The 461,373-nt window shown below is 62.8% G+C and carries 382 protein-coding genes, 1 tRNA gene, 2 other RNA genes and 51 pseudogenes (2 of these 436 running past the window's edge); 173 read left to right on the top strand and 263 right to left on the bottom strand.

Going from position 1 to position 461,373, the window contains the following annotated elements; all coding sequences use genetic code 11:
* The 3 genes and pseudogenes from ABIF91_RS29145 to ABIF91_RS29135 all read left to right on the top strand — a co-directional run.
* A protein-coding gene (locus ABIF91_RS29145; RefSeq protein WP_424579537.1) for an IS630-like element ISRj1 family transposase crosses the window boundary here: on the top strand, positions 1-598 show its 3' portion. The gene continues 467 nt to the left of window position 1, outside the view; 598 of the gene's 1,065 nt are visible here — the last part of the coding sequence; its start codon lies off the left edge, out of view; the stop codon is at positions 596-598.
* 1,315 nt (positions 599-1,913) lie between these two features.
* Positions 1,914-3,074 carry an MFS transporter gene (locus ABIF91_RS29140; RefSeq protein ID WP_028181797.1) on the top strand — a complete coding sequence of 387 codons (1,161 nt, stop codon included), beginning with the start codon at positions 1,914-1,916 and terminating at the stop codon, positions 3,072-3,074.
* A gap of 264 nt (positions 3,075-3,338) precedes the next feature.
* Positions 3,339-3,680: pseudogene (locus ABIF91_RS29135) on the top strand (winged helix-turn-helix domain-containing protein); the annotation flags it as partial.
* 130 nt (positions 3,681-3,810) lie between these two features.
* Here ABIF91_RS29135 and bamA read toward each other — a convergent pair.
* The 3 genes and pseudogenes from bamA to ABIF91_RS29120 all read right to left on the bottom strand — a co-directional run.
* Positions 3,811-5,990: pseudogene (gene bamA, locus ABIF91_RS29130) on the bottom strand (outer membrane protein assembly factor BamA); the annotation flags it as partial.
* Between the two features lie 74 nt (positions 5,991-6,064).
* Positions 6,065-7,291, bottom strand: coding sequence for an IS256 family transposase (locus ABIF91_RS29125; RefSeq protein ID WP_424578759.1), 1,227 nt, complete (start codon positions 7,289-7,291; stop codon positions 6,065-6,067).
* Positions 7,292-7,351: 60 nt separating this feature from the next.
* Positions 7,352-7,693: pseudogene (locus ABIF91_RS29120) on the bottom strand (POTRA domain-containing protein); the annotation flags it as partial.
* A gap of 293 nt (positions 7,694-7,986) precedes the next feature.
* On the opposite strand from ABIF91_RS29120, the gene ABIF91_RS29115 reads away from it, so the two are divergent.
* The 5 genes and pseudogenes from ABIF91_RS29115 (at position 7,987) to ABIF91_RS29095 (ending at position 15,099) form a co-directional block, all read left to right on the top strand.
* Positions 7,987-8,355 (top strand): hypothetical protein, encoded by a 369-nt coding sequence (locus ABIF91_RS29115; RefSeq protein WP_424579536.1) that lies wholly within the window; start codon positions 7,987-7,989, stop codon positions 8,353-8,355.
* A gap of 1,309 nt (positions 8,356-9,664) precedes the next feature.
* Complete coding sequence (locus ABIF91_RS29110; RefSeq protein ID WP_050995152.1) at positions 9,665-11,107, top strand: efflux transporter outer membrane subunit; 1,443 nt, start codon at positions 9,665-9,667, stop codon at positions 11,105-11,107.
* On the top strand, positions 11,104-12,336 hold the full coding sequence (locus ABIF91_RS29105; RefSeq protein ID WP_035674972.1) for an efflux RND transporter periplasmic adaptor subunit: 1,233 nt from the start codon (positions 11,104-11,106) through the stop codon (positions 12,334-12,336). The genes ABIF91_RS29110 and ABIF91_RS29105 overlap by 4 nt, the downstream gene beginning before the upstream one ends.
* Before the next feature lies 1 nt (position 12,337).
* Positions 12,338-14,300 (top strand): annotated as a pseudogene (locus ABIF91_RS29100) (MacB family efflux pump subunit).
* 91 nt (positions 14,301-14,391) lie between these two features.
* Positions 14,392-15,099: a response regulator gene (locus ABIF91_RS29095; RefSeq protein WP_028181597.1), complete on the top strand. Its 708-nt coding sequence runs from the start codon at positions 14,392-14,394 to the stop codon at positions 15,097-15,099.
* Here ABIF91_RS29095 and ABIF91_RS29090 read toward each other — a convergent pair.
* Positions 15,080-15,286, bottom strand: coding sequence for a hypothetical protein (locus ABIF91_RS29090; protein WP_424579867.1), 207 nt, complete (start codon positions 15,284-15,286; stop codon positions 15,080-15,082). The two genes, ABIF91_RS29095 and ABIF91_RS29090, sit on opposite strands and share 20 nt — an antisense overlap.
* On the opposite strand from ABIF91_RS29090, the pseudogene ABIF91_RS29085 reads away from it, so the two are divergent.
* Positions 15,243-16,304 (top strand): annotated as a pseudogene (locus ABIF91_RS29085) (ATP-binding protein); the annotation flags it as partial. The gene ABIF91_RS29090 and the pseudogene ABIF91_RS29085 overlap by 44 nt on opposite strands.
* A 166-nt stretch (positions 16,305-16,470) precedes the next feature.
* On the top strand, positions 16,471-17,814 hold the full coding sequence (locus tag ABIF91_RS29080) for an IS1380-like element ISBdi2 family transposase (protein WP_424578699.1): 1,344 nt from the start codon (positions 16,471-16,473) through the stop codon (positions 17,812-17,814).
* Between the two features lie 458 nt (positions 17,815-18,272).
* Here ABIF91_RS29080 and ABIF91_RS29075 read toward each other — a convergent pair whose 3' ends face one another.
* Together ABIF91_RS29075 and ABIF91_RS29070 are read right to left on the bottom strand one after the other, a co-directional pair.
* On the bottom strand, positions 18,273-19,499 hold the full coding sequence (locus tag ABIF91_RS29075) for a cytochrome P450 (protein ID WP_245285521.1): 1,227 nt from the start codon (positions 19,497-19,499) through the stop codon (positions 18,273-18,275).
* A 179-nt stretch (positions 19,500-19,678) separates the two neighbouring features.
* A complete protein-coding gene (locus tag ABIF91_RS29070) occupies positions 19,679-20,299 on the bottom strand; it encodes a DUF1127 domain-containing protein (RefSeq protein WP_028181103.1) in 621 nt (206 codons plus the stop codon).
* A 296-nt stretch (positions 20,300-20,595) separates the two neighbouring features.
* On the opposite strand from ABIF91_RS29070, the gene ABIF91_RS29065 reads away from it, so the two are divergent.
* Both ABIF91_RS29065 and ABIF91_RS29060 read left to right on the top strand, forming a co-directional pair.
* On the top strand, positions 20,596-21,948 hold the full coding sequence (locus ABIF91_RS29065; RefSeq protein ID WP_028181104.1) for a glycosyltransferase: 1,353 nt from the start codon (positions 20,596-20,598) through the stop codon (positions 21,946-21,948).
* An 88-nt stretch (positions 21,949-22,036) separates the two neighbouring features.
* The gene (locus tag ABIF91_RS29060) at positions 22,037-23,296 is read left to right on the top strand and encodes an MFS transporter (RefSeq protein ID WP_051393972.1); all 1,260 of its coding nucleotides are present in this window, start codon (positions 22,037-22,039) and stop codon (positions 23,294-23,296) included.
* 640 nt (positions 23,297-23,936) lie between these two features.
* On the opposite strand, the gene ABIF91_RS29055 is transcribed toward ABIF91_RS29060, so the two are convergent.
* The 3 genes from ABIF91_RS29055 to ABIF91_RS29045 are packed head-to-tail and all read right to left on the bottom strand — an operon-like array spanning position 23,937 to position 27,573.
* On the bottom strand, positions 23,937-24,719 hold the full coding sequence (locus tag ABIF91_RS29055) for a hydantoinase B/oxoprolinase family protein (RefSeq protein ID WP_028181106.1): 783 nt from the start codon (positions 24,717-24,719) through the stop codon (positions 23,937-23,939).
* Positions 24,716-26,338 carry a hydantoinase/oxoprolinase family protein gene (locus tag ABIF91_RS29050; RefSeq protein WP_284283014.1) on the bottom strand — a complete coding sequence of 541 codons (1,623 nt, stop codon included), beginning with the start codon at positions 26,336-26,338 and terminating at the stop codon, positions 24,716-24,718. Before ABIF91_RS29050 ends, ABIF91_RS29055 begins: the two co-directional genes overlap by 4 nt.
* The gene (locus tag ABIF91_RS29045; RefSeq protein ID WP_028181108.1) at positions 26,335-27,573 is read right to left on the bottom strand and encodes an NAD(P)/FAD-dependent oxidoreductase; all 1,239 of its coding nucleotides are present in this window, start codon (positions 27,571-27,573) and stop codon (positions 26,335-26,337) included. Before ABIF91_RS29045 ends, ABIF91_RS29050 begins: the two co-directional genes overlap by 4 nt.
* Before the next feature lie 100 nt (positions 27,574-27,673).
* Between ABIF91_RS29045 and ABIF91_RS29040 the strand changes: the two genes are divergently transcribed.
* Positions 27,674-28,588 carry a LysR family transcriptional regulator gene (locus ABIF91_RS29040; RefSeq protein WP_028181109.1) on the top strand — a complete coding sequence of 305 codons (915 nt, stop codon included), beginning with the start codon at positions 27,674-27,676 and terminating at the stop codon, positions 28,586-28,588.
* A 189-nt stretch (positions 28,589-28,777) separates the two neighbouring features.
* Here the strand turns inward: ABIF91_RS29040 and ABIF91_RS29035 are convergent, their stop codons facing one another.
* Together ABIF91_RS29035 and ABIF91_RS29030 are read right to left on the bottom strand one after the other, a co-directional pair.
* Positions 28,778-29,902, bottom strand: a complete 1,125-nt coding sequence (locus ABIF91_RS29035) for a mandelate racemase/muconate lactonizing enzyme family protein (RefSeq protein WP_028181110.1) — start codon at positions 29,900-29,902, stop codon at positions 28,778-28,780.
* A 39-nt stretch (positions 29,903-29,941) separates the two neighbouring features.
* Positions 29,942-30,433 (bottom strand): hypothetical protein, encoded by a 492-nt coding sequence (locus ABIF91_RS29030; protein ID WP_245285522.1) that lies wholly within the window; start codon positions 30,431-30,433, stop codon positions 29,942-29,944.
* A gap of 119 nt (positions 30,434-30,552) precedes the next feature.
* On the opposite strand from ABIF91_RS29030, the gene ABIF91_RS29025 reads away from it, so the two are divergent.
* Positions 30,553-31,682, top strand: a protein-coding gene (locus ABIF91_RS29025; RefSeq protein WP_129557670.1) for an IS3-like element ISRj2 family transposase whose coding sequence is annotated in 2 segments (ribosomal slippage) — positions 30,553-30,805 and positions 30,805-31,682 — 1,131 coding nt in all. Because the reading frame shifts where the segments join, the coding sequence is not laid out codon by codon here.
* Between the two features lie 583 nt (positions 31,683-32,265).
* Here the strand turns inward: ABIF91_RS29025 and ABIF91_RS29020 are convergent.
* The 6 genes from ABIF91_RS29020 to ABIF91_RS28995 form a co-directional block, all read right to left on the bottom strand.
* Complete coding sequence (locus tag ABIF91_RS29020) at positions 32,266-34,275, bottom strand: xanthine dehydrogenase family protein molybdopterin-binding subunit (RefSeq protein WP_245285547.1); 2,010 nt, start codon at positions 34,273-34,275, stop codon at positions 32,266-32,268.
* Positions 34,276-34,450: 175 nt separating this feature from the next.
* Positions 34,451-34,894: a (2Fe-2S)-binding protein gene (locus tag ABIF91_RS29015; RefSeq protein WP_035677134.1), complete on the bottom strand. Its 444-nt coding sequence runs from the start codon at positions 34,892-34,894 to the stop codon at positions 34,451-34,453.
* Between the two features lie 376 nt (positions 34,895-35,270).
* Complete coding sequence (locus ABIF91_RS29010; RefSeq protein WP_155252079.1) at positions 35,271-35,546, bottom strand: hypothetical protein; 276 nt, start codon at positions 35,544-35,546, stop codon at positions 35,271-35,273.
* A 68-nt stretch (positions 35,547-35,614) separates the two neighbouring features.
* Positions 35,615-36,646 carry a DUF3108 domain-containing protein gene (locus tag ABIF91_RS29005; protein ID WP_424579535.1) on the bottom strand — a complete coding sequence of 344 codons (1,032 nt, stop codon included), beginning with the start codon at positions 36,644-36,646 and terminating at the stop codon, positions 35,615-35,617.
* A 16-nt stretch (positions 36,647-36,662) separates the two neighbouring features.
* Complete coding sequence (locus tag ABIF91_RS29000; protein ID WP_028181682.1) at positions 36,663-37,052, bottom strand: SRPBCC family protein; 390 nt, start codon at positions 37,050-37,052, stop codon at positions 36,663-36,665.
* 451 nt (positions 37,053-37,503) lie between these two features.
* Positions 37,504-38,418 carry an oxidoreductase gene (locus ABIF91_RS28995; RefSeq protein ID WP_028181680.1) on the bottom strand — a complete coding sequence of 305 codons (915 nt, stop codon included), beginning with the start codon at positions 38,416-38,418 and terminating at the stop codon, positions 37,504-37,506.
* A 402-nt stretch (positions 38,419-38,820) separates the two neighbouring features.
* On the opposite strand from ABIF91_RS28995, the gene ABIF91_RS28990 reads away from it, so the two are divergent.
* From ABIF91_RS28990 to ABIF91_RS28965, 6 genes are all read left to right on the top strand, one after another.
* Positions 38,821-39,429 carry a TetR/AcrR family transcriptional regulator gene (locus tag ABIF91_RS28990; protein WP_424579534.1) on the top strand — a complete coding sequence of 203 codons (609 nt, stop codon included), beginning with the start codon at positions 38,821-38,823 and terminating at the stop codon, positions 39,427-39,429.
* 128 nt (positions 39,430-39,557) lie between these two features.
* Positions 39,558-39,929 (top strand): hypothetical protein, encoded by a 372-nt coding sequence (locus ABIF91_RS28985; RefSeq protein WP_028181678.1) that lies wholly within the window; start codon positions 39,558-39,560, stop codon positions 39,927-39,929.
* A gap of 104 nt (positions 39,930-40,033) precedes the next feature.
* Positions 40,034-41,377: an IS1380-like element ISBdi2 family transposase gene (locus tag ABIF91_RS28980; protein ID WP_424579533.1), complete on the top strand. Its 1,344-nt coding sequence runs from the start codon at positions 40,034-40,036 to the stop codon at positions 41,375-41,377.
* A gap of 898 nt (positions 41,378-42,275) precedes the next feature.
* Positions 42,276-42,731, top strand: a complete 456-nt coding sequence (locus ABIF91_RS28975; RefSeq protein ID WP_035718806.1) for a DUF2141 domain-containing protein — start codon at positions 42,276-42,278, stop codon at positions 42,729-42,731.
* Between the two features lie 591 nt (positions 42,732-43,322).
* The gene (locus ABIF91_RS28970; protein WP_035718808.1) at positions 43,323-43,832 is read left to right on the top strand and encodes a hypothetical protein; all 510 of its coding nucleotides are present in this window, start codon (positions 43,323-43,325) and stop codon (positions 43,830-43,832) included.
* Between the two features lie 18 nt (positions 43,833-43,850).
* On the top strand, positions 43,851-45,281 hold the full coding sequence (locus tag ABIF91_RS28965) for a pyridoxal phosphate-dependent decarboxylase family protein (RefSeq protein ID WP_424579532.1): 1,431 nt from the start codon (positions 43,851-43,853) through the stop codon (positions 45,279-45,281).
* Positions 45,282-45,669: 388 nt separating this feature from the next.
* On the opposite strand, the gene ABIF91_RS28960 is transcribed toward ABIF91_RS28965, so the two are convergent.
* The 4 genes from ABIF91_RS28960 to ABIF91_RS28945 form a co-directional block, all read right to left on the bottom strand.
* Complete coding sequence (locus ABIF91_RS28960; protein ID WP_424579531.1) at positions 45,670-46,545, bottom strand: DUF3313 domain-containing protein; 876 nt, start codon at positions 46,543-46,545, stop codon at positions 45,670-45,672.
* A 6-nt stretch (positions 46,546-46,551) separates the two neighbouring features.
* Entirely contained in the window at positions 46,552-47,709 is a 1,158-nt protein-coding gene (locus tag ABIF91_RS28955) for an alpha/beta hydrolase family protein (RefSeq protein ID WP_245285553.1), read from the bottom strand.
* Between the two features lie 320 nt (positions 47,710-48,029).
* Positions 48,030-48,581 (bottom strand): Bug family tripartite tricarboxylate transporter substrate binding protein, encoded by a 552-nt coding sequence (locus ABIF91_RS28950; RefSeq protein WP_080660071.1) that lies wholly within the window; start codon positions 48,579-48,581, stop codon positions 48,030-48,032.
* A 52-nt stretch (positions 48,582-48,633) separates the two neighbouring features.
* Positions 48,634-49,134: a lipocalin-like domain-containing protein gene (locus ABIF91_RS28945; RefSeq protein ID WP_028181735.1), complete on the bottom strand. Its 501-nt coding sequence runs from the start codon at positions 49,132-49,134 to the stop codon at positions 48,634-48,636.
* A gap of 35 nt (positions 49,135-49,169) precedes the next feature.
* Here ABIF91_RS28945 and ABIF91_RS28940 point away from each other — a divergent pair, with 35 nt between their 5' ends.
* The 5 genes from ABIF91_RS28940 to ABIF91_RS28920 all read left to right on the top strand — a co-directional run bounded on the left by ABIF91_RS28940 (position 49,170) and on the right by ABIF91_RS28920 (position 52,373).
* The gene (locus ABIF91_RS28940; protein WP_424579828.1) at positions 49,170-49,628 is read left to right on the top strand and encodes a BON domain-containing protein; all 459 of its coding nucleotides are present in this window, start codon (positions 49,170-49,172) and stop codon (positions 49,626-49,628) included.
* A gap of 54 nt (positions 49,629-49,682) precedes the next feature.
* Positions 49,683-50,812 (top strand): IS3-like element ISRj2 family transposase gene (locus ABIF91_RS28935; RefSeq protein ID WP_424579073.1). Its coding sequence is split into 2 segments (ribosomal slippage): positions 49,683-49,935 and positions 49,935-50,812, totalling 1,131 coding nucleotides; the frame shifts between segments, so codons are not numbered across the junction.
* Positions 50,813-50,919: 107 nt separating this feature from the next.
* On the top strand, positions 50,920-51,012 hold the full coding sequence (locus ABIF91_RS28930) for a BA14K family protein (RefSeq protein WP_424579827.1): 93 nt from the start codon (positions 50,920-50,922) through the stop codon (positions 51,010-51,012).
* A 191-nt stretch (positions 51,013-51,203) separates the two neighbouring features.
* Complete coding sequence (locus tag ABIF91_RS28925; RefSeq protein ID WP_028181498.1) at positions 51,204-51,455, top strand: hypothetical protein; 252 nt, start codon at positions 51,204-51,206, stop codon at positions 51,453-51,455.
* Between the two features lie 717 nt (positions 51,456-52,172).
* The gene (locus tag ABIF91_RS28920; RefSeq protein ID WP_028181499.1) at positions 52,173-52,373 is read left to right on the top strand and encodes a CsbD family protein; all 201 of its coding nucleotides are present in this window, start codon (positions 52,173-52,175) and stop codon (positions 52,371-52,373) included.
* A gap of 88 nt (positions 52,374-52,461) precedes the next feature.
* Here ABIF91_RS28920 and ABIF91_RS28915 read toward each other — a convergent pair whose 3' ends face one another.
* Positions 52,462-52,836 carry a response regulator gene (locus tag ABIF91_RS28915; protein ID WP_028181500.1) on the bottom strand — a complete coding sequence of 125 codons (375 nt, stop codon included), beginning with the start codon at positions 52,834-52,836 and terminating at the stop codon, positions 52,462-52,464.
* Positions 52,829-53,881, bottom strand: coding sequence for an HWE histidine kinase domain-containing protein (locus ABIF91_RS28910; protein ID WP_028181501.1), 1,053 nt, complete (start codon positions 53,879-53,881; stop codon positions 52,829-52,831). Before ABIF91_RS28910 ends, ABIF91_RS28915 begins: the two co-directional genes overlap by 8 nt.
* 199 nt (positions 53,882-54,080) lie before the next feature.
* On the opposite strand from ABIF91_RS28910, the gene ABIF91_RS28905 reads away from it, so the two are divergent.
* From ABIF91_RS28905 to ABIF91_RS28885, 5 genes are all read left to right on the top strand, one after another.
* Entirely contained in the window at positions 54,081-56,033 is a 1,953-nt protein-coding gene (locus ABIF91_RS28905; protein WP_050995044.1) for an ABC transporter ATP-binding protein/permease, read from the top strand.
* A 166-nt stretch (positions 56,034-56,199) separates the two neighbouring features.
* Positions 56,200-56,364: a DUF3309 family protein gene (locus ABIF91_RS28900; RefSeq protein WP_080584230.1), complete on the top strand. Its 165-nt coding sequence runs from the start codon at positions 56,200-56,202 to the stop codon at positions 56,362-56,364.
* Positions 56,365-56,483: 119 nt separating this feature from the next.
* Positions 56,484-56,681, top strand: a complete 198-nt coding sequence (locus ABIF91_RS28895) for a hypothetical protein (protein ID WP_424579530.1) — start codon at positions 56,484-56,486, stop codon at positions 56,679-56,681.
* Between the two features lie 119 nt (positions 56,682-56,800).
* Positions 56,801-56,965, top strand: a complete 165-nt coding sequence (locus ABIF91_RS28890; protein ID WP_080660040.1) for a DUF3309 family protein — start codon at positions 56,801-56,803, stop codon at positions 56,963-56,965.
* Between the two features lie 280 nt (positions 56,966-57,245).
* Positions 57,246-57,887, top strand: a complete 642-nt coding sequence (locus tag ABIF91_RS28885) for an exopolysaccharide biosynthesis protein (RefSeq protein WP_424579529.1) — start codon at positions 57,246-57,248, stop codon at positions 57,885-57,887.
* Between the two features lie 257 nt (positions 57,888-58,144).
* On the opposite strand, the gene groL is transcribed toward ABIF91_RS28885, so the two are convergent.
* The 10 genes and pseudogenes from groL to ABIF91_RS28835 form a co-directional block, all read right to left on the bottom strand.
* Positions 58,145-59,785 (bottom strand): chaperonin GroEL, encoded by a 1,641-nt coding sequence (gene groL / locus ABIF91_RS28880; RefSeq protein WP_035694381.1) that lies wholly within the window; start codon positions 59,783-59,785, stop codon positions 58,145-58,147.
* Positions 59,786-59,918: 133 nt separating this feature from the next.
* Complete coding sequence (locus tag ABIF91_RS28875) at positions 59,919-60,236, bottom strand: co-chaperone GroES (RefSeq protein WP_028181505.1); 318 nt, start codon at positions 60,234-60,236, stop codon at positions 59,919-59,921.
* Between the two features lie 169 nt (positions 60,237-60,405).
* The gene (locus ABIF91_RS28870) at positions 60,406-60,654 is read right to left on the bottom strand and encodes a hypothetical protein (RefSeq protein WP_051393996.1); all 249 of its coding nucleotides are present in this window, start codon (positions 60,652-60,654) and stop codon (positions 60,406-60,408) included.
* On the bottom strand, positions 60,654-61,922 hold the full coding sequence (locus tag ABIF91_RS28865; RefSeq protein WP_424579528.1) for an IS256 family transposase: 1,269 nt from the start codon (positions 61,920-61,922) through the stop codon (positions 60,654-60,656). The genes ABIF91_RS28870 and ABIF91_RS28865 overlap by 1 nt, the downstream gene beginning before the upstream one ends.
* A gap of 356 nt (positions 61,923-62,278) precedes the next feature.
* Positions 62,279-62,431 carry a hypothetical protein gene (locus tag ABIF91_RS28860; RefSeq protein WP_157783699.1) on the bottom strand — a complete coding sequence of 51 codons (153 nt, stop codon included), beginning with the start codon at positions 62,429-62,431 and terminating at the stop codon, positions 62,279-62,281.
* 147 nt (positions 62,432-62,578) lie between these two features.
* Positions 62,579-63,708, bottom strand: a protein-coding gene (locus ABIF91_RS28855) for an IS3-like element ISRj2 family transposase (RefSeq protein ID WP_129557670.1) whose coding sequence is annotated in 2 segments (ribosomal slippage) — positions 62,579-63,456 and positions 63,456-63,708 — 1,131 coding nt in all. Because the reading frame shifts where the segments join, the coding sequence is not laid out codon by codon here.
* Positions 63,709-63,797: 89 nt separating this feature from the next.
* Positions 63,798-63,884 (bottom strand): annotated as a pseudogene (locus ABIF91_RS28850) (ATP-binding protein); the annotation flags it as partial.
* Between the two features lie 4 nt (positions 63,885-63,888).
* A complete protein-coding gene (istA, locus tag ABIF91_RS28845) occupies positions 63,889-65,646 on the bottom strand; it encodes an IS21-like element IS1631 family transposase (RefSeq protein ID WP_100214066.1) in 1,758 nt (585 codons plus the stop codon).
* A 93-nt stretch (positions 65,647-65,739) separates the two neighbouring features.
* Positions 65,740-66,372, bottom strand: a pseudogene (locus tag ABIF91_RS28840) (transposase); the annotation flags it as partial.
* Positions 66,373-66,446: 74 nt separating this feature from the next.
* Entirely contained in the window at positions 66,447-67,052 is a 606-nt protein-coding gene (locus tag ABIF91_RS28835; protein ID WP_424579527.1) for a nitroreductase family protein, read from the bottom strand.
* A gap of 632 nt (positions 67,053-67,684) precedes the next feature.
* Between ABIF91_RS28835 and ABIF91_RS28830 the strand changes: the two genes are divergently transcribed.
* Positions 67,685-68,719, top strand: coding sequence for an ABC transporter substrate-binding protein (locus ABIF91_RS28830; RefSeq protein ID WP_028182310.1), 1,035 nt, complete (start codon positions 67,685-67,687; stop codon positions 68,717-68,719).
* A 225-nt stretch (positions 68,720-68,944) separates the two neighbouring features.
* On the opposite strand, the pseudogene ABIF91_RS28825 reads toward ABIF91_RS28830, so the two are convergent.
* Positions 68,945-69,251: pseudogene (locus tag ABIF91_RS28825) on the bottom strand (aldo/keto reductase); the annotation flags it as partial.
* 78 nt (positions 69,252-69,329) lie between these two features.
* Between ABIF91_RS28825 and ABIF91_RS28820 the strand changes: the two are divergent.
* The 3 genes from ABIF91_RS28820 (at position 69,330) to ABIF91_RS28810 (ending at position 73,827) form a co-directional block, all read left to right on the top strand.
* Entirely contained in the window at positions 69,330-70,394 is a 1,065-nt protein-coding gene (locus tag ABIF91_RS28820) for an IS630-like element ISRj1 family transposase (protein ID WP_026192128.1), read from the top strand.
* Between the two features lie 537 nt (positions 70,395-70,931).
* Complete coding sequence (locus tag ABIF91_RS28815; RefSeq protein WP_014497957.1) at positions 70,932-72,200, top strand: IS256 family transposase; 1,269 nt, start codon at positions 70,932-70,934, stop codon at positions 72,198-72,200.
* A gap of 358 nt (positions 72,201-72,558) precedes the next feature.
* Positions 72,559-73,827, top strand: coding sequence for an IS256 family transposase (locus tag ABIF91_RS28810; protein WP_038952271.1), 1,269 nt, complete (start codon positions 72,559-72,561; stop codon positions 73,825-73,827).
* 217 nt (positions 73,828-74,044) lie between these two features.
* Here the strand turns inward: ABIF91_RS28810 and ABIF91_RS28805 are convergent, their stop codons facing one another.
* The 3 genes from ABIF91_RS28805 to ABIF91_RS28795 form a co-directional block, all read right to left on the bottom strand.
* Positions 74,045-74,659: a TetR/AcrR family transcriptional regulator gene (locus tag ABIF91_RS28805; RefSeq protein ID WP_424579526.1), complete on the bottom strand. Its 615-nt coding sequence runs from the start codon at positions 74,657-74,659 to the stop codon at positions 74,045-74,047.
* Between the two features lie 75 nt (positions 74,660-74,734).
* Complete coding sequence (locus tag ABIF91_RS28800) at positions 74,735-75,043, bottom strand: AMP-binding protein (RefSeq protein ID WP_028181572.1); 309 nt, start codon at positions 75,041-75,043, stop codon at positions 74,735-74,737.
* Entirely contained in the window at positions 74,955-75,434 is a 480-nt protein-coding gene (locus ABIF91_RS28795; RefSeq protein WP_051394002.1) for an AMP-binding protein, read from the bottom strand. The genes ABIF91_RS28800 and ABIF91_RS28795 overlap by 89 nt, the downstream gene beginning before the upstream one ends.
* Positions 75,435-75,808: 374 nt before the next feature.
* On the opposite strand from ABIF91_RS28795, the pseudogene ABIF91_RS28790 reads away from it, so the two are divergent.
* From ABIF91_RS28790 to ABIF91_RS28765, 6 genes and pseudogenes are all read left to right on the top strand, one after another.
* Positions 75,809-76,551, top strand: a pseudogene (locus ABIF91_RS28790) (SDR family NAD(P)-dependent oxidoreductase).
* Entirely contained in the window at positions 76,469-76,831 is a 363-nt protein-coding gene (locus ABIF91_RS28785) for a glutathione S-transferase family protein (protein WP_424579525.1), read from the top strand. The pseudogene ABIF91_RS28790 and the gene ABIF91_RS28785 overlap by 83 nt, the downstream one beginning before the upstream one ends.
* 39 nt (positions 76,832-76,870) lie before the next feature.
* Entirely contained in the window at positions 76,871-77,215 is a 345-nt protein-coding gene (locus ABIF91_RS28780; protein WP_424579524.1) for a glutathione S-transferase family protein, read from the top strand.
* Between the two features lie 246 nt (positions 77,216-77,461).
* Positions 77,462-77,962, top strand: a complete 501-nt coding sequence (locus tag ABIF91_RS28775) for a DsbA family protein (protein WP_424579523.1) — start codon at positions 77,462-77,464, stop codon at positions 77,960-77,962.
* Entirely contained in the window at positions 77,959-78,660 is a 702-nt protein-coding gene (locus ABIF91_RS28770) for an SDR family NAD(P)-dependent oxidoreductase (RefSeq protein ID WP_028181574.1), read from the top strand. The genes ABIF91_RS28775 and ABIF91_RS28770 overlap by 4 nt, the downstream gene beginning before the upstream one ends.
* A 95-nt stretch (positions 78,661-78,755) precedes the next feature.
* The gene (locus tag ABIF91_RS28765; RefSeq protein WP_028181575.1) at positions 78,756-79,352 is read left to right on the top strand and encodes a TetR/AcrR family transcriptional regulator; all 597 of its coding nucleotides are present in this window, start codon (positions 78,756-78,758) and stop codon (positions 79,350-79,352) included.
* A gap of 143 nt (positions 79,353-79,495) precedes the next feature.
* Here ABIF91_RS28765 and ABIF91_RS28760 read toward each other — a convergent pair whose 3' ends face one another.
* From ABIF91_RS28760 to istA (ABIF91_RS28735), 6 genes and pseudogenes are all read right to left on the bottom strand, one after another.
* Positions 79,496-80,320, bottom strand: coding sequence for an aldo/keto reductase (locus tag ABIF91_RS28760; RefSeq protein WP_028181576.1), 825 nt, complete (start codon positions 80,318-80,320; stop codon positions 79,496-79,498).
* Between the two features lie 88 nt (positions 80,321-80,408).
* Positions 80,409-81,290 (bottom strand): NmrA family NAD(P)-binding protein, encoded by an 882-nt coding sequence (locus ABIF91_RS28755; RefSeq protein ID WP_028181577.1) that lies wholly within the window; start codon positions 81,288-81,290, stop codon positions 80,409-80,411.
* 38 nt (positions 81,291-81,328) lie between these two features.
* The gene (locus tag ABIF91_RS28750) at positions 81,329-81,520 is read right to left on the bottom strand and encodes a hypothetical protein (RefSeq protein WP_424579522.1); all 192 of its coding nucleotides are present in this window, start codon (positions 81,518-81,520) and stop codon (positions 81,329-81,331) included.
* 21 nt (positions 81,521-81,541) lie between these two features.
* The gene (locus ABIF91_RS28745) at positions 81,542-82,609 is read right to left on the bottom strand and encodes a serine hydrolase domain-containing protein (RefSeq protein WP_424579521.1); all 1,068 of its coding nucleotides are present in this window, start codon (positions 82,607-82,609) and stop codon (positions 81,542-81,544) included.
* 283 nt (positions 82,610-82,892) lie between these two features.
* A pseudogene (istB, locus tag ABIF91_RS28740) lies at positions 82,893-83,644 on the bottom strand (IS21-like element helper ATPase IstB).
* 13 nt (positions 83,645-83,657) lie between these two features.
* A pseudogene (gene istA, locus ABIF91_RS28735) lies at positions 83,658-85,168 on the bottom strand (IS21 family transposase).
* A 96-nt stretch (positions 85,169-85,264) separates the two neighbouring features.
* On the opposite strand from istA (ABIF91_RS28735), the gene ABIF91_RS28730 reads away from it, so the two are divergent.
* Together ABIF91_RS28730 and ABIF91_RS28725 are read left to right on the top strand one after the other, a co-directional pair.
* Positions 85,265-86,394, top strand: a protein-coding gene (locus ABIF91_RS28730) for an IS3-like element ISRj2 family transposase (RefSeq protein ID WP_129557670.1) whose coding sequence is annotated in 2 segments (ribosomal slippage) — positions 85,265-85,517 and positions 85,517-86,394 — 1,131 coding nt in all. Because the reading frame shifts where the segments join, the coding sequence is not laid out codon by codon here.
* A gap of 409 nt (positions 86,395-86,803) precedes the next feature.
* Complete coding sequence (locus ABIF91_RS28725) at positions 86,804-87,706, top strand: LysR family transcriptional regulator (protein ID WP_028182391.1); 903 nt, start codon at positions 86,804-86,806, stop codon at positions 87,704-87,706.
* A gap of 879 nt (positions 87,707-88,585) precedes the next feature.
* Here ABIF91_RS28725 and ABIF91_RS28720 read toward each other — a convergent pair.
* The 9 genes and pseudogenes from ABIF91_RS28720 to ABIF91_RS28680 all read right to left on the bottom strand — a co-directional run bounded on the left by ABIF91_RS28720 (position 88,586) and on the right by ABIF91_RS28680 (position 97,224).
* Positions 88,586-89,785 carry an ABC transporter substrate-binding protein gene (locus ABIF91_RS28720; RefSeq protein WP_424579520.1) on the bottom strand — a complete coding sequence of 400 codons (1,200 nt, stop codon included), beginning with the start codon at positions 89,783-89,785 and terminating at the stop codon, positions 88,586-88,588.
* 60 nt (positions 89,786-89,845) lie between these two features.
* Positions 89,846-90,313: a class I adenylate-forming enzyme family protein gene (locus ABIF91_RS28715; RefSeq protein WP_348522410.1), complete on the bottom strand. Its 468-nt coding sequence runs from the start codon at positions 90,311-90,313 to the stop codon at positions 89,846-89,848.
* Positions 90,311-91,297 (bottom strand): annotated as a pseudogene (locus ABIF91_RS28710) (AMP-binding protein); the annotation flags it as partial. The gene ABIF91_RS28715 and the pseudogene ABIF91_RS28710, both read right to left, overlap by 3 nt.
* Positions 91,298-91,309: 12 nt before the next feature.
* The gene (locus ABIF91_RS28705; RefSeq protein ID WP_283805402.1) at positions 91,310-91,441 is read right to left on the bottom strand and encodes a hypothetical protein; all 132 of its coding nucleotides are present in this window, start codon (positions 91,439-91,441) and stop codon (positions 91,310-91,312) included.
* A gap of 394 nt (positions 91,442-91,835) precedes the next feature.
* Positions 91,836-92,603, bottom strand: coding sequence for an SDR family oxidoreductase (locus tag ABIF91_RS28700; protein WP_028179918.1), 768 nt, complete (start codon positions 92,601-92,603; stop codon positions 91,836-91,838).
* Positions 92,604-92,628: 25 nt separating this feature from the next.
* On the bottom strand, positions 92,629-93,450 hold the full coding sequence (locus ABIF91_RS28695; protein ID WP_028179917.1) for an enoyl-CoA hydratase-related protein: 822 nt from the start codon (positions 93,448-93,450) through the stop codon (positions 92,629-92,631).
* A gap of 26 nt (positions 93,451-93,476) precedes the next feature.
* Entirely contained in the window at positions 93,477-94,181 is a 705-nt protein-coding gene (locus ABIF91_RS28690; RefSeq protein ID WP_028179916.1) for an SDR family NAD(P)-dependent oxidoreductase, read from the bottom strand.
* A gap of 77 nt (positions 94,182-94,258) precedes the next feature.
* On the bottom strand, positions 94,259-95,404 hold the full coding sequence (locus ABIF91_RS28685) for a molybdopterin dinucleotide binding domain-containing protein (RefSeq protein ID WP_245285472.1): 1,146 nt from the start codon (positions 95,402-95,404) through the stop codon (positions 94,259-94,261).
* The gene (locus ABIF91_RS28680; RefSeq protein ID WP_284280034.1) at positions 95,350-97,224 is read right to left on the bottom strand and encodes a molybdopterin-dependent oxidoreductase; all 1,875 of its coding nucleotides are present in this window, start codon (positions 97,222-97,224) and stop codon (positions 95,350-95,352) included. Before ABIF91_RS28680 ends, ABIF91_RS28685 begins: the two co-directional genes overlap by 55 nt.
* Before the next feature lie 170 nt (positions 97,225-97,394).
* Here ABIF91_RS28680 and ABIF91_RS28675 point away from each other — a divergent pair, with 170 nt between their 5' ends.
* The gene (locus tag ABIF91_RS28675) at positions 97,395-98,591 is read left to right on the top strand and encodes an acetyl-CoA C-acyltransferase (RefSeq protein ID WP_028179915.1); all 1,197 of its coding nucleotides are present in this window, start codon (positions 97,395-97,397) and stop codon (positions 98,589-98,591) included.
* Positions 98,592-98,675: 84 nt separating this feature from the next.
* On the opposite strand, the gene ABIF91_RS28670 is transcribed toward ABIF91_RS28675, so the two are convergent.
* The 6 genes and pseudogenes from ABIF91_RS28670 to ABIF91_RS28645 all read right to left on the bottom strand — a co-directional run bounded on the left by ABIF91_RS28670 (position 98,676) and on the right by ABIF91_RS28645 (position 105,646).
* Positions 98,676-99,686: an NAD(P)H-dependent flavin oxidoreductase gene (locus tag ABIF91_RS28670; protein WP_028179914.1), complete on the bottom strand. Its 1,011-nt coding sequence runs from the start codon at positions 99,684-99,686 to the stop codon at positions 98,676-98,678.
* 41 nt (positions 99,687-99,727) lie between these two features.
* Positions 99,728-100,908, bottom strand: a pseudogene (locus tag ABIF91_RS28665) (acetyl-CoA C-acyltransferase).
* Between the two features lie 51 nt (positions 100,909-100,959).
* Complete coding sequence (locus ABIF91_RS28660; protein ID WP_028179913.1) at positions 100,960-102,090, bottom strand: acyl-CoA dehydrogenase family protein; 1,131 nt, start codon at positions 102,088-102,090, stop codon at positions 100,960-100,962.
* 21 nt (positions 102,091-102,111) lie between these two features.
* Positions 102,112-103,293, bottom strand: a complete 1,182-nt coding sequence (locus tag ABIF91_RS28655; protein ID WP_028179912.1) for an acyl-CoA dehydrogenase family protein — start codon at positions 103,291-103,293, stop codon at positions 102,112-102,114.
* A 15-nt stretch (positions 103,294-103,308) separates the two neighbouring features.
* On the bottom strand, positions 103,309-104,046 hold the full coding sequence (locus ABIF91_RS28650; RefSeq protein WP_028179911.1) for an SDR family oxidoreductase: 738 nt from the start codon (positions 104,044-104,046) through the stop codon (positions 103,309-103,311).
* A 13-nt stretch (positions 104,047-104,059) separates the two neighbouring features.
* On the bottom strand, positions 104,060-105,646 hold the full coding sequence (locus ABIF91_RS28645) for a class I adenylate-forming enzyme family protein (protein ID WP_424579519.1): 1,587 nt from the start codon (positions 105,644-105,646) through the stop codon (positions 104,060-104,062).
* 226 nt (positions 105,647-105,872) lie between these two features.
* Between ABIF91_RS28645 and ABIF91_RS28640 the strand changes: the two genes are divergently transcribed.
* Positions 105,873-106,616: an SDR family NAD(P)-dependent oxidoreductase gene (locus ABIF91_RS28640; RefSeq protein ID WP_028179909.1), complete on the top strand. Its 744-nt coding sequence runs from the start codon at positions 105,873-105,875 to the stop codon at positions 106,614-106,616.
* 1 nt (position 106,617) lies between these two features.
* Positions 106,618-107,301: a glutathione S-transferase family protein gene (locus ABIF91_RS28635; protein ID WP_028179908.1), complete on the top strand. Its 684-nt coding sequence runs from the start codon at positions 106,618-106,620 to the stop codon at positions 107,299-107,301.
* Between the two features lie 21 nt (positions 107,302-107,322).
* On the opposite strand, the gene ABIF91_RS28630 is transcribed toward ABIF91_RS28635, so the two are convergent.
* The gene (locus tag ABIF91_RS28630) at positions 107,323-108,522 is read right to left on the bottom strand and encodes a CaiB/BaiF CoA transferase family protein (protein ID WP_028179907.1); all 1,200 of its coding nucleotides are present in this window, start codon (positions 108,520-108,522) and stop codon (positions 107,323-107,325) included.
* 75 nt (positions 108,523-108,597) lie between these two features.
* Complete coding sequence (locus tag ABIF91_RS28625) at positions 108,598-109,230, bottom strand: 2-hydroxychromene-2-carboxylate isomerase (RefSeq protein WP_028179906.1); 633 nt, start codon at positions 109,228-109,230, stop codon at positions 108,598-108,600.
* Between the two features lie 239 nt (positions 109,231-109,469).
* Between ABIF91_RS28625 and ABIF91_RS28620 the strand changes: the two genes are divergently transcribed.
* Positions 109,470-109,979: a winged helix-turn-helix transcriptional regulator gene (locus ABIF91_RS28620; protein WP_028179905.1), complete on the top strand. Its 510-nt coding sequence runs from the start codon at positions 109,470-109,472 to the stop codon at positions 109,977-109,979.
* A gap of 1,146 nt (positions 109,980-111,125) precedes the next feature.
* Here the strand turns inward: ABIF91_RS28620 and ABIF91_RS28615 are convergent.
* Positions 111,126-111,320 (bottom strand): annotated as a pseudogene (locus tag ABIF91_RS28615) (integrase core domain-containing protein); the annotation flags it as partial.
* Between the two features lie 90 nt (positions 111,321-111,410).
* On the opposite strand from ABIF91_RS28615, the gene tnpA (ABIF91_RS28610) reads away from it, so the two are divergent.
* The 4 genes from tnpA (ABIF91_RS28610) to ABIF91_RS28595 are packed head-to-tail and all read left to right on the top strand — an operon-like array spanning position 111,411 to position 114,434.
* Positions 111,411-111,833, top strand: coding sequence for an IS66-like element accessory protein TnpA (tnpA, locus tag ABIF91_RS28610; RefSeq protein ID WP_424578819.1), 423 nt, complete (start codon positions 111,411-111,413; stop codon positions 111,831-111,833).
* Positions 111,830-112,186, top strand: coding sequence for an IS66 family insertion sequence element accessory protein TnpB (gene tnpB, locus ABIF91_RS28605; protein WP_018273742.1), 357 nt, complete (start codon positions 111,830-111,832; stop codon positions 112,184-112,186). The genes tnpA (ABIF91_RS28610) and tnpB (ABIF91_RS28605) overlap by 4 nt, the downstream gene beginning before the upstream one ends.
* Before the next feature lie 50 nt (positions 112,187-112,236).
* Positions 112,237-113,787, top strand: coding sequence for an IS66 family transposase (gene tnpC, locus ABIF91_RS28600; RefSeq protein ID WP_035681142.1), 1,551 nt, complete (start codon positions 112,237-112,239; stop codon positions 113,785-113,787).
* A complete protein-coding gene (locus ABIF91_RS28595; protein ID WP_063712394.1) occupies positions 113,784-114,434 on the top strand; it encodes a UPF0149 family protein in 651 nt (216 codons plus the stop codon). The genes tnpC (ABIF91_RS28600) and ABIF91_RS28595 overlap by 4 nt, the downstream gene beginning before the upstream one ends.
* A 43-nt stretch (positions 114,435-114,477) precedes the next feature.
* On the opposite strand, the pseudogene ABIF91_RS28590 reads toward ABIF91_RS28595, so the two are convergent.
* The 21 genes and pseudogenes from ABIF91_RS28590 to ABIF91_RS28490 form a co-directional block, all read right to left on the bottom strand.
* Positions 114,478-115,287, bottom strand: a pseudogene (locus ABIF91_RS28590) (IS701 family transposase); the annotation flags it as partial.
* A protein-coding gene (locus ABIF91_RS28585; protein WP_424578686.1) for an IS3-like element ISRj2 family transposase occupies positions 115,283-116,412 on the bottom strand; the annotation gives its coding sequence in 2 pieces (ribosomal slippage) (positions 115,283-116,154 and positions 116,154-116,412; 1,131 coding nt in all). The gene ABIF91_RS28585 and the pseudogene ABIF91_RS28590, both read right to left, overlap by 5 nt.
* A 453-nt stretch (positions 116,413-116,865) precedes the next feature.
* Positions 116,866-118,203 (bottom strand): annotated as a pseudogene (locus ABIF91_RS28580) (PHA/PHB synthase family protein); the annotation flags it as partial.
* A gap of 87 nt (positions 118,204-118,290) precedes the next feature.
* The gene (gene istB, locus ABIF91_RS28575) at positions 118,291-119,058 is read right to left on the bottom strand and encodes an IS21-like element IS1631 family helper ATPase IstB (RefSeq protein ID WP_038952109.1); all 768 of its coding nucleotides are present in this window, start codon (positions 119,056-119,058) and stop codon (positions 118,291-118,293) included.
* A 4-nt stretch (positions 119,059-119,062) separates the two neighbouring features.
* A complete protein-coding gene (gene istA, locus ABIF91_RS28570) occupies positions 119,063-120,820 on the bottom strand; it encodes an IS21-like element IS1631 family transposase (RefSeq protein ID WP_100214066.1) in 1,758 nt (585 codons plus the stop codon).
* Positions 120,821-120,886: 66 nt separating this feature from the next.
* Positions 120,887-121,300 (bottom strand): hypothetical protein, encoded by a 414-nt coding sequence (locus ABIF91_RS28565; protein ID WP_424579518.1) that lies wholly within the window; start codon positions 121,298-121,300, stop codon positions 120,887-120,889.
* 133 nt (positions 121,301-121,433) lie between these two features.
* Complete coding sequence (locus ABIF91_RS28560) at positions 121,434-122,810, bottom strand: sigma-54-dependent transcriptional regulator (protein WP_028179468.1); 1,377 nt, start codon at positions 122,808-122,810, stop codon at positions 121,434-121,436.
* The gene (locus ABIF91_RS28555; protein ID WP_424579517.1) at positions 122,800-124,656 is read right to left on the bottom strand and encodes a sensor histidine kinase; all 1,857 of its coding nucleotides are present in this window, start codon (positions 124,654-124,656) and stop codon (positions 122,800-122,802) included. Before ABIF91_RS28555 ends, ABIF91_RS28560 begins: the two co-directional genes overlap by 11 nt.
* A gap of 31 nt (positions 124,657-124,687) precedes the next feature.
* Positions 124,688-125,692 carry a cytochrome d ubiquinol oxidase subunit II gene (locus tag ABIF91_RS28550; protein WP_085966479.1) on the bottom strand — a complete coding sequence of 335 codons (1,005 nt, stop codon included), beginning with the start codon at positions 125,690-125,692 and terminating at the stop codon, positions 124,688-124,690.
* Positions 125,689-127,080: a cytochrome ubiquinol oxidase subunit I gene (locus ABIF91_RS28545; protein ID WP_424579826.1), complete on the bottom strand. Its 1,392-nt coding sequence runs from the start codon at positions 127,078-127,080 to the stop codon at positions 125,689-125,691. Before ABIF91_RS28545 ends, ABIF91_RS28550 begins: the two co-directional genes overlap by 4 nt.
* Before the next feature lie 42 nt (positions 127,081-127,122).
* Positions 127,123-128,445 carry an NAD(P)/FAD-dependent oxidoreductase gene (locus ABIF91_RS28540; protein ID WP_028179472.1) on the bottom strand — a complete coding sequence of 441 codons (1,323 nt, stop codon included), beginning with the start codon at positions 128,443-128,445 and terminating at the stop codon, positions 127,123-127,125.
* A gap of 50 nt (positions 128,446-128,495) precedes the next feature.
* A complete protein-coding gene (locus ABIF91_RS28535) occupies positions 128,496-130,772 on the bottom strand; it encodes an NADP-dependent malic enzyme (RefSeq protein WP_028179473.1) in 2,277 nt (758 codons plus the stop codon).
* A gap of 68 nt (positions 130,773-130,840) precedes the next feature.
* Positions 130,841-131,263, bottom strand: coding sequence for a TIGR01841 family phasin (gene phaP / locus ABIF91_RS28530; protein WP_035694376.1), 423 nt, complete (start codon positions 131,261-131,263; stop codon positions 130,841-130,843).
* A 33-nt stretch (positions 131,264-131,296) separates the two neighbouring features.
* On the bottom strand, positions 131,297-131,632 hold the full coding sequence (locus tag ABIF91_RS28525) for an acyl-CoA thioesterase (protein WP_244430954.1): 336 nt from the start codon (positions 131,630-131,632) through the stop codon (positions 131,297-131,299).
* A gap of 54 nt (positions 131,633-131,686) precedes the next feature.
* Positions 131,687-132,412, bottom strand: coding sequence for an acetoacetyl-CoA reductase (phbB, locus tag ABIF91_RS28520; RefSeq protein ID WP_028179476.1), 726 nt, complete (start codon positions 132,410-132,412; stop codon positions 131,687-131,689).
* Between the two features lie 116 nt (positions 132,413-132,528).
* Positions 132,529-133,687, bottom strand: a pseudogene (locus ABIF91_RS28515) (acetyl-CoA C-acetyltransferase).
* A 45-nt stretch (positions 133,688-133,732) separates the two neighbouring features.
* Entirely contained in the window at positions 133,733-135,076 is a 1,344-nt protein-coding gene (locus tag ABIF91_RS28510; protein ID WP_028179478.1) for a dicarboxylate/amino acid:cation symporter, read from the bottom strand.
* Between the two features lie 42 nt (positions 135,077-135,118).
* Positions 135,119-136,861 (bottom strand): dihydrolipoyl dehydrogenase, encoded by a 1,743-nt coding sequence (lpdA, locus tag ABIF91_RS28505; RefSeq protein ID WP_284278882.1) that lies wholly within the window; start codon positions 136,859-136,861, stop codon positions 135,119-135,121.
* A 16-nt stretch (positions 136,862-136,877) separates the two neighbouring features.
* On the bottom strand, positions 136,878-138,440 hold the full coding sequence (locus tag ABIF91_RS28500; RefSeq protein ID WP_028179480.1) for a dihydrolipoyllysine-residue acetyltransferase: 1,563 nt from the start codon (positions 138,438-138,440) through the stop codon (positions 136,878-136,880).
* A 23-nt stretch (positions 138,441-138,463) separates the two neighbouring features.
* Positions 138,464-141,151: a pyruvate dehydrogenase (acetyl-transferring), homodimeric type gene (gene aceE / locus ABIF91_RS28495; RefSeq protein ID WP_028179481.1), complete on the bottom strand. Its 2,688-nt coding sequence runs from the start codon at positions 141,149-141,151 to the stop codon at positions 138,464-138,466.
* A gap of 592 nt (positions 141,152-141,743) precedes the next feature.
* On the bottom strand, positions 141,744-142,808 hold the full coding sequence (locus ABIF91_RS28490) for an IS630-like element ISRj1 family transposase (RefSeq protein WP_026192128.1): 1,065 nt from the start codon (positions 142,806-142,808) through the stop codon (positions 141,744-141,746).
* A gap of 158 nt (positions 142,809-142,966) precedes the next feature.
* Between ABIF91_RS28490 and lipA the strand changes: the two genes are divergently transcribed.
* Both lipA and ABIF91_RS28480 read left to right on the top strand, forming a co-directional pair.
* Positions 142,967-143,935, top strand: coding sequence for a lipoyl synthase (gene lipA / locus ABIF91_RS28485; RefSeq protein WP_028179482.1), 969 nt, complete (start codon positions 142,967-142,969; stop codon positions 143,933-143,935).
* Positions 143,936-144,367: 432 nt separating this feature from the next.
* On the top strand, positions 144,368-144,841 hold the full coding sequence (locus tag ABIF91_RS28480) for a hypothetical protein (protein WP_035680618.1): 474 nt from the start codon (positions 144,368-144,370) through the stop codon (positions 144,839-144,841).
* Positions 144,842-145,196: 355 nt separating this feature from the next.
* Here ABIF91_RS28480 and ABIF91_RS28475 read toward each other — a convergent pair whose 3' ends face one another.
* The gene (locus ABIF91_RS28475) at positions 145,197-145,460 is read right to left on the bottom strand and encodes a hypothetical protein (protein ID WP_028179484.1); all 264 of its coding nucleotides are present in this window, start codon (positions 145,458-145,460) and stop codon (positions 145,197-145,199) included.
* A gap of 373 nt (positions 145,461-145,833) precedes the next feature.
* Here ABIF91_RS28475 and ABIF91_RS28470 point away from each other — a divergent pair, with 373 nt between their 5' ends.
* A complete protein-coding gene (locus ABIF91_RS28470) occupies positions 145,834-145,959 on the top strand; it encodes a hypothetical protein (RefSeq protein WP_407059948.1) in 126 nt (41 codons plus the stop codon).
* Between the two features lie 365 nt (positions 145,960-146,324).
* On the opposite strand, the gene ABIF91_RS28465 is transcribed toward ABIF91_RS28470, so the two are convergent.
* On the bottom strand, positions 146,325-146,711 hold the full coding sequence (locus ABIF91_RS28465) for a hypothetical protein (protein ID WP_162131095.1): 387 nt from the start codon (positions 146,709-146,711) through the stop codon (positions 146,325-146,327).
* A gap of 280 nt (positions 146,712-146,991) precedes the next feature.
* A complete protein-coding gene (locus ABIF91_RS28460) occupies positions 146,992-147,432 on the bottom strand; it encodes a hypothetical protein (RefSeq protein ID WP_080660151.1) in 441 nt (146 codons plus the stop codon).
* A 318-nt stretch (positions 147,433-147,750) separates the two neighbouring features.
* Between ABIF91_RS28460 and ABIF91_RS28455 the strand changes: the two genes are divergently transcribed.
* Together ABIF91_RS28455 and ABIF91_RS28450 are read left to right on the top strand one after the other, a co-directional pair.
* Positions 147,751-147,927 carry a hypothetical protein gene (locus ABIF91_RS28455; RefSeq protein ID WP_162832012.1) on the top strand — a complete coding sequence of 59 codons (177 nt, stop codon included), beginning with the start codon at positions 147,751-147,753 and terminating at the stop codon, positions 147,925-147,927.
* 69 nt (positions 147,928-147,996) lie between these two features.
* A complete protein-coding gene (locus tag ABIF91_RS28450; protein ID WP_051394069.1) occupies positions 147,997-148,284 on the top strand; it encodes a hypothetical protein in 288 nt (95 codons plus the stop codon).
* A 125-nt stretch (positions 148,285-148,409) separates the two neighbouring features.
* Here the strand turns inward: ABIF91_RS28450 and ABIF91_RS28445 are convergent, their stop codons facing one another.
* Positions 148,410-149,753, bottom strand: coding sequence for an IS1380-like element ISBdi2 family transposase (locus tag ABIF91_RS28445; RefSeq protein WP_208086440.1), 1,344 nt, complete (start codon positions 149,751-149,753; stop codon positions 148,410-148,412).
* 1,001 nt (positions 149,754-150,754) lie between these two features.
* The gene (locus ABIF91_RS28440) at positions 150,755-151,030 is read right to left on the bottom strand and encodes a hypothetical protein (RefSeq protein ID WP_424579516.1); all 276 of its coding nucleotides are present in this window, start codon (positions 151,028-151,030) and stop codon (positions 150,755-150,757) included.
* Between the two features lie 90 nt (positions 151,031-151,120).
* Here ABIF91_RS28440 and ABIF91_RS28435 point away from each other — a divergent pair, with 90 nt between their 5' ends.
* The gene (locus ABIF91_RS28435; protein WP_080660029.1) at positions 151,121-151,312 is read left to right on the top strand and encodes a hypothetical protein; all 192 of its coding nucleotides are present in this window, start codon (positions 151,121-151,123) and stop codon (positions 151,310-151,312) included.
* A 43-nt stretch (positions 151,313-151,355) separates the two neighbouring features.
* On the opposite strand, the gene ABIF91_RS28430 is transcribed toward ABIF91_RS28435, so the two are convergent.
* The gene (locus tag ABIF91_RS28430) at positions 151,356-151,550 is read right to left on the bottom strand and encodes a hypothetical protein (RefSeq protein WP_035694373.1); all 195 of its coding nucleotides are present in this window, start codon (positions 151,548-151,550) and stop codon (positions 151,356-151,358) included.
* A gap of 301 nt (positions 151,551-151,851) precedes the next feature.
* Between ABIF91_RS28430 and ABIF91_RS28425 the strand changes: the two genes are divergently transcribed.
* Complete coding sequence (locus ABIF91_RS28425) at positions 151,852-152,592, top strand: RNA ligase family protein (RefSeq protein ID WP_244429980.1); 741 nt, start codon at positions 151,852-151,854, stop codon at positions 152,590-152,592.
* On the opposite strand, the gene ABIF91_RS28420 is transcribed toward ABIF91_RS28425, so the two are convergent.
* The 3 genes from ABIF91_RS28420 to ABIF91_RS28410 form a co-directional block, all read right to left on the bottom strand.
* Entirely contained in the window at positions 152,548-154,536 is a 1,989-nt protein-coding gene (locus ABIF91_RS28420; RefSeq protein WP_051393991.1) for a hybrid sensor histidine kinase/response regulator, read from the bottom strand. The two genes, ABIF91_RS28425 and ABIF91_RS28420, sit on opposite strands and share 45 nt — an antisense overlap.
* A gap of 372 nt (positions 154,537-154,908) precedes the next feature.
* Positions 154,909-155,136 (bottom strand): hypothetical protein, encoded by a 228-nt coding sequence (locus tag ABIF91_RS28415; RefSeq protein WP_028181443.1) that lies wholly within the window; start codon positions 155,134-155,136, stop codon positions 154,909-154,911.
* Entirely contained in the window at positions 155,133-155,357 is a 225-nt protein-coding gene (locus tag ABIF91_RS28410) for a hypothetical protein (RefSeq protein ID WP_424579515.1), read from the bottom strand. Before ABIF91_RS28410 ends, ABIF91_RS28415 begins: the two co-directional genes overlap by 4 nt.
* A 479-nt stretch (positions 155,358-155,836) precedes the next feature.
* Here ABIF91_RS28410 and ABIF91_RS28405 point away from each other — a divergent pair.
* The 4 genes and pseudogenes from ABIF91_RS28405 to ABIF91_RS28390 form a co-directional block, all read left to right on the top strand.
* A pseudogene (locus ABIF91_RS28405) lies at positions 155,837-157,099 on the top strand (IS1380-like element ISBdi2 family transposase); the annotation flags it as partial.
* Between the two features lie 112 nt (positions 157,100-157,211).
* Positions 157,212-158,802: pseudogene (gene istA, locus ABIF91_RS28400) on the top strand (IS21 family transposase).
* On the top strand, positions 158,711-159,574 hold the full coding sequence (gene istB / locus ABIF91_RS28395; protein ID WP_038952122.1) for an IS21-like element helper ATPase IstB: 864 nt from the start codon (positions 158,711-158,713) through the stop codon (positions 159,572-159,574). Before istA (ABIF91_RS28400) ends, istB (ABIF91_RS28395) begins: the two are co-directional and overlap by 92 nt.
* Before the next feature lie 2 nt (positions 159,575-159,576).
* Positions 159,577-159,711: a hypothetical protein gene (locus ABIF91_RS28390; protein WP_424579514.1), complete on the top strand. Its 135-nt coding sequence runs from the start codon at positions 159,577-159,579 to the stop codon at positions 159,709-159,711.
* Here the strand turns inward: ABIF91_RS28390 and istA (ABIF91_RS28385) are convergent.
* Positions 159,699-161,234 carry an IS21 family transposase gene (istA, locus tag ABIF91_RS28385; RefSeq protein WP_424579513.1) on the bottom strand — a complete coding sequence of 512 codons (1,536 nt, stop codon included), beginning with the start codon at positions 161,232-161,234 and terminating at the stop codon, positions 159,699-159,701. The genes ABIF91_RS28390 and istA (ABIF91_RS28385) overlap by 13 nt on opposite strands.
* A 980-nt stretch (positions 161,235-162,214) precedes the next feature.
* Between istA (ABIF91_RS28385) and ABIF91_RS28380 the strand changes: the two genes are divergently transcribed.
* Entirely contained in the window at positions 162,215-163,270 is a 1,056-nt protein-coding gene (locus tag ABIF91_RS28380; protein ID WP_050995009.1) for a hypothetical protein, read from the top strand.
* Positions 163,271-163,327: 57 nt separating this feature from the next.
* On the opposite strand, the gene ABIF91_RS28375 is transcribed toward ABIF91_RS28380, so the two are convergent.
* The 5 genes and pseudogenes from ABIF91_RS28375 to ABIF91_RS28355 all read right to left on the bottom strand — a co-directional run bounded on the left by ABIF91_RS28375 (position 163,328) and on the right by ABIF91_RS28355 (position 167,828).
* Positions 163,328-163,403: transfer RNA gene (locus ABIF91_RS28375), tRNA-Lys, on the bottom strand.
* 177 nt (positions 163,404-163,580) lie between these two features.
* A pseudogene (locus tag ABIF91_RS28370) lies at positions 163,581-164,177 on the bottom strand (Spy/CpxP family protein refolding chaperone).
* A gap of 200 nt (positions 164,178-164,377) precedes the next feature.
* Entirely contained in the window at positions 164,378-165,382 is a 1,005-nt protein-coding gene (locus ABIF91_RS28365; RefSeq protein WP_028180623.1) for a TRAP transporter substrate-binding protein, read from the bottom strand.
* A gap of 215 nt (positions 165,383-165,597) precedes the next feature.
* Positions 165,598-167,160: a 2-isopropylmalate synthase gene (locus ABIF91_RS28360; RefSeq protein ID WP_028180622.1), complete on the bottom strand. Its 1,563-nt coding sequence runs from the start codon at positions 167,158-167,160 to the stop codon at positions 165,598-165,600.
* A gap of 398 nt (positions 167,161-167,558) precedes the next feature.
* Positions 167,559-167,828: a hypothetical protein gene (locus ABIF91_RS28355; RefSeq protein ID WP_028180621.1), complete on the bottom strand. Its 270-nt coding sequence runs from the start codon at positions 167,826-167,828 to the stop codon at positions 167,559-167,561.
* A gap of 176 nt (positions 167,829-168,004) precedes the next feature.
* Here ABIF91_RS28355 and ABIF91_RS28350 point away from each other — a divergent pair, with 176 nt between their 5' ends.
* The 4 genes and pseudogenes from ABIF91_RS28350 to ABIF91_RS28335 all read left to right on the top strand — a co-directional run bounded on the left by ABIF91_RS28350 (position 168,005) and on the right by ABIF91_RS28335 (position 174,983).
* Positions 168,005-169,243, top strand: coding sequence for an SMP-30/gluconolactonase/LRE family protein (locus ABIF91_RS28350; RefSeq protein ID WP_424579512.1), 1,239 nt, complete (start codon positions 168,005-168,007; stop codon positions 169,241-169,243).
* 217 nt (positions 169,244-169,460) lie between these two features.
* Entirely contained in the window at positions 169,461-170,645 is a 1,185-nt protein-coding gene (locus ABIF91_RS28345) for a calcium-binding protein (RefSeq protein WP_035669132.1), read from the top strand.
* A gap of 370 nt (positions 170,646-171,015) precedes the next feature.
* Positions 171,016-173,526: an excinuclease ABC subunit UvrA gene (uvrA, locus tag ABIF91_RS28340; RefSeq protein WP_028180618.1), complete on the top strand. Its 2,511-nt coding sequence runs from the start codon at positions 171,016-171,018 to the stop codon at positions 173,524-173,526.
* Between the two features lie 148 nt (positions 173,527-173,674).
* Positions 173,675-174,983 (top strand): annotated as a pseudogene (locus tag ABIF91_RS28335) (ABC transporter substrate-binding protein).
* A 195-nt stretch (positions 174,984-175,178) separates the two neighbouring features.
* On the opposite strand, the gene ABIF91_RS28330 reads toward ABIF91_RS28335, so the two are convergent.
* The 3 genes and pseudogenes from ABIF91_RS28330 to ABIF91_RS28320 all read right to left on the bottom strand — a co-directional run.
* The gene (locus ABIF91_RS28330) at positions 175,179-176,348 is read right to left on the bottom strand and encodes a Gfo/Idh/MocA family protein (protein ID WP_035669127.1); all 1,170 of its coding nucleotides are present in this window, start codon (positions 176,346-176,348) and stop codon (positions 175,179-175,181) included.
* A 44-nt stretch (positions 176,349-176,392) separates the two neighbouring features.
* On the bottom strand, positions 176,393-176,707 hold the full coding sequence (locus tag ABIF91_RS28325) for a septal ring lytic transglycosylase RlpA family protein (protein WP_028180616.1): 315 nt from the start codon (positions 176,705-176,707) through the stop codon (positions 176,393-176,395).
* Between the two features lie 102 nt (positions 176,708-176,809).
* Positions 176,810-177,121 (bottom strand): annotated as a pseudogene (locus tag ABIF91_RS28320) (CmcJ/NvfI family oxidoreductase); the annotation flags it as partial.
* Between the two features lie 94 nt (positions 177,122-177,215).
* Between ABIF91_RS28320 and ABIF91_RS28315 the strand changes: the two are divergent.
* The gene (locus ABIF91_RS28315; protein ID WP_014497957.1) at positions 177,216-178,484 is read left to right on the top strand and encodes an IS256 family transposase; all 1,269 of its coding nucleotides are present in this window, start codon (positions 177,216-177,218) and stop codon (positions 178,482-178,484) included.
* A gap of 32 nt (positions 178,485-178,516) precedes the next feature.
* On the opposite strand, the pseudogene ABIF91_RS28310 reads toward ABIF91_RS28315, so the two are convergent.
* The 7 genes and pseudogenes from ABIF91_RS28310 to ABIF91_RS28280 form a co-directional block, all read right to left on the bottom strand.
* A pseudogene (locus ABIF91_RS28310) lies at positions 178,517-179,060 on the bottom strand (CmcJ/NvfI family oxidoreductase); the annotation flags it as partial.
* Positions 179,061-179,408: 348 nt separating this feature from the next.
* Positions 179,409-180,347 carry an ABC transporter substrate-binding protein gene (locus ABIF91_RS28305; protein WP_035669124.1) on the bottom strand — a complete coding sequence of 313 codons (939 nt, stop codon included), beginning with the start codon at positions 180,345-180,347 and terminating at the stop codon, positions 179,409-179,411.
* Positions 180,344-181,444 carry an LLM class flavin-dependent oxidoreductase gene (locus ABIF91_RS28300; RefSeq protein ID WP_424579511.1) on the bottom strand — a complete coding sequence of 367 codons (1,101 nt, stop codon included), beginning with the start codon at positions 181,442-181,444 and terminating at the stop codon, positions 180,344-180,346. The genes ABIF91_RS28305 and ABIF91_RS28300 overlap by 4 nt, the downstream gene beginning before the upstream one ends.
* Positions 181,445-181,465: 21 nt before the next feature.
* On the bottom strand, positions 181,466-182,638 hold the full coding sequence (locus ABIF91_RS28295) for an acyl-CoA dehydrogenase family protein (protein WP_028182166.1): 1,173 nt from the start codon (positions 182,636-182,638) through the stop codon (positions 181,466-181,468).
* Positions 182,632-183,429 (bottom strand): ABC transporter ATP-binding protein, encoded by a 798-nt coding sequence (locus tag ABIF91_RS28290; protein WP_028182167.1) that lies wholly within the window; start codon positions 183,427-183,429, stop codon positions 182,632-182,634. Before ABIF91_RS28290 ends, ABIF91_RS28295 begins: the two co-directional genes overlap by 7 nt.
* A pseudogene (locus ABIF91_RS28285) lies at positions 183,423-183,533 on the bottom strand (ABC transporter permease); the annotation flags it as partial. The pseudogene ABIF91_RS28285 and the gene ABIF91_RS28290, both read right to left, overlap by 7 nt.
* 144 nt (positions 183,534-183,677) lie before the next feature.
* Positions 183,678-184,807 (bottom strand): IS3-like element ISRj2 family transposase gene (locus ABIF91_RS28280; protein WP_129557670.1). Its coding sequence is split into 2 segments (ribosomal slippage): positions 183,678-184,555 and positions 184,555-184,807, totalling 1,131 coding nucleotides; the frame shifts between segments, so codons are not numbered across the junction.
* Positions 184,808-184,895: 88 nt separating this feature from the next.
* Here ABIF91_RS28280 and ABIF91_RS28275 point away from each other — a divergent pair.
* Positions 184,896-185,303: pseudogene (locus ABIF91_RS28275) on the top strand (aliphatic sulfonates ABC transporter substrate-binding protein); the annotation flags it as partial.
* A gap of 122 nt (positions 185,304-185,425) precedes the next feature.
* Here the strand turns inward: ABIF91_RS28275 and ABIF91_RS28270 are convergent.
* Positions 185,426-185,863, bottom strand: a complete 438-nt coding sequence (locus ABIF91_RS28270; protein ID WP_028181527.1) for a hypothetical protein — start codon at positions 185,861-185,863, stop codon at positions 185,426-185,428.
* Positions 185,864-186,196: 333 nt separating this feature from the next.
* On the opposite strand from ABIF91_RS28270, the gene glgC reads away from it, so the two are divergent.
* From glgC to ABIF91_RS28255, 3 genes are read left to right on the top strand one after another with little or no spacing between them, the layout of a single operon-like run.
* On the top strand, positions 186,197-187,459 hold the full coding sequence (gene glgC, locus ABIF91_RS28265) for a glucose-1-phosphate adenylyltransferase (protein WP_028181526.1): 1,263 nt from the start codon (positions 186,197-186,199) through the stop codon (positions 187,457-187,459).
* Positions 187,456-188,910 carry a glycogen synthase GlgA gene (gene glgA / locus ABIF91_RS28260; RefSeq protein ID WP_424579510.1) on the top strand — a complete coding sequence of 485 codons (1,455 nt, stop codon included), beginning with the start codon at positions 187,456-187,458 and terminating at the stop codon, positions 188,908-188,910. The genes glgC and glgA overlap by 4 nt, the downstream gene beginning before the upstream one ends.
* Positions 188,911-188,942: 32 nt before the next feature.
* A complete protein-coding gene (locus ABIF91_RS28255; protein ID WP_024339661.1) occupies positions 188,943-189,203 on the top strand; it encodes a SemiSWEET transporter in 261 nt (86 codons plus the stop codon).
* Between the two features lie 68 nt (positions 189,204-189,271).
* Here the strand turns inward: ABIF91_RS28255 and ABIF91_RS28250 are convergent, their stop codons facing one another.
* Both ABIF91_RS28250 and ABIF91_RS28245 read right to left on the bottom strand, forming a co-directional pair.
* Positions 189,272-190,060: a carboxylesterase family protein gene (locus ABIF91_RS28250; RefSeq protein WP_424579509.1), complete on the bottom strand. Its 789-nt coding sequence runs from the start codon at positions 190,058-190,060 to the stop codon at positions 189,272-189,274.
* 168 nt (positions 190,061-190,228) lie between these two features.
* A complete protein-coding gene (locus tag ABIF91_RS28245; protein ID WP_424579508.1) occupies positions 190,229-190,405 on the bottom strand; it encodes a hypothetical protein in 177 nt (58 codons plus the stop codon).
* 261 nt (positions 190,406-190,666) lie between these two features.
* Between ABIF91_RS28245 and ABIF91_RS28240 the strand changes: the two genes are divergently transcribed.
* The 3 genes from ABIF91_RS28240 to ABIF91_RS28230 all read left to right on the top strand — a co-directional run bounded on the left by ABIF91_RS28240 (position 190,667) and on the right by ABIF91_RS28230 (position 194,140).
* The gene (locus tag ABIF91_RS28240; protein ID WP_028181523.1) at positions 190,667-193,348 is read left to right on the top strand and encodes a flavin-containing monooxygenase; all 2,682 of its coding nucleotides are present in this window, start codon (positions 190,667-190,669) and stop codon (positions 193,346-193,348) included.
* A 130-nt stretch (positions 193,349-193,478) separates the two neighbouring features.
* Positions 193,479-193,751 carry a hypothetical protein gene (locus ABIF91_RS28235; RefSeq protein WP_028181522.1) on the top strand — a complete coding sequence of 91 codons (273 nt, stop codon included), beginning with the start codon at positions 193,479-193,481 and terminating at the stop codon, positions 193,749-193,751.
* Positions 193,752-193,834: 83 nt separating this feature from the next.
* A complete protein-coding gene (locus ABIF91_RS28230) occupies positions 193,835-194,140 on the top strand; it encodes a hypothetical protein (RefSeq protein WP_028181521.1) in 306 nt (101 codons plus the stop codon).
* A gap of 146 nt (positions 194,141-194,286) precedes the next feature.
* Here ABIF91_RS28230 and ABIF91_RS28225 read toward each other — a convergent pair whose 3' ends face one another.
* The 8 genes and pseudogenes from ABIF91_RS28225 to ABIF91_RS28190 all read right to left on the bottom strand — a co-directional run bounded on the left by ABIF91_RS28225 (position 194,287) and on the right by ABIF91_RS28190 (position 203,953).
* On the bottom strand, positions 194,287-194,463 hold the full coding sequence (locus ABIF91_RS28225; RefSeq protein WP_424579507.1) for a hypothetical protein: 177 nt from the start codon (positions 194,461-194,463) through the stop codon (positions 194,287-194,289).
* A 227-nt stretch (positions 194,464-194,690) separates the two neighbouring features.
* Positions 194,691-195,371: pseudogene (locus ABIF91_RS28220) on the bottom strand (IS1380-like element ISBdi2 family transposase); the annotation flags it as partial.
* 77 nt (positions 195,372-195,448) lie between these two features.
* Positions 195,449-196,216, bottom strand: coding sequence for an IS21-like element IS1631 family helper ATPase IstB (gene istB, locus ABIF91_RS28215; protein ID WP_038952109.1), 768 nt, complete (start codon positions 196,214-196,216; stop codon positions 195,449-195,451).
* 4 nt (positions 196,217-196,220) lie between these two features.
* Positions 196,221-197,978, bottom strand: coding sequence for an IS21-like element IS1631 family transposase (istA, locus tag ABIF91_RS28210; RefSeq protein ID WP_100214066.1), 1,758 nt, complete (start codon positions 197,976-197,978; stop codon positions 196,221-196,223).
* Positions 197,979-198,027: 49 nt separating this feature from the next.
* Positions 198,028-198,750 (bottom strand): annotated as a pseudogene (locus ABIF91_RS28205) (IS1380 family transposase); the annotation flags it as partial.
* A gap of 166 nt (positions 198,751-198,916) precedes the next feature.
* A complete protein-coding gene (locus tag ABIF91_RS28200) occupies positions 198,917-199,435 on the bottom strand; it encodes a septal ring lytic transglycosylase RlpA family protein (protein ID WP_028177151.1) in 519 nt (172 codons plus the stop codon).
* Between the two features lie 251 nt (positions 199,436-199,686).
* Positions 199,687-201,363 (bottom strand): NAD-dependent malic enzyme, encoded by a 1,677-nt coding sequence (locus tag ABIF91_RS28195; protein WP_080659872.1) that lies wholly within the window; start codon positions 201,361-201,363, stop codon positions 199,687-199,689.
* Between the two features lie 259 nt (positions 201,364-201,622).
* The gene (locus ABIF91_RS28190; protein ID WP_028177149.1) at positions 201,623-203,953 is read right to left on the bottom strand and encodes a mechanosensitive ion channel domain-containing protein; all 2,331 of its coding nucleotides are present in this window, start codon (positions 203,951-203,953) and stop codon (positions 201,623-201,625) included.
* 714 nt (positions 203,954-204,667) lie between these two features.
* On the opposite strand from ABIF91_RS28190, the gene ABIF91_RS28185 reads away from it, so the two are divergent.
* Positions 204,668-205,552 carry an MBL fold metallo-hydrolase gene (locus ABIF91_RS28185; RefSeq protein ID WP_028177148.1) on the top strand — a complete coding sequence of 295 codons (885 nt, stop codon included), beginning with the start codon at positions 204,668-204,670 and terminating at the stop codon, positions 205,550-205,552.
* 276 nt (positions 205,553-205,828) lie between these two features.
* Here ABIF91_RS28185 and ABIF91_RS28180 read toward each other — a convergent pair whose 3' ends face one another.
* The 15 genes from ABIF91_RS28180 to ABIF91_RS28110 all read right to left on the bottom strand — a co-directional run bounded on the left by ABIF91_RS28180 (position 205,829) and on the right by ABIF91_RS28110 (position 219,598).
* Positions 205,829-206,866 (bottom strand): patatin-like phospholipase family protein, encoded by a 1,038-nt coding sequence (locus tag ABIF91_RS28180; protein ID WP_028177147.1) that lies wholly within the window; start codon positions 206,864-206,866, stop codon positions 205,829-205,831.
* The gene (locus tag ABIF91_RS28175) at positions 206,863-207,792 is read right to left on the bottom strand and encodes a polyphosphate kinase 2 family protein (RefSeq protein ID WP_028177146.1); all 930 of its coding nucleotides are present in this window, start codon (positions 207,790-207,792) and stop codon (positions 206,863-206,865) included. The genes ABIF91_RS28180 and ABIF91_RS28175 overlap by 4 nt, the downstream gene beginning before the upstream one ends.
* Positions 207,752-208,771, bottom strand: a complete 1,020-nt coding sequence (locus tag ABIF91_RS28170) for a branched-chain amino acid ABC transporter permease (protein WP_028177145.1) — start codon at positions 208,769-208,771, stop codon at positions 207,752-207,754. Before ABIF91_RS28170 ends, ABIF91_RS28175 begins: the two co-directional genes overlap by 41 nt.
* A complete protein-coding gene (locus ABIF91_RS28165) occupies positions 208,768-209,649 on the bottom strand; it encodes a branched-chain amino acid ABC transporter permease (RefSeq protein ID WP_028177144.1) in 882 nt (293 codons plus the stop codon). The genes ABIF91_RS28170 and ABIF91_RS28165 overlap by 4 nt, the downstream gene beginning before the upstream one ends.
* A gap of 5 nt (positions 209,650-209,654) precedes the next feature.
* Positions 209,655-210,359, bottom strand: coding sequence for an ABC transporter ATP-binding protein (locus tag ABIF91_RS28160; RefSeq protein ID WP_028177143.1), 705 nt, complete (start codon positions 210,357-210,359; stop codon positions 209,655-209,657).
* 3 nt (positions 210,360-210,362) lie between these two features.
* Positions 210,363-211,130: an ABC transporter ATP-binding protein gene (locus tag ABIF91_RS28155; protein ID WP_028177142.1), complete on the bottom strand. Its 768-nt coding sequence runs from the start codon at positions 211,128-211,130 to the stop codon at positions 210,363-210,365.
* A 15-nt stretch (positions 211,131-211,145) separates the two neighbouring features.
* Positions 211,146-212,456, bottom strand: coding sequence for an ABC transporter substrate-binding protein (locus ABIF91_RS28150; protein ID WP_424579506.1), 1,311 nt, complete (start codon positions 212,454-212,456; stop codon positions 211,146-211,148).
* Positions 212,457-212,550: 94 nt separating this feature from the next.
* Positions 212,551-213,255: a hypothetical protein gene (locus ABIF91_RS28145; protein ID WP_028177140.1), complete on the bottom strand. Its 705-nt coding sequence runs from the start codon at positions 213,253-213,255 to the stop codon at positions 212,551-212,553.
* A gap of 30 nt (positions 213,256-213,285) precedes the next feature.
* Positions 213,286-214,311: an ABC transporter substrate-binding protein gene (locus ABIF91_RS28140; RefSeq protein ID WP_028177139.1), complete on the bottom strand. Its 1,026-nt coding sequence runs from the start codon at positions 214,309-214,311 to the stop codon at positions 213,286-213,288.
* 233 nt (positions 214,312-214,544) lie between these two features.
* The gene (locus tag ABIF91_RS28135; protein ID WP_035694363.1) at positions 214,545-215,318 is read right to left on the bottom strand and encodes an anti-sigma factor family protein; all 774 of its coding nucleotides are present in this window, start codon (positions 215,316-215,318) and stop codon (positions 214,545-214,547) included.
* A complete protein-coding gene (locus ABIF91_RS28130) occupies positions 215,315-215,833 on the bottom strand; it encodes a sigma-70 family RNA polymerase sigma factor (protein ID WP_028177137.1) in 519 nt (172 codons plus the stop codon). The genes ABIF91_RS28135 and ABIF91_RS28130 overlap by 4 nt, the downstream gene beginning before the upstream one ends.
* Before the next feature lie 39 nt (positions 215,834-215,872).
* Positions 215,873-217,342: a YncE family protein gene (locus ABIF91_RS28125; protein ID WP_028177136.1), complete on the bottom strand. Its 1,470-nt coding sequence runs from the start codon at positions 217,340-217,342 to the stop codon at positions 215,873-215,875.
* Positions 217,343-217,353: 11 nt separating this feature from the next.
* A complete protein-coding gene (locus ABIF91_RS28120) occupies positions 217,354-217,890 on the bottom strand; it encodes a DUF305 domain-containing protein (protein WP_035669077.1) in 537 nt (178 codons plus the stop codon).
* Positions 217,891-217,991: 101 nt separating this feature from the next.
* Positions 217,992-218,780, bottom strand: coding sequence for an ABC transporter permease (locus ABIF91_RS28115; protein WP_028177134.1), 789 nt, complete (start codon positions 218,778-218,780; stop codon positions 217,992-217,994).
* The gene (locus ABIF91_RS28110; RefSeq protein ID WP_028177133.1) at positions 218,780-219,598 is read right to left on the bottom strand and encodes an ABC transporter ATP-binding protein; all 819 of its coding nucleotides are present in this window, start codon (positions 219,596-219,598) and stop codon (positions 218,780-218,782) included. The genes ABIF91_RS28115 and ABIF91_RS28110 overlap by 1 nt, the downstream gene beginning before the upstream one ends.
* Before the next feature lie 280 nt (positions 219,599-219,878).
* On the opposite strand from ABIF91_RS28110, the gene ABIF91_RS28105 reads away from it, so the two are divergent.
* Together ABIF91_RS28105 and ABIF91_RS28100 are read left to right on the top strand one after the other, a co-directional pair.
* Positions 219,879-220,661, top strand: coding sequence for an ABC transporter ATP-binding protein (locus ABIF91_RS28105; RefSeq protein ID WP_028177132.1), 783 nt, complete (start codon positions 219,879-219,881; stop codon positions 220,659-220,661).
* Entirely contained in the window at positions 220,658-222,217 is a 1,560-nt protein-coding gene (locus tag ABIF91_RS28100; RefSeq protein ID WP_028177131.1) for a glycine betaine ABC transporter substrate-binding protein, read from the top strand. Before ABIF91_RS28105 ends, ABIF91_RS28100 begins: the two co-directional genes overlap by 4 nt.
* 6 nt (positions 222,218-222,223) lie before the next feature.
* On the opposite strand, the gene ABIF91_RS28095 is transcribed toward ABIF91_RS28100, so the two are convergent.
* The 9 genes and pseudogenes from ABIF91_RS28095 to miaA all read right to left on the bottom strand — a co-directional run bounded on the left by ABIF91_RS28095 (position 222,224) and on the right by miaA (position 232,295).
* Positions 222,224-223,936, bottom strand: coding sequence for a sulfatase-like hydrolase/transferase (locus ABIF91_RS28095; protein WP_028177130.1), 1,713 nt, complete (start codon positions 223,934-223,936; stop codon positions 222,224-222,226).
* A 1,076-nt stretch (positions 223,937-225,012) separates the two neighbouring features.
* Positions 225,013-226,032 carry a ketol-acid reductoisomerase gene (ilvC, locus tag ABIF91_RS28090; protein ID WP_028137983.1) on the bottom strand — a complete coding sequence of 340 codons (1,020 nt, stop codon included), beginning with the start codon at positions 226,030-226,032 and terminating at the stop codon, positions 225,013-225,015.
* Between the two features lie 133 nt (positions 226,033-226,165).
* A complete protein-coding gene (locus ABIF91_RS28085; protein WP_424579505.1) occupies positions 226,166-226,768 on the bottom strand; it encodes a LysE family translocator in 603 nt (200 codons plus the stop codon).
* 7 nt (positions 226,769-226,775) lie between these two features.
* A pseudogene (locus ABIF91_RS28080) lies at positions 226,776-226,952 on the bottom strand (EamA family transporter); the annotation flags it as partial.
* 55 nt (positions 226,953-227,007) lie between these two features.
* On the bottom strand, positions 227,008-227,703 hold the full coding sequence (locus tag ABIF91_RS28075) for a class I SAM-dependent methyltransferase (protein ID WP_028177128.1): 696 nt from the start codon (positions 227,701-227,703) through the stop codon (positions 227,008-227,010).
* 3 nt (positions 227,704-227,706) lie between these two features.
* Positions 227,707-228,249: an acetolactate synthase small subunit gene (ilvN, locus tag ABIF91_RS28070; protein WP_028177127.1), complete on the bottom strand. Its 543-nt coding sequence runs from the start codon at positions 228,247-228,249 to the stop codon at positions 227,707-227,709.
* Between the two features lie 23 nt (positions 228,250-228,272).
* Positions 228,273-229,244 carry a threonine dehydratase gene (locus tag ABIF91_RS28065; protein ID WP_028177126.1) on the bottom strand — a complete coding sequence of 324 codons (972 nt, stop codon included), beginning with the start codon at positions 229,242-229,244 and terminating at the stop codon, positions 228,273-228,275.
* Positions 229,245-229,249: 5 nt separating this feature from the next.
* On the bottom strand, positions 229,250-231,025 hold the full coding sequence (locus ABIF91_RS28060; RefSeq protein ID WP_028177125.1) for an acetolactate synthase 3 large subunit: 1,776 nt from the start codon (positions 231,023-231,025) through the stop codon (positions 229,250-229,252).
* Between the two features lie 328 nt (positions 231,026-231,353).
* A complete protein-coding gene (gene miaA, locus ABIF91_RS28055; protein ID WP_028177124.1) occupies positions 231,354-232,295 on the bottom strand; it encodes a tRNA (adenosine(37)-N6)-dimethylallyltransferase MiaA in 942 nt (313 codons plus the stop codon).
* A 10-nt stretch (positions 232,296-232,305) separates the two neighbouring features.
* Here miaA and serB point away from each other — a divergent pair, with 10 nt between their 5' ends.
* Complete coding sequence (gene serB / locus ABIF91_RS28050; RefSeq protein ID WP_028177123.1) at positions 232,306-233,211, top strand: phosphoserine phosphatase SerB; 906 nt, start codon at positions 232,306-232,308, stop codon at positions 233,209-233,211.
* Between the two features lie 136 nt (positions 233,212-233,347).
* Here the strand turns inward: serB and ABIF91_RS28045 are convergent, their stop codons facing one another.
* From ABIF91_RS28045 to ABIF91_RS27990, 12 genes and pseudogenes are all read right to left on the bottom strand, one after another.
* The gene (locus ABIF91_RS28045) at positions 233,348-234,865 is read right to left on the bottom strand and encodes a Do family serine endopeptidase (protein WP_028177122.1); all 1,518 of its coding nucleotides are present in this window, start codon (positions 234,863-234,865) and stop codon (positions 233,348-233,350) included.
* A 143-nt stretch (positions 234,866-235,008) separates the two neighbouring features.
* Positions 235,009-235,215, bottom strand: a complete 207-nt coding sequence (locus ABIF91_RS28040) for a DUF2065 domain-containing protein (protein ID WP_028177121.1) — start codon at positions 235,213-235,215, stop codon at positions 235,009-235,011.
* A gap of 72 nt (positions 235,216-235,287) precedes the next feature.
* The gene (hflC, locus tag ABIF91_RS28035) at positions 235,288-236,184 is read right to left on the bottom strand and encodes a protease modulator HflC (RefSeq protein ID WP_028177120.1); all 897 of its coding nucleotides are present in this window, start codon (positions 236,182-236,184) and stop codon (positions 235,288-235,290) included.
* On the bottom strand, positions 236,181-237,320 hold the full coding sequence (gene hflK / locus ABIF91_RS28030) for an FtsH protease activity modulator HflK (RefSeq protein WP_028177119.1): 1,140 nt from the start codon (positions 237,318-237,320) through the stop codon (positions 236,181-236,183). The genes hflC and hflK overlap by 4 nt, the downstream gene beginning before the upstream one ends.
* 128 nt (positions 237,321-237,448) lie before the next feature.
* Positions 237,449-237,982, bottom strand: coding sequence for a dihydrofolate reductase (locus ABIF91_RS28025; RefSeq protein ID WP_028177118.1), 534 nt, complete (start codon positions 237,980-237,982; stop codon positions 237,449-237,451).
* Positions 237,982-238,467 (bottom strand): GNAT family N-acetyltransferase, encoded by a 486-nt coding sequence (locus tag ABIF91_RS28020; RefSeq protein WP_028177117.1) that lies wholly within the window; start codon positions 238,465-238,467, stop codon positions 237,982-237,984. Before ABIF91_RS28020 ends, ABIF91_RS28025 begins: the two co-directional genes overlap by 1 nt.
* Positions 238,468-238,472: 5 nt before the next feature.
* Positions 238,473-239,267, bottom strand: a complete 795-nt coding sequence (locus tag ABIF91_RS28015; RefSeq protein ID WP_028177116.1) for a thymidylate synthase — start codon at positions 239,265-239,267, stop codon at positions 238,473-238,475.
* 185 nt (positions 239,268-239,452) lie between these two features.
* On the bottom strand, positions 239,453-240,433 hold the full coding sequence (locus ABIF91_RS28010) for a tripartite tricarboxylate transporter substrate binding protein BugD (RefSeq protein ID WP_028177115.1): 981 nt from the start codon (positions 240,431-240,433) through the stop codon (positions 239,453-239,455).
* Positions 240,434-240,569: 136 nt separating this feature from the next.
* Positions 240,570-242,084 (bottom strand): tripartite tricarboxylate transporter permease, encoded by a 1,515-nt coding sequence (locus tag ABIF91_RS28005; protein WP_028177114.1) that lies wholly within the window; start codon positions 242,082-242,084, stop codon positions 240,570-240,572.
* A gap of 7 nt (positions 242,085-242,091) precedes the next feature.
* Positions 242,092-242,853 (bottom strand): tripartite tricarboxylate transporter TctB family protein, encoded by a 762-nt coding sequence (locus ABIF91_RS28000; protein WP_028177113.1) that lies wholly within the window; start codon positions 242,851-242,853, stop codon positions 242,092-242,094.
* Positions 242,854-242,948: 95 nt separating this feature from the next.
* Positions 242,949-243,479: a chromate transporter gene (locus ABIF91_RS27995; protein ID WP_028177112.1), complete on the bottom strand. Its 531-nt coding sequence runs from the start codon at positions 243,477-243,479 to the stop codon at positions 242,949-242,951.
* Positions 243,476-244,071: pseudogene (locus tag ABIF91_RS27990) on the bottom strand (chromate transporter). The gene ABIF91_RS27995 and the pseudogene ABIF91_RS27990 overlap by 4 nt, the downstream one beginning before the upstream one ends.
* A gap of 84 nt (positions 244,072-244,155) precedes the next feature.
* Here ABIF91_RS27990 and ssrA point away from each other — a divergent pair.
* The 11 genes and pseudogenes from ssrA to ABIF91_RS27935 form a co-directional block, all read left to right on the top strand.
* Positions 244,156-244,522: a transfer-messenger RNA gene (gene ssrA / locus ABIF91_RS27985) on the top strand.
* Positions 244,523-244,639: 117 nt separating this feature from the next.
* Positions 244,640-245,158: an SspB family protein gene (locus tag ABIF91_RS27980; RefSeq protein WP_028177111.1), complete on the top strand. Its 519-nt coding sequence runs from the start codon at positions 244,640-244,642 to the stop codon at positions 245,156-245,158.
* Between the two features lie 88 nt (positions 245,159-245,246).
* Positions 245,247-246,674 (top strand): class II fumarate hydratase, encoded by a 1,428-nt coding sequence (fumC, locus tag ABIF91_RS27975; RefSeq protein WP_028177110.1) that lies wholly within the window; start codon positions 245,247-245,249, stop codon positions 246,672-246,674.
* 270 nt (positions 246,675-246,944) lie between these two features.
* The gene (locus ABIF91_RS27970; protein ID WP_028177109.1) at positions 246,945-247,133 is read left to right on the top strand and encodes a DUF4169 family protein; all 189 of its coding nucleotides are present in this window, start codon (positions 246,945-246,947) and stop codon (positions 247,131-247,133) included.
* Positions 247,130-247,381, top strand: a complete 252-nt coding sequence (locus ABIF91_RS27965) for a ribbon-helix-helix domain-containing protein (RefSeq protein ID WP_025038043.1) — start codon at positions 247,130-247,132, stop codon at positions 247,379-247,381. The genes ABIF91_RS27970 and ABIF91_RS27965 overlap by 4 nt, the downstream gene beginning before the upstream one ends.
* 114 nt (positions 247,382-247,495) lie before the next feature.
* Entirely contained in the window at positions 247,496-247,771 is a 276-nt protein-coding gene (locus ABIF91_RS27960; protein ID WP_028177108.1) for a FeoA family protein, read from the top strand.
* A 35-nt stretch (positions 247,772-247,806) separates the two neighbouring features.
* Entirely contained in the window at positions 247,807-249,675 is a 1,869-nt protein-coding gene (feoB, locus tag ABIF91_RS27955) for a ferrous iron transporter B (protein ID WP_424579504.1), read from the top strand.
* A gap of 176 nt (positions 249,676-249,851) precedes the next feature.
* A complete protein-coding gene (locus ABIF91_RS27950; protein ID WP_051393876.1) occupies positions 249,852-250,379 on the top strand; it encodes a GNAT family N-acetyltransferase in 528 nt (175 codons plus the stop codon).
* A gap of 377 nt (positions 250,380-250,756) precedes the next feature.
* Positions 250,757-251,086 (top strand): hypothetical protein, encoded by a 330-nt coding sequence (locus ABIF91_RS27945; protein WP_155251776.1) that lies wholly within the window; start codon positions 250,757-250,759, stop codon positions 251,084-251,086.
* Between the two features lie 532 nt (positions 251,087-251,618).
* A complete protein-coding gene (locus ABIF91_RS27940) occupies positions 251,619-252,059 on the top strand; it encodes a hypothetical protein (protein WP_424579503.1) in 441 nt (146 codons plus the stop codon).
* A 494-nt stretch (positions 252,060-252,553) separates the two neighbouring features.
* Positions 252,554-252,801 (top strand): annotated as a pseudogene (locus ABIF91_RS27935) (helix-turn-helix domain-containing protein); the annotation flags it as partial.
* A gap of 96 nt (positions 252,802-252,897) precedes the next feature.
* Here ABIF91_RS27935 and ABIF91_RS27930 read toward each other — a convergent pair.
* A complete protein-coding gene (locus tag ABIF91_RS27930) occupies positions 252,898-253,644 on the bottom strand; it encodes an outer membrane protein (RefSeq protein WP_028177105.1) in 747 nt (248 codons plus the stop codon).
* A gap of 162 nt (positions 253,645-253,806) precedes the next feature.
* The gene (locus ABIF91_RS27925; RefSeq protein WP_028177104.1) at positions 253,807-254,073 is read right to left on the bottom strand and encodes a hypothetical protein; all 267 of its coding nucleotides are present in this window, start codon (positions 254,071-254,073) and stop codon (positions 253,807-253,809) included.
* An 84-nt stretch (positions 254,074-254,157) separates the two neighbouring features.
* Between ABIF91_RS27925 and ABIF91_RS27920 the strand changes: the two are divergent.
* From ABIF91_RS27920 to ABIF91_RS27910, 3 genes and pseudogenes are all read left to right on the top strand, one after another.
* Positions 254,158-254,551, top strand: a pseudogene (locus ABIF91_RS27920) (GNAT family N-acetyltransferase).
* Between the two features lie 228 nt (positions 254,552-254,779).
* Positions 254,780-256,291, top strand: coding sequence for an ATPase domain-containing protein (locus ABIF91_RS27915; protein WP_028177103.1), 1,512 nt, complete (start codon positions 254,780-254,782; stop codon positions 256,289-256,291).
* Entirely contained in the window at positions 256,291-258,009 is a 1,719-nt protein-coding gene (locus tag ABIF91_RS27910; protein ID WP_424579502.1) for an ATP-binding protein, read from the top strand. Before ABIF91_RS27915 ends, ABIF91_RS27910 begins: the two co-directional genes overlap by 1 nt.
* Positions 258,010-258,041: 32 nt before the next feature.
* Here ABIF91_RS27910 and ABIF91_RS27905 read toward each other — a convergent pair whose 3' ends face one another.
* Positions 258,042-258,284 (bottom strand): hypothetical protein, encoded by a 243-nt coding sequence (locus ABIF91_RS27905; RefSeq protein ID WP_028177101.1) that lies wholly within the window; start codon positions 258,282-258,284, stop codon positions 258,042-258,044.
* Positions 258,285-258,429: 145 nt separating this feature from the next.
* Complete coding sequence (locus ABIF91_RS27900) at positions 258,430-259,554, bottom strand: DUF2336 domain-containing protein (RefSeq protein WP_028177100.1); 1,125 nt, start codon at positions 259,552-259,554, stop codon at positions 258,430-258,432.
* Positions 259,555-259,697: 143 nt separating this feature from the next.
* Between ABIF91_RS27900 and ABIF91_RS27895 the strand changes: the two are divergent.
* Positions 259,698-260,982 (top strand): annotated as a pseudogene (locus tag ABIF91_RS27895) (IS256 family transposase).
* Between the two features lie 361 nt (positions 260,983-261,343).
* Here the strand turns inward: ABIF91_RS27895 and ABIF91_RS27890 are convergent.
* Both ABIF91_RS27890 and ABIF91_RS27885 read right to left on the bottom strand, forming a co-directional pair.
* Complete coding sequence (locus tag ABIF91_RS27890) at positions 261,344-264,970, bottom strand: AsmA family protein (RefSeq protein ID WP_028181676.1); 3,627 nt, start codon at positions 264,968-264,970, stop codon at positions 261,344-261,346.
* Positions 264,971-265,102: 132 nt separating this feature from the next.
* Positions 265,103-266,332, bottom strand: a complete 1,230-nt coding sequence (locus ABIF91_RS27885; protein ID WP_028181675.1) for a cytochrome P450 — start codon at positions 266,330-266,332, stop codon at positions 265,103-265,105.
* Between the two features lie 123 nt (positions 266,333-266,455).
* Between ABIF91_RS27885 and ABIF91_RS27880 the strand changes: the two genes are divergently transcribed.
* Positions 266,456-267,094 (top strand): TetR/AcrR family transcriptional regulator, encoded by a 639-nt coding sequence (locus tag ABIF91_RS27880; protein WP_028181674.1) that lies wholly within the window; start codon positions 266,456-266,458, stop codon positions 267,092-267,094.
* Between the two features lie 319 nt (positions 267,095-267,413).
* Here the strand turns inward: ABIF91_RS27880 and ABIF91_RS27875 are convergent, their stop codons facing one another.
* From ABIF91_RS27875 to ABIF91_RS27860, 4 genes and pseudogenes are all read right to left on the bottom strand, one after another.
* A complete protein-coding gene (locus tag ABIF91_RS27875) occupies positions 267,414-267,941 on the bottom strand; it encodes a hypothetical protein (protein WP_028181673.1) in 528 nt (175 codons plus the stop codon).
* 106 nt (positions 267,942-268,047) lie between these two features.
* Complete coding sequence (locus ABIF91_RS27870) at positions 268,048-268,542, bottom strand: DUF302 domain-containing protein (RefSeq protein ID WP_028181672.1); 495 nt, start codon at positions 268,540-268,542, stop codon at positions 268,048-268,050.
* Positions 268,543-268,606: 64 nt separating this feature from the next.
* Positions 268,607-269,484: pseudogene (locus ABIF91_RS27865) on the bottom strand (alpha/beta fold hydrolase).
* A 181-nt stretch (positions 269,485-269,665) separates the two neighbouring features.
* Positions 269,666-270,436, bottom strand: coding sequence for an alpha/beta fold hydrolase (locus tag ABIF91_RS27860; protein ID WP_028182442.1), 771 nt, complete (start codon positions 270,434-270,436; stop codon positions 269,666-269,668).
* A gap of 212 nt (positions 270,437-270,648) precedes the next feature.
* Here ABIF91_RS27860 and ABIF91_RS27855 point away from each other — a divergent pair, with 212 nt between their 5' ends.
* Both ABIF91_RS27855 and ABIF91_RS27850 read left to right on the top strand, forming a co-directional pair.
* Positions 270,649-271,611 carry an AraC family transcriptional regulator gene (locus ABIF91_RS27855; protein WP_028181645.1) on the top strand — a complete coding sequence of 321 codons (963 nt, stop codon included), beginning with the start codon at positions 270,649-270,651 and terminating at the stop codon, positions 271,609-271,611.
* Between the two features lie 273 nt (positions 271,612-271,884).
* Entirely contained in the window at positions 271,885-272,802 is a 918-nt protein-coding gene (locus ABIF91_RS27850) for a catalase (RefSeq protein WP_028181644.1), read from the top strand.
* Between the two features lie 9 nt (positions 272,803-272,811).
* Here ABIF91_RS27850 and ABIF91_RS27845 read toward each other — a convergent pair whose 3' ends face one another.
* Positions 272,812-273,744: a helix-turn-helix domain-containing protein gene (locus ABIF91_RS27845; protein ID WP_035675642.1), complete on the bottom strand. Its 933-nt coding sequence runs from the start codon at positions 273,742-273,744 to the stop codon at positions 272,812-272,814.
* Positions 273,745-274,160: 416 nt separating this feature from the next.
* A complete protein-coding gene (locus ABIF91_RS27840; RefSeq protein ID WP_063709774.1) occupies positions 274,161-274,487 on the bottom strand; it encodes a hypothetical protein in 327 nt (108 codons plus the stop codon).
* 362 nt (positions 274,488-274,849) lie between these two features.
* Between ABIF91_RS27840 and ABIF91_RS27835 the strand changes: the two genes are divergently transcribed.
* From ABIF91_RS27835 to ABIF91_RS27825, 3 genes are all read left to right on the top strand, one after another.
* Positions 274,850-275,116 carry a hypothetical protein gene (locus ABIF91_RS27835; protein ID WP_028181642.1) on the top strand — a complete coding sequence of 89 codons (267 nt, stop codon included), beginning with the start codon at positions 274,850-274,852 and terminating at the stop codon, positions 275,114-275,116.
* Complete coding sequence (locus ABIF91_RS27830) at positions 275,109-275,405, top strand: hypothetical protein (RefSeq protein ID WP_028181641.1); 297 nt, start codon at positions 275,109-275,111, stop codon at positions 275,403-275,405. The genes ABIF91_RS27835 and ABIF91_RS27830 overlap by 8 nt, the downstream gene beginning before the upstream one ends.
* Before the next feature lie 123 nt (positions 275,406-275,528).
* Positions 275,529-275,807 carry a DUF1488 domain-containing protein gene (locus ABIF91_RS27825; RefSeq protein ID WP_028181640.1) on the top strand — a complete coding sequence of 93 codons (279 nt, stop codon included), beginning with the start codon at positions 275,529-275,531 and terminating at the stop codon, positions 275,805-275,807.
* Between the two features lie 88 nt (positions 275,808-275,895).
* On the opposite strand, the gene rpsU is transcribed toward ABIF91_RS27825, so the two are convergent.
* Entirely contained in the window at positions 275,896-276,171 is a 276-nt protein-coding gene (rpsU, locus tag ABIF91_RS27820; protein WP_028181639.1) for a 30S ribosomal protein S21, read from the bottom strand.
* Between the two features lie 440 nt (positions 276,172-276,611).
* On the opposite strand from rpsU, the gene ABIF91_RS27815 reads away from it, so the two are divergent.
* The 3 genes from ABIF91_RS27815 (at position 276,612) to ABIF91_RS27805 (ending at position 277,434) form a co-directional block, all read left to right on the top strand.
* On the top strand, positions 276,612-276,821 hold the full coding sequence (locus ABIF91_RS27815; protein WP_028181638.1) for a cold-shock protein: 210 nt from the start codon (positions 276,612-276,614) through the stop codon (positions 276,819-276,821).
* A gap of 96 nt (positions 276,822-276,917) precedes the next feature.
* Positions 276,918-277,160 (top strand): hypothetical protein, encoded by a 243-nt coding sequence (locus tag ABIF91_RS27810; RefSeq protein WP_028181637.1) that lies wholly within the window; start codon positions 276,918-276,920, stop codon positions 277,158-277,160.
* A 52-nt stretch (positions 277,161-277,212) separates the two neighbouring features.
* Entirely contained in the window at positions 277,213-277,434 is a 222-nt protein-coding gene (locus ABIF91_RS27805; RefSeq protein ID WP_028181636.1) for a hypothetical protein, read from the top strand.
* Between the two features lie 146 nt (positions 277,435-277,580).
* On the opposite strand, the gene ABIF91_RS27800 is transcribed toward ABIF91_RS27805, so the two are convergent.
* Positions 277,581-277,925, bottom strand: a complete 345-nt coding sequence (locus ABIF91_RS27800) for a hypothetical protein (RefSeq protein ID WP_155252071.1) — start codon at positions 277,923-277,925, stop codon at positions 277,581-277,583.
* 117 nt (positions 277,926-278,042) lie between these two features.
* Positions 278,043-279,239: pseudogene (locus tag ABIF91_RS27795) on the bottom strand (putative bifunctional diguanylate cyclase/phosphodiesterase); the annotation flags it as partial.
* Between the two features lie 74 nt (positions 279,240-279,313).
* Here ABIF91_RS27795 and ABIF91_RS27790 point away from each other — a divergent pair.
* Positions 279,314-280,443 (top strand): IS3-like element ISRj2 family transposase gene (locus ABIF91_RS27790; protein WP_129557670.1). Its coding sequence is split into 2 segments (ribosomal slippage): positions 279,314-279,566 and positions 279,566-280,443, totalling 1,131 coding nucleotides; the frame shifts between segments, so codons are not numbered across the junction.
* 35 nt (positions 280,444-280,478) lie between these two features.
* On the opposite strand, the gene ABIF91_RS27785 is transcribed toward ABIF91_RS27790, so the two are convergent.
* The 4 genes from ABIF91_RS27785 to ABIF91_RS27770 form a co-directional block, all read right to left on the bottom strand.
* On the bottom strand, positions 280,479-281,756 hold the full coding sequence (locus ABIF91_RS27785) for a PAS domain S-box protein (protein ID WP_424579501.1): 1,278 nt from the start codon (positions 281,754-281,756) through the stop codon (positions 280,479-280,481).
* Positions 281,653-281,997: a PAS domain S-box protein gene (locus ABIF91_RS27780; protein WP_424579500.1), complete on the bottom strand. Its 345-nt coding sequence runs from the start codon at positions 281,995-281,997 to the stop codon at positions 281,653-281,655. The genes ABIF91_RS27785 and ABIF91_RS27780 overlap by 104 nt, the downstream gene beginning before the upstream one ends.
* A 158-nt stretch (positions 281,998-282,155) precedes the next feature.
* Positions 282,156-283,454, bottom strand: a complete 1,299-nt coding sequence (locus ABIF91_RS27775) for an MFS transporter (RefSeq protein WP_028178323.1) — start codon at positions 283,452-283,454, stop codon at positions 282,156-282,158.
* A 151-nt stretch (positions 283,455-283,605) separates the two neighbouring features.
* Positions 283,606-286,038 carry a bifunctional diguanylate cyclase/phosphodiesterase gene (locus ABIF91_RS27770; RefSeq protein ID WP_424579499.1) on the bottom strand — a complete coding sequence of 811 codons (2,433 nt, stop codon included), beginning with the start codon at positions 286,036-286,038 and terminating at the stop codon, positions 283,606-283,608.
* A gap of 287 nt (positions 286,039-286,325) precedes the next feature.
* Here ABIF91_RS27770 and ABIF91_RS27765 point away from each other — a divergent pair, with 287 nt between their 5' ends.
* Together ABIF91_RS27765 and ABIF91_RS27760 are read left to right on the top strand one after the other, a co-directional pair.
* A complete protein-coding gene (locus tag ABIF91_RS27765) occupies positions 286,326-287,492 on the top strand; it encodes an ABC transporter substrate-binding protein (protein ID WP_028178321.1) in 1,167 nt (388 codons plus the stop codon).
* Positions 287,493-287,592: 100 nt separating this feature from the next.
* Complete coding sequence (locus tag ABIF91_RS27760) at positions 287,593-289,074, top strand: caspase family protein (protein WP_028178320.1); 1,482 nt, start codon at positions 287,593-287,595, stop codon at positions 289,072-289,074.
* A 66-nt stretch (positions 289,075-289,140) separates the two neighbouring features.
* Here ABIF91_RS27760 and ABIF91_RS27755 read toward each other — a convergent pair.
* Positions 289,141-290,566 (bottom strand): annotated as a pseudogene (locus ABIF91_RS27755) (FAD-binding oxidoreductase).
* Between the two features lie 83 nt (positions 290,567-290,649).
* On the opposite strand from ABIF91_RS27755, the gene ABIF91_RS27750 reads away from it, so the two are divergent.
* Positions 290,650-291,156, top strand: a complete 507-nt coding sequence (locus ABIF91_RS27750; protein ID WP_028178318.1) for a thioesterase family protein — start codon at positions 290,650-290,652, stop codon at positions 291,154-291,156.
* A gap of 274 nt (positions 291,157-291,430) precedes the next feature.
* On the opposite strand, the gene ABIF91_RS27745 is transcribed toward ABIF91_RS27750, so the two are convergent.
* Positions 291,431-291,604: a DUF1328 domain-containing protein gene (locus ABIF91_RS27745; RefSeq protein ID WP_028178317.1), complete on the bottom strand. Its 174-nt coding sequence runs from the start codon at positions 291,602-291,604 to the stop codon at positions 291,431-291,433.
* Between the two features lie 245 nt (positions 291,605-291,849).
* On the opposite strand from ABIF91_RS27745, the gene ABIF91_RS27740 reads away from it, so the two are divergent.
* From ABIF91_RS27740 to ABIF91_RS27695, 10 genes are all read left to right on the top strand, one after another.
* Positions 291,850-293,655 carry an ATP-dependent helicase gene (locus tag ABIF91_RS27740; protein WP_424579498.1) on the top strand — a complete coding sequence of 602 codons (1,806 nt, stop codon included), beginning with the start codon at positions 291,850-291,852 and terminating at the stop codon, positions 293,653-293,655.
* Positions 293,564-294,391 (top strand): 3'-5' exonuclease, encoded by an 828-nt coding sequence (locus ABIF91_RS27735; protein ID WP_424579825.1) that lies wholly within the window; start codon positions 293,564-293,566, stop codon positions 294,389-294,391. The genes ABIF91_RS27740 and ABIF91_RS27735 overlap by 92 nt, the downstream gene beginning before the upstream one ends.
* A 6-nt stretch (positions 294,392-294,397) precedes the next feature.
* On the top strand, positions 294,398-294,682 hold the full coding sequence (locus ABIF91_RS27730) for a type II toxin-antitoxin system HicB family antitoxin (protein ID WP_028178315.1): 285 nt from the start codon (positions 294,398-294,400) through the stop codon (positions 294,680-294,682).
* Positions 294,683-294,770: 88 nt separating this feature from the next.
* The gene (locus ABIF91_RS27725) at positions 294,771-295,187 is read left to right on the top strand and encodes a hypothetical protein (RefSeq protein WP_028178314.1); all 417 of its coding nucleotides are present in this window, start codon (positions 294,771-294,773) and stop codon (positions 295,185-295,187) included.
* Positions 295,187-295,852 carry an OmpA family protein gene (locus ABIF91_RS27720; protein ID WP_028178313.1) on the top strand — a complete coding sequence of 222 codons (666 nt, stop codon included), beginning with the start codon at positions 295,187-295,189 and terminating at the stop codon, positions 295,850-295,852. The genes ABIF91_RS27725 and ABIF91_RS27720 overlap by 1 nt, the downstream gene beginning before the upstream one ends.
* A gap of 153 nt (positions 295,853-296,005) precedes the next feature.
* Entirely contained in the window at positions 296,006-296,542 is a 537-nt protein-coding gene (locus tag ABIF91_RS27715) for an Mpo1-like protein (protein ID WP_063709770.1), read from the top strand.
* A gap of 28 nt (positions 296,543-296,570) precedes the next feature.
* Positions 296,571-297,602: an NAD-dependent epimerase/dehydratase family protein gene (locus ABIF91_RS27710; protein ID WP_028178311.1), complete on the top strand. Its 1,032-nt coding sequence runs from the start codon at positions 296,571-296,573 to the stop codon at positions 297,600-297,602.
* 27 nt (positions 297,603-297,629) lie between these two features.
* Positions 297,630-298,256, top strand: coding sequence for a methyltransferase family protein (locus tag ABIF91_RS27705; RefSeq protein WP_028178310.1), 627 nt, complete (start codon positions 297,630-297,632; stop codon positions 298,254-298,256).
* 152 nt (positions 298,257-298,408) lie between these two features.
* On the top strand, positions 298,409-298,618 hold the full coding sequence (locus tag ABIF91_RS27700) for a hypothetical protein (protein ID WP_028178309.1): 210 nt from the start codon (positions 298,409-298,411) through the stop codon (positions 298,616-298,618).
* Positions 298,619-298,757: 139 nt separating this feature from the next.
* Entirely contained in the window at positions 298,758-300,059 is a 1,302-nt protein-coding gene (locus ABIF91_RS27695) for a PQQ-dependent sugar dehydrogenase (protein WP_424579497.1), read from the top strand.
* Between the two features lie 3 nt (positions 300,060-300,062).
* On the opposite strand, the gene ABIF91_RS27690 is transcribed toward ABIF91_RS27695, so the two are convergent.
* A complete protein-coding gene (locus tag ABIF91_RS27690; RefSeq protein ID WP_028178307.1) occupies positions 300,063-300,887 on the bottom strand; it encodes an aspartate dehydrogenase in 825 nt (274 codons plus the stop codon).
* 148 nt (positions 300,888-301,035) lie between these two features.
* Between ABIF91_RS27690 and ABIF91_RS27685 the strand changes: the two genes are divergently transcribed.
* The gene (locus tag ABIF91_RS27685; RefSeq protein WP_035675383.1) at positions 301,036-302,109 is read left to right on the top strand and encodes a tartrate dehydrogenase; all 1,074 of its coding nucleotides are present in this window, start codon (positions 301,036-301,038) and stop codon (positions 302,107-302,109) included.
* Between the two features lie 127 nt (positions 302,110-302,236).
* Here ABIF91_RS27685 and ABIF91_RS27680 read toward each other — a convergent pair whose 3' ends face one another.
* The 4 genes from ABIF91_RS27680 to ABIF91_RS27665 form a co-directional block, all read right to left on the bottom strand.
* Positions 302,237-303,178 (bottom strand): LysM peptidoglycan-binding domain-containing protein, encoded by a 942-nt coding sequence (locus ABIF91_RS27680; protein WP_028178305.1) that lies wholly within the window; start codon positions 303,176-303,178, stop codon positions 302,237-302,239.
* 136 nt (positions 303,179-303,314) lie between these two features.
* Complete coding sequence (locus tag ABIF91_RS27675; RefSeq protein ID WP_244429994.1) at positions 303,315-303,653, bottom strand: hypothetical protein; 339 nt, start codon at positions 303,651-303,653, stop codon at positions 303,315-303,317.
* 36 nt (positions 303,654-303,689) lie between these two features.
* Positions 303,690-303,935 (bottom strand): hypothetical protein, encoded by a 246-nt coding sequence (locus ABIF91_RS27670; RefSeq protein WP_028178303.1) that lies wholly within the window; start codon positions 303,933-303,935, stop codon positions 303,690-303,692.
* Between the two features lie 63 nt (positions 303,936-303,998).
* Positions 303,999-304,880: a DUF3313 domain-containing protein gene (locus ABIF91_RS27665; RefSeq protein ID WP_050995056.1), complete on the bottom strand. Its 882-nt coding sequence runs from the start codon at positions 304,878-304,880 to the stop codon at positions 303,999-304,001.
* A gap of 165 nt (positions 304,881-305,045) precedes the next feature.
* Between ABIF91_RS27665 and ABIF91_RS27660 the strand changes: the two genes are divergently transcribed.
* Entirely contained in the window at positions 305,046-305,708 is a 663-nt protein-coding gene (locus tag ABIF91_RS27660) for a TetR/AcrR family transcriptional regulator (RefSeq protein ID WP_028178301.1), read from the top strand.
* Between the two features lie 166 nt (positions 305,709-305,874).
* Here ABIF91_RS27660 and ABIF91_RS27655 read toward each other — a convergent pair whose 3' ends face one another.
* Positions 305,875-306,594, bottom strand: coding sequence for a hypothetical protein (locus ABIF91_RS27655; protein ID WP_028178300.1), 720 nt, complete (start codon positions 306,592-306,594; stop codon positions 305,875-305,877).
* A 282-nt stretch (positions 306,595-306,876) separates the two neighbouring features.
* On the opposite strand from ABIF91_RS27655, the gene ABIF91_RS27650 reads away from it, so the two are divergent.
* Both ABIF91_RS27650 and ABIF91_RS27645 read left to right on the top strand, forming a co-directional pair.
* Positions 306,877-307,800, top strand: a complete 924-nt coding sequence (locus ABIF91_RS27650) for an ABC transporter ATP-binding protein (RefSeq protein ID WP_028178299.1) — start codon at positions 306,877-306,879, stop codon at positions 307,798-307,800.
* The gene (locus ABIF91_RS27645) at positions 307,797-308,558 is read left to right on the top strand and encodes an ABC transporter permease (protein WP_028178298.1); all 762 of its coding nucleotides are present in this window, start codon (positions 307,797-307,799) and stop codon (positions 308,556-308,558) included. The genes ABIF91_RS27650 and ABIF91_RS27645 overlap by 4 nt, the downstream gene beginning before the upstream one ends.
* Positions 308,559-308,677: 119 nt before the next feature.
* Here the strand turns inward: ABIF91_RS27645 and ABIF91_RS27640 are convergent, their stop codons facing one another.
* On the bottom strand, positions 308,678-309,001 hold the full coding sequence (locus tag ABIF91_RS27640; protein WP_028178297.1) for a hypothetical protein: 324 nt from the start codon (positions 308,999-309,001) through the stop codon (positions 308,678-308,680).
* Between the two features lie 318 nt (positions 309,002-309,319).
* Here ABIF91_RS27640 and ABIF91_RS27635 point away from each other — a divergent pair, with 318 nt between their 5' ends.
* Both ABIF91_RS27635 and ABIF91_RS27630 read left to right on the top strand, forming a co-directional pair.
* On the top strand, positions 309,320-310,114 hold the full coding sequence (locus tag ABIF91_RS27635; protein WP_028178296.1) for a L,D-transpeptidase: 795 nt from the start codon (positions 309,320-309,322) through the stop codon (positions 310,112-310,114).
* A gap of 38 nt (positions 310,115-310,152) precedes the next feature.
* Positions 310,153-311,148, top strand: a complete 996-nt coding sequence (locus tag ABIF91_RS27630) for a glycerophosphodiester phosphodiesterase (protein WP_028178295.1) — start codon at positions 310,153-310,155, stop codon at positions 311,146-311,148.
* Positions 311,149-311,235: 87 nt separating this feature from the next.
* Here the strand turns inward: ABIF91_RS27630 and ABIF91_RS27625 are convergent, their stop codons facing one another.
* Positions 311,236-313,515: a fused MFS/spermidine synthase gene (locus ABIF91_RS27625; RefSeq protein WP_028178294.1), complete on the bottom strand. Its 2,280-nt coding sequence runs from the start codon at positions 313,513-313,515 to the stop codon at positions 311,236-311,238.
* Between the two features lie 217 nt (positions 313,516-313,732).
* On the opposite strand from ABIF91_RS27625, the gene ABIF91_RS27620 reads away from it, so the two are divergent.
* Positions 313,733-315,343, top strand: coding sequence for a phytoene desaturase family protein (locus ABIF91_RS27620; RefSeq protein ID WP_028178292.1), 1,611 nt, complete (start codon positions 313,733-313,735; stop codon positions 315,341-315,343).
* Between the two features lie 287 nt (positions 315,344-315,630).
* Here ABIF91_RS27620 and ABIF91_RS27615 read toward each other — a convergent pair whose 3' ends face one another.
* Complete coding sequence (locus ABIF91_RS27615; protein ID WP_085966423.1) at positions 315,631-315,786, bottom strand: Flp family type IVb pilin; 156 nt, start codon at positions 315,784-315,786, stop codon at positions 315,631-315,633.
* A 161-nt stretch (positions 315,787-315,947) separates the two neighbouring features.
* Here ABIF91_RS27615 and ABIF91_RS27610 point away from each other — a divergent pair, with 161 nt between their 5' ends.
* Positions 315,948-316,835, top strand: a complete 888-nt coding sequence (locus ABIF91_RS27610) for a 50S ribosomal protein L11 methyltransferase (RefSeq protein WP_028178290.1) — start codon at positions 315,948-315,950, stop codon at positions 316,833-316,835.
* A 35-nt stretch (positions 316,836-316,870) separates the two neighbouring features.
* Here ABIF91_RS27610 and ABIF91_RS27605 read toward each other — a convergent pair whose 3' ends face one another.
* Entirely contained in the window at positions 316,871-317,050 is a 180-nt protein-coding gene (locus ABIF91_RS27605) for a hypothetical protein (protein WP_028178289.1), read from the bottom strand.
* Between the two features lie 186 nt (positions 317,051-317,236).
* Here ABIF91_RS27605 and ABIF91_RS27600 point away from each other — a divergent pair, with 186 nt between their 5' ends.
* On the top strand, positions 317,237-319,066 hold the full coding sequence (locus ABIF91_RS27600) for an aminopeptidase P family protein (RefSeq protein WP_028178288.1): 1,830 nt from the start codon (positions 317,237-317,239) through the stop codon (positions 319,064-319,066).
* 245 nt (positions 319,067-319,311) lie between these two features.
* On the top strand, positions 319,312-320,763 hold the full coding sequence (locus tag ABIF91_RS27595; protein WP_245285446.1) for a multidrug effflux MFS transporter: 1,452 nt from the start codon (positions 319,312-319,314) through the stop codon (positions 320,761-320,763).
* On the opposite strand, the gene istB (ABIF91_RS27590) is transcribed toward ABIF91_RS27595, so the two are convergent.
* The 23 genes and pseudogenes from istB (ABIF91_RS27590) to rsmH all read right to left on the bottom strand — a co-directional run bounded on the left by istB (ABIF91_RS27590) (position 320,755) and on the right by rsmH (position 351,192).
* Positions 320,755-321,522, bottom strand: coding sequence for an IS21-like element IS1631 family helper ATPase IstB (gene istB / locus ABIF91_RS27590; protein ID WP_424578711.1), 768 nt, complete (start codon positions 321,520-321,522; stop codon positions 320,755-320,757). The genes ABIF91_RS27595 and istB (ABIF91_RS27590) overlap by 9 nt on opposite strands.
* A 4-nt stretch (positions 321,523-321,526) precedes the next feature.
* Positions 321,527-323,284, bottom strand: a complete 1,758-nt coding sequence (istA, locus tag ABIF91_RS27585; RefSeq protein ID WP_424578737.1) for an IS21-like element IS1631 family transposase — start codon at positions 323,282-323,284, stop codon at positions 321,527-321,529.
* Between the two features lie 189 nt (positions 323,285-323,473).
* Entirely contained in the window at positions 323,474-325,627 is a 2,154-nt protein-coding gene (ligA, locus tag ABIF91_RS27580; RefSeq protein WP_028177053.1) for an NAD-dependent DNA ligase LigA, read from the bottom strand.
* Between the two features lie 178 nt (positions 325,628-325,805).
* Entirely contained in the window at positions 325,806-327,494 is a 1,689-nt protein-coding gene (gene recN / locus ABIF91_RS27575) for a DNA repair protein RecN (RefSeq protein ID WP_424579496.1), read from the bottom strand.
* 13 nt (positions 327,495-327,507) lie between these two features.
* Complete coding sequence (locus tag ABIF91_RS27570) at positions 327,508-328,398, bottom strand: outer membrane protein assembly factor BamD (RefSeq protein ID WP_028177055.1); 891 nt, start codon at positions 328,396-328,398, stop codon at positions 327,508-327,510.
* 247 nt (positions 328,399-328,645) lie between these two features.
* Positions 328,646-329,608 (bottom strand): UDP-3-O-acyl-N-acetylglucosamine deacetylase, encoded by a 963-nt coding sequence (gene lpxC, locus ABIF91_RS27565; RefSeq protein ID WP_028177056.1) that lies wholly within the window; start codon positions 329,606-329,608, stop codon positions 328,646-328,648.
* 359 nt (positions 329,609-329,967) lie between these two features.
* The gene (ftsZ, locus tag ABIF91_RS27560) at positions 329,968-331,761 is read right to left on the bottom strand and encodes a cell division protein FtsZ (RefSeq protein WP_028177057.1); all 1,794 of its coding nucleotides are present in this window, start codon (positions 331,759-331,761) and stop codon (positions 329,968-329,970) included.
* An 87-nt stretch (positions 331,762-331,848) separates the two neighbouring features.
* Positions 331,849-333,171, bottom strand: coding sequence for a cell division protein FtsA (gene ftsA / locus ABIF91_RS27555; protein ID WP_028177058.1), 1,323 nt, complete (start codon positions 333,169-333,171; stop codon positions 331,849-331,851).
* A complete protein-coding gene (locus ABIF91_RS27550; protein WP_028177059.1) occupies positions 333,168-334,202 on the bottom strand; it encodes a cell division protein FtsQ/DivIB in 1,035 nt (344 codons plus the stop codon). Before ABIF91_RS27550 ends, ftsA begins: the two co-directional genes overlap by 4 nt.
* Positions 334,203-334,552: 350 nt before the next feature.
* Entirely contained in the window at positions 334,553-335,539 is a 987-nt protein-coding gene (locus tag ABIF91_RS27545; RefSeq protein WP_028177060.1) for a D-alanine--D-alanine ligase family protein, read from the bottom strand.
* Positions 335,540-335,673: 134 nt separating this feature from the next.
* Positions 335,674-336,593: pseudogene (murB, locus tag ABIF91_RS27540) on the bottom strand (UDP-N-acetylmuramate dehydrogenase).
* 186 nt (positions 336,594-336,779) lie between these two features.
* Positions 336,780-338,183 (bottom strand): UDP-N-acetylmuramate--L-alanine ligase, encoded by a 1,404-nt coding sequence (murC, locus tag ABIF91_RS27535; protein ID WP_028177062.1) that lies wholly within the window; start codon positions 338,181-338,183, stop codon positions 336,780-336,782.
* Positions 338,184-338,404: 221 nt separating this feature from the next.
* Positions 338,405-339,235 (bottom strand): class I SAM-dependent methyltransferase, encoded by an 831-nt coding sequence (locus tag ABIF91_RS27530; protein WP_028177063.1) that lies wholly within the window; start codon positions 339,233-339,235, stop codon positions 338,405-338,407.
* Between the two features lie 105 nt (positions 339,236-339,340).
* Positions 339,341-340,444 carry an undecaprenyldiphospho-muramoylpentapeptide beta-N-acetylglucosaminyltransferase gene (gene murG, locus ABIF91_RS27525; protein ID WP_424579495.1) on the bottom strand — a complete coding sequence of 368 codons (1,104 nt, stop codon included), beginning with the start codon at positions 340,442-340,444 and terminating at the stop codon, positions 339,341-339,343.
* A 181-nt stretch (positions 340,445-340,625) separates the two neighbouring features.
* Positions 340,626-341,777 carry a putative lipid II flippase FtsW gene (ftsW, locus tag ABIF91_RS27520; RefSeq protein ID WP_028177065.1) on the bottom strand — a complete coding sequence of 384 codons (1,152 nt, stop codon included), beginning with the start codon at positions 341,775-341,777 and terminating at the stop codon, positions 340,626-340,628.
* Positions 341,778-342,019: 242 nt separating this feature from the next.
* Positions 342,020-342,424, bottom strand: coding sequence for a hypothetical protein (locus ABIF91_RS27515; protein WP_028177066.1), 405 nt, complete (start codon positions 342,422-342,424; stop codon positions 342,020-342,022).
* Between the two features lie 3 nt (positions 342,425-342,427).
* Complete coding sequence (murD, locus tag ABIF91_RS27510) at positions 342,428-343,825, bottom strand: UDP-N-acetylmuramoyl-L-alanine--D-glutamate ligase (RefSeq protein ID WP_028177067.1); 1,398 nt, start codon at positions 343,823-343,825, stop codon at positions 342,428-342,430.
* A gap of 10 nt (positions 343,826-343,835) precedes the next feature.
* Positions 343,836-344,939 carry a phospho-N-acetylmuramoyl-pentapeptide-transferase gene (gene mraY, locus ABIF91_RS27505; protein ID WP_028177068.1) on the bottom strand — a complete coding sequence of 368 codons (1,104 nt, stop codon included), beginning with the start codon at positions 344,937-344,939 and terminating at the stop codon, positions 343,836-343,838.
* A 180-nt stretch (positions 344,940-345,119) separates the two neighbouring features.
* The gene (locus tag ABIF91_RS27500; RefSeq protein WP_028177069.1) at positions 345,120-346,502 is read right to left on the bottom strand and encodes a UDP-N-acetylmuramoyl-tripeptide--D-alanyl-D-alanine ligase; all 1,383 of its coding nucleotides are present in this window, start codon (positions 346,500-346,502) and stop codon (positions 345,120-345,122) included.
* Positions 346,499-347,971 (bottom strand): UDP-N-acetylmuramoyl-L-alanyl-D-glutamate--2,6-diaminopimelate ligase, encoded by a 1,473-nt coding sequence (locus ABIF91_RS27495; protein ID WP_028177070.1) that lies wholly within the window; start codon positions 347,969-347,971, stop codon positions 346,499-346,501. Before ABIF91_RS27495 ends, ABIF91_RS27500 begins: the two co-directional genes overlap by 4 nt.
* Before the next feature lie 84 nt (positions 347,972-348,055).
* Positions 348,056-349,810: a peptidoglycan D,D-transpeptidase FtsI family protein gene (locus tag ABIF91_RS27490; protein WP_028177071.1), complete on the bottom strand. Its 1,755-nt coding sequence runs from the start codon at positions 349,808-349,810 to the stop codon at positions 348,056-348,058.
* On the bottom strand, positions 349,807-350,199 hold the full coding sequence (ftsL, locus tag ABIF91_RS27485) for a cell division protein FtsL (RefSeq protein WP_028177072.1): 393 nt from the start codon (positions 350,197-350,199) through the stop codon (positions 349,807-349,809). Before ftsL ends, ABIF91_RS27490 begins: the two co-directional genes overlap by 4 nt.
* Positions 350,200-350,202: 3 nt before the next feature.
* Positions 350,203-351,192: a 16S rRNA (cytosine(1402)-N(4))-methyltransferase RsmH gene (gene rsmH / locus ABIF91_RS27480; protein WP_028177073.1), complete on the bottom strand. Its 990-nt coding sequence runs from the start codon at positions 351,190-351,192 to the stop codon at positions 350,203-350,205.
* A gap of 441 nt (positions 351,193-351,633) precedes the next feature.
* Between rsmH and ABIF91_RS27475 the strand changes: the two genes are divergently transcribed.
* Positions 351,634-352,497 carry an N-acetylmuramoyl-L-alanine amidase gene (locus ABIF91_RS27475; protein WP_028177074.1) on the top strand — a complete coding sequence of 288 codons (864 nt, stop codon included), beginning with the start codon at positions 351,634-351,636 and terminating at the stop codon, positions 352,495-352,497.
* A 152-nt stretch (positions 352,498-352,649) separates the two neighbouring features.
* Here the strand turns inward: ABIF91_RS27475 and ABIF91_RS27470 are convergent.
* Positions 352,650-353,880 (bottom strand): annotated as a pseudogene (locus tag ABIF91_RS27470) (RNA polymerase sigma factor).
* 135 nt (positions 353,881-354,015) lie between these two features.
* Positions 354,016-354,369, bottom strand: coding sequence for a YciI family protein (locus ABIF91_RS27465; RefSeq protein WP_028182069.1), 354 nt, complete (start codon positions 354,367-354,369; stop codon positions 354,016-354,018).
* Between the two features lie 151 nt (positions 354,370-354,520).
* On the opposite strand from ABIF91_RS27465, the gene rnpB reads away from it, so the two are divergent.
* Positions 354,521-354,938: RNase P RNA component class A (gene rnpB, locus ABIF91_RS27460), an RNA gene on the top strand.
* Between the two features lie 166 nt (positions 354,939-355,104).
* On the opposite strand, the gene ABIF91_RS27455 is transcribed toward rnpB, so the two are convergent.
* Complete coding sequence (locus ABIF91_RS27455) at positions 355,105-355,818, bottom strand: alpha/beta fold hydrolase (RefSeq protein ID WP_035674058.1); 714 nt, start codon at positions 355,816-355,818, stop codon at positions 355,105-355,107.
* Positions 355,819-355,884: 66 nt separating this feature from the next.
* Positions 355,885-356,313, bottom strand: a complete 429-nt coding sequence (locus tag ABIF91_RS27450; protein ID WP_028182071.1) for a DUF983 domain-containing protein — start codon at positions 356,311-356,313, stop codon at positions 355,885-355,887.
* A gap of 78 nt (positions 356,314-356,391) precedes the next feature.
* Between ABIF91_RS27450 and ABIF91_RS27445 the strand changes: the two genes are divergently transcribed.
* Positions 356,392-357,762, top strand: a complete 1,371-nt coding sequence (locus ABIF91_RS27445; RefSeq protein WP_028182072.1) for a PLP-dependent aminotransferase family protein — start codon at positions 356,392-356,394, stop codon at positions 357,760-357,762.
* 1 nt (position 357,763) lies between these two features.
* Here ABIF91_RS27445 and ABIF91_RS27440 read toward each other — a convergent pair whose 3' ends face one another.
* Positions 357,764-358,027: a hypothetical protein gene (locus ABIF91_RS27440; RefSeq protein WP_035674048.1), complete on the bottom strand. Its 264-nt coding sequence runs from the start codon at positions 358,025-358,027 to the stop codon at positions 357,764-357,766.
* A gap of 227 nt (positions 358,028-358,254) precedes the next feature.
* Between ABIF91_RS27440 and ABIF91_RS27435 the strand changes: the two genes are divergently transcribed.
* From ABIF91_RS27435 to ABIF91_RS27420, 4 genes and pseudogenes are all read left to right on the top strand, one after another.
* A complete protein-coding gene (locus tag ABIF91_RS27435) occupies positions 358,255-358,998 on the top strand; it encodes a sulfite exporter TauE/SafE family protein (protein WP_028182074.1) in 744 nt (247 codons plus the stop codon).
* A gap of 147 nt (positions 358,999-359,145) precedes the next feature.
* Complete coding sequence (locus ABIF91_RS27430; protein ID WP_035695117.1) at positions 359,146-360,006, top strand: tyrosine-type recombinase/integrase; 861 nt, start codon at positions 359,146-359,148, stop codon at positions 360,004-360,006.
* A complete protein-coding gene (locus ABIF91_RS27425) occupies positions 360,006-361,214 on the top strand; it encodes an IS91 family transposase (protein ID WP_424579494.1) in 1,209 nt (402 codons plus the stop codon). Before ABIF91_RS27430 ends, ABIF91_RS27425 begins: the two co-directional genes overlap by 1 nt.
* A 380-nt stretch (positions 361,215-361,594) precedes the next feature.
* A pseudogene (locus tag ABIF91_RS27420) lies at positions 361,595-362,114 on the top strand (IS701 family transposase); the annotation flags it as partial.
* Between the two features lie 257 nt (positions 362,115-362,371).
* Here the strand turns inward: ABIF91_RS27420 and ABIF91_RS27415 are convergent.
* A pseudogene (locus tag ABIF91_RS27415) lies at positions 362,372-363,500 on the bottom strand (IS3-like element ISRj2 family transposase).
* On the opposite strand from ABIF91_RS27415, the gene tnpA (ABIF91_RS27410) reads away from it, so the two are divergent.
* The 7 genes and pseudogenes from tnpA (ABIF91_RS27410) to ABIF91_RS27380 all read left to right on the top strand — a co-directional run.
* Positions 363,464-363,982, top strand: a complete 519-nt coding sequence (gene tnpA, locus ABIF91_RS27410) for an IS66-like element accessory protein TnpA (RefSeq protein WP_424579493.1) — start codon at positions 363,464-363,466, stop codon at positions 363,980-363,982. The pseudogene ABIF91_RS27415 and the gene tnpA (ABIF91_RS27410) sit on opposite strands and share 37 nt — an antisense overlap.
* Positions 363,979-364,200 (top strand): IS66 family insertion sequence element accessory protein TnpB, encoded by a 222-nt coding sequence (tnpB, locus tag ABIF91_RS27405; RefSeq protein ID WP_424579492.1) that lies wholly within the window; start codon positions 363,979-363,981, stop codon positions 364,198-364,200. The genes tnpA (ABIF91_RS27410) and tnpB (ABIF91_RS27405) overlap by 4 nt, the downstream gene beginning before the upstream one ends.
* A 19-nt stretch (positions 364,201-364,219) precedes the next feature.
* The gene (locus ABIF91_RS27400) at positions 364,220-365,284 is read left to right on the top strand and encodes an IS630-like element ISRj1 family transposase (protein WP_026192128.1); all 1,065 of its coding nucleotides are present in this window, start codon (positions 364,220-364,222) and stop codon (positions 365,282-365,284) included.
* Positions 365,285-365,302: 18 nt separating this feature from the next.
* Positions 365,303-365,455, top strand: a pseudogene (locus ABIF91_RS27395) (IS66 family insertion sequence element accessory protein TnpB); the annotation flags it as partial.
* Between the two features lie 50 nt (positions 365,456-365,505).
* Positions 365,506-367,056: an IS66 family transposase gene (tnpC, locus tag ABIF91_RS27390; protein WP_035681142.1), complete on the top strand. Its 1,551-nt coding sequence runs from the start codon at positions 365,506-365,508 to the stop codon at positions 367,054-367,056.
* A complete protein-coding gene (locus tag ABIF91_RS27385; RefSeq protein ID WP_063712394.1) occupies positions 367,053-367,703 on the top strand; it encodes a UPF0149 family protein in 651 nt (216 codons plus the stop codon). The genes tnpC (ABIF91_RS27390) and ABIF91_RS27385 overlap by 4 nt, the downstream gene beginning before the upstream one ends.
* A 47-nt stretch (positions 367,704-367,750) precedes the next feature.
* A pseudogene (locus ABIF91_RS27380) lies at positions 367,751-368,600 on the top strand (IS701-like element ISBj6 family transposase); the annotation flags it as partial.
* Between the two features lie 241 nt (positions 368,601-368,841).
* Here ABIF91_RS27380 and ABIF91_RS27375 read toward each other — a convergent pair.
* The 7 genes and pseudogenes from ABIF91_RS27375 to ABIF91_RS27345 all read right to left on the bottom strand — a co-directional run.
* The gene (locus tag ABIF91_RS27375; protein ID WP_035669544.1) at positions 368,842-370,212 is read right to left on the bottom strand and encodes an IS1182 family transposase; all 1,371 of its coding nucleotides are present in this window, start codon (positions 370,210-370,212) and stop codon (positions 368,842-368,844) included.
* A gap of 129 nt (positions 370,213-370,341) precedes the next feature.
* On the bottom strand, positions 370,342-370,686 hold the full coding sequence (locus ABIF91_RS27370) for a hypothetical protein (RefSeq protein ID WP_284282679.1): 345 nt from the start codon (positions 370,684-370,686) through the stop codon (positions 370,342-370,344).
* Positions 370,687-370,965: 279 nt separating this feature from the next.
* Positions 370,966-371,256, bottom strand: a complete 291-nt coding sequence (locus tag ABIF91_RS27365; protein WP_424579491.1) for a glycosyltransferase family 9 protein — start codon at positions 371,254-371,256, stop codon at positions 370,966-370,968.
* A 292-nt stretch (positions 371,257-371,548) separates the two neighbouring features.
* A protein-coding gene (locus ABIF91_RS27360) for an IS3-like element ISRj2 family transposase (protein ID WP_424579816.1) occupies positions 371,549-372,678 on the bottom strand; the annotation gives its coding sequence in 2 pieces (ribosomal slippage) (positions 371,549-372,426 and positions 372,426-372,678; 1,131 coding nt in all).
* Positions 372,679-372,737: 59 nt separating this feature from the next.
* Entirely contained in the window at positions 372,738-373,160 is a 423-nt protein-coding gene (locus tag ABIF91_RS27355) for a hypothetical protein (RefSeq protein ID WP_424579490.1), read from the bottom strand.
* A 9-nt stretch (positions 373,161-373,169) separates the two neighbouring features.
* The gene (locus ABIF91_RS27350) at positions 373,170-374,372 is read right to left on the bottom strand and encodes a polysaccharide biosynthesis/export family protein (protein WP_028182339.1); all 1,203 of its coding nucleotides are present in this window, start codon (positions 374,370-374,372) and stop codon (positions 373,170-373,172) included.
* 351 nt (positions 374,373-374,723) lie between these two features.
* Positions 374,724-375,832: pseudogene (locus ABIF91_RS27345) on the bottom strand (IS3-like element ISRj2 family transposase); the annotation flags it as partial.
* 386 nt (positions 375,833-376,218) lie between these two features.
* On the opposite strand from ABIF91_RS27345, the gene ABIF91_RS27340 reads away from it, so the two are divergent.
* From ABIF91_RS27340 to ABIF91_RS27330, 3 genes are all read left to right on the top strand, one after another.
* Positions 376,219-376,581 (top strand): hypothetical protein, encoded by a 363-nt coding sequence (locus tag ABIF91_RS27340; RefSeq protein WP_245285584.1) that lies wholly within the window; start codon positions 376,219-376,221, stop codon positions 376,579-376,581.
* A gap of 75 nt (positions 376,582-376,656) precedes the next feature.
* Positions 376,657-376,932: a hypothetical protein gene (locus ABIF91_RS27335; protein WP_028182212.1), complete on the top strand. Its 276-nt coding sequence runs from the start codon at positions 376,657-376,659 to the stop codon at positions 376,930-376,932.
* Between the two features lie 85 nt (positions 376,933-377,017).
* Entirely contained in the window at positions 377,018-378,301 is a 1,284-nt protein-coding gene (locus ABIF91_RS27330; RefSeq protein ID WP_028182213.1) for a hypothetical protein, read from the top strand.
* Positions 378,302-378,345: 44 nt separating this feature from the next.
* Here the strand turns inward: ABIF91_RS27330 and rfbD (ABIF91_RS27325) are convergent, their stop codons facing one another.
* Entirely contained in the window at positions 378,346-379,266 is a 921-nt protein-coding gene (gene rfbD / locus ABIF91_RS27325; RefSeq protein WP_028182214.1) for a dTDP-4-dehydrorhamnose reductase, read from the bottom strand.
* Entirely contained in the window at positions 379,266-379,820 is a 555-nt protein-coding gene (gene rfbC, locus ABIF91_RS27320; protein WP_028182215.1) for a dTDP-4-dehydrorhamnose 3,5-epimerase, read from the bottom strand. Before rfbC (ABIF91_RS27320) ends, rfbD (ABIF91_RS27325) begins: the two co-directional genes overlap by 1 nt.
* Positions 379,821-380,313: 493 nt before the next feature.
* Between rfbC (ABIF91_RS27320) and ABIF91_RS27315 the strand changes: the two genes are divergently transcribed.
* Positions 380,314-381,657: an IS1380-like element ISBdi2 family transposase gene (locus ABIF91_RS27315; RefSeq protein ID WP_208086440.1), complete on the top strand. Its 1,344-nt coding sequence runs from the start codon at positions 380,314-380,316 to the stop codon at positions 381,655-381,657.
* Positions 381,658-383,028: 1,371 nt separating this feature from the next.
* On the opposite strand, the gene ABIF91_RS27310 is transcribed toward ABIF91_RS27315, so the two are convergent.
* Positions 383,029-384,158, bottom strand: a protein-coding gene (locus tag ABIF91_RS27310) for an IS3-like element ISRj2 family transposase (protein ID WP_086023025.1) whose coding sequence is annotated in 2 segments (ribosomal slippage) — positions 383,029-383,906 and positions 383,906-384,158 — 1,131 coding nt in all. Because the reading frame shifts where the segments join, the coding sequence is not laid out codon by codon here.
* Positions 384,159-384,285: 127 nt separating this feature from the next.
* On the opposite strand from ABIF91_RS27310, the gene tnpA (ABIF91_RS27305) reads away from it, so the two are divergent.
* From tnpA (ABIF91_RS27305) to ABIF91_RS27285, 5 genes and pseudogenes are all read left to right on the top strand, one after another.
* Positions 384,286-384,708, top strand: coding sequence for an IS66-like element accessory protein TnpA (tnpA, locus tag ABIF91_RS27305; RefSeq protein WP_424578819.1), 423 nt, complete (start codon positions 384,286-384,288; stop codon positions 384,706-384,708).
* Positions 384,705-385,061: an IS66 family insertion sequence element accessory protein TnpB gene (tnpB, locus tag ABIF91_RS27300; RefSeq protein WP_018273742.1), complete on the top strand. Its 357-nt coding sequence runs from the start codon at positions 384,705-384,707 to the stop codon at positions 385,059-385,061. Before tnpA (ABIF91_RS27305) ends, tnpB (ABIF91_RS27300) begins: the two co-directional genes overlap by 4 nt.
* Positions 385,062-385,111: 50 nt before the next feature.
* Complete coding sequence (locus ABIF91_RS27295) at positions 385,112-385,978, top strand: IS66 family transposase (RefSeq protein ID WP_424579489.1); 867 nt, start codon at positions 385,112-385,114, stop codon at positions 385,976-385,978.
* Between the two features lie 37 nt (positions 385,979-386,015).
* Positions 386,016-387,284, top strand: a complete 1,269-nt coding sequence (locus ABIF91_RS27290) for an IS256 family transposase (protein ID WP_038952271.1) — start codon at positions 386,016-386,018, stop codon at positions 387,282-387,284.
* Between the two features lie 30 nt (positions 387,285-387,314).
* Positions 387,315-387,855: pseudogene (locus ABIF91_RS27285) on the top strand (sugar transferase); the annotation flags it as partial.
* A 63-nt stretch (positions 387,856-387,918) separates the two neighbouring features.
* On the opposite strand, the gene ABIF91_RS27280 reads toward ABIF91_RS27285, so the two are convergent.
* Positions 387,919-388,287: an H-NS family nucleoid-associated regulatory protein gene (locus tag ABIF91_RS27280; protein ID WP_080660150.1), complete on the bottom strand. Its 369-nt coding sequence runs from the start codon at positions 388,285-388,287 to the stop codon at positions 387,919-387,921.
* Between the two features lie 749 nt (positions 388,288-389,036).
* Here ABIF91_RS27280 and istA (ABIF91_RS27275) point away from each other — a divergent pair.
* From istA (ABIF91_RS27275) to ABIF91_RS27265, 3 genes are all read left to right on the top strand, one after another.
* On the top strand, positions 389,037-390,572 hold the full coding sequence (gene istA / locus ABIF91_RS27275; protein WP_424578659.1) for an IS21 family transposase: 1,536 nt from the start codon (positions 389,037-389,039) through the stop codon (positions 390,570-390,572).
* 14 nt (positions 390,573-390,586) lie between these two features.
* Complete coding sequence (istB, locus tag ABIF91_RS27270) at positions 390,587-391,339, top strand: IS21-like element helper ATPase IstB (protein WP_038943657.1); 753 nt, start codon at positions 390,587-390,589, stop codon at positions 391,337-391,339.
* 168 nt (positions 391,340-391,507) lie between these two features.
* Positions 391,508-391,894: an H-NS family nucleoid-associated regulatory protein gene (locus tag ABIF91_RS27265; protein WP_028182238.1), complete on the top strand. Its 387-nt coding sequence runs from the start codon at positions 391,508-391,510 to the stop codon at positions 391,892-391,894.
* Positions 391,895-392,018: 124 nt separating this feature from the next.
* Here ABIF91_RS27265 and ABIF91_RS27260 read toward each other — a convergent pair whose 3' ends face one another.
* The 3 genes from ABIF91_RS27260 to ABIF91_RS27250 all read right to left on the bottom strand — a co-directional run bounded on the left by ABIF91_RS27260 (position 392,019) and on the right by ABIF91_RS27250 (position 394,632).
* Complete coding sequence (locus ABIF91_RS27260) at positions 392,019-393,047, bottom strand: nucleotidyltransferase family protein (RefSeq protein WP_051394054.1); 1,029 nt, start codon at positions 393,045-393,047, stop codon at positions 392,019-392,021.
* Positions 393,048-393,083: 36 nt separating this feature from the next.
* On the bottom strand, positions 393,084-394,148 hold the full coding sequence (locus ABIF91_RS27255; RefSeq protein WP_245285590.1) for a serine/threonine protein kinase: 1,065 nt from the start codon (positions 394,146-394,148) through the stop codon (positions 393,084-393,086).
* Positions 394,149-394,437: 289 nt separating this feature from the next.
* On the bottom strand, positions 394,438-394,632 hold the full coding sequence (locus ABIF91_RS27250; protein ID WP_424579488.1) for a hypothetical protein: 195 nt from the start codon (positions 394,630-394,632) through the stop codon (positions 394,438-394,440).
* A 1,118-nt stretch (positions 394,633-395,750) separates the two neighbouring features.
* Here ABIF91_RS27250 and ABIF91_RS27245 point away from each other — a divergent pair.
* Entirely contained in the window at positions 395,751-397,094 is a 1,344-nt protein-coding gene (locus ABIF91_RS27245; protein ID WP_060907906.1) for an IS1380-like element ISBdi2 family transposase, read from the top strand.
* Between the two features lie 179 nt (positions 397,095-397,273).
* Here the strand turns inward: ABIF91_RS27245 and ABIF91_RS27240 are convergent, their stop codons facing one another.
* On the bottom strand, positions 397,274-397,432 hold the full coding sequence (locus tag ABIF91_RS27240; RefSeq protein WP_424579866.1) for a hypothetical protein: 159 nt from the start codon (positions 397,430-397,432) through the stop codon (positions 397,274-397,276).
* A gap of 19 nt (positions 397,433-397,451) precedes the next feature.
* Here ABIF91_RS27240 and tnpA (ABIF91_RS27235) point away from each other — a divergent pair, with 19 nt between their 5' ends.
* The 4 genes from tnpA (ABIF91_RS27235) to ABIF91_RS27220 are packed head-to-tail and all read left to right on the top strand — an operon-like array spanning position 397,452 to position 400,475.
* On the top strand, positions 397,452-397,874 hold the full coding sequence (gene tnpA, locus ABIF91_RS27235; RefSeq protein ID WP_424578819.1) for an IS66-like element accessory protein TnpA: 423 nt from the start codon (positions 397,452-397,454) through the stop codon (positions 397,872-397,874).
* Positions 397,871-398,227 (top strand): IS66 family insertion sequence element accessory protein TnpB, encoded by a 357-nt coding sequence (gene tnpB / locus ABIF91_RS27230; RefSeq protein WP_018273742.1) that lies wholly within the window; start codon positions 397,871-397,873, stop codon positions 398,225-398,227. The genes tnpA (ABIF91_RS27235) and tnpB (ABIF91_RS27230) overlap by 4 nt, the downstream gene beginning before the upstream one ends.
* A gap of 50 nt (positions 398,228-398,277) precedes the next feature.
* Positions 398,278-399,828, top strand: coding sequence for an IS66 family transposase (tnpC, locus tag ABIF91_RS27225; RefSeq protein ID WP_035681142.1), 1,551 nt, complete (start codon positions 398,278-398,280; stop codon positions 399,826-399,828).
* A complete protein-coding gene (locus tag ABIF91_RS27220; RefSeq protein ID WP_063712394.1) occupies positions 399,825-400,475 on the top strand; it encodes a UPF0149 family protein in 651 nt (216 codons plus the stop codon). The genes tnpC (ABIF91_RS27225) and ABIF91_RS27220 overlap by 4 nt, the downstream gene beginning before the upstream one ends.
* A gap of 48 nt (positions 400,476-400,523) precedes the next feature.
* Here ABIF91_RS27220 and ABIF91_RS27215 read toward each other — a convergent pair.
* Positions 400,524-400,688, bottom strand: a pseudogene (locus ABIF91_RS27215) (transposase); the annotation flags it as partial.
* An 88-nt stretch (positions 400,689-400,776) separates the two neighbouring features.
* Here ABIF91_RS27215 and ABIF91_RS27210 point away from each other — a divergent pair.
* Positions 400,777-401,906 (top strand): IS3-like element ISRj2 family transposase gene (locus ABIF91_RS27210; RefSeq protein WP_129557670.1). Its coding sequence is split into 2 segments (ribosomal slippage): positions 400,777-401,029 and positions 401,029-401,906, totalling 1,131 coding nucleotides; the frame shifts between segments, so codons are not numbered across the junction.
* Between the two features lie 147 nt (positions 401,907-402,053).
* Here the strand turns inward: ABIF91_RS27210 and ABIF91_RS27205 are convergent.
* The 12 genes and pseudogenes from ABIF91_RS27205 to ABIF91_RS27150 all read right to left on the bottom strand — a co-directional run.
* A pseudogene (locus ABIF91_RS27205) lies at positions 402,054-402,875 on the bottom strand (IS630-like element ISRj1 family transposase); the annotation flags it as partial.
* A gap of 297 nt (positions 402,876-403,172) precedes the next feature.
* A protein-coding gene (locus ABIF91_RS27200) for an IS3 family transposase (protein WP_424578816.1) occupies positions 403,173-404,368 on the bottom strand; the annotation gives its coding sequence in 2 pieces (ribosomal slippage) (positions 403,173-404,117 and positions 404,120-404,368; 1,194 coding nt in all).
* 213 nt (positions 404,369-404,581) lie between these two features.
* Positions 404,582-405,610, bottom strand: a complete 1,029-nt coding sequence (locus ABIF91_RS27195; protein ID WP_050995280.1) for a glycosyltransferase — start codon at positions 405,608-405,610, stop codon at positions 404,582-404,584.
* Positions 405,611-405,633: 23 nt separating this feature from the next.
* Positions 405,634-406,797, bottom strand: a complete 1,164-nt coding sequence (locus tag ABIF91_RS27190) for a DegT/DnrJ/EryC1/StrS family aminotransferase (protein ID WP_035717881.1) — start codon at positions 406,795-406,797, stop codon at positions 405,634-405,636.
* Positions 406,794-407,795, bottom strand: a complete 1,002-nt coding sequence (locus ABIF91_RS27185; protein WP_424579487.1) for an NAD-dependent epimerase/dehydratase family protein — start codon at positions 407,793-407,795, stop codon at positions 406,794-406,796. The genes ABIF91_RS27190 and ABIF91_RS27185 overlap by 4 nt, the downstream gene beginning before the upstream one ends.
* Positions 407,792-408,961 carry a DegT/DnrJ/EryC1/StrS family aminotransferase gene (locus ABIF91_RS27180; RefSeq protein WP_028178858.1) on the bottom strand — a complete coding sequence of 390 codons (1,170 nt, stop codon included), beginning with the start codon at positions 408,959-408,961 and terminating at the stop codon, positions 407,792-407,794. Before ABIF91_RS27180 ends, ABIF91_RS27185 begins: the two co-directional genes overlap by 4 nt.
* A gap of 102 nt (positions 408,962-409,063) precedes the next feature.
* Positions 409,064-409,576 (bottom strand): acyltransferase, encoded by a 513-nt coding sequence (locus ABIF91_RS27175; protein ID WP_035675561.1) that lies wholly within the window; start codon positions 409,574-409,576, stop codon positions 409,064-409,066.
* A gap of 27 nt (positions 409,577-409,603) precedes the next feature.
* The gene (locus ABIF91_RS27170) at positions 409,604-411,079 is read right to left on the bottom strand and encodes an oligosaccharide flippase family protein (protein WP_424579486.1); all 1,476 of its coding nucleotides are present in this window, start codon (positions 411,077-411,079) and stop codon (positions 409,604-409,606) included.
* A gap of 50 nt (positions 411,080-411,129) precedes the next feature.
* Positions 411,130-412,191: a Gfo/Idh/MocA family protein gene (locus tag ABIF91_RS27165; protein ID WP_035675541.1), complete on the bottom strand. Its 1,062-nt coding sequence runs from the start codon at positions 412,189-412,191 to the stop codon at positions 411,130-411,132.
* A 35-nt stretch (positions 412,192-412,226) separates the two neighbouring features.
* Positions 412,227-413,489 carry a UDP-N-acetyl-D-mannosamine dehydrogenase gene (gene wecC, locus ABIF91_RS27160; protein ID WP_028178861.1) on the bottom strand — a complete coding sequence of 421 codons (1,263 nt, stop codon included), beginning with the start codon at positions 413,487-413,489 and terminating at the stop codon, positions 412,227-412,229.
* Positions 413,482-414,606, bottom strand: coding sequence for a non-hydrolyzing UDP-N-acetylglucosamine 2-epimerase (gene wecB, locus ABIF91_RS27155; protein ID WP_028178862.1), 1,125 nt, complete (start codon positions 414,604-414,606; stop codon positions 413,482-413,484). The genes wecC and wecB overlap by 8 nt, the downstream gene beginning before the upstream one ends.
* A gap of 3 nt (positions 414,607-414,609) precedes the next feature.
* Positions 414,610-415,272: a WecB/TagA/CpsF family glycosyltransferase gene (locus tag ABIF91_RS27150; RefSeq protein ID WP_424579485.1), complete on the bottom strand. Its 663-nt coding sequence runs from the start codon at positions 415,270-415,272 to the stop codon at positions 414,610-414,612.
* Between the two features lie 315 nt (positions 415,273-415,587).
* On the opposite strand from ABIF91_RS27150, the gene ABIF91_RS27145 reads away from it, so the two are divergent.
* Positions 415,588-416,475 carry a glycosyltransferase gene (locus tag ABIF91_RS27145; protein WP_035675537.1) on the top strand — a complete coding sequence of 296 codons (888 nt, stop codon included), beginning with the start codon at positions 415,588-415,590 and terminating at the stop codon, positions 416,473-416,475.
* Between the two features lie 16 nt (positions 416,476-416,491).
* Here the strand turns inward: ABIF91_RS27145 and ABIF91_RS27140 are convergent, their stop codons facing one another.
* The 8 genes from ABIF91_RS27140 to rfbC (ABIF91_RS27105) form a co-directional block, all read right to left on the bottom strand.
* Complete coding sequence (locus ABIF91_RS27140; protein ID WP_028178864.1) at positions 416,492-417,664, bottom strand: hypothetical protein; 1,173 nt, start codon at positions 417,662-417,664, stop codon at positions 416,492-416,494.
* Between the two features lie 24 nt (positions 417,665-417,688).
* On the bottom strand, positions 417,689-419,005 hold the full coding sequence (locus ABIF91_RS27135; protein WP_028178865.1) for an HlyD family type I secretion periplasmic adaptor subunit: 1,317 nt from the start codon (positions 419,003-419,005) through the stop codon (positions 417,689-417,691).
* A 107-nt stretch (positions 419,006-419,112) separates the two neighbouring features.
* Complete coding sequence (locus ABIF91_RS27130) at positions 419,113-421,326, bottom strand: peptidase domain-containing ABC transporter (protein ID WP_244430183.1); 2,214 nt, start codon at positions 421,324-421,326, stop codon at positions 419,113-419,115.
* A complete protein-coding gene (locus tag ABIF91_RS27125; RefSeq protein WP_080659910.1) occupies positions 421,304-421,624 on the bottom strand; it encodes a hypothetical protein in 321 nt (106 codons plus the stop codon). Before ABIF91_RS27125 ends, ABIF91_RS27130 begins: the two co-directional genes overlap by 23 nt.
* Before the next feature lie 289 nt (positions 421,625-421,913).
* Positions 421,914-422,801, bottom strand: coding sequence for a glucose-1-phosphate thymidylyltransferase RfbA (gene rfbA / locus ABIF91_RS27120; protein ID WP_050995281.1), 888 nt, complete (start codon positions 422,799-422,801; stop codon positions 421,914-421,916).
* Positions 422,710-423,687: a dTDP-4-dehydrorhamnose reductase gene (rfbD, locus tag ABIF91_RS27115; RefSeq protein WP_035675552.1), complete on the bottom strand. Its 978-nt coding sequence runs from the start codon at positions 423,685-423,687 to the stop codon at positions 422,710-422,712. The genes rfbA and rfbD (ABIF91_RS27115) overlap by 92 nt, the downstream gene beginning before the upstream one ends.
* A gap of 10 nt (positions 423,688-423,697) precedes the next feature.
* Positions 423,698-424,756, bottom strand: a complete 1,059-nt coding sequence (rfbB, locus tag ABIF91_RS27110; RefSeq protein ID WP_028178869.1) for a dTDP-glucose 4,6-dehydratase — start codon at positions 424,754-424,756, stop codon at positions 423,698-423,700.
* Positions 424,757-425,326: a dTDP-4-dehydrorhamnose 3,5-epimerase gene (rfbC, locus tag ABIF91_RS27105; RefSeq protein WP_424579484.1), complete on the bottom strand. Its 570-nt coding sequence runs from the start codon at positions 425,324-425,326 to the stop codon at positions 424,757-424,759.
* A 319-nt stretch (positions 425,327-425,645) separates the two neighbouring features.
* Here rfbC (ABIF91_RS27105) and ABIF91_RS27100 point away from each other — a divergent pair, with 319 nt between their 5' ends.
* From ABIF91_RS27100 to ABIF91_RS27090, 3 genes are all read left to right on the top strand, one after another.
* A complete protein-coding gene (locus tag ABIF91_RS27100) occupies positions 425,646-427,979 on the top strand; it encodes an AAA family ATPase (protein WP_424579824.1) in 2,334 nt (777 codons plus the stop codon).
* A gap of 81 nt (positions 427,980-428,060) precedes the next feature.
* On the top strand, positions 428,061-430,049 hold the full coding sequence (locus tag ABIF91_RS27095) for a hypothetical protein (protein WP_424579483.1): 1,989 nt from the start codon (positions 428,061-428,063) through the stop codon (positions 430,047-430,049).
* A 146-nt stretch (positions 430,050-430,195) separates the two neighbouring features.
* Positions 430,196-431,665 (top strand): exopolysaccharide biosynthesis polyprenyl glycosylphosphotransferase, encoded by a 1,470-nt coding sequence (locus tag ABIF91_RS27090; protein ID WP_284282686.1) that lies wholly within the window; start codon positions 430,196-430,198, stop codon positions 431,663-431,665.
* Positions 431,666-431,732: 67 nt separating this feature from the next.
* Here ABIF91_RS27090 and ABIF91_RS27085 read toward each other — a convergent pair.
* Positions 431,733-432,100: pseudogene (locus ABIF91_RS27085) on the bottom strand (H-NS family nucleoid-associated regulatory protein).
* A gap of 671 nt (positions 432,101-432,771) precedes the next feature.
* Between ABIF91_RS27085 and ABIF91_RS27080 the strand changes: the two are divergent.
* On the top strand, positions 432,772-433,161 hold the full coding sequence (locus ABIF91_RS27080; protein ID WP_424579823.1) for an H-NS family nucleoid-associated regulatory protein: 390 nt from the start codon (positions 432,772-432,774) through the stop codon (positions 433,159-433,161).
* A 62-nt stretch (positions 433,162-433,223) separates the two neighbouring features.
* On the opposite strand, the gene ABIF91_RS27075 is transcribed toward ABIF91_RS27080, so the two are convergent.
* From ABIF91_RS27075 to ABIF91_RS27060, 4 genes are all read right to left on the bottom strand, one after another.
* Complete coding sequence (locus tag ABIF91_RS27075) at positions 433,224-434,216, bottom strand: nucleotidyltransferase family protein (RefSeq protein ID WP_244430185.1); 993 nt, start codon at positions 434,214-434,216, stop codon at positions 433,224-433,226.
* A gap of 61 nt (positions 434,217-434,277) precedes the next feature.
* Positions 434,278-435,405, bottom strand: coding sequence for a PqqD family peptide modification chaperone (locus ABIF91_RS27070; protein WP_244430186.1), 1,128 nt, complete (start codon positions 435,403-435,405; stop codon positions 434,278-434,280).
* Between the two features lie 186 nt (positions 435,406-435,591).
* Complete coding sequence (locus ABIF91_RS27065) at positions 435,592-435,834, bottom strand: hypothetical protein (RefSeq protein WP_080659911.1); 243 nt, start codon at positions 435,832-435,834, stop codon at positions 435,592-435,594.
* A gap of 248 nt (positions 435,835-436,082) precedes the next feature.
* Positions 436,083-437,212, bottom strand: a protein-coding gene (locus ABIF91_RS27060) for an IS3-like element ISRj2 family transposase (protein WP_424579822.1) whose coding sequence is annotated in 2 segments (ribosomal slippage) — positions 436,083-436,960 and positions 436,960-437,212 — 1,131 coding nt in all. Because the reading frame shifts where the segments join, the coding sequence is not laid out codon by codon here.
* A 321-nt stretch (positions 437,213-437,533) separates the two neighbouring features.
* Between ABIF91_RS27060 and ABIF91_RS27055 the strand changes: the two are divergent.
* From ABIF91_RS27055 to ABIF91_RS27020, 8 genes and pseudogenes are all read left to right on the top strand, one after another.
* Positions 437,534-437,752, top strand: a pseudogene (locus ABIF91_RS27055) (DsbA family protein); the annotation flags it as partial.
* Positions 437,753-438,127: 375 nt separating this feature from the next.
* Positions 438,128-438,550: an IS66-like element accessory protein TnpA gene (gene tnpA, locus ABIF91_RS27050; protein WP_424578819.1), complete on the top strand. Its 423-nt coding sequence runs from the start codon at positions 438,128-438,130 to the stop codon at positions 438,548-438,550.
* Entirely contained in the window at positions 438,547-438,903 is a 357-nt protein-coding gene (tnpB, locus tag ABIF91_RS27045) for an IS66 family insertion sequence element accessory protein TnpB (protein WP_018273742.1), read from the top strand. The genes tnpA (ABIF91_RS27050) and tnpB (ABIF91_RS27045) overlap by 4 nt, the downstream gene beginning before the upstream one ends.
* Positions 438,904-438,953: 50 nt before the next feature.
* Positions 438,954-440,504, top strand: a complete 1,551-nt coding sequence (tnpC, locus tag ABIF91_RS27040; protein ID WP_035681142.1) for an IS66 family transposase — start codon at positions 438,954-438,956, stop codon at positions 440,502-440,504.
* On the top strand, positions 440,501-441,151 hold the full coding sequence (locus ABIF91_RS27035; RefSeq protein ID WP_063712394.1) for a UPF0149 family protein: 651 nt from the start codon (positions 440,501-440,503) through the stop codon (positions 441,149-441,151). Before tnpC (ABIF91_RS27040) ends, ABIF91_RS27035 begins: the two co-directional genes overlap by 4 nt.
* A gap of 49 nt (positions 441,152-441,200) precedes the next feature.
* Positions 441,201-442,321, top strand: a pseudogene (locus ABIF91_RS27030) (IS3 family transposase); the annotation flags it as partial.
* Positions 442,322-444,240: 1,919 nt separating this feature from the next.
* On the top strand, positions 444,241-445,470 hold the full coding sequence (locus ABIF91_RS27025) for a GTP-binding protein (protein WP_424579482.1): 1,230 nt from the start codon (positions 444,241-444,243) through the stop codon (positions 445,468-445,470).
* Between the two features lie 600 nt (positions 445,471-446,070).
* Complete coding sequence (locus tag ABIF91_RS27020; protein ID WP_424579821.1) at positions 446,071-451,506, top strand: DUF4082 domain-containing protein; 5,436 nt, start codon at positions 446,071-446,073, stop codon at positions 451,504-451,506.
* 660 nt (positions 451,507-452,166) lie between these two features.
* Here the strand turns inward: ABIF91_RS27020 and ABIF91_RS27015 are convergent.
* Together ABIF91_RS27015 and ABIF91_RS27010 are read right to left on the bottom strand one after the other, a co-directional pair.
* A pseudogene (locus ABIF91_RS27015) lies at positions 452,167-452,550 on the bottom strand (transposase); the annotation flags it as partial.
* Between the two features lie 47 nt (positions 452,551-452,597).
* Complete coding sequence (locus tag ABIF91_RS27010; protein WP_018273740.1) at positions 452,598-453,197, bottom strand: UPF0149 family protein; 600 nt, start codon at positions 453,195-453,197, stop codon at positions 452,598-452,600.
* A 197-nt stretch (positions 453,198-453,394) separates the two neighbouring features.
* On the opposite strand from ABIF91_RS27010, the gene istA (ABIF91_RS27005) reads away from it, so the two are divergent.
* Together istA (ABIF91_RS27005) and istB (ABIF91_RS27000) are read left to right on the top strand one after the other, a co-directional pair.
* Positions 453,395-454,930 (top strand): IS21 family transposase, encoded by a 1,536-nt coding sequence (gene istA, locus ABIF91_RS27005; protein ID WP_424578659.1) that lies wholly within the window; start codon positions 453,395-453,397, stop codon positions 454,928-454,930.
* A 14-nt stretch (positions 454,931-454,944) separates the two neighbouring features.
* Positions 454,945-455,697 carry an IS21-like element helper ATPase IstB gene (gene istB, locus ABIF91_RS27000; RefSeq protein WP_038943657.1) on the top strand — a complete coding sequence of 251 codons (753 nt, stop codon included), beginning with the start codon at positions 454,945-454,947 and terminating at the stop codon, positions 455,695-455,697.
* Positions 455,698-455,877: 180 nt separating this feature from the next.
* Here the strand turns inward: istB (ABIF91_RS27000) and tnpC (ABIF91_RS26995) are convergent, their stop codons facing one another.
* The 6 genes and pseudogenes from tnpC (ABIF91_RS26995) to ABIF91_RS26970 form a co-directional block, all read right to left on the bottom strand.
* Positions 455,878-457,428, bottom strand: coding sequence for an IS66 family transposase (gene tnpC / locus ABIF91_RS26995; RefSeq protein WP_035681142.1), 1,551 nt, complete (start codon positions 457,426-457,428; stop codon positions 455,878-455,880).
* Between the two features lie 378 nt (positions 457,429-457,806).
* Entirely contained in the window at positions 457,807-459,150 is a 1,344-nt protein-coding gene (locus tag ABIF91_RS26990) for an IS1380-like element ISBdi2 family transposase (protein WP_208086440.1), read from the bottom strand.
* A 457-nt stretch (positions 459,151-459,607) separates the two neighbouring features.
* A pseudogene (tnpB, locus tag ABIF91_RS26985) lies at positions 459,608-459,805 on the bottom strand (IS66 family insertion sequence element accessory protein TnpB); the annotation flags it as partial.
* Positions 459,802-460,224, bottom strand: coding sequence for an IS66-like element accessory protein TnpA (gene tnpA / locus ABIF91_RS26980; RefSeq protein WP_424578819.1), 423 nt, complete (start codon positions 460,222-460,224; stop codon positions 459,802-459,804). The pseudogene tnpB (ABIF91_RS26985) and the gene tnpA (ABIF91_RS26980), both read right to left, overlap by 4 nt.
* Positions 460,225-460,313: 89 nt before the next feature.
* Positions 460,314-461,068, bottom strand: a pseudogene (locus ABIF91_RS26975) (IS3-like element ISRj2 family transposase); the annotation flags it as partial.
* A gap of 59 nt (positions 461,069-461,127) precedes the next feature.
* Positions 461,128-461,373, bottom strand: partial view of an ABC transporter substrate-binding protein gene (locus ABIF91_RS26970; protein WP_284282233.1) — the end only. It continues 885 nt past the right edge of the window; only the last 246 of its 1,131 coding nucleotides appear in the window; its start codon lies beyond the right edge, outside the window — the gene reads right to left on this strand; the stop codon is at positions 461,128-461,130.

Here is a 461,373-nt window from a genome sequence, read left to right as displayed (position 1 = left end):
AGCCGCCGATGTTGTCGGCCTCTATGTCGCGCCGCCGGCGAAGGCCATTGTGCTGTGCGTGGACGAGAAGCCCTCGATCCAGGCTTTGGAGCGAGCGCAGGGTTATCTGAAGTTGCCCAATGGCCGCGCCTTGACCGGCCAAAGCCACGATTACAAGCGGCATGGCACCACAACATTGTTTGCGGCGCTCGAAGTCGCCACCGGAAAGATCATCGCGACCCATTCAAAACGCCGGCGCCGCGTCGAGTTTCTCGATTTCATGAACAGCGTCACCGCGGCTTTTCCGAACCGCAAGCTTCACGTCATCCTCGACAACCTCAACACCCATAAAAAGAACGAGGACTGGCTCAAGGCCCACCCCAACGTGCAATTTCATTTCACGCCGACAAGTGCGTCATGGCTCAATCAGGTCGAAGTATGGTTTTCCATCTTGCAGGGGCAGTCGCTCAGCGGCACCTCCTTCACGAGCCTCAAGCAGCTTCAGGAATACATCGATGCCTACGTCAACGCATACAACGACAGAGCCGAGCCCTTCGTCTGGACCAAGAAAAAGGTCCGTCAACGCCGTTTCAAAGGCCGCCGTATCACTCAGCTCTGATTCCGGGTACTAGAGCGAGATGCGGCTGCCGACCTGCGGCAGTCGATCGCGCGGCACAAACGCTCGTGTCCCGGACAAGCTGCAATGCGTGGAGCATTGCGGCGCAGAGCCGGGACCCAGGCAACACGGCAATTGCGGATAGATGGGCCCCGGCTCTGCAGCGCATCGCACCGGACGATGCTTCGCATCGCCGGGGACGCTGCGCCGCGTCCGGGGCACGAAAGCGAAGTGTAGCGCTCGCAATGACGAAGTATGACGCGATGGCGCGTTCTCCAAGTGACGTTGTCATTCCCGCGACCCGGCTACGCCACGGCTTCGCCGCGGTTGAGGCCTAGGGGCGCCGAAGCTTCAGCGTAGGCGGCAGGCGGGGAATCCAGTACGCCGCGGCCTCTCGATTCAGTCACGACCGTCTCGGAGTACTGGATCGCCCGCCTACGCGGGCGATGACACCGAGTGTGGGGCTGCGGACACGCCCTCGCGTTCTCGCGGCCGAATTCGCCCGAGCTTTGCTTCGTCGCTCACCCTCTCGAGCCAAGAGGGCGCAGGGAAGACCGGGTGCTGACCTCGCACCCGCGGTCCGCTGCGCGAAGATGTAGCGCAAAGAGACCGCACAGCAGCATACAGGTGGTGCCAATCACTCGGCCTTCCCTGCGCGATGGTCGGACGGCTTATGCCGTGCTCTCCCGGGAGCCGAGTTCGTTCTGGCCTCCCTCACCCTCGCGAAATCCACCGGCACCGCGCCGGTTGACGCGACTGCCGCCTCCGCAAGAGCTTGACCGTAGCAACGACGGCCAGGACCACACGGTTTTGCCGTACGCGCGGTTCGTTGGCGCCACAGGGTTCGACGGCGTTGTGCACTTTGCCGCCGAAATGCTGGCACGACGAACCTGACAGCGCCGCTCGTCCGCACGCAGCTTCGGGCTCACGGAGAGCAATCCGCCCTGCCCTTCACCTCTCGTGCACGACGCTGCCGCGTCCACCGCAAGCCCGGCTCGCGACAATGACGACCACACGATCGCCCCTCAAGTATGAACCGGGATGGGCGACACATACGCTAAATCCGAATTTCGGTAAAGCGAAATATTTCCGTGCGAGCGGATTGACAGAGGGGCGACACAGCAAGGTGCGTAGCCCGGATCAGCGAAGCGACATCCGGGCTCCTTGCACGTGAATTCCCGGGTGTCGCTTCGCTCACCCGGGCTACAAGAGGATGCCCACCACGTCGGTCACGACGAACCGAGCACGCCTCGGCCATAAAGCCGCGGCATTTCTCGGGTTTGTCCTCCGTCCCGCCCCTGCTTCCCCCGGAGTTCTCATGTCTTCAGCCGACCGGCCGGCGACCCGCCTTGCGACCAGACTTGCCTTCTTCGTCGCAGGCTTCGGCATCGCGTGCTGGGCGCCGCTGGTGCCGTTCGCGAAGGCGCGGCTCGGCGTCGACGACGGGGTCCTCGGGCTGCTCCTGCTCAGCCTCGGCATCGGCTCGGTCGTCGCGATGCTGCTGACCGGCGTTCTCAGTGCGCGCTACGGCAGCAGACCGATCATCGTCGCAAGCGGGTTCATGCTCGCGCTGGTCCTGCCGCTGCTCGCGATCGCAAGTACGCCCGTGTCTCTGGCGCTGGCCCTCTTTGCGTTCGGCGCCGCGCTCGGCTCGATCGACGTCGCCATGAACATCCACGCCGTGGAGGTGGAGCGCGCCGCGGGACGCCCGCTGATGTCCGGCTTCCACGCTTTGTTCAGCATCGGCGGCTTCGCCGGATCCGCGCTGATGACGGTGCTGCTCTCGCTGCAAATCGGCGCGCTGGCCTGCACGCTGATCTGCTCCGTCCTGATGCTGATCGCGATGTTCTTCATCTGGCCGCGCCTGCTTCGCTCGGTGCAGGTGCAGGAGGGCCCGTTGTTCGTACTGCCGCACGGATCGGTGCTGCTGCTTGCGCTGCTCGGCGCCATCACCTTCCTCGTCGAAGGCGCAATGCTCGATTGGGGCGCGCTCCTCGTCATCGGTGCGGGGCTCGTCACCGCGGCGCAAGGCGGAGCCGGCTACATCGTGTTCTCGATCGCCATGACAATAGGCCGGCTCGGCGGCGACGCGGTCGTTGCGCGCATCGGGGACCGCACGACCTTGCTCTGGGGCAGCCTCATCGCGATCGCGGGCTTTGTGGTCCTGCTGACGGCGCCTGTCGCAGCGGTCGCCCTCGGCGGATTCCTGCTGATCGGGCTCGGTGCGTCAAACCTCGTGCCGGTGCTGTTTCGGCGGGCCGCCCGGCAAACGGTGATGCCTACCGGGCTTGCGGTCGCGGCGATCACGACCGCGGGTTACGCGGGGGTTCTGATCGGCCCTGCCGGCGTGGGCTTCGTCGCACATCTTGGCGGATTGCCCATGGCGTTCTGGCTGCTGGCCGCATTGATGGGCCTCGTCACGCTGTCGTCGCGGATCGTCACGGCGGAGCAGCGCCAGATGTCGCGTGTCGATGCGTGAGCGGCGCTGCGCCGAATTTTCGGGATGGAAGAGCCGCGATTGCCACCGGCCACAATGGTCCCATGCAAGCGCGGGTCCAGGCCCTCGTCTTGGCATGCCAACCTAAACCCTTCTTTCAAAGGCACTATTTTGGCGGGCCGAAGCAAACCCGAGCCATCTGCGCCGGGCTGCCTGCCATGCTGCTTTCGGCCAGTTTACTGGACGCGTCGTTCTGCTAGACTACAACAAAATACCTTTTGACTCCCGTGGAGGGGGCAATGGCACGTGCAGGCTCATAGCAATCACGACTCGCATATTTCATTCGGGCCATTTCGGCTGTTTCCAAAGTCCCGGCTCCTGGAGAAGGAGGGGGAGCCGCTCCACATCGGCGGCCGCGCGCTCGATATTCTGATCTTGCTTGCCGAGCGCCCCGGTGAAGTCATCGACAAGAGGGAGCTGGTCAAGCGCATCTGGGCCGACGTGAATGTCGACGAGGGCAGTCTGCGCTTCCATGTCGCAGCGCTGCGCAAGGCGCTCGGCGATACCGGCAAGTCGACTCGTTATGTCCTGAACGTGCCCGGCCGCGGTTATTGCTTTGTCGCGCCGTTCGTACAAGCAGCTCCGCCGGTCTAAAGGCCACTGGCGCGGTGCGAAGCGCCGCGGAGAGCGCCTGGCGGTGCTCCGGCGCCGCGATCGCGCTCGTCCGGCGCGCCCCCGCACGGCAAGGCCGCAGCCGCACACGGCGGCGGGCGCCCAACTAGAACGAAGTGCCGCCCCCAAACCTGAACTCCTGAACCGTGTCGTATTTGCCTTTCGTCAGCGGCACGGCGTAGTCGAAGCGCAGTGGCCCGAACGGCGAGGCCCAGATCAGGCCGACGCCGACAGACGATCGCACCAGATTGCCGTCATCGTATTGCAACCCGCAGGTCGGGCAGGCCTTGGTGTTGACTTCGCCCGTGGCCGACCATGAGGTCGGCCCCTGGTAGCCCCAGAGCGATCCGGCATCGGCGTAGACCGCGCCCTTCAGGCCGACTTCCTTGGGCAGGAACCAGAACGGCATCTGCAACTCCATCGATGCGCCCCAGTATTTCGTGCCGCCGAGCGCATCGCCGCTCCCGCCCAGGCTCCAATAGGTGATGTCGCGCGGACCGATGCCGTTGGAAGCAAAGCCGCGCACGAGATTGGGCCCCATCTGGAAGTGATCCAGCATGCGCAGGTCCTGGTTGCCGAGCTTGCTGAGGAGACCGCCCTGGAGATGGATCACGCTGACGATATCGGACACGAGCGAAGTGTAGTACTTGGTGTCGACCGCCGTTTTCAGATAGGTGACGTCACCGCCGACACCGGCGAAATCCTGCTTGAAGTCGACCAGCAAGCCGTCGGTGGGGTTCTTGGTGTTGTCGAGCGTGTTGTAGTTCAGCGTGTAGCCGAGCGCCGACGTCCAGGTCGCGCCGTTCGCCAGCTCCCGCCGGACCGGCAGGCTCGACTCACCGTCGCCATAGCAGCCGTATCCGTAGACGCCCGAATCCGTGGAATTGGTCGGGTCCACGCCGCCAGTACGCTCCTGATGTAGGCCGGCGTCGGATTGAAGGCCAGAGACGTGTTCGACGCGTTGTTGTTGCAATTGTTGTAGGCGCTGGCGAGCGTGATGCTCTGCTGATAGAGCGAGTAGCGGAGCTGGAGTGAGAGGTCCTCGCGCAACGCAAAGCCCAGGCGCGGAGAAAAGCCCAGCGTCGTCACGCCGTAGCTCGTGTAGCTGTTCGACAATTGCTGGCGCCAATAGGTGTCGAATCCGAGCGCCAGCCGGTAGTCGAGCAGATAGGGCTCGACGAACGACAGCGATATGCCGCGCGAATACTGGCCGTAGCTGACGGTCGCCTTGCCGTAGAGCCCCTTGCCGAGCAGGTTGCGCTCGGAGACCGACACCTCGGCCAGCGCGCCGTCGGTGGTGGAGTAGCCGCCCGAGATCGAGAAGTCGCCGGTCGATTTCTCTTCCATGTCCACGATCAGGATGACGCGGTCGCTCGACGAGCCCGGCTCGGCCGTGATCTTCACGCTCTTGAAATAGTCGAGGTTCTTCAGCCGCCGCTCGGCACGGTCGACCAGCGCGCGGTTGTAGGCATCGCCTTCCGAGAGATCGAATTCGCGGCGGATCACGTAGTCGCGCGTACGGGTGTTGCCGCGCAGGTTGATGCGCTCGATATAGGTGCGCGGTCCCTCGTCGACGTTGAAGACGACGGAGACGGTGCGCGCCTCGAAATTGCGGTCGCCGCCGGGACGGACCAGGGCAAAGGCATAGCCGCGGCGCGAGGCCTCGATCTGCATGTCTTCGGTCGACTTCTCGACCGATTCGACGTTGTAGAGCGAACCGACATGGACGCGCGAATAGACGCGTAGCGAGGATGGATCGAAGTTCGGAATGCTCGAGCGGAAGTCGACCGCGCCGACACGGTACTGCGCGCCCTCCTCGATCTTGAAGGTGACGAGAAAGCCCTTTTTCTCGGGATCGTATTCAGTGAGCGCGGCGACGACCTGGACGTCGGCAAAGCCGTTCTTGAGGTAGAAGCGGCGGATCAGGTCGCGGTCGGCCTCGACGCGGTCTGGATCATAGATGTCGTTGCTGCCGAGAAAGCTGAGCAGATTGCTTTCATGCGTCTTGATGATGTCGCGCAGTCGCGAGGCCGAGAAGGCGCTGTTGCCGATGAACTCGACGGACTTGACCGGGGTCTTGGCGCCCTCCTCGATCGTGAAGACGAGATCGACGCGATTGCTCGGCTGCTCGATGAGCTCAGGCGTGACGCGCACGTCATAGCGGCCCGAGCGCCGATAGATCTCGGCGATGCGCAGCGTGTCCGATTGTACCAGCGCCCGCGAGAAGGTCCCACGCGGCTTGGACTGGATCTCGGCCGAGAGTTGCTCGTCCTTGATCTTCTTGTTGGGGAGTGTCAGAAGTTTTGTGTAAGAGCGTCTCTGTGAGGGGTTTGCGGGGTCAGCGGACTGACCCCATGGGGTCAGTCCGCTGAGCCTGCAAAGCGCTCGCCGAACTGGATGGCAAACTGGCCCATTGCGGCCGTCCATGCAACCGGTCGTCGCCAATGGATGCCGGCATTTCTGATGGCGAGGTAAAGCAGCTTCATCGCCGCCTCGTCGTTGGGGAAGCTGCCGCGTGTTTTGATGATCTTGCGCAGCGAACGGTTCAGCGCCTCGACCGTGTTGGTGGTATAGATCATTTTGCGTATCTCCGGCGCGAAGGCGAAGAACGGAATGACGTGCTCCCACGCCCGGCGCCAGGCCGCCCCGATCGCGGGATAGCGCTTGCCCCACTCGGCTTCGAAGTCCTCGAGCCTGAGCAGAGCGGCGTCGGCATTCTCGGCATGATAGATCGCCTTGATCGAGGGAAGGATCGCCTTGCGATCCTTCCAGGACACGAAGGATAGGCTGTTGCGGATCAAATGCACGATGCAGGTCTGGACCATCGCCTTGGGAAAGACGCTGTTGATCGCCTCGGGAAAGCCCTTCAGACCGTCGACGACGGCGATCAGGATGTCGGCGACGCCGCGGTTCCTCAGATCGTTCATGACCTTGAGCCAGAATTTGGCGCCTTCGGTTTGCTCGATCCAAAGCCCGAGCACGTCTTTCTCGCCCGATGCAGTGATGCCCAGCACGACGTAGACTGCCTTGTTCTTGACCATCCCCTCATCGCGAATCTTGACCCTGAGCGCGTCGAAGAAGACCACCGGATAGATCGCTTCCAGCGGCCGGCTCTGCCATTCGCGGACCTCGTCGAGAATCGCGTCGGTGACCTTGCTGATCAGATCGGGGGACACCTCGGTGCCGTAGAGCTCGGCCAGATGGCCCTGGATCTCCCGTACCGTCATGCCCCGCCCGTAGAGACTGATGATCTTCTCGTCGAAGCCGTCGAAGCGGGTCTGGCCCTTCGCGACGATCACCGGTTCGAACGTGCCGGCGCGGTCGCGCGGCACCTCGATCTCGATCTCGCCGTCGTCCGTCAACAGCGCTTTGCTGCTTGTGCCGTTGCGGCTGTTGCCCGACCCGCGGCCCGCCGGGTCGCCCTTCTCATAGCCAAGGTGGTGGGTCAGCTCCGCACCCAGTGCGCGCTCCAGAAGCGCCTTCTTCAGTCGTCTGAAAAGCCCGTCTTCGCCGGCTAAGTCTTCTGGCTTGAGGCTGCCCCCGGCAAGAAGCTGGTCCAAAATCTCAGGTGAAAAATCCGTAGCCATGTGAGTCTCCTGTCAAAGGTAAACTCACAGAAACCATCTTACACCGAGTTACTGACACCCTCTCTTGTTGCCCTCGAAGGCAACGCGGCCGATCACGGCATTTTCCACCACCGACACCACGAGGCGGCCGCCGGCCTGACTGATCTTCACGTCCTGGAACAGGCCCGTCCCGATCAACGCCTTGAGTCCGTCATCGAGGGCGGATTGATCGAGGCGACCGCCGGGGCCGGGTTTGAAATACGAGCGGACTGTCTCGGCCGCCACGCGGCGATTGCCTTCGACCACGATCGTCTCCACGCTCTGCGCAGCCGCCGGCTGCGGCAACAGCACGACGGGAATTGAACTCGCAATCGATACACCACTCATCACCACCGCGATCAGCAAGCCCCGCAACACCGACATTCCACACCTCAAGAGCACCTCCTGCTCTGAAACGAAACGGCTGTGGCCGCGATGTGGCTTTGAGATTGCTGTATTGTTTCCGGACGTTGAAATTGATTGGCGGGTCGGCCGCGCGAATACGGCTCCCTGACGACCGCGCGAGCCCTCCGCGGCCAGCGGCCGACGTGCGGACGGTCTCGTACGGGCCGACCAGGCAAGCGCGCAGCAACATCCCGCAACGCCTGAATTCTTTACAGCCTCCGAAGTCGATGCGAGAGGCGACGGCATCAGGAATTCGCACAGGGCATTTGCCGATGAACGCGCTTGTCATGACCAGAACGGTGCTGGTCGTCCTCCTCACCTCGACCCTCACCGCTCATGCCGCAGCCACGCGCAAGCGCGATCGACAGCAAGCGACGCATGATGTCGTCTATGAGTATGGTCCGCACGGGCCCAATCGGTCCTACCAGTCCGGCCCGCATACGCGCATCTATGTAAGCAAGCGGTCGTGGCTGGATGGCGGGACCGAAGTGCTTTCCGGGGAACGTAAGTTCACCGACTACGCCTTGCCGCCCGGCACGTCGTTCGCACGCCAGAACAACAACCGGCCGCTCGACCGTCAACCCCCGAGCCCGGATTCGGACCTGGGCGGATTTGCGCAGAGGATTCCGATTTCGTGGTGATCCGACGCTCTGATGTCCCGGACGAACTGCAACGCGTTGAGCGTTGCGGGGGAGAGCCGGGACCCGGAAAAGCGACGTGGTACGGTGCTGATAGATGGGCCCCAGCTCTGCAGCGCACCGTCGAAGGGACGCTGCGCTGCGTCCGGGGCACGAGAATGGAGTTTGGCGCACGCTCTCTCCTCCTCGTCATTGCGCGGAGCTCTTGCGACGAAGCAATCCAACTGTCGCTGTGGAAAGATTCTGGTTTGCTTCCGTCTTCGCCGAAGGCTTCGGCGGACAAGTCGCTGCGCTCCCAATGATGGAGCAAGGGGCGGCATCGCAGCTCAACACGCATCTTGAAGCGCAGACACGCCCTCGCGTTCTCGCGGCTGAATTCGCCCGAGCTTTGCTTCGTCGCTCACCCTCTTGAGCCAAGAGGGCGCAGGGAAGACCGGGTGCTGACCTCGCACCCGCGGTCCGCTGCGCGAAAATGTAGCGCAAAGAGACCGCACAGCAGCATACAGGTGGTGCCAATCACTCGGCCTTCCCTGCGCGATGGTCGGACGGCTTATGCCGTGCTCTCCCGGGAGCCGAACTTTCCTTTTGGCCTCCCTCACCCCGCGAATTGACGATGCCGTCTGCCCGGTTGGGCTCGCGCGCATCTTCGCGGACAGCTTGACCGTAGCAACGACGGCCAGGACCACACGGTTTTGCCGTACGCACGGCCCGCCATGTCGCCGCAGTTTTCCCGGCCCTGTCGACGGAGCCGGAAACTTGCAGACGAGACGAAGCCTAGCAGCGCCGTTCGTCCGCACGCGGTTTCGAGCTCACAGGGACTACCCGCCCTGCCCGCACCTTTCGTGCCCGACGCTGCCGCGTCCACCGCAAGCCCGGCTCGCGACAATGACGACCACATGATCGCCCCTCAAGGATGAGCCGGGATGGGCGACACATACGCCATTTCCGAATTTCGGTAAAGTGGAATATCTTCGCAAGGAGGGGTTGACGCAGCAGCAAAACAGGGTCGATGTCCTGCCTGGCAGGCACCGTGCGGCGGGCGCGGAATGCCCCGCAACATCTGTTTACATCCAGCAACATTCCGGCTGCCGAAAGGCCACGATCGCGCGGCTAGTGGGCCCTGTTCGTCGTACCCTTCCGAAGGCCATGGGCACCGCACGTCCCGCGGCAAGGCCCATGGATCTCAGCCGATTTGATGCCGTCACACTTGTTCGTCGCAGTTCCCACGCCATCCGCAGAGGAGAACCATCGCCCGACGCCGTCCCCACTGCGCGCCGCCCTGTCGCGCGCCGGATCGGCCTGCGTCGCGCTGATGTTGGGTGCCACACTGGTTGGCTGCGCGGTCGGGCCGGATTATGCCGGGCCGCCCCGGCTGGACATGCCGTCGCACTGGAGCGCGCAACCCAAGTCCCGGCGGCAAGCCGGCACGCTGGATCGCTGGTGGCTGCGCCTGCGCGACCCCCTGCTCAACCGGCTGATCGAACAGGCCGTCGAAGCCAACCCCGATGTCGCCAAGGCCAAGGCAGTCGTGCGCGAGGCGCGCGCAACGGTGCAACAGACCGGCGCCGGCCTGTTTCCCTCCATCAGCGGCTCGGCCTCGGTGACCAACAACAAGACCAGCGCAGGCTCCGCCACGGCCGTCGTCGACACAGCGCCCTACACGCTGAACCAAGCGAGCTTCGATTCGAGCTGGGAGCTCGACCTGTTCGGCGGCACGCAACGAAGCATCGAAGCAGCGGTGCGTGGGCAGCAATCGGCCGAGGAGGATCTGCGCGACAGCCTCGTCACGCTGATCGGCGACGTTGCCGCCTATTACGTGGAGGCGCGCGGCTACCAGGCGCGGATCGCGCTGGCGCAGCGAACATCGGTCTCGCAACGCGACACCGAAAAGCTCACCCGCAGCAAATACGAGGCCGGCAGCGGCAACGCCGTCGATCTCGCCAAGGCGACCGCACAGGCGGCGAGCACGGAGGCGAACGTTCCGACCTATCAGGCGGCGCTCGCGGCCGACATTCACCGGCTCGGCATCCTGCTCGGACGACCGCCTGACGGCGTGGCTTCGCTGATGGCACGGTCCGCGCCCGTGCCTGCACCGCGCATGCCGTTGCCGACGGGCCTGCCCGCCGATCTCCTCATGACCCGCCCCGACGTCGCCAGCGCCGAGCGCAAGCTCGCCCAGACCACTGCCAAGATCGGCGCGGCCGAGGCCGACCGCTATCCTGCGGTGTCGCTGACCGGCTCGGTCGGCACCTCTGCGCTGCGCGCCGGCGACCTCGCAAAATACTCCAACGTAAGCTGGTCGGTGGGCCCCTCGGTCACGGTGCCGGTGTTCGACGCGGGCAAGCGCCTGGCGACCGTCAGGATCGCGGAGGCGCAACGCGACCAGGCGTTCGCGACGTTCCATTCGAGCCTGCTCACCGCCTTTGAAGACGTCGAGAATGCGCTGGTGTCGATTTCGCAAGAGCGCGTTCGCACGGTCAAGCTGGCCGAGGCCGCGAAGAACTATCGCGAGGCCGCCCGGTTGTCGCGATCGCTGTTCGAGACCGGCAGCGCCAGCTTCATCGACGTGCTGGACGCCGAACGCTCGCTCTATTCGGCTGAGGATTCTCTGATCCAGAGCAAGGTGTCCGTGGCCAAGGATTACATTTCCCTCGCGAAGGCGCTGGGTGGCGGCTGGTCCGATCCGGTCGACACATCGACGCCGATCATCGTGGACACCAATACAGGACCACACTTCCGGGAGACGGTGAAGTGACTGATATCATCACCGCCAAGCGCGTGAAGATTGCCGCCGCGGTGGTTGCCGTCGTGGCAACCGGGGTGGTGGCCGCCATGCGCTTTCCGGCGACGTCGAGCAAGGCACAGTCCTATATCACCGCGCCGGTCACCGTCAGCGATCTGCGCGAGGAGGTGCTCGCCAGCGGCACGCTCAAGCCGGCACGCCTGACTGCCGTCGGCGCGCAGGTGTCGGGCCGGATCACCGCCCTCAATGTCCGCGTCGGCGACACGGTCAAGGCCGGCGACGTCATCGCCCAGATCGACCCCGTCACCAAGCAGAACGATCTGCGCAGTTCGGAAGCTTCGCTCAAGAACTACCGCGCGCAGAAACTGGAGAAGGAAGCCGCGTTGGTGCTGGCGGAAGCCAACCTCGCGCGACAGCAGGCGACACTGGCACAGCGCGCCACCTCGCGCAGCGATTTCGACAGCGCGGATTCGACGGTGCGGCAGACCCGCGCCCAGATTGCCGCGCTCGAAGCTCTGATCGTGGGAGCCGAAGCCAGCGTCGAGACGGCACGGGTGAACCTCGACTACACAAGGATCACCGCGCCCATCGACGGCACGGTGCTCGCCACCGTGGTGCAGGAGGGACAGACGGTCAACGCGGTGCAATCTGCTCCGACCATCGTCGTGCTCGGCCAGCTCGAGACCATGACGGTGCGGGCGGAGATCTCCGAGGCCGACATCGTCAAGGTCAAGCCGGGCCAGGCGCTGTATTTCACCATCCTCGGCGACCAGGACCATCGCTACGAGGCGAAGCTGGAGCAGATCGAGCCGGCCCCCGAATCGATCAAGAGCGACGCCAGCTTCTCCTCGACCACCACGTCGAGCTCGAGCACGAGTTCGAGCTCATCGAGCTCCACCAGCACCGCCATCTACTACATCGGCGTCTTCAACGTCCCCAACAAGGATCTTTCGCTGCGGACCTACATGACCGCCGAGGTGCACATCATCACCGGTGAGGCCAAGCGCGTGAAGGTCATCCCCGCGCTCGCGCTGATGCGGAAATCCGACGGCCGCAGCACCGTCCGCACCCTCGATGCATCGGGTGACGTGCGCGAGCGCGAGGTCAAGACTGGACTCAATGACCGCACTACGGTCGAGATCAGGTCCGGCCTCGATGAGGGCGACCGCGTCGTCACCGGAGAAGCCAGCGAGCAGACCGCATCGAGCGGCATGTCCGGCGGCCCGCCGGGAGGTCTCTGAGATGGCCGATCCGATCATCGCCCTCGAGAACGTCAGGCGGGAATTCTCGGCCGGTGACACGCGCGTGGTGGCGCTCGACGATTTGTCGCTGAGCATCCAGCCCGGCGAGATGGTGGCGATCATAGGCTCGTCCGGATCCGGAAAATCGACGCTGCTCAACATCCTCGGCTGCCTCGACCGCCCGACCACCGGCACATATCGTGTCGCCGGCAAGAACGCCTCCGAACTCGACGCAGACGAACTGGCGGCGCTGCGGCGCGAGCATTTCGGCTTCATCTTCCAGCGCTATCATTTGCTCGGCGATCTCTCCGCGGCCGAGAACGTCGAGATCCCGGCGATCTATGCCGGGATGACGGCCCGGGAGCGCCGCACGCGCGCAGAGCAGCTGCTCGCAAGGCTTGGCGTGGACGACCGGCGCGGCCACCGCCCGAACCAGCTGTCGGGCGGCCAGCAGCAGCGCGTCTCGATCGCACGGGCGCTGATCAACGGCGCCGAAGTCATCCTGGCGGACGAGCCGACCGGCGCGCTCGACCGGCGCAGCGGCGAGGAGGTCCTAAAGATCCTGAAGGAGCTGCACGGCGAGGGACGGACGATCATCATCGTTACCCACGATGCCGATGTCGCCGCGCGGGCCGAGCGCATCATCGAGCTGCGTGACGGCAAGATCGTTTCCGATCGCCGCACCGAGACCGCAGGCGCATCGGCGCCGGCTGTTGCGGCGCCTCGGGCCTCATGGGACAGCGGCGCCGGCTGGCCCGGCGCGTTGCGGCGCCTGCGGGAAGCCTCGCGAATGGCGCTGGTGGCGATGGCCGCGCACCGGCTGCGCGCCTTCCTGACCATGCTCGGAATCATCATCGGCATCGCCGCAGTGTCCTCCGTGGTTGCGCTCGGCAACGCCTCACAGCGCAAGGTGCTGTCGGACATTTCGAGTCTCGGCACCAACACGATCGAGGTGTTTCCGGGGCAAGGATTTTGGCGACGCGCGCGCCGGCAAGATCAAGACGCTCGTCCTCGGCGATGCCCGCGCGCTCGGCCAGCAGGGTTTCATTGCCGGAGTCACACCGACGGTCTCGACCAGCACGACAGTGCGCTATCGCGGCAGCGAGTCCAACGTGCTCGTGAACGGCGTCGGCGAGAGCTATTTCCAGGTCAAGGGCGCCAAGCTGGCGAAAGGCCGCCTGTTCGACTCCGACGCGGTGCGCAACATCGAGCGGCAGGTCGTCATCGACGACAACACCCGCAAGACCTTCTTCGCCGACGACCAGAACTCGGGGATCGGCCGCGTCATCTGGCTCGGCAAGGTGCCCTGCCGCATCGTCGGCCTCATCGCCCAGCAGCAGGGCGGCTTCGGCTCCAACCAGAACCTCTCGGTCTATCTTCCCTACACCACCGTGCAGGCACAGTTCACGGGCGACCGCTCGCTCCGCAGCATCCTGCTCCGGATCAGCGACGAGATCTCGACCACGCTGGCTCAGGATGCGGTCACCACGCTCTTGACCAAGCGGCACAATACCAGGGATTTCGTCATCCTCAATACCGACGACATCCGCCGCACCATCACCAGCACGACGCAGACCCTGGCGTTCCTCGTGGCGGCGATCGCGGTGATCTCGCTGGTCGTCGGCGGCATCGGCGTGATGAACATCATGCTGGTGTCCGTCTCCGAGCGAATCAGCGAGATCGGCGTGCGCATGGCGGTCGGGGCCAGACGCAGCGACATCCTCCAGCAGTTCCTGGTGGAGGCGACCCTGATCTCGTCCATCGGCGGCATCGCCGGTATCCTCGTCGCGATCCTGCTCGGGACGGTGGTCAATATGGCAATGCCCGGATTCCAGGTCAGCTATTCGCTGTTCTCGATCGGCGCGGCATTCCTGACCTCGACCGGAATCGGGGTGGCCTTCGGCTTCTTCCCCGCCCGCCGCGCCGCCTTCCTGGATCCCGTGGTGGCGTTGAGCCGTGACTGACCGTAGGATTGCAGACATGACCGTAGTTCTTCGGGCGAGACAATCGTCCGCAAATCGACCAACGATCGTCAACCCCGATGCGATCTCAAACATGACCAACGGCACGCAGAACATCCTGATCGTCGAGGATGACCGGCAGACCCGCGACCTCATCGCGCGCTATCTGCGCGAGCATTCGTTCGAGGTCCACCTGGTCACGAACGGCAGGGAGATGGACCGGCATCTCTCGCATAACCGCGTGGACCTGATCGTGCTCGACCTGATGCTGCCGGGCGAGGACGGTCTGAGCCTCTGCCGCCGCGTGCGCATGGAATCCATGACGCCGATCATCATCCTCACCGCGAAGGGCGATGATCTCGACCGGATCCTCGGTCTCGAGATGGGGGCCGACGACTATCTGCCGAAGCCGTTCAACCCGCGCGAGCTTCTCGCCAGGATCAACGCTGTGCTGCGCCGCCAGGCGAGCGGCCGTGCCGCCGCCGGCGCGGCGACACGGCTGAAATTCCTGGGCTGGATCATAGATCTTCGTTTGCGGGAGTTGCGCGACCCCGAGGGCGCGCAGGTGCCGCTGACCAGCGCCGAGTTCGATCTGCTGCAGGTTTTCTGCGAACGGGCCGGCCGCATCCTCACCCGCGACAATCTCCTGAGCATGACGCGCGGCCGGCCCGGCGGCAGCTTCGGCCGCAGCATCGACGTGCTGGTCAGCCGGTTGCGCCGAAAGCTCGACCGCACCCAGGACACGTCCGTGATCAAGACCGTCCGCACCGGCGGCTACATCTTCACGCCGGTGGTGGAGTAAGCATGAGACGCGCCGCCGACGTCGTCGCGCTGTTCAGCTTCAGGCGGATCAGCGGCCAGATCGCAGCCCTGGTTTTGGGGTCACTGATCCTGATCCATGTGCTGATTGCCGGGTATTTTCTGCTCAACCGGCCGAGCGTTCTGATGGACAGCCCCGTGGAGCAGTTCGAGCTGATTGCGAGGATCATCGCCAGCACGCCGCAGGGAGAGCGGGATCTCGTTCTTGAAAACGTCAGCCGAACCTTTCCGGCGCTGAAGCTGCAGTTGAAAAAGGATGTTTCCGCCTCCACGGCTCCATTGCCGGAGCGGACGCGCCTGACCCCCGCCGCTATCGAAGGCCCGGTCGATCTCATTCGTGGTTCCACACCGGAAGACAATCGCCTCTGGTTCTATTTGGCAAATGGCGACGTGCTCGAGGCGACGATCGGGACACTCAAGATGCCTGCCTTCGTGAGCGGCGCCTGGACGAGCACGCTCCTGTTCCTGGTGGCAAGCGTGACGCTGCTCGGCGTCTGGGCCGGCCGCGCGCTCAGCTCGCCCCTTTCGGCCTTCGCGCGCGCGGCGGAGGACTTCAGCTTGAATCGCTCGTCCGAGCCGTTGCCTGAAAATGGCCCGGAGGAAATCCGATCCGCGGCGAGAGCGCTCAACCGGATGCGCGAACGCGTTACCGCACTGATGAACGATAGAACTCGAATGCTGGCCGCCATCAGCCACGACCTGCGCACCCCGATTACGCGCCTGCGGCTACGCTCGGAATACATCGAGGATCCAGCACAACGCACCCAGACCGTACGCGACCTCGATCAGATGCAGTCGATGCTCGAGTCGGTGCTCTCGCTGCTGCGCAGTGAAAGTGCTGCCAGACCGACACTGGTCGACGTTGCCGCGCTGCTCCAGATGGTTTGCGACCAGTTTTCCGATAGCGGCCACGCGGTGCACTATCTTGGTCCGGACAGAGCCGCATTCATCGTCCGGCCGGACGAAATCATCCGCGCGGTCACCAACCTGGTCGAAAACGCCACACGCTTCGGAACCGAAGTTAGCGTCGAGCTCCTGATCTCCGGGAACCAGATCATCATCGACGTCGTCGACGACGGTCCTGGAATACCCGATGAGAAGAAGGCGGCGATGCTGGAGCCCTTCGTGCGAGGAGAAGAAGCCCGCACCATGGACGAAACGGCGGGATTTGGCCTCGGCCTCGCGATCACGCAGGCGATCGTGACCGCGCATGGCGGAACGTTGCTGCTGCTAGCCCGTCTTATTCGTAAGAGTGCGCCTGAGGGCTGGCGAGCGTGGTGTAAAGCGCTGATGCGGCGTAGGATTCGGTTGCGAAGCCACCCCATCACCTTCAACCGCGAACGCCACGCCCGCCATGACCGACGATACGATTCCGCCCTTCTCGTTTCCAGCCGTTCACGCCAAGAAAGTCACAGCTGCCTTCGATGGCGGTCGCCTGACCTCGAACGGGGGCGTGATGCTTCTGGCGATGGCCGAGCGGCGTCTCGGCTTGGCCGACAATCTGGCCCGGGTGTTCCCGGATCGGCGCGATCCGACGCGGGTCGTGCACAGCCTTGTCGATATGTTCCGCGCGCGCATGTTCGCGATCTGCTGCGGCTACGAGGACGCCGACGACCTCGATCATCTGCGGTCCGATCCCGCATTCAAGCTGGCCTGCGGACGGCTGCCGGACACGGGCCGCGATCTGTGTTCCCAACCGACGCTGTCGCGGCTGGAGAATGCTCCGCGCCTGCGCGACGTGATCCGACTGACCTACATTTTGGTCGACGCATGGATGGATAGCTACCCGCGCGAGCCGGCATCCGTCACGCTCGACATCGATGATACCTGCGATGTCGTCCACGGCCATCAGCAGCTCTCGCTGTTCAACGCTCATTATGACGAACGCTGCTTCCTGCCGATCCACGTCTACGACACGGAGAAGAGCCGTCCCGTGGCGGTCGTGCTGAGGCCCGGCAAGACGCCGGGCGGCGTCGAGGTGCGTGCCCTTCTGCGCCGCCTGGTACGGCATATCCGCACGCGGTGGCACAACACGCGAATTACGTTCCGTGGCGACGGGCACTATGCCCGGCCGGAGGCCATGGCGTGGTGCGAGACCAACGGCATCGACTACATCTTCGGTCTGTCCGGCACCAAGCCTCTCGCCAGAAAAGTCGACGAGGTCGCCGACGACATCCGCACCCGACGCGCCATCGAGAACCTGCCGGTTCTGCGTGGCTATACCGAGACGCGCCACAAGGCAAAGTCCTGGGATCGCGAACGGCGCACCGTCGCCCGTATTGAGGCGACGATGCTCGGCCTCGACATCCGTTTCGTCGTCACCAGCCTCGATGTCGGCTCGGCCGAGTGGATCTACGACAGCCTGTATTGCGCGCGCGGCCAAGCCGAGAATCTGATCAAGCTGCATAAGACGCAGCTCGCCTCCGACCGCACCAGCTGCCGTTCGGCGCTCGCCAACCAGGTCCGTCTCGTGCTCCATACGGCCGCTTATTGGCTGATGCTGACCGTGCGCGACGCCATTCCCAAAGTCCGGGAATTGGCCGCTGCCGAGTTCGCGACGCTGCGTCTTCGGCTCTTGAAAATCGCCGCCCGTGTCGTCGAGACCACGAGCCGCATTCGCCTTGCGTTTGCCGCGGCATGTCCCGAAGCCGACCTGATCTGCGGCTTGCCCGGCGCGCTGCTGCCGCTCGGTCCTTGACCGGCGGGGCGTCCGCCCCCGTTCGCCCAACCCATCCCTCAAGCGCGTTGCAAAGTACCGGTCGTCAGGCGGCGAAAAGCCGAAGGCAATCCTGTGCGCCTCGTCAGACAAGATGTGCGGCCGCATCAATCGGGCCCAAAAGCCGCACTCTCACGAATAGGACGGGCTAGACAATGAACCGAGGGGTCTTCGCGTCCGCCTGCTGCTTTCCAATGCAGACCGTAGCCACGACTGACGCTGCCGACCCGCATTGTTCCGGAAGCAAGGGCGGGGGGTGCCAAACCCTTGCCCTTGTGAACACTCATCAACTTGACCTGCCCCCTGCCCTCACGGCGTGGACGAGCGCGGGCCGACCGCCCTCATCTGTCGCGCCGCATCAGAGGAGCTCTCAGCGCTGGTCTTGGATTCCCGCGCCTATGGGAGGCAGGCGGTTCGCCGTGCGAGGCCTCGTCCGGATGTCACGGCTGCCAGGATATTCGCATGGTGTCGAGGCGACGGATGCCGCTGTGCCCCTTGATCGCTGGCGCTTCATCCAATCGGAGTTGAGGAATGCGGGCCGCGAGCGCCGCCAGGCTCTCCTCGAGCTCGATGCGCGCCAGCGCTTCACCGATACAGCGATGGGCACCGGCCCCGAAGGCGGGCAGCAACCGTTGTTGGTCGGTTCGACGGATGTCGAACACGTCGGGCCGTTCATAGGCCTCTTCGTCACGCGCGGCGGACATGGTCGACAAGATGACGAGTTGCCGGGCCGGAAGCACAGCGCCGCCAACCTCGATGTCTTCAGCCGTCACCCTGATGAACGATGCCACGCTCGGCTCGAATCGCATCGCCTCCGCAACCGCGCCCGGAATCAACGAGGGATCGCGGCATACCGCCTCCCATTGCTCCCTGTGCTGGAGCAGAAGCGCCAGTTGCATGACGATGGCGACGCGAGTCGTGTCGGTACCGCCGACGATCAACTGCACGATCTGGAATATGATCTCGAGTGGTGACAACTCGCCAGCTGCGTCGGCCTTCCCAAGGAAATCCGAGAGGAAATCGTCGCGAGGGGCGCGCCGCCGGTCTTCGAGCGTCTTCTCCACGTAGGCGCGCAGCTGTTGGCAAGCCTCTTCCGATTCGGGGATTTCGTCCGGCAATATGCTGGCGCTGAGGAATCGGGTCACCGCGTAGACGAGTTCTGTAAAGGATGGGATATCGGCTCGCGGCAGGCCGAGAAGATCGCCAATGACGCGGGCGGGAAGTTGAGCTGCGAACCGACCGACAAATTCGACCTGACCATCGGCATACCAGCTCTCAATCAACTCCTCCGAGGAGCGCCGTATGTGCGGCCGCAGATCGGCCATCATACGGGCCGCAAAGCTTCTGGAGAACGGTGAGCGTCGGCGGCGGTGAACGGCACCGTTCGCGGTGAGCATTCCGTGCGCGAAGAGATCAAACAGCGCTCCCTCCGTGACACCGAACAATTCCGGGTGGGCAGTTTCGGATGCGGCTATACGGACATCATTGCCAAGCCGCTCAACGTCGGCATGGCGGAGCACGAGATAACCTCCCGTCTCATGCCTGACAAAGGGATAGGCGGCACGATACCTGCGGAACATTCCGTGGATCCGCGTCGAGGTCTGCCGCACCGAGAACGGGCAGGTCTTCAACAGCGGCGAGAGCCGTCCGATCGTCGGCGCCGACAACTTCTGCCATTGGGGTTCTCTTGTCCTTGACTGCGATGTCTCCTCCCTAGGCCTGGCGCGTTACGGCTCGATTGCCGGATCGTCGAAATTCGTTGCAATCGTAACGGACGGCCGCGCGATCGCCTGCCTGTCAGCGCGGCGCGACCCAAGCTCCGTCTGGCGATGGCAAGATACCCGCCTCAGCAATCATGGCCGTACCTCACCGCCCACTCGATCTCCGAACGGCCGTGGATTCCAAGATCGCGCAACGTACGGTCGTCGAGCTCCATCAAAGCGGCAACAGTTCTTCTGATCTCCCGCTCACGACGCAAATACATCGGCAAGACCGCCAGCATCTCACCGATCGAACGCAGCCAATTCCAACGTCGCGCAGGTTGCGCGTCGCACGGCAGGACACGGCCGCACTTGACGGCCTTGTCGTTGCGCTCGGCCCCATCGCGACCGCTGCTGTGCACCGGTTCCGCCGGTTCGCTGGTCTCCCGGTCCGTAGCCCAGTCTGTTCGTGCCGCGAGTATCGCGTGAGCCGGCATGGCCGCGGCCGGATGCAACGCTGCACCGTAGAGCGCAAATCCTTCCATGAAGGAAAAGATCACCGACCAAAATATGCCGACGTCGCGGTCCGGCGCGGCTTCAGCCGGCGCCGGATACGAACCAGTGTCCGCGAGGTCTTGCCTCCCGATACGGCCAGCACCCGGACGGGCCGTACCGCGGTCATCGGGCCATGCGGCCAAATCCTGACCATCGAGCTCGCCGTCAACCGGGCGGACAAGCCGGACTATATTGCGAGAATGCGACTTCATCGTAGATCTCCCAAGGGTTGTTCGTGGGAGCCTATGTGCAGGCCGGCCGTTACACCGAGATCACCGTCATCGGCAAAAAGGCTACAGTTGCAATCCGCCGGCCGCGTTTAGCACGGATCTGCAGTGCCGGAAGACGCGGCGATGCCAGCCTCAATCACGCCACGTTGTGTTGCCGCTGTAACCATTCGATGGCCGGCGGAAGCATTCGTGTAACGGCGATCCCGTCAATTCGCTCTGCGCAATCGCTCGGCCGCCCCGTTGCGGCCGTGCACCGATCCATCAAGAGGTCAGCTCCCATGAAGATTCTTATCGCTTCGACGCCTGCGACGGGCCATCTCAATCCACTGCTGGCGATCACGCAGATCCTGGCTGCCGAAGGCCACGAGATTGCCCTTGTGACAGGCACCGCCTTTCGTGCCCGCGTCGAAGCCAACGGCATCAGGTTCTTTCCTCTTCCCGAGGGCGCGGACTTCGATCCGAACGACGTCTTCTCGTTGGTCCCCGAGCTCAAGATCATTCCCCCGGGGCTGGAGTGGCTTCGTGTTGTTTGCGAGCGCATCTTCGTCGACGCCATTCCGGCCCAGCACCAGGGGCTGCTGGAAGCGTTGCGGCAGTTTCCGGCGGACATCATTGTCGCTGACGACATGTTTTTCGGCATACTGCCGATCCTGCTCGGACCGCGATCGCATCGGCCTCCCGTCGCGCTCTGCGGCACCTCGATCCTGCATTGGGCGCGCGAGGACGGCGCACCCAATTTTCTCGGCTTGCCGCCGGCAAGGACCGACGAGGACCGCGATCGCTATGCGGCCCTGGCGCGGGACTATGACGCGACGGTCGATCAGCCGGTCTTGCTGCGCCTGAACCGCGCCTTGAAGGGCCTCGGGGTCGGGCCGGTAGCGATGCCGCTATTCCATTCCGTGGTCCCTCTCGCAGATTCCTATCTGCAATTGTCGGTGCCGAGCTTCGAATTTCCACGCGACATGCCGTCTTCGGTGAATTTCGTCGGCACGCCTCCGATCATTGCCAACCAGGTCTCGCCGCCGCCATGGGCCGAGGACCTCGACGGCTCGCGCAAGGTCGTGCTCGTGACGCAGGGCACGGTGGCCAATCACAACCTCAATCTGCTGGTCGCCCCGACGCTGGCGGCGCTCGCCAACGAGCCCGACATCCTGGTGATCGCGACGGCAGGCGGCCGTCCAATCGACGCCATTCCCGGCAAGGTGCCGTCGAACGCCCGCGTCGCCAGCTATTTGCCGTTCGAATGGCTGCTGCCGAAAATCGACGTGCTGGTTACCAACGGCGGCTATGGCAGCGTCAACCAGGCCATGAGCTTCGGCATTCCCCTGGTTACCGCGGGACTGACCGAGGACAAGGCCGACGTCAACGCGCGGGTCGCGTGGTCCGGCGTCGGCATCGACCTGGCGACCAACGAGCCGACGCCGGAAGCCTTGCGCGAGGCAGTGCGGACGGTGCTCGACCAGCCGCCCTATCGATTGCGCGCATCGCAGATCGCGGACGAGTTCGCAGGGATCGATACGCGGAAGGAAATTCTCCGGATCATCGGCGAACTCGTTACCGACCAAACCAAGCTGTCACGCCTCCGCGCGGCCGTGCCGAGCCGGGGCCGGCGCGCCGGGCGGCGCGGATGATCCGATTGCCGAACTGAGCCATGGAGGGCGGTGCGACCGTCCTCCATCGTTCCATCAGTGTCCGTCAAAAGCCATCGGATGTCCGTTCATGCGCATCGAACCTGAATCGTTCGCCTTCATGGTGCTGCTCGGGCTGCTGGCGGCCGTGCCATATTCCGGCATCGACATCAATCTGCCGGCACTGGCGGCCACCGGCTCCACGTTTGGCGTGAGCGCGTCGGACGTCGGGTTGACGACGAGTGCCTTCATGCTCAGCCTCGCAACAGCGCCGCTGATCTATGGACCCGCCTCCGACCGCCTTGGTCGCAAGCCGATCCTGGCATTCGGCCTCGCGCTGTTCGTCGCCGCCAGTTTCGGCTGCGCGCTTGCTTCCTCGCTGCCGGTTCTGCTGGTGTGCCGTTTCATTCAAGGTATCGGCGCCGCCGCAACCGCCACCACCTTTGCCATCATACGCGACCTCTTCGACGGCACCGCGGCACGAGGCAGGATCGCCAACGTCATGGTCGCAGTCAACGTTGCCACCGTGATCGCGCCCACCGCGGGGGCTGCCCTGCTGGCGGCTGCCGGCTGGCAATCGATCTATGCGACCCAGGCTGCGATTGGTTTGGCGCTGCTGGTGGTGGTGATGTTTCGCTTCGCCGAAAGTGCGACCATCGCTCCATCCGCCCGCCTGGTGCCCGCGGCCGTGATTGACAGCTATCGCCGCGTCCTGACGCATCCGGTTTCGCTTCCTTACATCCTGGTCGGTGCGGCGGGAGGCGCGACGGTGTTTGCCTACGTCACCGGCGCCTCGCTCTTCTTCGTCGGGGCCGTCGGGCTCTCGCCCGAGCAGTTCGGCCTGATCTTCAGCGCCTGTTCGGCCTCCGTGATGGCCGGCGCCTTCCTCGACGGACAGCTCGGCCGGCGCGGGATATCTTCGGCATGCATGCTCGCCACAGGGCTGACGCTGTCGTCGGCGGCCAGCGTCGTCCTGCTCGCGATGACGTTGACCGGCTGGATGCCCACGGTGCCTGTCACCGCGCTGCTGATGGCGGTGGCGCTCGGCTTCGGACTCAGCGTGCCGAACGTGGTGAGCGCGACGATGCAGCACTTTCCTGACATCGCAGGCGCCGTCAGCGCTGCTGCCGGGAGCATCCAGCTGATCGCCGGTGCCATGTCGAGCGGACTGGTGGCGGCCTGCTTCGACGGCCGGACCGCGCTCTCGACGACGGCCGTCATGGCTGCCTCCGCGCTCCTCGCGCTCGTCCTGTATTTCATGGTCGCGCGTCCCGCCGACCGTCGTCTGCAATTGCAGACGATCGAGCGGCTGATGCGCGCCGGCTCGATGCCGAAATCGACCGCAAGCTGATCATCTGGCGGCTGCTGACCATTCCTATAGGCGGCGGCTCGTGACTAGCCGCTTGCGCTCGCCTGAAAAACATCTGTCTTCGCCGCGTTCAATGCCCTGGTTTCCCCTGCAGGAGCAGCCATGCGGATCAATTAATTCGCACGAAACTGTGACAGCGATCGCCGAGGCGGCAACCGCCGTGAACGCTGCACATGATCGCGCGTGCCATTCTTACAGAGGTAACCATTTCGTCTCGACCAGACATCATTCGGTAGCAGCATTGCCCCACCGTTGGCGCGGCCAGCGCGGCTACACCCGCGGTCACGCAATTATCCCATCGCCTGCTCCGGTCGCGAAAGGAACGATTGCGTCAGTGAGTTTCGCGACCTGATGAGGCTTCTGGAATGTTATACCATTTTCTGCTGGCATCGTGGGGCACATTGGGAAACCTCAGCCCCCTCCTGACTGCGGGACGGAAACTGCGCCGGAATGGTCATCATGTCCGGGTGATGGCGGATCCGGCAATGCGTGCCGAAGTCGAGAGCGCCGACTTCGAATTCGTGACATGGCGCCGCGCCCCGACGGGAGAGGCCGCCGATCCGACAGATCTCTCGGACATGCCGCAGTGGATACGCCGCGTGGTATTCGATCCCTGCTCGGCCTACGCGGCCGATATCCAGGACGAAATTCGCCGCGTACCGACCGATGCCGTTCTCAGCCTCGACGTGCTGTTCGGCGCTGCGCTCGGAGCGGAGGCATCGGATGTGCCCTTCGCTGTTCTATCCCCCCATGTCAGCCTTCGGACCCTGCCGGGAATGCCGCCGGCCATGAGCGGGTTGGGCCAGCCGAAAACTCCGCAAGAGCGTGCCGAAGTCGACGTGGCCAATGCCGCCGTGTCCCAGATGCTGACTACCCGAACAAGCCGATCCACATCGTGGTGCCGTTCGCGCCTGGCGGCAGCACCGACGTGCTGGCGCGGCGTGTGGGAGAAAAACTCGCCGCGGCCTATGGAGCCGGCGGCCATGCCTCCGACATCCTGATGGTGCAAATTGGCGGCGGCGAAGGCGACCACCTCACCATCGTGGAAGACCGGATGGACCAGAGCCAGGTCCGGCAGATGCGTGCCGCCGGACCAGGGGTCGTTGAGCAGATAAGCGTCGCCCTCGGACATCGTTGCGAGCGGAAAGCGTGCGAGCACACCGGCAACGGCCGGAATCAGCGATCCCAGCAACAACGGCAGCGAGCGCGCCTGGGCGAGCAAGCGTCCGTCCGGCAGGAACAGCGCCGCGGCACAGTCGCCGCTCTCGCGCGCGATGGACGACACGGCGGCGCGCGTCATGCCATGCTGCATGCGGTCGGCCGTGCCTTGCAGCGCCAGACGCAGCGGCTCCATGCGCAGGGCGATGACCGGATCAGGTGCGGCGTCGCGCGCGCACGGCATCATGCCTTCGCCTCCAGCGCCAGCGTCTGATCCGGCATCACCCGCCAGGACCAGCCCGCCGGCACAAAGACGGTTGTCATCGGCGCGAACAACGAATACGGCCCTGCGCCTTCCGGCGGCAGCGAAGCCCACGGACTATTGCTCGCCGTCAGGCGGACGTCGCCCTCTTCCGGACCGCAGAGCATGCCTAGCGCCGACATCACGCTGGCGTTCGGCATCACCAGCACGCGGCGCATGCCCACAAGTTCGGTAATCTCGGCCGCATGCTGCGCGCCGCCGCCGCCGATGGCGACGAGCACCGCATCCGCCGGATCCAGGTTGCGTTGAAAGGCGTGGGTCTTGACCGCCTCCGCCATCCCGGCGGCAGCTGCGCCCACGACGGCTTCAGCGGTTCGAAGCACCGACAAGCCGAGCGCGCCGGCCACGCCGCCAAGCGCGGCCTCCGCGGCGCCACGGTCCAGCATGATCCCGCCGGCAAGCCGGGGCGGCAAGCGGTCCAGGACGCACAGCGCATCGCTCAGCGTCGGCAAGTCACCGCCGAGACCAAAGGCGGCCGGTCCTGGCCAGGCGCCTTGCGAGCGCGGCCCCAGGCGAAGCGCGCCACCCGGCAGCACCGACACCACGCTGCCACCCCCGATGCCGATGGAGGCGATATCTGCGCAGCGCTGACGGATCGGCAAGCCACCGCATTCCAGCGCATCGGTAAAGGTCGGCCTGCCGTCGCGCAGAATGCTGATGTCGGCGCTGGTGCCTCCGATATCCAGAACGATCGCGGGACCGGAGGCTGCGAGGCCGGCGGCCACGCCCTGCAGCGCTGCGCAGGGACCGGACATGGCAAGGCCGATCGGCTGCTCGGCGAGATCATGCCAGGGCGCAGTTCCGCCGGCCGATCGCATCAGGCGCAGCGGCGGCAAGCCACGCATCTTCAATGCGTCGGCCAGCGCGTGCAGATAATTCGCTGCCAGCGGTTTGGCATAGGCGTCCAGCGCCGTAGTCAGCCAGCGCTCGAATTCCCGCGGTTGCGGATCGACTTCGCTGGACAGTGAAATGTGCAAGCTCGGAAGGCGCGCATGCAGCGCAGCCCGCAGCGCGCGCTCATGGGTCGGATTGCGGTGCGAGAACAACAGACCGACCGCCAGCGCGCGCACGCCGGCGTCGCTCACTGCATCCGCAATGGCGTCAACGGCCGACAGGTCGAGCGGCTCCACCTCACGCCCCTCGGCATCGATGCGCCCGCCGATCTCGAACCGCAGCGGCTCCGGAAACAGCTTTGCTTCGGGCACGGCCGGCATGATCACCGGCTCATACAGTTCCTTGCGGTCCTGACGCGCCAGGACCGGTACGTCGCGCATGCCGCGCGTCAGGACAAGGGCCACCGGCGGCTCGTTCAGCTCCAACAGCAGATTGGTGATGACGGTGGAGCCGTGCACGACGCGACCGACGTCATCTGCCCCGATGCCCGCCTGCGCGAACAACTGATCGAGTGCCTCGACGACCGGCTCCGCCAGCCGGCGTCCGGCGCGCGGATGTTTGAGCGATGCAACGTGCCCGTCGCTCCGCAAGGCCACCGCATCGATGAAGGTGCCACCCATGTCCACGGCGAGTGACCAGGACGCGCTCAACGGAAGCGCTCCGGCGAAAACGGCGTCAGGTCCACCTGCGTCGGTCGTCCGGCCACCAGATGCGCAATCTCGCGGCCGGTCGCCGCGCCCATGCACATGCCCATATGGCCATGGCCGAAGGCGAGCCAGGCGTTGTCGGCCGCGCGGACCGGACCGACCACGGGAAGACTGTCGGGAAGACAGGGACGATGACCCATCCAGCGCGTGAAGGACGATGTGTCCAGGTGCGGGAACAGTTGCTGTCCCTGACGAAGCAGGGCATCGGCACGCGCCATGTTGGGTGGCGCTTTCAAGCCGGCAAATTCCACCGTACCGGCCAGCCGCAGACCCATGGCCATCGGGTTGACCATCAGATTGTGCTCCACCGCCATCACGGTGTGGCGCAGAGCCAGGTTCGAGCTCTGCACGGTGACGTGGTAACCGCGCTGCGTCTCCAGCATCACCGGGCTGTCGAGCTGTGTCGCCAATGCGCCCGACCAGGCCCCGGCTGCCACCACCACGCCGTCCGCTGCCAGCGGCTCGCCCTGCTCCAACAGCACTGCCGTGACGCGCCGGCCCTGCCGCTCGAAACCACGGACGCGGTCGCGGACGTGACGCGCGCCGTCGCCGATGCAGCGATTGTAGATCGCCTTGACGAGGGCAGATGGATCGGACGTGGAGCCGTTATCGGGCGCCAGAATGCCGAACCGAAAACGTCCCTTCAGGTCCGGCTCGAGACTTTCCAGCTCGTCCTGCTCCACGTCCTGCATCCGCACGCCCAGCGATCGCCGCAGATTCATGCCCCAGGCCCACTGCGCCGCTGTCTCGCGAGAGGAAAAGACGTACAGACAGCCGCTCCGTCGCACCAACTCCCGGGCATCGGCATGCACGAGCAGCGGATCATAGCAGTCGAAGATAGGCGCCAGCAGCGCCCGCAGCGCGGTGGCGATGCGTGTCACCTCTTCGCGTGATGAATGATGCAGCATGCGCAGCAGCCATGGCGCCACGAGCGGGGCATAGGCCCAACGCACCGTCAGCGGTCCCAATGGGTCCAGCAGCCAGCGCGGGACCTTTTTCCACATGCCTGGCATGCCCACCGGCAGACAGGCGCTGGGCGAAAGCGAGCCGGCATTGCCGAAGGAGCAGGCCTCGCCCGCGTCCAGCGGGTCGACGAAGGTCACCGCGTGACCGTCGCGCTGCAGCCACGCCGCAGTGCAAGCGCCGACGATTCCCGTTCCTATGACGACAATGTGCATGCGGGAATTCTGAAAAATAATTCCCCCATCACACAAGCCAATTCTTTTAATATTATCATCAGGTTTCCTGATAATCGATCCGTTCGAGCGAGGATATGTGATGCGGCCCGCCATTCTCTCCACTCTTAGCCTGCGCCAGATGCGCGCCTTTGCCGCGGTCGCTCGAGCCGGCAGCTTCACGGCGGCGGCGCGACAGATCAACCTGACGCAGTCGGCAGTCAGCATGCTGGTTCAGCAACTCGAGGAGACCCTCGGGCTGAAACTGTTCGACCGCGGCGCGGTCGTGTTGTTGACGGCGGCCGGCCAGCAATTGCTCCCCCTGGCGCGCCGCATCCTGGATGACGTGCAACAGATCGCAGAGGGCGCTTCGGACCTTCGCTCCCTTCGCACCGGCCTGTTGCGCGTGGTGGCGCCGCAGATGCTGGCATGCACATGGGTGGCGGCTGTGCTGGGCGAGTTCGAGCAAGCCCATCCGGATGTCGGCCTGCGCGTGATCGACGCGATGGCGGACGAGGTGGTGAGCACGGTGCGCCGGGGCGAGGCGGAACTGGGCGTTGGCCCAGAGCGAGCCACCGGCGAGGATGTCACCAGCACATTCCTGATGGATGTGCCGATCCGAGTGGTCTGCTCAGCGCAGCACTCGCTGGCGCAGCAACGCGCCGTCTCATGGAAAAAACTGCGCGACGAGCGCTGGGTCATTTATTCCAGTGAGTTCAACCGGCACCTGGAGAGCCTGCTGCATGCGCACGATAGCTCGCTCTCCATGCAGACCGCCGTCGAGGTCAAATATCTGACCACCGCTTTGGCGTTGGTGGGCGTCGGTACCGGCCTGGCGGCCGTTCCCGACTACGGACGGCTGTTCGCGCCGAATTTCGACGTGCGTTTCATCAAGCTGCGCGCTCCGGAAATCCGCCGCCGCTACTATATATATCAACGACGCGGGCTCGTGCTCTCACCGCCTGCGGAGGCGTTCGCCAAGCTGCTGCGCCAACGCGCGGCACGCAGCGGTGGGTGAATCCGTGCACACGAACTTGCGAGCGCACGGCTCCCGGCGTGGCCATGGAAGTCTGACGTCTGACGAGCGCATGATCGGCCCGCCGTGTCGCCGAGCCACTTTTCTCCTGACGATCCGACAGGCCATGCGCGCCTGGCACCTGCCGGAAGTGCCGGCAGCAGACGCCAATGATGACGAACGGTCGCCGGCTTAGATGCTGCGATAGCGCTCGATGCGTGAGAGCTCGGGCGCTATTCCGAGCCCCGGTTCTTGATCCAATTCAACCGTGCCCTCCCTCACGTTAAGAACCGGGCCGCAATAGAGATCGCGCAACGGGTTGTCGTTGACATCAACCTCCAGCCAGCCATGCCCGCCGATGCCGGCGAGGAGATGCGCGGACGCAAGCAAGCCCAGGCCTCCGCCGAGATAGTGCGGACAGAACGTTTTGCCCGCCTTCAGAATGTCGCGGGCCAGTGGACTGCACACGCTCAGCCCGCCCCATTTCGCAATATCGGGCTGAACCACACCGAGCACGTCGTCGGCGAGGACCTCCTTGAAGTCCTCGACACTCGAAATGTTTTCGCCGGCGGCAATCGGCATCTTCGCTGCGGCGTGCAGCCTGCGCCATTCCGCGCGCGGGCGATCGGCCCGAATCGGCTCTTCCAGCCAGCGTAGATCGAACTGGGCAAGCCGCGGCAGCATCTCCATCGCCTGCCTGACTGACCAGCCCTGATTTGCATCGGTGGCAAGCATGCCGGCGCCGAGGATCCCACGCAGCGCGGCCAAATTGGCAATATCGGTTTCGGCGCCGAACCCGACCTTCAGCTTCAGCGCGCAATGGCCGCGCTTGAGCGCGGCTTCCGCCGTCTGCGCCGCACCGGCGGGATTGATGCCGCTGGCGTAGACCTTGATCTTGCCGGACTGTCCGCCGAGCAACCGCCATAGCGGCACCCGCCGACGCCGTGCGCAGATATCCCACAGCGCAAGATCGATGCCCGAAATCGCCTGCGCAAACGGACCGGGCTCGCCGCATTGAATCACCAGCACCTCGATGGCCTTGGTCAGGGTCTCGAAAGCCTGAGTGGGACCATCGAATTTGCGCCCGATGAGCGCGGGCGCAAGCACCTCGTTGATGAGCCGGGCGCGATGCTCCGCGCCTGGCGCTGGAAAGTTGCACCAGGCTTCACCCCATCCCTCGACGCCGTCTTCGTCGACTGCGCGAACGAAGACGGCGGGACGGTTGAGCATCTTGCCGAAAGAGGTCACCACCGGCACTGCCAGCGGATAGCGATAGCAGAACGCCTCGATCGAACGGATGGTGAAGCTGTCAGTCATGTTGCAATTCCTGCAAGACCACGCCGGACCGCTACCATCCTAGTAGGCGCGTGCGAAGTCACCTTCCAGCTTGATATCGGTAAAGAGCGGGAAGCGCGGCTTCCAGCGCGTGCCCTTGGCCGTGGTCAGCTCGCTGAGCCGTTCGAGCACGTGGAGACCATCCTTGCTCAGGCTCGCCGAGACTGCCGCGCGGTCCGGGAAGTTCTTGAGGACGGCATCGAGCCAGATGGTCCGGCCCGCCAGGAAGCCGCTTGCGCCTGCGGCATAGGAATAGTCGAGCACGCGCTCGAACTTCTCCGGCGCGGCGCCGCCCGAGAGCAGCACCCAGGGAATGTCGCGCGCGCGGCAGATATCGCCGATCGCATCGAACTCCTTCTGCGCGGCTTTCGCCTCGGCGCTGCCGTCACGTGCCGGCAGGCTGTTGGCCGCAAGCGGGCTCTCCAGCTTGAGGAGATCGACGCCGTATTCGGGCTTCGCAAACTCGCGCACGCTGTCGATGACGAGGCCCGGCAGCTTGCCCGGCGATTCCACGTAATCGGCAGTGTGATTGGCGCTGCCGAGGAGAGCTGGCCCCGCAAATTCGGACAGTAGCTTGAGTGGATTTTCTGCCTGACAGCGGCGAGGATTCTTGCTGCGAATCAGGAGCGAAGATGACGAAGAAGAGCCGCCGGACGCATTCTCCGGCATTCAAGGCGAAGGTTGCTTTGGCTGCGGTCAAAGGCGACAAGACACTGGCGGAGCTGGCGCAACTGTTTGATGTTCATCCGAACCAGATCACGATCTGGAAAAACCAGCTCCTGGAAGGCGCCGCCGGCGTGTTTGGGCATGACAAGACATCGGCCGAGACGCCGGTCGATTTGAAGGCGTTACATGCCAAGATCGGCGAGCTGGCGTTGGAAAACGATTTTTTGTCCGGCGCGCTCACCAAGGCGGGCCTGCTGAGCGCAAAGCGATGATCGACCGCGATCATGATCTTTCTATCGTGCGCCAGGCGAAGGTCCTGAAGCTGGCTCGCAGCACGGTCTACTATGAACCTCGGCCAGTTTCGGCCGAGGACCTTGCCTTGATGCGTCGGCTCGATGAGCTGCATCTCGATTATCCCTTCGCGGGAGCGCGTATGCTGCGATCGTTGCTGCGGCGGGAGGGCGTATACGCCGGTCGCCGCCACATCGCGACGCTGATGAAGCGCATGGGGATCGAGGCGGTCTATCGTCGCCCGAACACGAGCAAGCCGGCTCCGGGTCACAAGATCTACCCGTACCTGTTGCGCGGATTGAAGATCGAGCGGCCCGACCATGCGTGGGCAATGGACATCACCTACATTCCGATGCGGCGTGGCTTCGTCTATCTCGCGGCGGTCGTCGATGTGTTCAGCCGACGGGTCCTGGCCCATCGCGTCTCGATCACAATGGAGGCGGCCTTCTGCGTCGAAGCGGTCCAGGAGGCGTTGGCGAAGCACGGCAGGCCCGAGATTTTCAACACGGATCAGGGCAGCCAGTTCACCAGCCTCGAGTTCACCGATGTGCTGCTGGACGCGAAGATCGCCATCAGCATGGACGGCAAGGGCGCCTGGCGCGACAACGTGTTTGTCGAGCGGCTCTGGCGCACGGTCAAATACGAAGAAGTATATCTCCGCGCCTACGACAGCGTGTCCGAGGCGCGAGCGTCAATTGCCAAGTATCTGGCCTTCTACAATCAGGGACGCCCTCACTCGAGCCTTGACGGGCGCACGCCCGACGAGGCTTACTTCGGCACGCAAGCTATGGTGATGGCCGCATGACCGTCGCCGACGGTTTTGTCGTCGCTCTGGTCGGGCTACGCCCTCCCGACGCAACGACAAAACCGTAAAGCCCCGCGTTCAGCATAACCCGGCAGGAATCCACTTAAATCCAGCGGGGCGCTGTCCAAACAACCGGGGCCAGCTCTCTACTCGGACTTTACCGGGTCAACTGCGGCACAAGGCTATCATTGATAGGTTCAAAATCGGGAAGGCCTCACCGATTCTGAGCCGAGTCACGCCTGGCTACGTCGACTCATCTTGAAAGCGGCTCGATCGGACGCGTCGCACTGCCCCACTGGCTGAGGCTGATCGGTCCGTCGAGAGGAGATCTGCTCGCCGTCAAATCGGGTTGCCTCTTGCGGCCTTCAGCGTCGCCCAACGACCCATGGCGCGCGCATCCGCGATCACTCCGAACAGAAGCCAAGCTGTTTCGTCCAACGATCCCCCGTTCAGATAACGAAGAACGGTTCAGTAAACGAAGACTGCGCCGACCGCGAGCAAAGCGGCCACGAGGGTCAGACGAATGCCGAAGTCGAAGGCGGCGATCCATCGCATCAGGGGCCTCCAAAGCTGCCGCGCCAAATCATATGACGAACGGGAGACTGCTGGTCGGTCGCCCGGTCAGACTCAAAAGAGCATTTGCTACGGCGGGAGCGATCGGCGGGACACCCGGCTCGCCTATGCCTGTGGGAGTTTTCTTCGATGGCACGATATGGGTTTCTACAGCGGGCGCTTCGTCCATACGGAGGACCCTGTAGACGTCGAAGTTCGTTTCTTGCGGAATGCCATGATCAAGCGTAATTCGTCCATAAAGAGCCGCACCAAGTCCGAAGCAAACTCCACCCTCGATCTGTGCGGCGATCTGATTCGGCGCGATTGCGATGCCGCAATCGACCGCACACACCACCCGGCGTACCCTGAGATTTCCTCCCAGCACCGAGACTTCGGCAACCTGGGCCACGACCGTGCCAAAGCATTCGTGGATGGCGAGCCCCCGCGCCCATCCAGCGTCCAATGGACTGCCCCACCCTGCCTTCTTGCAGACAAGATCCAGGACGGCCAGCTTGCGGACATCATCTACTTTCGTAAAGATAGCGCGGCGATACTCGGCCGGATCCCGCTTCGCGCGTCGCGCCAGTAGATCGACCGTGTGTTCCATGACCATCGCCGACTGCGAATTTCCGACGGATCGCCATAGGCCAGGGGGCACAGCGAGCTTCGGGGTGAAAATCTTGGCGTCCACCACGCTGGCCACAGACAGATAGGGTGAATTCTTCACACCGTGTGTGGGGAGCTCGTTAGCGCCGAAAGGAACGATTGCTTGCGACACGATGTTGTGGCGCCAGGCGGTCGGCAGCCCACCTTCGTCGCATTTGATGGAAACCTTGTGATGAGCCATCGGCCGGTAGTATCCGCTGCTCATATCGTCTTCGCGTGTCCAGACGAGCTTGACAGGCCGACCGCCGCCGACGTGACGGGCGATGTTGACGCATTCGACAATGTAGTCGGACGTCAACGTGCCGCGACGTCCAAATGATCCACCCGCCGGCAACGTCTCGATCTCTACCATGTCCGGAAGCGTGATCGCAGCCAAGGCGCAGTTTATCTGGTCCACCGTCTGGATCTGCGCGGCGAAAGTAAGCTTCACTCGGCGTCCGTCAACCGAAGCAACGCAGTTCATCGGCTCCATGGGGGCATTTGCGAGGTAGGGAAAATCGAATGACGCTTCGAACAGCTCCCCGTCGAAGGCATCGTCGACCTTGCCTTTTGTCTGGAACGTCGACCCGGTTACATCGGTCTTTCCTTTCGCGATTTCACGATAGAGCGCTCGCAGCTCATCGGAAGATCGTGTCTCGGCCTTTGCATCGTCCCAATTGATCTTGAGTGCGTCGCGCCCGAGACGGGCGGACCATGTATCCTTGGCAACTACGGCAACGCCGCTCGCGATCTCGAAGACGTCCACAACGCCAGGCACCTTTCGCGCCGCACCCATGTCGAGGCTGCCGAGCTTGCCGCCGAAATGAGAAGGATGGGCGACCATCGCCACAAGCATGCCCGGAAGCCGGACATCCTGCGTATACAGCTCGGTGCCATTGCTCTTGGATTGACTATCCTTGCGGCGCACGATCTCCGTGCCGATCAGCTTGTAGTCCTTCGGATCCTTGAGCTTGGGATGCTCGGGTGGCGCGATCTTCGCAGCGTCAGCAAGCAGATCGACGAACGTCGCGCTGCGCTGGGAAGCCAAGTGATAGACGACGCCGTTCCGTACGCCGATCGAGTCGACTGGCAGACTCCATTTCCGAGCAGCTGCCTGGACGAACATCGTCCGCGCTGCAGCGCCGGCCTGGCGAACCTGGTCCCAAGAGCCCGCGATCGCATGCGAGGCGCCGGTGCCCTGAATCCCCATCGTCACGTCCCGATATACGGCAGCATTGGCGGGAGCGCTCTCAAATCTCACCATCTCCCAATCGGCGTCCAACTCCTCAGCGACGATTGCGGCCAAGCCAGCATGGGTACCTTGGCCCATCTCCTGGTATCGGTTGACGACTGTAACCCAGCCAGCTTCGTCGATCTTTATGAACGGCCCGAACACGCCTGGACTCGCATCTGCAGCACCAACACTCAGCGCGCCGGCGGCGATGGCCCCAAAGTTCGTCGCCGCATGCCAACTACCAAAGCTCCGCCCAGCAAGCTGCCACTCAGGACCAGGCGACGGCGGGTGAGGACCGGCGACGGTTGCGCTCCCTCTCCGAACTTCCGCTCCGACATCACGCCACTCCCGCCGCATCTTTGATTGCCGCTTTGATGCGCCGGTAGGTCCCACAACGGCATATGTTGCCGCTCATGGCAGCATCGATATCGGCATCCGTAGGCTTCGGCTTTTCATCGAGAAGCGCCGCCGCTTGCATGATCTGCCCGGACTGACAATAGCCGCATTGCGGAACGTCGTGCTTGACCCAGGCGACGAGCAATCGATGCCCAGCGCTCACGCCTTCGATCGTCGTGATCTTCATGCCTTGCGCCTCAGCCGCAAGCACGGAGCACGAACGCGCAGCTTTGCCGTTCAAGTGTACGGTGCACGCCCCGCATTGAGCGATTCCGCAGCCGAACTTCGTGCCGCTCAAATTCAGATGGTCTCTAAGAACCCAGAGGAGCGGCATATTCGGATCGCCATCGAAATCCCGATCCTCGCCATTGACGTTAAGCTTCATCGACGAGCCCTTAATTGCACTTGATGCGAACTTCTATCGCACTCAGTGTAATTTCAAGTCCGTCTGCAGAATGATTTGTTGCGGCCATTTGTCCCGTCCAACGAACAACCAGCAGCTCCATAGACGACTGACGGTCGAGCGCAGACCGACCAAGAGTTACGCCATGTTGCGCGAAATCCGTCGTTGTCGCGGCATCGCTGACGTTTGCACCGCCCATTTCACGTACACGCAATCAATCCGCGGGAAGCAGCCTCGATGGGCTCCAGCCGGTACTGGCAGATGATAGGGGTTTTCGGACCGCCCCTTTCACACGCGCGATTGAGACCGTTGCCTTGTCTTCGCCCAGCGCCGGGTTCCGAGGAGCGGTCCTTCGAGTTCAGAATTTGGTTTCTATCGAACTGAATATCGCACGCGTTACTTCCGTGATCGACCTTTCCCCTCCTTCCTGAGACCAGATGTCCGTCGACAAACGGACGACGCCGATCGCGATCATGGCAAGCATGCGCAGGCCCAACTCATCGTTCGGATCGGGCCACCGCTCCCTCAGACCTGAATGGACGGCGAAGTGGATACATCGACCCATCGGCAAGCGTCCCCAGGTCCCCCTCAGGCAAGTGTCTTCACGTGCCACGATGTCGGAATGGGTTTCCATCGTCTTCTCCAAATGTGAGGTCGTGTGCGAGAAACTCCCCTGCCCCGGCAGCTCTAGACGCCGCCGCTTCACCGAGACGCGGCAGACCTTGCAGAGTCAGCGCTGAATGCCGTCAAGAGAACGCTTACGGCTCCAAGCCGCGTCTGCGCCTGGATGGAGACCGGAATGTAGAGATCCATCATGCTGGTTCGGCCGAATGTTATCGTGATCTGATCGACGTTGGAGTTCGGAGACGAACTTCGCGCCCTGTCTCCTTCGCCAATCCGCCCAGCCACAGGTTTGAAGACTGCTCGGCAGATGGTCGTGCTTCCGCCAAGACCTTTTTGTGCGGTCGTCCCTGTCCCTTGGTGCTCGAACTTGACGTCATATCGTCTCAGACCGTCAAAGATCGATAACGCCCGATCGCATACTCCTCCCTGTGCTCTTCCTTCGATCTTGGCGGCTCCCATTAGGAGGGCGCTCAAGGGATCGGCAATTGCCACGAGATGCTTCGGTTCAATCGGAGTTTGATTCGAATCCAGGGCCAGTGGCGGATCGACCACCATAGTCTTGACGACGCCGTCGGTCATGCCGAGCTTCACTTTCTGCCGGCTTGAACCGCTTCGATGATCGAGATCGAACTCGGTCGGGACGAAGTGCCCTGCCTTGTGAGTGCCGTTGGAGGACGCCATACCTGCAGAATTGCTCAAGAGCCGCATCGCTCCGGAGACCTGATAATCGACTTGCGCAGCGTAGGTACTGCCGCGGAGCGCCACATGCAAAGTCACATTAGCCAACGGCACCCCGGCGAACGATACGGCATAGGAAGCACGCACGTCTCCTTCGGCGGCGCTCGCGCTTGGGGCACCGAACGCGGCCAACCACATCCCGAAGACGAATACCGAGCGCCCGCTCCTGGAGATCAGATGACAGCTCTTACGTTTCACCGGAAGCGCGGTGTTCGGCACCTCGCCCAGAACGGCATGAGCTCGAGTGACCACCCCCGAGCGAGAGCCAGGCCCGCTGCCGTCGTTCGAAGATGTGAGGGCAATCGAAAGGCGTGCACGCACGATAGTGATGGGACGGACTTCCGAATGTCTACTTCCCTGGTCGATGCTCAAGCTCACCTACTCCCACTCAGGACGACCGCGCGCTGCGTTTTGGAGCGAGGTCCGTCACCGCCTTGTCTCGCATTGCTTGCAGGCCGACCTCCATAAACTTCCGAAAGTCGTTCTGGACGTAGGGCCGGATGAGATACCCGTCCGGCCAGATCTTGGGCCGGAACGAATAAGTCCAGCGCACGCGGGTAGCCTGGCCATTACCCATGAACTCCAGCTCGCTCACCGCATATCTGATGTAGCGTCCGGTACGGTTGGTAAGATTCCATATCTGGTATTGCAGAAGCTGTGGTTTGCGATCCGTAATCTCTTCCAGCGCAGTGTTGTTGTCCGAGAATACGACTCGCCGACGGTCGCCTGGCTTGCTCCAGGCTCCGCTCAGCGACTCGGTGCTTACGACGCCCGGCACACTGTCCGTTCCGTTAGAAACGAGCCGAATGCGGCGCCGCGGTCAGCGAACCAGGTCGTTACGGAAGCCAAAGGTGCCTGGATCTCGGTCTCGACGCTGATCTTCTCGAAGTCCGCACTGAGCTCCAGCTCCGGCCGAGCGACATCACCTGCGTGGTCGGCGCTCGACGTAGAGGGTACCGGATCGGCGCCGACCAAGGGTGTGCCGCACCCGCTCAGAACGAGCGAGACGACGGCGCAAATCGAGAAAGCGTTCGGTCTGACCATCGCACAGAGCCTTTTCACCATGTGCGGGCGAGCCCGCCGAGAGACTGCCAAGAGCATTCTGCCCGTCAGGGGCCCAATAGGGCCGTGGCCGGCTTGCGCTCCGCTGCGGAAGACGCTGTCATCGTCAACGGTGAGAGCGCCGGCGTTACAGACCGCTCTTCCGTTACGCTTGATCGTCGAACAGCTCATGAAAAACGAACGCCGGTGAGCTTTTCGGAAACCTCCCAGAGTCGAGCGGACGCGGCCGCATCTTTGGCTTGCTTGGGTACGCGCGCGGCAGCCGGCGCACCGCGGGTCTCGCCCAACCTGTCCGGGCCATAATAGCCTCCAGCTTCGGCAAGCGGAGACGTCGCTGCGAACAGCATCGGCAGCGCCCCTTGAGCCGGCGGTTGAAAGAGAAACCAAAGCAGCGAGCGGGCGAAGCCCTGCAAACTGCGAGGTCCGGCGCCGTTGGGTATCAACTCCGTGCGGGCAATGCCGGGGTGCGCGGCGAGGCTCTTGATCCTCCATCCAGAGGCTTCGCTTCTCCTCTGAAGCTCGAACGCGAACATGAGGCAGGCGAGTTTGGATTGACTGTAAACCGGCATGGGTCTGTATTCGCGCTCCGCCTGAAGATCGTCGAAGTCGATTACGCCGCTCCGGGCGGCTAGGCTCGAAACGTTGATGACTCGCGACTCTTTGCCGTTGCGCAAAAGCGGAAGGAGTTCCGCTGTCAGCGCAAAGTGGCTCAGATAGTTGGTCCCCAACTGCAGCTCGAAGCCGTCGCTCGTCACCTTCCGCATCGGCGGGGCCATTACGGCAGCATTGTTGATGAGCATATCGAGACTAGACCGTTGAGCTCGCATCCGGGCGCCGAAGTCCTTCACTGACCTCAGACTTGCGAGGTCGAGCTCTTCAAAGCGCACTTTGGCGTCGGGAAACGCCGTGCGGATCCGTGCAATGGCGCTCGCCCCCTTCTCCAAGCTACGGCCCGCGATGATGATTTCACAGCGGGCCCGGGCCAACGCCAATGCGTCTTCAAAGCCGATCCCCCCTGTTCCCGTGACGACGGCTGATCGCCCCAATTGAGAAGGAATATCCTTGATGGTCCATTCCGGCATGGTCTTCTCCGCAGTCCACTACGCTAGGGCGCAGGACCAATATTGCACTCAGTGTAATTTTACAAGAGCCTGACCAATCAAATTGAGGAAGGCCAGGAAGAAATCCGCGAACACGTATGACAACGCGGCATTCCTAACGAAGACCAACCGGCGAACAGCGCAACGCCTCCCGCAACAAAACTTACATCAAGTGTATTTTTTATCGCACTAAGTGCGATATTACAAGACTGTAGCGGGCACTGGCTGTGCGACCCCTGACCGCGGACGCCACCACCAGTCGAGCACCGTGATCGCATCGCAAGACAACCTAAGTCACGGCAGGCAAATCGCTTTTTCCTTGCACATTGTTTGCGCAGCGTGTAGTATATTGCACTGGGTGCGATTTTTTGGATGGGGCTTTCGTTGCCGGCAAAAGTAGTAGCGGACGACAAAGTTGCGGAGGAGGGTCTTCGCGAGCGCAAACGGCGTGAGACGCTGGCTCGGATCGCGGAAGCAGGCCTCAAGCTGTTCATGACGAATGGCTACGAAGAGACGACCCTCGAGGCGATCGCCGAGGCGGCAGGCATTTCGCGGAGGACGTTCTTTTATTACTTCAAGTCAAAAAAGGAAATCCTGCTTGCGTGGCAAAGCCACTTCACGCAGCTCATTAGAGCTGCGGTGATCGCCGAGCCTTCGGATCAATCTCCAATCGACACGGTCAAGAACGCCTTGCTGAAACTGACCGGCAACTACAATTCGGAGCAGAGCCTTGCCCTCGATCGGGTCATCCGCTCGAGCCCGGCGCTGATTTCCGCGAGCCACGCGAAGTATATCGCTCAGGAACAGGCGATATTCGAGGCCCTTTGCGTGAAATGGCCGCAGGCCAAGCGGCGGAAATCTCTTCGATACGTCGCCATGGTCGCCGTCGGAGCCCTTCGACTGGCGATCGAATCCTGGAGCAACGACAACGGCAGGCGACCGCCGGCAGCCTATCTCCGCGAATCCTTCGCTAACCTGCAGGGCATCCTTTGAACCGAAGAGCGACCCGTAAGAGGCTGGGCCCGCGGCGCCCTCTGATGGAGTACCAGTCGACGTATTGAGTACCAGTCGATGCGCGACGAAGCTGCCCGCCTTCAACATTCGGACTTCTCCAAGGTCTGATGGGCGTTCTCGGTACGCTCATAGGCGGGCGCTGGTTCGATCGCGCCGTGCGCTCCGGGAGCGGAAAGGTACTTGGGCCTCCCGCGATCCTCTTTCTTATCGCCAGCACGACGACGGCTGCAGCCCTGTTTGCGTCAATCGGTTGGCTCTCGATATTGCTGCTGGTGCCGAGCATGTTGTCCTTCGCATTTCTGCTGCCTTGGGGGTTCGGAGCTGCACATCTGGTGGCAGGAAAAGGGAAAGAGGCGATGGCTAGTAGCCTCGTTATGATCGGCTCGGGCCTTTTTGGCCCGGCAATCGGGCCGCTGATCGTCAGCTTGATCAGCGACGCCGCGACAAAGGCCCAGATGCCTAACCCGTCTTATTCGTAAGAGTGCGCCTGAGGGCTGGCGAGCGTGGTGTAAAGCGCTGATGCGGCGTAGGATTCGGTTGCGAAGCCACCCCATCACCTTCAACCGCGAACGCCACGCCCGCCATGACCGACGATACGATTCCGCCCTTCTCGTTTCCAGCCGTTCACGCCAAGAAAGTCACAGCTGCCTTCGATGGCGGTCGCCTGACCTCGAACGGGGGCGTGATGCTTCTGGCGATGGCCGAGCGGCGTCTCGGCTTGGCCGACAATCTGGCCCGGGTGTTCCCGGATCGGCGCGATCCGACGCGGGTCGTGCACAGCCTTGTCGATATGTTCCGCGCGCGCATGTTCGCGATCTGCTGCGGCTACGAGGACGCCGACGACCTCGATCATCTGCGGTCCGATCCCGCATTCAAGCTGGCCTGCGGACGGCTGCCGGACACGGGCCGCGATCTGTGTTCCCAGCCGACGCTGTCGCGGCTGGAGAATGCTCCGCGCCTGCGCGACGTGATCCGACTGACCTACATTTTGGTCGACGCATGGATGGATAGCTACCCGCGCGAGCCGGCATCCGTCACGCTCGACATCGATGATACCTGCGATGTCGTCCACGGCCATCAGCAGCTCTCGCTGTTCAACGCTCATTATGACGAACGCTGCTTCCTGCCGATCCACGTCTACGACACGGAGAAGAGCCGTCCCGTGGCGGTCGTGCTGAGGCCCGGCAAGACGCCGGGCGGCGTCGAGGTGCGTGCCCATCTGCGCCGCCTGGTACGGCATATCCGCACGCGGTGGCACAACACGCGAATTACGTTCCGTGGCGACGGGCACTATGCCCGGCCGGAGGCCATGGCGTGGTGCGAGACCAACGGCATCGACTACATCTTCGGTCTGTCCGGCACCAAGCCTCTCGCCAGAAAAGTCGACGAGGTCGCCGACGACATCCGCACCCGACGCGCCATCGAGAACCTGCCGGTTCTGCGTGGCTATACCGAGACGCGCCACAAGGCAAAGTCCTGGGATCGCGAACGGCGCACCGTCGCCCGTATTGAGGCGACGATGCTCGGCCTCGACATCCGTTTCGTCGTCACCAGCCTCGATGTCGGCTCGGCCGAGTGGATCTACGACAGCCTGTATTGCGCGCGCGGCCAAGCCGAGAATCTGATCAAGCTGCATAAGACGCAGCTCGCCTCCGACCGCACCAGCTGCCGTTCGGCGCTCGCCAACCAGGTCCGTCTCGTGCTCCATACGGCCGCTTATTGGCTGATGCTGACCGTGCGCGACGCCATTCCCAAAGTCCGGGAATTGGCCGCTGCCGAGTTCGCGACGCTGCGTCTTCGGCTCTTGAAAATCGCCGCCCGTGTCGTCGAGACCACGAGCCGCATTCGCCTTGCGTTTGCCGCGGCATGTCCCGAAGCCGACCTGATCTGCGGCTTGCCCGGCGCGCTGCTGCCGCTCGGTCCTTGACCGGCGGGGCGTCCGCCCCCGTTCGCCCAACCCATCCCTCAAGCGCGTTGCAAAGTACCGGTCGTCAGGCGGCGAAAAGCCGAAGGCAATCCTGTGCGCCTCGTCAGACAAGATGTGCGGCCGCATCAATCGGGCCCAAAAGCCGCACTCTCACGAATAGGACGGGCTAACGGGCTCGCGATTGGAATGCTGACTGTCCCAGTCGCCAGCGCCGTCACTGGCATCGTCCTGTTGATTGCAAATCGGCAGATCGCTGCTTCACTTCGGAGATCGTGACCAGACAATATGCGATGGCACTCTATTGTTGCCAGCACCACTCGGCAGGTTGGCCGTCGGCTATAGATCGAAACGCAAGAACGCGCTCCGTTGCTCCCAACGACGTATGCGACTTGGCGATATCGGATTGAGGTCGGGATTGCGCTCCTGGTGAGCGCGTATCTGCCCCGGCGACGACTCTGATCGAACCCGACAGATGCGCGCCGACTTGTAATCTCTCTTGCTCTGGCTCGTACCTCGGCCGCCTCAAGACATCCGTGATCGATAAGGTGCGATCGTACACTACGACCGGAATTCTTTGGCGCTGCTCGAAGGTGCTTTCTGGCGCGACAATTTCTCACGCTCTTCGCACGCCAACGCGGGCGGAAATCCACCTTTGCCCTTTGCAGGAATAGGCAAGAAAAATGCAAGTTCAGGCATTTTCCGCGTTCGCATTACCGCTCAATACTCAATCGTCGTGATCGCTCGGAAGTCGGCTTCTGGCAGCATGCAGCCATCACGTAAGGGGAATTGCGGCACTCTCGAGTGACGAATGCTCGCAAACAGTCGACGCAATCACCATGAAACGACCTGCCATCAGCAAAATACCGTGAAAGAAAGAGTCATGAGGAGAACAAATCGGATGCAGCTTCCTTCATCGGGCTGGCGTCGCTCTACCATTCGTCTCGCTTTGACTGCTGCTGCGCTCTTCGGGCTTGTGCCCGTCGCGGCCGCGCTCGATGTAACCGTGACAAGGCTGAAGACTACCGAGGGGGACATCGTCGTCTGCCTTTGGCGTTCGACGGACGAAGGCTTCCCCAGATGCGCCGAGGGGCGGCCCTTCAAGAAGGCTACTGCGCCAGCGTCCAGTGCACGAGTGTCCTTCCCCAATCTGCCCGCAGGACAGTACGCAGTCTCGATGTTTCACGATCCGAAACGAATGGGCAAACCTGAAACGAACCTGTTGGGAATCCCGACATCGGGAATAGGTATAGCGAATAATCCAAAGATGAGTCTGACAAACAGACCCACCTTCGAAAAGGGGAAAGTCGAGATCCCCGAAGTGAAGTCGATCGAAATCGAAGCACAGTATCCGTGAAGCCCAAATCGGCAGCCTAAAGCGCTTCGAGTTGCAAGCACTATGCCGGGCCGGCTTCATTCGCCGGCCCCCAATACGGACGAACACGACTCCGCCCAACTGCCTCCTCCGTCTCGTAACCATCGTTGCGCAAATTTTGCGCACGGGACGTCTTGCCTTGCGGGCGAAGCGAGGTCTCCACAGGACGAAGATGCCGCTGGCAGGCGCGCGTCCTCATGGCCGGGGCCACGAAATCGCCCAAATAATATTACACCAAGTGCGAAATAAGTTACGCTTGGTGCGAGACTTCTGAAATGACTGCCCTTGAGGCATCCCGACCGTCGTCCGCGGGGACGAACAAGGAATCATCAAATGACATGTGACACGCCGGATGGGACGGATATCACTGTTCCGCAACGAGAGCGGGAGCGAGATGCGAATCGACCATTTGCCGGCGGCGCGTCCGCAAGCCATAGCAATGGCCCCGATCATCTTGGACCCCGTCCGCGCGTGTGGCCGATCGAGGCGCCCATAAGTCGTGGAAGGATCGTTCGACATCGAACGCGCGAACTGCTCGATCGATCCCGTGGCTCCTACCGGCCGGCCAAGGAGTTGAAGCCCATCCAGCCCTCCGATCCCGCGAAACACGAAGAAATCCACGCTGCTCCGATTTCCTCTGGTTTCGCCGCACACGTTGTGAAGGCACTCCGATCACCAATTCTCACGAATGTCGGGATCGCTGCTCTCCTGTATGTGATCTCATTCCATCCCTATTTCGATCTGGCCGGCATCGTTTCGGGCAGCCTCGTTTGCCCCGGCGCGAAGGCGATACTGGTGGCGACGGTGGATTTCCTGCAGGAAGAGGTGACGCCCACGATACAAGCGTTCCTCTCGGGTCGACTGATGAGGTGGATCGGTCTTACTTTGCTGTTCGCCTTTTTTCCCGCATTCAGCGTGCTTCGGACCGGGACGATGGCGAGGATTCGCGCGCTGGCCACGTCTGCGGCATCCCAGGTTCGGCGCCTCAGGCTATCGCGCCGGCACATCCCGTCACTGCAATATGCGGAGCCATCCGAGATACGCTCTCCCTTAGTTTGGAATGCCCGTCCGACCACGAAGTGAACAACCAAAGAGGCCTAAATGACGCCCGAGGAATTCCGACGACGAGGTCACGAGATCATCGACTGGCTGGCGGACTATCACGCAAAGATGTCCAACTATCCGGTCCAGCCTGCGACACAGCCGGGTGACGTCAAAGCGATCCTTCCTGCCTCCCCGCCGGTAGAAGCTGAGGGATTCGATGAGATCATCGCTGATCTTGATTCAGTCGTTCTCCCCAACATCTCGCATTGGCAACACCCGCGGTTCTTCGGCTACTTTCCCTCCAATTCACTTGGGTCCGGTATCCTTGGCGACCTGGTGAGCAGCGGACTTGGGGTGCTGGGCCTGTCCTGGCAGTCGTCGCCCGCGGTGACGGAGATCGAGGAGGTCACGGTCGACTGGTTCAGGCAGATGGTTGGCTTGTCTTCCGCCTGGTTCGGCGTGATCAACGACACTGCGTCGACAAGCACCTTGGTCGCTCTGCTATGCGCCCGGGAAAAGACGACAGGCTTTTCGCTCGTTCGCCAGGGCCTGCAAGCGGAACTCAAGCCGTTGACGATCTACACATCGGCAAGCGCTCATTCTTCCGTCGAAAAAGCGGCGCTGCTGGCGGGGTTCGGCCGTGAGAATGTCCGCATGGTCGATATCGACGCCAGTTTCGCGATGCGTCCAGGGGCGCTCGAAGATGCAATCCTTGCGGACATCCACGCTGGGTTCAAGCCATGCGCGATCGTCGCCGCAGTGGGCGGGACCGCTACCGTGTCCATTGATCCAGTCTCCGAGATCGCTGCCATAGCGCGGAGGCATGGTTTGTGGCTCCACATCGACGCTGCCATGGCCGGGAATGCGATGCTCTTGCCCGAGCTACGGTGGATGTGGGAAGGGGTCGAGGATGCGGACAGTGTCGTGATCAATGCGCACAAGTGGCTCGGCGTCCCTTTTGATTGCTCGCTCTATTTCGTTCGGGACGAGCCTCACCTTCTCAGGGTGATGTCTGCCGATCCGAGCTTCCTCCAATCTCAGGCCGACGAGAAGGTGCGCAATCTGCGTAACACCGGCATTCCGCTCGGACGGAGATTCAGGGCGTTGAAACTGTGGTTCGCCATACGGGAACAGGGCGTTTCCGGGTTGCAGGCGAGGTTGCGGCGAGACATTAGCCTAGCCCAGGATCTTCGGTCGAAGGTCGAAGCAACACCAGATTGGGAAGTCGTCGCCCCCGTCGTTCTGCAAACCGTATGCATTGTGAATCGCCCGAAGTCTGTGCCTTTCCATCGTCTCGATGACTTCACGCGCGCATGGGCGCACGCGGTGAACGCCTCAGGCCAAGCCTATGTCACGCCCGCTACCGCGGCCGGGCATTGGATGGTCCGCGTCTCGATCGGCACGATATCCACCGAGACGAGCGACATAGAGGCGGTGTGGTGCACGATCCAGGAAGCGGCTGCCGCGATCGTCCCAGAATTTTCGTGAATCGCCAACGTAAGACTGGCGATGGTATCGTCTTCCGAGCAAATGAGCGTTTGATGCATCATCGGATCAACGCTCTGATAGAAAGCTTCAGAGGTGGCCGTCGCCTCCGCACTTTTCCCGATATCATCACGGGTGAACCTGTGCATCTACCTCACGCGCTTCATGCGCGGCACCGTAACGATGCTTGCGCGGACCGCGGCGGCGGCAGGTTCTGGCCGGCGAGAGCGTTGAGGCGCGGGGTATGAGGCGCTCGGCCTCCGGGAGATCGATCCGCACTGGATAACATTCTGCCCGGTTGCGCGCCCGGATCGACTTCATACCCGACGCTCGCCGGCGCCCGGCATGCGCGTCAACATCGCCCATGTCGGGGATCCGCGCTTCGCCGACTTCATGTCGCAGGCGAACGTTCGCTGACCGGTGGCGCGGCAGTCGGAGACGATGGAGACACCGCGCCCTGGTCTGTCCAACTTGGAGGAGCTCCAAGTCCCTGGCCGATGAATCCAGCAAGTCCCGGAGCTCTTCCGAACACTTCGCACGCCGATTGCTTCGGCGCACCGCCCAGGGACGTGTGCAGGCTCTCGAGCGACGGCAGCGCTGGAAGGGTTCCGAAAGGCGTACTCCCCGTGACCAATAATCGACTGAAGTCGGCGGCAAATGCCGTGGAGAGGTCGTATGCATCGCCATCAGGCGATACGCGGGGAGAACTTTTGAAAGAATTCGCCCCCCGGCCCCACACCATTGCCGCCTTCTGCTTCCGTCTTCTGTCCCTCGTCTCACCTTCGACCGACAGGCTGCCAAGTCCCAACGGAATCCGCGGAACTGGTACTGGCACGCCAGGCAGGAGTACGGCTTTCGCAACCCGCGCGACACCCGAGGCGCCTGCCGCTGCAGAATCGGTCGCCGCCGCATGCGTGATGACGGCCTGAACGGTCAGGTCTGCCTGATCCGCCGGACCGACAATCTGGAATCTATCGCTCAATCCGAAGCACAGAGCACGGTCAATGGCGTTGCCGATGATCCTGCGCTGATCCGGCGAGAAGGAGACCTCCGCGGCCGCTTTGGACGAAAATCGAGTTTCTACCAGCCGCACGGTCTTGGCGCCGAGAACGTCCTCCTTGTCGACGCGAACGATCGACTTCGTCAAAACGCCGTCGGATGGCTTCAGATCATCATAACTGGCAAGTGAACCCGCCCTGTTCAGGGGCGCAGTCGCGCACCCGGCGGTCAGCAGACATAAAGTCGCTATAAGCAGGAACCGCTGCATCGGAGTTCATCGACGCGATGCAGATGCCGACCAGTCGATTTCTGCCGCCGCCCGACGTCCCCCGTCCCGAAGAGGAGCATAACTCTTCCGTTGCTCATCGGTCATAGCACGGCCTTTCTCGGCCGGTGGCGCGGGCACGTTATCTTGCAAATCAGCCCGTGCGGACGCGCCTGAGATCAGCATTGCGTTCCGAATGGTAGGCTGCGCGAGAATATCCTGCCAGTCGGAGCTCCATTGCGCCAAACTCCTGGAATCCCCGGCGAACGCATAGTCAAGGAATGCGAGAGTTAATTCTCCGGTGGCTTCCTTGACCTTCGGATTCAATCCTGGCCCCCCAGTCAGAGCGCGGTCCGTAAATATACTATGGGATCCGCCCCGGAACATGACCAGCAGCTTACGCCGATTGGCGATCGCGTCGAATATTGCGACTCGATCGCGTGCACTCGAATAGAAGCCAGGAATTCTGATGACGTCTTGTGTAGCCGTCACGTGAAGCGTCGGCACCGCGATGTTGGCGAGCACGCTCGACAAGTCGCTCTCCCCATAGAAAGGTGGGGCTGAAATCACGATCGCCGCCTTGAAGCGTCGGTCGCGGAAATCGAGCCAACGACCATCCCGAATGACCCGGGCACCGACCGTCAACAACGCGGTGTTCGCACCATAAGAATGTCCGGCTACGACGATGCGTCGCATGTCGATGAATCGCGCGTAGGGACCGGTTGCAAATAACAGCATCTGGTCGAGCGCAAAACGGAGATCTCCGACACGCGCCGCGGCTTCATCATCCCGGGTCGCTGCTTGCAGCCGCCCCACGAGCTCGAAGGGATTTCCACGCCAGAGAGAAGCATCGCTCCCGATATGCTGGACATGCAAACTCGCAATGCCGTGCGCGGCCCACCGGGCAGCGAGGTAGGTGTAACCGTTTCGTGAACCGCCCATCCCGTGCGAGAAGACGATCAGTGGCACCCTTCCCGGCGATACCTCGGTCGGCCAATACAAGCGAGCAGGAATTTCGCGACTACGAGACGTATCCCTCCAATCGAAGTCGATCGCACGAAACGCCGTATGCTCCTGTTGCACCTGAGCATTCTGCGCATGCGCGCCTTCAGGCAGTGCCATCGCGACGGCACATGCCAATGCCATAGCAGCGAGCCAGCTTCTCATGACCATTACTTCCGCCACTTCCCCGCACCCGGCATTTACAGCACTGTGCCGAAGCCAATTGGGTAACAGCCGGGGTTCTCCGTGTCAACAAAACTACACCGGGTGCATTATTTTGACGCAGGCCACGCGGCATTTCAGTAACGTGCGCGTGACTATCCGACAGGTCACGCCATCTCTCGTCTTGCTCGAGGCTGTCTGTGACGCATTACGTCGCTCACATCGTGCCCGGCGCTCCAGATGCCGCGTCAGACCGGAGAGCTTCCATCTCCGCCTCGAGCCTCCATTCAGACGAGAGCGCCGAGATCGAAAGCGATGCAATTTCAGTCCAGACTGATGTTGCTTTCCTTGGCGATCTTTCTGAAGCTCGCCATATCCGATGACGTCTGCTGAGTCACTTGTTCGGCAGGACGATACTGCGCCACCAGCCCGATCTCTTCCAGCTGCGCTCGCCCCTCGCTGTCTTGCATCACGGCTTGCAAGGCACCTGTAAGTTTCTCGACGATGGCGGAAGAAGTACCCGCCGGCACATAAACAGCGTGCCACCAAGACGTCTCGTATCCTGCTACGCCGGCTTCAGCCACTGTTGGAAGATCAGGGAAGCGGGGATCTCGACGCTTTCCCGTCGTGGCGAAGGCTCGAAGTTGTCCTTCGTCCACAAACGATTTGACTTCCGTTTGAGAGGTACAGCTCACGACGTTGGCGACAACCGCCTGGATACCTGGGGCATTGCCGCGAAACGGGATGTGCCGGATCTTGATGCGCTCCCCAAAACGGAGACAGTGGTGCCGAGGACCGGACCCATGAGGCGGTTGGACATAGGAGACACCGTTGATCCCGTACCTGGATATTGGAGGCCGAAAAGCCCGACCCATCGCCTATTCCCCGCATTGGCTTGCGGGAAACTAGAGTGGGGGGACGCGCTCTCTAGCGCACCCGCTCCCAAGTGATGACGACCTTGGTGCCCTCCGGCCGCTGAAAGTTCTCGATGATACGGTCTCCGCTTACATCGAGCTTCAGATCCTTTCGCGTGCGCTCGCTACCCACCCAGTTTGGAAATGTCGAGCCTTCAACGCGATTGCCGCTGAAGACTCCGTTTTCATCGACGGTATACGTGCCGAAGAACCCGATGCTACCCGCCATCGCGGCCCGGTTCTCTTCGTCAGTGCCGCCACCTCGCGCGTTCGAAGCAAACTTCGGAATCGACGCGTCGGTCAGCACTTCGATGAAGTGCATGTCTTCGGTGAAGACCAAAAGGCTGTTTGGCTTCTGCCCGTAGGCCGGGACATTCCGGCCATCCGGATCGAGTTGAGCTGAAACCATACGCCAGGTGCCGAGAACCTGATTGAGCGGTCGTGCTTCGGCAGTACCGACAGCGAGTGCAAATGAGGCCGCGAAGACGCGGGCTGCAAGTCCGAGGCTTTTCATGTACGCTCCATCTTTCATAGGTCGTTGGTCATTTCATCGTCGCTCTACAGCCATGGGCTCATACGTTCAATGTGAACGCGACCGTGCAGAACGGCGTGCTCGACATCAGGGGTTTTGCGCCATCGCTCGCCGAACGCACGGCCATTCGCGTTGCCGCCGAGGCGATACCCGGCGTTGTGGCCGTGAATGATCACCTGCTGGAAACTCGAGCCTTCGTCTATCAACCCGCATCCCGGCATGTCACCATAACGAACGAGGTATCCATGGCCCACTTCACGGTCCGCTTCCTCAAGAACGTTATCGGCGACCAGGGAAAATCCTGCGAAATCTGTCAGTGCATCGTCGATGTCGATGCACGTCATGCAGCCGAGCCGACCTTACTGGCTCAACAGCAATTCTGCGAGTTTCGGGAGATGGGAGACTGGTCGCTGCACGCCGATCGCATCGACGTGCAGCCGGCAGAGCTGGCCCCGCAAATTCGGACAGTAGCTTGAGTGGATTTTCTGCCTGACAGCGGCGAGGATTCTTGCTGCGAATCAGGAGCGAAGATGACGAAGAAGAGCCGCCGGACGCATTCTCCGGCATTCAAGGCGAAGGTTGCTTTGGCTGCGGTCAAAGGCGACAAGACACTGGCGGAGCTGGCGCAACTGTTTGATGTTCATCCGAACCAGATCACGATCTGGAAAAACCAGCTCCTGGAAGGCGCCGCCGGCGTGTTTGGGCATGACAAGACATCGGCCGAGACGCCGGTCGATTTGAAGGCGTTACATGCCAAGATCGGCGAGCTGGCGTTGGAAAACGATTTTTTGTCCGGCGCGCTCACCAAGACGGGCCTGCTGAGCGCAAAGCGATGATCGACCGCGATCATGATCTTTCTATCGTGCGCCAGGCGAAGGTCCTGAAGCTGGCTCGCAGCACGGTCTACTATGAACCTCGGCCAGTTTCGGCCGAGGACCTTGCCTTGATGCGTCGGCTCGATGAGCTGCATCTCGATTATCCCTTCGCGGGAGCGCGTATGCTGCGATCGTTGCTGCGGCGGGAGGGCGTATACGCCGGTCGCCGCCACATCGCGACGCTGATGAAGCGCATGGGGATCGAGGCGGTCTATCGTCGCCCGAACACGAGCAAGCCGGCTCCGGGTCACAAGATCTACCCGTACCTGTTGCGCGGATTGAAGATCGAGCGGCCCGACCATGCGTGGGCAATGGACATCACCTACATTCCGATGCGGCGTGGCTTCGTCTATCTCGCGGCGGTCGTCGATGTGTTCAGCCGACGGGTCCTGGCCCATCGCGTCTCGATCACAATGGAGGCGGCCTTCTGCGTCGAAGCGGTCCAGGAGGCGTTGGCGAAGCACGGCAGGCCCGAGATTTTCAACACGGATCAGGGCAGCCAGTTCACCAGCCTCGAGTTCACCGATGTGCTGCTGGACGCGAAGATCGCCATCAGCATGGACGGCAAGGGCGCCTGGCGCGACAACGTGTTTGTCGAGCGGCTCTGGCGCACGGTCAAATACGAAGAAGTATATCTCCGCGCCTACGACAGCGTGTCCGAGGCGCGAGCGTCAATTGCCAAGTATCTGGCCTTCTACAATCAGGGACGCCCTCACTCGAGCCTTGACGGGCGCACGCCCGACGAGGCTTACTTCGGCACGCAAGCTATGGTGATGGCCGCATGACCGTCGCCGACGGTTTTGTCGTCGCTCTGGTCGGGCTACGCCCTCCCGACGCAACGACAAAACCGTAAAGCCCCGCGTTCAGCATAACCCGGCAGGAATCCACTTAAATCCAGCGGGGCGCTGTCCAAACAACCGGGGCCAGCTCTCCGTATTCCGGCACCTATCTCGGCTACGACGGCCTAAGGCATCCTTGCCCGTGAGGGGGCAACCTAAAGTCTCGGCAGTTTGATATAAGTGACCATCTAATCAGGCTGCCTGACAGGCGTTCGCAATTGTCAATGATCCACATCAACTGACACGCAAAAAACAAATCCGCCATAACTGGAACGCCTGCCCGCCGTTTCTATTCGTTCATTGTCCAGTTCCGGACGAACAAGAATTGGTGGATTCCATGAAAAGCACCCTATTGGCGACGGCCGCAGTCCTCGCGCTTGCTTCGCCGTTATTCGCGGCTGAGACGGGCAAGACCGTTGGACAATCGCCCTCATCTTTTTACCTGGCTCAGGATAGCGCGACCATGAAATGCCAGATCGTCGAGAGCCAGCCTGCGACCGGCAGCAACATGAAGGTTGTCGGCGCCGCCCACACGACAAAGGCTTCCGCAGAAGCGGCTTTGAAAGCCGACAAGACTTGCGCCAAGTGATCGATCAAGTCGCGGCGCGAGTACGGCGGCGGGTCTATTGCCTCGCTGGAAGCATGAGACTTTAGACCTACCACGTGACCTTCAGAGCACTCTGCGTTGGGGCTCTGGGTCAGCAGTTGCAACAAGGGCCAACCATCAGGCAGGCCAGCGACACGCAAAGCCACTTGCCGCTTGAGATACTCCAAGTTCGAGAGGATATAGCGATGAACAGGCAGACCAGAACATGCGCGATTGGCGCCGCGCTCTTCGGCGCCGCGATGCTCGGCTCGGTACTCCCTTCGGGGGCAGCTCCGATCTCGCCGAGCGCGCCTCTTCTGACAGAAGGGACGTCCTCGACCGGAGTGACGGAGGTCCGCTATCGACGCTATTACCGCGGTCGCGTCTATCGGCCTGCTCCCGGGGCGGCAATTGGTCTTGGAATTCTTGGTGCCGCGGCCGGAGCCGCCGCCTATGGGGCCTACGGCCCCCGCTACTACGGTCCGGGTTACGCGCCGGGCTACGCACCAGGTTACTATGGCGGTCCCTACCCGTATCGCCGCCAATACTACGCCCCGTACTAAGGCCAACTTTGACGCCGTCTGGCGCGGCAGGTTCCGGCGCAGGCCCGCGCCACTGAACGCGCTCTCAAGCGGCGGTCGGTCGAAAAAAGATTAGCGCTGCGGTTCAGCGAACGCGATGACGCGGCAGCGTATTCAATCTGAAATTGGGAGATACACCATGGACTGGAATCAAATTGAAGGAAACTGGAAGGAGCTCCGAGGCAAGGTGAAGGAGCAATGGGGCAAACTTACCGACGACGATCTCACCGCGATCAACGGCAAACGCGACCAGCTCGAGGGCCGGCTTCAGCAGCGATATGGCTTTGCAAAGGATCAGGTTCGCAAGGACATCGATAGTTGGTTTTCTTCCCTCAAATAGGGTGCCAACCGAGGCCCGGGGGCTCCTGGGTCCCCGGGCCGCAGGCGTCGTGATGAAGACCTAATGCTCATCTATTTCGGCGGCACCATCACTTGATCGGCGTGAGCTTAAGGCGGGTGAGCGTCGCCACCAGATCCTCGAACTTGAAGGGCTTCTTCAGCACAACCCTGTCGGGGTTGCTGTCACTGACGCCTTGACCGGTGTTGCCGGTGGAATAGGCGAACGGAATTCCGCGCGCAAAGAGCGCTTCCGCCACCGGATAGCTATCCTCGCCGTTAAGGTTCATGTCGAGCAGCGCAAAGTCGACGATTTGCGCATCGATCAGCGCGAGCGCCTTATCGACCGTCGCGGCCGAAGTCACCGACTTGCAGCCGAGGGCGGCAAGCATGTCTTCAATCATCATGACAATCAGCATCTCATCCTCGACCACGAGGGCTCGCCGGCCGCAAAGCAACTTATCCACCAGGGGCACCTCTTGGTAACGGGATATCGATCGTGCAGATAAGGCCGTTCGGCCGATAGTCCAGTTGCACCGCACCTTCCAGCTCATGAGCGAGGCCGCGCTCAAGCACCCGCGAGCCAAATCCCTCATGTGCCGGCGGCGTGACAGGAGGACCATCTCTCTCGTTCCAGCTCAGCAAGAGCCGCTTTCCGTCCGGTGTCGTCTCCACCGTCCACGAGATCTGAATTGATCCGACCGCGTTGGACAACGCACCGTATTTCACGGCATTGGTCGCAAGTTCGTTGAACGCGATACCAAGGGCCAAAGCTGATTTAGGTGGAAAGCGGATGTTCTCCCCCGTGATCACGATGCGATCCGCCCGTCCGCCGGAGACCCCGAATGGTTCCAGCGCATCGTGAGCGATATCGAGCAGGCCGGCACTTTCCCATTTCTCGCGGGTCAGCAGGTCGTGCGACCGGGAGAGCGCGGACAACCGGGATTCGATGGACTGTCGAATCTGCTCGGGATCGGTCGTCGTTCGCAACGTTTGCCAGACGATCGATTGCACCGTGGAAAGGGTATTCTTGACGCGATGGTTCAGCTCGTCGATCAGCATCCTGGATCGAGCTTCATCCTCCTTGAGCTTGGTGAGATCAATCAGGGATGCAAAATGCTGAACGATGTCGCCGTCTTCATCGCGTACCGGACTGACGAAGAGCGCGGCCCAGAATTCGCTGCCATCCTTGCGGCGGCAGAACATTTCAGCGCCGTTGGACGAACCCTCGAACTCGGCCTTGGCTCGCGCCAAGGCCTCGGCATCCGAACCGCTGGCCATCAGGAAGTTGAAGTCTTTTCCGAGCACTTCCTCCCGGTCATACCCGGTCAGAGCGAGAAAACTGTCGTTGGCGAAGATGATCGGGTTGTCGGGTTTTGCCGCATCCGTGAACAGCATGGGCATTCGCGTCGTTTCAGCGGCGACGACAAACGGGCCGAGGTCTTTCCGAAAGCCCTCGACTGCGGCTTCGGCACCTTTCTGCCGGTCAGACTTTTCCGTTATCTCTGACATATCCCCGGTCGATCAATGCGCTTTGCAGGCCATGCCGTGATCGATGCTCTGCAGCTTCTTCCTGAAACACGCGCTTTTATGATAGCATAGTGATTATGCCGCCGGGGAAAGTCATTGCGGCGGGTCAAGATCCTGACCACCCGGGCCTGCTTGGCCAATGCAGTGATTCCGGCTGATAAAACAGGGGTGACGCGGACCTATGAAGGCTGACGTTGCATCGCCCGCGGCTCCCCAAGCCGTCCCCCCTCCGGCGGAGGAAATTCCGAAGCTGCCGCAGCCCGCGGATCCTCTGCTGCCGATCATGCCGGGCGCGGCCGCCAGACCTCCTCTCGCGGACGCGTTCATAAAAGCTGCGCCAGTCCACGATTTCAATCTTGCCCGGGATCTGGCCTTGTTCGCGCGCGTGCTTCGGCAGGCTGCAGGCGGGCGACGGGTGATGGCGATCTTCATCACCTCGACTGTCGTCACCATCGCTAATATGTACGGACAGGTCCAACTCAATGATTGGAACGGCCGGTTCTTCGACGCCGTCGGCCGCAAGGACCTGTCGGGCTTCGTTCATGATCTCCAGACGTTCGCCGTCATCATCGTCATTTTGTTGGCGCTCACGGTCGCAAACACCTATCTCCAGGAGCGCCTGAAGTTTCGACTGCGGGAGTGGATCACTCTTCACCTCCTGGCCGAGTGGCTCAAGCCGTTGCGCGTCTATCAGCTCGGCTTTGCTGGCGAGTATGGTCGCAACCCGGATCAGCGTATCCAGGAGGATACGCGCCTTTTGGGCGACTACACCGCCGACCTCGGCTGCGGCATCGTATATTCCTTGCTTCAGCTCATAGCTTTCGTCGGCATGCTCTGGACGCTCTCGGCGCAAGTCACGTTCCAGGTCGCTGGCTACGACATCGCCATTCCCGGCTACATGGTCTGGTGTGCGCTCGCTTATGCCTTGACCGGGTCCGCTCTGACCTGGATCGTGGGGCGACCGCTGATTGCCTTGAACGGTGAGCGATATGCGCGTGAGGCGGAATTCCGCTTTGCGCTTGTTCGCGTCAACGAATCCGGCGAGAGCATCGCACTTCATGGCGGTGAGAGCGACGAACGACGGCATCTCGAGGCCGCGCTCGCGGCCGTCGTGGACACGATGCGACGGATATCCTCCTCGCTTGCTCACCTGACCTGGATCACATCGGGCATTGGCTGGCTATCGCTGGTCGTTCCGATACTGGTAGCCGCACCGGCCTATTTCGGAGGCAATCTGACGCTGGGCGGCCTGATCATGGTGGCGGGTGCGTTCACCCAGGTGCAATTGGCGTTGCGATGGTTTGTCGATAATTTTTCCCGCCTCGCCGACTGGCGCGCCGCGGTTCATCGGGTCGCGGCGTTTCGCGAAGCGCTCGACAATCTTCCTGCGATCGAACAAGGCGCAGACGAAATCAAGCGCGCGGTGCACCCGAAGGGACATCTCGCTTTCGAAGCCGTGCGGATACTTTTGCCGGACGGGCATATCGTTATCGATGACGCGACGGCCAGCATCGCCCCTGGCGAGCGCGTCCTGATTGTCGGCGACACAGGACGAGGAAAATCGACACTCTTCCGTGCCGTAGCGGGCTTATGGCCATGGGGTTCCGGAACAATCCTCACGCCTCCACCCGACTCCATGGCATTCCTACCGCAGCGCCCCTATCTGCCGTTGGGCACGCTGCGCAACGCCCTGAGTTACCCGAGCCCGCCCGAAGCCTTCCTCGATGCTAATGTGCGACAGGCCCTGGAGCGGTGCGATCTCGGCGAGCTCATTTCCAAGCTCGATACGATCCAGCGCTGGGACAAGGAGCTTTCGCTTGGCGAACAGGAGCGCCTCGCCTTTGCGCGCCTGCTCCTTCACAAGCCGGGATGGGCCTTTCTTGACGAAGCGACAGCCGCGCTTGACGAAGACAGCCAGCGTCGCGTCATGGCTCTGTTCGATGATGAGCTGAAGCAGACCACCGTGCTGAGCATCGGTCACCGACCAGATCTTGCCGTCTATCACACACGCACGCTTCAGCTTGTTCACGGACGTGACGGCGATCGCCTCAAGCTCAAACCACCCCCTGCGCCACCTCCACCTCGGCGCTGGCTGCAACGGCTCGACGACTGGCTGCTGACTATCCGACCATAATGGGGGGGCCGTTTCAGCCTGCTCCACATCTTTGATTTGCATCAACAAGTCTCCGCCACCTCCGCTACAAGATGAGTTCCTGATTGGAAACCTGCTTTGAAATCGGCCGCTGAGCCATGCACGAGGCAGCGACGTCGCGATCCGAACCGCAAAAGGAGACTGTGCAATGTCAATTTGGACCATCATTCTGATCATCTTGGTGATCGCGCTGCTGGGCGGCTTCAGTGGGATCGGTGGCGGTCCGTTTTACGGTACTGGTTACTACGGCGGTGGCGGTCTCGGCCTCGTGATCGTTATCCTGCTGATCTTACTTCTGCTTGGCAAACTCTGACCAACCGGCGGCCCGCAAATAGGTGATGAGCCGGGCTGTAACGCCACTATTCCACTGGTTTGGCCTTGAGATTGCTTCTGGCGAGCCTGTTCGTGGCGCGGTGGAGTTCGTTGAACTGGATGGGCCAGACCAGCCATCAAGGCGAAGCACACAAATCGAGAGTTCGGACAATGTCGCGCAATATGCTCTACCTCGTCATCGGCGGGCTCGCTGTCGTCACGATGATACTAGGCTATCAATTCTACCTGGAGCGACAGAAGACCAGTGGCGTCGAGATCAGCATCGGCGACCGTGGAATCTCAATCGAAAAGAAGTAGCGGGACTCTTTCTCGGTGATGCCGCCGGCTATCGTCGCCGGAAGCTTGAAAATCGCGCACTCAATTTGGACTGCCAGTAGATCAACAACTTCCCAAGGTCTCGTCAAAGGAGTCGGACAATGTCGATCGGACTGATCCTGGTCATCATCCTCATCATTTTCCTGCTCGGGGGCTTCAGCGGCCGCTTTGGCGGCTACGGCTACGGCTTCGGTCACGGCGGCATGGGCGTGATCGGGATCATCCTGGTCATCCTCGTCGTATTGCTGCTGCTGGGTCGGCTCTGATCTGGTCAGGGGCCAGCTGCGTCGACCGCGCGGCGCTGTCCAGGAAGATCCTGTCACGAGCGTACAGAGTCCCAACAAGTGCCAACCTGGGCACGTGGCGACGGCTTTCCCGTCCGCCGTTACCTCGGGTGGAACTCGGCGGAAGAGCGCCGTTTATCTGATTCGATCTTTCTGAGCGGTCGCTAGGCCATGATCAGGCGAGCAAGGCATCCGCCATTGGTATTGCGGCCCGTTCAAAATAAGGGCTGCTCGAAAGAGGTAGCCGCCACTGGAGATCCGGATGCGCCAGTCGAAGCCGACGCAAGCCGCCGATGAAGAGGTGTTTGCGCCCGCGTCTGTCCTGCTGCAGCGCCTGCACGACGAGGCACCAGCCGATCATTTCACTCTGGGTTGGCTGATGGGCCGCCTCCATAAGCGCTCCTTCGGCCTCATCATGCTGCTGCTTGCTGTGGTCGCTATTGCACCGGGTGTCTCGATCGTGGCCGGGCTGCTGCTTATGATTCCCGCGTTCCAGATGATCGCCGGTCAGACCATGCCCGTGTTCCCACGCCGCATCGCTGTCCGTCCGTTGCCGACCCGGCACCTCGCCGCTCTGGTGCAGCGAGCTATTCCCGTGCTCCGGTATCTGGAGAAACTCATCCATCCGCGCTGGCCAATTCCGCTCGACGCGACGAACCGTGTCGTCGGCGCCGTCGTCGTGCTGCTGAACATCAGCCTGCTCTTCACGCCGGTCCCACTGAGCAACGTCGTGCCCGCGCTCGTCATCGCGCTGATCGCGCTGACCTATCTCGAAGAAGACGGGCTCCTGCTCTCGATAGCCCTGCTCATTGGCGGCGTCGTGCTGGCGGTCGAGCTGGCGGTCGAGCTGGCGGTTGTCTGGGAGACCGTCCTCGGCGCGAAATGGATCGTCGGGCTCTGGTGAACCACAATCGTGGCCAGCCCGGAGGATGCCTTTCCGCGTGCGTCCTGATTGGTTGGCATCAACTCTCACGCTCCCGCCGACAGCAATAAAGTGCTTGAATCCAAGATATCGCACAAGGCGCAGTCCTCGCGGGGATACATCGAACGATGAGTATCCTCACAATTTCCCGGCGGTCGCCTTCTTGCTGATCCTGCAAAAGAAGGGCCCGGCATCTCTACCGGGCCTTCTGTGATTACTGAGCTCCAACGGAGCGGGACCTAAAACTCCATGCCACCCATACCGCCACCTTGAGGCATGCCGCCACCGCCGGCGTTCTTCTTTGGTAATTCGGCCACCATGGCTTCGGTCGTGATCAGCAGCGCCGCAACAGAAGCCGCATTCTGAATCGCCACACGAACGACTTTGGTCGGGTCGATGATGCCCTTGGTGACCAGGTTGCCGTACTCGCCGGACTGGGAGTCAAAGCCGTAGCCATACTGATCCTTCTCCAGGATCTTGCCGACGATGACAGAGCCGTCCTCGCCGGCGTTGATCGCGATCTGGCGCGCCGGATAGGATAGCGCCTTGCGCACGATCTCGACGCCGGTCTTCTGGTCATCGTTCTTGGTGCGCAGCCCCTTGAGACGCTCGGAGGCACGCAGCAGGGCGACGCCACCGCCCGGGACGATGCCTTCCTCGACAGCCGCGCGGGTCGCATGCATCGCGTCATCAACGCGATCCTTGCGCTCCTTCACCTCGACCTCGGTCGCGCCGCCGACGCGGATCACCGCGACGCCGCCTGCGAGCTTGGCGAGACGCTCCTGGAGCTTCTCACGGTCGTAGTCCGAGGTGGTTTCCTCGATCTGCGCCTTGATCTGGGCCACGCGCGCCTCGATGTCGGCCTTCTTGCCGGCGCCGCTGACGATCGTGGTGTTCTCTTTGTCGATCATCACCTTCTTGGCGCGACCGAGCATGTTGAGCGTGACGTTCTCGAGCTTGATGCCGAGATCTTCCGAGATCGCCTGGCCACCGGTCAGGATCGCGATGTCCTGCAGCATGGCCTTGCGGCGATCGCCGAAGCCGGGCGCCTTGACGGCGGCGACCTTCAGGCCGCCGCGCAGACGGTTCACGACCAATGTCGCGAGCGCTTCGCCTTCGACGTCTTCCGCGATAATTAGAAGCGGCTTGCCACTCTGGACCACCGATTCCAGCAGCGGGAGCAATTCATTCAGCTGCGACAGCTTCTTTTCGTGGATGAGGACGTAGGCGTCTTCCATTTCGGCGCGCATTTTGTCGGCGTTGGTGACGAAGTACGGCGAGATGTAGCCGCGGTCGAACTGCATCCCTTCGACGACTTCGAGTTCGGTCTCGAGCGACTTGGCTTCTTCAACCGTGATGACGCCCTCATTGCCGACCTTCTTCATGGCGTCGGAGAGGAACTTGCCGATCTCCGCGTCGCCGTTGGCCGAAATGGTGCCGACCTGGGCGATCTCTTCGTTCGAGGTGACCTTCTTGGAGTTCTTCACGAGATCGGCGACCACGGCTTCCACCGCGAGGTCGATGCCGCGCTTGAGGTCCATCGGGTTCATGCCGGCGGCAACCGCCTTCGCACCTTCACGGACGATCGCAGCCGCGAGCACGGTCGCGGTGGTGGTGCCGTCGCCGGCCGCATCTGCCGACTTGGAGGCGACTTCTCGCACCATCTGCGCGCCCATATTCTCGAACTTGTCCTCAAGCTCAATTTCCTTGGCAACAGTGACGCCGTCCTTGGTGATCCGGGGGGCGCCGAACGACTTGTCGAGCACGACGTTGCGGCCCTTGGGACCGAGCGTGACCTTGACCGCATTGTTGAGAATTTCGACACCGCGCAGCATGCGGTCGCGGGCATCGACGCCGAACTTAACTTCTTTGGCCGACATAATGATCTCCGTTTTCAACTGTCAAATCCGAAAGACCGCACGACTCGGCGAGCTCTCTAGGGACGTGATTTCAACTTGCGGACCTTATCCTTCGAGATGCTGGCTGCTTAGGATAAGGAAAACAGACTGGCGCTTAGGCGATCTTCTGCTTGGCGGCGGGCAGCTCAGTGAGAACGCCCATAATGTCGCTTTCCTTCATGATCAGAAGGTCCTGACCATCAAGCTTGACCTCGGTGCCTGACCACTTGCCGAACAGAACGCGGTCGCCAACCTTGAGATCGATGGGAATCAGCTTGCCAGCATCGTCGCGGCCACCAGGACCGACCGCCGTGATTTCGCCCTGCGAGGGTTTTTCTTTGGCGCTGTCCGGAATGATGATTCCACCGGTGGTCTTCTCTTCGGCTTCGATACGCTTGACCACGACGCGGTCGTGAAGCGGACGGAGTTTCATGCTATCCTCCCATTTTCTGGTTGTTGTTGCTTTGGACGAAATGGCAATCGCGACCAACGAGCGCTAAACAGCACATATGCTACCGCAGGGGGAGGAACAAGACCGCCCTGAAACGATATTCGCTCAGAGCATCACGATTCAGCGGTGCCTGCCGAGATCGCGCGGCTCGTCACTCGTGAGGCGCGTCGGCATCAATGCGCTGCGCGTCAGCCAAATCGACCGGATTGATGGAAATCATCTCCATCGTTGAATTGCGCGGCGGCGCCGCCGGTACCATGATCATAGTGGCAACCCGGCGAAACGACGCGAACGACAATCCTTCGATCATCTCCTCATCGGTGATGACTTCGTAGGCACCCGGCACTCGGTAAGTTGCGCACAGAACAGAGCTATGCGGGATTTTGGGTGACGAGGCGATCAGGCGGCGTGGTTTTCCGGCACTTGGATGACCTCGATGCCGTTTTCGAATCTGACACCTGCGCTGACCTTCGGCAACTGATTTGTGCCTTTCAGCCGCCGCCAGGTCTTTGATGCGGCGCAGAGCAGCTTGAACACCATCAACTTGGCAGTCGTTGACGATAACGAACCTTTCGTGCGCACCGTTCTGTGCCGGACCGTCGCGAACACGCTTTCGATGGGATTCGTCGTCCGCAAGTGGTCCCAATGCTCGGCGGGGAATTCGTAGAACGCAAGCATTGCGTCGCGATCTTTCGTCAGGCACTCGACCGCCTTGTCGTACTTCGCTCCGTATTTCTCGGCAAAGACATCGATCGCCACTTCGGCCGAAGCTCGGTTGGACGCCAAATAGACCTCGCGCAGATCCTTCTTCATGCTGGCCTGTACCGACACTGCGACTTTGTTCAAGATATTCGCGGTTTTGTGCACCCAGCACCGCTGATGTCGCATGGCGGGAAAGACCTCGTCGAGCGCCTTCCAGAAGCCGAGCGCGCCGTCACCGACGGCGATTTCCGGGGCGATCTTCAGCCCTCGGGTTTTCGCCTCGACGAGCAGTTCGTGCCAGCTCTGCGTGCTCTCGCGCACGCCGACCTGGAAGCCGATGAGTTCCTTCTTGCCTTCCGGCGTCGCGCCGATCAGCACCAGCATGCATTCGCTGTGGTCTTCCATGCGAGCCTGCAGGAAGACGCCGTCCGCCCACACGTATACGTACCGGCGCGCCGACAGATCGCGCTTCTGCCAACGCTCGTACTCGAGCTGCCACTCCGTCGTCAGTCTGGAAACCACCGCCGGAGAAAGATTCGGCGCATCCTTGCCCAAGAGCGCCGCCAGCGCCTCCTGGAAGTCGCCCGTCGAGATGCCTCGCAGGTACAGAACCGGCAAAAGTGCATCCAAGCTCTTCGTGCGCCGTGCCCACAACGGCAGGATCGCCGAGGTGAAGCGGATCCGCTCGCCATCGCTGGTCACCGCGCGATCGCGAATCTTTACCCGGGCGACTTCGACGGCGCCGATCCCCGTCTGGATCGTCCGCACTGGACCATGGCCGTGTCGCACGAGGCGGTCGCGGCCATCGGGAAGCTTCAAGCCCTTCATCGCGGCGAGAAACGCCTCGGCTTCCATCTCGACAGCCTGCGCAAGCAGCTGCCGAGCTCCAGATCGCAAAATATTCGTCAGTGGATCGTCGATCTCATCGGGCTGACGCAGTGGGACAATGTTGCTATGCTCGTTCATGGCGTATCGCTCTCCTTGAGGTTCTGGCAGGCTCGACACCCGCCTCGATACGCCGCCTATCTCATTCCGTCATCACCCAGTTTCCCGCATAGCTCCACAGAACATGGAGCTCTGACCAATTGGCTTGGTCACCGGCCAAGCCGAATAGCTGTGAGCCAGTTGAAATCGAAGCCAAGTACTCTCGGCGAGGGGCAAGAAGGAGGCCGCCAGGCAGCATGACTTCAAAGTGTCGCGCGTCTTCGGCTTCTTTGGTCGCATTGGCCTCTCCGATCCGACCATCGAATCTTGCCCGGCGAACCAAGTTAATCCCACTCTGCAAAATTGCAGGCTTGGCCTAAACCCACGAGAAACTGCAACTACAATACCGCCGCTTCAGCCAAACCCGATTCCAGATCAGCCGAGGCCAGCGGATGGTTGGTCACGGCCATGCCGCGCCGGGCGGTCACCGGTGTCTTCTCGCAATCGAACAGCGTGCCGGCCCGTTGTCGCCAGGAGATCAGATTGGTCATTAGAGCTGGCCCCGGTTGTTTGGACAGCGCCCCGCTGGATTTAAGTGGATTCCTGCCGGGTTATGCTGAACGCGGGGCTTTACGGTTTTGTCGTTGCGTCGGGAGGGCGTAGCCCGACCAGAGCGACGACAAAACCGTCGGCGACGGTCATGCGGCCATCACCATAGCTTGCGTGCCGAAGTAAGCCTCGTCGGGCGTGCGCCCGTCAAGGCTCGAGTGAGGGCGTCCCTGATTGTAGAAGGCCAGATACTTGGCAATTGACGCTCGCGCCTCGGACACGCTGTCGTAGGCGCGGAGATATACTTCTTCGTATTTGACCGTGCGCCAGAGCCGCTCGACAAACACGTTGTCGCGCCAGGCGCCCTTGCCGTCCATGCTGATGGCGATCTTCGCGTCCAGCAGCACATCGGTGAACTCGAGGCTGGTGAACTGGCTGCCCTGATCCGTGTTGAAAATCTCGGGCCTGCCGTGCTTCGCCAACGCCTCCTGGACCGCTTCGACGCAGAAGGCCGCCTCCATTGTGATCGAGACGCGATGGGCCAGGACCCGTCGGCTGAACACATCGACGACCGCCGCGAGATAGACGAAGCCACGCCGCATCGGAATGTAGGTGATGTCCATTGCCCACGCATGGTCGGGCCGCTCGATCTTCAATCCGCGCAACAGGTACGGGTAGATCTTGTGACCCGGAGCCGGCTTGCTCGTGTTCGGGCGACGATAGACCGCCTCGATCCCCATGCGCTTCATCAGCGTCGCGATGTGGCGGCGACCGGCGTATACGCCCTCCCGCCGCAGCAACGATCGCAGCATACGCGCTCCCGCGAAGGGATAATCGAGATGCAGCTCATCGAGCCGACGCATCAAGGCAAGGTCCTCGGCCGAAACTGGCCGAGGTTCATAGTAGACCGTGCTGCGAGCCAGCTTCAGGACCTTCGCCTGGCGCACGATAGAAAGATCATGATCGCGGTCGATCATCGCTTTGCGCTCAGCAGGCCCGCCTTGGTGAGCGCGCCGGACAAAAAATCGTTTTCCAACGCCAGCTCGCCGATCTTGGCATGTAACGCCTTCAAATCGACCGGCGTCTCGGCCGATGTCTTGTCATGCCCAAACACGCCGGCGGCGCCTTCCAGGAGCTGGTTTTTCCAGATCGTGATCTGGTTCGGATGAACATCAAACAGTTGCGCCAGCTCCGCCAGTGTCTTGTCGCCTTTGACCGCAGCCAAAGCAACCTTCGCCTTGAATGCCGGAGAATGCGTCCGGCGGCTCTTCTTCGTCATCTTCGCTCCTGATTCGCAGCAAGAATCCTCGCCGCTGTCAGGCAGAAAATCCACTCAAGCTACTGTCCGAATTTGCGGGGCCAGCTCTCCTGGAGCACGCGCGTCTGCAGCGTGTCGCGGACACCCGACAGGCGCAGCTGTCGTAGGCAACGCTCAATTTCCGGCATGGTCATCATGTGGCTAGGTCTCCAGTTTAAGGTGAGAAGGTGCAGCGGGAGCGCTCGTGGCGCCGGAGTTGGCCGGGGTTGCGCAGGCGACACGAGCGCGGATTGCCGTGGCGTGATCGTCGTGAGCCTCGGCCTGCCGACCATTGTCGTCGGCGTCGCGCCGCACAGCGCGGCTGAAGAGGTCGCCGTATTCCGCGGGGGTACGGATCAGCGGATGATCCTGGGTGAGCGGCGATGCCGGCTGTGGCGTCACTCCAACCTGCTCGATCGCCTGTTCGAACAACCGCTCGACGGTCGCACGCACGTGCTTGTAGCGGTAGATGCGGTTGTCGATGGCGTGCGCGCAGGCCTGCTCGACCAGCCGCGCCGGATACTTCCGGCCCAGCCCGACAATGCCCCACATCGCGCGCTGTCCGGGGCGCCCTTCGGTGTCGAACACCTGCTGGCACAAGGCCCTGGTCTGCGGTCCGATGCGCTCGGCGCTCGCCAGCAGCACGGCGGTTTGCCGCGACGGGTTGAACGGCCGTTCGCTGGTCGGCAGGACGACAGAACCGGGGTGCGCCATCCGGGAATGAACACGCAGCAGCGCACGGGTGTGGCGATCACGGATCTCGATCGTGGTGGTGTAGATGCGCACGACGACCTGGCTGCCGATCGGCGCGGGCCGCGCGGCGTAATAGCTGTTGTCGACGCGTACGGTGGTGTCGTCGCAGACAGTCCGGACGACTTCGGTGAAGATGCGGAAGGGAGCGACAGGCAGCGGCCGCAGGTGCGGCTTCTCTTCCTGGAACATCGCCTCGACCTGACGGCGCGTGCTGCCGTGGATGCGTTTGGAAGCCCAGTTCTCCTCCCAGTGCCTCAAGAACTCGTTTTGCGCCTCCAGCGTCTCGAAGCGCCGTCCGGCCAGCGCAGTGCCCTGGGTATGTTGAATCGCATTCTCGACGCATCCTTTCCGATTTGGATCGGCCACGCGCGCGGGATCGGCGACCACGGCGTAATGAGCCAGCATCGCGCTGTAAATCGGGTTGAGCTGGGGCTCGTACAAATCCGGCTTGAGGACGCCTTCCTTCAGGTTGTCGAGCACGACATAGCTGGGGACCCCGCCAAAATACCGGAACGCCTCTTCGTGGAGCTGCGCCCAGACTTGTTGGCTGGACTTCCAGACTACCCGCCGGAAGCTGCGCCGCGAGTAGCGTAGCGTCATCACGAACAGGCGGGGACGACGGTACCGCCCGCTCTTCGGATCAACCGTCGGCGCGCCCTCGCCATAGTCGACCTGAGCTTCCTCGCCGGGGAGGAACTCAAGACGATCAAACTGCTCAGGATCAGCGTGCCGCAACCGGCGCACAAACCGCTTGACACTCTGGTAGCTGGACGGAAAGCCAAATTGATCAACCAGGTCCTGGTAAATCGCCTGCGCGTTCCGCTTCAGCCGGACCTGTTCTTCGATCCACGTCCGATGCGCTTCGCAAGCCGAACGGGCCAGGCTGCTGGTGACCGTCGCTTCCGATGTCCCAAAAGCCGGTGGTCGGGGTGGAGGAATTTGGCCGTCCGCGCTCACCGAGCCGGTGGTCACTTCCCCGGGGGAATTTGCCTCCGCACCGGCCCGCAGCGCCTGATAACGCCGGATCGTCTTGCGATCGACACCCGTCAGCCGGTGAATCTCGCGCTGGCTGGTGTTGCGATCAAGTAATGTAAGTACGGTGCTTTGCAGATGTCGCTTCAAGACGTTCAACTCCCCGGCCCCTTGCTGGCTAAAGGGGTCGAACATAAACGTCCTGCCTGACCGGCTACTGCTGTTCAGCGGCGCTGACGGCGATCATCAGGTGGGGGAGTTTCAAGTGACCATACCCGGGGGATTTTGACCGACCCACGGGGTCTTGCCTTCCGGCGTGGTGCCAATCAGCACCAGCATGCATTCGCTGTGATCTTCCATGCGGGCCTGCAGGTACACGCCATCGGCCCAGATGTAGACATAGCGACGCGCCGACAGATCGCGTCTCTGCCAGCGTTCGTACTCGACCTGCCAATCGGCCTTCAGGCCGGCGATCACCGAAGGCGACAGGTTCGGCGCATCCTTGCCGAGCAGCGCCGAGAGCGCCTCCTGGAAGTCGCCGGTCGAGATGCCGCGCAAATAGAGGACCGGGATCAAGGCATCCAGGCTCTTCGTCCGCCGCGCCCATAGCGGCAGGATTGCCGAACTGAAGCGGAGGCGGTCGCCTGGCCCGCTCGCTCCGCGGTCGCGGACCTTGGGACGAGCGACCTCCACCGGACCGATGCCGGTCGCAATCTCGCGCACCGGACCGTGCCCATGTCGGACCAGGCGCGCTCGACCGTCGGGCAGCGTCAGATTGGCCGTGCTGGCCAGAAACGCGCCAACCTCGATCTCGATCGCCCTGGCAAGCAGGTCCCGCGCGCCGGCACGAACGATATCGGTCAGTGGATCATCAACCGCGGACGGCTGACGGAAAGCAAGAACATTGGTAGTCTCGGTCATGGCGTATCGCTCTCCTCGAGAGGTTCTGGCAGGCTCGTCACCCGCCTCGATACGCCGCCTTCCTCACACCGTCATCACCCAGATTCCGCCATAGCTCCTTCGAAGGCGATGGCGGCAATTGGATTTCGCGAGCTCGGCATCTCACGCATCTGCAAGGCTGGCGGTAGCAGTGACTTGTCACCCGCCTTGCCGATCGCGATCGCCGCTTCGACCCGATAGCCGGTCGGCACACCGAGCTCCGTCGCCGCACGCGGAATGTCGAAGCCTACCATGCCATGCGCCTGCCAGCCGAGCATGGCGGCCTGTAACGCAAGCATCGCCCAGGCAGCGCCGGTGTCAAACGAGTGAGTGTGCGACGGCATTTCCTGATCCTGTCCCGGCACCACCATCGTTTGTTTAGAGACCACAATCAGGAGCGCGGCGGCATTCTTGGCCCAGGTGCGATTGAACTCATTCAGCAAGCCAAGCAGTTTTTCCCAATGCGTGGTACCGCGTCGGGCGTAGATGAAGCGCCACGGTTGTGAATTGTAGGATGAGGGTGCCCAACGCGCTGCCTCGACCAACTTCAATAGATCTCCTTCGGAGATGATCTCGGGTGTGAAGGCGCGCGGTGACCAGCGTTCAAGGAAGATCGATTCAATCGCATGATCGGCTGTACGCGCATTGACTTTTGCTGTCATGACGAAATCCTTGGCTCGAGGAGGAGATTTTTGACAGAAGCCAGACCCCTGTTTCGTATACCGATACTTACGAGAACTTGGCTCACTCTTCTTCGCGAATGAAAACTTTATCTATCGATCGGAGGCACGCAAGAGCTCACAGCCTGACGATTTCGTCAAGCAGCCGTTACCTCTGCGCCAGGACACCATAACCGGATGCTGCGCAGCATCCGGCGCTTGAGAGCGGATCGATTCAACCTCACTGTCATTTTCTAAATCGGGGCGACGCATTTTCTCGGTTAGCAATCGGGCTCAGGAACGTGATGCGACCAGGATTACCGCCATCGATAAATAGCGATCTGGAGGACACGGGCGAGTTGTTGACGCCTGCCTCTCGTTCGCTGGCGCAGACATGTGAACAATGTTGCAGTTGTAATCTCTTTTCCCATTGAAGACATCAAACGGTAGCTTCGCGCCCCTCTCATGGCCGTCTAAGATGCCCGCTTTTGCTGCCTCATCCAGCTGGACGAGTTGAACACAACGTCGCGACATTTGACGCGTTGGCTGGAGTGTAGGCGGGTTCACGCGCTTCTTCGTTTGCACCAGAGACGAAGGGGCACATCGATTTGTGACGCTGCTGGGCGTCTCAGAGAATGGAGTACTACAAAGTGAAGATGCTAACCGTACTGTCCGCGTCAATTCTGATGCTGACGTCAAGCATTGCAATGGCGCAAGACAACATCGTCATAGCAATCGGGGGCTCGAATTGCCTATGCTATCTCCCGGTCGTACTCGCAAAGCAGCTCGGCGAGTATGAGAGGGCCGGAATTACGGTTGAGCTGGCCGACGTCAAAGGCGGATCGGATTCGCTCCGTGCTCTTCTCGGCGGCAGCGCCGACGTAGTCTCGGGCTATTTTGATCACTGTGTTAGTCTCGCAGCCAAGAAGCAGGAACTTCAGGCGTTCGTCACATACGACAGGTTTCCGGGCGTGGTTCTCGCGGTGTCCCCCGTACACAACGCCGAAATTAGAACGATTAAAGATCTCGCTGGCAAGAAAGTCGGCGTAAGCGCCCCGGGATCGACGACCGATTTCTTCCTGAAGTATATGTTGAACAAGAACGGTCTCGATCCGACAAGCGCTGCCGTGGTCGGCATCGGGGTTGGTTTAAGCGCGGTCGCAGCTATGGAGCAAGGACAGATCGACGCTGCAGTTCTAGTCGATCCATCAGTGACTGTTCTCCAGAACAGACATGCCGATCTGAAAATTCTTGCAGACACCCGCACGGAGAAAGATACGGTTGCGGCGTTTGGCGGCGATTATCCAGGTGGTGCTCTTTATAGCACATCGGCTTGGATTGCCGGACACCGGAATCAGGCGCAATCGCTTACGAACGCGATCGTGCGCACACTTAGATGGATTCATGAGCACTCAGCTGAAGAGATCATGGCCAAGATGCCCGATGAGATGGTCGGAAGGAACAAGGCCCTCTACCTCCTCGCGCTGAAGAACACAATCCCGATGTATTCGGAAACCGGCCGGATGGATCCTAAAGGCGCAGACGCCGTGCTGGCCATGTTTAGCGTAGGATCGCCTGAAATCGCCGGCGCCCACGTCGATGTCGGCAAGACTTACACCAACAGCTTTGTCGATCAGGCCGGGAGTGCGACGGGCGAGGCGCCGAAATGAGACCGCTTAGTGGATTTATCTGTGCCGGGGTCACGCCTGCCAAGCTTAGAATAGGACCTGTCGATTAAACCGAGCAACTCGCGGCAGGTGTTATCCTTATCGCCCTGACCACTGCCGCGAGTTCGGCCGTCAATTCTCGACAGCCGGCAGACCGAGACCGTGCGGCACGGCATGAATTCGCGTGGCTGAATGGCCTGGTGACCCATCCCCCAGTCAGCTTGGACGCTATGCAGCCCAGTCAGGCGCGAATGGCGGCTTCACGTATCGTAGATTCTTGGCCAGCGCCGCGATCGCAGCTCGATCTTCGTCGTCGAGCTTGATCCTCAAAGCGTCCAGGTTGGAGCGTTGGCTCGACTCCTTCTGTGCTTTCGGGATCGCGCTCACGTCCCTCTGATCGAGCAGCCAGGCGATGGCGATCTGGGCGGCGGTGGCTCCGTGCTTCCTGCCGATGACCTGTAGCATCTCATCGTGCGCCGCGGCCCTGGGCGATCGGAGCGTAGGCGGTCAGAGGAATGCCTCTGCTGCGGACGTACTCCAGCATTCTCGACGGCTGAAACGATGACTCTAGTACCCACTTTTCTTGGAACGTGAGTCGTGATTCAAGGTCGGGATGATACCCGAAGCAAGAGAAGTCCACCTTTCGAGGAAAGATCGCAAGGTGCTTGAGGCGTGCTGTCGCTCACCGGTGACGTTGCAGCGCGATTTGAAGCGGGCGCGGATAGTTCTGTTGGCGGCGGATGGGCGCAGCACCCGGTCGATCGCCAAGGAAGTTGGGGTCCAGCCGCGGATTGTCAGCCTTTGGCGGCATCGCTATGCCGACCATGGCCTTGAAGGGCTGCAAGACAAGCCGCGGCCTGGCAAGCAGCCGATCTATACGAAGACGACCGACAAGCGGATTCTGAAGCTGCTGGATAAGCCGCCACCGCAAGGGTTTGCGCGCTGGACCGGCCCCCTGCTGGCCGAGGCGCTGGGCGATGTCGATGTCCAATATGTCTGGCGGTTCCTGCGCAGCCACAAGATTGACCTGGTGGCTCGCAAGTCCTGGTGCGAGAGCAACGACCCGAACTTTACGGCCAAAGCCGCCGATGTTGTCGGCCTCTATGTCGCGCCGCCGGCGAAGGCCATTGTGCTGTGCGTGGACGAGAAGCCCTCGATCCAGGCTTTGGAGCGAGCGCAGGGTTATCTGAAGTTGCCCAATGGCCGCGCCTTGACCGGCCAAAGCCACGATTACAAGCGGCATGGCACCACAACATTGTTTGCGGCGCTCGAAGTCGCCACCGGAAAGATCATCGCGACCCATTCAAAACGCCGGCGCCGCGTCGAGTTTCTCGATTTCATGAACAGCGTCACCGCGGCTTTTCCGAACCGCAAGCTTCACGTCATCCTCGACAACCTCAACACCCATAAAAAGAACGAGGACTGGCTCAAGGCCCACCCCAACGTGCAATTTCATTTCACGCCGACAAGTGCGTCATGGCTCAATCAGGTCGAAGTATGGTTTTCCATCTTGCAGGGGCAGTCGCTCAGCGGCACCTCCTTCACGAGCCTCAAGCAGCTTCAGGAACACATCGATGCCTACGTCAACGCATACAACGACAGAGCCGAGCCCTTCGTCTGGACCAAGAAAAAGGTCCGTCAACGCCGTTTCAAAGGCCGCCGTATCACTCAGCTCTGATTCCGGGTACTAGTGCGTAACTGTCAGTGATGCGTTGAGCGTTAGTCAACTATTGCAACCTTCGAAATTCTTGGCTTCCGTAGTCTTAACCACAAACTCGTTCCTCGCGGGAAGATGGTGCGAAGGATGAAGTGAGCCAGGATTGTATGGATCGATAGGGCCACAGCTCGGGACAGCACTCCAACCTCGACAGATGAGGCTTTAACGCTGGTATATTTCATGCGACATGGCAACGAAGACGTCCGCCAGAACCGAACGACTGTGGTCCCGCGAGCTCCTGTCCCATTTGTCCCAAATGCATTCGCCGCGTGAGCCCCAGTGATCTATCCGGAATGCCTTTCCAGTGCTCGCATCAAGTTGAGGCTGCTTCGAAAAACCCGCAGGCTGGCTTTGCTGGAAATTGAATCTAGGAAACTAGCAAGAACAGTTTGGGGATGCCACAGAGCTATGCGGGAAACTGGGTGATGACGGAATGAGATAGGCGGCGTATCGAGGCGGGTGTCGAGCCTGCCAGAACCTCAAGGAGAGCGATACGCCATGAACGAGCATAGCAACATTGTCCCACTGCGTCAGCCCGATGAGATCGACGATCCACTGACGAATATTTTGCGATCTGGAGCTCGGCAGCTGCTTGCGCAGGCTGTCGAGATGGAAGCCGAGGCGTTTCTCGCCGCGATGAAGGGCTTGAAGCTTCCCGATGGCCGCGACCGCCTCGTGCGACACGGCCATGGTCCAGTGCGGACGATCCAGACGGGGATCGGCGCCGTCGAAGTCGCCCGGGTAAAGATTCGCGATCGCGCGGTGACCAGCGATGGCGAGCGGATCCGCTTCACCTCGGCGATCCTGCCGTTGTGGGCACGGCGCACGAAGAGCTTGGATGCACTTTTGCCGGTTCTGTACCTGCGAGGCATCTCGACGGGCGACTTCCAGGAGGCGCTGGCGGCGCTCTTGGGCAAGGATGCGCCGAATCTTTCTCCGGCGGTGGTTTCCAGACTGACGACGGAGTGGCAGCTCGAGTACGAGCGTTGGCAGAAGCGCGATCTGTCGGCGCGCCGGTACGTATACGTGTGGGCGGACGGCGTCTTCCTGCAGGCTCGCATGGAAGACCACAGCGAATGCATGCTGGTGCTGATCGGCGCGACGCCGGAAGGCAAGAAGGAACTCATCGGCTTCCAGGTCGGCGTGCGCGAGAGCACGCAGAGCTGGCACGAACTGCTCGTCGAGGCGAAAACCCGAGGGCTGAAGATCGCCCCGGAAATCGCCGTCGGTGACGGCGCGCTCGGCTTCTGGAAGGCGCTCGACGAGGTCTTTCCCGCCACGCGACATCAGCGGTGCTGGGTGCACAAAACCGCGAATATCTTGAACAAAGTCGCAGTGTCGGTACAGGCCAGCATGAAGAAGGATCTGCGCGAGGTCTATTTGGCGTCCAACCGAGCTTCGGCCGAAGTGGCGATCGATGTCTTTGCCGAGAAATACGGAGCGAAGTACGACAAGGCGGTCGAGTGCCTGACGAAAGATCGCGACGCAATGCTTGCGTTCTACGAATTCCCCGCCGAGCATTGGGACCACTTGCGGACGACGAATCCCATCGAAAGCGTGTTCGCGACGGTCCGGCACAGAACGGTGCGCACGAAAGGTTCGTTATCGTCAACGACTGCCAAGTTGATGGTGTTCAAGCTGCTCTGCGCCGCATCAAAGACCTGGCGGCGGCTGAAAGGCACAAATCAGTTGCCGAAGGTCAGCGCAGGTGTCAGATTCGAAAACGGCATCGAGGTCATCCAAGTGCCGGAAAACCACGCCGCCTGATCGCCTCGTCACCCAAAATCCCGCATAGCTCGATGCCACAAGCCCTACATCTCAGTAGGAAGGACCAAACGGTTTCTCCAGCCGCCCGGCCGTAACGCCGACGGGTCGCCTAAATTGTTATCCCCGGCCGGTCGCTCGGCTGACTCAATGCGGCGGCCAGCCGATACACCAGGCGGCACGTCGCCCTAGAGTCCAAGAAGGCGGACGTCTTCTTCGAGTGCGCCGGCTATGCCGCATCTCCAACCTCCAAGCCTCAATTGGGAGCTATGGCGGAATCTGGGTGATGACGGTGTGAGGAAGGCGGCGTATCGAGGCGGGTGACGAGCCTGCCAGAACCTCTCGAGGAGAGCGATACGCCATGACCGAGACTACCAATGTTCTTGCTTTCCGTCAGCCGTCCGCGGTTGATGATCCACTGACCGATATCGTTCGTGCCGGCGCGCGGGACCTGCTTGCCAGGGCGATCGAGATCGAGGTTGGCGCGTTTCTGGCCAGCACGGCCAATCTGACGCTGCCCGACGGTCGAGCGCGCCTGGTCCGACATGGGCACGGTCCGGTGCGCGAGATTGCGACCGGCATCGGTCCGGTGGAGGTCGCTCGTCCCAAGGTCCGCGACCGCGGAGCGAGCGGGCCAGGCGACCGCCTCCGCTTCAGTTCGGCAATCCTGCCGCTATGGGCGCGGCGGACGAAGAGCCTGGATGCCTTGATCCCGGTCCTCTATTTGCGCGGCATCTCGACCGGCGACTTCCAGGAGGCGCTCTCGGCGCTGCTCGGCAAGGATGCGCCGAACCTGTCGCCTTCGGTGATCGCCGGCCTGAAGGCCGATTGGCAGGTCGAGTACGAACGCTGGCAGAGACGCGATCTGTCGGCGCGTCGCTATGTCTACATCTGGGCCGATGGCGTGTACCTGCAGGCCCGCATGGAAGATCACAGCGAATGCATGCTGGTGCTGATTGGCACCACGCCGGAAGGCAAGAAGGAGCTGATCGGCTTCCAGGTCGGCGTGCGCGAGAGCGCGCAGAGCTGGCGCGAACTCCTGATCGACCTGCGGCAACGCGGGTTACGGATTGCCCCGCAACTCGCCATCGGCGACGGCGCCCTCGGCTTCTGGAAGGCACTGGACGAGGCCTTTCCCGGCACGCGGCACCAACGATGCTGGTGCCATAAAGTGAGCAACGTACTCGACAAGGTCGCCAAATCCGTGCAGGGCCCCATGAAGAACGACCTGCGGAACATCTATCTGGCCCCACACCGGGCCGAAGCTGAAACCGCGATCGACGTCTTCGTCGAGAAATACCACGTCAAATACGGACGTGCGGTGGAGTGCCTGATCAAGGATCGCCATGCGCTGCTCGCCTTCTTCGACTTCCCTGCTGAGCACTGGATCCACCTACGCAGCTCGAACCCGATCGAGAGCGTCTTCGCCACGGTGCGCCACCGAACGGTGCGGACCAAGGGATCGCTGTCGCAACAAACTGCGAAGCTGATGGTGTTCAAGCTCATCGACGCCGCATCGAAGACCTGGCGGCGATTGAAGAGCACGAACCAGTTGCCGAAAGTCATCGCCGGTGTAAAGTTCATCGACGGAATCGAAGTCATTCCGAACACTGAAAGCCACGCCGCCTGATCAGGCCGCGTCACCCAAAATCAGCCATAGCTCCTTCTTCTGACCGCCGGATTCTAATGCGAACCGTCGGCTTTTTCGCAGCGCCCTTCCTCCTCCGCAGCCTCGTGAGTCGTCAGCAAATTGAAGTCAACTGCCCTTGATCTGGGCCATTCACGCGCAAAACAACTTGTGTCTGCGCTATGATCGGCGGCAATTGCCAATACCGCTCGAGCGGTTCTTAAGCGTCGGATCCGGAAGCCCCGCCGTGTTTGTCACGGCGGCTGTCGCCACTATCAAGGCAGAGGCTGGTTGCACCGCGTCGACTGGCCTCTAGAATTTCCTCCGAAATGTCTGATCGCCCGCAGGCCCGGGCGAGCGTTACCGCTCCGACCATGAGCGCCAACATCGCCATCGGCTCCTGGCATGGGCGGCCAGCCGGCGTCGGAGGCTCACGCAACAGCTCAACCATCTCCTTGAGCTTTGCGCTGAAGAGCCGCTTGTGGGCGGAAGAGCCGCGGCCGACCTCTTCTAAAAAGCCTGGAATTGCGCATCCAGCATCCGGGTGGTCGCGGTGGCGGGTGCTAAGGTAATGATTGGCAATGCCCGATGCGCCATCTGTACCGTGGATATTGCGCCAATTTTGCATTGTCTCGTCCATGGCGCTCACAAAGGATTGCTGGACCAGCTGTTCCCGGGACGTGAAGTAACTGTAAAAGGCACCATGCGTCATGCCAATGCTATGCATCAACTTGTGTATTCCGACTTGCCACGAACCGTTGCGACGCATCAGCTTGGCTGCTCGCGTGACGATTATGCTGTGCACCTCGCCTTTGTGGTCTCTTGAATAGCGCATGATCCCGTCTCCGCCTCCTGACTCCGCAAACGTCGCGGATCCGCGCCTGTGCCGCCGATCCGTCTTAGATTACAGTCATAATATTACGAGAGCGGCGAAGTGAAGGCAACGATCCGAGCCGGTACGCTCACCGCCCTTCGGGGAGAGCGGCGCTCCCGCAACGGCCATCAAGCGCAACAAGCCTCGACCAAGCCTGGCGCACGACTTGTACTCAAGCAAGCGTTGATAGGTCGCCGGCACGTCGTTGAGAATTGTGACGCCCTCTTCCGCAACGGCCCTGGCGAGCGCTGCCGGCTCATATCTCCATGCGAGCCGTGCAGTTCCTCCTACCATCAGCGTCATGACGAGGAGCGAGATACCGACAATGCGCGAGATCGACAGCACGATATACGTCTTGTCGCGTTCCGATCAGAACGACAATCTGCCTTGCCGGATCATCTTCCCCCGGGTCCGCAACGGCTCCCAAATTCAACCCGCTGATGCCAACCTGCTCAAAGCGGACCGTTTTGCGGATTTCCGCACCAAGGCAGGATGCGTGCGCCGAAGCTTCTCTCGAAAAGGCGGCCGAAAAGAACATTCGCCGCGCAACGCTATGCTCACGAATCTGATCGATCTCCCGAGCGGACAGCTGCGGATTGACGACGATCGCAGCTGCATCGAGGCGAATTGCAGCAATCAACAATCCGGCAAGTGCGATGCAATTTTCACTGGTGACCATCATGCGGTCCCCAGCCCTCACGCCCAGCGCCGCGAGATCGCTGGCGATGTCCCGCACATGCCTGTCGAGGTCGCGGTAAGTCCAGGCTGTCGTCGTCGATCAAAGCAACCTGATCGGGTCGCTCGCTGACGGGTCTGTCGGCGATCGCACGCAGACGGCGCGGCAGAGAGGCTTCGATCTCATCGATCTCGATCACTTCCGAGATCGCCGCAGCATCTGGCCTCCCGCGCATGATGATACTCGCGCACAAAATCGCTGCATTGCCTTCATCTTCAGTTCTATTTTCGATCCTGACAACATCAATCAGGGCGTACCAGGCGGTCGGCTGGACCCACAGTCATGACACCAATATGTGAGCCGGTTACGCATTTACGACGCTCGACAACGCTCTTATCAATCAAGTATCAAAGTCGAACTCACAGAGGCGATGAATGACCAAGAGTCGTGGCGCGGCGATACTCGTCGGCGCGGGTGACGCAATCGGGGCGGCCGTTGCGCGCCGTTTCGCCAAAGGTGGCTATGCGGTCTGTACCTGTCGCCGCGATGCTGCCAAGTCACAAGGGCTCGTCGACGATCTCAAGGCGGAAGGACATGAGACCAGGCGTTCAGCGTCGATGCGCGCCGGGAGCAGGAGGTTCAGGACCTCTTTTTGCGCGTTGAAGACGAGGTCGGTCCGATCGAGGTCTGCCTCTTCAACGCGGGCTCCAACGTCAACACACCGCTGCTTGAAACAGACGAGAACTTGTTCTTCGAAGCCTGGGAACTTGCCTGCTACGGCGGTTTCCTGGTCGGCCGTGAGGCCGCACGCGTGATGGTCCCGCGCGGCCGCGACACCATCCTGTTTACAGGCGCCACTGTTAGCCTTCGCGGCGGCAAAGGCTCCGTTGCCTTCGCATCTGCTAAATTCCGCCTTCGCGCGGTCGCACATTCAATGGCCCGTGAATTGGGGCTCCAAAACATCCGCGTGGCGCATCTCATTATCGATGCTGCCGTGGACAGCGACGCTGTCCGTACGCGCTTCAAGGCCATGCACGGCATCGAGGCCCAGGACATCCCGCCTGACAGTCTCGTGAGAACTGGAACGATCGCCAATGTCTATTGGTTCGTGCACCAGCAGCCGAAAGATGGCTGTGCCCACGAACTGGACCTACGGCCTGCAGTGGAGAAATGGTAGGATGGTTAGCGCTCCCGATCTGACGTTGTGGGGCGTGGGGACGAGCCGCACGGTTCGGGCTCATTGGGCCATGCATGAGCTGGATCTTCCCTACCGCATAAAACCGATCGGTCCCAGGACCGGAGAAACAAAGACACCGGAATACACGAGACTGAATCCGCGGCAGAAGGTTCCATTGCTGCAGGATGGTGATTTTTGCATCGGCGAGAGCGCAGCGATAGTTGCCTATTTATCGCGTACTTACTCGAGTGCCGAACGTTCGCTGATTCCCGAAGCATAGCGCGACTATGCTGCTTGGCTCGAGTGGTGCTTCTTCGTCATGACCGAGCTTGACTCGACAAGCTTGTGCGTCATGCGCCGGCATAGCGCTAACGCGCTCGGTCCTATCTATGGGATAGCGCCAGAAGTCGTTTCAAAGGCCGGTGAGTACTTTCGCGAGCAGCTTCGCCACGTGGATGCCGCCCTATCCGATGGCCGCATCTATTTGATGGGTGATCGCTTCACCAGCGCAGATATCTTGCTGACCACCTGTCTCGATTGGGCAATGGCTTATGGAGTCGAAATCAGCGACCATGCGCATCCTTATCGGGAGCGCATCCATCATCGTCCTGCCTATCAGCTCGGCAACAAGGCCAATGAACCGGCGGCGGTCACCGGCGCCTGAACCCGCAGTATCAGGAGAATTATTGGCGGGGACGATCTCGTCGAAGCGCGCTTCACGCACAAGACTATTCCTTTTCGAGAACACAATTTAGGTCAACACACTGAGGATGATGATTGACATCCTTAACGATGTCAATCATCATCCTCAATGCTGAGCTAATTATTCTCGCAACAGTCCAGAAACCCAGCATCTCGGAGCAGCCTACATGACCATCGAATTCGTCTACGACTACCGCAGCCCTCGGTCATGAAAGCCGTGAACAACCATCCGTCGCCTATGTGTCCGCCAAAGGCGCGTTACGCAGTTGCAGACGCCGGAAGATGGGCCAAGCATTACGGCGTTCCGTTTACGCCGAACGGAGGACTTATGCGCGCAATGGGTGCCGGGAGGTTTGACGGCATGCTGCTGTCGTGTGCCGGCCTGGCGGCACAGGAACTCAATATCTTTAACAATGCTCACAAGGCGCTGTTCGAAGCAATTTGGGCAAGCACCTGCGATCTGACCGCCGAAGCTGACCGCAAGAACTTCTTCGGCGAACGTGGCATCGACGCAGAAGAACTTTGGTCAAGGGCATCGAGTAGCCGGATCCGCGATCTGTTGGCCAAAAACGATAGTGAAGCCGCCGAGCGCGGAGTGTTTGGCGTGCCGACGGTGTTCGTGGGTGACGAGATGTTTTTTGGTAACGATCGTCTTCAATTCGTGCGCGCTCGCCTGCATGGTATGCCAATCGAGGGAGCAGCGGCATGAGCAACAAACTTGCACTGGTCACCGGAGTCGGCCCAGGCACAGGGCTCGCCGTGGCTCAACGGCTCGCCAAGGGTGGATACGAAGTCGCGATGATCGCCCGGAATGAGGAGCGGCTGAAACAGTTCGAGGCGAAGATTCCGAAATCCCGCGCGTTCGCGGCAGACGTCACCGACACAGCCAAATTCAACGCTGTGTTGGATCGAGTATGCGAAGAGTTTGGAAGACCAGAGCTCGTGGTGCATAATGCCGTCGGCGGGGTATTCGGAAACTTCATGCAAATTGACCCCGCGGTCATGGAAGTCAATTTTCAGACCAACGTCATGGGTTTCCTGCATCTTGCGCGGCGGATGGCACCAGCCATGATCGAGGCGGGAAGGGGCACTATCATCGCCTCCGGCAATACATCCGCGCTGCGCGGAAAGAGCAACTTCGCCGGGTTTGCACCGACCAAGGCCGCGCAGAGGATCCTGGCTGAATCGATGGCCCGGGAGCTCGGGCCGAAAGGTATCCACGTGGCTTACATGGTCATCGACGCGGCGATCGATCTCGATTGGACGAGAAAGATCCGTCCCGATGCTCCGGATGACTTCTTCATTAAGCCCGCCGAGATCGCCGATGAAATCTGGCATTTGGCTCACCAGCCAAAGGGCGCATGGTCGTTCAACGTGGAGCTGCGTCCATTCAAGGAAGTGTGGTAGCTTTATGTGTCGGCCCGACGCGCGCTTGTAACGTCAAGGACAAGCGCGCGTCGCTGGTGCGAATTGAAGTAGTTTACGACAAAAGGGACGGATAAATGGGGCACTCCCAGGCTGAAAAGACCCAAACACACGATGAGATTGTGCGCATCGCTTCGAAACGCTTTCGTGAACTCGGTTTGGACGGATTAAGCATCGCCGACCTGATGAAGGAGGCTGGTCTGACACACGGCGGCTTTTATAGGCACTTTGCGTCTCGCGAAGATCTGCTTTTGGAGGCGTTGCTGGCCGCGCTGAAGGACGGTGAAGCACCCGGGAAAAACAAGCGCGAGAAAGCGAATGTTGCGCTGACCTTCGACGCGGTGATCGACGGCTATCTGAGCGAAAGCCATCGCGACGAACCCGGCTCGGGCTGCGCCGTAAGTGCGCTGATGAGCGATATGGGACGGGCCGGTGCGGCCGCCAGAAAATTATATACTGGCCAAGTCGAGCGTAACCTCCGATTGCTTACCCAACTTCTGGGCAAAGCCGACACCCCCATGAATCAGGCCGAAGCCATCGTCGTGTATTCAGCCATGATCGGCGCGGTCGGACTTGCGCGCGCCGTATCCGACAAACGGCTATCCAAAGAGATTCTAAATACCGTCCGCGAGTATTTGAAGAATGGCTTCAAACAATGCAGTCGGTCAGTGTAGCGCCGTTTCCCGCCCGAAGCAGGTTTCACCGTGGAACAGCCGGCAGTGAGCAAGCATCATCCTAAGAACGTCAGGCAACGGGAAGCCGCCGCAGCCACATGGCACGCCGTCACACTTTCGTCCCGCTGCGCCAATGAGTTTCATCAGAGAGCGTCCCAGTCCGGCGCGAAGGGCGGCCGGACGAAGCGCTGGTCCTTCGGCAGTGCTGCGATTGCGGTGCGATCCTCGTTCTCGAGCCAGATGCCGAGCGCATCAAGATTGGCCTGCTGGCTTTCGGGACGGGCGGCTTTCGGAATCACGATTACGCCCTCCTGATCCAGGAGCCAGGCGACCGCCATCTGAGCAGCACTACAACCATGCTTTTGGCCGAGGAAAGCGAGCGTTGGATCACTTGCCGCCCGCCCTTGCGCGAGGGGCGCATAGGCGGTCAGGGGAATCCCCTTCTCGCGAAGATAGGCGAGCATCGGCGCCTGCGACAGGAACGGGTGGTATTCGATCTGGAGGCTGGCAATCGGCGCGCGGATTTCCTCCACTGCGCGACGGATCATCGGCAGGTTGAAGTTGCACACGCCGATCGCGCGCGTCAGGCGGCGTTCTCGAAGCGACATCAACGCTTCCAACGTCGCAGCCATGTCCATGTCTTTTGACGGCCAATGGATCATGTAAAGATCGACATAGTCGAGCCCGAGCTTTCTCAGGCTGGTGTCGAAAGCGCGGTAAAGCGCATCCGCCGCAAGCTGATCATGCCAGACCTTCGTGGTGATGAAGAATTCATTTCGGTTCACGCCAGACGCCGCGATGGCCGCGCCGACGGCAGATTCGTTGTCGTACATCGCGGCGGTATCGATATGTCGGTAGCCGAGCGCGATCGCGTTCTCGACGGCCGGCTGGGCGGCGGCTCCCGGCATCCGGAAAGTGCCGAAGCCGAGGCGTGGCATCGCAACCCCCTGTGTTGTGATCGTCTCCATGATGTCTCCTTTTTGGATTCCTGCCGGAAGGTCGGGGCGAGCAGCTTTGCGCCGGTGGCAGGCGGTAAGCTTCACTAGGGCGGTGGCGTCAGACGGATGCTTTGGCCCGACTTGCTCTGACGAGTTCAGCGATCACGCTTTCGATTCTCGTAGACCCCTTCACCGCCGACAGGCCGCGCTCGCTGAAGTCGATCCATCCCTCGTTGAAGCCGTCGAGCATCCGAATCCGCGGCAATGGATTTTGCGTTCCCTGAGCGCGGAAAAGCTGCTCCCAGCTCTCGCGCGGCACTGTCTCAATCCGGACGGGACGCTCTAACACGGTGGCGAAGGCTCGGGCGAGATCGTTCGGCGATATACGCGCGGGCCCCTCCAGTTCGACGACCCGCGTCCCGCTCCAGTCCTCGCGGAGAAGCGCGGCGGCCAAGCCCCCCACATCCTGCGTCGCGACCATAGGGAACAACTTGTCGGCCGGCTGTAGGAAGCTGCGTAGCACGCCCTCGTCGCGCGCCGAGGGAATGTCCCAGAGCGCATTCTCCATGAACCAGCCGGGGCGTAGGAAGGTAACCGGAAGCCCGATCTCCTGCAGCGATCGTTCCATCAGCGTGCGCTGGGTCAGCAGGTTCTCGTGCGGCGCATCCGCACCGACAGTCGACAAGCAGACCACCTTGCCGGGACGAGCCTCAGCCAAAGCCAGAGTTACGGCGGCGATGACGTGCCTGGCCTCGGGAAAACCAGGCTTCGGATCGAACTCGGAGGGCGGGAGGATGAAGACGCCCGTGGCCTCCCTGAAGGCCGAGGTCAGGCTTGCCGCGTCGCCCATCTCAGCCAGGGCGACTTCGCAGCCCCGGGTTCTCCACTCTGCCGCCTTGGCCTCGTCGCGCAGAACGGCACGGACGGGCAATCCTTCGGCAAGAAGGGTACGCGCAAGCGCGCCGCCCACCTTGCCAGTGATTCCAGTGATTGCGTACATGAGGGTTCTCCAGAAGGTTAATGTCGTTCGCGCGGGGCTCAGTCGAGCCCAGCATAGAGGCCGCGCTCGAACTCGCCGTAGAGCGCGACGACACGGTCGTCGAAGAAGGGCAGTATCTGGGTGAAGAACGTACCTGTGACTTGCTTTACCGGGTCAAGCCAGAAATAGCAGTTGAGTAGGCCTGCCCAAGAGATGCTGCCGGCAGAGCGCCCGTTCGGTCCTCGCTGCATGTTGATGTCGAAGGACAGGCCCTACTTGTGCGACTGTCCCGGGAACTGGTCGAAGCTGCGAGAATAGGGCGGCTGCGCCGAGCGCATCTCCTTGACGTTCAGCTCACCGATCTGATTCTGCATCATCACGGCGACAGTTTCCGAACGCAGGATTCGAGCACCACGCAGCACGCCACCGTTCAGAAGCGCCTGCAGGAACGCCATGTAGTCACGCGGCGTGCTGAAGGCGCCGCCGCCGCCCATGAAGAACTCCGGTCGCTGCGGCATCTCGAAGGCTGCCGGATCCAGCGCGCCATCGGCGCGGCGGCTGTGGAAAGTGGCTACGCGCCGCTTCTGCTCCGTCCCGATCAGAAACCCCGAATCCTTCATGCCCAGCGGCGCAAAGATGTTCTCGCGGAAATAGATCTCGAGCGACTGGTCGGACACCGCCTCGACCAGCTTGCCGACCCAGTCCATGCTGATGCCGTATTCCCACCGCTCGCCGGGCTCGAATTCGAGCGGAGCCGTGAAGGCCGCGTTCTTGCAGGTCGCGATATCGGGCATGCCAGTCACCTTCTCGTATCGGGTCAGAGCCTCGCTCCAGATCGAGTAGGTGTAACCGGAGGTGTGTGTCAGCAGGTGGCGCACCTTGATCGCGCCCTTGGCCCGCCGCAGTCGCGGCGTGCCGTCGTCGGCGAAGCCCTCGAGTATCTGCGGCGAGGCCAGTTCGGGCAGGTATTTCGCCGCGTCGTCGTCCAGATGCAGACGTCCCTGCTCGATCAGTTGCATGCAGGCCGTCGCCGTGAAAGCCTTGGTCATCGAAAGCAGCCAGAACACCGTGTCGAGCGTCATCGATGCGCCCGTTGCGACGTTCGCCTTACCGAAGGCGCCCTCGTAGATCATACCTTTCCGCGTGGCCGCGGTGGCGACAACACCGGCCACGTCGTTCCTCGAAACGCCTTCCCGCAAGGCGGCGTCGATCGCCTTGAATCGCGCGGATGAACCGGTTGGCGTTGCTCCGGCCAGCGCAGGGCTAACTGAATTGAGGGCCAGAATAGCGCCCAGCATTCCCCCGCGCTGAAGCGTCGTTCTGCGTGTCAGCTCGTGCATGGTTAACCCCCGTCTGGATCGAAGGAAATCCGGCTTGCTCGACCGCCCGTCTTCGATGCTGCTGCGATGGCAGCGTTGTAAGCCGCGCCATGACGTGATTCACGCGCATTAAAATCAGTGTTATTGTGACTAAAATTCACTGCTCTCCACTCGGCATGTGGATTCCAACGAAGCCGGCCATGCATTCCAATTCGAAGCCGGCCGGGTATTCCGATCTGAAGCCGGCCACCCGTGGCGTCGTTCGCATGGGTCAATTTCATGATGTCGTCGAGGGCTGGGAAGGTCAAGAGACCGGTTGATCTTGAGCGGGTTGCTTCTGCTTCCTGAGGCTCTCTCCTTTGAGTTCGATGCGGTAGGCATTGTGGACGAGGCGATCGAGGATCGCGTCGGCGATGGTGGGGTTTCCGATGATTTCGTACCAGCGATCGACGGGCAGCTGGCTGGTGACGATGATCGAACGGGCTTCGTATCGATCCTCGACGATTTCGAGCAAATCACGGCGCTGGTCGGCGTCGAGAGGTTCTGGTCCCCAGTCGTCCAGGATCAGCAGATCAAGTCGTGCGATCGCCCGCAGCATCCTGGTATAGCGTCCGTCGGCGCGTCCCAGTGCGAGAGCGGCGAACAGACGCGGGACGCGATGGTAGGCAACGGCGAAGTCGTCCCGGCAGGCCTGTGGCCGAGGGCGCAAGCAAGCCAACTCTTGCCGACGCCGCATGGCCCAGTGACGAGGAGATTATGCCTCGCTCGGATCCAGTCGCCGGCGGCGAGTTTTAGAAAGAGCGTGCGGTCGAGCCCGCGGATGGCACGGTAGTCGACATCCTCGACGCAAGCGGCATGACGTAGCTTGGCGGCGCGAGCTCTGCTCTCAAACCGCTTTTGCTGTCGCTGCGTTTTCTCCTGTTCCAGGAGCAGGGCCAGCCATTCGGCATGTTCGAGGCTGCGTGCTTCGGGCTGGGCATCAAGCTCCTTGAAGCCTTTGGCCATGCCGTGGAGACCGAGATTTTGCAGCAGGTCGAGCGTGGGATGGGTCAGCATGCTGGATTTCCTTTCAATGGAAGTAGCCGGGGCCGCGCAGATTGGGATGGTCGACGACGACGTCATCGGTGGGGCGAGCGCTGCGGTCGAGCTTGTTGGCGATGATCGAGGCGATGCTCTTGTAGGTCAGCGCGCGGACCGCAACCGCGCGGGCCGCGATCAACTCGGCGCGTTCCGGATCGAGATCCTTGAACAGCCGAAGCACACCCAGACAGGTCCGGAATCCTTGTTCGGGATGAGGCCGATTGGCCAGAATGGCGAGGACGAGACCCTCAGTGTTTAGCCCGATCGATCGTCCCCAGCGACGGAACCGCTCGGGAGTCCACTCGGCGTAACGCCGATGCGCGCTGGGCATGTGGTCGGGATCGGTGCCGTGCCGGCGGCCGCCGTAGCGGCGCTGGTGAGCCGCAACACGCGAACCCCGATGGAACAGCTCGATGGTCCGGGTGGTGGCGCGGACGTCGACCTGCTCCCGGATCAGGCCGTGTGGAACTGAGTAGAAGAAGCCGTCGATCTCGACATGATAATCGAGCGAGACGCGGGCCACGCGCCATTCCGCAAACTGATAATCGGCGTCCGGCAACGACGCCAGGACCGACATCTCGACCGTCTCGAACAATTGACGGCGACTGACACCGAGCCGGCGCATGATGTGCGCGTTGATCCGCTCCAGCGCAGCGGCAATGGCTGCGTTCGCCTCGGCCAACGAGAAGAAGGTCTGGCGACGAAGCCGCCCGAGGATATAGGTCTGGGCAAACCGAACCCCGGCCTCCACTTTTGCCTTATCCCGCGGCTTTCTTGGCCGTGCCGGAAGGACGCCAACGCCGTAATGGGACGCCATCATCCCGTAGCTGCGATTGATTTCAGGGTCGTAGAACGAAGCCCGGTGCACGCCGGACTTCAGATTGTCAGGGACGACGAGGCGCGGCACCCCGCCAAAGAACCGGAACATCCGGACATGGGCCTCGATCCAGTCCGGAAGTGTCTGCGTCCAGGTCGCCTCGGCGTAGGTGTAATTCGAGGCGCCAAGCACGGCGACGAAGATCTCCGCATCGCGTACAACCCCGGTTTCGCGATCAACGATCATGATCTTCTTGCCGGAGTAATCGACAAAGACCTTGTCGCCGGCCGGATGGTCCTGCCGCATCGTCGGAGACAGCCGCCGGTCGAATTCTCGGAATAAATCGCAGAACCGGCTGTAGCCATAACCTTCCGGGTGGACCGCCCGGTACTCCTCCCACAGCACCATCAGATTGACGCCAGGCCGCTTCAGCTCACAGGCCAGCGAGGCCCAATCCGGCTCCCGGCGCCGGCGAAAGCCGCGCCTGACGCCGGCATGGGCAAACAGACGTTGTTCAAGAACGGCGTCGGTCAGATCGCCCGCCAAAGGCCACGCCAGCCCGGCAGTCGAGGCACGTTGAGGTTGTCCTGGATGGTGCTGCGCGCCACGCCGAGCGTGCGCCCAATCTCCCGGGCGCTCACCCCATCACGGGCAAGCCGCAGCATCTGTCGTATCTGTCGCATGGTCAGTTAGAGCTGGCCCCGCAAATTCGGACAGTAGCTTGAGTGGATTTTCTGCCTGACAGCGGCGAGGATTCTTGCTGCGAATCAGGAGCGAAGATGACGAAGAAGAGCCGCCGGACGCATTCTCCGGCATTCAAGGCGAAGGTTGCTTTGGCTGCGGTCAAAGGCGACAAGACACTGGCGGAGCTGGCGCAACTGTTTGATGTTCATCCGAACCAGATCACGATCTGGAAAAACCAGCTCCTGGAAGGCGCCGCCGGCGTGTTTGGGCATGACAAGACATCGGCCGAGACGCCGGTCGATTTGAAGGCGTTACATGCCAAGATCGGCGAGCTGGCGTTGGAAAACGATTTTTTGTCCGGCGCGCTCACCAAGGCGGGCCTGCTGAGCGCAAAGCGATGATCGACCGCGATCATGATCTTTCTATCGTGCGCCAGGCGAAGGTCCTGAAGCTGGCTCGCAGCACGGTCTACTATGAACCTCGGCCAGTTTCGGCCGAGGACCTTGCCTTGATGCGTCGGCTCGATGAGCTGCATCTCGATTATCCCTTCGCGGGAGCGCGTATGCTGCGATCGTTGCTGCGGCGGGAGGGCGTATACGCCGGTCGCCGCCACATCGCGACGCTGATGAAGCGCATGGGGATCGAGGCGGTCTATCGTCGCCCGAACACGAGCAAGCCGGCTCCGGGGCACAAGATCTACCCGTACCTGTTGCGCGGATTGAAGATCGAGCGGCCCGACCATGCGTGGGCAATGGACATCACCTACATTCCGATGCGGCGTGGCTTCGTCTATCTCGCGGCGGTCGTCGATGTGTTCAGCCGACGGGTCCTGGCCCATCGCGTCTCGATCACAATGGAGGCGGCCTTCTGCGTCGAAGCGGTCCAGGAGGCGTTGGCGAAGCACGGCAGGCCCGAGATTTTCAACACGGATCAGGGCAGCCAGTTCACCAGCCTCGAGTTCACCGATGTGCTGCTGGACGCGAAGATCGCCATCAGCATGGACGGCAAGGGCGCCTGGCGCGACAACGTGTTTGTCGAGCGGCTCTGGCGCACGGTCAAATACGAAGAAGTATATCTCCGCGCCTACGACAGCGTGTCCGAGGCGCGAGCGTCAATTGCCAAGTATCTGGCCTTCTACAATCAGGGACGCCCTCACTCGAGCCTTGACGGGCGCACGCCCGACGAGGCTTACTTCGGCACGCAAGCTATGGTGATGGCCGCATGACCGTCGCCGACGGTTTTGTCGTCGCTCTGGTCGGGCTACGCCCTCCCGACGCAACGACAAAACCGTAAAGCCCCGCGTTCAGCATAACCCGGCAGGAATCCACTTAAATCCAGCGGGGCGCTGTCCAAACAACCGGGGCCAGCTCTGTTCTCTCTTGGCCGGCATCCGCTTCCCCACGTTGATCAACGCGGGACTTGATGCCTGAGGGACTGATCCAAACGAAAACGCCGACTTCCAAAAACCCGGCCGACTTCAAATCGGAATGCCGGCCGGTTTCATTTCGGAATCGTGGCCGGCTTCAAATCGGAACGATGGCCGGCTTCAAGTCGGAATACCCGGCCGGAATAAATCGGAATCCGCACTCGGCAACACGAGTCCGATGGAAATCCGCAGAGGCGAAGGAAATCGAATGGTTTTCGACACGCGGCTACTTACAGGCATCGGCGTCCTGGCGGCGGTTACGGAGGCTGGGAATTTCGCCCGCGCGGCGGAAATTCTCGGCCTGACGCCGTCAGCGGTAAGCCGGGCCGTCGCGCGTCTAGAGGCGCGGGTTGGCGTACGGCTTTTCGATCGCAATCCACGCGAGGTCAGCCTCACCGAGGAAGGACGCCGCTTCCACATAAAGGTAATGCCGCTTCTCGTTGGTCTGGAAGAGGCGGCCGCCGAGGCCGCAGGGGCGGTGGCGGTCGTGCGCGGCCGGCTGCGCGTATCGGTGGACCCGTGGTTCGCGCGTACGGTGCTTGCGTCGAAGCTCCAGCAGTTTCTGGTCCGCTATCCTCTGCTGTCGGTTGATTTCTCCACCAGCAACTATCGCCAGGACATGATGACCGGCGTCGACGTGGCAGTGCGCTTCGGGCCCCCGGATGAGTCATCCCTCATCGTGCGCAAGCTGCTGGAGACCCGCATCCTGACGGTCGCTGCTCCGTCCTATCTCGAGAAACATGGTGAGCCCCGATCGCCCCATGACCTCGTCCATCACGAAGCGCTTCTCTTCCGCGATCCACAGACGGGCCTGCCCTTTCCCTGGGAGTTCCAGCGCCGCGGGGAGATCAAGGAGGTCCAAGTCTCGAGTCGCCTGATAATGGATGACCCTTCAGTCGCAATCTCCGCTTGCGTGGCCGGTCAAGGCATTTTCCAGAGCCTTGCCATCGGCTTGGCTCCCTTACTTTCGCGAGGCGAGCTTACCCAGATCCTGCCGGAATGGTCGGAAGAACTCTATCCGCTCTACGCCTATCATCCCTCGCGCCACCTGCCGCCGGCGAAAGTCCGAGCGCTTCTGGACTTCATCCAGGAGATTGCAGTCTGCGCGTAGTGAATCCTCGCTTGAACGGTAGCTTTATGGATCAGAACACTTCGCCCCGCGGATACTTTGCGAAGTACGCGATATCTTCCGGTTGCGGCTTCCAATCGGAATTGCCACGCCATTCCTTGATCCCGTCGTCTTCGGTCCGCCATAACGGATGCGAATCACGTATTGCGCGTCACACCCACGGCTAGCCCAAAAACAGGTGAGTGTTGCTCCGGTTCTGGGCCAGATGGTCTCTTGGTCGATCATCCATTCGTGTGAGAGCCCACCTTCGCGTGCTGGGAGGCTTATGCAGGAGCTCTTCATATCGATCGCGCGCAATCGCATCGATTCTGGGCATTGGAGAAGTGCAAAGCTGATGGACAGGTCTAAGACCGTGTGAATTACGCAGATCGATCGCGAAACGGGACGAGATTCGCGGCAAGCACTTTCCAGCCCCCCTGAAGACCAACGGCCGAACCGTCCGGCGGCTTTGCAGTAGGTCTTGGTGATTAGGATTGCAGCCCAAATTGCGAAAGGGAACTTGCGCTGCTTCGGTATGCCCCAAAACACCTGGCTATGGCGCAACGCACATAGACAAATCTTGAGTCGCGCCATTGAAAGCAAAGTGACGACAATACTGCCTTCGGTGCCATCAAGCAGCCCGAGTCGTACAACTCGTCGACACGCCGCCACCTCGCCAGTTCGTTCCCGCTACGAAAGCGGAGCTTCGGCATGCGAAGACGGAGGACCACGCCGGCACCCTCGGCGCGATCATCACTGACTCAGCACTTTAAGCTCTTCGGCTTGAAGGGCCGGAAACATGCCTCGCTGAGCATTCATGCCCTATGATTTTGATGGCTTCGCGAGGTCAGTCATCCGCATTGTGTCTTCAGAAGGTGTAATTTACTTTCCGTCGGCGCTGAGCACGTTACCGAATTGCTCCCAGGTGCTGCCGTTCCAACGCTGCAATTGAAGCTGGGTGTAGGCCATGCTGTTTTCCGCGCTGGTGTTGATGGTAACGCCTGGTATGAGCGTCGGAAGCGACAGCCCGCGTATATTTCGCGATTGCTTGACAACGTTCTCGCGCGAGAGATCGTCACCGCACTGTTTCAGCACCTGCTCCAGGATCTGTCCCTGTTGCGTGCCGAACAGGTAGTTGGAATCACTGATGTCGGCGCCAGGCAGGTATTTGGCGAAGTACTCGCGGTACCATTTGACGCCGGGGTCATCGTCCCATTTCTTGTCGTTCGGATCCTTGATCATCGTCGCCGCGACGATGCCGACGGCCTTTTCAGGTCCAGCCGGAACGATTGTGGAAGAGACCGAGCTCGAAACGTAGTTGATCAGGAACAGTGGTTTCCAACCGATCTCGTCGACCTTCTTGATGGCCTGCGCCGCGAATTTCGGCGTGCCGGCAACCAGAAACGCCTCAGCGCCGGACGCCTTCAATTTCACGACATGGGAATCGATCGTAGGCTCCGTGACCTCGTAGGACGACGCCACGACCTTGTCGTCAAACCCCTCCTTCAGATAGCCTTTGAACGCATTGACGAAGTCCTTACCCAAATCGTCGTTCTGATACAGGATCGCGATCTTGGCACCCCGCCGGGTCTGTGTGATGTATTTCGCGTAGATCCGCCCTTCGGTGTCGTAGCTCGGCAGGCCCGTCGTGGTCATCGGAAATTCGGCGAAGTTCGTAAACCGAGTGACGCCGCTCACCACGAACAGATGCGGCACCTTCTTGGCGTTGACGTATTTGATGGTGGCGCTGATGCCGGGCGTTCCCAACGGACCGAAAAGGAATGCCACCTCGTCGCTTTCGATCAGCTTTCTGGTCTGCTCGACGGTCTTGGGTGGACTGTAGGCGTCGTCATAGGTGATGAGGTTGATCTTGCGGCCGCTGATACCACCGCGGTCGTTGATCGCGTTGATATAGGCGATCAATCCCTTCCCGGTGTTGCTGAGCGGCGATGCGGGGCCACTGAACGGGAACGTTGCCCCGATCTTCACTTCGGTGCTGGTGACACCGGGCGTCTCCGCCCGCGCGGGCGCACTGATGATCGCAGCTCCGAGCACGGCCGCCGCCAAAGTCTTCGTCAACATCGATATCTCCCTTGTCTTGTCCTGGCGACGAAAGCGTCGCGCATCAGCATGTGTTCGAACTCAACCGGCAACCGCCGCGATGGACGACTTGGCAGCGGTCCGTTCGATCGCCATCTCGCGCAGTCTGTGCTTGAGGATCTTGCCGGTGGACGCGGCCGGCAGCGCGTCGAGCACGATCAGCTCGGTCGGACGCTTGTAGGAAGTAAGCTGCCCGGCCGCATATGCCTTCAGCTCCTCGGAACTGACGCTGGCGCCGGGAAGGAGCTGCACGAAAGCAACGACCTCCTCGTTGCCGTCAACTGGGCGTCCGACCACGGCGGTCTGGACGACCTGCTTGTGCGAACTCAGCACCGCCTCCACCTCGGCCGGGTAGACGTTGAAGCCGGAGCGGATGATTAGCTCCTTGGTGCGGCCGGCGATGTAAAGATGGCCTTCGCCGTTCACCCGGGCGAGATCGCCGGTGTTGAACCATCCCTCGCGGTCGATCGCTGCCGCGGTCAGGTCGGCCGCGCGGTAATAGCCGAGCATCACGTTGGGGCCGCGGACGTGCAGTTCGCCGACGTCACCGGTCGCAACTTGCTTGCCGTTGACATCCACGATCCGGTGCTCGATGCCGGGAAGAAACGGTCCGACCGACTCGTCCGCGACGGGACGTTGCGACCGGACACCCGACAGGCCCGGCGAGCATTCGGTGATGCCGTAATTATTCAGCAGCGGGATTCCGAACTCGTCCTCGATCCGCTGCTTCAGATCGAGATCGAGCGGCGCGCCGGCGACGGCGATGTTCTTCAGATTCCCGCATTGGAGCTTCTCGATGCCTTTGACCGACTTGTGTTCGAGCAGGCGCTGATAGGTGGCGGGCACCCCAAACAGATTGGTGATCCCCTGCTCGGCGATGGCATGGGCCAGCGCAGCAGGGTCCGCCTTGGCAACGACATACAGCGTGCTGCCGTGCATCAGCGTTGCGATCAAGAGGATCGAATAGCCGACGATATGCGACATCGGCAGCACGCCGTAGACGCGGTCGCCCGGGCCGCTCTCACGGAGGATTCCTGAGGTCCTTGCGGCGAACAGCAAATTGGTGTGGCTCAGCATCACGCCCTTCGGCGTACCCGTGGTGCCCGACGTGTACAGCAGCCCCGCGACCTGGCGTGCGCCGTCCTTCTCGACTGGTTCCGGCTTGGCACCCGCGTTGAGCGGACCGACGCCGACTCCGTCAAAGGGCCCGACAGCGCGGATCGTGGCGCCGACGCGGCCGGCGTGATCGGCGGCTTCCTTTGACAGCGGCGCATTGAACAGCACCCGCCTGGCGCCGCTATGCGTCGCGATCTGGTCGATCTCTCGGGCCGACAGGCGCGGATTGACGGGGATGCCCCATGCATCAAGCTTGCTCGCCGCGAACAGCACCGCGCCCAGCGCCACACTGTTCTCGCTTGCAATGATCACGCGATCGCCCGGCCTGATGCCGAGATCGGCAAGATCCTTGGCCGCGGCGTCGACGGCGTCCGCGAACTGCCGGTAGCTTCACGAACGCCCGTCTTCCACGAACGCCGGATGATCCGGCATGCCCCGCACGAACGGCGCGTAGACCTCGTGCACGCGGGACGGCAAGCCGTCCAACAGTTCGGCCGCAGTGATGTCGTCCACGCTCCTCATGCCATCCTCCCGGCGTGTTGTTTTTCGGAAGCGCTGTGCGGCCCCCTTTGAGACGGACAGGTCAATCCCCTCATCTCCGTCGATCTCGAAGTAGACAGTTCTAAACTTGAACTGTCACGAGATTCGAAATATCACGGCATTATTAGACGCAGATTTTTTTCTTAGAAACATCCATTCTGATTTAGCATGATATGGCTAGAGCGGGAATCGTTCGCAGAAATCAGGGAGATGCGGCTCGCAAGGGCACGCAGCGCGTCGCGACACGCCGTCGCATCGGTCAACGCGCGTCGCCTGCCGAGGCCGGCATCACCGGCCACGTCATGTGCGCAGCACGAACTTTGCTATTGAGAACGACGCCGTCGCGATTCCCTTGATGGAACCGCGAGCATGCGCCTCACCATTTTTCGACCCAAGGCCGCAGCACGACCTCGAAGGCCCAGGTCGACCGGTGCTGGCGATGCAGTTGCAGATAGGTTTTGGCGATGTGGTCGGGGTCGGCCATGTTGTCCTCGACCGCGGTCCCCGCCAACCGGTGCGCACGGCTGCCGTCTTCCTGGGTCCAGCCGATCGCGGCATCGATCGGCACGTTGGCGACATGAATACCCTGCGGCATCAATTCCCTCGCCATACTCTGCGCCAGTCCGGACTTGGCATGACAGGCCATCGCGAAAGCGCCGCTCGACGGATAGCCTTTGAGCGACGCGCTGGCGTTGGTGAACACGATCGTTCCCCGCACGCCGTTGGCGTCGGGCTCATTGCCAAGCATGTGACGCGCCGCCTGCTGGCCGGTCAGAAACGCGGAGAATGCCGAATTTCGTACCGTTTCGAGCGCCATTGCCGCATCGGCTTCGAGGATATTCTTGCGGAATATGCCGGGAACGCGGCCGTCGATGTTGTGCACCACCAGCCGCGGCGTCCCCAGATCCTTTGCGACATCGGCAAAAAGCTTGGCGACAGCGGCCGGATCGCTGGCATCACAGGCATACCGGCGCACGCCATGCGCCTTTTCGAGTGTCGCAAGAACCGGTTTGTCCGGATTCCTGGCCGCGACGGCGACACGCATGCCGGATTCGGCAAACAACCGGGCGCAACTGGAACTGATGCCCGGCCCGCCGCCGACAATAAGGGCGACCTCTCCGGAGGTCTCGCTGGATTGCGTCATGTTGCTTCCCTGGGTGCGAAGGATTTCACCGGTAATTGGGCGCGCGCTTCTCCATGAAGGCCCGCACCGCTTCGGCATGCTGCGCGGTGCCGGCGGCGGCGACCATCTTCTCGGCCTCCTGATCGAGCGACGTCAGGAAGTCGGCCGACAGCGCGAGATTGAGGCTGTCCTTCATCGAAGCATAGGTGCTCGACGGACCGTTCGCCAACGTCTTGGCAACGGCGAAAGCTTCACCTCGCAGTTCAGCATCGGGCACCACGCGATTGATCAGCCCCAATCCTTCGGCACGGCGCGCATCGATCCGTTCCGACAGGAACATCAATTCGCGGGCGCGCGCCGTTCCGGCCAACCGAGTCAACAGCCACGAGATCCCATAATCGCCGGTGAGCGCGAGCCTGGCGTAGCCGGTCGTCATGATGGTGGACTCGGCGGCGATCCGGATGTCGCAGGCGAGTGCGATCGCAAGCCCGGCGCCGGCTGCCGGCCCCGGCAACGCCGCTATCGTGGGCTTGCGCACTGAGACAAGGACGCCGGTCAGGGTGCGCTGACGTTCCCGCAAACGCGCCACTTTGTCGTCGAACGACATCGGCGGTGCGGCCGTGTTGCCGCCCATTCCCTTGACGTCGCCTCCCGAACAGAACGCGGTGCCCGCCCCGGTGATCAGCAGCGCGCCAACCTCGGGATCGTCGCCGTTACGCTTGATCATCCGCCGGAGTGCCGGCGTCAGGTGATCGGACAACGAGTTGCGTGCGCCCGGGCGATTCAAGGTGATCACGGCGACGCGATCCCGGATCTCGCACAGCAGCTCGTCCGTCCCCGTATCGACCGGGATTGACCCATCCGTCATGGCTGACCTCTCACATTTCGCGCGCGTTACCAGTTCTCGCCGAACGGCCGCAATTCGCTGAGGAACGACCAGGCCGACCGGTCCTGGCCATAGAGATGAAACAGTTCGTCGGCGATGGCAGCAGGCTTGATGAAGAAGTCGTCGGGCTTGTCGCTCAGCCGCGCCCGCATCCGCGGCGTGTCGATCACGGCGTCGATGAGGACATAGGAGACGTGGACGCCGAGCGGCCCGACGTCTCGGGCGATCGACTCGGCCAGAATGCGCTGCGCCGCCTTGGTGGGTGCGAAGCCGGCGAAATTGGCTTTGCCGCGGATCGACGAGGTGTTGCCGGTGACCAGGATCGCGCCCTTGCCGCGATCGATCATGTCGGGCGCCAGTTCGCGTGCCAGGTACAGCAGACCCATCACGTTGACCTCGAAATTGCCCTTCAGCATCTTCGGGTCGATCTCGCGAAAGCTCCCCCAACCGCCGCCGACGGCGTTGTGGATCAGCACCTCGGCCGCGCCGAAGCGGCGCTTGACGTCGGCAACCACGCTGCGCACCTGATTTTCGTCGGAGACGTCGCAGGTCATCGCGTGCACATCAGTAGGCTCCTGCGACAGGCGATTGATCAGTTCGGGTGAACGCGCCAGGCCCACGACCCGAAACCCGCCGGCGGAGAAGCGTTTGACGATGGCAATGCCCGTGCCTGGCCCCACCCCGGTCACAACGGCGATTGGCTTGTCGGTCATTTAAGCATCCTTCGGCTAGAGCGTTTTCGAGCGAAATGGATACCGGTTCGCGTGAAGAAAACGCGTCAAATAAAAAGCTAGTTTGCCGGGGCGCTCATGTGAATACGCTCGGACTGCGACTGATGGGCGGCCGCCTCGTGCGCCGGCACCAGCGCCAGACGAACCGCGACGTTCTTGTGATACGGCGTTCCCGCGATCGGATCGCGGTTACCGCTTTCGGTGAGCAGATTGATGCGCGGCCCATTGACGAGACGCTCGCCGTCCGGCGCGGGGTAAGCCTGGCCGTAGCCGTGTGGCAGCGCCAGTTGACCATTCCGCATGGCGTCGTCGACCTTGCAGCGGACGACCAGCCGGCCGACGGAGGACTCGACCGCGATCCAGTCGCCGTCCTTTGCGCCCAACGCGTCGAGATCGTTCGAGTTGATCAGCATGGCTCCGTCCGGATCGTCGCGACGCCACGCCGGATCGCGAAAAATCTGGTTGGCGTTGAACATGCGGCGGCCACCGGCCGCCAGCATGAACGGGAACTCCTTCGGCGCGTCGGCGGCCTGCGGATCGAGACGCGCCAGCCATTCCAGCATCTGCGGAACGACAAGGCGAATTTTGCGATCGGAATAACCGATCAGCGTCCAGACCTCGTCATAGTCGTGACGGGTGACCGCGGCGCCCTGCCGGGCGGCGACGATGGTGTCGAACAGGAGATCGCCGAGCTGATGATCCGCGACCTCGTCGGACGCGCCGATCGCCCGCCGCACCGCCTGCGGCGATCGCTTGGCGCAAGCCAGCGCCGCGTTCCACAAGGGAGCTGCGGCCGCCGTGCCATCCGGCAGCGTTTGCCCGAGCGTATGGTAGAGCACGAGGGCGCCGACCGCGACAGCGGAAGGGTTTTCTCCCATGAACGCACGAAACGCTGCAGCAAATTCCGTGCGGGACCGTCGCGCCGCTTCCCGCAGGGGGCCGAGCACGTTGTCGCCCGGCAGCAGTCCCAGCGCAACCGCAAGCCGTGTATAGATCTCCGGCTCCGGCAAGGTGCCAGCCAGCGGCGGCAACACGCCGGCGCGAACGTGAAAATAGTTGGTGGGGAATTCGAAATTGAACAGCGTGAATTCAGTCTTCTCGAACTGCGAGGACGCCGGCAGAACGTAATGCGCGAGCCGCGCGGTCTCGGTCATCGCAACGTCGACGACCACGCACAGGTCGAGCGCGCGCAGCGCCTGCTCCACGGCTTCGGTATTTGCGGCGGTGTTGGCCGGGTTGGAACTGTCGATCCAGCACAGCGTAGCCGGTCGGGATGGTCCTTGAGCACGGCTTCGGGGAAAATGTTCGGCGGCAACAGGCCGCCGATGATCACATCGCCGGTCGGCGCGAACGTCTGGTTCGGCGAATTGCCCCAAAGCGGCTGCAGCCAGCTATGCAACTGGTTGGTGCCCTTGCGGCCGAAACTCCCGGACAGCATGATCAGCAGCTTTTCCAGATAGGAATTCAGCGTCGAGTTGGTGCCCTGCTGGATGCCAAGCTCGACCCGGACCACCATGGCCTTGGCCGCCGCGATCATCGCCGCGCAACGCTCGATGTCAGCAACCGGGATATCGGCGGCGGCAGCCCATGCTTCGACCGGAATATTCAGCAGCGCCTGCCGGACCTCCGGAAATCCAATCGTGTGCTCGTCAATGAAGGCACGGTCGATCCGGTCGGAACGAACCAGCGTCGCCAGCAGGGCGCCGAGAAGGAACGCATCCGCCCCTGGACGCACCGACAGATGCAGGTTCGCCATTTCGGCGGTCTCGGTTCGCCGGGGATCGATCACGATCAGCTTGCGTGCGGGATCCTTGCGGATCTGATTCAAATGGTCGCGCGCATTGGGGAAGCCGTGCGCGATCCAGGGATTGGCGCCGATCACCAGCAGGAGATCGCAATGATGCACGTCTTCGGCGGTGTGGCAGGTCTGGCTGCCGAACATATGGCCGTTGACCCAGAAGTCGCCGGTCTTTTCCTGTGAAAGCGCGTTGAAAGTGCTGCGCGAACCCAGCGCGCGCAGTAACCCGCTTCCATAGGCGCCGCCGGCGTGGTTGCCCTGCCCGCCCCCGCCATACAAGGCGATGCTCTTGCCGCCGTATTGGTCGACGACATCGCGCAGCCGCGCGGCGATCTCGGCGATCGCCACATCCCACCCGATTTCATCGAAACCGCCATCAGCGCGACGGCGCAGCGGGCTCGTGAGCCTGTCCCTGTGATGCGCGTAATAAGGAATCCGGGACGCTTTGTTGCAGAGATAGCCCTGCGACTTCGGGCTCGAACGATCGCCCCGCACTTTCTCCAGGCGTCCGTCATTCACCAGCACCTCGATCCCGCAATTGATGTAACACAGGTTGCAGGCGGTCTTGAGCCACTTGCCGGCCGTCATGGTGACCTCCCTTGCGTCATGATTTCTTGCAGCGTCGCCTTCGTTGCCGTTCGTCAGCGTTTCCAAATTCGGCCGCCGGCGGTCTTGCGTCCGGCATCGAGGATACGGTCGGAAAACTTCCCATCGCCAACGGCGCGAGACAGCACGATCGACCCGACCATGGTCGCAATCGCACCGGTTGCGATCTGGCGGGCCTTGTCGCGACGGCTGATCGGGAACCAGTTCCGCAAAGACCTCGATCATCTCCTCCAGCTTGGCCGCGAAGGCGCACTGCTCCTCCGCGTCGAAGCGCGCGACATCGACGGCAAGCGTCGGAAGTGCGCAGCCGTATCTCGGATTATCGCGATGCCGGAGGCTGAGATAATCTGCGATCAACGCCTCGAAACTGCGGCCGCTGCCCCTCTTCTGCGCCAGCTTTCTCCACCGCGCCGTCATCTGGTCCATGGCAAAGGCGATGGCCTCACCGACCAGCGCGGCGCGTGAATTGAAATGATTGTAGAATCCGCCATGCGTCAGGCCAGCGAGCTTCATCAAGTCGACGACGCTCAATCCCTTGGCGCCCGTCTCGCGCAAGCCATAGGAGGCGCTCTCAACGATCCGGTTGTGGGTTTGACGCCTGTGGTCCTCTTCGTATCGCATTGCCACTCCGTGCAATATCTCGGGGGGATCGGCTGCACGAGCCGGTCACCATGTCCTCCCAGCCATTCCGGAACCGCATTGCCCAGTGGTTGCGGCGCTCTTTGTTGCATTGCCGGGCATCTTATATGACTATCGTCATATAACAACCTCTATCAGCAGGAGAGTTCGCCATGGCCACCGCTTCCGATCCCGTCGTCATCGTTTCCGCCGCGCGCACGCCGCTCGGCCGCTTCATGGGCGAGTTGTCGCCCCTTGCCGCCCACAAGCTCGGCTCCCACGTGATCGGCGCGGCGCTGGAACGGGCCAGGCTCGCGCCCGAGCGCATCGACGAAGTCTTCATGGGCAATGTGTTGCCCGCAGGACAGGGTCAGGCGCCGGCCCGCCAGGCCGCCCGCGGTGCCAAGCTGCCGGATGCCACCGGCGCCACCACCATCAACAAGGTCTGCGGTTCCGGCATGAAGGCGACCATGCTCGCCCACGACATCATCAATGCCGGCTCGGCCAATATCGTGCTGTCCGGCGGCATGGAGAGCATGAGCAATGCCCCTTATCTGCTGGCGAAGGCCCGTGGCGGTTACCGCGCCGGTCACGATCGCATCATCGACCACATGATGATGGACGGATTGGAAGACGCTTATGAGACCGGCCGCTCGATGGGCGATTTCGGCGAAGCGACCGCGGAGGCCTATCAGTTCACCCGCGCCGACCAGGACACCTATGCGATGGAGACGCTGACGCGCGCCCGCAAGGCGGTCGAGGGCGGCGCGTTCAAGGCCGAGATTGCGCCGATTACGCTTGCCGAAAAAGCCGGGCCGCGCATCATCGCCAACGACGAACATCCGCTGAAGGTGGACCCGGCCAAGATTCCCGGATTGAAAGCCGCGTTCCGCGCCAACGGCACCATCACGCCGGCCGCCTCCTCCGCCAATGCCGACGGCGCCGCCGCGCTGATCCTGGCCAAGCGCTCGCTGGCCGATCGCGACGGCCTGCCGGTGCTGGCCGAGATCAAGGGCCATGCCACCCACAGCCAGGAGCCGCAATGGTTCACCACGGCGCCGATCCCGGCGATCCGCAAGCTGCTCGACAAGGTCGGCTGGACCGTCGGCGACGTCGACCTGTTCGAGATCAACGAGGCCTTTGCCGTGGTGGCGATGGCGGCGCAGAAGGATCTCGGAATTCCCCGCGACAAGCTCAACATAAATGGCGGCGCCTGCGCGCTCGGCCATCCCATCGGCGCCACCGGCGCCCGCCTGATCGTGACACTGCTGCATGCGCTGGAAGCGCAGAACCTCAAGCGCGGTGTCGCTGCGCTCTGCATCGGCGGCGGTGAAGCCACCGCGATTGCGATCGAGCGTAACGTCCACTGATCGGACGTCGGTCAAATAGCTCGGCGAGCGGCGGAGATCGCGCCGCTCGCCGACCAGGTCAGGCTTGCTGCCGACCCCTTCCACTCACGCAATCGCCCGGACCGCCGGCCGGTGCTCGACACCGTCGAGGAAGCCGGTCAGGCGCTGACGGATGATCCGCTCGGCGTCGGCCATGATGCGATCGACCAATTCCTTGACGGTCGGGATGTCGTGGATGAGGCCCGCGACCATGCCGCAGCTCCAGGCGCCGGCATCCATGTCGCCGTCGATCATCACCTTCGGGTAGACGCCCGCCACGTGATCATGGATGTCGTCGATCTTGAGGTTCCTGCCCTTCTCGCGTTCGATCTCGAGCAATTGCTCGACGCCCTTGTTGTTCAGCACGCGCTCGGTATTCCGGAGTCCGCGCATCACCAGGCGGGTGTCGAGCTCAGTTGCCTTGAGCAGCGCGTTCTTGACGTTCTCGTGCACCGGCGCTTCCTTGGTGGCGATAAAGCGCGTGCCCATGTTCATGCCGGCCGCACCCATCGCCAGCGCCGCGACCAGGCTGCGGGCGTCCGCCATGCCGCCGGAGGCAACGAACGGAATCTTCAACTCCTCGGCCGCACGCGGCAACAGGATCATGTTGGGCATGTCGTCCTCGCCGGGATGACCGCCGCATTCGAAACCGTCGACGCTGACGGCATCGCAGCCGATCGCCTCGGCCTTCAGCGAATGGCGGACCGAGGTGCATTTGTGGATCACCTTGATACCGCCCGCCTTCAGCGCCGGCATATACTGCTCCGGGCTGCGGCCGGCGGTTTCGACCACTTTTACGCCGCCCTCCCGGATGGCCGCGATATATTCCGGATAAGGCGGCGCGGTGAAGGTCGGCAGAAACGTCAGGTTCACGCCGAACGGTCGGTCGGTCATGTCGCGGCAACGCGCGATCTCCTTGGCCAACAGCTCCGGCGTCCGCTGCGTCAGGCCGGTGATGACGCCCAGCCCGCCGGCGTTCGACACGGCGGCAGCGAGCTCGGCGAACCCCACATAGTGCATTCCGCCCTGGATGATCGGATGTTCGATCCCGAACATCTCGGTAATCGCTGTCTTCACGCATGCCTCCGCTACGGTTTTAAAGGGCCGATTGTTATGCGTCAGTGGACAATCTCGAGAAGACCGGCAGCGCCCATGCCGCCGCCCACGCACGACGGCGTATTTGGCCTTGCGCCGGCGTCCTTCGATCAGGGCGTGACCGGTCAGCCGCGCGCCGGTCATCCCATAGGGATGGCCGACCGCGATCGAGCCGCCGTTGACGTTGAGCTTCTCGGGGTCGATGCCGAGCTTGTCGCGGCAATAGATCACCTGCACCGCAAAGGCCTCGTTCAACTCCCAGAGATCGATATCGTCGATCTTGAGCCCGTGACGCTTGAGCAGCCTCGGCACGGCATAAACCGGTCCCACGCCCATCTCGTCCGGCTCGCAGCCCGCCGCGACAAAGCCGCGGAAGATGCCGAGCGGCTTCAAGCCCTTCCGCGTCGCCAGTTTGTCGCTCATGATGACGGCGGCGCTGGCGCCGTCGGAGAGCTGGCTGGCATTGCCACCGGTGATGGTGAAGCCCGCTCCCTTGGCCGGCTTGACGTTGGCGAGGCCGTCGGCGGTCGTGTCGGGGCGCGGACCCTCGTCGGTCGACAGCGTGACTTCGCGGTAGGATACCGCACCGGTCGCCTTGTCGGTGACGGCCATCGTCGTCTTGATCGGCGCGAGTTCGTCGTTGAAACGACCGCCCTGCTGCGCCGACGCCGTGCGGCGCTGGCTTTCGAGGCTGTATTCGTCCTGGCGCTCGCGCGAGATGTCATAACGCTTGGCGACGATCTCGGCCGTATCCAGCATCGCCATGTAGGCGTCGCCCTTCATGGCGAGCAGTTCGGGATCGACCGCGTGAAACATGTTCATCTGGTTGTTCTGCACCAGGCTGATCGACTCGCCGCCGCCGCCAACAGCGACTTCGACGCCGTCTAAAATCACCGACCGCGCCGCCAGCGCAATCGCCTGCAGGCCCGACGCGCATTGGCGATCGATGGTCGTGCCGGCGACACCGACCGGCAACCCGGCGCGCAACAGCGCCTTGCGGGCGATGTTGGTGCCTGTCGTGCCCTGCTGCATGGCGCAGCCCATCACTACATCCTCAACTTCCGCGCCCTCAATCTTCGCGCGCGACACGGCCCGCCGAGATCGCATGTCCCAACAGGGTAGCGCCCTCGGTGTGGTTGAGCGCGCCCTTGTAGGCCTTGCCGATCGGGGTGCGGGCGGTCGAGACGATCACAGCTTCAGTCATCGCTATTCCTTTCGTTGGATACGACAGTTTGATTGCCGCCCCAAATGAACTTCAGCTCTGCTGCGCGTATCGCATCAGATGATAGGCAGGGTCGCCGAACTGGATGTTGATGGAGCTGATCCGCTTGAAGTAGTGGCCGACGTCGAGTTCGTCACTCATCCCCATGCCGCCGTGCAGTTGCACGGCCTGCTCCGCGATGAAGCGCGCGGCGTAGCCGACCTTCGACTTGGCGCCGGACGCCAGCTTCGATCCGTTCGGCTCCCGCGCCGCCAGGCTCAAATTGAGGTGCTGCGTGAGCGAGACCGACTCTTCCAGAGCGATGAACATGTCGACCATGCGATGCTGCAACACCTGAAACGTCCCAAGCGCCGTGCCGAACTGCTTGCGCACCTTGCTGTATTCGAGCGTGGTCGAATTCAGCACCGACATCGCCCCGACCGCTTCCGCGCAGAGCGCCGCGATCGCGCGGTCGCGGCAGGCTTCGAGTACGGCGACACCTTCGCCTTCGGCGCCCAGCATCTGGCTGGCCGGCACCCGGACATCCCCAAGCGTCAGTTCGGCGGCGCGCCGGCCGTCGATGGTCTTGAAGCTCTGCAAATGCAGATTGGGCGAATGGCGATCGATGACGAACAAGCTGACGCCGGCGCGGTCCCGCGGGCCGCCGGAGGTGCGCGCCGAGACGATCAGTCTGTCGGCCCATGGCGCGCCGATGACCGCCGCCTTTGCCCCATTAAGAACGAAATCATCGCCCTCGCGTTGCGCCGTCGTCGCGACGTTGTTGAAGTCATAACGCGACTTTCCCTCGGCCCAAGCCAACGTCCAAATCGCGCTGCCGTCCATGATCTCGCGCAGGAATGCCTGCCGCTGTTCGGAAGAACCGGCCTCTTCGATCAGGCCGCCCGCGAGCACGACGGTCTCAAAATAGGGTTCGACCACCAGGCTGCGGCCGAACTCCTGCATCACGATCATGGTCGCCAGCGAGCCGCCGCCAAGACCGCCGGAACTCTCCTGAAACGGCGCCGCGCACAGGCCAAGCTCGGCAAAGGCGCTCCAGTGCTTGCGGCTCCAGCCTTCGTCGGTCGCAACGATCTTACGGCGCTCGTCGAAATCGTACTGCTCGCGCAGGAAGCGCTGAATGCTCGACCGAAGCAGTTCCTGTTCTTCTGTCAACTGGATGTCCATCCGATGCCCCGTGCGATGTGGTCAGAGACCGAGAACGACTTTGGCAATGATGTTGCGCTGGATTTCGTTCGATCCCCCGTAAATGCTGAGCTTGCGGGAGTTCAGATATTTCTCCGATGCCGTGTGTCCGTAGTCAGGCCCCGGCATGAAGCGGTTGGCACTAACGGGATGTTCGCGGATAGCGAGGCCGTAGTTGCCGATCGCCTGATGCGTCAGGTCGGTAATGCGCTGGAAGATTTCGGTGCCGCGGATCTTGAACAGCGACGCCGCCGGTCCCGGATCGATGCCGCGCGCCATTTGCGCGACGATCCGAAGTTCAGTGGCCTCCAGGGCCAGCACATCGAGCTCGACGCGCGCGATTTCCTTGGTGAACTCCGCGAACACCGGGTCGTCCTCACTGACCTCGGTCTTCACGATGCGCTTGAGACGTTCCAGGTAACGCGTCGAGCGGCCGATCCCGGCCATGCTGGTGCGCTCGTTGCCGAGCAGAAACTTTGCGTAGGTCCAGCCTTTGTTTTCCTCGCCGATCAGGTTTTCCGCAGGAACATGCACGTCTTCGAAGAAGACGTCATTCACTTCATGCGAGCCATCGATGGTGATGATGGGCCGCACGGTGACACCGGGGGATTTCATGTCGATCAGCAGGAACGAGATGCCGGACTGCGCCTTGGCCGATGGATCGGTCCGCACCAGGCAGAAGATCCAGTCGGCATGCTGAGCCAACGTGGTCCAGGTCTTGTGCCCGTTGACGATGTAGTGGTTGCCGTCTCGCACGGCCTTCGTGCGGAGCGACGCAAGGTCGGAGCCGGATCCCGGCTCCGAATAGCCCTGGCACCACCAATCCTCGCCCGAGAGGATTCGCGGCAAAAACTTCTGCTTCTGCTTCTCGTTGCCGAAAGTATAGATAACAGGCCCGACCATGGTGACGCTGAACGCCAGCGGCGGCAGCGTTCCGGCCCGGGAGGTCTCCTGCTCGAAGATGAAACGCTCGGTGATCGACCAGCCGGGTCCGCCGTATTCCTTAGGCCAGAGCGGCGCGATCCAGCCCTTCTTATGCAGGATCCGGTGCCAGAGCAGCATCTGCTCCTTGGAAAGGTCGGTCTCCGGATTGGGAACGCGCATCTCCGCCGGATAGTTTTCCGCGATGAAGGCGCGCACCTCGTCGCGAAACGCAGCCTCCTCGCTGGAAAGGTTGAGCTCCATTGCCAGACGCTCCCGCTACCACTTCTCGCCGAACGGGCGAATCTCCAGCTCGAACGTCCAGGCGCTCTTGGGCTGCTGATAGAGCAGCCAATAGGATTCCGCGACCGATGATGGCGGCATCAAGAGATCGGGATCATCGAGCGCATTGGGGCCGAGCGCTTCGATCCGCCGCTGCCGCACCCATTCGGTATCGACGCCGGAATCGATGATGAGATGGGCCACGTGAATATTCTTCGGGCCAAGTTCGCGCGCGGTTGCTTGCGCCACGGCGCGCAGGCCGAACTTCGCGCTGGCAAACGCCGCATATCCGGTGCCGCCGCGCAGGCTCGCGGTTGCTCCCGTGAAGAAGATGTTGCCCTTGCCGCGCGGCAGCATCAACCGCGCCGCCTCGCGGCCGGCGAGGAAGCCGGAATAGCAGGCCATTTCCCAGACCTTGCGGAACACGCGCTCGGTCGTATCCAGAATCGGGAAGTTGACGTTGGCGCCGATGTTGAAGATGCAGACTTCGAGCGGCGCGTGCTTGTCGGCGTCGTTGAGGAAGGAGACGATCTCCTCCTCCTTGCGCGCGTCGAGCGAGCGGCCATGAATTTCGCCGCCCGCCTTTTCGATCTCCTGGACGAGCGGTTCGAGCTTGCCGCCATTCCGGCGTCCGGCGAACACCGTAAAACCTTCGGCGGCGAACTTCTTGGCGATCTCACCGCCGATATAGTCGCCGGCGCCGATCACGGCCACGGTTGCGTTTCTCTTCTGCAAGATGTTCTCCCGGTCAGGTTAGATATGTTGCCGGCGCCAAGGCGGCTTCACCGGCCAGCGACTCCGCGAGCTTGTGCTTGAGGATCTTGCCGGTCGAGGTGGCCGGCAGGGCATCGAGGACGATGATTTCAGACGGCCGTTTGTAGGAAGTGAGCTGACATCGGACGAATTCCATCAGATCGTCCCGCGTCGTACACGACCCCGGCAATAGCTGTACAAAGGCGACAACCTCCTCGTTGCCATCGGCGGCGCGGCCGACGACCGCTGATTGCACGACATCTTTGTGCGAGCTGAGCACCGCCTCGATTTCGGCCGGATAGACGTTGAAGCCGGAACGGATGATCATTTCCTTGGTGCGGCCTACGATGTAGAGGCAGTCGCCATCGAAGCGCGCAAGGTCGCCGGTATTGAACCAGCCCTCGCTGTCGATCACTTTAGCGGTCAGCTCCGGGGCCCGATAGTAGCCGAGCATCACGTTGCGGCCGCGGACGTGCAGTTCACCGACCTCGCCGCGCGTCGTCGGAATGCCGTCGATCGTTCGCACCCGGGCCTCGACGCCCGGCAGCAGCGTGCCGACGGCCTGATCGGCGCGCGGAGCGTCGAAACGCACGCCAGCGATTCCCGGCGAACATTCGGTGATGCCGTAGCCGTTAAGCAGCGGCAGACCGAATTCCTGCTCCACGCGCGACTTTAGGTTCAGGTCGAGCGGTGCACCGGCCACCGCAATCAGGCGCAGCTTTCCGCGGGCGAACTGCTGCGCGCCGGATATACTCTTGTATTCCAGCAGACGCTGGTACGTGGCGGGCACACCGTTGAGGATGGTCACGCCCTCCTCCGCGATCGCTTTTGCGGTCGCGGCCGGATCGTACTTGCTGACCATCCGCACCGTGCCGCCGACCATCAGCGTCATGATCAGGAGCGAGATGCCGACGATGTGGGAGATCGGCAGGACCAGATAGATCTTGTCACCCTCGGTCATCTTGCGGAAATGCGCGGTGGTCCTGGCGCTGATCAGGAGATTGCCATGCGACAGCATCACGCCCTTCGGCGTTCCCGTCGTCCCTGATGTGTAGATCAGGACCGCAACCTGTTTGGCGGGATCGGCCACGACAGGCTCGACGGCGGCGCTCTCGTTGAGCGGGCCGACGCCGATCTCGGCAAGCGGACCCACCTGTCGCCGCTCGGCGCCATAGCGCGCGGCATGCGCCGCCGCTTCCTTCGAAATGCCAGAGGTGAACAACATCCTGCGGGCGCCGCTGTGGCCGCGGATCTGGTCGAGTTCACGCGCCGACAGCCTCGGATTGGCAACGATGGCCCAGGCGTCGAGTTTGCTCGCCGCCAGCAGCAAGGCCGCCAGCGCGATACAGTTCTCGCTGACGATGATCATGCGGTCGCCGGGCCGGATTCCCAGCGACGACAGCACGGTGGCGGTTTCAGTGACGCGCTGATTCAATTCGCCGTAGGTCCAGAAAGCGCCGTCCTCGACCAGCGCGATCCGATCCGGCGCTTTTGCAACCTGTCTTGCCGGCGCGTCATGGATGCGGCGCGGCAAGTCGACAATGATCTCGTCGAGGCTGATCGTTTCTGAAAGCTTCGCCACGACTGACCTCCCGACCATTTGTAGGCCGCCTGTGCGGCGCACATATTCGATGTGCAGTTAGAGTTCTTTTTTGGAACGTGTCAATCTCTATTTCGATACGCCCCTCTCGGAAAGGAACAACTATGCTTGTATCGCAATACTCGGAATTTTGAAAACCGCATTTACAAGGAGGCCACCAGCCGCTACGAATATAGTACCAAATAAGAACTTACAATGGAGGGACAGAATGGCGGAGAGCCGTGGCGTGGCGATATTGGTGGGCGCGGGCGACGCTATCGGCGCGGCGGTCGCGCGGCGGTTTGCCACCGGCGGCTATACCGTCTGCATCTGCAGGCGCGATGCCGCCAAGTCCCAGGGGCTAGTGGACGAGCTCACGGCCGCGGGTCACAAGATCCATGCTTTCAGCGTCGATGCCCGTCAGGAAGCCGAAGTGCAGAAGCTGTTTGCCGATGTCGAAAGCAACATCGGGCCGATCGAAGTCTGCCTCTATAACGCCGGCTCGAACGTCAACAAGTCACTGCTCGACACCACCGAGAAGCTTTTCTTCAAGGCCTGGGAACTCGCCTGCTTCGGCGGCTTCCTGGTCGGGCGCGAAGCCGCGCGCGTGATGCTGCCGCGCGGACGCGGCACCATCTTCTTTACGGGTGCGACCGCCAGCGTACGCGGGGGCAAGGGATTTGCGGCGTTCTCGTCGGCGAAGTTCGGTTTGCGCGCGGTGGCGCAGGCGATGGCGCGCGAACTGGGGCCGAAGAACATTCACGTCGTGCACCTCCTGATCGACGCCGGCGTCGACAGCGCGGCGATCCATCAGCGCATGAAGGCCGCCAAGGGCATCGAGGCCAGCGACATTCCCGCCGACAGCCTGACCAAGACCTCCTCCATCGCCGAGGCCTACTGGTTCGCCCACCAGCAGAGCCGCGACGGCTGGACCCACGAGCTCGATCTGCGCCCGTCCGTGGAGAAGTGGTAACATGAGCGCAGCACCTGACCTCACCTTGTGGGGCGTCGGAACCAGCCGCACGATTCGTCCGCATTGGGCCATGCACGAACTCGGCCTCGCCTATACGACAAAGCCGATCGGACCGCGCACCGGCGAGACCAAGACCGCCGAATACACCAAACTCAACCCGCGCCAGAAGGTGCCGCTGCTGCAGGATGGCGACTTCGCCATCGGCGAGAGCGCCGCGATCGTGGCCTACCTGTCGCGGATGTATTCGACCAAGGAACGCTCGCTGATTCCGGAAGCTCCGCGCGACTATGCGGCGTGGCTGGAATGGTGCTTCTTTATCGTCGCCGAGCTGGATTCAACCAGCCTTTACGTGATGCGCCGGCATCGGGCTGACGCGCTCGGGCCGATCTACGGAATTGCGCCCGAAGTCGTCGCCCAGGCCGGCGAGTACTTTCGCCAGCAGTTACGCCATGTCGAGGTCGCGCTTGGCGATGGCAGGCAATTCCTGATGGGCGACAAGTTCACCAGCGCCGACATCCTGCTGACGACATGCCTGGATTGGGCCATCTTGTACGGCGTTGGTATCTGCGACAACGCAAAGCCCTATCTCGAACGCATCCAGGCGCGGGACGCCTATCAGCTCGCCAAGAAGGCCAACGTGCCGCTGGCGCCGATCACGCCGGTGCCCGCACCGGCGAAAGCTTAGCAGCCGCTCGCGCGAGGCGGCCTAAACCGCCACGCGCACGCTGCGCTCGGCCACCATCTTGTCGATGGCGCCGTCGTCGTAACCCAGATCGCGCAACACCTCGCGCGAGTGCTCGCCGACGCGCGGAGCCGGCCCGCCGATCGCGGCCGGATTGACCTCGAAGCGCGCCGCCGGCTTTGGCTGCCGCACCCGCCCGACCTTCGGCTGGTCGAACTCGGCGATGATGTCGCGAGCGACCACCTGCTCGTTGTGGATGATCTCGCCCCGCCGAAGAATCGGCGCGCAGGGAACGTCGGCGGCATCGAGCCGCTCCAGCCATTCGGCCGTGGTGTGCTGCCCGATATACTCCGCCATCTTGTTGATGCGTGCAGTGGCATTGACGGAACGCGCCGACGGAGTCGCAAAGCGCGGATCCTTGGCCAGTTCCGGATCGCCGGAGGCTCGGCAGAATCCCTGCCATTCCGAATCCGAAATCGTGCCGGCAGTGATGTAGCCGTCGCTGGTCTTGAACACGAGATCGGGCCGGTCGTTGGGATCGGCGGCGGTGGCTTCCTTGCCGACCACCGTGTACTGCATCATGCCTTCCGGCCACAGATACGAGATCATCGTATCAAGCATCGCGACCTGGATGTGATCGCCCTGCCCGGTCTTCTCGCGGGCGTAGAGTGCTGCCGCCACCGCCTGCGCGGTGAACACCGCGGTAGTCTTGTCACAGACGATGGTACGGATCATCTGCGGACGGTTGGTCACCGGCTGCGACTGGATGTCGGCAAAGCCCGACAGGCCCTGGATGATCGGATCGTAAACCCGCTTCTTGACATAAGGTCCGCTGTCGCCGACGCCGCTGATCGAGACATAGATCAGGCGCGGATGGCGCTGACGCAACTCGTCGACGCCGAGGCCGAGGCGCTCCATGGTGCCGGGCCGGAAATTCTGCACGAGCACATCGGCCTGCGCCACCAGCTTGGCCAATACCTCGCTGCCGGCGTCGCTCTTGACGTCGATCGACAGCGAACGCTTGCCGCGGTTTGACGAGATGAACAGCGCGGAGAACTCGCCGTCCTTGTCGATCGTGGCGCGGCTGCGGCGGGTGATATCGCCGCCGATCGGCTCGATCTTCAGCACGTCGGCGCCCTGATCGGCCAGAAACATGGTCGCGAACGGACCCGACACCACGCCGGTGAGATCGAGAACGCGAACGCCGCTGAGTGGGCCAGGCATGGGTATTCTTCCTGAATTTTTGCTTTGTTATGGGGCCGACCGCGTCGGACGAGACACTCGCCCGGCCCTACACGTCTAGGCCGACTTCGAAACCGGCTGGCTGGTCTGCTCGACGAGCGATTCCTCGACATCGCGAAGCTGGTCCTTACCGAAGAACATTTCCTTGCCGACGAAGAACGTCGGCGAACCGAACGATCCACGATTGACGGCGTCGGTGGTCCGGTCGATCAGCCCCTTCTTGACGTCGTCCTGCTGGGCGCGTGCGATCAGCCGGTCGATGTCGATACCGGAGGAGATGAACGCCTGCCGGAAGATCTCGAGGTCGTCCATCTTCTTCGGCTCTTCCCACATGTGATGGTAGGCGGCGCGGAAATAAGGTTCGAACACGCCCTCGAACTGGGCCGCGACGGCGCCGCGCATCAGCATCAGCGTGTTGATCGGAAAGAACGGATTGGAATGGAACTTGGTGGCGTTATGACGCCGGATGAAGCGCTGGGTCTCCAGCGCATTGTACTCCGGCTTGTTCTTGATGCCGCGGAGCGAGTCGAACGGCGACATGTTGCCGGTCGCCTTGAAGATGCCGCCGAGCAGCACCGGGACATAATCGAACTTTACGCCGGTGCGGCGTTCGATGCCGGGAAGCGCCAGCTCCGCCAGGTAGGCGTTCGGGCTGCCGAAATCGAAGTGGAATTCAACTTTCAGGGACATGTCGGCTCCTCCCGCAGCGCGAAGTGAATGGCCGGGCCGATCGCCCGTGAGGCGGCAGCAGGCTACAACTCGTTCATACAGTTCTAAAATCGCACTGTCAAATCCATGCGGAATTCTGCTAGTTTGAGCCGATCGCCGGGGTATTGTTTGGAATCTAGTACCTATCTAGAATGGTAGCCAGGGCTACGGTTTCCTGGGATGATTCGAGGGAATGGTCGCCGAACGACCGGAGGGCAGGAATGAAGTGGGACGAACTTGAGGAAGAAGCGTGTTCGATGGCTCGCACCATCGGCGTGATCGGCGACCGCTGGACGCTGATGATCCTCCGGGAATGTTTTCTGCGCACGCGGCGCTTCGAGGGTTTTCAATCGGCGCTCGGTATCACCCGCCATCTGCTCGCCGAACGGCTGAAGAAGCTGGTTCGCCAAGGCGTCCTGCGCCGCATTCCCTATCAGGAAGCCCCCAAACGGCACGAATACATCCTAACGCAGAAGGGCCTCGACCTCTATCCGATCATGATGGCGATCGTGCACTGGGGCGACGTCCATATGGTCGACGTGCGCGGACGCCCCCTGCTGCATCAACATCGAAAGTGCGGCAAGATGTTCGATCCCGTGATGGTATGCTCGGAATGCGGCGAGCGACTTTCGGCCAAAGAGGTACATGTACATCCGGGTCCGGGCGCGCGAGCCCCTTTAGAGAAAGCCCATCTCGACAAGAAGACGAAGGCCCGCAAGCGCGCAGCATGATCCCGCGCCTCCAAGACCCCTGCGGATTATGAATCGCTTTGCCACCGCTTAAGTTCGGTCAAATATTCAGATGGAAACCACCCCAAGGGGGCTGGCAAATGTGCATAGTTCACGGAGCCGACGATCAAGAGGGCCGACAGTTGCGGCGCGGTCGCGCCTGCAACAGCTTGGCTAGGCTCATTCGCTTCTCGAAAAGGATTGCCGGCGCTTCACATTATCGAGAGCCAGCCGAGCGAAAGCTCAAAAAAACACCGTTTGGAAAACCGTTTTAGTTCGGTCGTCTCAAACGGTCTTTCTCGCTAAGGTCTTGATTTATATGGTGGGCGCACCAGGGCTCGAACCTGGGACCCGCTGATTAAGAGGCGTATGATTCCCCAGTAAAATCAATGGCTATTCCGACAAACATGTCTTCAAACCTGCATTGAATCCCCAACAGGTTTTACCCTTGTCGGAATGGCCCGATAGCGCGTTCAGATCGTGAACCACGGAGCGCTGCATCGGCCGACGGCGAAGCCGACCGGTCTCCTGGGCGTGACACGTTGGGCAGCTGATGCATTCGCAAGACAGCGGCCTCGATGACGTGCGGCGGCGTTCTACGGTATAAACATTCGAACCGTAGGTCGAGGGCTCATTTTTTGACCTTACGCAGACGTCGCGTATGAGACTTTGAATGCCAGCAGCGCTTCACTCCGTCATTTGGGCCGCCCTAGCCGCAACCCCAAGCGGACATGCCAGCAATCACAGCCAGCCAAAACGCGGAAAACGTCCGAGGCGCCCTAACTCCGCTGATACTTTGAGTTTTCTTGGGGATTGAGCTTACCTGCTGCGTGTAGATCAGAGCTTTAGGTTCATAGTCTCTCCTTCTTGGAAGCGGAGAATGCGGGTTGACCCAACTAACAGTAGTCATCAGTAACTGCAACAGCGTGGATCGTGCCGAAATTAGCGTGCTGAAAGGCACGCTGAACATCAAATATGGACCCAACGGCCTTGGCAAAAGCACAGAGCTGGCCCCGGTTGTTTGGACAGCGCCCCGCTGGATTTAAGTGGATTCCTGCCGGGTTATGCTGAACGCGGGGCTTTACGGTTTTGTCGTTGCGTCGGGAGGGCGTAGCCCGACCAGAGCGACGACAAAACCGTCGGCGACGGTCATGCGGCCATCACCATAGCTTGCGTGCCGAAGTAAGCCTCGTCGGGCGTGCGCCCGTCAAGGCTCGAGTGAGGGCGTCCCTGATTGTAGAAGGCCAGATACTTGGCAATTGACGCTCGCGCCTCGGACACGCTGTCGTAGGCGCGGAGATATACTTCTTCGTATTTGACCGTGCGCCAGAGCCGCTCGACAAACGATAGCGGTACGACGACCCCACCTCGTTTAGGTGGACGGGATGAGCGAGACTCGCGCGTGGATTTGACAACGCGAGGGACGCTCGTTCCATGCATCAAGACAGACATCAAGACGGGCATGATGCCGCCTCCTATCAGCGGATCGAGGTGATCACAGGGGAGAGGCGACGGCGCAGTTGGAGCGATGCGGAGAAGGCGCGGATCGTGGCCGAGAGTGCCGATCCGGAGACGAGCATTTCCGAGGTGGCTCGACGCAACGGGGTGAACCGGGGACTGCTCAGTGTGTGGCGGCGCCAGGCGCGGCTCGCGTCGAGCGAAGCGCCGCAGTTCGTGCAAGTCAGGCTCCAGGCCGCCGTCGAGGCGCAGCCGAACGCGATCGATAAGGCGCATGTTCTGACGGATCCGGCCGAGCGGATCGAGGTGATGATCGCGGGCGCGACGGTGCGCGTGCCCGTCGGCGTCGACGCCGCGACGCTGGAGCGCGTGCTGGCGGCGGTGAGATCGACGCGATGATCTCTTTCGGTCCAATGGTCCGTGTGTTCGTCGCGACGCAGCCGATTGACTTTCGTAAAGGCGTTCATGGCCTTGTCGCGCTGGTAGCGGAGGGATTAGGCGGCAAGCCCTACAGCGGTGACGTTTATGTCTTCCGATCGAAGCGATCGGATCGTTTGAAGCTACTGGTTTTTGACGGCTCGGGAATGGTTCTAGCGACGAAGTGGCTGGAGAATGGGGGCTTTGCCTGGCCACCTGTTCGCGAGGGTACGATGCCGGTGACGGGGGCGCAACTGGCGATGCTGATTGAAGGTCTTGCGGAGTGGTCGCGTGTGGTCCCGAAGGTGACGAAGCGGCCGACGAAGGTTGCCTGAAGCGTCTTGTTTTGCTGGCGATTGCGAGTGCGTTCGTGTAGCTCTGCGATATGGCGCTTCGCCCCGAAGATCTCCCCTCTGACCCTGCGGCTCTTGCCGAGATGGTGCTGGCTTTCGAAGGCGAGAACGATGATCTGCGCGCAGAGATCGCCACGTTGAAGAGCCTGATCTTCGGCGCACGATCGGAGCGCGCGGCGATCGTCTGCGCCGAACAGATCGCGTTTGATCTGGAACGGACCGCCGGCTCACAGCTCCCGGCCAATGACGACAAACCGGACGCGCCGCGGCCGGAGCGGCGCAAAGCGAAGCGCAACATCGGCGCGCTGCCGGCGCATCTGCCTCGGGTCGAGCGGGTGATCGAGCCGGCGTCCACGCTGTGCCCGTGCTGCACGGGTCAGATGCATCGGATCGGCGAGGAGAGCAGCGAAGCGCTCGATCGGGTTCCCGCGTGGCTGCGCGTGCTCCGCACGATCCGTCCAAAATACGCCTGCCGCTCCTGTGAGGGCCCGATTGTCCAGGCCCCGGCACCGGCGCGGCTCGTCGAGGGCGGCATGGCAACGACGGCGCTGATCGCGCATATCGCCGCGGCCAAATATGCCTGGCAATCGACGCTCTATCGCCAGACGCAGATCCTGGCGGGTCAGGGTGTCGTCGTCGACCGTCAGACGCTGGCGCGCTGGATGGGGAGCGCGGCGTGGCTGGTCAGGGGCCTCTACGATCTGCAACTGAAGACTATGCACGGCTTCGAGCGGCTGTTCTGCGACGAGACGCCGATGCCAGTGCTCGATCCGGGACGCGGCCGCACGAGGATCTGCCAGTTCTGGGCGCACGCGACGGACGATCGGGCGTGGAAGGGGCCGGCGCCGCCGGCGGTCGCCTACGTGTTCGCAGGTGGTCGCGGCAAAAAGGAGATCGTGGCGCAGTTAGCCGGCTTCGAAGGCGTGCTGCAAGTCGACGGCTATGCCGCCTACGCCTCGCTGGCGGGCGATGCGATGATGTCGGGCCAGATCCAGCTGGCGTATTGTCTCGTTCACGCGCGCCGCAACTTCGTGAGGGTGCACAAGACGACGAACTCACCCTTCGCCGCGGAGGTCATCGAGCGCATTGCGGCCGTCTACGCGATCGAGGAGAGGATCCGCGGTCTCGATGCTGGGGAACGCCGCGCGACGCGACAGGCCGAGACGAAGCCGCTGATGGAGGCGTTGAGGGCCCGTCTGATCGCGGTGAAGGACGGGATCTCCCGCCGCTCGACGCTCATCAAGGCGATCGACTACATGCTCGAACGCTGGCAGGGCCTGACGACGTTCCTGGATGACGGGCGGCTCGAGCCGGACACCAACACGGTCGAACGATCGATCAGGCCAATTGCGATCGGAAAAAAGAACTCGTTGTTCAGTGGTGACGAAGGCGGGGGCGAGACCTGGGCGATACTCGCTTCGCTTCTTAACACAGCGAAATTGAATGGCCTCGACCCCGAGGCGTATCTCGTCGACGTTCTCGATCGCATGGTGAGCGGCGCCACGAAGACCAACCAGCTTCACGAACTTCTGGCCTGGAACTGGAAGGCCGCACGCGAAGCCGAAAAGCGGGCCGTGGCATGACGAAGCCGAAGCAAGGGCGGGGAACGCGAAAAGCACGCAAGACGACGATGGCGGACTATGCCATGTCGTTCGAACGGCTCGGGCAATGGATCAGCAAGCGCGCCAGGTCGCCGACGCTTCGGCATCCGCGGGCGACGTCGCTCTCCATGCTCGATGGCGCGGTGGCCGCGGTCGTCGCCGGGCCGGTCTCGATGGCGTCCGAGGAATGGGTGTGCCCGCTCCTCGGCGTAGATCCCGACGCCTTCAATCACGACACCGAGGAGTTCTCGGCAATCGCCGCCACGCTGATGCGCCACAACGCTATCAGCGAGACGCTGTCGACGAGACCGGAGAGCTTCGAGCCGCTGTTCGTGCGATCACCGGACGGCGAAGTCGACCCGCAGCCCTGGTGCATGGGCTTCTACGCCGTCATGAAGCTTCGGCTTCTCGTCTGGTCGCGGCTTCTCCCCCCGAATGGAACCGAACACCTTATGCTGCGGCCGATCTTGGTCCATTGCATCGACGACGCCGGTCGACCCTTGCTACCCCCGGCCCGGCGCACGCTGGGAACGCAGCCCATCATCCAAAACGCCTGGCGCAACATTCCAGCAACCGTCGAGGCCCTCCGGCAGTTCTGGATGCCTATACGCTTCAAGCGCGGTGCGTAGGCCGTCCGCACCAAGTCCGTGGCTCCGTGGGCCTCTCGTACCGTTTACCTTTGAGCCGACCTTTCGTCCCGCTACGCCAACTCACGGTTTTCCATTTGGCGCTGGCCAGCATTTGTTCTGCCGCAATCGATAAGATATCGGGCACGTGGTGCTTTCGTGGTTTGCCACGGACTTTGGTGATCGGCCAAATGAGCTTCACATCGACGGGATACACTTTCTGGTGCCGAGGGATACCGACCGCCCAGGCCAGCCCGCGCTCTGTTAGCCCTTGTCGAAACGGTGCGCTGAGGCCGTATCCTGCATCCGCCAGCACACATCCAAAGCGCATGTTGGCTGCCATCGCGCGGTCAATCTCGGCCAAAGCGATCTCCGGCTTGGACCGTGGCGTTCGGTGTTCGATTGGCACGCGAGCGCGCTTCAAACGGGGCATGTCGCTTGTCCAGCTGTCAGGCAGAAAGAGACGTAACGCGACCATCACTGGCACTTCGCCGCGCGCAAGCGTTAAAGACACCAGCGTTTGGCAATTTGCAGTTTTACCGAGAGCCGATGCGTATTGCGCCGCAACACCGACCGATCGCTCACCCTTCTTCGGCAGTGAGGTGTCATCAATAACCAGCACCGCATCCCTGCCGCCGACGAGTCGGTCCGCCTGGTTGAGCAGCTCTGTCTCCAGCGGCGTCGCGTCCCAGACACCGTCGGCAAAGAGCTGGCCCCGGTTGTTTGGACAGCGCCCCGCTGGATTTAAGTGGATTCCTGCCGGGTTATGCTGAACGCGGGGCTTTACGGTTTTGTCGTTGCGTCGGGAGGGCGTAGCCCGACCAGAGCGACGACAAAACCGTCGGCGACGGTCATGCGGCCATCACCATAGCTTGCGTGCCGAAGTAAGCCTCGTCGGGCGTGCGCCCGTCAAGGCTCGAGTGAGGGCGTCCCTGATTGTAGAAGGCCAGATACTTGGCAATTGACGCTCGCGCCTCGGACACGCTGTCGTAGGCGCGGAGATATACTTCTTCGTATTTGACCGTGCGCCAGAGCCGCTCGACAAACACGTTGTCGCGCCAGGCGCCCTTGCCGTCCATGCTGATGGCGATCTTCGCGTCCAGCAGCACATCGGTGAACTCGAGGCTGGTGAACTGGCTGCCCTGATCCGTGTTGAAAATCTCGGGCCTGCCGTGCTTCGCCAACGCCTCCTGGACCGCTTCGACGCAGAAGGCCGCCTCCATTGTGATCGAGACGCGATGGGCCAGGACCCGTCGGCTGAACACATCGACGACCGCCGCGAGATAGACGAAGCCACGCCGCATCGGAATGTAGGTGATGTCCATTGCCCACGCATGGTCGGGCCGCTCGATCTTCAATCCGCGCAACAGGTACGGGTAGATCTTGTGACCCGGAGCCGGCTTGCTCGTGTTCGGGCGACGATAGACCGCCTCGATCCCCATGCGCTTCATCAGCGTCGCGATGTGGCGGCGACCGGCGTATACGCCCTCCCGCCGCAGCAACGATCGCAGCATACGCGCTCCCGCGAAGGGATAATCGAGATGCAGCTCATCGAGCCGACGCATCAAGGCAAGGTCCTCGGCCGAAACTGGCCGAGGTTCATAGTAGACCGTGCTGCGAGCCAGCTTCAGGACCTTCGCCTGGCGCACGATAGAAAGATCATGATCGCGGTCGATCATCGCTTTGCGCTCAGCAGGCCCGCCTTGGTGAGCGCGCCGGACACAAAATCGTTTTCCAACGCCAGCTCGCCGATCTTGGCATGTAACGCCTTCAAATCGACCGGCGTCTCGGCCGATGTCTTGTCATGCCCAAACACGCCGGCGGCGCCTTCCAGGAGCTGGTTTTTCCAGATCGTGATCTGGTTCGGATGAACATCAAACAGTTGCGCCAGCTCCGCCAGTGTCTTGTCGCCTTTGACCGCAGCCAAAGCAACCTTCGCCTTGAATGCCGGAGAATGCGTCCGGCGGCTCTTCTTCGTCATCTTCGCTCCTGATTCGCAGCAAGAATCCTCGCCGCTGTCAGGCAGAAAATCCACTCAAGCTACTGTCCGAATTTGCGGGGCCAGCTCTCTTCAACACCGTAGACGAGTTGGCGCTAGGAACGAGCCGCTGATTAAGAGGCACGCTACCACCGTTGTTTTCTCAGGAGAAATCTTCCAACTGAATCAAAATCCGATCGTTTGAGATCAATAGCTTACAGAAGGAAATCCAACCACCAGAGACGTGGTGGTTGGCAGATCGAGACAGTCGAAACGTCGGTTCGAGTCACAGGAGCGCGCTACCGCCTTTCCCCACACCGACAAAACCTCCGACATCTCATCCGGTCTCCTAGCCTAGTCTAACGCGGCTCTTCCCGGAAAGCGTATCGGCGAAAGTCGAGGGAGAAACTGGCAGGACGTCATTCTCGCTCGCGGGCCCGCGTACCGGGCCGATCTTCAGACCGCTTTCGCCTTCACGTATCGACCGGGGGCAGATTCGCCTGGCGGATAGAGGTTGTTGCCGAGTTGGGTGCGGGCCGGCAGTTGCTCTCCCGACCGCGGCTTGAGCCAAGCGATCCAATCGTTCCACCAGCTGCCCGGCTTCTCGTCCGCACCCGCCAGCCACGTCGCCGGCTCATCGCAGCGCTGGTCCGAAACCCAATAGCTCCGCTTGTTCTTCGATGCCGGATTGATCACGCCGGCAATGTGCCCGCTCGCACCGAGAACAAAGCGGGTGTCGCCGCGAAACAGGCCTGTCGTGCGGTAGGCGGACCGCCAGGGCACGATGTGATCCTCAACGGTCGCCAGAACGTAAGCTGGCAAATCCACCCGCCCTAGATCCACCGGTGTGCCGCACATCGTCAATTTGCGCGGATGCCGCAGATTGTTCTCCAGATACATGTTGCGGATGTACCAGCAATACATGGGGCCGGGCAGATTGGTGACATCCGCGTTCCAGAACAGGAGATCGAAGCGCTCGGGCGGCTTTCCCTTCAAGTAATGGTTGACCACATTCGGCCATATCAGTTCTTTCGAACGCAGGGTCTGGAAGACGAACCCCAGTTCTGCGCCGCGATAGATACCGCCATTGCCGATGGTCTGCTCGCGTTGGCGTACGCTCTCTTCATCCACGAACACGCCGAGATCGCCCGGCTCGCGGAAATCGAGCATGGTGGTCAGCAGGGTGACGCTCGCGACCTTTTCGTCGCCGCGCGTCCGCAGGATTGCGAGCGCCGACGACAGGATGGTGCCTCCGACACACCAGCCGACGACATTGATCTTGTCGGCACCCGAGATCGATTGGACGATCTCGATGGCCCGCATCGCACCGTGTTCGACATAGTCATCCCAGCGAAAATGCCCGCAGGAAGCGTCTGGATTGCGCCAGGACACCACGAACACGGTCTGGCCGTGCTCAACGGCAAACCGGACGAAGGAATTGGCCGGCTGCAGGTCCAGGATATAGAACTTGTTGATGCAGGGCGGCACGATCAGCAAGGGCCGTGCGGCCACCTGCTCGGTTGCCGGCTCGTATTGAATGAGCTGAAACAGCTCGTTCTCGAACACGACAGCGCCTTTGGACGTCGCAACGTCCTTTCCGACTTCGAATGCCGTCTCGTCCGTGATGGTCAAATTGCCCTTGCCCAGATCCGCCACCAGATTGTCCAGGCCGGTCTTGAGGCTCTGACCATCGGTATCGGTCGCCAACTTGATCACATCGGGATTGGTGGCGATGAAATTGGTCGGGCTCATCGCTTCGACGAGTTGGCGCGTGAAGAAGCGCAGCCGATTTTTTTCCTTTTCTTCCCCCGCGGGTCACTTCAAATTCCTCCGGGTGTGGTCAGTCAAATTCCTCCACCCGCGAGGCAGGACAAGGGACTGTTAGTTTGAGTTTGTTTCCCGGGCAAGAGCTTCAGCGGCTTCTTTGAGCCGATAGCTGCGTCCGTCGAACTCAAGCAGATGGCAATGATGCATAAGGCGATCGAGGATCGTCGTGCTCATAGTGTTGTCCCCAAGGTATGCCCCCCAATCCTGCACGACGCGATTGGAGGTGACGATGACGCTGCGGCGCAGTTTGTAACGCTGATGGATCAGGGTCTGCAGCAAAGTGCCGGCGTCGTCGGGGATGGCGCGTGCGAGGAATAGATCGTCCAGCACGAGGAGATCGCAGTCGATGATGGTTCGCAGCCGGACCTCGCGTTGTGCCGGAGAGTTCAGGGCGTAGCGGTGGAAGAAGTCGTCGGTCTCAAGATACTGGACCTTGTGGCTTTGCAGGATCGCCTGATAGGCAATCGCCTTGGCGATGTGCGACTTCCCGGTGCCAGGTTTGCCAACAAGCAGAGCGTTCTCGCCAGCGGCAATGAACGCCAGGGTGTGGAGCTGGAAGCAGGTCTGACGTGGCAGTTTGGGATTGAAGGACCAGTCGAACTCGGCGAGCGTCAGCTTTTCGTCGAGCCCGGATTGCTGGTATCGCCGCTCGATAAGACGGGACTGACGACGGTCCAGTTCATCCTGCAGGATAAGGGAGAAGGTCTCGAGGAAGGGCTGGTTGGCGCCCTGCGCCTGGAGCACGCGCGTCTGCAGCGTGTCGCGGACACCCGACAGGCGCAGCTGTCGTAGGCAACGCTCAATTTCCGGCATGGTCATCATGTGGCTAGGTCTCCAGTTTAAGGTGAGAAGGTGCAGCGGGAGCGCTCGTGGCGCCGGAGTTGGCCGGGGTTGCGCAGGCGACACGAGCGCGGATTGCCGTGGCGTGATCGTCGTGAGCCTCGGCCTGCCGACCATTGTCGTCGGCGTCGCGCCGCACAGCGCGGCTGAAGAGGTCGCCGTATTCCGCGGGGGTACGGATCAGCGGATGATCCTGGGTGAGCGGCGATGCCGGCTGTGGCGTCACTCCAACCTGCTCGATCGCCTGTTCGAACAACCGCTCGACGGTCGCACGCACGTGCTTGTAGCGGTAGATGCGGTTGTCGATGGCGTGCGCGCAGGCCTGCTCGACCAGCCGCGCCGGATACTTCCGGCCCAGCCCGACAATGCCCCACATCGCGCGCTGTCCGGGGCGCCCTTCGGTGTCGAACACCTGCTGGCACAAGGCCCTGGTCTGCGGTCCGATGCGCTCGGCGCTCGCCAGCAGCACGGCGGTTTGCCGCGACGGGTTGAACGGCCGTTCGCTGGTCGGCAGGACGACAGAACCGGGGTGCGCCATCCGGGAATGAACACGCAGCAGCGCACGGGTGTGGCGATCACGGATCTCGATCGTGGTGGTGTAGATGCGCACGACGACCTGGCTGCCGATCGGCGCGGGCCGCGCGGCGTAATAGCTGTTGTCGACGCGTACGGTGGTGTCGTCGCAGACAGTCCGGACGACTTCGGTGAAGATGCGGAAGGGAGCGACAGGCAGCGGCCGCAGGTGCGGCTTCTCTTCCTGGAACATCGCCTCGACCTGACGGCGCGTGCTGCCGTGGATGCGTTTGGAAGCCCAGTTCTCCTCCCAGTGCCTCAAGAACTCGTTTTGCGCCTCCAGCGTCTCGAAGCGCCGTCCGGCCAGCGCAGTGCCCTGGGTATGTTGAATCGCATTCTCGACGCATCCTTTCCGATTTGGATCGGCCACGCGCGCGGGATCGGCGACCACGGCGTAATGAGCCAGCATCGCGCTGTAAATCGGGTTGAGCTGGGGCTCGTACAAATCCGGCTTGAGGACGCCTTCCTTCAGGTTGTCGAGCACGACATAGCTGGGGACCCCGCCAAAATACCGGAACGCCTCTTCGTGGAGCTGCGCCCAGACTTGTTGGCTGGACTTCCAGACTACCCGCCGGAAGCTGCGCCGCGAGTAGCGTAGCGTCATCACGAACAGGCGGGGACGACGGTACCGCCCGCTCTTCGGATCAACCGTCGGCGCGCCCTCGCCATAGTCGACCTGAGCTTCCTCGCCGGGGAGGAACTCAAGACGATCAAACTGCTCAGGATCAGCGTGCCGCAACCGGCGCACAAACCGCTTGACACTCTGGTAGCTGGACGGAAAGCCAAATTGATCAACCAGGTCCTGGTAAATCGCCTGCGCGTTCCGCTTCAGCCGGACCTGTTCTTCGATCCACGTCCGATGCGCTTCGCAAGCCGAACGGGCCAGGCTGCTGGTGACCGTCGCTTCCGATGTCCCAAAAGCCGGTGGTCGGGGTGGAGGAATTTGGCCGTCCGCGCTCACCGAGCCGGTGGTCACTTCCCCGGGGGAATTTGCCTCCGCACCGGCCCGCAGCGCCTGATAACGCCGGATCGTCTTGCGATCGACACCCGTCAGCCGGTGAATCTCGCGCTGGCTGGTGTTGCGATCAAGTAATGTAAGTACGGTGCTTTGCAGATGTCGCTTCAAGACGTTCAACTCCCCGGCCCCTTGCTGGCTAAAGGGGTCGAACATAAACGTCCTGCCTGACCGGCTACTGCTGTTCAGCGGCGCTGACGGCGATCATCAGGTGGGGGAGTTTCAAGTGACCATACCCGGGGGATTTTGACCGACCCACGGGGCTTCCATCTCCAGGGCTTCGACAAAGTCGGTGCAGTAGCGCGAATTCAACAGGTAGGATTGCTTAAACAGGCTGTAGAGCGGACTCGCCCGCCACTCCGTGCTGCTGAACCTGCGGTCGCCGCGCGCTGGTTCGACGCCCCCATCGGCCTGCCCACCTGCCGCGGAGGTCATGAAGTGCTCTGTGAGTTGGTACAGGCCCTTCAGATAGTCGGCCTGCAACCCGGCGACTCGTCCTGAAGACGCCAGAGACGAGCTGATCGCCGCGCCGTCGCGTTCATCGCTTGCCGGCCACCCCAGCGATCGCCACAAGCTCGCGCCCGCCTTCGCGAACGCGTCGACGAACTCATCAGGCATATTGAATGGCCGATCCATTGGATTTCCCTCACTCTGCAACCACGATGATGTATTGCGTTTCGACCGGGCGGCTTCTATTCGGCGCCCTTTTCATTCTTCGCCGTGCGCATGCCACATCCGCCTGCCCGCACGGCACGATTGCCCGGGAACGTCAGGTTCCGGAGCGAACGATCGACCCTTCGCGGATGCCATCGACGTTCACGGCGAGCCGCTTGATCTTGTCGTACAAGGTCTGCTTCGGAATGCCCAAAAGCGTTGCGGTTGCCTGCACGTCGCCCTGCTTGCGCCGCAGCGCGTCCTCGATGATCGATCGCTCGATGTTCTCGAGCTGTCGCGGCAACGACAGATCCGACGTGCCAAACCCCGATTTGTTGATCGCCTTGCCGTCGAGGACCCCCAGCACGAATCGGTCGGCGACATTGCGAAGCTCGCGTACATTTCCGGGCCAGAAATAGGCCAGCAGAGCGGACATCGTCTGCTCCTCCAAGATCGGCGCATCACGTTCGAACCGCCTCGCGGCGTCCAGCGTGAAATGCTCGAACAACAGGGGAATGTCTTCACGGCGCTCGCGAAGCGGGGGGAGTTCGATGAAAGCGACGCCGAGGCGGTAATAGAGATCGGCGCGAAACAGCTTTTTTTCGCTCAACTCGAACAAATTCGTCTTGCTCGCGGCGACCACCCGGCAATCCACCGCGATCGGCTTGTTGGTTCCGACGCGCTCGATCGACCGGTCCTGCAACGACCGGAGCAACTTCACTTGAACGCTCAGCGGCATGCTCTCGATTTCGTCGAGAAAAAGCGTTCCGCCATTGGCATACTCGATCTTGCCAATGCGCTGGCGGGTGGCTCCGGTGAAGGCTCCGACTTCGTGGCCGAACAGCTCGCTCTCGACCAACGATTCAGGCAGGCCGCCGCAATTGACGGCGACGTAATTGCCGGCGCGCCGCCCACTGTGATTGTGCAGGCAACGCGCAACCACATCCTTGCCGGTGCCGGTCTCGCCGTAGATCGTCACGTCGACATTGGTCGATGCCAGAGTGGAGACCAGCCTGCGCACTTCCTGGATCTGCGGCGACCGGCCGAGCAGGCTCGCCTCGATCGCCTGGCGGTCCGACAGCGCGGACCGCAGCGAGCGAACCTCGAGAGTTAGGCGTCTCTTTTCGGCCGCCCTTCGTACGACGGATACGAGTTGCTCGGATGAGCACGGCTTCTCGATGAAGTCGTAGGCACCGTTTCGCATCGCCTGCACGGCCATTGAGATATCGCCGTGTCCGGTGATCAGGATCACGGGCAGGTCCGGATCCAGCCTGCGCAGATCGGCCTGCCAATCCAGGCCGCTCTTCCCGCGCAGCCGCACGTCACAGACCACGACAAAGGGCATGTCGGCGCGCACGGATGCGTTGGCGGTCTCGACCGCGGCGAAGCCCGAGACCGAGAATCCCGCTAGTTCGAGCGCCTGGACGCCGCCGATGCGGACGTCCTCGTCGTCCTCGACGTAGATCACGCCAATGGATTGGTCATCGCCCATGCGAAGCCGCCTCTGTCATCTCGGCCAAGGGAAGGATCACGACAAATTCGGCGCCATCAGGAAGATTTCGGCCGTGCAGTGCGCCGCCAAAAGAACGCGCAATGTGGTTGGACAGCATCAGGCCGAGACCGAGGCCCTTGCCCGCGGGCTTGGTCGTCACGAACGGCTCGAACATACGCCTAAGGACGTCGGGGGCGATTGAGGGCCCGCTATTGCTGATGGCGATGCGGCAGCGGGCGGCATGCCCCTCCTCCCTGGTGGCCCGGATCACAATCGACTTTCGTTCGACGCCCTCGACCGCATCGAGCGCGTTCGCCACGATGTTGCACAGCAGTTGCTCGAGCCTCGTCTGGTCGGCAACGACATTAAGGTCGGCCTCGATATTCGTGGCGACGCTGACGCCACTCTCCTTGATGCGCGCGGCGAATATCTTGAGCGTCTCGCTCACGGCCTGTTCGACCGAAATCGCGCCAAGGGGACTGCTTGACTTGTAGGCGAAAACCCTGAGCTGGCCGGTCAGCCGCCCGAGCCGGCGTACCAGCTCACCGATCCGGGTGAGGTTGCCGCGAGCGTCGGCGATCGAGCCGCGATCGACGAGGAGGACAGCGTTGTCGGCTGCCGTCTGCAGCGCAGCCAGGGGCTGATTCAGTTCATGCACAATGCCAGCCGACATCTGTCCGAGGGCCGCCAGCTTGCCGGCATGAACCAGCTCATCCTGCGCCGCGCGCAGCTCGGCGGTTCGTTCCTGCACCCTGGTCTCGAGCATGTCGTGCGCCGCCTGCAATGCGGCCTGGTTGGCCAAGCGTTGCCTCATCTCTCTGCGCCGTTGCACCACGAGCCCCAGCGCCAGCAAGCCAACGACGGAGGCAAGCCCCGACAGCGTGCCGATCATCAGGGCCGTCTGCCGGATTGGCGCCTCGTCATCGAGGAGGACGAGCTTCCAGAGGCCCCGATTGATCGGAAGCTCGCTGATTGTATAGGCCGTTCCATTGCCGGTCGCGACGCGTGCCGCCCCGCCTTCCGATCGCGCGACGACGGTCCAATCGAGTGGCGTCAGATTGTAATCCGCATAAGGCTTGGACCGCGCAATATCGTCGAGAATCTCGCGCGACAGCGCCGCGATCGGGCGATAGCGCCACGCCTCGCGCGAGGCGAGGATCGTCACGCCCCGTTCGTCGAGGAGAAGTGCGTCGCCGGGAAGGTCGCGCCATCCGCGCTCGAACGAATCCAGATTGATCTTGACGATGGCGATCCCCTTGGTGGCCCCGCCCTCCTTCAGGGCGTAGGAGAGATAATAGCCGGCGCGTGCACTGGTGATGCCGACACCGAAAAACGCGCCCCGACCACGCGCGAGTGCCTCGCTCACATAGGGGCGATACGAGAGATTGCGGCCGACCGGCGTGCCGGCGTCATCGAAGTCGGCTGCGGCCAAGGCTTCACCCGAGACGCTGAGAACGTAAAGATTGTCAGCCCCGGCAAGCAGGTTGATCGACTTCAGATACATGCTGACCGATTGCTGCAGCGGGGGATCGGCGGGATCGCCGAGCAACTTGAAGACGCTCGGCGATGTCTCCAGCAGCGACGGCAAATATTCAAATCTGGATAAATAACCGTCGAGCCTCGCGGCTTCCACCGCAAGCCGCTGCTGAGCGGCAACGTGCAGATGGCCAAGTCCCCGTTGGAACGCCAGGGCGTATCCGAGCCACGAAGCGGCTGTGACCAAGGCGAGAGCAACTATTCCGCGAACAAGCCAACGCATGGAGCTGGGCGCGGTCGAACCGACTTCAGACCTCCTTTTGAGGCTCACCGGGAATGGAATCTCCGTCATCTTGTCGACCAGGACCAACCGAGGAGCGTCGGCCATGGCAAACGATGGCTCACGCATAGTCCAACTCTATGGTTTTGCCCCGGAATACGCGATAGGAAAATCCGGTATAGGCGACGATGACGGGCAGCGTGAGACAGACCCCGATCAGGATGATCTTAAGCGAATCCGGGCTGCTGGCAGCCTCCCAAACCGTGAGCCTGTCGATCACCACGAAGGGATAGATACTGTAGCTGAGGCCGAGAAAGCTCAGCAAGAAAACCAGCACGAGCAAGGCGAACGGCAGCCAGCAGAGCGCGCCGCGCACCGCGGACGAGCCGAGCACCACGCGTACGGTCACGAGCGCAATCCCCGCGGTCACCGGGATCGATGCCACGGCAATGATTGCCGGCAAGGTGAACCACCGCTCGCGAACGGTCTCGCTGATCCACGGAGTTGCCATGGAAATCAGGATCAGGCCAAGGACCATGGGCGGCCAGGCGATCTTGCTCCACTCGATCGCCTTGCCCTGCAGTGCGCCATCCGTCTTCATCACCAGCCACGTGGCGCCGAGCAGCGCGTAGGCCATCGGCAGCGCGACTGCGATGGCGCCGGCAAAGATCGGATAGTTCCAGCCCTGGCCGAAACCGCTGATATAGCGGCCAAGCATCCAGCCCTGGCAGACGGAGGCAAGCATTGAGCCCGCGATGAACAGGCGGTCCCACATCACCTTGCGGCTGGCCCTGGCCTTGACCCTGAAATCGAAGGCTGCGCCGCGCAGGATCAGGCCGACCAGCATGAGCGTGGTCGGCAGGTATAGCTCCGACAGCACCAGTCCATGGGCCTTCGGGAATGCAATCAGCAGAAGACCGACGCCCAGCACCAGCCAGGTCTCGTTGGCGTCCCAGAACGGACCGATGGACGCAACCATCGTGTCCCGCTCCTCGGGGGTGGCCCGGTGCATCAGCATGCCGACGCCGAGATCGTATCCGTCGCTCACGACATAGACGAGCAGTGACACGCCCATCAAGCCGACGAAGATCAGCGGCAGCAATTCATCGAACGACATCGAAGTCATGCGAATTCCCCCTGGCGCTGGTATGGCTGCGGCTCCCCCGGCAGGCCGGCCGGCGCGCCGGCATACGACTTCTTGTCGGCGGTCTCGGCCATGTATTTGAGCACGCCGATATAGGAGGCGAGCAACGCAAGATAGAGCGCGATATAGAGGGAGAATGTCACTGCGATGCTCGATGACGGGACCCGCGAAGCGACATCCGCGGTTCGAACCAGACCGGAGACGATGAAGGGCTGCCGGCCGATCTCCGTGACGTACCATCCGGCTATGGTCGCAACCCAGCCGGCAAAGGTCATGCCCGCAAATATCCGCAGCATCGGCCGCGGCATTTTGGCGACATCCCAGCCGTCGCACCAATGGCGCCACAGGCCGATCCAGCTGACGAGCAGCATCAATATGCCGGTGCCCACCATGATGCGAAACGACCAGAACAGCGGCAGGACCGGCGGATGAGCGGATGGAAACTCGTTCAGCCCCTTGAGCTCCCCGTCGGGATCGTGCCGGAGGATCAGGCTCGCGAGCTTCGGCACCGCCAGCTCGAAACGGTTCGTTTTCGCCGCATCATCCGGGATCGCGAACAGCAGCAGCGGCGCACCGCGCGTAGTTTCCCAAATGCCCTCGACCGCCGCGATCTTCTGCGGCTGATATTTGAGCGTATTGAGCCTGTGAAAGTCGCCCGCCACCATCTGTGCCGGCGCCGCCAGCGCGGCCAGGATCAGCCCGGTCCGCAGCACCCGTGACGCACTGGTGGTCGCGACGCCTTTCAGCAGCTGCCAGGCGCTGATCCCGATCAACAGGAATGCACAGGTCAGCGCGGATGCGAGCACCATGTGGACCAGGCGATAGGGGAATGAAGGATTGAAGACGATCTCCAGCCAGCTGCGGGCGTGAAACTGCCCGCCCACGATCTCGTAGCCGGCAGGTGTCTGCATCCACGAATTGAGAGCCAGGATCCAGAAGGCACTCATCAGCGTGCCGAACGCGACGAGGATGGTCGCACCGAGGTGAACCATCTCACCGACCCGGCGATGGCCGAACAGCATGACGCCGAGGAAGCCCGCCTCAAGGAAGAACGCGGTCAGCACCTCATAGCCGAGCAGCGGGCCGGCGATGTTGCCGACGCGCTCCATGTAGCCCGGCCAGTTGGTGCCGAACTGGAAGCTCATGGTGACGCCGCTGACGACGCCGAGCGCGAATGTCAGGGCGAACACCTTCGTCCAATGACGGTAGGCGCGAAGCCAGTCGAGCTTCTGCTCCGGATCGGTCGCGCGCAGGTACTTGAACCTGAAGAACAGAAGCATCCAGCCGAGCGCGATCGAAATCGACGGGAACAGAATATGGAAGGTGATGTTGGCGGCGAATTGCATGCGCGCAAGGAAAACGGCGTCCATCAACATTCCTCCCGGTCCACGCAGGCCCTGCGTGGCCAATCGTCAATGCAGCTTCACATGCGGCTCGGTGCGCCGGGTGATCAGCCGGGCCAGCGTGTCGAGCGCGACCTTGACCGAACCATGCAGCGCGTGTTCGTGCATCTTGTAGAGCGACAGGTACATCATCCGCGCGAACAGGCCTTCGAACACGAGGCTGCCGCCCACCAGCGCACCCATCATCGAGCCGACCGTGCTGAATTCGCCAAGCGATACCAGCGATCCGAAGTCCCGATAGCGATATTCTTTCAGCGGGTCGCCCCGAAGATAGCGCGGGATCTGCGAATAAAGATGGGACGCCTGCTGATGCGCCGCCTGCGCGCGCGGCGGGACGTTGCCGCGCTCGCCCCATGAGCAGGCCGAGCAATCGCCGATGGCAAAGATGCTGTCGTCGCCCGTCGTCTGCAATGTCGGCCGCACCACGAGCTGGTTGATGCGATTGGTCTCGAGGCCCGCGATATCCTTCAGGAAGTCGGGCGCCTTGACCCCGGCCGCCCAGACGATCAGTTCGGCGGGGATGGTCCGGCCGTCTGTCAGGCTCACGCGGTCGGAACCCACCTCGGAGACTTTGGCCCCGGTCAGCACATTGACCCCGAGCCTGGCGAGCAGCTTCTCCGTCTCCTTCGAGACCCGTTCGGGCAGCGCGGGAAGCACCCGATCGGCGGCTTCGATCAAGGTGATTCTGATGTCTTTCTGCGGATCGACCTGGTCGAGGCCATACGCCACCACCTCCCGCGTCGTCCTGTGGAGCTCGGCGGCCAGCTCGACACCGGTGGCCCCGGCGCCGATGATCGCGACCTTGAGCTGGTGCGTTCCCAACGGCGCCGACTGGGCATGGGCGCGGATGCAGGCGTTGACCATGCGCTCGTGAAACCGCCGCGCATCGAGCTGCGATTCCAGCTTGATCGCATGATCGGCGACGCCGCGCGTACCGAAATCGTTGTTCTGGCTTCCGACGGCCACCACAAGGACGTCATAGTCGAAGGTCCGCTTCGGAGTGACTTCCCGGCCTTCGGAATCGAGATAGGGCGCGACCTGCACTTGGCGCTTGTCCCGGTCGATCCCGATCATCTCGCCAATGCGGTAGCGGAAGCCGTGCCAATAGGACTGCGCGAGATAGTCGACCTCGTGAGCGGAGATATCCATGCTGCCGGCTGCGATCTCGTGCAGCTTCGGCTTCCACACATGGGTGCGGTTTCGCTCGATCAGCGTGACGTCGAGCTTACCCTTGCGTCCGTATTTGTCGCCGAGGCGCGTCGCAAGCTCCAGTCCGCCGGCTCCGCCGCCGACGATAACAATCCGGGGTTTTCCCAATTGCGGCTTACCCATGATGGCCTCGACCAAGCGCGCTCACAACGCGTCCAAGAATATCCTCCAGATCAGGCCCTCTCGGACACCGCATCCGCGACAGCGACCGCCGCCATGTTCACGATGCGCCGGACGGTGGACGATGGCGTGAGGATATGGGCCGGCTTCGCCGCGCCGAGCAGGATGCCGCCGACCGTCAGTCCCTGCCCCGCCGCCATCCTGAGCAAATTGTAGGAGATGTTGGCGGCGTCGAGGTTTGGCATCACCAGAACGTTCGCCGGCCCCTCGAAGCCGGAATCCGGAAACTCGTGATGCAGCACGGACGGCGACAATGCAGCATCGCCGCGCATCTCGCCTTCGACCGCGAGATCGGGAGATCGCGCAAGAATGATGGCCCGCGCTTCCCGCATCTTGTGCGCTTCGGGAACCGCGGAGCTTCCGAAGCTCGAATGAGACAGCAACGCGACCCGAGGGGTAATACCAAATCGGCTCACCTCCGCCGCGGCCATCAGAGCGATGTCGGCGACCTGTTCGGCGGTCGGATTGAGATTGCAGTGGGTGTCGCAGATGAAGAGCTGATGCTGCTGCAGGATCAGCATCTGCATCACGGCGAGCGTCCGCACGCCCTCGCGCGGCCCAATCACGTTGCGGATCGCTGCCAGGTGATCGGAGGTCCTGCCGATGACCCCGCATAGCATCGCATCGCCGAGACCTCTTTCGAGCAGGATCGAGGCAAGTACGGTCGCGTTGCTGCGCGTCTCCGAGAGCGCCAGGGCGGACGACACGCCGTCACGCTTTCTGCGCGCGTGGTAGACATCTGCGCATTGGGAATAGACCCCAGAATCGAGCGGATCGATGATCTCGCAGTCGCTCCCGGGCATGAGCCGGAGACCGAAGGACTTGATCCGCTCCTCGATGATCGACGGACGGCCGACCAGCAAGGGCCTTGCGATCCGCTCGTCGACGACCACCTGTGCCGCGCGCAGGATGCGCTCATCTTCACCCTCGGCCAGCAGAAGCGACTTGCCGCTTCCCTTCGCCACCGAGAAGACCGGCTGCATCGCGTTGCCGGAATGGTAGACGAATCGGCTCAGCTGCTGGCGATAGGCCTCCATGTCCGCGATCGGGCGCCTGGCGACGCCGCTGTCGGCCGCGGCCTTGGCAACCGCGGGCGCCACGACTTCGATCAGCCTGGGGTCGAGCGGCTTTGGAATGAGGTAGTTGCGGCCAAAGCGAAGCTCCTCTCCCTTATACGCAACGGCGACCACCTCCGGCACTTCCGCCATCGCCAGATCCGCCAGCGCACGCACTGTCGCGAGCTTCATCTCCTCATTGATGGTGGTCGCTCCGCAGTCGAGCGCGCCTCTGAAGATGAAGGGAAAGCAGAGCACGTTGTTGATCTGGTTGGGATAGTCGGACCGCCCCGTGCCGATGATCGCATCCGGGCGGACCGCCAGCGCATCTTCCGGCATGATCTCGGGAATCGGGTTGGCCATGGCAAAGATCAGCGGATCGCGTGCCATCCGCTTGATCATGTCCTGCGTCAGCACCTTGCCGGCCGACAGACCCAGAAAGATATCCGCATCCTGGATGATCTCGTCGAGCTTTCGCGCCTCGGTTTTCACTGCATAGCGCGCCTTGTTGTCGTCCATGCCTTCCGTGCGGCCGGCATAGACCACGCCTTTCGCGTCGGTGACGATGATTCGATCCTGCGGCAGGCCGAGGCTGACAATGAGATCAAGACATGCCAGCGCCGCAGCGCCGGCGCCGGAGCAGACCAGCTTGACGTCAGCGATATCCTTCTTGACCAGCTTCAATCCGTTGAGGATTGCCGCCGCCGCGATGATCGCGGTGCCGTGCTGGTCGTCATGGAAGACCGGAATCTTCATGCGCTTGCGGAGCTGTTGCTCGATGTAGAAGCACTCCGGCGCCTTGATGTCCTCCAGGTTGATGCCGCCGAAGGTCGGCTCCATCCTGGCGATGGTTTCGATCAAGGCGTCGGGATCCTCCTCGGCGAGCTCGATGTCGAACACATCGATGCCAGCGAACTTCTTGAACAGGCACGCCTTGCCTTCCATGACGGGCTTGCCCGCCAGAGCTCCGATATTGCCGAGCCCAAGCACGGCCGTGCCGTTGGTGACGACGGCGACCAGGTTGCTGCGCGCGGTCAATTGGTCCGCCTGCAACGGATCCTTGGCGATGACGAGGCAGGGCTCCGCGACGCCGGGCGAATAAGCTAGCGACAGATCGCGTTGCGTCGCCATCGCCGTGGTCGGCACGACCGAGATCTTTCCCGGCCTTGGCAGGCGATGATATTCGAGCGCGGCTTCCCTCAGATCGTGGTCCATCGTATTCCCCGTTCTTACGCTTGTTCGATGGGCTGATACGCCCTGTTGCCTCTCGCGGCCGGTCGACTTCAGGCGCCGCCGCGCGTACGCAATGCGGCCATTCCTTCCTCGAAACGCCGCCGCAATATGTCGATCGTCTGCTTCTGCTGTTCAGTTGCGGTCTCCGCGAGCTGGCGCATGTTGGCGAGCGCTGTCTCGAATCCCTGCCGCGCGATCTCGGCGCGCCGTCCCGCCACGGCTTCGTTGCCCGCCTCGGCCGCGATCGCCGTCATCGTTTCCTGGAAGACCTCGGCTTGCCGCGCCATCAGGTTTCGCCAGCTCTCATAGGCCGAGCGGTTGACCTCGATCAGGGCGTCGATGTTCTTCTTCTCCATCTCGAGCAACGCCTTCATGTCGACGCCACTGATCTGGCAGGATTCGATCAGCTTCGCGAAGTCGAGACCCGGCAGATTCCAATCGATCGTCCCTGCCTTCGGCTTTTCGTCGGACATTTCCCTCTCCATCGTTGGTCGTTTCGGCTCGTCTCAACTGGTCGGGATCGGCGCGGGTCGTCCCTCGGCATCCAGAGCGACGAAGGTGAAGATGCCCTCCGTCACCTTCACACGCTCTCCCAGGCGCCTGCGCAGCGCCCACGCCTCCAGGCGGATCGCCAGCGACGTGCGCCCGATACGCTCGGGCGAGGCGTAGACGCACAAGACGTCCCCGACATGGACCGGCTTGATGAAATGCATCGCCTCGATCGCCACCGTGGCGACACGCCCTTGCGCCCGTTGTCCGGCATGGATGCCGCCCGCAATATCCATCTGCGAGAGCACCCAGCCGCCGAAGATATCGCCGCTCGGATTTGCATCCGCCGGCATGGCGAGCGTTCGTGTCGTGAGATCCCCTCGTGGCTGGCTCGACATGGCGGCGGCTCACACCATGTGTTGACCGCCATTCGCCGATATCGTGGAGCCCGTGATGAAGCCGGCGTCGTCGGACGCCAGGAACACGACGACTCGCGCGATCTCGTGCGGCTCGCCCAAACGCCCGACGGGGATCTGCGGCAGGATGTTCTTGGCGACCACCTCCGGGTTGATCGCCTTGACCATCTCGGTCGCGATATAGCCCGGGCAGATCGTGTTGACCGTGATCCCGGCGCGCGCGCCTTCCTGGGCCAGCGCTTTCACGAAGCCGATGTCGCCCGCCTTGGCAGCGGAGTAGTTGACCTGGCCCATCTGCCCCTTCTGGCCGTTGATCGAGGAGATGCAGATAACCCGGCCGAACTTGCGCTCGCGCATCCCTTCCCATACGGGCCGGGTCATGTTGAACAGCGAGTTCAGATTGGTGTTGATGACCGCATACCATTGCTCTGGCGTCATCTTGTGGAACATGCCGTCCTTGGTGATGCCGGCGTTGTTGACGAGCACGTCCACAGGGCCGAGGTCCGCTTCAACCTGCTTCAGGCCGGCAGCGCAGGCCTCGAAGCTCGACACATCCCATTTGTAGACGTTGATGCCGGTTTCCGCCTTGAACCTGACAGCCGCTTCGTCGTTGCCGGCGTAGCTCGCAGCCACCTTGTAGCCGGCCGCCTTGAGCGCAACCGAGATCGCTTCACCTATGCCGCGCGTTCCACCGGTCACCACCGCAACTCTGTACATTATCCCCTCCTGCTTGGTTCATGTTGTATTCTCTGGCTCCAAGGAGCCTTCGCCGTGCGCTGACGGCCCGGTGGTCGTCAGCGTCTTGTTCCAGCCGAATGGATCGGCCGCCGGCCTTAGCGCTCGACCGTCAGGGCAACGCCCATGCCGCCGCCAATGCACAGCGTGGCGAGGCCTTTCCTGGCGTTGCGCTTCTGCATCTCGAACAGAAGTGTCGTCAGCACCCGCGCGCCGGAGGCGCCAATGGGATGGCCGATGGCGATTGCACCGCCGTTGACGTTCACGATCGACGGATCCCAGCCCATGTCCTTGTTGACGGCGATCGCCTGCGCCGCGAAGGCCTCGTTTGCCTCAACGAGGTCGAGGTCCTTGACCTTCCAACCGGCCTTCTCGAGCGCCTTTCGAGACGCAGGAATCGGTCCTGAGCCCATCACGGCGGGATCGACACCCGCGGTCGCCCAAGACACGATCTTGGCAAGCGGGGTGAGACCGCGCTTGCTCGCCTCTTCGGCGCTCAGCCGCACCATCGTTGATGCCCGAGGCATTGCCGGCGGTCACCGAGCCTTCCTTGTTGAACGCCGGCTTCAGCTTGGCAAGCGCGTCCTGCGTCGTGCCCGGACGGATGTATTCGTCCTGATCGACGACGATGTCACCCTTCCTGGTCTTGACGGTGACGGGAACGATCTCGTCCTTGAACCGGCCGGCCTTCTGCGCGTCCTCAGCCTTGTTCTGCGAGCTGGTGGCGAACGCATCCTGCTCTTCCCGGGTGATCTGCCATTTGGCAGCGATGTTCTCGGCGGTGACACCCATGTGATAGCCGTGGAACGCATCCATCAGGCCATCCTTCAGCATGGAGTCGATGAACTTGACGTCGCCCATCTTGGTGCCGTTGCGCAGATGCGACAAATGCGGGGCCATCGACATGGACTCCATGCCGCCCGCGACGATGACCTTGGCATCGCCATTGGCGATCTGCTGCAGCCCGAGCGCGACCGAGCGTAGGCCCGAGCCGCAGAGCTGGTTCATGCCCCACGCGGTCTTCTCCTGCGGAATGCCGGCAGCCATGGCGGCCTGCCGCGCCGGATTCTGCCCCTCGCCGCCGGCGAGGACTTGCCCGAGAATGACCTCGTCGACCTCTTCTGGCGCGACTTTGGCGCGATCGAGGGCGCCCTTGATCGCCACCGCCCCAAGCTCATGGGCGGTCAACGAACCGAACGCTCCGTTGAAGGAACCAACCGGCGTCCGAGCCGCAGAAACAATTACCACGTCCGTCATGATCAACTCCCGATTCTCTCTAATTTGATGTGCATTGCGCCGTGGTCAGAGACCTCGCCCCTCGGTGACGGCGGTCTCGAAGTCGGTTGGATCAATCTCCCGTTCGAGCCCCGCGCGCAGCATGTCGCGGTTGAGCTCGCCTTCCCACCACGCCACCACCACGCAGGCAACGCCGTTGCCGCAGAGGTTGGTGAGCGCCCGGCATTCGCTCATGAACTTGTCGATGCCGAGAACGATCGCCATGCCGGGGAGCAGTTCGGGCCTGACGGCGGCGAGCGTGCCAGCCAACGTGATAAATCCCGCACCCGTAATGCCCGAAGCGCCTTTCGAGGTCAGCATCGCAACGACGAGGATCGTCATCTGCTCGCCGAAGGAGAGCTCGACGTTCATCGCCTGAGCGATGAAGAGCGTCGCCAGGGTCATGTAGATGTTGGTGCCGTCGAGGTTGAAGGAATAGCCGGTCGGCACCACCAAGCCAACGACCGATTTGGAGCAACCGAGTTTCTCCAGCTTCTCCATCATCTGCGGCAACGCGCTCTCCGAGGACGAGGTACCGAGCACGATCAGCAACTCATCCTTGATATATTTGAGAAACTTGAAGATCGAGAAACCGGCGATGCGGGCAATGATGCCGAGCCCTACGATCACGAACAGAAGCGCCGTGAGATAGAATGTGGCGATCAGTCCGGCGAGATTGCCAAGCGCCTGGGGACCATAGCGGCCGATCGTATAGGCCATCGCGCCGAAGGCTCCGATGGGCGCGACCTTGACCACGATCGAGATGACGCCGAACATCGCATGAGCGACGTCGTCTACGAACGAGCGGACCGTATGAGCCCGCTCGCCGAGCCCCATCAGCGCAAAGCCGAACAGGATCGCAAACAGCAGAACTTGCAGGATCTCGCCCTGGGCGAATGCTCCGACGACCGTATCCGGAATAATGTGCAGCACGAAGTCCACCGACTTCATCTCGCTTGCCTGTTTCGCGTAACCAGCGACGGCCGCGGCGTTCGACTGCCCCTGGAAACCCGAACCCGGGCGCAGCACGTTGGCGACGATCAGGCCCAGCGCCAGCGCAAAGGTCGAGACGATCTCGAAGTAGATCAACGCCTTGACCGCGACCCGCCCGACCTTCTTGACCTCGGAGATGTGAGCAATGCCGGAGACGACGGTGCAGAAGATGATCGGCGCAATGGCCATCTTGATGAGCTTGACGAAGCCGTCGCCCATCGCCTTGATCCAGTCATTCTTGCCGAGATCAGGCCAAAGCCAGCCGACAATGACGCCGAGTACGATCGCCGCGAGCACCTGGACATAAAGAACCCGGTAGAACGGCTTCTTCTGCGTCGCGGTCGTCGCTCCGGACGTCGCCGTGGTGGCTACAGACATTGTTTCTCCTCCCTCGCTGCGCGCTGCGTACGACAGACTACGCTATTTCTTCTTCTGGGGCGGCAGATCGGTGCAGTGGCCCTCAAACACCTCTGCAGCCATGCCGATGGACTCGCCGAGCGTCGGATGCGGGTGAATGGTCTTGCCGATATCGGCCGGCTCGCATCCCATCTCGATTGCAAGGCAGATCTCGCTGATGAGATCGCCGGCGTGCGTGCCGACGATTCCGCCGCCGATGACGCGGTGGGTCGTCGTATCGAACAGCAGCTTCGTGAAACCCTCGTCGCGGCCGTTGGCGATGGCGCGGCCGGATGCGGCCCACGGGAACACCGACTTTCCGAACTTGATGCCTTCAGCCTTGCACTGGTCCTCGGTCTTGCCAGCCCAGGCGACTTCGGGATCGGTGTAGGCGACGGACGGAATCTGGCGCGCATCGAAATACGACTTTTCGCCGTGCGCGACCTCGGCGGCGACGTGGCCTTCATGGACCGCCTTGTGTGCCAGCATCGGCTGTCCCACGATGTCTCCGATCGCATGGATGTGCGGCACGTTGGTGCGCATCTGCCGATCGACATTGATGAAGCCTCGGTCGGTCACCGCGATGCCGGCCTTCTCGGCGCCAATCTTCTTGCCGTTCGGGCTTCGGCCGACAGCCATCAGGACGAGGTCATAGAGCTGCCGCGCGGCCGGCGCCTGCTCCCCTTCGAAGCTGACTTCGATACCAGCTTCGGTTGCTTTTGCGCCCACCGTCTTGGTCTTCAACATCACCTTGTCGAAGCGGCGCGCGTTCATCTTCTCCCAGACCTTGACCAGGTCGCGGTCGGCGCCCTGCATCAAACCGTCGAGCATCTCGACGACGTCGATGCGCGCGCCGAGCGTCGAATAGACCGTCGCCATTTCGAGCCCGATGATGCCACCGCCGATCACCAGCATGCGCTTGGGAATCGATTTCAGAAGCAATGCACCGGTCGAATCGACGATTCGCGGATCTTCGGGAAGGAACGGCAACTTCACGGCCTGGCTGCCGGCAGCGATGATGGCCGTGGCGAACTTGATGGTCTTCTTGCCGGTCGCCGAGACGACTTCGAGATGATGCGGATCGAGGAAGGCGCCGGCGCCGGTCACCACCTCGACCTTGCGGGCCTTTGCCATGCCGGCCAAGCGGCCGGTCAGCTTCTTGATGACACCGTCCTTGAATGCGCGCAGCTTGTCGAGATCGACCTGCGGCGCGCCGAAGCTGATGCCATGATCCGGCAGATGCTTGACCTCATCGATCACGGACGCGGTGTGCAGCAGCGCCTTGCTCGGGATGCAACCGACGTTGAGGCAGACGCCGCCGAGCGTATCGTAACGCTCGACCAGCACGGTCTTCATGCCGAGATCGGCGGCGCGGAAGGCGGCTGAGTAACCGCCGGGACCTGCGCCCAGTACCAGCATGTCGCATTCGAGATCCGCTTTGCCGGAATGGGACGCGGCAGCTGGCGCAACCGGTGGCGCCGCTGCGGCCGGCGGCGATGCCGGGGCCGGCGCTGGTGCCGCCGCGGCTCCCGTGGTCTCCAGCACGAGGATGACGGATCCCTCGCTGACCTTGTCGTCGACCTTGACCTTGACGTCCTTGACGACGCCGGCATGCGAGGACGGAATTTCCATCGACGCCTTGTCGGACTCGACCATGATGAGGCTGGTGTCGACCGCGACGGTCTCGCCGGCCTTCACCATCACCTCGATGACGGCGACGTCCTTGAAGTCGCCGATATCGGGAACTTTGACTTCGATCTGAGCCATACTGCGCTCCCCAACCTCAGAACATCACGCGCCGCAGATCGGCGAGCACATTGGCGAAATAGACGTTGAAGCGCGCGGCCGCCGCACCGTCGATGACGCGGTGATCCCAGGACAGCGACAACGGCAAGGTCAGACGCGACGTCCAGGTCTTGCCGTCCGCCGAATGCTGCTTCCAATAGCCCTTGCAGACGCCCATGATCGCGACCTCGGGTGCGTTGATGATCGGCGTGAAGTAGATGCCGCCGATGCCACCGAGCGAGGAGATCGAGAAGGTGCCGCCCTGCATCTGGTCCGGCTTGATCTTGCCCTCGCGCGCCAGCTTGGCGAGCGCGTTCATCTCGTTGGCAATGTCCGGTATCGACTTCTTGTCGGCATCGCGGATGACCGGGACCATCAGGCCGTTCGGCGTGTCCGCGGCAAAGCCGATATGCCAGTAATTCTTGTACACGAGCGTGTCGCCGTCGAGGCTGGCGTTGAATTCCGGAAACTTCTTCAGCGCGGCGACGGCCGCTTTCACCATGAACGGCAGCAGCGAAAGCTTGACGCCGCTCTTCTCGAGCTCCTTGTTCATCCTCACCCGGAACTGCTCGAGCTCGGTGATGTCGGCCTCGTCATGCGTGGTGACGTGCGGGATGACGACCCAGTTGCGGTGCAGGTTGGCCGCCGAAATCTTCTTGATGCGGCCGAGCTCCTTGCGCTCGATCGGACCGAACTTGGCGAAATCGATCTTGGGCCAGGGGAGCAGATCGATGCCGGCAACGCCGCTTCCGCTTGCGCTGGCGGCCTGCGGCTTGGAGGAGGCAGCCCCGCCCTTGGCAAATGCCTCGACGTCCTCGCGCTGGATGCGGCCGTGATTGCCCGTACCCTTGACCTTGCCGAGATCGACGCCGAGCTCGCGCGCCAGCTTGCGGACCGCGGGGCCCGCATAGGCGAGCGCGAAGGCCTTCTCGTCCACTGCGCCAGCCGGGGACACGGAGGCCGCCGCAGGCGCCGGCGACGCGCTCGGCGTGGCAGCTGCCGGAGCGGCCGGCGCCCCTTCGCCGGTTGCGAGCACGAGAATGACCGCGCCCTCGCTGACCTTGTCGCCGATCTTCAGCTTGATCTCGCGCACGGTGCCCGCGAGCGGCGCCGGCACTTCCATCGTCGCCTTGTCCGACTCCAGCGCAATCAGCGGATCCTCCGCCTTCAAGCTGTCGCCCGGTTTCACGAAGATCTCGATGACCGGAACGTCTTTGAAGTCGCCGATATCAGGGACGCGCACCTCGGCGACGCCGGCAGGCGCGTTGACGGGTGACGGAGGAGCGCTGACGACCGGACGCGTCTCGGCCTGCTCGGCGCCAGCACCCACGAATTGCACGATCACCGTGCCTTCGCTGACCTTATCGCCGACCTTGACGACCACCGATTTCACCACACCGTCACGCGGTGACGGCACCTCCATGGTCGCCTTGTCGGATTCCAGCGCAACCAGGGGATCCTCGGCCTTCACTTTGTCGCCCGGCTTGATGAAGACCTCGATCACCGGCACGTCCTTGAAGTCGCCGATGTCGGGAACCTTGATGTCGATCAGACCACTCATCGCTCTGCCCTCGGCTCGCTGTCTCACACGGTCCACGGCGCAGCGCGCCCGGCGTCGATCTGGTACTTGGCGATGGCCTCCGCGACGACCGCGGGCTTGATCGTGCCTTCGTCGGCCAGCGCTTTGAGCGCGGCGATCGCGACGTAGTGCCGGTCGACCTCGAAGAATTTGCGCAACTTGACGCGATAGTCGCTGCGGCCAAAGCCGTCGGTGCCGAGCACGACGTAGCGGCGTCCGGCCGCCTGGACATGCTCGCGGATCTGGTCGGGGTAGTTGCGCATGTAATCGGTCGACGCCACCACCGGGCCCGGATGGGCTTCGAGCTGCGCTTCGACCCAGCTCTTGCGGCGCGGCTCCGTCGGGTGCAGCAGATTCCAGCGTTCAGTCGCCATACCGTCGCGACGCAGCTCGTTGAAGCTCGTCGCGCTCCAGACGTCCGCGGTCACGCCGAAGTCCGCCTTGAGCAGATCCGCCGCCGCGATCACCTCGCGCAGGATCGTGCCCGAGCCGACGAGCTGGACGCGAAGCCCCTTCTTCGCCGTCTCGCCACCGTTCTTCAGCAGATAGAGTCCCTTGAGGATGCCCTCCTCCGCCCCCTTGCCCGCCTCGGCGAGCGAGGGGTGCGGGTAGTTCTCGTTCATCAGGGTGATGTAGTAGTAGACGTCCTCCTGCGCTTCATACATGCGGCGCATGCCTTCGCGCACGATGGTCACCACCTCATATGCGAAGGTGGGATCGTAGGAGATGCAGTTCGGGATGGTGCTCGCAAGCACGTGGCTGTGGCCGTCCTCGTGCTGCAAGCCTTCGCCGTTCAGCGTGGTGCGGCCGGCGGTGCCGCCGAGCAAGAATCCCCGCGCCCGCATGTCGCCCGCGAGCCAGGCGAGGTCGCCGACGCGCTGCAGGCCGAACATCGAATAGTAGATGTAGAACGGAATCATCGGCACGTTGTTCGTCGAATAGGACGTCGCCGCGACGATCCAGCTCGACATCGCGCCGCCTTCGTTGATCCCCTCCTGCAGAACCTGCCCGGTCTTGTCCTCGCGGTAGTACATGAGCTGGTCGGCATCCTGGGGACGGTACAGCTGGCCGACCGACGAATAGATGCCGAGCTGGCGGAACATGCCTTCCATGCCGAAGGTCCGGGATTCATCGGGCACGATCGGCACGATGTGCTTGCCGATGGCCTTGTCGCGCACCAGCGTGCCCAGCATCTGCACAAATGCCATCGTCGTCGAGATTTCGCGTTCGCCGGTGGCGTCAAGCAGCCGCTGGAACGTCGACAACGGCGGAATTTGCAAGGCCGCGGATTTGCGCCGGCGTTGCGGCAGGCTGCCGCCGAGCTTTTCGCGCTGGGCGCGCAGATACTTCATCTCCGGACTGTCTTCCGCCGGACGGATGAAGGGCACCTTGGCCAGGTCATCGTCGCTGACCGGCACCTGGAAGCGGTCGCGGAATCCGCGCAGCGCGTCCTGGGTCATCTTCTTGGCCTGATGCGCGATCATCTGGCCTTCGCCGGATTCGCCCATGCCGTAACCCTTGACGGTCTTGGGCAGAATCACCGTCGGCTGTCCCTTATGGTTCACCGCCGCGGTATAGGCCGCGAACACCTTCTCCGGATCGTGACCGCCGCGCGCAAGTTTCCAGATCTCGTCGTCGCTCATGTCGGCGACGAGCTGCTTCAGTTCGTCGTACTTTCCGAAGAAATGCTCGCGGATATAGGCGCCGCTCTTGCTCTTGAAATCCTGGTACTCGCCGTCGACACATTCCTCCATGCGCTTCAGCAGCAACCCGCTCTTGTCGTTCGCCAGCAGCCGATCCCAGCCCGATCCCCACAGCACCTTGATGACGTTCCAGCCGGCGCCACGGAAAACGCTTTCGAGCTCCTGAACGATCTTGCCGTTGCCGCGCACCGGCCCGTCGAGCCGCTGCAGGTTGCAGTTGATGACGAAGATCAGGTTGTCGAGGTTCTCGCGGCCGGCGAGCGAGATCGCGCCGAGCGACTCCGGCTCGTCAGTTTCGCCGTCACCCATGAAGGCCCAGACCTTGCGGTTCGCGGTCTCGGCCAGCTTGTGGTTCTCCAGATATTTCAGGAACCGGGCCTGATAGATCGCCATCAGCGGTCCTAGCCCCATCGACACCGTGGGGAACTGCCAGAAATCCGGCATCAGCCATGGATGCGGATAGCTCGACAGGCCCTTGCCGCCGGTCTCCTGCCGGAAGCCGAGCAGCTGATCCTCGCTCAATCGACCTTCGAGAAAAGCGCGCGCATAGATGCCGGGCGAACAGTGGCCCTGGACGAAGATCAGATCGCCGCCGTGCGTTTCCGTCGGCGCATGCCAGAAATGGCCAAAGCCGATATCGTAGAGCGTGGCGGCAGACTGGAAGCTCGCAATATGACCGCCGAGCTCCGAACTTTCCTTGTTGGCGCGCAGAACGATGGCAAGAGCGTTCCACCGGATGATGGATCGCAGCTTGTGCTCGATGGCGCGGTCGCCCGGTAGCGGCGGCTGTTGATCCAGCGGAATCGTGTTGCAATAGGGTGTCGTCAGCGTCTGCTGAATAGCGAGGCCGCTGCCGCGCGCGGCGGCAATGACTGCGTTGACGACGAATTCGGCGCGCTCGCCGCCGCGGTGACCTCGGATCGCCGACAGGGCATCGAGCCACTCCCGGGTCTCCTGCGGATCCAAATCGTGCGCGTCCGCGACTGTCATTACTCTCTCCCTTGCATGCCAAGCAGAAGTCAGGCGTCATCGTTGCGCCGCCTCGGGGTGGAGGCGCGCGATGCCGCGCAGGCGATATGCCCGTCGCTCTAGGTTAATGATGGAGTGCTGGCTGGCATTGGAACGTTCCCCTCGCCGTGCTTGTTCTGATCTGCTTATTCTTTTGCAGCCATCTAAGCAGCATTCGTGCCAGACCTCGAAGAGGTCTCTCGATTGCGCATATGCCCCTAATTTTGCTCAGGATTGTCGGTCAACCGCCTGGCCGCGCCGATATGATCGGCCGGCATTCGTCTGAAGCTCCGGAAAAAGGCTGCTGGTTCCGCCCGAAAGATCGGACCCGTTGAGCTGCCCGGCATACGCGGGCGTTGCCGGTGGCGCGGATCCAGGCGATCGCGCGCTCAAGCTCGAGGGCGTCCCAATGGCTGACCTGGGGATCTCTGCCGCGCCGGCCGCGCACCAGGCGCAGGCGGCGCAGCAGATCCTCGGCGCCGGCGCACCAGCTCATAAGCGGCCGCGAACGCGAACGATGGGGCGGGACAACAGCCGGCGCGTGCGTGCATGACCATTTGACTAGTACCCGGAATCAGAGCTGAGTGATACGGCGGCCTTTGAAACGGCGTTGACGGACCTTTTTCTTGGTCCAGACGAAGGGCTCGGCTCTGTCGTTGTATGCGTTGACGTAGGCATCGATGTGTTCCTGAAGCTGCTTGAGGCTCGTGAAGGAGGTGCCGCTGAGCGACTGCCCCTGCAAGATGGAAAACCATACTTCGACCTGATTGAGCCATGACGCACTTGTCGGCGTGAAATGAAATTGCACGTTGGGGTGGGCCTTGAGCCAGTCCTCGTTCTTTTTATGGGTGTTGAGGTTGTCGAGGATGACGTGAAGCTTGCGGTTCGGAAAAGCCGCGGTGACGCTGTTCATGAAATCGAGAAACTCGACGCGGCGCCGGCGTTTTGAATGGGTCGCGATGATCTTTCCGGTGGCGACTTCGAGCGCCGCAAACAATGTTGTGGTGCCATGCCGCTTGTAATCGTGGCTTTGGCCGGTCAAGGCGCGGCCATTGGGCAACTTCAGATAACCCTGCGCTCGCTCCAAAGCCTGGATCGAGGGCTTCTCGTCCACGCACAGCACAATGGCCTTCGCCGGCGGCGCGACATAGAGGCCGACAACATCGGCGGCTTTGGCCGTAAAGTTCGGGTCGTTGCTCTCGCACCAGGACTTGCGAGCCACCAGGTCAATCTTGTGGCTGCGCAGGAACCGCCAGACATATTGGACATCGACATCGCCCAGCGCCTCGGCCAGCAGGGGGCCGGTCCAGCGCGCAAACCCTTGCGGTGGCGGCTTATCCAGCAGCTTCAGAATCCGCTTGTCGGTCGTCTTCGTATAGATCGGCTGCTTGCCAGGCCGCGGCTTGTCTTGCAGCCCTTCAAGGCCATGGTCGGCATAGCGATGCCGCCAAAGGCTGACAATCCGCGGCTGGACCCCAACTTCCTTGGCGATCGACCGGGTGCTGCGCCCATCCGCCGCCAACAGAACTATCCGCGCCCGCTTCAAATCGCGCTGCAACGTCACCGGTGAGCGACAGCACGCCTCAAGCACCTTGCGATCTTTCCTCGAAAGGTGGACTTCTCTTGCTTCGGGTATCATCCCGACCTTGAATCACGACTCACGTTCCAAGAAAAGTGGGTACTAGCGCGGCTCGAACAACGAATGTCTGTGGCAGGACAGTCTTTGCATTTTCGCGCACGTCAATCCGCCAGCGTTGAATACTCCACGCCTTTCTTGCGCAACCCGAGGTTGCCCAGATGACCGTCATACTCGATCTCCTCGGTAAGGATCCGCGCGCTAAGGTGCGACCGAACGCGCCGCGCCATCCCGAGAAGGTGAACCGCCCGGAGACGCCCCTGCAGAGCAAGCCGGCGTGGATCCGCGTGAAGGCACCGGGCTCAGATGCCTGGGCCGAGACCAGACGCATCGTGCGCGAGAACAAGCTCGTAACGGTGTGCGAGGAAGCGTCCTGCCCGAATATCGGGGAGTGCTGGGCGAAGAAGCACGCGACCTTCATGATCATGGGCGATACTTGCACGCGCGCCTGCGCATTCTGCAACGTGCGGACCGGCCTGCCTGGCCCACTCGATCGCGATGAACCCGCCAAGGTCGCCGAAGCTGTTGCCAACCTTGGGCTCGAGCACGTGGTCGTCACATCGGTCGATCGCGACGACCTCGCCGACGGCGGCGCGGCCCATTTCTCTGCGACCATCGCCGCGATCCGCGCAGCGAGCCCGGGGACGACAATCGAAGTGCTCACGCCGGATTTTCTGCGCAAGCAGGGCGCGCTCGAAGCAGTCGTGGCGGCCAAACCCGATGTGTTCAATCACAATCTGGAGACGGTACCTTCGAAATATCTGACGGTGCGCCCAGGAGCGCGCTATTTCCATTCGGTCCGACTGCTGCAACGCGTGAAGGAGCTCGATCCGCGGATATTCACCAAGTCCGGGATCATGGTTGGCCTCGGTGAGATCAAGAATGAGGTGTTGCAATTGATGGACGATTTGCGCTCTGCCGACGTCGACTTCCTGACCATCGGCCAGTATCTGCAGCCCACGCGAAAGCATCACCGTGTCATTAGCTTTGTGACGCCCGGCGAATTCGACTCGTATGAGAGAACCGCCTATGCGAAGGGATTTCTCATGGTCTCGGCCACGCCACTGACGCGATCCTCACACCATGCCGGTGACAACTTCCGCAAACTGCGCGAGCGTCGACACGTTTAGACTAGCTACGCCGCGGCTGGACCCGCTACTCCAAAAACGGATACCACCGCACGCCATTGCCCTGCTCACCGTTAAGCGGTGGCTCATGCAACGTACTTGCAGGCGGTATGCGCTCGACTCTCATATTCTCAAATGATGGATTACCTGGTCCTGCTGGGATTTTGTTATTCCTCAAGGCAGGCCCATTTTGCAACTGGATTGGCTCAGGCCAGGAGGTAGGCCCTCGGAGACTAGAAAGGACGCAGTGGAGGCGCAACCTGATTGACGTCGGAAATTCCGGGGATAAGGGCATCAATCTGTTGCGCACCCGGCTGCTACGGGCCTCAAAGGTGGTCGGCCACCACATCGTGCGCCCGAAGCTGGGAGGGCGCGGCCAAGGGCGTTCTGGCGCAAGGAGATGCAGGCCGCGATCAAGGCCGGGAAGGAAAATCAATGAATGATCTGAAGCCCTATCAAAAGCCGAGCGTGACACTCACGGCCGGTGCGCGCTTCATTCGGGGCTTTACCCGGATCGGCGCGGTCATCGCCGTGCTGACGGCGGTGATCGGCGTCCCGGCATCCATTGTTGCCGGCATCAACAGTTACAACTCTGCTGTAGACAAGCACGAAGCAGCGCGGTGTATCGCGCGGCTCGCGCGCAGCGGGGTCACGTTCAAGCGGAAATACGACTACAGCAGCGATCTCGACTATGACGTGGGCGGATGCTCCAGTGGATATAGGTTCTCCTACAACTCCGTCGCCCAAGTGATCGCCATCGCCGACGCGCCAGTGCCGACCTTCGTGACAAGCGATGGCGTGTCAAACCTCGGCATCGGGCTGATGATCACCGGCATCATTGCAGTCGTGGCCTATCTCGGCTTCTGGTGCATTGGCTGGCTCTGCGCCGGCTTCACGCGGGACGCATAGCTATAATGGAGGGCTGGAAACGTGGCTCAATCTGAGGATGGTGCTGCAGTATATTTCTTTTGGGTTGGCGGCTCTTTGGTTCTTTGCTCCGGACAGTTGGACGAATGCGCTATGGTACGGCGTCAAATACCAAGTTGGCTTCGACAAGGTTCGACTTCATGGACGCGCCTCTCGGCGACAAAGGCTGCAGCTACATCCGCGCATTTTCTCATAGTTGTGGCGGAATTCGGCAAAGGCCGCCGGAATGAACCCAAGCCGCTGGTCAGTTGGTGTCTGGAGAACAAAAAGTCGCGCCGACAGGAATGGGCGCGACTTTTCTCGAATAGCCAAAGACGATAAGGAATGATGCCCTCGGCTATTTCTCTTTGATGACAGTCGTGCTGCTGCTACCAACTGTCCCTTCCTCGCAGACTTTGGTCTGCTTGATGCGATCTTCGGCTTCCACGCGGCTCTTGAAAGCCAGCGGACCGATCTGTGTCACGACCTCCTTGTCCGCCGGACGTGTCGTGGTAACGGTGCATTGGCGGTTCGGACCCTGCACGACATAGTACTCATCGGCCAGTGCCGGGGCGGCGCATCCGATGATTAATGCGCCGGCAAGAAGAAGTGGTGCCTTCATTGTCGCCTCTCTCTGTTCAAGTGCTGCCGACCGGCGCGATGGAGAAACCGGCACGTGCTATGGCGCACGCGCCCGCTCATGCTCCATCCAGTCGGCGGCTCAGTAACTCATTGCGGACTGCAAGAGTTCCGAAAGGCCATGTCTGTAGTGAAGATAACGAGAGAGACCAAGAGACCGTCTCAGAATTCAATTCACGCGCCCTGGAACTCCCCCGATTGCGTGCTCGCGTCAAAAAAACCAGAGTGATAGAATACAAGAATTTCGCACCAAACAGGGTGCATCGTGAGTGCTGCAAGTACCGGCGACGCGCGAGCGATGAACATCTTGCGCGAACTGCACGAGGCCGAGACGGAGCTAGTCGGCGACCGTCATCTTGACTGACGGCAAGGCTGGCGCAATTGATCGCGTCTTCCTCGATGATGAGCACGGACTTCGCATCTCGGTCGCGGGACATGAAGGTCGCTGGCCGATTTCGACGGTGAAACACATTGAGGGCTGATCGACCGTGCGCCTGGTGGCAGCGTACCTTCCTCGCAGCGCGCGCTCGACGACCTGCGATCGATCAGTGAATGGTTGATTTCACCGGGTCTGCCGATTGATCGAGAGCTGTATTCTCCTCGGCCTCTCGCACTCGCCCTCGAAGGGTCTCAAGTTCGGCAAGCTGAAAAAGAAGCGCCTGAGCACGCAGGCACAGGACAACGCGGTTCAACGCCCGACTACGGTTAGCCATTGCACGCCCCCGATGTTTGAAGAATTGGCCCATTGGTCGATTTCGCGTTGCAGGAGTTTTCTCACGCAGCCGGATCAAGCGAGCTGATTGAGCTAGCGACGTTGCATTCCCGGAAGTGGGACGACAGCTCAAGCTCAGCCAAGTGCTCCCAGCATTCCGCGTCCGCGAGGAGTTTCCATTTCTTCATGCTGTTGTACGCGGCCTGTTGACGGCACAGCGAACCCATCGCGCGCAAGCGTCGCACCTTCTCCACTGCGAACCTCCTTCGGGCTTGTTCTTCGCAAGCCATTGTTTGTGTCGGATTGAAAGTCTCGCAGATTAAAATGACGAGTGAAAGTCCGGTGTTTGACTGGTTTAAATGACAGCGCAATCGTCTGACTTTTCAACGGCGTCGCATTTTCAGAAAGCGCCTGATTGCATCCGATGCTTCGATCCACGTTGGCCGCACTGGTCGAGGCGGCAAGCGTCGCCTGCGAGGGGGCATCGTGATCACAACAAACAAAACGTTGATCAGTAGCCATAGCCCAATAACTAGGAGGATAGTCCGCACGCGAACCTCCGAAAAATTAACTAAATATAGGGCGCTCCACGTTTCGCTCGATTGCGAGCGCGGGCACCTCGCGGGACAACGATGACCGCTTGCTCTCATGCGCAGCACAGCCAGCCGATTGTCGGCCGTGCCGCCATGGCTGGAAATGCATCATGCAACAGGCCACAAACTGAGACGGGCTTTACTTGCTCGTAAGCTGCAGGCGCGTTGCCGCTGCGCGGAGCCTTCGTCGCGAGCTGGCCAAGCAGAACTCACATCGTTTGCAGCAATATCATTCCGACGACGGTCACAAAGAAACCGATTGCCGTCATTGCGGCGAAGCACCGCTCTACGCTATCCATGAACTCAGCCCCTGCCAAAAAGATTAGTTCAGCTTTTTCGTAATGTAAGTGCGATTCCAACTGCTGAGTTGCTGGTACTCGCGCGACGAGTTTGAGAGTCCCTCCGGCCAGAACAGAAAGTAACCGAAAACGCTCATGCCGCCATCCGGGCGCCGATTGCGTGGTGTTCGCATCATCTCCGATTACTGGGAGCGGGAAGGAAGATGTGCACGACTGATCGCGCAGCGCATCGTTGGCCAAATGCTCCCAATACTCAGCTTCGGCGAGCAGTTTCCAACTTCTATCGGGGTGATGCGCGGCAGTCTGACGGCACAGCGATGCCATCGCGCGCAGGCGACTCGCAGTATCCACCTACTCCTCCCAACCTTTTTTGTTTTTTCCACCCTATTTTCTATTTTTGCGTCGGAGTCATTATGATTATGGCGCAGAACTAATTTTACTCTCCGAAGCGCGATTCGGCTTTCGTTGTGCCTGCAGATCGCGCCTCGATCACAATCGGCGCAATCCAGCACGTTCATTCGCACTCAACGCCAAAGCGTTCTTATCGCGTAGCAGTATTTGCACTGCAAAAGTCCGTCGTGGCCGTAATTCTACGAGATTGCGCACCCGTAGTGTTTGGCGCCTACTTCCGATTGTTTTTATGACCATTAGCCTTTTCAGCGAGAGGTCATGAGCGTCAAGGCCATGATGGCGACAAGCCTTGAGAATCAATTGGCTTTGCGCGGCGTGCATTCCCTCACGCCATCTGACTACGAAGAGATTGTAGAGCACATGCTCGAACAGCTCAGAGAGCTGGAGCTTAGCTTGGCCGCTCGCGAATTCGATGGCAGGCAAGAGCCGAAGTAACTTCCTGGCGAAGCCCAAGGCGCCCACTTGGTTGGTCAGCTACCGCGACTCAATGTATCCCTCGCCACTATGAAATACACATCTGCTCGCCCCTTAGCCGACCCTGAGACCGGCGCCCGAAAGCTGGTCGAGATCGCCAGCGGCATTCAACCCGTCCAGGACGGACGCGTCTTCATTGAGCTGATCAATGTGCCTTTCCTGAAACAGGGCGGCACGGGCGAACAATTCAGCGCCGCAGTCGCGTTGGCGCAGGAGCGCGGCTGGCTGGAGCTGCATGAGAGCGGCACGTATGTGCGGCTGCCGGCGCAGATGCTAGCCCGTCCTATTCGTGAGAGTGCGGCTTTTGGGCCCGATTGATGCGGCCGCACATCTTGTCTGACGAGGCGCACAGGATTGCCTTCGGCTTTTCGCCGCCTGACGACCGGTACTTTGCAACGCGCTTGAGGGATGGGTTGGGCGAACGGGGGCGGACGCCCCGCCGGTCAAGGACCGAGCGGCAGCAGCGCGCCGGGCAAGCCGCAGATCAGGTCGGCTTCGGGACATGCCGCGGCAAACGCAAGGCGAATGCGGCTCGTGGTCTCGACGACACGGGCGGCGATTTTCAAGAGCCGAAGACGCAGCGTCGCGAACTCGGCAGCGGCCAATTCCCGGGCTTTGGGAATGGCGTCGCGCACGGTCAGCATCAGCCAATAAGCGGCCGTATGGAGCACGAGACGGACCTGGTTGGCGAGCGCCGAACGGCAGCTGGTGCGATCGGAGGCGAGCTGCGTCTTATGCAGCTTGATCAGATTCTCGGCTTGGCCGCGCGCGCAATACAGGCTGTCGTAGATCCACTCGGCCGAGCCGACATCGAGGCTGGTGACGACGAAACGGATGTCGAGGCCGAGCATCGTCGCCTCAATACGGGCGACGGTGCGCCGTTCGCGATCCCAGGACTTTGCCTTGTGGCGCGTCTCGGTATAGCCACGCAGAACCGGCAGGTTCTCGATGGCGCGTCGCGTGCGGATGTCGTCGGCGACCTCGTCGACTTTTCTGGCGAGAGGCTTGGTGCCGGACAGACCGAAGATGTAGTCGATGCCGTTGGTCTCGCACCACGCCATTGCCTCCGGCCGGGCATAGTGCCCGTCGCCACGGAACGTAATTTGCGTGTTGTGCCATCGCGTCCGGATATGCCGTACCAGGCGGCGCAGATGGGCACGCACCTCGACGCCGCCCGGCGTCTTGCCGGGCCTCAGCACGACCGCCACGGGCCGGCTCTTCTCCGTGTCGTAGACGTGGATCGGCAGGAAGCAGCGTTCGTCATAATGAGCGTTGAACAGCGAGAGCTGCTGATGGCCGTGGACGACGTCGCAGGTATCATCGATGTCGAGCGTGACGGATGCCGGCTCGCGCGGGTAGCTATCCATCCATGCGTCGACCAAAGTGTAGGTCAGCCGGATCACGTCGCGCAGGCGCGGAGCATTCTCCAGCCGCGACAGCGTCGGCTGGGAACACAAATCCCGGCCCGTGTCCGGTAGGCGACCGCAGGCCAGCTTGAATGCCGGATCGGACCTCAGATGATCGAGGTCGTCGGCGTCCTCGTAGCCGCAGCAGATCGCGAACATGCGAGCGCGGAACATATCGACCAGGCTGTGCACGACCCGCGTCGGATCGCGCCGATCCGGGAACACCCGGGCCAGATTGTTGGCCAAACCGAGACGCCGCTCGGCCATCGCCAGAAGCATCACGCCCCCGTTCGAGGTTAGGCGCCCACCATCGAAGGCAGCTGTGACTTTCTTGGCGTGAACGGCTGGAAACGAGAAGGGCGGAATCGTATCGTCGGTCATGGCGGGCGTGGCGTTCGCGGTTGGAGGTGATGGGGTTGGCTTCGCAACCGAATCCTACGCCGCATCAGCGCTTTACCCCTCAGGCGCACTCTTACGAATAAGACGGGTTAAGTTGAAGAAAGATTGAGTGACTCCCGATCATTTCTGTGCCGAAACGTGGAGTCGCGGTCGTGCCGCGTCCAAAGAAACCGGCGCGAGCGGCCTATTAGACGCGGTAGGTGCTCAGCCTCCGAAACGAGACTATCAAGCATGAAGAGATCGAGCGCGAGGCAGAGGTTTTATTTGTGTTGAATTCTTGCTTCTCGATAGTGGTCTGAAATCGTATCATCGGTCATGGCGGGCGTGGCGTTCGCGGTTGAAGGTGATGGGGTGGCTTCGCAACCGAATCCTACGCCGCATCAGCGCTTTACACCACGCTCGCCAGCCTCTCAGGCGCCCTCTCGCGAATAAGACGGGCTAGATGCATTGGAGCGCTGAAGAGCTGATTGAATTCAGCCATGCTGGAGCTGCGCTGATTGCCTGCGTCAGCGCCCGCTAAGGCTCTGGTCCCTGAGCCTGCAGCGCCGCTTCTAATTCCGCGAGGATGTCGTGCAGGAGCCCAAGCGCGAGCGGGTCGGCAACGTCGCACTCGTCATGCGGTAGCGCATGATCTCGCGTTGAAGCTCTTGCTGTTCCTCGCCTTCGTCCATAGCGAGTTCTCCGCAATTACGCATGACGCCGACGGCGACGATGGTTGCGGGCGATCTTGAAATATTTGAGCCGAAACTAAGGCATCCGGCACGCGCTATCCTGAGCGGGATGAGCGCTCCATTCAGAACATTCCGATCAGGCTGAAAAGGCCGATCTCGACGACGAACGTCACGGCCATGACTGCGACCGTGAGGAACACATCGCCCACTGGGACAGGGGTCATGGCGCGCCTCGCACGTTGCGAAGCCCCGCAGCCAAGTAGCTAACCCGCCGATCGCGGAGGTGTTTCAGTTCCAAGCGTCGGGGATCGCCTACCGCAATTCGAGTTCGGTGATCGCCTGCGCCGAAATCTGTGCAGGGTCTTTGAGCCCTTTTTGGGCGATCTTGATGATTGTTTTCGCCACTAATTCCGTGAGCGGATCGTCGCGGTCTTTAACACAGAGGACACGCAGCGTTTGTTCGTAAGCCTTTGTAGACAAGCAATTTCTTTCGGTGCCATACCGTGGGTTTGCAAATGCACATAGTTCCCCATGGATCGCCCTCCAGCGCGATAAGGCCAGGACAATACCATGGAACAGTAGGGCCATCGAGAACATTGGAACCACTTTAAATATTTGAATTTATTTAATTGGTGCTATTTTAAATCGTGTATCGCCCAACATCGGAGGATTGGCGCTATGTCCGCTGAAGACGACGACCGGCGTGAGTTTCTGAAGACTTGCGGAAAATTCGCGGCGGTCACACCGCCCGCCGTGACTATGCTGCTGTCGACCTCCCTCACGTCGAACGCTATTGCGCATTCCGGAGGTGGAGGCGTCCGGCACGAGAACCACGGACACCATCATCACCACCACCACGACCGCGGCTAGGCGGAAGGATGATCGTAGATAGGAGGCCGCGCTGGACGCGGCCTTAGTTCTTTGTCAGAGGCTTTGCCGGCTCTTCTACTATTGCCTCGATATCAACGCTGGGCGACTCGCCGGTGCGGTCCTTCAGGTCGGCCGCTCGCTGGATCAATCCCGACGCAACCTGCGGGTCTTTTGTTGTTTTTGCCATTCGAAGCAGCGTTGCTGCCGCCTCTCGGGCGAACGAGGTGTAGCGTGGCACGTTTTCTTATCCCACAAATCGAATTCCCCGTGGGATGCAAGTCAGAAATGCGAGCGGCGTTCCGGTAGTTTGTACAAAAATGTACACAAGCGACAAAAAAGCCTCAGCTCCGGGGCTGGCGCCGAGCTGAGGCCTTTGTCGGCATCACGTTGTCGAGGCGTGATCCGGAAGGATCAACTTACCTCCGGCCATTTGGTTCCCGCTGCCAGTGAACACACGGGGCGGCGGCCGGAGAGCAGGCCGCAGCTTTCGACCGCTCGCTGCCTCTCGTATTCCGGCCGCGAATGCCTATTTTTCCCGCATGCGGTCATTTGAGTTTTGCCTGCCGACCAAGGGTACTTCGGTCCCCGACTGCCCCGATTGGCTTCATGAAATAAAATATGACGGCTATCGCCTCCGCCTGGAGCGCGATGGCGACCGCGTGCGCCTGATCACGCGTGGCGGCTACAATTGGTCGAGCCGTTATCCATGGATCGTGGAAGCCGCTCGTAAGGTCCGCCAAAAGCAATTCGTGCTCGACGGCGAAGCTGTCGTGCTGGGCGTCGATGGCATTTCAGATTTCAACGCGCTGCACTCGCGCAAACATGATTACGAAGTGCAGTTCTGCGCCTTCGATATACTCGCCGAAGGCGGTGACGACTTCCGCATGCTCCCGCTGTCGATGCGGAAGGCGAGCTTGGAGCACCTGCTGGCGCGACGTCCTGAAGGTGTCTTCGTCAATCCCTTCGAACGGGGTGAGCTTGGGCCTGATCTGTTTCGCGCTGCATGCAACATGGGGCTTGAGGGACTGGCGTCGAAACGTCGCGACCGGCCTTATCAAGCCGGGCGATGCAAGTACTGGGTCAAAGTAAAAAGCCGTAGTCACCCGGGAGCGCGAGCTGTGAGCAGAGCGGCAGGTCCGCTCTGCACTAACGCCGGACCTCAACGGCCGATTGGACCACTTCGCCTTGGGGCCGAGGCCGGACCGTCGGCAATCAACCAGATTCGACTTCTGAGATCAACCATTCGCGGTCGGCGCACTGCAGCCACACCTTCTAATTAGCTGCAGCAGTTCGTCAGCGCGGACTGGCTTGACGACGACACTAAGACCATGCGCGGTGACCGAATCGACCACGTGAAGCCTTATATCGCCGGTCAACACGATTCCTGGGACTCTCCACGCGAGAGCCACACGTACAGCCTCAATGCTCTCAATCCCATTCATTTCGCCTGGGAGATTATAATCCGATATGACTAGGTCAGGACGCATCCCTTTCGCTGTGACCAGAGCGAGTGCCTCCTCCCCGGATGCCGCAGATAGCGCTCTTATTCCTTTAGTGCGTAACAGGCGATCAAGCGCGCGCCGCACGTCGCTATCATCCTCAATCAGGAGGATCATGCCCGTGAATGACGTGTCGGCGACGTCGGGTGACGGCATCGAGGGATGGTTGGCGACTAGACTTTCGTTCGTCACCGGGACTTCGACGGAAAAGACGGAGCCTTTGCCGAGAACCGAGTGAACAGCGACGTGATGGTCGAGGAGTTTCCCCAATCGTTGTACGATTGCAAGACCGAGACCGACGCCGTCGGAGTGTGGACCTTGCGGACCCTGATAGTATTCATCAAATATGCGGGCGATGTCTTGTTCTGAAATTCCGACGCCACTGTCCCACACTTCAATGCGGACCTTATCATCGGCGCGACGACAGCCGATCAACACCTTTCCCCGAGAAGTGTAGCGTAGCGCATTGGCAATCAGATTGCGGACCATTTCTTCTAGCATTCGCTGATCACTACGAATCATCAGCCCGGATCGAACGACGCGTAGTTCTAAGCCTTTTTCTTCTGCGAGCTTCGAGAAGTCCGCGGCGACGTCAAACACGGCATTTACCGGGAATGAGCTTATCGAAGGAGCCACTGCACCCGATTCAAGACGACTGACGTCAAGAAGACTGTTTAACATGCTACCCATCGTGTCTATTGAGCGCGAGATTTCAGTCAGAATTGCACCGGCTTCGGCACCATGAATGTGTTCCTTTAAGGCACGTTGAAGCAAGCTCAAGGTCTGCAATGGCTGCCGCAGATCATGACTCGCCGCGGAAAGGAAGTTCGATTTTGCGCGGTCAGCTTCCTTGACCTCCCGCACCGCGTTCTGCAGCGGTGTATAAAGTGATGCCATCTCGTAGAGCAGAGCTATCAAAACGGCCGATGAAAATGCGACCGCCAATGTGCGGCTGACATACCATCCTAGATAAAATCGGGCAGTCAGTCCGAGGGTCACAAGCGTCATTTCAGATATCAACATGCAGATCGCAACCGCGATCCACAGATCGAGTACCGACATTCGATGCGTCCGCATCAGCACCAGAACAAGCAGAGAAATCAGCACAAGCGTTCCGGCGGCGTAGCGTATGAGTGGCGCAGGAGTGAGATCATCGAAAAACATCCGCGGCATCGAGGTGTCACCTGCCGTGACGGCCCAGGTGAGTGCGCACACCAGGCTGATTTGAATCGCCAGGCTTCGGAAGAACACGGGCAGCGCTGAGGTTGGGACGGCATCACCCCTATGTCTTTCGCCCCTCAAACAGGCATAGCCAGCCACGGCAACAAGAAAGCCAAGGTGCCAGAAGAAATTGAGCCACCCGCTACTCTGAACCCCCGCACCAAGAAGGCCTTTCGGCGCGAACGCGCCAGGAAAAGTGAGCGCATGCGGAATGACTATCAACGCGGAAAAGAGATAGCCATTTGCGAGGACCACGAGTGCTCGTGAGGCGATTATAAGAGATTGGCTAAACAACAGAACAGCAGTGATGAGATCAGCGACAAATACGATGGTCAGAATGACAGGGACGAAGCTATCAATTCGCGGCACGCGTGTCGGAAATGGCGCCACGATCGCACAGGTCACGAACTGAAGTACAACGACAACGAGGGCAAAGCGGCGTTGTGCGGATGTCGGCGTTTGGTATGCCGGCGAGAAGGTAGGATTGTCCAATGCTTCGGCCATATGGAATTCCGCACCATGTGCACCTGGTACAGCCGCATTCGGCATGGAGCGTAGCTGCAATTGAATTGCTTGTCAGGCCGTGTTTTCAACGGCCCAGTACCTTGGGCATGACGGTGCGCCGACCGTCCGCCTTGGGTTTACAACCAGTAAGGCCCCGGTCGAGCATATCACTTCCGCTCGCACCCAAGAGCCGGCTTCCGCGCGCCAATGAGCACGACCAAAAAAAGCAATGGCCCCAACGTCTATCAGACGCCAGGGCCATTCGCGATAATCAGGCCGGGTACACATCCGCCGATGTCTCGATTACCGCACGCGATCTGGCGCAGAAGGTGGCACGGCCGGGGCATAAAGCGCTCGGCCGCCAACTCGCCCTCAATGCAACGTCGCGGACGGCCGCTCCGTCATCGCCTCGACAAATTGCCGCAAGCGATCCAGAGCCTTGCGCCGCCACGCCTCCAACTCCCCGGCGTATTTCGCCAGGTCCGCACGAAACTGTTCGCCGTGAATGTCGGCACCTTGAGCGAGCAGACGGTGCGCATAGGCCGTGAGCGCAAGATCGCGATGGCGGCACAACTCAGCGTTTGCTTCATCTAAAGTCATTTTGACCCCCGCTTCACAGCCAGCTTCCAAAAATTTCCGCCTTCACCTGGCCGAATGCCGGTGCTTTCCGCCTCGGCATGCCAAACTGAACCGGAAAACGTGACGAAGCCGCTGTTGTGCGCGATGACGATGACCGCGTTTTCCGCGAAGGCGGTGATGGCCGCGTCGTCGAACCTGTGGCCGGCGACCATCTCGTCGGTGATGCCCGTGAGTGCCGTCACCTCCGCGGAAATCGGCACACTAGCCCGTCTTATTCGCGAGAGGGCGCCTGAGAGGCTGGCGAGCGTGGTGTAAAGCGCTGATGCGGCGTAGGATTCGGTTGCGAAGCCACCCCATCACCTTCAACCGCGAACGCCACGCCCGCCATGACCGATGATACGATTTCAGACCACTATCGAGAAGCAAGAATTCAACACAAATAAAACCTCTGCCTCGCGCTCGATCTCTTCATGCTTGATAGTCTCGTTTCGGAGGCTGAGCACCTACCGCGTCTAATAGGCCGCTCGCGCCGGTTTCTTTGGACGCGGCACGACCGCGACTCCACGTTTCGGCACAGAAATGATCGGGAGTCACTCAATCTTTCTTCAACTTAACCCGTCTTATTCGTAAGAGTGCGCCTGAGGGGTAAAGCGCTGATGCGGCGTAGGATTCGGTTGCGAAGCCAACCCCATCACCTCCAACCGCGAACGCCACGCCCGCCATGACCGACGATACGATTCCGCCCTTCTCGTTTCCAGCCGTTCACGCCAAGAAAGTCACAGCTGCCTTCGATGGTGGGCGCCTAACCTCGAACGGGGGCGTGATGCTTCTGGCGATGGCCGAGCGGCGTCTCGGTTTGGCCAACAATCTGGCCCGGGTGTTCCCGGATCGGCGCGATCCGACGCGGGTCGTGCACAGCCTGGTCGATATGTTCCGCGCTCGCATGTTCGCGATCTGCTGCGGCTACGAGGACGCCGACGACCTCGATCATCTGAGGTCCGATCCGGCATTCAAGCTGGCCTGCGGTCGCCTACCGGACACGGGCCGGGATTTGTGTTCCCAGCCGACGCTGTCGCGGCTGGAGAATGCTCCGCGCCTGCGCGACGTGATCCGGCTGACCTACACTTTGGTCGACGCATGGATGGATAGCTACCCGCGCGAGCCGGCATCCGTCACGCTCGACATCGATGATACCTGCGACGTCGTCCACGGCCATCAGCAGCTCTCGCTGTTCAACGCTCATTATGACGAACGCTGCTTCCTGCCGATCCACGTCTACGACACGGAGAAGAGCCGGCCCGTGGCCGTCGTGCTGCGGCCCGGCAAGACGCCGGGCGGCGTCGAGGTGCGTGCCCATCTGCGCCGCCTGGTACGGCATATCCGGACGCGATGGCACAACACGCAAATTACGTTCCGTGGCGACGGGCACTATGCCCGGCCGGAGGCAATGGCGTGGTGCGAGACCAACGGCATCGACTACATCTTCGGTCTGTCCGGCACCAAGCCTCTCGCCAGAAAAGTCGACGAGGTCGCCGACGACATCCGCACGCGACGCGCCATCGAGAACCTGCCGGTTCTGCGTGGCTATACCGAGACGCGCCACAAGGCAAAGTCCTGGGATCGCGAACGGCGCACTGTCGCCCGTATTGAGGCGACGATGCTCGGCCTCGACATCCGCTTCGTCGTCACCAGCCTCGATGTCGGCTCGGCCGAGTGGATCTACGACAGCCTGTATTGCGCGCGCGGCCAAGCCGAGAATCTGATCAAGCTGCATAAGACGCAGCTCGCCTCCGATCGCACCAGCTGCCGTTCGGCGCTCGCCAACCAGGTCCGTCTCGTGCTCCATACGGCCGCTTATTGGCTGATGCTGACCGTGCGCGACGCCATTCCCAAAGCCCGGGAATTGGCCGCTGCCGAGTTCGCGACGCTGCGTCTTCGGCTCTTGAAAATCGCCGCCCGTGTCGTCGAGACCACGAGCCGCATTTGTGTTTCGGCATGGAATAAGGACCCCGTTTTCGGGGTGATCGGCATCCAATCGGGACCCCGGGATAAGGGTCCACAGTGGCTTCCATCGAGTCATGGAAGCCGAGGTTGGGATGCTGGTGGTGGAGACGATTGGTAAGATCCGTCGCGCCTACTTTGTTGATGGTCGTCCGATCAAGGCGATCTGCCGAGAACTTGGCGTATCGCGGAAGGTGGTTCGCAAGGTCATTCGTTCTCAAGCGACGGAGTTCCGGTACGAGCGCGAGACGCAGCCGCTCCCGAAGATGGGTGCCTGGAGTGCCGAGCTTGATCGGTTGCTGGCAGGGAATGAGAGCAAGGCGGCGCGGGAACGGCTGACGCTGATCCGGCTATTCGAGGAGCTTCGCGGCCTGGGTTATGCCGGCGGCTATGATGCGGTTCGTCGATACGCACGACGGTGGAGCAAGGAACGCGGCACCTCGACAGCGTCGGCTTATGTGCCGCTGAGCTTTGCACCCGGCGAAGCTTACCAGTTCGACTGGAGCCACGAGGTCGTCCTGCTGAGCGGCACCACGGTGATGGTGAAGGCTGCTCATGTCCGGCTCTGTCACAGCCGCATGCTGTTCGTGCGGGCCTATCCGCGGGAGACGCAGGAGATGGTGTTCGACGCCCACGACCGGGCATTCGCCTTGTTCAAAGGCACCTGCACCCGCGGCATCTACGACAACATGAAGACCGCGGTGGAGACGATCTTTGTCGGTAAAGGCCGTCTCTACAATCGCCGCTTCCTGCAGATGTGCAGCCACTATCTGGTCGATCCGGTCGCCTGTACGCCAGCGTCGGGCTGGGAGAAGGGGCAAGTCGAGAACCAGGTCGGGCTGGTCCGGGAACGCTTCTTCACGCCGCGGCTGCGGTTCAAAACCCTCGACGAGTTAAACGCCTGGCTGCTCGACAAATGCATCGCCTACGCCAAGGCTCATCGCCATCCGGAGCTGACCGATCAGACGATCTGGGACGTGTTCGAAGCCGAACGCCCCAAACTCGTTCCCTATGCCGGCCGCTTCGACGGCTTCCATGCGGTGACGGCATCGGTCTCGAAGACCTGCCTGGTGCGCTTCGACAACAACAAGTACTCGGTCGCAGCCAGCGCAGTCGGACGACCGGTCGAGGTTCAAGCCTATGCCGATCGCATCGTGATCCGTCAGGATGGACGTATCGTTGCCGAGCACCCGCGATCATTCGGTCGCGGCGAGACGGTCTACGACCCTTGGCACTATGTGCCCGTGCTGGTGCGCAAGCCCGGTGCCTTGCGTAATGGCGCTCCCTTCAAGGACTGGGTGCTGCCCGCAGCGATTGAGCGTGTACGGCGCAAACTCGCCGGTGCCGACGATGGCAATCGACAGATGGTCGACATCCTCAATGCGGTGCTGACAGACGGATTGCCCGCGGTGGAAGCCGCCTGCGCCGAGGCGGTCGCTCATGGCGTTCATTCCGCCGATGTCGTTCTCAATATCCTGGCCCGTCAACGTGAACCCGCCCCACCGGCCAACATCATGACGCCGGCCGCACTGACGCTCCGTCATGCACCGATCGCCGATTGTGCCCGCTACGACAACCTCCGGAGGACCATCTGATGGAACGAACCCAAATCTTCGACCTCATGGGCGAACTCAAGCTCTACGGCATGAAGGCTGCCTTCGACGAGATCATGGCAACTGCCGTTAAGCGCCAGCACGAACCTCAGCGCATTGTCGGCGACCTGCTCAACGCCGAGATCAACGAGAAGCAAGCCAGGTCGATCAAATACCAGCTCACCATTGCCAAGCTGCCGCTCGCCAAGGACATCGCCGACTTCCAGTTCGACGGCACGCCGATCAATCAGACTCTCGTCAATGATCTCGCTGACGGCGGCTTCATCGCCCAACAACGCAACGTCGTGCTGGTTGGCGGCACCGGTACAGGCAAAACACACCTGGCCATTGCCGTCGCCAGAAGTTGCATCCGCAATGGCGCTAGAGGACGCTTCTACAACGTCGTCGACCTCGTCAACCGGCTCGAGACCGAAACCCGCAACGGTCGGCAGGGACGGCTCGCCGAGCATCTGACCCGCATGGACTTCATCGTCCTCGACGAGCTGGGCTATCTGCCGTTCGCGCAATCCGGCGGTCAGCTCTTGTTCCATCTCATCAGTCGGCTCTACGAGCGCACCTCAGTCATTGTCACCACAAATCTTGCGTTCGGCGAATGGCCGAGCGTGTTCGGCGATGCCAAAATGACCACCGCGCTACTCGACCGATTGACCCATCACTGCGACATCGTCGAGACCGGCAACGACAGCTGGCGATTCAAAAGCCGCGACGATGTTCAAACAACCCGCGCTCGCGCCGTCTCCGCAACCCCGACCAGCTCCGACGACCCGAGCGCTACCAGCAGAGCACGCCGATCAAAGGGGTCCCTTTTGGAGGCCGATAGGGGGTCCCAGTCAAACGCCGATTGACAATGTTCGAGGCTGCGTGCTTCGGGCTGGGCATCAAGCTCCTTGAAGCCTTTGGCCATGCCGTGGAGACCGAGATTTTGCAGCAGGTCGAGCGTGGGATGGGTCAGCATGCTGGATTTTCCTTTCAATGGAAGTAGCCGGGGCCGCGCAGATTGGGATGGTCGACGACGACGTCATCGGTGGGGCGAGCGCTGCGGTCGAGCTTGTTGGCGATGATCGAGGCGATGCTCTTGTAGGTCAGCGCGCGGACCGCAACCGCGCGGGCCGCGATCAACTCGGCGCGTTCCGGATCGAGATCCTTGAACAGCCGAAGCACACCCAGACAGGTCCGGAATCCTTGTTCGGGATGAGGCCGATTGGCCAGAATGGCGAGGACGAGACCCTCAGTGTTTAGCCCGATCGATCGTCCCCAGCGACGGAACCGCTCGGGAGTCCACTCGGCGTAACGCCGATGCGCGCTGGGCATGTGGTCGGGATCGGTGCCGTGCCGGCGGCCGCCGTAGCGGCGCTGGTGAGCCGCAACACGCGAACCCCGATGGAACAGCTCGATGGTCCGGGTGGTGGCGCGGACGTCGACCTGCTCCCGGATCAGGCCGTGTGGAACTGAGTAGAAGAAGCCGTCGATCTCGACATGATAATCGAGCGAGACGCGGGCCACGCGCCATTCCGCAAACTGATAATCGGCGTCCGGCAACGACGCCAGGACCGACATCTCGACCGTCTCGAACAATTGACGGCGACTGACACCGAGCCGGCGCATGATGTGCGCGTTGATCCGCTCCAGCGCAGCGGCAATGGCTGCGTTCGCCTCGGCCAACGAGAAGAAGGTCTGGCGACGAAGCCGCCCGAGGATATAGGTCTGGGCAAACCGAACCCCGGCCTCCACTTTTGCCTTATCCCGCGGCTTTCTTGGCCGTGCCGGAAGGGCGCCAACGCCGTAATGGGACGCCATCATCCCGTAGCTGCGATTGATTTCAGGGTCGTAGAACGAAGCCCGGTGCACGCCGGACTTCAGATTGTCAGGGACGACGAGGCGCGGCACCCCGCCAAAGAACCGGAACATCCGGACATGGGCCTCGATCCAGTCCGGAAGTGTCTGCGTCCAGGTCGCCTCGGCGTAGGTGTAATTCGAGGCGCCAAGCACGGCGACGAAGATCTCCGCATCGCGTACAACCCCGGTTTCGCGATCAACGATCATGATCTTCTTGCCGGAGTAATCGACAAAGACCTTGTCGCCGGCCGGATGGTCCTGCCGCATCGTCGGAGACAGCCGCCGGTCGAATTCTCGGAATAAATCGCAGAACCGGCTGTAGCCATAACCTTCCGGGTGGACCGCCCGGTACTCCTCCCACAGCACCATCAGATTGACGCCAGGCCGCTTCAGCTCACAGGCCAGCGAGGCCCAATCCGGCTCCCGGCGCCGGCGAAAGCCGCGCCTGACGCCGGCATGGGCAAACAGACGTTGTTCAAGAACGGCGTCGGTCAGATCGCCCGCCAAAGGCCACGCCAGCCCGGCAGTCGAGGCACGCTTGAGGTTGTCCTGGATGGTGCTGCGCGCCACGCCGAGCGTGCGCCCAATCTCCCGGGCGCTCACCCCATCACGGGCAAGCCGCAGCATCTGTCGTATCTGTCGCATGGTCAGTTCTCTCTTGGCCGGCATCCGCTTCCCCACGTTGATCAACGCGGGACTTGATGCCTGAGGGACTGATCCAAACGAAAACGCCGACTTCCAAAAACCCGGCCGACTTCAAATCGGAATGCCGGCCGGTTTCATTTCGGAATCGTGGCCGGCTTCAAATCGGAACGATGGCCGGCTTCAAGTCGGAATACCCGGCCGGAATAAATCGGAATCCGCACAGATGTCGCTTCAAGACGTTCAACTCCCCGGCCCCTTGCTGGCTAAAGGGGTCGAACATAAACGTCCTGCCTGACCGGCTACTGCTGTTCAGCGGCGCTGACGGCGATCATCAGGTGGGGGAGTTTCAAGTGACCATACCCGGGGGATTTTGACCGACCCACGGGGCACCTATATCTCGAATTCACCCGATATGAAGGTGCGCGGAGACGTTCGTGACGCAGCGTTGCCCAGTGAGAGCCCCGATAGTTAAATTGGCTAACTGCATTCTGCTTGATGCTTGAGCGGTGCGAAAGAAGTGCGATGTCGTCACGATCGCCCCTTCCCGCCCGCTACCCGCCAACCGGCGCCTGGCCCGCGGTTATGCGCGCTGATGTTGTGGCCGCATACCTGGATTATCGTGACACAAGTGAGTTGGCACGCGGCGTCGGCCGAGGTGAAGCGCCTCCGCCGATGGGCTATCACGGAGTCGGACGTGCGCGAGAACCAATTTGGTTGAAGGCGGCCATTGACAACTTCCTCGAGCCGGATTCGGATAGCCCACGAAAACAAGATCTGGCTTCGCTCGTATGAAACCACCTCGCACCGCATTGAAGCTCCCGCGCTATTGCCGGCGAAAGCTCTTGAAGAATGGTCGATGGGCATATTTCTTTGAACCGCCGACCTGGGCCCGTAAACAAGGCTGTCAAATTGAGCCAGTAGCTCTGGGCCAGGACTACACGGCAGCCGTTGAGCGAGCTGAACACATTCTCCTACCAGCCTTCGACAGCTGGCGGTCGCGAGGCTTGACCGACCTGGTGGCACCTTCTTCGGTGCCTGGCTCATTCGACTGGCTCGTCGGCATTTTCAAGGGACATCAGAAATGGAGAGAGATCGATCATAAGACGCAGCGTCTCTACGAGCAGGGCTTGGCACTCTTTGCAGATCATGAGCTGAAAGACGGGACGCGCGCGGGCTCAAAGCAGATATCGCAATTCAGCAAAGGCTTTGTCGATGCAATCTACGCCAAGCTGTTGGTGGTGGAAGACAAGGATGAAGAGGGCAACATCGTCAAGCGCGAACGCCGCCGGTTTGCGAATGCGGCGATGACCGCTTGCAGGCGCGCTTGGTTTGTCGGCCAGCGTGCGCAGGAAAAGCTAGTGCCAGCAATCAATCCATTCTCGCGGATGGGCCTGAAGGCGCGCTCGCCCAACCAACCTGTGCGAGAGACGCCCACGGCAACGTGGGATGAACTGGTCGCGTTTCGAGCCGCCGCAAAGAAACTCGGATATAGTTCAGTGGCTACAGCCGCACTGGTCGCTTGGGAATGGTTGCAAAGAGAAGAACACGTCTTCGGCGCCTTTGAAATCGCGCACTATCGGCCCAAGGAGCGGCCGAATAGCGTAAAGATCGTGCATCCCAAAAACGGCGAGGAGGCTTGGTGGCCGCTATTCGATGAGACGGGCGAGCCACTCTTCCCAGAACTGATGGCGGAGCTCGATGAGGTTAAGAGTACGATGGTCTCAGGCTTGGTTTTTCGACGAGACCATGCACACCGCAGGGCATCCACTCCCCTGCCTTGGATTACCGAGCGTAAGGATCTGCGTTACCTGCGACGTGTCGTTAAGGACATCATTGTCGAAGCCGGCATCCGAAATGAACTCTCATTCACCTCTTTCCGCCACGGGGGCTTCACGGAGGGGGCTGATAGCGATCTTACCGACGCCGAATTGCGCGCGGCGGGCCGCCATCGATCAGCGCGGCAACTGCCGACATATGCAAAACGCACACGCAAGCAACTGATCTCTGGCACTAAGAAGCGTCGCGAGGAGCGAACAAAAACAGCCGGTTTGTCGGAATAGCCGCTGACCGCTTGTCGGAATGGCTGTCGCGAGAGGTACCTAAGCTATTGAAAAGCTTGGTGGGCGCACCAGGGCTCGAACCTGGGACCCGCTGATTAAGAGTCAGCTGCTCTACCAACTGAGCTATGCGCCCGAAAGGCGGCTAAAGCCTTGCGAGGCCGGTCGTTTAGCAAAGCGATCCGGGTCTGGCAAGCGATCCGATAAAGGTTTTCCAAGGGTTTGCCGAGGCCTCTTCCGCGGGACGCAAAAAGCGAAAAGCCGCTGGATTCCAGCGGCTTCCCCAGGGTTAATGGCCGGAAACCCGATCCGCTCAGAGCCGGCCCTCGCGGTCCCGGTCCGGACCGCCGTCACGGTCGAAACGGTCATGGTGGAAGTGGTCCATGCCCCGATCCATCATGCGGTCCATGCGCTCCATGAAATGGCGGTGCCGCGGGCCGTCTTCGCCGCCGCCGAACGGGCCGCGGTGACGGGTCAGCACCGCGAGGCGCCGTTTCTAGCCCTCGTCCAGGGTCTTGTAGAGCGGATCGGCGGCATCGGCGATCTTCTTCAGGGCGGCGGAGCTGGCGCCCATGTCCTCGGCGCGCTGGCGCAGGCGGGCGATCGGATCCTCGGCCCTGTCGGCATCGCCCGGCCCGGCATTCATCCGCGCATTGGCGCGATCGATGCGCAGCTTGGCGAAGTCCCGCACGGCGGCCTCGACCGGCGGCCACAGCTTCTCCTGATCGGCGTTGAGCTTCAGCCCGGCATGGACGGCGGCGATCCGCGCGTCGACGAAGGCGGCGCGGTCCTCGGGGTTCATGCGCATGTGGCGGACGTGCTCCATCCACGGGCGATGATATTGGGCATAGACCGCGCCCGAGCCGGCGATGCTGAGCACGGCGATGGCTGCGATGGTGAATTTCCTCATACGAACCTCCTCTGGAAGGATGCGCGAGGATGAGCGCGGCGCGGCTGACGCGCAACTTACAACTTGGACAGGGAGCGCGTTGTTACGAAGATGTAACGGCCGATTTTACCTCCAGCCACGATCGGAAATCATTCGCAACAAAAAGGCTTCCGTGCGGACCGCACGGAAGCCTTCGTTCATCATTTCATCGTCCGTTGGGATCAGTTCGTCGTGCTCTTCGCTTCCTTCTGGAACTCGTCGATCAGCGACTGGCCGACGCGGCTTGCGGCATCCTTGTAGACCGGCTCCATCGCCTTGCGCATCGCCTCGTCCTGCTCCGGCGTGAGCTTGATGATCTCGCTCTTGCCGCTCTTCTTGATCTCGGCGAGCGCGTCGTCGTTCTCCTTCTGCGACTGCGTGTTGCTGAAGGCGGTCGCCTCCTTCATCGCCTTGGAAAGCTGGTCGCGGATGTCGGCCGGCAGATCGTCCCAGAACTTCTTGTTCACGATCACGACGTAGCCGATGTAGCCGTGGTTGGTCTCGGTGATGTACTTCTGCACCTCGTGCATCTTCTGGGTATAGATGTTCGACCAGGTGTTCTCCTGTCCGTCGACCACGCCGGTCTGGAGTGCCTGGTAGACTTCCGAGAACGCCATGACCTGCGGCAGCGAGCTGAGCGCCTTGAACTGGGCCTGCAGCACGCGCGAGGACTGGATGCGGAACTTGACGCCCTGATAGTCGGCAGGCGTGATCAGCTTCTTGTTGGCGCTCATCTGCTTGAAGCCGTTGTCCCAATAGGCAAGGCCGGTGATGCCCTTGGCATCCAGCAGCTTGAGCAGCTTTGCGCCGAGCGGGCCTTCCGTCACCTTCCGCAGCGTCTTCAGGTCAGGCAGGATATAGGGCAGATCGAACACCTCGAACTCGCGAATGCCGAGCGGCCCGAACTTGGAGTTGGACGGCGCCAGCATCTGCACGCTGCCGAGCTGGAGAGCCTCGAGCTCCTCCTTGTCCTTGTACAGCGTCGAGTTCGGGTAGACCTCGACCTTGACCTTGCCGCCGGTGTATTTCTCGGCGAGCTCCTTGAATTTCTCCGCCCCCTTGCCCTTCGGCGTGTCGGTGGCGACGACGTGGCTGAACTTGATGATGATTGGCGATTGGGCCAGTGCCGGCCCGGTCAGGCCAAGTGCCAGTACCGCCATGGACGCGGCGATCGCGAAGGTGCGCATAATCTCTCCCTGGTGTTATTGGGCCGCCCGGCATGCCGAGCGGCCTGTCCTCATGCCGGCTGCATTCATACAGACCGGCATCGCCAGAGGCTATTGGCCGTTAGCAGGGCAGCCATCTCCCCGGCGGTATTCCGGAGCGGTCCGAGACCGAATCCGGAATTTCGAAATTCCGGGGCTGGTCCTTTGGACCATCCCGGAACGACAGGCTTCGCTTGTCAGCTCGCCGCCGCCGTCGTCACCGTGTCGCGCTGGCGCTTCATGACGATCTTGTTGAGCGCGCCGAGATAGGCCTTGGCCGAGGCCACCAGCGTATCCGGATCCGCCGCGCGTGCCGTCATCGAACGGCCGTCATGCGACAGCCGCACCGAGACTTCGGCCTGCGCATCGGTACCTTCGGTGACGGCGTGGACCTGATACAACTCCAGCTTGGCCTCGTGCGGCACCAGGCGCTTGATGCAGTTGAACACCGCGTCGACGGGACCGTTGCCCTCGGCCTCCTCGATCTTGATCTGGCCGTCGACGTCCAGCTTCATGGTGGCGCGCTGCGGGCCATGGGTGCCGGCGATCACCGTCAGCGAGGTCAGCTTGATGCGGTCGTGGGACGCCGCCATCTCCTCGTCGACCAGCGCCTCGATGTCCTCGTCGTAGATGTCCTTCTTGCGGTCGGCCAGCGCCTTCATGCGCGTAAACGCATCTTCCAGCTGGTTGGGACCGAGCTTGTAGCCCATCTCCTCCAGCTTGTGCACGAAGGCATGACGGCCGGAGTGCTTGCCGAGCACCAGCGAGGACTGCTTCAGGCCGACCATCTCCGGCCGCATGATCTCGTAGGTGGAAGCGTCCTTCAGCACGCCGTCCTGGTGGATGCCGCTCTCGTGCGCGAAGGCATTCCGGCCGACGATCGCCTTGTTGTACTGGACGGGAAACGAGGTGGCCGCCGACACCAGCTTCGAGGCGCGGGTCAGCTGGGTGGTGTCGATCTTGTTCCAGTAGGGGAATTTGTCGTTACGCACGTTGATCGCCATCACGATCTCTTCGAGCGCAGCGTTGCCGGCGCGCTCGCCGATGCCGTTGATGGTGCACTCGACCTGGCGCGCGCCGCCGACGATGCCGGCCAGCGAGTTCGCGACCGCCATGCCGAGATCGTTGTGGCAGTGCACCGAGAACACGGCCTTGTCCGAGTTCGGCACGCGCTCGATCAGAGTCTTCATGAAGTGGGTGTATTCCTCCGGCACCGTGTAGCCGACGGTGTCGGGGATGTTCACCGTGGTGGCGCCGGCCTTGATGACGGCCTCGACGATGCGGCACAAAAAGTCCATCTCGCTGCGGGTGCCGTCTTCCGCCGACCATTCGACGTCGTCGATCTGGTTGCGGGCGCGCGCGACCATGGCGACCGAGGTCTCGATCACCTGCTCCGGGGTCTTGTTCAGCTTCACCCGCATATGCAGCGGCGAGGTCGCGATCACGGTGTGGACGCGGCCGCGCTTGGCGAATTTCACCGCCTCGGCGCAGCGGTCGATGTCGGCCGGATGCGCACGCGAGAGGCCGGCGATGACCGCGTTCTTGGAGCGGCGGGCGATCTCGCTGACGGCCTGGAAGTCGCCTTCGGAGGTGATCGGGAAGCCGGCCTCGATGACGTCGACGCCCATATCGTCCAGCAGCTCGGCAACCTCGAGCTTCTCCTCGAAGGTCATGGTGGCACCAGGGCACTGCTCGCCGTCGCGCAGCGTGGTGTCGAAAATGATGACGCGGTCCTTGTCGGACTTGTTCTGGGTGGCCATTACGAAATTTCCTTTTGAGCGTTTGCGCCGTTCAGACCGATTTGTCCCTTGGCGCTTGAGGTGTCCGGTGATCTCGACCAACCCCTGAGCGCCCAGGCGCATGGCGCCCAGCCGGCCCTCAGGGGCAAGTAAGAAGGAGGCCGCCAATAAGGAGGGTGGGCAGCAACGCGGCCGAGGTCGTGGCGGCGGCCAGAGCCGCCTCCCCCGAAATCCCCTCGATTTGGCCGCGAATCAGCATTGCCGGACCCTTTTGAGCCACAAATCCTCGGCCAAAACCGTTGACGGTTCGTTGCCGGAAGGCTCAGTACGGCCCGTTTCTAGACGAAAAACGGCTGTAACTGCAACGCCAAAAGATGGTCAGCATATTTGACCTAGCAGGCCCACATAGCCTGAGGCGGCTATCCCGCGCCGGTGCGGCGGGCTCGGGCCCGGCTCTCCCAGCGGTCCAGCATCTGGCCGAGTTCGCCGGTCGGCACGGGTGCAGCGGTGCCGGCCTTCGAAAGCTCGTTGGTATTGGCCGGCGCGTTCGCATGGAGCCAATCCGGTTCGCTGTATTCGCGCCAGCGGCGTGCCTCCGCGCGCCTTTTGCGGGAGACGTAGTCGCGCGCGAAATAGCCGGCCGCAAATGCGATCGCGAGGATGAAGACCAGGACGACAATTTGCACAATGAGCTCCGGCTTTATCCCGTCAAACTCTCATCCAAAACGCACTCGAAGGTGACGAAATTGCGACCCGCCATCGCGCCGTGGTTTCGATTCCACCTCTCGCAACCGACACCGGACCGGACTAACCTTCGGCCGCTCGGCCGGATCAACCGGCCAGTGAACATGATCGGGAGGACGCGATGACACGCCAGGAGGTTCGTGACCACGAGCAGCGTGACCACGACGCTGCGCTTTCACGACGAACACTTGTCCGGGGACTTACGCTGGGCGCCGCCGCGACCGTGATCGGAGCCGGCCCCGCGCTGGCCCAGACCGGGCCCGCCGCACCGCCGACCACCATCACAAGCCCGCCGCGCGATTTCGGCCCCCACGGCGCGCCGACCACTTATTTCTGGGACCCCGACATCATCGCGGTCGATCCGTCCTTCAACGATCTCGCGCAGCCCAACACTGCGATCAAGCGTCTGTACACCGGACTGCTATGGGCCGAAGGCCCGGCGTGGAGCGCGCAGGGCCGGTATCTTCTGTGGAGCGACATTCCCAACAACCGGCAGATGCGCTGGAGCGAGGACGACGGCCGCGTCGCCGTATTCCGCTCGCCCTCCAACAATTCCAACGGCAACTCCTTCGACTTCCAGGGCCGCCAGCTCTCCTGCGAGCACCTGACGCGCCGGGTGACGCGCTACGAGCATGACGGCACCGCCACGGTGCTGGCCGACTCCTATCAGGGCAAGAAGCTGAACTCGCCGAACGACATCGCGGCGCATCCCGATGGCAGCTACTGGTTCACCGATCCGCCCTATGGCGGCCAGCTCTATGAGGGCGAGCCCGACGTCGCGGGCGGACCGAGCAATGCGGGCGGCAAGCTCAATCCGCGGATCGGGCAGCCGGCCGGCTTCGTGCCGGGCAAGCGCGAGCTGCCGACCAACTGCTATCGCATCGATCCTTCCGGCCGCATCGATCTCGTCGTCACTGAGGATCAGGTGCCGGACCCGAACGGCCTTTGCTTCTCGCCCGACTACAGGAAGCTCTACATCGCCTCGACCGGCAAGGGGCCGGGCGACACCGGTCCCGGCGGCAAGGGCGAGATCTTCGTGTTCGACGTCGGCAGCGACAACAAGCTCTCCAACCTCAAGAAGTTCAGCGATTGCGTGATCGACGGTGTGAAGTGCGGACCGGATGGCCTGCGCTGCGACGTCAACGGCAACCTCTGGGCCTCCAGCAATGCCGGCCGCTCCGTCGGCTACAGCGGCGTGACCGTGTGGTCGCCGGAGGGCAAGCTGCTCGGCCGCATCCGCCTGCCTGAAGTCTGCGGCAACGTCTGCTTCGGCGGCCCCAAGCGCAACCGCCTGTTCATGGCCGCGAGCCAATCGCTCTACGCCGTGTACACGGCGACACAAGGCGCCGGGCCGGGCTGAGCGGAACCGTGCACGAGCGAGCGCGCCGGCGTGAAGCGCCGGCGCGTGAATTTGCGTTCTGTGACAGCACGACGACACGCTGATCGCAGTTCCCCAAACCTCGGGCAAATCTCCGCCATCAATTCAACGAAGATAGGTCGCGCAGCAGACCGTGGCGTGGCGGGGGAAGCGTGATGCTCTCTCCGAGCGCGACCGAACATCAGGTGGGAGTTGCGCGATGCGCCGCATGCCAAACGACACGATCATCGTCAGCGTCGGAGACCTGCAAGTTGTGACCGCTTTTGGAGATCCGGGCCTGCCGACCGACGCCCACGGCGGGAACGATATAATGATAGCCACGGTCCGTGCGGGCCACGGTGTCTTGACCTTGCTCGGTGACGAAGCAGACCTCCAGGGGCGTTCGCGCGGAGGAAACGACCTCCTCGTCGCGGACATCGAGGGCTACGGCACCTATGCGTATATCGACGGCGATGCGCAGACGATGTCCGGTCACTCCCGTGGCGGCAATGACACGATCTATGTCGATGCCTCGTACACGACATATTCGAGCCTCTCTGTGCTGGGAGACGCCGGAAACACGATGTCGGGCGATGCAAGGGGAGGCAATGACGATATCACCGCAGTGATGGGGAACAGAGCGTCTGGCTCCTTCGGCGGCGACACCGGCTACATCATGAGCGACAATGCCCATGGCGGCAACGATATCCTCCACGTGACCCAGGCCGGCATCTATGGCGGAGCGACGATGTCGGGGGATGCGCTCTACGCTATGAGCGGCAACACGCGCGGCGGCAACGACATCCTCATTTACACCGTCGGCGCCAAAGCCCGTTCGGGAGGGGCCTCTCTCGAGGGGGATACCTATTACATGAGCGACAACGCTCGTGGAGGCGACGACATCCTGATCGCGGCCGTCGATGGCAATCCCGACTCGACGTCCATCGCACTCACCGGGGATGCCTCGAACATGTCGGGCAATACGCAAGGCGGAAACGATATCCTTCTTGGCGGCGAGCGCGGCGATTGGCTGTATGGCGATGCACGCATCTATGCCCCAACCGCGCCCGGCTCTATCACGGGCGGCCGCGATCTCCTCAATGGCGGTGGCGGCAATGATCAGCTCTGGGGCGGACCAAACAACGATCTGTTCGTATTCGGGACAGGCTCGGGCCAGGACGTGATCAACGATTTCGATCAGGGCAACAAGGCCGTCGGCAGCATGGTGCGGGAGCATGATGTGATCGACGTCCACGCTTACGGCTTTGCGGGCTGGGCCGATCTGAAGAGCCTGATCAGCGACGACGGCGCCGGCAATGCGGTGATCCAGCTGACGGCCAACGACACGATCACGCTGGACGGCATCCATGCAGCCGATCTCAATGCCAGGGACTTCATCGTCTGAGGCGCGGCTCGCCGTAAGGCAATCGCATATGGGAGATTCGCCTGTGGCCATCATTCGAGACGCCCGCCGTTGGCGGGCCCTCAGGATGAGGACCGAACGGGTTGCGCTACTCTCAACGGGCGCCGATGCTGTTTAGCCTCATCCTGAGGGGACCGCGAAGCGGTCGTCTCGAAGGACGAGGCGCGCACTCAGCTCGCACAAAGCGGCAATGCGATAGCTCTGCGGGTTGGCTGGTTGCCCAGAGCGCTTGCAAGGCCCTTCGTTGTCACCGCGACGGGCCTTCGCTTTGTGCAGAACGGAAGTGGCCGCTGGCATCGAAGGACCCATCCTGCGATCTTGTCGTTACCCGTGCGGGGGATGGAGGCGCGAGATGGACGATCGAGCAAAGCTAACCGGGAGCCTGACGCAGGACGACGGCTTCGTCCGGGTCCGGGGCGCGCGGGAGCACAACCTCAGGAACGTCGACGTCAGGATCCCGCGCAACGCCCTCGTCGTGTTCACGGGCGTCTCGGGCTCCGGGAAATCTTCGCTCGCCTTTGGAACGATCTACGCCGAGGCGCAGCGGCGCTATCTGGAATCGGTGTCGCCTTACGCCCGGCGCCTGTTCCACCAGATGCAGATCCCCGAGGTCGACGACATCGAGGGCCTGCCGCCCGCGGTGGCACTGCAGCAGCAGCGTGGGGCGCCGACGACGCGGTCGTCGGTCGGCAGCGTCACCACCATCTCGAACCTGCTCAGGATGCTCTATTCCCGCGCCGGCGACTACCCGCGGGGGCAGCCGATGCTCTATGCGGAGTCGTTCTCGCCCAACACGCCCGAGGGCGCCTGCCCGACCTGCCACGGCATCGGCCGGATGCTCGACGTCACCGAGAAATCCATGGTGCCCGACGACACCAGGACGATCCGCGAGCGCGCCGTCGCGGCCTGGCCGAGCGCCTGGCAGGGACAGAACCTCCGGGACATCCTGACGACGCTCGGCTACGACGTCGACAAGCCCTGGCGCGAGCTGCCGAAAAAAGACCGCGACTGGATCCTGTTCACCGAGGAGCAGCCGACCGTCCCGGTCTATGCCGGCTACGACGCCGCCGAGGTCAAGCGCGCCCTGCGCCGCAAGGAGGAGCCGAGCTACCAGGGCACGTTCACCGGCGCCAAGCGCTACGTGATGCAGACCTACGCCAAGTCCGAGAGCGCGATGATGAAGCGCCGCGTCGCGCAATTCATGATCATCCGGGACTGCCCGACCTGCCACGGCACGCGGCTCAAGCCCGAGGCGCTCAGGGTCAAATTTGCCGGCCTCGACATCGCCGAGATGTCGCACCTGCCGCTCAAGCAGCTGCACGAGCTGATCAAGCCGTTCGCAAAAGCCTCGACGGACAGGTCGGAGAAAGCCGTCGTCGCCCGGCGCATCTGCGAGGATCTGTCGGCACGTCTGGCCGTGCTGCTCGACCTCGGCCTCGGCTATCTCGCCTGCGAGCGCAGCACCCCGACACTGTCGCCGGGCGAGTTGCAGCGCTTGCGTCTTGCGACGCAGGTCCGCTCGAACCTGTTCGGCGTCGTCTACGTGCTCGACGAGCCGTCCGCAGGTTTGCATCCCGCCGACACCGAGGCACTGCTGCGCGCGCTGGACCGGCTGAAGCACGCGGGTAACTCGATCTTCGTGGTCGAGCACGAGATCGAGGTGATCAGGCATGCCGACTGGCTGGTGGATGTCGGCCCCGATGCCGGCGAGGGCGGCGGGCTCATTCTCTACAGCGGGCCGCCGGAAGGGCTCGGTGACATCGAGCAATCGCGAACCGCGCATTACCTCGCGCATCCGCGAAAGAAACTGCCGGCGGTCCGCCGCGAGCCGAAGGGACATCTGAAGCTCAAGGGCGTGACCCGCAACAATCTGCGCGGCCTCGACGTCGACATTCCGCTCGGTGTCATCGCCAGCATCACCGGCGTGTCCGGCTCCGGCAAGTCGAGCCTGATCAGCCAATTTCTCGTCGAGGCCGTGGCCGAGCATCTCGGCCATACGCTTGCCACTGATGCCGATGACGACAGCCTCGCCCCGACGGTCGAGACATCAGGCGGCAGAATCGTTGCCGGCCTCGACCGGATCAACCGCCTCGTCGTGGTGGATCAGAAGCCGATCGGCCGCACGCCGCGATCCAATCTTGCGACCTATACCGGTCTGTTCGACCATGTCCGGAAGCTGTTCGCGGCAACCCCGCAGGCAAAGTCCCGACGCTACGATGCCGGCCGCTTCTCGTTCAACGTCGCCAAGGGCCGCTGCGCGACCTGCGAGGGCGAAGGATTCGTTTGCGTCGAGCTGTTGTTCCTGCCCAGCGTCTACGCGCCCTGCCCGACCTGCAAGGGCGCGCGCTACAACGACAAGACGCTCGAGGTGAAGATCGACGGTAAATCCATCGCGGACGTGCTGGCGATGCGCGTCGACGAGGCCTTCGCGTTCTTCGAGGGCGATGCTACGCTCAGCCGTTCGCTGTCCGTCGTTCGCGAGGTCGGCCTCGGCTATATCCGCCTCGGCCAGTCCGCGACGGAACTGTCCGGCGGCGAGGCGCAGCGCATCAAGCTGGCAACCGAGCTGATGCGCCCGCAACGCGGCCACACGCTCTATGTGCTGGACGAGCCAACCACCGGCCTTCACCCGCGCGACGTGGAGCGGCTGATCGCCCCGCTCGATCGGATCGTCGATGCCGGCAACAGCATGATCGTGGTCGAACACGACATGGACGTCGTGGCGCACAGCGACTGGATCATCGATCTCGGCCCCGGCGCCGGCGACGAGGGCGGCCGGATCGTCGCCTCGGGGACACCGGATCAGGTCGCCACAGCCGGCGGGAAAACGGCGCCTTATCTGGCGCGGCGCTTGGCGCAGTAACGCACGACCGCGCCGGGCCTGACCGTCATTTCGCAATTGCGTTCTACGGCGCACCCGACTTTCGCGATGTTGACTTTCCGCTGTCCCCCTCCCCATACTTCGCAAAAAAATAACAACCAATCATAAGACGGTTTTGAGGGAGGATAGGATGCCGACTTCACGCAGGCAGCTGCTGAAGGGTACGGCGGCTGCCGCCGCCACACTCAGCCTCGATTGGACCAGAGCCCAGGCGCAGGCCGAGAATTTACGCATCGGCCTGATCTACGACCTCACCGGCCCCTTCGCCGCCGGCGGCTCGGTCGCCTCGTCGATCGGCGCGCAGATCGCGATCGATCTCGTCAACGAGAAAGGCGGTATCGGCGGCAAGACCAAGATTGCTCCGGTCGCCGCGGATTCCCAGAGCAAGCCCGACGTTGCGATCAACGAGGCCGAACGGCTGATCAGCCAGGAGAAGATCGACATCCTCAACGGCGTCTATGCGAGCTCGCATGCGGTGCCGCTCGCGGCCAAGGTCGAACAGCAGAAGAAGATCCTCTGGATCACGACCGCGGTCTCGACCGCCGTGTTCAAGGACAAGAACCTGCAATACGTGTTTCGCGCGCAGATCCATTCGGATCAATACGGGCAGGCCTTTGCAAGCTTCATCAACGAGCATGCGAAAGCCAAGCTCGGCATGGACCCGAAGGAGGTCAAGGTCGCGTTGATCCACGAGGACGGGCCCTACGGCGTCGGCGTCGCCACGGCCGACGAAGCCTATGCCAAGCAGGCCGGCATCCCGGTGGTGCTGCGCGAGGGCTATTCGGCATCGGCACCGGACCTGTCGGTGCTCGTCACGAAGATCAAGCGCGCCAAGGCCGACGTGATCTCGCATGCCGGCTACAACCCTGACATCACCCTGTTCCTGCGCCAGGCACGCGAGAGCGGCCTGCGCTTCAAGATGCTGTTCGGGGCTGGCCGGCTACAGCCAGCTCGACAAGCTGCGCGCCACCTTCGGGGCCGACATCGACAATTTCTGCAACATCGACCCGGTGCCGGCGCAACTGCTCGATCCCGCCAAGCTCGCGCCGGGCATGGGTGATCTGATCAACGCCATGGTCACGCGCTACAAGGCCAAGACCGGAGCGACCGACGTGCCGCCACACTGCTCGATGGGCTTCAACCAGACCTGGGTGCTGCTCAACAACGTGCTGCCGGTCGCCAAGGAGAAATACGGCAGCTTCGAGCCCGAGGCCATCCGCAAGGCGGCGCTCGACGTCGACATCCCCGCAGGCGGCACCATCCAGGGCTATGGCGTGAAGTTCTTCCCGCCGGGCACGCCGCTCTCCGGCCAGAACGAACGCTCGACACCGGTGGTGATGCAGAACGCGGGCGAGCACATCTCGGTGGTGTGGCCGACCAACATCAGGACACAGGACCCGGTGTTCCCGCTGCCGAAGGGCTCGACCTACGGGACGTGAGGCGGTGTGCGCGGCACGGTCGGTGCCACCCTCCCCTGGAGGGGGAGGGTCGGCTCACATTGAGCGCAGCGAATGAGAGGCGGGGTGGGGTGATCTCTCCTCACGGGCACTGCCCGATTGGAGAGGTCACCCCACCCCGCTCGCGCTACGCGCGATCGACCCTCCCCCTCCAGGGGAGGGTAAGAAGCAGCCCCCCTACAGCATCACTCGCCGTCCCTCCTCCGCCGCCCAATAGCCGGCGTAGTTCACCTTGATCGTCTCATACGCGAGCGCGAGGTCCGACAGCGGCTGTCGTCCGGTCGCAACGCATTCCATGAAGTCCTGGATCTCCTGCAAGTACCCGCGCGTCCATTCCTCCTCGAGGCAGACATATTGCCAGCCGGTCTTGCGGTCGACTTTCTCGGTGATGTAGACGCTGGCGAGCTTGTCCTCGCTGGTCTGGTAGCTCATCAGATGGGTGTTCGGGGTGATGTTGGCGAATAGCGAGCCGCCGCTCGTATAGGTCTCGATCAGATTGCGCACGCCGCCCATGATCATGTCGCCGGAGAACACGGTGGCCTTGGTGCCGTCGGAGAAGGTCGCCGTCAGCGTTCCCCAGTCCTCGACGTCGACGGGATTGGCCTTGATGTAGCCGCGCTCTTCGGGCTTGAGACCGGCGGTGACGTTGCCGACGTCGCCGGTGACGCTGGCGACGCGGATGGTCTCGCCGCGCGCCTTCGCTTCGACCTGCTTGAGATACAGCACGGCCGAGAGCGGATGGCAGCCCATCCGGATCAGCGAGCCGCCGCCGGTCATCGCCCATTGCGCGGCATGGGCGGCGTGCGAGCCGGAATGGCTTTCCTCGCCCTTCATGAACAGGATCTTGTCTTTCGTCGCCCTGATGATCTCCGCGGTCTTGGTCACCGCCGGCGCGTAGATCCAGTCCTCGGCGTACATGAAGAGCTTCCCTGTCCGCTCGATCGCGGCGCGTGTCGCGTCCATCTCTTCGATCACGCGCTCATACATCAGCGCCTTCGGCACGTGCTTGCCGATGGGCTGCTCGTCGCCCTCGCGGCCGAAATAGCCGGCGAAGGGCTTTTCGCAGATCACATGCTTGCCGGCCTGCATCGCGCCGACGATCATCCCGGCATGGAGATTGGGCGGCGTGCAGATGTCGATGACGTCGAGATCGGCGTCCGCGATCAGATCGGCGAAGCTGCGATAGACGCGCGGGATATCGTGTCGATCGGCGAATTCAACGACGTGGTCGCCACGTGCAGCAACCGCCGCGACCTCGACGTCCACGCCATAGACGCGCCGGAACGCATGCATGTGCAGCTCCGACACGAAGCCGCAGCCGACGATTCCCACCCTGATCCTGGCCATGGCGCCCCCTTGCTTTGGGACGGCACTATAGCGCGCTCAGAGGCCTATTCCACCGAGACCCTCACCACGCCCGCGCTCATCATGCCGAGCGCGCGGGCGGCCGGCACCGAGAGATCGACGATCCGCCCGCGGATGAAGGGACCGCGATCGTTGACGCGGCATTGGATCGTGCGTCCACTATAGGACACCTTGAGCACGCTGCCGAACGGGCGCGTGCGATGGGCGCAGGTCAGCTCGCCGTCTTTGCCGGCTTTCGCGTATCTGTAGTACGAAGCAAGCCCGCTTTCAGCGTGGGCAACAGAAAAGGAAAAAAGCAAAAAGCTGGCCAGAGATACCAGTAGCGTCGTCTGCGCTTGCACGGCACCCTGCCGGGTTGCCCTGCCCGGCCTGCAAACGTCCCCTGTTCCGCAAAGTTCCAGGAACATTGCCGGGGCGATGCCCGGCAATGCCATCGCACTTCGTTACTCCCGGTGGAACACCAGCGTGCGGACTTCGATGCTTTCGCGGGGCGCCGCATCGGCCGGCGTGGTCGGATCGACGAACGCAGTGTGCGGTCCGAAACGGGTGCGGCCGTCGGTTGCGGAATCGTAGCACTTCAGCAGCAGCGCCTCGTCCGGCGTCATCTCCGGGAAATAGAACCAGCGGTGGTTCGGATTGTATTTCACCGAATATGTCTCGCCGCGGCGGTTGGGATAGATCAGGTCGGAGGCGACGAGATCGTCGGGATCGACGGTCGTGCCATCGGCCATTGCGAGCGGGGAATCGCGCAAGGGAGCTATGCGGGAAACTGGGTGATGACGGAATGAGATAGGCGGCGTATCGAGGCGGGTGTCGAGCCTGCCAGAACCTCAAGGAGAGCGATACGCCATGAACGAGCATAGCAACATTGTCCCACTGCGTCAGCCCGATGAGATCGACGATCCACTGACGAATATTTTGCGATCTGGAGCTCGGCAGCTGCTTGCGCAGGCTGTCGAGATGGAAGCCGAGGCGTTTCTCGCCGCGATGAAGGGCTTGAAGCTTCCCGATGGCCGCGACCGCCTCGTGCGACACGGCCATGGTCCAGTGCGGACGATCCAGACGGGGATCGGCGCCGTCGAAGTCGCCCGGGTAAAGATTCGCGATCGCGCGGTGACCAGCGATGGCGAGCGGATCCGCTTCACCTCGGCGATCCTGCCGTTGTGGGCACGGCGCACGAAGAGCTTGGATGCACTTTTGCCGGTTCTGTACCTGCGAGGCATCTCGACGGGCGACTTCCAGGAGGCGCTGGCGGCGCTCTTGGGCAAGGATGCGCCGAATCTTTCTCCGGCGGTGGTTTCCAGACTGACGACGGAGTGGCAGCTCGAGTACGAGCGTTGGCAGAAGCGCGATCTGTCGGCGCGCCGGTACGTATACGTGTGGGCGGACGGCGTCTTCCTGCAGGCTCGCATGGAAGACCACAGCGAATGCATGCTGGTGCTGATCGGCGCGACGCCGGAAGGCAAGAAGGAACTCATCGGCTTCCAGGTCGGCGTGCGCGAGAGCACGCAGAGCTGGCACGAACTGCTCGTCGAGGCGAAAACCCGAGGGCTGAAGATCGCCCCGGAAATCGCCGTCGGTGACGGCGCGCTCGGCTTCTGGAAGGCGCTCGACGAGGTCTTTCCCGCCACGCGACATCAGCGGTGCTGGGTGCACAAAACCGCGAATATCTTGAACAAAGTCGCAGTGTCGGTACAGGCCAGCATGAAGAAGGATCTGCGCGAGGTCTATTTGGCGTCCAACCGAGCTTCGGCCGAAGTGGCGATCGATGTCTTTGCCGAGAAATACGGAGCGAAGTACGACAAGGCGGTCGAGTGCCTGACGAAAGATCGCGACGCAATGCTTGCGTTCTACGAATTCCCCGCCGAGCATTGGGACCACTTGCGGACGACGAATCCCATCGAAAGCGTGTTCGCGACGGTCCGGCACAGAACGGTGCGCACGAAAGGTTCGTTATCGTCAACGACTGCCAAGTTGATGGTGTTCAAGCTGCTCTGCGCCGCATCAAAGACCTGGCGGCGGCTGAAAGGCACAAATCAGTTGCCGAAGGTCAGCGCAGGTGTCAGATTCGAAAACGGCATCGAGGTCATCCAAGTGCCGGAAAACCACGCCGCCTGATCGCCTCGTCACCCAAAATCCCGCATAGCTCCGCGCAAGGGGCCGCGGATCGGACGCCAGAGATTGATCACCTGCACGCGTCCTTTCAGCAGCTCCTCGGCCTCGTCAGGCAGATGCTCACGTACACGGTTGGCGCCGGAGATTGCGGTCTGGTCGACATGGACGCGCGTGGCCGGCTGGCGCGGGCCGCCGTCGCGAATATCCGGCGCACCTTCGACACGCTTGCGCACGGTGTGATCGAAGATGAAGACGCGATCCGCCTTCAAAGTGGCGCGCAGGAATACCTCGACCGCGGGATAATAGACCGCCCTCACCTCTTCGTCGTTGTAGAAATCCTTCACCTGGGTCGGGTGACGCACCAGCGCAAAGCCCTCACGATCGAGCGAGAAATCTTGCGCGATCAGCCGTGCGTCGAAGATCGGCACCTGATGCGGCTCCGGCAGCGACGTGCTCTTGGCCTCGCCCCGGCGGCGGGTCGAAGGCGTAGGTGCGCGGCTTGCCTGATGTCGGTGCGAGATAGTTGAGTTCGGCAGTGACGAAGGGAAGCGATTCGATTCTTGTTTCTTGCAGGCCCATGGCCGGTCTCCCGATGTGGTCGTTTGATTGATTTTGGCGGTGGGCCGGGCGGCGCAAGGGAGGTGCCGCGAATAGCGATGAGGATGTTGTCGCGAGCGAGGAATGCAGAATGAATCAGTCGAGGATGGCGGTCGCTTTGACGATGCTCTTCTCTCTTCACGAATGCTTGAGAGACTCGCGAGCTCTCGCGACCGCCGCCGTGATCCCGGGGCGCCCGAAGGGCGAGCCCGGAATCCCTCGAGCCGCGATGCTTGTAGATAATGGGTTCCGAGTTCGCGACTTGGTCGCGCCCCGGAACGACACCGGAGCAGCGTTCGACCCTGCGCCGGGTCCGGACACGAGAGGTTCCTACAGCCCCGCCTTCGCGATCGCGTCCGCGAAGGAGCGATCGACGATCTCGGCTGCATCGAGCTTCTGCTTGATCAGACCCCAGCGGAAATAGAGGTCGATCGTGCTCTGCTCGTCCGCAACCACGCCATCGTCGATCGGAGCGATCCGGATCTTGGCGCGCGACAGCCAGTTCTGCGGCACGGTGGCCGGGATGTTCATCAGCCTGCCCCAGGTCGCGGCATAGCTATCGACGTTGCTCAGCGACCACGCCCGCGCTGCGGTGAGACGTCGGACGAAGTCGGTCAACTCCGCGCGCTTGTCGCGGATCGCGTCTGGCCGCGCCACCTGGAAACTCAGCCCCGGCGTCAGGCCCTCCGAGGTGATGATGCGTCGCGACTTGAACAGCACCTCCTCCTGGCTGACATAGGGCTCCCAGGTCGACCACGCATCAACGGAGCCTTGCGTGTAGGCAATCTTGGCGTCCGAGGGCGCCAGGAATACGATCTGCACGTCGCTCGCACTCCAGCCGTTCTTCTCCAGCGCGGCCAGGATCAGCTGATGGCCAATCGAGCCGCGGCCGGTGGCGATCTTCTTGCCGCGCAGATCGGCGAAGCTCTTGATCGGCGAACTCTCCGGTACGAGGATCGCAAGGCCCTCGCGCGTCTGGCGGATCGCGGCGATCGCCTTGACCGGCGCGCCGGAGGCGGCGGCGAAGGTGAAGGGCGCGTCACCGACGAGCCCGGTCTCGATCGCGCCGGCGCTGAGCGCTTCGAGCAGTGGAGCTGCCGCTGGAAACTCCTTCCACTCGATCTTGTAGGGGACGTCCTTGAGCACGCCGGCCGCTTCCATCACGGCCTGTGCATTACCCTTCTGATCTCCGACGCGGAGCGTGGTTTGTGCCGCCGTCAGCCCGAACGAGCCGAGCAGAAGCGCGCCTGCCAGCATGAGACGGATCATTCCGCAGCCTCACCGCGAACAGCCTGACGCTTCGCGATCAGCTCGCGCGTCCGCGGGATCAGCTCACGGCCATACTCGATGGCGTCGATCAGCGGGTCGAAGCCGCGGATCAGGAAATGGCTGATGCCGAGATCGTAATAGTCGCCGAAGACTTCGGCGACCTGCTCGGGGGTACCGACCAGGGCCGTCGTGTTGCTGTTGGCGCCGGTGAGTTTTGCGATCTCCGTCCAGAGCCGCTTGTCGATGCGGCTACCCTGGTCGGCGAGCGCGAGCAGGCGCCGGGCACCGGCGGTGGCATGGCCGTCCGCGGGCTTGCGATAGCCGGTCTTGTCCTGGAGTGCGGTGGCGCGCGCCAGAATCTCCTCGGCCTTCTCCCAGGCCTGCTTTTCAGTCGGGGCGATGATCGGCCGCACCGAGAGACTGAAGCGCGGCGTTGGCCGCCCATGCCGAACCGCCGCGTTGTGGACGCGGGAGGTGATGTCGCGTACCTGCGCATAGGATTCGCCCCACAGCGCAAAGGTATCGGCATGCTTGCCGGCGACGTCGATCGCCGCATCCGAAGCGCCGCCGAAATAGATCCGGATGCCCTCCGGACGATAGGGCATCACCTGCGAGAAGGCGTTCTCGACCTGATAGTACTTGCCCTTGTAGCTGAACGGCTTGTCGCTGGACCATTCCAGCTTGAGGACATCGAGAAACTCCGAGGTGCGGGCATAGCGCTCGTCCTTGTCGTCGAGCGTGTTGCCGTCCTGCCGAAGCTCGGTAGCGTTGCCGCCGGTGATGACGTGGAGCGCGACCCTGCCGCGGGAGAGCTGATCGAGCACGGCGAACTGCCGCGCCAGCAGCGTCGGCGCGGCGAAGCCGGGCCGCTGCGCGATCAGCACGTTGAGGCGGCTGGTCGTGCTGAGCACGTGCTGGGCTACCTGGAGCGAGTCGGGCGTCGTCGAATGAAACGCCAGCAGCGCACGATCGAAGCCGGCGTTCTCGTGCGCCTTCGCCACCGTCTCGATGTGGGTCGGGTTGAGGACCGGTCCTTCGCGGACGATGGTCTCGGACGAATTGTTGTTGCTGATGAAGCCGATGAACTCGATCGACATGATCGTCTCCCTGTTGATGTCCTAGAGGCCGAGTGCGGCGCGGCCGAGGCCGACGCGCGTGGAATCGTCCTGTGGCGTGTGCACGCGGCCGCACAGGACGTCGCGATAGTGCCGCTCCAGCGGATTGGTACGGCTGAGACCGTGATTGCCGGTGAGCGATAACGCGTCCTCGACCGCGGCGACGGCATTGTTGGTCACCGTCAGCTTGACGGCATTGGACTCGCCGGCGGAAAGCTCGACGCCCTCGTCGACATCGCGGGCGAACGTGTCGATCAGCCGCGCATTGACCGCGAGCCGCGCCTCGATTGCGCCGAGAATCTCCTGCGCGCGCGGCAGTGTTGCGAGCGGTGCGCCGAGGCTGGCGGGCACGCGCTGTTTCAGGAATGTGATCAGCCAGTCGCGTGCGGCGCGGGCGACGCCGTCATAGATCGCGGCGACAAAGACGGCGTGGACGGCCGCCTGTGCAATGTCGGGCGCGCGCCAATCCGCCGGCTTGCGCACGTCGATCTCGGCATCGCGCGGAATTACGACGTCCTCGAAGATCACGTCGTGGCTGCCGCTGGCGCGAAGGCCGTGGTGGTCCCAGGTCTCGACGATGCGCGTGCCCGGCAGGCCTGCCGGCACCAGGAACTGACCGACGCGCGGCTCGGCCTCGTCGGTCCGCGCCCAGACCAGGTACCATTTCAGGATCGGCGATCCCGTCGAATAGATCTTGTGGCCGGTCAGGCTCCAGCCGGTCTCGGTCCGACGCACAATCGTCGCGGGCAGGCCGCCGCGCGCCGGTGAACCGAGCTCCGGCTCGACGCGCAGCGCGTTGATCAGCGCGAGGCCTTCCACGCTCTCGCGCGCAAGTTTGCGCGACAGCCGCGCCGGCCAGGTCGGGCTGCGTGCCATGACGAGATGATTGATGTAATGCATCGACAGCACCAGCGCGGTCGACGGGTCGGCCCTACCGATGATGCCGATGACGCGCGCGGCGTATCGCGCGCCCGCGCCTGCCCCGCCATGAACGGCTGGCACCGTCAGCGACAACAGGCCTGCCTCGGAAAGCTCGCCAAAATTCCGGAACGGAAAGGTCCCGGTGCGGTCGTGTTCGGCGGCGCGCGCGGCAAAGCTTGCCGCAAGCGTCTCGGCGCGGGCGATGTAGTCGGGCTCGCTATGGACCGCGCGGTCCTCGGCTGCGAACTTCACCATGTGGCATCCAACCCCAGCAAACCGAGGATCTGGCGACGCAGATCGGCCAGATACGGATCGCCGCGATGGCGCGGATATGGGCGGTCGACGCGGATGTCGGCCTTCACGCGCGCGGGACGATCGCTGAAGACGATGACCCGGTTGGCAAGCACCAGCGCCTCCTCGGCGTCGTGCGTCACCAGCAGGGTGGTAAAGCCCTTGCGTTGCCAGAGCGAGACGAGCTCGGCCTGCATGGTGATGCGGGTGAGCGAGTCGAGCTTTCCCAGCGGCTCGTCGAGGATCAGGATCTTGGGATCATTGACCAGCGCCCGCGCGAGCGCGACGCGCTGCGCCATGCCGCCGGAGAGCTGGTGCGGGTAGGCCTTGCGGAAGGAGGACAGCCCGACGAGATCGAGCGCGGCATCGACGCGGTGACGCTGGCTCTTGAGGACGCCCTGCGCCTCGAGCCCCAGGGCGACGTTGTCCCAGACCGACCGCCAGGGAAACAGGGTCGGGTCCTGGAACACGACCACGCGCGAGGGATGCGGATTTCTGATACGGTCTTCGTCCTCCCGCAGCCTCCCCGCCTTGGGCTTGTCGAGGCCAGCGACCAGCCGCAGCAAGGTCGACTTGCCGCAGCCGGAAGGGCCGAGCAGCGCGACGAACTCGCCGGGCTCGACCGAGATGCTGACGTCGCTCAGCACCGGTAGCTCGGTCCCGTCGATGTCGAAGGCATGGCTGACCTGCTCGATGTCGAGCGCGGCACCGGCGGCCGGATGCGTGGCAATTTCGGCCACAGCTGCTTCTACCATTTCACGGTCCCCTTCTGCCAGACCAGCAAGCGGTCGCGGATCGAAAACAGCAGCGTGATCGCGCCGGAGCAGAGCAGCGACATCACGATCAACGCCGCATACAGAGCTGGCCCCGGTTGTTTGGACAGCGCCCCGCTGGATTTAAGTGGATTCCTGCCGGGTTATGCTGAACGCGGGGCTTTACGGTTTTGTCGTTGCGTCGGGAGGGCGTAGCCCGACCAGAGCGACGACAAAACCGTCGGCGACGGTCATGCGGCCATCACCATAGCTTGCGTGCCGAAGTAAGCCTCGTCGGGCGTGCGCCCGTCAAGGCTCGAGTGAGGGCGTCCCTGATTGTAGAAGGCCAGATACTTGGCAATTGACGCTCGCGCCTCGGACACGCTGTCGTAGGCGCGGAGATATACTTCTTCGTATTTGACCGTGCGCCAGAGCCGCTCGACAAACACGTTGTCGCGCCAGGCGCCCTTGCCGTCCATGCTGATGGCGATCTTCGCGTCCAGCAGCACATCGGTGAACTCGAGGCTGGTGAACTGGCTGCCCTGATCCGTGTTGAAAATCTCGGGCCTGCCGTGCTTCGCCAACGCCTCCTGGACCGCTTCGACGCAGAAGGCCGCCTCCATTGTGATCGAGACGCGATGGGCCAGGACCCGTCGGCTGAACACATCGACGACCGCCGCGAGATAGACGAAGCCACGCCGCATCGGAATGTAGGTGATGTCCATTGCCCACGCATGGTCGGGCCGCTCGATCTTCAATCCGCGCAACAGGTACGGGTAGATCTTGTGACCCGGAGCCGGCTTGCTCGTGTTCGGGCGACGATAGACCGCCTCGATCCCCATGCGCTTCATCAGCGTCGCGATGTGGCGGCGACCGGCGTATACGCCCTCCCGCCGCAGCAACGATCGCAGCATACGCGCTCCCGCGAAGGGATAATCGAGATGCAGCTCATCGAGCCGACGCATCAAGGCAAGGTCCTCGGCCGAAACTGGCCGAGGTTCATAGTAGACCGTGCTGCGAGCCAGCTTCAGGACCTTCGCCTGGCGCACGATAGAAAGATCATGATCGCGGTCGATCATCGCTTTGCGCTCAGCAGGCCCGCCTTGGTGAGCGCGCCGGACAAAAAATCGTTTTCCAACGCCAGCTCGCCGATCTTGGCATGTAACGCCTTCAAATCGACCGGCGTCTCGGCCGATGTCTTGTCATGCCCAAACACGCCGGCGGCGCCTTCCAGGAGCTGGTTTTTCCAGATCGTGATCTGGTTCGGATGAACATCAAACAGTTGCGCCAGCTCCGCCAGTGTCTTGTCGCCTTTGACCGCAGCCAAAGCAACCTTCGCCTTGAATGCCGGAGAATGCGTCCGGCGGCTCTTCTTCGTCATCTTCGCTCCTGATTCGCAGCAAGAATCCTCGCCGCTGTCAGGCAGAAAATCCACTCAAGCTACTGTCCGAATTTGCGGGGCCAGCTCTCCCTACGTCTCGTTCGCGACACTGAAGGACAAGGCCCGCGTGATCGCCGACGGCGAGGGCCTGACGCCCACCATCACCTTCATCGTCGCCTCCGACCACGCCATCGCCACCAAGCGCGCGGCGGTGCAGGATCTCGTGCAGCGCTTGAACAAGGCGCGGCTATGGTCGCTCGATCACCTCGGCGAATACGCCAGGAACACGGCCGAGCTGACCAGGCTGCCGGAGGACGTACTGCTGTCGGCCTACACCGCGCAGCGCACCAGCCCGATCGTGATCGACGATAACGTGGTGAAGGAGGTGCAGGAAGCCTCCGACCGCTCGACGCATTACGGCATCCTGCCGAAGAAGCTCGACGTTAGCCAAGCCGTCGACCGCAGCTTCACGGCGGCGGCTGCGGGATCGAACTAGGTGGAGGCGGCGGGATGCGCGGGCTTCGCCTCAAGCCCGGCCCATTGCATCTCGCCGCGATCTTGCTCATGCATCTAGCATGCATGAGCTTGATCGTGTGGCTCTCGTTCTAGCCGCGGTGCTCACCAATATCTGCGGTAATAGGGCCGGGGATAGACACGGTATGGGCGGTAATAGCCATAGCTGTAATACGGACGATAGGGCCGATAGTATCGCGGATAGGCATAGACTGGTCTGTAGCCATAGCCGTAATACGCGGGAGCATAACCATAGCCATAGCCCGGATATCCATAGCCGCCATAATAGGGGCGGCCATAGTAGCCGTAGCCGTAAGGCGCGCCGCTGGCGATGGCGCCGCCGATGATCGCGCCGGCTGCTAGACCGCCAAGAGCAAATCCCCATCCGCCGCCGCGCCAATGCACCTGCGCGACGTTGTCGCCGGCCGCAGCCTTCATCGTCGCGACGTTGGTCGGCATCGGGCCCGCCGCGGCCTGCCCGATCTGGCCTGCCAGGACCACGCCGGCCAACGAGCAGGCAATTGCCGTCTTCCAGATCCTCATCGTCTTACTCCCTGTCTGACCTTTCGCTCGGAAAAGGATCGCAGCGTCATGATCGGGCATCCTTGCGCCAAGTCAAAGCCTGGAATTTGCGTGCACCGCACAAGACGCATGCCTCCGTTCTGATCAACCGGTGCCCCGCGAAGCTCGGCGACCTCGCCTCGTGTGACACCGGCGCGACGGCGCCTGAGGCCCGAACACCCGCAAAGCATTAAGCTTCCCGTGCTTTCGCAACCAACAACCACCTTCACGATTTACTATTCGTGCCATTACTATCGGTTCCAATGTGCGCGGCCGGGAGGCTTCTCGCGAGCGCCAGAGTTGTGGGAGGATGACATGAGTGCCGCGAGACCCGAGCCGCTTGCCCGTCAGGCGCTGGCGTTCGTCCTGGCTGGCGGGCGCGGCAGCCGGCTCCAGGAGCTGACCGACCGGCGCGCCAAGCCCGCGGTCTATTTCGGCGGCAAGTCCCGCATCATCGATTTCGCGCTGTCGAACGCGGTGAACTCGGGCATCCGCCGCATCGCGGTCGCGACCCAATACAAGGCGCACAGCCTGATCCGGCACCTCCAGATGGGCTGGAACTTCTTCCGCCCCGAACGCAACGAGAGCTTTGATATCCTTCCCGCCAGCCAGCGCGTCTCCGAGACCATGTGGTATGTCGGCACGGCGGACGCGGTGTACCAGAACATCGACATCATCGAAACTCACGCCTGCCGCTTCATCGTGGTGCTGGCCGGCGACCACATCTATAAGATGGACTACGAGCTGATGCTGCGTCAGCACGTCGAGAGTGGTGCCGACGTCACCGTCGGCTGCCTCGAAATGCCGCGGACGGAATCCTCCGGCTTCGGCATCATGCATATCGACGAGAACGGCTGGATCCAGGCGTTCCTGGAGAAGCCGAAAGATCCGCCGCCGATGCCGGGCAAGCCGGACGTCTCGCTCGCCAGCATGGGCATCTACGTATTCGACGCGAAGTTCCTGTTCGACCAGCTCAAGCGCGACGCCGAGGATCCGAACTCGAACCACGACTTCGGCAGGGACATCATTCCCTACATCGTCAAGAACGGCCGCGCGATGGCGCACCAGTACTCGACCTCCTGCGTCCGCTCCGGAAACGACCCCCGCGCCTATTGGCGCGACGTCGGCACGGTGGATGCCTATTGGGCCGCCAATATCGACCTCACCGACGTCGTGCCCGAGCTCGACCTGTTCGATCGCGCCTGGCCGATCTGGTCTTATGCCGAGATCACGCCGCCGGCGAAATTCGTCCACGACGAGGAGAGCCGGCGCGGTCAGGCGGTGAGCTCGCTGGTCTCCGGCGGCTGCATCATCTCCGGCGCCTCGCTGCGGCGCTCGCTGCTGTTCACCGGCGTGCGCATCAACTCCTATGCCAACGTCGAGAACGCCGTGATCATGCCCTATGTGAATGTCGGTCGCGGTGCCCATTTGAGGAACGTCGTGATCGATCGTGGCGTCGAGATTCCGGAAGGCCTCGTCGTCGGCGAGGATCCCGAGCTCGACGGAAAGCGCTTCCGCACCACCGAGCAGGGCATCTCGCTGATCACCCAGCCGATGATCGACAGGCTCAATACATGACGCCTGTTCGCGTCCTCGCGGTCGCCTCTGAAGTCTATCCCCTCGTCAAGACCGGTGGCCTTGCGGATGTCGCCGGCGCGCTGCCGGTTGCGCTCAAGGCGCATGGCGTCGAGATGCGCACCTTGATGCCCGGCTATCCCGACGTGATGCGCCTGGTCTCGGGCGCGGAGGAACTCCGGAGCTGGCCGGATTATTTCGGCGGCCCCGGCCGGCTGCTGGCGGGCTCGTATGACGGGCTCGACCTGTTCGTGCTCGACGTGCCGCATCTCTATGCCCGGCCCGGCAACCCCTATGTCACCGCCGAGGGCATCGACTGGCCCGACAACGGCGTGCGCTTCGCGGCGCTGTCGCGCATCGCCGCCGATATCGGCCACGGCCTCGTTCCGGCGTTCCTGCCCGACATCGTGCACGCCCATGACTGGCAGGCCGGGCTGACGCCGGCCTATCTGCACTACGACGATCGTCCGCGGCCCGGCACCGTGATGACCATCCACAACATGGCCTATCAGGGCAAGTTCGCTCCCGAGCTGATCGGATCAATCGGCCTACCCTGGCACTCCTTCAACGCCAACGAAGTGGAATATTTCGGCGGCATCAGCTTCTTGAAGGCCGGCCTGCGGTTCGCCGATCGCATCACCACGGTATCGCCGACCTACGCGAAGGAAATCCAGAGCGACGAAGGCGGCATGGGGCTCGGCGGTCTGCTTCGTGAACGGTCCAGCGTGCTGAGCGGCATCCTCAACGGCATCGACATATCGGTGTGGAATCCGCAGGAAGATCCGCACATCGCCTGCCGCTTCGGCGCGGAGAACCTGACGGTCCGGGCCGCGAACAAGGCGGTGCTGCAGCAGCAGTTCAACCTCGATTCCTCCGACGACGCGCCGCTGCTCGGCGTCATCAGCCGGCAGTCCTGGCAGAAGGGACTCGATCTCCTGCTCGAGGCCATTCCGACCATTCTGCGCGAGGGCATGCAGCTCGCACTGCTCGGCAGCGGCGACCGCGATCTGCAGGATCGCTATCAGGCTGCGGCCCGCGCCAACCCCGGCCGGATCGGCGTCGCGATCGGTTATGACGAGATTCTGGCGCATCTGATCCAGGCCGGTTCGGACGCCCTCGTCGTTCCTTCGCGGTTCGAGCCGTGCGGCCTGACCCAGCTTTGCGCGCTGCGCTATGGCGCCGTGCCGATCGTCTCCCGCGTCGGCGGCCTCGAGGACACCATCGTCGACATCGGCGGGGCCGATGCGTCCGGCCGCGATGCCACCGGATTCAAGTTCGGCCCCGTGACGGCGGATGCTCTCGCCGGCACCCTGCGCAAGGCCAACACCGTCTTCCATGACAAGCCGACCTGGCGCCGGCTGCAACGAAGCGGGCTTGCGACCGACGTCTCCTGGCGCAATCGCGCCGGCGACTATGCCGCGCTCTATCGCCGCCTTCTGGCGGCCCGCGCGTGAGGCATGGCCGAATCCATGCTATAGAGCCGGGCATGGACCCCTTCGCGATCAAGCTGCTCGGCTTTGCCGCCGCCACCTGCACCACCGTCGCCTACGCGCCGCAGTTCATCAAGGTCTGGAAGACCCGCTCGGCGCGCGACATTTCTCTCGGCATGTTCCTGGTCATGGTGCTGGGCCTGGCGCTCTGGCTCGTTTACGGCCTGCTCTCCGGCGATGCGCCCCTCGTCGCCGCCAACGCCGTCACCATGCTGCTCGCCGGCGGCATCCTGTTCATGAAGCTGAAATACGGGTGAGCTGGCGACGTTCCCCTCTTCCTTCTTCCCTGGTGGGAGAGGGGTAGAGCGCACCACCGCTCTTGAATTCACCCGAACACATAGGACGCCATCGCCACGTTTGCGACCTCGTCAACGAAGACGCGGCGCCCGACGTCGTTGCCGGCAGCACCGGCCGCCACCATCAGCGGCAGCAGATGATCCTCGCGCGGATGCGCGAGGCGCGCGCTCGGTGCATTCTCCCAGTCGACCAGCATCGCGTTGCGGCGCGCCGCATCCGGGTTGCTGATCGCCTCGTTCAGATAGAAGAGGTCGCGCGATTGCGCAGACAGCATCAGGAGTGCGACCGACGTCGCGCCTGCATCGCTGCCAAGCAAGGTGACGTTATCAGGATCGCCGCCGAAGGCCGCGATATTGTCGTGCACCCAATGCAGCGCGGCGATCTGGTCCATCAGGCCGTAATTTCCGCCGCTGTCCGAAAGCGCGGGATGAACGAGCCAGCCGAGCGCGCCGAGGCGATAGTTCACGGTGACCACGATGAGGCCCGCCTGCGCCAGCCTGGCGCCGTCGAACAGCGGATCATTCGCCGTGCCCGAGACGAAGCCGCCGCCATGGATGAACACCATCACCGGCAATGGGCCGTCGACCCCGAAGGGACGGAACACGTTCAGCGTCAGGCAATCCTCGCTCGCATCCTGCAGCGACGGTTGAAGGCACGGCGCACCATAGTCGTAGGCCGTGCGCATCTCCGAGCTTTCGGTCGTCGGCTGCGGCGCGCGCCAGCGTAGCGCGCCGACCGGCGGCGCCGCGTAAGCCAGCCCCTTGAACGACGCCACCTCGCCTTCCACGGCGCCGAGCATCTGTCCTTCACGCGTCAAGGCGAATGGAAACTGTCCGACCGGCTGAGCCCCAGCCGATCGCGCGCAACACAGGACTGCGCAAGCCGCAACGAGTGCAAGCAAAGACCGCATCTTCGAAGATCTCGATGAAGGATCACGGGCAGGTTATGTCCAGGGCCGTCAGCGAGGCAAGCCTCGCGCCCGCGCCTAGCCGCCTTTGCCCATCAACTCCGCCAGCGCGCGTCGCGCGACGATGCCGAGCTCGCCGAGCGTGCAGTGGCCGGACTCCGCCGCCTCGATCAGGCGCTCGGCGATGAACCTGCGGCTGTCATGACCCCCGCCATGCGGCAATTGGCGACATGTCTCCTCGAGGACGACGTCCATGTTCGCTTTGGTCCGCTCACTCAACTCTGTCATGACGCCCGGCCGGTACGCGTGGCTTGTAAGCGCAAGCATACACAGAAGGATGCGCTCTGATTACCCCGGGCTATCACGGCCATTGTGCGTCGCGATGCGTGTGATGCCGCAACATTCGCGCGGTCACGATGCGCCGCAAACAACCACCGGAGATTGCACTTGCTCTAATGACAAGCTGAACCTGCGGCGATAGCCTGCCGGCAAAACAAAACATACGGGAGGAATGCCATGACTGACGCAATGGTTGCCACACGTGCCTCCGATGAGCGCGGAACCGCTCAGCAGGTCGATGTCGCCGTGGTCGGCGCCGGATTTGCCGGCCTCTATCTCTTGCATCGCCTGCGCAAGGCCGGCTTCTCCACGGTCGCCCTCGATGAGGCCGGCGATGTCGGCGGCACCTGGTACTGGAACCGTTATCCGGGGGCGCGCTGCGACATCCAGACCATCGACTACAGCTACACCTTCGATCCGGAGCTCGAAACCGCCTGGACATGGTCGGAGAAATACGCGACCCAGCCCGAGATCCTGCGCTATCTCGGTTTCGTCGCCGATCGTTACGGTCTCAGGCGCGACATTCGTTTCAAGACCAAGGTCATTGAGGCCAGATGGGACGATGCGTCTGAGCGCTGGCAGCTCACGACCGACAATGGCGCACCGGTCTCCTGCCGCCATTACATCATGGCCACCGGCTGCCTCTCCGCGCCGAAGCCGCCGGAGATCGATGGCGTCAAGGACTTCAAGGGCGAGGTCTATTTCACCGGCCGCTGGCCACATGACGGCGTCAACCTCGCGGGAAAACGCGTCGCCGTGATCGGCACGGGTTCGTCAGCGATCCAGTCGATCCCGCTGATCGCCGAGCAGGCCGCACATCTCACCGTCTTCCAGCGCACGCCGAATTTCGCGTTGCCCGCGCATAACGGCCCGGCGCCGTCGGACCGCATGAGCCTGCTGCAGGGCGATCGCGCCGCCTATCGCGAGCAGGCACGCCAGTCGATGGCCGGTGTGCCCTATCCGCAGCAGACGGTCGTGAGCTGGCAGCTCACCGACGCCGAGCGACGCGCGCGGTTCGAGGAAGCCTGGGGCAAGGGCGATCTCGTCTATATCCTCACGCAGCTCTGGGCCGACCAGGCCGTCGATCTCGACGGCAACAAGATCGTTCAGGACCTGATCCGCGAGAAGATCCGCGCCGCCGTCAAGGACCCCGAGACTGCTGCGGCGCTCACGCCGGACGATCATCCCTTCGGCGCAAAACGTCCCTGCCTCGACACCAACTACTACGCCACCTACAACCGGCCGAACGTCACGCTGGTCAATCTGCGCCAGGAGCCGATCAAGGCGATCACGGCAGGCGGCATCACGACGGCCAGGCGCAGCATCGACCTCGACGTCATCGTGTTCGCGACCGGTTTCGACGCGATGACCGGCGCGATCCGCGCCGTGCACCCGATCACCGGGCGCGGCGGCAAGTCGCTCTCCGACGTCTGGGCGAAGGGACCGGAGACCTATCTCGGCCTCACGGTCGCGGGCTTCCCGAACTTCTTCATGATCACCGGCCCCGGCAGCCCGTCGGTGCTGTCGAACATGGCGGTGTCGATCGAGCAGCATGTCGACTGGGTCGTCGATCGCCTTGCTGCGCTGCGCGAGGCCGGCTTCACCACGATCGAGCCGACAGAAACTGCGCAGGCCGGCTGGGGCCGGCACATGGCGGACTGTTCGACGCTGACGCTGCACCGGCTCGCCAATACCTGGTACACGGGCGCCAACGTGCCCGGCAAGGTCCAGGGACTGATGCCCTATACCGGCGGCGTCGGCCCCTATCGCAGCATCTGCGACGAGGTGGTCAGCCGCGGCATGCTCGGCTTCAGGCTCACCGGACCCTACGTTGCTGCGCAGTGCAATGACGGCGAGGTGGTGCGCCTGCAGCCGGACGTGCGGCTGGTGCTGAACCTGCTCGCATCGCTCAACCTGCCGCCGATCGAGTCGATGGGCGCGATCGGGGGGCGCGCCTTCGTCAACGAGTTCAACAAGAGCCGCCCGGCCGGACGGCCAATCGGTGAGATCGTCGACGGCACCCTGCCCGGCGCCGACGGTCCGCTGCCCTATCGCGTCTACAAGCCGGCAACGCCCGGGCCGCATCCGGTCGTGGTCTATTTCCACGGCGGCGGCTGGGTGCTCGGCGACGAGCAGTCGGACGAGCCGTTCTGCCGCGACATGGTGCGGCGAACCGGCATGATGTTCGTCAGCGTCGGCTATCGTCACGCGCCGGAGCATCGCTTCCCGACCGCGGCGGAAGACGGCTATGCGGCGACGCGCTGGATCGCCGAGCACGCCGCCGAGCTCGGCGGCAAACCGGGCCCGGTGCTGGTCGCAGGCTGGAGCGCCGGCGGCAACATCGCCGCCGTTACCTGCCAGCTCGCGCGCGATCGTGGCGGGCCCGAAATCGCGGGCCAGCTCCTGATATGCCCGGTCACGGACTGCACCTTCGATCGCCCGTCCTACAACGACAATGCGATCGGCTATTTCCTGACGCTTTCGCTGATGTACTGGTTCAGGGACCTCTACTGCTCGCCGGCCGACCGCACCGATCCGCGCGTCTCGCCGCTGCGCGGCAAGGTCGAAAGGCTGCCGCCGGCCTTCGTCGTCACCTGCGAGTTCGATCCGTTGCGCGACGAGGGTGTCGCCTATGCCGAGGCAATGACCGCAGCCGGCGTCCCGGTCGAGCAGCTTCAGGCCCGCGGCCATTTCCACTCGTCCTTCACCATGGTCGATGTGGTGATCACCGCGGTGCCAGGCCGGGTGCGGATGGCCGAGGCCTTGCGCCGCTTTGCCGGGCTCCCGCCGGAGGTCAGCCGCGGCGACGAGCACAGCAGCGGTCGGGCCAGCCTCAAGATCGCGGCGGCCGCGAGCTGATCGCGACGAGACGGCGGGAACCTTTTCCCTGCCGCCGCGTTGAGGCGCTTGCGGCATTGAGATGCAGCGATAGGTGCGAGCCCCGGCACGCAAATCGGCGTGCTGGGGGCTTCTTGCGTGAGGCGAGACGATGGGGGATGCGGTCGCGGGTTCAAAGGTCGATTTTGGTGCGCTTGCGGTGCTGCATAAATGGCCGTCGCTCGCAAACCAGCGCCGGCCGGACCGGGAATCATACCGGATCAGCGAAGGTACCCTCGACGAGTGCATCTCGGCCTTCATGGAGAAGCCGGCAACGACCCGGCATCTCTATGAGATCCGGACGGCGCCGCAGCCGCCACTCGTGACTGAGATCCTGTCACCCGAGCACGTCATCGAGCTGTCGCGGTTGAGAGAATTTCTCTGACGGCGCTTTGCAAGCACGCGCGCAGGAACCTTCATCCGGTTCTTTCCGTTGTCAGCGATCGGAAGCCAAGGCGAGCGCCTCAGATGCTTGAAGCTGGCCTACCCTCATTTGTCGTGCCCTATGGCGCAGACCAGACTGTGTTCGTGGTGATCGATCGCCTCGACCGGGCGACCGAAATCCGCATTGAGCGGAGCGATCTCGAAACCACGATCGACGAACTCGTCGCCGGCTGCTTCAACGACCCCGTCAAGGTGATTTCGTTCAACACGCTCGAGCATTGGATGAAGGACATCTCCGCCGATGTCGCCGGCGAGATAAAGGCGCGCTGCGACATCGATGGCGTGACGCTGCCCGACTATCTCAGCGACTTCGTGGAGAGCCACCGCTAACGCCCGTTGCGCCGAATGCGGGCGATAAAGAAGCGCCGGTTCGCGGCGCTCTTCGAGGGCGCACCTCAGTGTCATGTCCTTTTCATGCACCGCCGGGACGACACCGGAAAGAAAGAAGCCGCGCCGAATGACGTGGCGCGATGCGCTCAAAGCATGGTTTGTGGGGAACGAGTGCCGCGGTGCTTGCCGGCGATGACCTCGATCTCGCGGCGGCGCTCGCCGGCGAAGGTCAGGAGCTGTTCGATCGTCAGCGTATCCGTGATCCGTTTGGCGAGCCGCTCGGCGCGCGCAGCCTGATCTTCGAGATACTGGATCGTGTTCAAGCGCCGCCTCCCCGAATGCCCCGAATTGTGTGGGCAGCCATGGTGCTCGAGAAGCAGCTAACCCGTCCTATTCGTGAGAGTGCGGCTTTTGGGCCCGATTGATGCGGCCGCACATCTTGTCTGACGAGGCGCACAGGATTGCCTTCGGCTTTTCGCCGCCTGACGACCGGTACTTTGCAACGCGCTTGAGGGATGGGTTGGGCGAACGGGGGCGGACGCCCCGCCGGTCAAGGACCGAGCGGCAGCAGCGCGCCGGGCAAGCCGCAGATCAGGTCGGCTTCGGGACATGCCGCGGCAAACGCAAGGCGAATGCGGCTCGTGGTCTCGACGACACGGGCGGCGATTTTCAAGAGCCGAAGACGCAGCGTCGCGAACTCGGCAGCGGCCAATTCCCGGACTTTGGGAATGGCGTCGCGCACGGTCAGCATCAGCCAATAAGCGGCCGTATGGAGCACGAGACGGACCTGGTTGGCGAGCGCCGAACGGCAGCTGGTGCGGTCGGAGGCGAGCTGCGTCTTATGCAGCTTGATCAGATTCTCGGCTTGGCCGCGCGCGCAATACAGGCTGTCGTAGATCCACTCGGCCGAGCCGACATCGAGGCTGGTGACGACGAAACGGATGTCGAGGCCGAGCATCGTCGCCTCAATACGGGCGACGGTGCGCCGTTCGCGATCCCAGGACTTTGCCTTGTGGCGCGTCTCGGTATAGCCACGCAGAACCGGCAGGTTCTCGATGGCGCGTCGGGTGCGGATGTCGTCGGCGACCTCGTCGACTTTTCTGGCGAGAGGCTTGGTGCCGGACAGACCGAAGATGTAGTCGATGCCGTTGGTCTCGCACCACGCCATGGCCTCCGGCCGGGCATAGTGCCCGTCGCCACGGAACGTAATTCGCGTGTTGTGCCACCGCGTGCCCCCGCGGGTCACTTCAAATTCCTCCGGGTGTGGTCAGTCAAATTCCTCCACCCGCGAGGCAGGACAAGGGACTGTTAGTTTGAGTTTGTTTCCCGGGCAAGAGCTTCAGCGGCTTCTTTGAGCCGATAGCTGCGTCCGTCGAACTCAAGCAGATGGCAATGATGCATAAGGCGATCGAGGATCGTCGTGCTCATAGTGTTGTCCCCAAGGTATGCCCCCCAATCCTGCACGACGCGATTGGAGGTGACGATGACGCTGCGGCGCAGTTTGTAACGCTGATGGATCAGGGTCTGCAGCAAAGTGCCGGCGTCGTCGGGGATGGCGCGTGCGAGGAATAGATCGTCCAGCACGAGGAGATCGCAGTCGATGATGGTTCGCAGCCGGACCTCGCGTTGTGCCGGAGAGTTCAGGGCGTAGCGGTGGAAGAAGTCGTCGGTCTCAAGATACTGGACCTTGTGGCTTTGCAGGATCGCCTGATAGGCAATCGCCTTGGCGATGTGCGACTTCCCGGTGCCAGGTTTGCCAACAAGCAGAGCGTTCTCGCCAGCGGCAATGAACGCCAGGGTGTGGAGCTGGAAGCAGGTCTGACGTGGCAGTTTGGGATTGAAGGACCAGTCGAACTCGGCGAGCGTCAGCTTTTCGTCGAGCCCGGATTGCTGGTATCGCCGCTCGATAAGACGGGACTGACGACGGTCCAGTTCATCCTGCAGGATAAGGGAGAAGGTCTCGAGGAAGGGCTGGTTGGCGCCCTGCGCCTGGAGCACGCGCGTCTGCAGCGTGTCGCGGACACCCGACAGGCGCAGCTGTCGTAGGCAACGCTCAATTTCCGGCATGGTCATCATGTGGCTAGGTCTCCAGTTTAAGGTGAGAAGGTGCAGCGGGAGCGCTCGTGGCGCCGGAGTTGGCCGGGGTTGCGCAGGCGACACGAGCGCGGATTGCCGTGGCGTGATCGTCGTGAGCCTCGGCCTGCCGACCATTGTCGTCGGCGTCGCGCCGCACAGCGCGGCTGAAGAGGTCGCCGTATTCCGCGGGGGTACGGATCAGCGGATGATCCTGGGTGAGCGGCGATGCCGGCTGTGGCGTCACTCCAACCTGCTCGATCGCCTGTTCGAACAACCGCTCGACGGTCGCACGCACGTGCTTGTAGCGGTAGATGCGGTTGTCGATGGCGTGCGCGCAGGCCTGCTCGACCAGCCGCGCCGGATACTTCCGGCCCAGCCCGACAATGCCCCACATCGCGCGCTGTCCGGGGCGCCCTTCGGTGTCGAACACCTGCTGGCACAAGGCCCTGGTCTGCGGTCCGATGCGCTCGGCGCTCGCCAGCAGCACGGCGGTTTGCCGCGACGGGTTGAACGGCCGTTCGCTGGTCGGCAGGACGACAGAACCGGGGTGCGCCATCCGGGAATGAACACGCAGCAGCGCACGGGTGTGGCGATCACGGATCTCGATCGTGGTGGTGTAGATGCGCACGACGACCTGGCTGCCGATCGGCGCGGGCCGCGCGGCGTAATAGCTGTTGTCGACGCGTACGGTGGTGTCGTCGCAGACAGTCCGGACGACTTCGGTGAAGATGCGGAAGGGAGCGACAGGCAGCGGCCGCAGGTGCGGCTTCTCTTCCTGGAACATCGCCTCGACCTGACGGCGCGTGCTGCCGTGGATGCGTTTGGAAGCCCAGTTCTCCTCCCAGTGCCTCAAGAACTCGTTTTGCGCCTCCAGCGTCTCGAAGCGCCGTCCGGCCAGCGCAGTGCCCTGGGTATGTTGAATCGCATTCTCGACGCATCCTTTCCGATTTGGATCGGCCACGCGCGCGGGATCGGCGACCACGGCGTAATGAGCCAGCATCGCGCTGTAAATCGGGTTGAGCTGGGGCTCGTACAAATCCGGCTTGAGGACGCCTTCCTTCAGGTTGTCGAGCACGACATAGCTGGGGACCCCGCCAAAATACCGGAACGCCTCTTCGTGGAGCTGCGCCCAGACTTGTTGGCTGGACTTCCAGACTACCCGCCGGAAGCTGCGCCGCGAGTAGCGTAGCGTCATCACGAACAGGCGGGGACGACGGTACCGCCCGCTCTTCGGATCAACCGTCGGCGCGCCCTCGCCATAGTCGACCTGAGCTTCCTCGCCGGGGAGGAACTCAAGACGATCAAACTGCTCAGGATCAGCGTGCCGCAACCGGCGCACAAACCGCTTGACACTCTGGTAGCTGGACGGAAAGCCAAATTGATCAACCAGGTCCTGGTAAATCGCCTGCGCGTTCCGCTTCAGCCGGACCTGTTCTTCGATCCACGTCCGATGCGCTTCGCAAGCCGAACGGGCCAGGCTGCTGGTGACCGTCGCTTCCGATGTCCCAAAAGCCGGTGGTCGGGGTGGAGGAATTTGGCCGTCCGCGCTCACCGAGCCGGTGGTCACTTCCCCGGGGGAATTTGCCTCCGCACCGGCCCGCAGCGCCTGATAACGCCGGATCGTCTTGCGATCGACACCCGTCAGCCGGTGAATCTCGCGCTGGCTGGTGTTGCGATCAAGTAATGTAAGTACGGTGCTTTGCAGATGTCGCTTCAAGACGTTCAACTCCCCGGCCCCTTGCTGGCTAAAGGGGTCGAACATAAACGTCCTGCCTGACCGGCTACTGCTGTTCAGCGGCGCTGACGGCGATCATCAGGTGGGGGAGTTTCAAGTGACCATACCCGGGGGATTTTGACCGACCCACGGGGGTGCGGATATGCCGTACCAGGCGGCGCAGAAGGGCACGCACCTCGACGCCGCCCGGCGTCTTGCCGGGCCTCAGCACGACCGCCACGGGACGGCTCTTCTCCGTGTCGTAGACGTGGATCGGCAGGAAGCAGCGTTCGTCATAATGAGCGTTGAACAGCGAGAGCTGCTGATGGCCGTGGACGACATCGCAGGTATCATCGATGTCGAGCGTGACGGATGCCGGCTCGCGCGGGTAGCTATCCATCCATGCGTCGACCAAAATGTAGGTCAGTCGGATCACGTCGCGCAGGCGCGGAGCATTCTCCAGCCGCGACAGCGTCGGTTGGGAACACAGATCGCGGCCCGTGTCCGGCAGCCGTCCGCAGGCCAGCTTGAATGCGGGATCGGACCGCAGATGATCGAGGTCGTCGGCGTCCTCGTAGCCGCAGCAGATCGCGAACATGCGCGCGCGGAACATATCGACAAGGCTGTGCACGACCCGCGTCGGATCGCGCCGATCCGGGAACACCCGGGCCAGATTGTCGGCCAAGCCAAGACGCCGCTCGGCCATCGCCAGAAGCATCACGCCCCCGTTCGAGGTCAGGCGACCGCCATCGAAGGCAGCTGTGACTTTCTTGGCGTGAACGGCTGGAAACGAGAAGGGCGGAATCGTATCGTCGGTCATGGCGGGCGTGGCGTTCGCGGTTGAAGGTGATGGGGTGGCTTCGCAACCGAATCCTACGCCGCATCAGCGCTTTACACCACGCTCGCCAGCCCTCAGGCGCACTCTTACGAATAAGACGGGCTAACAGCCGGTTAAGCGCGTCGCATTGGTCTTGCCGAGCCGTGCCCTATCGCACGACCTCCAGCCTGACATTGGTGATGCCCTTGTCGACCATGCCGAGCGCCTCGGCCGCAGAAGGGGTGATGTCGACCACGCGCCCGCGAATATAGGGTCCGCGATCGTTGACCCTGACGGTGACGAAGCGGCCGGAGGAGGTATCGGTGACCCGCAGCTTGGTGCCGAACGGCAGGGTCGGATGCGCCGCGGTCAACTCGTTCTTGTCGAACTTCTCGCCGCTCGCGGTTTCCGTATCCGAATAGAAGCTGGCGACGCCGTGCGAGGGGGTCTGCTTGGCGTCACGGTCCGGGGCACGCGCCCGCCTGATCGGGCGTGGATGCAGCGCCGCCACCCTGTGCGGCCGCTCCACCGCGGCATGCCGGCCGGTAGCGGCGAGATCGGCCTTCTGGCGGCCGACCGGCGATTGCGCGCAGGCTGCGAGCGATGCTGCGGCGACGACCGCGAGCAGCGGCCGGCACGAGGTTGCGAAGGAAATCCGGGCAGTTTCGGCACGTGCAATGCGAGACATGGTACGCCCTCCGAACGGCCGGATTTTCGGTCGGCAATGAGGGCAGAACCTTGTCGGAACAAAAGCGGCTCTGGGGCCGCGGACGTTTCACGACCGGTTGTGACGATTCCACCACAGTGCGTGTTCTGAATCGGAACAGCCAGCCGCCGGGCAAGCGCGCGAGGCAGCGAAATCAGGCGCCTCCATCAGAGGATGGCGAGCGCCTGACCGGATTGCGTTCCGGCGATCCTGATCGCATCGCGCTTTAGGCCTCAGTATTTCGGCTCGTACATCTGCGACTGGACCAAAGCCTTCACGTCATTCGGCGCAGGTCCGTCCGCGAGTCCACGCTGATAGGCGACGTCGGCAACGGCCGCAGCGATGCGGACCGAGACTTCGCGGATGCGCGGCAGTGCGGGATAGAGACTGCCTTGCGCGAGGTCCTCCTTGCCGACGCAATCGGCAAGCGTATGGGCCGCCGCCATGAACATCTCGTCGGTGACCAGGCGCGAGCCGCTGGCAATGACGCCGAGGCCAACGCCGGGGAAGATATAGGAATTGTTGCCCTGGCGCGGCACGAAGCTGCGGCCGTTGAGCTTCACCGGGTCGTACGGGCTGCCGCAGGCGAACAGCGCGCGGCCCTCGGTGTAGCGATAGGCATCCTCCGCCGAGCACTCGGCCTTCGAAGTCGGGTTGGACAATGCGAACACGATCGGCCGCTCGTTGAGCTCGGCCATCGTCCTGAGCACGTCGGGTGCGAAGGCGCCGCCAACCGCGGCAACGCCGATGATCGCCGTCGGCTTCAGCGTCTTGATCGCGGTGAGGAAATCGGCGATCGGCGCCTGGTCGGTGTGGGCATAGCGGAGCTTGTGACCGGAGAGGCCCTCGCGGCCGCTGACGACGAGACCGCGGGAATCCACCAGCCAGTTGCGGCGGAGCGCCTCGGCCTCGGTGGCCCCCTCGGCGATCATGGCGGAGACCACGAGATCGGCGATGCCGGTTGCCGCCTCGCCCGCGCCGAGGAACAAGATCCGCTGATCCCTGAGCTTGCCGCCGGAGATACGCAAGCCCGAGAACAGGCCTGCGAGCGCCACCGCCGCGGTGCCCTGGATATCGTCGTTGAAGACGCAGGCTTCATCCCGGTACTTGTGCAGCAGCTTGAAGGCCGAGTGATTGGCGAAATCCTCGAACTGGATCAGCACGCCCGGGAAAGTCTTTCGCGCAGCCTGCATGAACTCGTCGACGAAGCTGTCATAGGCTTCGCCGGTCAGCCGCCGCTCGCGCAGGCCGATATAGTAGGGATCGTTCAACAGCTCCTCATTGTTCGTGCCGACGTCGAGCACGATGGGCAGGCACAGTTCGGGATGCACGCCGGCGCAGGCCGAATAGAGCGAGAGCTTGCCGACCGGAATGCCCATGCCGTTGGCGCCGAGATCGCCGAGGCCGAGGATGCGCTCGCCGTCGGTGACGACGATCAGCCTGGCCGGATAGGGCCAGTTCTTCAGGATCTCCGCGATCTGGCCGCGATCGCGCGAGGAGATGAACATGCCGCGCGGCCGCTGGAAGATCAGGCCGTATTTCTGGCAGGCGAGCCCGACGGTCGGCGTGTAGATGATGGGCTGGATCTCGTCGATATTGTCGACGACGACGCGGAAGAACAGCGCCTCGTTGCGGTCATGCAGCGCGTTCAGGGCGACGTATTTTTCCAGATCCGTCGGCAGCGTGCGCAGATTGGTGAGCACGCGCTGGGCCTGCGTCTCCATCGTCAGCACGCAAGGCGGCAGGAGGCCGCGCAGGCCGAGCGTCTCGCGCTCCGCTTCCGTGAAGGCGGTCCCCTTGTTGAGCAAGGGATCGCGCAGCAGCGTCATACCTTGCTGCGAATTGGATGACGTCGATTGGGTAACGACCCGGGCAGGTCTATTCACGAATTCCCCCAAGAAGCTTCTCATTGAACCGCGGACATTGTCGGCCAGCGCTCCATCCAGATCAAGGACGGAGAGACCGAGGCATGGACTGTGATCTCGCACCGCAGCGAGCTTTTCGCAAACGCCTGGCAGTTGCGCGCGAGAAAAAGGGTTAACGGCGCTACTCCGGCTTGATGTCGGCCGTCACAACGAGAGGCTACCATTTCACCGTCTCGGCCTCATAAAAGCGGCCATGGTCGCGCTGCCGCATCAATAGAGGCAGGCCGGAAATCTTGGGGGCTGCTTATCCAGCCGCCCGCCGCGGCGTCAGACTGGCGGCGCTATCCGCCGGTGGCGCGATGTGCATCAAAATGGTCTGGGTGGCGGATGCGACCTCGATACCGTTCTGCTGGAAGCGCAGCTTCATGCGCCGGTTGAATTCGCGCTGGACCGGCCAGCGCCCGGCCTCGGTGCAGCGGATCTGGCCGACGATCGACACCATCGCACCGTCGACCTTGTCGATGCCCCAGAGCTCGAGGTCGCCGCGTATCAACGCACGGAATTCCGGTTCCCGGCGCATCTCGTCGACGATGTCCTTGAGGATCTGGCCGGCACGGTCGGTGTCCTCCTTGTAGGCGACGTTGACGCTGACCGAGGCGTTGCCGGCGCCGCGGCTGGCATTGGTGATGGTCGTGACCGCGCTGAAGGGTACGATGTGGACGGCGCCGTCGCCGGCGCGCAGGCGAATGGTGCGGATCGAGACGTTCTCGACCACGCCCGAGAGCCCCGAGACGCTGACATTGTCACCGACCTGGACCGTGTTTTCCAGCAGCAGGAACAGGCCGGTGATGAGATCCTGCACCAGCTTTTGCGAACCGAAGCCGATCGCGATGCCGACGATGCCGGCACCCGCGAGCAGCGGCGCGACATTGACGCCGATCTCGCTGAGCGCCGTGAGGCCGACCACCGTGGCGATCAGGCAGAGCAGCGCCGTGCGCAGCATCGGCTGGAAGGTGCGCAAACGCGCGGCGCGGGCATAATGGCCGTCCCGGGACAGCGCATTGATCTGGCGGTCCAGCAGCGCGTTGCTGGCTTCCCAGATCGCGGCTGCGATGAACACGGCAAGGCCGATCGTCACCACGGCGGAGATCAGCCTGCTGCCGATCTGGCCGCCATAGAACCAGACGATGGCGTCGACGCCCCAGACTTCGAGCACGGCGACGAAGCCGATGAAGGCGATCACGCCGGACACGATCCTGCGCAGCAGCGGCAGATAGCGGTTGGCGCGGATCTCGAGGCCCGGAAAGCGCTGGAGGATCTCCGGCTTGATGCGGAAGCCGCGGTCGATCAGGCTCAGCGTCACCATGATGGCGACACGCGTGACCAGCGCCACCACGGCCGTTCCGACGAAATATTGCAGCAGCAGCGAATAGCCGTTGCGGATGTTGAGCGCCCAAACCGCCCACAACGCGAGATCGAGCGCGATGGCAGGATAGTGCCAGCCCCCGGCGATGCGGTTGCGCAAACGGGCCGCAATCCCCTGCCGCTCGGCCGGCGCGCGGATGGCCTCGGCGACCTGGCGACGGCATTGCAGGATGATGACGACGATGAAGAGGTGCACGACCAGCATGACCATGCGCAGCAGCGCGGCGTAGCCGGCGCGGTGCAGGCCGAGCAGCAGCGCCACATTGGCAAAGGCGATGCCGGAGACGCCGACGCCGACGATGCGGCGCGCCCAGATCTCGATATAGGCGGCGGTCTCGGCGCGCACCGGGAACAGGCCGAATGGCCCCACCAGTGCCCGGACCATGCAGATGAGCCCGCGCGAGAACGCATAGGCGTTGACGACTGCGAGGATCACGAGGCGGACGGTGGTGGGCTCGCCGATCTCGGTCCCGAGCAGCGCCGTAGCAACGCCCACGAAGACGATCACGGGAAGCAGTTCGAGCACGATGCGACCCAGCACGAAAGGCAGCCGCAGCAACAGTTGCCAGATCCGCGCGAGGCTGTGACGGCGCTTGTGCAGTTCCGGCTGCGGGGTGACATCCGCGACCGATGACGGCGGATCGGCGATCGGCAGGGCCTGCATTGGCAGGCGTGCTGTTTGCGGCACGCGTGCTTCCAGGAACGCGGCCGGGCGCCGGATCAGGCGGAAGATCACCCATTCCGCGCAGAAGGCAGCACCGAACACCAGCGCCAGCTTCCAGGCGATCTCGATCAGGAGATTGTAGGCCGCGGGATCGTTCGCGGTCCGCATGATCCAGTAATAGAACGCCGGGAAGTGCGTGAGCGTCCGCGCCATGCTGGCGATCTCACCCGAGATCTCGCCGATCTCCTCCGACACCGTGAGCAGGAGCTGCGCACCGAGGCCGTCGGCCGAGAGCGGGATCGGCGATTTCGGCTCGGGCGCGGGTTGCTGCGGACCGGACGCGTTGGCGATCGCGCGGAGCGTGTCGATCATCTGCGCGCGCTTCTTGTCGTCCTGAAGGGTTTCCAGCGCGCGCTTTGCCTCGTCGGGCGACAGTGCGGCAGCGCTGTTTGCCGGCGGCGGAGACGGCTCGGCGCGGGCGCCGGAGGCAGGCGGAATCGTGAGGAAGAGAGCGGCGAGGAGCGCCGCGGCCAGCTTATGCGACACGAGGATTCCCTGGAAATATGAATGCGCCAGCGGCGTCGGGACCGTCACCGACGAAGCACATGCATCATGTCGGATTGCCGCTATTCGCCCCGGCCCTGTGTCGGAAGTTGGCCTTTGAGGCGACATTCTCTTGGCATTTGCCGCAATGCAAGATCAGGAGCCGGCGTCGGCGAAACGCCTTCAGTCCCCGTGCGCGCAAAGACCTCTCCCGTCATTGCGGAACGGCGGCGAGGAGGAGGACGGCGGACAGCAGAATGTCATGGATACCCATCGCGGCGGCCTTGTCACGGCCGTCAGACGCGATCGATGTGATGCAGAATACAGCGCCGGGAAGGTAGGGGCTTTGCCTCACTGATGCAGCCCGCTAAACCTTGTCCCGGCGTGCCGTTCGCGGTTTCTGCCGCTATGCGATAGTCCGAACGAGCTCCATCGCAATTAACGCGGCTGGATTTGCGGAGGTGGCGTCATAGACCTCCCCTTGCTCATGAGGTGGACGTTGCGTGTCGCTTGTTTGCGACCCTCGGAATGGTCCTCCTGCGACACAAAACTGTCAAGCGGGATCAAAGGCCTCGAAATCACATTTGAAGGCGCGTTCCGCGCCGTTCCCGCGCCCGATTGGCCCCGTGAAGCGGTGGAATAAATCCCTGACCGCAGCGTTTGCATCGAAGAGAATATCCGCCTCTGTCGCCCTCGTTCATTTCCGGAAAGCCAGAGATGAAAGCATCATTTTGCATCGCTGTTCTCGCCGCCTTCGTCACCGGATCGGCATTCGCGCAGAACCCGCCGCAGACGTCCACCAGGAAGGTCGACGGCACCGACAACGTCTACATCTTCCGCTATGGCGGCCATCAGGCGATGTTCGTGGTGACCCCGCAAGGCGTGATCGCGACCGATCCGATCTCCTATTTGCGTCCCGCCAAACCTTATATCGACGCGATCAAGGCGGTCACCGACAAGCCGATCAAATACGTCATCTACAGCCACCATCACTACGATCACATTGCCGGAGGCCAGCCCTTCAAGGATCTCGGCGCGACCTTCATCGCGCACCGCAAGACCAAGGAGCGCCTGCTCGAGCTGAAGAAGCAGAAATCTCTGCTTTCGGACGTCGTGATGCCGGATCAGGTGGTGGACGACAGGAAGAGCATCACGCTCGGCGGCACCACGCTGGAGCTGAACTATGTCGGCCGCAACCATTCCGACAATTCGCTGGTGATGCGGCTGCCGAAGGAAAAACTCGTCTTCGTGGTCGACTTCGCCCCGATCGAGCAGGTCCAGTTCCGCAACATCCCCGACAACGCCTCGCCGCTGGAATATATCGCCTCGCTGAAGAAGCTGGCGTCGCTCGACTGGGAGCGGATGATCCCCGGCCATCCCTATGCGGGCGGTCGCCTCGGCACCAAGAAGGACGTCGAGGACGACATCGCCTACATGGAGGACCTCTCCGCCGAGGTGAAGAAGGCCGCGGACGCCGGCAAGTGCTTCGACGTCGCGATGAAGGAGGTGAAGCTGCCGAAATACGAGAAGTGGTCGAACTACGAGACCACGCTTTCCGCCAATGTCGAGCGCTTCTGCTACTGGTGGGCTCGCGGATATTGAGGGGGGTCTACAGCGGGCCGTGAGGGTTCAGGATAGGCAAAGGCGCGAGAGCGCCGTGTCCGCCATCCCTTTCGCATGAATAATAGTGGCCACGCTTCGCCCAACGTACCGGTCCGCGGCGATCATGACATCATGCCCCTGTTTTGCCCAACGAGTCAAACGGCTTCGCCAAATCCGCAAAGCACGAGCTGCCTCGCCAAGTCATTGATTCCGCTGGCACGGGCTACTGTGCATGGGGTTGTTTTCGTACTTTCTTGTCGATGCAGGCGGGGCGGCCTAGAGAAACATGTCCGCCAGGTCGACCGTCGAGGATTTTCCGATCTGGTCGAAGTGTCGTGCCAGCCAGCTTCGTGCCGCCTCGCGGCCCTCGTCGCGCAGGCGGCACAACAGGTTCCACTCGGGGTGGAACTGCGTGGCGGTGCCGAGCTGCGACATCAACTGGTCGTTGCCGATCCAGTGCATGTACATGCGACTATGCCTGTCGCTGTCGAGCTCGCCGTCGTCGATCAGCCGCGTGGCGAAGGCGATCGCGCGCATCTCGCGCATCAGGGACGAATTGAAGCTGATCTCGTTGATGCGGTGGAGCACGTCGGCTGCGCTGGTCGGCAGCTCGTCGCGCCGGATCGCCGTGACCTGCACGATGATGACGTCGTGACTGCCCTTGCGGTAGATCAGCGGATAGATCGCGGGATTGCCGAGATAGCCACCATCCCAATAATGCTCGCCGTCGATCTCGACGGCCTGGAAATAGGGCGGCAGGCAGGCCGAGGCGAGCACGGTCTCCGCCGTGAGCAGCGGGCTCTGGAACACCTTGATCTTGCCGGTGCGCACGTTGGTGGCGTTGAGAAACAGCTGCGGCGCCTCGGGCGAGGAATTGAGCAGGTCGAAATCGACCACGCGCTGCAGCAACGCGCGGAGCGGATTGAAATGAAAGGGATTGAGCAGGCCCGGCGGCAGCGTGTGCGTCAGCGTATGGATGACGGCGTGGACCGGATGATATTCCGGCGGCAGCCTCAGCGCCTGGATCCACTGGTTCAGTGGCGACATCAAATCGTACGCCATGTCCATGCGCGACACTTCGTACCAGAAAGCGTGCAGGCTCTCCCGCGCGGCCTCAGCACCTCCGTGCGCCATGCCGGAGGCCATCGCGACCGCATTCATGGCGCCCGCACTGGTCGCGCTGATCGCCTCGATCGCGAGCCTGCCGTCCTCGAGCACCTGGTCGAGCACGCCCCAGACGAAGGCGCCGTGCGCGCCGCCGCCCTGGAGCGCGAAATTGACGGTCTTGCGGTCCGAGGTACGGTTGGCTGTCACTTGGCTTTCTTCCTGCCTCCTGTCTCCTCTTTCTCCAGCGCCTGGCGCACCTGTTCGAACTCTTGCAGCGAGGCTTTGTCGGCGCGGGGAAAGCGCAGGTCGAGCTTTTCGAGCGTCGCGTTGATCACGGAGCCGATCACGACACGGGCGAACCATTTGTGGTCGGCGGGCACGACGTACCAGGGCGCGTGGGGCGTCGCCGTGTGGCGGACGATGTCCTGATAGACCGCCTGGTAGCGCGGCCACAGCGCGCGCTCCTTGATGTCGTCCATCGAGAACTTCCACTGCTTGGCCGGATCCTCCAGCCGCTCGAGGAAGCGCTTGCGTTGCTCCTCCCTGGAGACGTTGAGGAAGAATTTCAGCACGACGGTGCCGTTGCGGCAGAGATAGCGCTCGAAGGCCGAGATATCCTCGAATCGCTCCCTCCAGATGTGCTTGGTCACGAGCTTTGGCGGCAGCTTCTCCTTGGCGAGAATCTCCGGGTGCACGCGCGTCACCAGGCATTCCTCGTAGTGGGAGCGGTTGAAGATGCCGATACGCCCGCGCTCGGGCAGCGCGATCATATGGCGCCAGAGGAAGTCATGATCGAGCTCCTTGCTGCTCGGTGCCTTGAAGGCATGAACCTCGCAGCCCTGCGGATTGATGCCCTCGAAGATCGCCTTGATCGCAGAATCCTTGCCGCCGGCGTCCATCGCCTGGAACACGATCAGGAGCGACCAGCGGTCCTGCGCGTAGAGCTTCTCCTGAAACTCGATCATCCGCTTCTTGTTCGACTCGAGGACCGCCTGCGCCTTCTCCTTGTCGAGATCGCCCCTCTCGTCGGTCTTGTAGTCCTTGAGGTGAAACTTGCCCGAACCATCGTGGCGGAATGGCGTGATGTAGCGGTCAAGTTCCTGGGCGAGCGATTTGGACGGCTTCTTGCTCATGAGCGCGGGGCACCTTGCGTTGCGGCTTCAATCGGTCGAGCAAGCTACCAAGGATGCCCTTGGGAAGGAATATGATGAAAAGGACGAGCAGCACGCCGTAGACGAGGTTGTCCCAGCCGACCGCCTTGGTGCCGAAGCCGATACGCAACGTTTCGGCCAGCAGAATGGTGATGATGGCGCCGACGGTCGGGCCGAGCGAGACGAACAGGCCGCCGACGATGGCAGCGAACACCATCTGGAGCGACACCGCGATGCCGCTAACCGTGTCAGGCGTGATGAACATCTGGTACTGGCAGTAGATCGCGCCGGCGAGCGCCGTCATCAGCGCGCTGAGCAGCGTGATCTTCAGCTTCTCCGCCGTGACATCGACGCCGGCGGCGGCAGCGGCATCCTCGTCCTCCGAGATCGCCTCGAGCGCATAGCGGGCCATGCTGCGATCCACCCAGTGCCAGACCACGATGCCGAAAAGCCAGATCCCGAGCGCGATCAGGTACCAGGTCGTCTTGTCGTCGAACTGCAGCGCCAGCAGCTTGTTGCCCGAGGTCCGGTTCGGCGTGTAACCCAGCGAGCCGCCGGTGTAGTCGCGCGTCGCGGTGATGACCTGGAGCACGATGCCGGAGAGCGCCAGCGTCACCAGCACGAAATAGTGGCCCGTGATGCGGAAGCGGAAGCAGGGATAGCCGACGATCAGCGCCAGCGCGCCGGCCGCGACCATGCTGATGGGAATGCCGATCCAGGGCGACAAGCCGAGATGATTCCAGAGCAGCGCCGTGACATAGGCGCCGATGCCCATGAAGCCGCCATGGCCGAGCGAGACCAGGCCGAACCGCCCCATCATCGACCAGGAGGTGTAGGCGAACGACCAGATCAGGATCAGCACCAGAATGTGCAGATGATAGGGATCGCGATAGACGAAGGGCAGCGCGATCAGCGCCGCCAGGCCTATTCCCCAGGCTGCAAGCCGCCCCTGCCCCATCATCGGCGCCTCGCAAGCAGGCCCGCGGGCCGGATGAACATCATGACGATGAAGAAGGCGAAGGCGAGCACATAGCCCCATTCGAGATCGGAGAACAGGCCGCCGAGCGAGATGATCTCGGCGAACACGAAGGCGGCGATGAAGCCGCCGATGAAATTGCCGAGGCCCCCGAGCACGCAGATCAGGAAGGTGATCGGCCCGAAGGACAGGCCGACGAAGGGATGCACGTCGTATTGCAGCACCAGGAGGCAGGCGGCGAGGCCGGCCAGCGCGCCGCCCAGCGCCGAGGTGATCAGATAGATCCGTCTGGTATCGACGCCCATCAAGGCCATGATCTGCCGGTCCTGCGAGATGGCGCGGATCGCAGTGCCGGTGAAGGTTCGCGTCATGAACAGATAGACGGCGACCATGCCGACCAGCGCCGCCACGAACGATAGCAGCCGTGCGTAGCTGAAGTTCATTTCGCCGAAGGCAAGCACCGGCAGGCGGATGCCGAGATTGCGGAAGTCGATGCCGAAGGCGACGGTGGCAAAGCTCTGCAGCACGAACAGCACGCCGCCAGTCGCGAGCAGCTGGTTGATCGGCGGCGCGGTCAGCAGCGGCGCGATCACGAGGTAGTGCAGCGCCGCGCCAAGCACCGCGACCAGCAGGATGGTCAGCGGCGCGGCGACGAAATAGCTGATCCCGTAGTACTGAACCATGAAGTACATGCCGTACATGCCGATCATCACGAGCTCTGCATAGCAGATCCACGTGACGTCGATGACGCCGAAGATCAGATTGAGGCCGAGCGCGAGCAGCGCCAGCACCCCGCCGAGCAGGATGCCGTTGATCACGGCCTCCAGCAGGTAGATGTCGAAAATGTCCAGGAACGCCTGCATGCCCGTCACACCCCGAGATATGCTTCCTTGACCGTGTCGCTCGCCAGCATCTCGGCCGAGGTGCCGGAGGCGCGGATCGTGCCCGCCTCGATCAGATAGGCCCGGTCGACCACCTTCAAAACCTGCTGCACGTTCTGCTCGACGATCAGCACGGTCAGCCCGCTGGCGCGAATCCGTTTCACCAGCTCGAACACCTGCTGCACCACGACCGGCGCGAGCCCCGCCGAGGGCTCGTCGAGCAGCAGCAGCTTCGGATTGGACATCATCGCGCGGCCGATCACGCACATCTGCTGCTCGCCGCCGGACATGGTGCCCGCCATCTGGTGACGGCGCTCCTTCAGGCGCGGGAACAGCTCGAACACGACCTCGAGCCGCTCGGCATAGCGCCCGCGCGCCTCCTTCATGAAGGCGCCCATCTTGAGATTGTCGTCCACCGTGAGCTGCGGAAACAGCCGCCGGTTCTCCGGCACATGCGCGATGCCGAGGCTGACGATCTTGTGCGAGGGCGTCGCCACGAGGTCGACGCCTTCCATTCTGATCGAGCCGCGCGAGGGCCTGATCAGGCCGGAGATGACGCGCATCAAGGTGGTCTTGCCCGCGCCGTTCGGGCCGATGACGCCGACGGCCTCACCCGCCTTCACATCGAGGCCGACGTCGAACAGGGCCTGGAAGGTGCCGTAGCCGGCATTGACGCCGCGAAGCTCCAGCATCGGCTACCCTCCTGCGCGGCGGCGCGCTTCGGCAGCCGCGGCCTGCGTGGTCTCTGCATCGGTGCCGAGATAGACCTCGATCACCCGCGGATCGCCGGCGACCGCACTCGGCAGGCCTTCCGAGATCTTCTCGCCGTGATCCAGCACCATGACGCGATCGACGACCCGCATCAGCACGCCCATGATGTGCTCGACCCAGATGATGGTGATGCCGAGCTCGTCGCGGATGTTGCGCAGCATGTCCGCGGCCTGATCCATCTCGGCCTCGTCGAGCCCGCCGAGGCTCTCGTCGGCGAGCAACAGCTTTGGCGCAGTGGCGAGCGCCTTGGCGAGCTCGAGCTTCTTCAGGCCGGCAGCCCCGAGGCCATCGACGCTGGCATGGCGATCGGTGGGCAGGCCGACCATGGCGAGCGAGCGCTCGGCCGCCTCTTCCGCCCTGGCGCGGCTGTGGCGGCCCTGGCCGTAGAAACCGGCGAGCGCGACGTTCTCTAAAATGGTCAGGCGGCGGAAGGGGCGCGGAATCTGGAAGGTGCGGCCGATGCCGCTGTTGATGATCCGGTGCGGCGCGAGGCCCGCGATCTCGTGGCCGGCGAAAAGTATCGAACCTGATGTCGGCGCCAGCGTGCCGGAGAGCATGTTGAAGATCGTGCTCTTGCCCGAACCGTTGGGGCCGATCAGGCCGAGGATCTCGCCCTCGTCGACCTTGAACGACACGTTGTTCACGGCGGTGAAGCCGCCAAATCGCTTCACCAGCCCGTTCACTTCCAGCACCGCCGTTCTCCGCCGCTACTGGTTGCTGTAGGTGGTGCCTTTCGGCAGCGGCAGCACGGCCTCGCGCTGCGCCTGACTCTTGGGCCACACCACGTAGGACTTGTCATCGACGTACTGGATCACGACGGGGAACGAGCGCTCGTTCTGGCCGGCCATTGGTGAGCCCTCGCCGTGGAATTTGACGCCGAAGCCGAGCATGGTGCCGCCTTCGGGTATGTCGGTGTCGAGTGCTGCCTTGCGCAGGGCGTCGGGATCTATGCCGCCATACTTCTTGATCGCTCGCGGCAGCACGTCGGTCAGGAACAGGTAGGTGTTGGACGCAGCCATGCCGACATGAGCCGAACGGATGGCGACGCCCGGCTTGCGCTTGTCGAACTCCTCGCCAACCGCCTTAATGATCGGCGGCAGCTTCGGATCCATGCTCTTCTGGTTGGCGAGCCAGATCGAGATCGGATCGGTGTTGAAGACGTAGTTTACATCGGCGCCCAGACCTTCCTTCAGCTTTTCATAGACCCCGTAGCCGGCACCATGTCCCACCAGTGCACCGAATTTCAGCCCTTGTTCGCGGGCTTGCCGGAGCAACAGGGTGATGTCGGGATTGTAACCCGTGTGGAAAACCACATCCGGCTTTGCCCGCTTCAGCTTGGTGACCAGCGCAGACAAATCCGGGGCCGTGGCCGAATAGCCTTCCCTGAGCACGATGTTGAAACCGGCCTTCTTGGCACCGGCTTCATTGCCTTTGGCAACATCGACGCCGTAGGCGCCGTCCTCATGGATGATCGCAACCCGCAGGTCCTTCGGATCCTTGCCTAGCTTTTCCTTCGTGTTCTGCGCGATGAAGTCCATCGTCATCATACCGAACTGATCGCCGGAGGCCTGCGGCCGAAACACGTATTTGTAGTTCTTGTTCTCCAGCACCGCCGACGAAATGCAGGTCGTGATCCACATGAACTTCTTCAGCTGTTCGACGCGCGCTGCCACCGGCACGCACTGCGCCGAGGAAAAGAAGCCGAGCAGCATGTCGACCTTTTCCTGCTCGATCAAGCGTATCGCTTCATTGATGGCGACGTCCGGCTTGCTCTGAGCATCGGCATAGATCGCCTCGATCTTGTAGCCCTCGACATCCTTCGCGCTGTACTGATCCAGCATGATTCTTGCGCCGGTATATTGCAGCTCCGAGCCGCCGCCGGCGAGCGGGCCGGTCAGATCATAGATGACACCGATCTTGAGCTTCTTCTCCTGGGCCTCGGCGGACACCGCCAAGCCTGTCGCTGATATCGCGACCAACAGCCCACGTACCAAACGGGCAGCCATGCGCAGGCGCATCAAAACCTCCCTGGACGATTGTGCATCGCATTCTTGTTGGTTTTGCTTTTTGCCCATCACATGGGCTGAGCGCGGCGATGTCAAGCCTCGCGCATCAGCGCGACGCGAACTGGCGCTCGACGAAGGCCGTGACAAATCGCGGCATGGACGGCCTGAGATCACCCATGTCGCGCACGAGATGAATGGCCGACAATTCAGGCTCGTCGTCACGTGCGAGATTGGCTTCGATCCGGGCACGGGCCTCATCGCCCGGCATGTCCAGGTTGAGGATCTGAATCATCGCAATCGCGCGGCCGGAGACGACGCAGTGCCAGTCCGCCTCCGCCGCGTAGTCGTCGGCGGTCAGCCCCGTTTCCTCCGCGATCTCGCGGACGACGCTGCCGGGAACGTCGAGGGCGCCACCCCTGACGTCGCCGAGGTCGGGCGTGCCCGACGGGAAATAGATGCGGCCCGCATTGGCGGTGTGCTGTCCCATCTCGCCCATCACGAAGGCGCCGTCGGACGTGCGTAGCGCACCCATGCCGAAACCGTTGAACACGGCCGTATCGGGGAAGCCCCAGTCGCGCCAGGCGAGGAAGCTGGCGAAATCGGTCTCGAAATAGGTCGCGGCGAAACGGTCGCCCGTGAACACGGGATCGCGCCCAAGCAAGACGCGACCGTTCCAGATCTTCGGCCGCTCGCGTTGCTTTTCGGCGAAATGCGCCGCGATCTCGGCGCGCCGTTCCTCCGCGAACGGCCACAGGACCGGCCGCACCGCAAGATCAAGCGTCGTGACGCGATGAATGACAGGTGACGTCATGACCGGGCGATTACCACGCCTTCGCGTCGGCTATTTGGCACTTCCCGTGGTCTTCTTGGCCTGGTCGACGAATTTGTTGGTGAAGGTCTTGCTGACGTCGATCTTGGCGTTCGCGACCTCGGGCGAGCCGACGCTGAACACCGCGAGCACGGCATCCGCGCCCTTCGGATCCATCTTGCCGGTCTCCGAGAACATCGGGATCGTGTTCTTCAGCGCGGCGAGATAGAGGTCCTTGTTCTTGCCGACCGTCTCCTCCGGCATCTTCGCCATGATCTCCTCGGGCGAGTGCGAGTGGATCCAGGCCAGCGTCGCGAGGATCGCATTGGTGAGCGCCTGCGTCTCCTTCTCATGGCCGTTGATCCAGGCCGCGGTCGAGTACAGCGCGCCGCCCGGATATTCGCCGCCGAACGTCTCGAGCGTGTCCTTCTGGGTACGGGTGTCCGAAAGGATGCGCAGATCCTTGTGGCTGCCCTGAAGCACAGTCACCGAAGGATCGAGCATCACGGCCGCATCGATCTGGCCCTGCTGCATGGCAGCAACCGCAGTGGCACCGAGGCCGACGCCGATCACGGCGGTGCCGGCGGGATCGAGCCCGTTCTTCTTGAGCATGTATTTCAGAAAGAAGTCGGTGGAGGAGCCGGGTGCGCTGACGCCGACCTTCTTGCCGGCGAGATCCTTGACCGACTTGATATCATTGGTGCGCGAGGGTGCGACCACCAGCACGAGACCGGGGTAACGGTCATAGACCACGAAGGACTGGAGCTCCTGCTTCTTGGCCGCGAGATTGACGCAATGGTCGAAATAGCCAGAGACGACGTCGGCGCTGCCGCCGAGCACGGCCTTCAGCGCATCCGAACCCCCCTTGAGGTCCACCAGCTCGACATTGAGGCCCGCCTTCTCGTATTCGCCGAGCTGCCTGGCCAGCACCGTGGGCAGGTAGCACAGGCAGGAGCCGCCGCCGATCGCGATGGTCACCTTGCTTTGCGCCGCGGCAAGCGAGGTGGTGAGCGTCAGCGCGAGCAGCGCGCCGGCGAGCCTGGCAATCGTGTTCTTCATTGGTGTCCTCCGTTCGGCCGGCGGCACCATAGAGCAGCGGGACGGGCTTGAGAAGCACTGCCTGGGTGGGCTGGCCATCGGCCTTTCGGCGCAATAGCATGCCCAGACAAGAGCAATTCCCGATGGGGAGGATCAAGACGCCGCCGCAGGCGCCTGACGACGTCACGCTGCCGGATTGAGCCCTCGCGATTGGGCTCGCGCCGATGCGCGGGCCCGTTTCGTGAATTTCGCCGCTAGATCGGGCGCGCCTGCTTCCGGATCTCGTTCGCGATCGGCTTGAGGGTGTCTGTCGGAAGCTGGCCGACGAGGGTATAGCCAAGGCCGTCATCTATCCAGGCAAAACCCGCGACGTCGCCGGACGACTGCGGCATCATCGGCGCATCCTGATTGCGGCTGCTCATCGGACGCGTCAGCACCACGAGGCGATCGCCGCGATCGTCGTCGTACATGAACATCGCGGCCGGACCGTGCGAGGTAGCGACCAGGCGCCCGCCCATCAGCCGATAGCCCGAGACGGAGAGGTCCGGTACCTTGACCGGCTGTTTCAGCCGGCTGGAGATCCATTGCGTGAGCTCTGCGCTGTCGGACGCCCGTATCTCGACCGGGCGCACGCGATCCGGTGCGTAGACGCCATAGGTATAAGCTGCTTCCTGGGCCAACGCGGATAGTCCGTTCGAGCTATCCGGCAGTACGCTGCGCATGGTCCATCCGCCGAGGCCTCCGATACCTAGAAGCAACATCGCAGCGATTGCCCGCCACGCCCGCAGGGGACGGCGCTTCCGGCTCTCGATGATGTGCGACAGGTTCAATTCCGCGGGCAATGGCTCGTCGGCGATTGAAGCGAGCGCACCACGCAGCTGCTCGCGCTGGTTGGCGAAGCCCGCAACGCGGTTGGCGACATCCGGATGCTCGTCCAGATAGGATGCGACCTCGGCGCGACGCTCGGGCTCGAGCGCCTGGTCCACGTAGGCGTGGAGATCATCTTCCGTGATCGGCCGCTGGTTCATTTCAAGCTCCGCAATGCGACGACGTTCCTCGGCCCCACCGCATCCATCTCCTGCTGCAACCGCTCCCGTGCGCGCGACAGGCGCGACATCACGGTGCCCACCGGAACGCCGAGAACTTTCGCAGCATCCGCGTAGGAGAGATCCTCGACTGCGACCAGCAGCAAGACCGCCCGTTGCTCTTCCGGCAGTCGCGCAAGCTTGCTCAGGACGTCCCGGTAGATCAGTCGTTGTTCCTGCGCTGCCGCGCTGACAAGCTCCTGCTCACCCGCATCGTCGATCGGCATATGCCTTCCCCGCGCTGTGGCCTGGCGGAATTGCGTGATCGCCAGATTGTGAAGGATGGTGAAGAGCCAGGCGCGGACGCTGCCATCGCGCCGCTGATGCCAGCGGCTGACGGCGCGCTCCAGGCAGTCCTGGACCAGATCGTCAGCCGCCGCGCGATCACGCATGAGCGCACGCGCATAGCGGCGGAGCGCGGGGATCAGCGGCTCGACCTGAACCAGCAAATCCTTCATGACGCGCTCCGCCTCATCTCGGTTGGTGCCCGCCGAACGTCATCGCGCCTCGATTTGAATGACGTCGCCCGGCATGGCCGCGTCGCCGGACGCAATCACCAGATATCGCCTTGCAGCCGCGGCAGACTGGTCGACGATCTGCCGGATCGGACCGGCCGCGTTGACGATGGCCGATCCGGCCGGATTGGTCATGAACGCCGCCAATGGCTGCAGCGGCCCGCTTCCATCGCCATGGTCCGCCAGCGCCAGCACATATTTCTGCCTGGGCTGAAGTCCCGTCACCGAAGCCTGCAGGATCTGTATCAAGCCCTGATCGAACAACGACACGCTGGTCGGCGCCTGGCCGCCCCCCGCATCACCCTTCGATACAAGCGCGAGATGAGCAACCTGGCCGGCAACGCCGAGAGCCTGCAGGTTTTGGCGGTCATCCGGGTCAGGCGCGGCGTTCGGGACATAGGCGATCGCCTGCGGCGCCTGGCCGATCGGAACGTTGGCGATTACCTTGTTGGTTGCCGTATCGATAGCCGCAAGCGCGTCGGCATTCTCCAGCCCGACATAGATGCGAGTCCCGTCGCCGGACGGCCACACACCGTGCGGAAGACTACCGACCGGGATCGTCGCGACCTGCGAGAAGTCGTCGGTGCGGAACACCTTCACTTCGTTCAGGCCACCGACAGTGACATAGGCAAACGTGCCCTTGGCCGTATGCGCGAAGTTGACGTGATTTGTGATCGGGCCAGTTTCGATGGTCTTGATCGCATTGAACGGCGGCCTCGCGTTGAACACCTGGGTCCGGCCCACGTCTTTCAGCGTGAACCACACTTGGCTCCCATCCGGCGTCGCCGCGATGTTCGGGCAGAATGGGCTCTCCTGCTTCACCCTCGCTATGATCTTGTGCTCGGCAACAGCGACCACGTCGGTCTCGGGATTGAAGGACGAGCAGATGTAGCCATACTTGCCGTCGGGTGAGAAAATCTGCATGCCGGGCCCGTTCGGGGTCGTGATGCGGGTTTTCTCCTTGAAGCTGGTCGGGTCGATGACGGAGATGTAGTTTTCGCCGCGGACGGTGACCCACACCTCCTTGCCGTCCGGCGTGTAGAACGCCTCGTGTGGCGACCTCCCGACATAGGTCACGTGCTTGACCGCGTTGGTCGCGGTATCGATGAAACTCACGGAGTTCGAACCGATCGAGACCACGGCGAGCGTCTTGTGATCCGGCGAGAAGCCCATGCCGTGCACGAGGACCTGGCCCTTGTAGAGCGGGCTAAAATTGCCGGGTTGCGGGTCGCCCAGCCGGATCACGCCAAGCAGCTTGTTGTCGACGGGGTCGGTGACCGAAACCGTATTCGAGAATTGTTCTGCGGCGTAAACGCGGTCGTGGTGGCTGATCGGAATATCGGGGGCGGACAGCGCGCCCGGTGCCTGCCCCGCCCATGCGGCGGATCCGCCAGCAAGCATCGTGGCGGCCAGGAAAATGCTTCTCACAACCCTGCATTTCGATGTGCTCATGTATGTAGCTCCTACTTCTTCATTCCGGCGGGCATATCCATCTGCATGCCCGAATGATGATGAACGGTGGCCACCGGAGCGGATGCCGGTTGCGTCGGAGCAGGTGCGGTGTCCGTGGCCGGCTCGCCTATGGCGAGCTTCATGGCCGCGATCTCCTGCATCTGATCGACAATGATTTCCTGGGCGATGCGCCGCAGCTGCTCGTTCTTGCCATAGCGCAATTCGATGACTGCCATGTCGATCGCGCCCTGATGATGCGGATTCATCATTGCGACGAAGTCGCGATCGACGTCGCCGGTCGGCTTGACCGCCATGTCGTTCATCATCTTGGTCATGGCGGCTTCATTTTCTTCCAGAAATGCCCGTTCCTCCGTGCTCGGCGCAGCCGGCGGGCTGGCCGGATGGGATTCATGCGCGAACGCGAGTGGAGGCACCGCGAACGCGACGAGAATGCGCGCGGCGAGGAACGCCGCGCCGAATCCGGACCTGGGCCATCGACATCTGGCTGAGAGCGCCGCTACGGCGCAGCGAAACTGTGATGGGTACATCAAGAACTCCCATGCGGGTGGTCGCATGGGGGTTTGACGCGCGGCCGCGCGTTCTATTCCGGCCTGCCGATCACATAAATGTCAGCGCGCAACGAGGCGGCTTAACCACGCCCATCCGACGCGGTCGGCCGCCATACCAGCAGCCGCCGCTCCACCAGCGTGACGCCGTAGTCGATCAGGATGACGAAGGCCGAGAGCACGAACATGCCGGCGAACACGCCCGCAACGTCGAACACGCCCTCGGCCTGCTGGATCAGATAGCCGAGCCCCGCCGCCGATCCCAGATACTCGCCGACGACGGCGCCGACCACGGCGAAGCCGACCGAAGTGTGCAGCGAGGAGAACATCCACGACAGCGCCGACGGCCAATAGACGTGCTGCATCAACTGCCGCTCGCTCATGCCGAGCATGCGGCCGTTGTCGAGCACGGTGCGGCTGACCTCCTTGACGCCCTGATAGACGTTGAAGAACACGATGAAGAATACCAAGGTGACGCCGAGCGCGACCTTGGACCAGATGCCAAGCCCAAGCCACAGCGCGAAGATCGGTGCCAGCACGACGCGCGGCAGCGCGTTGACCATCTTCACGTAAGGGTCGAACACGGCGGCGACCAGCGGCTGGCGCGCGAACCAGAAGCCGACCAGCACGCCGCCGAGCGATCCGATCACGAAGGCGAGGATCGATTCCGCCAATGTGATGCCGAGATGCTTCCAGATCACGCCGGACGAGAACCATTTCACGATCTGGCTGAACACGTCGAATGGGTTGGAGAAGAAGAACGGCGGCAGCAGGATCTTGCCGAAGACGGGAACGGTCGACAGCACTTGCCACAGCACGATGCAGACGACCGCGACCAGGATTTGCAGCGCAAGCAGCGTCGGACGCGACATCAGACCGCCTCCGCCGCATGAGTGGATTGCGCGTAGCCCTTCATCACCTCGTCCTTGAGCACGCCCCAGATCTCGCGATGCAGCTCATGGAATTCCTTGTCCAGCCGCACCTCGAAGATGTCGCGCGGGCGCGGCAGGCTCACCCGCCAATCGCCGATGATGCGCGACGACGGCCCGGCCGACATGATCACGACCCGGTCGGCGAGCGCGATCGCCTCCTCCAGATCATGGGTCACGAACAGCACCGCCTTGCGGTCGGCACTCCAGAGATCGAGCAGCAGGCTGCCCATGACCTGACGGGTCTGCGCATCGAGTGGCCCGAACGGCTCGTCCATGAGCAGGATTTTTGGATCGCGGATCAGCACCTGCGCCAGCGCCACGCGCTTGCGCTGTCCGCCGGAGAGCATGTGCGGATAACGGCCCGCAAAGGCACCGAGGCCGACGGAGGTCAGCCATTTTTGCGCCCGCGGCAGCGCTTCGGTGCGCGGCGTGCCCTTGATCTCGAGCCCGATCGCGACATTGTCGAGCGCGGTCTTCCACGGGAACAGCGCGTCGGCCTGGAACAGGTAGCCGGCATCCCGGTTCAGCCCCGCCAGCGGCCGGTCGAAAATCCGGACGCTGCCGGCCGCGGGCTTCAGCAGCCCGGCGGCAACGTTGAGCAGCGTCGATTTCCCACAGCCGGTCGGGCCGACGATGGCGACGAACTCGCCCTGGGCTACCGTGAGATGGGCTTTCTCGACCGCCGTATAGACCCGCCCGTCCCCGAGGCGGAACGCGACCTTGGCATCTTCCAGCGCCACTGCCGTGGGCGTCGTCATGTGCTTCCTCCGAATTCAGGCCGATGCCTTAGCCGCTCGCGCGGCCAAGTTCAATCAAGGCGCCAAGCGTGCTACGCATACCCCGCTGCCGCGCTCTTACCCTCCCCTGGAGGGGGAGGGTCGGCTCACATGAGCGCAGCGAAATGTGAGACGGGGTGAGGTAACAGTCTCTCTACGGAAGCGTTGCCCGCGTGGAGAGATCACCCCACCCCGCTCGCGCTGCGCGCGATCGACCCTCCCCCTCCCAGGCGAGGGTAAGAAAGAAGCGAGCTCACCTGCGATGCCCTCCCAGCTGGCGATCAGCTACCAGCACGTCACCAAGAGCTTCGGCTCCCTCATGGCTCTGAGCGATGTATCGCTCGACATCGCCGAGGGCGAGTTTGTGGCGATCGTCGGCGGCTCCGGCTCGGGCAAGACCACGCTGCTGCGGCTCACCAACCGGCTGATCGAGGCCGACGGCGGTGCCATCACCGTCGAGGGCGAGGACGTGAGAAACGTCGATCCGGTCGCCCTGCGGCGGCGGATCGGCTACGTGTTCCAGAGCGGCGGGCTGTTTCCGCATTTGAGCGTCGCCGACAATATCGGGATCACACCGAGACTGCTGGGTGTGTCGGCGGCGGATATCGCGGCGCGTGTCGACGAGCTGATCGAGCTGGTGCAGCTCGACCGTGTGGCGCATCGCGACCGTCTGCCGGAAGCGCTCTCCGGCGGCCAGCGCCAGCGCGTCGGCGTGGCGCGGGCGCTTGCGGCAAGGCCTCGCATCGTGCTGATGGACGAGCCCTTCGGCGCGCTCGATCCCCTCACCCGCGATGCGCTCGGCGACGACTATCGCTCGCTGCATCGCAAGCTCGGGCTGACCACCGTGATGATCACCCATGACATGACGGAGGCTATCTTGCTCGCCGACCGCATCGCAGTGATGCGCGGCGGACGACTGCTCGCGCAGGGCACGCCCAATGGGCTCGCCAAGAGCGGCGACGACTACGTGCTGGAGCTGCTGCGCACGCCGCGGCGCCAGGCCGAGCGGCTGAATGCACTGTTGCCGCAGAGCGGTGCGGCATGAGCCTCCTCGCCGATCCACGCTGGGGCGAGGCGCTGGCGCATCTGCCCGACTATCTCGGCAACCATGTGCAGGTCAGCCTTGCCGCACTGGCGCTCGGTCTCGCCGTCAGCCTGCCGCTGGCGATCCTCACGCGCAATCGCCCGGCGCCGCGCGGCATGCTGCTCGCGTTCGCCAGCATCGTGCAGACCGTGCCGGGATTGGCGCTGCTTGCACTGTTCTATCCGCTGCTGCTCGCGGCGGCCTCGGTCGCGCTGACCTGGTTCGGCGTTTCCTTCTCCGCCTTCGGCTTCCTGCCGGCGATGCTGGCGCTGGCGCTCTATTCGATGCTGCCGGTGCTGCGCAACGGCATCACCGGGCTCAACGGCATCGACCCCGCGCTGATCGAAGCCGCCAAGGGCGTCGGCATGACCGGGCGCCAGTCGCTGCTCATGGTCGAGCTGCCGCTGGCGCTGCCGGTGATGATGGCGGGCATCCGCACCGCCGCAGTCTGGGTGATCGGCACCGCGACGCTGTCGACCCCGATCGGGCAGACCAGCCTCGGCAATTACATCTTTGCCGGGCTCCAGACCCAGAACTGGGTGTTCGTGCTGTTCGGCTGCCTGGCCTCTGCCCTGCTCGCGCTCGCCGTCGATCAACTGCTTGGCCTGATCGAGAACGGTCTGCGTCGTCGCAGCCGTCTGCGCGCAGCGCTCGGCTGCGTCGGGATCGCAGCTCTCGTTGCCGCAACATTGGTGCCGACAATGGGCCGCTCCTCGCAGGGCTACGTCGTCGGCGCCAAGACGTTTGCCGAGCAATATGTGCTGTCGGCGCTGCTCAGGGACCGTCTCCAGGCCGCCGGCCTGTCCGCGACGGCACGCTCGAGCCTCGGTTCGAGCGTGATCTTCGAGGCGCTGAAGGCCGACGACATCGATCTCTATGTCGACTATTCCGGCACGCTTTGGGCCAACCAGCTGCATCGCAGCGATATCAAGCCGCGCACCGAGCTGCTCGCGGAACTCAAAACAGCGCTCGCCGGGGACAACATCACCCTGCTCGGCGACCTCGGCTTCGAGAACGCCTATGCGCTGGTGATGCCGAGGAAGCGCGCCGAGGCGCTCGGCATCCGCACCATCACCGATCTCGCCGCACACGCATCGACGATGTCGATTGCCGGCGACTACGAATTCTTCTCGCGGCCCGAATGGGCGGCCCTGCAAAAGGCTTACGGCCTTTCGTTCCGCGCCCAACGCCAGATGCAGCCGGATTTCATGTATGCAGCCGCCGCCAGCGGCGAGGTCGACGTGATCGCCGGCTACACCAGCGACGGCTTGATCGCGAAGTACGATCTCGTTGCACTCGACGATATCAGGCACGCCATCCCGCCCTACGACGCGATCCTGCTGCTCGCGCCGAAACGCGCCGGTGACGAGCGGTTGCAGGCGGCGCTACGGCCGCTACTCGGCAAGATCGACATCGCCACCATGCGCGAGGCCAATTTGCGCGCCAGTGGCAACGATGCGAACTCGTCGCCGGATGCGGTGGCGAAGTGGCTGTGGGGCAAGATCAGCCGACAGTAGGGACGACTACAGTCCCCTGATCATCCCCGCATCGATCAGCAGCCGGTTCAGCCGCCGCGCCTCGGCGCCGTCCTTGCAGCCGTAGAAGATGCCCTTGCAGCGGAGCATGATCTCCTTCTGCTCGGCGAAGGACGGGTCGAGCGGGATGCCGGCGGCCTCCTGGATCACCAGCGGCAGATAGGGGCCGTCGATCGTGTCCATTACGGCCGCGCTTTTCACCGGCTCGAAATTGACGGCGTCGATCGCATAATAGGTCGCGTAGAGACGCGGATCGTAATTGTCCAGCTTCTTGCCGAGAGCGCCCTCGTCGAGCCCGGGCTCGAGGATCTGCGGTGCGAATTCCGGCTGGTGATCGCCGTAGCGCACGATCAGGAAGGGCTCGCCCGGAAAGTTCTTCTTCAGGCCTGCGACGAAGGCCTTGTACTGCTCGGCGCTGATCGCCTGTCGGCGCAGATATTCGTCGATCGACGGCACATTGCCCGGCCCGCGCCAGTTCGGCAGCAGGTCGGGCCGGAAGCGCGTCTCCCAGGGGAAATGATTGGCGCCGAGATAGATGAAGGTGAACAGCGGCTTGTTCGGCGGCTGCTGGCCCATCAGCTGGAGCGCCTTGTCATAGAAGAAGCTGTCGGGTTCGACATCCTTCGCGCCGAGGTCCTTCGCATCGAGAAAGCGCTCGATGCCGGTCGTCATCTGGAAGCTGCGCGCGCCCATGAAGCCGCCATTGGCGGGATAGAGCGACAGCGTCTCGTAGCCACAGCGGCGCAGCGCCAGCGGCAGGCCGCGCTCAACCCGGCTCGAGGCAATGCGTGTCACGAAATAGGCGAAGCGTCCGAACGAGCGCGAGGAAAGCCCCGCGAGCACGTTGTATTCGGTGAACCAGCTCGGTCCGCCATTGCTCTCGGCCAGGAACGTGCGCTGCTTGCCGTCCCAGGACGTGAAGTGGCTGCCATAGCCCTGCGGCACCTTGATGCCCTGCGCCGCGCGGATGTCGAAGCTCGATTCATCATGGATCATGATGATGTTCGGCCGGCGGCCGGCGGGATGGCAGGCATCAACCAGCGGCATGTTGAGCCGTTCATTGGTCGAAGCGGCCGCCTCCATGAAGCCGTACTGCGCGAAATCCGACACCGAGCTGACGCCCGAGCGGAAGAATTTCGAGAGATAGCCGTCGTCGTAATAGCTGCGCCAGGCTTCATCCGGATGGTAGAGCGAATACCCGACAAGCCCGGCGAGGCAGGCGAGCTTGCAGGCCAGCGCCGGCAGGCGGCGGACGCGGAACGGGTCGAGCCACCACAGCGAATACATCAACGGCAGCGTGATCAGGCCGGCCAGAATCACCGACCAGCGCAAGTTCGGGAAGATCGTGAACAGGAACGCGACGGTGTCGCGGTCGATCATCATCAGGTCGATGAAATTGACCGTCATCTGCACGACCTCGTGCTTGAGCTGCGACAGCAGCACCAGCACGACGACCATGGTCAGCGACAATGCGCCCGAGAGCGCCGGCCGCCGCAGCAGCGTGATCCAGAAGAAGTTCAGGATGCCCCAGGCGAGCACAAAGGACAGGCGCGAGCCGAAATCGGTCTCGGTCTCGTACATCAGCGCGAGCGCAGCGAGATGCGGCGCTGCAACCGCGAGCAGACGCCAGATGCCGAGCGCGGCGACGGTCGCCAGCACGGCGGTCGTGGCAGAAGGACCTGGATTGGGCGCGGACGCCATCGACAATACGCTGAACTTCAAGTCCGGCCCGGTGACACGTCTGACCGACGGGTCAGGGCGTCCGGCGCAGCCGGAAGCCTGCACCGTGTCATAAAACTGTAACGGAATGGTCAAGGACAGGCAACGCGCGGGGCGGCCCGACCTTAGCTTAATGTTAGCGAGCGGCGAAGCTGCTACGGCTTTGCAACGCCCGCGATGAACAGGTCGAGCCCCCCTTCCGCCACCCGCTCGACTTCATTCTCCTCCACGCGCCGCCGTGGAAGGTGGCCGTCGAGATTCATCCGAGCAAAACCGTAGACCAGGGCGCGGCCCGCGATCTGGATGCGCTTGAGATTGGCCGACCGCAGCAGGCAGGCCCTCCTCTGCGGCGTCAGTCAGCATCCGCCCAGTCGGCGCGACCGGCACGGCGTTGTCGCGGGCCAGCTCCGGCGAGCGCGGCCTCACGGACGAGATTTCGACTCCCTCGCCGCAAGTTGCAGCGCAGCATAGATCAACACGCGGCAGCCACCAGAGCCGCGCGGCTCGAGCGTCCGCTTCGGCAGCAAGGCCCGATCAGGTGGCGCATCGGCTCCGGCGTGATCTGATGGCGCACCTTGGGATCTGCCGCCGTCAGCGCCTCGAGCGCGATTTCGGCAATGCGCCCAGCCGGTACGCAACAGTCTGGCTCTCCAGTGGACGCGAGATGCGACTGCGGATGAAGAGCCGAATCCTTGCCCCTGAAGACGCAGAGGTTTTGATGTTCGGAACGCCACGAAAAAGTGCGAGAAACGACGCGATGCCAAGAATGTGGTCAGTTCTTCGCGTTCAGGCTGCGCGTCAACTCGCGAAGAGTTTGAATGAAGCAACAATGCTTCGCGCGGGATGGAAGGAGCAAGATCACTGTTTGCGATCTCGCTCGATCATAGCCGCGAAGATTTAAGATTTGGTTTGGCGCGCGAAGCTCGTGGTCACTCGTATCCCGGACAAGGCGCAACGCGTAAGCGATGCGCCGCAGAGCCCGGACCCAGGAGCCGCAATGGACGACCCCGGACGCAGCGCACCACTACGTGATGCGCTGCGTCCGGGGGAACGACGACTTAGTTCTTGCTCTTGTCGACCAGCGCGCCCTTCTTGATCCAGGGCATCATGTCGCGGAGTTTCGCGCCGACTTCCTCGATCGGGTGCTCGGCGAGCTTGGCGCGGGTCGCCTTGAACGAGGTCTGGTTGACCTTGTTCTCGAGCATCCAGTCGCGCGCGAACTTGCCGCCCTGGATGTCGGCCAGAACCTTGCGCATCTCCTTCTTGGTCTCATCGGTGATGATGCGCGGGCCGGTGACGTACTCGCCATATTCGGCGGTGTTGGAGATCGAGTAGTTCATGTTGGCGATGCCGCCTTCATAGATCAGGTCGACGATCAGCTTCACTTCGTGCAGGCATTCGAAATAGGCCATCTCCGGCGCATAGCCGGCTTCGACCAGGGTCTCGTAGCCGCCCTTGATCAACTCGACCAGGCCGCCGCAGAGCACGACCTGCTCGCCGAACAGGTCGGTCTCGCACTCTTCCTTGAAGGTGGTCTCGATGATGCCGGCGCGGCCGCCGCCGATGGCGGAGGCGTAGGACAGGCCGAGGTCATGGGCGTTGCCCGAGACGTCCTTGGCAATCGCGATCAGGCAGGGCACGCCGCCGCCGCGCTGATACTCCGAGCGCACGGTGTGGCCGGGGCCCTTCGGCGCGATCATCAGCACGTCGAGGTCGGCGCGCGGGTCGAGCAGGTTGAAATGGACGTTGAGGCCGTGCGCGAACACGAGGGCGGCGCCCTTCTTCATGTTGTCGTGCAGGTGCTCGCGGTAGATGTCGCCCTGGAGCTCGTCCGGCGTCAGCATCATGACGAGGTCGGCCCATTTGGCGGCTTCGGCGACTTCCATCACCTTGAAGCCGGCGTTCTCCGCCTTCTTGGCCGAGGCAGAACCCTTGCGCAGCGCAATGGCGACTTCCTTGACGCCGGAATCCTTCAGGTTGAGCGCATGGGCGTGGCCCTGGCTGCCATAGCCGACGATGGCGACCTTCTTGCCCTTGATCAGGTTCAGGTCGGCGTCGCGATCGTAGTAAACACGCATGGTCGTTTCCTCGTTCAGGGCCAAAAATCGGCCGATGGTCAGTGTCCGAAGGGTGAAATTTGCGGATTTCGGGGGCTGTCTAGAGCATTTTCAGCCCTGAGGGAAACCCGTTTCTGCATGGAAATCCGCGACATCATGCATCCGTGAAAACGGGGTAGAGGGAAGCGAGCAGCAGGACCGCCATGAGGATATTGAAGGCGCGGACCAGCCGCTCGGAGGTCAGGACCGGCCGTAGCGCAGTACCGAACAGGGCCCAGCCCACGGTCGAGACCGTGCCGACGACGAGGCTGATCACGGTCTGGATGGCGATGTTGAGCGGGAATTGAGCGATCGCGGCATAGGCGGTGATGGTACCGATCACGATCACCCAGCCCTTGGCGTTGATCCACTGGAACATCGCCGCGCCCCAGAAGGTCATCGGGCCGCGCGCCTTCTCCTCGCCCGGCTTCGCCGGACCGGACATCGCGATCACGGCAGCCAGGTAAATCAGGTAGGCGGCGCCGGCATATTTCAGGATGGTCTGCAGGATCGGATAGGCCAGGAACACGGTGCCGAGCCCGAGGCCGACGGCTGCGATCATGAAGGCGAAGCCGATGACGATGCCGACGATATGCGGGATCGTGCGCCGGAAGCCGTAGGTCAGGCCGGAGGACAACAGCATGATGTTGTTCGGCCCCGGGGTGAAGTACATCACCGCCATGAAGGCGAGGAAGGCGTAGAACAGCGAGTAGGACATATTCACCTCACGCCGTCTTGGGCAGGACTTGCGGGCGCTTCGCCAGCACCAGCACGGCGATGCCGCCGATCACGGTCAGCATGCCGGCGAGGCGCAACGGTCCGAACCGCTCGCCGAACACGATGCTGGAGACGGCCGAGCCGACGAACGGCACCAGCAGCGCGAACGGCACCACTTGCGCGGCCGCAAGCGGAGGAGGGAGCGCAGCTATGTTGTAGTGACAGCCTGCTCTCACAGCTCTAGCCTTGCTCGCCGGCTTTCGGTTTGCGCAGCAGATACGTGCCGTGCATGGGTGCATGGTAGTCGGCCGCGACCAGCGTGAAGCCGACGTCGGTCATCATCCGCTCCATCACCCAGCCGAAGGTGGAATATTCGTCGCGCATGTGGGTCACCACGCCCTCGCGGGAGAAATCGTGGTTCTTGATCTGGAAATCGGCCCATTGCTCGACGTCACGCTCGATCGCGTCGGGCATCGATGAGTAAACAATGTCACGGAGATAAAACGTCGCTCCGGGCTTGAGCGCGCGAAAAATCCGCGACATCGCCACCGCCTTCCAGAAATCCGGCAGATGGTGCAGCGTGAACTCGCTGACAATGAGATCGTAGGATTCCGGCCGGTAGGCGAAGCTGAGCAGACCGGCGGATTGGGTGCGCACCGGGGCCTTGCGATCGCGGGCGTAGATCTCGGCGAGCGCCAGCATCGCCGGCGAGATGTCGATGGCATCGACCTCTGCGCCCATCAGCGCGGCTTCGGTGGCGAGCACGCCGTTGCCGCAGCCGATATCGGCGATACGCCAGCCGCGCTGCACGCCGAGCATTTTCAGCGCGGCGCGCGCCCGCAGATCGGCATCGTCATGGCTGTCGTAGATCGATGCCACAGCGGGCTCGATCCCCATCCGGTTCCGCTCGTTGTAGTACCAGTCGCGCGCCAACATGGCTCACATCCCTTCAGGTCCGCGACCGATCGCGGCGACGCCGGTGCGCGACACCTCGACAAGGCCGAGCGGGCGCATCAGGTCGATGAACTGGTTGATCTTGTCCGTATTGCCTGTGATCTCGAACACAAAGCTCTCGGTGGTGGCGTCGATCACGCGGGCGCGGAATGCATCCGCCAGCCTGAGCGCTTCGACCCGGTGCTCGCCCTGCCCGCGCACCTTGACCATCGCCAACTCACGCTCGATCGAACGCCTGGTCAGGGTCATGTCGACGACGCGGTAGACCGGGATCATGCGATCGAGCTGGTGCTTGATCTGCTCGATCACCATCGGCGTACCCGTGGTGACGATGGTGATGCGCGACAGATGCTTCTGGGCCTCGGTCTCCGAGACCGTGAGGCTCTCGATGTTGTAGCCGCGACCCGAGAACAGGCCGATGACGCGCGCGAGCACGCCCGGCTCGTTCTGCACGAGCACCGCAAGCGTGTGCGTCTCGTTGGGATCGTGGCGGTCCTCGATGAAGTAGGCGGATGCGGGCTGGTTCATTGTCGTCCCCTCTTGACTCTCCGTCACGCCATCGCTGGCGCGCCCGTCCCGACCCAACGGCGGAACAGATCGAAATCGATGTTGCCCCCGGACAGCACGAGACCGACGCGCTTGCCCGATAGTCTTGTCTTTTCCTGAAGTGCCGCAGCGAGCGCGGCGGCGCCGGCGCCTTCGGCGAGATTATGGGTATCGGTCCAGTAAGCGCGGATCGCTGCAGCGACTTCGTCGTCGGTGACCTGCACGATGCGCGACGCCCCCTTGCGGATCAGGGCGAGCGCATCCGGGTCTGGAATGCGCGTCGCCATGCCGTCGGCGAGCGTATTGCTGGTTTCGGTCGTCACGATCTTTCCGGCCGCGAACGACAGCGCGTAGGACGGCGCCTCGGTCGATTGCACGCCGACGATCTCGGTCTTCAGGCCCAGCAGGTCGCGCGCCATGATACAGCCGGAGATGCCGGAGCCCTGCCCAATCGGCACGTAGAGGATGTCGAGGTCAGGCGCGGACCTGAACAACTCGAGCGCATAGGTCGCAACGCCGAGCACGAGATCCGGATGGAACGAAGGCACCATATGCAGGCCGGTAAACTGGGCGCGCCGCTGGGCCTCTTCGGCGGCTGCCTGAAAGTCCTCGCCATGCTCGACCAGTTCGGCACCAAACGCCTTCATGGCGCGGTTCTTCTCGACCGAATTGCCCCGCGGCACGTAGATCACGGCAGGAATGCCGTGGCGAGCGGCGGCAAAGGCCAGGCTCTGGCCGTGATTGCCGCGCGTCGCCGAGATGATGCCGGGCGTGTTCGGCCGCTCGCGCCTGAGCCGGTCGAGATAGACGAGGCCGCCGCGCACCTTGAACGCGCCGATCGGGGTATGGTTCTCGTGCTTGACCAGAACTTGCGTGCCGAGGCGTTCAGCGAGCAGCGGCCAGGCATGCGCCGGCGTTGCCGGCACTGCCTGCCGCACGATCGCATATGCGCGCTCGAGCTCGTTCAGGTCGAACATCGCGCTCACACCAGCGCCTTGCCGCCGGCGAATGCCTTGGCGGTGGCTTCATCGTTCGCCTGCTCCGGCAACAGCATCTCGTTGTGCGCCTTGCCGGAGGGAATCATCGGGAAGCAGTTCTCCAGCGCGGCGACGCGGCAGTCGAACAGCACGGGCCGCTTGACCGAGATCATCTCCTTGATGGCGCCGTCGAGATCGCCGGGCTTGTGCACCTGGAGACCGACGGCGCCATAGGCTTCCGCGAGCTTGACGAAATCCGGCAGCGCTTCCGAATAGGAATGCGACAGGCGGTTGCCGTGCAGCAGCTGCTGCCACTGCCGCACCATGCCCATGTACTGGTTGTTCAGGATGAAGATCTTGATCGGCAGCTCGTACTGCACTGCCGTCGACATCTCCTGCATCGTCATCTGCACCGAGGCATCGCCCGCGATGTCGATGACGAGACTGTCGGGATGGGCAACCTGCACGCCGACCGCGGCCGGCAGACCATAGCCCATGGTACCGAGACCGCCCGACGTCATCCAGCGATGCGGCTCCTCGAAACCGTAGAACTGCGCCGCCCACATCTGGTGCTGGCCGACCTCGGTCGTGATGTAGGTGTCCTTGCCGCGCGTCGCCTCGAACAGGCTCTGGATCGCGTGCTGCGGCAGAATGACGTCGTTGCTCTTCTTGTAATAGAGCGAGTTGCGGGCACGCCACTGCGCGATCTGCTGCCGCCAGCTCTTGATGTCGGGCTTCTTCGCCTCCGCCTTGAACACCTGGAGGATGTCGCCGAGGATGTTGCCGCAATCGCCGATGATCGGCACGTCGACGCGGATGTTCTTGTTGATCGAGGACGGATCGATGTCGATGTGGATCTTCTTCGAGCCGGGCGAGAACGCATCGACGCGGCCGGTGATGCGGTCGTCGAAGCGCGCGCCGACGCACAGCATGACGTCGCAATCATGCATGGTCATGTTGGCCTCGTAGGTGCCGTGCATGCCGAGCATGCCGAGCCAATTCTTGCCCGAGGCCGGGTACGCCCCCAAACCCATCAGCGTGGAGGTGATCGGGAAGCCGGTGACCTCGACCAGCTCGCGCAGAAGCTTGGTCGCCTCGGGACCGGAATTGATGACGCCGCCGCCGCTGTAGATCACGGGGCGCTTGGCATTGGCCAGCAGCGCCACAGCCTTGCGGATCTGCGTCGCATCGCCCTTCACGCGCGGCGCATAGGAGCGGTGCACGTCGGACTTGCGCGGCGGATGATAGGTGCCGGTCGCGAACTGCACGTCCTTGGGCACGTCGACCAGCACCGGGCCGGGACGGCCGGATGTCGCGACATAGAAGGCTTCGTGCAGCACCTTGGCGAGATCATTGACGTCGCGCACCAGCCAGTTGTGCTTGGTGCAGGGGCGCGTGATGCCGACGGTGTCGCATTCCTGGAACGCGTCGTTGCCGATCAGATGCGTCGGCACCTGGCCGGAGATGCAGACCAGCGGGATCGAGTCCATCAGCGCGTCGGTGAGCGGCGTCACCATGTTGGTGGCGCCGGGACCGGAGGTCACCAGCGCAACGCCCGGCTTGCCGGTCGAACGCGCATAGCCCTCGGCAGCATGGCCCGCGCCCTGCTCATGGCGGACCAGGATGTGCTGGACCTCGCTCTGCTGGAAGATCTCGTCATAGATCGGAAGCACCGCGCCGCCGGGATAGCCGAAAATGTCGGTCACGCCGTGATCGATGAGCGCGCGGACGATCATCGCGGCGCCGGTCATCTGGTTCGGATCGTGGCTCTTGTCGCTCATTGGCTTGCTCCGGATGCGCTGTTGTCAGCGGCTTCGTTCGTGTCGGGTTCGGGAAATAAAAAAGGCCCCGAAGAGGGCCCATGCACACCGCCTGTCTTGTGGATGGCAGCTAGCCATCCCCGGCGGTGTGCCTGGGTACGACGGCGATAAGGAGTTTGGTAATAATGTTACGCATGGCAGGCGCTCGGCTTCCCAAAGGTTGCGCGAAACATAGCGGCCAAAGCCTGGATGTCAAGGCAATGCGGCCGCTCCCGCGCGATTTTGGCAGTGTAGCCCTGTTCCCCGGGTTCGGCGAGAGGTAAATTCGAGCCCCCGCCACAAAACCACGTCAGCCGGACGCCCTGCCCGCGTTCACAACCGCCGCGAGCCAACCCCTCGCCTCCCCCGGGCTGACCCATTCAAATTCCGACAATTGGTGCCGGAACCAGGTGAACTGCCGCTTGGCGTAGTGGCGGGTGTCGGCGCGGCCAATGCTGGCAGCCTCCTCAAGGCTGAGCTCGCCGCGCAGATGCCGGATCAAGGCCGGCACGCCATGGGCTTTCATCGCCGGCAGCAGCGGATCGAGGTGTCGGGCGGCGAGCCGCTCGACTTCCCTCACCGCGCCGGCCCCCAACATGGCGTCGAAGCGGGCATCGATGCGGGCATAGAGCTCGTCGCGCTCGGGCGCGAGAAACACCGCGCGAAAACTGCCCTTGGGCAGCAGCGGTGGCTGTCCCTCCCGGTGCCAGTCGAGCAGCGAACGCCCGGTCGCCTCGATCACCTCGAGCGCGCGCGCAATCCGCGTGCGGTCGCGCAAGTTCAATCGCTCGGCGGCAGCTGGGTCGCGGCGCGCAAGTTCCGCGTGCAGCGCCTCGACGCCACTCCGTTCCAACCGCGCACGCACATCGTCGCGCACCTCGGCAGGGATCGGCGGCACCACGGAGAGGCCGGCCGTCAGAGCCTTGAAATAGAGCCCGGTGCCGCCGATGAAGATCGGCAGGCGGCCTTGAGCCCTTGCTTCATCGAGCGCCTTCGCCGCGTCGCTTACCCAGGCACCCGCCGAAAAATTCACGGCGGCATCGACATGGCCATAGAGACGATGCGGCACGAGCGCCTCGTCCGCCGCCGTCGGCCGCGCCGTGATGATGTGGAGGTCGCGGTAGACCTGCATGGAATCGGCATTGATGACGGCGCCGCCGGTGGCGAGCGCAAGCTCGAGCGCCAGCGCCGACTTGCCGCTGGCGGTCGGGCCTGCGATAAGCACGGCCTTGCTTGAATGCCCCTCGCTCACGAAACCCTCAATGTCCCTCGTTGCCACGCTGATCTGCAACCCTGACAATCCCGCGCTCGACTCGACCATCGTCGACGGCGCCCGCGCCGTGCTGCCACAGGCAGCACCCGCGCACTGGCTGTTCGACGGGGTCGCGGTCGACATCCCCTTCGGCACCGACAGTAACCTCGGAGGCGACCGTCACGCCATCGAGCAACGGTTGCGCGAGCTCCGCGGCGACCTGCCCATCGATATCGTCGTGCAGCCAGTCGGCGCCCGGCGCAAGAAGCTTTTTCTCGCCGACATGGATTCCACCATGATCGGCCAGGAATGCATCGACGAGCTCGCCGATTTCGTCGGGGTGAAGGCGCATGTCGCCGCCATCACCGAGCGCGCGATGCGCGGCGAGATCGAGTTCGAGCCGGCGCTGCGCGAGCGCGTCGCGCTGCTCAAGGACCTGCCCGCCAGCGCTGTCGACGAGGTCCTGGCCAAGCGCATCACGCTGACGCCGGGCGGCCGCGCGTTGGTCGCCACCATGCGCGCGAACGGCGCCTACACCTGCCTCGTCTCCGGCGGCTTTACTTTGTTCACGCGCGCGGTCGCCGCCAAGATCGGCTTCCAGGAGAACCGTGCGAACGAGCTGGTCGTGCGCGACGGCAAGTTCACCGGCGAGGTGAAGGAGCCGATCCTCGGCCGCGCGGCAAAGCTCGCGACGCTGGTGGACTTGATGGAGTCGTTCGATCTCGACGATATCGACTCGGTCGTGGTCGGCGACGGCGCCAACGATCTCGCGATGATTCAGGCGGCGGGGCTCGGCGTGGCCTATCACGCCAAGCCCGCGGTGGCCGCTGCCGCGGCCGCGCGGATCGATCACGGCGATCTCACCGCGCTGCTCTATGCGCAGGGCTATCGGCGCGACGAGTTCGTCGAGGTGTAGCCTCTTGCCGCACACTCAGCGGCCGTAGGGTGGGCAAAGGCGCCCTTGCGCCGTGCCCACCATTTCACGCCGTGATGATGGAGAGAAGGATGGTGGGCACGCTTCGCTTTGCCCACCCTACGGGACCGTGCGTTTCCTACTGCACGCTCAGGGCCACGAAGCGCAGCTCGCCGTCGCCGTTGGAGACCAGCAGCAGCACCGATTTCTTGCCGTCCTTCTTGAGCTGATCGACCCGCTTCTGGATGTCGGCACCGCTGGAAACGGCCTCCTGCGCCACCTCGACGATGACGTCGCCGGCGGACAGGCGCTTCTCAACTGCGTCGGAATTGGCGTCGACATTTGTGACGACCACGCCCTTGACGCTGTCCTTGATCTTGTAGCGCGTGCGCAGATCCTTGTTCAGCGATGCGAGATCAAGGCCAAGCGCCTTCTGCGTCACCAGCTTCTCCGGCGCCGGCTCGTCGGTCTTCACCGCAGCCTGCACCTTCTCGGGATCCTGGAGGCGCCCCAGCGTGACCTTCTTGGTCTCTTCCTGCCCCTTGCGGATGATGACGACGTCAACCTCCTTGCCGACCGCCGTGTCGGCGACGACGCGGGAGAGATCCTTCGGATCCTTGACGTCCTTGCCGTCGAACTTGACGACGACGTCGCCGGGCTCGATGCCGGCGGGCTTGGCCGGACCCTTGTCGTCGACGCCGGCGACCAGCGCACCGCGCGCCGGCTTGATGTTGAGACTCTCGGCGATCTCGTCAGTGACGCTCTGGATGCGCACCCCAAGCCAGCCGCGGCGCAGTTCGCCGAACTGGCGGAGCTGATCGACGACGCCCACCACCGTCTTCGACGGCACGGCGAAGCCGATGCCGATGGAGCCGCCGGATGGAGAGATGATCAGCGTGTTGACGCCGATGACGTCGCCGTCGAGGTTAAACAGCGGACCGCCGGAATTGCCGCGATTGATGGAGGCGTCGGTCTGGATGTAGCTGTCGTATGGTCCTGATGAGATGTCGCGGTTCTTGGCCGAGACGATGCCGGCGGTCACCGTGCCTCCCAGGCTGAAGGGATTGCCGATCGCGACCACCCAGTCGCCCAGGCGCAGCTTGTCGGAGTCGCCGAACTTGACCGCAACCAGCGGCTTCGGCGGCTTGATCTTGAGCACGGCGAGATCGGTCTTCTTGTCGACGCCGACCAGCTCGGCCTTGATCTTGGTGCCGTCGTTGAGGATGACGTGTATCTCGTCGGCGTCCGCAATGACGTGGTTGTTGGTGACGACGACGCCTGATGCGTCGATGATGAAGCCGGAGCCGAGCGAGTTGGTCTTGCGCGGCGGGTTGTCGCCGCCCTTGCTGCCGCCACCGGGACCCCGGCGGTTCTTGAAGAAGTCGTCGAAGAACTCTTCGAACGGCGAGCCGGGCGGCAGTTGCGGCATGGTGTTGCTGCCGCCGCCGCCCTTGGCCTCGACCGTCTGGGAAGTCGAGATGTTGACGACCGCGTCGATCACCTTCTCGGCGACATCGGCGATGCCATCCGGTCCGCGCGCATAGGCCGGCGTGCCGAACGCGCTGAAAGCACCGACGGCGAGCGCGGCCAGCCCAATTCGCACACCAAGTCGCACGCGACGGCGCGAGCGGGACGGGGCAGTGGTGGCAGCGGTCATTGTGATCTCCAGACAAAGGGATTCGGCGCCAGACTGCGCTCGAACGGGGGCACGGCGCAAGCGCGGAGCTTAACGGGCCTCAAGACCCCGACAATACGACGAAAACCGGTCCGGCGCCTTCACTTTGGCGTTGGCCTGATGCCCTAAATTGGGCGCCGGATAACCCAGATCAGGACCAGACCGGCCACGGCCGAACCGATTCCAACCGCCCGCAGCACGTTGTCCGGCGTAGCGATGGCGCTCTTCATGGCTTTGCGCATCCAGTTGGGACTGGCTGCGAACATCAAGCCTTCGAGCACGAACAGGATGCCTAGGCCGATGAGGAAGTCGGCGAACGCAATGGACCTCATCGGAATGGAACTCCCCGCTATACTGTTCTTGTCTGGACAGAGGGCGGCCAGACCGGCCGCCCCCTGTCTAGCTTACGGCTTCGCCGGCGTCTCGGTCGCCATCTTGCCGGACGGGTTGCTGAAGTACCGGAAGAAATCCGAATCCGGTCGCAGCAGGAAGCGGGTGTCGTTCGAACGGAGCCCGTTCTCATAGGCCGTCATCGACCGGTAGAAGGCGAAGAAGTCGGGGTCCTGGCCGTAGGCCTCGGCGAACAGGCGGTTGCGCTCGGCGTCGCCAATGCCGCGTGTTTGATCGGCTTGCGACCTCGCTTCTGCCTCGATCACGGTGGCCTCGCGGTCGGCCTTGGACTTGATCTCCTGCGCCTTCTGACCGCCCTGTGCACGGAACTCGGCGGCCTCGCGTTCGCGCTCGGTCTTCATGCGCTGGTAGACCGCCTGGCTGTTCTGATCCGGCAGGTCAGCGCGGCGGATCCGGACGTCGACGACCTCGATGCCGTAGCCGTCGGCTTCGCGATCGAGCTGGTCGCGGATGCGCAGCATCAGCTTCTCGCGGTCGTCGCGCACCACGTTGATGAAGGTGACCTCGCCGAGCACGCGGCGCAGCGCCGCGTTCAGGAGCGTGGTGAGCTGGACGTTGGCAGCCTGGATCGAGCCGATGCTCTGATAGAAGCGCAACGCGTCCTTGATGCGGTAGCGCGCGAAGGCGTCGACCACGAGCCGCTTCTGGTCGGACGCGATCGCTTCCTGCGACGGATTCTCCAGGTCGAGGATCCGCTTGTCGATGTTGATCACCGAGTTCCACGGCGCCTTGAAATGCAGGCCGGGCGCGGTGACGACGTCGACGGGCCGGCCGAACTGGAGCACGATCGTCTGCTCGGTCTGCTGCACCGTGAATAGCGACATGTAGGCTACGATCAGGAGCAGAAGCAGCCCGAGCAGCGTGACGAAACCTGTAACCGGAGACCTCATCGGCTGCCTCCGCTCGACTGCGGACCGGTGGTAGGCGGCCGCTTGGTCGTCAGTTCGGGAAGCGGCAGATAGGGCACGACGCCCTGCCCCGCGGCGCTGCCGCCGTCATAAATGAGCTTGTCCGCGCCACCGAGCACGCGTTCCATAGTCTCCAGATAGATCCGTTCGCGCGTCACGTCGGGCGCCTTCTTGTACTCGTCGTAAACCTTCAGGAAGCGCGCGCTCTGGCCCTTGGCCTCGGCGACCGCCTGCTCCTTGTAGCCTTCGGCAGCTTGCAGGATCTGCGCGGCACGGCCGCGCGCCTGCGGCACCACCTGATTGGCGTAAGTCTGCGCTTCGTTTTGCAGCTGCTCGAGATTGGCGCGCGCCGCCTGTACGTCGCGGAAGGCATCGATCACCTGCGCCGGCGGATCCACCTTCTGCATCTGCACCTGGCTGATCTGGATACCCGCGCCGTAGCTGTCCAGGGTCCTCTGGATCAGTTCGTGCACGTTCTGCTCGGTGACGTTCCGCGCGCCGGTCAGGATCGGCTGGATCTGCGAGCGGCCGATCACCTCGCGCATCGCGCTCTCGGCTACCGCCTTCACGGTGCCTTCGGGATTCTGGATGTTGAAGAGGAAGTCGCCGACGCCGTCCGGCTTGATGCGCCAGAGCACGGTAAAGTCGACGTCGACGATGTTCTCGTCGCCTGTCAGCATCAGGCTCTCTTCAGGCACGTCGCGAATGGAGCGGCCGCGCCGCGCCGGATCGTCGATCAGCGTCATGCCGATGGAGGTGGTGTTGACGCGCAGCGCCTTCGGCAGCAGCACGGTCTCGATCGGATAAGGCAGATGATAGTTCAGGCCCGGCTGCACGGTGCGGACATGCTTGCCGAAGCGCAGCACGACGCCGAGCTCTTCGGACTGCACGCGGAAGAAGCCCGACAGCAGCCAGAATGCAACGATCAGCAGGATGATCAGCGTGATGCCGATGCCGGAGAAATAGCCGCCCGGCATGATCTGCTGGAGGCGGTCCTGGCCGCGCCGCAGAAGGTCTTCCAGATCGGGCGGCCTCGGCCCGACCGGTTGCGGGCCTGAGCCCCATGGTCCCTTTGGACCCGAGCCCCATGGGCCACCGCCCTGATTCTTCCACGGCATTCGATGATCTCCTCGGCAGGGTGGAATTGCCCCCGCCCGCTTTGTCCGGTCCGGCTTTATAGGGGACAGGCAGGTCCCTTACAACGCAACCCGGGCCGTCCTCCGAGCTATGCTCGGGCACGAAAAAGTCAATGTAAACATTGGCGAATGCGGTTAATGGCCGCCCGCCGACGATATGTCACATAGGAGAAATCGGCGCTGTCGTCGGGTCCGGCAGGATGACGGATGCGCGTGGTCTCCTCCCACCCGGCCTTGTCGATGTCGAAATGCGTGTCGCCTTCGGGCCGCGCATGCACTTCGGTGATTTCGAGGCGATCGGCGCGATCGAGCCATTGCCGGTAGATCTCGGCGCCGCCGATCACCGCGATCTCAGTGACCGAACGCCGCAGGGCATCGCCGCGCGCGACCGCCTCCGCCTCCGCGGCCGATGTCGTGACGATGGCGCCCGCGGCACGATAAGCCGCATCGCGCGTGATCACGATGTTGGTGCGGCCCGGCAGCGGCCGGCGCAGGGATTCGAAGGTCTTGCGGCCCATGATCACCGGTTTGCCGATGGTGAGGGCCTTGAAGCGCGCCATGTCGGATTTCAATCGCCACGGAATGGCGTTGCCGGCGCCGATGACGCCGTTCTCCGCAATCGCGACGACGAAGACGATCTCCATCAGGGCGCACTCCCGGCAAGCCGCCTCAGCGCGGGCCCGGTGACGCGGCACAGCGTCCAGTCGTCCATCATGACGGCGCCGAGCGACTTGTAGAAAGCGATCGACGGCGCGTTCCAGTCGAGCACCGCCCATTGCAGGCGCGACCAGCCGTTCTCGACGCATTCCCTGGCGAGATGGACCAGCAGCGCCTTGCCGAGGCCCCTGCCCCGATGCGACGGCCGCACGTAGAGATCTTCGAGATAGATGCCGTGGCGGCCGCTGAAGGTGGAGAAATTCGCAAACCACACCGCGAAGCCGACCGGCTCACCGTTCCACTCGGCGATCGCGCAATAGAGTTGCGGCCTTTCACCGAACAGCGCGTCGGCGATGTCGGCCTCGGTCGCCTCCACCTCGTGCGAGAGCTTTTCGTATTCGGCAAGCTCGCGGATGAAGGACAGAACGAGGCCGGCTTCTCCGGCCTGCGCACGACGGATGGCCAACGACATCTGGGCTAGACCGCGACTTCCGCCTTGATGTGCGGATGCGGATCGTAGCCGACGAGCTCGAAATCCTCGAAGCGGAAGGAGAAGATGTCCTTTACATCAGGGTTGATACGCATCACCGGCAGCGCGCGCGGCGCGCGGGTGAGCTGGAGCTTGGCCTGCTCCAGATGGTTGGAATAAAGATGGGTGTCGCCGAGCGAGTGCACGAAGTCGCCGGGCTTCAGCCCGGTGACCTGCGCCACCATCATGGTGAGCAGCGCATAGGAGGCGATGTTGAAGGGCACGCCGAGGAAGACGTCGGCCGAGCGCTGATAGAGCTGGCACGACAGTTTGCCGTTCGCGACATAGAACTGGAACAGCAGGTGGCAGGGCGGCAGCGCCATCTTCTCGACGTCGGCCGGATTCCAGGCGGTGACGATCAGCCGGCGGGAATCGGGAGTGCGCTTGATCATGTCGATGACATTGGCGATCTGGTCGATGCTGCGCCCGTCGGCCGTGGGCCAGGAGCGCCATTGATGGCCGTACACCGGGCCGAGATCACCATTGGCGTCCGCCCATTCGTCCCAGATGGTGACACCGTTGTCGCGCAGATATTTGATGTTGGTGTCGCCCTTCAGGAACCACAATAGCTCGTGCACGATCGCCTTCAGCGGCAGCCGCTTGGTGGTCAGCATCGGGAAGCCGGCGGACAGATTGAAGCGCATCTGGTGGCCGAACACGGAAAGCGTGCCGGTACCGGTCCGGTCTGTCTTCTCGGCGCCGTCTGAAAGAATCCGCTCGAGCAGGTCCTGATACTGGTGCATGTGCCAAAAGCCTTAGGAAGACGGCAGCCTCGGGGGAGGCGGCGAAGTTAGCGGCCGCCCCCATGCTGCGACAGCAGCGATTCGCTGTCCGCGGCGATTATACCCGGAAAAATGAGTGTCCCGGCACAAACGACAAGGGCGGAACCTGCGTCCCGCCCTTCTGCCTATCAGCTTGATCGCATTGCCTAAGTTGCCGGCTTGAGCACCGGGGTCCACTTCGCGATCTCGTTCTTGACGAGGGCGGCCAGCGATTCCGGCGTCCGTTCGGCGGGGCCCGGGATGACGCTGCCGAGCTCGAGCAGGCGCTTGCGCACAGTCTCGTCATCGAGCGCCTTGACGGCCGCAGCATTCAGGCTCGCCACGACCGCCGGCGAGGTTCCCTTGGGTGCGAACATCGCGTTCCAGGCCTGGGCCTGGAACTTCGGCAGGCCCGCTTCGGCCGTCGTCGGCACGTTCGGCAGCGACGGATTGCGCTCCGGCGTTGCGATTGCATAGGCCTTGATGGTGCCGGCGTTGATCTGCGGCACGGCGTTGACGATCTGGTCGCACATGTAATCGACCTGGCCTCCGACCAGCGCATTCATCGCGGGTCCCGTGCCGTTGAAGGGCACGCCGACCGGCTTGATGTCGAGGATCGAGTGGAGGAGTTCGCACGAGACGTGCGAGACCGAGCCGACGCCGGCATGCGCGGCGTTCACCTTCTCGGCGTTCGCCTTCACATAGGCGACGAACTCATTCAGATCCTTCGGCGGAAAGTCCTTGCGCGCGAGGATCAGGATCGGCGTGCCCGCGAGCAGCGCGATCGGCTCGAAATCCTTCTCGGGATGGTAGGCCAGCTTCGGATAGAGCGGCACAGATGCGGCATGCGTGCCCATATGACCGGTGATCAGCGTATAGCCGTCATTGGCCGCGCGCGCGGCACGCGTGGTCGCGGTGGTGCCGCCGGCACCGACGACGTTCTCGATGATGATGCTTTGTCCCAGTGTCTGCGCCATGTGCGAGGTGACGATGCGCGCGACGACGTCGGTCGGCCCGCCGGCCGCGAACGGCACGATCATGGTGATGCTGCGCGTCGGGTAGGTCTGCGCCTCGGCCGCCGCGATGAAGGTGCCCAGCGAAGCAAGCGCTGCGGCACATGCGCCCGTGAGCGCGCGAAGAAAGGTCATGTGGATCCCCTTGGACACAAACACACTGCCGGCCCAAAGGCCGCTATTTTCATTTCACGAAGCCGTCACACAAGTCGATTCGACTTCCGAATGCGGCGCGCCGACGCAGGACGTGGCGCGCCGTTGGACGGCGACCTCAGTTCTCGGACTCGGTGAACACCTCGTCGCGCTTGGCGCGCAACGCCGGTAGCACCGTAAGGACAAGAAGACCCGCCGCAACCGCCAGCAGCACCGCCGACAACGGACGCGTGACGAACACGCTCCAGTCGCCGCGCGAGATCAGCAGCGCGCGGCGCAGGTTCTCTTCCATCAGCGGTCCCAGCACCATGCCGAGCAGCAACGGCGCCGGCTCGAAATCGTGCTTGATCAGCCAGTAGCCGACGAGACCGAAGATACCGGCCAGGATGACGTCGGCCGGTGCGTTGTTCACCGAATAGATGCCGATCGCGCAGAAGATCACGATCGAGGGGAACATCAGCCGGTACGGCACGCGCAAGAGGCGCACCCAGATTCCGACCAGCGGCAGGTTGATGATGATCAGCATCAGATTGCCGATCCACATCGAGGCGATCATGCCCCAGACGAGATCCGGCTGCTTCTGCATCACCTGCGGACCCGGCACGATGCCGTGAATGGTCATCGCGCCCACCATCAGCGCCATCACCGCGTTCGGCGGGATACCGAGCGTCAGCAGCGGGATGAAGGAGGTCTGTGCCGCGGCGTTGTTGGCGCTCTCCGGCCCCGCCACACCCTCGATAGCGCCGCGACCGAATCGCGACGGGTCCTTGGCCAGCTTCTTCTCGAGCGTATAGGCCGCAAACGACGCGATGACCGCACCGCCGCCGGGCAGGATGCCGAGGATCGAGCCGAGCACGGTGCCGCGCAGGATCGGCGGCGTCGAGTCGATCAGGTCCTTCCTGGTCGGCATCAGGCCGGTGATTTTCTGCTGCACGAGATCGCGGTTCATCCCGGCGCCATGGTCGAGGTTGCGGATGATCTCGGCAAAGCCGAACACGCCCATCGCGACCGTCGCAAAACCGAGACCGTCGGCGAGTTCGGGAATGTTGAAGGCCATGCGCGAGGCCCCGGTCTCGATGTCCGAGCCGACCATCGACAGCAGCAGGCCGAACACGATCATCGCGATCGCCTTCAGCACCGAGCCCTTGGCCAGGACCACCGCGAAGATCAGGCCGAGCACCATCAGCGAGAAATATTCGGCCGGGCCGAACGCCAGCGCGAGTTTCGTCAGCGGCGCGCCGAGGATGGCAATCAAGACGGTCGCGACGCAGCCGGCGAAGAACGAACCGATCGCCGCGATCGCCAGCGCCGGGCCGGCGCGGCCCTGCTTGGCCATCTGGTGGCCGTCGATGGCGGTGACGACCGATGTCGCCTCACCGGGTATGTTGACGAGGATCGACGTGGTCGAGCCGCCATATTGCGCACCGTAATAGATGCCGGCGAGCATGATCAGCGCGCCGACCGGCGGCAGTCCAAAGGTGATCGGCAGCAGCATCGCGACGGTCGCGATGGTGCCGATGCCCGGGAGCACGCCGACCAGCGTGCCGACGAGGGCGCCGATCAGGCACATCAGGAGATTGATCGGAGAGAACGCGACGGCGAAGCCGTGAGCGAGGTTGGCAAAGATATCCATCACGCCCTCACTGGATCAGGAAACGCGGAAACATCGGCATCGGCAGCCCGAGCACGTATGGAAACAGGATTGCGCAACCGAGCGTCAGGCAGGCGCCGACGATCACCGCTTCGAGCCACCGCGTCTCGTGCGAGCCCGTCGCCGCGATCATGAAGCTCGCGAAGGCCGTGACCACGACGCCGAGCGGCCGAATCGCCAGCGCGAAGAAGAGGATCGCGGCCACCACGAACAGCGGTCCGCGCCAGGAGTAATGGGCCATTGCAGGCCCATCGGTCAGAAGGCCGGTCAGGGCGATGCCGGCGGACAAGGCGACCAGCAGCCCGCCGAACATGCGCGGCGCGGTCCCTGCGCCGAAGGAGAAGCCTCGCATGCCCTGCAAATCACTCGATGCCCACAGCGCGAACAGGGCGACCGCCATCAGGACGACGCCACCGACATAGTCCTGCGCCGAGCGGATCGTCATGAACAGCGTGAGGATCGCCACCGCGAACAGCGGATAGGAATAGATCAGCGCCAGCAGCACCTCGGACGACATCTTCTTGGTGCCGCCGCCGAACGATCCGAATATGGCAGCGGGTGCGCCGGCGAGCAGCGCCGTCACGTGGCTGGTCACGACCGTCGCCGGGCCGCGGCCGGTCCCCCACCCGAAGAGTGTTCCGGTCGACCAGATCAATTCGAAAATCTGCGGCGCAATCGCCAGCAGACAAAAGCCGAGCGCCACCTTGGTGTTTCGGATGGCTGTCGCTGAGTGGCCCATCGTGTCGGCCATGCCTGTCTCCTCCGCGACCCGTAAGTCACGAGCACTGTTGTTCTAAATCGGCTGGAACTGGATCCCCCGTCCGGATCACTGCCTAGCGATTTTCATTACACAATGCCAGCAAAACCCAACACGCCCCCGGCGAGCAGGAGCCACAGTGGATTGACGCGCGAGACGGATGCCACCACCGCAACCATTGCGGTCAGAAGCAGTGCAGCAATGCTGCGATCGGTGGACTGGGCCAGGATCAGGGCACTCGCCGCCATCAAACCAATCGAGAGCGGAACCAATGCAGCCTGGATCAGACCGGGCCAGCGCGATTGGCTGGGGCGATTCAGGAGCCGGCTGACATAATAGGCAAGCAACGCCGTCGGCAGGCACATCGCCAGCGTCGCCGCCAGCGCGCCGGGGATGCCGGCCACGGCATAGCCGATTAACGTCACGATAAGCACGTTCGGACCTGGCGAGAGCTGCGCGATCGCATAGGCGTCCGCGAACTGCTTGTCGGTCATCCAGTGATTCACCTCGACCGCGATGCGGTGCATCTCGGGCACCGCTGCCGCAGCCCCGCCGACGGCAAATAACGACATCAGACCGAAGGTGGAGATCAGCGACCAGATCGGGCTGTGGCCGGTCATGCTGCTACTTTCCGCCGCAGGAAATAAGTGAGGCCGATACTGATGGGGATCGCGACCAGCAACACCGCCTGGAGCGGCAGGCGAAGCACGCCGATGGCGAGGAACACGCCGAGCATCAGGATCACCGCGAAGGGATCCGCCCGCTTGAGCAGCGGCGTCATCATGCGGAAGACCACGGCGATCAAGAGGCCGACCGCCGCACAGGAGATGCCGGCAAGGATTCGGCGCAGCACCTCGAGATCGCCGAATCGGGCGTAAGCGATCGCAAGCGCCGTCATGATCAGCGTCGGCGGCAGCAACAGCCCGGCAAAGGCGGCAATGCCGCCGGCGATGCCGCGCAGCCGCGATCCGAACACCATCGACAGATTGACGATGTTGGGCCCGGGCAGGAAGTGGCAGAGCGCAAAGGTCTCGTTGAACTCGTCCGCGGTCATCCAGCGGTGCTGCTCGACGATCGCGCGGCGGGCAAACACCAGGACCCCGCCGAAACCGGCCGCGACATCCTGGCGAAGGCCAGAAACAGCGCGACCAGGCTCGGCGGGGCGGCGGCGAGATCCGGCTCTTGGACGGCCGGTGCTGAATCCGAGGACATGTCAGGAGCTTAGAACGAGGGTCGGGCCGCGGCCAAGACGATCCGGAACCTATCCAAAGGGAACCGCAGCCAATCCGCTCGAAACCCCTGTTTTTCGAAAGCTTTGCGCCCTATATTGGGGATGCCGGTTCGCCGGCTATGGAAATAAACGGTCGTCGCAATAAACCATTCGGACCCGGGGGCGGTACCCGGCGCCTCCACCAAAGCCCACCATCGGGCTAGCCCAGAAGCGGGTTTTGGCGGGGGCGAAATAGGATCGACGAGGGCGTAAAGGGCGTACTTTTTCCCGGTATTGTTCCGCCGTTATCGGGCTACTGCAATAGTTGCCAACGACAACTTTGCTCCGGTTGCTCAGGCTGCGTAACGCAGTTTGAAAGACCACTCTAAAGTCCTAGCGGGTTAAGCTCCGCTAGGCGGGGTTCGGAGGCACCTGGCAACAGAAGCCTCCACTTTAACTCTTTCATTTCTTCCCCGGCGGGGACTCCTGCTCACCCGTCAGGCGCGGTACTATTGCGGCTTGGCGAGTCGGGCCGACAGGGTCCGGCTTCGGGAATGCAACAGGACCACCATGGCGACCGATCATATCCGATATGATGTGCTGGCCCGCGACGCGCTGCGCGGCGTGCTGCGGAAGGTGCTGACCGATGCCGCGGCCCATGGCCTGCCGGGCGAGCACCATTTCTTCATCACCTTCGTCTCGAAGGCCGAGGGCGTGAAGCTGTCGCCGCGGCTGCTCGCGCAATATCCGGAAGAGATGACGATCATCCTCCAGCACCAGTTCTGGGACCTGACCGTGCTCGAGGACCGCTTCGAGGTCGGCCTGTCCTTTGGCGGCATTCCGGAGCGGCTGGTGGTGCCGTTCAGTGCCATCAAGAGCTTCCTCGATCCGTCCGTGAAGTTCGGCCTCCAGTTCGACACCTCCGACGTCGCCGAGGTGCCATCCGAGACTTTGCCTGCAGCGCCCGCGCCGTCGGCTGTATCGGTCCCGGCACCTGCGACCGAGACAGCGGAAGCCACCGACGAGCCGACTCCGCCGAGCCAGGGCGGCGCCGAAGTCGTGCGGCTCGATCGTTTCCGTAAGAAATGATCTAGGTTGGGCTCGAGCCCGTCGCACACAGCCAAACTGCGTATATAGAGAAGCACATGAAATGGCCGCGCGGCTTTCGCGTGGCGGAATGGATGTGCTCATGGCCAAGAAGACCCGCCCTTCAAGCTCCGCGACCCGCATCGAAACCGACAGCTTTGGTCCCATCGAGGTCCCCGCCGACCGCTATTGGGGGGCCCAGACCGAGCGCTCGCGCCAGAATTTTCGCATCGGCACCGACCGCATGCCGATCTCGCTGGTGCATGCCCTCGGCATCGTCAAGCTCGCTGCGGCGCAGTCCAATCTCGAGCTCGGGCTGCTCGACCAGCGCCGGGCGGGCGCCATCATCCGCGCCGCGCGCGAGGTGATCGAAGGCAGGCTGGACGATCATTTTCCGCTTGTCGTGTGGCAGACCGGCTCCGGCACGCAGAGCAACATGAACCTCAACGAGGTGATCGCCAACCGCGCCAATGAGCTGCTCGGCGGCGAGCTCGGCGCCAAGAAGCCGGTGCATCCCAACGACCATGTCAACATGAGCCAGTCGTCGAACGACTCGTTTCCCACCGCGATGCACATCGCGGCCGCAAGCCGCATCAATGCCGATCTCGTCCCTGCCCTCGGCGAATTGCTCCGCGCGCTGCGCAAGAAGGAGAAGGAGTTCGCAAGGATCGTCAAGATCGGTCGCACCCATACCCAGGATGCGACGCCCCTGACGCTGGGCCAGGAATTTTCCGGCTATGCCGCGCAGGTCGAAAGCGGCATTGCCCGGCTCAAGGTCGCGGTGAAGGACCTCTATCCGCTGGCGCAGGGCGGCACCGCCGTCGGCACCGGCCTCAACTCGAAGCCGCGCTTTGCAAAGCTGTTCGCAAAGCATGTTGCCCGCATCACGAAGCTCCCGTTCACCAGCGCCGCCAACAAATTCGAGGCGCTGGCCTCGAACGACGCCTATGTGCTGGCGCACGGCGCCATCAATTCGGTCGCGACCGGCCTGTTCAAGATCGCCAACGACATCCGCCTGCTCGGCTCCGGCCCGCGTTCGGGTCTCGGCGAGCTGATCCTGCCGGAGAACGAGCCGGGCTCCTCGATCATGCCCGGCAAGGTCAATCCGACCCAATGCGAGGCGATGACCATGGTGTGCTGCCAGGTGTTCGGCAATCACACCGCCATCACCGTCGCCGGCAGCCAGGGCCATTTCGAGCTCAACGTCTACAAGCCCGTGCTCGCCTACAACATGCTGCACTCGATCCGCCTGATGGCGGATGCCGCACGCTCCTTCACCGAACATTGCGTCAGCGGCATCCGCGCCGACGAAAAGCGCATCAAGGAGCTGATGGAGCGCTCTCTGATGCTGGTCACGGCGCTGGCCCCCAAGATCGGCTACGACAACGCGGCAAAGGTCGCCAAGACGGCGCATGCCAACGGCACCACGCTGAAGGAGGAGGCGTTGCGGCTCGGCTTCGTCTCGGCCGACGAGTTCGACCGTCTGGTCCGCCCCGAGAAGATGACCAGCCCGGGATAGATTTCCGAATTCCGACAGCCATCCGTAATGATACGGACCCTCGGCCCTCCAGAAATATGCGGTTTTGGGGGAGGGATTTGATTACCGTCAATGTTACGGCGGAGCGGCGTGTTACGCACCTCTACTGCCCTCGACGGGCGAAATTCATCGTTTGATGGGCCGATTGACGAGGACGAGCGAATGGCGATCAAGTCTTTCGGGGCGCAACGCGGCACCCTGTTTCTGAATGTTTCATCCCACCTAGCGAGGATCGGATGATGGAGACACGGCATGGGGAACGTCATCAACCTGAATCGATTCAGGAAGCGCGCCGAGCGGGAAGCCTCGGCGAAGCAGGCGGACGCCAACCGGGCGAAATTCGGTCGCACGAAGGCGGCACGCTCGGCGGAGGAGAAGCGGGCGGACCAGGCCAAGGAGCATCTGGACCAGCACCGGATCGATCACGAGGAGCAGCCATGAAGTCGCCCGTCGTGAAACGGTCAATCGTCGTCGCCGGCCACAAGACGAGCGTCAGCCTGGAAGAGGCGTTCTGGAACGGCATGAAGGAGATCTCCGGCCTGCGCAACATGACGTTGTCCGAGCTGGTCGGCGAGATCGACAACAACCGCCAGCAAGGCAATCTGTCTTCGGCGATCCGCCTTTTCGTCCTGGACTACTTCAAGAGCCGCGCCATGGCCGCCCAGCCGGACAAGGTCCCGGCCCAGTAGCCTTCGGGGGCGCCCACGAGGGCACCCCGGCTGCACACTTTAAAATCACTCTAAGGTGCAGCTTCCGCGAACGTGCGCGCTTGACCTCGATGCCTTGCGTTGAAAATACAAGGCATGACCGACACCACTGACACGCGTCCGCACATCCCGCTGGGTCTGGCCCAGCGCGGCTATACCGGCGTCATCCAGCACCTTTCCGCCAAGCAGGCGGGCTCGGCGCTCTCGGACGTCGAGCTCGAAAGCCGCCTGATCGAACTCGGCTTCGTCGAGGGCGCCCGGGTCGAGATCTTGCATGAGGGGCTGGTCGGGCGCGATCCGATCGCCGTACGGGTCGACAGCATCACCATCGCGGTCCGCCGTCGCGAAGCCATGGCCATCATCGTCGCCTAGATCGCGACGGGACGCCTCATCCGGGCCCTGATCACATGGAACTACCCCTGCTGCATCTCGCCCTGGTGGGCACGCCGAACAGTGGCAAGACCTCGCTGTTCAACGCCCTGACCGGCAGCCGGCAGAAGGTTGCGAACTATCCCGGCGTGACGGTCGAGCGCAAGGAGGGCTTCTTCGTCACCCCCCTGGGACGCCAGGTCTCGGTGGTCGACCTGCCCGGCACCTATTCGCTGCGCGGCCGCAGCCCGGACGAGGAGATCACCCGCGACTTCGTGCTCGGCAAGGCCAGCGGCGAGACGGTGCCCGATCTCGTGCTGTGCGTCGCCGATTCCACCAATCTGCGCCTGACCATCCGCCTGCTGCTCGAGCTCAAGCGCACGGGACGGCCGATGATCCTCGTGCTCAACATGTTCGACATCGCGAGCCGCCGCGGCATCACTGTCGACGTCGAGCGGCTCGCCAAGGAGCTCGGCGTGCTTGTAGTCACCTCGATCGCGGTGCGCAAGGGCGGCACGGCCGATCTGCTCCAGCTGACCGACGACATCTCGGCGAAGCTCGCCGAGCCGCAGGAGAACAGCTGGCGCGCGCTCAGCGTCAGCGAATTGCGCGCCACCCAGCGCGAGGCCGACCGCATCATCGCCGACTGCGTCAGCCTGCCTGCCAGACCCGATACCTGGACCGCGCGGATCGACGCCGTGGTGCTGCATCCGGTCGGCGGCCTCATCGTGCTCGCGCTGATCCTGTTCGTGATGTTCCAGGCGGTGTTCGCCTGGGCGCAGCCGCTGATGGACCTGCTCAATTCGGGCTTCGATGCGCTGGGCGAGTTCATCCAAGCCACCCTGCCCGGCGGCCTGCTCCAGAGCTTCCTCCAGAACGGCGTGATCTCGGGCGTCGGCAGCGTGATCGTGTTCCTGCCGCAGATCATCATCATCTTCCTGTTCATCCTGCTGCTGGAAGATTTCGGCTACATGGCGCGCGCCGCCTTCCTGATGGACCGCATCATGGGCGGCGCCGGCCTGCACGGCCGCGCCTTCATTCCGCTGCTGTCGAGCTTTGCCTGCGCCATTCCCGGCATCATGGCGACGCGCGTCATCGACAACAAGCGCGACCGGCTGACCACGATCCTGATCGCGCCGCTGATGACCTGCTCGGCGCGCATTCCGGTCTACACGCTGATCATCTCGGCCTTCATTCCGGCCAGGGACGTCTGGGGCTTCATCAACCTCCAGGGCCTCGTGATGTTCGGCCTCTATGCGGCCGGCATCATCAGCGCGCTGCTGGTTTCGTTCCTGATCAAATTCTTCATGCTGCGCGACTTTGCGCCGGCGCCGTTCATGCTGGAGCTGCCGGACTACAAGATGCCGCGGCTGAAATCGATCGCGATCGGCATCTACACCCGCGCCAAGATGTTCCTGCAGCGCGCCGGCACCACGATCTTCTCGATGATGGTGCTGATCTGGTTCCTGGCCTCGTTCCCGCAGCCGCCCGCAGGCGCCACCGAACCCGCCATCGACTTCAGTCTCGCCGCGATCATCGGCAAGGCGATGGAGCCGCTGCTCGCGCCGGTCGGCTTCAACTGGCAGATCGCGGTCGCCCTGATCCCGGGCATGGCGGCGCGCGAAGTCGCGGTCGCAGCCCTCGGCACCGTCTATGCGATCGAGGGCGGCAAGGAAGCGGCCGAGCAGATCGGCCAGGTGCTGGCGACGAAATGGTCGCTGGCGACCGCGCTGTCGCTGCTGGCCTGGTACATCTTCGCCCCGCAATGCGCCTCGACGCTGGCCGTGATCCGGCGCGAGACCGGAAGCTGGGCCTGGATGGCCGTGACCTTCGCCTACATGCTGGTGCTAGCCTATGCGGCGAGCCTCGTCACGTACAACGTCGCGGTCGCGTTCGGGGCGGGATAGCCCTCGCCAGATCAAAAACGCGAAAACAACCCCATGCACAGTAGACGGGAGCCGTGAAAACAATGACTTACGGATTTTCCTAAATCCGCTTGCATCGTCGGGCAAAACAGCGGCATAATGGTATCATCGGCCCGCTCGGCAATGGCGACCTTCTCGAAATGCGTCCATCTGGCTCCATCGATCGCTTCGTCACCGAACGACTGACCGCCGAACGACTGCGCGAGGCTGATCTCGCTGATCTCGTCGCATTGCATCTCGATCCCGAGGTGTCCCGTCACCTCGGCGGCGTGCGCTCGGCCGAGACAACGAAGGAATATCTCGACGTCAACATGGCGCATTGGGACCGGTACGGCTTTGGGCTGTGGGCGCTGCGAACGAGCGACGGGGCGTTCGCGGGACGGGCGGGCCTCCGGCACATCCTGGTGGATGACATCGACGAGATCGAGATCGCCTACGCGTTCACGCGCAGTCTCTGGGGCCGGGGACTTGCCGGTGAGATCGCGACCGCGATGACGCGCATCGGACTGTCACAGCTCACGCTAACGTCCGTCATCGGCATCGTGCATGTCGGGAACGGTGCATCCCGCCGCGTGCTGGAGAAATCGAACTACCTTCTCGAGCGGAGCACCAACCGCCACGGCGAGGACGTGGTGATCTACCGCATCCGCGGCGAAAGTCCCAATCACCGGATTGGAGCGCGCTGAAGTCCGGACCTGCTTGTGTTCAATCTTGAGGATGACTGGGCCATCTCGAGCCGCTCACCATCGACGCCAGAATTGAGCCAACCGATACAATTGCGAGAAGCAGGCGGGTCATCCTCTCTCCTGATTTTGTCGATTGCCGTGCGTAAGATCCACTGACCGTTTGCCTCGCCAGAACGCAAGACCGGTCACTCGCTTTCCTCCACTCTGGCGACCCGAACCTGTGCGCCGCCGTCACGTAGGGCTTGATCCATCTCAAGCTTCGGAACGGCCGGCGACGTGAGCTTCCTTCGATCGGGCAGCCAAAGCAGTTGTCGTGATCAGATCGATTGTCGCGCCGGCTTCGCCGTGTGGAGGGGAAGATGAAACGAGCCGCACTCATGACGACCATTCTCGCCCTTGGGATGATCCTTGGAACACGGGCCGAGCCCCAGATCGTCCAATGTTCGTCCTACTACATTTCGGAGATCACCCTTGTATCGACCGCTGACGGCGAGGCCGGTCATGTTCAGACCTTCGTGGGATTTGGTCTCTCCGAGGAAGAAGCCGAGAGGAAAGTCATGGGGTGGTGCTCACATATCAAGTTCGATCTTGAAACGTGTTTGCGTTCGGATCGCGTCACCGCCCGCAACGCGCCTTCGGAGGGAGGCAGAGGCTTGCTTCATTTCAAATACATGAAGGCAGTGGCGCGCGTGACCGGGTGTGACTGACGGCAAGCCGCACCGGATCGTGAGCTCATCCCACACGTTTCAGCGTCCACGACGTCACCTGTTGGATGGACCAAGCAGATACGATCTCTTGTCGAGGCGACGCCGAAGAGCTGCCTTTGCCTTGTTCGGACCAAATCAATGGCATCGATGCTGCGCGCGCGAAAGCAAACTGCGCCGCTTCCCGGGGATGTTGCAGGCAGCCTCTACGGGTTGCAGATCCACGGCCCGGCTTCGCAACGGATGCTGCGTAACGTTGATCTACATCAACGTAGATGAGGCCGCTCTCGCCACCTTCATTGCGCAAACGCGAGGCGCTGACGGTTCAGCCTGCGAGTCACGAGCTTTACCCACACCCGGAGAGGCCCGTGATTGTCGCGTTGTGTTTTGCTCGGAGGCCGCGCTGTAGAATTGCTTGAGCTGCACGCAGCTTCCGGCATGACGTGACCCGGGCGGGCCGGCCTCACCATCGGCAAAGCGGCGCAATGGCATAGACGAACGTGGGGAGGGGCACGGAGCGAGCGACATGCCACTGTTGGCGTATTTCTGGAAAGTCGGCGCAGCGTTGCTCGCGCTTCTCTTCGTTGCGGACTTTTGTCTGCCCAAGGCGGCCGTCACCGAGAAGACGGCAGTGGAGCAGCCGGCCATCCTAATTCACTCGGATCGAAAATGGCCTGAGCGCGTGGTCCTCGACACGACCATGCGGGCGATCGTGGCGATCGCATCTACGCCTTCGATCACCGAGCCCACCCCCCTCGTCCCTGCAACAGCACCGGTCATTCGGGCAGAGACACCAGCGCTGGCCAATGCACTTGCGATGGCACGCTCGGATTTGCCGCCGCGCGAAGCCGTCGAGCGCAAGCGGCTGCGAAAGATGCAACACGTCGCAACGCGGTCGAAACGGCACGGAGCACCGCTGATGGTTCTGGCGACCCGGCCCCCACAGTTGGGGTGGCTTGGCTACCGGTACTGGTGATCGCAAGGGCGCTCGCACTGCATTCGATCACGTTCGGCGTTGCCGGCGTCCGGCCGATCATCCGGACGCCGTTCGCACGGCATCTATTGGTACGAGGCGCAGACGCCTCCCTGCCAGCGGACGCATCGACGCACGGCCCGACGCGTCTGGCGGACCGTGGTCCTTGCGACGCATACGCCGTTGATCCGTGTTCTTCCCGGTCCGCATGCAGCAGCGACCGGGACAATCAAGCTGTCCGTCTGAACGAGCGGCGCCGGCGTCATGCCATGTGCCGAAGTTCCGACCAACAGAGCGAAAGTCAAAACGGCGAACCACCTCGTCATTGTGCACCTCCTATGTTGAAAGGATCGATTGTCTGCAAGGCCTGCCTCAGCACAGGGCATGGAAAGCCGCTGCGCTTCCATGTTGCGCTAGATCAAGCCTACGCCGATCTCGCCGTTGCTCCTCGCCATTCCGATCCAAATAACGTTGCGATGCGTCAGCGACGCTGAGCTGAAGCGTCGATGGAGCGGGTTGCCGCCTTCCTGATCGAAATGGACAGGCGGCTCACCGCGGCAGCAGTCTCGCGCTACCGATGACCCGGCGCGACATCGCGGATTATCTCGGCCTGACGCTCGAGACCATCTCGCGGTCGCTCTCGTATTTGCGCGAGCTCGGCATCCTTCGCTTCATCGACAACAACCAGCGTCACATCGTCATCATGGACAGAAGGCAACTCGCCGACCTCGACCAGCAGAATTGACCTTGAACGCGCCGGACATCCCTCGCGCTTGTTCGGCTGCCCGTGAAAAAGGCCCCGGTCGATGCCGGGGCCTGAGTTCACCGGGAAGACTTGAGGTCAATAGCGAGCCCCATATCCGCCGAAGCGGTAGTTCAACCGAAGCGTGACCAGGTCCACATCCTGGCTGACCCCGCTACCGGTGAGGACGAACCCTCCGGGCGTGACCACGCCTGCGTAGCCGAAATTGTCACGACCCATCCAGAGATGGTCATACTCGATGCCGAACGACCAGTTCGGCGTGAAGCTGTATTCCCAGCCGACACCCAGAGCGCCGCCCCAGCGCGTGTGGCCTGCCGAGGCCAGGCCGACCCCGGTGACGTTGTTGAATACATCGAAGCGATTGCGCGTCACGGCAGCGCCGCCCTTCACGTAGAATAGCGAGGCGTTCCAAGCCCAACCGAGTTGGGCCGTGAACAGCCCGATGGCGTCGATCTTGCCTGTGGTCGAGATCAATGGATCGATCAGGCTGACGCGCGTGTTCTTGATTTCGGCCCAATCACCCTGCGCTTCCAGGCCGAGCACAAACTGATTGGTTTGCCAGCGATACCCGATCTGTCCGCCCACGAGGCCTCCGGAGCGATCGGCGCAACCGCCTGCGACTGTCCCTGCGGGCGTTACGAAATCAACGCAGCCATGGCTCTGCCCCCAGCCTCCGTTGGCGCCAATGTAGAAGCCGCTCCAGTTGTAGACCGCCGCCACCGGCGCCGGCGGCGGCATTGCTTTGACGGCCATGTCGGCTGCCATGGCCGGAGCCGTCATGCTCAGCGCCGCGAAGCCGATCGCAGCAATTGAAAATCCCTTCATCGTCTCATCCCCTTTGCTCGTATATTCTTCCGTTGGAACGAGCTCTTATGCAGGCTGGCGTGCACAAGTGCTGCGAACATCCAGAAGTTTAGGCGCGAGCGGACTTCAGGCCCGTACCAAAATGGCAACACTCAAGGGCGATCGCTATGCATGGTAACGTGCTTAGTCGGCGTCCGGCGTTCGAGGCGCTGCGGCGTCGTCCTCTTCCTCGGCAAGCCAAGCGGCGATGCAGGACGCTGGAATGAGTCGCCGGGGAAGGTGCGGATTGATCGTGCCAGCGAAGACAGCGAGGCCATCATCGAGCTTTGCGCGCGCGAACATCTTGGCCTCGGCCTCTGTCGCAAACGTCTTCGTCTCACGCGGGCTCCGCGCTCTCAAGAGCAGACCCCGTTTTCGAATTTCAAAGGTGACGTACCAAGTCGAGATCATTGCGCACACCAAGATGGCACCAGCCTTTGCCATGCGTTCTGGTGCGGCTGTCATCGGCGTGCTTGATTCAGATCAAGCTACCGCCTGACTATATCCCGTGAGCAGTCAACACGCCGACCTCGTCGCCTGCATTCGATGCGGAAGTGGGACCGGTACGGCTTTGGGCTGTGGGCGCTGCGAACGAGCGACGGGGCGTTCGCAGGACGCGGGCCTCCGGCACATCCTGGTGGATGACATCGACGGGATGGAGATCGCCTACGCGTTCATGCGCAGTCTCTGGGGCCGGGGACTTGCCGGTGAGATCGCGACCGCGATGACGCGCATCGGATTGTCACAGCTCGCGCTAACGTCCGTCATCGGCATCGTGCATGTCGGGAACGGTGCATCCCGCCGCGTGCTTGAGGAATCGAATTATCTCATCGAGCGGAGCACGAACCGCCACGGCGAGGACGTAGTGATCTACCGTCTCCGGTGGTGAATGTCCCCGTCACCGGATTGGAGCGCGCTGAAGTCCGGACCTGCTTGTGTTCAATTTTGAACCGACAGAACGAGCGTGATCCGCACCTACTTCTGAACGGCGGGACACGGCTCGCCGGGAACTCGGCCGCTGCTGAAGAGTTCCTTGTACGGACCTGTCTTGGTCCAGCCCAGCTTGTGGACGCTTGGGGCAAACAGCGGACTTCCGGAACCTGCGTAAGGGGGTACAATGACTGGGCCATCCCGGGCCTCTCCAGACAGCGCCCTCAAGGATTTACCGAGAGTTTCGACCGGCAGTGACGGCCTGGATGACATTCTGGGCGGCGGCTTCGACGCCAATCGGATGTATCTGTACGAGGGGCGGCCGGGCACGGGCAAAACCACGATTGCGCTTCAATTCCTTCTCAGCGGCGTGCGCGATGGCGAACGCGTGCTCTATATTTCCCTGTCCGAAACCAAGCAGGAGCTGACGGTGGTCGCGCAGCGGCACGGCTGGTCCCTGCAAGGGGTGGACATATTCGAGCTGGTCCCGCCCGAGACCACGCTCGATCCGGAGCGGGAGCTCACGGTCTTCCATCCCGCCGAAATGGAATTGAGCGAAACGACGGGTCTGATCTTCAAGGAGGTCGAACGGATCAACCCCACGCGCGTGGTGCTCGACAGCCTCTCCGAGCTTCGTCTGCTTGCCCAGAACCCGCTTCGTTACAGGCGCCAGGTGCTGGCCTTGAAGCATTTCTTCACCAACCGCAATTGCACGGTCGTGCTCCTCGACGATCTCTCGTCCTCCCAGGACGATCTGCAACTGCATTCGATTGCACACGGCGTCGTCATGCTCGAACAGCTCGCGATCGATTACGGGGCAGAGCGACGACGGATCCGCGTGATCAAGATGCGCGGCATTCGATTCCGCGGCGGCTTCCACGACTTTACGATTGCAAAGGGCGGGTTGCGGATCTTCCCGCGCCTCGTGGCGGCCGAGCATCACAAATCGTTTCCCGGCGAGTTCGCGCCCAGCGGCAATCCCGAGCTGGACCAACTCCTCGGAGGCGGTCTCGAGCGCGGCACCAACGCCCTGTTCATCGGCGCTGCCGGAGTGGGCAAATCCTCGCTCGCGCTCACTTATGCGATAGCGGCCGCGGAACGTGGCGAGCACGCTGCGTTCTTTGCCTTCGATGAAGGCCGCGGCACCGTGGAAGCTCGCGCCCGGACGCTTGGCCTGCCTCTCGAAAAGCACGTCGAGTCCGGCCTTATTCGGTTTCAACAGATCGATCCAGCCGAGCTGTCGCCGGGCGAGTTCGCGGCAACCCTGCGCAGGAGCGCGGAAATCGACAACGCCCGCGTGGTCATCATCGACAGCCTCAACGGTTACCTGAACGCGATGCCGGACGAGCGGTTTCTCATCCTGCAAATGCACGAACTGCTGACCTACCTGGCGCAGCAGGGCGTGCTCACCATCCTGATCCTCGCTCAACATGGGCTGGTCGGTCCGATGGATACGCCGCTCGACATCAGCTATTTGAGCGACGCAGTGCTCATGCTGCGCTATTTCGAGTCCGGCGGATCGGTGCGGCGCGCCTTGTCTGTCGTCAAGAAGCGCAGCGGAAACCACGAGCACACCATCCGCGAGTTTCGGCTCGGCAGCACCGGTGTCAAGCTCGGCCCGCCCCTCACGAACTTCATGGGCATCTTTTCGGGCAATCCGCGTTATACCGGCACGGACATCCCCGAAGGATCGGCCTGATGAGCGCCGACCGCGGCCAGCGTGTTCTCATTTTCGCTCCGATCGGCCGCGACGGGCCGGCGTCGGCCGAGCTTTTCCGCGGTGCGAGCCTCGAAGCGGTCAACTGCCGAAGTCTGCCCGAACTCGTCAGCGAGATGAGTGCCGGCGTGGGCGCGGTCTTCCTTGCCGAGGAAGGGCTATTCGGGAAAGACACGGCGCCGCTCGCTGAATGGATCGCCAGCCAACCGCCATGGTCCGACCTCCCCTTTGTCGTTCTCACCAGCCATCGAGAGCAGCCCGCGGTCGTCGCCTGGCGCCGCGATATCGTCGCCCTGCTTCGCAACGTTTCGCTGCTCGAGCGACCGGTCCAACCGATCACGCTGACCAGCGCGGTTCAATCGGCGATGCGGGCGCGGCGGCGTCAATATGAGATCCGGGCCCTGATCGCAGCGCGCGAGCAGACTGCGCAGGAGCTCGAAAAACTGGTGGTCGAGCGCACGCGAGAGCTGAAGGAGGCCAACGAGCAACTGCGTCTCGAAATGAACGAGCGCGCTCGCGTCGAGGAGACGCTTCGCCAGGCGCAGAAAATCGAGGCCATCGGCCAGCTCACCGGCGGGGTCGCGCACGACTTCAACAATCTGCTGATGGTGATTTCCGGCGGCCTCGACATGCTCGACCGCCAGACGGATCCAAACCGGCGCCGGCGCCTGATGGACGGGATGGTCCAGGCCGCGCAGCGCGGCGCCAGCCTGACCAAGCAGCTGCTGGCATTCTCACGCCGGCAGAGGCTGCGCCCCGAAGCCGTCGACGTCGCCATGCAGATCGGCGGTATGCGCGAGCTGCTCGATCGAAGCCTGCGAGGCGACGTCCACGTCGAATTCGACTTCCCGGATGCTCTTTGGCCGGTGGAGGTCGATCCCGGCGAGCTCGAGCTGGTCATTCTCAATCTGGCCGTCAATGCCCGGGATGCGATGCCCAACGGCGGCACCATCGTCGTCCGCGCCGAGAATCTGCCTGATCTGAATGACGGGGAGATCGCTGGCGACTATGTACGACTGTCGGTCATCGATACGGGCGTTGGCATGCCTCCGGAGATCCTGTCGCGGGTCTTCGAGCCGTTCTTCACGACCAAGGACGTCGGCAAGGGGTCCGGACTGGGGCTCGCGCAGGTCCACGGGTTTGCGACCCAGTCACGCGGGACAGTCCGCATCAAATCTCAAGTCGGTCGGGGCACCAGCATCGAGCTCTACATGCCCCGCTCGTTGAATCCCGCTTCCAAGCAACGACACTTGATCGATTTCAATAGGGCAGTGCGGCCGAAGAAGAACGGCCAGGGCCAAATCCTGCTGGTCGAAGATGACGACGAGGTGGCCGCACTCGTTGGTGAGATGCTCGGTCAGCTCGGCTACGAAGTCACGCGGGCCGCCAGCGCTGCAGCTGCTCTCGGTGCTCTGGCCGATGGTCGTTCTGTCGATCTCATCTTTTCGGACATCATGATGCCGGGCGGCATGAATGGCGTGGAACTCGCGCGGGAGATCAGGAGACGGCGCAGCGACATACCCGTACTGCTGACCAGCGGATACGCCGAGGCCGCGATCCATGAGGCCGAAACGGCGGGTATCCAGATATTAGCCAAGCCGGACCACATCGACGAGCTGGCCGCGGCGCTGAACGCCGCGAAGTCGACCCTTCAAATTGATACGCAATCCAGACGCTCCGGCTCTTTGCTGAACTCTTGAGGTTCGGTGCGTCAGGCAGGATTGACCGACGCCTACCGGAAATACCCCAGCACGAGATCGACATCCGAGCTGCCTGCGACCGTGCCGTTCAACTCCGCGTCGATGACGCGACGGCAGGCATCGACGGCGGCGTGGTCGCCAAGATCGTTGGCGGCTTCCAGCACGAGCCAGGCGGCGTCGACCGACGCCTTGTCCGGTGCGCCGCCGCCGAGATCGGTGGTGACGGCATTTCCGAGGTTCTTCTTGCGAACGGCGGTGCCGAATTGAGGCAACATTGCAAATACTCCCCTTCGAATTCCGGGATGATGCTCACTGCACCCGACTGAAGCGCGATGCGATCAGGATGAATCATTGCGCTTCAGGCTGTTGTTTGAGCATGATCTTTTCGGAAAGCCGCTGTGCACTTTTCCGGATCATGCTCTAGTGGACCTGGAACTCGGGCTGACGGCCCGTAACGGTCTCGGCACCCGCGCCATTCTTGCGCGACTGGTAGAACTTCAAGATGCTGCGCGAGGTCTCGATCTTGAGCCGGCCGTACTCGCGCTCGTTGTCCTGGAGCTCGCGCGCCGTGATCAGATGATCCTTGGCGCCGAGGAACAGGAGCGACATCGTCGTGTCCCAGGAGAAGTCGAGCGCCTTGCACAAGACCAGGATCATCTCGCGGTTGCGGTCCATCAGCGCGCGCTCGATCACGTCGACAGGCAGCGACGAGAGCAGCGACAGGCCGATCTGCACCTCGTCGAAGCGATGCTGGCGCGCATAGTTCGAGATGGAGCCCTGGTTGAGGTTGCCCTGCCGGTACTGCGTCGTGACCACGCGCTTGGCGACGAAATAGCTGCGCGAGGACGGGCCGAACTTGGACTGAAGATCGCCGGTGAGCTCGGTCACCGAGCTCTGGATCTGCGCCATCATCTCGGGCCGCTCGGTCTCGAGGCGGCGGCGCACGTCTTCCGAAGCCTTCGAGATGAGCTGCTGGAAGATGTGACGCGGCACGTCCTTGCGCAGGCCAAGCTGTTCGGCGAGAATCGAATCGCCCTCGGCGCGGCGGACCATGTGCAACAGGCCCGACCCGGAGAAGCGCGCGCCGTCGTTCCTGGCAACCGACGTCACGACCTCATGGTTTCCGCGCTTGACCAGCACGTCGGTCACGGCTTCGCCGATCGACTTGCGCTGGGCGATCGCAAGCAGATGCGACTGGCTCTTGGTCAGGGCGCTCTCGACCAGCATTTTCTCGTCGAGACGATTGGACTCGCGCAGCACGGGACCGGCGACCTCGATCTCGTCGTCGAGCGCGAGCTTTTCGATGACGTTGAGTGGCGCGTGATCGCAAGCCGCCATCAGCTCCGAGAGCTGCGCCCGCGCGGCGACCTCGATCTCCTCGGCGAGCCGACCGATGACCTCGCCGAACGTGGAGATCTCGTCGTCGCTGTAGCGGCCCGTGATCAGGATATCGGTCGCATGCCACAACGCCTTCGCCCGGCTTTCGTCGGTGCCGCGCGCGATCGCGTCGTCCAGATCCTGTAGAAGCGATTTCGCCCCGTTCATCTCGATCACCCCAGTTCTTGGTAGCCGTTTGGCAAGCCGTCCCGCGAGCTATCGCTGAAAGTTGGTGACGGCGGGAATCGGGAAGGCGGCATATCGTGGGGGTGCTTGACGCCTCCACTTCTCCACCGAAGGAGCGATATGCCGTGTCCAACGATAACGTCACCAAGCTGATTCAGCCAGGAGTGTTCGACGACCAACTCACCGAAATCTTGCGTAACGGGGCCCGCGCTCTGTTGGCGCAGGCGGTCGAGGCCGAGGTCGCGGACTTTCTCGGCAAGCATGCCGATGTGAAGACCGAGGACGGCCAGCAGCGTGTGGTCCGCCACGGTCACCTGCCGGAGCGCGAGGTGATGACCGGGATCGGTCCAGTCTCCGTCCGCCAGCCGCGTGTGCGCGATCGCGAGGCCGCCGCCGCCGATCCCGACCGTATCCGGTTCTCGCCATCGGTCGTGCCGCCCTACATGCGGCGGTCGAAGTCGATCGAGACGCTGCTGCCGATCCTCTATTTGAAGGGGATCTCGACCGGCGACTTCTCCGAGGCGCTGGCGGCGCTGCTCGGCAAGGATGCTGCCGGGTTGTCGGCATCCGCCGTTGGTCGCCTGAAGGACGGCTGGCTCGACGAGTATGCCGCGTGGCAAAAGCGCGATCTTTCGGCCAGGCGCTATGTCTACATCTGGGCCGATGGCATCCATCTCGAAGCTCGCCTCGAGGACGAGAAGCAGTGCATCCTGGTGCTGATCGGCGCGACGCCGGAAGGCCGCAAGGAACTGGTCGGCTTCACCGATGGCGCCCGCGAGAGCGCGCACGATTGGCGCGATCTGCTGCTCGATCTGAAGCGGCGTGGGCTCGACGTGTCGCCGCGGCTCGTCATTGCCGACGGCGCGCTCGGGTTCTGGAAGGCCGCCGGTGAGGTCTGGCCGACAACGCGCGAGCAGCGCTGCTGGGTGCACAAGACCACCAACGTGCTCGCCAAGCTGCCAAAGAGCCAGCAGCCGAAAGCCAAACGCGCGCTGCAGGAGATTTGGATGGCGGAGTCCAAGGCCACCGCCGAGCTGGCATTCGACGCCTTCATCGAGAGCTACACACCCAAATACGAAAAGGCGGCCGACTGCCTCGGCAAGGATCGGGACACGCTGCTGGCTTTCTACGACTTCCCCGCCGAGCACTGGAAACACCTGCGGACGACCACTCCCATTGAAAGCACCTTCGCCACCGTGCGCCACCGCACGATCCGATCGAAGGGTTGCCTGTCCAACAGGACGGCGCTCGCGATGGTCTTCAAACTGGCCGAGGCCGCGCAGAAAAGTTGGCGTCGACTCGATGGTCACAACCAGTTGCCAAAACTCGTGCTCGGTGTGACATTCAACGACGGGATTGAGGTCATCGCCAAGCACGGCTGACCGTGAGCCCAAAACCGCCGCCGCCTGACCGGCCCGGCCGTCACCAAAATTTGGCGATAGCTCCCGTCCCGCCGCTCTTGGCGCGACGCCGAATTCCTCTGGGAACCGACGCTAGAGATGAAACGCGAGAATTCAGTAAAATCGGCAAATCAGTTTTGCCGACGAAAATTCGTTCAAATGCGAGGGGACGCGTTAGCGGAAGAACAAGGTGCTGCGCGGGAGGTGCGCTCCCTCTCCCACTTGCGGGAGAGGGTCGGGGAGAGGGTGTCTCCGCAATGGGACTTTCCCCTGGAGGAGAAAGCCCTCACCCGCGCCTTCGGCGCGACCTCTCCCGCAAGCGCGGAGAGGTGAGCGAGCCCGCGGCTCGGTCCGGGCAAACCAAAAGCGCGCTACGGATTTTGCGGCGTCAGCACCAGCGGCGGCTTCGGCCTGGGCTTGGCGGGCGGCGGGCCCGGAGCCGGCTTCACCTCGATCGGCGGCGGCAGCGGTGCGGCCTGCTGGCTGGCGAGCGGCGGGCTGGGCGCGGCGGGAGCCGCCTGCGGCGCCCGCGGCGTCGGCGCGGGCCTCGATTCCACCTTGGGCCTTGCCGGCATGCGGCGCGGGTCCTGACCCGGCAGGGGCACATGGGCCGGCGCCTGCTCAGGCGCTGCATCCGGAGACACCAGCGTCGGCAGCGCAGCGGTGGCCGGCGGCGGCTCGCCGCGTTCGATGGCATCGAGCCGACGCGTCTCGCGATCGATCGTGCGCACCGCCAGCCATGACGACAGCGGCGTGAGGTCGATGGTGCGGCTCAGCTTGTCGGGGGGCCCTGCCGCGAACAGCTGGATCTCCGGCGGGGCGCCGGAGAGGCCGGTCATGATCGGCGTCAGGCTGGCGCGGATGTCGGCCTGGTCGGCGGGAATGTCGTAGCCGCCGGAAACGATGGCGCGGGCGTTCTTGGCCTCCAGCGACGTCGCGCCGACGCGCAGCCGGCCGTCGCGGATCGTGAACGGGATCTGTGCCGAGGCGATCGTAATGGGAGCGGCCGATAGCGCGGGCTCGACGAGCTGCCGCAGACGGTTGTCGTCGGCAACCTGGCCGCCGTCACTGGCGCGGATCGCGATCTCGAACGCACGCGGATTGAGGCCGCTGATTTCCGCGGACTCGAGCGTCACCGTGCCGTTGCCGGCGAGCGCGCCGGTCAAAGCCGCGACGCTGCGGCCCTGGCTGGTCAGCGCCATCTGCACCGAGGCGCGCCCCTTGGACAGCGCGAGGTCGCGATAGCGCAGCGTCGCCGCATCGACATTGCCGAGCTCGATGCGCGCGTTCAGCGCAAGACCATTCGCGCCGTTGCGCGCGTCGAGGCTCCCTGACATCTCGCCGCCGCCGACGCCGCCCTTGAGCGCATCGAACGCGAGCGACTGCCCGTCGCTCCGGATCGTGCCGCCGAAGGGGCGCAGCTCGATGCCGCCCGGCAACGTTCCGCGCAAGGCCTGGAAGGCGATGCGGCCGCGCCAGCCGCCGACGAGCCCCGGACTGAACGGCTCGCCGGACTCATGTCCGCCCGCGCCGATCGCGATTGCGAGCGCCGGCGCAAGATCGAGCGAGTCGAGGCCGACCTCGCCGTCGACGCTCTTCTCCTGATCGAGCGTCATCGAAAGATGCCCGCGCAGATGCGAGCCTGCTGCATTGCCGTCGAGATCGTCGAAGGTCAGGCGATTGCCTGACAGCGTGAGGCGGGAAGACAGGCTGACATTCTGCGCCGATTTGTCGGCCGCGCCGGTGCCGAGCAGCGGCGCCAGATTGACGTTGCGCGCGCGCAGGTTCACGCTCGCCTTCGGCTCCGACAATTCGACGCTGCCTTGCGCATCCGCATCGAGCCCGCCGCCGCTGAGCTTCGCGTTCAATTGCAGCGGTCGGCGCCAGGCGCCGCTCAAGCGGCCTTCGAATTGCGAGGCGCCCTCGCCCGCGGCCACGACGCGATCGAGCCCGAGCAGCGCCAGCAGCGCGCCGGCCTGCGATGCCGAGCCCTTGGTGTCCAGTGTGAAGTCGCTGTTGCGCAACCTTTCGAGGTCGATCCCTCCGATGGCGGCCGCCGGCGTCTGCGCCGCCAGTGTCGCGGTCGCCTTGAGCTGCGGCGCGTCGAGGTCGAGCACGATCCGGGCATTGCTGCGATCGGCATGCTCGGTGTTCCTGTCGAGACTGAGATCGAGCTTGAGACGGGTCGCGCCGGGCGATGACGGCAGGGCATCGAAGCGCGCGCGCACCGCGGGCGCAAACGGCTCGATCAGCGCGGTGAGCTCGCGCAGCGAATTGGCCGAGGATTTCACCGCGAGCTTGCCGGTGGCTTTGGTGCGGTCGAAGCTCCCGCTCGCCTCCGTGGTGAGGCCGCTGGCCTGGCCGAAGCGCAACTGCTCCAGCGACAGCGATGCGGGGCTGTAGGCGAGCCTGGCTGCGAACGGCCGCAGCTCCTGCCCGGCGGAGATCGCGCGGCCGATATCCAGCGAGAGCTTCGCCTCTTCCGGCCACTCGCCCTGCGGCCCCGCGAGCGCGCGGACAAAACTCGCGGCGGCATCGAGGTCGAGCCGGTCGGCCTTGAGCTCCGCGTCGATGCGCGAGCCCTTGCTCGCGCCGGTCTGCACGAAGGCGATGCGGCCCTCCACCGCGCCGCCGTCGATGTCGGCCTTCAGCCTGTCGATGGCGAGGTGATTGGCGGCGATGGTCACGTCACCGGCGAGGCGCAGCGGCCGCGTGCTGCGCCGATTGACCTCGCTGCGGCCCTGAAGCCAGGCCACCAGCGTGTCCGGATCGGACGATTCGATGCGCAGACGGCCGCTGAAGCTGTCCGCGCCGGGGGTCGCGCCGTTGAGCGAAAGCTGCGTCGTGCCGGGCGCACGCAATTCGAGCCGCTGGAAGGTCCATGACCTGCCGTCGGTCCGAAGTTCGGCCGCAATGTTCTGAAGCGGACGGCCGCCGAGCATGATCTGATCGGCATTGAATTCGATCTGTGCCGGGATCGGCGTCTGCGGGATCGCCGCAAGGCCCGCTCGCAGCGCCGGCAGGACGCGCTGCGGATCGGCATCGTCCCTGGCCGTCAGCCTGTCGGCATCGACCTGCCGCGCCGACAGCACCGCGCGGAGCAGCGGCGAGGCGCCGAACTTGAGATCACCGACGCCGCCGAGCTTCAGCGCGGTGTCTTCCGTGCCGAAGCTGGCGTCGATCTGCTCGAATTTCGCGCCGGCCGGATCGAACTTGAGCCTGGTCGCGAGCTTCCAGGGCGTCGGCCCCGCCTCTCCCGCCTTCTTGGTCGCGGGCACGGCGAGCGTCAGCGCGCCGTCGAATTTCGGCTGGCGATTGTCGAAGGCGAGCACGCCTTCGAGATCGGCGAGGATGGCGCGCTCGCCGGGATCGATGTTGAGGTGCAGACGGGTGGCGCTGCCGTCCGCGCTGGGGCCGGAGGAGACGCGAAACGGGTAGCGCACCCCCGCGGCGCTGAAACTGCCGTCGCCCCGCACCGAGCCCGCGAGCGAGCGCACGTCGCCGGAGAAGGCGATGTCGTTCAATTCGAGCGTCGAGCGGCTGGCAGCGTCATGCAGGGCGATGCGGCCGGTGAGATTCAGGCGCTCGATGGCGAGGGATGCCAGGTTGAAGGTGCCGCTCGCGCTCGACGGCAGATCGACCCGCCCGCGCGCATCCAGGCCGAGATCGACCGCCATGCCGCCCACCGAAAGCTCGGTGGCGCGCCACTCGCCGCGCATCAGGGAGCCCAGGCTGAACTCGACGTCGAGCTTGTCGGCACGCAGGCGGCCGAGATCGTTGTTGCCGCCAAAGGTGACGCCGCGCAGCCGCAGCGTCGGCGCCGGCAGCAGCCGCGCGTCGAGCTCGCCCGCGACCCGCACCGGCACGCCGATGATCTTGCCGGCCTCCGCCTCGAACTGGGGCCTGAACTGGTTCCAGTCGACGTAGTAAGGCCCGATGAGCGCGGCCAGCAGCGCAATGATGAAGGCAATCGCCAATCCGAGCAGCGTCGTCTGCACGGGTCTCCCCTCGGCCAAACCGGCCCGGGCCGAACCTGAGGGCCTCAGGCGCGCCGGAACAGCCCCTTATATAGAGGGAAGTGTGGCGAAGTCACAGCGACTGTTGCGCGCGGAGGTTAACGCCGGCAGGCCTCACCAGCTCGCCGGCAACCGCTTCAGGCCACGCAGCACGAAGGTCGGCCGCCATTCCGGGTTTTCGACGTCGGCGATGCGCAAATCGGGCAGCCGCCGCAGCAGCGTGGCGATGGCGATCCCGGCCTCGATGCGCGCCAGCTGGGCACCCAGGCAGAAATGGATGCCGCCGCCGAACGACAGCGGCTTCACGTTCTGGCGGGTGACGTCCAGCCGGTCGGGCCGATCGGGATAGACCGCGGGATCCCGGTTGGCCGAGCCGAGCAGGCACAGCACGGTCTCGCCCTTCGGAATCTTCGCGCCGCCGAGGTCGACATCCTCCAGCGCGACGCGCCCGGTCATCTGCACCGAAGAATCGTAGCGCAGGAATTCCTCGATCGCGCCCTCCATCAGCTCCGGCCGCACCTTGAGCAGCGCGAGCTGATCCGGATTGCGGTGGAGCGCGAGCAAGCCGTTGCCGATCAGGTTGACGGTGGTCTCGTGGCCTGCGCCGAACAAGAGGATGATGTTGGCGGTCAGTTCCTCGTTGGTGAGCTTGTTGCCGTCCTCCTCGGCCTGCACGAGCTGGGTGATGAGATCATCCCCGGGAGTGCGGCGGCGCAGCTCGAACAATTGCTGGAAATACATCTGCGCCATCAGGTTGCCGGCGTTGCCCTGTTTGATCTCCTCCGCAGACAAGGGCACGGGATCGAGCAGCCGCCCGCCGTCGCGCGAGCTCTTGTAGAAGACTTCGCGGTGCTCCTCGGGGATGCCGAGCATGTCGCAGATGATGGTGACGGGCAGGCGGAAGGCGAAATCCTCGATCAGGTCCATGTGGCCGCGTTCGATCACGGCGTCGATGGCCTCATCGACAATCTGCTGAATCCGCGGCCGCATGTCCTCGACCCGGCGGGCAGTGAAGGCCTTCACCACGAGGCCGCGCAGCCGGGTGTGGTCCGGAGGATCGGCCTGCAGCATCCAGTAGCTCATGCTGCGAAACACCGGCTCGTTCATGATCTCGGGGCCGTAGCGGCGCGTGGTGCGCTCGACGAAATCCTTGCCGAAACGCTTGTCGCGCATCACGAGGCTGACGTCGGCATGGCGGCTGGTGACGAACTGGCCGAACGGCGTCACATGGATGGGATCGAGGGTGCGCAGCCGGTCGTAGTGCGGATAGGGATCGCGGATGAAGTCCGGCGAGAGCGGGTTGAACAGCGGTCCGCCTCCGGCGCCTTGCACATGCTCGTTCATGGTGACCTCAGTCCGGTTGCCGCATGAATCGAATACGCCGGGCAGTCCCTCATGCGCAGCGTAACCATCCCTGAAACTCGATACATTGTTGTATCGAATTGCAGTCTGCCCTAACCTGTGCCGATGTCAAGGGTGAGAACGAGACCGACCAGGGACGACACGCGCGACAAGCTGTTCGAGGCGGCCGCGCGCGTGTTCGAACAGGACGGCATCGGCGGCGCCAGCATCGAGGCGATCGCGGCGGCGGCGGGCTTTACCCGCGGCGCGTTCTATTCGAACTTCAAGAGCAAGGACGAATTGATCATCGCGATGCTCGAGGACCATGTCGAGCAGTCGATCCGGCGCAACATGGACATCCTCGCGCAGCACGACAATCTCGACGATTTCATCGCGGCGCTGAAGACGATGGATCGCAGCCGGCAGGATCCGCTCGGCCGCTCGCCCCTCCTCCACATGGAGATGATCCTGTTCGTCGCACGCGCCGAGAAGCGCCGCCCGGAGCTTGCCAAGCGCCTGCGCGCGCGGCGCAAGCTGGTCGCCGACATCGTCGAGGCGACATTGAAGAGCAACGGGCGCAACGACAATCTGAACCCGCCCTGGATGGCCTCCGTCGTGCTCGCGCTGGAAGACGGCTTTCGCCTGCACCGGCTGATTGATCCGGAGACGACGCCGGCCGACAGTTTCCTGCGCGCGATCACGGATCTCAGGCGCAGGACGGGATTGGCGGCGGACCACGTCGAAGTGGTCCGCGTCGAGCCCTGATCGGGCCTCGTCGGGACCGACCGGCTCCACGGGCCATCCAAAATACGAATACAGGAATTCCTCTCCGACCTCGCGGTCGGTTAGGTTGACCCGTAGTCGGAGACCGACCGGATGGATGCGTGGGCTCATCAGGTCGTTTGCGGCACTCGACCCGTCGCATACTTTCGCCAGCGGCCTGGTCGCGACAAATTCCGGCCGACCTCTAAGTCGGTCGTGAGGTGTAAACCGGACGCCACTTTGACCGGGCCGAACCGACTCGATTGACCCCGAGCGGACCTGCCGCCGGAGGCGTCGGCGCCGAACAGTCGAAGCCTTGCGCCTAGTCCTTCGCGGCCGGTACGGGCGGCACCGGCAGAATGATTTCGGAAGCGATCTTCCAATCTTTCTCGACGCGAAGCCAATTGATAATCATTAGAAACGGCTTGGCTGTTCCGTCCTGCCCCGCATAGGAGACCGTGATGTTCATCGGCACGTAGGACTCGGCGACATCGCGGGTCAGGCCGACAACCTTGAGCTTGGAATAATCTGGCTCGAGCACGACCGGACCGGAGCTGCCGATATCGTGAAGCTTCTGATCAACCGCCTCGTTGCCCCAAAAGCCGGCCCAGTTCCCCTCAGACTGGATCGCGCTCTTAGCTACCAATAGTGTGGAGGGCGATTGCCAGAACATCTCATGGAGAGCCTTGAAATCGTGCTTGTTAGCCAATTCCATCAGCCTGCCGAACTTCGATTTGATCGCGCTAAGGGTCGCAGCATCCAGCGGCTCTTTCCTGATAGCGGATTCAGACGCGACAGTCCCGGCGAAAAGAACCGAGGCAGTGACAGTGACAACAAGTGTCTTGTACATGCGGGCATTCCCTTTCGACGTCTGGCTCGCGTCATGATAACGCCTGTCTCGTTCCGCGATTGACATGAGTTACCACTCCATCGGCCGAAGATTTCATCAGAGCGTTTTAGCCTGCACACTCGCGTAGCAAGGTTGTGATTTTCGTATCGAGATCTCGGGCGACGGCAAGTGCTTTCGAGCTGCCATAGTGCAGTAGATAACTCTCCATTTTGTCATAAGAGACGTGCACGCCATCGGGACGCTCATCGACGAGTACTGTGACTGGAGCATAAGATCCAGCATCGGGCACGTGCTTGACCATTTCTTTCATGATGAGTGGATTGCCTACCACGAACCGTTTGATCTTGGGCGTCCTGGATCCGGTTTCGCGACGCAGAATGTCGCCCAAGTCGAATTCCGCGAAGAGCATAAGGTCCGTTCGGCCGAGGCCGCGTTGTACGACGCGCTCCAGATCCGGGAAGGAGTTTGTCGCCCTCGTCTCTTTGAAAAAGTTGACCATGTCAGGTTGACCGATCGCGGACTTGAGGGTGGCGACAACAGCCTCGAATGGCTTTGCGCTCGTGAGGCTGAAACGTTCCACCTCGACTTTAGCGATTGTGATTTTGTCCTCCGTGACAACTATCATTGATAGGGTGCGTCCGATGGTGCGTCGGAACGCGGCAAGATCATGCAGCCGCGGGATGTGCTTCCAGGAAGGTCCTGACGTGGCTGACGAACATGTCGGGATACTGAAACAGGGCACCGTGCCCTGAATCGGGATAGAGGACCAACTGGGCGTTGCCGAGTTCCTTGAACATTGCGTAGGCGTTGTTCGCGGGCAGCATGGTGTCGTGGCTGCCGCTGACCACAAGAGCGGGCTGGCGGATGGCGCGTAGAATGGCGTGCTCGGGATCAGGTGTGGCGCACCAGGTGATCAGAGCCTTGGCCTGCGGATCGGTAACCGCGTTGCCGTTATCGGTGTCCCGATCGTCCTTGCGCAACTTCGTCCGCTTCAGGAAGGCCAAGCCTGACGACCGGCTGGCGGACGACTTCGTGAAGAACAGCGGCAGACGGGGGTCCGGCGCATCGGTTTGGGAAAACGCCTCCTGCAGAACCGCCAACAGGTGTTCCTCTCCGCCTCTTGGCGCGGTGCCGACGAGGATGAGTTTCCGGACCAGCCTTTCGTGCTCAGCTGCGATCTGTTGGGCAACGCAGCCGCCGAGAGAAAAGCCCAGCAGGTCGACCTCAGAAAGGCCGAGGAGATTGATGAAGGCGAATGCATCCCTCGCCATCGCAGCGATATTGTCAGGCGTTTGGCCGGTCGAGCGACCGACCCCAGCATTGTCGAATGCGATGACGGGGCGATCGGCGGCAAGACCGTTGACGACGGCGGGATCCCACGCATCAATGTTGCCGGAGAAGTGCTGCAGGAGAACTAGCGGCGTTCCGGTCGCGGGGCCGAGGCGACGATAGGCGCGAAGCGGATTCCGTGGCCTTCGACGTAACGGGTCGGTGCCGTTTCGAGCGTGGCCGCGTCGTGGCTCGCGATGTCGAGTTGAGTCATGTCATCCTCCGGATGTTTGGCATAAAATAGTCGAGTGGGGATTTGGCCTGGCCGCGCGATCGAGACCTTGGATGTCGCTGGCCCTTCCGCGGCTTTGTCTGGTTCGCCATCGCGGTCCGCGTTCTGCATTCTCTGAGCGAGCGGGCCCGCTCCCGGCGCGAAAGGACCGGGAGCGGTACCGTTACTTCGCGAGTGCGGCCTTTTCGATTGCCTCAGCGACTTGCTTCGCATGGACGACGAGCGAGGCATGGCTACCGGCGACTTCCGTCGTCTGAGCCTTGATCCTGGCTGCGAACGACTTCTGCGCCTCCGGCGCGAGGACTTTGTCCTTCGTGCTGATGACATAGAACGTCGGCTTGTCATGCCAGGCCGCAATGTCGACGGGGGCTTCGAACGCAACGTGATTCAACGGAAGCTGCGAGTTGGCGAGGTGCTCAGCGATTTCCGGAGGGAGGTCAGCCGCGACGGCTGACGGAAACACCTTGGGATCGATGTACAAATTGCCCTTTGCGTCGGGATGGATCGCCTTGACGCCTTCGGTCGGCGGACCGGCCTTTGCCAGCGACGCCAGGGATTCACCGACCTCTGGCGCGAAGGCCGAAACATAGACCAGCGCCGAAACCTTGGGATCGTTGCCGGCCTGCGTGATCACTACGCCGCCCCAGGAGTGGCCGACCAATACGGTCCTGCCGTCCTGCTTCGCGAGCGCCTGTTTGGTGGCATCGACGTCGGCGGCGAGCGAAGTGAGCGGATTTTCCACGAGCGTAACGTTGTAGCCCTTCTTCGTGAGAATATTGGCAACGGGCTGCCAGCTCGTCTGGTCCACGAAAGCGCCGTGCACGAGCACGATGTTGTGGGCTGCTCCCTTCGGGAGTTCTGCGGAATGGACGGAGCCAGCCAAGGCCGTTCCGGCCAGAAGGACGGTGGCGACTGAGAGGAGGATATTTCGCATTGATAATTCCTGTTGGCATGTCGGACGAACTCGGTCCGGCGGAATGGACAGGCGTTTCCAGCAAGGTCGCGGTTCTTGCATCTGCCATCGGCAAGATGGTTGCCGTACGTGACGTCGGCCCGTGGCATGACCTAGTTCGCGGACAGTCCGGACGATAGAGATCAATCGTCCGGATGTTGTGTCGGATCGTCCACTGGTCTAGCTTTGGCGACATGGACATCCTCGCCCAAGTGCTCGATCGTGTTCGCCTCGGCGGCACGCTGCTCTTTCACTTCGAGTTCGGCCATCCCTGGCATCTTGAGTTGCCGGCGCGCCCCTACGCCCTGTTTCACTATCTCAGCGAGGGCTCTGCGACCCTGGCGCTCGGCCAGGGTCCGGAAATCCAGATGAGCGAGGGCGATTTTGTCGTCATCACACGCGGCGAGCCCCATGTCTTTTATTCGGATCGCCGGGCCAAGCCTCTGCGGATCATAGATATCGATCGAGCGTCGGCGCGGTTTGGCGTCATCCGTCACGGCAGCCGAGCAAAGCCACGCTCGACGATGATCTGCGGCAATTTCGTAGTGTCACGGCCGCTGTTTGGCAGTGTGCTGGAGCTACTGCCGCCCGTGCTCCTGCTGAAGCCGACGGCAGACGGAGGTTGGCTTGAAGCGATCCTGCGCCGCATGGTCAGCGAGTCCGCGCTTGAGCGTCCCGGTCAACGCGTCGCGCTCTCACGACTGACGGAAGTGCTCTTTGTCGAGGTGCTCCGAAATTGGATCGCGTCTCTTAGTCCCGGACAAGGCGGCTGGCTCGGTGCCATATCTGCCCCACATATCGGACCGGCACTCAAGTTGATCCACGAAAACCCGGAGAAGCCCTGGACCCTGAGCGACCTTGGCCACCGCGTGGGGCTCGGCCGCTCGGCGTTTTCGGCGCGCTTTACCAAGCTCGTCGGCCAGTCCATGCACCGTTATATGGTCGAACGCCGCATGGCGGAAGCGGCGTTCCTGCTGGAAGCCAGCGATGAGCCCATCGCGCGAATTGCCAGCAGAGTTGGTTACGAGACAGCGGCGGCGTTCTCGAAGTTATTCCATCGACATCACGGCGTATCGCCTGGCCGGTACCGAATATCCCGTCGCTCTGACACCGGCGAACGGCAAGGGGACTTTCAGGAAGCAGCGGTCGCCGATTAGGTTTGTAGCGAACATCTACGGCAGGTCGCGCTACTGGCCCATCTGCGACCTGCGAGACCATTCGCTCTTCGGCGTAGGCGGCAGACCGAACATCAGGCGGCCATCGCTTGTTGAGGACATGCCCTAGTCGTGTCTCGAGCGAGCGGCTGGTCCCGAGCCAGCGAGTTGCGAGATTCGTCGCAGGATCGGACAAGGCATGTCCGCTTTGGGAAAGATTTTTCGGCGCACCCTGCGCCACAAACAAGCCCATCGCTCGAATCCAAAGGTTCCGTTCTGACTCAGCTCCCGAACGGCGCAGCCACACCGATGTCCGTTGTCGATGCCCTGAGGGCGGTTGCCGGTCTTCAGCCCAAGGTGCGCGCGAGCTTTTGCTGGGGCCGATGCGTTCGCGGCACCTATGCCCCCTCGGATCAGGCCAAGGAGATCACCAAGTCCCGCAGCTTCACCATGCCCTCCCGGGTGCTGGCGCGTTTCTCGGCGGACGGCGTCTCCGCGAATGCGATCGATACGGACCGTCGCTCGCTGCGCGGCTTCAGCTTCCGGCTCGGCAGCGGCAATCAGCTCTCCGATATCGTCACCCAGAGCGTCCCGGTTCATTTCGCCAGAACGCTCGACCAGATGCTGGCCTTCCTGCAAGCACACATGCCGGGACCGGACGGCAAGCCGGACATGGCCCGAGTCGAGGCATTCTCCGCCGCCAATCCGGAGACGCTGCGTCAGGCAAGCTACCTTGCCACGAATCCGCCGCCGGCAAGCCTCGCCTGCACGACCTATTGGGGCGTGCACGCCTTTCCCGCAACGAACGCGAAGGGTGAGACACGGTTCATCAAGTTCAAGGTCGCGCCGGTCGGCGACGAACGCAGACCGGCCGCGGATGCGGCCAAGTCGACCGGCTTGCTGCGCGATCTCGACTCCCGCATCGCGGCGCGCGATGTCAGGTTCAGCGTGATGGCGCTGCTGGACCGTCCCGGCGATCCCGTCATGGACGTGACCATCCGTTGGCCCGACGAGGATGGACGCGAAGCGGTGCGCCTCGGAACGATCGTGATAACGGGCACTGAATCAAACGAAACGTGCGATGCGTCCGTGTTCAGTCCAGCCAATCTTGCCGAAGGCATTGGCCATCCGCCGGACGAGATATTTGCGGCGCGGCGTGACGCCTATGCCATCTCCCAGACCGAACGCCGCTGAACGGAGGGATCACGTTTCGCCGTCCGGCACGCCCTGCGCCTCACGGCGCCACATTCCCGGGCTGATGCCGACCACCGAGGAAAACACCCGGGTGAAGTGGCTTTGATTGGCGAACCCGGCCGATATCGCGATCTCCGCCAGCGACAGGTCGCGCACCGTCATCAATTGCTTGGCCGTGTCCACGCGCTGGCGCAGCAGCCATTGGTGCGGCGGCAGGCCGGTCGAGACGCGAAATGCGCGCGAAAAATGACTGACCGAGAGATCGAACTCGGCTGCGATCTTCTCCAGCGAAAGCTTTCCGCGGAGATCGGACTCCAGCCTTTCGCAAGCCCGCTTCACCTGCCAGGGAGCAAGGCCGCCGCGCGCCGGCTCGGCGGCGCGCCGCAATCCGCCATAGGTCGTCGCGACATGTGCGGTGAACGCGAGCATCATGTGGTCGATGAAGAGCTGGTTGGCCTCTTCAGGCTGCCGCAACGCCGCCAGGAACGACGCGCCGAGATGACGGATCGTCATATCGTCGTGGCCGACGCCGGGCTGATAGGCGAGCTCACCGATCCGCGGCGCGCCGCTTTGCCTCGCCATGTCGTCCAATGCCGAACGGGGCAGATGGAAGAACAGAGAATGGAAGGGCTTGTCGATCACGTAGCGCGGATCGCGTTTCAGGTCGTACAGATATGTGGCGCCGGCGCGGATATCGCGCTTGATCACGGATCGGCCGCGCTCCCAGCATTCGCAATCAGCGAAATCGCGGAATTTGAGGCTGACGAGATAGGCGTCCTCCGAGGGCATCGACTCGGAGAGACGCGGAATCGGATGGTCATCCCGTGTCTCGGTGACGGCGAGCTCGGCGCTGCGCAGCGAACGCGTGACCAGCGTTGGCGGCGCATCCTTCAAATGCAAGAACCGTTCGAACTTCTGCGCGAGGGCGCCCGCCTGTGCCATGGAGAGTGTCTCATATGTGAGGAGCCTGGGAAGCGGAGGCGCCACACCAGACCCACGCAATTATCCGACATCGGCAACCGACGGTCCAGATTTGCGCGTTGGAACGCCAGCCGCGTGACTCCTCGCGGCAGCTATCGTTCACAGGACATTTTCACAAGAGATTTCAACGGATTTTGAGGCCTCTCGCGCGATCTCCGTTCAATGCCTCGACAACTCGTCGTCCGCCCATCGTGCATTTGTGAAAGCGCGCACCTGCTTGGAGCATCCGTCACCGGCTGATCAATCCTGGCACGATGCCGGCCGACAGCTTCTTGCGCGATTACGGTTGCGGCGTCGGACGGGATCGGCGTCGCATCAGAACCTGTGCCTTCAAGCGCCGCGCGAAAGGTTTGTCGCGCCTCAAATGCAGCTCCTCGCTACTTCTTCTTCGCAGGTCCGAAATCCGGCTGCCATGCGACATCCTTGCGGGACGGGGCCGCGGCGATCACCTTGGCCTTGTCCTTCTTCGGCTTCTTGGCTTCGCGGTTGCCGCGTTGCTGGCCCTTTGCCATGTCGCTCTCCTTTGCTGGTTTAAGTTCATCGAATTCGTTCGGCTGCAGGATCCGGCCGCGCGGGGTGCAGACCCTGACGTCCATGTAGCCCTCCCGAAGCAGTTTTTCCGCGAGGCGTAGCGCGACCGCCGCAGTCCCGCGGCCGAGATTGGAACTGCCGTATTCGTTGGTTCCGCTGACCAGATACGGCACGCGTGTTGTCCTAGCCATTGAGGACCGCGGCTGCACACACGAGAAGCAGAGGAAAAAGCGGAACGATCATCGATGGCACGATCCATTCCGATATTCGAACACGCGACATCGAACGCTCCTGCGAAGCCTTCGGCGGGAGCATACGTGCCCTCGGTCACCGGCCGAAGCCATCGAGAAGCGCGGTGACGACAACAATCCTACGCCCGCGCCGAAACAATAGCGAGCGTTAAGTGCCTCTTGCCGTCGCACCGCGACATTACCGTTCGTACGGAAACGATAATGCTGGCTATTGCCGCGCCAAAGGCGCATGCTCGCGTCAGCGGCACCGGTTGGGGCTTCACTTGCGAAAGGCAGGCGTGCGCATGACCATCCGCTCGCGGCGAGAGACCGTCACCTTCAGGCATCCGTTCCACATCCGCGGCATCGAGCGCATTCTGCCGGCCGGCGCCTATGAGGTCGTCACGGACGAGGAGACGATCGAAGGCCTGACCTTCGCCGCCTATCGCCGGGTCGCCACGATGATCACCGTGCCCGCCGAAGGTGGGGGCGGTGCCATGGAGATGCTCTCGATCGGCTCTGTCGATCTTGCGAATGCTCAAGCTGCAGACGCGAGCATCGCCAATGACTGACCAGCCGGTCGATCTCGACAAGCGCCGTGGCATGGCCGCGCAAAAGGCCACCGACCTGCGCCGCGCGCTGGCTGATGTCGAGGCCCATGTCAGAGAGCTGCGCGAGCGCGAGGCCGATCTCGAACATCGCATGATGACGGTTCCCGCTGCGTCCTGGCCGGAGGCCGCTGTGAAGGCGCGCCATCTGCTCAACCTCTATGCTGCGAGCTTGCCGACTGAGGACACGCGCCATCGCGCGCTCGTCTCGGCGCTGTTCGACGATTTCGCCCGGCTGTCCGGAGAGGGCTGAGCGACGGCCGCCAGCATTCTCGACACGTGCATGCTCGGCGGGAGCCGGGAAGCGGGCGCGCGGTACCGGTCAATGATTGGATGGCGCGAACTCGCCGAAAGCAAACATCTAACGGAGTGAGCCATGACACTGACCAGCGGCCGCTTTATCGACCACGAATACGACCGGATGATCGTCCGGTTCTCGATGCATGACGGCGCCCGGGAGATTCCTTGCGCGATCTCGACCTCCGCGATGGATGATCTCGAGCGCGGCGCGCGAGTCAAGCCCGAGCAGCGGGAAGCCCAATTCGCCCGTCTACGCAATCGTATCGAAGCATGCGCCGCGAGCAAATATCGCGCCACAGAGTTCGAAGGCACGCCGCCGGGCATCGTGCTTCGAGGCATCGATTTCAGGCCATAAGGAAGACAGCAGCCGGGACAGCCAGGCCCGGCCGTTCTGCGGCCTCAACGGTGACGCGCCGTCATGATATCCGGAATCAAGATCGCTTCTACTCCGGCCTTGCTTTGATCTCCGGCAGGGGAGCCTTGCGCTCGAAGGGTTTCTTCTTCGGTGGCGCGGGCAGCAATCCCTCCCTGATCGCCTGCTTCCGGGCGAGCTTGCGGGCGCGGCGAATGGCCTCGGATTTCTCGCGGGTCTTTCTCTCGGACGGCTTTTCGTAGGAACGGCGCTGCTTCATTTCCCGGAAGACGCCCTCGCGCTGCATCTTCTTCTTGAGAACGCGGAGTGCCTGCTCAACGTTGTTGTCTCTGACGAGTACGTGCAATTTGATCCTCCTGGCCCGGGCTGCGAATGCGACACGTCCTGCAGGGCAGCCCATTGCGCAGGAGCTTCATTGCGAATTTTTGAGGATAGTGATGGCGACATCGTCGCGGCTTCGGACGAGCCGATCTGCCTGTCACGGCGAGCACCTTGGTGGCGTCAACGTGACCACTGTCGCGCAGCGCTGTCAATCGATAACGTCCTGCCCGCAGCTCGACGGACACACCAAAGCGCCTCGATCGGAACAGAAGAACTGGCTCCCAGAAAACAAACTGGCTGCGCTCCTTGCAAAATCGTGAAAGCCGTGTATATTATAGGTCGTTCGATTTAGCCGCTGTGCCTTGTTGAATGCGCCCGCGGGCTCCTTTTCCAAAGACATCGACGAAGTTGAAGTTAGCTGCGTGATTGTCGCGCGGGATGCGCTTGCGCGCTTTGGAGAAGAGAATGACGACAGGTACAGTCAAGTGGTTCAATGGCCAAAAGGGCTTCGGTTTCATTCAGCCGAGCGATGGCGGCAACGATGTGTTCGTTCACATCAGCGCGGTTGAACGCGCTGGTCTTGCTGGTCTCGGCGAGGGTCAAAAGGTCAATTTCGAGATCAAGACCGACAAGATGCGAGGCAAAGTCAGCGCTGAGAACCTCTCGCTGGCTTGATATCGTGGCGCCGTTTCACGGATGTACTGAAACGGTTGCTTCGCCCGCTCAATCCCGGGATTGAGCGGGTTTGGCCGTTGCGGATCCGGGTGAACGATGAGCACCAAGAAACCGGCAGAGCCGTCACCCGAAAGCATTGCGCGTTCCGATCGCAAGCGCCTCGCCGCTGAAGAGGGAGCCCGGGCGATGGCAGACGTCGAAAGACAAGCCGTCGAGGTTCGCAAGAACATGGCGCGGCTTCGAGAGGTGCGCGAGGCGAAGGAAGCGGCTGACGACGCGCTTCGAACAGCTTTGCCGGCGCCTACGCTGAAGAGGCGTTCAAGGAAGCCGGCGCGATAGTCGACTTCAACGCCGCCGGCCAAACTTGAAGTGCCGATCTCATTGCCGGAGAGTGCAGATCGTGCCTAGAATCAAACCAGACCACGGAACCATCACCTTCTTTCTCGCATCCGGCGCAAACCGCCAGCTGTGCCGGCTTGCCACGACATTCAACACCCAGAAGCAGGCCTTCAGCTATCTGCAGAAGCACCGAACGGAGTTCGAGCGTATGGCCCGGGCGCGCCTTGCTTCAGGGGAGCTCGAAGACGGGATTGTCGTGCTTCCGATGCTCTAAAGCATGATCGGGAAAAGTGCGCGGCGGTTTTTCCGACGATTCACCGTCCCAGATATCAAAGTAGAACTGCGACACTCAAATCGTCCTCTCGGACTGGCTGCGTCGTTCAGCCTCCCTCGCCAACCGGCGACGTCTTGGTGCCCAGCCTATTCTCGGATCGGCTTGCTGCGCTTGGACCGATCAACTCGTACGCGGTCGAATTCCTTGGGCCCGTCGAGCAGATTCCCCTTGCGGACTGCCCTGTCCTGCGCCGTCGTCGTCGTGTCGCCCATGCGATCGATCGCATCGCCGGCCATTTTGCGAGCGCGCTGCTTCTGGCGATCCGTATCGGCGTGCAACGCAAGCCCCAGTTCCACCAGGCGGCTTATGGCCTCGGACAGGCTGGGCTTGTCGCTCTGACAGGCGATCCATGCCGTGATGGCCTTAAGCTGCGGTTGCGAAGGTCGAAAGCCTGCCGCTCGGGCGGTGGCGCTGCTTTCCGGTCTTTTCATCGGGCCCATGCAGTTTGCAAGCAGGACGTGGCGCGGTGCCCCTCCGGCGGATGTCGAGGACCAAATCGCCGGGCGCCAATGCGTTCCCTATCGGCTTCGAATATCGCCCGAGGGCAGCTACGCCGACCGGTGCACCGCAGCCTCGCCCGCCGGCGCAATATCGAGCCGCCGCAGCATCGCCCTCGCCTGCTCGGCGCAGTGGTCGATCAGCCAGCGCTCGAAGGCGACAGGGGGCAACGCGGGTGTATAGAGGAACCCCTGGACGATGTCGCAGCCGAGCTCGGCCAGCGTCTTGCGCTGCCCCTCGGTCTCGACGCCCTCGGCGACCACGGTGATGCCGAGGCCCTGGCCGACGCGGACCACCGCGGTGGCGATCGCGAGCGCGCCCGCGTCTTTCTCGATGTCGCGCATGAAACTGCGATCGATCTTCAATTCGCGGATCGGCAGATGCGCGAGCCGGCTGAGGCTGGAGTAGCCGGTGCCGAAATCGTCCACCGAGAGGCCGACGCCGAGCTCGCGGATCGCGTTCATCGTCTCCAGCGCCGCGACGCCGTCCTGCATGAACGCGCCTTCGGTAATCTCCAGCATCAGCGCGTCCGGCGGCAGATCGTATTCGGCCAGGATGTCCTTGAGCCGCGCCGCCAGCGCGACGTTGCGGAAATTGATCGGCGACAGGTTCACCGAGACGCAGGGAATGTTGAGCCCGGCGTGGCGCCAGCTCGCGATCTGCCGGCAGGCCTCGCGCACGGACCACAGGCCGATCTGCTCGATCAGGCCGCATTCCTCGGCGAGCGGGATGAACTTTGCCGGCGAGACCTCGCCGAGCGCGGCATCGCGCCAGCGCGCCAGCGCTTCGACGCCATGGATCGCGCCGTCGCAGCTGCGGATCTGCGGCTGGTAGCTGAGACTCAGTGCGCCCTCCGCGATCGCGCGGCGCAGCGCCGCGATCAAGGCCAACCGCTGCTCGGCGAGCACGTTCATCTCGGCACTGAAGATGCGATGGGTCGAGCGTCCGGCCTGCTTGGCCATGTACATGGCGGCATCCGCCTGCTGCATCAAGGTGTCGATATCGGTGGCGTGATCGGGGTAGAGGCTGATGCCGATGCTGGCGGACATCGGCATCAGCTTCGACCCGAGCCGGAGCGGGCGCGCCAGCGCTTCGGCGATATCGGCCGCGACGCGCTCGGCGCTCTCGACGTTGCGTTGCGGCAGCAGGATGACGAACTCGTCGCCGCCGAGCCGCCCCAGCATGTCGCCGGGACCGATATGCTCGCGCAGGCGTTGCGCGAGCTGGACCAGGAGAGCTGGCCCCGCAAATTCGGACAGTAGCTTGAGTGGATTTTCTGCCTGACAGCGGCGAGGATTCTTGCTGCGAATCAGGAGCGAAGATGACGAAGAAGAGCCGCCGGACGCATTCTCCGGCATTCAAGGCGAAGGTTGCTTTGGCTGCGGTCAAAGGCGACAAGACACTGGCGGAGCTGGCGCAACTGTTTGATGTTCATCCGAACCAGATCACGATCTGGAAAAACCAGCTCCTGGAAGGCGCCGCCGGCGTGTTTGGGCATGACAAGACATCGGCCGAGACGCCGGTCGATTTGAAGGCGTTACATGCCAAGATCGGCGAGCTGGCGTTGGAAAACGATTTTTTGTCCGGCGCGCTCACCAAGGCGGGCCTGCTGAGCGCAAAGCGATGATCGACCGCGATCATGATCTTTCTATCGTGCGCCAGGCGAAGGTCCTGAAGCTGGCTCGCAGCACGGTCTACTATGAACCTCGGCCAGTTTCGGCCGAGGACCTTGCCTTGATGCGTCGGCTCGATGAGCTGCATCTCGATTATCCCTTCGCGGGAGCGCGTATGCTGCGATCGTTGCTGCGGCGGGAGGGCGTATACGCCGGTCGCCGCCACATCGCGACGCTGATGAAGCGCATGGGGATCGAGGCGGTCTATCGTCGCCCGAACACGAGCAAGCCGGCTCCGGGTCACAAGATCTACCCGTACCTGTTGCGCGGATTGAAGATCGAGCGGCCCGACCATGCGTGGGCAATGGACATCACCTACATTCCGATGCGGCGTGGCTTCGTCTATCTCGCGGCGGTCGTCGATGTGTTCAGCCGACGGGTCCTGGCCCATCGCGTCTCGATCACAATGGAGGCGGCCTTCTGCGTCGAAGCGGTCCAGGAGGCGTTGGCGAAGCACGGCAGGCCCGAGATTTTCAACACGGATCAGGGCAGCCAGTTCACCAGCCTCGAGTTCACCGATGTGCTGCTGGACGCGAAGATCGCCATCAGCATGGACGGCAAGGGCGCCTGGCGCGACAACGTGTTTGTCGAGCGGCTCTGGCGCACGGTCAAATACGAAGAAGTATATCTCCGCGCCTACGACAGCGTGTCCGAGGCGCGAGCGTCAATTGCCAAGTATCTGGCCTTCTACAATCAGGGACGCCCTCACTCGAGCCTTGACGGGCGCACGCCCGACGAGGCTTACTTCGGCACGCAAGCTATGGTGATGGCCGCATGACCGTCGCCGACGGTTTTGTCGTCGCTCTGGTCGGGCTACGCCCTCCCGACGCAACGACAAAACCGTAAAGCCCCGCGTTCAGCATAACCCGGCAGGAATCCACTTAAATCCAGCGGGGCGCTGTCCAAACAACCGGGGCCAGCTCTCAGGAGCTCGTCGCCAGCGGCGTGACCGAGCGTATCGTTGACGTCCTTGAAATGATCGACGTCGAGGAAGGCCAGCGCCACATGGCTGCCGGTCGAGCAGGCATCGATGGCCGTGGTGATCAGGTGCCGCAACTGGGCTCGATTGGGCAGGCCGGTGAGGATGTCGTGATAGGCGAGCCGCGCGATCTCGGCGCGCGCCTCCTTGCGCTCGATCGCGAAGGCGCCGAGGTCGACGCAGGCCTCGACGATGCGCCGGTGCCAATTGCTCGGCGCGCGCGGCTCGCGATAGTAAAAGGCGAAGGTCGCGATGACGCGGCCGTCCTTGGCCTTGACCGGGGTCGACCAGCAGGCACGCAGGCCGATCGCGAGCGGCATCGCCTTGTAGGGCTGCCAGCGCGGATCGGTGTCGAGATCGGTCGCCAGAACCGGCGTACCGTAGAAGGCCGCGGTGCCGCAGGAGCCGACATTGGGGCCGATCGCGATGCCGTCCAGCGCGCGGGAATAGTCCTCAGGCAGGCTGGGACCGCCGAGCGGATGGATCAGGCCGGCGGCATCGACGTGAAGCAGCGAACAGACCACGTCCGGCGCGATCTCCTCGACGCGGCGGCACAGCCGGTCGGCGATCTCGCCGATCGGCACCTCGTCGGCGAGCGCGCTCATGATGAGCTGCTGAAGCGAGCGCAGCTGCTTGGTCTCGGTGATATCCTCGAGCAGCGCGAAGATATGCTTGACCCGGCCCTTGCTGTCGCGGAACGTGTCGATCCGGGCGGAGACCCAGATCTCCTCGCCGTCCTTATCGTAGACGAGCAGTTCGGCCTCGCCGCGATGGCCGCCACGCATCAGGCGCCTGACGACCTTCGCGAGGGCCTTGCGATCGGTGTGACGACCGGCAACGAGCCCGTCGGCGCTGCGACCTGCGGCCTCCTCGCTGGTATAGCCGAACAGCGCCGTGAACGCCGAATTGACGTAGACGATGTTCTGATCGACGTCGGTGATGATCACCGCGCGGTTAGTCTGGTCGGCGACGGCGTGGAGAAGCCCGATCCTGACGCGCCGCTCCGCATCAAGAGTGACGTCGCGTGCGAACACGATGCGATGGGTCGCGCCGCCAATCGTCGTTGATGACATCGACACCTGCGCCTTGATGCGGCTGCCGTCGCGCCGCACGAGGCTGATCTCCTCGCGGAAATCCGCGGTCGCGCCGCGCCTCGAGACATTTGAGGGTGAGAACGGCGGCGTTGCGGCCGAGCACCTCGGTGGCAGCGAGCTTCCAGATCCGCTCCGCGGCAGGGTTGAAGTGCGTGATGCGATGCGCGTCATCGACGATGACGACGCCATCCTCGGCGCGTGCGAGTGCGGCGCGCAGCACGTCCGGGATTTCGGTCGCGGGACAATCGGAGGCAGACATCGTTGGAACCGGACGGCGTCGGGAACAAGTGGTACTGAACCGACGCTAGCGCTCGGGTGGTGTCCAAGACGTTTTTGCGGGCCCGTGGCGTCACGCCAAGACGTGACATGCTTAACGTTCTCCGAAGAAGGAACGAGCAATGCGATGCTTGAGATAACCTACCTCGCAATATCGCCGGGGAGCTTGTGCAGCCGGCCGGCGACGGCCCGCACCTTGCGCGGCGCGGCCCGCCAGATCGCGAGCGCCGACAATCCGCTCATGACGATCGCGATGGCAAAGGCAAGCGTGTAGTCGCCGGCACGATCGTAGAGGAAGCCCGTCACCCATGGTCCGGCCGCACCACCGGCCAGCGCCGCCAGCATGATCGTGCCGAAGATGCTGCCCTGATGCCTGCCCTGGAAGATCTCGAACACCACCGCCCCCATGATCGAGGTGAGACCGTAGCCGAGCGCGCCTTGCGTGAGGACCATCAGGTAAACCAGCCACAGCGACGGCTGGAATTTCAGCGCCATCAGCGCCGCAAAACAGATCGCAAAGCCCGCGCAGCTGATCGCCCACACCCATTCTCGCCCGATCCGGTCGGAGACATGGCCGAGCAGGATCTGGCCGGGAATTCCGAGCAGGCTGACGATGCCGAGTGCCCACACCGCAACATTGGGGCTGAAGCCGATGTCGAGCAGGAATTTGGTCTGATGCACCTGCACCGCGTACCAGATGTAAAGGCCGCAGAAATAGCCGAGCGCGATCCACCAGAAGCGCGCGGTCGCGACGGCTCGCTTGAGCGTCCAGTCGATCCCGACCCAGACGGGATCGACGACGTTGGAGACCGGTTGGGCCGCGCCCGGCGCCGGGGCGGCGTCGCCGTCCGGTTCAAGGCCGATGTCCTGCGGGCGCTTGTGCAAGAGCAGATTTATCGGCGCCAGCACCACCAGGATGAGCAGGCCCATCGCCGTGCAGGCGGTGCGCCAGCCGGTCTGCTCGATCATGTGCTGCACCCATGGCAGCAGCGTCACCGAGCCGATGCCGACACCGGCGAAAGCGATGCCGATGGCGAAGCCGCGCTTGCGGATGAACCAGTTCGGCAGGAACAGCGACTGGCCGGAATAGCCGAGGCACACCGAGCCCGCACCGACCATGACGCCGATAGTGACATAGAGATGCCACGGCGCGCTGGTCAGCGGTGCCAGCAGCAGCCCGCCGCCCATCAGCACGACGCCGAGTTCCATCACCGCGCGCGGACCGGCGCGATCCATCAGGCGGCCGATCAGCGGGCTGACCACGCCCGACACCACGAAGCCGAAGGAGAAGGCGCCCGCCGTGACGCCGCGCTCCCAGCCGAACTCGGAGATGATGGGCGGAAAGAACAGCGAAAAGGCGGTACGCGCGTTGACGCCGATGGCCATGGTGACGAAGGTCACGGCGACCACCACCCAGCCGTAGAAGAACGGAAGCCGCATGTTGTGCTTGTTTCATCCCTAGACGCTCCTTCGGATCATCCGGGAATGCTCTGGTCAAGCGCTTTTTCGCGCATGCCCGCTGGGCGAGGACGGAGCTGCCACGGCGTCGGACCGGACTTCGTCCCGGCCATCCACGCCCCGCGAGGCGCGTTCAGGCGGCGTCGCGCCGCGAAGGCTTGGCCGGCTCGTCGAACTGGATCCCTTCGATCGGTTGCGGCCTGCCCAACAGATAGCCTTGCGCAAAATTGACGCCGAGCACCTTCAGCCGCTCGAACTCCTCGCACGTCTCGACGCCCTCGGCCGTGACCGACATGTCCAGCCCGCGCGCCAGTGTCACGATCGCGGAGATGATGGCGGAGCTGCGCGGCTGATGCGTGAGGTTGCGGATGAACGACTTGTCGATCTTGATCTTGTCGAACGGGAACGCGGTCAGGTAGCTGAGCGACGAATAGCCGGTGCCGAAATCGTCGAGCGCCAGCTCGATCCCGATGCTCTTCAGCCGCTCCATGAAGGCGTGGTTCTCGACCGCGCGCTCCAGCAGCACGGATTCCGTAATCTCGATCTCCAGCCTCTGCGGCGGCAGGCCGGAATCGGCGAGCGCCGCGCAGATCATGTCGAACAGCTCAGCCTCCTTGAACTGGATCGGCGACAGGTTGACGGCGACCATGAGATCGGAGGGCCAGCCGGCGGCGTCAGCGCAGGCGCGCCGCAGCACGAATTCGCCGAGCGGCACGATCAGACCGGTCTCCTCCGCAAGCGAGATGAACTGGTCCGGCGGGATCAGTCCGCGCGTCGGATGTCGCCAGCGCACCAGCGCCTCGAAGCCGCGCCGTACGCCGCTGAGGGCGTCGACGAACGGCTGGTAGTGCACCTCCAGCTGGCACTGTGCGATGGCGTCGCGCAGATCTCCTTCCAGCGTGTTGCGGGCCTCCAGCTCGGCCGACATCGCCTCGTCGTAGATGGTGAAGCAGTTGCGGCCCGCCGATTTCGAACGATAGAGCGCGAGATCCGCCTTCTTCAGGAGCTGCTCCTGGTCGCTGCCGTGGTCCGGCGAGATCGCGATGCCGATGCTGGTGCCGATCTCGACGCGGTGTCCCGGCAGCAGGAAAGGCTCGCTCACGAGCTTGGCGATCTGCGCCGCCAGCTCGGTCGAGCAGGCGCGCTGGTCCTCGCAGGCTTCCTGGATGATGGCGAATTCGTCGCCGCCGAGCCGCGCCAGCACGTCGTTCGCACGCATCGCGGACTTCAACCGCTGCGCCACCTGGCGCAGCAGCGCATCGCCGGCTGCGTGACCGAGGGAGTCGTTGACGTTCTTGAAGCGGTCGAGGTCGAGCATCAGGATCGCGAAGGGCAGACCCGTCACGCCGGATTGCCCGTGCATCTCGTCGAGCCGGGTGAGGAAGAAGGCGCGGTTCGGCAGTCCGGTGAGTATGTCGGTCTGGGCAAGCTCGAGCACTCGCCGGTTCGCCTGCGACAGCCGCCGCGAATTGCGGCTCGCGAGCATCAGATAGGTCGACAGCGACATCGTCAGCAGCATGCCGACGATCAGCACCGCGCCCGCGCGATCGTAAGTCGTCGCCAGCGGACCGCCAGCGGTTGGAACCGCCCGCACCTGCCAGTCGGTATCACCGATCTTGAGACTGCCCGACCAGTGCACGGCCTGCGCGATGTCCCGCATCGAACGCGGCGCGGTGGCGGCCGACGAGTAATCCGGCAGCGTTTCCTCCTCGTTGGCGACCTGCGCCGCGAAGGGCGGGTAGACGTTCATGCTGACTGCCGGGCTTGCTCCGGTGGTCACGCGAATGGACTGGATCAGCAGCGGCAGGTCGAAGATGCCGACCACGAAGCCGGCGAGATTGCGGCGCCGGTCCGCGATCTCCTCGCGCGACGTGCCCTTGGCGTAGACGGGAATGGCGACGAGAACGTCGGGCACCCGGCTGCCCCCCTGCTTCGGCTCGAACAGGCGCGTGCGAATGGCTGCGACGCGATCGTTGTCGCGCGCACGCTCCAGCAGCGCCCGGCGCTCCGGAACGGTCGCGTAGTCCATGCCGTAGACCGACGAGGTCTTCGGCTGAGTCGAGTAGAACACCGGAAAATATTCGTCGCCCTGCGTTGCGGTGACGAATCTCTCACCCTGCAACGACTTGATCCGATAGCCGGACACGCCGTCGGCGATCGCCGCAGCCTCGTATTCGGCGCGCTCCTTGCTGTTGACGCGCGGCAACCAGGCAAGGCGCAGCATGCCGGGATGGCGCTCGAACAGGCGGGCGCTGAAGGTCTCGAATTCGCTGCGAGTGACCTCGTCGCTGGTCGATTCGAACAGCGTGCGCAGCGCGAGAAGCCGCGAGATGTACTCGTTCATGCCGTTCTGCATGACGATCGACTGGGTCTCGGCGGCGTTCTCGAACTCGCCCCGGTTGACGCGATCTTCCCACCGCGCCACGGCGGCAGCACCCACGATCGAGAACAGCAGGCCGATGCCGACCGCCACGAGCGCAGGGCGATAAAGCCCGAGCAGCGGCGCGGCACGCCACCATCCGCTCATACGCCTCCGATCCTGATCGTTCTGATCGCGACCGCCCATCTTGACCTGCAAGTCCCCATCGGTACGGCGGCACGAACTTCTGGTTGAGCCGCCGGCGCGACTACCGGACCAGGATCGGGGTTAAGAACTGCCCAATTTCGCAAACCGCACCGCCGCGCATCGCGCGGCTTAGTTAACGATTGCCCAGAAAGTTCCGGCAGAGTGGCAGTAACTTGCCGATTTTGCCCGGAGTCTTACGGACCGTCGACGCGGCACAAATTAGCGTCCTGTTCAGCCCGCAGGATTTATCGTTTCCGCAACCCGTCCTGTATTCGGCAAGCATCCTCATGTCACCATCGCCGTTCGCGACCTACGTCGGCTTGACCATCGCATTGTTGACCGCAGCGACGCTTTCCGCCAAAGGCGACGAAGTCGGCGTCGGCGAGGACGCGATCCTGTTCGGTCAGGCGGCAGCGCTCGAGGGCCCCTCCTCCGCGCTCGGACAGCGCATGCGGCAAGGCATCGTCGCGGCCTTCACCGAGATCAACGCCAAGGGCGGCGTCCACGGCCGCAAGCTCCAACTCATCAGCCGCGACGACGGCTACGACCCCGATCGTTCGGTGACGCAGACGCTGCGCCTGATCGAGGACGACAAGGTGTTCGCGCTGATCGGCGCGGTCGGCACGCCGACCGCCATCGCCACAATTCCGATCACCAGCACCAGGAACATTCCCTTCATCGGCCCCTTCAGCGGCGCCGAATTTCTCCGCGACCTCGAGCTTCCCAACGTCGTCAACATCCGCGCGAGCTACGGCGCGGAGGCCGAGGCCTGGGTCAAGCACCTCACCGAGGATCGCCGCTTCACCCGCATCGGCATCTTCTACCAGGACGATTCCTTCGGCCGCGACGGCCTCCTCGGCGTCAAGCGGGCGCTTGCGAGGCGCGGCCTCGAACTCGCCGCCGAGGGCACTTTCGAGCGCAACACCCGCGCTGTCGCCGCGGCCTTGCGGGTGATCAAGCGCGCCGAGCCCGAAGCCGTCGTCATGGTCGGGACCTACGGCCCCTGCGCGGAATTCATCAAGCTCGCGCGCCGCAGCGGCTTCTCTCCGACCTTCGTCAACGTCTCCTTCGTCGGCGCCAACGCGCTCGCCGGGGAGCTTGGCCCGGACGGCGAAGGCGTCATCGTCTCGCAGGTCGTGCCTTTTCCCTGGGACCGCTCGCTCAAGCTCGTCGCCGACTACCAGAGGGCGCAGCAGGCGTTCGATCCGACGCTGACACCGGACTTCGTGTCGCTCGAAGGCTATATCTCCGGTCGCCTCGCGGCCGCGGCGCTGGAAAGGGCCGGACCGCAGCCGACACGCGCGAGCCTGTTGCGCACCATCAACGATATCGGCCGTTTCGACATCAGCGGCACCATCGTCACCGTCGGCCCGCGCATGATCGACACGCCGCCGAAGGTGTTCCTGACGGTGATCCAGAAGGACGGGACGTTCACGGCGGTCGACCGATTGTAGCCGTAGAAGATTCGCTCCGTGATCCAGCGCACAGACGGCTTCATGGCGCAGACGTAGAAAAAGTGACATCATCGCGCGTAGTGCCGATGGAGGTGACACCATGCGCCGTCCAACCTTTTCCAATCTTCTGCTTGCATCCGGGCTTCTTGCGCTCACGCAATTGATGACGCCGACCGGCGCCGCCGCCGAAACGCGGCTTGCGCTGGTGATCGGTCAATCCGCCTATCGTGCCGTGCCGGAGCTGCCCAACGCCGCCAACGATGCCAAAGGCATGACGGAGCTGCTCGGCAATGCCGGCTTCACCGTCACCACCGCGGCCAACCTTTCGCAGAACGAGATGCGCGCGGCGATCTCGGATTTCGCCGGCAAGGTCGGTGCCAGCGGCGCCGATACCGTCGCACTGGTGTTCTATGCCGGCCATGGCCTGCAGATTGACGGCGAGAATTATCTGGTGCCGGTTGATCTCGACCCCAAGCGCGAGGCCGACATTCCGCTCCAGGGGGTGCGGCTGAACGACCTTCTCAGCACGCTCGGCGCGCTGCCGACGCGGGCGCGCATCTTCATGCTCGATGCCTGCCGCAACAATCCGTTCCCCGCGCTCAGCGGCGCCGGCCACGGACTTGCGATCGTCGACACCAAGGCCGGCGCGCCCGGCTCCTTCATCTCCTATTCGACCTCGCCCGGCGCCGAAGCCGAGGACGGCAACGGCATCGACAGCCCCTACACCGCGGCTGCGCTGACCATCGCCAAGCAGCCCAATCTGCCGATCGAGGAGGTCTTCAAGCGGATCCGCGTCGCCGTGGCGCAATCGACCGACGGCCGGCAGATCCCCTGGGAAAGCTCGTCCCTGACCACCGACTTCAGGTTCTTCGGCGAGAGCAGCGGCAGCACGCCCGCGCTTCCCGGCGCTTCGGCGATGGCGCTCGCCGGCGGCACGCGCAGCCTCGAAGACTGGCGCAAAGAATTACGAGGCAAGCCTGCCATGGTCGCCTATGAGCTCGTGATCACCGAGGACACTGTCGAGGCGTATCAGGCCTATGTCGAGCTCTACGCGCAGGACACCCGCACGCCGCGCCTGCGCACCGTGCTGGAGCGCCGGCGTCAGATGCTGGCGTGGGAGCGCGCCACCGCGATCAACACCCGCGCCTCGTTCGAGGCTTACCTTGTGAACTGGGACAATAGCGACCTGGCTGCGACCGCTCGCCGGCTGCTGCTGCGCGTCCAGAACCGCAATTACGGCCAACCCGTCGCCGCCGCCTCGGCGCCTGCCCCGATCGCCGTCGCGACGGCACCGACCTGCCCGTGCTCGACGCCGACGCCGGCGACGCCCGTCAATCCGAGCGTTCCGCCCACCATCAAGAAACGCGTCGACGACACCCCGCCGAAGCGCAAGGTCGTCGATACGCCGCCGAAGCCGCGCCGGCCGCCCCCGCCCGAAGAAGTGGTCGTCTACGAGCGTGCCCCGCCGCCGCCCCCGCCCGCAGCCGTGGGTGTCGGCATCGGGATCGGAATCGGCATGGGCCGCGGTGGCTACGGCGGCGGCTATGGCGGCCCGGCGCGCGGCGACTACCGCAGGTACTGATCCGACCCGGCACAACATCGCGCCGGCTCGCGTTCAGGCGAGCCGGCGTGCGGCTGTCTTGGTTCGCTACGCTTCCGGGACGATCTTGCCGGGGTTGAAGATGTTGAGCGGATCGAGCGCCTTCTTCAGCGCCCGCATCGCATCGAGCGCCTCGGGGCCGAGCTCGGCCTTGAGATATTTCTGCTTGCCCTGGCCGATGCCGTGCTCGCCGGTGCAGGTGCCGTCCATCGCCTGCGCGCGCTCGACCAGGCGATGCATGAACTCCTCGCCGCGCGCCATCTCCTCGGCATCGTTGGTATCGCAGACCAGCGAGCAGTGGAAATTGCCGTCGCCGACATGACCGACGATCGGCGACAGCAAATTGAGGCGCTTGAGATCCTCCTCGGTCTCGCTGACGCAGTCGGCGAGCCGCGAGATCGGCACGCAGACGTCGGTCGCGACCACGCCGATGCTGTCGCCGGGCCGCAGCGCCTTCACCGACCAATAGGCGTCGTGCCGCGCCTGCCACAGCTTGGTGCGGTCCTCCGGCTTGGTGGTCCAGGAGAAGTCGCCGCCGCCGCAATCCTTTGCGATCTCGCCGAAGGCCTTGGATTGCTCGGCGACCTCGATCTCACTGCCGTGGAATTCCATCAGCAGCAGCGGCGTCTCCGGCAGCGTCAGCTTCGAATAGGCATTGCAGGCCTTGACCTGCGCGGCATTGAGCAGCTCGATGCGTGCGACCGGGAATGCCGGTCTGGATCGCCAGGATGACGGCCTGACAGGCGCCGTGCACGGTCTCGAACGAGACCGCGCCGGCCGCGATCGTCTCGGGGATACCGCGCAAACGGATGGTCAGCTCCGAGATGATGCCGAGCGTGCCTTCGGCGCCGACGAACAGATGCGTGAGGTCGTAACCGGCGGATGACTTCTTCGCGCGCGTGCCTGTGGTGATGATCTCGCCGTCGCCGCGCACCACCTTGAGCGCCAGCACGCTGTCGCGCATGGTGCCGTAGCGCACCGCGTTGGTGCCGGAGGCGCGGGTCGAGGCCATGCCGCCGAGCGAAGCATCCGCGCCGGGATCGATCGGGAAGAACAGGCCCTGGTCGCGCAGATGCTCGTTCAGCGCCTTGCGGGTGACGCCGGGCTGGATCACGCAGTCGAGGTCCTCGGCATGCACCGCCAGCACCTTGTTCATGTCGCGCAGGTCGATCGAGATGCCGCCCGCGGGCGCGTTGACCTGGCCCTCGAGCGAGGTGCCGGTGCCGAAGGCAATGACCGGCACGCGATTTTTCGCGCAGATCCGCACCACGTCCTGGATGTCGGCGGTCTCCTGCGCCATCACCACGCCGTCCGGCGGCTGGTTGGGGATCCACGTTGTGGTATGGCCGTGCTGCTCGCGCACGGCCTGCGAGGTGATGAGGCGGTTGCCGAAACGTGCGGCAAGCTGCTCCAGCGTGCTCGCGAGGGCTTTCGGCTCCGGCCGCGGCGGATTATTGGTGATGGTCGTACCCACGGAATTCCTCCCGAAAGAAGAACCGTGGCAAAGGACATAAAACCGGTCAAGTCAAGCGACCGGACGCATAGCTGGAAGGAAACATGCCGGAGACTGCCGCCTCAAGGCCCGAAGCCGCGCCGTTCCGCGCCTCGATCATGCAGATCGAGCCGCAATGGATCGACTATAACGGCCATCTCAACATGGCCTATTACAACGTGATGTTCGACCGCGCGATCGACCAGCTCTGGCTGGAGCTCGGGATCGGGCCGACCTACATGAAGGAGCGAGGCGGCTCGACCTTCACGGCCGAATGCCATGTGCGGTATCTCCGGGAAATCCATTTGGGCGATCCCGTGCAGATCCTCGTCTGGCTGCTCGAGGCCGACGACAAGCGGCTGCACACGTTCGAGGAGATGCGGCACGCGACCGAGGGCTGGCTGTCGGCCACGTCCGAGAACATGTCGCTGCACATGGACATGAATGCACGGCGCGTCGCGCCGTTTCCGCCAGACATCCGCGAACGTATCGCTGGGATCACAAAGGCCCACGCCGCCGTGCCGCGGCCCGAGGACATCGGCCGCAGTGTGGCGATGCCCGCGAAGCGGTAGCAGCTCAGGCTGCATCCGCCTGGTGGTTTCACCTCTCCCCGGCGGGGAGGGCTATCGCATATGACTTTTCGGACGGGCCTGAGCAAGCGCCTCGTCCTTCGAGACGACCGCGGAGCCTGTCATCGGGCCGCGCTGTGCGCGGACCCGGTGGCGGTCTCCTCAGCATGAGGCTTCGCTAAAGCGGTGTCCCTTGAAACTGCTGCCGCACACTCCGCCCTCACCCTGAGGGCCCGCCGAAGGCGGGCGTCTCGAAGGATGCGCCGCGAGGATAGCGCTATATCCTGTTGCGGCCGCGCGCGAGGCCGACCACGGCCGAGACCAGGAACAGGACGACCGCGATGAAGAAGATGATCTTGGCGATCTCGATCGAAGCGCCGGCGATGCCGCCGAAGCCCAGGACGCCGGCGATCAGTGCAATAACCAGAAACGTCACAACCCAGCCTAGCATGGTCAAACCCTCGTCTTGATGTTGTCTGCGTCGACGCGGCTGGCCGCGCCACCTGTCCAGACAATCTCGACGCGGGAACGATGGTTCCGGCCCATGCGGGCGCGAAATTCGCGGCCGGTGCTGGAACAAATCGGCCTGCCGCGCACGTGGAAAACCTGTCCCCGGCGCCCCATATAGACACCAATCCCTGTTAAGAAGGCTCCCTTCCACCACCCCGCGGTGCCATCGTGGGGCCAATGATTCGCATGACCGAGCCGAGCAAGATCACGTCCCAGAATGTCCCCGACCACCAGCCCGCAGCCGGCGGCATCGCCGCGCGTGCGCGCGCCTCGGTGGGCCCGAAATACCTCTCCGGGCTCAATCCCGAGCAGCGCGAGGCCGTGGAGACGCTGGACGGTCCGGTTCTCGTGCTGGCCGGCGCCGGCACCGGCAAGACGCGCGTCTTGACCACGCGCATCGCCCACATCCTGAGCCAGGGCCGCGCCCGCCCCGCCGAGATCCTGTCGGTGACCTTCACCAACAAGGCCGCGCGCGAGATGAAGCACCGGCTCGGCCAGATGCTCGGCCATGCCGTCGAGGGCATGCCGTGGCTCGGCACCTTCCACTCCATCGGTGGCCGCATCCTGCGTTTCCATGCCGAGCTGGCACAGCTCAAGTCGAACTTCACCGTGCTCGACGTCGACGACCAGGTCCGGCTGCTCAAGCAGCTGCTACAGGCCGAGAACATCGACGACAAGCGCTGGCCGGCACGCATGCTGGCCGGCCTGATCGACGGCTGGAAAAACCGCGGCCTGATGCCGTCGCAGGTGCCCTCGGGCGAGGCCGCCGTCTTCGCCAATGGCAAGGGCGGCAAGCTCTATGCGAGCTACCAGGAACGGCTGAAGATCCTGAACGCGGCCGATTTCGGCGATTTGCTGCTGGAGAACATCCGGATCTTCCGCGAGCACCCGGACATCCTGCGGCAGTATCAGCAGCGCTTCAAATACATCCTGGTCGACGAATACCAGGACACCAACGTCGCGCAATATCTTTGGCTGCGGCTGCTGTCGCAGGCGCCTTCGCAGCCAGCGCTGCCGGTCGCGGCCGCTCCGGACGCGATCGATGACCCCAGCAGGGACGCGGCCCTAGCGGCGCAAGCATTGGCGCCAGCCGCTGCGAGGCTGAAAAACATCTGCTGCGTCGGCGACGACGACCAGTCGATCTATGGCTGGCGCGGCGCCGAGGTCGACAACATCCTCCGTTTCGAGCACGATTTCCCCGGAGCCAAGGTCATCCGCCTCGAGCGCAACTATCGCTCGACCGGCCACATCCTCGCCGCCGCCTCGCATCTGATCGCGCACAATGAAGGCCGGCTCGGCAAGACGCTGCGCACCGAGGATCAGGACGGCGAGAAGGTCACGGTGACGGGCTCGTGGGATTCCGAAGAGGAAGCCCGCGGCATCGGCGAGGAGATCGAGCAGCTGCAGCGCCAGGGCGAGAAGCTCAACGAGATCGCGATCCTGGTGCGCGCCTCCTACCAGATGCGCGAATTCGAAGACCGCTTCGTCACGCTCGGCCTGCCCTATCGCGTCATCGGCGGTCCGCGCTTCTACGAGCGCGCCGAAATCCGTGACGCGCTGGCGTACTTGCGCGTCATCAACTCGCCGGCCGACGACCTCGCCTTCGAGCGCATCGTCAATACGCCGAAGCGCCGGCCTTGGCGATGCCACCGTGCAGATGCTGCACGACCATGCCCGCAAGCGCCGCATTCCCCTGTTCGAGGCCGCGCGTGCGGTGGTCGAGACCGACGAGCTGAAGCCGAAGGCGCGCGGAAGCTTGCGCGATCTCGTCGCCCAGTTCGATCGCTGGCGCGCCCAGCGCGAGGTCACCGCGCACACAGACCTTGCCCAGATCGTGCTCGACGAGAGCGGCTACACCGAGATGTGGCAGAAGGACCGCTCGGCGGACGCCGCCGGCCGGCTGGAGAACCTGAAAGAACTCGTGCGCTCGATGGAGGAGTTCGAGAACCTGCAAGGGTTTTTGGAGCACATCTCGCTGGTGATGGACCGTGAGGGCGGCGCCGAGGACGATGCGGTGTCGCTGATGACGCTGCATTCGGCCAAGGGCCTCGAATTCGACAACGTGTTCCTGCCGGGCTGGGAGGAAGGCCTGTTCCCGAGCCAGCGCACGCTGGACGAACAGGGCCGCGCCGGCCTCGAGGAGGAGCGCAGGCTCGGCCATGTCGGCCTCACCCGGGCACGCCGCCGCGCAAAGATCTATTTTGCAACCAACCGGCGGATCCACGGCACCTGGTCGACCACGATCCCGTCGCGCTTCCTCGACGAATTGCCGGCGGCCAATGTCGAGATCACGGAATCCAAGGGCGGCTCGGCCTGGGGCGGCACCGGCGGGTACGGCGCCTCGCGCTTCGACGACATGGAGGCATTCGGCTCCAGCTATTCGACGCCGGGCTGGCAGCGCGCCCAGGCCAACCGCAACCGCGGCGGCGGCCGCAGCGGCGGCGGCCGGGGCGGCTTCGAGGAAGAGGCCACCACGTTCTCGACCTCCTCGTCATCCGGCCCCGACTTCGGCAGCTTCTCCTCGCGCCGGCGCGGGCCCTTGACGATCGAAGGCGAGCTGGTCGCCAAATCGACCGGCACGACGTCGGAATTCTCGCTCGAAGACCGCGTCTTCCACCAGAAATTCGGCTACGGCCGCGTCACCAAGATCGACGGCAACAAGCTCACCATCGCCTTCGACAAGGCCGGCGAGAAGAAGGTCGTGGACAGCTTCGTGCAAAGGGCGTGAGGCCCGGTGGCTCAGTACGTTGCCATCATCGAGGATGCAGACCCGGACACCGTGAGCCTTTGGTTTCCGGACCTGCCCGGTTGCGTCTCCGGCGGCGACGACGTCGACGAGGCGCTGGAGAATGCGCCCGAGGCGCTCGCATTCTTTGCGCAGGAGCTGGCCGCGGACGGCCGCCAGCTTCCCCCGCCGCGGACGTTGGACGAGCTCAAGGCCGATCCTGATTTTGCCGACGATCTCGGGAAACACACGGCTTTCCTGATCGAATGGCCGCCCCTCGATGCCTCGGAGTGAGGACTGTTCGCCGCACTCCCCGGGCGTTCGACGGTTCTCCGCCGAACAGCCCTTGACCATCGCGAACTTCCCCGTATCAGATAAACCCATGTTCCGGGGCTCCATCACGTTGATCGTGCTTGCATTGGGGATGCCGTCGCTTGCGGCGGCGGAGACCATGAGCTTTGGCGATTCGATCGGAAAGCTGGCGGCAAGCTGCGGCGCGGAAATCGTCGCCAATTGCCGCGGCGTCAATCCGGATTCGAACCGGCTGAAGGAGTGCCTGTCGCGCAACCGCGACGTGCTGTCCCCGCAATGCGCGAGCGACTATTTCGGCGTGTTCGACGCCATCCAGAAGCGCGTCGCCGCGCGCGTCACGGTGGCGAACGCGTGCCAGCGCGAGATCGTCAAGGTCTGCGGCGGCTCGACCAAGGAGACCAGCAAGTCGGTCCCCTGCCTGGTCTCGACGCCCAAGGGCATCAGCAACAACTGCCTGAAGGCCGTCGACGACGCGGGGTATCGCTGATGCGCGCGGAGGGGCTCTTCACTACCGGAACGATCGTTGCGCTGGGGCTCGCTTTGCTCGCGGGCACTGCCGGCGCGCAAACGGCAGCGCCGACCCGCGACGACATCGTCGACAAGCTGAACCATTTCGAAGAGGCCGCCGAGGTCGATCTGCCCGCGCTGAAGCAGCAGGTGATGGAGCGCGCCAAGACCAGGATCAAGAACGATCCGGGACCCGTGAACCGGCCGCTGATCGCGCCTGATCTCGCCAAGCTGCCGGCCTTCAATGCGCAGATCCAGTTCGACGCCGACACGCCGATCATCCAGCCGGCGTCCTACCAGACCGTCGGCCGGATCGCGGATGCGCTGGTGCATGCCTCGCTGCTGCCCTACACCTTCCTGATCGTCGGCCACGTCGAATCCAATTCGAAGACGCGCGAGGCCAACGCGATCCTGAGCCAGCGGCGGGCAGACGCGATCCGCGACGTGCTGGTGAACACGTTCAAGATCTCGACCAAGCGGCTGCATCCGATCGGCCTCGGCGAGGAGCAATTTCTCGACCGGGCGAAGCCGACCTCGGCCGTCAACGGGCAGTTGCAGATCCTGACCTATGCCAAGCTGCCGGAGGAGCCGCGTCCGGCCGCGGCCCCTGCGCCTGCGGCGAAAAAACCCGCCAAGAAGCGCTGAGCGAACGCGGTTCCGCGGCGAGCGGAACCCTTTGAAGCGCTGGCGTTTTGCAGCCTGTCCCGGGGCGCATCAGCACGGCTTGGCGCGACAAAAGCGCCGGTTTGTGCACCGCCGGGTCCGGTGCTATAGCCTCTTTTCGCCCTTCCTGACCCCATGCAGCATGAGACCGAAATGGGTGGCTTCTTTCAGCGCCAACTTGCCGTTTACGTCGAGTACCATCGCGATCCCCGGAACACGGCGATGCATGTGGTCGGCATTTTGTTGCTGTTCACCGGCGCCGTGCTGCCGCTGACGCTGGTCAAGCTTCCGCTACTCGGTTTCAACGTCAGCCTGGCCGTGATCCTGGCCTTGCCGGTATTGATCTATTGGCTGCTGCTCGACATGGCGCTCGGGCTCGGCATTCTGGCCGTCTCCGTCGTACTATTTTCGGTTGCGACGACGACCGCAGCGCAAGTCAGCACTACGGCCCTGTGGGCAATTTTCGCCACGCTGGTGGTGCTCGGCCTCGCCGCGCAGACCATCGGCCACAAGGTTTTTGAGGGCCGCGAGGCCTCCTTGTTCACTTTTCCTTCGCATCTTTTGCTTGGACCGATGTTCGTGATGGCAAAATTGTTCATTGCCTTGGGCTTCCGTCGCGACCTTGCCGCGATTCTGGCGCCTCTTCCGACCAATTCCCTTTCGACCCGATAACTCCAAAAGCGAAACAGCAACCTTCTGCATGGCTCTCGTCCTGGTTACCGGTGGCAGTGGCTTCATCGGACATCATCTCGTCGAAGCGCTCCGCGCCCGCGGGCAGCGGGTCCGTGTTCTCGATGTCCGGGTGCCGGCCGCGGCGAATGCCGACGTTGAACACGTCCACGGCTCGGTGCTGGACGGCGCCGCGGTCGATGCTGCGATCGCCGGTGTCGATCAGGTCTATCACCTCGCCGGCCTGCCCGGCATGTGGGTCGCCAACAAGCAGGACTTTCACGACGTCAATTGCCGCGGCACCGAGATCGTGCTCGCGGCTGCCATGAAGCGCGGTGTCTCGCGCTTCCTGCACTGCTCGACCGAATCGATCCTGTTCCCCTATTCCGACCTCAAAGGCGTTCCCGCCGAAGAGGCGCTGCAACCGGCCGACGCGATGCCCGGCGCCTATACGCGATCGAAGTCGCTCGCCGAGCATCATGCCGCAAAGGCGGCGGCCGCGGGCTTCCCGCTCGTGATCGGCACGCCGACCATGCCGATCGGCGCCGCCGACCACAATCTGACGCCGCCGACCGCGATGCTGTGGTACTTCCTCCAGAAGAAGGTGCAGCCGCATCTCGACTTCCTGGTCAACCTGGTCGACGTCCGCGACGTCGCCATGGGCCTCGTGCTGACCATGGAACGCGGCCGCCTCGGCCAGCGCTACATTCTCGGCGGCGATTGCGTTCCGCTCGGTCGCATCCTGCGGATGATGTCGGCGATGAGCGGCCGCCGGCAGTTTCCGGTCGCCGTGCCCGGAAAGATCGCCGAGCTCTCCGCGATCATGCTCGAATACATCGCCGATCACGTCACGCGCCGGCCGCCCAACGGCACCGCCGAGGGCGTGCGCATCGCGCTCGCCGCGAGCGACCTCTCGATCGGCAAGGCGCGCACCGAGCTCGGCTATTCGCCGCGTCCGATCGAGCCGGTGTTGCGCGAAACCATCACCCATCTGCTCGCCCGCAACGGTCAGCAGCCCTCCGGCGCCATCAAGCATCACGCGCTCTCCTCGCGCGCGAGCTGATCGCTCCGCCCAACGCAAAGAACCTTCATGTCCTTCGATTTCAGCAAGCTTCTCTCTGTCGCCTGGGGTGGTTGGACCACGACCTGGCCGACGCAACTGCTCGCCCTGATCTGGCTCGCCTGGCTCGCCAGCTGGGTCGGCGCCTCGTTCTGGCAGGGGCGCACGCAGAAGCAGGTGATGACGCTGGAGTCCGGGCGCTATCGCATTCCGATCCTGGTCGGCGGCATCCTGTTTACGCCGTGGACCGCCGAAGTGCTGAACGAAAAGCCGCTCTGGGTGTTCAGCAATACGGCCGTCTACATCACGGCGCTGATCGTGCTCGCCGGAATCTCCTTCACGTGGTGGGGCCGGCTGCATCTCGGAAAATTCTGGTCGAACACCATCACCCACAAGGAAGACCATCGCGTCATCGATACCGGGCCGTACGGCATCGTGCGCCACCCGATCTACACCGGCCTGATCGCCGGCATGCTGGCGACCGGCATCGCGGTCGGCACGGTGACTGCGATCCTCGGCGCCATCCTGATCTCGCTCGGCATGTGGCAGAAGGGCCGGATGGAAGAGGTGTTCCTCTCCAAGGAGCTCGGCGAGGACGCCTACGGCGCCTATTGCCGCCGCGTTCCGATGATCATTCCGTTCCTGTCGCCGCGCTGAAGGCATAGCAGCTCGCCTCACTCTCGTGTCCCGGACGCGCTGCAGCGTGCAACGCTGCGCTGCGTCCGGGGCACGGACCGATGCGCCAAGGAACCGCCCCCATACTCGTCCGTTACCTCTCGACACCTGCATTGCACGCAGAGCATCGAGCCATGTCGGACGCCTACGATTATTTCCGCGCGCATGCGATTGCCGCCCTCCGCAAGGCGCGGGCGCTGCCGCCCGGGCGCACCAAGCAGAAGCAGCGCACGGTCGCGCGGGTGTATCATCTCTTGTCCAGGGAAGCCGCGCTGGCGCCGAACATCCATCACCTGGATGATTTTCGCGCGGCACGGCGGCTGGAGCGACAGATCGGCCGCTGATCTCAGGCGCAAACGCCGCGTCCGTCCCATGCAAATTCGATCGGCTGCCATTCCATGGGAATAGGCCCGCGCGGCCCGCCGCACAGGTTGACGTCTGCCCCGCCAGCCAGTTGGATGCGCGCGCACACAGGGGCTTCTCATGACGTTTTCCAGCATCTTCGCGCAGTTCGTCGCGTTCATCGGCGGCATCGCGCTGCAATGGCGAAAACTGTCGGGCACGGAGCCCGCACCGGCCTGGGGCGAGAGGCCGGCCATTCCCGAGGCGAAGCCGCAAGGCGCGCTCCCGACCTTGAAGATGCCGACCGCGCGCGGCTGGCGCGAGGGCCAGAAGCCGACGGTCGCGCCCGGGCTCAAGGTCAATGCGTTCGCGACCGGCCTCGACCATCCGCGCTGGATCGAGGTGCTGCCCAATGGCGACGTGCTGATCGCGGAGGCAACGCAGATCGCAGGTCCCCCGCGCTCCGTGTTTCACTATGCGATGCAGGCGACGATGCGGCGTGCCGCGGCGCTCGGCGTTTCCGCCAACCGCATCACGCTCTTGCGCGACAAGGACGGCGACGGCGTCGCCGAATATCGCGGCGCCTTCATGGAGAACCTCAGCCAGCCTTTCGGCATGGCGCTGGTCGGCGACACCTTCTATGTCGGCAACACCGACGGCGTGATGGCTTTTCCCTACGTCGCGAACGCCGACCGCATCACCGCCCCGGGCAAGCGGCTCACGACGTTCAAGCCGGGCGGACACTGGACGCGCAGTCTTCTGGCAAGCCCCGACGGCAAGAAGCTCTATGCCGGCGTCGGCTCGCTCAGCAACATCGCCGAGATGGGCATGGAGGTCGAGGAAGGCCGCGCCGCGGTCTACGAGCTCGACCTCGTCGCCGGCACGCATCGGATTTTTGGTGCCGGCCTGCGCAACCCGGTTGGATTGGCATGGGAGCCGAACACGAATGTGCTCTGGACCGTCGTCAACGAGCGCGACGGCCTCGGCGACGAGACCCCGCCCGATTATCTCACTTCGGTGCGCGACGGCGGCTTCTACGGCTGGCCCTATTGCTACTGGGGCAAGACGGTGGACGACCGCGTGCCGCAGGATCCAGCGATGGTCGTCAAGGCGCTTCAGCCGGACTACGCGCTCGGCGGCCACACGGCTTCGCTCGGCCTGTGCTGGATGCCCGCGGGCACGCTACCGGGCTTCCCGGATGGCATGGTGATCGGCCAGCACGGCTCGTGGAATCGCAGCAAGCTGTCCGGCTACAAGGTCGTGTTCATCCCGTTCGAGAACGGCCGTCCGTCCGGTCTCGCGCGCGACATCCTGTCGGGCTTCCTCGCGCCGGACGAGAAGGAATCCTATGGCCGCCCGGTCGGCGTCGCGATCGGCCCGGACAAGTCGCTGCTGATGGCCGACGACGTCGGCAACGTGATCTGGCGCGTGACGGGCGCTTGATGTTCACGTCCCGACGCAAAGCGTGGCGCGCTGCTTGCGCAGCAGCGCGATCACCGAGAGCGCTGTGATCAGCCCCGTCTTGGGATTATCGGACGGGATGTTCTCGATCGACATCGAAAACCGTGCCGAATCCGCCTCGACCTCGATGCGGTGAACGTTACGCGTCACGGTCGGGTCGGCCCAGATCTGCACCATCGTGCGGTCGGGCCCGACGCCCGCGAGCGACAGCGCAACCGCGACGTTGAGATTGGCCGGAAAGCCCTTCGCGGCCTCGCGCGCGGTGCCCTCGAACAGCTTGAGCGGCTCGCGGAGATTATCGATGTCGATGTCATTCTTGACGATGAAAGGCGCGCCCTTCAGCCCATCGATCGGCTTGCGCGTCACCATCCTCACCGAATGGATGGTGCCGACCGCGGCGGCGTTCACGGCATCGAGCCCGATCAGCGCACCGGTCGGCACGAGGATGCGGCCGCCATTGGCGCGGGCGAGATCGACGAGATCGAAATTGTCGAGCAACCCGCCGACGCTGACGACGACCGCGGCCTTGCCGCGCTTCACCGCGGGCTCGACGATCGCGCGCAGCTGACTGCTCGGCGCGCACTCGACCACGATATCGGCGGCATCGCCGAGCTGGTCGAGGGACAGAACCTGCGGCGGACGACGCAAGCCGTCGAGGAAGGCCTGGTGCTTGGCGGGATCACGCACAGCGACCGCGGACAGCGCCAGGCCTTCGATGCCCTGGTCGAGCGCGGTCGCGATCTTGGTGCCGATCGAGCCCAGCCCTGCAATGGCAACCCGCAACTCACTCTGGCCCCTCTGATCGGTCATCGCATCCCACTTTCCCGCCGGATTGATGTCATAGCGTATCATTTTCGGTATAAGCCAGCGTCAATTGAATTGGCCCTGCGGCCGGCAAGGACTCGCAGCTGCCCGGACCGTGATCCTCGCCGCAATCTCACTGATACGGAGCATTCCCATGCGCACCCATTCGATCGCAGCCATCCCCGCCGACGGCATCGGGCCCGAGGTGATCTCGGCCGGTGTCCGCGTGCTGGAGGCTCTGGCAAAACGCAGCGGCGATCTCGCCTTCAACGTCACGACGTTCGACTGGGGCTCGGACTATTACAAGAAGCACGGCGTGATGATGCCGGCCGACGGCCTCACCGAGCTGAAGAAGTTCGACGCGATCTATTTCGGCGCGGTCGGCGCCCCTGATGTGCCCGACCACATCACGCTGTGGGGCCTGCGGTTGCCGATCTGCCAGGGCTTCGACCAATACGCCAATGTGCGGCCGACAAAAATCCTGCCGGGCGTGGCCTCGCCGCTGCGCAATGTCGGCGTCGGCGATCTCGACTGGGTGATCGTGCGCGAGAACTCGGAAGGCGAATATGCCGGCATGGGCGGTCGCGCCCACAGGGGCCTGCCGGAGGAGGTCGGCACGGAAGTGGCCATCTTCACCCGCGTCGGCGTGACGCGGATCATGCGCTACGCGTTCCAGCTCGCGCAGTCGCGTCCGCGCAAGCTGCTGACCGTCGTGACCAAGTCGAACGCGCAGCGCCATGGCATGGTGATGTGGGACGAGATCGCGGCCGAAATTGCCGGAGAATTCCCCGACGTCAGCTGGGACAAGATGCTGGTCGACGCCATGACTGTGCGCATGACGCTGCATCCGAAGAGCCTCGACACCATCGTGGCGACCAATCTCCACGCCGACATCCTCTCCGATCTCGCCGGTGCGCTCGCCGGAAGCCTCGGCGTCGCGCCGACCGGCAACATCGATCCGCAGCGCCGCTTCCCCTCGATGTTCGAGCCCATCCACGGCTCGGCCTTCGACATCACCGGCAAGGGCATCGCCAACCCGGTGGCGACGTTCTGGACCGGCGCGCAGATGCTCGAGCATCTCGGCGAGAAGGATGCCGCCTCGAGGCTGATGGCGGCCGTCGAACGCGTCTGCGCCGCCGGCGTGCTGACGCCGGATGTCGGCGGCAAGGCCACCACCAAGGAAGTGACCGATGCCGTGATCGACGCGATCAACGGGTCGAATGTCTGATCACTGCTCTACGTCATGGCCGGGCTTGTTCCGGCCCCGATCTTTCGTGCGGTAGTTAAGAACGTGGATGCCGGCCTCGCAGAAGCGGCTTCGACACCGGGGGCGGGACGAGCCCGGGCATGACGTTTTATTTTCGTCCGCCCGCCGCCGGCGGTGGCAGTGCCATCGCAGCCGCAGGCTCCGGCGGCGTCAGGTGACGCGGGACGATGATGGTTTGCCCCGGGGTGAGCTGCGCGTCCTCCGGCAATGAATTGCTCTGCGCGAGCGTCCACAGCGGCACGCGATTGGCGGCGGCGATGCTCTCCATGGTGTCGCCGCGGCGCACCGGCACCCGCACGCCGCTGTCCCACAATTCGACCAGCGTGTCCGCCGGCACCCGATATCGCAGCGGCACGGCATCGGCCTGTGCTTGCGGCGGGATGCGCGGGAGCTGCGTCACCATCTCGATGATCTGGCGATGGATGTCGTCGGACTTCTCGATGTTGATGTGGCTGACGCGCGAATTTTCCTTCAGGTCGTAGCTCGCATAATGGCCGCGATAGCCGGGCACGGCCACGACATCGCCGCCGCCGAGCACGCTGTCGGAGAGGAAGATGTTGATGAAGCGCTCGACGTTGAGCGGCACGTCGCCGGTTGCATGCGCAGGATCGATGACGATGACGAGGCTGATCGGGATGTTCTCCTTGGCCGCCATCTCGGAGATGACGATCGAGCACAGGCCGCCCATGGAGTGGCCGATCAGCACGATCGGCGCCGGCGATTCCTTATAGCTGGAGATGGCGCGATCGCCGATCCACCGGCAGATGGTGAATTCGTAGACATTGGCCGAGAAGCCAGCCTTGGTCAGTTTCTCCTCGAGCCGATCCATGCCGGTCGAGAAGATCGGACCCATGGCGCCGCGGAACAGGTAGATTTTTGGCGGCAGCAATGGCTCGAACGGCGGAGGCGGCGGCGCGGCGGGGGCGGCCGCGTTGGTCTTGGACTTGGCTGGTGTGGCAGCGGCCGTGCCGGTGCCGAAGGCGAGCAGCGCAATCGCTGCCAGCACGACAATTCGCCTTGGATCAAGCATCAGTCCAGCAGTCCCACTACAGGAGGCAGAGGCTCCCCCACCGCGCTTAGTGACCGCCGATTGGGCGGAATTTGGGGCACGGAACCGGGACCGCGACGCCCGCCGCGGCATCGTGGCATGATTGGAGGGAACCCATTTAATTGAAGGGTGTCCATGCCTCGGCTTCGCAGGCCTCGAGAATCACCGAAGTCTGGACACCCTTGTAGGTGTCATCGTCGAAAAAGACCGAATAGGCGGGGCGCCTGCTGGGTGATGGGCCACTCTGCCTCAGGCAGACGAAATACGATCCCGGCCCGTGGTCGGAATGGCGGACGGCGGATGTCTCCAGTCCCCCGCTCAGCTTGGCTTCGGCAGCCGCTTTCGTGACGCCGTCCTTCACCGCCTTGGCACTGGGCGGCTGCGGAGGTTGATACGCCGGAGGAAGATCGACGCTCGACCCGCAGCCTGCCAGCAACAGTGTCAAGACCGCGGACAAGGCCGCCGCGCTCGATACGCGCCTCATCCCTGGGCCTCATCCTTGGGTCAGAAAGAGATAGAAGCAGCCCGCGACCGTGGGCAGGAACGCGACCACGGTCGCCATCCAGAAGCCGGATTCCAGGATCGAATCCTGGTCGTCCGTCTCGCCGGCCGAACGACGATCCGCGTTCGTTCGGCTCCACACCTCATCGGCCGTGAACAGGGGCGCGCTCCTCGCGCACACACGCGCATCGGCGCGCGCTGCATCTTGGCGCAAGGGATGGATCGTTGCTTGGGTCATGTCATCTACTCTGGTCAGCCACGAATGTTGTTGAAGTCGGACGCAACCGGCAACGCATCCGGATCATTGCGTGAGCGTCTGCTCTGAATTCACCTGGGTTGCCGGGGCCGGATTCCCGGCCGGACTCTCCTTGGCGCCGGAATCCGTCCAGGCCGGTGGCAGGCCGAGCCCCTGCCCCGCGAAGCCGGTGATGCCGGGAAACCGCCCGAACGCCTCGCACGCGACATATTTGGGAGCACCTCCGAACCGCACGGGAATGCTGTCCATCGGAGGCAGCGCAGGGATGCCGCCGAACGGCGACTCTCCGGTCGCAACCATCTTGGCGAAGTCGGCGCCGAAATCGGCAGCGAGATCGTACGCATCGCCCTCGTTGGCGACCCTCGGAGAATTCGTGATGGAGTTGGCGCTGCGCCCCCAGACCATGGCCGCCTTCTGAAATCCTGCGAAGTCGCGCGCCTCCGCCTCGACCGACAGGCTGCCGAGCCCGACCGGGAGTCGCGGCACCGGCACAGGTACGGCGGGAAGCGCAACGGTCTTGGCGATCGACAGCGCCTTCGACGCGCCTGAGGCGGTCGGGCTGGTCGGCGCGGCATGCGTCACCGTCGCCTGCACCGTGAGATCGGCATCGTCATCGGCGGCAACGATGCGGAAGCGCTCGCTCAGGCGCAGACAAAGCTCGCGGCTGACGGCGTTTGCGACCAGGCGCCGCTCCTTTTCGTTCAGCGCGACGTCGGGACGAGCGGGAAAGACCGTCGTCGCGATCCGGATCGTCTTCGCCGCCAGCAAATCCTTCTTGTTCACGCGGATCTGCGATCGCGTCACCAGTCCGTTGGCATCCGACATCCGGTCGTAGCTCCTGAGCGAACCGGCCCGTTCGAGCGGCGCGGTCGCGCAACCACCGAGCGCGAGCGTGACGGACACCAGGGTCGCCCATCGAACGCGCATGGTCCCGCCGAGGGCTGGACTCTTTACTAGAGAGATTTCTCTATTAATCATTCTCACGCCAGTTGCCGCCGCCCGTCAGCATAAATAGATGGAACTCTCTAATTTTGAATTTCTCGTGACGGACCGGCATGCTAAATTGGGCTCTCACGAAAAGGAGAACGGGCCTTGAGGAAGGTGGACCCCGTCAAGCATGAGCTGAAGCGCGGGGAGATCCTCGACGCGGCGATCCGCTGCTTCACCAGGGACGGCTTCCGCGGCGCCAGCACGACTGACATCTGCACCGAGGCGGGGATCAGTCCGGGGCACCTCTATCACTACTTTCCGAGCAAGATCGCGATCATCGAGGCGATGATCGATTTGGGTCTGGCGCGTTCGGCGGAGCGTTTCGAAAAGATTCTCACGGCCACGGACGTGATCGAGGCGCTGCTCGCCGACATCGAGGAAACCAGCCTGCGGTTTCGTCCTGCCCAGATCCTCAATCTGGACGGCCTCGCGGAGGCCGCCCGCAATCCGGAATTCGCCAAGATCATCGAACGGCACACCGAAGCGGTTCGCCGCATGTGGGCCGACTTCCTGCGCCAGGCGCAAAGCCAGGGACGGGTGGATCCGGGACTGGACCCGGAAGCGACGGCGAACATCCTGATCGCGATCATCGACGGATCGCGCGCAATGCCAATCCGCAATCCGAAGCTGGATATCAAGCAGAGCACTGCGCATCTGAAGACGATGCTCATCCGCTTCCTGAGCCCGCCCGAAGCCGGGCGCGCCGCGAGCAAGCCCCGCGATCAAAGGGCCAGCCGTCCCCTCACGCTGGTCAGGAAGCGATAGGGCGTCCACTTGCCACAAGGCGCTCTATCCCGCCTTCCGGACTATTTCCGCAAGCACAAGCCGCCGTTCCTGGCGGTCTGGGCAAGAACGATCCGTTCTTCCCGACCGCGCTGTTCCCGCGATCTCCGAAGGATGGCTGCGCGACCAGTCCGTCGCGCAAGGAAGCTCAGTTCCTCGCGGGAGCGGCCGCCGCCGCCGAGCGTGCCTGTCGCGGCGTACCGGGTTCGGCGACCGGCGCTGCCGGTGCGCGCGAGCGCATGATGGCGGCATCGATCTCGGCAATGACGCGACGCTGGATCGCCTCATTCTTGTCGATCGAGATGTGGCCGACGCCGGTGCCGCGCACGTCGACATTGTCGAGCTTGCCGCGAAAACCCGCCGCGGCCCGCACCGGCTCGCCGGGACCATCGCCGATATAGATGTTGATGTAACGCTCCGCGCCGGTCGACAGCCTGGTCTTGAACACCGAATCGAGGCCGATCGCGAGCTTCACGGGCACGCCGAGCTGATTGAGCTTGGCGATCATGTCCGGCAGCGCCGTCGCGCCGGAGGAATGGCCGACCAGGACGATGGTCTTGAGCCGGCCGGCCCTGTAGGCGGCCGCCGCTTCATCGGCGAGCGAGGACCAGGACACGAAGTTGGCGACGGTCACCGGGACGCCCTGCGCCTGGAGCCGGGCGCCGATCGTGTCGAGCCCGAGCGAGAAGATGTTGAGCACGCCACGGAGCAGGTAGACATGCGTGGTTGCCACAGCGGCCTGGCTCGGTGCGGCCTTGGCGGTGGTCGGGCTGATGGCAACAGCTGACAGCAGGAGCAGGCCCATCGCCCACACACCGAGGGTGGACAATTGGCTGGCGCCGGCGGTGTGACGGCCGTTCGGTCTCATCGATTTTTTTCCCTGGAGACAATACGCTTAGCGATTGGTCGGAATCGTAGCCACGGCGCGCTCGCAGACGCAACAAAGAGCCGCGTGAGCGACAATCTTCGCAGCAGGCCGTGACCATCGCGCAACACTTGCCCGGAACATGCCACTGAATGGCCTATTTTGAGACCATTTTCCTCCGGGGAATTGCGGGCCAACAACAGCGTTCCTATTTCAGGGCTCCGCCGACCCGCCATTCCGAGTGGGTCCGGCGTTCCCCTTTCCCTCCCCAGCCCGCCGGCCATCATGTCTTCCATCATTTCGGTCGCCAATCTGTCGAAGACCTATGGGTCCGGCTTCAAGGCGCTCAAGAACGTCAATCTCGACATCAAACGCGGCGAGATTTTTGCGCTGCTCGGCCCCAACGGGGCCGGCAAGACCACGCTGATCTCGATCATCTGCGGCATCGCCAACCCGAGCGAAGGAAGGGTTTTGGTCAGCGGAGAGGACATCCAGACCTCCTACCGCAAGGCGCGCTCGCTGATCGGCCTCGTGCCGCAGGAATTGCACACCGACGCCTTCGAGAGCGTGTGGGCGACCGTGAGCTTCTCGCGCGGCCTGTTCGGCAAGCCGAAGAACCCCGAACATATCGAGAAGGTGCTGAAGGCCCTCTCGCTGTGGGACAAGAAGGACAACAAGATCATCACGCTCTCCGGTGGGATGAAGCGTCGCGTGATGATCGCCAAAGCGCTGTCGCACGAGCCGCAGATCCTGTTCCTGGACGAGCCCACCGCCGGCGTCGACGTCGAGCTGCGCAAGGGCATGTGGGAGGTGGTGCGCGGGCTTCAACAGTCCGGCGTCACCATCATCCTCACCACGCACTACATCGAGGAGGCCGAGGAGATGGCCGACCGCATCGGCGTCATCAACAAGGGCGAGATCGTGCTGATCGAGGACAAGACGACCTTGATGCAGAAGCTCGGCAAGAAGCGGCTGACGCTGCATCTGCAGGGCAAGATCGCCTCGCTGCCGGAGAGCCTTCGCCATTACGAGCTCGAGCTCTGCGACAACGGCGCGACGCTGGTCTACGACTACGACACCAAGGGCGAGCGCACCGGCATCACCAGCCTGCTCGGCGATCTCCGCGCCGCCGGCATCCGCTTCAACGACCTCGACACGACGCAATCGTCGCTCGAGGACATCTTCGTCGATCTCGTGAGGACGTCATGAACCATCGCGCCATTCGCGCCATCTATCTGTTCGAAATGGCGCGCACCTGGCGCACGCTGCTGCAAAGCATCGTCTCGCCCGTGGTCTCGACCTCGCTCTATTTCGTGGTGTTCGGCGCCGCGATCGGCTCGCGCATCAGCCAGGTCGAGGGCGTCAGCTACGGCACCTTCATCGTGCCGGGCCTGATCATGCTCTCGGTGCTGACGCAGAGCATCGCCAACGCCTCCTTCGGCATCTACTTCCCGAAATTCACCGGCACGATCTACGAGATCCTGTCGGCGCCGATCTCCTATTTCGAGATCGTGCTCGGCTATGTCGGCGCCGCCGCGACCAAGTCGATCATTCTGGGCCTCATCATCCTGGCGACGGCCGGCCTGTTCGTGCCGCTGCACATCCAGCATCCGGTCTGGATGCTGGCCTTCCTGGTACTGACGGCGGTGACGTTCAGCCTGTTCGGCTTCATCATCGGGATCTGGGCCGACGGCTTCGAAAAGCTGCAGATGATCCCGATGCTGGTGGTAACGCCGCTGACCTTCCTCGGCGGCAGCTTCTATTCCATCGACATGCTGCCGCCCACCTGGCGCACGGTCGCGCTGCTCAACCCGGTGGTCTATCTGATCTCCGGCTTCCGCTGGAGCTTCTACGAGATCGCGGACGTCAGCATGTCCGTCAGCATCGGCATGACGCTGGCGTTCCTGGTGATCTGCCTGGTCGTGATCTGGTGGATTTTTCGGACAGGATATCGGCTGAAGAACTGATCGCCGTCGTCATTCCGGGGCGCGCGCAGCGCGAGCCCGGAATCCATCGTGCGGCAGAGTTGGTGGACGAATGGATTCCGGGCTCGCCCTTCGGGCGCCCCGGAATGACTACGGTCGACTCACCGATAACAACGGAAACGGTGATGGCTGTCGTAATATCCGCGACAGCGGTGACGGTAGTGCCGGTGAGGAATGCCGAGCACGCCCTCGACTGCACCGACGGCCCCGCCAACGCCGGCGCCGACGACGCCGCCGACGGCGCCGCCCACGGGCCCGCCGATGCGGTTACCTTCATAAGAGCCCTCCTGCGCGCCGCGCACGATGCCCTGGGCATGACTGACTTGCGGCAGCGACAACAACGCCAGCAAGATGGCGGCGGCGAACAGCAGGCGGACGGGCTGACTGGCCGGCAATGGCGCGGCGGCGAGACGGGCTTTGTTCATTTTCGGTCCCCAGGGGAAGGTAAAGAGGTAAACGGCGGCGGACGTGCCGCCTGTCGAGACAGGACATCACCAACGCGCCGCGCGGCGGAATGGTTGCGCCTTTGTGACGAATTGTCGACGTTGTGAACGCGCCTCCGCTCGCGAAAATGTCAGCGCTGCCGCGCGTGGCGCGGCACAGAGCGGCCTTGCTTACATCAGGCATCGCGTTAACGATGGGCCGGTAGCTCGCTGGAACGAAAGCCGGATTGCAGGCATATTGCACGCCGGGGACGGAGAGCCGCGGCGACTAGCGTGAACAGGCCGGAGGCCGAGATTGATATGCGTTTCCAGATGCGTTCGTTTTTCATTGCTTTCACCTCATCGCTGCTCTTGAGCGCGGGTGCCGCGCAGGCCAAGGTCGAGATCACCGTCGACAAGGACAACCAGCAGATGACCGTCGCCGTCGACGGCGTCGCGCGCTATCACTGGCCGGTGTCGACCGGCATCCCCTCGCGCGAGACGCCGAACGGCGCCTTCCGCGCCTTCCGCATGGAAGAGGATCACTATTCCAAGGAATTCGACGACGCGCCGATGCCGCACGCGATCTTCTTCACCAAGGTCGGGCACGCCATCCACGGCACGGACTCGGTCGGCCGGCTCGGCTCGCCCGCCTCCCATGGCTGCGTGCGGCTGTCACGCCAGAATGCCTCGACGCTCTATGCGCTGGTTCAGCAGCAGGGCGTGCTCAACACCACGGTGACGCTGACCGGCTCGGCGCAGGTGGCGCTGGCTCGCAATCCGCGCGGCCGCAACGCCAATGCGGTGGCCCGGGCACCGCAGCCGGCTGAGGAGCAATACGCGACCGCCGGTGATCCCGTGAACCTGGCGCCGCCGGCGCAGCCCGCGCGGCGCTACATGCCGCAGGACGACAACTACATCTATCCGGCCGATGGCAGCGACACCGGCGCGCGCTATCCGGCGCCGCGCTCGGCCACCCGCCCGCTCTACGACACGCAGGTCTATCAGCAGCAGCAGCCGCGGACCTATTACGACCAGGGCTACGGCCAGCAAGGCTACTATCAGCCGCAGCCGCGGCAGTATTATCAGCCGCGCGGCTATTACTATCAGAACTGACGCGGCCGCCACCAACCGCCCTCGCCGGCCGAGGCACCATGAAGCCACGTGCCACGACCATTCTGATCGTGCTCTGCGTTCTGATGGCGGGACGGGCCATGGGATCTGATGTGGCCTTCGATCTCGAGGCGCATCGCGGCGGGCGGGCGCTGTTGCCGGAAAACACCCTGCCCGCCTTCGCCAATGCGCTGTCGATGGGCGTGGACACGCTGGAGCTCGACGTCGGTGTCACCGCCGACGGCGAAGTCATCCTGTCGCATGAGCGCCGGCTCAACCCCGATCTCGCCCGCGGCCCCGATGGAGCCTACATCGCTCCGCCCGGCACGCCTTTCGTGAAGCTGCGGCTCGACGAGGTCAGGACCTATGACGTCGGCCAGATCCGGCCGGACAGTGCCTACGCAAGACAATTCCCCGACCAGCGTGCCGTGCCGGGGACGCGCATTCCCACCTTGCGCGAGCTGTTCGCGCTGGTGCGCAAGTCCGGCAACGCGCGCGTCGGCTTCAACATCGAGACCAAGATCGATCCGAACCATCCGGATGAAGCGCCTGATCCGCAGGCCTTCGCCGCGAAGCTGCTCGGGCTGATCGAGACCGAAGGACTCTCCGACCGCGTCACGATCCAGTCGTTCGACTGGCGAACCCTGCTTCTCGTCCAGCAGCAGGCGCCGAAGATTCCGACCGTGTACCTGACGCTCCAGCGCGGCTCGAGCCCGACGGTGGCACGCGACAAGGCGACCAACTGGACGGCGGGCTTCAGCCCGGCCGACCACGGCGGCTCGCTGCCAAGGACGATCAAGGCTGCGGGCGGCGCGATCTGGTCGCCTTACTTCGGCGATGTGACCGCGCCACTGGTCACCGAGGCCCATGAACTCGGATTGCGTGTCGTGGTCTGGACGGTCAACAAGCCCGAAGACATGGCGCGCATGATCGAGCTCGGCGTCGACGGGATCATCTCGGACAGGCCGGACCTGTTGCGGCAGATCGCCGGCGGGAAGGGAATCGCGTTGCCCTCAGGGACGCCGGTAGCGCCATAACTCCGATCTCGTGTCCCGGACGCGGTGCAGCGTACAACGCTGCTGCGCAGCGTCCGGGGCACGGGATTCGTCCAGGCGACGTCTTCCCTACTCCCCGTCCCGCAAACGCCGATACAGCGCGCCCAGGATATTCGAATAGTCGTCGGTCCAGACCCGCACCCTGTCATCGGCTTCGGTCTGTACCCATTGCTTGGAGAATGCGAGCCTGCCGATGTCGGCCTCCTCGCGCGCGGAGATGACGACGTCGGTCGAGAAGATGTAGTCGGAATCGCGCCCGGAATCCTCGTTGAAGACCCAGCTCGTGAGATCGTTGGCATCCGCAATGCCGACAACGACCGTCTCGAGATCCAGATGCCGGTTGGAGACGTGCATCACGACCGCGCCGTGGGGCGCGAGCTTGTCCTTGTAGATCTTCATCGCCTCTTCGGTGGCGAGATGAATCGGGATTGCATCGGACGAATAGGCATCGACGATGATGAGATCATAGGCGCCATCGGGCTCCTTCGCGAAGGTGAGGCGCGCATCGCCGATGACGGGCTTCATGTCCGGCATGCAGCTCGAGATGTAGCGGAAATTCCTGGGATCACGCGCCGCGTCGACCATGGACTGGTCGATTTCGAAGAAGGTCCAGCTCTCTCCCGGCTCGGCGGCGCAGGCGAGCGTGCCGGAGCCGACGCCGATCGCGGCGACCTTGAGCGGCGCGCCCTTGCGCTCGCGGATGGCGCTGACGGCCTGACCGATGCCGCCGTCCTTATGATAGTAGGTGATCGGCTCGGGCCGGCCGATGACCGGCGTGCCGTCATTGTTGCGGAAGCGCTCGGCGCCGTGAATGGTGGTGCCGTGCATCAGCACATGGAAATAGCCGCCCGGCGTCACCACGATCTTGTGCACGCCGAAAAAGCTGCGCACCGTCGTGACGCGGCCCTCGTCCGCGGGATAAACACGGATCAACGCCAGCGCGAGCGCGACGGTGGCAAAGATCTTCCAGCGGCCGGCATTGAGGATCAGCGCGAGCAGCGCGGCGAGCACGCCGACGGCGCCGGCGACCCAGACGCGGTGATCCTCGAACCAGGTCGAGAGGTCGCCGGTCGTATAAGACGGCGCGACGAGCGCCACCGCGAGCGCGGCGAGCGCCAGCCAGTACCATTTGACGATGCCGGCGAGGCGTTCGTTCGCGGAGGGGCGGCACAGCGCGGCAAGCGCGATCAGGATCGAATATTCGGCGATCCACGAGAAGGTAAATGGAGCAACAAGCCCTGCGAACAGGCCGCCGACCATGCCGCCGAATGACAGCGCGACATAGAAGCCGGTAAGATATCTGGCGGCCGGCCGCGTCCGCGCCAGTTCGCCGTGGCAGGCCATGGCAATGACGAAGAAGCACAATTGATGACCGCCGAGCGTCAGCAGCAGATTCTGCTCGCCGCCGAACGCCAGCAGCACGACCACGCCGGCGATGGCGACCGGCTGGAGCATCAGCATCCATTTGTGCGGCAGCAGCGGCCGCGACTGGAACACGACGACCCAGGTCAGCAGATACAGCGACAGCGGCAGCACCCACAGAAGCGGCGCCGCGGCGACGTCGGTGGAGATGTGCGCAGTCACCGCGATGAGCAGGCCGGACGGCACCGCGGCCAGGAAGATCCAGCGCAGCCGCGTGATAAGCCCGGGCGCCGGTACGTTCACCTCCTCGTCTCGCGCCTCGACCTCAGCCAGCCTCGGCGAACGCAACAACAGCACGCCGCAGGCGACGATGAGAACGATCAACAGGCCATAGCCTGCCGTCCAGAACCTGTTCTGCAGGTGCAGCGTGAACATCGGCTCCAGCAGGAACGGATAGGACAACAGTGCGAGGAAGCTGCCGATGTTGGAGGAGGCATAGAGAAAATAGGGATCATGCCCGGCAGGATGGCCGGTGCGGACGAACCAGGCCTGCAGCAGCGGATTGTTGGCGGCGAGCGCGAAGAACGGCAGCCCGATCGAGACCGCGAACAGGCCGAGCAGCCAGAACGCATAGCCCGAAGCGGGAGGCTCGCCATAGGCGGAGGCGATGCCGAGCGGCAGCGTGGCGAAGGCGGCGATCAGCAGCACCAGATGCACCGCGACCGGAACGGTGCGGTTCCTCACCTGCATCAGCAGATGCGCGTAGGCGTAGCCCGCGAGCAGCAGCGACTGGAAGAACACCATGGCCACCGACCACACCGCCGGCGAGCCGCCGAGCCGCGGCAGCACCATCTTCGTGAACAGCGGTTGCACCGAGAACAGCAGCAGCGCGCTGACGAAGATCGCAGCCGTGTAGACCGCCAGCAGCAGCCGATTGCGCGACGACGAAGGCTGCTCCGTGGCGGCGGGTTGCACGATGGAATCCATGGATGCTCCGGCAAGACTCCGGCGGGCGCCGGACGCGCGCAATGGAGCACAAGGCGCCTGATCGGGCAATAAAGGCGCGCGTGATGTTGCGGCGGGAATTGCCTGATATAGAGATGTCATTCCGGGGCGCCTGGAAGAGGCGAACCCGGAATCTCGCGACCCCGGGTCTGGTCCTTCGGACCATCCCAGAATGACGGTGGAACAACTTGAAAGCATCATGAGCGAAACCGACGTCGTCATCATCGGCGCTGGCCATAACGGCCTCACCTGCGCGGCCTATCTCGCGATGGCAGGCCTGCGGGTGCGCGTGGTCGAGCGCCGCAAGGTGGTCGGCGGGGCCGCAGTCACGGAGGAGTTTCATCCGGGCTACCGCAATTCGGTCGCGGCCTACACCGTGAGCCTGCTCAATCCGCAGGTAATCCGTGATCTCAAGCTCGCCGAGCACGGCCTGCGGATCGTCGAACGGCGCGCGCAGAATTTTCTGCCCGCGCCAGATGCCAGCTATCTCCTCACCGGCGAGGGGCGGACGAAAGCGTCAGTCGCCCGTCTCAGCGCGCATGATGCGGAAGCCCTCGACGGCTTCTCGCGCGAGCTGGAAGACATCGCCGACGTGCTCAGGCAGTTCGTGCTGCGCGCGCCGCCGAACCTGCTCGACGGATTTGGCACGAACGCGATCCGCGAGGCTGTGAACGCGCTCCAGAGCGCCAACATCCTGCGCGGCCTCACGCTGGAGCAGAGCCGTAGCCTGCTCGATCTCTTCACGCGTTCCGCCGGCGAAATGCTGGACGAACGTTTCGAACATGATCTGGTCAAGGCGCTGTTCGGCTTCGACGCCATCGTCGGCAACTATGCCAGCCCCTATGCCGCCGGCTCGGCCTATGTGATGCTGCATCACGCCTTCGGCGAGGTGAACGGCAAGAAAGGCGTCTGGGGCCACGCGATCGGCGGCATGGGCGCGATCACGCAGGCGATGGCGCGCGCGGCCCGCGACCACGGCGTCGTCATCGAAACGGATGCCGGAGTCCGCGAGATCATCGTCGAGCGCGACCGCGCCGTCGGCGTGGTGCTGGAGAACGGCTCGGCCGTCCGCGCAAGATACGTCGCGGCCAATGTCAATCCGAAGCTGCTCTACACGCGGCTGGTCGCGGCCGACGCTCTCCCTGCGGACTTCCTCGCCCGCATCCGGCGCTGGAAGAACGGCTCCGGCACCTTCCGCATGAACGTGGCGCTGGACCGCCTGCCGTCCTTCACGGCGCTGCCGGGCGAGGGCGATCATCTCTCTTCCGGCATCATCCTGGCGCCGAGCCTTGGCTACATGGACCGCGCCTGGCTCGATGCGCGGGCGCGGGGCTGGAGCCGCGAACCCGTCGTCGAGATGCTGATCCCCTCGACGCTCGACGACACGCTGGCACCCGAAGGCAAGCATGTCGCGAGCCTGTTCTGCCAGCATGTCGCGCCGGAGCTTCCCGATGGAACGTCGTGGGACGAGCATCGCGAAGAGGTCGCCGATCTCATGATCGCGACGGTGGACAAATACGCGCCCGGCTTTGCGGCGAGCGTGCTCGGCCGCCAGATCCTGTCCCCGCTCGATCTCGAACGGCAGTTCGGACTGTTGGGAGGCGACATCTTCCACGGCGCGCTGACGCTGAACCAGCTGTTCTCGGCACGGCCGATGCTGGGCCATGCCGATTATCGCGGACCCCTGAAGGGCCTGTACCATTGCGGCTCCGGGGCCCATCCCGGCGGCGGCGTCACCGGCGCTCCCGGCCACAACGCGGCGCAGGCGATCCTGCGGGATCACCGGTCGCTGTTCGGAAGCCGTGGATAGGTCTGTGGATTGCTTGTGGACAGCCTGTCGAAAGGTCTGTGGTCGGGCAGAGGATGCCTGGGCCAGGCCGCCGCGCCGAAGCTGGGGAAGGTCGGTGGAAAATCGCAGGGACAATTGCGGGGAAAGCAGTGGATAGGGACCCGGCAAGCCGGCGGATAACCTGTTGAAGATCCGCAGAACAGACACCGCGGAAACGACCTCGCCCGCCAGGGGAATTCCCTGGCGGGCGGTGATCAGGAACAGCCTCTGAAGAAAAACAGCCCCCCGCTGGGAAATGCAGGCGGAAATTACTTCAAGGAGGTGCTAATCGAAGTGAACTTCTCATTCATGGCGGTGCCCAGGCCGTTCACCACGGTGATGATCGCCAGGGCGATACCCGCGGCAATCAGACCGTACTCGATCGCGGTTGCACCGGACTCGTTCGACCAGAACTTCTGAATCATGCGCTTCAAGACTCGCCTCCGTTTCAACTCCAAGCTGTGCTAGCTGGATCCAACACTCGAAAATGTATAGGGCGGAACCTTCGTCCCAGTTAACCCGGGAACCGCACTTGTCGGGAAATTGGTACCAAAAGTTCCAAAAATTGAACTCAACGGAACCCTGAATGCAGCCTTCGCCCACCCATCGCGCCAGCTTTTCAATCGGCAGCGAGGCCGACGCCAGGCGCGTCATCGACGTGCTCACCGAGGTGTTTTTCGACGGCGATGCCGCTGTCGCCGCCTTCGAGCGGCCGGACGGACAATGGGACGTCACGCTCCATTTCGCCGAGGCGCCGGATCAGGCCTGGCTGCGCGAACTCGTTGCAACTTCAGCAGGAAATGAGATCGCCGCGACCCTCGCCTTCGACACCGTCGAGGCCAAGGACTGGGTCAAGGCCAGCCTTGAGGATCTCGTGCCGGTCCCGGCCGGGCGCTTCGTCGTGCACGGCAGCCATGACCGTGATCGTGTGGCTCCGAACAAGCTCGCCATCGAGATCGAGGCGGCGCTCGCCTTCGGCACCGGTCACCACGGCACGACGCGCGGCTGTTTACTGCTGCTTGACCATGTCCTGAAGAGTTCCCGACCGCAGAACGTGCTCGACCTCGGCACGGGGACCGGCGTGCTGGCGATCGCAGCGGCGAAGGCGCTGCATCGCGCCGTGCTCGCCTCGGACATCGATCCGCCCTCGGTGCGGGTGGCGGCTGAGAACGCCTCCCTGAACGAAGTGGGCAACCAGGTCCGCGCGATCCGGGCCACCGGGTTTGCGGCGCCGGATTTTGCGCGCGCCGGCCCGTTCGACCTTGTGCTCGCGAACATCCTTGCCAATCCCTTGCGGCAATTGGCGGGCCCGATGGGGCGGCACCTTGCGCCCCGCGGCCGCGTCATCCTTTCCGGCCTGCTGACTCACCAAGCCCCCGCCGTGATCGCCGCCTATCGCGCGCGCGGCCTCGTGCCCCTGAAGCATCTGCGGATCGAGGGGTGGAGCAGCCTGTTGCTGCGGAAGGTCGGGTGAACTGGGGCGAGGTGACGACGCCGCCACCGCTGAGGCTACTCTGCCGGCTTCTCGTCGCGGCGCATCGCGCGCTGCTGCTGCAAGGTGCGCCTCGCGCGGCGCTCGGCGAAACGGTCGATCATTTGGCTGATGAGGCCGCGCGGCTTCTTCGGCGGCGTTGCAGCGGGGTCGCGGCGCACTGGCGGCGAAATCTTCTCAAACGTGAACGCTGGCATCGTGTGTCCCCTCGACGTTGAGATGAACCACTTGCTCGAATTTCCCTGTTATCCGGACGAAGCGCAGCTGCTGCATCCTTACTCCACTCGATTCGAATGGAACAATTTCAAGCACAGTCCATGCCACATGCGACGCAAATGCGTCGAGATTGCCGACCGATCCCCATGATCCTAAAGTGATCCACCATGTTCGAAGCACACTTCCAGACATTCGAGGAGCCTGAGGCCGGTGTCGCATTGACGGCACGGCTGGCCGCACTTCGCGAAGAACTCGCCCGTCGCAAGCTGACCGGCTTCGTGATCCCGCGCGCCGATCAGCAGCAGAACGAGTATGTGCCGCCATCGGAAGAGCGGCTGGCCTGGCTGACCGGCTTTACGGGCTCGGCGGGACTAGCGGTGGTGCTGTCCAAGGAAGCTGCGGTGTTCGCCGATGGCCGCTACACGCTTCAGGCTGCCAAGCAGGTCGACGCAAAGGCCTGGACCGTGGAATCGCTGATCGACCCGCCGCCGGAGAGCTGGGTGGCGGCGCATCTGAAAGCCGGTGACCGCCTCGGATTTGATCCGTGGTTGCACACTTTTGCGGCAACCGAACGCCTGTCCGCAGCCTGCGCCAAGGCCGGCGCCGAGCTGGTAGCCGTCGACAGCAATCCGATCGACGCGATCTGGCAGGACCGGCCGCAGCCGCCGCTCGCGCCCGTCGCCGTGCACGGTCTCCAGCATGCCGGCGTCACTGAAGCCGAGAAGCTGACGCAGATCAGGGGCGAGATCGCCAAGCTCGGAACCGATGCGCTGGTTCTGTCCGACAGCCACGCGGTGGCCTGGACCTTCAACATCCGCGGCGCCGATGTCGCGCACACCCCGCTGCCGCTGTCCTACGCGCTGGTGCCGAAGGAGGGACGGCCGACCATCTTCATCGACCACCGCAAGCTCTCCAACCTGACGCGCGACCATCTCGAGCAGTCCGCCGACGTGCGCGAGCCCGATGCGATGGCGCCGACACTGATGGCGCTCGCCAAAAGCGGCGCAGCGATCGCGCTCGACAATGCCACCGCGGCCGACGCGCTGAGCCGGCTGATCGCGGGCGCCGGCGGCAAGCCGGTGCGCGGCAGCGATCCGGTAGCACTGCTCAAGGCGGTCAAGAACGCGACCGAGATCAGGGGCACCAAGACGGCCCATGTGCGCGACGCCGTCGCGCTGGCGCGCTTTCTCGCATGGATCGATCGCGAGGCACCAAGCGGCAAGCTGACCGAGATCGATGCGGTGGAGGCGCTGGAAACGTTCCGCCGCGATACCGGCGCGCTCAAGGACGTGTCGTTTCCGACCATCTCCGGCACCGGCCCGAACGGCGCCATCGTGCACTACCGCGTCACCCGCAAGAGCAACCGGCGGATCGCGCCCGGCGACCTGCTGCTGATCGATTCCGGCGCGCAATATGAAGACGGCACCACCGACGTCACGCGCACCATGGCGGTCGGCGAGCCCACGGACGAGATGCGCGACCGCTTCACCCGCGTGCTGCGCGGCCATATCGCGATCGCGCGCGCGGTCTTCCCCGACGGCACCACGGGCGCGCAGCTCGACACGCTGGCGCGGCAATATCTCTGGGCTGCCGGCCTCGATTTCGAGCACGGCACCGGCCACGGCGTCGGCAGCTATCTCTCGGTGCACGAAGGCCCGGCGCGAATCTCGAAGCTCGGCACCACGCCGCTGAAGCGCGGCATGATCCTCTCCAACGAGCCCGGCTACTACAAGACCGACGGTTTCGGCATTCGTATCGAGAACCTCGAGCTGGTCGTCGCCGCCGACATCAAGGGTGCCGAGAAGCCGATGAATGCGTTCGAGACGCTGACCCTGGCGCCGATCGATCGCCGGCTGATCGATGCGGCGATGCTGAGCCGCGATGAACTCGACTGGCTCAATGCCTATCACGCCCGCGTCCGGGCCGAGGTGCGGCCGGCGCTGGACGAGGCGACGAAGGCCTGGCTCGATCAGGCGACCGCGGAGCTGAAGGCGTAAGCTCGCCATCCGAGGCGCATGGCGCTACGCGATTTGCGCACGGCTGCTTCCCCACAACAGCTGTCATGCCCAGCCTTCGCAGGGAATGACACCGCTTTTGCAGCGCGAGCAACGCGCCCAATCGGTCGCCATCGCGCCCGCATCATAACCGTCCCGGAATCGGTATGGCGGCATTCCGAAACGCCGATATCCGTCTTGCGCGAGCAAGCTACAGTCCGACTCGGATTTGTCAGAGACGGACACGCATGCACGACATGATCAGCAGGCCGCCGGAAGCGGCGAAGAACATCGCGACCTCGCGCGTGGTGTTGCTGCTGCTGGTCGTGATGACCGGGATCGCGCCGATCTCGCTCTACATGCTGGTTCCGGCGCTGCCGGTGCTAGCGACGAATTTCGGCAGCGACATCTCGATCGCTCAGATGACGGTCTCGCTCTACATGGTCGGCATCGCGCTGTCGCAGCTGATCATGGGACCGCTGTCGGACCGGTTCGGACGGCGCCCGGTGCTGCTCGGAGGGCTGGCGCTGATGGTCGCGGCCAGCATCGCCTGCATCTTCGCGCAGAACCTGCCGCAGCTGATCGCCGCGCGCTTCTTCCAGGCGCTGGGCGGCGCCGCCGGCATGGTGGTCAGCCGCGCCATCATCCGCGACATCTACGAGCGCGACCGTGTCGCCTCGATGATCAGTCTCGTCATCGCCGCGCTGATGATCGGGCAGATGGTGTCGCCGCTCACCGGCGGCCTGATCGAGACCGCGTTCGGCTGGCGCGCGATCTTCTACGCCATCACCATCGCCGCGATCGTCGTCGCCGTGGGTATCGCGGTGGCGCTGCCCGAGACGCGCCGCAGCCGCGCCGCCGGCAGCGGCTTCCGCGGCGACGTCGGCATGCTGATCCGCAATCGCGCCTTCGTCGGCTATGTCATGTGCCAGGTGCTGGCTTCGCAGATCATCTTCACCTTCGCCGGCGGCGGCCCCTACATCGTGGTGACGCAGATGGGCCGGACCAGCGCCGAATACGGCGCCTGGTTCGCGACGACGGGCTTTGCCTATCTCGTCGGCAATCTGCTCTGCGTGCGCTTTGCGCCGCGGCACTCACTGGAGAAGCTGATCTGGTTCGGGCTCGGCCTGCAACTCTGCGGCAGCCTGCTGAACCTGCTGTGGAGCTTCACGGGCTGGAACGAAGCGCCCGCCTGGCTGTTCGGCACGCAGATGATCGTGATGGTCGGCAATGCCTTCGTGATGGCGAATTCCGCCGCCGGCGCGATCAGCATCCGCCCGGAGGCCGCCGGCACCGCCTCGGGTGCGATGGGCTTCCTCCAGCAGGGCATCGGCGCGCTGATGTCGCAATTCGGCGCCTATCTCGGCGGCCATTCCGCAACGACTCTGCCGCTCACCTCCGCGGTCCTCGCGATCTCGCTGCTCTGCGCCTGCACGATGATCTTCGTCGTCCCTCGGCGCGAGGTGACGGTGAGCGAGACACTGATCGAGAAGGCCGAGGAGGAAGAGACGGGGATGATGGAGCTGTCGGTTGAGCGACGGCCGTTGCAACACCCTCAGTGTCATCCCCCGCGAAGGCGGGGGATCCAGTATTCCAGAGACGCCGAACGAATACGGCCCCGCGGGTCACTTCAAATTCCTCCGGGTGTGGTCAGTCAAATTCCTCCACCCGCGAGGCAGGACAAGGGACTGTTAGTTTGAGTTTGTTTCCCGGGCAAGAGCTTCAGCGGCTTCTTTGAGCCGATAGCTGCGTCCGTCGAACTCAAGCAGATGGCAATGATGCATAAGGCGATCGAGGATCGTCGTGCTCATAGTGTTGTCCCCAAGGTATGCCCCCCAATCCTGCACGACGCGATTGGAGGTGACGATGACGCTGCGGCGCAGTTTGTAACGCTGATGGATCAGGGTCTGCAGCAAAGTGCCGGCGGCGTCGGGGATGGCGCGTGCGAGGAATAGATCGTCCAGCACGAGGAGATCGCAGTCGATGATGGTTCGCAGCCGGACCTCGCGTTGTGCCGGAGAGTTCAGGGCGTAGCGGTGGAAGAAGTCGTCGGTCTCAAGATACTGGACCTTGTGGCTTTGCAGGATCGCCTGATAGGCAATCGCCTTGGCGATGTGCGACTTCCCGGTGCCAGGTTTGCCAACAAGCAGAGCGTTCTCGCCAGCGGCAATGAACGCCAGGGTGTGGAGCTGGAAGCAGGTCTGACGTGGCAGTTTGGGATTGAAGGACCAGTCGAACTCGGCGAGCGTCAGCTTTTCGTCGAGCCCGGATTGCTGGTATCGCCGCTCGATAAGACGGGACTGACGACGGTCCAGTTCATCCTGCAGGATAAGGGAGAAGGTCTCGAGGAAGGGCTGGTTGGCGCCCTGCGCCTGGAGCACGCGCGTCTGCAGCGTGTCGCGGACACCCGACAGGCGCAGCTGTCGTAGGCAACGCTCAATTTCCGGCATGGTCATCATGTGGCTAGGTCTCCAGTTTAAGGTGAGAAGGTGCAGCGGGAGCGCTCGTGGCGCCGGAGTTGGCCGGGGTTGCGCAGGGGACACGAGCGCGGATTGCCGTGGCGTGATCGTCGTGAGCCTCGGCCTGCCGACCATTGTCGTCGGCGTCGCGCCGCACAGCGCGGCTGAAGAGGTCGCCGTATTCCGCGGGGGTACGGATCAGCGGATGATCCTGGGTGAGCGGCGATGCCGGCTGTGGCGTCACTCCAACCTGCTCGATCGCCTGTTCGAACAACCGCTCGACGGTCGCACGCACGTGCTTGTAGCGGTAGATGCGGTTGTCGATGGCGTGCGCGCAGGCCTGCTCGACCAGCCGCGCCGGATACTTCCGGCCCAGCCCGACAATGCCCCACATCGCGCGCTGTCCGGGGCGCCCTTCGGTGTCGAACACCTGCTGGCACAAGGCCCTGGTCTGCGGTCCGATGCGCTCGGCGCTCGCCAGCAGCACGGCGGTTTGCCGCGACGGGTTGAACGGCCGTTCGCTGGTCGGCAGGACGACAGAACCGGGGTGCGCCATCCGGGAATGAACACGCAGCAGCGCACGGGTGTGGCGATCACGGATCTCGATCGTGGTGGTGTAGATGCGCACGACGACCTGGCTGCCGATCGGCGCGGGCCGCGCGGCGTAATAGCTGTTGTCGACGCGTACGGTGGTGTCGTCGCAGACAGTCCGGACGACTTCGGTGAAGATGCGGAAGGGAGCGACAGGCAGCGGCCGCAGGTGCGGCTTCTCTTCCTGGAACATCGCCTCGACCTGACGGCGCGTGCTGCCGTGGATGCGTTTGGAAGCCCAGTTCTCCTCCCAGTGCCTCAAGAACTCGTTTTGCGCCTCCAGCGTCTCGAAGCGCCGTCCGGCCAGCGCAGTGCCCTGGGTATGTTGAATCGCATTCTCGACGCATCCTTTCCGATTTGGATCGGCCACGCGCGCGGGATCGGCGACCACGGCGTAATGAGCCAGCATCGCGCTGTAAATCGGGTTGAGCTGGGGCTCGTACAAATCCGGCTTGAGGACGCCTTCCTTCAGGTTGTCGAGCACGACATAGCTGGGGACCCCGCCAAAATACCGGAACGCCTCTTCGTGGAGCTGCGCCCAGACTTGTTGGCTGGACTTCCAGACTACCCGCCGGAAGCTGCGCCGCGAGTAGCGTAGCGTCATCACGAACAGGCGGGGACGACGGTACCGCCCGCTCTTCGGATCAACCGTCGGCGCGCCCTCGCCATAGTCGACCTGAGCTTCCTCGCCGGGGAGGAACTCAAGACGATCAAACTGCTCAGGATCAGCGTGCCGCAACCGGCGCACAAACCGCTTGACACTCTGGTAGCTGGACGGAAAGCCAAATTGATCAACCAGGTCCTGGTAAATCGCCTGCGCGTTCCGCTTCAGCCGGACCTGTTCTTCGATCCACGTCCGATGCGCTTCGCAAGCCGAACGGGCCAGGCTGCTGGTGACCGTCGCTTCCGATGTCCCAAAAGCCGGTGGTCGGGGTGGAGGAATTTGGCCGTCCGCGCTCACCGAGCCGGTGGTCACTTCCCCGGGGGAATTTGCCTCCGCACCGGCCCGCAGCGCCTGATAACGCCGGATCGTCTTGCGATCGACACCCGTCAGCCGGTGAATCTCGCGCTGGCTGGTGTTGCGATCAAGTAATGTAAGTACGGTGCTTTGCAGATGTCGCTTCAAGACGTTCAACTCCCCGGCCCCTTGCTGGCTAAAGGGGTCGAACATAAACGTCCTGCCTGACCGGCTACTGCTGTTCAGCGGCGCTGACGGCGATCATCAGGTGGGGGAGTTTCAAGTGACCATACCCGGGGGATTTTGACCGACCCACGGGGAATACGGAGAAGCCGCGGCGTACTGGATTCCCCGCCTTCGCGGGGAATGACAGCAGAGCAAGAGGCGCGAGCGGAGCGAACCTCACTCCCCGATCAGCTTCAGCCACTCGTCTTCCGTCAGGACCTTGACCCCGTGCTTGTTGGCTTCCGCGAGCTTCGAGCCCGCGCCGGGGCCGGCGACGACGAGATCGGTCTTCTTCGACACCGAGCCCGACACCTTTGCCCCCAAACGCTCTGCCGTGGCCTTGGCCTCGTCCCGCGTCATCTTCTCCAGCGAGCCCGTGAACACCACGGTCTTGCCGGCGACGGCCGAATTGCTCTTCGGCTTCTCGGCGTCGACGATCTCGACCTCCTTCGTCAGCCGCTCGACGATGCCGCGATTGTGGCTCTCGCCGAAATAGTCGGCGATGCTCTTGATCACGGTGTCGCCGATCTGGTCGAGCGCGTCCATCTCCGCGATCGCCTCCTCGTCGCCCTTGGCGACCTTGAGGCAGGCATCGTGGAAGGCGTCCCACGAGCCGTAGCCGCGCGCCAGGGCCAGCGCCGTCGTCTCGCCGACATGGCGCATGCCGAGCGCATAAATGAAGCGCTCCAGTGCGATTCTGCGCCGGCTCTCGATCGCACCGAACAGATTGCGGACCGAGGTCGTGCCATAGCCCTCGATCTCCTCGAGCTTGAGCTTCGCGTTGCGCTTCTCCAGCGTGAAGATGTCGGCGGGCTCCTTCACCCATCCCTCGTCGAAGAAGTACTGGAGCTGCTTCTCGCCGAGGCCGTCGATGTCGAAGGCGCGCCGCGAGACGAACAGCTTGAGATGCTCGATCTTCTGATAGGGACAGGCAAACTCGCCGGTGCAGCGGGCGCGCGAGCCCTCCTCGCCCGTCGCCGTCTCCTCGCGCACGACGTCGGTGTGGAGCGGACACGGGCACTTCTTCGGGAAGTGGAATTCCCTGGCGGATTTCGGCCGCTTGTCGAGGACGACGTCGACCACCTGCGGGATGACGTCGCCGGCGCGCTGGATCACGACGGTGTCGCCGATGCGGATGTCGCGGCCCTCGCGCAGCACCTCGCCCTTGTTGCCGATGCCCTTGATGTAGTCTTCGTTGTGCAGCGTGACGTTCTGCACGATGACGCCGCCGACGCCCACCGGCCCGAGCTTGCCGACCGGCGTGAAAGAGCCGGTACGGCCGACCTGGATCTCGATGTCGCGCAGCACCGTCATGGCGCGCTCGGCCGGGAACTTGTGCGCGATACCCCAGCGCGGCGTGCGCGAGACGAAGCCGAGCCGCTCCTGCCAGTCGATGCGATCGACCTTGTAGACGACGCCATCGATGTCGTAGTCGAGCCGTGCGCGCTGCTCCTCGATCGCATGATGAAAGGCGAGCAATTCCTCGACGGAGTGACAGAGCCTGGTCAATGGATTGGTCTTGAAGCCGCAGCGCTCGAACCAGGCGATCATGCCGCTCTGCGTGTCTTCCGGCATCGCGCTCATCTGCCCCCACGCGTAGGCGAAGAAGCCGAGCGGGCGCGAGGCGGTGATGGTCGGGTCCTTCTGCCGGAGCGAGCCCGCGGCCGAATTTCGCGGATTAGCGAAAATGGTGCCGCCTTCCGCCTTCTGCCGCTCGTTGAGCGCCAGGAAGGCCTTCTTGGTCATGTAGACCTCGCCGCGCACCTCGCAGATGTCAGGGACGTTGCGGCCCTTCAGCTTCTGCGGCACGTCTTCGAGGGTGCGGATGTTGGCGGTGACGTCCTCGCCGACCGCGCCGTCGCCGCGCGTTGCGGCAGTGACGAGCTCGCCGCCCTCGTAACGCAGCGACATCGAGAGGCCATCGATCTTCGGCTCGGCGGAGAAATCGACCTTATCGTCGTCGAGCTTCAGGAATCGCACGATGCGGCCGACGAAGTCGCGCACATCCTCTTCGGCAAAGGCGTTGTCGAGCGACAGCATGGGAACGGCATGCCGGACTTTCTTGAAGCGGCCCGACGGCGCCGCGCCGACCTTCTGGGAGGGCGAGTCCGCGGTGACGAACTCGGGAAAGCGCGTCTCGATCGCGTTGAAGCGCTGACGCAGCGCGTCGTACTCGGCGTCGGTGACGGTGGGCGCGTCCTCTTGATAGTAGCGCTCGTTGTGCCCCTCGATCTCGAGCGCGAGCCGCATGTGCTCGACCTTGGCCTGCGCCTTGGTGAGGTCGGCGACGTCGCGAAGCGGTGTTGCTTTGGATCTTGCTGCTCTGGCCATGGTGCTTGGATACGACGGAGCGGGCGGAAGGGTAAAGTCAGTAGAACTCTCATGCCCCGGACGCAGCGCAACGCTCCCGGCGATGCGAAGCATCGTCCGGTGCGGTGCGCTGCAGAGCCGGGGCCCACGGCGCGGCATTCCGGGTCCCGGCTCGCGCTACGCGCGTCCGGGACACGGCTTAAGCCGTCGCCGCCTTGAGCAGCCGTTCCGCAGCGGCCCTCGCTTCGGCCGTGATCTCGGCGCCGGCGAGCATGCGCGCGATCTCCTCGCGGCGGTGGTCGGCGGCGAGCGCATTGACGCGGGTGGCGACGCGCTTGCCCTTGTCGAGGGCGTCCTTGGAGATCAGGAGGTGCTGGTCGGCGCGGGCGGCGATCTGCGGGGCGTGGGTCACGGCCATGACCTGGACCTTGCCGGCAAGCCGCGCCAGGCGCCCGCCAATGGCGTCCGCGACCGCACCGCCGACGCCGGTGTCGATCTCGTCGAACACCAGGGTCGGCGCCGAGCCACGGTCGGACAGCACGACCTTCAGCGCGAGGAGGAAGCGCGACAGCTCGCCGCCGGAGGCGACCTTCATCAGCGGCCCCGGCTTGGTGCCCGGATTGGTCTGCACCCAGAACTCGACGCGGTCGAAGCCTTGCGGACCGGGAGCGGCCTCGTCGGTCTCGACCTGGGTCATGAACTTGGCCCGTTCGAGCTTGAGCGGCGCGAGCTCGGCATTGACGGCCTTGTTGAGCTTCTCGGCCGATTTCTGCCGCGCCAATGACAGCTTCTTGGCGGCGGCGGCATAGCGGCCGTCTGCCTCGATCGCGGCCTGCTCCAGCTTCTTGAGCCGCGAGGCGCCGGCATCGATCAGCACGACGTCGGCGGCATATTTGGCGGCAAGCGCGGCGAGGCCGTCGACCGGCGTCGAATATTTGCGCGAGGCGGCGCGAAGGGCGAACAGCCGTTCCTCGATGCGCTCGAGCTCGGCCGGATCGAAATCGGTCGCGGCGAGCGCCGCCTGGAGATGCTGATCGGCTTCCTCCAGCGCGTTGATCGCAGCGTCGATCGCCTTCACCGCAGGCTCGACCAGCGCCGGCGAGTTGACGCCGCGGCGCTCCAGCCGGCGCACCGCCGCCGACAGCGTAGCGACCGGCGAATGATTGCCGCCGACCGCCTCCTGCGCCTCGCGCAGGTCCGAGGCGATCTTCTCGCCCTGCATCATGGTGGTGCGGCGCGAGGCCAGCGCGGTCTCCTCGCCATCCTTGGGCGCGAGCTGCTTCAGCTCGTCGGAGGCATGGCGGAGATAATCGGCCTCGCGCGCGGCGCTCTCCATGGCGGCGCGATGCTCCTCCAGCGCGGTATTGGCGGTGCGGCGCGCGTCCCAGAGCGATTCGACCGCCGCGACGTCCTTTTCCAGCCCGGCAAAAGCATCGAGCAGGCGGCGGTGGGTGGCGGCATCGACCAGCGCGCGCTCGTCGTGCTGGCCGTGGATCTCGACCAGGGCGGCACCGACCGCCTTCAGCGTCTGCACGCTGATCGACTGGTCGTTGATGAAAGCGCGGGTGCGACCGTCGGCGAGCTGCACCCGACGGAGAATCATCTCGCAAGACTCTTCAATACTCGTATCGTCGAGGCCGTTCTCGGCGAGGATCTTCGCCGCAGGGTGATTCTTCGGGACATCGAACACGGCGGTGACCTGCCCCTGCTCGGCGCCGTGGCGCACGAGGCCGGCATCGCCCCGGCCACCGAGCGCCAGTGCAAAGGCATCGAGCAGGATGGATTTGCCCGCACCGGTCTCGCCGGTCAAAACCGCGAGGCCCGAGGCGAATTCGATATCGAGCCGTTCGATCAGGACGATGTCACGGATCGACAGACGCGCCAGCATGGAACCAAATTTCCTAGCCGAGACCCATCTTCTTGAAGGTCCGGCTGATCCAGGACCCCTGATTCTCGCTCGGCTCGAGACCGCCGGATTTTACAAGATTATAGGCGTCCTTGTACCAGCGGCTGTCAGGAAAATTGTGCCCAAGCACGGCCGCCGCGGTCTGCGCCTCGCCGACGATGCCGATCGCCATATAGGCCTCGGTGAGCCGGAACAGCGCCTCCTCGACATGGCGGGTGGTCTGGTACTGCGTAACGACGGTCTTGTAGCGGTTGATCGCGGCCGTGTAGTCGCGCTTTTGCGCGTAGTAGCGGCCGACGTTCATTTCCTTGCCGGCGAGCTGGTCGCGCGCACCCTCGATCTTGGCCTTGGCCGAAGTCGCATATTCGGAAGTCGGATATTTGCGCACCACCTCTTCCAGAGCGGCGATCGCCTTCTCGGTGCGGGCCTGGTCGCGGCTGATGTCCGGGATCTGGTCGTAATGGGAGGCGGCGATCAGATATTGCGCATAGGCCGCGTCCGGGCTGCCCGGATGCAGCGTGACGTAGCGGGTGGCAGCGCCGATGCAGCCGTCATAGTCGCCGCCCTGATAGGACGCATAGGCCGACATCAGCAGCGATTTGCGGGCCCAGTCGGAATAAGGATGCTGGCGGTCGACCTCTTCGAACTTCTTGGTCGCCGCCTTCATGTCCTTCTTCTCGTTCATGAGGTACAGGCCCTCATTGTAGATCTTGTCGGCGGGCTCCTCGACGAAGGTGTCGTCCTTGGCAGTGAACTTGTCCCAGAGCGAGCCCGTGCCGCAGCCGGCGAGCGGCAGCGCGAGCATGATGAAGGTGACGGCCTGCAGCAGCCCACGGGCTCGCGACGAGACCGAGAAATATCCGCGCGTCATACGCTGTGCCGACATGAGTTTAAGCCCTGACGCCCTGTGATGCGGTGTCCGCCAGCCCACGAACCCCGTCCTGGGCGCGAAATGTAACCGTGGTGCCTGCCATGCGACCACGCCAATGTATCCGACAAACGATCGTTAACCCACCGGATAGGCACGCATTTCGCCCGGATTAAGGCGAACGTGCCGCAATCCTAGCCAATCTTGGTTACCAGGAGTTTCCCGGGTGGGGTCACCAACCAAACGCCGAGGCGACGGGTCTCTTTCAGGACACGTCCGGTCCGAACGCCGCGGCAACCCGGCCACCGACGATGCCGCGACCGACTTCGCCCACGGGACGCGCGGTGCGGCGGGCAGCCTCGCCTTCGACCACGCGCCAGGCGGTACGGTCGGCGAGCAGCGCGGTCAGGACAGCGTGGTTGAGCTTGTGGCCGCCACGCACCGAGCGGTAGGCGCCAAGCAGCGGCAGGCCGGCCAGCGAGAGGTCGCCGACCACGTCGAGCACCTTGTGGCGGGCGCATTCGTCGGCGTAGCGCAGGCCCTCGGGATTGAGCAGCCGCTCATCGTCGAACACGACGGTATTGTCGAAGGAAGCGCCGAGGGCATAGCCCGCGCTCCAGAGCCGCGCGACATCGCACATCAGACCGAACGTCCGTGCCCGGCCGATTTCGCGGCGGAAACCTTCAGGGTTGAGGTCGAAGACGTAGCTCTGCTGGCCGATGACGGGATTGGTGAAGTCGATCTCGACCTCGACGCGGAACCCGCTGGCGTGCGGCCTGATCTCGCCGAAGGAGTCGCCGACCTTGACCGAGATCGGCTTCAAAACCTGAATGAGGCGGCGCTGCGCCGGCTGGGTGACGATGCCGGCCTGGTCGATCGCCGCAATGAAGGCCGCGGCGCTGCCGTCCATGATCGGCACTTCGGGACCATCGATCTCGATGGTGGCGTTGTCGACGCCCATGCCCCGCAGTGCGGCAAGCACGTGCTCGGCGGTGGATACCAGCGGCCCGCTGCGGTCGCCGAGAACGGTAGCGAGGTCGGTCGCCACCACCTGCTCGGCGGTCGCCTGAACTTCACGGTCGCTTCCCTCGAGGCCCGTACGGACAAAAATAAAACCTGCGTCGACAGGCGCAGGCCCAAGGGTGAGAGTGACGGGAAGACCGGAATGAACGCCTACGCCTGCCACAGAGGCTTGCGCACGAAGCGTTGTTTGCCGGTTGAGTTTCATCAGGAACGCCCCACTACGACCATCGCGACTTATACAAACCCGCTTCGCCGGCCAGTGCCGACGCCCCGCGAATCCGTATCCCCAAGTCACGGCAAACCATAGTCACTGCCTCAAACAGCGCCAACTCACGCTTTTTTACCGATTGTTACCCCAAACCCGCCGTATTCGCGCCAAGGCTTAACCAAATTGAACCCAGGCTTGAGGCTGTTATCGGCAGTTTTACTGAACCACCGAATGTGTAATTAATGTTTTAAAATCAGTTGCTTGGCCGAAAAATCGGGGTCTGAGCGGGAGAAAAGGAAAGGTCCCGGCAAGCTTGCTGCCGGGACCTTTTTCCGTCTGCCTTATTGTAACAATCCTCAGGTCGCCTGCCGCCGCAGGAAGGCCGGGATATCAAGATGATCGTCGCCCTGTGGCGCCGGCGCAACAGGCGCGGGGCGGCCGTGTATATCCAGGCCCTGCGGCGCGGGACGACGGGCATACTCCGATACCGGCTCACTGGATGCGATTTGCTGCGCCACGGTCTTCTGCGGGCGCCGCTCGGGCAGCGGCGGCATGGCGGGACCGGCGGTGCGGGCTGCGACCGGCGGCTCGCTCTCCTCGTCGCGACGGCCGAGGCCGACATTGGCGAGGCGCTGCAGCAGCGACAGGCGGGTCTTCTGCGGGGTCTCTTCCTCAACCTCGCCGCGGGCCTGACGAATCTCGGCCTGGGCCGGCATCGGCAGTTCCTCGATACGCGGCATCCGCGGCGCGCGGACCGGCGGACGTTCCGCCTGCGGCGGAATGAAGTTTTCGGGCGTCATCGGCTCCTGCATCGCGACCGGGGCCATGTCAGGCTCCGGAAACAGGGTCGGTTTCTGCGCGATCGGCCGCACGGTCACGTCGCCATAGGTCTGCGTCGGCGCCGGCGCCTGCGGGGCTTCGGCAACGGCAGCGGCGATGGCGGCGAGCGCAGCGCGCTCGACGTTGGGACGGGGCGCGGCAGCACCCGGAGCCGGCGCGGCGGCCGGGCTCTGCGTTTCCAGCTTCTGGGCGCGTTCGGCCAGGCGCTGGTTGTCGGCACGGAGCCGCGCGGTCAGGTCGGCGAGACGGCTCTCGGCAACGGCGGCAGGTGCGGCAGCCTGCTGCGCCTGCGGTGCCGGGTTTGCGACGGGCGCGGAGGTCGCCTGGCTGTTGCGGGCGATCGCGGCCTGCTCGATGCCGGTGGCGACCACCGAGACGCGGATCAGGCCGTCGAGGGCCTCGTCGAAGGTCGCGCCGACGATGATGTTGGCGTCCTGATCGACTTCCTCGCGGATGCGGGTCGCGGCCTCGTCGACCTCGAACAGAGTGAGGTCCTTGCCGCCGGTGATGGAGATGAGGAGGCCCTTGGCGCCCTTCATCGAGCTATCGTCGATCAGCGGGTTGGCGATCGCAGCTTCCGCGGCGGTCAGCGCGCGCTTGTCGCCGGAGGCTTCGCCGGTGCCCATCATCGCCTTGCCCATCTCGCGCATGACGGCGCGGACGTCGGCGAAGTCGAGGTTGATCAGACCTTCCTTGACCATCAGGTCGGTGATGCAGGCGACGCCCGAATAGAGCACCTGGTCGGCCATCGCGAACGCGTCGGCAAAGGTGGTCTTCTCGTTGGCGACCCGGAACAGGTTCTGGTTCGGGATGATCAGGAGCGTATCGACGACCTTGTGCAGTTCGTTGATGCCGGCTTCCGCGGTGCGCATGCGGCGGCCGCCCTCGAAGTGGAACGGCTTGGTCACGACGCCGACGGTGAGGATGCCCATGTCGCGCGCGGTCTTTGCGATCACGGGAGCGGCGCCGGTGCCGGTGCCGCCGCCCATGCCGGCAGTGACGAACACCATGTTGGCGCCCGAGAGATGGTCGCGCAGCTCGTCGATCACCTCTTCCGCCGCCGCGGCGCCGACGTTCGGCTGCGAGCCGGCGCCAAGCCCTTGCGTGACCGCCGTGCCCATCTGCACGATGCGCTGCGCCTTCGACATCGTCAGCGCCTGCGCGTCGGTGTTGGCGACCACGAAATCGACGCCCTGGAGGCCGGCCGTGATCATGTTGTTGACGGCGTTGCCACCGGCGCCGCCGACGCCGAACACGGTGATCCGGGGCTTCAGTTCGTGAATATCAGGAACATTGATGCTGATGGTCATGGTTGCCTCTCGATCACGCGCGCGTGGGTTCGCCCCGGCCGGCGGCCGCGGGAGTTGGTGAAAATCGAAGATTGCGGAAAGCCGTCATCAGAAGCCCTCGCGTAGCCATCGTCCGACCTTTCCGAAATATCCGCCGGTCCCTGTCCTGACCTGCTGCCGCGTATGCCGCGGTTCGACATGTTCGAGGTGAACATATTGCGGGTAGACGAGGAGTCCGGCCGGCACCGCGAACGCGGCGTTCTTCGCCTCGTTGGGCAGCCGACCGAAACCGAGCGGACGGCCGACCCGCACGGGCCGGCCGAGAATCTGGGTGCCGAGCTCGACGAGGCCGGTGAGCTGCGAGGCGCCGCCCGACAGCACGACGCGGCCGTTTGGCTCTGAGGCGAAGGGCGAATCCTTCAGCTTGTCCCGAACCATTTCGAAGACTTCCTCGGCACGGTGCTTGACGATGTTGGCGATGGTGGCGCGGGAGACGATCTGCGGCAGATCCTGCTCGTCACCGGCTGTCGGCACAGACATCAGCTCACGCGAGTCCGATCCGCCGGTGATGACGGTCCCGTATAACGTCTTGATTCGCTCGGCATCGGCAATGGTCGCCGAGAGTCCGCGCGCGAGATCCATCGTGATGTGTTGCCCGCCGACCGCAAAACCCGCCGCATGCACGAAACGGCCGCCGGCATAGACCGCGATCGTGGTGGTGCCCGCGCCCATCTCGACGACGGCGGCGCCGAGATCGGCCTCGTCGTCGGTCAGCACCGACAGGCCGGCCACGTAGGCGCTCGCCGCCATGGCTTCGACATTGATGTGGCAGCGTTCCACCGCCAGCATCAGGTTCCGCGCCACGGTGGCGTCGCAGGTGACGACGTTCATGTCGACGCCGAACTGGTGCGCAACCATGCCGCGGGGATCGCGGATGCCCTTGACGCCGTCGAGCGTGTAGCCGACCGGCAGCGCATGCAGCACGGTGCGGCCCTCGCCGGTGGCGTGGCGCATGCCGGTGGAGGTGACGCGGCTGACATCGGCCGGCGTCACGGCGCCGCCACGGATGTCTGCGGCGGCTTCGACCAGCTGGCCGGAGAGCCGGCCGCCGGAGACCGAGAGCAGCACCGACTCCACCCGCACTTTGGCCATCTTCTCCGCGAGCCCGACGGCCTGGCGCACCGCCTGCTCGCATTCGCCGAGATCGATCACCGCGCCGGCCTTCATCCCGCGCGACTGGATCTGACTGTAGCCGATCAGTTCCACCGCATGGGTGCGACCGCGCAGCGCATCGCTCGGGGGCGACGGCTTCAGCCGTGCGATCATGCAGGCGATCTTGCTGGTGCCGATGTCGAGGCAGGCGACGATGCCGCCGCGCTTGTGCGGCATCGGGCGCGTCTTCGGCGTCTGGGTGCGATCGAGACCGGTCATGCGGAATCCCCGGCCTTCTTTTTCTTCTTGTCCTTGAACTGATCTTCTCGCGCCTTGGCGGCGTCCTCGGACAACTGCACCACCAGCCGATCGGGCAGGCGCATGTCGACGGCGACGATATCGCGGGAGAACAGCCTGTCGTCCTTGTCGAGCTTCGACAGCATTGCAAGCGCGTTGCCGACGTCCTGCTCGGGCAGGCGGATGTCGAGGCCGTCCTTGAGCCTCAGGTTCCAGCGCCGCTCGCCGACGAAGATCGCGGCCTTCGTCACCGAATTGACCTGCGGATAGCGCGCCAGCAGTGCCAGGAAATCGCGCGCCTGCGTGTCGGCTCCCTTGCCGACCACGAGCGGCAGCGACAGGAAGCGGCGTGAGACGTAGGGTTCGAGCACGGCGCCGTCATCGGCGATGACGGAGAGCCGGCCGGCCTCCTGCCACAGCGCGAACGCCTTGCGCTCGGTGAGCTCGATCATGAGCTGGCCCGGATAGAGCTTCAGCACGGTCGCATCCGCGATCCAGGGATTGGCCTTGAGCTTGTCGCGCACCGCTTCGGCGTCGAGGAACAGCAGCGAGGAGCGGCCGCTGACGCCGCCGATTGCGAGGATTTCGTCCTGGGTGAGCTGCTTGCGGCCGTTGATCACGACCGAGGTGATGCGGAAGCCGGCGGAATTGGCCAGCGCGTTGCGGGCGTCGCTGACCGCGGTGATGAAGTCCTGGAGATGGCCGCCCTTGACGATGCCGAAGCCGCAGCTCCCGATCAGCAGCAGCACGGTCATGCTGAGTCCGACCCGGCGCGGCAGATAGCGCTCGACCAGCGCAACGACGCGCGGTGGCGGCTCACGCTCGACGACGGCCTTGGCCCTGCTCTTGATCTTGTCCTTGGCTGCGGCGCGCGCCGCCTGGAGTCTTTCCTGGCGCTTGTCCTGCACCCACTCGCGCAGAAGCACGACCGCTCCAACCGCGGCCGCCTTCAGGTCAGCTTGGGGCCTCAGCGATCTGAAAAGCGATCGGGTGAGGCTTCCTGCTCCATCCATTGCACGAGCTCGTCAACAGTTTCCCCGCGACATCGCGCGGATCCTGGCGAACATGACGTCTCGGACCTGCCGGGCCGGGTGCTGGTCTTCAGCAGAAGAAAACCTCTCCCCTTCAAAGCGTTCGCTGGAGGTGACATCACCCGCGACAGCTCACGCGCCGGCAGCCAAAGCGCCATATGCGCCGCCAGCGTTAACCTTCGGACGTCCTGGTAAACAAAAGGTAAAATTCGTTAACGACATGCGCATTTTGCCCGGCGATATCCGGCATTTGTGGCGCGATGTCCGGCATTTTACCGGTTTTGGCCGCCAAACCGGGCGATTTCGCCGATCCGGCCGTTAACCAGTTCCGATTATTTCCGCACGCGCTGCCCGGCGAGCTCGACCAGGCCGCGCAGGAAGTCGACGAACTCGATCCCTGCGGCTTTCAGCGCCTTGGGGTAGAGCGAGGATTTGGTCAGCCCGGGGAGCGTGTTGGTTTCGAGATAGACGAGGCCCTTGTCCGAGACGATGAAGTCCGAGCGGGAATAGCCGGTGCAGGACATCGCGCGATGCGCCAGCATCGCCTGCTCCTGAAGCGCTGCGGTGATCTCGGGGGCGAAGCGGCCGGGGCAGATCTCCTGGGTCGACTTCAGCAGATACTTCGCCGCGTAGTCGAAATTCCCCTCACCCGGAATGATCTCGATCGGCGGCAGCGAGATGATCGAGCCATCGGTGCGCTCCAGCACGCCGCAGGTCGCCTCGACGCCGGCAATGTAGGGCTCGATCACATACTCTTCGTGCTTGGCCGCATTGCGGACGGCGACGAGGTCCTGTTTGGCGTTGACGAAGATCAGCCCGTAGCTCGAGCCGTCGCGCGCCGGCTTCGCGATCAGCCGTCCATATTCGGCGAAGGCCTCGTCGATCTTATCAAGCGCAACGTTCGATGGCGGCGTCACGCCGCTGAGGGCGGCGAATCGCTTGGCCGCAAGCTTGTCGAAGGCGAGATGCGAGGAGGCCGAGCCCGAGCCGGTGAAGGGCACGCCGTGCGCCTCGCACATCACCTGCAATTCGCCGTTCTCGGCCCGTCCGCCATGCAGGCCGAGCACCAGCACCCGCCCTTCGGCCTTGGCCCGGTCGAGCGCCTGCTCCAGCGGAATGCCCGATGTCCCCGGCTTGAACTCGTCCTCGAACGGACGGGCATGTTCGAGCAGCTGCCGGGACTGGACGACATGCACCTTGTCCTCGACATCCCACCACCAGAGATCGGCCTCGGGCAAGGCCTGATGCAGAGCCTGGGCCGAGGCGACCGAAACCAGACGCTCCCGGTTGGAGCCGCCGAAAAGGATGGTGATGCGCATGTTCATAGTCCGTAATCTCTCAGTTCGTCATTCCGGGGCTCGCGCAGCGAGAACCCGGAATCCATCTGGCCGCAGAGACGGTGGGGAAATGGATTCCGGGTTCGCGACTTCGTCGCGCCCCGGAATGACGGCCATCATGATATCCCGATCCGCTTGATTTCCCAGTGTAGCTCGATTCCGGAATTTGCCTTCACCCGCTCGCGCACGGTCTCGCCCAGCGTCTCGATATCGTGCGCGGTGGCATCGCCCGTGTTGATCAGGAAATTGCAGTGCATCTCGGAGACCTGCGCGCCGCCGACGCGCAGGCCCCGGCACCCGGCGGCGTCGATCAGCCTCCAGGCGGAGTGTCCCGGCGGATTCTTGAAGGTCGAACCGCCGGTCTTCTCGCGGATCGGCTGCGCGGTCTCGCGATGGCTTTGCACCTCCGCCATGCGCGCGCGGATTGCCTCCGAATCCCTGATCTCGCCGCGGAAGCGGGCGGAGGTGAAGATGATGGAGGGATCGACGCCGCTGTTGCGGTAGACGAACTTCATGTCGGCATTGGAGAAGGCGTGCTTCGTGCCGTCGCGCCCCACACCCCTCGCCTCGATCAGCACATCCTTGGTCTCGCCGCCATTGGCGCCCGCATTCATGCGCAGCGCGCCGCCGATGGTGCCGGGAATGCCGAAGTAGAATTCGAGCCCGCCGATATTCGCAGACGCCGCCACCTCCGCCACACGCTTGTCGAGCGCGGCCGCGCCGGCGGTGACGATGTCTCTCCGCTCGCGCTCGCCTCGCCGAAGGCGCGCGGCGCAAGGCGGATCACGACGCCCGCAATGCCGCCGTCGCGCACGATCAGGTTGGAGCCGACGCCGACGACGTAGACCGGAATGTCGCTGGCGAGATGCGCGAGGAAATAGGCGAGATCGTCCTCGTCCGCGGGCGTGAACAGCACCTGCGCCGGACCGCCGACGCGAAACCAGGTGAGTTCGGCCAGCGACTGGTTCGCCAGCAGCCGACCCCGCAGATCAGGCATCGCGGCTTTGAGGTCGGGCGTGATGTCCGGAAAGCTCATGCCGCCTCCGAGAGTGAGGTAGGCAAGCTGCTTCCGTTCCCTCCCCCCTTGTGGGGGAGGGTCAGGGAGGGGGGTAGCCCCAAGCGAGGTCGGAGTTCGTGGCTACCCCTCTCCCCCACCCTCCCCCACAAGGGGGGAGGGAGCGCAGTGTGCTTCATGGCGAATAGCGAAATCAAAATCACCGCCCTACCCCAGCGCCTTCAATTCGCCGGGCAGCGCATACGCCCATTGCGTGATGTTGCCGGCCCCGAGGCACACCACGAGATCGCCGGGCTTCGCGAGCCCCTTGACGATGCCCGCGAGCTCCGATGCCGCCGGCAGCGGGATCACCTCGCGATGGCCGTGCGCGCGCAGGCCGGCGACGAAGTGATCGCGGTCGATGCCCTCGATCGACGTCTCGCCTGCGGCATAGACGTCAGCGACAACAACCGCATCGGCATCGTTGAAGCAGGTGCAGAATTCCTCGAACAGGGATTGCAGGCGAGTGTAGCGGTGCGGCTGCACCACGGCGATGACCTTGCCGGTGTAGGAATCACGCGCCGCTTTCAGCACCGCCGCGATCTCCACGGGGTGATGGCCGTAATCGTCGATGATGGTGACGCCGTTCCATTCGCCGGTCTTAGTGAAGCGGCGCTTGACGCCACCGAAACCTGCGATGGCACTGCGGATCTGGTCGTCGGACACACCGAGCGCGTGAGCGACCGCAATCGCCGCCGTCGCGTTGGAGGCGTTGTGCCGGCCCGGCATCGGTAGCGCGAGGTCGGCGATCTCGTGCGTGGTGCCGGTCTTGCGGTTGCGGATCACGACCTTGAACTTCGAGCCGCCGTCGCCCGCGGTGAGATCGACCAGGCGCGCATCGGCCTGCGGATTTTCCCCGTAGGTGATGATGCGGCGGTCCTCGATCTTGCCGACGAGGCTCTGCACGACCGGATGATCGATGCACATCACGGCAAAGCCGTAGAACGGCAAATTCTCGACGAAGTGACGGAAGGCGTCCTGCACGGCGTCGAAGGTCTTGAAGTGGTCGAGATGCTCGGGGTCGACGTTGGTGACGATCGCGACATCGGTCGGCAGCTTCAGGAAGGTGCCGTCGCTCTCGTCGGCCTCCACCACCATCCAGTCGCCGGCCCCCAGCCGCGCGTTGGAGCCGTAGGCATTGATGATGCCGCCGTTGATCACGGTGGGATCGAGCCCGCCGGCGTCGAGCAGCGTTGCGACCATCGTGGTCGTCGTGGTCTTGCCGTGGGTGCCGGCGATGGCGACGCAGCTCTTCAAGCGCATCAGCTCGGCCAGCATCTCGGCGCGGCGCACCACGGGAATGCGCCTTTCGCGCGCCGCCATCAATTCCGGATTGTCGCGCTTGATCGCGGAAGACACGACCACGACCTCGGCACCATCGACATTCTCGGCCTTGTGGCCGACCGAAACCTTCGCGCCCTTCTTGCGCAGACGGTCGAGATTGTAATTGTCGGAAGCGTCCGAGCCCTGCACCGCATAGCCGAGATTGACCAGCACCTCGGCGATGCCGCTCATGCCGATCCCGCCGATCCCGACGAAGTGGATGGGTCCGATCTCGCGCGGCAGTCTCATGGCTGTGTCTCTGTCTATTCCGGCTGCGGCCGCGGGATTACACCTGTCGTGGCCGGCCAGCGGCGAATCTCCTCCACTTCATGCAAGACCGGACGGATCGGGACAAGCCCGGTACGGCCTCCAAACGAGGTAATTTCCCGCTTGGATGCCCAATTTTGGCCCGTTTCGCGGACCGCGCCCCCCCCCGCGCTCGGAGCACGGGGACCATGTCGTCGCTGAGGTCAGACGAAGCCGGTTCGCGCGGCCGCCTCATCCTGGAGATCGAGCACGCGAAGATAGTTGCGCAGGCGATTGGCCTCGAGCGCGCCAATGAGCTTGTTCTGATGATACGGCAACAGGAGATCGGCGAGCGGCGCGCTCCAGGGCGCGTCCAGATCGAAGATCACACCGAGCCCGAATACGGCCGGGATCTCGGCAAAGCCGAGCTCGCGGCCGCCCCTGAGCGCATCGGCCAGAAAGTCGTCGATCGCCGTCATCACGCCATTGCGCGCACCGCCGGAGATCTCGGCAAACGCGAACTGGCCCATGCCGCGAAAGCCGCGCCCCTCGACAAGGGCTGCCTGACCGGGAATCGCACCGGCGTCAAAGCTGTAGGCGTGGCGATACTCGGGTGGAATTCGCTCGGGCGCATAGTAGAAATCGCGCCGACCACACGGCCAGCCGATATCGTGCACAAAGACCAGAAGCGGCTTGCCGGCGCGACGGCTGATCGCATCGATGTGGCCGAGCTCGTTGTAGACCGTGTACCAGTTGTGATCGCCATCGACGACCCAGGCATCGGCCTCGTCAATGTCGGCGAACGCCTTCAGGCTCGTCTTGGCGAGATGGCGAATGTCCGGGCCGAGCTTGAGCCATGCCAGGAACTCGCGCTTCGGCGACGGATCGATGGTGGTGAGCCGCCCACCGCGCACACGGCAATGCTCGGCAAGGAAGGACGACATCCCGCCGTATTCCGAACCGATCTCGACGACCTCTCGTGCATCCGCCAGCGCGAGCGCCTCGAGGATGAGGTCGGAGAACTCCGAGAGGGAATGAATCAGCAGGCCTGTCACGGGCAGATCCTCCGCCTTGTTAAGGGAGTAAACAGGCGCGATCGGCCCGGTCGCGCGCGACCATCGAGCCGAAAGAGCTGTCCGTGATCTTGTACGGCGCGCGGGCTAAATCCCGGCGGTTTTCACCACGAGGTCCGCGAGCCTTTCGGCCGCATCGAGCCGCCCTGCCCCCTTCGCGGCCGCGGCCATGGCGGCGAGGCGCGCGGGCTCGGCGGCCAGGCCGGAGATTTCGGCGGCGAGACGATCGGAGGTGAACTCGGTCTGCGGGATCCGGATCGCGCCGTCGACCTTGGCCAGCACGCCGGCATTGGCGAACTGGTCCTGGTCGATCGAGCCGGGCAGCGGCACCAGGATGGAGGGCCGGCCGATCGCCGCGAGCTCGGCGACGGTACCCGCGCCGGAGCGTGATACCACGAGATGGTTGGAGGCGAGCCGCGCCGGCAGATCCGTGAAGAACGGCGCGAGCTCCGCCTTGATCTTGAGCTTGTCATAGACCGCGCGCACGCGGCTCATGTCCTCTTCGCGCACCTGCTGGGTGAGGATGAGGCGGCTCCATAGCGCGGGCTCGAGCCGCTCGATCGCGCCCGGCACGATATCGGCCATGATGCGCGCACCCTGGCTGCCGCCGACGACGAGCAGGCGCAGCGGGCCGTTCACCTCGGGGGGGCTATATTTCACCGCAGCGGCGGCGAGAACCGCCGGCCGCATCGGCGTGCCGACGGTCGTCGTCTTACCCGACAGCGCCGGATCGCGATCGAGCACGCCGGGCAAGGATGTCGCGATGGCGCGGACGCGGCCCGACAGAAACCGGTTGGCGCGGCCGAGCACCGCATTGGCGTCGTGGATGATGCCGGGCACGCCGGCGAATTTCGCTGCGACCAGTGGCGGCAGCGTCGGATAGCCGCCGAAGCCGACGACGGCGACCGGCTTGAGCCGCTTGATCAGGCGGTAGGCAGAGAGCGTGCCCGCGGCGAGCGTGAGGCCGGCATAGGCGAGCTGAAACGGATTGCGGCCGCGCGCGGTCTCGCTTCTGACGACGTCGATCATGTCCTTGCTGAACAGCCCGCTATAGCGCAGCGCGCGCTCGTCCGTGACGAGGCGGACGCGAAAGCCGCGCCGGATCAATTCGACACCGAGCGCCTCGGCCGGAAACAGATGGCCGCCGGTGCCGCCCGCGGCGAGAAGAATCAGGGGGGAAGATGTGTCCATAATGAGGGAGTTTTACAGGGAGTTTTCGGTCATTGCGAGCGCGGCCACAAAGGTGTTCGTGCCCCGGGCGCAGCGCAGCGCGTCGCTCTGGCGACGTGGTGCGCTGCTGAACCGGGGCCCATGGCGGCGGCATTCTGGGTCCCGGATCTGCGCTTCGCTTGTCCGGGACACGAAACCTGCATCACGCGTAGCTGCGCATCGCCTCGGCGTGGCCGCTCGCTTCGACCTCGGTGCGCGGGCGCAGCCGCGTCAGAGCCAGCATCATGCCGACACCATAGGCCAGCGACACGATCGAGGAGCCGCCATAGGAGATGAACGGCAGCGTCATGCCCTTGGCGGGAATCAGCTGGAGGTTGACCGACATGTTGATCGCGGCCTGCACGCCGAACAGGATCGCAAGCCCCGACGCCGCGAAGCGCGAGAACATGTCCTCGTTGGCATAGGCCCGCGACAGCGTGCGGATGACGACGAAGGCGAACAACGCCAGCATGGCGAGGCACAGGATGATGCCGAACTCCTCGGCGGCGACTGCGAACACGAAATCGGTGTGGCTGTCCGGCAGGCTGCGCTTGGCGATGCCCTCGCCCGGTCCGAGCCCGAACCAGCCGCCGTTGTAGAAGGCTTCCATGGCGGTATCGACCTGGAAGGTGTCGCCGGAGGCCGGATTCATGAAGCGCCTGATGCGGCCGGCAACGTGCGGGACGAACAAGTAAGCGCTGAACAGGCCTGCGGCGCCGAGACCTGCGAGGCCGAACACCCAGATCATGCGCATACCCGCGATGAAGAACAGTGAACCCCACACCATCAGGACCAGCATGGTCTGGCCGAAATCGGGCTCCATTACCAGCAGCGCGACCAGCATCAGGAGCAGCACCACCGCCATCGAGGTCGCGGGCATCTCCGGCCGCCTGGTCGATTCCGCAAATAGCCAGGCCGCGATGACGACGAACGACGGTTTGGCGATTTCGGAAGCCTGGATGTTGACGCCGAGCAGCGTGATCCAGCGCCGCGAGCCCTTCACCTCAGGGCCGATTGCGAGCGTGAGGACGATGAGGATGATGCTGATCGCGAAGATGACGAGCGCGCTGCGGCGGATGGCGCGCGGCGACAAGAAGGAGACGCCGACCAGCACGATGCAGGACGGCAACAGGAACAGCACATGGCGGCTGAAGAAATGGAACGGATCGAGCCCGATGCGGGTCGCCACCGGCGGGCTCGCCGCCAGCGACAGGATCACGCCGGTCAGCATCAGCGCCAGGATGGCGCCCATCAGCGGCTTGTCGACGGTCCACCACCACTCGGAAAAGGGGGTGGGTTCTTCACGGGAGAGCATGGGCGGCCGCTTTCGGACAGAGGTCGGTCCATTGGTCGCCGAGGTTGGTTACCGGGGGGTTAACATGATGGATCAAGTTGTGGAGAGTCTCGTGCCCCGGACGCAGCGCAGCGTGCCGCCCCTTTGCGGCGTGATGCGCTGCAGAGCCGGGCCCATATCGCGGCAGTGTATCGTGTAGCGGCCAGGGTCCCGGCTCTGCGGAGCGTCACTTCGTGCCGCACCGCGTTCGGGACACGAGAGCCCTATTCGTAGTTGATCGCAACGTCCCCCGCGCGCTGATCGCGCTTGTAGATCTGATCTGGCCCGGGAATGAACCCGATCCTGACCGCGCGCTCACTGCTCCACGCGACGACAACATCAAGGTGCTCGCGCACGCTGAGAAAGGTCGGCGTGCTCTCGGGCGAGAACGTCCGACCGCGCGCGATGATGCTGGCTTGCGTGCTGTCGGGTACCGTCGCGCCGCATGACTTCCAGACCACGACAACCAGCTTGCTGCCGCTAGGCGAGGCGAATGCGCGCTGGCGAACGACGCGGCACGCACCGAAGCCACTCATGAGATTGTCGACGGCAACAACGAAGACAAAACCCGCGGCGACTGGAACAGCAAGAGCAGCGACGACAATTCCGATCCAGCGTCGCCGCGACATAACTCACACCACCGGCTTCACACCCGGCAGCGCCTGAACCAGCTCGCGGAACTTGGTGCCTCGGATCTCGAAGTTGCGGTACTGGTCGAAGGAGGCGCAGGCGGGCGACAGCAGCACGACGGCGTCGGCAAGCCCCGAGGCTTCCGCATCGCGCGCGGCGTGCTCGACAGCGACGTCGAGCGTCTGGCTGATCTCGTGCGGGACCGCGCCGAGCGTGCCGGAAAATTCCTGTGCGGCCTCGCCGATCAGATAGGCCTTGCGGATGCGGGGAAAGAAGCCGGTGAGGCTCGTGATGCCGCCGGCCTTCGGCTTGCCGCCGGCGATCCAGAAGATCTCCGAAAACGACGACAGCGCATGCGCGGTGGCGTCCGCATTGGTGCCCTTGGAATCGTTGACGAACAGCACATTGCCGCGACGGCCGACCTGCTCCATGCGATGCGCCAGGCCGGGAAAGCTGCGCAGGCCGTTCTGAAGCACGTCCTGGCCGATGCCCATCGCGAGCGCGGCAGCAGCGGCGCAGGCCGCATTCTGTGCGTTGTGCAGGCCGCGGAGCGAGCCGATGCCGCCGAGCGCGGCGATCTCGCTGCGGGCCCCGCCCGAGGCGCGCACGATGGTGCCGTGCTCGACGTAAATGCCCGAGGCGAGCGGGTTCTTGACGGAGATGCGCACCACGTTCTTGCCGGCACGGTCGAGCCGGTCGGCGATGTCGCGGCAATAGCCGTCATCGACACCGACGATCGAGGTGCCGCCCGCCTGCACCCCGGCGACGAGGCGCTCCTTCACGGCGGCGTAGTGCTCGATCGTACCATGCCGGTCGATGTGGTCTTCGCTGACATTCAGCAAAATGCCGACGGAGGGATCGAGCGAGGGCGTGAGGTCGATCTGGTAGGACGACATCTCGATGACGTGGACGCGGCCCGTGCGCGGCGGCTCCAGCGACAGGATCGCGGTGCCGATATTGCCGCCCATCTGGGTGTCGTATCCGGCGAATTTCGTCAGGTGCGCGATCAGCGCCGTCGTGGTCGACTTGCCATTGGTGCCGGTGATGGCGATGAACGGTGCGTCCGGCGCGTGTCGGCGCCGCTCGCGGCAGAACAGCTCGATATCGCCGATCACTTCGACACCGGCCTCGCGCGCCTTCAGCACGCTCCAGTGCGGCACCGGATGAGTGAGCGGCACGCCGGGCGCGAGCACGAGCGCGGTGAAATTGGTCCAGGAGACGTTGCGCAGATCCGCGCTGATGAAGCCTGCCTGCACGGCCTTGGCGACGTTCTCGGCATTGTCGTCAGCGGCGATCACTTCGGCGCCGCCCGCCTTCAGAGCATGGCAGGAGGCAAGCCCCGAGCCGCCGAGGCCGAATACCGCGACCGTCTTGCCGGCGAAGGATGTGACAGGGATCATCGCGTGACCATCACCGCAGCTTCAGCGTGGACAGCCCGGCGAGCGCCAGCATCACCGAGATGATCCAGAAGCGGATCACGATCTGCGGCTCGGTCCAGCCGAGCTGCTCGAAATGGTGGTGGATCGGCGCCATCCGGAAGATGCGTTTTCCGGTGAGCTTGAACGACACCACCTGCACGATGACGGAGACCGCCTCCAGCACGAACAGGCCGCCTATCACGGCGAGCACGATCTCGTGCTTCACCGCGACGGCGATGGCGCCCAGCATGCCGCCGAGCGCGAGCGAGCCGGTGTCGCCCATGAAGATCGAGGCCGGCGGCGCGTTGAACCAGAGGAAGCCGAGGCCGGCACCCAGCAGCGCGCCGCAGAGCACCGCGAGCTCGCCGGTGCCGGCGACATATTTGATCTGGAGATATTCGGCGAACACGGCGTTGCCGGCGAGATAGGCGATCATCGCAAAGCTCGCGGTCGCGATCATCACCGGCACGATGGCGAGGCCGTCGAGGCCGTCGGTCAGATTCACCGCGTTGCCGGAGCCGACGATGACGAAGGCGCCGAAGATGACGAAGAACCAGCCGAAATGCAGCACGGTGTCCTTGAGGAACGGGATCGTCAGCGCGGTCGAGGCGGGATCGCGGTTCAGCCGCACCAGCGCGTAGCAGGCAACCAGCGCGATCACCGCCTCGATCAGCAAGCGAAGCTTGCTGCCGAACCCGGTCGTGGTCTGCTTGGTCACCTTGAGGTAATCGTCATAGAAGCCGACGAAGCCGAAGCCGAGCGTCACCGCCAGCACGATCCAGACATAGGGGTTGAGCGGATTGGCCCACAGCACCGTGCCGACGGTGAGGCCGGACAGGATCATCAGCCCGCCCATGGTGGGCGTGCCCTTCTTGGCGAGATGCGATTGGGGGCCGTCGGAGCGGATCGGCTGGCCCTTGCCCTGGCGGATGCGCAGATGGTCGATGATCCAGGGCCCGAACAGGAACACGAACAGCGCGCCGGTCACGACCGCCCCGCCGGTGCGGAAGGTGATGTAGCGGAAGACGTTCAGGAAGGTGCGAACGGCACCGAAGCCCGGAAATGTGTTGGAAAGCTCGATCAGCCAGTAAAACATTCAGACGGTCCTATGGCGCCTTTGCACACGCAGCCTTGGCCTTGTTCGTGGCCGTTATCTTGGCCTCGACGTGCCTCACGGGCATTCGCTGGTCTTCGTCATGGGTCGCGCGACCTCTGGGAAAACGGACGGCTTCGCGCCACAAAGGGTGGGATTCGGGAACAGCGCCTTCCAAGCAGTTTACGCCTTCGCCTGCAAGGCGGTCATCAGGCCCGGCACGAACTTGTTGACCCAGAACATCTTTTTGCTGCCCTTGACAACCACGACATCCCCTGCCTTCAGCAGGCTCGCAACCTCGCCCGGCTTCAGCGTGGCCGGATCATCGTGCCAGCCGAGGCCCTTGCCTGATGGCAGCACGTCGTAGAGGTGGCGCATCAGAGGACCGACGCAGTAGACGCCGTCGATGCCTTCGAGATATTTGGCGAGGCCGGTATGGTAGCTCGGTGCGTCCTCGCCCAGTTCGAGCATGTCGCCGAGAACCGCGATGCGGCGGCCTTCGCTCACGTGGCGCGCCTGGAGGCTTTGCAGCGCAGCCGCCACGCTGGCCGGATTGCCGTTGAAGCTGTCGTCGATCACGGTGATATCGCCGACCGCCTGCTCGACGCCGCGGCCGGTCATGATGCCGACGCGGTCGAGCTTGATCGCGAGCGTCGCGACGTCGAGATGCGCAGCATGAATGGCGGCAAGTGCTGCCAGCGCATTGTGCACCCGGTGCGGCGCGCCAGGGGTGAGGCTGAAGGCGATCTCCTTCTTCCCGATCGCGGCCACGACCTGCCAGCTCTCGCCGTGCGGCGCGTGCGCGACCTCGTGCACCTCGGCATGCTCGCCGCCGAAGCGCACGACCTTGCCCTTCCACTCGGGCGCCTTGATCCCGGCGGGCAGCACCAGCACACCATTCTCGGGCAGGCCGAACGCGATCGACACCTTCTCGCGCCGGATGGCTTCCAGCGAGCCGAGCTTTTCCAGATGCACGGGCTGCACGTTGACGACGAGCGCGACCGTCGGGCGCGTCAATTCGCTGAGCCGCGCGATCTCGCCCTGCTGGTTCATGCCCATCTCGACGACCCAGAGGCTGGCATCTCGCCTGGCATTGCACAGCGTCAGCGGCACGCCCCAGAAATTGTTGAAGCTCGACGGGCTCGCATAGGCGTTCGGATAGGCGGCGAGAAATTCCTTGGTGCTGGTCTTGCCGGCGCTTCCGGTGAGCCCGATCACCGGTCCGGCAAAGCGCGCGCGTGCGGCACGTGCAAGGCCCCAGAGACCGTCGATCAGCGTGTCCCTGACGACGATCTGCGGAATGCGGATGCCGGCGATCTCGTGCGGCACGATCATCGCGACCGCGCCCGAAGCTTCCGCCTTGTCCGCGAACTCCCAGCCGTCGCGCGCGCTGGCGAAGGCCGAGACGAAGCCGCCGCTCGGCGTGCCGCTGAGCGCAACGAACAGGCTGCCCGGCTTCACCAGCCGGCTGTCCTGCGTGATGAAGTCGATTCCCGTGTCCGGGAATGATCCGGTGACGCCCAGCGCACGCGCGACCTCGGCAACCGTCCATATTGGCGCGCTCATGCAATCCTCGACGCTAGTGCGGCGGCAACCGCCTCGTGATCACTGAAGGGCAGAACTTCTCCGCCGACGATCTGCCCGGTCTCGTGCCCCTTGCCGGCGATGAGCAGCGCATCGCCGTCTTCCAATTCCTCGATCGCGGCGCGGATCGCGGCGGTGCGGTCGCCGATTTCCCGGGCGCCCTTCGCGGTGGCGAGGATCGCGGCGCGGATCGCCTCCGGCTTCTCGCTGCGCGGATTGTCGTCGGTGATGATGACGCCGTCGGCGTTCTCGGCCGCGATCTCGCCCATGATCGGACGCTTACCGGCATCGCGGTCGCCGCCGGCGCCGAACACGACGACCAGCCTGCGCTTCGCATAAGGCCGCAGCGCCTGCAGCGCCTTCGCGAGCGCATCGGGCTTGTGCGCGTAATCGACGAAGATCGGTGCGCCGTTGCGCTCGCCGACGCGCTCGAGCCGGCCCTTGGCGCCTTCGAGATGTTCGAGAGTTGCGAACACATTCGCCGCATCGCTGCCGGTGCCGATGGCAAGGCCCGCCGACACCAGCGCGTTCTCGATCTGGAATTCGCCGACCAGCGGCAGCCGGATGGCGAAGCGCTTGCCGCGATGTTCGAGCGTGAGCTTTTGCGCGAAACCTTCGACCACGGCCTCCGTGAGGCGGATGCCCTCGCCTGCTCCGTCGCCGTTGCGGCCGACCGCCATGACGCGCAGGCCGCGCGCCTTGGCGGCGTCGATCGCTTCGGCCGAGCAATCATGATCGGCCGAGATCACCGCGGCGCCGCCCGGCGGCACCAGCTCGCGGAACAGGCGGAGCTTCGCGGCGAGATAATGCGCAACGCTCGGATGATAATCCATGTGGTCGCGCGAGAGGTTGGTGAAGCCGCCGGCGGAGACGCGCACGCCGTCGAGGCGATACTGGTCGAGCCCGTGCGAGGAGGCCTCGAAGGCGAGATGGGTGACGCCCTCGCGCGCGATCTCGTCGATCTGCCGGTGCAGCGCGATCGGGTCCGGCGTCGTCAGCGAGCCGTAGACGGTGCGTTTGGGCGAGACGAGACCGATGGTGCCGATGCTGGCGGAGGCATGCCCCAGCCGCTCCCAGATCTGACGTGTGAAGGCCGCGACCGAGGTCTTGCCGCTGGTTCCGGTGACGGCGGCGATCGTCGCGGGCTGCGCGGGAAAGAACTTTGCCGCGGCCAGCGCCAGTGTGCGGCGCGGATTGGCCACAGTGATAAACGGCACCCTGGTCGCCGCAGGCGCATGGTCGCCAACGACCGCGATCGCGCCCCCGGCAATTGCCGCATCGATGAAGCGAGCGCCGTCGGTCTTGCTGCCCGCGAGTGCGAAGAAGAGATCGCCCGGCTTGACCATGCGGCTGTCGAGCGCAATGCTGCTCACGTCGAGCGCCGCAACAGCGGGCTCGATCGCGGCATCATCGCCCAGAACATCCTGGCCTAGGAGGTCGCGCAGCTTCATGGTCTTCCAGTCGCCATGCCCTGCCGGAAAGCCGAATCCCTTGGAAAATCCCGACTCAGCACCGGCGATGGCCCACCCGGTTGATTACTGGGTTGTCCTGGATGCTGCAAGAATAAGGCGGTCGGACGGCGGCAGGTCGAACCGCGGCTCGACGCCCAAAAGCGGCGCGATCCGCTCGATCACCCTGCCGCCGGTCGGCACCGCGTTCCAGCCGGACGTGATGAAGCCCTTCGTTTCAGGTATCGCCTGAGGCTCGTCCAGCATGATCAGGATCTGATATTTCGGATCGTCGCAGGGCATGATGGCGGTGAACGAGTTGAGCACGCGCTTCTTGGCATAGCGGCCGTTGATGACCTTTTCGGACGTGCCGGTCTTGCCGCCGACGTAGTAGCCCTTGATGTCGGCGGTCTTGGCAGTGCCGATTTCGGCATTGAGCCGCATCAGGAACCGCATCTTGTCGCTGGTCTCCGTCTTGATCACGCGCTTGGCCATCGCCATGGCTTCGGATTCACTACGCCTCATGAATGTCGGCGGAATCAGATAGCCGCCGTTCACCAACGCGTTGATGCCCATCACCGCCTGGAGTGGCGCCACCGACATGCCCTGGCCGAACGCGATGGTGACCGTGTTCAGCTCACCCCAGCGGCGCGGTATCAGCGGTGCCGCGCTCTCCGGCAGCTCGGTGCGCAGCCGCGTCAACTGGCCCATCTTGCCGAGGAACGCCTTGTGCGCCTCCACGCCCTGGCTGAGCGCGATGCGCGCCGCGCCGATGTTGGACGAGTAGGTGAACACTTCCTTGGTGTTGATGAAACGCCCGAGCGGGTGACTGTCGTGAATGGTGAACTTGCCGTAGTGCAGGTTTCCGCGCGCATCCCACGACGAATTCAAGTTGATCTTGCCGGAATCGAGCGCCATCGCCAGCGTGAACGCCTTGAAGGTCGAGCCCATCTCGTAGACGCCGGTGGTCAGCCGGTTGATGCGATCGGGGTCGTGCGCTTCCTTCGGATTGTTGGGATCGAAATCCGGTAGCGAGACCATCGCCACGATCTCGCCGGTCTTGACGTTGGAGACGATGCCGGAGGCGGCCTTGGCGTGGAACTTGTCCTTGGCCTTGAGGAGCTCGTCGCGCAGCGCATGCTCGACGCGCAGATCGACCGAGAGCTCGATCGGCTTCTGCAGCCGGTCGGTGGCAAAGCCGGCGCGGTGGAGATCGGCGAGCCCCTGATTGTCGAGCCACTTCTCCAGGCCCGCGATGCCCTGGTTGTCGATGTTGACCAGACCGATGATGTGGGCGACCTCGTTGCCGGTCGGATAGACGCGCTTGTTCTCGCGCAGGAAGCCGATGCCGGGAAGGCCGAGCTTGTGGATGGCTTGCTGCTGCGCCGGCGTGACCTCGCGCTTGAGCCAGGCGAAGCCCTTGCGCGACTTCAGGCGCTCGCGCACCTCGGCCTCGTCGAGGTCGGGAATGGTCGCGGTCAGGAGCTCAATCGCCTCATCCTTGTCGATGATGCGGCGCGGCTCGCTGAACAGGCTCGCGGCCTTGACGTCGGTCGCAAGGATCGCGCCGTTGCGGTCGACGATGTCGGGCCGCGCGGTCGCAACCACCTCCTGCGCCGCGGCGCGGCGCGCCCCGTGGGCGTCCGCGCCGATCGCGAACATCACGAGCCGCCCGCCGATCAGGGCATAGACCGAAGCGAAGGCGAGTATCGCAAGGCCCACGCGCGCTCGCGCCTTCACGGCGCGATCGACATTGCGCCCGTAGAGCAGGCTGCGGATCAGCCGCTGCCGCCACGGTTCAGCCGGCTTCTCGGTCGGTTTTGCAGGCGTTGCCGCGCTCATTGCTTGTCCTCGGTCTGAGGCACGGAGCCCGTCACGGTATCGGGATCGCTCGCGGCTTCGATGGCGTTTAGCATGGCCCCGATCGGATCGGGATCGCCCGGCCTGAACATCCGCGGCGGGCGCTCCGGCAGATTCTTCAGCGAGTCATATTGCGTGCCATTGACCGGCTTGAGGTGCAGATGCCGGTCGGACAGGCCTTGCAGCCGCAGCGGGGCATCGAGCTTGGCCCACTCGGCCCGTAGCGCCGCGATCGCGTCGCGCTCCTCGCGGATCTCTGCACGCAGCCGCAGCACCTTCTCGGTGCGCGCCGTGGAGTCCATCTTGATCCGGTAGACATGGGCCGCCGCGAAGATCAGCGCACCGATGACGAGGAGGTGGATGATGCGCATGCGCTAGCCGCCCCTCATCACGTCGGAGAGTTTCGGCCAGGGCGATGCCTCGTCGGTCTCGTGCGCCGGCGCCGAGGTGCGCTCGGCGGCGCGCAGCTTTGCGGAGCGCGCGCGCGGATTATGCGCAACTTCGTCTTCGCCGGCGACGATGGGCCGCCGCGTCAGAACCCGGAAGCTCGGCGTCACTTGCGCCACTTCCGGCAGATGTCGCGAACCGCCGCCGGTCCTGGAGCGCTCAGTGAGAAAATTCTTGACGATGCGGTCTTCCAGCGAATGGAACGAGACCACGACGAGGCGGCCGCCGGGCTTGAGCATGCGTTCGGCCGCCGCGAGCGCGGCCTGGAGCTCGTCGAGCTCCTCGTTGACGAAGATGCGCAGCGCCTGGAACGTCCGCGTTGCCGGATGAATGTCCCCCGGCTTGGAGCGAACCACCCTTCCGACGAGATCGGCAAGCGCGCGCGTGGTGGTGAACGGGGTCTCCAGGCGGTCCGCGACAATGGCGCGTGCGATGCGGCGCGAATGCCGCTCCTCGCCGAGGAGATAGATGATGTCGGCGAGATCGCCTTCCGACGCACGCGCGACCACGTCGGCCGCGGTCGGGCCCGTCTGCCCCATCCGCATGTCGAGCGGACCGTCGAGGCGGAACGAGAAGCCGCGGCCGGCCTGGTCGAGCTGCATCGAGGACACGCCGACGTCCATCACGACGCCGTCGATCGCCTCGACGCCTTGCGCCGCGCAGACCTCGGCAAGACTGGAGAAGCGGCCCTCGACCAGCATCAGCCGGCCCGCGGAGCGTTCGACCAGGTCGGCACCGCCGGCAATCGCAGTGTGGTCGCGATCAATGGCGATGAGTCGGGTTCCCGGCACTTCCAGGATCGCGCGGCTATAGCCGCCGGCGCCAAAAGTGGCGTCGACATAGACGCCGCCCTCGCGCGGAGCGAGATGCGCGATGGCCTCCCGACCAAGAACGGGGATGTGCGGAACCGAGCTCATGCGAAACGCCTGCCGACCGACCGGCCTGACATCCAAGCAAGATCGGGGACGAACAAGCCCATAACGCCTCGAATCATTACGCGTCGCGGCGGTTCCACGACAAAGCCCTCGTCCAGCATGGTTACCGGGCCCGGTCGTCCCAGGCCACAAACCCAGTGTTCCCAGCGGAATTTGTCGGGCAGCCATGGGATTTCGAGCCAAAATACGCTTTGGCCGCCTCTGGACGCGGGTCGGCACTTCATCCCTCAGTAACGGCCCTTAGCGTTAAGAAAGCGTTGCTCGACTCGATACAAGTCGTAAAGGTGACGAGCGGGGTGATGCCTCATCCACACACATCGCCGAAATGCATCCGTTAACCGCGCCGCGCGATTGCGTCCGGTGGACGGTAAAGGAATAGTAAAGAGAAGGGCTTGCCCCACTCTCCGTTCGTTCGAGCTGCTCATGCCCTCCGGTTCGTCCACACCGTCTGGATCTGATTCGAAGCGTCAACGCGTTCTTCCGGTTCCCAAGACCGTGGCGAGCTTGCGGACGTTCGAGCCCGACTCGTCGATCGTCTCGGACATCATCCCCTCGCCCAATCATGGCGAGCGCAACAAGGGACGGCAGCCGGACATGATCGTGCTGCACTACACCGGCATGCCCGATGTCGAGGGCGCGCTGGCACGGCTGTGCACGGCGGGCAGCGAAGTGTCGGCGCATTATGTCGTGCTCGAGGACGGCCGCATCGTGCAATGCGTGCCCGAGGCCAAGCGCGCCTGGCACGCAGGCGTCTCCTCCTGGGCCGGCGAGGACGACATCAACTCCTGCTCGATCGGCATCGAAATCATCAATCGCGGCCACGATTGGGGCTATCCCGAGTTTCCGCTGCGCCAGATCGCCGCCGTGATCGCGCTGTGCCGCGGCATCATGCTCCGCCGCAAGGTGCCGGCCCACCGGGTGCTCGGCCATTCCGACGTTGCGCCCGCGCGCAAGAAGGATCCCGGCGAAAAATTTCCATGGCATTCGCTGGCCAATTCCGGCGTCGGCCACTGGGTCACGCCCTCTCCGATCGTGCGCGGTGAGACTCTGATGCTCGGCACCATCAGCGACGCCGTGCTGAGCATGCAGCAGGCGCTCGCCAGATACGGCTACGGCGTGCCGCTGACCGGCAAATACGACGCCGCGACGATGGAAGTCGTCATCGCCTTCCAGCGCCATTTCCGTCCGGCGCGGCTCGATGGCGTCGCCGATCATTCGACGCTGTCGACGTTGCAGGCTCTGCTGGCGAGCCTGCCGGCGGAAGAAACGACGGTGGCGTCGAAGTGACGGCGTAGGCCACGCGGTTCACTCTCGTGTCCCGGACGCGCGAAGCGCGAGCCGCGACACAATCGGCGATGCAGCCCGCTGCGACGAGATGGGCCCCGGCTCTGCAGCGCATCGCCATAGAGGCGCTGCGCTGCGTCCGGGGCACGAGAGCATCACTCCATCTCCCTCATCCTTCGCGCATAGAGCCTCCGCAACGGCTCGAGCTGCGTCGCCTCCGTCGCCGCATGATAGGCCTCGCGCGCCTGCTCCGTCCTCCCGAGCCTCCGCAACAGATCCGCGCGCACTGCGGGCAACAGCTCATAGCCGCGAAGCCCGCCGCGCGCGGTGATCGCATCGACGAGATCGAGCGCTCGCGCCGGCCCATCGACCATCGACACCGCCGCGGCGTGGTTCAGCTCGATCACCGGCGACGGGTTGATGCGCAGCAAAACCTCGTAGAGTCCCGCAATCTGCGGCCAATCGGTTTCCTCAAAGCTCGGCGCACGCGCATGCAGAGCGGCGATCGCGGCTTGCACCGCATAGGGCTGCGGCCGGCCGGGCACGCGCAACGCATCGTCGACCAGACGCAAGCCCTCATCGATCTGCGCACGATCCCACAGCGAGCGGTCCTGCTCTTCGAGCAGCACGATGTCGCCGGCCGGCGTCTCGCGCCCGGCGCGGCGGGCATCGTGCAGCAGCATCAGGGCCAGCAGCCCCTTGATGCCGGCGCGATCGGGCATCAGCCGATCGAGCAAGCGGCCGAGCCGGATGGCCTCGGCCGCAAGATCGGGCCGCATCAGGTCCGCGCCCTCGGTCGCGACATAGCCTTCGGTGAAGACGAGATAGATCACGGCGAGCACGCCATCGAGCCGCGGCGCCAACGCGTCGCGCTCGGGCACCTCATAGGGGATGCCGGCAAGCCTGATCTTCTGCTTGGCGCGGACCAGCCGCTGCGCCATTGCCTCCTCGCCCACGAGGAACGCGCGCGACCTGCGCTGTCGACAGCCCGCAGATGGTGCGGAGCGTCAGCGCGACCTGGACCTCGGGCGCGAACGCGGGATGACAGCAGGTGAAGATGAGCCGCAGCATGTCGTCGTCGAGCGTTGCCGTCGGCTCGTCGACGGCTTGCGCGTTGAGCTCGAGCTCATGCACCAGCGCCTGCTGCTTGCCGCGGAAGACGGCCTGGCGGCGAATCCGGTCGATCGCCTTGTGCTTGGCGACATTGACCAGCCAGGCGCGCGGATTGCCGGGGACCTCAGACCCCGCCCAGCGTTCCAGGGCGACGGCAAAAGCATCCTGGAGCGCGTCCTCGGCGAGATCGAAATCACCGACGAGACGGATCAGCGTGGCCAGCGCCCGCCCCGCCTCGTCGCGGAAGATTTTGTCGATCTCGCCAGGGGTCATGTCAGGCGATCATCCCCTCTCGTCATTCCGGGGCGCGGCAAAGCCGCGAGCCCGGAATCCATAACCACGATTCGGGGATGGGGATTCCGGGCCTTCGCCTTGCGGCGCATCCCGGAATGACGAAGGTGAGAGCCGTCACTTCTCATACACCCAGATCGGCCGCACCTCGATCGAGCCGATGCGTGCGCTGGGAATTCGCGCCGCGATCCCGATGGCCTCGTTGAGATCCTTCGCCTCGACGAGATAGTAGCCGCCGAGCTGCTCACGCGTTTCCGCGAACGGACCATCGGTCGTCAGCGTCTTGCCCTCGCGCACGCGCACGGTCGTCGCGGTCGTGGTCGGCTGCAGGCGGTCGCCGGCCTTGAAGTTGCCGCTCTGGATGATGGATTGCGTGAAGGCCTGGTATTCGGCCAGCATCTTCTGGCTCGTCGCCGCGTCGTTCTTCGCGTACTCGACCTCGTTCTGATAGATCATCAGCAGATATTGCATTGCTTCACTCCTGTTGCTCGGCCGTGTTGTCGACATCCAGTCGAACGGGACACGCACCAAACGACATCTTCAGGATAGATTATTTGCGGGCGAAGCGTGCGTCGCGATATCAGCTTGACGAAACCGTCACAAATGCCCCATGCGTAATACGTCAGTCGGCTGGACGGCCGCTCCGGCACGTGCCGAAAGGCCGCCGGGGAGGAAAGTCCGGGCTCCCTTGACATGCGGTGCCGGATAACGTCCGGCGGGGGCGACCCCAGGGAAAGTGCCACAGAGAACGAACCGCTCCCTCCTCGGAGGAAGTAAGGGTGAAAAGGTGCGGTAAGAGCGCACCGCGGTTCCGGCAACGGAGCCGGCATGGCAAACCCCACCGGGAGCAAAACCGAATAGGGACGGCTTAAGCGGGCTGTTCGCGCAAGCGATAACGCCGCGGGGCGATGTCAGGCCCGCCGTCCGGGTAGGTTGCTCGAGGCCGTGTGCAAACATGGTCCCAGAGGAATGGCCGTCACGTATCGTTCGCGCAAGCGGACGGTGCCCTACAGAACCCGGCTTACAGGCCGGCTGATGTGCGACGAGGGGTTCGGTGCCAACGCATCGGACCCCTCACCATTTTGGCCACCATCGTCATTCCGGGGCTCGCGAAGCGAGAGCCCGGAATCCATCAGGCGGCCGTGTCGGTGGATGAATGGATTCCGGGTTCGCGACTTCGTCGCGCCCCGGAATGACGAGCGAGAGTTACGCGACGATCTTCCCCAACACGTCCATCAGCGCCTCGGGAGCGGTGACATTCGGCGCGTGACTCGCGTCGAGCTCGACATAGCGCCAGCCATCCTCGCTCTTCGTCCGCTTGGCGAACTGCCCGAACACGTCGCCCGGCGGGATGCGCGTGCAATAGATGTAGCTGCGCGGCATCGCCGGTTCGCCGTGTTCGAGCCTCAGCCTGGTTTCGAAGCACTTGATCGGCATTGGGACGCGGCGTGCATTGAGCCAGTCGAGATCGGCTTGGGGCGTGTCCGGCGGCGGCGGATTCGGCGGGATGCGATAGCCGTCGCCCGAGCTTGCTGCCCTTTGCATCGGCTCGCGGCCGCCCTCATTGAGATCGAACAGCGACTGGCCATCGCGCGGCACGAAGGCGTCGAGATAGATCAGCTGCGTCACGCGCTCGCGCGCGCGATCGGCGACGCCGGTCGCGACCATGCCGCCATAGCTATGGCCAAGCAGCACGATGTCGCCGAGATCCTCGAAAGCGATGACGTTGAGGATGTCCTGGATGTGCGTCTCCAGATCAATCGTGGGGCTTGCGAGATGCGAGCGCTCGCCGAGCCCGGTATAGGTCGGCGCCACCAGGCGATGGCCGGCCTGCGCCATCAGCGGATGCATCTTCTTCCAGGCCCATCCGCCGGACCACGCGCCATGACAGAGCAGGAAGGTCTTCGCGCGTGCGGCCATCGGCGTTTCCATCGTTCTTGTTGGTACGACGGAGTGTAGCGGCCGGCCGCGCGATGTAAACGCCGCTCAGGCCGCGCGGGTATCCGCCTTCACCAGGACCGGCGCAAGCTCGGCTGCCTCGCGCCGCTGCTTGCTCGCCTCGAAACGGTGCATGCCGAGCTGCCATTGCAGCCCGACGATGGCGCCCTTGGTTGGTTGCAGCAGCGCGAGCGAGGCGAACAGCGTCACCGGCAGCCACACCGCGAGTTGCAACCATTCCGGCGGCGCATAGGCGGTCTCGACCGCGAGGATCGCCGGCACCACGAGATGGCCGACCACGACCATCACGAGATAGGCGGGAAAGTCGTCCGCGCGCTGGTGAAACAGCTCCTCGCCGCAATGGTCGCACGCGTCGGCCACTTTCAGGAAACGGCCGAACATGTGCCCTTCCCCGCAATTCGGACACTTGCCGCTGAAACCGCGCCACATCGCCTTTGCCAGAGAGACCGTCGCCATGACCACACCTCTTCCTTTTCGTCGATCCATACAATAATATCTTGCATCCATACATTCAAAGGTATGGGGCTAAATTGCATGGATTGGACCCCTACAATCTCGGAGCTGAGCGGCCCGCGCTATCAGCGCATCGTCGATGCGATGGAGGCCGACATTGCTGCGGGGAGGCTGGTGCGCGGCCAGCAATTGCCGACGCAGCGCGCGCTCGCAAAAGCCCTCGGCATCGACCTCACCACGGTGACGCGCGCCTATACCGAGGCACAGCGCCGCGGCATCATGGAAGCCCGGGTCGGACAGGGCTCGTTCGTGTCGGAGACCAGCGCGCGCCGCGCGGTCGACCTGCCGCATCCCGTCGCGATCGATCTCTCGATGAACGTGCCGCCGCATCCGCTGGAGGCGCAGCTCGACGAGCGCATCATCGCCGGCATGGAAGCCATCCGCGCGCAATCGGGCCTGACGGCGTATCTCAACTATCAGCCGCCCGGCGGCAGCACGCATGAGCGCGAGGTCGCGGCGCGCTGGATGCGCGCACGCGTTCCGCATGCGCAGGCCGACAGGCTCCTGATCTTCCCCGGCGCGCAAACCATCCTGTTCAACCTGCTCGCCCATCTCGCGCGGCCCGGCGACATCGTTCTGACGGAAGCCCTCACCTTCCCCGGCATCAAGGCCGCCGCGGCACGGCTCGGCGTCAAGCTCGTCGGCGTCGCCATGGATGACGGCGGCATCCTGCCCGATGCGCTGGCGAAGGCGTGCCGCGCGCACCGGCCACAGGCCGTCTATCTTATTCCGACGCTGCACAATCCGACCACCGCGACGCTGTCCGCCGAGCGGCGCAGTGCCGTCGCAAAGATCATTCGCGATGCCGACACGACCTTGATCGAGGATGACGCCTACGGCCTGCTCGACCGCTCGGCATCGCCGATCGCGGGCCTCATTCCGGAGCGAACTTATCTCGCGACCACACTGTCAAAATGCATCGCGCCCGCGCTGCGCGTCGCCTATCTGGTGACGCCCGACAGCAGCGCGCAGCAGGACATGCGCACGTATTTGCAGGCGACCGTTCAGATGCCGGCGCCATTGATGGTTGCGCTGGTGACGCATTGGATCGAAAGCGGCATTGCCGATCGCATCATCGCCGCCATCCGCAACGAGGCGGTCGGCCGCCAGCAGCTCGCGCATCGCACGCTGAAGGGCTTTCAATTCCTGGCCAGGCCCGCCGCCCATCATCTGTGGTTGCGGCTGCCGGAAGGCCGGCCCGACCTCGCGGCACATCTTCTGCGGAATGGACTTGCGGTCGTTGCCGGCGATGCCTTCACGGTCGACGGGGCACCGCCGCATGCGGCACGAGTCTCGCTGGGGGCGGCACGGAACAGATCGGAATTGGCGGAGGCGCTGCGCATCCTGATCGGCGCGCTGCAGAAGCCTGCCGACACCAGGCAGATCGTCTAGATCATCGGCGATGACGGCGATGCCCGGAGCGCACGGGGGGTGCCACAGGTGACGGATAGGCCTGCGATGCATACGCATCGACCGGCGTTCCCCGCTGACCGAGAGCCGCACGCGCCGCAGGCGTGAGCTGGCCGCCGTTCAGCACATCGCGATCAGGATGAGCCGCCTGATAGGCCGCAGGCTCGGAAAACTGTGCCTGGGCCATTGTCGGCGTCAACGCGACCGCCAGCAGCGCGGCTGCTACGGCAATCTTGGTGCGGGTCATGGTCATTCTCCATCATCGCATTGAGGACCGACCGATCCGGGCGCTTGATCGCGTCGGGCGGCCCCGGGATTGAAGTACGGCCATCATGTAGGCGTGTCTTCCGCGAAAGCCCGACGCGGCAGATCACGCTTGCGTACAGCATGGATTGACCTGCACGGCGGCAAGCATGCTATGCGAGCGATGGCGATCAACAACTCGGGATCGCCCCTTGCGACAAGGCTAATCTGTTGGAAACGCTCACCTACGTCCTGCTGCTGTTCGGCGCGCTGGCCGGCGGCTTCGTCTCGGGACTGGCCGGGTTCGGCACGGCGCTGATGGCGCTCGGCATCTGGCTCTACGTCCTGCCGCCCTCGCTCGCGGTACCGCTGGTGCTGATCTGCTCGGTGATCGCACAGACCTCGACGCTGCCCTCGATGTGGAAAAGCTTCGACCTCTCGCTGGTCTGGCCGTTCCTGATCGGAGGCCTGATCGGGGTGCCGCTGGGAACCATGATGGTCGCCACGGCCGATCCGAAGGTATTCAAGCTGAGCGTCGGTGTGCTGCTCCTGATCTTTTCGAGCGCGCTGTACCTCAACAAGAGGCCCCTCGCCTTCAAGTTCGGCGGCAGGATCGCCGACGGAGCGATCGGCTTTGCCGGCGGCATTCTCGGCGGCCTCGCCGGACTCTCGGGCCCGCTGCCGATCCTCTGGGCCAACATCCGTGGCTGGAACAAGCACGAGCGTCGCGGCATCTTCCAGCTCTTCAACTTCACGGTGCTCGCCACCGCGCTGGTGCTGCAGACGGCGTCAGGCCTGGTCGAACTGAAAGTGGTCTGGCTCGCACTGGTTGCCTTTCCGGGCACGCTGATCGGCGCATGGGCCGGCGCCCGGGTCTATCACGCCCTGAGCGACAAGCATTTCGGCGATGTCGTGCTCGGCCTGTTGTTCCTGTCGGGCCTTGGCCTCGTCTGGAACAGTGTTGGCACGCACTAGCACTACTTTGGCAGATTGTTGATTTTGCCGCGTTTTATAGGATTGAACGAAGCCGCTGCCGCGGCGTGAGGGGCAAGGTGGCGTAGATCGCCTCCTGGCTGAGAGGATGTGGGTGTTAGAGCCCACCCCCTCAGACAGGAGTATGAGATGGCCGATTTGAGCCCTCTTCGCCGCCGCATGATCGAAGACATGACCGTCCGCAATCTGTCGCCGGCGACGCAACGATCCTACATCAGCGCGGTTTCGAAGTTCAGCCGCTATTTTGGCCGATCGCCTGACCGGTTAGAGCTGGAAGACGTCCGCGCCTTCCAGGTGCATCTGGTCTCGACCGGCATCTCATGGCCGGCGCTGAACCAGATCGTCTGTGCGCTACGGTTTTTCTACGGCGTCACGCTCGGCGAGGCACTGATCCCGGAGCGCATTCCCTATGCGCGAGAACCGCGCAAGCTGCCGGTCGTGCTCAGCGCCGACGAAGTGGTTCAGTTCCTCGAGGCCGTGTCCAGCCTGAAGAGCCGCGCCGCGCTCACCACGGCCTATGCGGCCGGACTCAGGGCCTCCGAAGTCGCGGGACTGCGGATCGAAGACATCGACAGCGCCCGCGGCGTCATCCAGGTGCGCCACGGCAAGGGGGCGAAGGACCGCAACGTGATGCTGTCGCCCCAGCTGCTGGGTATCCTGCGCACGTACTGGCGGCTCGCCCGGCCGCGGCTTTATCTGTTCCCTGGTCGTGACGAAGATCATCCGATCGATCAGACCGTGTTGCACGCCGCCTGTCGGTCGGCGGTGAAGGCTGCGGGCCTGACCAAGCGCGTCACGCTCCACACGCTGCGCCACAGCTTCGCGACGCATCTTCTCGAGAACGGAACCGATATCCGGATCATCCAGGTCTTGCTCGGGCACAATAATTTGTCGTCGACAGCGCGCTACACGCAGGTCGCCACCGATACGATCCGGGCGACGCAGAGCCCGCTCGATCGCCTGTCGCTGGCCGCGGCGGGATGCGGGTGATGATCCGCCCCGACAGCCGCTGCAACAGGCCCGCCATCGAGATCGCCGATATTCTGCGCCGGCATGGCGACACCTATCGCCGTGTACATGCCGGTCATCTCGGTCGGGTCGAGCGGCGCGTGATGAGCGCGATCGTGGCGTGCCGGACCGAGGCGCTCGGCGGCCACATGGAGGCTTGCGACGACTGCGGCATGACGCGGATCGCCTATAATTCCTGTCGCAACCGGCACTGTCCGAAGTGTCAGGGGCCAGCCCGAGCCGCGTGGCTCGCCGCGCGAGAAGCCGACCTGCTGCCGGTTCCCTATTTCCACATCGTCTTCACACTGCCGGCTCCGATCGCCGCGATCGCCTTTCAGAACAAGGCCATCGTTTATGCGATCCTGTTCAAAGCCGCCGCCGAGGCAATGTCGACGCTCGCCGCCAATCCACGCCGGCTCGGCGCCGTCCTCCACACCTGGGGGCAGGCGCTGACGCACCATCCCCACGTCCACTGCGTCGTGCCGGGCGGCGGCCTCTCGCCCGATAGCGCGCACTGGATCGCCAGCCGACCAAACTTCTTCCTGGCCGTCAAACCGCTCGCCCGGCTGTTCAGACGCCTGTTCCTCGAACGTCTGACCGCCGCCTTCGACGCCGGCACCCTGAACTTCTTCGGCGATCTCGCATCCCTGGCCGAGCCTGCCGCCTTCGCAGCTCACCTCGTCGCTATGCGGCGCATCAGCTGGGTCGTCTACGCCAAACGGCCGTTCGGCGGCCCCGCGCAGGTGCTGGCCTATCTCGGCCGCTATACCCATCGCGTTGCAATCGCCAACAGCCGGCTCGTCGCCCTCGACGAGGATCACGTCGCCTTTACCTGGAAGGACTACCGCCAGAATGGCGCGACAAAGATCATGAAGCTCAAGCCCGACGAGTTCATCCGCCGCTTCCTTCTTCACACGCTGCCCGATGGCTTCCATCGCATCCGCCACTTCGGCTTCATGGCCAACGGCCATCGCGCTGCCAAACTTGCTCTTTGCCGCAAACTTCTCGATCGTGAGCGGACACCGCCAAACGATGGCGAGCCGTCGCCTGTGGATTCGGACGCTCTGACGTGGGCCAAGGCTCCCGCCTGCCCTGATTGTGGTGGCGTCATGCGCATCATCGAGCGCTTTCGACACAGCTTCAGCTGTTCCGGCGCTCCCACCCAATCGTACCGGTGCGACACATCGTGAGCCAACTTATACCGTGCACGAAGATCGTCATTCGTCATTATGATCCCATCGTCTCGATCATCGCAGACGCTGCCGAATCCGTGCGGCCAAACAGCGCGATGGAAATTGTTCGATGCAGCGGGCCATCGATCGCTACAGCCGGTAAAATGCTCTCTGTCTCAAGTTGCCGCCATTGCGCAACCAAAACGTCGCCGCGTCAGCTCCGCAGTCTGCCGATAGCAACCCGCGATCTCAAACTATCCCCATAGCCGCACCACCGTGCATATTCTCCCGCGGCTTCGTTCAATCCGGCTTCAATGAGGTCGCGTTACAAGCGCTTGCCGCGCCCTCGCGTGAGCGCGACCTCACAGAACCCTCCAGATTCCCGAATCAATTTTTCAATGATTCATGGGTGGTCGGCTCTTGGAGGGCTGACCATGCCGGGATGGGAAGACGAACTCGAACGCTGGCTGATGCCGTTCTTGGACCGGCTGGGTCATAAGACCCGGCAGCGGATGTGTCCTCTGTATGTTGCGGGATTGATCGGTCCTGGCGATCGCAAGAGCGTTCAGCCGATGGCGGAACGCCTTGTCACGAGCAACTACGACCAGTTGCACCATTTCATTGCCGACGGTGTCTGGGACGCGACGCCGCTGGAGACAGAGCTGCTCAACCAGGCGGACCGACTCGTCGGCGGCAGGGATGCGGTGCTGGTTATTGATGACACCTCACTGCCGAAGAAGGGTGAGCGATCGGTCGGTGTTGCGGCGCAATACGCATCGGCTCTCGGTAAAACTGCAAATTGCCAAACGCTGGTGTCTTTAACGCTTGCGCGCGGCGAAGTGCCAGTGATGGTCGCGTTACGTCTCTTTCTGCCTGACAGCTGGACAAGCGACATGCCCCGTTTGAAGGATAGCGGTACGACGACCCCACCTCGTTTAGGTGGACGGGATGAGCGAGACTCGCGCGTGGATTTGACAACGCGAGGGACGCTCGTTCCATGCATCAAGACAGACATCAAGACGGGCATGAAGAGCTGGCCCCGGTTGTTTGGACAGCGCCCCGCTGGATTTAAGTGGATTCCTGCCGGGTTATGCTGAACGCGGGGCTTTACGGTTTTGTCGTTGCGTCGGGAGGGCGTAGCCCGACCAGAGCGACGACAAAACCGTCGGCGACGGTCATGCGGCCATCACCATAGCTTGCGTGCCGAAGTAAGCCTCGTCGGGCGTGCGCCCGTCAAGGCTCGAGTGAGGGCGTCCCTGATTGTAGAAGGCCAGATACTTGGCAATTGACGCTCGCGCCTCGGACACGCTGTCGTAGGCGCGGAGATATACTTCTTCGTATTTGACCGTGCGCCAGAGCCGCTCGACAAACACGTTGTCGCGCCAGGCGCCCTTGCCGTCCATGCTGATGGCGATCTTCGCGTCCAGCAGCACATCGGTGAACTCGAGGCTGGTGAACTGGCTGCCCTGATCCGTGTTGAAAATCTCGGGCCTGCCGTGCTTCGCCAACGCCTCCTGGACCGCTTCGACGCAGAAGGCCGCCTCCATTGTGATCGAGACGCGATGGGCCAGGACCCGTCGGCTGAACACATCGACGACCGCCGCGAGATAGACGAAGCCACGCCGCATCGGAATGTAGGTGATGTCCATTGCCCACGCATGGTCGGGCCGCTCGATCTTCAATCCGCGCAACAGGTACGGGTAGATCTTGTGACCCGGAGCCGGCTTGCTCGTGTTCGGGCGACGATAGACCGCCTCGATCCCCATGCGCTTCATCAGCGTCGCGATGTGGCGGCGACCGCGTATACGCCCTCCCGCCGCAGCAACGATCGCAGCATACGCGCTCCCGCGAAGGGATAATCGAGATGCAGCTCATCGAGCCGACGCATCAAGGCAAGGTCCTCGGCCGAAACTGGCCGAGGTTCATAGTAGACCGTGCTGCGAGCCAGCTTCAGGACCTTCGCCTGGCGCACGATAGAAAGATCATGATCGCGGTCGATCATCGCTTTGCGCTCAGCAGGCCCGCCTTGGTGAGCGCGCCGGACAAAAAATCGTTTTCCAACGCCAGCTCGCCGATCTTGGCATGTAACGCCTTCAAATCGACCGGCGTCTCGGCCGATGTCTTGTCATGCCCAAACACGCCGGCGGCGCCTTCCAGGAGCTGGTTTTTCCAGATCGTGATCTGGTTCGGATGAACATCAAACAGTTGCGCCAGCTCCGCCAGTGTCTTGTCGCCTTTGACCGCAGCCAAAGCAACCTTCGCCTTGAATGCCGGAGAATGCGTCCGGCGGCTCTTCTTCGTCATCTTCGCTCCTGATTCGCAGCAAGAATCCTCGCCGCTGTCAGGCAGAAAATCCACTCAAGCTACTGTCCGAATTTGCGGGGCCAGCTCTTGATGCCGCCTCCTATCAGCGGATCGAGGTGATCACAGGGGAGAGGCGACGGCGCAGTTGGAGCGATGCGGAGAAGGCGCGGATCGTGGCCGAGAGTGCCGATCCGGAGACGAGCATTTCCGAGGTGGCTCGACGCAACGGGGTGAACCGGGGACTGCTCAGTGTGTGGCGGCGCCAGGCGCGGCTCGCGTCGAGCGAAGCGCCGCAGTTCGTGCAAGTCAGGCTCCAGGCCGCCGTCGAGGCGCAGCCGAACGCGATCGATAAGGCGCATGTTCTGACGGATCCGGCCGAGCGGATCGAGGTGATGATCGCGGGCGCGACGGTGCGCGTGCCCGTCGGCGTCGACGCCGCGACGCTGGAGCGCGTGCTGGCGGCGGTGAGATCGACGCGATGATCTCTTTCGGTCCAATGGTCCGTGTGTTCGTCGCGACGCAGCCGATTGACTTTCGTAAAGGCGTTCATGGCCTTGTCGCGCTGGTAGCGGAGGGATTAGGCGGCAAGCCCTACAGCGGTGACGTTTATGTCTTCCGATCGAAGCGATCGGATCGTTTGAAGCTACTGGTTTTTGACGGCTCGGGAATGGTTCTAGTACCCACTTTTCTTGGAACGTGAGTCGTGATTCAAGGTCGGGATGATACCCGAAGCAAGAGAAGTCCACCTTTCGAGGAAAGATCGCAAGGTGCTTGAGGCGTGCTGTCGCTCACCGGTGACGTTGCAGCGCGATTTGAAGCGGGCGCGGATAGTTCTGTTGGCGGCGGATGGGCGCAGCACCCGGTCGATCGCCAAGGAAGTTGGGGTCCAGCCGCGGATTGTCAGCCTTTGGCGGCATCGCTATGCCGACCATGGCCTTGAAGGGCTGCAAGACAAGCCGCGGCCTGGCAAGCAGCCGATCTATACGAAGACGACCGACAAGCGGATTCTGAAGCTGCTGGATAAGCCGCCACCGCAAGGGTTTGCGCGCTGGACCGGCCCCCTGCTGGCCGAGGCGCTGGGCGATGTCGATGTCCAATATGTCTGGCGGTTCCTGCGCAGCCACAAGATTGACCTGGTGGCTCGCAAGTCCTGGTGCGAGAGCAACGACCCGAACTTTACGGCCAAAGCCGCCGATGTTGTCGGCCTCTATGTCGCGCCGCCGGCGAAGGCCATTGTGCTGTGCGTGGACGAGAAGCCCTCGATCCAGGCTTTGGAGCGAGCGCAGGGTTATCTGAAGTTGCCCAATGGCCGCGCCTTGACCGGCCAAAGCCACGATTACAAGCGGCATGGCACCACAACATTGTTTGCGGCGCTCGAAGTCGCCACCGGAAAGATCATCGCGACCCATTCAAAACGCCGGCGCCGCGTCGAGTTTCTCGATTTCATGAACAGCGTCACCGCGGCTTTTCCGAACCGCAAGCTTCACGTCATCCTCGACAACCTCAACACCCATAAAAAGAACGAGGACTGGCTCAAGGCCCACCCCAACGTGCAATTTCATTTCACGCCGACAAGTGCGTCATGGCTCAATCAGGTCGAAGTATGGTTTTCCATCTTGCAGGGGCAGTCGCTCAGCGGCACCTCCTTCACGAGCCTCAAGCAGCTTCAGGAACACATCGATGCCTACGTCAACGCATACAACGACAGAGCCGAGCCCTTCGTCTGGACCAAGAAAAAGGTCCGTCAACGCCGTTTCAAAGGCCGCCGTATCACTCAGCTCTGATTCCGGGTACTAGCGACGAAGTGGCTGGAGAATGGGGGCTTTGCCTGGCCACCTGTTCGCGAGGGTACGATGCCGGTGACGGGGGCGCAACTGGCGATGCTGATTGAAGGTCTTGCGGAGTGGTCGCGTGTGGTCCCGAAGGTGACGAAGCGGCCGACGAAGGTTGCCTGAAGCGTCTTGTTTTGCTGGCGATTGCGAGTGCGTTCGTGTAGCTCTGCGATATGGCGCTTCGCCCCGAAGATCTCCCCTCTGACCCTGCGGCTCTTGCCGAGATGGTGCTGGCTTTCGAAGGCGAGAACGATGATCTGCGCGCAGAGATCGCCACGTTGAAGAGCCTGATCTTCGGCGCACGATCGGAGCGCGCGGCGATCGTCTGCGCCGAACAGATCGCGTTTGATCTGGAACGGACCGCCGGCTCACAGCTCCCGGCCAATGACGACAAACCGGACGCGCCGCGGCCGGAGCGGCGCAAAGCGAAGCGCAACATCGGCGCGCTGCCGGCGCATCTGCCTCGGGTCGAGCGGGTGATCGAGCCGGCGTCCACGCTGTGCCCGTGCTGCACGGGTCAGATGCATCGGATCGGCGAGGAGAGCAGCGAAGCGCTCGATCGGGTTCCCGCGTGGCTGCGCGTGCTCCGCACGATCCGTCCAAAATACGCCTGCCGCTCCTGTGAGGGCCCGATTGTCCAGGCCCCGGCACCGGCGCGGCTCGTCGAGGGCGGCATGGCAACGACGGCGCTGATCGCGCATATCGCCGCGGCCAAATATGCCTGGCAATCGACGCTCTATCGCCAGACGCAGATCCTGGCGGGTCAGGGTGTCGTCGTCGACCGTCAGACGCTGGCGCGCTGGATGGGGAGCGCGGCGTGGCTGGTCAGGGGCCTCTACGATCTGCAACTGAAGACTATGCACGGCTTCGAGCGGCTGTTCTGCGACGAGACGCCGATGCCAGTGCTCGATCCGGGACGCGGCCGCACGAGGATCTGCCAGTTCTGGGCGCACGCGACGGACGATCGGGCGTGGAAGGGGCCGGCGCCGCCGGCGGTCGCCTACGTGTTCGCAGGTGGTCGCGGCAAAAAGGAGATCGTGGCGCAGTTAGCCGGCTTCGAAGGCGTGCTGCAAGTCGACGGCTATGCCGCCTACGCCTCGCTGGCGGGCGATGCGATGATGTCGGGCCAGATCCAGCTGGCGTATTGTCTCGTTCACGCGCGCCGCAACTTCGTGAGGGTGCACAAGACGACGAACTCACCCTTCGCCGCGGAGGTCATCGAGCGCATTGCGGCCGTCTACGCGATCGAGGAGAGGATCCGCGGTCTCGATGCTGGGGAACGCCGCGCGACGCGACAGGCCGAGACGAAGCCGCTGATGGAGGCGTTGAGGGCCCGTCTGATCGCGGTGAAGGACGGGATCTCCCGCCGCTCGACGCTCATCAAGGCGATCGACTACATGCTCGAACGCTGGCAGGGCCTGACGACGTTCCTGGATGACGGGCGGCTCGAGCCGGACACCAACACGGTCGAACGATCGATCAGGCCAATTGCGATCGGAAAAAAGAACTCGTTGTTCAGTGGTGACGAAGGCGGGGGCGAGACCTGGGCGATACTCGCTTCGCTTCTTAACACAGCGAAATTGAATGGCCTCGACCCCGAGGCGTATCTCGTCGACGTTCTCGATCGCATGGTGAGCGGCGCCACGAAGACCAACCAGCTTCACGAACTTCTGGCCTGGAACTGGAAGGCCGCACGCGAAGCCGAAAAGCGGGCCGTGGCATGACGAAGCCGAAGCAAGGGCGGGGAACGCGAAAAGCACGCAAGACGACGATGGCGGACTATGCCATGTCGTTCGAACGGCTCGGGCAATGGATCAGCAAGCGCGCCAGGTCGCCGACGCTTCGGCATCCGCGGGCGACGTCGCTCTCCATGCTCGATGGCGCGGTGGCCGCGGTCGTCGCCGGGCCGGTCTCGATGGCGTCCGAGGAATGGGTGTGCCCGCTCCTCGGCGTAGATCCCGACGCCTTCAATCACGACACCGAGGAGTTCTCGGCAATCGCCGCCACGCTGATGCGCCACAACGCTATCAGCGAGACGCTGTCGACGAGACCGGAGAGCTTCGAGCCGCTGTTCGTGCGATCACCGGACGGCGAAGTCGACCCGCAGCCCTGGTGCATGGGCTTCTACGCCGTCATGAAGCTTCGGCTTCTCGTCTGGTCGCGGCTTCTCCCCCCGAATGGAACCGAACACCTTATGCTGCGGCCGATCTTGGTCCATTGCATCGACGACGCCGGTCGACCCTTGCTACCCCCGGCCCGGCGCACGCTGGGAACGCAGCCCATCATCCAAAACGCCTGGCGCAACATTCCAGCAACCGTCGAGGCCCTCCGGCAGTTCTGGATGCCTATACGCTTCAAGCGCGGTGCGTAGGCCGTCCGCACCAAGTCCGTGGCTCCGTGGGCCTCTCGTACCGTTTACGTTTGAAGCGCGCTCGCGTGCCAATCGAACACCGAACGCCACGGTCCCAAGCCGGAGATCGCTTTGGCCGAGATTGACCGCGCGATGGCAGCCAACATGCGCTTTGGATGTGTGCTGGCGGATGCAGGATACGGCCTCAGCGCACCGTTTCGACAAGGGCTAACAGAGCGCGGGCTAGCCTGGGCGGTCGGTATCCCTCGGCACCAGAAAGTGTATCCCGTCGATGTGAAGCTCATTTGGCCGATCACCAAAGTCCGTGGCAAACCACGAAAGCACCACGTGCCCGATATCTTATCGATTGCGGCAGAACAAATGCTGGCCAGCGCCAAATGGAAAACCGTGAGTTGGCGTAGCGGGACGAAAGGTCGGCTCAAAGCCCGATTTGCTGCCCTCCGTGTCCGCACCGCCGACGGCCCTCCGCAACGGATATGGGATAAAGGTCAGCAGCATCTCCCAGGCGACGAAGTCTGGCTCATTGGCGAGCAACGTGCCTCCGGGGAGAGCAAATACTATCTCGCCAATCTTCCGGCGACGACGGATCTGCGCACGCTGGCCGCCACCATCAAGGCACGGTGGATTTGTGAGCAGGCGCATCAACAGTTGAAGGAGGAGCTTGGACTTGATCACTTCGAAGGGCGATCATGGCAAGGTCTTCATCGCCACGCCCTTATGACAATGATTGCCTACGCCTTCCTGCAACATCGTCGCCTCGCATACGCGGGGCGGAAAAAAAAGAATCAACGGGCCTCCGCCTCAACCAACCATGCCCGCCGTACGCCATGCCATCGTCGATCTCATCCTTCGGCCGCCGCCTCAGCAATGCCCATATTGCCGAAAGCAAATCCTTGAAAAACAGCGGCCAAAACACATTCTGCCAAAGTAGTGCTAGGCCGCGTACTCATAAATTAGCCGCGTGAACCGATGTCCGCTTGTCCCCCAATAGCGGCGCGAAAGCGGACGTTGTCGGACTCCCGAGAAGGGCCGATTATGTTGCAAAAGTCGGCTGCAGTGGATTTGGCCCTTGGGCCTTTCGTTGAGCCGCGCTCTGAAGCGCTGGCCCTGACGCATTTTACGCAACTTCGACGCTACGCTACGCGATGCGCAGAGCCTGAGCCGGTGGCGGACGTGCGACCAGCGATGCAAACCGCCTCAGATTCTGGGCGATGGCGGCTAGAACAAACTCATCCTGGGCACCTTGCGGGCCGCGCAATCGGAGCCGACCAAGCTTCAGGATGCGCTTCAAGTGTGCGAACCTCATCTCGACCTTCTTGCGCTGACGCCGAGAGAGCTCGAAGCCCTTGGTGCCAGCCAACGACCGGGCAACGTCTCGGGCATGCTCATGGATATCGCGTGGGATCTTGCGTGATGGCTCCTTTGGGCAGCACTGCGGCTTGAGCGGGCATGCATTGCAGTCGAGCTTGCTTGCGCGATACAGAAGGGTCTTGCCCTCGTGCACGGTACCGCTCGTCCCAAGCCGCTTTCCGCCCGGACAGTGGTAGACATCGCTGGTCGGGTCATATCGAAAGTCGCTGCGCGAGAAGGTGCCATCATCCCGCTTCGACTTGTCGAACACGGGGATATGGGGCGCGATGCCCTTCTCCTCGACCAGCCAGTTCAGCATTGGAGCGGCCCCGTAAGCGGTATCCCCGATAAGCCGCTCCGGCTTGAGACCAAAGCGTTCCTCCGTTCGCTCAATCATGGTCCTCGCTGCTCCGACCTCGGCCTGGCGAATGGAGCGGGAGGCCTCGACATCAACGATGACGCCGAACTTCACGTCGATGAGATAGTTGTCGGAGTACGCGAAGAATGCCGGTCCCTTGTGAGCGCCGGTCCACTGCGCTGCCGGATCGGATGGCGAGACAAACTTCGGGACGACATCGCTGGCGGCGCCCCACGCCGGATCGTCGAGGGTCTCCAGATACTCCTTCACCGCGCGGCTGGACCTTTGCGGGTCGCGGTCCTTGCGCCAATCCTGACCTGCGATCGAGCGTCGCTTGTTGGCATCAGCCTGGATCAGGCTCGCATCGACTGCAAAGCCATCGCCGCCAACCAGACCGGCCGCAATGCACCCCTCCACGACCCGTTCGAACATGTGGCGAAATACATCTCCCTCGCGGAAGCGCTCGTTGCGGGCGCGCGAGAACGCCGAATGATCCGGGATAGCGTCCTCGATCCCGAGCTTGCAGAACCAGCGATAGGCAAGGTTCACCTGCACTTCACGGCAGATCAGCCGCTCCGAACGGATCGCAAAGACATATCCCACGACCAGCATCCGGATCATCAGTTCCGGATCGATCGACGGGCGACCCGTGGACGAATAATGAGGTGCTAGTTCACTGCGAAGCCAGGACAGATCGAGAGCAGCATCGATCTTCCGCACGAGATGATCTTCAGGAACCGCGTCGCCAAGATGAAACTCGTAGAACAATTGACCTTGGTCACTCTTCGCACGGCCCATCATGGATCGACCTCGCCGAGATTCGCGTCAACACAACGGAATCACGGTTCGCGGCTCGTCTCAACCGACTTTTGCAACAAAATCGGCCACAAGCGGAAGTCGCAGTCTCTGGCTTCGGACATGCTGGAAAGCCTAGGCATCGTGTGGTGGCTGGGATGCAGCCTGTCTCTTAGTGCGGTCCAATACGAGGCCCCAAACGCGACCGAGCAGTAGTCCAGGGAGCCAACCGGCGCAGAAGCCAATGAAACCGGTCAAGATAAAGAGCATAGCGTAGGTGATGGTAAACCACGTCGGGGGCGTCAAAAACCGCGCGGGCAACAAGAGAGCTAAAAAAACCAGTGCGCTGACTATCGGCGGCCCAGCGCTTTTACGAAAGTAGAGACCGAACATCGAGCCGACAAGGATGCCGAGGAGAAACCAGACCTGCACCTGAGGCTGACGGGCGTATTCTGAAATGATCGCCAAAAACTCCGTCATGCGCAGTTCTCGCTTCGCAGCGCACCGTGAGCAATTGCTGATGCTGCGAGAAATAGCAAAATTGAAACGAAACGAATGTTGGGCATGGCGAAGTTAGGCTGACCCGTTCGGGAAAATTGGACTGGGAAAGCCTTACCACAAGATCGATCTGTAGTCTGCTCAGGGTCAAAGGCGGCAGTCCGCACCGGAGGCGATGACTTCTGCTTTGCCCCCGACTACAGACCTGCATCAACGGAGCTATGGGCGAGATACCAGGCGGCTCTTGTCTGCTCTGCAAGATCAAGTTATTTGCCGATCAAGCTCTTGCAATTCTCGACGCATGCGCTCGATAACGCTGCCGTATTCCCGGCTTTCGTTTTGTCTGAAGAGGCGAACGGTCGGGTACCAGGGGCTATCCTCGCGGTGGAGGAGCCAGCGGTAATCCGGCATGAAAGGCAATAAAATCCAGGTCGGTTTTCCAAGCGCGGCTGACACATGAGCCACGCTGGTATCCACAGTGATGACGAGATCGAGGCAAGAAATTAGCGCCGCGGTCTCCCCAAAATCATTAAGATGTTGTGCGGCATCCAAGATATTGGTTTGAACAAGTAACCCAGCTCGGTCGTTGGGCCGGACGTCCTTCTGAAGACTGACAAAACTCGCGTTGGCATCGAAAAGGCCCGTTAGCATACGAAATGGAATAGACCGATTGTGGTCATTCAAATGTTGAGGATTACAGAGCTGGCCCCGGTTGTTTGGACAGCGCCCCGCTGGATTTAAGTGGATTCCTGCCGGGTTATGCTGAACGCGGGGCTTTACGGTTTTGTCGTTGCGTCGGGAGGGCGTAGCCCGACCAGAGCGACGACAAAACCGTCGGCGACGGTCATGCGGCCATCACCATAGCTTGCGTGCCGAAGTAAGCCTCGTCGGGCGTGCGCCCGTCAAGGCTCGAGTGAGGGCGTCCCTGATTGTAGAAGGCCAGATACTTGGCAATTGACGCTCGCGCCTCGGACACGCTGTCGTAGGCGCGGAGATATACTTCTTCGTATTTGACCGTGCGCCAGAGCCGCTCGACAAACACGTTGTCGCGCCAGGCGCCCTTGCCGTCCATGCTGATGGCGATCTTCGCGTCCAGCAGCACATCGGTGAACTCGAGGCTGGTGAACTGGCTGCCCTGATCCGTGTTGAAAATCTCGGGCCTGCCGTGCTTCGCCAACGCCTCCTGGACCGCTTCGACGCAGAAGGCCGCCTCCATTGTGATCGAGACGCGATGGGCCAGGACCCGTCGGCTGAACACATCGACGACCGCCGCGAGATAGACGAAGCCACGCCGCATCGGAATGTAGGTGATGTCCATTGCCCACGCATGGTCGGGCCGCTCGATCTTCAATCCGCGCAACAGGTACGGGTAGATCTTGTGACCCGGAGCCGGCTTGCTCGTGTTCGGGCGACGATAGACCGCCTCGATCCCCATGCGCTTCATCAGCGTCGCGATGTGGCGGCGACCGGCGTATACGCCCTCCCGCCGCAGCAACGATCGCAGCATACGCGCTCCCGCGAAGGGATAATCGAGATGCAGCTCATCGAGCCAACGCATCAAGGCAAGGTCCTCGGCCGAAACTGGCCGAGGTTCATAGTAGACCGTGCTGCGAGCCAGCTTCAGGACCTTCGCCTGGCGCACGATAGAAAGATCATGATCGCGGTCGATCATCGCTTTGCGCTCAGCAGGCCCGCCTTGGTGAGCGCGCCGGACAAAAAATCGTTTTCCAACGCCAGCTCGCCGATCTTGGCATGTAACGCCTTCAAATCGACCGGCGTCTCGGCCGATGTCTTGTCATGCCCAAACACGCCGGCGGCGCCTTCCAGGAGCTGGTTTTTCCAGATCGTGATCTGGTTCGGATGAACATCAAACAGTTGCGCCAGCTCCGCCAGTGTCTTGTCGCCTTTGACCGCAGCCAAAGCAACCTTCGCCTTGAATGCCGGAGAATGCGTCCGGCGGCTCTTCTTCGTCATCTTCGCTCCTGATTCGCAGCAAGAATCCTCGCCGCTGTCAGGCAGAAAATCCACTCAAGCTACTGTCCGAATTTGCGGGGCCAGCTCTTTCCGAAGAACTTGCTCTCCTTGGAGTTCGCCGACAGGCGGACGGTGAATGAAAGCTCGCCCTTGGCTCCCTTGAGGCGCGACAAGATAGGAGCATCGGGCTCGGCAGAGATCGTCACGTCGATGCGATGGCGGACGCCCAGCTCTGCGGTAGCGCCGAGAGCTGTCCCGCCCGGCGCCAGCGCGACGGTGAAAGGGACGAGAGCCAGAAGACGCCAGAATGCTCGAAAGCGCATGAAGCCCCTTGCAACGCTGCGGGTGACCGTCGACGGGCGCGTCCTGCTCAGTGACGCCTTGGTCCGAACTTGCCCATCGGCCGAAACAATACCGATTGGTCCGCTAAACGAAAATGACACCGGGACAAAGCCCCGGTGCCATCGTCTTTGGTCGATCAAGTCGGCGTCTTACGGCGCCAGCTTGATGTTGTTGCGGAAGATCAGTGCGTTGTTGGAGAGATTCACGGCATCGTTGCCGGTCGCCATGATCACACGGAGGTAGGTGAGGAACTTGGCAACTTCGACATTGCGCGAGTTCGAGACGTAAATGATGTCCTGGTTCTTCATCATGACCTTGGTGGCGAGGAAGAAGCCGCCCGGATCACGGAAGTTGACATTGAAGATGACGGGAATCGTGTCCGAGGTGTACCTGCTCACGTCGATGCCGAGCTGGGCCGCGACATCGCGCGGCTCGCGGCGATAGAGGTACACGGCAGCTGGATCGGCCTGACCGTCCAGGAGACCGCCGGCCTTGCCGACAGCTTCGCCGAGATTGATGCGCCAGGCATCGAAATTGAACTCGCCGCTCTGGCCGCTGGCGCCGAACGCCAGGAACTTCTGCTGCTCGCGATAGACATAGATGCTGTCATCCGGGCGAACATAGACGTTGTTCTCGGGCGCCATCACGAGATTTTCGAACGGCACGGTGGCCCGCCGTCCGCCACGCTCCAGCATGACCCAGGTTTCGAAGCCCTGGCCCTTGATGCCGCCGGCGCGGGTGATCGCATCGAGAACGCGATCCTTCGCACCCGCCGCGCTCGCCGGATAACGTGCCGGCGAATTGACTTCGCCGAGCACGCTGATGAGCTGGGTGCGCTGCGAGGACATCGCAACGACCGCCTGCGGCTCGATGGCGCGATTGCCGATCTTGTCGATGATCGAGCGCTGGATCTGAACCGCCGTCAGGCCGGCGGCTTTGACCTGCCCGGCATAAGGCACGGTGATGAAACCGTCATTGTCCACCGCCTGGTCCGGAATCGTCACGAAGTTACCCGGACGGACGCCGGCTTCCGCCGGGATGAACAGACCGCCTGCCGCGGCTTCGAAGATGGTGACGCTGACGACGTCGCCGATGCCGAATACGATGCTGGCGGGCGGCCGGCGATCGGTGAACACGCCGGCGAGCCCCTTGGGTTCGTGGGTGTGCAGGATCTTCACGGTCGCCGGATTGAGCGGCACCAGCTCGTAGGCCGGTGCGTTCTCGGTCTGGATCTTGTTGTTAACGTCATCGGTCAGCGGGCCCGAGCCGGGATTGGTCGAACAGGCCCCGAGCGCCAAAACGGCGGCCAGAAACGCAAACTTCAACGCATAGGTCTTGGCAATAGATGACATGAATGGCGCCTGAGAGTCCCCAATTGACGTGAATTGGTACGGCGTAGGGTTGGGTGCGACAAGGGTTCCGGGTGGTTAATCCAGCAATGCGTCGGCCACTGTTGCGTGTGGGCCACTCTTTGGGGCTTAGTTTAACCCTTTGTGACTATTTGTTGTATTTCGTGTGCTCGGTTAGAGAGCAAATAGAGCTGGCCCCGGTTGTTTGGACAGCGCCCCGCTGGATTTAAGTGGATTCCTGCCGGGTTATGCTGAACGCGGGGCTTTACGGTTTTGTCGTTGCGTCGGGAGGGCGTAGCCCGACCAGAGCGACGACAAAACCGTCGGCGACGGCCATGCGGCCATCACCATAGCTTGCGTGCCGAAGTAAGCCTCGTCGGGCGTGCGCCCGTCAAGGCTCGAGTGAGGGCGTCCCTGATTGTAGAAGGCCAGATACTTGGCAATTGACGCTCGCGCCTCGGACACGCTGTCGTAGGCGCGGAGATATACTTCTTCGTATTTGACCGTGCGCCAGAGCCGCTCGACAAACACGTTGTCGCGCCAGGCGCCCTTGCCGTCCATGCTGATGGCGATCTTCGCGTCCAGCAGCACATCGGTGAACTCGAGGCTGGTGAACTGGCTGCCCTGATCCGTGTTGAAAATCTCGGGCCTGCCGTGCTTCGCCAACGCCTCCTGGACCGCTTCGACGCAGAAGGCCGCCTCCATTGTGATCGAGACGCGATGGGCCAGGACCCGTCGGCTGAACACATCGACGACCGCCGCGAGATAGACGAAGCCACGCCGCATCGGAATGTAGGTGATGTCCATTGCCCACGCATGGTCGGGCCGCTCGATCTTCAATCCGCGCAACAGGTACGGGTAGATCTTGTGACCCGGAGCCGGCTTGCTCGTGTTCGGGCGACGATAGACCGCCTCGATCCCCATGCGCTTCATCAGCGTCGCGATGTGGCGGCGACCGGCGTATACGCCCTCCCGCCGCAGCAACGATCGCAGCATACGCGCTCCCGCGAAGGGATAATCGAGATGCAGCTCATCGAGCCGACGCATCAAGGCAAGGTCCTCGGCCGAAACTGGCCGAGGTTCATAGTAGACCGTGCTGCGAGCCAGCTTCAGGACCTTCGCCTGGCGCACGATAGAAAGATCATGATCGCGGTCGATCATCGCTTTGCGCTCAGCAGGCCCGCCTTGGTGAGCGCGCCGGACAAAAAATCGTTTTCCAACGCCAGCTCGCCGATCTTGGCATGTAACGCCTTCAAATCGACCGGCGTCTCGGCCGATGTCTTGTCATGCCCAAACACGCCGGCGGCGCCTTCCAGGAGCTGGTTTTTCCAGATCGTGATCTGGTTCGGATGAACATCAAACAGTTGCGCCAGCTCCGCCAGTGTCTTGTCGCCTTTGACCGCAGCCAAAGCAACCTTCGCCTTGAATGCCGGAGAATGCGTCCGGCGGCTCTTCTTCGTCATCTTCGCTCCTGATTCGCAGCAAGAATCCTCGCCGCTGTCAGGCAGAAAATCCACTCAAGCTACTGTCCGAATTTGCGGGGCCAGCTCTAAATCGCCCTAGTCGAGGACTCGGTGTGTCGAGCTCAAGGCTTCTTGACCTCTCCGGCCCCCTCCTAAGTCTGGGTCGTTAAGGATAGGACCTCCCATTGTCTGGCCTCCTTCTTATCCCGCTATTGACGGGCGCCCTCTCCGGGGCCGCTAATCCTCCATGGAGTTCCTGCGCTGGCAGCGTCCGATTCTCGTGTCCGGGCACACCCGTCGTTGAGGTAGCCACGCCAGCTCCCGTCTCCGTCTGGAAATTCACCCGGACGCAAGGGGCCAAGGACGGCGAAAGCTTCGCGGCCATCATGAAGACCGCCGACACGGCCCAGTCGGACCCGGACTTCGCGGGCCTGATCGTCCGCTGCGCCCCGAAGGGCAAGGTCGACGTGCTGGTGGCCTTGATCCGCCCCTTTCCGCCGCGGAGCCGCCCGAAGGTGACCATTGCCGCGAGCGGCGGCGGCACCTTGACCTTTGATGCCGGCATGGCGGCCGCGGGCGCCGCTGTGCTTTTGCCCGACGAGGTCTCGGCCTTTGCCGCCGGAAAGTGGCCGATGACGCCCTCGCTGTCCGTGATGGTCAGAGAAGGCGACAGCCAGATCAAGGGTGTGGTGGCCCTTAACGGGCTGCGGGAGGCATATCATTCGCTGCTGGCAAATTGCGGCCAATAGGCCAAATTTAGCCATATGATTTAAGGGTCTTTTTAGGCGGCGAACCTAGGGTCCGGAGCACGGAGAGTGTTTCGGATGACCGCCTTTTTAATTTTCAGCTTTCTCACTGGTGCCGTACTGGGCCAACGCTTTCGCGTGTTCGTGCTCCTGCCGGTCACATTCGCCCTGGTGCTCACCATGCTGCCGGTCAGCATGATGACCAGCCTTGGCTTCCTTGACGGCATGAAGACTGCAGCGTTCGCAGCAATCGCCCTTCAGGGCGGCTATCTCTTCGGCTCCGCCGCGCGCTTTGGACTTGCCGCCGCACGCGCCACCCGCGTCTTCGGTCGACCGGTCAAGGCCACGCGCTGATCGCGACGCAGGCCTCTGTTTGAAAACGCACCGCACGCTTGTATGGTGACCTGACTCGTTTCAGGATCCCGTTCGAGCGCGCCGTTTGTCCCTCGCTTATTTTGCCCTCATCGTTTCCATCGTCTCCGCTTCCGCTCTCGAAATCGCCGGCGCCGAATTCGGTGCGCAGCTCGGGACGATGGCTGCAGCGCTAGGCTTGCTGGCGGCCGCCTCGAGCACGCGAAAGACCGACTACGATCATTATGTCCGCGCGACCTCCTGGAGCCGCTGGATCCTGATCGCCATTCCGCTGTGCATCGCGGCTCAACTCGCCCCGCTTCCGCTGAGCTGGGCGCATCCGATCTGGGCCAGCGCCCATGACGTCCTCGGCGGCCTCTCGCTCGGGCCCATCACCGCCGATATCGGCTTGACGGTGAACGCGCTGGTGCTGGCACTTGCGGCGCTCTCGTTGCTCGGCGTCACCATCACAGTGGTCCGCAACCGCAGCCGTGCCGAGCTGGTTCTGTTCGTCCTGAGCGGAGTAACAGCGGTCTCCGCTTCGATCTTGGACCTGCATCGGCTCTCGCCCGCACTTGCGACAGCCGCGCCCCACGACCTTACGACGACCTTGGCCGGCCTCGGCCTCATGCTCAATCTGGCCATCATGCAGCTCGCGGCTGAACGGGCCGAAACGCATCACTCGGTCCTTCGCTCCGTCGTGATCGGCCTTTGCGGTCTTGTCGGAGCCCTGGCCAGCGCCATCGCGATCTTCGGACTGTCCGGAACGAACAGCGCGGTCGCAGCAAGCTTCGGCGTCGTGCTGATCCTGCTGATCCTCGTCATCCGCAGACTGGATCTGTCACCATTGGCCGCGAGCACCTTGTCGGTGACGGCCCTGATCGGCGCCGCCATCGTCCTGAGCTTTCTTTTCGAGAAGAGCTCCGGACCGATCCTCCTGCGGCTCGTCCCGGAGATGGGGACGGAGACGAAAGCCGCCCTCGAACGCATGCTGGCCGATACACGCTGGTTCGGCGCCGGCGCCGGGACCTTCGCTGCGGTGAGCAGAATCTATCAAAGCGATGCCGGAGCCGTTTTGACCGCCCCCTCGGCGGCGACGGCAATCTTTGCGGGAATGGGATGGATCGGCTTCGCTGCCATGATGGCGGTGAGCCTGCTCGCCTTTGTCCGCCTGTTCCTTGGCGCCTTGCAGCGCGGCCGCGACTCGTTCTTTCCCGGGGCAGCCGCCGCCTGTGTTCTCTTTGCGCTCGTCCAGAGCTTCGCAGGTCCCGGATTGCTGCGCCCGGCAGCCATCCTGTGCCTGTCGGTGATCGTGGGCCTCGGGCTGTCGCAAAGCGTTAGTCAGCTCTCACGGAAGGCATGGCTTCAGTGAGCGGCAACCATTATTCGCCTCTTGCGGTTTGCAGGCTGGCGCAGTCACAATGGCTCGTGAAGCGTTCGCTGCCCTTGAACCACATACGCATCCAGCTCGTCGTCAAGTGCGTCTTGCCACACGGCAGTCTTGATACCGTAAACTTCTTTCAGACGTTGCAGATGCAGCTGTGAATTTGCCGGTCTCGCAGCCCTGGTCGGATAATCGCTGGTGGCTATCGGAATGACCTCGGTCGCCTTCAACTTAACTCCGCGAGACTGCGCGCCCGCAATAATCGCCCTGGCAAAATCGAACCAACTTGCCGACCCCGAATTGGTGAGGTGCAGCACTCCTTTGGCGCGCGCGAAGCTACCAGATAGGTCGGAATCAGCCTGCTCCAGTATCTGAGTGAAAGCCGAAGCGATCGTAGCTGCCGTCGTCGGGGCCCCAAATTGATCAGCAACAACGCGCAGCGTATCGCGTTCTTTAGCGATTCGAATCATGGTTCGCATGAAATTGGCACCTTGCGCTGCGTAGACCCACGCCGTTCGTATTATCAAGTGAGGGCCCCCAGCGCTACGCACGGCAATCTCACCAGCAAGCTTGCTGGCACCGTAGACTGAAAGAGGCGCCGTGGGATCGTCTTCCCTCCAGAGATCGCGGCTCTTGCCATCGAAGACATAGTCGGTGGAGAAATGAACCATGGGCACGCCATGTCCCGCAGCCCAAGCGGCCATAACAGAGGGCGCTTCTCCATTGACCAAGAAGGCAAGTGCAGCCTCATTCTCGGCTTTGTCGACTGAAGTATAGGCCGCCGGATTGACAATGAGGTCTGGTTCGAACTCATCCAATTTACCCGTGATGGCCTCGGGTGCCGACAGATCAAATTGCTCACGCGAGGGCACGATGACTTCGTACCTGCCTTGAAGCAAAGGCCGAAGTGCACCGCCAACCTGCCCCGCAGCTCCGGTAAGCAGAATGCGCATCAGATCTGCCCATATATTGGAAGATTCTTCACCTGGGAAAGCAATGGAGCGGCCGCGTCCTTGGCCGACAAAGACGGATTGCTGAAGCCCCATTCGATCCCAATCGCCGGATCGTCCCAGCGTATTCCAATCTCATCCTGAGGACTGTAGACATCGTCACACTTATAGAAGAAATCTGCCGTTTCAGATAGGACGACAAAGCCGTGAGCGAAGCCGCGCGGGACCCATAATTGACGCCGGTTCTCTTCGCTTAATTCAACGGCAACATGCCGCCTAAAATGCGGGCTACCGACGCGGACGTCGACCGCAACATCAAGCACGCGACCGCGCAACGCGCTCACGAGCTTTCCCTGCGAAAGAGGATTCTGTAGGTGGAGGCCCCGCAGCACACCCCGCGTTGACCGGGACATGTTGTCCTGAACAAAAGCTCGCGGGATACCAGCGGCCCCGTATCGCTGAAGTTGGTAAGTTTCTAGAAAGAACCCGCGCGCGTCGCCGAAAAGCTTTGGTTCAATAATCAGGACGTCCGGTATATCCGTGGCGATGACATTCATTTTTGGCGTCTACTCGGCATACTGCAATTTACTCTAGCCCGTCTTATTCGCGAGAGGGCGCCTGAGAGGCTGGCGAGCGTGGTGTAAAGCGCTGATGCGGCGTAGGATTCGGTTGCGAAGCCACCCCATCACCTTCAACCGCGAACGCCACGCCCGCCATGACCGATGATACGATTTCAGACCACTATCGAGAAGCAAGAATTCAACACAAATAAAACCTCTGCCTCGCGCTCGATCTCTTCATGCTTGATAGTCTCGTTTCGGAGGCTGAGCACCTACCGCGTCTAATAGGCCGCTCGCGCCGGTTTCTTTGGACGCGGCACGACCGCGACTCCACGTTTCGGCACAGAAATGATCGGGAGTCACTCAATCTTTCTTCAACTTAACCCGTCTTATTCGTAAGAGTGCGCCTGAGGGGTAAAGCGCTGATGCGGCGTAGGATTCGGTTGCGAAGCCAACCCCATCACCTCCAACCGCGAACGCCACGCCCGCCATGACCGACGATACGATTCCGCCCTTCTCGTTTCCAGCCGTTCACGCCAAGAAAGTCACAGCTGCCTTCGATGGTGGGCGCCTAACCTCGAACGGGGGCGTGATGCTTCTGGCGATGGCCGAGCGGCGTCTCGGTTTGGCCAACAATCTGGCCCGGGTGTTCCCGGATCGGCGCGATCCGACGCGGGTCGTGCACAGCCTGGTCGATATGTTCCGCGCTCGCATGTTCGCGATCTGCTGCGGCTACGAGGACGCCGACGACCTCGATCATCTGAGGTCCGATCCGGCATTCAAACTGGCCTGCGGTCGCCTACCGGACACGGGCCGGGATTTGTGTTCCCAGCCGACGCTGTCGCGGCTGGAGAATGCTCCGCGCCTGCGCGACGTGATCCGGCTGACCTACACTTTGGTCGACGCATGGATGGATAGCTACCCGCGCGAGCCGGCATCCGTCACGCTCGACATCGATGATACCTGCGACGTCGTCCACGGCCATCAGCAGCTCTCGCTGTTCAACGCTCATTATGACGAACGCTGCTTCCTGCCGATCCACGTCTACGACACGGAGAAGAGCCGGCCCGTGGCCGTCGTGCTGCGGCCCGGCAAGACGCCGGGCGGCGTCGAGGTGCGTGCCCATCTGCGCCGCCTGGTACGGCATATCCGGACGCGATGGCACAACACGCAAATTACGTTCCGTGGCGACGGGCACTATGCCCGGCCGGAGGCAATGGCGTGGTGCGAGACCAACGGCATCGACTACATCTTCGGTCTGTCCGGCACCAAGCCTCTCGCCAGAAAAGTCGACGAGGTCGCCGACGACATCCGCACGCGACGCGCCATCGAGAACCTGCCGGTTCTGCGTGGCTATACCGAGACGCGCCACAAGGCAAAGTCCTGGGATCGCGAACGGCGCACTGTCGCCCGTATTGAGGCGACGATGCTCGGCCTCGACATCCGCTTCGTCGTCACCAGCCTCGATGTCGGCTCGGCCGAGTGGATCTACGACAGCCTGTATTGCGCGCGCGGCCAAGCCGAGAATCTGATCAAGCTGCATAAGACGCAGCTCGCCTCCGATCGCACCAGCTGCCGTTCGGCGCTCGCCAACCAGGTCCGTCTCGTGCTCCATACGGCCGCTTATTGGCTGATGCTGACCGTGCGCGACGCCATTCCCAAAGCCCGGGAATTGGCCGCTGCCGAGTTCGCGACGCTGCGTCTTCGGCTCTTGAAAATCGCCGCCCGTGTCGTCGAGACCACGAGCCGCATTCGCCTTGCGTTTGCCGCGGCATGTCCCGAAGCCGACCTGATCTGCGGCTTGCCCGGCGCGCTGCTGCCGCTCGGTCCTTGACCGGCGGGGCGTCCGCCCCCGTTCGCCCAACCCATCCCTCAAGCGCGTTGCAAAGTACCGGTCGTCAGGCGGCGAAAAGCCGAAGGCAATCCTGTGCGCCTCGTCAGACAAGATGTGCGGCCGCATCAATCGGGCCCAAAAGCCGCACTCTCACGAATAGGACGGGCTAAGCTTGGTCGCCTCAAGCAATTCCTTTCAGTCCGGCCGCGCAAGTCAGGGCGCTTCGCATGTGCTGGCTCTTCCCAAACCGGATCCGCTCCGGTCCTTTCCGTGCCTCCCAGACGCTCGGACGGCTACGCTCGTGCCCGGACGGTAGGCGTCCGCCGGACATACGGGTTGACCAACCCACTTCAGCTTTCCGATGATTGACCTATGCGTGACTTCGTCCAGCCCAAGACCAGCGGAGCCACGGGACACTCGGTGTACTCGCCGGGTCTGTACGCCAAGACGGACAGGATGGACAGGACGGACAGGACGGACAGGACGGACAGGACGGACAGGACGGACAGGACGGACAGGACGGACAGGACGGACAGGACGGACAGGACGGACAGACAAACAGTTCGCCTCCCTATCGTCCGGCTCGACGTTGCCGTCCTCGCAGCGAGCGACGATGGACGCAGCAAAAAAGCATCGGCGTGCTGTGAATCGACGTGAGGTCAGGTTGTTACAGGTGTTGGCGGTAACGCTCTGAAGGCAACTGAAAAACGCCGGTCGAGATGCGGTCACCATCGGCGCCGATCGGGACCCCGTCACGACGCAGATTCCTTTATTCGCCACAGGGAATTGCCGGCGTTAGTTCAAGGGGCTCAGTTCGGCGCCGCTTCACAGTTTTAGGCTCTCACGTTGGTGCCACCGTGGCACGTTCGGTGCGCGAATTTGCGCTGATAACTCCATCGCCCCCCGGGGGCTCAGGCGCATAGGAACGTTTTGATCCCAAGAGCGTCCTACAGGCGCATCGATCCTTAGTTTCTCGTGGATCGGCCGATGGAAACAGCACTCGCCTACGCCATTTCGGCACTCATTGTGGGCTTTGGTGTCTGGATCTTTGTTGCTGGCCTAAGCTCCAGCTCGCCCGCCCTATGGACCATCGTGGGGCTGGTCCCCGTTGCGATCGGACTGATAAGCGCTTTCGGTCCTTCTTGATTGGCTCGCTTACACTGGGTGGAACGATAGCGATACGACGACCCCACCTCGTTTAGGTGGACGGGATGAGCGAGACTCGAGAGCTGGCCCCGGTTGTTTGGACAGCGCCCCGCTGGATTTAAGTGGATTCCTGCCGGGTTATGCTGAACGCGGGGCTTTACGGTTTTGTCGTTGCGTCGGGAGGGCGTAGCCCGACCAGAGCGACGACAAAACCGTCGGCGACGGTCATGCGGCCATCACCATAGCTTGCGTGCCGAAGTAAGCCTCGTCGGGCGTGCGCCCGTCAAGGCTCGAGTGAGGGCGTCCCTGATTGTAGAAGGCCAGATACTTGGCAATTGACGCTCGCGCCTCGGACACGCTGTCGTAGGCGCGGAGATATACTTCTTCGTATTTGACCGTGCGCCAGAGCCGCTCGACAAACACGTTGTCGCGCCAGGCGCCCTTGCCGTCCATGCTGATGGCGATCTTCGCGTCCAGCAGCACATCGGTGAACTCGAGGCTGGTGAACTGGCTGCCCTGATCCGTGTTGAAAATCTCGGGCCTGCCGTGCTTCGCCAACGCCTCCTGGACCGCTTCGACGCAGAAGGCCGCCTCCATTGTGATCGAGACGCGATGGGCCAGGACCCGTCGGCTGAACACATCGACGACCGCCGCGAGATAGACGAAGCCACGCCGCATCGGAATGTAGGTGATGTCCATTGCCCACGCATGGTCGGGCCGCTCGATCTTCAATCCGCGCAACAGGTACGGGTAGATCTTGTGACCCGGAGCCGGCTTGCTCGTGTTCGGGCGACGATAGACCGCCTCGATCCCCATGCGCTTCATCAGCGTCGCGATGTGGCGGCGACCGGCGTATACGCCCTCCCGCCGCAGCAACGATCGCAGCATACGCGCTCCCGCGAAGGGATAATCGAGATGCAGCTCATCGAGCCGACGCATCAAGGCAAGGTCCTCGGCCGAAACTGGCCGAGGTTCATAGTAGACCGTGCTGCGAGCCAGCTTCAGGACCTTCGCCTGGCGCACGATAGAAAGATCATGACCGCGGTCGATCATCGCTTTGCGCTCAGCAGGCCCGCCTTGGTGAGCGCGCCGGACAAAAAATCGTTTTCCAACGCCAGCTCGCCGATCTTGGCATGTAACGCCTTCAAATCGACCGGCGTCTCGGCCGATGTCTTGTCATGCCCAAACACGCCGGCGGCGCCTTCCAGGAGCTGGTTTTTCCAGATCGTGATCTGGTTCGGATGAACATCAAACAGTTGCGCCAGCTCCGCCAGTGTCTTGTCGCCTTTGACCGCAGCCAAAGCAACCTTCGCCTTGAATGCCGGAGAATGCGTCCGGCGGCTCTTCTTCGTCATCTTCGCTCCTGATTCGCAGCAAGAATCCTCGCCGCTGTCAGGCAGAAAATCCACTCAAGCTACTGTCCGAATTTGCGGGGCCAGCTCTCTCGCGCGTGGATTTGACAACGCGAGGGACGCTCGTTCCATGCATCAAGACAGACATCAAGACGGGCATGATGCCGCCTCCTATCAGCGGATCGAGGTGATCACAGGGGAGAGGCGACGGCGCAGTTGGAGCGATGCGGAGAAGGCGCGGATCGTGGCCGAGAGTGCCGATCCGGAGACGAGCATTTCCGAGGTGGCTCGACGCAACGGGGTGAACCGGGGACTGCTCAGTGTGTGGCGGCGCCAGGCGCGGCTCGCGTCGAGCGAAGCGCCGCAGTTCGTGCAAGTCAGGCTCCAGGCCGCCGTCGAGGCGCAGCCGAACGCGATCGATAAGGCGCATGTTCTGACGGATCCGGCCGAGCGGATCGAGGTGATGATCGCGGGCGCGACGGTGCGCGTGCCCGTCGGCGTCGACGCCGCGACGCTGGAGCGCGTGCTGGCGGCGGTGAGATCGACGCGATGATCTCTTTCGGTCCAATGGTCCGTGTGTTCGTCGCGACGCAGCCGATTGACTTTCGTAAAGGCGTTCATGGCCTTGTCGCGCTGGTAGCGGAGGGATTAGGCGGCAAGCCCTACAGCGGTGACGTTTATGTCTTCCGATCGAAGCGATCGGATCGTTTGAAGCTACTGGTTTTTGACGGCTCGGGAATGGTTCTAGCGACGAAGTGGCTGGAGAATGGGGGCTTTGCCTGGCCACCTGTTCGCGAGGGTACGATGCCGGTGACGGGGGCGCAACTGGCGATGCTGATTGAAGGTCTTGCGGAGTGGTCGCGTGTGGTCCCGAAGGTGACGAAGCGGCCGACGAAGGTTGCCTGAAGCGTCTTGTTTTGCTGGCGATTGCGAGTGCGTTCGTGTAGCTCTGCGATATGGCGCTTCGCCCCGAAGATCTCCCCTCTGACCCTGCGGCTCTTGCCGAGATGGTGCTGGCTTTCGAAGGCGAGAACGATGATCTGCGCGCAGAGATCGCCACGTTGAAGAGCCTGATCTTCGGCGCACGATCGGAGCGCGCGGCGATCGTCTGCGCCGAACAGATCGCGTTTGATCTGGAACGGACCGCCGGCTCACAGCTCCCGGCCAATGACGACAAACCGGACGCGCCGCGGCCGGAGCGGCGCAAAGCGAAGCGCAACATCGGCGCGCTGCCGGCGCATCTGCCTCGGGTCGAGCGGGTGATCGAGCCGGCGTCCACGCTGTGCCCGTGCTGCACGGGTCAGATGCATCGGATCGGCGAGGAGAGCAGCGAAGCGCTCGATCGGGTTCCCGCGTGGCTGCGCGTGCTCCGCACGATCCGTCCAAAATACGCCTGCCGCTCCTGTGAGGGCCCGATTGTCCAGGCCCCGGCACCGGCGCGGCTCGTCGAGGGCGGCATGGCAACGACGGCGCTGATCGCGCATATCGCCGCGGCCAAATATGCCTGGCAATCGACGCTCTATCGCCAGACGCAGATCCTGGCGGGTCAGGGTGTCGTCGTCGACCGTCAGACGCTGGCGCGCTGGATGGGGAGCGCGGCGTGGCTGGTCAGGGGCCTCTACGATCTGCAACTGAAGACTATGCACGGCTTCGAGCGGCTGTTCTGCGACGAGACGCCGATGCCAGTGCTCGATCCGGGACGCGGCCGCACGAGGATCTGCCAGTTCTGGGCGCACGCGACGGACGATCGGGCGTGGAAGGGGGAGCTATGGCGGAATCTGGGTGATGACGGTGTGAGGAAGGCGGCGTATCGAGGCGGGTGACGAGCCTGCCAGAACCTCTCGAGGAGAGCGATACGCCATGACCGAGACTACCAATGTTCTTGCTTTCCGTCAGCCGTCCGCGGTTGATGATCCACTGACCGATATCGTTCGTGCCGGCGCGCGGGACCTGCTTGCCAGGGCGATCGAGATCGAGGTTGGCGCGTTTCTGGCCAGCACGGCCAATCTGACGCTGCCCGACGGTCGAGCGCGCCTGGTCCGACATGGGCACGGTCCGGTGCGCGAGATTGCGACCGGCATCGGTCCGGTGGAGGTCGCTCGTCCCAAGGTCCGCGACCGCGGAGCGAGCGGGCCAGGCGACCGCCTCCGCTTCAGTTCGGCAATCCTGCCGCTATGGGCGCGGCGGACGAAGAGCCTGGATGCCTTGATCCCGGTCCTCTATTTGCGCGGCATCTCGACCGGCGACTTCCAGGAGGCGCTCTCGGCGCTGCTCGGCAAGGATGCGCCGAACCTGTCGCCTTCGGTGATCGCCGGCCTGAAGGCCGATTGGCAGGTCGAGTACGAACGCTGGCAGAGACGCGATCTGTCGGCGCGTCGCTATGTCTACATCTGGGCCGATGGCGTGTACCTGCAGGCCCGCATGGAAGATCACAGCGAATGCATGCTGGTGCTGATTGGCACCACGCCGGAAGGCAAGAAGGAGCTGATCGGCTTCCAGGTCGGCGTGCGCGAGAGCGCGCAGAGCTGGCGCGAACTCCTGATCGACCTGCGGCAACGCGGGTTACGGATTGCCCCGCAACTCGCCATCGGCGACGGCGCCCTCGGCTTCTGGAAGGCACTGGACGAGGCCTTTCCCGGCACGCGGCACCAACGATGCTGGTGCCATAAAGTGAGCAACGTACTCGACAAGGTCGCCAAATCCGTGCAGGGCCCCATGAAGAACGACCTGCGGAACATCTATCTGGCCCCACACCGGGCCGAAGCTGAAACCGCGATCGACGTCTTCGTCGAGAAATACCACGTCAAATACGGACGTGCGGTGGAGTGCCTGATCAAGGATCGCCATGCGCTGCTCGCCTTCTTCGACTTCCCTGCTGAGCACTGGATCCACCTACGCAGCTCGAACCCGATCGAGAGCGTCTTCGCCACGGTGCGCCACCGAACGGTGCGGACCAAGGGATCGCTGTCGCAACAAACTGCGAAGCTGATGGTGTTCAAGCTCATCGACGCCGCATCGAAGACCTGGCGGCGATTGAAGAGCACGAACCAGTTGCCGAAAGTCATCGCCGGTGTAAAGTTCATCGACGGAATCGAAGTCATTCCGAACACTGAAAGCCACGCCGCCTGATCAGGCCGCGTCACCCAAAATCAGCCATAGCTCGTGACGCTCGCCCCGCTACTTGCGCTCGCCGCGGTGGCGATCAAGCTCGATTCCCCCGGCCCTATATTCCTTCGGCAGCAACGCTGTGGCTTCAACGGCCGAATCTTCTTGATCCGGAAATTCCGGACGATGCATGTGCTCCGAGGACGGGCCCGTAATCCTCCAGGCTAACCGCGCCGATCGACGCGTTACCCGCGTCGGCAAATGGCTGCGCCGAATGAGCTTCGATGAACTGCCGCAACTGCTAAACGTTCTCGATGGCAGCATGTCGCTCGTGGGCCCGCGCCCTCATGCCGTGGCTCACGACAGTGAATTTGACAAGCTCGTGCGAAACTACGCGCTTCGGCACCGGGTCAGGCCAGGATTGACTGGCTGGGCTCAAGTCCATGGCTGCCGGGGCCCCACCCCAACAGCAGTCATGGTCGAAACACGTGTCCAATATGATCTCTGGTACATCGACAACTGGAGTCTTGGGCTGGATCTCGCAATCCTGCTGCGAACCCCGGTAGAGGTTTTGCGAGGGCGCAACGCTTACTAGAGCACAGATTATGCGAGTAGCGCCTCTTATTGGCCCTTACACTCCTGCCAGTCACCGATTTAGTCACGCCCGCTGACGAAGCTTCGGACTTGCTTCGCCAATGCGAAACTCCTCAATTCTCCGGCCAGACTTCATTGCAGCAACCAACCAGCGCGGCCGCTTACCACGTCCCGACCAAGTCTCGGACGTCTGCGGATTCCGATATTTCGGCAGCACACGAGGATATTTACGTCTCTGCTTGCCGGTCGAAGACGCGCCTGCCGGGCTCGCATCCGCGAAAACAGCCCTTCCGCCCCCGAGTGCTGCCAGGCGTTTTTCCAGCTCGTTCTTTTCCGCCTTAATTCGATCAGACAGGATCCCGCTGATTTGCTCATGAAGCGACCAGAGATCGTCAAGGGACATCGCTTCTAACTCAAGTTTCTTAGCCGACATGGTTTCACCGTGTAGCTGCGCCCGTTCTAATATCGACTCTGTCTAGATATTAAGCAAGACAGAGAGACCCGATTATCTCAAAGAATGTGCGGAACCGAACTGGAACTCGTGCTCCAGATAACTTGATCCAGGTTAATAATCAAGCCGCGAAAATGAGCGATCCGCACAATTTAACCGCGGACGGGACGCTTAATCGCCGCGCGGGAGCTGCTCAAGCCTCATCAAAGATGACGGATTGCCGATCCCCTCAGAGACCCGCTACGCCGCAGCGCTCGATGCCGACGCGCCGGGCTGCTCTTGCCTAGCCTCGGCAGTCCTACCGCCTTGCGGCCACCCGACAGACGCAAACGGGAGCTAATGACCTCAATATCCTTCAGCGCGCGCCGTCTGAGCTCGATTTGGAAGCTCAGGGCACCGATGTCCGACAACACAGCCGACGGAGATGCAAACCGGCCCATAATTATTAAATAATATATAATAAATTTATTGCCAGGTCAATTTGAGCAGTGATTCGGGCCAAACATCATTCTCATTCGGACGAGGATGGCTGGATTGCGGATTCCGATTTATTCCGGCCGGGTATTCCGACTTGAAGCCGGCCATCGTTCCGATTTGAAGCCGGCCACGATTCCGAAATGAAACCGGCCGGCATTCCGATTTGAAGTCGGCCGGGTTTTTGGAAGTCGGCGTTTTCGTTTGGATCAGTCCCTCAGGCATCAAGTCCCGCGTTGATCAACGTGGGGAAGCGGATGCCGGCCAAGAGAGAACTGACCATGCGACAGATACGACAGATGCTGCGGCTTGCCCGTGATGGGGTGAGCGCCCGGGAGATTGGGCGCACGCTCGGCGTGGCGCGCAGCACCATCCAGGACAACCTCAAGCGTGCCTCGACTGCCGGGCTGGCGTGGCCTTTGGCGGGCGATCTGACCGACGCCGTTCTTGAACAACGTCTGTTTGCCCATGCCGGCGTCAGGCGCGGCTTTCGCCGGCGCCGGGAGCCGGATTGGGCCTCGCTGGCCTGTGAGCTGAAGCGGCCTGGCGTCAATCTGATGGTGCTGTGGGAGGAGTACCGGGCGGTCCACCCGGAAGGTTATGGCTACAGCCGGTTCTGCGATTTATTCCGAGAATTCGACCGGCGGCTGTCTCCGACGATGCGGCAGGACCATCCGGCCGGCGACAAGGTCTTTGTCGATTACTCCGGCAAGAAGATCATGATCGTTGATCGCGAAACCGGGGTTGTACGCGATGCGGAGATCTTCGTCGCCGTGCTTGGCGCCTCGAATTACACCTACGCCGAGGCGACCTGGACGCAGACACTTCCGGACTGGATCGAGGCCCATGTCCGGATGTTCCGGTTCTTTGGCGGGGTGCCGCGCCTCGTCGTCCCTGACAATCTGAAGTCCGGCGTGCACCGGGCTTCGTTCTACGACCCTGAAATCAATCGCAGCTACGGGATGATGGCGTCCCATTACGGCGTTGGCGTCCTTCCGGCACGGCCAAGAAAGCCGCGGGATAAGGCAAAAGTGGAGGCCGGGGTTCGGTTTGCCCAGACCTATATCCTCGGGCGGCTTCGTCGCCAGACCTTCTTCTCGTTGGCCGAGGCGAACGCAGCCATTGCCGCTGCGCTGGAGCGGATCAACGCGCACATCATGCGCCGGCTCGGTGTCAGTCGCCGTCAATTGTTCGAGACGGTCGAGATGTCGGTCCTGGCGTCGTTGCCGGACGCCGATTATCAGTTTGCGGAATGGCGCGTGGCCCGCGTCTCGCTCGATTATCATGTCGAGATCGACGGCTTCTTCTACTCAGTTCCACACGGCCTGATCCGGGAGCAGGTCGACGTCCGCGCCACCACCCGGACCATCGAGCTGTTCCATCGGGGTTCGCGTGTTGCGGCTCACCAGCGCCGCTACGGCGGCCGCCGGCACGGCACCGATCCCGACCACATGCCCAGCGCGCATCGGCGTTACGCCGAGTGGACTCCCGAGCGGTTCCGTCGCTGGGGACGATCGATCGGGCTAAACACTGAGGGTCTCGTCCTCGCCATTCTGGCCAATCGGCCTCATCCCGAACAAGGATTCCGGACCTGTCTGGGTGTGCTTCGGCTGTTCAAGGATCTCGATCCGGAACGCGCCGAGTTGATCGCGGCCCGCGCGGTTGCGGTCCGCGCGCTGACCTACAAGAGCATCGCCTCGATCATCGCCAACAAGCTCGACCGCAGCGCTCGCCCCACCGATGACGTCGTCGTCGACCATCCCAATCTGCGCGGCCCCGGCTACTTCCATTGAAAGGAAAATCCAGCATGCTGACCCATCCCACGCTCGACCTGCTGCAAAATCTCGGTCTCCACGGCATGGCCAAAGGCTTCAAGGAGCTTGATGCCCAGCCCGAAGCACGCAGCCTCGAACATGCCGAATGGCTGGCCCTGCTCCTGGAACAGGAGAAAACGCAGCGACAGCAAAAGCGGTTTGAGAGCAGAGCTCGCGCCGCCAAGCTACGTCATGCCGCTTGCGTCGAGGATGTCGACTACCGTGCCATCCGCGGGCTCGACCGCACGCTCTTTCTAAAACTCGCCGCCGGCGACTGGATCCGAGCGAGGCATAATCTCCTCGTCACTGGGCCATGCGGCGTCGGCAAGAGTTGGCTTGCTTGCGCCCTCGGCCACAAGGCCTGCCGGGACGACTTCGCCGTTGCCTACCATCGCGTCCCGCGTCTGTTCGCCGCTCTCGCACTGGGACGCGCCGACGGACGCTATACCAGGATGCTGCGGGCGATCGCACGACTTGATCTGCTGATCCTGGACGACTGGGGACCAGAACCTCTCGACGCCGACCAGCGCCGTGATTTGCTCGAAATCGTCGAGGATCGATACGAAGCCCGTTCGATCATCGTCACCAGCCAGCTGCCCGTCGATCGCTGGTACGAAATCATCGGAAACCCCACCATCGCCGACGCGATCCTCGATCGCCTCGTCCACAATGCCTACCGCATCGAACTCAAAGGAGAGAGCCTCAGGAAGCAGAAGCAACCCGCTCAAGATCAACCGGTCTCTTGACCTTCCCAGCCCTCGACGACATCATGAAATTGACCCATGCGAACGACGCCACGGGTGGCCGGCTTCAGATCGGAATACCCGGCCGGCTTCGAATTGGAATGCATGGCCGGCTTCGTTGGAATCCACAGCTGGATCGACGGGTCAGTCGAACGGTGTCGAGAAATGCTAATGCGAAGGCAAGATCTCGAAGCCATGGACTTTGAGGAACTTTGGCTCCTTCACGAGGAGCTGACAAAGATTCTCGCCGAAAAGATCACCGCCGAAAAGCGGGAGCTAGAAAAGCGTCTTGCGCAGCTCAACCAGCCGGATCAACTCGGTGGAGGTGAAAGCGGGGCGGCTGAGGCGGGAACAGACCAGCCGCCCCGTCGCAAATACCCGAAGGTGGTGCCGAAGTACTTCAATCCGCTCCAGCCAACAGAGACTTGGTCGGGACGTGGTAAGCAGCCCCGCTGGCTAGTTGCCGCCCTGCAATCAGGCCACACACTGGAAGAGTTCAAGATCCCCGAGAACGGTGAATCGTCCGAACGGAATGCTGGTGGTCGAGAGCATTCCTAGTTCTGCGGGAATATCGCCGTGCGGTTCCCAGCAGCGAAGTTCGCCTCGAGCAGGCGACGGATCGAAAACCCGCTTGGTCGACCGACCCGCCGCCTCAATCGCGAAAGCGCTGACGTCGCACGCCTTAGACCTTGCCCACACGAACTGCGGTCGTCGCATTCAAAAGAAATTGTAAGGTGCTAGCTCTTGGCACAGACCACAATCCCCGTCGGTTCGCGCCAGTTTTTGTCGAAACGATCTTCGCTTCTCTGCGGTAATTTCTGAGGTCCAGAAGGTTCATCGACAGGAGAGGCACGCGTGTGGCCGGAAAGCGTGCTTGCATCAACTGCCGCACGAATTGCAGGCGGGAAATCTGCCGGCAACGCAACGCAATCGGAATATCGACGCCGAGTAGCTCGGCAAGAGCGATCAGTTGGGTTTCGACCGCGTTCTTCATGAATTCGCCCGAGACAAGAGAGGTAAGCTCCCCCCAATCGACGGGTTCGGCGGAATCGCTTAGATCGCGCAATTCAACCAGGTGCCGCAGGTCGAGGTCGCCGAGCCAATAACCATAGTCTTGAAACTGATCATGGATGATCAACATCAGCGCTTGGAAGGTTGGCGTGGGGATATATACGCGTGCCCGTCCCAAGGGCGCAGGAACACAATGGTTCAGCGCATCCCCCAAGTTCTGGTAGAGGTAAGCAGGACCTGGAGCCGCCTGCTGCAGGTCGATGGACCCGATATCCTGCGAGCGATTCAAATCGACATGCCATCGCTGGCTTTCGGGAGGGGTCTGGTCATGAATATCGTAACCAATTCCACATAGCGCGGCGACTGCCGTGCTGGCCTCGTCTGGCATGACCATGATATCCAGATCGGACATTATCCGAACGCCTCTTCGCGCCTCGGGCGCAGTCGCCAGTGTCGAAGCCCCCTTCAGTAGGATCGGCGTAATGCCGTGACCGTTCAGCGCAACGACGGCCTCTTCGAGTTGAGCGGCGAGGCGGTCATTGCGCAGCCCGTTTCGGCGGTGGATATGGCGAATATAGGCGCAGACGTCCTCCGGCAGCATCGGCGCAAATTTCTCGACAAAGTCGATGAGCGCCGGCGTCGTCAGAGTCCGATTTGCGAGCCCGATTACGGACGTCCACTCGACGTCGACGGGCGGCATGCTCGCAAGCAATTGCAGAGGCTCGTGAGCGCGCTGCTATGCCTCACCATCGCACAATTCCATAAGCAGGCGCCGAGCTTCCACAGACTCGCAGTAGGTGAGTTGAAATGATCGCGCGCCCGCGACAATCCGCTTCAAGGCGAAAAAGCCGACCTGCGATAGCCGTCCGTCAGCAGCAAATGCGTTCTCGATGAGCCGCTTCATCGCATCCAACTGGTCTATCGCGGTCAGTTCGTCCGGACCGCTCGCGACCCGGTTCAAGAAGACAATCCAGCTCGCGGAAACGCATTGGTTCTGCGCATTCGGAATGGGGATGTACCGCACCTGAACGCCGTCGGAGCGGCAATGCGTCGCGTCATACCTGTCACCATGCAGCCGGGAGAGCAAGTCCCACGATCCCTCCTTGACTGTGAGCGCAAAGGGAATTCCGCAGATGGTTCCGTCAGCTCCAACCAGCGCAACATCATCGCCGGCGTAGCTAAAGCCGGCCTCCACCAGCTGCAGTGTGAGGGTCGACTTTCCAGCTCCCGGCTGACCGCACAGCAGCAGGCCCGCACCGTTTCTCACGAGAGAAGCTGCATGAAGGGAGAAGACCCAGCGATCGCTTCGAATAAGCCGCTCGCTGATGTGCGCTTTGATCGTGGGCGCCAGTGCTTCGACTTCACACCTGGAGATTCTGGAATCCTCTCCGCGAAAAAACACTTGCTCGTCCAGCATCGTTGCCTCGATCACAAGGTCGTTGTCGCACGCGCCCTGGTCCGCGACGCAGAATACCGAAAGCAGCCGTCTCAAGAGGTCTCGATTTGCAGTCCGGACGCCTATTTTGTGCCGACCCAGGGTCACTGAAAAGGAACAGTCAAGCGGCACTTGCCAGTCGGCTTCGAGTAACGCTTGATCGGCCCAGACATTTACAACCTGGCGCGTGAACTGGCGTGACGCATCCTCGTCAATACCTAGCGCCCCAAGCCCCTGATAGACATCTTCCAGAAAGGCGCCTTGCGCCAGCTTGCACCAGATGAATGCCGCTACCTGGTCCAACTCGAAGATCTTCTGTCCTACTTCGCTGAAGAGCATTGATCGACCATCCAGCAGCACGAACACTGCATCTGGAGCCGGTCTCAACACCATCTCTGGCGACGATCTTTCCAGCACGGCTCCAGCCAATGTACGAAGGTCTGTCTCGCCCGACGAAGCGGCAACGGGTGGATGCTATGTCGCGGCCGCCGACAGGGGGAGGCCTCGACTATGAGATTCGATCCAGCCCGACCTGCGGCGCTGCAATTCTCGCTCAGCCGAGCGCAAGCCACCCGATCGGGCTCGTTTCAAAATGACAATCCGGCCCGTCATGCCGCCAGCTGGCCGTCCTCGCCTCCTCCCTGTGGCGCAACGTTCAACAGCAGCTCGCCAAGAAAACCTCTCTCACGGTCAACCGATGAGCATCCAAAAGGTAACGATAAGCTTCGCGATCGGCACTCCGTTCTTTCAGAATGCGCTCCTTCTCGCCGATGTCTGCCAATTCCGCGCGCATCTGAGCCAACAGCGGCGCGTCCGAGGCAAGGCAATTGTTGTGATTTAATTCCCACATCGTTTCCTCCAGCCGAACGAAGCTTGAAAAAGTCAGAGCTTACGTGATCGGCAGGAATTAAAACGCGATTTATATAATTAACCGTCAATCAAAATTTGTTTCATATTTGAACCTGTTGCGGCCGCCTAATACAGCTCGCAACCGCCGCAATTGCCTTCGCAAGTATGGAGAAGCTGAAGCCTACCATATCCCGCTGACATTTTCGATTGCGGCCCACTCCGCGCAGGCCGTCGCGTAAAAATATATCCACGAGAGTCGCAAATCGGACCGACAATGCGCTTTTCTATTTACACATTAAATGTAGGGAGAGAATATTAGCAAGCTGCGCGAATGGGAGCCGAACTAGTGATTGTCAAAAAGGAAAATGGTTGCGCTGCTGTCGGGGCATTTCGCTCGAAGCCTGAAGATGAGCCCTTATATTTGTTTGCGGCTTACCCGCGACTTTACGTTGAGTCCGGAACATCATTCAGAACTGCCGAGCCAAGGCCCGGCGGTATGCCACAATTCACGAAAGTAGGAATTCGGTCGGTTGGAGAAGCGCCGTCACGAGCAAGCTGCGCTTTGCTCGACAGCGACCCCAGGTGCGATGCCCCCCAAGTAAACCCGCATCGACGAGAGCGCACTCCAGCCGACCGGTCCCCCTTATTCGACCACACATCTAGCCCGTCTTATTCGCGAGAGGGCGCCTGAGAGGCTGGCGAGCGTGGTGTAAAGCGCTGATGCGGCGTAGGATTCGGTTGCGAAGCCACCCCATCACCTTCAACCGCGAACGCCACGCCCGCCATGACCGATGATACGATTTCAGACCACTATCGAGAAGCAAGAATTCAACACAAATAAAACCTCTGCCTCGCGCTCGATCTCTTCATGCTTGATAGTCTCGTTTCGGAGGCTGAGCACCTACCGCGTCTAATAGGCCGCTCGCGCCGGTTTCTTTGGACGCGGCACGACCGCGACTCCACGTTTCGGCACAGAAATGATCGGGAGTCACTCAATCTTTCTTCAACTTAACCCGTCTTATTCGTAAGAGTGCGCCTGAGGGGTAAAGCGCTGATGCGGCGTAGGATTCGGTTGCGAAGCCAACCCCATCACCTCCAACCGCGAACGCCACGCCCGCCATGACCGACGATACGATTCCGCCCTTCTCGTTTCCAGCCGTTCACGCCAAGAAAGTCACAGCTGCCTTCGATGGTGGGCGCCTAACCTCGAACGGGGGCGTGATGCTTCTGGCGATGGCCGAGCGGCGTCTCGGTTTGGCCGACAATCTGGCCCGGGTGTTCCCGGATCGGCGCGATCCGACGCGGGTCGTGCACAGCCTGGTCGATATGTTCCGCGCTCGCATGTTCGCGATCTGCTGCGGCTACGAGGACGCCGACGACCTCGATCATCTGAGGTCCGATCCGGCATTCAAGCTGGCCTGCGGTCGCCTACCGGACACGGGCCGGGATTTGTGTTCCCAGCCGACGCTGTCGCGGCTGGAGAATGCTCCGCGCCTGCGCGACGTGATCCGGCTGACCTACACTTTGGTCGACGCATGGATGGATAGCTACCCGCGCGAGCCGGCATCCGTCACGCTCGACATCGATGATACCTGCGACGTCGTCCACGGCCATCAGCAGCTCTCGCTGTTCAACGCTCATTATGACGAACGCTGCTTCCTGCCGATCCACGTCTACGACACGGAGAAGAGCCGGCCCGTGGCCGTCGTGCTGCGGCCCGGCAAGACGCCGGGCGGCGTCGAGGTGCGTGCCCATCTGCGCCGCCTGGTACGGCATATCCGGACGCGATGGCACAACACGCAAATTACGTTCCGTGGCGACGGGCACTATGCCCGGCCGGAGGCAATGGCGTGGTGCGAGACCAACGGCATCGACTACATCTTCGGTCTGTCCGGCACCAAGCCTCTCGCCAGAAAAGTCGACGAGGTCGCCGACGACATCCGCACGCGACGCGCCATCGAGAACCTGCCGGTTCTGCGTGGCTATACCGAGACGCGCCACAAGGCAAAGTCCTGGGATCGCGAACGGCGCACTGTCGCCCGTATTGAGGCGACGATGCTCGGCCTCGACATCCGCTTCGTCGTCACCAGCCTCGATGTCGGCTCGGCCGAGTGGATCTACGACAGCCTGTATTGCGCGCGCGGCCAAGCCGAGAATCTGATCAAGCTGCATAAGACGCAGCTCGCCTCCGATCGCACCAGCTGCCGTTCGGCGCTCGCCAACCAGGTCCGTCTCGTGCTCCATACGGCCGCTTATTGGCTGATGCTGACCGTGCGCGACGCCATTCCCAAAGCCCGGGAATTGGCCGCTGCCGAGTTCGCGACGCTGCGTCTTCGGCTCTTGAAAATCGCCGCCCGTGTCGTCGAGACCACGAGCCGCATTCGCCTTGCGTTTGCCGCGGCATGTCCCGAAGCCGACCTGATCTGCGGCTTGCCCGGCGCGCTGCTGCCGCTCGGTCCTTGACCGGCGGGGCGTCCGCCCCCGTTCGCCCAACCCATCCCTCAAGCGCGTTGCAAAGTACCGGTCGTCAGGCGGCGAAAAGCCGAAGGCAATCCTATGCGCCTCGTCAGACAAGATGTGCGGCCGCATCAATCGGGCCCAAAAGCCGCACTCTCACGAATAGGACGGGCTAGTACCCGGAATCAGAGCTGAGTGATACGGCGGCCTTTGAAACGGCGTTGACGGACCTTTTTCTTGGTCCAGACGAAGGGCTCGGCTCTGTCGTTGTATGGATAGCGGTACGACGACCCCACCTCGTTTAGGTGGACGGGATGAGCGAGACTCGCGCGTGGATTTGACAACGCGAGGGACGCTCGTTCCATGCATCAAGACAGACATCAAGACGGGCATGATGCCGCCTCCTATCAGCGGATCGAGGTGATCACAGGGGAGAGGCGACGGCGCAGTTGGAGCGATGCGGAGAAGGCGCGGATCGTGGCCGAGAGTGCCGATCCGGAGACGAGCATTTCCGAGGTGGCTCGACGCAACGGGGTGAACCGGGGACTGCTCAGTGTGTGGCGGCGCCAGGCGCGGCTCGCGTCGAGCGAAGCGCCGCAGTTCGTGCAAGTCAGGCTCCAGGCCGCCGTCGAGGCGCAGCCGAACGCGATCGATAAGGCGCATGTTCTGACGGATCCGGCCGAGCGGATCGAGGTGATGATCGCGGGCGCGACGGTGCGCGTGCCCGTCGGCGTCGACGCCGCGACGCTGGAGCGCGTGCTGGCGGCGGTGAGATCGACGCGATGATCTCTTTCGGTCCAATGGTCCGTGTGTTCGTCGCGACGCAGCCGATTGACTTTCGTAAAGGCGTTCATGGCCTTGTCGCGCTGGTAGCGGAGGGATTAGGCGGCAAGCCCTACAGCGGTGACGTTTATGTCTTCCGATCGAAGCGATCGGATCGTTTGAAGCTACTGGTTTTTGACGGCTCGGGAATGGTTCTAGCGACGAAGTGGCTGGAGAATGGGGGCTTTGCCTGGCCACCTGTTCGCGAGGGTACGATGCCGGTGACGGGGGCGCAACTGGCGATGCTGATTGAAGGTCTTGCGGAGTGGTCGCGTGTGGTCCCGAAGGTGACGAAGCGGCCGACGAAGGTTGCCTGAAGCGTCTTGTTTTGCTGGCGATTGCGAGTGCGTTCGTGTAGCTCTGCGATATGGCGCTTCGCCCCGAAGATCTCCCCTCTGACCCTGCGGCTCTTGCCGAGATGGTGCTGGCTTTCGAAGGCGAGAACGATGATCTGCGCGCAGAGATCGCCACGTTGAAGAGCCTGATCTTCGGCGCACGATCGGAGCGCGCGGCGATCGTCTGCGCCGAACAGATCGCGTTTGATCTGGAACGGACCGCCGGCTCACAGCTCCCGGCCAATGACGACAAACCGGACGCGCCGCGGCCGGAGCGGCGCAAAGCGAAGCGCAACATCGGCGCGCTGCCGGCGCATCTGCCTCGGGTCGAGCGGGTGATCGAGCCGGCGTCCACGCTGTGCCCGTGCTGCACGGGTCAGATGCATCGGATCGGCGAGGAGAGCAGCGAAGCGCTCGATCGGGTTCCCGCGTGGCTGCGCGTGCTCCGCACGATCCGTCCAAAATACGCCTGCCGCTCCTGTGAGGGCCCGATTGTCCAGGCCCCGGCACCGGCGCGGCTCGTCGAGGGCGGCATGGCAACGACGGCGCTGATCGCGCATATCGCCGCGGCCAAATATGCCTGGCAATCGACGCTCTATCGCCAGACGCAGATCCTGGCGGGTCAGGGTGTCGTCGTCGACCGTCAGACGCTGGCGCGCTGGATGGGGAGCGCGGCGTGGCTGGTCAGGGGCCTCTACGATCTGCAACTGAAGACTATGCACGGCTTCGAGCGGCTGTTCTGCGACGAGACGCCGATGCCAGTGCTCGATCCGGGACGCGGCCGCACGAGGATCTGCCAGTTCTGGGCGCACGCGACGGACGATCGGGCGTGGAAGGGGCCGGCGCCGCCGGCGGTCGCCTACGTGTTCGCAGGTGGTCGCGGCAAAAAGGAGATCGTGGCGCAGTTAGCCGGCTTCGAAGGCGTGCTGCAAGTCGACGGCTATGCCGCCTACGCCTCGCTGGCGGGCGATGCGATGATGTCGGGCCAGATCCAGCTGGCGTATTGTCTCGTTCACGCGCGCCGCAACTTCGTGAGGGTGCACAAGACGACGAACTCACCCTTCGCCGCGGAGGTCATCGAGCGCATTGCGGCCGTCTACGCGATCGAGGAGAGGATCCGCGGTCTCGATGCTGGGGAACGCCGCGCGACGCGACAGGCCGAGACGAAGCCGCTGATGGAGGCGTTGAGGGCCCGTCTGATCGCGGTGAAGGACGGGATCTCCCGCCGCTCGACGCTCATCAAGGCGATCGACTACATGCTCGAACGCTGGCAGGGCCTGACGACGTTCCTGGATGACGGGCGGCTCGAGCCGGACACCAACACGGTCGAACGATCGATCAGGCCAATTGCGATCGGAAAAAAGAACTCGTTGTTCAGTGGTGACGAAGGCGGGGGCGAGACCTGGGCGATACTCGCTTCGCTTCTTAACACAGCGAAATTGAATGGCCTCGACCCCGAGGCGTATCTCGTCGACGTTCTCGATCGCATGGTGAGCGGCGCCACGAAGACCAACCAGCTTCACGAACTTCTGGCCTGGAACTGGAAGGCCGCACGCGAAGCCGAAAAGCGGGCCGTGGCATGACGAAGCCGAAGCAAGGGCGGGGAACGCGAAAAGCACGCAAGACGACGATGGCGGACTATGCCATGTCGTTCGAACGGCTCGGGCAATGGATCAGCAAGCGCGCCAGGTCGCCGACGCTTCGGCATCCGCGGGCGACGTCGCTCTCCATGCTCGATGGCGCGGTGGCCGCGGTCGTCGCCGGGCCGGTCTCGATGGCGTCCGAGGAATGGGTGTGCCCGCTCCTCGGCGTAGATCCCGACGCCTTCAATCACGACACCGAGGAGTTCTCGGCAATCGCCGCCACGCTGATGCGCCACAACGCTATCAGCGAGACGCTGTCGACGAGACCGGAGAGCTTCGAGCCGCTGTTCGTGCGATCACCGGACGGCGAAGTCGACCCGCAGCCCTGGTGCATGGGCTTCTACGCCGTCATGAAGCTTCGGCTTCTCGTCTGGTCGCGGCTTCTCCCCCCGAATGGAACCGAACACCTTATGCTGCGGCCGATCTTGGTCCATTGCATCGACGACGCCGGTCGACCCTTGCTACCCCCGGCCCGGCGCACGCTGGGAACGCAGCCCATCATCCAAAACGCCTGGCGCAACATTCCAGCAACCGTCGAGGCCCTCCGGCAGTTCTGGATGCCTATACGCTTCAAGCGCGGTGCGTAGGCCGTCCGCACCAAGTCCGTGGCTCCGTGGGCCTCTCGTACCGTTTACGTTGTATGCGTTGACGTAGGCATCGATGTGTTCCTGAAGCTGCTTGAGGCTCGTGAAGGAGGTGCCGCTGAGCGACTGCCCCTGCAAGATGGAAAACCATACTTCGACCTGATTGAGCCATGACGCACTTGTCGGCGTGAAATGAAATTGCACGTTGGGGTGGGCAGAGCTGGCCCCGCAAATTCGGACAGTAGCTTGAGTGGATTTTCTGCCTGACAGCGGCGAGGATTCTTGCTGCGAATCAGGAGCGAAGATGACGAAGAAGAGCCGCCGGACGCATTCTCCGGCATTCAAGGCGAAGGTTGCTTTGGCTGCGGTCAAAGGCGACAAGACACTGGCGGAGCTGGCGCAACTGTTTGATGTTCATCCGAACCAGATCACGATCTGGAAAAACCAGCTCCTGGAAGGCGCCGCCGGCGTGTTTGGGCATGACAAGACATCGGCCGAGACGCCGGTCGATTTGAAGGCGTTACATGCCAAGATCGGCGAGCTGGCGTTGGAAAACGATTTTTTGTCCGGCGCGCTCACCAAGGCGGGCCTGCTGAGCGCAAAGCGATGATCGACCGCGATCATGATCTTTCTATCGTGCGCCAGGCGAAGGTCCTGAAGCTGGCTCGCAGCACGGTCTACTATGAACCTCGGCCAGTTTCGGCCGAGGACCTTGCCTTGATGCGTCGGCTCGATGAGCTGCATCTCGATTATCCCTTCGCGGGAGCGCGTATGCTGCGATCGTTGCTGCGGCGGGAGGGCGTATACGCCGGTCGCCGCCACATCGCGACGCTGATGAAGCGCATGGGGATCGAGGCGGTCTATCGTCGCCCGAACACGAGCAAGCCGGCTCCGGGTCACAAGATCTACCCGTACCTGTTGCGCGGATTGAAGATCGAGCGGCCCGACCATGCGTGGGCAATGGACATCACCTACATTCCGATGCGGCGTGGCTTCGTCTATCTCGCGGCGGTCGTCGATGTGTTCAGCCGACGGGTCCTGGCCCATCGCGTCTCGATCACAATGGAGGCGGCCTTCTGCGTCGAAGCGGTCCAGGAGGCGTTGGCGAAGCACGGCAGGCCCGAGATTTTCAACACGGATCAGGGCAGCCAGTTCACCAGCCTCGAGTTCACCGATGTGCTGCTGGACGCGAAGATCGCCATCAGCATGGACGGCAAGGGCGCCTGGCGCGACAACGTGTTTGTCGAGCGGCTCTGGCGCACGGTCAAATACGAAGAAGTATATCTCCGCGCCTACGACAGCGTGTCCGAGGCGCGAGCGTCAATTGCCAAGTATCTGGCCTTCTACAATCAGGGACGCCCTCACTCGAGCCTTGACGGGCGCACGCCCGACGAGGCTTACTTCGGCACGCAAGCTATGGTGATGGCCGCATGACCGTCGCCGACGGTTTTGTCGTCGCTCTGGTCGGGCTACGCCCTCCCGACGCAACGACAAAACCGTAAAGCCCCGCGTTCAGCATAACCCGGCAGGAATCCACTTAAATCCAGCGGGGCGCTGTCCAAACAACCGGGGCCAGCTCTGGGCCTTGAGCCAGTCCTCGTTCTTTTTATGGGTGTTGAGGTTGTCGAGGATGACGTGAAGCTTGCGGTTCGGAAAAGTCGCGGTGACGCTGTTCATGAAATCGAGAAACTCGACGCGGCGCCGGCGTTTTGAATGGGTCGCGATGATCTTTCCGGTGGCGACTTCGAGCGCCGCAAACAATGTTGTGGTGCCATGCCGCTTGTAATCGTGGCTTTGGCCGGTCAAGGCGCGGCCATTGGGCAACTTCAGATAACCCTGCGCTCGCTCCAAAGCCTGGATCGAGGGCTTCTCGTCCACGCACAGCACAATGGCCTTCGCCGGCGGCGCGACATAGAGGCCGACAACATCGGCGGCTTTGGCCGTAAAGTTCGGGTCGTTGCTCTCGCACCAGGACTTGCGAGCCACCAGGTCAATCTTGTGGCTGCGCAGGAACCGCCAGACATATTGGACATCGACATCGCCCAGCGCCTCGGCCAGCAGGGGGCCGGTCCAGCGCGCAAACCCTTGCGGTGGCGGCTTATCCAGCAGCTTCAGAATCCGCTTGTCGGTCGTCTTCGTATAGATCGGCTGCTTGCCAGGCCGCGGCTTGTCTTGCAGCCCTTCAAGGCCATGGTCGGCATAGCGATGCCGCCAAAGGCTGACAATCCGCGGCTGGACCCCAACTTCCTTGGCGATCGACCGGGTGCTGCGCCCATCCGCCGCCAACAGAACTATCCGCGCCCGCTTCAAATCGCGCTGCAACGTCACCGGTGAGCGACAGCACGCCTCAAGCACCTTGCGATCTTTCCTCGAAAGGTGGACTTCTCTTGCTTCGGGTATCATCCCGACCTTGAATCACGACTCACGTTCCAAGAAAAGTGGGTACTAGGGAGGCTGGCGTGGGTATGATTATGGTCAAGTGTCCGCAAACCGGTCGCACAATTCCTACCGGCATCAAATCCGATCGTGAGACTTTCCTGCGAAGCATCGAGTTTTTCGGCAATACTTTTCGGCAATACTCTACTCTTTGTCCGGTCTGTCAGGCCAATCACAACTGGTTTGCCCGCGAGGCCTGGGTTGAAGAGTCGGTCATCAGAACGATAGAGGTCGCTCGTACGGCGCTGGTCTGAGCCCCTCGCTTCATCCAGCAATGGAAAGAGTCCCGGTTGAATATGAGCCCAAGGGGCTCGGTGAAGCAACGGGGCGGGGCGCGGAGCCCTCGGCATAGCGCAGCGTCCCGTCCCGTTGCGGCCCAAGAGCGTTGCGTTTGGCGTATTCGGTCGGCGTGAGGTTGCCCAGGGCGCTGTGCGGCCGGGCGTTGTTGTAGTCGTCTTTCCAGGCCGCCAGCACGGCTCGCGCCTGTGCGAGCGAAGTGAACAGCGTCTCATTGAGAAGTTCATCGCGCAGGCGGGCGTTAAAGCTCTCGATGAAGGCATTCTGGGTCGGTTTGCCGGGCGCGATGTAGTGCCACTCGATCTGCCTCTCTTGGCTGAAGCGCAGCACGGCCATTCCGGTCAGCTCAGTGCCGTTGTCGGACAGGCACATCGCCGGCCGGCCGCGCCAGGCAATGATGACATCGAGCTCGCGTGTGACCCGCAGGCCCGACAGCGAAGTATCGGCGACGAGCGCCAGGCATTCGCGAGTGAAGTCGTCGACCACAGCCAGAATCCGGAACCGTCGGCCATCGGCGAACGCATCCGACAGAAAGTCGAGACTCCAGCGCTGGTTGGCGCCTTGCGGGATCGCCATTGGCGCCCTGCTGCCGAGCGCCCGTTTACGGCCGCCACGCCGGCGGACTTGCAGCCGTTCCTCGCGATACAGACGTCGAAACTTCTTGTGGTTCATGACCAGCCCCTCGCGGCGCATCAGCACCAGCAGACGACGGTAGCCGAACCGGCGGCGGATCGCCGCCAGCTCGCGCAGGCGGGCGCGTACGGCCGCATCATCGGCTCGCCCGTTGCGATAGCGCACCGATGCGCGATCTGCCCCCAAGGCTTTGCACGCCCGCCGTTCGCTCACTTCGAAGTTGGTCCGCAGATGAGCGACGGCCTCTCGCCTCGCGGCGGGCGTCACCATTTTTTTGACGCAACGTCCTTGAGCATGGCGTTGTCGAGCATTGCCTCGGCCAGGAGCTTCTTCAGCTTGGCGTTCTCGTCCTCCAATGCCTTCAGCCGCTTGGCATCGGATACCTCCAGGCCACCGTACTTGGCCTTCCATTTGTAGAATGTTGCGCTCGAGATCCCGTGTTTGCGGCAGACATCAGCCGTCGCCACACCCGCCTCCTGCTCCCGCAAAATCCCGATGATCTGCTCTTCCGTGAACCGACTTGGCTTCATGGTCCATCTCCTCAGAGGTGACGGACTCTACCCATTCTTGGAGGAGTTTGCGGGGCTCAGACCACCAGCCTACGCCAATCGCAGGATGATCTGCTGATCCCCACGGAGATTGCTGTTCAGGTTGTGCTCGGCGCATGTCGAAGTTCTAACGCGGGGTCGAGCCGCAGGAACAGCATCGCAAGCGGCTTAACCGGTCGCCAGATCTGCGCGACCTCAGCCGCCGTGTCGCTCGGGCGGAAGCGAGATTTTCGATGTTGCAGCCGACCGCCCTGGCACGACCGGCAATCTTCTGATGACGGACATAGCCCATCGACGGCCGTCCGCGCCCGGGATCTTCAGCACGCGCCAGAGCGGAGGAAGGTAACGCAGCCGGCGGTCCATTGCCATAGCCTGGCGCATGAGGCGGAGGCCGTCGTTCACACGGCCCCGGCGCAGCAGGCCGGTCCCGTGGCGGAATACTCGCTCGGCCAACGCGCGACTGGATATCTTCCTCAGGCCATGCGAGGTACCAAGACGATCCTCATATTCATTGAAGAAGCTTTGGAACGCGAGTTGACACTGGCGGTAGTCAGATGTCATCTCAGCAAAATACGCGTTGGACATCGCGGTAGAGTGCTTTCGATAGATTGCCTGCACCGCATTGATGCGGGCGACCGAGCCACTCGCCGCGAAGCGTAGCCACATTTCCAGATCGCCGGCGTGCGGCAGCGACGGCCGATAGCCTCCGATGGCCTTTTGAACACGCGTTCGAACAATTGCCGTGGGCGTTGGAACGGTATTCATCGAAGTGGCGCACATTTCACCCAGGAGATCATGGCGCGTCCAAGTGTACTTCTGACTTGGTTCGATGACCGGAAACGGAAGATCATCATGCCATGCTATACAATCCCCATATGTTAGGACGATGTCCGGATTCGCGTCCATGATTTCGACGGCCCGCTCAAGGGCGCCGCCAACCAGCAGGTCATCCGCGGACAGCAGCAAGCAATAGTCGGCCGCGGTCCATTCAATGCCCTCATTGTACGTCCGGATGTGACCTCTGTTCTCCGGGTGCGCGATGACGCTGACGCGGGAATCGGCCTGCGCCAACTCCTTGGCTACCGACAAGGAATCATCAGACGACGCATCGTCGATGATGAGCACTCTCAAGTCGCGAACCGACTGCTCAAGAACACTGTCTACACATGCTCGCAGAAAGCGCCCATAGTTGTAGCAGGGAACAAAGATATCGATCTTGGCCATCTGGTCTGATTCAATTCATCAAATCAAACCGCGATCACCGACTGCACTCGAGGACGAAGCTCTTCCATTAAAGCATCCGCCACCCGCGCTTGATCGTCCTCGCTCATCTGCGCGTAAATCGGCAGCAGGATCGAACGATCCTGTGAGAGTTCTGAGTGGCGAAGGTCATGGAGCCGCGCCGCCATCGCGTAAGGCGGTTCGCGATGCGAGCACATGATGCCGCGCCGCGTCGCGATCCCCTGGTCAAGCAAATTTTGCATGACCGAGCGCTGATCGAGACCATTGGGGAGGCGAACGCAATAGCTTTGCCAGTTCGACCTGGCCCATTTGGGCTCTGCTGGCAGCCTCAAACCTTCAAGGTTGCCAAGCAGTTCGGCATATCTGGCCGCGACCGCGCGGCGGCGTGCCACCAACTCCGGGAGGCGCTCGAGCTGCTTGCGCCCGATCGCGGCCTGCATGTCGGTCATCCTGTAATTGTATCCGGAAACCAGGTACTCTTCGAAGATCACCTGCGAAGAGCCATGCCTCACCGTATCGGGAACGCTCATCCCGTGCTGGCGCAGGAGCCTGAATTTGCGGTCGAGTTCGGCATCTGCAGTGGTTAGCATCCCTCCCTCGCCTGTCGTGATCACCTTGCGGGGATGAAAGGAAAAGCAGGCGATCCGTCCGTGCGGCTTGCCGATCCGCTCCCAATTCCCCTTGATCTGGATCTCGCTGCCGGCGGCACAGGCAGCGTCCTCGATCAGAGTGATGCCATGACGATCCGCCACGGCCGTCAGGGCTGCCAAATCGCACGGCATGCCCATTTGGTGAACTGCGATAATCGCGCGTGTGCGCGGAGTGATCGCATCCGCCAGCCGGCGGGGGTCTATGTTGTAGGTCTCCGGATCGACATCTACAAAGATGGGCACGGCGCCCTGATTTCGGATCGAATTGGCCGTTGCGATGAAAGAATGGCTTGCTGTGATGACTTCGTCGCCGGGTCCGACGTCCAGCGCCGCCAACGCAAGTTGCAGGGCCGTCGTACAGTTGGACACGGCACACGCAAAAGGTGCGCCGACGAAAGCCGCAAATTCACGCTCGAAGGCCGCCACTTGCGGACCTTGCGACACCCATCCGGAGAGGACGGCTGCTCGCGCCGCATCGGCCTCTTCCTCGGCAAGGAGTGGCATTGCGATCGGAATCATGATGCCGCTGCCTGTCCCTGATCGACCGCACTGAACTCGCGTTCGGCCAGCCACCATTTCACGAGATCTGAAAGCCCCTGCTCCAGCGTGATGGTGGTGCGGAAACCCAGCAGACGCTCCGCTTTTCCAACCGACGCCAATCGGCGCGGCACCGGATTGACCGAGCGTTCCGGCGCGAACTCGGGCATCATTCTGGGCTGGCCCATGACGGAAGCGAGGGCTTGGGCAAGCTGCACCAGGCTGGTTTCGGTCCCACTGCCTACGTTGAACACCTCGTCGGTCACCTTGGCCCGGGCTGCCAGTATGTTTGCACGAGCCACATCGCGCACATGCACGAAATCCATGGTCTGTTGGCCATCGCCGAAGATGACCGGTGGCAGACCGGCTCCGAGCCGCTCCATCCAGCGGATCAGCACCTCGGTGTAGCGCCCGTGAATGTCCATGCGGCTGCCGTAGACGTTGAAGTAACGGAACGCCACGTAATCGAGGCCGTGCATGTCGTTGAAAATTCGAAACAGGCCTTCGTTGAACGCCTTTGCGGCGCCATAGAGAGTTCGGTTGTCGTAGGGATTTTGTCGCTCGGTCGTGGGGAACTCCTCCGCCATGCCGTACACGGATGCGGAGGACGCCGCGACCACCTTCTCGACGTCATGCTTGACGCAGAGCTCGAGCAGATCGAACGTGGCATCCACCATCACTTCCTTGGCCAGGCGGGGCTCAACGGCGCAGTGCGTGATCCGCAGCGCTGCTTGGTGAAATACGATATCAGCCGCCTTAACCAGCGCTCCCATCAGCTTGTTGTCGCGTATGTCGCCGTGGACGAGCCGTACCGGCCCGCGCCCCAGCGCTCGCCGGAGATTTGCTGGCCGGCCTCGCACCATGTTGTCGAGGGCGACGATTTCGATGCAGCCTTCGTCGCACAGAAGGTCGACGATATGGGAGCCGATAAACCCCGCTCCCCCCGTAACCAAAATGCGTTTGCCCTTGAGATCGTTCAAGACGCCCTCCTGTTGCTGGGCTCTGCCGGAATTTGATCCCGCTCGTCGTCAACATCCGAAGCGAATTCCAGCGGCGCCACTCTCTTCAGAGTGGAGACGACTTCGGCAACCTGCTCCGGCAATAGCTCCGGATAGATGGGAAGCGAGAGAAACTCGTTCGCCAGCATCTCCGTCACGGGGAGATCGCCAGGCTGATAGCCGAGCTCCGCATATGCCTTTTGCAGATGAACCGGAACCGGATAATGGATCCCGACGTCGATGCCGGCATTGCGCAATGATCTGATCGCATCGTCGCGCTGTGACAACCTGACGGCATATACGTGATAGACGTGGCGACTGTACCAGGGCGGCTGAGGGCAGGCCAACTGAATATCTGACAGGAGTTTATCGTATCGCTCGGCGAGAGAACGGCGCGCGTCCGTCCAGGACCCGATATGATTCATCTTGACGTTCAGCACCGCGCCCTGGATGCCGTCCATGCGGTAATTGTATCCGGCAACAACGTGCTTGTACTTGGCCTCCTGACCCCAGTCCCGCAGCAATGACACACGACGCACAAGGTCGGGCTGATCGGTAACGACCGCCCCACCCTCGCCGAATGCGCCGAGATTCTTGCCAGGATAGAAGCTGAAGCACCCCAGATCGCCGATCGAGCCGGCGCGGCGGCCCTTGTACTCCGCACCATGCGCCTGCGCCGCATCCTCGATGACGACCAAACCATGACGGCGGGCAATGGACATGATCGGGTCCATGTCGGCCATCAATCCATGCAGATGAACCGGCATGATCGCCTTGGTCCGTGGCGTTATCGCCGCCTCGATCAAAGCGGGATCCATCGTCCACGTGTCTGGATCGACATCGACGAATACCGGTTTGGCGCCGCTGTAAAGAATGGCCGCCGTTGTCGCAACGAACGTCATCGAGACGGTAATGACCTCATCGCCCGCACCGATTCCGGCGGCGAGCAGAGCAAGGTGAAGTGCCGACGTACCGGTGTTCACTGCACGGCAGTTAGAGGTCCGGCAATATTCGGCGAAGCGTTCCTCGAACGCCGCCACCTCGGGACCGAGCACGAAGTTAGCGCTTCCAATGACTCGCGCCACCGCTGCATCGATCTCAGGCTTGATCCGGGTGTATTGGGCTTTCAGATCCAGGAAAGGTATCAAGGTCAAAACTCTCTCAACGTGCGCTTCCGAAGTTTAAATTATTTTAAATGCGGTTATGAATTTAAATCAATACTAAATATTCGGGCATCAGCTTTTAATGGTTTACGAGGAATGCCCAACGACGCGCTCGCGCCGCAAAACCGGTGCTTCTTCAGCGACTAAAGGCCGCGCAGGCACTCCTGCCACGATCGCGCCCGGCGGAACGTCCTTGGTCACCACTGCCCCGGCACCGACGGACGCACCGGCGCCTATCGTGACACCGCACAGAATTGTTGCATTCGAGCCGATGGATGCTCCTCTGCAGACACGAGTGCGCTGCAACGTCCAATCGGAGGCTCCTTGAGGCCGGCCATCCGCCGTGGTTGCCCTTGGATGCTTGTCGTTCGTAAACATCACCCCATGGCCGACAAACACCTCGTCCTCGATCGCAACGCCCTCGCAGATGAAGCTATGGGACGAAATTTTGCAGCGTGCGCCGATCGTGGCACCCGCCTGGATTTCGACGAACGTACCGATTCTGGTCTCGTCGCCGACCGTGCAGCCATACAGGTTGACTAGTTCCGGGTGAAAGATCCTGACATCGCGGCCAAGCTGTACATCACTTGCAATCGGCATCTTCGTCTCCAAAATAGCCGCAAGGCTTTACAGGGCCGAACGCGACAGTCGCAATCTCGGCCTAATGCGGCCAAGACTCGCCACCGCCTGATGAAGCTGATGCAGCAAGGGGTGGCCAGTTAGTAGCAGCCCCAACCACCAGCAAAACGCCGCAGCACACGTTGCCAACGCGAGCCCAGCCATGGGCGTCAGCAACCCAGCTGCCATCAACGCCGTACAGCCGGCGAGGCCGAATGCAGTTGCCGCCGTCACGAGTACGCTCCTCATTAGCGCCCGCACTAAATCCATTAGCCCGAAGCGTAGATGCCGACTGATAAAGTAAATCGCGACCGCCGCCTGAAAAGGCAGCGTCAAAAGTGCAACTCCGGCGACCGCCTGCACACCGAAGAAGGATGCACCCAGAATGACAAGAAGCGACGGCGGTAGCGAGATGAAAGAGGAGATCAACGCATCCCGGACGCTTCCAACGGCTACGAGGACCGGATAACTCAGGCACGCCGCAAAAAGCGCCATGTTTGCAATGCACAGCAGGCGCACGAGCGGCACGATGTCCAACCAGGTCGGACCGAGCCAGATCGAGATGATCGGCCGGGCCATGAAGGCAACGAATACCAGGAAAGGCCATTGCGCGACGGAAAGCAGTTGGATGGCCTCGAGGTAAACGGCACTCAAGTCCTCGCCGGCTTGGCGCCTTGCCACAATCGCCGGCATTATGACGGGGTTCAGGACCTGCGTGACAAGCCTGTCAAAAACCTGTGTCAAACTGATCGCACGGCTGTACAGACCGACGGAAGCAAAGTCGAGGATTCTGGCCAAAAATAGTTGGGGCGCCAAATTGTAGAAGACATTGATGACGCTGACCCCGCTGGAATAGAGCCCGAAGCTGACGACGTCGCGGTAGGCGACAAGCGAAGGGCGCAGCGCGCTTAGGTCGCGATGGCCTGCCAGTAACGCCAGTGCCAGGATCACGCTTCCTGCCAAACCACCCCAAACCGGCGCCATATAACTCAATCCGGCTATCGCAAGTCCAATCGAGACGAGACCGGTCGCCACGCCAGATACCAAATTGCATGTCGCCACCGTTCCGAATCTCATGTCCCTTCGCAGTAAGGCAGAAATCGTTCCGGAAATCGGCAACAGCAGAAAATTCAGGGCTGAGACCTCGATGGCTTCCTTGAGGCTGTCCTGCGCGAACAACAGCGCTAGACTGTCAGCGAAGATGAACAGAAGAAGGACAATTGCGCCCGAAATGATGAACGTGATGGTGAAGGCCGAGCGGATGTCCTCAGCCGACAAGTCGCGCTTCTGGATCAGATAATTCCCGCCGCCGAACTCCTGGAACGAGGCCGCAATGACCAACGCAATGGCGTTGACGACCGCATAGACCCCGAATTCCGACGGCGACAACAAGCGGGAAAGGACCGCAGTGGCCACAACGAACAAGACAAGGTTGCCATAGCGATCGGCCGCCGAAAGCAGAATGGAACGTTGGACCGAATTCATCGCGAAACCGTTGCTTGTCGGCTCATGGCAATGCCCGCTGGCATCAGGATCTAGGCCGTCGCGCGGGCGCGCTCCCGAACCAGCTGCGGCTGCTTGAGGAGGACTGGCTTGCCGTGCTCCGATATCGAGCGTGACGCCGCTTCCAGCACCTCAATTACCCGCAATGCGGAGGTGCCGTCCGAGATCGGCCGGGTACCGGTGCGCACGCAGTCCAGAAAGTGTCCGACTTCCGTCTGCAGCGCCTCCTGAGGCGAGATATGCGGAGCCCACATATCGCCGGCACGATATCCAATTCGAAACTGGTGTGCGTCCTCGATGCTCGCATCGAGCGTAATTCCCTTGTCGTAGACCTTGATCTTTTCGGTCGGCTCGAGGTCGTCGTAGACGATCATCTTCTTGCTGCCGCCGATGAAGGTCTGGCGCACCTTGACGGGCGAGAGCCAATTGACGCTCACGTGAGCCACACATGCGTTGGCAAAGAACAACGTGATATGCGCCATGTTCTCCGGCGAGCCCGCAACATGGCACGACCCAGTCGCCGAAACGGCCACCGGCTCCTCATCCAGGATATGGTGGATGATCGAGATGTCATGCACCGCCAAGTCCCAGATCACGTTCACGTCTTTCTGAAATAAGCCCAGGCTCGACCGCGTGCTGTCATAATAGTAGATATCCCCGAGCTCTCTCTTCAGGAGCAACTCACGAATCTTCTGAACCGCTGGGGTGTAGAGAAAGGTGTGATCGACCATCAGCGTCAATCCGCGCCGGTCGGCCTCATCGATCAAATGCATGGCCTGCTCTGCGCTCGATGCGAGGGGCTTCTCGACCAGCACGTGCTTGCCGGCCCTCAGAGCCGCAAGCGCAAGCTCGTAATGCGTGCGCACCGGCGTCGCGATTGCGATTGCATCGATGGAGCTATCCTTCAGCAGATCGTCATAACGTGTTGTCGTCTCTACCGCAGGGTAAAGCTGTCTAATCGCACCGAGTCTGCCTGGATCCAGGTCGCTTACGCCGACGACGCGCGCGGCGGGATTGACCGAGAAATTTCGGACGAGATTGGGGCCCCAGTAGCCATATCCCACGACCCCGATTCCCAGCTGACTGTCTCGCATGCTAACCTCGAACCATTTGGGTGTTGCTGTGTGCCTTACGTCCGCGCCGGCATATCCTGCCATATGCCTCGCGTATCGATGACGTCCAGATGTCGTCGCTCTGACAACGGCACCATTCTGAATTCATCATGATCGACAAGGAGAACCGCAATCTCACAACTGCGCAGGGCTTCCTCGATGTTCATGAATGCGACGCGATAGTCGGCCAATTGAGGCGGCAAGCGACGCAAGTTCGGCTCGACGACCTTGATCCGCTCGCCGTATTTCGCCGCGAGATGCGTTGCGATCTCCATCGCCGGGCTTTCACGCAAGTCGTCGACATTGGCCTTGAACGTCAGTCCGCAGCAGGCGACGTTGGCATAGGGATGATCGTCGATCAGCGCCTCTGCGCGCTCGATGATCTTGTGCGTCTTGGCGTTGTTCACTTCCCGGCTTATTCGCATCACACGCGCAAGGTCCGGGGCGGAGTCGATGATGAACCAGGGGTCGACCGCAATGCAGTGCCCGCCCACGCCCGGTCCGGGGCGTAATACGTTCACGCGCGGGTGACGGTTGGCGATGTCGATCACCTCCCAGACATTGATGTCGAACCTGTCGCAGATCAACGAGAGCTCGTTCGCAAATGCGATGTTGGTGTCGCGATAGGCGTTCTCGGTGAGTTTGACCAGTTCCGCCGCACGCGCCGTAGTGCCGACGCAAGCACCGCGAACGAACATCTTGTAGAAGCGCTGAGCGAGCCGGGTGCAGGTCGGTGTGATACCGCCGATGCACCTGTCGTTGTTGATGAGCTCGGTCAATATCCGTCCCGGCAACACGCGCTCCGGACAGTACGCAACGTAGATCGCTCCGTCTTCCTTGCCGTTCCCGCCGATGTGCAGATCCGGCCGGCGTTCGACGATTCGCTTTGCGATAGCCTCGGTCGTTCCAATCGGCGATGTCGATTCGAGAATGACGAGATTGCCAGGCGCGAGGAGGTCGACGATGCTGTCGACTGCGGCGTTCACACTCGACAGGTCAGGACGGCACTCGCGATCGATCGGCGTCGGTACTGCGATGATGAAAACGTCGGCCGGCTGCGCCGTTCTGGACGTCGTCAGAGCGCCACTCGACACGACCTTGGAGACGAGACCGTCGAGATCGGGCTCTGCAATGTGAATCTTGCCAGATGCAACCGTCTCAACAATCCGCTCATTGGTGTCGATGCCGACCACCTGCAGCCCTCGGCTCGCAATCAGTGCGGCAGTGGGCAGCCCAATATAGCCAAGTCCAACGACATTGATCTTTCGGAATTCAGGCATCGAGAAGAACCTTTACGATCCGCTCGCTCGCGTGACCATCACCGAATGGATTGTGCGAACGCGCCATGGCAGCATAAGTGTCGTCATCGTCGAGCAGGCGAAACGTCTCCTCAACGATCCTGTCGTAGTTCGCACCGACCAGCCGTGCCGTTCCCGCCTCCACCCCTTCGGGGCGCTCGGTGGTATCGCGCATCACCAGGACTGGTTTACCGAAAGTCGGAGCCTCCTCCTGAACGCCGCCGGAGTCCGTCAGGACCAAATGCGAGAGCGACAGCAGGCTCACGAAGTCGGTGTACTCCTGAGGAGAAATAAGAACGACGCGCGGGTGATCCGACAGCCGGGACGCAAACATGTCGCGGACGTTCGGATTCGGATGCACGGGAAGCACCACGGCGACATCCTCTCTCCGCAGGATCGTCTCCAGCGCGTTCACGATGTTGACGACGCCGCCTCCGAAATTTTCCCGGCGGTGGCAGGTCACCAGGATGATGCGTCGATTACCATGGCGCTGCTTGAGGCCATCCCAGCGGCTCGACAGACCCGGATCGGATTCGACCATGGCTTTCGCGAGAATGAGAGCATCCACCACCGTGTTGCCGGTGACGTGGATGCGGTCATCCGAAACATTTTCAGAACGTAACGCGCGCGCGGCACGCTCTGTGGGAGCAAAATGTTGGTCAGCGATCGAACCAACGATCTTGCGGTTCACCTCTTCGGGCCACGGCGCGAAAATGTCGCCGCTGCGCAGTCCCGCCTCGACGTGCGAGACCGGTATACGGTGATAGTAGGATGCCAGTGCGCCCGCCATGGCTGTCGCCGTGTCGCCTTGGACGATGACCCTGGTGGGCTTGACCTTTTCCAGAAGCTCGCCGATCTGCCCGAGCAGCCGAGCCGTCAGATGATCCAGCGTCTGATTGGCTGTCATGACGTTCAGGTCGAAGTCAGGGACCACCTTGGCCAGCTTCAGCACCTGATCAAGTAACTGTCGATGCTGCGCCGTCGCGCAGATCGTCAGGGAGATGTCCTTGCTCTTCTCCGCCTTGAGCCGGTTGATGATCGGAAAGAGCTTGATTGCCTCAGGCCGTGTTCCCAGAAGGATGAAAAAATGCTTGCGCACGCCTCACCCTCCGATCCGGCTCGGACCCGGCGGCACGGCGCCCGGCGCGTCGAGCGCATGCTGAATCACCTGCCTGATGAGCGCTTGTACCAGGACGCCCGCAAACAGCGTGTTGGTCCTCGCATATCGCCACCACATCCGTCCTGGTTCCTGATAAATGCGGTACAACCATTCGAGGCCGAGCTTCTGAATTCGTGCCGGCGCGCGCTGAACGGTGCCTGCTAGAACGTCGAACGCTCCACCCACCCCCATGATGAAGGGCACGCCGAGATCGTCGCGGTGGGCGGCGAGAAAGCGCTCCTTCCGAGGCGTCGGCATGCCGATGAAAAGGCAGTCGGCCCCGCTGGATTGGATATCGCGGACGACGTCGCCCTCCTCCTCCCGCTTGAAATATCCGTCGCGCCAGCCGGCGAAGGCGAGTGAAGGATGCCTCTCGCATGCTGCCTGCAGGGCCTGGTGCAAAACGGCGGGAGTGGCGCCCAGAAAATAAGGTTTGAAGCCTTCCTGCGCACATATCGCGAGCAACTCCGCAAGAAGATCGACGCCTGCCACCCGCGATGCCGCGGGAAGTCCCAGAGCTCGGGCGCCCCAAAGGATTCCCATGCCATCGATGCCAACGATATCGCTGTTGGCAACGTCCGTTGCGAGCACCGGGTCGGATCGCATGTTGACGAATTTAGCGACGTTAAGCGCCCACGTGTTGCAGCCGCTTCCGGCTCCGCATCGCTCCCCGCGCCAAGTCAACTGTCTCGGCCATCGTCAGCAGGTCAACGGGGCATCCTAGAAATGAGGCGCGCATCGGAAGCTAACTCCCAGAAAAATCGGATCAAATTTAAAAGTTGGCATTTAACATTATTATTGAGATAATACGCATCCAATATTTAATTGCAAGGTTTAAATCTAGCAGAACACCGCCGCGCCCCAGGACAAACGAGGCCGGCGCCGGGCGACCACAGCGGAATTAAATAGAGGGCTTAATTAATGATCTCCGTCATTATCCCCCACCTCAACCAGCCTCACGCGCTTGAGGCCTGCCTGCGCAGCCTGGACACGCAGACCCTGGGTCGGGACGCGTTCGAGATCATCGTGGTGGACAACGGCTCGGCGACGCCCCCGGTGGACGTCGTAGCCGATCATCCTGGTGTACGACTGCAGTACGAACCGCGTTCGGGCCCTGGCCCGGCGCGAAATGCAGGCGTTGCTGCCGCCAAGGGCGATATTCTCGCGTTCATCGACGCTGATTGTAGAGCTCATCCGGATTGGCTGAGCAGCGTGCTGAAATGGTCTTCCTTATCACCAGCTGGCACGGTTCTCGGGGGCGACGTCCGTATCTGGCGGCCGGAAAATGCGGAGCTCGACGCCATCGCCGCTTATGAGAGCGTCTTCGCTTATCGCTTCAAGCTCTATATCGAGCGGCATGGCTATTCCGGTACCGGCAACATGGCGGCGCTTCGGCGTGACTTCGATCGCGTCGGCCCTTTTGCAGGCATCAATGTCGCCGAAGATATGGAATGGGGGCAGCGTGCGCTCCGCGCGGGACTTCGATTTCGCTACATCCCTGAAATGATCGTCTTCCATCCGGCCCGGAGCTCGCTCCAAGAGCTTTACGCAAAATGGGACCGGCATATCGCGCACTATCGAAACATGGCGGAAGGGAAGCCGATTTGGCAATTGCGCTGGATCATGCAAGCGTTGCTCGTCTTCGCATCCCTCGCGCCAAACGCCGTGACCGTACTCACCAGCGATCGCCTGCATGGTAGCAGCATCCGCCTGAAAGCTATCGCCGTACTGTGTGCGGTCCGAGCACATCGCGCCATGACGATGCTCTCGCACTTGCGAGGCCGGCGAGCGGTCGCCTGGAATCGTTAGCGAAGGAGCGACGCTGTCAGGCGTCGCCGAAGGCACAATTGTGCGTCAGCTCCGGCAAGTCAGTGCGCCGGCCGAACGACCACAGGATCCAACCTAGCTCGTAGCTGCGGCACTCGAGCCTGACTTCAACGTCAGCACTGTCGATCAGCCGTGCCTGGCTGCCGGTCCAGGCGTTCCTGACTGCGCGCAATATCCGGGGCGCCTTTGTCGTCAATTCACCCCGGCGAACCTGCGAGCGGATGGTCAAGCTCAGCTCAGGCACGAGCATGGTCCGGCCAAGCTGGTTATGGCCAAGTGCCCAGTTGAAGCCCTTGACCAGAGCCTCCCGTGCCCCGCGCTGCCCAAAACGCTCGGCCCATTCCAGCAATGCCGGGGCCATACCATACTGATGGACCGAATAGACTTCGTAGAAATCGAGGACGCGGCCGATCTGCGCGTCGAAAAACCAGGGCCATTCGCCTTGCGGGCCTTGAAGCGCAATCAGACTGCGCACACAGTTATCGGCCATGACGAGCGCGGACGCATCGCCGGCGAATTCGCCATACTGATAGCAGGCGATTGAGAGATATGTCTGCGTGGCAAAGGACGAGAAGCGCCGCCGAACGCCAAACGGCGCATCGAAGAACAATCCCGATTCGCTATGGAAGCATTCCTTCAAGAAACGATAAAGCGGCCCGGCGTAGCACCACCATTCGTTCTCGCCGGCCCTTGCCTGGGCGACCACCCCCGTGAGCAACATGCCAAGATCCTGGGCACGGAAGCTCTTCCACCGGGATTCATCGGCAAGAAGGGCCTTCAGCTCGCGTTTGACCGGCTCCGGTATCTCGAGGCCGAGCTGGGCACCGCTCCATAGCGCCATACCGAACGCATATTTGCGCACCGGAAGCTTTGTCAGTTGCAGAACGTTGCGATGGAATACTTCGGGCAAGTCAATGCCATCCGGCACTTCGCAGATGCGCGACATCCCGAGCAGAACATTGAGGGTATAAAATACGTCGCTGTTTGGTACCGACTCGTTGGGCGAAGAACGTCCGTCGAGATGGTAAATATGCGACCACCGGCGGTGCTCAGATAGCCAGCAACGTTCAAGCCCGTTGAGCGCATAGTTCACCAGTGGCGAGTTTTCCGACAGTTTACTCGCCGCCGTCGGCACCACCAGCTTTACCCCACAATTCGGACTAATGATCATGATCAATCGCCATCCTGAGCCAAGTTAGTATTCACGGATGCTTTCGTCCAATCCGCGCAGCAATGGATAGAGGAAATAGGAAATCACAGTGCGCTTTCCGACCTTCAGTTCGGCCGTCACTGCCATGCCCGGAATCAGTTGAATGCGTTCAGCCGGCTGCCGAAGGTGCGTGTCCGACAAATCGACCAGTACGCGGTAATAGGGAGCTGGCGCGCGGCGCGCACCTTCGGCCTTCGTATCCGGCGAGAACGTATCCTGACTGATGACGCGGACTTCCCCCGTTGCAGTTCCATACTTCTGGAAAGGAAACGCTTCAAACTTGATACGGACTGCCTGCCCCAGCGCGACCTGCCCGATATCCCGGCCCTCGACGTTAACTTCCGCCTGAAGCGGCACGTCACGAGGAACCAGGACAAATAGCGTTTCTGCTTCGCGAACCACCGAGCCGACCGTTCTGCTTGCGATGTCGAGCACCACCGCATCTGCCGGCGCCTGAAGAACGATCAGCTGTCGACGAAGTTCGGCCTTCTTCAATTCCTCTGCCGCACTATTGCGCTTCGGCAACGTCTCCACCAGCTCCTGATACGTGGTGCGACGAAATTCCTCGGCAAAGACCTTCTGGTCTGCACGGGCCTTCTCCAGCCGATGCGTCGTATCGGCGATACTCCCGCGAACACGCGCCAGGTTGCTCTCAACGTCGAGCCGTGCATCACGCGAAAGCAAAAAGTTCAACCTCGAACCGACCTCCTTGTCCATCAAGGTGGTGCGCATGGCCTCAATCGAGCGCATCGTATCGAGCCGCTGAAGGAGTACCCCCTCCTCGTCCTGCGCCGTCTTCAGATTGGCCCGAGCCGACGCGATCTGGGCGTCGTAGTTCTGGATTTGCGCCTCATAGGCGGCTTTCCTCTGCAAGAACAACTTTCCCTGGAGGATCTGATCTGCATTGGTGAGGTCCTTGACTGTATACTCGGCCCCGTTCAGTTCGGCGCCCAGGCGATCGATCGACGCATCGAACCCAGCCACTCTGCCGCGCAATTGGTCGAAATCCGCCTGTGAAAAAGTCGGATCGAGGGTCGCCAGAAGGTCGCCACGGTTGACGCGATCACCGGCCTTGACGTGGATCTCGCGTATGACCGACGTTTCTAGAGGCTGCACAACCAGGTTGGGACGTGTCGTCGTCAATTTCCCCTGTGCTGTGACGATCATCTCGACTTGCGAAACGGACGCCCAGGTGACCGCGAAGGCAATCAGTGCAAATAAACCGTAGAGGGTGATCCGAGCGAGCCGCGGGGGCGCTTGCTGCTCGACCTCGGTTGCATCCGATTGAAACTCGGCGACCACTGGCATTCGCCTAGGCGCCGGCCTGAATGGCTTTTTCCGTCGCTCGACCGATCTGGCGGGGGCCAGACCATCCGGCTTGCCATCCGTGCGTGTTTGCGTCGTCTCCTTCATGCGATCTGCTTCATCTGTTGATTCCACAAGTGCCTGTAGATGGTGCATTTCGACAGGAGGTGATCGTGGCGATCCACGTCGACGATCCGGCCGCGGTCCATCACCAGGATCTGGCTCGCTTCGGTCAGCATCGACAGCCGATGCGAGACGATGATGACGGTGCGCCCCGCCGCCAAACGACGGAGATTGCGCCTGATGATCATCTCGCTTTCGGAATCAAGTGCACTCGTCGCTTCGTCGAAGATCAAGATCCGTGGATTGACGATCAGCGCTCTCGCTATCGCGAGCCGCTGCTTCTGCCCGCCGGACAGGTTCGAGGCGTCTTCCTCGAGCTGGGTGTCGAAGCCGCGCGGCAACCGCTCGATGAACTCGTCAGCACCGGCGAGCTGGGCCGCAGCGACGACCTCGGCAAAGGTCGCATCACGTTTCACACAAGCGATATTGTCGCGGACCGTTCCACGGAACAGGAAATTATCTTGCAGCACAATACCGAGGTTTCGGCGCAGATGTGCCAGATCGAGCTCCCTCGCATCATACCCGTCGATACGCAAGAGTCCCTGCTGCACGGGATACATACCCGACATCAGCCGTGTGAGCGTCGTTTTGCCAGAGCCGCTCCGGCCGACGATCCCGAAGATCGAACCCGGCTCGACGGTGAAAGAGACATCTTCGAGCGCCGGCGCCCCTTCAGCTCCATAACGAAAAGAAACACTCTCGAACTCGATTTTCCCGGCGAAGTCAGGCCGCAGCCCATCTTTCTTACCATCACGCTCTGGTGTTTGATTCATGACCTCGCCAAGCATCTTCACGGCGAGAGCAACTTCCTGGTACTCGTGCACCATGGTCACGAGTTGAACCAATGGGCCGGAGACCCTCCCGGCCAACATATTGAAGGCGACCAACGCTCCGATCGTCATTTCGCCAGCGAAGACATCGAGTGCTCCGAGCGCTATGATCCCAAGCGTCATGAGTTTTTCGAGAAATCCGGTGAGCGCCTGGGCGCCTGCGGAAATCTTCTCGACACCAAAGCGCATGGCCACGGACTGCGCGCAGCGGTTATCCCAAACCCCGCCCTGCACGGGCTCCATTCCAAGCGACTTCACGGTGCGCATACCATGAACTGTTTCGACGAGCAGAGCCTGCCGCGCGCCTTCCGCTTGGTAAAGATCGTAAAGACGTCGCCGGAAAGGCCCCATCAGCAGGCCGACGACAGCACCGCTGGCGGCGGTGAACGCGAGAACCATCAGCGTCAGCTTGACGCTGTAGAGTGCAAGGACCGGCAAGAAGACAAAAAGCGAGAGCGCGTCGAGGCTCGTCAGGAATAGTCGCCCGGTCAAAAATTCTCGGATGCGGGCCGCTTGCTGCATGTGCTTGACCAGCACCCCCGCGGCCATGTGCTCGAAGAAAGTGACCGGCAGCCCGAGAAGATGCGCGAAGGTCTTCGTGGCAACTCGAATATCGACCTTGTTCGTCGCATAGAGCAGCAGGTAGCGCCGCAGAAAACCGAATATTGCGTCAAAGACGAGCGCTACGGCCGCTCCTGCCGCAAGTACGTACAGCGTGGTGAAGCTCTCATGAACCAGAACCTTGTCGATGACGAGTTGGAAGAAGATCGGAATAACGAGGCCTAAAGCATAGAGCAGGACGGCGGCAATCGCGACATCCCTGAACAGTCGCCATTGACGAAGCAATTCCGGTACGAACCACCGTAGCCCGAAACTCCTCCGATTATCCCGCGCCGACTGCTCGCGCTTGATCAGGATCGCGTCACCGGCCCATTGGGCACAGAATCGGTCCCGGTCGACAACCAGGACCTCGTGCTTGCGGTCGGCCAGCGGATCAAAGACGCAGACGGCATCCGTGCTATCAGCGCCCCGTTCCGTACCTAGAACCACGATCCAGTTGCCATTTGCAAGCCGGAGCAGCGCCGGATAGGCCTGTCCGAGACGTATCAACGCGCTCCAATCAAGCTTAGCGCTTTTCGCGCGCAGGCCTGCGTCCTGCGCCATGCGTAACAGGAGATTCAACGAGGGCGGAGCGGCCACGGCATAGGCATGCTTCAGGCGCTCGACGGGCAGGTCCACGCCATGATGTCCGGAGATCTTGGAGAGGCATTCCAATGCCGTTTGCGCTGCCAGGCCCGGCGCGCTTGCCGCGTGGTCCTTCGCGCCGTCTGCAGCGTCGATCTCAGCGGAAATTTGAAGAGACATTCAAAGACCGTGTGTTAGGCGACAGCGCATCATGCACTCCCGACGTGGCATTGCGCGCCTCTGCTGGCGGAGTCCTACGCACCACACCTGCATCAACTAGTCCCTGCAGTGCCTTTTGCATCACGTCGACCGAATTAGCGAAAGATTCGACCGAAAAGATCAATCGCTGAGAAAACACTCGCTTGGGGGCATTTTTGTCATCACGCTCGGTCGGCGAAAGACTGACCAGATCGACGCGGACGATGGTTCCGCTGACGGTAATTTCCTCAATTCCATCGGTATAAAGTTCGGGGTGCATACACGTCTCCTATCCTGCTAGCTGCGCCCAAGAAAACAACGTCAGCGCCGTCGCCCGTTGGGTTGTAGGTGTTGGTCGGAATAGGCGCTGGTCGGAAACAGCCTGCCCGCGCTGCACGCAAACACACCGTTGCCGCCAGCCGGCGCGCCCCCGGCCCAAGACGCTTGCCTTTTGGTTCAGCATGGCCACGTCAATTAAATAACCTGCTTGTATATATTTTATTATGATTTAAAGAGGCCGTCAAATTTCAAATGCAGATTTAATGCGGCCGCCGGTGTAGATCGAGCATCTATCGCGAAGCAAACTGCGGGAGCGCCGTGATTTCGCTGAGATATCTGCCGTAGCCACTCTTCTCCAGCGGCCGCGCCAGCGCGAGAAGTTGATCCCGATTGATGAAGCCAAGCCTGAAGGCAACCTCTTCGAGACAGGCGATCTTCATTCCCTGCCGCTTCTCCAGGGTCTGCACGAACGTTCCTGCATCGATGAGAGATTCGACCGTGCCGGTGTCCAGCCAGGCAAAACCGCGCCCCATACGCTCAACGTGGAGCGCACTTGCCGAAAGATAACGCATCTGAAGATCGGTAATCTCGAGCTCACCGCGTGATGACGGCTCGACGCGACGAGCGTACCGAACCACGCGATTGTCAAAAAAATACAACCCCGTAATCGCCCAGTTCGAAGCCGGCCGTTTGGGTTTCTCCTCGATCGATACCGGGCGGTCCGCCGCATCAAACGCGACCACGCCATATCGTTCTGGATCTCGCACGTGATAGGCAAAAACCGTTGCACCTTCCTCGCGTCCTGCGGCCCTGGCAAGCAGATCGCTGAGGCCATCCCCGAAGAAAATATTATCCCCAAGCACCATCGCAACACGATCGTTTCCGATGAAATCGGCGCCCACAATGAAGGCGTCTGCGAGACCGGCGGGACGGATTTGCTCCGCGTAACTGAGCCGAATACCCCATTGGCTGCCGTCACCCAGCAACTGCTCGAACTGACACCGGTCTGAGGGCGTGGTGATGATCAGAATTTCACGGATTCCTGCCAACATCAGCGTCGACAGGGGATAATAGATCATTGGTTTGTCATAGATCGGGAGCAACTGCTTGCTGACCACGCGCGTGATCGGATAAAGGCGAGTTCCGCTGCCGCCGGCCAACACAATTCCCTTCAGCATCGGTTTCTCCCAGCTGCTCCAGACAAGCTCTCAGTGCGTGGCGCCAAGGCGCCAATCGAATTCCAAACACGCGCTCCGCTTTGGATGAGTCCAGGCGCGAATTCCGCGGCCGGCGCGCAGGGGTCGGAAACTCCTCGGTCGTGATCGCCTCTAGCGCCGGAATTCTCGCTCCACGACGGGAACGCTCGCAGAAGATTGCCTGTGCAAAGTCGTGCCAGTTCGTCTCACCTTGGCCCGCGAGATGAAAGATGCCGGCCGTGGCCCTGCGATCGTCCATTGCCGATCGTTCTACGATCCGAAGGACGGCTTCTGCGAGGTCGAATGCGCAGGTCGGATTGCCATGTTGGTCGCGAACGACCCTCACAATCTGCTGCGTCTCACACAGCCGCAGCATCGTTCGGACGAAATTGCTGCCATAGGGGCTGTAAAGCCACGAACATCTGATCACGGTCGCGAGGGGGTGCGCTGCCAGTACCGCAGCTTCACCGGCCAGCTTCGACGCGCCGTAGGCGTTCAAGGGTGCGGGAATGTCACTTTCATCGTATGCATCTGGCTTCGAGCCGTCGAACACATAGTCGGTCGAATGATGAATGAGCGGGATATTCATCTGCCATGCGACATCCGCCAGTACCGCCGCACCATCACGGTTGACGCTGAACGCCTTCGCCGTCTCAGACTCGGCCTGGTCGACCGCCGTATAAGCGGCCGCGTTGATGATCGCGGACGGCGCGATTGACGCAATGAGCTTGTCGATCCCCTTGCGGTTCTCCAGGTCTAGTTCCGGGCGCCCGAGAGCCACCACGGGCAGACTGCGCATTGCGGCAAGTTCACGAAGACACATTGCCAACTGACCATTTCGGCCGGCAATGAGGATGGGTCGCACCATCGTCTTCACCTCAGTGTTGGGAGGCCAGGAGACCGAGACGCGAGCCGTTATAGGCGCCGTGGCGGGTCCGCTCCCACCACGCACGATTCTTGAGATACCAGCCGACGGTCTCCGCTAGCCCCTGTTCGAAGGTTCTCGTCGACCTCCAACCGAGCTCACGACGTGCCTTTGACGCATCGATTGCGTAGCGCGCATCATGCCCCGGACGATCCGGCACGAATGTGATGAGAGATCGTCTACTGCCCGTCGCGGGAGACAATCGGTCCAGCACGTCACAGATTTGGGTGACGACCTCCATGTTGGATCGCTCCGCGTCTCCACCGAAATTGTACTTCTCGCCCGGTTTCCCCTCGTACAGCAGTCTTATCAAGCCGGCCGCATGATCATCGACGTGAAGCCAATCGCGGATATTTCTGCCGTTGCCATAAACTGGTAAAGGCTTTCGGTCGATCGCATTGAGGATCGTCAGCGGGATGAGCTTCTCAGGGAACTGGTACGGTCCGTAGTTGTTCGAGCAGTTCGATACGATGACCGGCAAGCCATAGGTTCGGAACCACGCTAGCGCGAGATGGTCCGATGCGGCCTTGCTCGCCGAATACGGCGAGCTCGGTCTGTAAGGCGTGTCCTCCCGAAACAAATCGTCTGGGCCCAACGAGCCGTAGACTTCGTCTGTCGACACATGGACGAAGCGAAATTGCTGTCGCCTCGGAAGCGGCAGACGTTCGTAGTAGGCTTTGGCAGCCTCCAATAGCGTGTAGGTGCCAACTATGTTGGTGTTGACGAATGCTCCGGGTCCATCGATCGAGCGATCGACGTGGCTCTCTGCAGCCAAATGAATGATCGCATCCGGCTCGTAGTCGGCGAACGCAAGATCAATGACTTCGCGATCGCAGATGTCGGACTGCAGGAACTCATATGGCTCCAATCTCTCAAGGCTCGCAAGCGAAGCAAGATTGGCTGCGTATGTCAGTTTGTCGATGTTGATCACCGCGGCGCCGGTCTGCAACACCAGACGACGACACACCGCAGAACCGATAAAGCCTGCTCCGCCAGTCACCAAGATACGCATCTACTCGCCTCCATCAGTTGAACACGCAACCGAGCTGGTTGAGCGTAGGAAGGACTGGTCCTTCGGCGACAACTGAGCCTCTGAGGTTGTCACAGGCCACTCAATCTCTAGCGCTGGATCGGCCCAATAGACGCCGCCGTCATGGCTCGGAGCGTAAACCTGGTCAACCTTGTACAGGACGACGGTATTGGGCTGCAGCGTACAGAAGCCGTGCGCAAACCCCTTCGGAATGAACACCTGCTCGCCGCTTTCACTATCCAGCTGGATGGCGACGTGCTTGCCGAAACTCGACGACGAACGCCGGAGATCCACCGCGATATCGAGAATGGCGCCGCTCAACACCCGTGTCAGCTTGGCCTGCGCGAAAGGCGGACGCTGAAAGTGCAGGCCGCGCACCGTGCCGATGCGCTTCGAACTGGACTGATTATCCTGGACAAAGTCATGAAGGATTCCCTTCTCCGCAAAGGTCGATCGCTGGAAAGTCTCAGAGAAGTAACCGCGGGCGTCGGAAATCCGATCTGGGCGAATTACTTTGACATCCGGGATCGCCAAGGACCGCAATTCCAGCATTATGTATTCTCCTGTCCGCCAAGACGCGGATCGGGTCTCGATGAAGCGGTTCGCAAGAATTAAACCCCGCCCCCACCCGTCACGAATATCAGAATTATTTTTGAGAAAGCAAAAAGGCACCTTAAGTCAATGGAAAAACTGCCATAATATCAGTAATTCCAGATCGTCAGCTTCATAATCATTTTAGATCTTGCCCGCATTAATATACGATTTATTTAATTTGGCAATATGTTTTTTATAATGTATATAATGACGCACCCCCGCCAGTCACCTTGAATGCGGTCTGCGGGCGGGCGGCCGCAATGTCGATGGGTACGTGATGCTTCAGAACAATCTTCAACACACGGATAGACTACGGCTGCCGGTGAATCTGGCTCAGCCCGCCCAGGCGGGCGGCGGAGGGATCAGCGAGCTCATCAGTTTCGCTATCGGCCTCCTACGACGCCAGTATCTTGTAATCCTGGTCACTGCTGCACTTGCCGCTGCTGCCAGCCTGATCTACCTCCGGGTGGTGCCTCCAACCTATACGGCGCAGGTTCAGATCTTACTGGCCAACCCAAGGCCTCAGTTCGTTCAGCAGCAATCGATCCTCGCGGAACCGGCCTTCGATCTCAATCAGATCGAGACGCAGCTTCAACTCCTGAGATCAAAGGCTATTGCCGTCGAGGTAATCGATCAGCTTAAACTGGCAGACGATTCGGACTTCAACGCATCGGGTCTATCTCTACAGTCGATTTGGCAACGGATTTGGTCATGGGGCAAGACTGGATCGAAAAAGGATGGGCCGTCAGGCACCCTGCGCGAACCATCAGATGCCATCGTAGACGCATTTCTCAGCCGGCTTTCAGCGGGACGAGTCGGACACAGCAACATCATCGATATCAGCTTCAGCTCGAGCAGCGCTGTCCGCGCCGCGGAGATTGTCAACGCGGTCGCCAATACTTACGTGCTCGACCAGCTCAACGCAAGATTCGACGCCAATCGCAGGGCAACCGGCTGGTTGCAGGAGCGGCTGCAGGAGCTGGGCGACCAAGCCCTCACTGCACAACGCGCAGTTGATATCTACAAGGCCCAGAACAATATCGTTTCTTTGGATGGAAAACCAATCACTGAGCAGCAGATCACGGAGATCAACAACCGATTGGCCGCCGCACGTACCCAGACGTCTGAGGCGACCGCCAAGTTAGCTCGCTATGAAGCACTTCTTGCCTCCGATCCGAAGAAATCATCCTCGATGGTCGATTTGGATGCTATCGGCAGCGATGGACTGAACAGTCCGATCATCACGGCTCTGCGCCAGCAATATCTCGAGCTCAGCCGACGTGAGGCCGAGTTGACGGCCAGGGTCGGTCGCGACCACTTGGCAGTCGTCAATATCCGCAACCGGATTCGGGAGTTTCGTGTCTCCATTTTCGACGAAGTTCGGCGACTTGCCGAAGTCAGCCGAAGCGAATTCGAACTGGCCAAGCAGCGCCAGGACGAAATTGAGAAGCAGCTGTCCAAAGCCGTTTCCCAGTCCCGTTCGATCAATTCTGCTGAGCTAACCATCAAGGACCTGGAAAGCCGGGCAAAGGGCCTACGTAGCTTGCATGAGACCTTCCTGCAGCGCTACATGGGCTCCGCGCAGCAGGAGACATTTCCCGTCTCAGAATCCCGCGTCCTTTTCCCGGCTTCGCCGCCACCGACCAAGAGCAAGCCGAAAACAAGACTGGTGCTGGCGTTCGGCATATTCGGAGGTCTCGCGATCGGCATCGGCCTGGCGCTCCTCAGAAACCTTATGGACCGCGTCTTTCGTACTTCTTCTCAAGTGGAAGCCGTATTGGAATTGCCTTGCCTATCTATGGTCCCGCTGTTACCGGCTCAGAAATCTCCGAAGCCGCCAGTTCGACCACAGGCATCCGATGATCAAGTTCAGCAGCGAATAGTTTCATCACCAACCGCGATCCATCGGACCGTGGTCGGGATGCCTCTTTCGCGATATACCGAGGCGGTTCGTTCCATCAAGCTGGCCATCGATCACAATCCGGCGAAAATCTCCTCGCAGGTTGTCGGCATCACCTCGGCCTTACCCAACGAGGGAAAGACCACAATTGCGGCGTCCCTTGCGCAACTGATCGGACACGCTGGCAAGAGGGTCATCATCGTTGATTGCGACCTCAGGAATCCCTCGCTGTCCTCCATCTTGGCACCCAAAGCGGCCTGCGGAATCATCGAAGTTGCAAACGGCAGCCGGTCACTCGCCGATGCAATCTGGCGGGATCCGACGACCAATCTTGCGTTTCTGCCCGCCGTGCGACGGGGACCCTTGCTTCACACCAGCGAAATTCTCTGCGCCGACGCAATAAGCAAGCTGTTCGACCTTTTACGCAACGACTATGACTACGTCATCGTCGACCTTCCACCCCTGACTCCGCTGGTCGATGTGCGAGCCACTTCATCTCTTATAGATTGCTATATCCTGGTCATTGAATGGGGCCGAACCAAAATCGATGTCGTGCAGCACGCACTGCACACAGCGCCAAACATCCACGAATCTCTGATCGGCGCAGTTCTCAGCAAGACGGATACCAAGGCAATGGCTCGATATGATGGTCATCGGAGCTACTACTATCATGACAGCCACTACATCCGATACGGTCTTTCTGGCTCTTGAGGCTGTCTCCTTCCGACGAAGCGGATCAGCGGAGTGGCCGCACCACACAATGGTGTCTAGATGATGATTATCCGGCTAGTCATGTTGGCCGAATTGATGGCGATTGCCGCGGCGTTCGCAATGCCGGAAGACTTGCGAAGCTGCGTGTTGGCAGCCTTCATATTTGCAACGGCAGCGCAGATCGTGGCGATTTTTCCGCCGCCCGCCTCCCTCGGGTTCGCCAAGCTACTCCGGCCAGGCCTCGTCGCTGTGCTTGCGACGCCGGCGCTTTCTATGGCTCTACAGATAGTGCCGATGCCGATGGGCACACTCGGCAACCCCATCTGGGCAACTGCATCGACGGCCTTGAACGAGCCCCTCGCCGAAACAATCACGGTCGATACTGGGGCGACCATGTTCTCGCTCGCGCAGTACTGCGCCGTGCTCGCCGCTGCTCTCGTCACTGCCAGTATCACGCTTGACCGAACTCGCGCAGCGCAAGTCCTGCATCTTCTGCTGTCGGTGACCACGATTTCTACAGCTATGTGGTTCGGCAGGGAAACGACCGGTGCCGCTGGCTCCGATGGTTCAACCGTCGCAGTGCTCGGCGTCCTGCTGTCCTGCGCGGCGGCGATACGCGCGGCCGATCAGTTACGGAGGCACAGTCGGCCAGGGGCAATTGCGCCAGCACCGCTCCCCACTCTGTGCGTCGCGATCATTACCATGATTGTCTGCGTGGTCGCCCTGCTTATTCGGACCAACTTGGCAGCTGTCGTTGCCGCCTTCCTCGGATCGGGCCTGTTGCTCTCGGTGTTCGCTATTCGCAGGTGGTTCTTGGGCTTGTGGGGTACCGCTGGCGTTCTCGCCACTGCCGTGATCATCTTCGTTGCCACTCTAACCGTCATTCCGCTCCGAACGAACACCGATCCGACGATTGCGTTGTCGGCGAGCAGCCAAATCGCAACCGAGCGGATGCTGCAGGATGTTCGCCCGGCGGGATCCGGGGCGGGTGCGTCGGCGGTCCTTTTGCCGATCTACCGGGATGTTGGGGTCGGCGTCTCGCGAGAGAGGCCAACGGCTGCCGCCGCGATCGTTATAGACATGGGCTGGGTCTTTCTTTGCGGTGTCCTAGTTGTTGCAGTGCTGGGCGCAGTTGTTCTGATCAGGCGTTCTTTGTCGCGAGCCCATGATTACGTATATCCGGCCTTGGGTGCCGCAGCTTCAATTGCGCTGATCATACTCGCCTTTGCAGACCATGGAGTTCTGGGTTTAGGCGCGTCGCTTTCGGCCGCCGTGCTTTTCGGACTTGCGTTTGGTCAAAGCATTCCCGGCGCAGGGCGCGATGCCCTATCTTTGGAATCGAAGGAGGCGCTCGACCGAGCTGCCGGCCCATTTACGGCCTCTTACCCAAGGTTCGCGTCAGCCCTTGTCGCCGCTTGGCCCCGCGTTACCCTGATGGTGCTAGGGATCACACTGGCCGTGCAGGCACTGTGGATGGTCTTCCCTGAGTGGTATCTCGGTGGCCGATCCTCCTCATCGACGGTTGTGTCGACCGCAACACCCTGGCCGGAAGGGATATCGAAGCCGGCTTCGATCGCAGCAGCGCGTGAAGACTTTTGGATCCGTGGAGGATCAAAATCCAGCGTGAATCCGGCCTCTGAAGAGCAAGAGACAGCTCCCGCCGTACCTTCGAATACGCTTGCTCGCGCATTGCGCTCCTCGCCGCTCCGCGGCGACATTTGGCTCATGCTCGCCGCGGCGTCCAAGCACAGTTCGCTCCAGCATGGCACGGCAGCGATGCTCAAGATGTCGTACTATACTGCGCCCAATGATTTGGATCTGCTACCGTTACGCTTATCCGTCGCACTCGCCACAGATGGCGTGGTACGGGAGCCCGAATTTCGCGACTTGATCAAGCGGGACGTGAAGCTGGCCGTTTCACATCAACCAGCCCTCAGGCCGGCGCTTGTCAGCGCGTACCGGTCAGCCTCGCCCGACGGCAAGAACTATCTCGAGAGTCTGATTTCCGAGCAGGATCCGACGTACCTCGACCAAGTGGGTGCGCGCAATTTCCGACAGGGATCTCGGTAAAACTGGCGCCGGCACCTCATGGTTCGACACAATGGTGGATCGGCGACAACAGCCATGGCAAATTATCTGCCGGAGGCTCAATTTTTATGCTTGATAATTCCAGTTAATTAATAATAAATTACATATTAAATTGCAGGGCACGCGCGATGAATTTCGTAAACCGACATTTCCCCGATCGTGAACTTGCCGATCGTATCGGCCCGCTACTGCCAGCAGCCCGCCAGCACAAGTGGCCTCTTCGCTATGACGCGGTCGAACACGTCGCGGTCTGTGCGGACATTGCGACCATCCTGGTCGGTGGCGTCGTTTCTACATTCCTGTTCCAAGCCCGCAATGGGCGAGCCGCAGCCGAACTCAGTGACATGATTGGCCTGGCGCTGCTAACCGCAGCTTGTCTCGTTTGCCTGCTGAAGACCCAAGGTCTTTATCGACCAGTTGAGCTCCTCGTCCTCCGGAACCAGATCAGCGCGGTATGTATGGCCTGGGCGTCTTTGCTGATCTTCCTTTGGGCCGTGTCTGGATTAGACGTTCGCCCGGGCCCTCCCCTTGAAGCGGCCCTGGTTTTCGGCGTCGTGGCGCTGGGCCTGCTCATGGCCGAGCGGTGGGCGGTCAAGGCGCTGCTCGGAAGGGGCCTGAGCGGCAGAAAATTTGCGAATACGAATATCGTCCTGATTAGCGACCAACCACCGTCGAAGAACGTCGGGTTGTCTGAGACCCTGTCCATGCACGGTTATTGCATCAAGGGCCGGTTCAGCTTGCCTCCGCTTGGCTTGGGTCCCGCCTGTCGAAAGCGGCTCAGAACTCGCGTGATTGACTACATTCGCAATTGCCAGCTGGACCAAGTGGTTGTTGAAGCTGACCCGGAGCGATGGCCCGAATTGCGAGCCTTCGTTGCCGAGCTGCGAGTATTGCCATTCCCGATCATGTTCGTGCCGGTCGGCACGACGTCCGAACTGCTTCGACATCCTACGCGGAGACTCGGAAGTGCCGTTTGCGTGGAACTCCAGCGTGGGCCCCTTACACCACTGCAATGCGCCACCAAGCGGGTGATTGATCTCATTGGCGGAAGCCTCGCCTTAGTGATGCTTGCCCCGCTGCTTGCTCTGGCTGCGATCGCGATCAAACTGGATTCTCCCGGCCCGGTATTCTTTCGGCAGCAACGCTGCGGCTTCAACGGCCGGTCCTTCTTGATCCGTAAATTCCGGACCATGCATGTGCTCGAGGACGGACCGGTGATCCTTCAGGCCAACCACATGGATCAGCGCGTCACCCGCGTCGGCAGATGGTTGCGTCGGACAAGCGTCGATGAACTGCCACAACTGCTGAATGTTCTCGACGGCAGCATGTCGTTGATCGGGCCACGTCCTCACGCCTTGGCTCACGACGGAAAGTTCGACAAGCTCGTACGGAACTACGCCCTCCGCCGCAGGGTCAAGCCAGGATTGACCGGGTGGGCGCAGGTTCATGGCTGCCGCGGCCCCACGCCCACGGCCGTCATGGTCGAAACACGTGTGCAATACGATCTCTGGTACATTGATAACTGGAGCCTGCGGCTTGATCTCGCAATCCTACTGCGAACTCCGCTAGAGGTGCTGCGGGCGCGCAATGCCTACTAGCAGCTCAGTGTATCGGGCTGTTCCGTGAGCCTATCCGAACCATCCGCTCAGGAGACTGCAAATCCGGTCAGGCCCGCTGACGGAGCTTCGATCCCGTGTCCCCTATACGAAACTCCTCAATGCGCTTGCCGGACTTCATGGCGGCAACTAACCACCGCGGCCGCTTGCCACGCCCTGACCACGTCTCGGAAGTCTGGGGGTTACATACTTTGGCAGCACGCGCGGATATTTGCGCCTTGGCTTCCCGGCCTGAGATAGGCCTGACGCACCTGAGTCCGCCAAAGAAGCCGCCCCGCCCCCGAGAGCGGCCAGGCGTTTCTCTAGTTCCTGCTTCTCTGCCTTGATCCGGTCGGACAAGATCCCGCTGATTTCTTCATGCAGCGACCAAAGATCGTCAAGCGACATGGATTCTAATTCGAGTTTCTTTGCCGACATGATTCCACCGTGTAGTTGCGCCCAACTGATAATGTTCCCGCCAACATTAATCAATCCGGAGAGTTCAAAGGTTTACAAAAAAAATACATGGAACCCAGCGGAAACTCGCGCCCACATAACCGCGCCGCGCCTACTAATCAAGCTGGAAAAGCGAACAATCCGCACAATTAACTGTGGATCCGGGTTATCTGCACGCGGGAGGTGCAAAGGGGGTGATATCTCACGCGACATGCTCAGTGACAGTAAAATCAGGCTGGCCGCGCGAACGACCTCCCACGTCGCAGCCTCGACAAGGATGCACTGCGAGTGGAGCCGTCCTTTGGTCGTCGAGACAACGTTATTGTCGGCCGACAATCCCATAGTCGCAAACGAGAGCGAATAACTTCAATATCCCGGAGCGCACGACTTCGGAGCTCAATTTGAGCTCTCAAGGCCTGGATGTCCAACAACGCAGCCGACGGAACGACAAACCGGCTTATTGAATCCTGAAGACGTTCAAGAGGATACTCAATCAAAACAAAATCCTCCGCTTTTGCATATTAATAAAATAATCATCGTAATAGCGATTCAATACAATATAATGATTTTATTGCCGCGTCAATTTCGACTCTGACGCGATTAGGGAGGATGATGGATGAATGATCAGTCCGTCGAGCGGTGACGAGAATGCTATGCGGAGGCAGGATCTCGAAGCCATGAATTTTGAGGAACTTTGGCTCCTGCACGAGGAGCTCACGAAGATTCTCGCTGAAAAAATTACAGCCGAAAAACGGGAACTGGAAAAACGCCTTGCGCAGCTGAACCAGCCGGACCAGTTCGGTGAATCTGAAAGCCGTACGGCCGAAACGGCGACAAGCCAGCCCCAGCCGCGCCGTAAATATCCGAAGGTCTTGCCGAAATACAGCAACCCGCTCCAACCGACCGAGACTTGGTCTGGACGCGGTAAACAGCCTCGCTGGCTAGTCGCCGCCCTTCAATCCGGCCACACGTTGGATGAGTTCAAAATCCGCGAGAACGGCGACTCGCCTGACCGGAATGCTAGTGAGCAAGAACATTCCTAGTTCTACAGCCACTGTGAAGACTCTCCCTTTCATCTTCAAGTCGATGTTGCCGCCGCCTAATCCTAGACCTTCCCCGCGCGAGCTGCGGTGGCCGCCTTCAACAGAAAGTGCAAGGTGCCCGCTTTTGGGATCGACCACAGCCCACGGCGGGCGTTCCGCGCGTGGCCAAGGGACGCGTCTTGCCGGTAATTTCTGAGATCCAGAACGGTCATCGCGAGGAGGGGCACGCGTAAGCTTGGAAAGCGCGCCTGCGTCAACTGGCGAACGAACTGCAGACGCGGAATCAGTCGGGAGCGCAGCGCATGCGGGATCTCGACCCCAAGCAGCTGCGCAAGGGCAACCAGCTGGGTTTCGACGGCGTTCTTCATCAATTCGCCCGAGATATGGGAGCTAAGTTCCTGCCAATCGAGACCTCCAACGGAACTGTTCAGATCGCGTAGTTCGAGCAAATGCCGAAGGTCCAGGTCGCCGAGCCAATAGCCGTAGTCTTGAAATTGATCATGGATGATCAACATGAGCGCCCGGTACATGGGCGTCGGAATTCGAACGCTCCCCCGCCCCAGCGCCGCAGGGACGCAACGGCTCAGCGCAGGGTCGCGGTAGAAGTGAGCAGGGCCTGGAGCCGCCTGTTGCAGATCGATGGTGCCGACATCCATCGATCGGATCAGTTCGACGAACCATCTCCGGCTTTCGCGAGATGACTGAACATGAATGCCATAGCCAATTTCGCGAAGAGCAGCAATTGCTGTTTCAGCTTCATCCGGCATAACCATGATATCCAGATCGGACATCAGCCGAACTCCTCGCCGCTCGCTAGGCGCGGCAGCCAGCGTCGCGGCCCCTTTAAGCAACACGGGCGTGACCCCGCGGCCATTCATCGCAACGACGGCTTCTTCCAATTGCTCCGCCAACCGCTCGTTGCGATGAACATTCCGACGGTAGATCTGGCGAACATACTCGCAGAGGTCCTCAGGTAGCGCCGATGCATATCGATCAACGAAGTCAATAAGCGCGGGCGTCGTCAGGGTCTGGTTCGCGAGCCCGATTACGGACATCCAATCCACGTCGACAGGCGGAGCACCTCGCAGGCACTCACAAAGACTGATCAGCGCCCTACTATGCTTTCCCATCGCACAAATCCACCAACAGCTCCCGAGCTTCTACCGCTTCGCAATAGGTAAGCAGAAATGATCGTGCACCAGAAACAATCCCCTTTAACGCGAAAAAGCCGGTCGTCGACAGCCTTCCATCGGCTGCAAATGCGCCCTCGATGAGCCACTTCATCGAATCGAGTTGATTCAAGGCGGTCAGCTTCGGCGAACCGCTCGCGACCCTGTTCAAGAAAATGATCCAGCTAACGGAAAGGCTCCCGTTGTAGGCATTCGAAACCTGCAAATACCGCACGTGAGCGCCATCGGCTCGGCGATGCGTGACGCCGTCCCAATCGCTGCGCAATGCCGACAGCCACTCCCACGATCCTTCCTTGAGGGTGAGAGCAAATGGGATTCCACAGGCGGTTCCGTCACCCTCAATCAGCACAACATCATCGCCGGAATACTGAAATCCCGCGTCCATCAACTGGAGTGTAAGTGTCGACTTACCGGCTCCCGCTTCGCCGCACAACAGCAAGGCAGCCCCATTCTTCGCAAGAGACGCAGCATGGAGAGCGAAGACCGACCGATCACTTCGGATAAGCCGGTCGGTGAGGTGAGCTTTGATTGTAGGCGCAAGTGCCTCGATTCCGCATCTATGTATGCCCGCGTCAATACCGCCGAAGAGCACATCATCATCCAGCATCATCGCTTCGACCGTGATATCGCCTTGACCGTCCACGTTGTCTGAAGCGCAGAATAGCGAAACCAAGCGCTGCAAGAGGTCGCGGCTTTCGGCCCGGATATTTATACGATGCCGCCCTAAGATCGCCGAGAAGGCGCAATTCGTCGACGTTCGCCGATCGACGTCCAGCAACCCTCGATCGATCCAGGCGCTTATGGCCTGCCGCACGAACTGGCGCGCTACCGGCTCAACAATGTCCAGCGTGCTCAGTTCGTGATACACGGCTGCCAGAGAGGCTCCTTGTGCCAATCTGCACCAGATGAAGCCGCCTACTTGGTCCAGCTGATAGATCTTCTGCCCTGTCGCACTGAACAGCACTGGCTGGCCGTCGAACAGTGCAAAGACTGCATCGACGGCCGGCTTTAGCACCACTTCTGCGGAAGATTTTTCCAGCACAAATTCTACCAAATGAGCAATTGGCCTCGTCCCCGTATCGAGTCAGCGGCGAGCAGATCCTTGCCGTACTATTCGCAGCATCGATCGAAAGAGCAGCCATCTCAGCTTGGAAGTGCTTGAAAGGCGATCTAGGCCTAATGCTCAACGCCGCCATACATCGCTGCCGGCGCCTCGTTCGAACGAAGATGCCGCACCCGATCAGACGGCCAGTTGATTGCTTTCACCCTTTCCAATTGGTGCGATATTCAACATGCCATCATCAGCATTTGGCCACGCAGCCACACGATGGGCATCGAGTAGATACCGGTACACTTCCCGACTCGCGCTCCGCTCCCGTAGAACGCGCTCTTTCTCGCCGATAGTTGCAAGTTCCTCGCGCATTTTCGCCAATTGCCGCGCAGCGGCCCTGGAGTTGTGCATCTTGTAAATTGATTGAGACATCGTTCCCTCCCAACCGGACGAACCCAGAGAAAATAGTTTACGTCATCCGTCCGAATTAACAACGAAAACCGATAATATAAATGAACAAAACTTTTACTCTTTAGAGCTGGCCCCGGTTGTTTGGACAGCGCCCCGCTGGATTTAAGTGGATTCCTGCCGGGTTATGCTGAACGCGGGGCTTTACGGTTTTGTCGTTGCGTCGGGAGGGCGTAGCCCGACCAGAGCGACGACAAAACCGTCGGCGACGGTCATGCGGCCATCACCATAGCTTGCGTGCCGAAGTAAGCCTCGTCGGGCGTGCGCCCGTCAAGGCTCGAGTGAGGGCGTCCCTGATTGTAGAAGGCCAGATACTTGGCAATTGACGCTCGCGCCTCGGACACGCTGTCGTAGGCGCGGAGATATACTTCTTCGTATTTGACCGTGCGCCAGAGCCGCTCGACAAACACGTTGTCGCGCCAGGCGCCCTTGCCGTCCATGCTGATGGCGATCTTCGCGTCCAGCAGCACATCGGTGAACTCGAGGCTGGTGAACTGGCTGCCCTGATCCGTGTTGAAAATCTCGGGCCTGCCGTGCTTCGCCAACGCCTCCTGGACCGCTTCGACGCAGAAGGCCGCCTCCATTGTGATCGAGACGCGATGGGCCAGGACCCGTCGGCTGAACACATCGACGACCGCCGCGAGATAGACGAAGCCACGCCGCATCGGAATGTAGGTGATGTCCATTGTCCACGCATGGTCGGGCCGCTCGATCTTCAATCCGCGCAACAGGTACGGGTAGATCTTGTGACCCGGAGCCGGCTTGCTCGTGTTCGGGCGACGATAGACCGCCTCGATCCCCATGCGCTTCATCAGCGTCGCGATGTGGCGGCGACCGGCGTATACGCCCTCCCGCCGCAGCAACGATCGCAGCATACGCGCTCCCGCGAAGGGATAATCGAGATGCAGCTCATCGAGCCGACGCATCAAGGCAAGGTCCTCGGCCGAAACTGGCCGAGGTTCATAGTAGACCGTGCTGCGAGCCAGCTTCAGGACCTTCGCCTGGCGCACGATAGAAAGATCATGATCGCGGTCGATCATCGCTTTGCGCTCAGCAGGCCCGCCTTGGTGAGCGCGCCGGACAAAAAATCGTTTTCCAACGCCAGCTCGCCGATCTTGGCATGTAACGCCTTCAAATCGACCGGCGTCTCGGCCGATGTCTTGTCATGCCCAAACACGCCGGCGGCGCCTTCCAGGAGCTGGTTTTTCCAGATCGTGATCTGGTTCGGATGAACATCAAACAGTTGCGCCAGCTCCGCCAGTGTCTTGTCGCCTTTGACCGCAGCCAAAGCAACCTTCGCCTTGAATGCCGGAGAATGCGTCCGGCGGCTCTTCTTCGTCATCTTCGCTCCTGATTCGCAGCAAGAATCCTCGCCGCTGTCAGGCAGAAAATCCACTCAAGCTACTGTCCGAATTTGCGGGGCCAGCTCTAAGAGATAGATTTGACGAATATTGAGCGGTTTGCGCCCGACAACGTAACTCCTCCGGACCGGATGTCTGGACTTGAATGGATCGAGGGACGTTTCGGTAATTAGTGACATAAGCGCTATCGCGCTGGAGGAGAAGCGACCCGCGTCAGATCCCCACTTTCATGAAGTGTCGATTACCTGTTCGCCACGCGATGAGGCTTCAATGCGCTGGCAATATCGACTTCGATCCCAGATGACATCTCCCAGGATGCGGTGCTGACGGACATCTGCAAGAACGTGAGTGTCGATCCTGGAGAGTTTTTCCGAGGCATCAATGAAGCGACGGTTAAGGACCAGCTTAGATCAAATACTGACGAGGTAATCGCGCGCGGCGGATTCGGGTCGCCGACTATCTTCATTGACAAAACCGACATGTATTTTGGTAACGATCGTCTGCAGTCCCAATCTTGGTGAGACTAAGCGCCCGTGACTGAGAAGTAAGCATGACAGAATTGTCCGAAGAATTGCGTCAATGCGTCGAAGAGATCGACGCAAGATTTTATGAACAGGTCAACAAACGAGGAGAACCGCGCCGGGCGCGATCCTTTGAATATTGGTCTGAGCCCCGCAAACTCCTCCAAGAATGGGTAGAGTCCGTCACCTCTGAGGAGATGGACCATGAAATCGAGTCGGTTCACGGAAGAGCAGATCATCGGGATTTTGCGGGAGCAGGAGGCGGGTGTGGCAACGGCTGATGTCTGATAGCGGTACGACGACCCCACCTCGTTTAGGTGGACGGGATGAGCGAGACTCGCGCGTGGATTTGACAACGCGAGGGACGCTCGTTCCATGCATCAAGACAGACATCAAGACGGGCATGATGCCGCCTCCTATCAGCGGATCGAGGTGATCACAGGGGAGAGGCGACGGCGCAGTTGGAGCGATGCGGAGAAGGCGCGGATCGTGGCCGAGAGTGCCGATCCGGAGACGAGCATTTCCGAGGTGGCTCGACGCAACGGGGTGAACCGGGGACTGCTCAGTGTGTGGCGGCGCCAGGCGCGGCTCGCGTCGAGCGAAGCGCCGCAGTTCGTGCAAGTCAGGCTCCAGGCCGCCGTCGAGGCGCAGCCGAACGCGATCGATAAGGCGCATGTTCTGACGGATCCGGCCGAGCGGATCGAGGTGATGATCGCGGGCGCGACGGTGCGCGTGCCCGTCGGCGTCGACGCCGCGACGCTGGAGCGCGTGCTGGCGGCGGTGAGATCGACGCGATGATCTCTTTCGGTCCAATGGTCCGTGTGTTCGTCGCGACGCAGCCGATTGACTTTCGTAAAGGCGTTCATGGCCTTGTCGCGCTGGTAGCGGAGGGATTAGGCGGCAAGCCCTACAGCGGTGACGTTTATGTCTTCCGATCGAAGCGATCGGATCGTTTGAAGCTACTGGTTTTTGACGGCTCGGGAATGGTTCTAGCGACGAAGTGGCTGGAGAATGGGGGCTTTGCCTGGCCACCTGTTCGCGAGGGTACGATGCCGGTGACGGGGGCGCAACTGGCGATGCTGATTGAAGGTCTTGCGGAGTGGTCGCGTGTGGTCCCGAAGGTGACGAAGCGGCCGACGAAGGTTGCCTGAAGCGTCTTGTTTTGCTGGCGATTGCGAGTGCGTTCGTGTAGCTCTGCGATATGGCGCTTCGCCCCGAAGATCTCCCCTCTGACCCTGCGGCTCTTGCCGAGATGGTGCTGGCTTTCGAAGGCGAGAACGATGATCTGCGCGCAGAGATCGCCACGTTGAAGAGCCTGATCTTCGGCGCACGATCGGAGCGCGCGGCGATCGTCTGCGCCGAACAGATCGCGTTTGATCTGGAACGGACCGCCGGCTCACAGCTCCCGGCCAATGACGACAAACCGGACGCGCCGCGGCCGGAGCGGCGCAAAGCGAAGCGCAACATCGGCGCGCTGCCGGCGCATCTGCCTCGGGTCGAGCGGGTGATCGAGCCGGCGTCCACGCTGTGCCCGTGCTGCACGGGTCAGATGCATCGGATCGGCGAGGAGAGCAGCGAAGCGCTCGATCGGGTTCCCGCGTGGCTGCGCGTGCTCCGCACGATCCGTCCAAAATACGCCTGCCGCTCCTGTGAGGGCCCGATTGTCCAGGCCCCGGCACCGGCGCGGCTCGTCGAGGGCGGCATGGCAACGACGGCGCTGATCGCGCATATCGCCGCGGCCAAATATGCCTGGCAATCGACGCTCTATCGCCAGACGCAGATCCTGGCGGGTCAGGGTGTCGTCGTCGACCGTCAGACGCTGGCGCGCTGGATGGGGAGCGCGGCGTGGCTGGTCAGGGGCCTCTACGATCTGCAACTGAAGACTATGCACGGCTTCGAGCGGCTGTTCTGCGACGAGACGCCGATGCCAGTGCTCGATCCGGGACGCGGCCGCACGAGGATCTGCCAGTTCTGGGCGCACGCGACGGACGATCGGGCGTGGAAGGGGCCGGCGCCGCCGGCGGTCGCCTACGTGTTCGCAGGTGGTCGCGGCAAAAAGGAGATCGTGGCGCAGTTAGCCGGCTTCGAAGGCGTGCTGCAAGTCGACGGCTATGCCGCCTACGCCTCGCTGGCGGGCGATGCGATGATGTCGGGCCAGATCCAGCTGGCGTATTGTCTCGTTCACGCGCGCCGCAACTTCGTGAGGGTGCACAAGACGACGAACTCACCCTTCGCCGCGGAGGTCATCGAGCGCATTGCGGCCGTCTACGCGATCGAGGAGAGGATCCGCGGTCTCGATGCTGGGGAACGCCGCGCGACGCGACAGGCCGAGACGAAGCCGCTGATGGAGGCGTTGAGGGCCCGTCTGATCGCGGTGAAGGACGGGATCTCCCGCCGCTCGACGCTCATCAAGGCGATCGACTACATGCTCGAACGCTGGCAGGGCCTGACGACGTTCCTGGATGACGGGCGGCTCGAGCCGGACACCAACACGGTCGAACGATCGATCAGGCCAATTGCGATCGGAAAAAAGAACTCGTTGTTCAGTGGTGACGAAGGCGGGGGCGAGACCTGGGCGATACTCGCTTCGCTTCTTAACACAGCGAAATTGAATGGCCTCGACCCCGAGGCGTATCTCGTCGACGTTCTCGATCGCATGGTGAGCGGCGCCACGAAGACCAACCAGCTTCACGAACTTCTGGCCTGGAACTGGAAGGCCGCACGCGAAGCCGAAAAGCGGGCCGTGGCATGACGAAGCCGAAGCAAGGGCGGGGAACGCGAAAAGCACGCAAGACGACGATGGCGGACTATGCCATGTCGTTCGAACGGCTCGGGCAATGGATCAGCAAGCGCGCCAGGTCGCCGACGCTTCGGCATCCGCGGGCGACGTCGCTCTCCATGCTCGATGGCGCGGTGGCCGCGGTCGTCGCCGGGCCGGTCTCGATGGCGTCCGAGGAATGGGTGTGCCCGCTCCTCGGCGTAGATCCCGACGCCTTCAATCACGACACCGAGGAGTTCTCGGCAATCGCCGCCACGCTGATGCGCCACAACGCTATCAGCGAGACGCTGTCGACGAGACCGGAGAGCTTCGAGCCGCTGTTCGTGCGATCACCGGACGGCGAAGTCGACCCGCAGCCCTGGTGCATGGGCTTCTACGCCGTCATGAAGCTTCGGCTTCTCGTCTGGTCGCGGCTTCTCCCCCCGAATGGAACCGAACACCTTATGCTGCGGCCGATCTTGGTCCATTGCATCGACGACGCCGGTCGACCCTTGCTACCCCCGGCCCGGCGCACGCTGGGAACGCAGCCCATCATCCAAAACGCCTGGCGCAACATTCCAGCAACCGTCGAGGCCCTCCGGCAGTTCTGGATGCCTATACGCTTCAAGCGCGGTGCGTAGGCCGTCCGCACCAAGTCCGTGGCTCCGTGGGCCTCTCGTACCGTTTACTGATGTCTGCCGCAAACACGGGATCTCGAGCGCAACGTTCTACAAATGGAAGGCCAAGTACGGTGGCCTGGAGGTATCCGATGCCAAGCGGCTGAAGGCATTGGAGGACGAGAACGCCAAGCTGAAGAAGCTCCTGGCCGAGGCAATGCTCGACAACGCCATGCTCAAGGACGTTGCGTCAAAAAAATGGTGACGCCCGCCGCGAGGCGAGAGGCCGTCGCTCATCTGCGGACCACCTTCGAGGTGAGCGAACGGCGGGCGTGCAAAGCCCTGGGGGCAGATCGCGCATCGGTGCGCTATCGCAGCGGGCGAGCCGATGATGCGGCCGTGCGCGCCCGCCTGCGCGAACTGGCGGCGATCCGCCGCCGGTTCGGCTACCGTCGTCTGCTGGTGCTGATGCGCCGCGAGGGGCTGGTCATGAACCACAAGAAGCTTCGACGTCTGTATCGCGAGGAACGGCTGCAAGTCCGCCGGCGTGGCGGCCGTAAACGGGCGCTCGGCAGCAGGGCGCCAATGGCGATCCCGCAAGGCGCCAACCAGCGCTGGAGTCTCGACTTTCTGTCGGATGCGTTCGCCGATGGCCGACGGTTCCGGATTCTGGCTGTGGTCGACGACTTCACCCGCGAATGCCTGGCGCTCGTCGCCGATACTTCGCTGCCGGGCCTGCGGGTCACACGCGAGCTCGACCTCATCATTGCCTGGCGCGGCCGGCCAGCGATGTGCCTGTCCGACAACGGCACTGAGCTGACCGGAATGGCCGTGCTGCGCTTCAGCCAGGAGAGGCAGATCGAGTGGCACTACATCGCGCCCGCCAAACCGACCCAGAATGCCTTCATCGAGAGCTTTAACGCCCGCCTGCGCGATGAACTCCTCAATGAGACGCTGTTCACTTCGCTCGCACAGGCGCGAGCCGTGCTGGCGGCCTGGAAAGACGACTACAACAACGCCCGGCCGCACAGCGCCCTGGGCAACCTCACGCCGACCGAATACGCCAAACGCAACGCTCTTGGGCCGCAACGGGACGGGACGCTGCGCTATGCCGAGGGCTCCGCGCCCCGCCCCGTTGCTTCACCGAGCCCCTTGGGCTCATATTCAACCGGGACTCTTTCCATTGCTGGATGAAGCGAGGGGCTCAGACCAGCTCAACCAGCGCGCGAAATCAAGTTCAGCCTGTCGTACTTAGGATGGAATTTTCGGTGAAGCCGCACCGGGTAGTGAAGTAGCCGCAGTGCCAGCTCAGCTTTCCAAGATGAGCTGTGGAGAGAGTGAGAGAGCCAGTTGGTGGCGACCGGAAATGTGAAGTGGCCTCAGGGGGTGCAATGATCATATTCGGGACGCAGCGCGCGCACGCTCAAATCAGATCATCCTGACCGGCACTTCAGTTCAGCCAAGACATCAGCCGTTGCGCGCCGAGCTAGATCCAGGGAACTTGCCGCAACTCAGGTAGGTAATTTACAAAGCGACCGCACAGCGGCGTTTGCGGCGGTCGATCAATGTCTCTAGCTAGTTAATTATAAGAAATTAAATATTTTAAATTGCCTGAAATGCGATTATAATCGCGTCGTTGCCGAGGAGAGGCATCCCGAGTTGCGGGAGGTCATGAGGACGCGAGATGAATACGACCGCTAATCGCTGGACGAGCCGGGAAGATGAGCTTTTTCGAAGGTTAGTAAATTCTCGAGCATCGTCGAGCTCTATCGCCCAGGCTTTGAATAGAACCGAAGATGAGTTGAAGAAGCGAGGCTATCTCCTCGGGTTGCCGTTGAAGTGGTTCAAGGCAGCCGGTGGCATACCCCATCGCGTGCCAGGAAAGACCACGTTTTGCTCAACAGAGTAACGATTACCCGTAGGGCTACATGAGCAAAGACCGAAATCATGTTGTGCGCGTTCTGCAAAAAAGGGCGGTCACCTGGCGGCCATCAGGTGGACTTGTCTTCAAAGTCCAAGGTTTCGAAACACAATCTGAACCGCCCCTTGATGCGCGAGCGCAGGAGAATGCAACTCAGGAGCCGCTAGAGATCTTTCCGGAGGGCTGGTGGGCTTCGCCGTGAGCGGTCGTTGGCTGACAGGCTGGCAATCTGGGTCAAGGCGAATCCACCTCGGAGGCACCAGCGTGCTGCGGTGCTGCGCCCGAGGCCCGGCAACCAGCGGTGGCTATAGCTTAAGATATATATATTCCATATTTTCGAATGGCCTAAACTTTGGATTATTTCGCTTCGTTGAGAAGGTGGGTTTCATGACGATGCAATCATTGAGGAGCAAACACATTGCCACACTCAACGGGCTGTATTTCGAACAGACCCCAACCTTGCCATTTACAAGGCCGGAGAATGGATGCACCCGAGATCTTCATTCGGCGAGTAGATTTAAACGGGCTTCCGATAATAACGAGTCGTGCTCGCTGAGCCGGCGAGTTGATCTACAGGCACGATTGAACAGTGTTAAGCGTGAAATCGAAGCATACGTAAGAATCGAGAGAGAGGAGAAAGCTCGGTTCGATCGCGACTTCTACATGTGGACTGCAGAGGATCGAATTGAGTGGCAGGAAACACAACTTGGCAATGCAGAACGTCTTCGCGAACTCCTTAAGGAGCATAGCGATCTGCAAAGCGGCTTCGAAGGCAAGAGTGTATGACCTCCAAACTCATGGCAGGGAACCGGTAGTCCCTGGAGGCTCTTATGGGCAATATCAAAGAAGCTATTCTCCGCGCGATGCCTCAAATGCTGTTCTTTGTGGGGTACGCGGCTATTTTCTTGTTCGCGGTTCACCTCTACGTCTCGCTGATGTGGGGCAGAGGACCGTGAGTGAAGATCGTTGACGCGGTGTGTTTTCGCCCCATGCGGCTGGTTCACGCCCTGTTGAGCGAGGCGCCGTCGCATGCACATGGGGCGCAACGCAGCTGCACATTCACGAGGGAGGGGCAGGCCAAGGTGGGCGTAGCCAAAGGGACGTCCAAATGGTTGCGGTGTGAGCCTCTGCACCGGTGCCCACCTTCATTAACGTCATTTAGTCCGCAAGTCATCAGCCAGCCGGGAGGCTTATGAAAGAGGCAGCACACGCCGCCGATCGGCTACCAGTCACCGCGCTCAGTGGATTCCTGGGTTCGGGGAAGACGACATTGCTCAACCATGTGCTGAGGAATCGCGAGGGCCTCCGAGTTGCGGTCATCGTCAACGACATGAGTCAGTTGAATATAGACGCAGCTCTGGTTCGTAACGGTGGCACGAATTTGTCGCATACAACCGAAGCGCTCGTGGAACTTAGCAATGGTTGCATATGCTGCACGCTGCGCGGCGATCTCCTGCTGGAAGTCAGGCGATTGGCCGAAGAGCGGCGCTTTGACTACCTTCTAATCGAAGGTACCGGCATTTCTGAACCTCTTCCTGTCGCGGCAACTTTCTCCTTTCGCGACGAAGCCGGTGTCTCGCTCTCCGATCTTGCAAAGCTCGACACAATGGTTACCGTCGTGGACGCCGTGAACTTGCTCGCCAACTACAACAGCCGCGATCTGCTACGAGACCACGGCGAGTTTCGCGATGCCTCCGATGGACGTACGCTCGTTGATCTCCTGGTCGAGCAAATCGAATTTGCTGACGTGGTTGTGATCAACAAGGTGTCAGAAGCCACGGAGACGACGCGTGCGGAGGTTCGCAAGGTCGTTGCCGCGTTCAATCCACGGGCGCGCCAGATCGAGACCGACTTTGGCCGTGTTCCTCTCCGCGCAATTCTCAACACCGGCCTGTTCGATGAAGCGAAGGCTGCGGCTCATCCTCTCTGGAACAAGGAGCTATACAGTCCCGCTTCCCATATCCCGGAAACCGAGGAGTACGGCATATCGAGTTTCGTCTACTTGGAAAGACGCCCGTTCGATCCCGTCAGCCTGTTGTCCTTTCTCAATAAGCCCTGGCCAGGCGTGATACGCGCCAAGGGACATTTCTGGCTTGCGACCCGTCCCGACTGGGTGGGTGTTCTCTCCGTCGCAGGAATGCAGCGTCGATGCGAGCCCATGGGACATTGGTGGGCGACGGTCCCGAAGTCGACGTGGCCAAGCCATCCTCAGGTCCAACATCATCTCGGTCAGCAATGGGACGACACCTGGGGGGATCGCCGTCAGGAGCTTGTGTTCATCGGTTCAGGCATGGACGAAGCGTACATTCGAGCCTCGCTGGATGCCTGCCTTGCCAATTCGGAGAATGGGTTCGATCCTCAGAGCTGGCGCAATCTCAGCGATCCCTTTCCGCCTTGGCAGTTTCCTGATCACGTAAGCTAGGCGACGCCCAGGCGTTTTTGCATTTTACTACATCAGCGCTCTCGGATGGCGATCACGTGATATAAGAAATGTTGAAGTTAAATATTTAATATATTAATGTGCCAACTTAATTCGACGCCACTGGATCTTTGGCAACCATGGTTGTAGCAGCCACTACGAGTAACGGTGCAATCGCAGCCGAAGGGCAGGCCGACCAGTGCGGCTTCGCGCTCGCCTCGTGGTTCAGAGCCCCGCCTATCAGTCCAAAATTGGCTCGTTCGCGAACATTGGAGATGTCCCTTCGACATCCACGCCATCGTCTAGGTGACGGGCATCAGAATCTTTCATTCATATTCTTCCATCTCTCGCGAGGATGTCATGAGGTCCTTGTACGAAAAGTCTGGCTTGAGCCAGTTGGCCTTTGGATTGCGGACTTGGCCACGGACCTTGCACCGGAGGAGTATCTGGGCGTCAGATCCAGAGGCTAAGGACGAACTTCTGCCAACGCACCCCGTGCGCAATCCGCTTGAAACGGACCTGCGCGCCTCAGATGCCACTGCACTATCTTTATCCAATTTGGCTTCGCGCGCCGAATTCGCGAGGGTAACCGCAGGATTGCGAATGCCAACCTCAGCGGCAGCCGACCAAACGACCTCAAACCCCGTCGTCATCCTTGGTCGGATTCCCTCGGCGGCCTTGGCTCCGAGTATCGTTGGATCGTCGACAATTCCAGCGGCCGCGCAGGTTTGTGGTTGCGGCTACTTCATTGCTCCAACACGATTGCTCGATCAAAGTGCAGCCCACATCGAGCAGTTGCAGGGTACTCGTTTATCTGGTGGAGCGGACTTCGTGCTGACCGGCCAGACCGGAATCATGAGAGCCTCCATTAGTGCCGACATGTCATTGCAGCAGGTTACGCCTCTTATCAACTGGAATGCGCTGCCAGGTGGAGGAGAGACCGGTACCGGGACGCCAACCAGCCCAATCGGAATTCTGTCCGGCTCGGTGACAACTGCAAAAGCTCCCCCAGCCGGCCGGCAGGCCGCCACAACGGAGTCCGCCAGCAGTCTCGCCGCCGCAGCGACTTCTACAAATCCAATCGTTCTCGAGAACCAGAGGCCGGGAAACCCGCAAAGCGAATGGGATATCGTTGGCGCGGGCAGTTCGAACATCGAGGGTTTTGCCACCGACATCAGCGTCAATCGGGGCAACCGGGTCGACTTCAAGATCAATACGAATTCATCAAACTACCGGATCGATATCTACCGCCTCGGCTACTACGGCGGAATGGGAGCGCGAAAGGTTCACACCATCCAGCACACGGGCGTGCAAAATCAGCCCACACCGCTGCGCGACGCGGCGACCGGCCTGGTCGATGCGGGCAATTGGTCCGTCTCAGCCTCCTGGGATATTCCGGCCGATGCCGTGTCCGGCGTTTATATCGCAAAGCTTGTGCGCCAGGATGGAACTGCCGGCGCCAATCACATCCCCTTCATCGTTCGAGACGACGGCAGCACCAGCGATGTGATCTTCCAGACCTCGGACACAACCTGGCAGGCCTACAACGGCTGGGGCGGCGCCAATTTCTATGGCGGCAACGGTCCTGCGACCGGTCAAGGCGCGGGACGCGCCTACGCGTTGAGCTACAACCGGCCGATCGCCACCCGCGGCAACGTCGGGACCTATGCCGGCCCGCAGGACTATTTGTTCGGCGCTGAATATTCTGCGATCTACTGGCTGGAGCAGAATGGTTACGACGTCTCCTACATGTCGGGAGTCGATGCGGACCGTTACGGCAGTCTCCTCCTCAACCACCAGCTCTATCTCGACGTTGGTCACGACGAGTATTGGTCAGGGCAGCAACGCGCCAATGTACAGGCGGCCCGCGATGCCGGCGTGAATCTTGCGTTCTGGAGCGGCAACGAGATGTATTGGCGCACGCGCTGGGGCAACAGCATAAGCAGCGACGCCACGGCCTACCGCACCTTGATCTCCTATAAGGAGACTTTTTCACCAGGAGCGTCGATTGATCCAAGCGACCAGTGGACAGGAACGTTCCGTGATCCGCGCCTCAGCCCGCCGGCGGTCGGCGGGGGAATCCCGGAAAATGCCCTGATCGGACAGATGTTCCAGGTCGATGATGTCGGCCAAGGCAGCGGCCTCCAGTCAATCACAATTCCCTATGATGACGCTAACCTGCGCTTCTGGCGCAACACGAGCGTTGCCAATCTTCAGCCCGGGCAAACGGCAACGCTGACCAAGAACTATCTCGGCTATGAGTGGGATGAAGCGCCTGACAACGGATTCGATCCAGCCGGCCTGGTTCGGCTTTCCTCGACAACCATTCCGGTCAATACCTATCTGCTTGACTATGGCAACACGACCGGAAGTGGCGTCTCAACCCATAACTTGACCCTTTATCGCGCTCCGAGCGGCGCATTAGTCTTCGGCGCCGGTACGGTCTACTGGGCATGGGGCCTGAGCGACAATCACGACCTGGCGCCGACACCGACCGATCCGCGCGTGCAACAGGCTATGATCAATCTGCTCGCCGACATGGGGATTCAACCGGGAACGCTCCAGTCGGGGATGGTCGCGGGCACCGGCTCGACGGACTCGGCGGCTCCGACTTCCACCATCAACGCCCTGGCGAATTTCAGTGCCGGACGTGCGGTCACGATTTCCGGCACGGCAGCGGATGTCGGCGGTGGCGTGATCGCTGGCGTGGAGGTCTCGACCGATGGCGGACTGAGCTGGCAGAACGCGATTGGCGATGAGACGTGGACTTATACCTGGGCGCCGCAAGTTGCCGGGACTTACACGATCAAATCACGCGCGGTGGACGACAGCATCAATCTGGAAACGCCTTCGGCGGGCCGCACGGTGACCGTGAGCGCGCCGTCCTTCATCTCGCTCTTTCCTGGCTCGGCGACCCCCGCCACAGTCAACACGATAGATGCCGGCGCGGTCGAGCTCGGTGTGAGGTTTCAAACGTCGACTGCCGGCACCGTAAGCGGAATCCGCTTCTACAAGAGCAGCCAGGATACAGGCACCCACACGGGTGAGCTCTGGACCAGCACCGGCACTTTGCTGGCAACCGCCACTTTTACAAACGAAACGACAAGCGGTTGGCAGAGCGTGACCTTCTCCAACCCGGTCCCGCTGACGGCAGGCACTACCTATGTCGCGTCTTATCACACGAACGTGGGCCACTACTCCTCCAGCGTGAACTACTTCACGAGCAATGTGACAAGCGGTCCGCTGACCGCCCTCGCCAATGGTAATGGCGTTTATACCTACAGCACTAACAGGGCATTCCCGACCACCACGTTCCAATCGACAAATTTCTGGGTTGACGTCATGTTCAACCCTTCCACCGCCAATTCCGCGCCGGTGGCCACGAACGATACCGGGCCGACCGTGACGCAAAATACGCCCATGACGATCACGGCGGCGTCGCTGATCGCCAACGACAGCGACCCCAATGGGGACGCACTAACCATAAGCGGAGTAAGCGCAGCTACAAACGGCACCGTCGTCCTCAACACGCAGCCCAATCCGCAGAATAACAACATCACATTCACGCCCGCCGCCGGCTATACCGGTCCGGCCAGCTTCAGCTACACGATCTCGGACGGGCGCGGCGGTACGGCCACGGCCAATGTCAGCCTCACGGTGGTACCGCCCGGTGCGGCTCCCGTCAGCCTGTTCAGCGCGTCAAATATACCAGCGCAGACCAACCTCAACGACGGATCCCAAATTGAAGTCGGGATGAAGTTCAGGGCCTCGGTCGCCGGCCAGATTACGGCTCTCAAATTCTACCGCAGCGCCAGCGACACTGGTCCAGCTGTCCTTGATCTCTGGACGTCGACGGGCACCCGCCTCGCTACGGCCACCTTCACCAATACGTTGGTCAGCGGCTGGCAGACCGTTACCCTGCCGTCCCCGGTTTCGATCGCCGCCAACACGACCTATGTTGCTTCCTATCACACCACCGGCGCCTACGTGGTGACCAGCAACTACTTCACCACGGCTGTCACCAACGGCCCATTGACCGCGCTATCGACCACGACGGCCGGCGGCAACGGCGTCTATTCCTATGGCGGCACCAGCACGTCCGGCATCTTCCCGACCAACACCTATAACGCCTCGAACTACTGGGTCGATGTTGTGTTCGCGCCGTCCGGCGGCGGCAACCAGCCGCCGGTTGCCAACAACGACAGCGGCTACACCACCACCCAGAACACGGCACTTACGATTGCAGCGGCGGCGCTGCTCGCGAACGACACCGATCCTGACGGCGGTACGCTGACGATCACGGGCGTGAGCGGCGGCACCCACGGCACTGTCAGCTTCAACAGCCAAACCAATGTAGTTACCTTCACGCCGACCACCGGCTATACCGGCGCTGCCTCCTTTAGCTATGCCATCGCCGACGGACAGGGCGGAACCGCAACTGCAACGGTCAGCCTGACTGTAAATACGGCAACTAACCAGCCGCCGGTAGCTAACAACGATAGCGGCTACAGCACTACGCGGGACACGGCTCTCACTGTTGCCGCGTCTGCCCTGCTTGCGAACGACACCGATCCGAATGGCGACCAGCTGACGATCACGGGTGTGAGCGCTGGTGTCAACGGCATCGTCAGCTTCGATGCCCAGACCAATCGTGTCACCTTCACGCCGACCACCGGCTATACCGGCGCCGCATCCTTCACCTATGCCATTTCAGATGGTCGCGGCGGCACCGCAACTGCAACGGCAAATTTGACAGTCACCACGCCGACAGTGAGCCTGTTTTCAAGCTCCGACACGCCGGCCATTCTCTCGGATCCTGACGCGGCTCAGGTCAATCTCGGGGTGCGTTTCACGTCATCCGCGGCCGGCACCATCAACGGCATCAAGTACTACAAGGGTGCGGGCGACATCGGCACCCATACGGGGTCATTGTGGAGCAGCACAGGCACGTTGCTGGCGACCGCGACATTCACGAACGAAACCAGCAGTGGGTGGCAGACCGTCATCTTCAATAATCCGGTTTCGATCGCCGCGGGCACGACTTATGTGGCAAGCTACCACAGCAATGGGCACTACACGTCCACGGGCAACTACTTTACTAGCCCGCGCGTCAATGGTCAGCTCACCGCCCCAGCCGGCAACAATGGCGTCTACACCTACGGCAACGGCAATCTGTTTCCAACGAGCACCTTCGGGGCCACCAACTACTGGGTGGACGTGATTTATAGTCCCGCGAGCGGTGTCAACCGGCCGCCGGTCGCGGCGAATGACTCCGGGTTCAGCGCTACTCAGAACTCTCCGCTCTCGATCCCAGCTTCGGCCTTGCTGGCCAACGACACCGATCCCGACGGCGATGCCTTAACCATCACGGGCGTGAGCAACGGCGCCGGCGGCACCGCGAGCTACAACGCGCAGACCAGCAGCGTCACTTTCACACCGAACTCGGGATACACAGGACCGGCGTCGTTCACCTATGCAATCTCCGACGGTCGAGGTGGGACGGCAAGCGCGTCCGCCTCTCTGAACGTCAACGCGGCATCTGCGAGCATCGTAAGTCTGTTTAGCAACAATCCGACGCCGAGTGTGGTATCGGTCAATGATCCGAACTCGGTGGAGCTCGGGTTCAAATTCCGGGCGTCGAGCGCCGGCGATGTCACCGGGCTACGCTTCTACAAGGGCCCGTCGAACACCGGCACTCATACCGCCAATCTATGGAGCAGCACCGGCACCCTGCTGGCCACAACCACCTTCACCAATGAGACGGCGAGCGGCTGGCAGCAAGTCAACTTCCCCACGGCCGTGACCCTCACGCCAGGGACGACGTATGTTGCATCGTATCACACGTCAGGAAATTACTCCGTCGATCCCAACCTGTTTAGTTCGGAGGTCACAAACGGACCACTGACTGCGCCATCCTCGGCCTCGAGCGGGGGCAATGGGGTGTATGCATATGGATCAAACAGCCTCTTCCCGACCAACACCTACAACTCAACGAGTTACGGCGTGGATGTTCTGTTCCGTCCGCAACTGTCTGCGTAGCGGGGCCGCGGCTGCGAGCCGACGGTGATCCCGATTGCGCTTGCTGCACGATTGAAAAGTAAATGCCGGTCTGGGCGAATCTAAGCCGCAGCCATGATTTGCGCTAACGCCAGTGATGGTGAAGGCTAAACCGCGCCCCCCGCGCTCTGCAGCTAGGCCTACTCTTCTGCACTGGACCAAACGGCAGAGCCGATCTTTCCAGTCAAAAATAGCCGCCCACGCGTCAGCAGTGGAAGATCGAAAGATGCTGCAAGTGTCGACAGCGACAATGCTCGGGAAAGCCGAGTGGAGATGACTGGATTAATTTAATAATCTCGTCGCTTAAATTTAGTTTGAGGGATTTAAGACTTAATTCCGACAGAATGCATAGCACTTTCTGCGTCGGGGCAGGGCCCATCAAACCTGGAGTCCTGCATGTTCGGCCGAATAGTAATTGCGTCAGCTGTCGTGTTGGCAACCTCTATTTCCTCGGAGGCGCGTCCTCTACGGGCCACTCCCCCGCCTGAATGCAATGAGAGCTGGCCCCGGTTGTTTGGACAGCGCCCCGCTGGATTTAAGTGGATTCCTGCCGGGTTATGCTGAACGCGGGGCTTTACGGTTTTGTCGTTGCGTCGGGAGGGCGTAGCCCGACCAGAGCGACGACAAAACCGTCGGCGACGGTCATGCGGCCATCACCATAGCTTGCGTGCCGAAGTAAGCCTCGTCGGGCGTGCGCCCGTCAAGGCTCGAGTGAGGGCGTCCCTGATTGTAGAAGGCCAGATACTTGGCAATTGACGCTCGCGCCTCGGACACGCTGTCGTAGGCGCGGAGATATACTTCTTCGTATTTGACCGTGCGCCAGAGCCGCTCGACAAACACGTTGTCGCGCCAGGCGCCCTTGCCGTCCATGCTGATGGCGATCTTCGCGTCCAGCAGCACATCGGTGAACTCGAGGCTGGTGAACTGGCTGCCCTGATCCGTGTTGAAAATCTCGGGCCTGCCGTGCTTCGCCAACGCCTCCTGGACCGCTTCGACGCAGAAGGCCGCCTCCATTGTGATCGAGAGTAAACGGTACGAGAGGCCCACGGAGCCACGGACTTGGTGCGGACGGCCTACGCACCGCGCTTGAAGCGTATAGGCATCCAGAACTGCCGGAGGGCCTCGACGGTTGCTGGAATGTTGCGCCAGGCGTTTTGGATGATGGGCTGCGTTCCCAGCGTGCGCCGGGCCGGGGGTAGCAAGGGTCGACCGGCGTCGTCGATGCAATGGACCAAGATCGGCCGCAGCATAAGGTGTTCGGTTCCATTCGGGGGGAGAAGCCGCGACCAGACGAGAAGCCGAAGCTTCATGACGGCGTAGAAGCCCATGCACCAGGGCTGCGGGTCGACTTCGCCGTCCGGTGATCGCACGAACAGCGGCTCGAAGCTCTCCGGTCTCGTCGACAGCGTCTCGCTGATAGCGTTGTGGCGCATCAGCGTGGCGGCGATTGCCGAGAACTCCTCGGTGTCGTGATTGAAGGCGTCGGGATCTACGCCGAGGAGCGGGCACACCCATTCCTCGGACGCCATCGAGACCGGCCCGGCGACGACCGCGGCCACCGCGCCATCGAGCATGGAGAGCGACGTCGCCCGCGGATGCCGAAGCGTCGGCGACCTGGCGCGCTTGCTGATCCATTGCCCGAGCCGTTCGAACGACATGGCATAGTCCGCCATCTGCGGATTCCGATTTATTCCGGCCGGGTATTCCGACTTGAAGCCGGCCATCGTTCCGATTTGAAGCCGGCCACGATTCCGAAATGAAACCGGCCGGCATTCCGATTTGAAGTCGGCCGGGTTTTTGGAAGTCGGCGTTTTCGTTTGGATCAGTCCCTCAGGCATCAAGTCCCGCGTTGATCAACGTGGGGAAGCGGATGCCGGCCAAGAGAGAACTGACCATGCGACAGATACGACAGATGCTGCGGCTTGCCCGTGATGGGGTGAGCGCCCGGGAGATTGGGCGCACGCTCGGCGTGGCGCGCAGCACCATCCAGGACAACCTCAAGCGTGCCTCGACTGCCGGGCTGGCGTGGCCTTTGGCGGGCGATCTGACCGACGCCGTTCTTGAACAACGTCTGTTTGCCCATGCCGGCGTCAGGCGCGGCTTTCGCCGGCGCCGGGAGCCGGATTGGGCCTCGCTGGCCTGTGAGCTGAAGCGGCCTGGCGTCAATCTGATGGTGCTGTGGGAGGAGTACCGGGCGGTCCACCCGGAAGGTTATGGCTACAGCCGGTTCTGCGATTTATTCCGAGAATTCGACCGGCGGCTGTCTCCGACGATGCGGCAGGACCATCCGGCCGGCGACAAGGTCTTTGTCGATTACTCCGGCAAGAAGATCATGATCGTTGATCGCGAAACCGGGGTTGTACGCGATGCGGAGATCTTCGTCGCCGTGCTTGGCGCCTCGAATTACACCTACGCCGAGGCGACCTGGACGCAGACACTTCCGGACTGGATCGAGGCCCATGTCCGGATGTTCCGGTTCTTTGGCGGGGTGCCGCGCCTCGTCGTCCCTGACAATCTGAAGTCCGGCGTGCACCGGGCTTCGTTCTACGACCCTGAAATCAATCGCAGCTACGGGATGATGGCGTCCCATTACGGCGTTGGCGTCCTTCCGGCACGGCCAAGAAAGCCGCGGGATAAGGCAAAAGTGGAGGCCGGGGTTCGGTTTGCCCAGACCTATATCCTCGGGCGGCTTCGTCGCCAGACCTTCTTCTCGTTGGCCGAGGCGAACGCAGCCATTGCCGCTGCGCTGGAGCGGATCAACGCGCACATCATGCGCCGGCTCGGTGTCAGTCGCCGTCAATTGTTCGAGACGGTCGAGATGTCGGTCCTGGCGTCGTTGCCGGACGCCGATTATCAGTTTGCGGAATGGCGCGTGGCCCGCGTCTCGCTCGATTATCATGTCGAGATCGACGGCTTCTTCTACTCAGTTCCACACGGCCTGATCCGGGAGCAGGTCGACGTCCGCGCCACCACCCGGACCATCGAGCTGTTCCATCGGGGTTCGCGTGTTGCGGCTCACCAGCGCCGCTACGGCGGCCGCCGGCACGGCACCGATCCCGACCACATGCCCAGCGCGCATCGGCGTTACGCCGAGTGGACTCCCGAGCGGTTCCGTCGCTGGGGACGATCGATCGGGCTAAACACTGAGGGTCTCGTCCTCGCCATTCTGGCCAATCGGCCTCATCCCGAACAAGGATTCCGGACCTGTCTGGGTGTGCTTCGGCTGTTCAAGGATCTCGATCCGGAACGCGCCGAGTTGATCGCGGCCCGCGCGGTTGCGGTCCGCGCGCTGACCTACAAGAGCATCGCCTCGATCATCGCCAACAAGCTCGACCGCAGCGCTCGCCCCACCGATGACGTCGTCGTCGACCATCCCAATCTGCGCGGCCCCGGCTACTTCCATTGAAAGGAAAATCCAGCATGCTGACCCATCCCACGCTCGACCTGCTGCAAAATCTCGGTCTCCACGGCATGGCCAAAGGCTTCAAGGAGCTTGATGCCCAGCCCGAAGCACGCAGCCTCGAACATGCCGAATGGCTGGCCCTGCTCCTGGAACAGGAGAAAACGCAGCGACAGCAAAAGCGGTTTGAGAGCAGAGCTCGCGCCGCCAAGCTACGTCATGCCGCTTGCGTCGAGGATGTCGACTACCGTGCCATCCGCGGGCTCGACCGCACGCTCTTTCTAAAACTCGCCGCCGGCGACTGGATCCGAGCGAGGCATAATCTCCTCGTCACTGGGCCATGCGGCGTCGGCAAGAGTTGGCTTGCTTGCGCCCTCGGCCACAAGGCCTGCCGGGACGACTTCGCCGTTGCCTACCATCGCGTCCCGCGTCTGTTCGCCGCTCTCGCACTGGGACGCGCCGACGGACGCTATACCAGGATGCTGCGGGCGATCGCACGACTTGATCTGCTGATCCTGGACGACTGGGGACCAGAACCTCTCGACGCCGACCAGCGCCGTGATTTGCTCGAAATCGTCGAGGATCGATACGAAGCCCGTTCGATCATCGTCACCAGCCAGTTGCCCGTCGATCGCTGGTACGAAATCATCGGAAACCCCACCATCGCCGACGCGATCCTCGATCGCCTCGTCCACAATGCCTACCGCATCGAACTCAAAGGAGAGAGCCTCAGGAAGCAGAAGCAACCCGCTCAAGATCAACCGGTCTCTTGACCTTCCCAGCCCTCGACGACATCATGAAATTGACCCATGCGAACGACGCCACGGGTGGCCGGCTTCAGATCGGAATACCCGGCCGGCTTCGAATTGGAATGCATGGCCGGCTTCGTTGGAATCCACACGCCATCGTCGTCTTGCGTGCTTTTCGCGTTCCCCGCCCTTGCTTCGGCTTCGTCATGCCACGGCCCGCTTTTCGGCTTCGCGTGCGGCCTTCCAGTTCCAGGCCAGAAGTTCGTGAAGCTGGTTGGTCTTCGTGGCGCCGCTCACCATGCGATCGAGAACGTCGACGAGATACGCCTCGGGGTCGAGGCCATTCAATTTCGCTGTGTTAAGAAGCGAAGCGAGTATCGCCCAGGTCTCGCCCCCGCCTTCGTCACCACTGAACAACGAGTTCTTTTTTCCGATCGCAATTGGCCTGATCGATCGTTCGACCGTGTTGGTGTCCGGCTCGAGCCGCCCGTCATCCAGGAACGTCGTCAGGCCCTGCCAGCGTTCGAGCATGTAGTCGATCGCCTTGATGAGCGTCGAGCGGCGGGAGATCCCGTCCTTCACCGCGATCAGACGGGCCCTCAACGCCTCCATCAGCGGCTTCGTCTCGGCCTGTCGCGTCGCGCGGCGTTCCCCAGCATCGAGACCGCGGATCCTCTCCTCGATCGCGTAGACGGCCGCAATGCGCTCGATGACCTCCGCGGCGAAGGGTGAGTTCGTCGTCTTGTGCACCCTCACGAAGTTGCGGCGCGCGTGAACGAGACAATACGCCAGCTGGATCTGGCCCGACATCATCGCATCGCCCGCCAGCGAGGCGTAGGCGGCATAGCCGTCGACTTGCAGCACGCCTTCGAAGCCGGCTAACTGCGCCACGATCTCCTTTTTGCCGCGACCACCTGCGAACACGTAGGCGACCGCCGGCGGCGCCGGCCCCTTCCACGCCCGATCGTCCGTCGCGTGCGCCCAGAACTGGCAGATCCTCGTGCGGCCGCGTCCCGGATCGAGCACTGGCATCGGCGTCTCGTCGCAGAACAGCCGCTCGAAGCCGTGCATAGTCTTCAGTTGCAGATCGTAGAGGCCCCTGACCAGCCACGCCGCGCTCCCCATCCAGCGCGCCAGCGTCTGACGGTCGACGACGACACCCTGACCCGCCAGGATCTGCGTCTGGCGATAGAGCGTCGATTGCCAGGCATATTTGGCCGCGGCGATATGCGCGATCAGCGCCGTCGTTGCCATGCCGCCCTCGACGAGCCGCGCCGGTGCCGGGGCCTGGACAATCGGGCCCTCACAGGAGCGGCAGGCGTATTTTGGACGGATCGTGCGGAGCACGCGCAGCCACGCGGGAACCCGATCGAGCGCTTCGCTGCTCTCCTCGCCGATCCGATGCATCTGACCCGTGCAGCACGGGCACAGCGTGGACGCCGGCTCGATCACCCGCTCGACCCGAGGCAGATGCGCCGGCAGCGCGCCGATGTTGCGCTTCGCTTTGCGCCGCTCCGGCCGCGGCGCGTCCGGTTTGTCGTCATTGGCCGGGAGCTGTGAGCCGGCGGTCCGTTCCAGATCAAACGCGATCTGTTCGGCGCAGACGATCGCCGCGCGCTCCGATCGTGCGCCGAAGATCAGGCTCTTCAACGTGGCGATCTCTGCGCGCAGATCATCGTTCTCGCCTTCGAAAGCCAGCACCATCTCGGCAAGAGCCGCAGGGTCAGAGGGGAGATCTTCGGGGCGAAGCGCCATATCGCAGAGCTACACGAACGCACTCGCAATCGCCAGCAAAACAAGACGCTTCAGGCAACCTTCGTCGGCCGCTTCGTCACCTTCGGGACCACACGCGACCACTCCGCAAGACCTTCAATCAGCATCGCCAGTTGCGCCCCCGTCACCGGCATCGTACCCTCGCGAACAGGTGGCCAGGCAAAGCCCCCATTCTCCAGCCACTTCGTCGCTAGCCCGTCCTATTCGTGAGAGTGCGGCTTTTGGGCCCGATTGATGCGGCCGCACATCTTGTCTGACGAGGCGCACAGGATTGCCTTCGGCTTTTCGCCGCCTGACGACCGGTACTTTGCAACGCGCTTGAGGGATGGGTTGGGCGAACGGGGGCGGACGCCCCGCCGGTCAAGGACCGAGCGGCAGCAGCGCGCCGGGCAAGCCGCAGATCAGGTCGGCTTCGGGACATGCCGCGGCAAACGCAAGGCGAATGCGGCTCGTGGTCTCGACGACACGGGCGGCGATTTTCAAGAGCCGAAGACGCAGCGTCGCGAACTCGGCAGCGGCCAATTCCCGGGCTTTGGGAATGGCGTCGCGCACGGTCAGCATCAGCCAATAAGCGGCCGTATGGAGCACGAGACGGACCTGGTTGGCGAGCGCCGAACGGCAGCTGGTGCGATCGGAGGCGAGCTGCGTCTTATGCAGCTTGATCAGATTCTCGGCTTGGCCGCGCGCGCAATACAGGCTGTCGTAGATCCACTCGGCCGAGCCGACATCGAGGCTGGTGACGACGAAACGGATGTCGAGGCCGAGCATCGTCGCCTCAATACGGGCGACGGTGCGCCGTTCGCGATCCCAGGACTTTGCCTTGTGGCGCGTCTCGGTATAGCCACGCAGAACCGGCAGGTTCTCGATGGCGCGTCGCGTGCGGATGTCGTCGGCGACCTCGTCGACTTTTCTGGCGAGAGGCTTGGTGCCGGACAGACCGAAGATGTAGTCGATGCCGTTGGTCTCGCACCACGCCATTGCCTCCGGCCGGGCATAGTGCCCGTCGCCACGGAACGTAATTTGCGTGTTGTGCCATCGCGTCCGGATATGTCGTACCAGGCGGCGCAGATGGGCACGCACCTCGACGCCGCCCGGCGTCTTGCCGGGCCTCAGCACGACCGCCACGGGCCGGCTCTTCTCCGTGTCGTAGACGTGGATCGGCAGGAAGCAGCGTTCGTCATAATGAGCGTTGAACAGCGAGAGCTGCTGATGGCCGTGGACGACGTCGCAGGTATCATCGATGTCGAGCGTGACGGATGCCGGCTCGCGCGGGTAGCTATCCATCCATGCGTCGACCAAAGTGTAGGTCAGCCGGATCACGTCGCGCAGGCGCGGAGCATTCTCCAGCCGCGACAGCGTCGGCTGGGAACACAAATCCCGGCCCGTGTCCGGTAGGCGACCGCAGGCCAGTTTGAATGCCGGATCGGACCTCAGATGATCGAGGTCGTCGGCGTCCTCGTAGCCGCAGCAGATCGCGAACATGCGAGCGCGGAACATATCGACCAGGCTGTGCACGACCCGCGTCGGATCGCGCCGATCCGGGAACACCCGGGCCAGATTGTTGGCCAAACCGAGACGCCGCTCGGCCATCGCCAGAAGCATCACGCCCCCGTTCGAGGTTAGGCGCCCACCATCGAAGGCAGCTGTGACTTTCTTGGCGTGAACGGCTGGAAACGAGAAGGGCGGAATCGTATCGTCGGTCATGGCGGGCGTGGCGTTCGCGGTTGGAGGTGATGGGGTTGGCTTCGCAACCGAATCCTACGCCGCATCAGCGCTTTACCCCTCAGGCGCACTCTTACGAATAAGACGGGTTAAGTTGAAGAAAGATTGAGTGACTCCCGATCATTTCTGTGCCGAAACGTGGAGTCGCGGTCGTGCCGCGTCCAAAGAAACCGGCGCGAGCGGCCTATTAGACGCGGTAGGTGCTCAGCCTCCGAAACGAGACTATCAAGCATGAAGAGATCGAGCGCGAGGCAGAGGTTTTATTTGTGTTGAATTCTTGCTTCTCGATAGTGGTCTGAAATCGTATCATCGGTCATGGCGGGCGTGGCGTTCGCGGTTGAAGGTGATGGGGTGGCTTCGCAACCGAATCCTACGCCGCATCAGCGCTTTACACCACGCTCGCCAGCTTCTCAGGCGCCCTCTCGCGAATAAGACGGGCTAGAACCATTCCCGAGCCGTCAAAAACCAGTAGCTTCAAACGATCCGATCGCTTCGATCGGAAGACATAAACGTCACCGCTGTAGGGCTTGCCGCCTAATCCCTCCGCTACCAGCGCGACAAGGCCATGAACGCCTTTACGAAAGTCAATCGGCTGCGTCGCGACGAACACACGGACCATTGGACCGAAAGAGATCATCGCGTCGATCTCACCGCCGCCAGCACGCGCTCCAGCGTCGCGGCGTCGACGCCGACGGGCACGCGCACCGTCGCGCCCGCGATCATCACCTCGATCCGCTCGGCCGGATCCGTCAGAACATGCGCCTTATCGATCGCGTTCGGCTGCGCCTCGACGGCGGCCTGGAGCCTGACTTGCACGAACTGCGGCGCTTCGCTCGACGCGAGCCGCGCCTGGCGCCGCCACACACTGAGCAGTCCCCGGTTCACCCCGTTGCGTCGAGCCACCTCGGAAATGCTCGTCTCCGGATCGGCACTCTCGGCCACGATCCGCGCCTTCTCCGCATCGCTCCAACTGCGCCGTCGCCTCTCCCCTGTGATCACCTCGATCCGCTGATAGGAGGCGGCATCATGCCCGTCTTGATGTCTGTCTTGATGCATGGAACGAGCGTCCCTCGCGTTGTCAAATCCACGCGCGAGTCTCGCTCATCCCGTCCACCTAAACGAGGTGGGGTCGTCGTACCGCTATCGATCGAGACGCGATGGGCCAGGACCCGTCGGCTGAACACATCGACGACCGCCGCGAGATAGACGAAGCCACGCCGCATCGGAATGTAGGTGATGTCCATTGCCCACGCATGGTCGGGCCGCTCGATCTTCAATCCGCGCAACAGGTACGGGTAGATCTTGTGACCCGGAGCCGGCTTGCTCGTGTTCGGGCGACGATAGACCGCCTCGATCCCCATGCGCTTCATCAGCGTCGCGATGTGGCGGCGACCGGCGTATACGCCCTCCCGCCGCAGCAACGATCGCAGCATACGCGCTCCCGCGAAGGGATAATCGAGATGCAGCTCATCGAGCCGACGCATCAAGGCAAGGTCCTCGGCCGAAACTGGCCGAGGTTCATAGTAGACCGTGCTGCGAGCCAGCTTCAGGACCTTCGCCTGGCGCACGATAGAAAGATCATGACCGCGGTCGATCATCGCTTTGCGCTCAGCAGGCCCGCCTTGGTGAGCGCGCCGGACAAAAAATCGTTTTCCAACGCCAGCTCGCCGATCTTGGCATGTAACGCCTTCAAATCGACCGGCGTCTCGGCCGATGTCTTGTCATGCCCAAACACGCCGGCGGCGCCTTCCAGGAGCTGGTTTTTCCAGATCGTGATCTGGTTCGGATGAACATCAAACAGTTGCGCCAGCTCCGCCAGTGTCTTGTCGCCTTTGACCGCAGCCAAAGCAACCTTCGCCTTGAATGCCGGAGAATGCGTCCGGCGGCTCTTCTTCGTCATCTTCGCTCCTGATTCGCAGCAAGAATCCTCGCCGCTGTCAGGCAGAAAATCCACTCAAGCTACTGTCCGAATTTGCGGGGCCAGCTCTCTTTGCTACCTGCTGGTCGTCGTACGGTCCCGTAGACTGCTTCGGCAACAGCCTGGCGACCGTTGGCTCGCGTCATCGAAATTGTCGATCCGACACCTTCGAACGTCGAGCCGGCCAGGGCCGACGCAACGTCACTCGTCGCAGCCCCCGCCCCGGCACGATCCCAAGCAGCCTTCAATCCTAGCAGCGCGTTGGCAACCCCATAGGCAGGATAGAT

It is taken from the genome of Bradyrhizobium sp. USDA 241 (assembly GCF_049739505.1).
In the GTDB taxonomy this organism is placed as follows: Bacteria; Pseudomonadota; Alphaproteobacteria; order Rhizobiales; family Xanthobacteraceae; genus Bradyrhizobium; species Bradyrhizobium liaoningense.
This window is presented reverse-complemented; position numbering and strand designations above follow the sequence as displayed.

Excerpts from the sequence above, each read along its gene's own strand:
- ABIF91_RS29140 (WP_028181797.1), top strand. The coding sequence starts at position 1,914 with ATGTCTTCAGCCGACCGGCCGGCGACCCGCCTTGCGACCAGACTTGCC.
- ABIF91_RS29125 (WP_424578759.1), bottom strand. The coding sequence starts at position 7,291 with ATGGCTACGGATTTTTCACCTGAGATTTTGGACCAGCTTCTTGCCGGG.
- ABIF91_RS29115 (WP_424579536.1), top strand. The coding sequence starts at position 7,987 with ATGAACGCGCTTGTCATGACCAGAACGGTGCTGGTCGTCCTCCTCACC.
- ABIF91_RS29110 (WP_050995152.1), top strand. The coding sequence starts at position 9,665 with ATGTTGGGTGCCACACTGGTTGGCTGCGCGGTCGGGCCGGATTATGCC.
- ABIF91_RS29095 (WP_028181597.1), top strand. The coding sequence starts at position 14,392 with ATGACCAACGGCACGCAGAACATCCTGATCGTCGAGGATGACCGGCAG.
- ABIF91_RS29090 (WP_424579867.1), bottom strand. The coding sequence starts at position 15,286 with ATGATCCTCGCAATCAGCTCGAACTGCTCCACGGGGCTGTCCATCAGA.
- ABIF91_RS29080 (WP_424578699.1), top strand. The coding sequence starts at position 16,471 with ATGACCGACGATACGATTCCGCCCTTCTCGTTTCCAGCCGTTCACGCC.
- ABIF91_RS29070 (WP_028181103.1), bottom strand. The coding sequence starts at position 20,299 with ATGAAGTCGCATTCTCGCAATATAGTCCGGCTTGTCCGCCCGGTTGAC.
- ABIF91_RS29065 (WP_028181104.1), top strand. The coding sequence starts at position 20,596 with ATGAAGATTCTTATCGCTTCGACGCCTGCGACGGGCCATCTCAATCCA.
- ABIF91_RS29060 (WP_051393972.1), top strand. The coding sequence starts at position 22,037 with ATGCGCATCGAACCTGAATCGTTCGCCTTCATGGTGCTGCTCGGGCTG.
- ABIF91_RS29055 (WP_028181106.1), bottom strand. The coding sequence starts at position 24,719 with ATGATGCCGTGCGCGCGCGACGCCGCACCTGATCCGGTCATCGCCCTG.
- ABIF91_RS29045 (WP_028181108.1), bottom strand. The coding sequence starts at position 27,573 with ATGCACATTGTCGTCATAGGAACGGGAATCGTCGGCGCTTGCACTGCG.
- ABIF91_RS29040 (WP_028181109.1), top strand. The coding sequence starts at position 27,674 with ATGCGGCCCGCCATTCTCTCCACTCTTAGCCTGCGCCAGATGCGCGCC.
- ABIF91_RS29035 (WP_028181110.1), bottom strand. The coding sequence starts at position 29,902 with ATGACTGACAGCTTCACCATCCGTTCGATCGAGGCGTTCTGCTATCGC.
- ABIF91_RS29015 (WP_035677134.1), bottom strand. The coding sequence starts at position 34,894 with ATGAAGCTTAACGTCAATGGCGAGGATCGGGATTTCGATGGCGATCCG.
- ABIF91_RS29010 (WP_155252079.1), bottom strand. The coding sequence starts at position 35,546 with ATGGAAACCCATTCCGACATCGTGGCACGTGAAGACACTTGCCTGAGG.
- ABIF91_RS28995 (WP_028181680.1), bottom strand. The coding sequence starts at position 38,418 with ATGCCGGAATGGACCATCAAGGATATTCCTTCTCAATTGGGGCGATCA.
- ABIF91_RS28985 (WP_028181678.1), top strand. The coding sequence starts at position 39,558 with ATGGGCGTTCTCGGTACGCTCATAGGCGGGCGCTGGTTCGATCGCGCC.
- ABIF91_RS28980 (WP_424579533.1), top strand. The coding sequence starts at position 40,034 with ATGACCGACGATACGATTCCGCCCTTCTCGTTTCCAGCCGTTCACGCC.
- ABIF91_RS28975 (WP_035718806.1), top strand. The coding sequence starts at position 42,276 with ATGCAGCTTCCTTCATCGGGCTGGCGTCGCTCTACCATTCGTCTCGCT.
- ABIF91_RS28965 (WP_424579532.1), top strand. The coding sequence starts at position 43,851 with ATGACGCCCGAGGAATTCCGACGACGAGGTCACGAGATCATCGACTGG.
- ABIF91_RS28960 (WP_424579531.1), bottom strand. The coding sequence starts at position 46,545 with ATGCAGCGGTTCCTGCTTATAGCGACTTTATGTCTGCTGACCGCCGGG.
- ABIF91_RS28955 (WP_245285553.1), bottom strand. The coding sequence starts at position 47,709 with ATGAGAAGCTGGCTCGCTGCTATGGCATTGGCATGTGCCGTCGCGATG.
- ABIF91_RS28950 (WP_080660071.1), bottom strand. The coding sequence starts at position 48,581 with ATGGGTCGGGCTTTTCGGCCTCCAATATCCAGGTACGGGATCAACGGT.
- ABIF91_RS28945 (WP_028181735.1), bottom strand. The coding sequence starts at position 49,134 with ATGAAAAGCCTCGGACTTGCAGCCCGCGTCTTCGCGGCCTCATTTGCA.
- ABIF91_RS28925 (WP_028181498.1), top strand. The coding sequence starts at position 51,204 with ATGAAAAGCACCCTATTGGCGACGGCCGCAGTCCTCGCGCTTGCTTCG.
- ABIF91_RS28920 (WP_028181499.1), top strand. The coding sequence starts at position 52,173 with ATGGACTGGAATCAAATTGAAGGAAACTGGAAGGAGCTCCGAGGCAAG.
- ABIF91_RS28910 (WP_028181501.1), bottom strand. The coding sequence starts at position 53,881 with ATGTCAGAGATAACGGAAAAGTCTGACCGGCAGAAAGGTGCCGAAGCC.
- ABIF91_RS28905 (WP_050995044.1), top strand. The coding sequence starts at position 54,081 with ATGAAGGCTGACGTTGCATCGCCCGCGGCTCCCCAAGCCGTCCCCCCT.
- ABIF91_RS28900 (WP_080584230.1), top strand. The coding sequence starts at position 56,200 with ATGTCAATTTGGACCATCATTCTGATCATCTTGGTGATCGCGCTGCTG.
- ABIF91_RS28895 (WP_424579530.1), top strand. The coding sequence starts at position 56,484 with ATGGGCCAGACCAGCCATCAAGGCGAAGCACACAAATCGAGAGTTCGG.
- ABIF91_RS28890 (WP_080660040.1), top strand. The coding sequence starts at position 56,801 with ATGTCGATCGGACTGATCCTGGTCATCATCCTCATCATTTTCCTGCTC.
- ABIF91_RS28885 (WP_424579529.1), top strand. The coding sequence starts at position 57,246 with ATGCGCCAGTCGAAGCCGACGCAAGCCGCCGATGAAGAGGTGTTTGCG.
- groL (WP_035694381.1), bottom strand. The coding sequence starts at position 59,785 with ATGTCGGCCAAAGAAGTTAAGTTCGGCGTCGATGCCCGCGACCGCATG.
- ABIF91_RS28875 (WP_028181505.1), bottom strand. The coding sequence starts at position 60,236 with ATGAAACTCCGTCCGCTTCACGACCGCGTCGTGGTCAAGCGTATCGAA.
- ABIF91_RS28865 (WP_424579528.1), bottom strand. The coding sequence starts at position 61,922 with ATGAACGAGCATAGCAACATTGTCCCACTGCGTCAGCCCGATGAGATC.
- ABIF91_RS28860 (WP_157783699.1), bottom strand. The coding sequence starts at position 62,431 with ATGACCAATCTGATCTCCTGGCGACAACGGGCCGGCACGCTGTTCGAT.
- istA (WP_100214066.1), bottom strand. The coding sequence starts at position 65,646 with ATGTTCGACCCCTTTAGCCAGCAAGGGGCCGGGGAGTTGAACGTCTTG.
- ABIF91_RS28835 (WP_424579527.1), bottom strand. The coding sequence starts at position 67,052 with ATGACAGCAAAAGTCAATGCGCGTACAGCCGATCATGCGATTGAATCG.
- ABIF91_RS28830 (WP_028182310.1), top strand. The coding sequence starts at position 67,685 with ATGGAGTACTACAAAGTGAAGATGCTAACCGTACTGTCCGCGTCAATT.
- ABIF91_RS28820 (WP_026192128.1), top strand. The coding sequence starts at position 69,330 with ATGATACCCGAAGCAAGAGAAGTCCACCTTTCGAGGAAAGATCGCAAG.
- ABIF91_RS28815 (WP_014497957.1), top strand. The coding sequence starts at position 70,932 with ATGAACGAGCATAGCAACATTGTCCCACTGCGTCAGCCCGATGAGATC.
- ABIF91_RS28810 (WP_038952271.1), top strand. The coding sequence starts at position 72,559 with ATGACCGAGACTACCAATGTTCTTGCTTTCCGTCAGCCGTCCGCGGTT.
- ABIF91_RS28805 (WP_424579526.1), bottom strand. The coding sequence starts at position 74,659 with ATGCGCTATTCAAGAGACCACAAAGGCGAGGTGCACAGCATAATCGTC.
- ABIF91_RS28785 (WP_424579525.1), top strand. The coding sequence starts at position 76,469 with ATGTCTATTGGTTCGTGCACCAGCAGCCGAAAGATGGCTGTGCCCACG.
- ABIF91_RS28780 (WP_424579524.1), top strand. The coding sequence starts at position 76,871 with ATGACCGAGCTTGACTCGACAAGCTTGTGCGTCATGCGCCGGCATAGC.
- ABIF91_RS28775 (WP_424579523.1), top strand. The coding sequence starts at position 77,462 with ATGAAAGCCGTGAACAACCATCCGTCGCCTATGTGTCCGCCAAAGGCG.
- ABIF91_RS28770 (WP_028181574.1), top strand. The coding sequence starts at position 77,959 with ATGAGCAACAAACTTGCACTGGTCACCGGAGTCGGCCCAGGCACAGGG.
- ABIF91_RS28765 (WP_028181575.1), top strand. The coding sequence starts at position 78,756 with ATGGGGCACTCCCAGGCTGAAAAGACCCAAACACACGATGAGATTGTG.
- ABIF91_RS28760 (WP_028181576.1), bottom strand. The coding sequence starts at position 80,320 with ATGGAGACGATCACAACACAGGGGGTTGCGATGCCACGCCTCGGCTTC.
- ABIF91_RS28755 (WP_028181577.1), bottom strand. The coding sequence starts at position 81,290 with ATGTACGCAATCACTGGAATCACTGGCAAGGTGGGCGGCGCGCTTGCG.
- ABIF91_RS28750 (WP_424579522.1), bottom strand. The coding sequence starts at position 81,520 with ATGCAGCGAGGACCGAACGGGCGCTCTGCCGGCAGCATCTCTTGGGCA.
- ABIF91_RS28745 (WP_424579521.1), bottom strand. The coding sequence starts at position 82,609 with ATGCACGAGCTGACACGCAGAACGACGCTTCAGCGCGGGGGAATGCTG.
- ABIF91_RS28725 (WP_028182391.1), top strand. The coding sequence starts at position 86,804 with ATGGTTTTCGACACGCGGCTACTTACAGGCATCGGCGTCCTGGCGGCG.
- ABIF91_RS28720 (WP_424579520.1), bottom strand. The coding sequence starts at position 89,785 with ATGTTGACGAAGACTTTGGCGGCGGCCGTGCTCGGAGCTGCGATCATC.
- ABIF91_RS28715 (WP_348522410.1), bottom strand. The coding sequence starts at position 90,313 with ATGCTCGGCTATTACCGCGCGGCCGACCTGACCGCGGCAGCGATCGAC.
- ABIF91_RS28705 (WP_283805402.1), bottom strand. The coding sequence starts at position 91,441 with ATGAGGAGCGTGGACGACATCACTGCGGCCGAACTGTTGGACGGCTTG.
- ABIF91_RS28700 (WP_028179918.1), bottom strand. The coding sequence starts at position 92,603 with ATGACGCAATCCAGCGAGACCTCCGGAGAGGTCGCCCTTATTGTCGGC.
- ABIF91_RS28695 (WP_028179917.1), bottom strand. The coding sequence starts at position 93,450 with ATGACGGATGGGTCAATCCCGGTCGATACGGGGACGGACGAGCTGCTG.
- ABIF91_RS28690 (WP_028179916.1), bottom strand. The coding sequence starts at position 94,181 with ATGACCGACAAGCCAATCGCCGTTGTGACCGGGGTGGGGCCAGGCACG.
- ABIF91_RS28680 (WP_284280034.1), bottom strand. The coding sequence starts at position 97,224 with ATGCGATACGAAGAGGACCACAGGCGTCAAACCCACAACCGGATCGTT.
- ABIF91_RS28675 (WP_028179915.1), top strand. The coding sequence starts at position 97,395 with ATGGCCACCGCTTCCGATCCCGTCGTCATCGTTTCCGCCGCGCGCACG.
- ABIF91_RS28660 (WP_028179913.1), bottom strand. The coding sequence starts at position 102,090 with ATGGACATCCAGTTGACAGAAGAACAGGAACTGCTTCGGTCGAGCATT.
- ABIF91_RS28655 (WP_028179912.1), bottom strand. The coding sequence starts at position 103,293 with ATGGAGCTCAACCTTTCCAGCGAGGAGGCTGCGTTTCGCGACGAGGTG.
- ABIF91_RS28640 (WP_028179909.1), top strand. The coding sequence starts at position 105,873 with ATGGCGGAGAGCCGTGGCGTGGCGATATTGGTGGGCGCGGGCGACGCT.
- ABIF91_RS28635 (WP_028179908.1), top strand. The coding sequence starts at position 106,618 with ATGAGCGCAGCACCTGACCTCACCTTGTGGGGCGTCGGAACCAGCCGC.
- ABIF91_RS28630 (WP_028179907.1), bottom strand. The coding sequence starts at position 108,522 with ATGCCTGGCCCACTCAGCGGCGTTCGCGTTCTCGATCTCACCGGCGTG.
- ABIF91_RS28625 (WP_028179906.1), bottom strand. The coding sequence starts at position 109,230 with ATGTCCCTGAAAGTTGAATTCCACTTCGATTTCGGCAGCCCGAACGCC.
- ABIF91_RS28620 (WP_028179905.1), top strand. The coding sequence starts at position 109,470 with ATGAAGTGGGACGAACTTGAGGAAGAAGCGTGTTCGATGGCTCGCACC.
- tnpA (WP_424578819.1), top strand. The coding sequence starts at position 111,411 with ATGCATCAAGACAGACATCAAGACGGGCATGATGCCGCCTCCTATCAG.
- tnpB (WP_018273742.1), top strand. The coding sequence starts at position 111,830 with ATGATCTCTTTCGGTCCAATGGTCCGTGTGTTCGTCGCGACGCAGCCG.
- tnpC (WP_035681142.1), top strand. The coding sequence starts at position 112,237 with ATGGCGCTTCGCCCCGAAGATCTCCCCTCTGACCCTGCGGCTCTTGCC.
- ABIF91_RS28595 (WP_063712394.1), top strand. The coding sequence starts at position 113,784 with ATGACGAAGCCGAAGCAAGGGCGGGGAACGCGAAAAGCACGCAAGACG.
- istB (WP_038952109.1), bottom strand. The coding sequence starts at position 119,058 with ATGATGACCATGCCGGAAATTGAGCGTTGCCTACGACAGCTGCGCCTG.
- istA (WP_100214066.1), bottom strand. The coding sequence starts at position 120,820 with ATGTTCGACCCCTTTAGCCAGCAAGGGGCCGGGGAGTTGAACGTCTTG.
- ABIF91_RS28565 (WP_424579518.1), bottom strand. The coding sequence starts at position 121,300 with ATGGATCGGCCATTCAATATGCCTGATGAGTTCGTCGACGCGTTCGCG.
- ABIF91_RS28560 (WP_028179468.1), bottom strand. The coding sequence starts at position 122,810 with ATGGGCGATGACCAATCCATTGGCGTGATCTACGTCGAGGACGACGAG.
- ABIF91_RS28550 (WP_085966479.1), bottom strand. The coding sequence starts at position 125,692 with ATGACTTCGATGTCGTTCGATGAATTGCTGCCGCTGATCTTCGTCGGC.
- ABIF91_RS28545 (WP_424579826.1), bottom strand. The coding sequence starts at position 127,080 with ATGGACGCCGTTTTCCTTGCGCGCATGCAATTCGCCGCCAACATCACC.
- ABIF91_RS28540 (WP_028179472.1), bottom strand. The coding sequence starts at position 128,445 with ATGGGTAAGCCGCAATTGGGAAAACCCCGGATTGTTATCGTCGGCGGC.
- ABIF91_RS28535 (WP_028179473.1), bottom strand. The coding sequence starts at position 130,772 with ATGGACCACGATCTGAGGGAAGCCGCGCTCGAATATCATCGCCTGCCA.
- phaP (WP_035694376.1), bottom strand. The coding sequence starts at position 131,263 with ATGTCCGACGAAAAGCCGAAGGCAGGGACGATCGATTGGAATCTGCCG.
- ABIF91_RS28525 (WP_244430954.1), bottom strand. The coding sequence starts at position 131,632 with ATGCCGGCGGATGCAAATCCGAGCGGCGATATCTTCGGCGGCTGGGTG.
- phbB (WP_028179476.1), bottom strand. The coding sequence starts at position 132,412 with ATGTACAGAGTTGCGGTGGTGACCGGTGGAACGCGCGGCATAGGTGAA.
- ABIF91_RS28510 (WP_028179478.1), bottom strand. The coding sequence starts at position 135,076 with ATGTCTGTAGCCACCACGGCGACGTCCGGAGCGACGACCGCGACGCAG.
- lpdA (WP_284278882.1), bottom strand. The coding sequence starts at position 136,861 with ATGGCTCAGATCGAAGTCAAAGTTCCCGATATCGGCGACTTCAAGGAC.
- ABIF91_RS28500 (WP_028179480.1), bottom strand. The coding sequence starts at position 138,440 with ATGAGTGGTCTGATCGACATCAAGGTTCCCGACATCGGCGACTTCAAG.
- aceE (WP_028179481.1), bottom strand. The coding sequence starts at position 141,151 with ATGACAGTCGCGGACGCGCACGATTTGGATCCGCAGGAGACCCGGGAG.
- ABIF91_RS28490 (WP_026192128.1), bottom strand. The coding sequence starts at position 142,808 with ATGATACCCGAAGCAAGAGAAGTCCACCTTTCGAGGAAAGATCGCAAG.
- lipA (WP_028179482.1), top strand. The coding sequence starts at position 142,967 with ATGACCGTCATACTCGATCTCCTCGGTAAGGATCCGCGCGCTAAGGTG.
- ABIF91_RS28480 (WP_035680618.1), top strand. The coding sequence starts at position 144,368 with ATGAATGATCTGAAGCCCTATCAAAAGCCGAGCGTGACACTCACGGCC.
- ABIF91_RS28475 (WP_028179484.1), bottom strand. The coding sequence starts at position 145,460 with ATGAAGGCACCACTTCTTCTTGCCGGCGCATTAATCATCGGATGCGCC.
- ABIF91_RS28465 (WP_162131095.1), bottom strand. The coding sequence starts at position 146,711 with ATGGCTACTGATCAACGTTTTGTTTGTTGTGATCACGATGCCCCCTCG.
- ABIF91_RS28455 (WP_162832012.1), top strand. The coding sequence starts at position 147,751 with ATGAGCGTCAAGGCCATGATGGCGACAAGCCTTGAGAATCAATTGGCT.
- ABIF91_RS28450 (WP_051394069.1), top strand. The coding sequence starts at position 147,997 with ATGAAATACACATCTGCTCGCCCCTTAGCCGACCCTGAGACCGGCGCC.
- ABIF91_RS28445 (WP_208086440.1), bottom strand. The coding sequence starts at position 149,753 with ATGACCGACGATACGATTCCGCCCTTCTCGTTTCCAGCCGTTCACGCC.
- ABIF91_RS28440 (WP_424579516.1), bottom strand. The coding sequence starts at position 151,030 with ATGGCCCTACTGTTCCATGGTATTGTCCTGGCCTTATCGCGCTGGAGG.
- ABIF91_RS28435 (WP_080660029.1), top strand. The coding sequence starts at position 151,121 with ATGTCCGCTGAAGACGACGACCGGCGTGAGTTTCTGAAGACTTGCGGA.
- ABIF91_RS28425 (WP_244429980.1), top strand. The coding sequence starts at position 151,852 with ATGCGGTCATTTGAGTTTTGCCTGCCGACCAAGGGTACTTCGGTCCCC.
- ABIF91_RS28420 (WP_051393991.1), bottom strand. The coding sequence starts at position 154,536 with ATGGCCGAAGCATTGGACAATCCTACCTTCTCGCCGGCATACCAAACG.
- ABIF91_RS28415 (WP_028181443.1), bottom strand. The coding sequence starts at position 155,136 with ATGACTTTAGATGAAGCAAACGCTGAGTTGTGCCGCCATCGCGATCTT.
- istB (WP_038952122.1), top strand. The coding sequence starts at position 158,711 with ATGGAACGAACCCAAATCTTCGACCTCATGGGCGAACTCAAGCTCTAC.
- ABIF91_RS28390 (WP_424579514.1), top strand. The coding sequence starts at position 159,577 with ATGTTCGAGGCTGCGTGCTTCGGGCTGGGCATCAAGCTCCTTGAAGCC.
- istA (WP_424579513.1), bottom strand. The coding sequence starts at position 161,234 with ATGCCGGCCAAGAGAGAACTGACCATGCGACAGATACGACAGATGCTG.
- ABIF91_RS28365 (WP_028180623.1), bottom strand. The coding sequence starts at position 165,382 with ATGCGCACCTTCGCGATCGCCGCGTCCATGGCGGTACTGGCACTTGGC.
- ABIF91_RS28360 (WP_028180622.1), bottom strand. The coding sequence starts at position 167,160 with ATGGCCACCCAGAACAAGTCCGACAAGGACCGCGTCATCATTTTCGAC.
- ABIF91_RS28350 (WP_424579512.1), top strand. The coding sequence starts at position 168,005 with ATGACACGCCAGGAGGTTCGTGACCACGAGCAGCGTGACCACGACGCT.
- ABIF91_RS28345 (WP_035669132.1), top strand. The coding sequence starts at position 169,461 with ATGCGCCGCATGCCAAACGACACGATCATCGTCAGCGTCGGAGACCTG.
- uvrA (WP_028180618.1), top strand. The coding sequence starts at position 171,016 with ATGGACGATCGAGCAAAGCTAACCGGGAGCCTGACGCAGGACGACGGC.
- ABIF91_RS28330 (WP_035669127.1), bottom strand. The coding sequence starts at position 176,348 with ATGGCCAGGATCAGGGTGGGAATCGTCGGCTGCGGCTTCGTGTCGGAG.
- ABIF91_RS28315 (WP_014497957.1), top strand. The coding sequence starts at position 177,216 with ATGAACGAGCATAGCAACATTGTCCCACTGCGTCAGCCCGATGAGATC.
- ABIF91_RS28305 (WP_035669124.1), bottom strand. The coding sequence starts at position 180,347 with ATGATCCGTCTCATGCTGGCAGGCGCGCTTCTGCTCGGCTCGTTCGGG.
- ABIF91_RS28300 (WP_424579511.1), bottom strand. The coding sequence starts at position 181,444 with ATGTCGATCGAGTTCATCGGCTTCATCAGCAACAACAATTCGTCCGAG.
- ABIF91_RS28295 (WP_028182166.1), bottom strand. The coding sequence starts at position 182,638 with ATGGTGAAGTTCGCAGCCGAGGACCGCGCGGTCCATAGCGAGCCCGAC.
- ABIF91_RS28290 (WP_028182167.1), bottom strand. The coding sequence starts at position 183,429 with ATGGTAGAAGCAGCTGTGGCCGAAATTGCCACGCATCCGGCCGCCGGT.
- ABIF91_RS28270 (WP_028181527.1), bottom strand. The coding sequence starts at position 185,863 with ATGAGGATCTGGAAGACGGCAATTGCCTGCTCGTTGGCCGGCGTGGTC.
- glgC (WP_028181526.1), top strand. The coding sequence starts at position 186,197 with ATGAGTGCCGCGAGACCCGAGCCGCTTGCCCGTCAGGCGCTGGCGTTC.
- glgA (WP_424579510.1), top strand. The coding sequence starts at position 187,456 with ATGACGCCTGTTCGCGTCCTCGCGGTCGCCTCTGAAGTCTATCCCCTC.
- ABIF91_RS28255 (WP_024339661.1), top strand. The coding sequence starts at position 188,943 with ATGGACCCCTTCGCGATCAAGCTGCTCGGCTTTGCCGCCGCCACCTGC.
- ABIF91_RS28245 (WP_424579508.1), bottom strand. The coding sequence starts at position 190,405 with ATGGACGTCGTCCTCGAGGAGACATGTCGCCAATTGCCGCATGGCGGG.
- ABIF91_RS28240 (WP_028181523.1), top strand. The coding sequence starts at position 190,667 with ATGACTGACGCAATGGTTGCCACACGTGCCTCCGATGAGCGCGGAACC.
- ABIF91_RS28235 (WP_028181522.1), top strand. The coding sequence starts at position 193,479 with ATGGGGGATGCGGTCGCGGGTTCAAAGGTCGATTTTGGTGCGCTTGCG.
- ABIF91_RS28230 (WP_028181521.1), top strand. The coding sequence starts at position 193,835 with ATGCTTGAAGCTGGCCTACCCTCATTTGTCGTGCCCTATGGCGCAGAC.
- istB (WP_038952109.1), bottom strand. The coding sequence starts at position 196,216 with ATGATGACCATGCCGGAAATTGAGCGTTGCCTACGACAGCTGCGCCTG.
- istA (WP_100214066.1), bottom strand. The coding sequence starts at position 197,978 with ATGTTCGACCCCTTTAGCCAGCAAGGGGCCGGGGAGTTGAACGTCTTG.
- ABIF91_RS28200 (WP_028177151.1), bottom strand. The coding sequence starts at position 199,435 with ATGTCTCGCATTGCACGTGCCGAAACTGCCCGGATTTCCTTCGCAACC.
- ABIF91_RS28195 (WP_080659872.1), bottom strand. The coding sequence starts at position 201,363 with ATGAGAAGCTTCTTGGGGGAATTCGTGAATAGACCTGCCCGGGTCGTT.
- ABIF91_RS28185 (WP_028177148.1), top strand. The coding sequence starts at position 204,668 with ATGAAAGCATCATTTTGCATCGCTGTTCTCGCCGCCTTCGTCACCGGA.
- ABIF91_RS28175 (WP_028177146.1), bottom strand. The coding sequence starts at position 207,792 with ATGAGCAAGAAGCCGTCCAAATCGCTCGCCCAGGAACTTGACCGCTAC.
- ABIF91_RS28170 (WP_028177145.1), bottom strand. The coding sequence starts at position 208,771 with ATGATGGGGCAGGGGCGGCTTGCAGCCTGGGGAATAGGCCTGGCGGCG.
- ABIF91_RS28165 (WP_028177144.1), bottom strand. The coding sequence starts at position 209,649 with ATGCAGGCGTTCCTGGACATTTTCGACATCTACCTGCTGGAGGCCGTG.
- ABIF91_RS28160 (WP_028177143.1), bottom strand. The coding sequence starts at position 210,359 with ATGCTGGAGCTTCGCGGCGTCAATGCCGGCTACGGCACCTTCCAGGCC.
- ABIF91_RS28150 (WP_424579506.1), bottom strand. The coding sequence starts at position 212,456 with ATGCGCCTGCGCATGGCTGCCCGTTTGGTACGTGGGCTGTTGGTCGCG.
- ABIF91_RS28145 (WP_028177140.1), bottom strand. The coding sequence starts at position 213,255 with ATGACGTCACCTGTCATTCATCGCGTCACGACGCTTGATCTTGCGGTG.
- ABIF91_RS28140 (WP_028177139.1), bottom strand. The coding sequence starts at position 214,311 with ATGAAGAACACGATTGCCAGGCTCGCCGGCGCGCTGCTCGCGCTGACG.
- ABIF91_RS28135 (WP_035694363.1), bottom strand. The coding sequence starts at position 215,318 with ATGAACCAGCGGCCGATCACGGAAGATGATCTCCACGCCTACGTGGAC.
- ABIF91_RS28130 (WP_028177137.1), bottom strand. The coding sequence starts at position 215,833 with ATGAAGGATTTGCTGGTTCAGGTCGAGCCGCTGATCCCCGCGCTCCGC.
- ABIF91_RS28125 (WP_028177136.1), bottom strand. The coding sequence starts at position 217,342 with ATGAGCACATCGAAATGCAGGGTTGTGAGAAGCATTTTCCTGGCCGCC.
- ABIF91_RS28120 (WP_035669077.1), bottom strand. The coding sequence starts at position 217,890 with ATGTACCCATCACAGTTTCGCTGCGCCGTAGCGGCGCTCTCAGCCAGA.
- ABIF91_RS28115 (WP_028177134.1), bottom strand. The coding sequence starts at position 218,780 with ATGTCGCGTCCGACGCTGCTTGCGCTGCAAATCCTGGTCGCGGTCGTC.
- ABIF91_RS28110 (WP_028177133.1), bottom strand. The coding sequence starts at position 219,598 with ATGACGACGCCCACGGCAGTGGCGCTGGAAGATGCCAAGGTCGCGTTC.
- ABIF91_RS28105 (WP_028177132.1), top strand. The coding sequence starts at position 219,879 with ATGCCCTCCCAGCTGGCGATCAGCTACCAGCACGTCACCAAGAGCTTC.
- ABIF91_RS28100 (WP_028177131.1), top strand. The coding sequence starts at position 220,658 with ATGAGCCTCCTCGCCGATCCACGCTGGGGCGAGGCGCTGGCGCATCTG.
- ABIF91_RS28095 (WP_028177130.1), bottom strand. The coding sequence starts at position 223,936 with ATGGCGTCCGCGCCCAATCCAGGTCCTTCTGCCACGACCGCCGTGCTG.
- ilvC (WP_028137983.1), bottom strand. The coding sequence starts at position 226,032 with ATGCGTGTTTACTACGATCGCGACGCCGACCTGAACCTGATCAAGGGC.
- ABIF91_RS28085 (WP_424579505.1), bottom strand. The coding sequence starts at position 226,768 with ATGTCCTACTCGCTGTTCTACGCCTTCCTCGCCTTCATGGCGGTGATG.
- ABIF91_RS28075 (WP_028177128.1), bottom strand. The coding sequence starts at position 227,703 with ATGTTGGCGCGCGACTGGTACTACAACGAGCGGAACCGGATGGGGATC.
- ilvN (WP_028177127.1), bottom strand. The coding sequence starts at position 228,249 with ATGAACCAGCCCGCATCCGCCTACTTCATCGAGGACCGCCACGATCCC.
- ABIF91_RS28065 (WP_028177126.1), bottom strand. The coding sequence starts at position 229,244 with ATGTTCGACCTGAACGAGCTCGAGCGCGCATATGCGATCGTGCGGCAG.
- ABIF91_RS28060 (WP_028177125.1), bottom strand. The coding sequence starts at position 231,025 with ATGAGCGACAAGAGCCACGATCCGAACCAGATGACCGGCGCCGCGATG.
- serB (WP_028177123.1), top strand. The coding sequence starts at position 232,306 with ATGTCCCTCGTTGCCACGCTGATCTGCAACCCTGACAATCCCGCGCTC.
- ABIF91_RS28045 (WP_028177122.1), bottom strand. The coding sequence starts at position 234,865 with ATGACCGCTGCCACCACTGCCCCGTCCCGCTCGCGCCGTCGCGTGCGA.
- ABIF91_RS28040 (WP_028177121.1), bottom strand. The coding sequence starts at position 235,215 with ATGAGGTCCATTGCGTTCGCCGACTTCCTCATCGGCCTAGGCATCCTG.
- hflC (WP_028177120.1), bottom strand. The coding sequence starts at position 236,184 with ATGAGGTCTCCGGTTACAGGTTTCGTCACGCTGCTCGGGCTGCTTCTG.
- hflK (WP_028177119.1), bottom strand. The coding sequence starts at position 237,320 with ATGCCGTGGAAGAATCAGGGCGGTGGCCCATGGGGCTCGGGTCCAAAG.
- ABIF91_RS28025 (WP_028177118.1), bottom strand. The coding sequence starts at position 237,982 with ATGGAGATCGTCTTCGTCGTCGCGATTGCGGAGAACGGCGTCATCGGC.
- ABIF91_RS28020 (WP_028177117.1), bottom strand. The coding sequence starts at position 238,467 with ATGTCGTTGGCCATCCGTCGTGCGCAGGCCGGAGAAGCCGGCCTCGTT.
- ABIF91_RS28015 (WP_028177116.1), bottom strand. The coding sequence starts at position 239,267 with ATGCACCAGTATCAGGACCTGCTCGAGCGGATTCTTTCAGACGGCGCC.
- ABIF91_RS28010 (WP_028177115.1), bottom strand. The coding sequence starts at position 240,433 with ATGACCTTTCTTCGCGCGCTCACGGGCGCATGTGCCGCAGCGCTTGCT.
- ABIF91_RS28005 (WP_028177114.1), bottom strand. The coding sequence starts at position 242,084 with ATGGATATCTTTGCCAACCTCGCTCACGGCTTCGCCGTCGCGTTCTCT.
- ABIF91_RS28000 (WP_028177113.1), bottom strand. The coding sequence starts at position 242,853 with ATGGCCGACACGATGGGCCACTCAGCGACAGCCATCCGAAACACCAAG.
- ABIF91_RS27995 (WP_028177112.1), bottom strand. The coding sequence starts at position 243,479 with ATGACCGGCCACAGCCCGATCTGGTCGCTGATCTCCACCTTCGGTCTG.
- ABIF91_RS27980 (WP_028177111.1), top strand. The coding sequence starts at position 244,640 with ATGGCGACCGATCATATCCGATATGATGTGCTGGCCCGCGACGCGCTG.
- fumC (WP_028177110.1), top strand. The coding sequence starts at position 245,247 with ATGGATGTGCTCATGGCCAAGAAGACCCGCCCTTCAAGCTCCGCGACC.
- ABIF91_RS27970 (WP_028177109.1), top strand. The coding sequence starts at position 246,945 with ATGGGGAACGTCATCAACCTGAATCGATTCAGGAAGCGCGCCGAGCGG.
- ABIF91_RS27965 (WP_025038043.1), top strand. The coding sequence starts at position 247,130 with ATGAAGTCGCCCGTCGTGAAACGGTCAATCGTCGTCGCCGGCCACAAG.
- ABIF91_RS27960 (WP_028177108.1), top strand. The coding sequence starts at position 247,496 with ATGACCGACACCACTGACACGCGTCCGCACATCCCGCTGGGTCTGGCC.
- feoB (WP_424579504.1), top strand. The coding sequence starts at position 247,807 with ATGGAACTACCCCTGCTGCATCTCGCCCTGGTGGGCACGCCGAACAGT.
- ABIF91_RS27945 (WP_155251776.1), top strand. The coding sequence starts at position 250,757 with ATGACGACCATTCTCGCCCTTGGGATGATCCTTGGAACACGGGCCGAG.
- ABIF91_RS27930 (WP_028177105.1), bottom strand. The coding sequence starts at position 253,644 with ATGAAGGGATTTTCAATTGCTGCGATCGGCTTCGCGGCGCTGAGCATG.
- ABIF91_RS27925 (WP_028177104.1), bottom strand. The coding sequence starts at position 254,073 with ATGATCTCGACTTGGTACGTCACCTTTGAAATTCGAAAACGGGGTCTG.
- ABIF91_RS27915 (WP_028177103.1), top strand. The coding sequence starts at position 254,780 with ATGACTGGGCCATCCCGGGCCTCTCCAGACAGCGCCCTCAAGGATTTA.
- ABIF91_RS27910 (WP_424579502.1), top strand. The coding sequence starts at position 256,291 with ATGAGCGCCGACCGCGGCCAGCGTGTTCTCATTTTCGCTCCGATCGGC.
- ABIF91_RS27905 (WP_028177101.1), bottom strand. The coding sequence starts at position 258,284 with ATGTTGCCTCAATTCGGCACCGCCGTTCGCAAGAAGAACCTCGGAAAT.
- ABIF91_RS27900 (WP_028177100.1), bottom strand. The coding sequence starts at position 259,554 with ATGAACGGGGCGAAATCGCTTCTACAGGATCTGGACGACGCGATCGCG.
- ABIF91_RS27885 (WP_028181675.1), bottom strand. The coding sequence starts at position 266,332 with ATGAACGAGCATGTGCAAGGCGCCGGAGGCGGACCGCTGTTCAACCCG.
- ABIF91_RS27880 (WP_028181674.1), top strand. The coding sequence starts at position 266,456 with ATGTCAAGGGTGAGAACGAGACCGACCAGGGACGACACGCGCGACAAG.
- ABIF91_RS27875 (WP_028181673.1), bottom strand. The coding sequence starts at position 267,941 with ATGTACAAGACACTTGTTGTCACTGTCACTGCCTCGGTTCTTTTCGCC.
- ABIF91_RS27860 (WP_028182442.1), bottom strand. The coding sequence starts at position 270,436 with ATGCGAAATATCCTCCTCTCAGTCGCCACCGTCCTTCTGGCCGGAACG.
- ABIF91_RS27855 (WP_028181645.1), top strand. The coding sequence starts at position 270,649 with ATGGACATCCTCGCCCAAGTGCTCGATCGTGTTCGCCTCGGCGGCACG.
- ABIF91_RS27845 (WP_035675642.1), bottom strand. The coding sequence starts at position 273,744 with ATGGCACAGGCGGGCGCCCTCGCGCAGAAGTTCGAACGGTTCTTGCAT.
- ABIF91_RS27835 (WP_028181642.1), top strand. The coding sequence starts at position 274,850 with ATGACCATCCGCTCGCGGCGAGAGACCGTCACCTTCAGGCATCCGTTC.
- ABIF91_RS27830 (WP_028181641.1), top strand. The coding sequence starts at position 275,109 with ATGACTGACCAGCCGGTCGATCTCGACAAGCGCCGTGGCATGGCCGCG.
- ABIF91_RS27825 (WP_028181640.1), top strand. The coding sequence starts at position 275,529 with ATGACACTGACCAGCGGCCGCTTTATCGACCACGAATACGACCGGATG.
- ABIF91_RS27815 (WP_028181638.1), top strand. The coding sequence starts at position 276,612 with ATGACGACAGGTACAGTCAAGTGGTTCAATGGCCAAAAGGGCTTCGGT.
- ABIF91_RS27810 (WP_028181637.1), top strand. The coding sequence starts at position 276,918 with ATGAGCACCAAGAAACCGGCAGAGCCGTCACCCGAAAGCATTGCGCGT.
- ABIF91_RS27800 (WP_155252071.1), bottom strand. The coding sequence starts at position 277,925 with ATGAAAAGACCGGAAAGCAGCGCCACCGCCCGAGCGGCAGGCTTTCGA.
- ABIF91_RS27780 (WP_424579500.1), bottom strand. The coding sequence starts at position 281,997 with ATGTCTGCCTCCGATTGTCCCGCGACCGAAATCCCGGACGTGCTGCGC.
- ABIF91_RS27775 (WP_028178323.1), bottom strand. The coding sequence starts at position 283,454 with ATGCGGCTTCCGTTCTTCTACGGCTGGGTGGTGGTCGCCGTGACCTTC.
- ABIF91_RS27770 (WP_424579499.1), bottom strand. The coding sequence starts at position 286,038 with ATGGGCGGTCGCGATCAGAACGATCAGGATCGGAGGCGTATGAGCGGA.
- ABIF91_RS27765 (WP_028178321.1), top strand. The coding sequence starts at position 286,326 with ATGTCACCATCGCCGTTCGCGACCTACGTCGGCTTGACCATCGCATTG.
- ABIF91_RS27760 (WP_028178320.1), top strand. The coding sequence starts at position 287,593 with ATGCGCCGTCCAACCTTTTCCAATCTTCTGCTTGCATCCGGGCTTCTT.
- ABIF91_RS27750 (WP_028178318.1), top strand. The coding sequence starts at position 290,650 with ATGCCGGAGACTGCCGCCTCAAGGCCCGAAGCCGCGCCGTTCCGCGCC.
- ABIF91_RS27745 (WP_028178317.1), bottom strand. The coding sequence starts at position 291,604 with ATGCTAGGCTGGGTTGTGACGTTTCTGGTTATTGCACTGATCGCCGGC.
- ABIF91_RS27740 (WP_424579498.1), top strand. The coding sequence starts at position 291,850 with ATGACCGAGCCGAGCAAGATCACGTCCCAGAATGTCCCCGACCACCAG.
- ABIF91_RS27725 (WP_028178314.1), top strand. The coding sequence starts at position 294,771 with ATGTTCCGGGGCTCCATCACGTTGATCGTGCTTGCATTGGGGATGCCG.
- ABIF91_RS27720 (WP_028178313.1), top strand. The coding sequence starts at position 295,187 with ATGCGCGCGGAGGGGCTCTTCACTACCGGAACGATCGTTGCGCTGGGG.
- ABIF91_RS27715 (WP_063709770.1), top strand. The coding sequence starts at position 296,006 with ATGCAGCATGAGACCGAAATGGGTGGCTTCTTTCAGCGCCAACTTGCC.
- ABIF91_RS27710 (WP_028178311.1), top strand. The coding sequence starts at position 296,571 with ATGGCTCTCGTCCTGGTTACCGGTGGCAGTGGCTTCATCGGACATCAT.
- ABIF91_RS27705 (WP_028178310.1), top strand. The coding sequence starts at position 297,630 with ATGTCCTTCGATTTCAGCAAGCTTCTCTCTGTCGCCTGGGGTGGTTGG.
- ABIF91_RS27700 (WP_028178309.1), top strand. The coding sequence starts at position 298,409 with ATGTCGGACGCCTACGATTATTTCCGCGCGCATGCGATTGCCGCCCTC.
- ABIF91_RS27695 (WP_424579497.1), top strand. The coding sequence starts at position 298,758 with ATGACGTTTTCCAGCATCTTCGCGCAGTTCGTCGCGTTCATCGGCGGC.
- ABIF91_RS27690 (WP_028178307.1), bottom strand. The coding sequence starts at position 300,887 with ATGACCGATCAGAGGGGCCAGAGTGAGTTGCGGGTTGCCATTGCAGGG.
- ABIF91_RS27685 (WP_035675383.1), top strand. The coding sequence starts at position 301,036 with ATGCGCACCCATTCGATCGCAGCCATCCCCGCCGACGGCATCGGGCCC.
- ABIF91_RS27680 (WP_028178305.1), bottom strand. The coding sequence starts at position 303,178 with ATGCTTGATCCAAGGCGAATTGTCGTGCTGGCAGCGATTGCGCTGCTC.
- ABIF91_RS27670 (WP_028178303.1), bottom strand. The coding sequence starts at position 303,935 with ATGACCCAAGCAACGATCCATCCCTTGCGCCAAGATGCAGCGCGCGCC.
- ABIF91_RS27665 (WP_050995056.1), bottom strand. The coding sequence starts at position 304,880 with ATGCGCGTTCGATGGGCGACCCTGGTGTCCGTCACGCTCGCGCTCGGT.
- ABIF91_RS27655 (WP_028178300.1), bottom strand. The coding sequence starts at position 306,594 with ATGAGACCGAACGGCCGTCACACCGCCGGCGCCAGCCAATTGTCCACC.
- ABIF91_RS27650 (WP_028178299.1), top strand. The coding sequence starts at position 306,877 with ATGTCTTCCATCATTTCGGTCGCCAATCTGTCGAAGACCTATGGGTCC.
- ABIF91_RS27645 (WP_028178298.1), top strand. The coding sequence starts at position 307,797 with ATGAACCATCGCGCCATTCGCGCCATCTATCTGTTCGAAATGGCGCGC.
- ABIF91_RS27640 (WP_028178297.1), bottom strand. The coding sequence starts at position 309,001 with ATGAACAAAGCCCGTCTCGCCGCCGCGCCATTGCCGGCCAGTCAGCCC.
- ABIF91_RS27635 (WP_028178296.1), top strand. The coding sequence starts at position 309,320 with ATGCGTTTCCAGATGCGTTCGTTTTTCATTGCTTTCACCTCATCGCTG.
- ABIF91_RS27630 (WP_028178295.1), top strand. The coding sequence starts at position 310,153 with ATGAAGCCACGTGCCACGACCATTCTGATCGTGCTCTGCGTTCTGATG.
- ABIF91_RS27625 (WP_028178294.1), bottom strand. The coding sequence starts at position 313,515 with ATGGATTCCATCGTGCAACCCGCCGCCACGGAGCAGCCTTCGTCGTCG.
- ABIF91_RS27620 (WP_028178292.1), top strand. The coding sequence starts at position 313,733 with ATGAGCGAAACCGACGTCGTCATCATCGGCGCTGGCCATAACGGCCTC.
- ABIF91_RS27615 (WP_085966423.1), bottom strand. The coding sequence starts at position 315,786 with ATGATTCAGAAGTTCTGGTCGAACGAGTCCGGTGCAACCGCGATCGAG.
- ABIF91_RS27610 (WP_028178290.1), top strand. The coding sequence starts at position 315,948 with ATGCAGCCTTCGCCCACCCATCGCGCCAGCTTTTCAATCGGCAGCGAG.
- ABIF91_RS27605 (WP_028178289.1), bottom strand. The coding sequence starts at position 317,050 with ATGCCAGCGTTCACGTTTGAGAAGATTTCGCCGCCAGTGCGCCGCGAC.
- ABIF91_RS27600 (WP_028178288.1), top strand. The coding sequence starts at position 317,237 with ATGTTCGAAGCACACTTCCAGACATTCGAGGAGCCTGAGGCCGGTGTC.
- ABIF91_RS27595 (WP_245285446.1), top strand. The coding sequence starts at position 319,312 with ATGCACGACATGATCAGCAGGCCGCCGGAAGCGGCGAAGAACATCGCG.
- istB (WP_424578711.1), bottom strand. The coding sequence starts at position 321,522 with ATGATGACCATGCCGGAAATTGAGCGTTGCCTACGACAGCTGCGCCTG.
- istA (WP_424578737.1), bottom strand. The coding sequence starts at position 323,284 with ATGTTCGACCCCTTTAGCCAGCAAGGGGCCGGGGAGTTGAACGTCTTG.
- ligA (WP_028177053.1), bottom strand. The coding sequence starts at position 325,627 with ATGGCCAGAGCAGCAAGATCCAAAGCAACACCGCTTCGCGACGTCGCC.
- recN (WP_424579496.1), bottom strand. The coding sequence starts at position 327,494 with ATGCTGGCGCGTCTGTCGATCCGTGACATCGTCCTGATCGAACGGCTC.
- ABIF91_RS27570 (WP_028177055.1), bottom strand. The coding sequence starts at position 328,398 with ATGTCGGCACAGCGTATGACGCGCGGATATTTCTCGGTCTCGTCGCGA.
- lpxC (WP_028177056.1), bottom strand. The coding sequence starts at position 329,608 with ATGAAACTCAACCGGCAAACAACGCTTCGTGCGCAAGCCTCTGTGGCA.
- ftsZ (WP_028177057.1), bottom strand. The coding sequence starts at position 331,761 with ATGACCATCAGCATCAATGTTCCTGATATTCACGAACTGAAGCCCCGG.
- ftsA (WP_028177058.1), bottom strand. The coding sequence starts at position 333,171 with ATGACCGGTCTCGATCGCACCCAGACGCCGAAGACGCGCCCGATGCCG.
- ABIF91_RS27550 (WP_028177059.1), bottom strand. The coding sequence starts at position 334,202 with ATGGATGGAGCAGGAAGCCTCACCCGATCGCTTTTCAGATCGCTGAGG.
- ABIF91_RS27545 (WP_028177060.1), bottom strand. The coding sequence starts at position 335,539 with ATGCGCATCACCATCCTTTTCGGCGGCTCCAACCGGGAGCGTCTGGTT.
- murC (WP_028177062.1), bottom strand. The coding sequence starts at position 338,183 with ATGAGACTGCCGCGCGAGATCGGACCCATCCACTTCGTCGGGATCGGC.
- murG (WP_424579495.1), bottom strand. The coding sequence starts at position 340,444 with ATGGACACATCTTCCCCCCTGATTCTTCTCGCCGCGGGCGGCACCGGC.
- ftsW (WP_028177065.1), bottom strand. The coding sequence starts at position 341,777 with ATGCTCTCCCGTGAAGAACCCACCCCCTTTTCCGAGTGGTGGTGGACC.
- ABIF91_RS27515 (WP_028177066.1), bottom strand. The coding sequence starts at position 342,424 with ATGTCGCGGCGACGCTGGATCGGAATTGTCGTCGCTGCTCTTGCTGTT.
- murD (WP_028177067.1), bottom strand. The coding sequence starts at position 343,825 with ATGATCCCTGTCACATCCTTCGCCGGCAAGACGGTCGCGGTATTCGGC.
- mraY (WP_028177068.1), bottom strand. The coding sequence starts at position 344,939 with ATGTTTTACTGGCTGATCGAGCTTTCCAACACATTTCCGGGCTTCGGT.
- ABIF91_RS27500 (WP_028177069.1), bottom strand. The coding sequence starts at position 346,502 with ATGAGCGCGCCAATATGGACGGTTGCCGAGGTCGCGCGTGCGCTGGGC.
- ABIF91_RS27495 (WP_028177070.1), bottom strand. The coding sequence starts at position 347,971 with ATGAAGCTGCGCGACCTCCTAGGCCAGGATGTTCTGGGCGATGATGCC.
- ABIF91_RS27490 (WP_028177071.1), bottom strand. The coding sequence starts at position 349,810 with ATGAGCGCGGCAACGCCTGCAAAACCGACCGAGAAGCCGGCTGAACCG.
- ftsL (WP_028177072.1), bottom strand. The coding sequence starts at position 350,199 with ATGCGCATCATCCACCTCCTCGTCATCGGTGCGCTGATCTTCGCGGCG.
- rsmH (WP_028177073.1), bottom strand. The coding sequence starts at position 351,192 with ATGAGCTCGGTTCCGCACATCCCCGTTCTTGGTCGGGAGGCCATCGCG.
- ABIF91_RS27475 (WP_028177074.1), top strand. The coding sequence starts at position 351,634 with ATGCCCTCCGGTTCGTCCACACCGTCTGGATCTGATTCGAAGCGTCAA.
- ABIF91_RS27465 (WP_028182069.1), bottom strand. The coding sequence starts at position 354,369 with ATGCAATATCTGCTGATGATCTATCAGAACGAGGTCGAGTACGCGAAG.
- ABIF91_RS27455 (WP_035674058.1), bottom strand. The coding sequence starts at position 355,818 with ATGGCCGCACGCGCGAAGACCTTCCTGCTCTGTCATGGCGCGTGGTCC.
- ABIF91_RS27450 (WP_028182071.1), bottom strand. The coding sequence starts at position 356,313 with ATGGCGACGGTCTCTCTGGCAAAGGCGATGTGGCGCGGTTTCAGCGGC.
- ABIF91_RS27445 (WP_028182072.1), top strand. The coding sequence starts at position 356,392 with ATGGATTGGACCCCTACAATCTCGGAGCTGAGCGGCCCGCGCTATCAG.
- ABIF91_RS27440 (WP_035674048.1), bottom strand. The coding sequence starts at position 358,027 with ATGACCCGCACCAAGATTGCCGTAGCAGCCGCGCTGCTGGCGGTCGCG.
- ABIF91_RS27430 (WP_035695117.1), top strand. The coding sequence starts at position 359,146 with ATGGCCGATTTGAGCCCTCTTCGCCGCCGCATGATCGAAGACATGACC.
- ABIF91_RS27425 (WP_424579494.1), top strand. The coding sequence starts at position 360,006 with ATGATCCGCCCCGACAGCCGCTGCAACAGGCCCGCCATCGAGATCGCC.
- tnpA (WP_424579493.1), top strand. The coding sequence starts at position 363,464 with ATGCCGGAGAATGCGTCCGGCGGCTCTTCTTCGTCATCTTCGCTCCTG.
- tnpB (WP_424579492.1), top strand. The coding sequence starts at position 363,979 with ATGATCTCTTTCGGTCCAATGGTCCGTGTGTTCGTCGCGACGCAGCCG.
- ABIF91_RS27400 (WP_026192128.1), top strand. The coding sequence starts at position 364,220 with ATGATACCCGAAGCAAGAGAAGTCCACCTTTCGAGGAAAGATCGCAAG.
- tnpC (WP_035681142.1), top strand. The coding sequence starts at position 365,506 with ATGGCGCTTCGCCCCGAAGATCTCCCCTCTGACCCTGCGGCTCTTGCC.
- ABIF91_RS27385 (WP_063712394.1), top strand. The coding sequence starts at position 367,053 with ATGACGAAGCCGAAGCAAGGGCGGGGAACGCGAAAAGCACGCAAGACG.
- ABIF91_RS27375 (WP_035669544.1), bottom strand. The coding sequence starts at position 370,212 with ATGATGGGCCGTGCGAAGAGTGACCAAGGTCAATTGTTCTACGAGTTT.
- ABIF91_RS27370 (WP_284282679.1), bottom strand. The coding sequence starts at position 370,686 with ATGACGGAGTTTTTGGCGATCATTTCAGAATACGCCCGTCAGCCTCAG.
- ABIF91_RS27350 (WP_028182339.1), bottom strand. The coding sequence starts at position 374,372 with ATGTCATCTATTGCCAAGACCTATGCGTTGAAGTTTGCGTTTCTGGCC.
- ABIF91_RS27340 (WP_245285584.1), top strand. The coding sequence starts at position 376,219 with ATGAAGACCGCCGACACGGCCCAGTCGGACCCGGACTTCGCGGGCCTG.
- ABIF91_RS27335 (WP_028182212.1), top strand. The coding sequence starts at position 376,657 with ATGACCGCCTTTTTAATTTTCAGCTTTCTCACTGGTGCCGTACTGGGC.
- rfbD (WP_028182214.1), bottom strand. The coding sequence starts at position 379,266 with ATGCGCATTCTGCTTACCGGAGCTGCGGGGCAGGTTGGCGGTGCACTT.
- rfbC (WP_028182215.1), bottom strand. The coding sequence starts at position 379,820 with ATGAATGTCATCGCCACGGATATACCGGACGTCCTGATTATTGAACCA.
- ABIF91_RS27315 (WP_208086440.1), top strand. The coding sequence starts at position 380,314 with ATGACCGACGATACGATTCCGCCCTTCTCGTTTCCAGCCGTTCACGCC.
- tnpA (WP_424578819.1), top strand. The coding sequence starts at position 384,286 with ATGCATCAAGACAGACATCAAGACGGGCATGATGCCGCCTCCTATCAG.
- tnpB (WP_018273742.1), top strand. The coding sequence starts at position 384,705 with ATGATCTCTTTCGGTCCAATGGTCCGTGTGTTCGTCGCGACGCAGCCG.
- ABIF91_RS27295 (WP_424579489.1), top strand. The coding sequence starts at position 385,112 with ATGGCGCTTCGCCCCGAAGATCTCCCCTCTGACCCTGCGGCTCTTGCC.
- ABIF91_RS27290 (WP_038952271.1), top strand. The coding sequence starts at position 386,016 with ATGACCGAGACTACCAATGTTCTTGCTTTCCGTCAGCCGTCCGCGGTT.
- ABIF91_RS27280 (WP_080660150.1), bottom strand. The coding sequence starts at position 388,287 with ATGTCGGCTAAGAAACTTGAGTTAGAAGCGATGTCCCTTGACGATCTC.
- istA (WP_424578659.1), top strand. The coding sequence starts at position 389,037 with ATGCCGGCCAAGAGAGAACTGACCATGCGACAGATACGACAGATGCTG.
- istB (WP_038943657.1), top strand. The coding sequence starts at position 390,587 with ATGCTGACCCATCCCACGCTCGACCTGCTGCAAAATCTCGGTCTCCAC.
- ABIF91_RS27265 (WP_028182238.1), top strand. The coding sequence starts at position 391,508 with ATGCGAAGGCAAGATCTCGAAGCCATGGACTTTGAGGAACTTTGGCTC.
- ABIF91_RS27260 (WP_051394054.1), bottom strand. The coding sequence starts at position 393,047 with ATGCCGCCCGTCGACGTCGAGTGGACGTCCGTAATCGGGCTCGCAAAT.
- ABIF91_RS27250 (WP_424579488.1), bottom strand. The coding sequence starts at position 394,632 with ATGTGGGAATTAAATCACAACAATTGCCTTGCCTCGGACGCGCCGCTG.
- ABIF91_RS27245 (WP_060907906.1), top strand. The coding sequence starts at position 395,751 with ATGACCGACGATACGATTCCGCCCTTCTCGTTTCCAGCCGTTCACGCC.
- tnpA (WP_424578819.1), top strand. The coding sequence starts at position 397,452 with ATGCATCAAGACAGACATCAAGACGGGCATGATGCCGCCTCCTATCAG.
- tnpB (WP_018273742.1), top strand. The coding sequence starts at position 397,871 with ATGATCTCTTTCGGTCCAATGGTCCGTGTGTTCGTCGCGACGCAGCCG.
- tnpC (WP_035681142.1), top strand. The coding sequence starts at position 398,278 with ATGGCGCTTCGCCCCGAAGATCTCCCCTCTGACCCTGCGGCTCTTGCC.
- ABIF91_RS27220 (WP_063712394.1), top strand. The coding sequence starts at position 399,825 with ATGACGAAGCCGAAGCAAGGGCGGGGAACGCGAAAAGCACGCAAGACG.
- ABIF91_RS27195 (WP_050995280.1), bottom strand. The coding sequence starts at position 405,610 with ATGGCCAAGATCGATATCTTTGTTCCCTGCTACAACTATGGGCGCTTT.
- ABIF91_RS27190 (WP_035717881.1), bottom strand. The coding sequence starts at position 406,797 with ATGATTCCGATCGCAATGCCACTCCTTGCCGAGGAAGAGGCCGATGCG.
- ABIF91_RS27175 (WP_035675561.1), bottom strand. The coding sequence starts at position 409,576 with ATGCCGATTGCAAGTGATGTACAGCTTGGCCGCGATGTCAGGATCTTT.
- ABIF91_RS27170 (WP_424579486.1), bottom strand. The coding sequence starts at position 411,079 with ATGAATTCGGTCCAACGTTCCATTCTGCTTTCGGCGGCCGATCGCTAT.
- ABIF91_RS27165 (WP_035675541.1), bottom strand. The coding sequence starts at position 412,191 with ATGCGAGACAGTCAGCTGGGAATCGGGGTCGTGGGATATGGCTACTGG.
- wecC (WP_028178861.1), bottom strand. The coding sequence starts at position 413,489 with ATGCCTGAATTCCGAAAGATCAATGTCGTTGGACTTGGCTATATTGGG.
- ABIF91_RS27150 (WP_424579485.1), bottom strand. The coding sequence starts at position 415,272 with ATGCGATCCGACCCGGTGCTCGCAACGGACGTTGCCAACAGCGATATC.
- ABIF91_RS27145 (WP_035675537.1), top strand. The coding sequence starts at position 415,588 with ATGATCTCCGTCATTATCCCCCACCTCAACCAGCCTCACGCGCTTGAG.
- ABIF91_RS27140 (WP_028178864.1), bottom strand. The coding sequence starts at position 417,664 with ATGATCATTAGTCCGAATTGTGGGGTAAAGCTGGTGGTGCCGACGGCG.
- ABIF91_RS27130 (WP_244430183.1), bottom strand. The coding sequence starts at position 421,326 with ATGTCTCTTCAAATTTCCGCTGAGATCGACGCTGCAGACGGCGCGAAG.
- ABIF91_RS27125 (WP_080659910.1), bottom strand. The coding sequence starts at position 421,624 with ATGCACCCCGAACTTTATACCGATGGAATTGAGGAAATTACCGTCAGC.
- rfbA (WP_050995281.1), bottom strand. The coding sequence starts at position 422,801 with ATGCTGAAGGGAATTGTGTTGGCCGGCGGCAGCGGAACTCGCCTTTAT.
- rfbD (WP_035675552.1), bottom strand. The coding sequence starts at position 423,687 with ATGGTGCGACCCATCCTCATTGCCGGCCGAAATGGTCAGTTGGCAATG.
- rfbB (WP_028178869.1), bottom strand. The coding sequence starts at position 424,756 with ATGCGTATCTTGGTGACTGGCGGAGCAGGCTTTATCGGTTCTGCGGTG.
- rfbC (WP_424579484.1), bottom strand. The coding sequence starts at position 425,326 with ATGCTGGAATTGCGGTCCTTGGCGATCCCGGATGTCAAAGTAATTCGC.
- ABIF91_RS27100 (WP_424579824.1), top strand. The coding sequence starts at position 425,646 with ATGCTTCAGAACAATCTTCAACACACGGATAGACTACGGCTGCCGGTG.
- ABIF91_RS27095 (WP_424579483.1), top strand. The coding sequence starts at position 428,061 with ATGTTGGCCGAATTGATGGCGATTGCCGCGGCGTTCGCAATGCCGGAA.
- ABIF91_RS27090 (WP_284282686.1), top strand. The coding sequence starts at position 430,196 with ATGAATTTCGTAAACCGACATTTCCCCGATCGTGAACTTGCCGATCGT.
- ABIF91_RS27080 (WP_424579823.1), top strand. The coding sequence starts at position 432,772 with ATGCGGAGGCAGGATCTCGAAGCCATGAATTTTGAGGAACTTTGGCTC.
- ABIF91_RS27075 (WP_244430185.1), bottom strand. The coding sequence starts at position 434,216 with ATGTCCGTAATCGGGCTCGCGAACCAGACCCTGACGACGCCCGCGCTT.
- ABIF91_RS27065 (WP_080659911.1), bottom strand. The coding sequence starts at position 435,834 with ATGTCTCAATCAATTTACAAGATGCACAACTCCAGGGCCGCTGCGCGG.
- tnpA (WP_424578819.1), top strand. The coding sequence starts at position 438,128 with ATGCATCAAGACAGACATCAAGACGGGCATGATGCCGCCTCCTATCAG.
- tnpB (WP_018273742.1), top strand. The coding sequence starts at position 438,547 with ATGATCTCTTTCGGTCCAATGGTCCGTGTGTTCGTCGCGACGCAGCCG.
- tnpC (WP_035681142.1), top strand. The coding sequence starts at position 438,954 with ATGGCGCTTCGCCCCGAAGATCTCCCCTCTGACCCTGCGGCTCTTGCC.
- ABIF91_RS27035 (WP_063712394.1), top strand. The coding sequence starts at position 440,501 with ATGACGAAGCCGAAGCAAGGGCGGGGAACGCGAAAAGCACGCAAGACG.
- ABIF91_RS27025 (WP_424579482.1), top strand. The coding sequence starts at position 444,241 with ATGAAAGAGGCAGCACACGCCGCCGATCGGCTACCAGTCACCGCGCTC.
- ABIF91_RS27020 (WP_424579821.1), top strand. The coding sequence starts at position 446,071 with ATGCCAACCTCAGCGGCAGCCGACCAAACGACCTCAAACCCCGTCGTC.
- ABIF91_RS27010 (WP_018273740.1), bottom strand. The coding sequence starts at position 453,197 with ATGGCGGACTATGCCATGTCGTTCGAACGGCTCGGGCAATGGATCAGC.
- istA (WP_424578659.1), top strand. The coding sequence starts at position 453,395 with ATGCCGGCCAAGAGAGAACTGACCATGCGACAGATACGACAGATGCTG.
- istB (WP_038943657.1), top strand. The coding sequence starts at position 454,945 with ATGCTGACCCATCCCACGCTCGACCTGCTGCAAAATCTCGGTCTCCAC.
- tnpC (WP_035681142.1), bottom strand. The coding sequence starts at position 457,428 with ATGGCGCTTCGCCCCGAAGATCTCCCCTCTGACCCTGCGGCTCTTGCC.
- ABIF91_RS26990 (WP_208086440.1), bottom strand. The coding sequence starts at position 459,150 with ATGACCGACGATACGATTCCGCCCTTCTCGTTTCCAGCCGTTCACGCC.
- tnpA (WP_424578819.1), bottom strand. The coding sequence starts at position 460,224 with ATGCATCAAGACAGACATCAAGACGGGCATGATGCCGCCTCCTATCAG.